At 64.4% G+C, this 455,271-nt stretch carries 410 protein-coding genes, 1 tRNA gene, 1 other RNA gene and 23 pseudogenes (2 of these 435 only partly in view); 183 read left to right on the plus strand and 252 right to left on the minus strand.

The window, feature by feature from the left end; genetic code table 11:
* A protein-coding gene (locus tag HAP41_RS39455) for an acetyl-CoA carboxylase family protein (RefSeq protein ID WP_166081187.1) crosses the window boundary here: on the minus strand, positions 1-328 show its 5' portion. 2,975 nt of this gene lie to the left of the window's left edge; 328 of the gene's 3,303 nt are visible here — the first part of the coding sequence; the start codon lies at positions 326-328; the stop codon falls past the left edge of the window.
* Between the two features lie 194 nt (positions 329-522).
* Positions 523-2,204, minus strand: a pseudogene (locus HAP41_RS39460) (methyl-accepting chemotaxis protein).
* A 296-nt stretch (positions 2,205-2,500) separates the two neighbouring features.
* On the opposite strand from HAP41_RS39460, the gene HAP41_RS39465 reads away from it, so the two are divergent.
* Both HAP41_RS39465 and HAP41_RS39470 read left to right on the plus strand, forming a co-directional pair.
* Complete coding sequence (locus tag HAP41_RS39465) at positions 2,501-3,001, plus strand: hypothetical protein (RefSeq protein WP_166081140.1); 501 nt, start codon at positions 2,501-2,503, stop codon at positions 2,999-3,001.
* 11 nt (positions 3,002-3,012) lie between these two features.
* Positions 3,013-3,486 (plus strand): hypothetical protein, encoded by a 474-nt coding sequence (locus tag HAP41_RS39470; protein WP_166081110.1) that lies wholly within the window; start codon positions 3,013-3,015, stop codon positions 3,484-3,486.
* 142 nt (positions 3,487-3,628) lie between these two features.
* Here the strand turns inward: HAP41_RS39470 and HAP41_RS39475 are convergent, their stop codons facing one another.
* The gene (locus tag HAP41_RS39475; RefSeq protein ID WP_166081108.1) at positions 3,629-4,228 is read right to left on the minus strand and encodes a TetR/AcrR family transcriptional regulator; all 600 of its coding nucleotides are present in this window, start codon (positions 4,226-4,228) and stop codon (positions 3,629-3,631) included.
* 172 nt (positions 4,229-4,400) lie between these two features.
* On the opposite strand from HAP41_RS39475, the gene HAP41_RS39480 reads away from it, so the two are divergent.
* Positions 4,401-4,778 carry a tautomerase family protein gene (locus tag HAP41_RS39480; RefSeq protein ID WP_166081097.1) on the plus strand — a complete coding sequence of 126 codons (378 nt, stop codon included), beginning with the start codon at positions 4,401-4,403 and terminating at the stop codon, positions 4,776-4,778.
* Between the two features lie 34 nt (positions 4,779-4,812).
* Here HAP41_RS39480 and HAP41_RS39485 read toward each other — a convergent pair whose 3' ends face one another.
* Positions 4,813-5,742, minus strand: coding sequence for a CobW family GTP-binding protein (locus HAP41_RS39485; RefSeq protein ID WP_166081081.1), 930 nt, complete (start codon positions 5,740-5,742; stop codon positions 4,813-4,815).
* A gap of 4 nt (positions 5,743-5,746) precedes the next feature.
* Positions 5,747-7,237, minus strand: a complete 1,491-nt coding sequence (locus HAP41_RS39490) for an amidohydrolase family protein (RefSeq protein ID WP_248577148.1) — start codon at positions 7,235-7,237, stop codon at positions 5,747-5,749.
* A gap of 185 nt (positions 7,238-7,422) precedes the next feature.
* On the opposite strand from HAP41_RS39490, the gene HAP41_RS39495 reads away from it, so the two are divergent.
* The 4 genes from HAP41_RS39495 (at position 7,423) to hflX (ending at position 11,359) form a co-directional block, all read left to right on the plus strand.
* Entirely contained in the window at positions 7,423-8,517 is a 1,095-nt protein-coding gene (locus HAP41_RS39495) for a tetratricopeptide repeat protein (protein ID WP_166081060.1), read from the plus strand.
* Positions 8,518-9,405: 888 nt separating this feature from the next.
* A complete protein-coding gene (locus tag HAP41_RS39500) occupies positions 9,406-9,804 on the plus strand; it encodes a hypothetical protein (RefSeq protein ID WP_166081046.1) in 399 nt (132 codons plus the stop codon).
* A 162-nt stretch (positions 9,805-9,966) separates the two neighbouring features.
* The gene (locus tag HAP41_RS39505; protein WP_224580617.1) at positions 9,967-10,272 is read left to right on the plus strand and encodes an HflX-like GTP-binding protein; all 306 of its coding nucleotides are present in this window, start codon (positions 9,967-9,969) and stop codon (positions 10,270-10,272) included.
* Entirely contained in the window at positions 10,241-11,359 is a 1,119-nt protein-coding gene (hflX, locus tag HAP41_RS39510) for a GTPase HflX (RefSeq protein ID WP_224580616.1), read from the plus strand. Before HAP41_RS39505 ends, hflX begins: the two co-directional genes overlap by 32 nt.
* Positions 11,360-11,511: 152 nt before the next feature.
* Here hflX and HAP41_RS39515 read toward each other — a convergent pair whose 3' ends face one another.
* The 6 genes from HAP41_RS39515 to mnmA all read right to left on the minus strand — a co-directional run bounded on the left by HAP41_RS39515 (position 11,512) and on the right by mnmA (position 17,089).
* The gene (locus HAP41_RS39515; protein WP_166081019.1) at positions 11,512-12,534 is read right to left on the minus strand and encodes a class I SAM-dependent methyltransferase; all 1,023 of its coding nucleotides are present in this window, start codon (positions 12,532-12,534) and stop codon (positions 11,512-11,514) included.
* Between the two features lie 418 nt (positions 12,535-12,952).
* Positions 12,953-13,899 (minus strand): IS630 family transposase gene (locus HAP41_RS39520; RefSeq protein WP_166081003.1). Its coding sequence is split into 2 segments (ribosomal slippage): positions 12,953-13,560 and positions 13,560-13,899, totalling 948 coding nucleotides; the frame shifts between segments, so codons are not numbered across the junction.
* A gap of 510 nt (positions 13,900-14,409) precedes the next feature.
* Positions 14,410-14,486, minus strand: a tRNA-Met gene (locus tag HAP41_RS39525).
* A 244-nt stretch (positions 14,487-14,730) separates the two neighbouring features.
* Positions 14,731-15,093: a hypothetical protein gene (locus HAP41_RS39530; RefSeq protein WP_166081002.1), complete on the minus strand. Its 363-nt coding sequence runs from the start codon at positions 15,091-15,093 to the stop codon at positions 14,731-14,733.
* 154 nt (positions 15,094-15,247) lie between these two features.
* Complete coding sequence (locus HAP41_RS39535) at positions 15,248-15,886, minus strand: class I SAM-dependent methyltransferase (RefSeq protein ID WP_166080997.1); 639 nt, start codon at positions 15,884-15,886, stop codon at positions 15,248-15,250.
* A gap of 21 nt (positions 15,887-15,907) precedes the next feature.
* Positions 15,908-17,089 carry a tRNA 2-thiouridine(34) synthase MnmA gene (gene mnmA, locus HAP41_RS39540; RefSeq protein ID WP_166080957.1) on the minus strand — a complete coding sequence of 394 codons (1,182 nt, stop codon included), beginning with the start codon at positions 17,087-17,089 and terminating at the stop codon, positions 15,908-15,910.
* Between the two features lie 355 nt (positions 17,090-17,444).
* Between mnmA and HAP41_RS39545 the strand changes: the two genes are divergently transcribed.
* The 9 genes from HAP41_RS39545 to HAP41_RS39585 all read left to right on the plus strand — a co-directional run bounded on the left by HAP41_RS39545 (position 17,445) and on the right by HAP41_RS39585 (position 27,166).
* Positions 17,445-19,019 carry a flagellar hook-length control protein FliK gene (locus HAP41_RS39545; RefSeq protein WP_166080924.1) on the plus strand — a complete coding sequence of 525 codons (1,575 nt, stop codon included), beginning with the start codon at positions 17,445-17,447 and terminating at the stop codon, positions 19,017-19,019.
* A gap of 13 nt (positions 19,020-19,032) precedes the next feature.
* Positions 19,033-19,740, plus strand: a complete 708-nt coding sequence (locus HAP41_RS39550; protein WP_166080908.1) for a flagellar hook assembly protein FlgD — start codon at positions 19,033-19,035, stop codon at positions 19,738-19,740.
* A 372-nt stretch (positions 19,741-20,112) separates the two neighbouring features.
* Complete coding sequence (gene sciP / locus HAP41_RS39555) at positions 20,113-20,388, plus strand: CtrA inhibitor SciP (protein WP_002714638.1); 276 nt, start codon at positions 20,113-20,115, stop codon at positions 20,386-20,388.
* 188 nt (positions 20,389-20,576) lie between these two features.
* Positions 20,577-22,187, plus strand: coding sequence for a flagellar basal-body MS-ring/collar protein FliF (fliF, locus tag HAP41_RS39560; protein ID WP_166080900.1), 1,611 nt, complete (start codon positions 20,577-20,579; stop codon positions 22,185-22,187).
* Between the two features lie 17 nt (positions 22,188-22,204).
* Entirely contained in the window at positions 22,205-23,296 is a 1,092-nt protein-coding gene (fliG, locus tag HAP41_RS39565) for a flagellar motor switch protein FliG (protein ID WP_028153248.1), read from the plus strand.
* Positions 23,296-23,919 (plus strand): FliH/SctL family protein, encoded by a 624-nt coding sequence (locus tag HAP41_RS39570; RefSeq protein ID WP_063981200.1) that lies wholly within the window; start codon positions 23,296-23,298, stop codon positions 23,917-23,919. Before fliG ends, HAP41_RS39570 begins: the two co-directional genes overlap by 1 nt.
* 3 nt (positions 23,920-23,922) lie before the next feature.
* Positions 23,923-24,273 (plus strand): flagellar motor switch protein FliN, encoded by a 351-nt coding sequence (gene fliN / locus HAP41_RS39575; RefSeq protein ID WP_028160971.1) that lies wholly within the window; start codon positions 23,923-23,925, stop codon positions 24,271-24,273.
* Positions 24,274-24,324: 51 nt separating this feature from the next.
* Entirely contained in the window at positions 24,325-25,710 is a 1,386-nt protein-coding gene (gene flbD / locus HAP41_RS39580) for a sigma-54-dependent transcriptional regulator FlbD (protein ID WP_166080893.1), read from the plus strand.
* A 307-nt stretch (positions 25,711-26,017) separates the two neighbouring features.
* The gene (locus HAP41_RS39585) at positions 26,018-27,166 is read left to right on the plus strand and encodes a M20 family metallopeptidase (protein WP_166080863.1); all 1,149 of its coding nucleotides are present in this window, start codon (positions 26,018-26,020) and stop codon (positions 27,164-27,166) included.
* Positions 27,167-27,296: 130 nt separating this feature from the next.
* Here the strand turns inward: HAP41_RS39585 and HAP41_RS39590 are convergent, their stop codons facing one another.
* The 13 genes and pseudogenes from HAP41_RS39590 to HAP41_RS39650 form a co-directional block, all read right to left on the minus strand.
* Complete coding sequence (locus tag HAP41_RS39590) at positions 27,297-27,452, minus strand: hypothetical protein (protein WP_028160973.1); 156 nt, start codon at positions 27,450-27,452, stop codon at positions 27,297-27,299.
* Between the two features lie 97 nt (positions 27,453-27,549).
* The gene (locus HAP41_RS39595) at positions 27,550-28,131 is read right to left on the minus strand and encodes a flavin reductase family protein (RefSeq protein WP_063981198.1); all 582 of its coding nucleotides are present in this window, start codon (positions 28,129-28,131) and stop codon (positions 27,550-27,552) included.
* A gap of 32 nt (positions 28,132-28,163) precedes the next feature.
* Positions 28,164-28,799 (minus strand): annotated as a pseudogene (locus HAP41_RS39600) (ABC transporter ATP-binding protein); the annotation flags it as partial.
* A gap of 208 nt (positions 28,800-29,007) precedes the next feature.
* A complete protein-coding gene (locus HAP41_RS39605) occupies positions 29,008-29,814 on the minus strand; it encodes an ABC transporter permease subunit (RefSeq protein WP_166080826.1) in 807 nt (268 codons plus the stop codon).
* Positions 29,811-30,977 carry an FMNH2-dependent alkanesulfonate monooxygenase gene (gene ssuD / locus HAP41_RS39610; RefSeq protein ID WP_166080805.1) on the minus strand — a complete coding sequence of 389 codons (1,167 nt, stop codon included), beginning with the start codon at positions 30,975-30,977 and terminating at the stop codon, positions 29,811-29,813. The genes HAP41_RS39605 and ssuD overlap by 4 nt, the downstream gene beginning before the upstream one ends.
* An 8-nt stretch (positions 30,978-30,985) precedes the next feature.
* Positions 30,986-31,947: pseudogene (locus HAP41_RS39615) on the minus strand (sulfonate ABC transporter substrate-binding protein).
* A 38-nt stretch (positions 31,948-31,985) separates the two neighbouring features.
* Positions 31,986-32,936, minus strand: coding sequence for a sulfonate ABC transporter substrate-binding protein (locus HAP41_RS39620; RefSeq protein ID WP_166080757.1), 951 nt, complete (start codon positions 32,934-32,936; stop codon positions 31,986-31,988).
* A gap of 376 nt (positions 32,937-33,312) precedes the next feature.
* The gene (locus tag HAP41_RS39625) at positions 33,313-33,756 is read right to left on the minus strand and encodes a hypothetical protein (RefSeq protein ID WP_248577149.1); all 444 of its coding nucleotides are present in this window, start codon (positions 33,754-33,756) and stop codon (positions 33,313-33,315) included.
* Between the two features lie 96 nt (positions 33,757-33,852).
* On the minus strand, positions 33,853-35,019 hold the full coding sequence (locus tag HAP41_RS39630) for a cytochrome P450 (protein ID WP_166080741.1): 1,167 nt from the start codon (positions 35,017-35,019) through the stop codon (positions 33,853-33,855).
* 220 nt (positions 35,020-35,239) lie between these two features.
* The gene (locus HAP41_RS39635) at positions 35,240-36,484 is read right to left on the minus strand and encodes a hypothetical protein (protein ID WP_166080716.1); all 1,245 of its coding nucleotides are present in this window, start codon (positions 36,482-36,484) and stop codon (positions 35,240-35,242) included.
* A gap of 86 nt (positions 36,485-36,570) precedes the next feature.
* On the minus strand, positions 36,571-37,845 hold the full coding sequence (locus tag HAP41_RS39640; protein ID WP_166064748.1) for an IS256 family transposase: 1,275 nt from the start codon (positions 37,843-37,845) through the stop codon (positions 36,571-36,573).
* Positions 37,846-38,258: 413 nt separating this feature from the next.
* On the minus strand, positions 38,259-39,140 hold the full coding sequence (locus HAP41_RS39645; RefSeq protein WP_166080629.1) for a L,D-transpeptidase: 882 nt from the start codon (positions 39,138-39,140) through the stop codon (positions 38,259-38,261).
* Between the two features lie 346 nt (positions 39,141-39,486).
* Positions 39,487-40,227 (minus strand): dienelactone hydrolase family protein, encoded by a 741-nt coding sequence (locus tag HAP41_RS39650; protein WP_166080625.1) that lies wholly within the window; start codon positions 40,225-40,227, stop codon positions 39,487-39,489.
* On the opposite strand from HAP41_RS39650, the gene HAP41_RS39655 reads away from it, so the two are divergent.
* Positions 40,226-40,447, plus strand: coding sequence for a hypothetical protein (locus HAP41_RS39655; RefSeq protein ID WP_166080608.1), 222 nt, complete (start codon positions 40,226-40,228; stop codon positions 40,445-40,447). The genes HAP41_RS39650 and HAP41_RS39655 overlap by 2 nt on opposite strands.
* Before the next feature lie 112 nt (positions 40,448-40,559).
* Here the strand turns inward: HAP41_RS39655 and HAP41_RS39660 are convergent, their stop codons facing one another.
* From HAP41_RS39660 to HAP41_RS39695, 7 genes and pseudogenes are all read right to left on the minus strand, one after another.
* Positions 40,560-41,348, minus strand: a complete 789-nt coding sequence (locus HAP41_RS39660; RefSeq protein ID WP_166080600.1) for a helix-turn-helix transcriptional regulator — start codon at positions 41,346-41,348, stop codon at positions 40,560-40,562.
* A gap of 270 nt (positions 41,349-41,618) precedes the next feature.
* Positions 41,619-42,821: pseudogene (locus HAP41_RS39670) on the minus strand (LLM class flavin-dependent oxidoreductase).
* A 105-nt stretch (positions 42,822-42,926) separates the two neighbouring features.
* The gene (locus tag HAP41_RS39675) at positions 42,927-44,174 is read right to left on the minus strand and encodes an acyltransferase family protein (protein WP_166080595.1); all 1,248 of its coding nucleotides are present in this window, start codon (positions 44,172-44,174) and stop codon (positions 42,927-42,929) included.
* 86 nt (positions 44,175-44,260) lie between these two features.
* On the minus strand, positions 44,261-45,400 hold the full coding sequence (locus HAP41_RS39680; protein WP_175618276.1) for a helix-turn-helix domain-containing protein: 1,140 nt from the start codon (positions 45,398-45,400) through the stop codon (positions 44,261-44,263).
* Between the two features lie 165 nt (positions 45,401-45,565).
* The gene (locus HAP41_RS39685; RefSeq protein ID WP_224580612.1) at positions 45,566-45,790 is read right to left on the minus strand and encodes a transporter permease; all 225 of its coding nucleotides are present in this window, start codon (positions 45,788-45,790) and stop codon (positions 45,566-45,568) included.
* Positions 45,787-46,035: a hypothetical protein gene (locus HAP41_RS39690; protein ID WP_166080580.1), complete on the minus strand. Its 249-nt coding sequence runs from the start codon at positions 46,033-46,035 to the stop codon at positions 45,787-45,789. Before HAP41_RS39690 ends, HAP41_RS39685 begins: the two co-directional genes overlap by 4 nt.
* A 121-nt stretch (positions 46,036-46,156) precedes the next feature.
* The gene (locus tag HAP41_RS39695; protein WP_063981184.1) at positions 46,157-47,020 is read right to left on the minus strand and encodes a transglutaminase family protein; all 864 of its coding nucleotides are present in this window, start codon (positions 47,018-47,020) and stop codon (positions 46,157-46,159) included.
* Between the two features lie 328 nt (positions 47,021-47,348).
* Between HAP41_RS39695 and napE the strand changes: the two genes are divergently transcribed.
* The 6 genes from napE (at position 47,349) to HAP41_RS39725 (ending at position 52,733) form a co-directional block, all read left to right on the plus strand.
* Positions 47,349-47,534 carry a periplasmic nitrate reductase, NapE protein gene (gene napE / locus HAP41_RS39700; protein ID WP_027532529.1) on the plus strand — a complete coding sequence of 62 codons (186 nt, stop codon included), beginning with the start codon at positions 47,349-47,351 and terminating at the stop codon, positions 47,532-47,534.
* A gap of 26 nt (positions 47,535-47,560) precedes the next feature.
* Entirely contained in the window at positions 47,561-47,875 is a 315-nt protein-coding gene (locus HAP41_RS39705) for a chaperone NapD (RefSeq protein ID WP_135216359.1), read from the plus strand.
* A 17-nt stretch (positions 47,876-47,892) separates the two neighbouring features.
* Complete coding sequence (napA, locus tag HAP41_RS39710) at positions 47,893-50,406, plus strand: nitrate reductase catalytic subunit NapA (RefSeq protein WP_166080562.1); 2,514 nt, start codon at positions 47,893-47,895, stop codon at positions 50,404-50,406.
* A complete protein-coding gene (locus tag HAP41_RS39715; protein WP_166080559.1) occupies positions 50,403-50,879 on the plus strand; it encodes a nitrate reductase cytochrome c-type subunit in 477 nt (158 codons plus the stop codon). Before napA ends, HAP41_RS39715 begins: the two co-directional genes overlap by 4 nt.
* Positions 50,876-51,529 (plus strand): NapC/NirT family cytochrome c, encoded by a 654-nt coding sequence (locus tag HAP41_RS39720; RefSeq protein ID WP_166080538.1) that lies wholly within the window; start codon positions 50,876-50,878, stop codon positions 51,527-51,529. Before HAP41_RS39715 ends, HAP41_RS39720 begins: the two co-directional genes overlap by 4 nt.
* Before the next feature lie 88 nt (positions 51,530-51,617).
* Positions 51,618-52,733, plus strand: a complete 1,116-nt coding sequence (locus HAP41_RS39725; RefSeq protein ID WP_135216357.1) for an ATP-dependent DNA helicase — start codon at positions 51,618-51,620, stop codon at positions 52,731-52,733.
* A gap of 239 nt (positions 52,734-52,972) precedes the next feature.
* On the opposite strand, the gene HAP41_RS39730 is transcribed toward HAP41_RS39725, so the two are convergent.
* Complete coding sequence (locus tag HAP41_RS39730) at positions 52,973-54,658, minus strand: caspase family protein (RefSeq protein WP_166080514.1); 1,686 nt, start codon at positions 54,656-54,658, stop codon at positions 52,973-52,975.
* 244 nt (positions 54,659-54,902) lie between these two features.
* Here HAP41_RS39730 and msrA point away from each other — a divergent pair, with 244 nt between their 5' ends.
* The 4 genes from msrA (at position 54,903) to HAP41_RS39750 (ending at position 56,851) form a co-directional block, all read left to right on the plus strand.
* Positions 54,903-55,607 (plus strand): peptide-methionine (S)-S-oxide reductase MsrA, encoded by a 705-nt coding sequence (msrA, locus tag HAP41_RS39735; protein WP_166080499.1) that lies wholly within the window; start codon positions 54,903-54,905, stop codon positions 55,605-55,607.
* Positions 55,608-55,652: 45 nt separating this feature from the next.
* Positions 55,653-56,072, plus strand: a complete 420-nt coding sequence (msrB, locus tag HAP41_RS39740; RefSeq protein WP_085398941.1) for a peptide-methionine (R)-S-oxide reductase MsrB — start codon at positions 55,653-55,655, stop codon at positions 56,070-56,072.
* A 106-nt stretch (positions 56,073-56,178) separates the two neighbouring features.
* On the plus strand, positions 56,179-56,343 hold the full coding sequence (locus HAP41_RS39745; RefSeq protein WP_014492503.1) for a DUF3309 family protein: 165 nt from the start codon (positions 56,179-56,181) through the stop codon (positions 56,341-56,343).
* Positions 56,344-56,557: 214 nt separating this feature from the next.
* Positions 56,558-56,851 carry a hypothetical protein gene (locus HAP41_RS39750; RefSeq protein WP_063981175.1) on the plus strand — a complete coding sequence of 98 codons (294 nt, stop codon included), beginning with the start codon at positions 56,558-56,560 and terminating at the stop codon, positions 56,849-56,851.
* Positions 56,852-56,977: 126 nt separating this feature from the next.
* Here HAP41_RS39750 and HAP41_RS39755 read toward each other — a convergent pair whose 3' ends face one another.
* Both HAP41_RS39755 and HAP41_RS39760 read right to left on the minus strand, forming a co-directional pair.
* Positions 56,978-57,520 carry a DUF4112 domain-containing protein gene (locus HAP41_RS39755; protein ID WP_166080462.1) on the minus strand — a complete coding sequence of 181 codons (543 nt, stop codon included), beginning with the start codon at positions 57,518-57,520 and terminating at the stop codon, positions 56,978-56,980.
* Positions 57,521-57,587: 67 nt separating this feature from the next.
* The gene (locus HAP41_RS39760; protein WP_063981174.1) at positions 57,588-58,007 is read right to left on the minus strand and encodes a DUF5413 family protein; all 420 of its coding nucleotides are present in this window, start codon (positions 58,005-58,007) and stop codon (positions 57,588-57,590) included.
* A gap of 149 nt (positions 58,008-58,156) precedes the next feature.
* Between HAP41_RS39760 and HAP41_RS39765 the strand changes: the two genes are divergently transcribed.
* From HAP41_RS39765 to HAP41_RS39775, 3 genes are all read left to right on the plus strand, one after another.
* On the plus strand, positions 58,157-58,402 hold the full coding sequence (locus HAP41_RS39765; protein WP_166080452.1) for a hypothetical protein: 246 nt from the start codon (positions 58,157-58,159) through the stop codon (positions 58,400-58,402).
* 37 nt (positions 58,403-58,439) lie between these two features.
* On the plus strand, positions 58,440-58,670 hold the full coding sequence (locus HAP41_RS39770) for a hypothetical protein (RefSeq protein ID WP_071909802.1): 231 nt from the start codon (positions 58,440-58,442) through the stop codon (positions 58,668-58,670).
* Positions 58,671-58,920: 250 nt separating this feature from the next.
* A complete protein-coding gene (locus HAP41_RS39775) occupies positions 58,921-59,187 on the plus strand; it encodes a hypothetical protein (RefSeq protein ID WP_028151045.1) in 267 nt (88 codons plus the stop codon).
* A gap of 185 nt (positions 59,188-59,372) precedes the next feature.
* Here the strand turns inward: HAP41_RS39775 and HAP41_RS39780 are convergent, their stop codons facing one another.
* Together HAP41_RS39780 and HAP41_RS39785 are read right to left on the minus strand one after the other, a co-directional pair.
* Positions 59,373-60,998: a hypothetical protein gene (locus tag HAP41_RS39780; RefSeq protein ID WP_166080430.1), complete on the minus strand. Its 1,626-nt coding sequence runs from the start codon at positions 60,996-60,998 to the stop codon at positions 59,373-59,375.
* A 36-nt stretch (positions 60,999-61,034) separates the two neighbouring features.
* A complete protein-coding gene (locus HAP41_RS39785) occupies positions 61,035-62,327 on the minus strand; it encodes an adenylosuccinate synthase (RefSeq protein ID WP_085398944.1) in 1,293 nt (430 codons plus the stop codon).
* Positions 62,328-62,693: 366 nt separating this feature from the next.
* On the opposite strand from HAP41_RS39785, the gene HAP41_RS39790 reads away from it, so the two are divergent.
* Positions 62,694-63,626, plus strand: coding sequence for a DMT family transporter (locus HAP41_RS39790; protein WP_166080425.1), 933 nt, complete (start codon positions 62,694-62,696; stop codon positions 63,624-63,626).
* Positions 63,627-63,726: 100 nt separating this feature from the next.
* Here HAP41_RS39790 and HAP41_RS39795 read toward each other — a convergent pair whose 3' ends face one another.
* Positions 63,727-64,131 carry a DUF1330 domain-containing protein gene (locus HAP41_RS39795; protein ID WP_175618274.1) on the minus strand — a complete coding sequence of 135 codons (405 nt, stop codon included), beginning with the start codon at positions 64,129-64,131 and terminating at the stop codon, positions 63,727-63,729.
* A gap of 105 nt (positions 64,132-64,236) precedes the next feature.
* Here HAP41_RS39795 and HAP41_RS39800 point away from each other — a divergent pair, with 105 nt between their 5' ends.
* Together HAP41_RS39800 and HAP41_RS39805 are read left to right on the plus strand one after the other, a co-directional pair.
* Positions 64,237-65,172 carry a DMT family transporter gene (locus HAP41_RS39800; protein ID WP_166080398.1) on the plus strand — a complete coding sequence of 312 codons (936 nt, stop codon included), beginning with the start codon at positions 64,237-64,239 and terminating at the stop codon, positions 65,170-65,172.
* 90 nt (positions 65,173-65,262) lie between these two features.
* A complete protein-coding gene (locus tag HAP41_RS39805) occupies positions 65,263-66,240 on the plus strand; it encodes a Bug family tripartite tricarboxylate transporter substrate binding protein (RefSeq protein ID WP_166080377.1) in 978 nt (325 codons plus the stop codon).
* A gap of 224 nt (positions 66,241-66,464) precedes the next feature.
* On the opposite strand, the pseudogene HAP41_RS39810 reads toward HAP41_RS39805, so the two are convergent.
* The 3 genes and pseudogenes from HAP41_RS39810 to HAP41_RS39820 all read right to left on the minus strand — a co-directional run.
* Positions 66,465-68,000 (minus strand): annotated as a pseudogene (locus HAP41_RS39810) (methyl-accepting chemotaxis protein); the annotation flags it as partial.
* A gap of 46 nt (positions 68,001-68,046) precedes the next feature.
* Positions 68,047-69,321, minus strand: coding sequence for an IS256 family transposase (locus tag HAP41_RS39815; protein WP_166080342.1), 1,275 nt, complete (start codon positions 69,319-69,321; stop codon positions 68,047-68,049).
* A gap of 98 nt (positions 69,322-69,419) precedes the next feature.
* On the minus strand, positions 69,420-69,587 hold the full coding sequence (locus tag HAP41_RS39820; RefSeq protein WP_166049266.1) for a hypothetical protein: 168 nt from the start codon (positions 69,585-69,587) through the stop codon (positions 69,420-69,422).
* A 261-nt stretch (positions 69,588-69,848) separates the two neighbouring features.
* Between HAP41_RS39820 and HAP41_RS39825 the strand changes: the two genes are divergently transcribed.
* The 4 genes from HAP41_RS39825 to HAP41_RS39840 all read left to right on the plus strand — a co-directional run bounded on the left by HAP41_RS39825 (position 69,849) and on the right by HAP41_RS39840 (position 74,338).
* Complete coding sequence (locus HAP41_RS39825) at positions 69,849-70,892, plus strand: C-terminal binding protein (RefSeq protein ID WP_166080339.1); 1,044 nt, start codon at positions 69,849-69,851, stop codon at positions 70,890-70,892.
* 87 nt (positions 70,893-70,979) lie between these two features.
* On the plus strand, positions 70,980-72,323 hold the full coding sequence (locus HAP41_RS39830) for an ABC transporter substrate-binding protein (protein WP_135216984.1): 1,344 nt from the start codon (positions 70,980-70,982) through the stop codon (positions 72,321-72,323).
* A gap of 169 nt (positions 72,324-72,492) precedes the next feature.
* Positions 72,493-73,449 (plus strand): carbohydrate ABC transporter permease, encoded by a 957-nt coding sequence (locus HAP41_RS39835; protein WP_071909793.1) that lies wholly within the window; start codon positions 72,493-72,495, stop codon positions 73,447-73,449.
* Positions 73,442-74,338, plus strand: a complete 897-nt coding sequence (locus HAP41_RS39840; RefSeq protein WP_166080325.1) for a carbohydrate ABC transporter permease — start codon at positions 73,442-73,444, stop codon at positions 74,336-74,338. Before HAP41_RS39835 ends, HAP41_RS39840 begins: the two co-directional genes overlap by 8 nt.
* A gap of 6 nt (positions 74,339-74,344) precedes the next feature.
* Here the strand turns inward: HAP41_RS39840 and HAP41_RS39845 are convergent, their stop codons facing one another.
* Positions 74,345-75,238, minus strand: coding sequence for a LysR family transcriptional regulator (locus HAP41_RS39845; protein WP_085398962.1), 894 nt, complete (start codon positions 75,236-75,238; stop codon positions 74,345-74,347).
* A gap of 141 nt (positions 75,239-75,379) precedes the next feature.
* Here HAP41_RS39845 and HAP41_RS39850 point away from each other — a divergent pair, with 141 nt between their 5' ends.
* The 4 genes and pseudogenes from HAP41_RS39850 to HAP41_RS39865 all read left to right on the plus strand — a co-directional run bounded on the left by HAP41_RS39850 (position 75,380) and on the right by HAP41_RS39865 (position 79,334).
* Positions 75,380-76,351 (plus strand): MBL fold metallo-hydrolase, encoded by a 972-nt coding sequence (locus tag HAP41_RS39850; protein WP_166080318.1) that lies wholly within the window; start codon positions 75,380-75,382, stop codon positions 76,349-76,351.
* A 72-nt stretch (positions 76,352-76,423) separates the two neighbouring features.
* Positions 76,424-77,420, plus strand: a pseudogene (locus HAP41_RS39855) (alpha/beta fold hydrolase).
* A 19-nt stretch (positions 77,421-77,439) separates the two neighbouring features.
* Positions 77,440-77,898 (plus strand): DUF6130 family protein, encoded by a 459-nt coding sequence (locus HAP41_RS39860; RefSeq protein ID WP_166080302.1) that lies wholly within the window; start codon positions 77,440-77,442, stop codon positions 77,896-77,898.
* 80 nt (positions 77,899-77,978) lie between these two features.
* A complete protein-coding gene (locus HAP41_RS39865) occupies positions 77,979-79,334 on the plus strand; it encodes an esterase-like activity of phytase family protein (protein ID WP_166080297.1) in 1,356 nt (451 codons plus the stop codon).
* A gap of 255 nt (positions 79,335-79,589) precedes the next feature.
* Here HAP41_RS39865 and HAP41_RS39870 read toward each other — a convergent pair whose 3' ends face one another.
* The 6 genes from HAP41_RS39870 to HAP41_RS39895 all read right to left on the minus strand — a co-directional run bounded on the left by HAP41_RS39870 (position 79,590) and on the right by HAP41_RS39895 (position 85,073).
* Complete coding sequence (locus HAP41_RS39870) at positions 79,590-80,417, minus strand: TonB family protein (protein ID WP_166080285.1); 828 nt, start codon at positions 80,415-80,417, stop codon at positions 79,590-79,592.
* Positions 80,417-80,863 (minus strand): TonB system transport protein ExbD, encoded by a 447-nt coding sequence (gene exbD / locus HAP41_RS39875; RefSeq protein WP_063981157.1) that lies wholly within the window; start codon positions 80,861-80,863, stop codon positions 80,417-80,419. Before exbD ends, HAP41_RS39870 begins: the two co-directional genes overlap by 1 nt.
* A gap of 3 nt (positions 80,864-80,866) precedes the next feature.
* Positions 80,867-81,643, minus strand: coding sequence for a tonB-system energizer ExbB (gene exbB / locus HAP41_RS39880; protein WP_166080249.1), 777 nt, complete (start codon positions 81,641-81,643; stop codon positions 80,867-80,869).
* A 27-nt stretch (positions 81,644-81,670) separates the two neighbouring features.
* Entirely contained in the window at positions 81,671-82,174 is a 504-nt protein-coding gene (hutX, locus tag HAP41_RS39885; protein ID WP_166080224.1) for a heme utilization cystosolic carrier protein HutX, read from the minus strand.
* A 30-nt stretch (positions 82,175-82,204) separates the two neighbouring features.
* Positions 82,205-82,540, minus strand: a complete 336-nt coding sequence (gene hmuQ, locus HAP41_RS39890; protein ID WP_166080204.1) for a heme-degrading protein HmuQ — start codon at positions 82,538-82,540, stop codon at positions 82,205-82,207.
* 136 nt (positions 82,541-82,676) lie between these two features.
* Positions 82,677-85,073 carry a TonB-dependent hemoglobin/transferrin/lactoferrin family receptor gene (locus HAP41_RS39895; RefSeq protein ID WP_166080199.1) on the minus strand — a complete coding sequence of 799 codons (2,397 nt, stop codon included), beginning with the start codon at positions 85,071-85,073 and terminating at the stop codon, positions 82,677-82,679.
* 460 nt (positions 85,074-85,533) lie between these two features.
* Between HAP41_RS39895 and HAP41_RS39905 the strand changes: the two genes are divergently transcribed.
* Genes HAP41_RS39905 through HAP41_RS39915 form a run of 3 tightly spaced genes read left to right on the plus strand, consistent with a single transcriptional unit; the run spans position 85,534 to position 88,207 of the window.
* Positions 85,534-86,304, plus strand: a complete 771-nt coding sequence (locus HAP41_RS39905) for a heme/hemin ABC transporter substrate-binding protein (protein ID WP_224580611.1) — start codon at positions 85,534-85,536, stop codon at positions 86,302-86,304.
* Positions 86,301-87,395, plus strand: coding sequence for a FecCD family ABC transporter permease (locus HAP41_RS39910; RefSeq protein ID WP_166080196.1), 1,095 nt, complete (start codon positions 86,301-86,303; stop codon positions 87,393-87,395). The genes HAP41_RS39905 and HAP41_RS39910 overlap by 4 nt, the downstream gene beginning before the upstream one ends.
* The gene (locus HAP41_RS39915; protein ID WP_166080188.1) at positions 87,392-88,207 is read left to right on the plus strand and encodes a heme ABC transporter ATP-binding protein; all 816 of its coding nucleotides are present in this window, start codon (positions 87,392-87,394) and stop codon (positions 88,205-88,207) included. The genes HAP41_RS39910 and HAP41_RS39915 overlap by 4 nt, the downstream gene beginning before the upstream one ends.
* 74 nt (positions 88,208-88,281) lie before the next feature.
* On the opposite strand, the gene HAP41_RS39920 is transcribed toward HAP41_RS39915, so the two are convergent.
* Together HAP41_RS39920 and HAP41_RS39925 are read right to left on the minus strand one after the other, a co-directional pair.
* Complete coding sequence (locus HAP41_RS39920; RefSeq protein ID WP_166080181.1) at positions 88,282-89,958, minus strand: mucoidy inhibitor MuiA family protein; 1,677 nt, start codon at positions 89,956-89,958, stop codon at positions 88,282-88,284.
* Positions 89,959-90,143: 185 nt separating this feature from the next.
* A complete protein-coding gene (locus HAP41_RS39925) occupies positions 90,144-90,764 on the minus strand; it encodes a response regulator transcription factor (protein WP_071917156.1) in 621 nt (206 codons plus the stop codon).
* Positions 90,765-90,966: 202 nt separating this feature from the next.
* On the opposite strand from HAP41_RS39925, the gene HAP41_RS39930 reads away from it, so the two are divergent.
* Positions 90,967-92,004, plus strand: coding sequence for an AraC family transcriptional regulator (locus HAP41_RS39930; RefSeq protein ID WP_166080159.1), 1,038 nt, complete (start codon positions 90,967-90,969; stop codon positions 92,002-92,004).
* A 2-nt stretch (positions 92,005-92,006) separates the two neighbouring features.
* On the opposite strand, the gene HAP41_RS39935 is transcribed toward HAP41_RS39930, so the two are convergent.
* Positions 92,007-93,218, minus strand: coding sequence for an NnrS family protein (locus HAP41_RS39935; RefSeq protein ID WP_166080154.1), 1,212 nt, complete (start codon positions 93,216-93,218; stop codon positions 92,007-92,009).
* Positions 93,219-93,359: 141 nt separating this feature from the next.
* Between HAP41_RS39935 and HAP41_RS39940 the strand changes: the two genes are divergently transcribed.
* Positions 93,360-94,070, plus strand: coding sequence for a Crp/Fnr family transcriptional regulator (locus HAP41_RS39940; RefSeq protein WP_038954878.1), 711 nt, complete (start codon positions 93,360-93,362; stop codon positions 94,068-94,070).
* Positions 94,071-94,156: 86 nt separating this feature from the next.
* Here the strand turns inward: HAP41_RS39940 and HAP41_RS39945 are convergent, their stop codons facing one another.
* Positions 94,157-94,354: a DUF1858 domain-containing protein gene (locus HAP41_RS39945; RefSeq protein WP_014492467.1), complete on the minus strand. Its 198-nt coding sequence runs from the start codon at positions 94,352-94,354 to the stop codon at positions 94,157-94,159.
* Between the two features lie 339 nt (positions 94,355-94,693).
* Positions 94,694-96,046, minus strand: coding sequence for an oxygen-independent coproporphyrinogen III oxidase (hemN, locus tag HAP41_RS39950; RefSeq protein WP_166080134.1), 1,353 nt, complete (start codon positions 96,044-96,046; stop codon positions 94,694-94,696).
* Positions 96,047-96,205: 159 nt separating this feature from the next.
* Here hemN and HAP41_RS39955 point away from each other — a divergent pair, with 159 nt between their 5' ends.
* The 3 genes from HAP41_RS39955 (at position 96,206) to HAP41_RS39965 (ending at position 98,670) form a co-directional block, all read left to right on the plus strand.
* Positions 96,206-96,439, plus strand: coding sequence for a hypothetical protein (locus HAP41_RS39955; RefSeq protein WP_224580610.1), 234 nt, complete (start codon positions 96,206-96,208; stop codon positions 96,437-96,439).
* A gap of 202 nt (positions 96,440-96,641) precedes the next feature.
* Positions 96,642-97,739 carry a copper-containing nitrite reductase gene (nirK, locus tag HAP41_RS39960; protein ID WP_063986094.1) on the plus strand — a complete coding sequence of 366 codons (1,098 nt, stop codon included), beginning with the start codon at positions 96,642-96,644 and terminating at the stop codon, positions 97,737-97,739.
* 52 nt (positions 97,740-97,791) lie between these two features.
* Positions 97,792-98,670, plus strand: a complete 879-nt coding sequence (locus HAP41_RS39965) for a formylglycine-generating enzyme family protein (RefSeq protein ID WP_166080120.1) — start codon at positions 97,792-97,794, stop codon at positions 98,668-98,670.
* 163 nt (positions 98,671-98,833) lie between these two features.
* Here HAP41_RS39965 and HAP41_RS39970 read toward each other — a convergent pair whose 3' ends face one another.
* Genes HAP41_RS39970 through HAP41_RS39980 form a run of 3 tightly spaced genes read right to left on the minus strand, consistent with a single transcriptional unit; the run spans position 98,834 to position 100,866 of the window.
* The gene (locus tag HAP41_RS39970) at positions 98,834-99,469 is read right to left on the minus strand and encodes a GNAT family N-acetyltransferase (RefSeq protein WP_166080115.1); all 636 of its coding nucleotides are present in this window, start codon (positions 99,467-99,469) and stop codon (positions 98,834-98,836) included.
* A gap of 22 nt (positions 99,470-99,491) precedes the next feature.
* Positions 99,492-100,142 (minus strand): 3-oxoacid CoA-transferase subunit B, encoded by a 651-nt coding sequence (locus HAP41_RS39975; protein ID WP_011089829.1) that lies wholly within the window; start codon positions 100,140-100,142, stop codon positions 99,492-99,494.
* 16 nt (positions 100,143-100,158) lie between these two features.
* The gene (locus tag HAP41_RS39980) at positions 100,159-100,866 is read right to left on the minus strand and encodes a CoA transferase subunit A (RefSeq protein ID WP_028151658.1); all 708 of its coding nucleotides are present in this window, start codon (positions 100,864-100,866) and stop codon (positions 100,159-100,161) included.
* 271 nt (positions 100,867-101,137) lie between these two features.
* Here HAP41_RS39980 and HAP41_RS39985 point away from each other — a divergent pair, with 271 nt between their 5' ends.
* From HAP41_RS39985 to HAP41_RS40010, 6 genes are all read left to right on the plus strand, one after another.
* Complete coding sequence (locus HAP41_RS39985; protein ID WP_166105499.1) at positions 101,138-103,027, plus strand: AsmA family protein; 1,890 nt, start codon at positions 101,138-101,140, stop codon at positions 103,025-103,027.
* Between the two features lie 355 nt (positions 103,028-103,382).
* A complete protein-coding gene (locus HAP41_RS39990) occupies positions 103,383-105,038 on the plus strand; it encodes a WG repeat-containing protein (RefSeq protein WP_166080089.1) in 1,656 nt (551 codons plus the stop codon).
* 193 nt (positions 105,039-105,231) lie between these two features.
* A complete protein-coding gene (locus HAP41_RS39995) occupies positions 105,232-106,617 on the plus strand; it encodes an ABC transporter substrate-binding protein (protein WP_028151660.1) in 1,386 nt (461 codons plus the stop codon).
* 97 nt (positions 106,618-106,714) lie between these two features.
* Complete coding sequence (locus tag HAP41_RS40000; protein WP_063981138.1) at positions 106,715-107,587, plus strand: carbohydrate ABC transporter permease; 873 nt, start codon at positions 106,715-106,717, stop codon at positions 107,585-107,587.
* Positions 107,584-108,450, plus strand: a complete 867-nt coding sequence (locus tag HAP41_RS40005; protein WP_028151662.1) for a carbohydrate ABC transporter permease — start codon at positions 107,584-107,586, stop codon at positions 108,448-108,450. The genes HAP41_RS40000 and HAP41_RS40005 overlap by 4 nt, the downstream gene beginning before the upstream one ends.
* A 211-nt stretch (positions 108,451-108,661) precedes the next feature.
* Complete coding sequence (locus tag HAP41_RS40010) at positions 108,662-109,654, plus strand: hypothetical protein (protein WP_166080044.1); 993 nt, start codon at positions 108,662-108,664, stop codon at positions 109,652-109,654.
* On the opposite strand, the gene HAP41_RS40015 is transcribed toward HAP41_RS40010, so the two are convergent.
* The 6 genes from HAP41_RS40015 to HAP41_RS40040 all read right to left on the minus strand — a co-directional run bounded on the left by HAP41_RS40015 (position 109,655) and on the right by HAP41_RS40040 (position 117,506).
* Complete coding sequence (locus HAP41_RS40015; protein WP_166080042.1) at positions 109,655-110,152, minus strand: DUF6622 family protein; 498 nt, start codon at positions 110,150-110,152, stop codon at positions 109,655-109,657.
* Between the two features lie 13 nt (positions 110,153-110,165).
* Positions 110,166-110,978 (minus strand): ABC transporter permease, encoded by an 813-nt coding sequence (locus tag HAP41_RS40020; protein WP_166080030.1) that lies wholly within the window; start codon positions 110,976-110,978, stop codon positions 110,166-110,168.
* Between the two features lie 4 nt (positions 110,979-110,982).
* Entirely contained in the window at positions 110,983-111,897 is a 915-nt protein-coding gene (locus HAP41_RS40025; RefSeq protein ID WP_166080027.1) for an ABC transporter permease, read from the minus strand.
* On the minus strand, positions 111,894-113,051 hold the full coding sequence (locus tag HAP41_RS40030; protein WP_166080026.1) for an ABC transporter ATP-binding protein: 1,158 nt from the start codon (positions 113,049-113,051) through the stop codon (positions 111,894-111,896). Before HAP41_RS40030 ends, HAP41_RS40025 begins: the two co-directional genes overlap by 4 nt.
* A gap of 179 nt (positions 113,052-113,230) precedes the next feature.
* A complete protein-coding gene (locus HAP41_RS40035; RefSeq protein WP_166080025.1) occupies positions 113,231-114,691 on the minus strand; it encodes a glycerol-3-phosphate dehydrogenase in 1,461 nt (486 codons plus the stop codon).
* Between the two features lie 136 nt (positions 114,692-114,827).
* Positions 114,828-117,506, minus strand: coding sequence for a sensor domain-containing protein (locus tag HAP41_RS40040; protein ID WP_166080024.1), 2,679 nt, complete (start codon positions 117,504-117,506; stop codon positions 114,828-114,830).
* Between the two features lie 202 nt (positions 117,507-117,708).
* Here HAP41_RS40040 and HAP41_RS40045 point away from each other — a divergent pair, with 202 nt between their 5' ends.
* On the plus strand, positions 117,709-118,812 hold the full coding sequence (locus HAP41_RS40045; RefSeq protein WP_166080023.1) for an NAD(P)/FAD-dependent oxidoreductase: 1,104 nt from the start codon (positions 117,709-117,711) through the stop codon (positions 118,810-118,812).
* A gap of 120 nt (positions 118,813-118,932) precedes the next feature.
* On the opposite strand, the gene HAP41_RS40050 is transcribed toward HAP41_RS40045, so the two are convergent.
* Together HAP41_RS40050 and HAP41_RS40055 are read right to left on the minus strand one after the other, a co-directional pair.
* Positions 118,933-120,267 carry an IS5 family transposase gene (locus tag HAP41_RS40050; RefSeq protein WP_085398139.1) on the minus strand — a complete coding sequence of 445 codons (1,335 nt, stop codon included), beginning with the start codon at positions 120,265-120,267 and terminating at the stop codon, positions 118,933-118,935.
* Between the two features lie 230 nt (positions 120,268-120,497).
* Positions 120,498-120,680, minus strand: a complete 183-nt coding sequence (locus HAP41_RS40055; RefSeq protein ID WP_008131172.1) for a YdcH family protein — start codon at positions 120,678-120,680, stop codon at positions 120,498-120,500.
* Positions 120,681-121,009: 329 nt separating this feature from the next.
* On the opposite strand from HAP41_RS40055, the gene HAP41_RS40060 reads away from it, so the two are divergent.
* The 3 genes from HAP41_RS40060 (at position 121,010) to HAP41_RS40070 (ending at position 121,834) form a co-directional block, all read left to right on the plus strand.
* The gene (locus HAP41_RS40060) at positions 121,010-121,216 is read left to right on the plus strand and encodes a YdcH family protein (protein ID WP_063986093.1); all 207 of its coding nucleotides are present in this window, start codon (positions 121,010-121,012) and stop codon (positions 121,214-121,216) included.
* A gap of 126 nt (positions 121,217-121,342) precedes the next feature.
* Positions 121,343-121,561, plus strand: a complete 219-nt coding sequence (locus tag HAP41_RS40065) for a hypothetical protein (RefSeq protein WP_014492449.1) — start codon at positions 121,343-121,345, stop codon at positions 121,559-121,561.
* A gap of 21 nt (positions 121,562-121,582) precedes the next feature.
* Positions 121,583-121,834: a hypothetical protein gene (locus tag HAP41_RS40070; RefSeq protein ID WP_063981128.1), complete on the plus strand. Its 252-nt coding sequence runs from the start codon at positions 121,583-121,585 to the stop codon at positions 121,832-121,834.
* A 62-nt stretch (positions 121,835-121,896) separates the two neighbouring features.
* Here the strand turns inward: HAP41_RS40070 and HAP41_RS40075 are convergent, their stop codons facing one another.
* Positions 121,897-122,448 (minus strand): GGDEF domain-containing protein, encoded by a 552-nt coding sequence (locus HAP41_RS40075; protein WP_414643352.1) that lies wholly within the window; start codon positions 122,446-122,448, stop codon positions 121,897-121,899.
* Positions 122,449-122,498: 50 nt separating this feature from the next.
* On the opposite strand from HAP41_RS40075, the gene HAP41_RS50815 reads away from it, so the two are divergent.
* From HAP41_RS50815 to HAP41_RS40085, 3 genes and pseudogenes are all read left to right on the plus strand, one after another.
* Entirely contained in the window at positions 122,499-122,654 is a 156-nt protein-coding gene (locus tag HAP41_RS50815) for a hypothetical protein (protein WP_414643353.1), read from the plus strand.
* A gap of 92 nt (positions 122,655-122,746) precedes the next feature.
* Positions 122,747-123,235, plus strand: a complete 489-nt coding sequence (gene purE, locus HAP41_RS40080) for a 5-(carboxyamino)imidazole ribonucleotide mutase (protein ID WP_071909766.1) — start codon at positions 122,747-122,749, stop codon at positions 123,233-123,235.
* Positions 123,232-124,337, plus strand: a pseudogene (locus tag HAP41_RS40085) (5-(carboxyamino)imidazole ribonucleotide synthase). Before purE ends, HAP41_RS40085 begins: the two are co-directional and overlap by 4 nt.
* Positions 124,338-124,373: 36 nt before the next feature.
* Here HAP41_RS40085 and aqpZ read toward each other — a convergent pair.
* Positions 124,374-125,096 (minus strand): aquaporin Z, encoded by a 723-nt coding sequence (aqpZ, locus tag HAP41_RS40090; protein WP_063981124.1) that lies wholly within the window; start codon positions 125,094-125,096, stop codon positions 124,374-124,376.
* 263 nt (positions 125,097-125,359) lie between these two features.
* Between aqpZ and rpsU the strand changes: the two genes are divergently transcribed.
* Together rpsU and HAP41_RS40100 are read left to right on the plus strand one after the other, a co-directional pair.
* Positions 125,360-125,656, plus strand: a complete 297-nt coding sequence (gene rpsU, locus HAP41_RS40095; RefSeq protein ID WP_014492442.1) for a 30S ribosomal protein S21 — start codon at positions 125,360-125,362, stop codon at positions 125,654-125,656.
* A gap of 144 nt (positions 125,657-125,800) precedes the next feature.
* The gene (locus HAP41_RS40100) at positions 125,801-126,454 is read left to right on the plus strand and encodes a tetratricopeptide repeat protein (RefSeq protein WP_166080021.1); all 654 of its coding nucleotides are present in this window, start codon (positions 125,801-125,803) and stop codon (positions 126,452-126,454) included.
* A gap of 86 nt (positions 126,455-126,540) precedes the next feature.
* Here the strand turns inward: HAP41_RS40100 and HAP41_RS40105 are convergent, their stop codons facing one another.
* The 10 genes from HAP41_RS40105 to HAP41_RS40150 all read right to left on the minus strand — a co-directional run bounded on the left by HAP41_RS40105 (position 126,541) and on the right by HAP41_RS40150 (position 138,506).
* Positions 126,541-127,500: a hypothetical protein gene (locus HAP41_RS40105; protein WP_063981121.1), complete on the minus strand. Its 960-nt coding sequence runs from the start codon at positions 127,498-127,500 to the stop codon at positions 126,541-126,543.
* A 93-nt stretch (positions 127,501-127,593) separates the two neighbouring features.
* Positions 127,594-127,878, minus strand: coding sequence for a cupin domain-containing protein (locus HAP41_RS40110; protein WP_038954861.1), 285 nt, complete (start codon positions 127,876-127,878; stop codon positions 127,594-127,596).
* Positions 127,879-127,891: 13 nt separating this feature from the next.
* A complete protein-coding gene (locus HAP41_RS40115; RefSeq protein ID WP_166080020.1) occupies positions 127,892-128,989 on the minus strand; it encodes a calcium:cation antiporter in 1,098 nt (365 codons plus the stop codon).
* Positions 128,990-129,049: 60 nt separating this feature from the next.
* On the minus strand, positions 129,050-129,850 hold the full coding sequence (locus tag HAP41_RS40120) for an alpha/beta hydrolase (protein WP_166080019.1): 801 nt from the start codon (positions 129,848-129,850) through the stop codon (positions 129,050-129,052).
* 212 nt (positions 129,851-130,062) lie between these two features.
* Complete coding sequence (locus HAP41_RS40125; protein WP_135216417.1) at positions 130,063-131,460, minus strand: NAD(P)(+) transhydrogenase (Re/Si-specific) subunit beta; 1,398 nt, start codon at positions 131,458-131,460, stop codon at positions 130,063-130,065.
* 39 nt (positions 131,461-131,499) lie between these two features.
* A complete protein-coding gene (locus tag HAP41_RS40130) occupies positions 131,500-131,817 on the minus strand; it encodes a proton-translocating transhydrogenase family protein (RefSeq protein ID WP_166080018.1) in 318 nt (105 codons plus the stop codon).
* Positions 131,818-131,828: 11 nt separating this feature from the next.
* Positions 131,829-132,956 (minus strand): Re/Si-specific NAD(P)(+) transhydrogenase subunit alpha, encoded by a 1,128-nt coding sequence (locus tag HAP41_RS40135; protein WP_135216418.1) that lies wholly within the window; start codon positions 132,954-132,956, stop codon positions 131,829-131,831.
* Between the two features lie 138 nt (positions 132,957-133,094).
* Positions 133,095-133,247 carry an aa3-type cytochrome c oxidase subunit IV gene (locus HAP41_RS40140; protein WP_008136857.1) on the minus strand — a complete coding sequence of 51 codons (153 nt, stop codon included), beginning with the start codon at positions 133,245-133,247 and terminating at the stop codon, positions 133,095-133,097.
* Positions 133,248-133,387: 140 nt separating this feature from the next.
* Positions 133,388-136,375, minus strand: coding sequence for a patatin-like phospholipase domain-containing protein (locus HAP41_RS40145; RefSeq protein WP_166080017.1), 2,988 nt, complete (start codon positions 136,373-136,375; stop codon positions 133,388-133,390).
* Between the two features lie 223 nt (positions 136,376-136,598).
* On the minus strand, positions 136,599-138,506 hold the full coding sequence (locus HAP41_RS40150; protein WP_166080016.1) for a M3 family oligoendopeptidase: 1,908 nt from the start codon (positions 138,504-138,506) through the stop codon (positions 136,599-136,601).
* Positions 138,507-138,633: 127 nt separating this feature from the next.
* Between HAP41_RS40150 and HAP41_RS40155 the strand changes: the two genes are divergently transcribed.
* From HAP41_RS40155 to HAP41_RS40165, 3 genes are all read left to right on the plus strand, one after another.
* A complete protein-coding gene (locus HAP41_RS40155) occupies positions 138,634-140,130 on the plus strand; it encodes a sigma-54-dependent transcriptional regulator (protein ID WP_166080015.1) in 1,497 nt (498 codons plus the stop codon).
* A 366-nt stretch (positions 140,131-140,496) separates the two neighbouring features.
* On the plus strand, positions 140,497-142,725 hold the full coding sequence (locus HAP41_RS40160; protein ID WP_166080014.1) for a L,D-transpeptidase scaffold domain-containing protein: 2,229 nt from the start codon (positions 140,497-140,499) through the stop codon (positions 142,723-142,725).
* Between the two features lie 284 nt (positions 142,726-143,009).
* Complete coding sequence (locus HAP41_RS40165; protein ID WP_224580609.1) at positions 143,010-144,617, plus strand: peptidoglycan L,D-endopeptidase MepK; 1,608 nt, start codon at positions 143,010-143,012, stop codon at positions 144,615-144,617.
* A gap of 942 nt (positions 144,618-145,559) precedes the next feature.
* Here HAP41_RS40165 and HAP41_RS40170 read toward each other — a convergent pair.
* From HAP41_RS40170 to HAP41_RS40180, 3 genes and pseudogenes are all read right to left on the minus strand, one after another.
* The gene (locus HAP41_RS40170; RefSeq protein WP_166080011.1) at positions 145,560-145,985 is read right to left on the minus strand and encodes a DUF1801 domain-containing protein; all 426 of its coding nucleotides are present in this window, start codon (positions 145,983-145,985) and stop codon (positions 145,560-145,562) included.
* Between the two features lie 152 nt (positions 145,986-146,137).
* On the minus strand, positions 146,138-146,410 hold the full coding sequence (locus HAP41_RS40175) for a DUF2312 domain-containing protein (protein WP_014492426.1): 273 nt from the start codon (positions 146,408-146,410) through the stop codon (positions 146,138-146,140).
* 198 nt (positions 146,411-146,608) lie between these two features.
* Positions 146,609-146,910: pseudogene (locus HAP41_RS40180) on the minus strand (DUF1244 domain-containing protein).
* A 180-nt stretch (positions 146,911-147,090) separates the two neighbouring features.
* Between HAP41_RS40180 and HAP41_RS40185 the strand changes: the two are divergent.
* The 3 genes from HAP41_RS40185 (at position 147,091) to HAP41_RS40195 (ending at position 150,586) form a co-directional block, all read left to right on the plus strand.
* Complete coding sequence (locus HAP41_RS40185) at positions 147,091-147,690, plus strand: DUF1036 domain-containing protein (protein WP_014492424.1); 600 nt, start codon at positions 147,091-147,093, stop codon at positions 147,688-147,690.
* On the plus strand, positions 147,687-149,123 hold the full coding sequence (gene pyk / locus HAP41_RS40190) for a pyruvate kinase (protein ID WP_166080010.1): 1,437 nt from the start codon (positions 147,687-147,689) through the stop codon (positions 149,121-149,123). The genes HAP41_RS40185 and pyk overlap by 4 nt, the downstream gene beginning before the upstream one ends.
* A 122-nt stretch (positions 149,124-149,245) precedes the next feature.
* Positions 149,246-150,586 carry an IS1380 family transposase gene (locus HAP41_RS40195; protein ID WP_248577150.1) on the plus strand — a complete coding sequence of 447 codons (1,341 nt, stop codon included), beginning with the start codon at positions 149,246-149,248 and terminating at the stop codon, positions 150,584-150,586.
* Between the two features lie 321 nt (positions 150,587-150,907).
* Here HAP41_RS40195 and HAP41_RS40200 read toward each other — a convergent pair whose 3' ends face one another.
* Positions 150,908-151,588 (minus strand): TetR/AcrR family transcriptional regulator, encoded by a 681-nt coding sequence (locus HAP41_RS40200; protein ID WP_166080009.1) that lies wholly within the window; start codon positions 151,586-151,588, stop codon positions 150,908-150,910.
* A 445-nt stretch (positions 151,589-152,033) separates the two neighbouring features.
* Positions 152,034-152,198: a Flp family type IVb pilin gene (locus HAP41_RS40205; RefSeq protein WP_014492421.1), complete on the minus strand. Its 165-nt coding sequence runs from the start codon at positions 152,196-152,198 to the stop codon at positions 152,034-152,036.
* A 399-nt stretch (positions 152,199-152,597) separates the two neighbouring features.
* On the opposite strand from HAP41_RS40205, the gene HAP41_RS40210 reads away from it, so the two are divergent.
* Both HAP41_RS40210 and HAP41_RS40215 read left to right on the plus strand, forming a co-directional pair.
* A complete protein-coding gene (locus tag HAP41_RS40210) occupies positions 152,598-154,085 on the plus strand; it encodes a hypothetical protein (RefSeq protein ID WP_166080008.1) in 1,488 nt (495 codons plus the stop codon).
* Between the two features lie 237 nt (positions 154,086-154,322).
* Positions 154,323-154,601 (plus strand): hypothetical protein, encoded by a 279-nt coding sequence (locus HAP41_RS40215; RefSeq protein ID WP_166080007.1) that lies wholly within the window; start codon positions 154,323-154,325, stop codon positions 154,599-154,601.
* Positions 154,602-154,836: 235 nt separating this feature from the next.
* On the opposite strand, the gene HAP41_RS40220 is transcribed toward HAP41_RS40215, so the two are convergent.
* A complete protein-coding gene (locus HAP41_RS40220) occupies positions 154,837-155,094 on the minus strand; it encodes a VOC family protein (protein ID WP_224580608.1) in 258 nt (85 codons plus the stop codon).
* 489 nt (positions 155,095-155,583) lie between these two features.
* On the opposite strand from HAP41_RS40220, the gene HAP41_RS40225 reads away from it, so the two are divergent.
* A complete protein-coding gene (locus tag HAP41_RS40225; protein ID WP_223153860.1) occupies positions 155,584-157,365 on the plus strand; it encodes an adenylate/guanylate cyclase domain-containing protein in 1,782 nt (593 codons plus the stop codon).
* Positions 157,366-157,554: 189 nt separating this feature from the next.
* On the opposite strand, the gene HAP41_RS40230 is transcribed toward HAP41_RS40225, so the two are convergent.
* A complete protein-coding gene (locus HAP41_RS40230; protein WP_166080006.1) occupies positions 157,555-159,345 on the minus strand; it encodes an adenylate/guanylate cyclase domain-containing protein in 1,791 nt (596 codons plus the stop codon).
* A 229-nt stretch (positions 159,346-159,574) separates the two neighbouring features.
* Entirely contained in the window at positions 159,575-160,492 is a 918-nt protein-coding gene (locus HAP41_RS40235) for an alpha/beta fold hydrolase (RefSeq protein ID WP_166080005.1), read from the minus strand.
* Between the two features lie 232 nt (positions 160,493-160,724).
* Here HAP41_RS40235 and HAP41_RS40240 point away from each other — a divergent pair, with 232 nt between their 5' ends.
* From HAP41_RS40240 to HAP41_RS40250, 3 genes are all read left to right on the plus strand, one after another.
* Complete coding sequence (locus HAP41_RS40240) at positions 160,725-161,339, plus strand: TetR/AcrR family transcriptional regulator (RefSeq protein ID WP_175617999.1); 615 nt, start codon at positions 160,725-160,727, stop codon at positions 161,337-161,339.
* Positions 161,340-161,425: 86 nt separating this feature from the next.
* Positions 161,426-162,286 (plus strand): DMT family transporter, encoded by an 861-nt coding sequence (locus HAP41_RS40245; RefSeq protein ID WP_071909745.1) that lies wholly within the window; start codon positions 161,426-161,428, stop codon positions 162,284-162,286.
* A gap of 146 nt (positions 162,287-162,432) precedes the next feature.
* The gene (locus tag HAP41_RS40250) at positions 162,433-163,296 is read left to right on the plus strand and encodes an alpha/beta fold hydrolase (protein ID WP_206706253.1); all 864 of its coding nucleotides are present in this window, start codon (positions 162,433-162,435) and stop codon (positions 163,294-163,296) included.
* Between the two features lie 280 nt (positions 163,297-163,576).
* Here HAP41_RS40250 and ftsH read toward each other — a convergent pair whose 3' ends face one another.
* From ftsH to tolQ, 10 genes are all read right to left on the minus strand, one after another.
* Complete coding sequence (gene ftsH, locus HAP41_RS40255) at positions 163,577-165,499, minus strand: ATP-dependent zinc metalloprotease FtsH (protein WP_063981098.1); 1,923 nt, start codon at positions 165,497-165,499, stop codon at positions 163,577-163,579.
* Positions 165,500-165,664: 165 nt separating this feature from the next.
* Positions 165,665-166,843 (minus strand): tRNA lysidine(34) synthetase TilS, encoded by a 1,179-nt coding sequence (gene tilS / locus HAP41_RS40260; protein WP_166080004.1) that lies wholly within the window; start codon positions 166,841-166,843, stop codon positions 165,665-165,667.
* A 72-nt stretch (positions 166,844-166,915) separates the two neighbouring features.
* On the minus strand, positions 166,916-167,947 hold the full coding sequence (gene ybgF / locus HAP41_RS40265; RefSeq protein WP_166080003.1) for a tol-pal system protein YbgF: 1,032 nt from the start codon (positions 167,945-167,947) through the stop codon (positions 166,916-166,918).
* A gap of 184 nt (positions 167,948-168,131) precedes the next feature.
* Complete coding sequence (gene pal / locus HAP41_RS40270; protein WP_028152222.1) at positions 168,132-168,620, minus strand: peptidoglycan-associated lipoprotein Pal; 489 nt, start codon at positions 168,618-168,620, stop codon at positions 168,132-168,134.
* Positions 168,621-168,913: 293 nt separating this feature from the next.
* A complete protein-coding gene (locus HAP41_RS40275; RefSeq protein WP_166080002.1) occupies positions 168,914-169,639 on the minus strand; it encodes an N-acyl amino acid synthase FeeM domain-containing protein in 726 nt (241 codons plus the stop codon).
* Between the two features lie 199 nt (positions 169,640-169,838).
* Positions 169,839-172,172 carry a putative bifunctional diguanylate cyclase/phosphodiesterase gene (locus HAP41_RS40280; protein ID WP_166080001.1) on the minus strand — a complete coding sequence of 778 codons (2,334 nt, stop codon included), beginning with the start codon at positions 172,170-172,172 and terminating at the stop codon, positions 169,839-169,841.
* A 291-nt stretch (positions 172,173-172,463) separates the two neighbouring features.
* A complete protein-coding gene (gene tolB, locus HAP41_RS40285; protein WP_049807612.1) occupies positions 172,464-173,807 on the minus strand; it encodes a Tol-Pal system beta propeller repeat protein TolB in 1,344 nt (447 codons plus the stop codon).
* A gap of 41 nt (positions 173,808-173,848) precedes the next feature.
* On the minus strand, positions 173,849-174,805 hold the full coding sequence (locus HAP41_RS40290; RefSeq protein ID WP_166080000.1) for a protein TolA: 957 nt from the start codon (positions 174,803-174,805) through the stop codon (positions 173,849-173,851).
* A gap of 4 nt (positions 174,806-174,809) precedes the next feature.
* Positions 174,810-175,259: a protein TolR gene (gene tolR, locus HAP41_RS40295; protein ID WP_028152217.1), complete on the minus strand. Its 450-nt coding sequence runs from the start codon at positions 175,257-175,259 to the stop codon at positions 174,810-174,812.
* A gap of 43 nt (positions 175,260-175,302) precedes the next feature.
* Positions 175,303-176,019 (minus strand): protein TolQ, encoded by a 717-nt coding sequence (tolQ, locus tag HAP41_RS40300; RefSeq protein WP_014492404.1) that lies wholly within the window; start codon positions 176,017-176,019, stop codon positions 175,303-175,305.
* 650 nt (positions 176,020-176,669) lie between these two features.
* On the opposite strand from tolQ, the gene ggt reads away from it, so the two are divergent.
* Positions 176,670-178,406: a gamma-glutamyltransferase gene (ggt, locus tag HAP41_RS40305; RefSeq protein WP_166079999.1), complete on the plus strand. Its 1,737-nt coding sequence runs from the start codon at positions 176,670-176,672 to the stop codon at positions 178,404-178,406.
* A 129-nt stretch (positions 178,407-178,535) separates the two neighbouring features.
* Here ggt and HAP41_RS40310 read toward each other — a convergent pair whose 3' ends face one another.
* The 11 genes and pseudogenes from HAP41_RS40310 to HAP41_RS40360 form a co-directional block, all read right to left on the minus strand.
* Positions 178,536-179,246, minus strand: a complete 711-nt coding sequence (locus HAP41_RS40310) for an SDR family NAD(P)-dependent oxidoreductase (RefSeq protein ID WP_063981093.1) — start codon at positions 179,244-179,246, stop codon at positions 178,536-178,538.
* 25 nt (positions 179,247-179,271) lie between these two features.
* The gene (locus HAP41_RS40315) at positions 179,272-180,039 is read right to left on the minus strand and encodes a serine acetyltransferase domain-containing protein (RefSeq protein ID WP_166079998.1); all 768 of its coding nucleotides are present in this window, start codon (positions 180,037-180,039) and stop codon (positions 179,272-179,274) included.
* A 63-nt stretch (positions 180,040-180,102) separates the two neighbouring features.
* Complete coding sequence (locus tag HAP41_RS40320) at positions 180,103-180,240, minus strand: hypothetical protein (RefSeq protein ID WP_166079997.1); 138 nt, start codon at positions 180,238-180,240, stop codon at positions 180,103-180,105.
* A complete protein-coding gene (locus HAP41_RS40325; RefSeq protein ID WP_166079996.1) occupies positions 180,237-180,494 on the minus strand; it encodes a hypothetical protein in 258 nt (85 codons plus the stop codon). Before HAP41_RS40325 ends, HAP41_RS40320 begins: the two co-directional genes overlap by 4 nt.
* Before the next feature lie 67 nt (positions 180,495-180,561).
* Entirely contained in the window at positions 180,562-180,729 is a 168-nt protein-coding gene (locus HAP41_RS40330) for a hypothetical protein (protein WP_166079995.1), read from the minus strand.
* A gap of 198 nt (positions 180,730-180,927) precedes the next feature.
* The gene (locus HAP41_RS40335; RefSeq protein WP_028152211.1) at positions 180,928-181,413 is read right to left on the minus strand and encodes a DUF2852 domain-containing protein; all 486 of its coding nucleotides are present in this window, start codon (positions 181,411-181,413) and stop codon (positions 180,928-180,930) included.
* 120 nt (positions 181,414-181,533) lie between these two features.
* Complete coding sequence (locus HAP41_RS40340) at positions 181,534-182,274, minus strand: TetR/AcrR family transcriptional regulator (RefSeq protein WP_071909737.1); 741 nt, start codon at positions 182,272-182,274, stop codon at positions 181,534-181,536.
* 172 nt (positions 182,275-182,446) lie between these two features.
* Positions 182,447-182,809 (minus strand): YciI family protein, encoded by a 363-nt coding sequence (locus HAP41_RS40345; protein ID WP_063981089.1) that lies wholly within the window; start codon positions 182,807-182,809, stop codon positions 182,447-182,449.
* 65 nt (positions 182,810-182,874) lie between these two features.
* Positions 182,875-183,279, minus strand: a complete 405-nt coding sequence (locus HAP41_RS40350; RefSeq protein ID WP_028152208.1) for a YciI family protein — start codon at positions 183,277-183,279, stop codon at positions 182,875-182,877.
* Positions 183,280-183,396: 117 nt separating this feature from the next.
* Positions 183,397-184,232: pseudogene (locus tag HAP41_RS40355) on the minus strand (IS5 family transposase).
* A 152-nt stretch (positions 184,233-184,384) separates the two neighbouring features.
* Positions 184,385-184,750: a nuclear transport factor 2 family protein gene (locus tag HAP41_RS40360; protein WP_166079994.1), complete on the minus strand. Its 366-nt coding sequence runs from the start codon at positions 184,748-184,750 to the stop codon at positions 184,385-184,387.
* Positions 184,751-185,069: 319 nt separating this feature from the next.
* Between HAP41_RS40360 and HAP41_RS40365 the strand changes: the two genes are divergently transcribed.
* Entirely contained in the window at positions 185,070-186,737 is a 1,668-nt protein-coding gene (locus tag HAP41_RS40365) for a methyl-accepting chemotaxis protein (protein ID WP_166079993.1), read from the plus strand.
* 93 nt (positions 186,738-186,830) lie between these two features.
* Here HAP41_RS40365 and HAP41_RS40370 read toward each other — a convergent pair whose 3' ends face one another.
* Positions 186,831-187,208, minus strand: coding sequence for a cupin domain-containing protein (locus HAP41_RS40370; protein ID WP_166079992.1), 378 nt, complete (start codon positions 187,206-187,208; stop codon positions 186,831-186,833).
* A gap of 89 nt (positions 187,209-187,297) precedes the next feature.
* Here HAP41_RS40370 and HAP41_RS40375 point away from each other — a divergent pair, with 89 nt between their 5' ends.
* The 4 genes from HAP41_RS40375 to HAP41_RS40390 all read left to right on the plus strand — a co-directional run bounded on the left by HAP41_RS40375 (position 187,298) and on the right by HAP41_RS40390 (position 190,072).
* Positions 187,298-188,086, plus strand: a complete 789-nt coding sequence (locus HAP41_RS40375; RefSeq protein ID WP_166079991.1) for an SDR family NAD(P)-dependent oxidoreductase — start codon at positions 187,298-187,300, stop codon at positions 188,084-188,086.
* 130 nt (positions 188,087-188,216) lie between these two features.
* Positions 188,217-188,645 (plus strand): hypothetical protein, encoded by a 429-nt coding sequence (locus HAP41_RS40380; protein ID WP_371498094.1) that lies wholly within the window; start codon positions 188,217-188,219, stop codon positions 188,643-188,645.
* A 286-nt stretch (positions 188,646-188,931) separates the two neighbouring features.
* Positions 188,932-189,276: a hypothetical protein gene (locus tag HAP41_RS40385; protein WP_063986089.1), complete on the plus strand. Its 345-nt coding sequence runs from the start codon at positions 188,932-188,934 to the stop codon at positions 189,274-189,276.
* A gap of 433 nt (positions 189,277-189,709) precedes the next feature.
* Positions 189,710-190,072 carry a hypothetical protein gene (locus tag HAP41_RS40390; protein ID WP_063981083.1) on the plus strand — a complete coding sequence of 121 codons (363 nt, stop codon included), beginning with the start codon at positions 189,710-189,712 and terminating at the stop codon, positions 190,070-190,072.
* A gap of 106 nt (positions 190,073-190,178) precedes the next feature.
* On the opposite strand, the gene HAP41_RS40395 is transcribed toward HAP41_RS40390, so the two are convergent.
* From HAP41_RS40395 to HAP41_RS40410, 4 genes and pseudogenes are all read right to left on the minus strand, one after another.
* The gene (locus HAP41_RS40395) at positions 190,179-190,592 is read right to left on the minus strand and encodes a VOC family protein (protein WP_166079990.1); all 414 of its coding nucleotides are present in this window, start codon (positions 190,590-190,592) and stop codon (positions 190,179-190,181) included.
* A gap of 73 nt (positions 190,593-190,665) precedes the next feature.
* Positions 190,666-191,202 (minus strand): SRPBCC family protein, encoded by a 537-nt coding sequence (locus tag HAP41_RS40400; RefSeq protein ID WP_166079989.1) that lies wholly within the window; start codon positions 191,200-191,202, stop codon positions 190,666-190,668.
* A 78-nt stretch (positions 191,203-191,280) separates the two neighbouring features.
* Entirely contained in the window at positions 191,281-192,582 is a 1,302-nt protein-coding gene (locus HAP41_RS40405; RefSeq protein ID WP_166079988.1) for an RNA polymerase sigma factor, read from the minus strand.
* A pseudogene (locus HAP41_RS40410) lies at positions 192,579-192,945 on the minus strand (YciI family protein). Before HAP41_RS40410 ends, HAP41_RS40405 begins: the two are co-directional and overlap by 4 nt.
* 141 nt (positions 192,946-193,086) lie before the next feature.
* On the opposite strand from HAP41_RS40410, the gene HAP41_RS40415 reads away from it, so the two are divergent.
* Positions 193,087-194,052 carry a 2-hydroxyacid dehydrogenase gene (locus HAP41_RS40415; RefSeq protein WP_166079987.1) on the plus strand — a complete coding sequence of 322 codons (966 nt, stop codon included), beginning with the start codon at positions 193,087-193,089 and terminating at the stop codon, positions 194,050-194,052.
* Positions 194,053-194,237: 185 nt separating this feature from the next.
* Here the strand turns inward: HAP41_RS40415 and HAP41_RS40420 are convergent, their stop codons facing one another.
* On the minus strand, positions 194,238-194,882 hold the full coding sequence (locus HAP41_RS40420; RefSeq protein WP_166079986.1) for a TetR/AcrR family transcriptional regulator: 645 nt from the start codon (positions 194,880-194,882) through the stop codon (positions 194,238-194,240).
* 106 nt (positions 194,883-194,988) lie between these two features.
* Here HAP41_RS40420 and HAP41_RS40425 point away from each other — a divergent pair, with 106 nt between their 5' ends.
* The gene (locus HAP41_RS40425; RefSeq protein WP_166079985.1) at positions 194,989-195,633 is read left to right on the plus strand and encodes a glutathione binding-like protein; all 645 of its coding nucleotides are present in this window, start codon (positions 194,989-194,991) and stop codon (positions 195,631-195,633) included.
* Between the two features lie 72 nt (positions 195,634-195,705).
* Here the strand turns inward: HAP41_RS40425 and HAP41_RS40430 are convergent, their stop codons facing one another.
* The 3 genes from HAP41_RS40430 to HAP41_RS40440 all read right to left on the minus strand — a co-directional run bounded on the left by HAP41_RS40430 (position 195,706) and on the right by HAP41_RS40440 (position 198,659).
* On the minus strand, positions 195,706-196,473 hold the full coding sequence (locus HAP41_RS40430) for a substrate-binding periplasmic protein (protein ID WP_166079984.1): 768 nt from the start codon (positions 196,471-196,473) through the stop codon (positions 195,706-195,708).
* A 36-nt stretch (positions 196,474-196,509) separates the two neighbouring features.
* A complete protein-coding gene (locus HAP41_RS40435; RefSeq protein ID WP_135214749.1) occupies positions 196,510-196,851 on the minus strand; it encodes a c-type cytochrome in 342 nt (113 codons plus the stop codon).
* 89 nt (positions 196,852-196,940) lie between these two features.
* Complete coding sequence (locus tag HAP41_RS40440) at positions 196,941-198,659, minus strand: pyrroloquinoline quinone-dependent dehydrogenase (RefSeq protein ID WP_166079983.1); 1,719 nt, start codon at positions 198,657-198,659, stop codon at positions 196,941-196,943.
* A gap of 229 nt (positions 198,660-198,888) precedes the next feature.
* Here HAP41_RS40440 and HAP41_RS40445 point away from each other — a divergent pair, with 229 nt between their 5' ends.
* The 3 genes from HAP41_RS40445 (at position 198,889) to HAP41_RS40455 (ending at position 201,869) form a co-directional block, all read left to right on the plus strand.
* Complete coding sequence (locus HAP41_RS40445) at positions 198,889-199,158, plus strand: hypothetical protein (protein WP_166079982.1); 270 nt, start codon at positions 198,889-198,891, stop codon at positions 199,156-199,158.
* Positions 199,159-199,263: 105 nt separating this feature from the next.
* Positions 199,264-200,676, plus strand: coding sequence for a DUF4403 family protein (locus HAP41_RS40450; protein ID WP_166079981.1), 1,413 nt, complete (start codon positions 199,264-199,266; stop codon positions 200,674-200,676).
* A 23-nt stretch (positions 200,677-200,699) separates the two neighbouring features.
* Positions 200,700-201,869, plus strand: a complete 1,170-nt coding sequence (locus HAP41_RS40455) for an alpha/beta fold hydrolase (protein ID WP_175617997.1) — start codon at positions 200,700-200,702, stop codon at positions 201,867-201,869.
* Positions 201,870-201,893: 24 nt separating this feature from the next.
* Here the strand turns inward: HAP41_RS40455 and HAP41_RS40460 are convergent, their stop codons facing one another.
* The 6 genes from HAP41_RS40460 to HAP41_RS40485 all read right to left on the minus strand — a co-directional run bounded on the left by HAP41_RS40460 (position 201,894) and on the right by HAP41_RS40485 (position 207,944).
* Positions 201,894-203,555: a hydantoinase B/oxoprolinase family protein gene (locus HAP41_RS40460; protein WP_166079979.1), complete on the minus strand. Its 1,662-nt coding sequence runs from the start codon at positions 203,553-203,555 to the stop codon at positions 201,894-201,896.
* 2 nt (positions 203,556-203,557) lie between these two features.
* Positions 203,558-205,642, minus strand: coding sequence for a hydantoinase/oxoprolinase family protein (locus HAP41_RS40465; RefSeq protein WP_166079978.1), 2,085 nt, complete (start codon positions 205,640-205,642; stop codon positions 203,558-203,560).
* 133 nt (positions 205,643-205,775) lie between these two features.
* A complete protein-coding gene (locus HAP41_RS40470; RefSeq protein WP_028151461.1) occupies positions 205,776-206,597 on the minus strand; it encodes an NAD-dependent protein deacetylase in 822 nt (273 codons plus the stop codon).
* 185 nt (positions 206,598-206,782) lie between these two features.
* Positions 206,783-207,154 carry a signal transduction histidine kinase gene (locus HAP41_RS40475; RefSeq protein ID WP_166079977.1) on the minus strand — a complete coding sequence of 124 codons (372 nt, stop codon included), beginning with the start codon at positions 207,152-207,154 and terminating at the stop codon, positions 206,783-206,785.
* Between the two features lie 75 nt (positions 207,155-207,229).
* A complete protein-coding gene (locus HAP41_RS40480; RefSeq protein ID WP_063981068.1) occupies positions 207,230-207,634 on the minus strand; it encodes a hypothetical protein in 405 nt (134 codons plus the stop codon).
* 10 nt (positions 207,635-207,644) lie between these two features.
* Complete coding sequence (locus tag HAP41_RS40485; protein ID WP_224580607.1) at positions 207,645-207,944, minus strand: hypothetical protein; 300 nt, start codon at positions 207,942-207,944, stop codon at positions 207,645-207,647.
* A 255-nt stretch (positions 207,945-208,199) separates the two neighbouring features.
* Here HAP41_RS40485 and HAP41_RS40490 point away from each other — a divergent pair, with 255 nt between their 5' ends.
* Positions 208,200-208,562 carry a DUF1488 family protein gene (locus tag HAP41_RS40490; protein WP_224580606.1) on the plus strand — a complete coding sequence of 121 codons (363 nt, stop codon included), beginning with the start codon at positions 208,200-208,202 and terminating at the stop codon, positions 208,560-208,562.
* Positions 208,563-208,614: 52 nt separating this feature from the next.
* Here the strand turns inward: HAP41_RS40490 and HAP41_RS40495 are convergent, their stop codons facing one another.
* Together HAP41_RS40495 and HAP41_RS40500 are read right to left on the minus strand one after the other, a co-directional pair.
* Positions 208,615-209,451, minus strand: a complete 837-nt coding sequence (locus tag HAP41_RS40495; RefSeq protein ID WP_135214743.1) for an SDR family oxidoreductase — start codon at positions 209,449-209,451, stop codon at positions 208,615-208,617.
* A gap of 74 nt (positions 209,452-209,525) precedes the next feature.
* Positions 209,526-210,845 carry a solute carrier family 23 protein gene (locus tag HAP41_RS40500; RefSeq protein ID WP_135214742.1) on the minus strand — a complete coding sequence of 440 codons (1,320 nt, stop codon included), beginning with the start codon at positions 210,843-210,845 and terminating at the stop codon, positions 209,526-209,528.
* A 162-nt stretch (positions 210,846-211,007) separates the two neighbouring features.
* Here HAP41_RS40500 and HAP41_RS40505 point away from each other — a divergent pair, with 162 nt between their 5' ends.
* On the plus strand, positions 211,008-212,342 hold the full coding sequence (locus HAP41_RS40505) for a dicarboxylate/amino acid:cation symporter (RefSeq protein ID WP_071909716.1): 1,335 nt from the start codon (positions 211,008-211,010) through the stop codon (positions 212,340-212,342).
* 25 nt (positions 212,343-212,367) lie between these two features.
* Here HAP41_RS40505 and HAP41_RS40510 read toward each other — a convergent pair whose 3' ends face one another.
* Positions 212,368-213,963 carry an ABC-F family ATP-binding cassette domain-containing protein gene (locus tag HAP41_RS40510; RefSeq protein ID WP_166079976.1) on the minus strand — a complete coding sequence of 532 codons (1,596 nt, stop codon included), beginning with the start codon at positions 213,961-213,963 and terminating at the stop codon, positions 212,368-212,370.
* 23 nt (positions 213,964-213,986) lie between these two features.
* Here HAP41_RS40510 and HAP41_RS40515 point away from each other — a divergent pair, with 23 nt between their 5' ends.
* Positions 213,987-214,154: a hypothetical protein gene (locus HAP41_RS40515; RefSeq protein WP_155257924.1), complete on the plus strand. Its 168-nt coding sequence runs from the start codon at positions 213,987-213,989 to the stop codon at positions 214,152-214,154.
* Positions 214,155-214,193: 39 nt separating this feature from the next.
* Entirely contained in the window at positions 214,194-215,039 is an 846-nt protein-coding gene (locus HAP41_RS40520; RefSeq protein WP_175617996.1) for a tetratricopeptide repeat protein, read from the plus strand.
* Here HAP41_RS40520 and HAP41_RS40525 read toward each other — a convergent pair.
* The 10 genes from HAP41_RS40525 to HAP41_RS40570 form a co-directional block, all read right to left on the minus strand.
* A complete protein-coding gene (locus tag HAP41_RS40525; RefSeq protein WP_063981063.1) occupies positions 215,029-215,748 on the minus strand; it encodes a hypothetical protein in 720 nt (239 codons plus the stop codon). The genes HAP41_RS40520 and HAP41_RS40525 overlap by 11 nt on opposite strands.
* A gap of 135 nt (positions 215,749-215,883) precedes the next feature.
* Entirely contained in the window at positions 215,884-216,231 is a 348-nt protein-coding gene (locus HAP41_RS40530; RefSeq protein WP_166079975.1) for a RidA family protein, read from the minus strand.
* A gap of 12 nt (positions 216,232-216,243) precedes the next feature.
* On the minus strand, positions 216,244-217,365 hold the full coding sequence (locus tag HAP41_RS40535) for an NAD(P)/FAD-dependent oxidoreductase (protein WP_135214738.1): 1,122 nt from the start codon (positions 217,363-217,365) through the stop codon (positions 216,244-216,246).
* A complete protein-coding gene (locus tag HAP41_RS40540; RefSeq protein WP_166079974.1) occupies positions 217,362-218,780 on the minus strand; it encodes an FAD/NAD(P)-dependent oxidoreductase in 1,419 nt (472 codons plus the stop codon). Before HAP41_RS40540 ends, HAP41_RS40535 begins: the two co-directional genes overlap by 4 nt.
* Positions 218,777-219,073, minus strand: a complete 297-nt coding sequence (locus HAP41_RS40545; protein ID WP_063981059.1) for a (2Fe-2S)-binding protein — start codon at positions 219,071-219,073, stop codon at positions 218,777-218,779. The genes HAP41_RS40540 and HAP41_RS40545 overlap by 4 nt, the downstream gene beginning before the upstream one ends.
* A gap of 29 nt (positions 219,074-219,102) precedes the next feature.
* Positions 219,103-220,239: an NAD(P)/FAD-dependent oxidoreductase gene (locus HAP41_RS40550; RefSeq protein WP_166079973.1), complete on the minus strand. Its 1,137-nt coding sequence runs from the start codon at positions 220,237-220,239 to the stop codon at positions 219,103-219,105.
* Positions 220,240-220,248: 9 nt separating this feature from the next.
* Entirely contained in the window at positions 220,249-221,055 is an 807-nt protein-coding gene (locus tag HAP41_RS40555) for an ABC transporter permease (protein WP_071909709.1), read from the minus strand.
* On the minus strand, positions 221,052-221,927 hold the full coding sequence (locus HAP41_RS40560; RefSeq protein ID WP_166079972.1) for an ABC transporter permease: 876 nt from the start codon (positions 221,925-221,927) through the stop codon (positions 221,052-221,054). Before HAP41_RS40560 ends, HAP41_RS40555 begins: the two co-directional genes overlap by 4 nt.
* Complete coding sequence (locus tag HAP41_RS40565; protein WP_166079971.1) at positions 221,924-222,964, minus strand: ABC transporter ATP-binding protein; 1,041 nt, start codon at positions 222,962-222,964, stop codon at positions 221,924-221,926. The genes HAP41_RS40560 and HAP41_RS40565 overlap by 4 nt, the downstream gene beginning before the upstream one ends.
* A 23-nt stretch (positions 222,965-222,987) precedes the next feature.
* The gene (locus tag HAP41_RS40570; protein ID WP_166079970.1) at positions 222,988-224,025 is read right to left on the minus strand and encodes an ABC transporter substrate-binding protein; all 1,038 of its coding nucleotides are present in this window, start codon (positions 224,023-224,025) and stop codon (positions 222,988-222,990) included.
* Between the two features lie 273 nt (positions 224,026-224,298).
* On the opposite strand from HAP41_RS40570, the gene HAP41_RS40575 reads away from it, so the two are divergent.
* Positions 224,299-225,216 carry a LysR substrate-binding domain-containing protein gene (locus tag HAP41_RS40575; protein ID WP_166079969.1) on the plus strand — a complete coding sequence of 306 codons (918 nt, stop codon included), beginning with the start codon at positions 224,299-224,301 and terminating at the stop codon, positions 225,214-225,216.
* On the opposite strand, the gene HAP41_RS40580 is transcribed toward HAP41_RS40575, so the two are convergent.
* The 9 genes and pseudogenes from HAP41_RS40580 to HAP41_RS40620 form a co-directional block, all read right to left on the minus strand.
* Complete coding sequence (locus HAP41_RS40580; RefSeq protein ID WP_166079968.1) at positions 225,206-226,579, minus strand: amidohydrolase family protein; 1,374 nt, start codon at positions 226,577-226,579, stop codon at positions 225,206-225,208. The two genes, HAP41_RS40575 and HAP41_RS40580, sit on opposite strands and share 11 nt — an antisense overlap.
* Entirely contained in the window at positions 226,576-228,159 is a 1,584-nt protein-coding gene (locus HAP41_RS40585; RefSeq protein WP_166079967.1) for an ABC transporter substrate-binding protein, read from the minus strand. Before HAP41_RS40585 ends, HAP41_RS40580 begins: the two co-directional genes overlap by 4 nt.
* A 22-nt stretch (positions 228,160-228,181) precedes the next feature.
* Positions 228,182-228,838 (minus strand): aspartate/glutamate racemase family protein, encoded by a 657-nt coding sequence (locus HAP41_RS40590; protein WP_166079966.1) that lies wholly within the window; start codon positions 228,836-228,838, stop codon positions 228,182-228,184.
* 8 nt (positions 228,839-228,846) lie between these two features.
* Complete coding sequence (locus tag HAP41_RS40595) at positions 228,847-229,731, minus strand: polysaccharide deacetylase family protein (protein WP_166079965.1); 885 nt, start codon at positions 229,729-229,731, stop codon at positions 228,847-228,849.
* Positions 229,718-230,532 (minus strand): annotated as a pseudogene (locus tag HAP41_RS40600) (ABC transporter substrate-binding protein). Before HAP41_RS40600 ends, HAP41_RS40595 begins: the two are co-directional and overlap by 14 nt.
* A gap of 15 nt (positions 230,533-230,547) precedes the next feature.
* Positions 230,548-231,312 (minus strand): amino acid ABC transporter ATP-binding protein, encoded by a 765-nt coding sequence (locus HAP41_RS40605; protein WP_166079964.1) that lies wholly within the window; start codon positions 231,310-231,312, stop codon positions 230,548-230,550.
* Complete coding sequence (locus HAP41_RS40610) at positions 231,309-232,166, minus strand: amino acid ABC transporter permease (RefSeq protein ID WP_166079963.1); 858 nt, start codon at positions 232,164-232,166, stop codon at positions 231,309-231,311. Before HAP41_RS40610 ends, HAP41_RS40605 begins: the two co-directional genes overlap by 4 nt.
* Positions 232,163-232,987 carry an ABC transporter substrate-binding protein gene (locus tag HAP41_RS40615; RefSeq protein WP_166079962.1) on the minus strand — a complete coding sequence of 275 codons (825 nt, stop codon included), beginning with the start codon at positions 232,985-232,987 and terminating at the stop codon, positions 232,163-232,165. Before HAP41_RS40615 ends, HAP41_RS40610 begins: the two co-directional genes overlap by 4 nt.
* Positions 232,988-233,040: 53 nt before the next feature.
* A complete protein-coding gene (locus HAP41_RS40620; RefSeq protein WP_248577253.1) occupies positions 233,041-233,964 on the minus strand; it encodes an N-carbamoyl-D-amino-acid hydrolase in 924 nt (307 codons plus the stop codon).
* A 184-nt stretch (positions 233,965-234,148) separates the two neighbouring features.
* Here HAP41_RS40620 and HAP41_RS40625 point away from each other — a divergent pair, with 184 nt between their 5' ends.
* Entirely contained in the window at positions 234,149-235,075 is a 927-nt protein-coding gene (locus HAP41_RS40625; RefSeq protein ID WP_166079960.1) for a LysR family transcriptional regulator, read from the plus strand.
* A 29-nt stretch (positions 235,076-235,104) separates the two neighbouring features.
* Positions 235,105-235,818: a type 1 glutamine amidotransferase gene (locus tag HAP41_RS40630; protein WP_166079959.1), complete on the plus strand. Its 714-nt coding sequence runs from the start codon at positions 235,105-235,107 to the stop codon at positions 235,816-235,818.
* A gap of 211 nt (positions 235,819-236,029) precedes the next feature.
* Here the strand turns inward: HAP41_RS40630 and HAP41_RS40635 are convergent, their stop codons facing one another.
* The 8 genes and pseudogenes from HAP41_RS40635 to HAP41_RS40670 form a co-directional block, all read right to left on the minus strand.
* Positions 236,030-236,497 (minus strand): nuclear transport factor 2 family protein, encoded by a 468-nt coding sequence (locus HAP41_RS40635; protein ID WP_166079958.1) that lies wholly within the window; start codon positions 236,495-236,497, stop codon positions 236,030-236,032.
* A 94-nt stretch (positions 236,498-236,591) separates the two neighbouring features.
* Positions 236,592-237,041 (minus strand): tol-pal system-associated acyl-CoA thioesterase, encoded by a 450-nt coding sequence (gene ybgC / locus HAP41_RS40640; RefSeq protein WP_084794960.1) that lies wholly within the window; start codon positions 237,039-237,041, stop codon positions 236,592-236,594.
* 69 nt (positions 237,042-237,110) lie between these two features.
* Positions 237,111-238,024 (minus strand): annotated as a pseudogene (locus HAP41_RS40645) (metallophosphoesterase).
* A 131-nt stretch (positions 238,025-238,155) separates the two neighbouring features.
* Positions 238,156-239,208: a Holliday junction branch migration DNA helicase RuvB gene (gene ruvB / locus HAP41_RS40650; protein WP_166079957.1), complete on the minus strand. Its 1,053-nt coding sequence runs from the start codon at positions 239,206-239,208 to the stop codon at positions 238,156-238,158.
* The gene (locus HAP41_RS40655; RefSeq protein WP_166079956.1) at positions 239,205-239,735 is read right to left on the minus strand and encodes a hypothetical protein; all 531 of its coding nucleotides are present in this window, start codon (positions 239,733-239,735) and stop codon (positions 239,205-239,207) included. Before HAP41_RS40655 ends, ruvB begins: the two co-directional genes overlap by 4 nt.
* The gene (gene ruvA, locus HAP41_RS40660) at positions 239,732-240,349 is read right to left on the minus strand and encodes a Holliday junction branch migration protein RuvA (protein ID WP_063981036.1); all 618 of its coding nucleotides are present in this window, start codon (positions 240,347-240,349) and stop codon (positions 239,732-239,734) included. The genes HAP41_RS40655 and ruvA overlap by 4 nt, the downstream gene beginning before the upstream one ends.
* Complete coding sequence (ruvC, locus tag HAP41_RS40665; protein ID WP_039156321.1) at positions 240,346-240,873, minus strand: crossover junction endodeoxyribonuclease RuvC; 528 nt, start codon at positions 240,871-240,873, stop codon at positions 240,346-240,348. Before ruvC ends, ruvA begins: the two co-directional genes overlap by 4 nt.
* A gap of 235 nt (positions 240,874-241,108) precedes the next feature.
* Positions 241,109-241,855: a YebC/PmpR family DNA-binding transcriptional regulator gene (locus tag HAP41_RS40670; protein ID WP_166079955.1), complete on the minus strand. Its 747-nt coding sequence runs from the start codon at positions 241,853-241,855 to the stop codon at positions 241,109-241,111.
* A gap of 203 nt (positions 241,856-242,058) precedes the next feature.
* On the opposite strand from HAP41_RS40670, the gene HAP41_RS40675 reads away from it, so the two are divergent.
* The 5 genes from HAP41_RS40675 (at position 242,059) to HAP41_RS40695 (ending at position 250,273) form a co-directional block, all read left to right on the plus strand.
* Entirely contained in the window at positions 242,059-243,807 is a 1,749-nt protein-coding gene (locus tag HAP41_RS40675) for a methyl-accepting chemotaxis protein (protein WP_166079954.1), read from the plus strand.
* A 108-nt stretch (positions 243,808-243,915) separates the two neighbouring features.
* On the plus strand, positions 243,916-245,340 hold the full coding sequence (locus HAP41_RS40680) for a methyl-accepting chemotaxis protein (RefSeq protein WP_166079949.1): 1,425 nt from the start codon (positions 243,916-243,918) through the stop codon (positions 245,338-245,340).
* 954 nt (positions 245,341-246,294) lie between these two features.
* Complete coding sequence (locus HAP41_RS40685; RefSeq protein WP_175617995.1) at positions 246,295-246,759, plus strand: (2Fe-2S)-binding protein; 465 nt, start codon at positions 246,295-246,297, stop codon at positions 246,757-246,759.
* 8 nt (positions 246,760-246,767) lie between these two features.
* On the plus strand, positions 246,768-248,933 hold the full coding sequence (locus tag HAP41_RS40690; RefSeq protein WP_166079939.1) for a xanthine dehydrogenase family protein molybdopterin-binding subunit: 2,166 nt from the start codon (positions 246,768-246,770) through the stop codon (positions 248,931-248,933).
* Complete coding sequence (locus HAP41_RS40695; RefSeq protein ID WP_166079920.1) at positions 248,930-250,273, plus strand: c-type cytochrome; 1,344 nt, start codon at positions 248,930-248,932, stop codon at positions 250,271-250,273. Before HAP41_RS40690 ends, HAP41_RS40695 begins: the two co-directional genes overlap by 4 nt.
* Before the next feature lie 7 nt (positions 250,274-250,280).
* Here HAP41_RS40695 and HAP41_RS40700 read toward each other — a convergent pair whose 3' ends face one another.
* The 8 genes from HAP41_RS40700 to HAP41_RS40735 form a co-directional block, all read right to left on the minus strand.
* Entirely contained in the window at positions 250,281-251,627 is a 1,347-nt protein-coding gene (locus HAP41_RS40700; RefSeq protein WP_166053956.1) for an IS5 family transposase, read from the minus strand.
* A 407-nt stretch (positions 251,628-252,034) separates the two neighbouring features.
* On the minus strand, positions 252,035-253,261 hold the full coding sequence (locus HAP41_RS40705) for an IS91 family transposase (RefSeq protein WP_166053869.1): 1,227 nt from the start codon (positions 253,259-253,261) through the stop codon (positions 252,035-252,037).
* 20 nt (positions 253,262-253,281) lie between these two features.
* Positions 253,282-254,100 carry a tyrosine-type recombinase/integrase gene (locus HAP41_RS40710; RefSeq protein WP_321576658.1) on the minus strand — a complete coding sequence of 273 codons (819 nt, stop codon included), beginning with the start codon at positions 254,098-254,100 and terminating at the stop codon, positions 253,282-253,284.
* Between the two features lie 76 nt (positions 254,101-254,176).
* The gene (locus HAP41_RS40715) at positions 254,177-254,779 is read right to left on the minus strand and encodes a plasmid pRiA4b ORF-3 family protein (protein ID WP_166055583.1); all 603 of its coding nucleotides are present in this window, start codon (positions 254,777-254,779) and stop codon (positions 254,177-254,179) included.
* Complete coding sequence (gene tnpC / locus HAP41_RS40720; protein WP_166055670.1) at positions 254,776-256,341, minus strand: IS66 family transposase; 1,566 nt, start codon at positions 256,339-256,341, stop codon at positions 254,776-254,778. Before tnpC ends, HAP41_RS40715 begins: the two co-directional genes overlap by 4 nt.
* Before the next feature lie 51 nt (positions 256,342-256,392).
* Positions 256,393-256,746, minus strand: a complete 354-nt coding sequence (gene tnpB / locus HAP41_RS40725) for an IS66 family insertion sequence element accessory protein TnpB (RefSeq protein WP_166065968.1) — start codon at positions 256,744-256,746, stop codon at positions 256,393-256,395.
* Positions 256,740-257,162 carry an IS66-like element accessory protein TnpA gene (gene tnpA / locus HAP41_RS40730; protein WP_166079858.1) on the minus strand — a complete coding sequence of 141 codons (423 nt, stop codon included), beginning with the start codon at positions 257,160-257,162 and terminating at the stop codon, positions 256,740-256,742. The genes tnpB and tnpA overlap by 7 nt, the downstream gene beginning before the upstream one ends.
* A 605-nt stretch (positions 257,163-257,767) precedes the next feature.
* A complete protein-coding gene (locus HAP41_RS40735; RefSeq protein ID WP_071916648.1) occupies positions 257,768-258,865 on the minus strand; it encodes a cyclase family protein in 1,098 nt (365 codons plus the stop codon).
* A gap of 120 nt (positions 258,866-258,985) precedes the next feature.
* On the opposite strand from HAP41_RS40735, the gene HAP41_RS40740 reads away from it, so the two are divergent.
* Positions 258,986-260,053, plus strand: coding sequence for a CobW family GTP-binding protein (locus HAP41_RS40740; RefSeq protein ID WP_166079839.1), 1,068 nt, complete (start codon positions 258,986-258,988; stop codon positions 260,051-260,053).
* Between the two features lie 212 nt (positions 260,054-260,265).
* On the opposite strand, the gene HAP41_RS40745 is transcribed toward HAP41_RS40740, so the two are convergent.
* The 5 genes from HAP41_RS40745 to HAP41_RS40765 all read right to left on the minus strand — a co-directional run bounded on the left by HAP41_RS40745 (position 260,266) and on the right by HAP41_RS40765 (position 262,776).
* Entirely contained in the window at positions 260,266-261,090 is an 825-nt protein-coding gene (locus tag HAP41_RS40745) for a TIGR00282 family metallophosphoesterase (RefSeq protein WP_028150900.1), read from the minus strand.
* Positions 261,068-261,664 (minus strand): 5-formyltetrahydrofolate cyclo-ligase, encoded by a 597-nt coding sequence (locus HAP41_RS40750; protein WP_166079786.1) that lies wholly within the window; start codon positions 261,662-261,664, stop codon positions 261,068-261,070. Before HAP41_RS40750 ends, HAP41_RS40745 begins: the two co-directional genes overlap by 23 nt.
* A gap of 191 nt (positions 261,665-261,855) precedes the next feature.
* Positions 261,856-262,016: non-coding RNA, 6S RNA (ssrS, locus tag HAP41_RS40755), on the minus strand.
* Positions 262,017-262,075: 59 nt separating this feature from the next.
* Positions 262,076-262,459, minus strand: coding sequence for a cell division protein ZapA (locus HAP41_RS40760; protein WP_028150902.1), 384 nt, complete (start codon positions 262,457-262,459; stop codon positions 262,076-262,078).
* The gene (locus HAP41_RS40765; protein ID WP_020608063.1) at positions 262,456-262,776 is read right to left on the minus strand and encodes a DUF4164 domain-containing protein; all 321 of its coding nucleotides are present in this window, start codon (positions 262,774-262,776) and stop codon (positions 262,456-262,458) included. Before HAP41_RS40765 ends, HAP41_RS40760 begins: the two co-directional genes overlap by 4 nt.
* A gap of 285 nt (positions 262,777-263,061) precedes the next feature.
* On the opposite strand from HAP41_RS40765, the gene tkt reads away from it, so the two are divergent.
* The 8 genes from tkt (at position 263,062) to HAP41_RS40805 (ending at position 272,576) form a co-directional block, all read left to right on the plus strand.
* Positions 263,062-265,047, plus strand: coding sequence for a transketolase (gene tkt / locus HAP41_RS40770; RefSeq protein WP_166079724.1), 1,986 nt, complete (start codon positions 263,062-263,064; stop codon positions 265,045-265,047).
* Between the two features lie 159 nt (positions 265,048-265,206).
* Entirely contained in the window at positions 265,207-266,214 is a 1,008-nt protein-coding gene (gene gap / locus HAP41_RS40775) for a type I glyceraldehyde-3-phosphate dehydrogenase (protein WP_085401784.1), read from the plus strand.
* A gap of 138 nt (positions 266,215-266,352) precedes the next feature.
* Entirely contained in the window at positions 266,353-267,549 is a 1,197-nt protein-coding gene (locus HAP41_RS40780; RefSeq protein ID WP_063981025.1) for a phosphoglycerate kinase, read from the plus strand.
* A gap of 52 nt (positions 267,550-267,601) precedes the next feature.
* Positions 267,602-268,669: a class II fructose-bisphosphate aldolase gene (gene fba, locus HAP41_RS40785; RefSeq protein WP_071916654.1), complete on the plus strand. Its 1,068-nt coding sequence runs from the start codon at positions 267,602-267,604 to the stop codon at positions 268,667-268,669.
* A gap of 242 nt (positions 268,670-268,911) precedes the next feature.
* The gene (locus HAP41_RS40790) at positions 268,912-269,937 is read left to right on the plus strand and encodes a class I fructose-bisphosphate aldolase (RefSeq protein ID WP_166079682.1); all 1,026 of its coding nucleotides are present in this window, start codon (positions 268,912-268,914) and stop codon (positions 269,935-269,937) included.
* Between the two features lie 3 nt (positions 269,938-269,940).
* Positions 269,941-270,615: a thiamine phosphate synthase gene (locus tag HAP41_RS40795; protein ID WP_166079650.1), complete on the plus strand. Its 675-nt coding sequence runs from the start codon at positions 269,941-269,943 to the stop codon at positions 270,613-270,615.
* Positions 270,616-270,623: 8 nt separating this feature from the next.
* Positions 270,624-271,706 carry a tetratricopeptide repeat protein gene (locus tag HAP41_RS40800; RefSeq protein WP_166079606.1) on the plus strand — a complete coding sequence of 361 codons (1,083 nt, stop codon included), beginning with the start codon at positions 270,624-270,626 and terminating at the stop codon, positions 271,704-271,706.
* Between the two features lie 84 nt (positions 271,707-271,790).
* Positions 271,791-272,576, plus strand: coding sequence for an inositol monophosphatase family protein (locus HAP41_RS40805; RefSeq protein WP_028150910.1), 786 nt, complete (start codon positions 271,791-271,793; stop codon positions 272,574-272,576).
* A 160-nt stretch (positions 272,577-272,736) separates the two neighbouring features.
* Here HAP41_RS40805 and HAP41_RS40810 read toward each other — a convergent pair whose 3' ends face one another.
* From HAP41_RS40810 to HAP41_RS40830, 5 genes are all read right to left on the minus strand, one after another.
* Positions 272,737-275,892 (minus strand): multidrug efflux RND transporter permease subunit, encoded by a 3,156-nt coding sequence (locus HAP41_RS40810; protein WP_166079581.1) that lies wholly within the window; start codon positions 275,890-275,892, stop codon positions 272,737-272,739.
* Positions 275,893-275,898: 6 nt separating this feature from the next.
* Complete coding sequence (locus HAP41_RS40815; RefSeq protein WP_094184113.1) at positions 275,899-277,092, minus strand: efflux RND transporter periplasmic adaptor subunit; 1,194 nt, start codon at positions 277,090-277,092, stop codon at positions 275,899-275,901.
* 328 nt (positions 277,093-277,420) lie between these two features.
* Positions 277,421-277,984, minus strand: a complete 564-nt coding sequence (locus HAP41_RS40820; protein WP_063981018.1) for a hemerythrin domain-containing protein — start codon at positions 277,982-277,984, stop codon at positions 277,421-277,423.
* A 302-nt stretch (positions 277,985-278,286) separates the two neighbouring features.
* Positions 278,287-279,312 (minus strand): SAM-dependent methyltransferase, encoded by a 1,026-nt coding sequence (locus HAP41_RS40825; protein ID WP_166079553.1) that lies wholly within the window; start codon positions 279,310-279,312, stop codon positions 278,287-278,289.
* Positions 279,309-279,491, minus strand: coding sequence for a hypothetical protein (locus HAP41_RS40830; protein WP_166079498.1), 183 nt, complete (start codon positions 279,489-279,491; stop codon positions 279,309-279,311). Before HAP41_RS40830 ends, HAP41_RS40825 begins: the two co-directional genes overlap by 4 nt.
* Before the next feature lie 203 nt (positions 279,492-279,694).
* Between HAP41_RS40830 and HAP41_RS40835 the strand changes: the two are divergent.
* The 3 genes and pseudogenes from HAP41_RS40835 to HAP41_RS40845 all read left to right on the plus strand — a co-directional run bounded on the left by HAP41_RS40835 (position 279,695) and on the right by HAP41_RS40845 (position 282,350).
* A pseudogene (locus HAP41_RS40835) lies at positions 279,695-280,716 on the plus strand (flagellar motor protein MotA).
* A 159-nt stretch (positions 280,717-280,875) separates the two neighbouring features.
* Positions 280,876-281,904: a peptidoglycan -binding protein gene (locus HAP41_RS40840; protein ID WP_166079474.1), complete on the plus strand. Its 1,029-nt coding sequence runs from the start codon at positions 280,876-280,878 to the stop codon at positions 281,902-281,904.
* The gene (locus HAP41_RS40845; RefSeq protein ID WP_166079458.1) at positions 281,904-282,350 is read left to right on the plus strand and encodes a GNAT family N-acetyltransferase; all 447 of its coding nucleotides are present in this window, start codon (positions 281,904-281,906) and stop codon (positions 282,348-282,350) included. The genes HAP41_RS40840 and HAP41_RS40845 overlap by 1 nt, the downstream gene beginning before the upstream one ends.
* A gap of 54 nt (positions 282,351-282,404) precedes the next feature.
* Here the strand turns inward: HAP41_RS40845 and HAP41_RS40850 are convergent, their stop codons facing one another.
* Positions 282,405-284,249 carry an ABC transporter ATP-binding protein/permease gene (locus HAP41_RS40850; protein ID WP_166079439.1) on the minus strand — a complete coding sequence of 615 codons (1,845 nt, stop codon included), beginning with the start codon at positions 284,247-284,249 and terminating at the stop codon, positions 282,405-282,407.
* Between the two features lie 200 nt (positions 284,250-284,449).
* Between HAP41_RS40850 and rpmE the strand changes: the two genes are divergently transcribed.
* Entirely contained in the window at positions 284,450-284,677 is a 228-nt protein-coding gene (rpmE, locus tag HAP41_RS40855; RefSeq protein WP_007599895.1) for a 50S ribosomal protein L31, read from the plus strand.
* 188 nt (positions 284,678-284,865) lie between these two features.
* On the opposite strand, the gene rcdA is transcribed toward rpmE, so the two are convergent.
* Positions 284,866-285,375 (minus strand): protease adaptor protein RcdA, encoded by a 510-nt coding sequence (rcdA, locus tag HAP41_RS40860; protein WP_028148425.1) that lies wholly within the window; start codon positions 285,373-285,375, stop codon positions 284,866-284,868.
* A gap of 624 nt (positions 285,376-285,999) precedes the next feature.
* Positions 286,000-286,191: a DUF1192 domain-containing protein gene (locus HAP41_RS40865; protein ID WP_166079435.1), complete on the minus strand. Its 192-nt coding sequence runs from the start codon at positions 286,189-286,191 to the stop codon at positions 286,000-286,002.
* 275 nt (positions 286,192-286,466) lie between these two features.
* Between HAP41_RS40865 and metG the strand changes: the two genes are divergently transcribed.
* From metG to HAP41_RS40880, 3 genes are all read left to right on the plus strand, one after another.
* Positions 286,467-288,146: a methionine--tRNA ligase gene (metG, locus tag HAP41_RS40870; protein ID WP_166079426.1), complete on the plus strand. Its 1,680-nt coding sequence runs from the start codon at positions 286,467-286,469 to the stop codon at positions 288,144-288,146.
* Positions 288,147-288,213: 67 nt separating this feature from the next.
* Positions 288,214-289,212, plus strand: a complete 999-nt coding sequence (locus HAP41_RS40875; protein ID WP_166079405.1) for an NAD(P)H-quinone oxidoreductase — start codon at positions 288,214-288,216, stop codon at positions 289,210-289,212.
* A 154-nt stretch (positions 289,213-289,366) separates the two neighbouring features.
* The gene (locus HAP41_RS40880) at positions 289,367-292,243 is read left to right on the plus strand and encodes an EAL domain-containing protein (RefSeq protein WP_166079403.1); all 2,877 of its coding nucleotides are present in this window, start codon (positions 289,367-289,369) and stop codon (positions 292,241-292,243) included.
* A 12-nt stretch (positions 292,244-292,255) separates the two neighbouring features.
* On the opposite strand, the gene HAP41_RS40885 is transcribed toward HAP41_RS40880, so the two are convergent.
* From HAP41_RS40885 to HAP41_RS40920, 8 genes and pseudogenes are all read right to left on the minus strand, one after another.
* Positions 292,256-293,202 (minus strand): IS630 family transposase gene (locus HAP41_RS40885; RefSeq protein WP_166063836.1). Its coding sequence is split into 2 segments (ribosomal slippage): positions 292,256-292,863 and positions 292,863-293,202, totalling 948 coding nucleotides; the frame shifts between segments, so codons are not numbered across the junction.
* A gap of 418 nt (positions 293,203-293,620) precedes the next feature.
* Positions 293,621-293,908, minus strand: a pseudogene (locus tag HAP41_RS50975) (transposase); the annotation flags it as partial.
* Positions 293,909-294,007: 99 nt separating this feature from the next.
* Positions 294,008-294,769, minus strand: coding sequence for an IS21-like element helper ATPase IstB (gene istB, locus HAP41_RS40895; protein ID WP_166063422.1), 762 nt, complete (start codon positions 294,767-294,769; stop codon positions 294,008-294,010).
* Positions 294,770-294,785: 16 nt separating this feature from the next.
* Complete coding sequence (istA, locus tag HAP41_RS40900) at positions 294,786-296,327, minus strand: IS21 family transposase (RefSeq protein ID WP_166063394.1); 1,542 nt, start codon at positions 296,325-296,327, stop codon at positions 294,786-294,788.
* Between the two features lie 141 nt (positions 296,328-296,468).
* Positions 296,469-297,446 (minus strand): annotated as a pseudogene (locus tag HAP41_RS40905) (IS91 family transposase); the annotation flags it as partial.
* Between the two features lie 20 nt (positions 297,447-297,466).
* On the minus strand, positions 297,467-298,327 hold the full coding sequence (locus tag HAP41_RS40910) for a tyrosine-type recombinase/integrase (protein WP_029085027.1): 861 nt from the start codon (positions 298,325-298,327) through the stop codon (positions 297,467-297,469).
* A gap of 691 nt (positions 298,328-299,018) precedes the next feature.
* A complete protein-coding gene (locus HAP41_RS40915; protein WP_063981010.1) occupies positions 299,019-299,267 on the minus strand; it encodes a hypothetical protein in 249 nt (82 codons plus the stop codon).
* Positions 299,268-299,278: 11 nt separating this feature from the next.
* Positions 299,279-299,536, minus strand: coding sequence for a DUF7662 domain-containing protein (locus HAP41_RS40920; protein ID WP_166079354.1), 258 nt, complete (start codon positions 299,534-299,536; stop codon positions 299,279-299,281).
* Positions 299,537-299,673: 137 nt separating this feature from the next.
* On the opposite strand from HAP41_RS40920, the gene HAP41_RS40925 reads away from it, so the two are divergent.
* Positions 299,674-301,170, plus strand: a complete 1,497-nt coding sequence (locus HAP41_RS40925) for a sensor domain-containing diguanylate cyclase (RefSeq protein ID WP_166079333.1) — start codon at positions 299,674-299,676, stop codon at positions 301,168-301,170.
* Positions 301,171-301,276: 106 nt separating this feature from the next.
* Here HAP41_RS40925 and galU read toward each other — a convergent pair whose 3' ends face one another.
* A complete protein-coding gene (gene galU, locus HAP41_RS40930) occupies positions 301,277-302,152 on the minus strand; it encodes a UTP--glucose-1-phosphate uridylyltransferase GalU (RefSeq protein ID WP_014498169.1) in 876 nt (291 codons plus the stop codon).
* Positions 302,153-302,352: 200 nt separating this feature from the next.
* Here galU and HAP41_RS40935 point away from each other — a divergent pair, with 200 nt between their 5' ends.
* Positions 302,353-303,738: a lytic murein transglycosylase gene (locus tag HAP41_RS40935; RefSeq protein ID WP_175617994.1), complete on the plus strand. Its 1,386-nt coding sequence runs from the start codon at positions 302,353-302,355 to the stop codon at positions 303,736-303,738.
* Positions 303,739-303,762: 24 nt separating this feature from the next.
* On the opposite strand, the gene HAP41_RS40940 is transcribed toward HAP41_RS40935, so the two are convergent.
* Positions 303,763-305,550 carry a peroxidase family protein gene (locus HAP41_RS40940; protein ID WP_166079310.1) on the minus strand — a complete coding sequence of 596 codons (1,788 nt, stop codon included), beginning with the start codon at positions 305,548-305,550 and terminating at the stop codon, positions 303,763-303,765.
* Between the two features lie 294 nt (positions 305,551-305,844).
* On the opposite strand from HAP41_RS40940, the pseudogene HAP41_RS40945 reads away from it, so the two are divergent.
* Positions 305,845-307,531 (plus strand): annotated as a pseudogene (locus HAP41_RS40945) (SGNH/GDSL hydrolase family protein).
* Between the two features lie 189 nt (positions 307,532-307,720).
* On the opposite strand, the gene HAP41_RS40950 reads toward HAP41_RS40945, so the two are convergent.
* Entirely contained in the window at positions 307,721-308,095 is a 375-nt protein-coding gene (locus tag HAP41_RS40950; protein WP_063981006.1) for a CsbD family protein, read from the minus strand.
* A gap of 136 nt (positions 308,096-308,231) precedes the next feature.
* The gene (locus HAP41_RS40955; RefSeq protein WP_166079302.1) at positions 308,232-308,969 is read right to left on the minus strand and encodes an SDR family NAD(P)-dependent oxidoreductase; all 738 of its coding nucleotides are present in this window, start codon (positions 308,967-308,969) and stop codon (positions 308,232-308,234) included.
* 98 nt (positions 308,970-309,067) lie between these two features.
* Here HAP41_RS40955 and HAP41_RS40960 point away from each other — a divergent pair, with 98 nt between their 5' ends.
* Both HAP41_RS40960 and HAP41_RS40965 read left to right on the plus strand, forming a co-directional pair.
* Positions 309,068-309,847, plus strand: coding sequence for an SDR family NAD(P)-dependent oxidoreductase (locus HAP41_RS40960; RefSeq protein WP_166079300.1), 780 nt, complete (start codon positions 309,068-309,070; stop codon positions 309,845-309,847).
* A 113-nt stretch (positions 309,848-309,960) separates the two neighbouring features.
* Positions 309,961-310,848, plus strand: coding sequence for a TauD/TfdA dioxygenase family protein (locus HAP41_RS40965; protein WP_166079276.1), 888 nt, complete (start codon positions 309,961-309,963; stop codon positions 310,846-310,848).
* A 237-nt stretch (positions 310,849-311,085) separates the two neighbouring features.
* Here the strand turns inward: HAP41_RS40965 and HAP41_RS40970 are convergent, their stop codons facing one another.
* The gene (locus tag HAP41_RS40970) at positions 311,086-311,730 is read right to left on the minus strand and encodes a YqgE/AlgH family protein (protein ID WP_166079269.1); all 645 of its coding nucleotides are present in this window, start codon (positions 311,728-311,730) and stop codon (positions 311,086-311,088) included.
* A 142-nt stretch (positions 311,731-311,872) separates the two neighbouring features.
* Between HAP41_RS40970 and HAP41_RS40975 the strand changes: the two genes are divergently transcribed.
* From HAP41_RS40975 to HAP41_RS40985, 3 genes are all read left to right on the plus strand, one after another.
* Positions 311,873-312,712: a protein-disulfide reductase DsbD domain-containing protein gene (locus HAP41_RS40975; protein WP_166079244.1), complete on the plus strand. Its 840-nt coding sequence runs from the start codon at positions 311,873-311,875 to the stop codon at positions 312,710-312,712.
* Positions 312,713-313,021: 309 nt separating this feature from the next.
* On the plus strand, positions 313,022-314,389 hold the full coding sequence (locus tag HAP41_RS40980; protein WP_414643287.1) for a flippase: 1,368 nt from the start codon (positions 313,022-313,024) through the stop codon (positions 314,387-314,389).
* Positions 314,390-314,579: 190 nt separating this feature from the next.
* Entirely contained in the window at positions 314,580-315,404 is an 825-nt protein-coding gene (locus HAP41_RS40985) for a sulfite exporter TauE/SafE family protein (RefSeq protein ID WP_038942097.1), read from the plus strand.
* Between the two features lie 30 nt (positions 315,405-315,434).
* On the opposite strand, the gene HAP41_RS40990 is transcribed toward HAP41_RS40985, so the two are convergent.
* The 15 genes from HAP41_RS40990 to cysG all read right to left on the minus strand — a co-directional run bounded on the left by HAP41_RS40990 (position 315,435) and on the right by cysG (position 330,405).
* A protein-coding gene (locus tag HAP41_RS40990) for an IS630 family transposase (RefSeq protein WP_166078628.1) occupies positions 315,435-316,381 on the minus strand; the annotation gives its coding sequence in 2 pieces (ribosomal slippage) (positions 315,435-316,042 and positions 316,042-316,381; 948 coding nt in all).
* Between the two features lie 418 nt (positions 316,382-316,799).
* Positions 316,800-318,026: an IS91 family transposase gene (locus HAP41_RS40995; protein ID WP_166053869.1), complete on the minus strand. Its 1,227-nt coding sequence runs from the start codon at positions 318,024-318,026 to the stop codon at positions 316,800-316,802.
* 20 nt (positions 318,027-318,046) lie between these two features.
* Positions 318,047-318,907 (minus strand): tyrosine-type recombinase/integrase, encoded by an 861-nt coding sequence (locus HAP41_RS41000; RefSeq protein WP_166079017.1) that lies wholly within the window; start codon positions 318,905-318,907, stop codon positions 318,047-318,049.
* 267 nt (positions 318,908-319,174) lie between these two features.
* Positions 319,175-319,963, minus strand: a complete 789-nt coding sequence (locus HAP41_RS41005) for a 3-hydroxybutyrate dehydrogenase (RefSeq protein ID WP_028157423.1) — start codon at positions 319,961-319,963, stop codon at positions 319,175-319,177.
* A 1-nt stretch (position 319,964) separates the two neighbouring features.
* Positions 319,965-321,140 (minus strand): DUF3734 domain-containing protein, encoded by a 1,176-nt coding sequence (locus HAP41_RS41010; RefSeq protein WP_063980999.1) that lies wholly within the window; start codon positions 321,138-321,140, stop codon positions 319,965-319,967.
* Between the two features lie 78 nt (positions 321,141-321,218).
* Positions 321,219-321,722 (minus strand): CAP domain-containing protein, encoded by a 504-nt coding sequence (locus HAP41_RS41015; RefSeq protein WP_063980998.1) that lies wholly within the window; start codon positions 321,720-321,722, stop codon positions 321,219-321,221.
* 96 nt (positions 321,723-321,818) lie between these two features.
* Entirely contained in the window at positions 321,819-322,853 is a 1,035-nt protein-coding gene (locus tag HAP41_RS41020; protein ID WP_063980997.1) for a sulfate/molybdate ABC transporter ATP-binding protein, read from the minus strand.
* Positions 322,843-323,754: a sulfate ABC transporter permease subunit CysW gene (cysW, locus tag HAP41_RS41025; protein WP_166079169.1), complete on the minus strand. Its 912-nt coding sequence runs from the start codon at positions 323,752-323,754 to the stop codon at positions 322,843-322,845. The genes HAP41_RS41020 and cysW overlap by 11 nt, the downstream gene beginning before the upstream one ends.
* A 9-nt stretch (positions 323,755-323,763) precedes the next feature.
* Positions 323,764-324,549, minus strand: coding sequence for a sulfate ABC transporter permease subunit CysT (gene cysT / locus HAP41_RS41030; RefSeq protein ID WP_248577254.1), 786 nt, complete (start codon positions 324,547-324,549; stop codon positions 323,764-323,766).
* A gap of 84 nt (positions 324,550-324,633) precedes the next feature.
* On the minus strand, positions 324,634-325,635 hold the full coding sequence (locus HAP41_RS41035; RefSeq protein WP_028148402.1) for a sulfate ABC transporter substrate-binding protein: 1,002 nt from the start codon (positions 325,633-325,635) through the stop codon (positions 324,634-324,636).
* A 124-nt stretch (positions 325,636-325,759) separates the two neighbouring features.
* Positions 325,760-326,491: a phosphoadenylyl-sulfate reductase gene (locus HAP41_RS41040; RefSeq protein ID WP_166079112.1), complete on the minus strand. Its 732-nt coding sequence runs from the start codon at positions 326,489-326,491 to the stop codon at positions 325,760-325,762.
* Positions 326,488-327,003 carry a DUF934 domain-containing protein gene (locus HAP41_RS41045; RefSeq protein ID WP_166079092.1) on the minus strand — a complete coding sequence of 172 codons (516 nt, stop codon included), beginning with the start codon at positions 327,001-327,003 and terminating at the stop codon, positions 326,488-326,490. Before HAP41_RS41045 ends, HAP41_RS41040 begins: the two co-directional genes overlap by 4 nt.
* Entirely contained in the window at positions 326,990-328,645 is a 1,656-nt protein-coding gene (locus HAP41_RS41050; protein WP_166079090.1) for a nitrite/sulfite reductase, read from the minus strand. Before HAP41_RS41050 ends, HAP41_RS41045 begins: the two co-directional genes overlap by 14 nt.
* A gap of 30 nt (positions 328,646-328,675) precedes the next feature.
* Positions 328,676-328,984: a DUF2849 domain-containing protein gene (locus tag HAP41_RS41055; protein WP_071916679.1), complete on the minus strand. Its 309-nt coding sequence runs from the start codon at positions 328,982-328,984 to the stop codon at positions 328,676-328,678.
* Positions 328,981-330,405: a siroheme synthase CysG gene (gene cysG, locus HAP41_RS41060; RefSeq protein ID WP_166079083.1), complete on the minus strand. Its 1,425-nt coding sequence runs from the start codon at positions 330,403-330,405 to the stop codon at positions 328,981-328,983. Before cysG ends, HAP41_RS41055 begins: the two co-directional genes overlap by 4 nt.
* A gap of 236 nt (positions 330,406-330,641) precedes the next feature.
* Between cysG and cysD the strand changes: the two genes are divergently transcribed.
* From cysD to HAP41_RS41085, 5 genes and pseudogenes are all read left to right on the plus strand, one after another.
* Complete coding sequence (gene cysD, locus HAP41_RS41065) at positions 330,642-331,436, plus strand: sulfate adenylyltransferase subunit CysD (RefSeq protein ID WP_166079078.1); 795 nt, start codon at positions 330,642-330,644, stop codon at positions 331,434-331,436.
* A 20-nt stretch (positions 331,437-331,456) separates the two neighbouring features.
* Entirely contained in the window at positions 331,457-333,373 is a 1,917-nt protein-coding gene (gene cysC / locus HAP41_RS41070; RefSeq protein ID WP_166079069.1) for an adenylyl-sulfate kinase, read from the plus strand.
* A gap of 391 nt (positions 333,374-333,764) precedes the next feature.
* Positions 333,765-335,929 (plus strand): annotated as a pseudogene (locus tag HAP41_RS41075) (malate synthase G).
* 279 nt (positions 335,930-336,208) lie between these two features.
* On the plus strand, positions 336,209-337,069 hold the full coding sequence (locus HAP41_RS41080) for a tyrosine-type recombinase/integrase (protein ID WP_166079017.1): 861 nt from the start codon (positions 336,209-336,211) through the stop codon (positions 337,067-337,069).
* Between the two features lie 20 nt (positions 337,070-337,089).
* Positions 337,090-338,316, plus strand: coding sequence for an IS91 family transposase (locus tag HAP41_RS41085; protein WP_166053869.1), 1,227 nt, complete (start codon positions 337,090-337,092; stop codon positions 338,314-338,316).
* Positions 338,317-338,558: 242 nt separating this feature from the next.
* On the opposite strand, the pseudogene HAP41_RS41090 reads toward HAP41_RS41085, so the two are convergent.
* The 4 genes and pseudogenes from HAP41_RS41090 to istA (HAP41_RS41105) all read right to left on the minus strand — a co-directional run.
* Positions 338,559-338,678, minus strand: a pseudogene (locus tag HAP41_RS41090) (ATP-binding protein); the annotation flags it as partial.
* A 12-nt stretch (positions 338,679-338,690) separates the two neighbouring features.
* Positions 338,691-339,637 (minus strand): IS630 family transposase gene (locus tag HAP41_RS41095; RefSeq protein ID WP_166063836.1). Its coding sequence is split into 2 segments (ribosomal slippage): positions 338,691-339,298 and positions 339,298-339,637, totalling 948 coding nucleotides; the frame shifts between segments, so codons are not numbered across the junction.
* 92 nt (positions 339,638-339,729) lie between these two features.
* Positions 339,730-340,374: pseudogene (istB, locus tag HAP41_RS41100) on the minus strand (IS21-like element helper ATPase IstB); the annotation flags it as partial.
* Positions 340,375-340,390: 16 nt separating this feature from the next.
* Positions 340,391-341,932, minus strand: coding sequence for an IS21 family transposase (gene istA, locus HAP41_RS41105; RefSeq protein ID WP_166065845.1), 1,542 nt, complete (start codon positions 341,930-341,932; stop codon positions 340,391-340,393).
* 444 nt (positions 341,933-342,376) lie between these two features.
* Here istA (HAP41_RS41105) and HAP41_RS41110 point away from each other — a divergent pair, with 444 nt between their 5' ends.
* Positions 342,377-343,723 carry an IS5 family transposase gene (locus HAP41_RS41110; protein ID WP_166053956.1) on the plus strand — a complete coding sequence of 449 codons (1,347 nt, stop codon included), beginning with the start codon at positions 342,377-342,379 and terminating at the stop codon, positions 343,721-343,723.
* 116 nt (positions 343,724-343,839) lie between these two features.
* Here HAP41_RS41110 and HAP41_RS41115 read toward each other — a convergent pair whose 3' ends face one another.
* Positions 343,840-343,995: a Thivi_2564 family membrane protein gene (locus tag HAP41_RS41115; RefSeq protein ID WP_166078964.1), complete on the minus strand. Its 156-nt coding sequence runs from the start codon at positions 343,993-343,995 to the stop codon at positions 343,840-343,842.
* Positions 343,996-344,268: 273 nt separating this feature from the next.
* Here HAP41_RS41115 and HAP41_RS41120 point away from each other — a divergent pair, with 273 nt between their 5' ends.
* A complete protein-coding gene (locus HAP41_RS41120) occupies positions 344,269-346,362 on the plus strand; it encodes a methyl-accepting chemotaxis protein (protein ID WP_166078931.1) in 2,094 nt (697 codons plus the stop codon).
* A gap of 223 nt (positions 346,363-346,585) precedes the next feature.
* On the opposite strand, the gene HAP41_RS41125 is transcribed toward HAP41_RS41120, so the two are convergent.
* The gene (locus HAP41_RS41125) at positions 346,586-347,239 is read right to left on the minus strand and encodes a DUF2865 domain-containing protein (RefSeq protein WP_166078905.1); all 654 of its coding nucleotides are present in this window, start codon (positions 347,237-347,239) and stop codon (positions 346,586-346,588) included.
* 17 nt (positions 347,240-347,256) lie between these two features.
* Positions 347,257-348,033 (minus strand): L,D-transpeptidase, encoded by a 777-nt coding sequence (locus HAP41_RS41130; RefSeq protein WP_166078893.1) that lies wholly within the window; start codon positions 348,031-348,033, stop codon positions 347,257-347,259.
* 205 nt (positions 348,034-348,238) lie between these two features.
* Here HAP41_RS41130 and HAP41_RS41135 point away from each other — a divergent pair, with 205 nt between their 5' ends.
* From HAP41_RS41135 to HAP41_RS41155, 5 genes are all read left to right on the plus strand, one after another.
* Positions 348,239-349,351 (plus strand): AI-2E family transporter, encoded by a 1,113-nt coding sequence (locus tag HAP41_RS41135; RefSeq protein WP_166078874.1) that lies wholly within the window; start codon positions 348,239-348,241, stop codon positions 349,349-349,351.
* Between the two features lie 76 nt (positions 349,352-349,427).
* Positions 349,428-349,799 (plus strand): ElaB/YgaM/YqjD family protein, encoded by a 372-nt coding sequence (locus HAP41_RS41140; RefSeq protein WP_071917752.1) that lies wholly within the window; start codon positions 349,428-349,430, stop codon positions 349,797-349,799.
* Between the two features lie 79 nt (positions 349,800-349,878).
* Complete coding sequence (locus HAP41_RS41145; protein WP_166078872.1) at positions 349,879-350,334, plus strand: hypothetical protein; 456 nt, start codon at positions 349,879-349,881, stop codon at positions 350,332-350,334.
* Between the two features lie 187 nt (positions 350,335-350,521).
* The gene (locus HAP41_RS41150; RefSeq protein WP_166078868.1) at positions 350,522-351,664 is read left to right on the plus strand and encodes an OpgC domain-containing protein; all 1,143 of its coding nucleotides are present in this window, start codon (positions 350,522-350,524) and stop codon (positions 351,662-351,664) included.
* Positions 351,665-351,846: 182 nt separating this feature from the next.
* Positions 351,847-352,455 carry a TetR/AcrR family transcriptional regulator gene (locus HAP41_RS41155; protein ID WP_166105490.1) on the plus strand — a complete coding sequence of 203 codons (609 nt, stop codon included), beginning with the start codon at positions 351,847-351,849 and terminating at the stop codon, positions 352,453-352,455.
* Positions 352,456-352,528: 73 nt separating this feature from the next.
* Here the strand turns inward: HAP41_RS41155 and HAP41_RS41160 are convergent, their stop codons facing one another.
* The 5 genes from HAP41_RS41160 to HAP41_RS41180 form a co-directional block, all read right to left on the minus strand.
* Complete coding sequence (locus HAP41_RS41160) at positions 352,529-354,187, minus strand: CHASE domain-containing protein (protein WP_166078839.1); 1,659 nt, start codon at positions 354,185-354,187, stop codon at positions 352,529-352,531.
* Positions 354,188-354,415: 228 nt separating this feature from the next.
* Positions 354,416-355,039 carry an urease accessory protein UreG gene (ureG, locus tag HAP41_RS41165; RefSeq protein WP_063980981.1) on the minus strand — a complete coding sequence of 208 codons (624 nt, stop codon included), beginning with the start codon at positions 355,037-355,039 and terminating at the stop codon, positions 354,416-354,418.
* 39 nt (positions 355,040-355,078) lie between these two features.
* On the minus strand, positions 355,079-355,807 hold the full coding sequence (locus tag HAP41_RS41170) for an urease accessory protein UreF (protein WP_071916689.1): 729 nt from the start codon (positions 355,805-355,807) through the stop codon (positions 355,079-355,081).
* Positions 355,788-356,408 (minus strand): urease accessory protein UreE, encoded by a 621-nt coding sequence (locus HAP41_RS41175; RefSeq protein ID WP_166078816.1) that lies wholly within the window; start codon positions 356,406-356,408, stop codon positions 355,788-355,790. The genes HAP41_RS41170 and HAP41_RS41175 overlap by 20 nt, the downstream gene beginning before the upstream one ends.
* 12 nt (positions 356,409-356,420) lie before the next feature.
* Positions 356,421-356,720 carry a putative quinol monooxygenase gene (locus HAP41_RS41180; protein WP_166078800.1) on the minus strand — a complete coding sequence of 100 codons (300 nt, stop codon included), beginning with the start codon at positions 356,718-356,720 and terminating at the stop codon, positions 356,421-356,423.
* Positions 356,721-356,830: 110 nt separating this feature from the next.
* Between HAP41_RS41180 and HAP41_RS41185 the strand changes: the two are divergent.
* Positions 356,831-357,666: pseudogene (locus tag HAP41_RS41185) on the plus strand (IS5 family transposase).
* Positions 357,667-357,811: 145 nt separating this feature from the next.
* Here HAP41_RS41185 and ureC read toward each other — a convergent pair.
* From ureC to urtA, 11 genes are all read right to left on the minus strand, one after another.
* Positions 357,812-359,527, minus strand: coding sequence for an urease subunit alpha (gene ureC, locus HAP41_RS41190; RefSeq protein ID WP_166078778.1), 1,716 nt, complete (start codon positions 359,525-359,527; stop codon positions 357,812-357,814).
* A 34-nt stretch (positions 359,528-359,561) separates the two neighbouring features.
* Positions 359,562-360,101: an HD domain-containing protein gene (locus HAP41_RS41195; RefSeq protein WP_166105488.1), complete on the minus strand. Its 540-nt coding sequence runs from the start codon at positions 360,099-360,101 to the stop codon at positions 359,562-359,564.
* A gap of 148 nt (positions 360,102-360,249) precedes the next feature.
* Complete coding sequence (locus tag HAP41_RS41200; protein ID WP_166078753.1) at positions 360,250-360,705, minus strand: endonuclease domain-containing protein; 456 nt, start codon at positions 360,703-360,705, stop codon at positions 360,250-360,252.
* A gap of 93 nt (positions 360,706-360,798) precedes the next feature.
* Positions 360,799-361,104, minus strand: coding sequence for an urease subunit beta (locus tag HAP41_RS41205; protein WP_166078741.1), 306 nt, complete (start codon positions 361,102-361,104; stop codon positions 360,799-360,801).
* Between the two features lie 10 nt (positions 361,105-361,114).
* Positions 361,115-361,417, minus strand: a complete 303-nt coding sequence (locus HAP41_RS41210) for an urease subunit gamma (protein ID WP_007605424.1) — start codon at positions 361,415-361,417, stop codon at positions 361,115-361,117.
* A gap of 39 nt (positions 361,418-361,456) precedes the next feature.
* A complete protein-coding gene (locus tag HAP41_RS41215) occupies positions 361,457-362,287 on the minus strand; it encodes an urease accessory protein UreD (protein ID WP_166078736.1) in 831 nt (276 codons plus the stop codon).
* A 36-nt stretch (positions 362,288-362,323) separates the two neighbouring features.
* A complete protein-coding gene (gene urtE, locus HAP41_RS41220; RefSeq protein ID WP_014498215.1) occupies positions 362,324-363,019 on the minus strand; it encodes an urea ABC transporter ATP-binding subunit UrtE in 696 nt (231 codons plus the stop codon).
* A gap of 3 nt (positions 363,020-363,022) precedes the next feature.
* Positions 363,023-363,784 carry an urea ABC transporter ATP-binding protein UrtD gene (gene urtD / locus HAP41_RS41225; RefSeq protein WP_166078710.1) on the minus strand — a complete coding sequence of 254 codons (762 nt, stop codon included), beginning with the start codon at positions 363,782-363,784 and terminating at the stop codon, positions 363,023-363,025.
* A 5-nt stretch (positions 363,785-363,789) separates the two neighbouring features.
* Positions 363,790-364,956 carry an urea ABC transporter permease subunit UrtC gene (urtC, locus tag HAP41_RS41230; RefSeq protein ID WP_085401879.1) on the minus strand — a complete coding sequence of 389 codons (1,167 nt, stop codon included), beginning with the start codon at positions 364,954-364,956 and terminating at the stop codon, positions 363,790-363,792.
* Positions 364,953-366,560 carry an urea ABC transporter permease subunit UrtB gene (urtB, locus tag HAP41_RS41235; RefSeq protein WP_166078683.1) on the minus strand — a complete coding sequence of 536 codons (1,608 nt, stop codon included), beginning with the start codon at positions 366,558-366,560 and terminating at the stop codon, positions 364,953-364,955. Before urtB ends, urtC begins: the two co-directional genes overlap by 4 nt.
* A gap of 82 nt (positions 366,561-366,642) precedes the next feature.
* Positions 366,643-367,965: an urea ABC transporter substrate-binding protein gene (gene urtA / locus HAP41_RS41240; RefSeq protein ID WP_063980975.1), complete on the minus strand. Its 1,323-nt coding sequence runs from the start codon at positions 367,963-367,965 to the stop codon at positions 366,643-366,645.
* 507 nt (positions 367,966-368,472) lie between these two features.
* Between urtA and HAP41_RS41245 the strand changes: the two genes are divergently transcribed.
* The 3 genes from HAP41_RS41245 to HAP41_RS41255 all read left to right on the plus strand — a co-directional run bounded on the left by HAP41_RS41245 (position 368,473) and on the right by HAP41_RS41255 (position 370,835).
* Positions 368,473-370,044: a DEAD/DEAH box helicase gene (locus HAP41_RS41245; RefSeq protein ID WP_166078671.1), complete on the plus strand. Its 1,572-nt coding sequence runs from the start codon at positions 368,473-368,475 to the stop codon at positions 370,042-370,044.
* Positions 370,045-370,067: 23 nt separating this feature from the next.
* A complete protein-coding gene (gene infA, locus HAP41_RS41250; protein ID WP_008131890.1) occupies positions 370,068-370,355 on the plus strand; it encodes a translation initiation factor IF-1 in 288 nt (95 codons plus the stop codon).
* A 267-nt stretch (positions 370,356-370,622) separates the two neighbouring features.
* Positions 370,623-370,835, plus strand: a complete 213-nt coding sequence (locus tag HAP41_RS41255; RefSeq protein WP_028148374.1) for a cold-shock protein — start codon at positions 370,623-370,625, stop codon at positions 370,833-370,835.
* Positions 370,836-371,054: 219 nt separating this feature from the next.
* Here the strand turns inward: HAP41_RS41255 and HAP41_RS41260 are convergent.
* From HAP41_RS41260 to HAP41_RS41275, 4 genes are all read right to left on the minus strand, one after another.
* A protein-coding gene (locus HAP41_RS41260) for an IS630 family transposase (protein ID WP_166078628.1) occupies positions 371,055-372,001 on the minus strand; the annotation gives its coding sequence in 2 pieces (ribosomal slippage) (positions 371,055-371,662 and positions 371,662-372,001; 948 coding nt in all).
* Positions 372,002-372,419: 418 nt separating this feature from the next.
* On the minus strand, positions 372,420-373,646 hold the full coding sequence (locus tag HAP41_RS41265) for an IS91 family transposase (protein WP_166053869.1): 1,227 nt from the start codon (positions 373,644-373,646) through the stop codon (positions 372,420-372,422).
* Positions 373,647-373,666: 20 nt separating this feature from the next.
* Complete coding sequence (locus HAP41_RS41270; protein WP_029085027.1) at positions 373,667-374,527, minus strand: tyrosine-type recombinase/integrase; 861 nt, start codon at positions 374,525-374,527, stop codon at positions 373,667-373,669.
* A gap of 139 nt (positions 374,528-374,666) precedes the next feature.
* On the minus strand, positions 374,667-375,164 hold the full coding sequence (locus tag HAP41_RS41275) for a pilus assembly protein N-terminal domain-containing protein (RefSeq protein ID WP_063980973.1): 498 nt from the start codon (positions 375,162-375,164) through the stop codon (positions 374,667-374,669).
* Positions 375,165-375,404: 240 nt separating this feature from the next.
* Between HAP41_RS41275 and HAP41_RS41280 the strand changes: the two genes are divergently transcribed.
* Positions 375,405-376,247, plus strand: a complete 843-nt coding sequence (locus HAP41_RS41280; RefSeq protein WP_166060442.1) for an IS5 family transposase — start codon at positions 375,405-375,407, stop codon at positions 376,245-376,247.
* A gap of 9 nt (positions 376,248-376,256) precedes the next feature.
* Here the strand turns inward: HAP41_RS41280 and HAP41_RS41285 are convergent.
* Positions 376,257-377,083 (minus strand): annotated as a pseudogene (locus tag HAP41_RS41285) (sterol desaturase family protein).
* 269 nt (positions 377,084-377,352) lie between these two features.
* Here HAP41_RS41285 and HAP41_RS41290 point away from each other — a divergent pair.
* The 10 genes from HAP41_RS41290 to HAP41_RS41335 all read left to right on the plus strand — a co-directional run bounded on the left by HAP41_RS41290 (position 377,353) and on the right by HAP41_RS41335 (position 386,271).
* Positions 377,353-377,517: a Flp family type IVb pilin gene (locus HAP41_RS41290; protein ID WP_014498224.1), complete on the plus strand. Its 165-nt coding sequence runs from the start codon at positions 377,353-377,355 to the stop codon at positions 377,515-377,517.
* Between the two features lie 70 nt (positions 377,518-377,587).
* Entirely contained in the window at positions 377,588-377,734 is a 147-nt protein-coding gene (locus tag HAP41_RS41295) for a hypothetical protein (protein WP_166078596.1), read from the plus strand.
* A 123-nt stretch (positions 377,735-377,857) separates the two neighbouring features.
* The gene (locus tag HAP41_RS41300) at positions 377,858-378,382 is read left to right on the plus strand and encodes an A24 family peptidase (protein ID WP_014498226.1); all 525 of its coding nucleotides are present in this window, start codon (positions 377,858-377,860) and stop codon (positions 378,380-378,382) included.
* Between the two features lie 127 nt (positions 378,383-378,509).
* Positions 378,510-379,304 (plus strand): Flp pilus assembly protein CpaB, encoded by a 795-nt coding sequence (gene cpaB / locus HAP41_RS41305; RefSeq protein ID WP_063980971.1) that lies wholly within the window; start codon positions 378,510-378,512, stop codon positions 379,302-379,304.
* Positions 379,305-379,315: 11 nt separating this feature from the next.
* Positions 379,316-380,791, plus strand: coding sequence for a type II and III secretion system protein family protein (locus tag HAP41_RS41310; RefSeq protein ID WP_166078583.1), 1,476 nt, complete (start codon positions 379,316-379,318; stop codon positions 380,789-380,791).
* 20 nt (positions 380,792-380,811) lie between these two features.
* The gene (locus tag HAP41_RS41315) at positions 380,812-381,546 is read left to right on the plus strand and encodes a CpaD family pilus assembly protein (protein ID WP_071916701.1); all 735 of its coding nucleotides are present in this window, start codon (positions 380,812-380,814) and stop codon (positions 381,544-381,546) included.
* Positions 381,543-382,808 carry a CpaE/TadZ family protein gene (locus HAP41_RS41320; protein ID WP_085401885.1) on the plus strand — a complete coding sequence of 422 codons (1,266 nt, stop codon included), beginning with the start codon at positions 381,543-381,545 and terminating at the stop codon, positions 382,806-382,808. Before HAP41_RS41315 ends, HAP41_RS41320 begins: the two co-directional genes overlap by 4 nt.
* A gap of 21 nt (positions 382,809-382,829) precedes the next feature.
* On the plus strand, positions 382,830-384,293 hold the full coding sequence (locus HAP41_RS41325; RefSeq protein ID WP_071916702.1) for a TadA family conjugal transfer-associated ATPase: 1,464 nt from the start codon (positions 382,830-382,832) through the stop codon (positions 384,291-384,293).
* Between the two features lie 16 nt (positions 384,294-384,309).
* The gene (locus tag HAP41_RS41330) at positions 384,310-385,287 is read left to right on the plus strand and encodes a type II secretion system F family protein (RefSeq protein ID WP_063980967.1); all 978 of its coding nucleotides are present in this window, start codon (positions 384,310-384,312) and stop codon (positions 385,285-385,287) included.
* Between the two features lie 9 nt (positions 385,288-385,296).
* On the plus strand, positions 385,297-386,271 hold the full coding sequence (locus HAP41_RS41335; protein WP_063980966.1) for a type II secretion system F family protein: 975 nt from the start codon (positions 385,297-385,299) through the stop codon (positions 386,269-386,271).
* A 62-nt stretch (positions 386,272-386,333) separates the two neighbouring features.
* On the opposite strand, the gene HAP41_RS41340 is transcribed toward HAP41_RS41335, so the two are convergent.
* From HAP41_RS41340 to HAP41_RS41350, 3 genes are all read right to left on the minus strand, one after another.
* The gene (locus HAP41_RS41340) at positions 386,334-387,146 is read right to left on the minus strand and encodes a tetratricopeptide repeat protein (RefSeq protein WP_063980965.1); all 813 of its coding nucleotides are present in this window, start codon (positions 387,144-387,146) and stop codon (positions 386,334-386,336) included.
* 94 nt (positions 387,147-387,240) lie between these two features.
* A complete protein-coding gene (locus HAP41_RS41345; RefSeq protein ID WP_166078570.1) occupies positions 387,241-388,743 on the minus strand; it encodes a metallophosphoesterase family protein in 1,503 nt (500 codons plus the stop codon).
* Positions 388,744-388,999: 256 nt separating this feature from the next.
* Complete coding sequence (locus HAP41_RS41350; RefSeq protein WP_018454690.1) at positions 389,000-389,203, minus strand: hypothetical protein; 204 nt, start codon at positions 389,201-389,203, stop codon at positions 389,000-389,002.
* Positions 389,204-389,423: 220 nt separating this feature from the next.
* Between HAP41_RS41350 and HAP41_RS41355 the strand changes: the two genes are divergently transcribed.
* Both HAP41_RS41355 and HAP41_RS41360 read left to right on the plus strand, forming a co-directional pair.
* The gene (locus HAP41_RS41355) at positions 389,424-390,797 is read left to right on the plus strand and encodes a leucyl aminopeptidase family protein (RefSeq protein WP_166078562.1); all 1,374 of its coding nucleotides are present in this window, start codon (positions 389,424-389,426) and stop codon (positions 390,795-390,797) included.
* Complete coding sequence (locus HAP41_RS41360) at positions 390,790-391,644, plus strand: C40 family peptidase (RefSeq protein WP_166078549.1); 855 nt, start codon at positions 390,790-390,792, stop codon at positions 391,642-391,644. The genes HAP41_RS41355 and HAP41_RS41360 overlap by 8 nt, the downstream gene beginning before the upstream one ends.
* Before the next feature lie 6 nt (positions 391,645-391,650).
* Here HAP41_RS41360 and HAP41_RS41365 read toward each other — a convergent pair whose 3' ends face one another.
* From HAP41_RS41365 to HAP41_RS41390, 6 genes are all read right to left on the minus strand, one after another.
* Positions 391,651-393,288: an ABC transporter ATP-binding protein gene (locus tag HAP41_RS41365; protein WP_166078537.1), complete on the minus strand. Its 1,638-nt coding sequence runs from the start codon at positions 393,286-393,288 to the stop codon at positions 391,651-391,653.
* Between the two features lie 7 nt (positions 393,289-393,295).
* Positions 393,296-394,474 (minus strand): ABC transporter permease, encoded by a 1,179-nt coding sequence (locus HAP41_RS41370; protein WP_085401891.1) that lies wholly within the window; start codon positions 394,472-394,474, stop codon positions 393,296-393,298.
* A complete protein-coding gene (locus HAP41_RS41375; protein ID WP_166078506.1) occupies positions 394,474-395,583 on the minus strand; it encodes a microcin C ABC transporter permease YejB in 1,110 nt (369 codons plus the stop codon). Before HAP41_RS41375 ends, HAP41_RS41370 begins: the two co-directional genes overlap by 1 nt.
* A gap of 2 nt (positions 395,584-395,585) precedes the next feature.
* Positions 395,586-397,472: an extracellular solute-binding protein gene (locus HAP41_RS41380; RefSeq protein ID WP_166078500.1), complete on the minus strand. Its 1,887-nt coding sequence runs from the start codon at positions 397,470-397,472 to the stop codon at positions 395,586-395,588.
* Between the two features lie 14 nt (positions 397,473-397,486).
* On the minus strand, positions 397,487-399,388 hold the full coding sequence (locus tag HAP41_RS41385; RefSeq protein ID WP_166078493.1) for an extracellular solute-binding protein: 1,902 nt from the start codon (positions 399,386-399,388) through the stop codon (positions 397,487-397,489).
* A gap of 212 nt (positions 399,389-399,600) precedes the next feature.
* Positions 399,601-400,155 (minus strand): c-type cytochrome, encoded by a 555-nt coding sequence (locus HAP41_RS41390; RefSeq protein ID WP_071916710.1) that lies wholly within the window; start codon positions 400,153-400,155, stop codon positions 399,601-399,603.
* A 219-nt stretch (positions 400,156-400,374) separates the two neighbouring features.
* Between HAP41_RS41390 and HAP41_RS41395 the strand changes: the two genes are divergently transcribed.
* Together HAP41_RS41395 and HAP41_RS41400 are read left to right on the plus strand one after the other, a co-directional pair.
* Positions 400,375-401,115 carry a 3-deoxy-manno-octulosonate cytidylyltransferase gene (locus tag HAP41_RS41395; RefSeq protein WP_014498245.1) on the plus strand — a complete coding sequence of 247 codons (741 nt, stop codon included), beginning with the start codon at positions 400,375-400,377 and terminating at the stop codon, positions 401,113-401,115.
* 21 nt (positions 401,116-401,136) lie between these two features.
* Positions 401,137-401,997 carry a prephenate dehydratase gene (locus tag HAP41_RS41400; RefSeq protein WP_071916711.1) on the plus strand — a complete coding sequence of 287 codons (861 nt, stop codon included), beginning with the start codon at positions 401,137-401,139 and terminating at the stop codon, positions 401,995-401,997.
* Between the two features lie 122 nt (positions 401,998-402,119).
* On the opposite strand, the gene HAP41_RS41405 is transcribed toward HAP41_RS41400, so the two are convergent.
* Complete coding sequence (locus HAP41_RS41405) at positions 402,120-403,133, minus strand: LLM class flavin-dependent oxidoreductase (protein WP_166078477.1); 1,014 nt, start codon at positions 403,131-403,133, stop codon at positions 402,120-402,122.
* Positions 403,134-403,532: 399 nt separating this feature from the next.
* On the opposite strand from HAP41_RS41405, the gene metF reads away from it, so the two are divergent.
* The 4 genes from metF to HAP41_RS41420 all read left to right on the plus strand — a co-directional run bounded on the left by metF (position 403,533) and on the right by HAP41_RS41420 (position 409,800).
* On the plus strand, positions 403,533-404,474 hold the full coding sequence (gene metF / locus HAP41_RS41410; RefSeq protein ID WP_166078438.1) for a methylenetetrahydrofolate reductase [NAD(P)H]: 942 nt from the start codon (positions 403,533-403,535) through the stop codon (positions 404,472-404,474).
* A 7-nt stretch (positions 404,475-404,481) separates the two neighbouring features.
* Entirely contained in the window at positions 404,482-408,330 is a 3,849-nt protein-coding gene (metH, locus tag HAP41_RS41415; protein WP_166078429.1) for a methionine synthase, read from the plus strand.
* Between the two features lie 604 nt (positions 408,331-408,934).
* Positions 408,935-409,066 carry a hypothetical protein gene (locus tag HAP41_RS50175; RefSeq protein WP_256478428.1) on the plus strand — a complete coding sequence of 44 codons (132 nt, stop codon included), beginning with the start codon at positions 408,935-408,937 and terminating at the stop codon, positions 409,064-409,066.
* 56 nt (positions 409,067-409,122) lie between these two features.
* On the plus strand, positions 409,123-409,800 hold the full coding sequence (locus HAP41_RS41420) for a hypothetical protein (protein ID WP_224580989.1): 678 nt from the start codon (positions 409,123-409,125) through the stop codon (positions 409,798-409,800).
* Between the two features lie 12 nt (positions 409,801-409,812).
* Here the strand turns inward: HAP41_RS41420 and HAP41_RS41425 are convergent, their stop codons facing one another.
* Entirely contained in the window at positions 409,813-410,442 is a 630-nt protein-coding gene (locus HAP41_RS41425; RefSeq protein WP_166078380.1) for a glutathione S-transferase family protein, read from the minus strand.
* Positions 410,443-410,634: 192 nt separating this feature from the next.
* On the opposite strand from HAP41_RS41425, the gene HAP41_RS41430 reads away from it, so the two are divergent.
* Complete coding sequence (locus HAP41_RS41430; protein WP_166078364.1) at positions 410,635-411,789, plus strand: BBP7 family outer membrane beta-barrel protein; 1,155 nt, start codon at positions 410,635-410,637, stop codon at positions 411,787-411,789.
* 17 nt (positions 411,790-411,806) lie between these two features.
* Here HAP41_RS41430 and HAP41_RS41435 read toward each other — a convergent pair whose 3' ends face one another.
* The 9 genes from HAP41_RS41435 to HAP41_RS41475 form a co-directional block, all read right to left on the minus strand.
* Positions 411,807-412,400 (minus strand): GNAT family N-acetyltransferase, encoded by a 594-nt coding sequence (locus HAP41_RS41435; protein WP_166078355.1) that lies wholly within the window; start codon positions 412,398-412,400, stop codon positions 411,807-411,809.
* A 194-nt stretch (positions 412,401-412,594) separates the two neighbouring features.
* Positions 412,595-415,042 carry a penicillin acylase family protein gene (locus HAP41_RS41440; protein WP_166078338.1) on the minus strand — a complete coding sequence of 816 codons (2,448 nt, stop codon included), beginning with the start codon at positions 415,040-415,042 and terminating at the stop codon, positions 412,595-412,597.
* Between the two features lie 122 nt (positions 415,043-415,164).
* Entirely contained in the window at positions 415,165-416,670 is a 1,506-nt protein-coding gene (glpK, locus tag HAP41_RS41445) for a glycerol kinase GlpK (RefSeq protein ID WP_166078334.1), read from the minus strand.
* Positions 416,671-416,935: 265 nt separating this feature from the next.
* On the minus strand, positions 416,936-417,709 hold the full coding sequence (locus HAP41_RS41450) for an SDR family NAD(P)-dependent oxidoreductase (protein ID WP_166078321.1): 774 nt from the start codon (positions 417,707-417,709) through the stop codon (positions 416,936-416,938).
* Positions 417,710-417,872: 163 nt separating this feature from the next.
* Positions 417,873-419,015: a pimeloyl-CoA dehydrogenase small subunit gene (pimD, locus tag HAP41_RS41455; protein WP_166078311.1), complete on the minus strand. Its 1,143-nt coding sequence runs from the start codon at positions 419,013-419,015 to the stop codon at positions 417,873-417,875.
* A 132-nt stretch (positions 419,016-419,147) separates the two neighbouring features.
* On the minus strand, positions 419,148-420,338 hold the full coding sequence (gene pimC, locus HAP41_RS41460; RefSeq protein WP_166078301.1) for a pimeloyl-CoA dehydrogenase large subunit: 1,191 nt from the start codon (positions 420,336-420,338) through the stop codon (positions 419,148-419,150).
* A 52-nt stretch (positions 420,339-420,390) separates the two neighbouring features.
* A complete protein-coding gene (locus HAP41_RS41465) occupies positions 420,391-421,578 on the minus strand; it encodes an acetyl-CoA C-acyltransferase (RefSeq protein WP_166078297.1) in 1,188 nt (395 codons plus the stop codon).
* The gene (gene pimA / locus HAP41_RS41470) at positions 421,575-423,251 is read right to left on the minus strand and encodes a dicarboxylate--CoA ligase PimA (protein WP_166078291.1); all 1,677 of its coding nucleotides are present in this window, start codon (positions 423,249-423,251) and stop codon (positions 421,575-421,577) included. Before pimA ends, HAP41_RS41465 begins: the two co-directional genes overlap by 4 nt.
* Before the next feature lie 159 nt (positions 423,252-423,410).
* Positions 423,411-425,507 (minus strand): 3-hydroxyacyl-CoA dehydrogenase NAD-binding domain-containing protein, encoded by a 2,097-nt coding sequence (locus HAP41_RS41475; RefSeq protein ID WP_166078286.1) that lies wholly within the window; start codon positions 425,505-425,507, stop codon positions 423,411-423,413.
* 130 nt (positions 425,508-425,637) lie between these two features.
* Between HAP41_RS41475 and HAP41_RS41480 the strand changes: the two genes are divergently transcribed.
* From HAP41_RS41480 to HAP41_RS41520, 9 genes are all read left to right on the plus strand, one after another.
* A complete protein-coding gene (locus tag HAP41_RS41480) occupies positions 425,638-426,504 on the plus strand; it encodes an IclR family transcriptional regulator (protein WP_028151937.1) in 867 nt (288 codons plus the stop codon).
* Positions 426,505-426,570: 66 nt separating this feature from the next.
* Positions 426,571-427,368 (plus strand): ABC transporter ATP-binding protein, encoded by a 798-nt coding sequence (locus HAP41_RS41485; protein WP_166078285.1) that lies wholly within the window; start codon positions 426,571-426,573, stop codon positions 427,366-427,368.
* On the plus strand, positions 427,365-428,078 hold the full coding sequence (locus HAP41_RS41490) for an ABC transporter ATP-binding protein (protein WP_014498266.1): 714 nt from the start codon (positions 427,365-427,367) through the stop codon (positions 428,076-428,078). Before HAP41_RS41485 ends, HAP41_RS41490 begins: the two co-directional genes overlap by 4 nt.
* A 12-nt stretch (positions 428,079-428,090) precedes the next feature.
* The gene (locus HAP41_RS41495) at positions 428,091-428,966 is read left to right on the plus strand and encodes a branched-chain amino acid ABC transporter permease (RefSeq protein ID WP_248577151.1); all 876 of its coding nucleotides are present in this window, start codon (positions 428,091-428,093) and stop codon (positions 428,964-428,966) included.
* Positions 428,967-428,968: 2 nt separating this feature from the next.
* Positions 428,969-429,988, plus strand: coding sequence for a branched-chain amino acid ABC transporter permease (locus HAP41_RS41500; protein ID WP_028151939.1), 1,020 nt, complete (start codon positions 428,969-428,971; stop codon positions 429,986-429,988).
* Between the two features lie 40 nt (positions 429,989-430,028).
* A complete protein-coding gene (locus tag HAP41_RS41505) occupies positions 430,029-431,258 on the plus strand; it encodes an ABC transporter substrate-binding protein (RefSeq protein WP_166078284.1) in 1,230 nt (409 codons plus the stop codon).
* Positions 431,259-431,400: 142 nt separating this feature from the next.
* Positions 431,401-432,627, plus strand: a complete 1,227-nt coding sequence (locus HAP41_RS41510; protein WP_166078283.1) for an ABC transporter substrate-binding protein — start codon at positions 431,401-431,403, stop codon at positions 432,625-432,627.
* Between the two features lie 241 nt (positions 432,628-432,868).
* Positions 432,869-434,098 (plus strand): ABC transporter substrate-binding protein, encoded by a 1,230-nt coding sequence (locus HAP41_RS41515; RefSeq protein ID WP_063980937.1) that lies wholly within the window; start codon positions 432,869-432,871, stop codon positions 434,096-434,098.
* 183 nt (positions 434,099-434,281) lie between these two features.
* Complete coding sequence (locus HAP41_RS41520; RefSeq protein WP_166078282.1) at positions 434,282-435,565, plus strand: glycerate kinase type-2 family protein; 1,284 nt, start codon at positions 434,282-434,284, stop codon at positions 435,563-435,565.
* 130 nt (positions 435,566-435,695) lie between these two features.
* On the opposite strand, the gene HAP41_RS41525 is transcribed toward HAP41_RS41520, so the two are convergent.
* Entirely contained in the window at positions 435,696-436,196 is a 501-nt protein-coding gene (locus tag HAP41_RS41525; RefSeq protein ID WP_166078281.1) for a MarR family winged helix-turn-helix transcriptional regulator, read from the minus strand.
* Between the two features lie 177 nt (positions 436,197-436,373).
* Here HAP41_RS41525 and HAP41_RS41530 point away from each other — a divergent pair, with 177 nt between their 5' ends.
* Genes HAP41_RS41530 through HAP41_RS41540 form a run of 3 tightly spaced genes read left to right on the plus strand, consistent with a single transcriptional unit; the run spans position 436,374 to position 439,917 of the window.
* Positions 436,374-437,414, plus strand: a complete 1,041-nt coding sequence (locus HAP41_RS41530; protein WP_166078280.1) for a branched-chain amino acid ABC transporter permease — start codon at positions 436,374-436,376, stop codon at positions 437,412-437,414.
* A gap of 5 nt (positions 437,415-437,419) precedes the next feature.
* A complete protein-coding gene (locus HAP41_RS41535) occupies positions 437,420-439,189 on the plus strand; it encodes a branched-chain amino acid ABC transporter ATP-binding protein/permease (protein ID WP_166078279.1) in 1,770 nt (589 codons plus the stop codon).
* The gene (locus tag HAP41_RS41540; RefSeq protein ID WP_166078278.1) at positions 439,186-439,917 is read left to right on the plus strand and encodes an ABC transporter ATP-binding protein; all 732 of its coding nucleotides are present in this window, start codon (positions 439,186-439,188) and stop codon (positions 439,915-439,917) included. The genes HAP41_RS41535 and HAP41_RS41540 overlap by 4 nt, the downstream gene beginning before the upstream one ends.
* A 239-nt stretch (positions 439,918-440,156) precedes the next feature.
* Here the strand turns inward: HAP41_RS41540 and HAP41_RS41545 are convergent, their stop codons facing one another.
* Positions 440,157-440,744: a pyridoxamine 5'-phosphate oxidase family protein gene (locus tag HAP41_RS41545; protein WP_414643394.1), complete on the minus strand. Its 588-nt coding sequence runs from the start codon at positions 440,742-440,744 to the stop codon at positions 440,157-440,159.
* On the opposite strand from HAP41_RS41545, the pseudogene HAP41_RS41550 reads away from it, so the two are divergent.
* Positions 440,708-441,457 (plus strand): annotated as a pseudogene (locus tag HAP41_RS41550) (LysR substrate-binding domain-containing protein); the annotation flags it as partial. The gene HAP41_RS41545 and the pseudogene HAP41_RS41550 sit on opposite strands and share 37 nt — an antisense overlap.
* A gap of 116 nt (positions 441,458-441,573) precedes the next feature.
* Here HAP41_RS41550 and HAP41_RS41555 read toward each other — a convergent pair.
* Complete coding sequence (locus HAP41_RS41555) at positions 441,574-441,993, minus strand: PaaI family thioesterase (RefSeq protein ID WP_166078277.1); 420 nt, start codon at positions 441,991-441,993, stop codon at positions 441,574-441,576.
* 316 nt (positions 441,994-442,309) lie between these two features.
* Positions 442,310-443,479, minus strand: a complete 1,170-nt coding sequence (gene pobA, locus HAP41_RS41560) for a 4-hydroxybenzoate 3-monooxygenase (RefSeq protein WP_166078276.1) — start codon at positions 443,477-443,479, stop codon at positions 442,310-442,312.
* 260 nt (positions 443,480-443,739) lie between these two features.
* Here pobA and HAP41_RS41565 point away from each other — a divergent pair, with 260 nt between their 5' ends.
* From HAP41_RS41565 to HAP41_RS41605, 9 genes are all read left to right on the plus strand, one after another.
* Complete coding sequence (locus HAP41_RS41565; protein WP_166078275.1) at positions 443,740-444,708, plus strand: TRAP transporter substrate-binding protein; 969 nt, start codon at positions 443,740-443,742, stop codon at positions 444,706-444,708.
* A 234-nt stretch (positions 444,709-444,942) separates the two neighbouring features.
* The gene (locus tag HAP41_RS41570; protein WP_014498282.1) at positions 444,943-445,452 is read left to right on the plus strand and encodes a TRAP transporter small permease; all 510 of its coding nucleotides are present in this window, start codon (positions 444,943-444,945) and stop codon (positions 445,450-445,452) included.
* A gap of 2 nt (positions 445,453-445,454) precedes the next feature.
* Positions 445,455-446,774: a TRAP transporter large permease gene (locus HAP41_RS41575; RefSeq protein ID WP_071916741.1), complete on the plus strand. Its 1,320-nt coding sequence runs from the start codon at positions 445,455-445,457 to the stop codon at positions 446,772-446,774.
* A gap of 209 nt (positions 446,775-446,983) precedes the next feature.
* Positions 446,984-447,388 (plus strand): DUF3237 domain-containing protein, encoded by a 405-nt coding sequence (locus HAP41_RS41580; RefSeq protein ID WP_166078274.1) that lies wholly within the window; start codon positions 446,984-446,986, stop codon positions 447,386-447,388.
* Positions 447,389-447,641: 253 nt separating this feature from the next.
* Positions 447,642-448,451, plus strand: a complete 810-nt coding sequence (locus HAP41_RS41585; protein ID WP_166078273.1) for a crotonase/enoyl-CoA hydratase family protein — start codon at positions 447,642-447,644, stop codon at positions 448,449-448,451.
* Positions 448,448-450,331, plus strand: coding sequence for a feruloyl-CoA synthase (locus HAP41_RS41590; protein ID WP_166078272.1), 1,884 nt, complete (start codon positions 448,448-448,450; stop codon positions 450,329-450,331). Before HAP41_RS41585 ends, HAP41_RS41590 begins: the two co-directional genes overlap by 4 nt.
* Before the next feature lie 25 nt (positions 450,332-450,356).
* Positions 450,357-451,118, plus strand: a complete 762-nt coding sequence (locus HAP41_RS41595; RefSeq protein ID WP_038933541.1) for a 3-hydroxyacyl-CoA dehydrogenase — start codon at positions 450,357-450,359, stop codon at positions 451,116-451,118.
* Positions 451,119-451,143: 25 nt separating this feature from the next.
* Complete coding sequence (locus tag HAP41_RS41600) at positions 451,144-451,563, plus strand: acyl-CoA thioesterase (protein ID WP_085403547.1); 420 nt, start codon at positions 451,144-451,146, stop codon at positions 451,561-451,563.
* A gap of 90 nt (positions 451,564-451,653) precedes the next feature.
* On the plus strand, positions 451,654-452,805 hold the full coding sequence (locus HAP41_RS41605) for an ABC transporter substrate-binding protein (RefSeq protein ID WP_166078271.1): 1,152 nt from the start codon (positions 451,654-451,656) through the stop codon (positions 452,803-452,805).
* Between the two features lie 314 nt (positions 452,806-453,119).
* On the opposite strand, the gene HAP41_RS41610 is transcribed toward HAP41_RS41605, so the two are convergent.
* Both HAP41_RS41610 and HAP41_RS50435 read right to left on the minus strand, forming a co-directional pair.
* Positions 453,120-453,848 (minus strand): glutathione S-transferase family protein, encoded by a 729-nt coding sequence (locus HAP41_RS41610; RefSeq protein ID WP_166078270.1) that lies wholly within the window; start codon positions 453,846-453,848, stop codon positions 453,120-453,122.
* A gap of 68 nt (positions 453,849-453,916) precedes the next feature.
* Positions 453,917-454,176: pseudogene (locus tag HAP41_RS50435) on the minus strand (hypothetical protein).
* Between the two features lie 113 nt (positions 454,177-454,289).
* Between HAP41_RS50435 and HAP41_RS41615 the strand changes: the two are divergent.
* On the plus strand, positions 454,290-454,988 hold the full coding sequence (locus HAP41_RS41615) for a helix-turn-helix transcriptional regulator (RefSeq protein WP_166078269.1): 699 nt from the start codon (positions 454,290-454,292) through the stop codon (positions 454,986-454,988).
* A 5-nt stretch (positions 454,989-454,993) separates the two neighbouring features.
* Positions 454,994-455,271 carry the 5' portion of a YkgJ family cysteine cluster protein gene (locus tag HAP41_RS41620; RefSeq protein ID WP_028148856.1) on the plus strand. The gene runs 46 nt beyond the window's last position, so the window shows 278 of its 324 coding nt (coding positions 1-278); the start codon lies at positions 454,994-454,996; its stop codon lies off the right edge, out of view.

A 455,271-nucleotide genomic window follows, 5' to 3' on the forward strand; every position in this document is an offset into this window, starting at 1 on the left:
GCGCGGCCGGCTTCGGCCCGACGAAGGCGATGCCCGCATCCGCGCACGCCTTGGCGAACGCGGCATTCTCGCTGAGGAAGCCATAACCGGGATGCACCGCGTCGCAGCCGGCGCTCTTCGCCGCCTTCACCGCCGCTTCGATATCGAGATAGGCCCGTGCGCCGCGGCCGGGGATTTCGACCGCCCCGTCGGCAACACGCGCGTGCAGCGACAGCGCGTCATCGGCCGGATGGATCGCGACCGTCGCGATGCCGGCATCGGCCGCCGCGCGCGCGATGCGGATGGCGATCTCGCCACGGTTGGCGATCAGGAGTTTCTTGAACGACATGCGGCGTCTCCATGCCCGCGGGCCGAGGCGCGGGTCGGCAGGTTCGATGATCCTGCTTCTTCACTTTAACCGCAGCCGTCAAGGGCGGGAAAGCCGGTCGCGGTGACCGGTCCCGCGGGCCGGAATATCAATTGCCCGCGCGCGCCGTGACGAGGCGGATAATCCGCGTCACGGCAGATAGTATGAACGCGATGTCAGGCCGCCCGCACGCCCGCAACGAAGGTGCTGACCTCGTTCTCCAGCGATTGCAGCTTCTGCGATAGCCGGCCGCTCGATTGCAGCACGAGGCCCGCGGCCTGGCCCGTTTCTACCGTAGCGTCGGTGACGCCGGAGATGTTCTGCGAGACTGGTCGGTGCCGGAAGCCGCCTCCTGCACGCTGTGGGCGATCGCCTGCGTCGCGGCGCCCTGCTCCTCGACCGCGGCCGCGATCGACGAGGAGATCTCGTTGACCTCCATGATGGTCTTGCGGATGCTCTCGATGTTGCCGACGACCTGGTTGGTCTCGGCCTGGATCGCGGTGATCTGCGCGCCGATCTCGTCGGTCGCCTTCGCGGTCTGGCTCGCCAGCGATTTCACCTCGCTCGCGACCACGGCAAATCCCCTGCCGGCCTCACCGGCGCGCGCCGCCTCGATGGTGGCGTTGAGCGCGAGCAGGTTGGTCTGCGAGGCGATCTGGTTGATGAGGTCGATGACCTCGCCGATCTTGTGCGCGGCGGCGGCCAGCCCCTGCACGGTGTCGTTGGTGCGCTGACCGTCCGCGGCCGCTTTGTCGGCCACGTTTGCAGCCTGCGCGACGCGCTGGCTGATCTCGGTGATCGAGGACGACAGCTGGCCGGCGGCGGACGCCACCGTCTGCACATTGCTCGACGCCTGCTGGCAGGCGGTCGCGACGAAGCTTGCGCGGTCTGTCGCCTTGTTCGCGGTCTCCGACATGCCTTGCGCGGCCTGCTGCACCGCGCGCGCCTCGGTGAAGACGTCGCGGACGACGGCCTGAACGCTCGCCTCGAACCTGCCGGCGAGATCGGCCATCGTCTTGCGTTTCTCGTCGTCGGCCCTCTGCTTCGTCTCCTGCTGCTCCGCATGCATGCGGCTCACCGCCGACGCATTGTCCTTGAACACGGCAAGCGCCTTGGCGAGCCCGCCGACCTCGTCGCTGCGGCCGGTGTAGGGCACCTCGAACGCGCTGTCGCCGGCGGCGAGCCGCTCGGTCAGCGCGGTGATGTTCGCGAGCGGCCGGGTCACGCTGCGGCCGATTACGAAGGAGCAGGCCAGCACCAGGACCAGGACGGCCAGACAAATGTAGGCGAATGTCGTCGCATTCTGGCGAAAAACGGCATCGACGTCGTCGAGATAAATGCCGGTGCCGATGATCCATCCCCAGGGCGCAAAGCCCTTCACATAGGAGATTTTTCCGACCGGCTGCTCGAAGCCCGGCTTCGGCCAGAGATAGCCGTAGAAGCCGGCGCCCTGCTTGTTGACGACGTCAACGAAGCCCACGAACAGCGCGTTGCCGGCGGGGTCCTTCATGCCGGAGAGATCCTTACCGTCGAGCTCGGGCTTGATCGGGTGCATGACCATCTTGGGGGCCATGTCGTTGATCCAGAAATACTCGACCTTGTCATAACGCAGGCTCTTGATCGTTGCGATCGCGGCGGCCTGCGCCTGCTCGCGCGGCAGCTTCCCCTCGCTCTCGAGCTTCTGATAGTGCGCCAGGATGCCGTAGCCGACATCAACCATGTGCTGCGTCTTGGCCTGGCGGTCAGCAATCATCTGCGCGCGCAGGGTCGAGAGCGCGATCGGCGCCAGAGCGATCATGCCGAGGAGGCTGATGCCGACAATCAGGACCAGCTTGAAACTGATGCGGGAGAAAAACATCGGTGCTCGCAAGAATTGGAAGGGCTGATATGCCAGTTTATCCCGCACCCCTTAGCGAAGCTTTAAGCATTCGGTTCCCCAAATCCCCGCAAAATTGCGTTGGAGGCCGCCGGCGTACTGCGTGCGGCTTTGCAGGCTGACGAGGCTTGGCTGCATCCGGGATCCCGGCTCTTTAGATCTAGAAGACCTCGATATCGCTGCTGCGAGCGTTGACTTGCGGTCGGCTCTGGCGGAACGATCGGCGCAGATCATCAGCGCAAGCTGTGGCGTGAGCTGCACAGAAGGCCAGAGGCTCAATGCATCAATCGACATATGGCAAGTCCCTCGACCTTCCCGCGCTGTGCGCGGCGGAACGGCTCTTCATCTGGGGATTTCGGGCCAAGGCACGCAGCGGAAGCGCCGTTCCGACCGCGGCCGACATCCAGCAAGTGTACGACCACTTTCGCGTCGGCGACGCGGTGCCGTCGCTGGAATCCATCATCGAGATCTTCGCTTGCACGGCGCATACGGCCATCGAGGTTCATTGCCCGACCTGTCCGAAGATGTCGGACAGCGAGCACGAGATCTTGCGGGCGATCGCCGCGGCACAGCAGGAACGCATCGACGTCGCGCGCGAGCAGTTCGAGAGCTGGTTGCCGCCGGTCGGTGCCGATTGGGCTCTCGCGCCCGTGCGGGGGCTAGCAACGATCTTCCGCATGGCTGGCCTCATCCTGCCCGACCGACAAGTTCAGTCTTTCGACCATGACCGGACGATGGCGATGAAGAGCTGGCTGGTCGGAAGTCCCACGCTGCACTGACGGGATCGTTCATGCTCCACGATACGTGTGGTTCTGCGCCAGTCGAGAAAGCCGGCCAGCCGCGGCTCTGTCCGCTCCAGGCCGCGCTTGCGGCGCGTCCCTGCGTCGAGAGCTACGATGAATTTTCCCGCGTCGCGCTGTCGCTGTTCCGATTCATCGGAGCGGCCTATGCGACCGGCGCCTCCGATTGCTGGGAAGCGGCCTATCGCTTCGCCGACGAGGCGCCGGGCATCGTCGACAGTCCGCTGCTGGTGGCGCGCGCTGCTGCGCTCGTCAGGATCCTGCGCAGCGGCCGGCCGTGCGAACTGTGCTTCATGCCGCCCTCGTGCCGGCGCCTCTCGAAGGACGAGGCGGAATTGATGCGACTGCTGGCGGTCGCACGCCGCAACCAGCCGGGCGAACTCGAATCCATCGTTTGCCAGTACGTCGGGAACGAGAACGAGATCGCGACAACGCGGGCCGTCAACGCGCTTGCCTTGTGCTGACGCTTTGATGGGTTCTAGTCGCATCTCAAGCGACCTTGCGCTATCAACATCGCCATGGAGACGCAGTGCTCGATGCCCTCCATGAAACCTCCAGACGGCCCCAGGGATCACCACCGCTGGGGTCGTCGTTTTGCGGCCTGACCTAACCGCCCTTCTTGCCGAGCACGAGATCGATGGTGTGAGCCGCGATCTTACGCAGCTGCGGCTCGTCGCCGAAGGCACGTTCGAGCACGCCAAGGCCGCGCGTCACCGTGATGATGTGCAGCGCTGCGGCCGCGGGATTGCCATTGAACTCGCCGCGCTCTGTGCCCGCCGCCAACGTCTCTTGAACCAGCATGGTGATGCGCGAGATGAGGCCCGCAAAGGCCTGACGCGCGTCTTCATCCAAGCCTTCCCCTTCGGCCGCGCCGAGCTCCATCAATCCGCGCGTGGTCGGACATCCCCGCGGCGGCGAGCCCGAGCGGAAATTGGTGATGGTCAGGTCGAAGAACGCGGTGAGGCGTTTTCGCAATGAGCCGGCGCCGAGCGCCTTTTGCAGGGCGAGGAGATAATCGCCCGCATAGCGCTCATAGGCCTGGAGGAACAGCGCCTCCTTGCTGCCGAAGGCATTGTAGAGGCTGCCGCGCTGAACACCGGCATCGCGCGCGATGTCCGACAGCGACGTGCCGCGCACGCCCTTGCGCCAGAACTGGTCGAACGCGATACGCAGGACGTCGTCGTGGTCGAATTCGCGCGGCCTCAAATCCTGCTCCTCGGTACGGCAAAAATATTTGACACGATGTCAAGAACGTGTTTTCTCGACATCGTGTCAAAAACTAATTGGGATTGATAGCCCGTTCCGTCAATGGGCCCAACGGCCGGTCGCTTGCGAGCGCCCTGGCCGATCGTGCCCGCATGCCAAAAGGGACCCGCCCATGCCTCTCCTTCACATCTCGATGCGCGCCGGCAAACCGGAAGCCTATCGGCAGGCGATCCTCGATGGTTTGTACCTCGCCATGCGCGAGGCGCTGAACGTGCCCGAGGGCGACGAGTTCATGACCATCAGCGAGCATGACGCCTCGAACTTCCGCTGCGGCAATGCCTATGGCGTCAAGCGCAGCGACGACGCCGTGCTGATCCAGATCACCGTGTTCGCATCGCGCACTCCGGAGCAGAAAAAGGCGCTGTACCGCCGGATCGCGGAGCTTCTCGGCGAAAAGCCGGGCATCCGCTCCGAGGACGTGTTCGTCAACGTGCTCGATGCCCCCGCGGAGAACTGGTCCGTCGGAAACGGCATCGCGCAATTCGCGTGAAGTGAGGGGCGTGCTTCTGGCGTGATCGCTTGCTTCACCCACCCGCAACGCACGCCGCCATGATCCCGTCGAGCTCGGCCTTCGAGAGCACGCCGAGCTCGGTGATGAAGACGATCCGCGATCGCGGCACGCCTTCCGCCGGTGCATCGCCCGGCGCGAGCGTCGCGCGGCCGGCGGCGAACTGAAGCACCATCTGGCGCCCGGGTTGCTCGACGGTCTCGAACAGGCCTTTTGCGCGCGCAAGCTTTGGCGCCAGGCGGCCGATCGCCTGCTGCAGGCGCGGCAGCGACAGCGGCTGATCCGAGGTCCAGCTCAGCGTCTCGAAGCGCTCCTCGGACGGCCGTCGTGGTCCAGGGTCGCGCGGCGCGGGCGCGCGATCAACAGCCGCGGGAAACAGCAGCGCGGACGGAATCTCGCCGTGGCTGGCATCCACCACCACGGCGGGGACGCGCTGCGCGCGGATGGCTTCGCGCATGCGGGCGCCTGCGCTCTCGTCCGCCAGATCGAGCTTGCTCAGCGCCACGATATCGGCGACGCGCAATTGCGAACGATGGAGCGCATCATCCAGGGCCGCCGGTAGCGTCGCCGCATCCATCACGCAGAGCACGGTTTCCAGCGGCGCCTCGCGCAAGATCACGGGGTCCATCAGGTTGCGGACGATGTCGGCGGGATCGGCGACGCCGCTGGTCTCGATGACGATATATTCGGGCTTGGGATCGCGTCGCAACAGCGTCGAGAGCGTGCGCAGGAGATCGCCTTCGAGCGAGCAGCAGATGCAGCCATTGGCGAGGCTGACCAAGCCGTCGCTTGCGCCCGCGATCAACTCCGCGTCGATGTTGATCGCGCCGAAATCGTTGACGATTGCCGCGATACGCCGTCCCTCCGCGTTCGCCAGCAGATGGTTGACGACCGTGGTCTTGCCCGCCCCCAGAAAGCCCGTCACCAGGAGAATGGGGACCGGCATGGGATCAGCCCTCGACGACGGGGCGACGCACGGGGCGGCCGGGCCGCGCCGCCACGTCCAGCACGCCATCGCTGATCAGCGGCTGGCCGCTGACGATCAGATGCCGCACGCCGTCCGAGGGGCGGTTCATCGCCGTGAAGGTCGCGCGGTCGCTGAGCTTCTCGTAGTCGAACACGACGATGTCGGCATCGGCGTCCTTGGCAAGGCGGCCCTTGGCCCGCATCGCGGGCGTGCTTTGCGACAGGATCTCTGCGGGGATCAGCGCGCATTTGCGCACGCCTTCGAGCAGCGACACGGCCTTGCGCTCGCGCACCCATTCGCGGATGAATTTTGTGAAGCAGCCGGCCGAGCGCGGATGCGAGGTGGCGTCATCCGGCAGCGGCCAGGCGTCGCCGGTGTAGGTCTTGCCGTCCGACGTCGTCCACGGCATCGCATCGGATGCGATCGCGCCGCCGGGATACAGCACCGACATATCGAGCAGATCGCGATGATGCGCATTGTTGTCGGTATCGAGGATGTGCCAGAGCACCAGCGAGGACGGCTCTTCGGCCTGCGCCTTCAGCAGCTCCTCGCGATCGCGGAAGCGGTGACCGTCGGTCACGCGCTGCACCGAGTCGTAGCCGGTGCCGTTGCGCTCGACGAACTGGGGATCACTGAAGAAGGCCGCGGCCAGCACGGTCGAGCCGGTGCCGTAGGGATAGGCTTCGACCGTGATCGGGAGGCCCTGCGCCTGCGCCTTTTCGACCAGCACGCGGCAGCGCTCGATGTCGGTCTTGCTCGACGAGTTGAAATGGCAGATGTGCATGTGTGCGCCGGTGGCGCCGGCATAGCCGATCAGGCGGATATAGGCTTCCGCCGCACTTTCGGGATCGACGCGCGACATGTAGGCGACGTGGGTGAAGGTCGGCACGTCCTGCCTGGCCGCGAGCTGGCAGACCGCGGTCAGCTCCTGCACGCCGGCGCCCGGCGCGTAGGCGTTCAAGATGCCGATGCCGATGCCGCCCTCGTTCAAGCCGCGCGAAAGACGCTCGAGGATGCCGGCGACCTCCGCATCGCTCGCCACGTTGTCCATCCAGCGGCGATCGCGCATGGCGTTGCCGAACGCCTCCAGCGAGCTCTCCGCATTCGAGCCGGTCATCGCGCCGATGCGTGCAAAGGCCCAGTTGGTGGCGGCGCCGTAGTTCAGCACGCGTCCCTTCCGCGCCTGGCGCTCATACCAGGAGGCGACCGGCAGCACGCCGGCCTCGAGATCGAGCGTCGTCGTCACGCCGTCGAACGCCTGCATGCGGTCGGCCGGGATCGACTGGCCATGCGCGTGCAGATCGATGAAGCCCGGCGCGACCACGAGCCCCGTCGCGTCGATCACCCGCTCGGCGCCGCCGAGGCCCGTGCCGACCGCGGCGATCTTGCCATCCACCACCGCCACATCGCCAATGGCGTCCATTCCGCTCGCGGGATCCACCACCCGGCCGCCAGAGATCACCAAGCCGCTCATGTCGTCACTCCGCATGCTATTGCCAGAACCTCCGAAGGCCCGGCAGCAGCTCCGGAGGCGCGGAGCGCATAGTGCAGATTTTGGGGAGAACGACTACCGCCACTGATGCCGATGCTGCATGCGCTCGCGACCTCGCGGCATGTCTTGCCCGAAGGGCAACGGCCCAACAAGCCTCCGGTAGAACGATGGAAAAGATCGCTATAAGGTTGCCGTCGCGGCCGGTCGCGTTGCCTGCGTCGGGATCATCGGCCAAGTGTGTCGTGCAAGGGGGCGAAATGTCTGCAATGTCAAATCAGGGCCTGCGCATCGGCTGCAGGGCAGCTTTGATCATCTCCATCGTCGTCTCGGCGGCAAGCGCGTTTGCGGCCGCCCCACAAGACCTGAACGATTGTCAGGACAACAGCGATGTCCCGCGCATGATGGCAGCGTGCAGCAACCTCTCCAAGGACGCCAGATTGCCTCCCGATGCAAGATCCATGGCGCTGCTCAAGCATGGCTTCGGAAATTTTGCACTCGGCAACATGGATGCGGCTCAAGCCGACTTCACCGAGGCGGTCAGGCTCAACCCGAAGAACAACTACGCTCATCACGAGCTGGGACTGACCTTGGCCAAAAAGGGCGACACCACACGCGCAATCGCTTCGCTCACCGAGGCCATCAATCTTGATCCCTCAGGTGCCGCAAGCCGGTTCATTCGCGGGCAGATCTATATGTCCGAGGACAGGCTGGACGAGGCGATCCGGGATTTCACCGATGCCATCAGGCTTGGACCCGACAAGAATACCACCTTTGCGAAAGACCAGGAGGTGAGTCGTCCAGAAGCCGATCGCGTCGCGACTGACTACTACACGGCCCGGGGAGATGCGTACTATCGGAGAGGCGATTTCAGGGATGCAGCTTCGGACTACGACCGGGAGGCGCGGTTTTCCGATCCTGATGGCTACGGCGTGATTTGGGGATCGGTGGCGCGGATGCAGGGACGATCTGCCGATGCCGGCATCGCGCTGTCCGCTGCACTCGACAAGGGCCAGCTCAGGGATTGGCCGAGAACCGTCGGCGAATTGCTTGTCGGCCGGATCACTCCCGCCGCAGCCCTGGCTTCGGCCAGGAATTCAGATCAAACCTGCGAGGCGCACTATTACGCTGGGATCGCTCAGCTCAAGGGCAAAGATACAGTTGCGGCCCTGAAAGAATTTGCGGCTGCGCGAGACGGATGCCCGACCTCGTTTCGAGAGTATCGTGCCGCCATTGCCGACCTGAAGCGATTGCAGTCGCAGTGATCGCAGAGGCGGACAGATTCCCAGTCGCAATTCCCATGTTAACGGTCTCGATCAGGACGTCATTGTTATGAGGCGCGTGAACTGGTCTGTGAGATGGGAATCCAGGATACCGGCGGCCACGATGGGCTTGGCCACGGTCGCAGCCTTGTTCCGAGATGGATTTGCCTTCCTACACCAAATGGGGATCGGTGCCGTTCAGCCGGGGAAGGTTCTCGGACAGCAAGCGGAGATAGAGCTCTCGCGCAAAAGAAATGGCGCTCCCTAGGGAAGAGTGAAAAGCCTTGGATTTCAATGGGCTTGCCAGCTGTTCAGCGGTCAAACAGCACATTGAAACACAATGGGTATTTTCGCGATTGGCAAACCTTCGCGCGCTCAGTCGTTCCAGTCCATCATGGGCTAACTTGAGCAAGCTTCAGCAAACAAAGTCCGACGAGATCACACCCTAGATGATCATCTGACCATGGAAATGACTGGTTCGAACAAGACACGCGACTACTATATCGTGGCCGTTTCGTCCGTCTCGTTTCTTTATGTCGTTTTGCCTATCTTGCAGACGCTGTCGTTTACGTCTGCTTCTCAAGCGAGATGGTGTCATGTCGTTCCAACCCAGGCGCGCTGGCCCTTCGATCGCATCGAGACGAGACCGGCGCCCGGAGACCTTCACTCCAGGTAGTGATCGCGGCCACCGGCATTCCTGAAATCAACATGAGTGCGCAGGCCTCGCGGCAGCGACTGCTGCACGTTCAACGTTCAGGCCTCGCCTGAGCGAGACGCCGGGCGAGGGCCAGCCAGCCCGTCCTGCGGCAGCTTCAAGCAATCGTCAGACCCGATGGTGACATCATGACTCTTACTCTCGCCACTCCGGCACGCGATCGAATCATCGAACCGATGATCGCGCTTGCACATTGCACGAAACAGGACCGGATCGTCGTAGCCGGCTCCAGGGGCATCGAACTGATGTTCCAGCTGCAACGCCTCGGCTACGCTCACGCAGCCGCTACGGCAAACTGCGGCCGTCCGGCCGGCCAATACGACGTAGCGTTGGTCGATTGGCGGCAGCGCACGTTCAATGCGCTTGAGCCAGCGCTTGATTGGCTGGCGGACTTCTTGCGTCCCAACGGCGTGCTGGTCGTCTGGGTTGATCCGCAGAAGGCCGCCTCCAACCAGGCCCTTCGCCAGTCGTTGGAAAGGCGCGGCTTTGTCATCGAGGCGGGAACCGTCCATGAATGCGGCTGCGCCGTTTCAGCGCGGCGCAGAGCAATGAATCCGGTTCGCAAAGCGGCGTGACCTGTCTGATCCCACCGCTGCGACACGGGCGCCACGGCCGCCTGCGTCGTCGCAGCAACCTGTCCGGCACAGGCCGGACACAAGAGACGACCGCCGCAGCATGGGCCTCGCGCAAACCGCCAAGTGCCACCGCAGCGGCGGCCATGTACAGGAGGATGCCAAATGGCAAAAACGGAAGCCTGGCGCGCTGCCGGCGAGCGCCGCACCGTGGAAACCAAACCGCCCGTTCCGCGCGCGATCCTGGTCGGCGTCCAGCTTCCGGGCGTCGATGACGTCGCGCACGCCGCAAACATCGAAGAGCTGGGCCGCCTGGTGAATACGCTCGGTTACGAGGTCGTTGGCACGATATCGCAGAAGCGCGACGAGATCGACGGCGCGACGGTGCTCGGCAAGGGGCGGCTCGAGGAACTCGCGGCGATGAGGCGTCGTCGGATCGATGGCGGTACCGCGGAAGTCGAAGGCCCGTGAACGCTTTCAGGACGGCGACGGCAAGAAGCCGAACGCCAGGCAGCCGGAGCCTGATTCGGAGGTGCAGCCGAAGCCGGAGTTTGTGATCTTCGATCATGAAATCTCCCCAGGTCAGGCCCGCAACCTGGAGCGCGCGACCGGCGCGCAGGTGCTCGATCGGACCGGCGTGATCGTCGAGATTTTCCATCGTCACGCCCACAGTCGCGAGGCGAAGGTGCAGGTCGAGATCGCGCGGTTGAAGTACGTGTCGCCGCGCTTGCGGGAAGCGCCGGGCAGCGGACGGCAGCAGGGGCCCGGCTCGGGCGAGTCCGATCTCGAACTTGATCGCCGCAAGATCCGCGATCGCCTCGCGGAACTAAAGGAACAGCTGGATGATATCCAGCGAGACGGCGACCAGCGTCGGTCCGCGCGCCGCGATCAGCTTCGGGTCGCACTCGTCGGCTACACTAACGCGGGGAAGTCGTCGCTCATGCGGGCGCTCACGGGCAGCGAGGTGCTGGTCGCGGACAAGCTGTTCGCGACGCTCGATACGACGGTGCGCGCCCTGCAGCCCGAGATGAACCCGCGCGTGCTGGTCTCGGACACCGTCGGGTTCATCAAGAAGCTGCCGCACGATCTCGTCGCGTCATTCCGTTCCACGCTCGCCGAAGCGCTCGAAGCGTCGCTGCTGTTGTTCGTCGTCGATGCGTCCGATCCGGCGTACGAATCGCAGCTCGAGGTGAGCCGCAGCGTGCTGCGCGAGATCGGCGCGGAAACCGTCCCGTCGCGTCTGCTTTTCAACAAGATTGATCGCGTCAGCGAGGCGGACCGGGCCGCCCTCCACGCAAAGCACGCGGACGCGATCCTGCTTTCCGCAATGTCGCCCGCTGACGTGGCCTCGCTACGCGAGACGATCATCGCGTTCTTCGAAGCTGCAATGGTGGAGGACCAGTTGGTACTGCCCTACGCGAAGCAGGGGCTGCTCAGCGACGTGTATGAGCATACGTGCGTACTCTCCGAGGACTACGATGCCACTGGCCGGATCATGAGGGTACGCGGCCTGCCCGACGCGATCACGCGGCTGCGAAGAACGCTCGCCGTCCCATGAGTTCGGCCGCCGACCCGTCGGGTACAAGGACGATTCAGACGGGAATCAGCGATGCTAGAGCCCGTTCCGATGGAATCGGAACGGGGCTCTGGATTCTTGATTTTGACGCGTTTTCTTGACGCGAACCGGTGTCCACTTCGCTGGAAAACGCTTTAGGTCGGCACCGCGACGCAGGCTGTTGGCGCAACGGCTCGCCGGCTGCGCGCCACGAGCAGGAGATGGGTGGCGCGGTCCATGAACTCCGTGCGCGAGGCATACGCCTTCTCGAGCCGCTCGAGTTCATCCGCAAGCTGACCTTCGCCCGTCGGAGCGCGGGGATTCCACCGCGAATCCGGCATAAATCGACTGTGAAAGAGGTCGAGGCCCCGCACATCCTCGATGTCGAAACAGCCGATGAGATAATTTCGCAATTCAACCGCGGTAAACAAATGAAAGCTGAATGCAATCTGCCTGCCGTCGCTGAGGTCGATTTCGCAGCGGTCCCTGACGTGATCCTGTTTCAATCGGCGGACTTTCTCGATCGAGTCCACAAAGGCCGTTGGCATACTGCCGATCGGACGTACCGTGGTTATGAAATATCCCGATGTGACGCGTGCGATCTCTCTCGAGATTTCCGGCAGGCGTGCGACGGGCAGATGGCTCAGCGCGCTGTACGGGCAAAGAGTCAGATCAACCGAGGCATCCGCTTCCGGCAGCCGGTCCGCAAGGTCGGCGACGTCGAATGTGACACTTACGCCTGGAAGGCTGGAGAGATTTCGCGCAGCCCATTGTGCCCGCTGTATTTGCGCCTGTGCGATGTCGAATCCGCGCGCGGTAATGCTGCTGAATCCGAGCACGTGCGCGCGGATGACCAGTCGGCGCAGCCAGGTACCGGGTCCGCAACCCGCATCCAGGAACCTGACTGAGCTTGCGCCGGAAGCCCGTAGGTCGGTCAGTTTCTTCTCCAATACGGCCCAGACGCAGCGGTCTGCGTACGCGTGCATTCCGTCAAAGGCAAAGAGCCGCGAGGGATCCCCGTCAGCGTAAGAGACATAATCGTCACCAGCCTGGTTGTAGATATCGGCAACGTCATCAGTTGCCTCATTATCAACCGCCTGGACAGAATGCCCAACGCTATGGGGGACGGGCAAATTTGACGCCCATTTCCGCGCAGGGATTGAATCGTGGTCAAACATGTCCGGCCTGCCAGATATGAAATGGGGTTTCCACTTTTGCGGCTCATACGGCTTGAGAGCCGGCCGACGCGCAGAAGGTGTGCCGGGGGCGATATGAAATCGAGACTGATTGCAGTTGTGATTAATAAGCGCTTCATATACGGCAGATTCAACTCAGCCAGTTTGTCGCCGTTCACCGGCGAAAATTCGCCGCTTGCCGATCGAGACCACCCCTCCCGAAACATCGACCTGTCACTGACACAGCAACTCGTTCAGTTGCTGTGCAAATTGGCAAACCAACATCGCGCAAAGTGGCAAACCTGCCGAGCGGCTTGTGCAATCAATCGATTAACGCACGGGGTCGCGCTCCAGAAGCGGAGCGGCATCGTACAAGATCGCAGAGTATCGTGGATTTGGCGCTCCCTAGAGCGTTTTCCGATCACGTTGCGTCGTAACCAGCCGCGACGAGATAATTTTGACATTCCTCGGGTGAGAAGCGTTTGAGAGCGTTGGCGATTGCTTGCCAGAGATCGGGCATGGTGCGGGCTGCGGCGGTCCGCAACAGCGCTTTCAGTTTGGAGAAGGCCATTTCAATCGGGTTGAAGTCTGGACTGTAGGGCGGAAGATAGAGCAGGCTAGCTCCGACCGCCTGGATGGCCTCTCGAACGCCATGGACCTTGTGAGCGGGCAAGTTGTCCATGATAACGGTATCGCCCGGCCGCAGCGATGGGGCGAGCAATTGCTCGACGTAGGCCAGGAAAGCGTCGCCATCCATTGGACCGTCCAGAACAAGCGGCGCGATCAGACCGTCGGAGCGCAATCCAGCGGTGAACGTCGTCGTCTTCCAATGTCCGTGTGGGATAGCTGCACGACATCGCTCGCCGCGTGGCGAGCGCCCGTAACGCCGCGCCATTTTGGTGTTGGCGCTGGTTTCGTCGATGAAGACGAGACGCTCAGGGTCAAGGTCGATTTGCCCTTCGAACCACTCCTCACGTGCGGCATTTATATCGCCGCGCCGTTGCTCGGCGGCGTGCGCTGTCTTTTTTTAAGTGTGATCTTTCTGCGCTGGAAAAAACGCCAGAGCGACGCGATGCCAGTCGATATTCCATGACGTTTCAACAGTTCTCGCAACTCGGCAAGCGTGATATCCGGCCTCGCTGTCACCGCCTCCAGAATCAATTGCGAATGCGCTTCGATGCGCTGCGATTTGCGGTCACCGCCCTGGCGTTTAGGAACGATGTCGCCAACTTTCTTGAGGCGACCGCGCCAGCGGATTGCACTGGCCGCGCTGACACCAAAGCGCTCAGCAGCCTGTCGACAGGACATGCCACCGTCAATCGCGGCTACCACCCTTTGGCGAAGATCAACCGAAAGCGCCCTGGCCATACATGCTGGCCTCCCTCGCCAGCATGCAGCTTGAATCTGACTCGCGCCGTTTTGGGAATCCCCACCCGATTCTTTCCGGTCGGAAAATGCTCTAGGGGAATCGAACCCCTGTTTCAGCCTTGAGAGGGCTGAGCAGCAAGAGTGAGTTCGCAGCCGGCGTTGTGGCTAGGATCAAGAGCCGAGCCCTTGGTCCAGGCGGAGTTCGCCCCCTCCATCAAGGATTAGGTTGTTGACTCGGGCTTTTGTCAGAATTCGCGGCCTAGTTCACGAGTGGCGGCACGCTACCCGAGACAAAAAGCAAGGAGACAGCGGTTGCTGGTGCCAATTGGCAGTCAGCACGATCGCACATCAAGAAGATTGCTTGTTGAAAGATTCAAGCCGCCGAGGCCTTCAAGGATTCGACTACCAATCGCGAGGAACTTGAGACGCTACCGATTTGCTACGGTACAGGTGCGCCAGATGCTGCGATTGCACTAAATCCGCATATCACATTGATTTCAAACGGCTTTATGGTAGCGGGAGAGGGACTCGAACCCCCGACCCCAGGATTATGATTCCCGTGCTCTAACCAGCTGAGCTACCCCGCCACAGGGTCGCGAGGGCCGAATAAGGCCGATCTCGCGAACGCGCGGCATATAAGGAAGGGGGCGGCGGGCTGTCAATCCGCCTTCGCTAAAGCTTTGGCGGGACAAGGCCGTTTGTGCCGAATTTGGCACCAGAATCCGCAATTTTTCGGCACCGGACTCGTGGAGAGTCCCGCTCACCCGGATCGCATCTTCGATGCGCTCCGGCCTCTCCCCGCAAGCGGGGAGAGGCGAAGGAAGAATCAGCCTATTTCGGCCTGACCGTCGGGTCGCCGCCGGGGCTGCCGGGGGGCGGGATGACCGGCATGGCACCGTCCGTAGAGGGGGCCGGAGCGTGCATGTCGGGGTCGATGCCGGAGGGCGGGCAGAGCACGCCGTCGGATTTGGCCAGTTTGTCGCCGAGCGGTTCCCGGGACTGGCCGGTGGTGGTGCCGTCGGGCGTGGTGGCGCGGTTCGGGCGGTCCTGCGGCATGCAATTGGCGGCGTGCTGGGCCGATGGCGGCGCGGTCGCTTGCGGCGGCGTTGCAGGTCGCGGCGGGGCCTGCGCGATCGCGGCGCCTGAGGCGGCGATCAGGAGGCTGGCCAGAATGATGTTTGATGTCGTGCGCATGGGAGGGAAACGTCTCCGGCCATGCGGAGGTTCCGGCCGACGCACGGCGAATTGAAGCGCGGGAAATTGGCTGGCGGTTTCCTCGCGGCCGATCCTTCGAGACGCCTTGCGCGGCAACAGTGCTGGCCGACGGCGCGATCCCGGCAAATCGCTCTCACGATTTGACGTAGCGGATCAGCGAGAAGTGCCCCATCGGCGGCATCGGACGGCGCTCGGCGAGCGTGACGCCGCGGTGCCTGGCGGCCCAGTTGACGAGGCGGTCCCACGGGAATTCCGGGCGCCAGCCGAGGCGGCGGGCGATGGGCGCGAAGGCGAGCTCGAACAGCTTGCGCGGGCCGCGCTCGGCGCCGATGTGGTTGACCAGGATCAGCTCGCCGCCGGGCTTGAGCACGCGTACGAACTCGTCGAGCGTACCTTCGGGATCGGGCACGGCGGTGATGACATATTGCGCGACCACCGCATCGAAAAAGTTTTCGGGGAAGGCGAGATTCTTCGCGTCCATCACCGAGAGCACTTCGACATTGCTAAGCCGCAGCGCGCGCACGCGCGCCTGCGCCTTGCGCAGCATCGGCTCGGAGATGTCGACGCCGCAAATCTTCGTGGTGCGCGAATAATCGGAGAGTGAAAGCCCGGTGCCGACGCCGACGTCGAGGATGCGGCCGCCGATGCGGTCGGCCTCCGCGATGGTCGACTGCCGTCCGGCGTCAAAGACCTTGCCGAACACGAGATCGTAGACCGGCGCCCAGCGGCCATAGGCCTTCTCGACCCCGGCCCGCGAGATGTCTGCTGCCATGCCCCCTGCCCCGGAAATTTTCTAGCCGCGTACCGCTTCCACCAGCGGCCTCGCAGTGCTCGTTGCGACTTTCGCGGCGGCGCTCTGGATGAAGCCGCCACCGAGCACGCGTGCCTGCCCCGAGGGCGCGTCGTAGAACACGCAGGCCTGGCCGGGCGAGACGCCCTCCTCGCCGGCGACGAGCTCGACTTCGTAATGGCCGTTGCCGCCGCGCAGCCAGGCCGGCTGCGGGCTGCGGGTCGAGCGGACGCGCACGAACATCTCGAGGCCGGCGCCGATGGCGCGGTCGATGTCGCCGTCGCCGATCCAGTTGACGTCGCGCAGCACGATGCGGTGCATCTTCAGCGCATCGCGCGGGCCGACGACGACGCGGCGGCCCGGAGCATCCAGCCGCACCACGAACAGCGGTGCGTGAGCGGCAATGCCGAGGCCGCGGCGCTGGCCGACGGTGAAATTGGCGATGCCGTTGTGCCGGCCGAGCACGCGGCCGTCGAGATCGACGATGTCGCCGGGGTCCATCGCGTTCGGACGCAGGCGAGTGATGATGTCGGTATAGCGGCCGGTCGGCACGAAGCAGATGTCCTGGCTGTCGTGCTTGTCGGCGACCGCGAGACCGAAGCGGCGCGCGAGCTCGCGCGTTTCGGGCTTGGTCATGTCGCCGAGCGGGAAGCGCAGGAAGTCGAGCTGCTCCTGCGTGGTCGCGAACAGGAAGTAGCTCTGGTCGCGGTCGCTGTCGGCGGCGCAGACCAGCGCGCGCGAGCCGTCGTTGCGGCGGCGCGAGGCGACGTAGTGGCCGGTGGCGAGCGCCTGGGCGCCGAGCTCGCGCGCGGTCTTCAGGAGGTCGCGGAACTTGACCGAGCGATTGCACTCGATGCACGGCACCGGCGTCTCGCCGAGCGCGTAAGAGTCGGCGAAATTGTCGATGACGGATTCGCGAAAGCGATCCTCGTAGTCGAGCACATAATGGGGAATGCCGAGCTTGGCGGCGACGTCGCGGGCGTCGTGGATGTCCTGGCCGGCGCAGCAGGCGCCCTTGCGATGGGTCGCCGCGCCATGATCGTAAAGCTGCAGCGTGATGCCGACGACGTCATAGCCCTCGGCCTTGAGCAGCGCAGCCGTCGTCGAGGAATCGACGCCGCCCGACATGGCAACGACGACCCTGGTGTCCTCAGGACGGCCTTCGAGATCCAGACTGTTCAGCATGGGCCTTAAAGCGTTGTGACGGCGGCGTTCGCGATCCGCGATGACTTGGACATTTCGGCTTCCGGCGGGACATCGACGCTCCCCGGGAACTTTGGTTCCCCTGGGGGCACGACTGCCCGGTCGAAAGCGGCTGAGAGCAGCTCTTTAATATAGGCGCCATTCCGGTGAAGCAATCACGCGGGCGGCCGCTTAGGGCAATTCTTGCCGGGGAGGCAGAAATGGCGGGGCTTTGGCGCCCCTCGCGGCGGGGGCATGAATCAATCAAATAATTGATTTTGCTTGGTAAAATAATTCGTCAGGGAGCTGGCCCGCTCCTTGCTACCTCTATGCCGAAGATGTTTCCAAGAGGTTTTCCGTGGTCGGTCGGGCGTCAGACGTAGCAGCCAGCGTGCAAGTCCAGAGCGCGCAGCAAAAGCCTGCCCGGTCGCAGAGCTCCAAGGACACGTCCAGCAACGACTCCTTCGGCTCGCTGGTCGACAGCAACACCCAGGCGATCAGCAACAACGCGCCGTCGCAGGACACCGCGCCGCGGCGGACCGAGTCGTCGTCATCCGCCCCGGACAAGGGCCCGCGCGATACCGCCGCGACCGACCAGCCCTCGCAAAGCAATGCGAACGACGACACCGACACATCGGCCCCCACCGCGAACGACGCCACGGCCGATGCGGCCAAGCCGACCAAGGACAAGTCCGAGGCCTCCGACGCCAAATCGTCGGATAAAGCCGACGGCACCAAGGGCGACAAGACCGACGGCACCGTTGCCGCCACCGCCGATGCCGCCGTGCAGCCCGACGCGGCGCAGGTCGCCGTGCCCGATCCGAACGCCATCCTGGTGGCCCCGCCCGTGGTGCCGGTCGATCCGAACGCGGCCGCGAGCCAGGCCAGCGATGCCGCCGCCTCGCCGCTGACGATTGCGGCTGCCGGCATCGCCGCCAGCGCCTCGACCGCAGCGCAGATCGCGGGCGGCAAGACCGATGCCGCCACGGCGAGCGACAAGGGCGCCAAGACCGCGGGTGCCAAGGTCGATGCCGACACCACGACAACGCTGGGCCATGCCGCCACCGGCGCGACCGACGGCACCGCGACCGATGCCAAGACCAATGGCGGCCTGGTCGCCGCCGTCGACCAGGGCACGCCGAAGCCTTCGTTCAAGGCCGTCGCGACCGCGCAACGCGAGAGCGACGTCTCCAATATCGGCCAGGACGCGGGCAAGGCGAACGCCACGCAAACCGCGGCGACCGCCAACGCCGCGCATGCGCAAGCCGCCAAGCCGCAGGCCGATTCCGCTGCGACTGATGCGAAGGCCGATGCGAAAGCCGGCGCCACTGACGCAACCCCCACTGCCGCGAACACGCACGCGCATGCGGGCACGCAGGCCGCCGTGCCCACGACCGACACCAGCGCGCAGGCGGCTTCCGCCATACAGGCGCCGGTGACCAATACGACCTCGGCCGCGACAGCTTCGACCGCAACGCTGACCGCGACGGCGGCCAACACGAATGCCGTGCCGATCAGCGGCGTGCCGGTCGAGATCGCCGCTGCCGCGCGCGCCGGCAAGACGCGGTTCGACATCAGCCTCGATCCGATCGACCTCGGCCGCATCGACGTCCGCATCAACGTCGACCGCAACGGCCAGGTCACCTCGCATCTCACCGTCGAGAAGCCGGAGACGTTGCAGATGCTGCGGCAGGACGCGCCGCAATTGCAGCGCGCGCTCGACGATGCCGGCCTCAAGACCGGCAGCAACGGGCTGTCCTTCAGCCTGCGCGACCAGAATTCATCGGGCCAGAATTCCGGCCAGAACAACGACAATGGCGGCAATGCCCGCCGGCTGATCGTCAGCGAAGACGACACCGTTGCTGCGGCGCCCGTCGGGCGCGGCTACGGCCGCATGCTCGGATCGAGCAGCGGCGTCGACATCAGAGTGTGAGGAGTATTCGAACATGACCACCACGAATGCCGCCACCGCCCCGACGCCCGTCTCCGGGACCACCGACGTCCCGAAGTCGTCCTCGTCGAACTCGCTGAGCTCGAGCACGGGATCGACGCTGGCCGGCAACTTCCAGACCTTCCTGACGCTGCTGACGACGCAGCTGCAGAACCAGAACCCGCTCGATCCGCTCGACACCAACCAGTTTACCCAGCAGCTGGTGCAGTTCGCCGGCGTCGAGCAGCAGCTCAAGACCAACGATTCACTGTCCCAGCTCGTCACCCTGCAGCAGACTACGCAGGCGACCCAGGCACTGGGCTTCGTCGGCAAGACCGCGCTGGTCGACGGCTCGACCGCGACCATGACGAACTCGTCGGCGACATGGCATCTCAACGTGCCGACCGACTCCACCGTCGACATCACCGTTGCCAATTCCACCGGCCAGACGGTGTTCACCGGTAAATATACCGCCGCTGCCGGCACCAACATTCCCTTCACCTGGAGCGGAATGGGCAATGACGGCACGCAATGGCCGGACGGCAAGTACACGATCACGGCGACGGGTAAGGACGTGGCGAACAACAATGTCGGCATCGCCGCGCAGGTGCAGGGCGTGGTGTCGTCCGTCGACCTGACCCAGTCGCCGCCGCTGCTCACCATCGACGGCGCCAGCTACACCCTGAGCCAGGTGAAGAGCATCATCGCCACCAGCAGCAACTAAAGGCGCGCGCCTCGCCGCACACGAGATGTGATCCCCGCGAACTCAGGGGATCCATAACCACAGGACGTCGTTTTCGCGTGAGACCGTAACCCCGAGTCGTCGTCAAATTACTCCCTGGGGTTATGGGTCCCGGGCTCGCGCTACGCGCGCCCCGGGACGACAGTTGGGGCTTCGCTGGCTCCATTCGTTAGTAAAGTATTTACGAAGACCCCGCTCGGACGGCTCGGATCATGGTGTCCAGCCCTCCGGGCCGGCTGTGTTCCAGCCATTTTCAACGAGAATTGTATTGAAGCCTTAGGCTTAGCGGATTTTTAAGCCCGCACGCGTAGGGTTACGGCGTGAGTTCAGTGGTTGAGAGTTTGTGAGTACGCCATGACAGAACCCCATCGCCCGAGGGTAAAATACGTCATCGGGCCGGACGGCAGTCCGCTGACGATCGCAGATCTGCCCGCACCCGGCACCAAACGCTGGGTCATCCGCCGCAAGGCCGAAGTCGTCGCCGCTGTGCGTGGCGGACTTCTCTCCCTCGAGGAGGCCTGCAGCCGTTATACCCTGACGGTCGACGAATTCCTCTCCTGGCAGTTTTCCATCGACCAGCACGGTCTCGCGGGTCTTCGCACCACCCGCATCCAGCAATATCGCCAGTAAGCGATCCGGAAATCTGCAGCTTTTGACGAAAATCGGCCTCGCCCCGCGAGGCCGATTTTTTTCATGTTTCCTTTTGGCGCGACTTTTGTCCCAGCTCTTAACCTTCGTTAACCATATCGAAACCATCACCTAGGCAATAATTGCCCAGTCGACCGCTCGGTTGCGGGTCGAAGCTACGGGGCGGTTGCTTGCAAGGTCTTGCGGACTTTTTGAAGGGTATCGGCGCCGCCCGGTTCGGGGCGATGATCGCGGTCACCGCCGCGCTCATCGGCTTCTTCGCGTTCGTCATCATGCGCGTGACCACGCCGCAGATGACGACGCTGTTCACCGACCTCTCGGTCGAGGATTCTTCCGGCATTATCAAGGATTTGGAGCGACAGGGCATCCAGTTCGAGCTGCGCAATGAAGGCAGCATCATCATGGTGCCCAAGGACAAGGTCACCCGCCTGCGGATGAAGCTCGCCGAGGGCGGCCTGCCCAAGGGCGGCGGCGTCGGCTACGAAGTGTTCGACAAGTCGGATGCGCTCGGCACCACCTCTTTCGTCCAGAACATCAACCATCTCCGCGCGCTCGAAGGCGAGCTCGCCCGCACCATCCGCGCCATCGACCGCATCCAGGCCGCCCGCGTCCACCTCGTGCTGCCCGAGCGCCCGCTGTTCTCGCGCGAGGCGCCGGAGCCGTCGGCCTCGATCGTGGTGCGGGTCCGCGGCTCGCTCGAGGCCCAGCAGATCCGTGCCATCCGCCACCTCGTCGCCTCCGCCGTCAACGGGCTGAAGCCGCAGCGGGTCTCGATCGTCGACGAGGCCGGCTCGTTGCTCGCCGACGGCGCCGCGACCGATCCGGAGCAGGCGGTCGGCGACGAGCGCCGCACCGCCTTCGAGAAGCGGATCCGCAAGCAGGTCGAGGACATCGTCTCCTCCGTGGTCGGCTCCGGCCGCGCTCGCGTCCAGCTCTCCGCCGATTTCGACTTCAACAAGATCACCCAGACCTCGGACAAGTTCGATCCCGAGGGCCGGGTGCTGCGCTCGAGCCAGACCCGGGAAGAGAGCAGCCTCACCGCCGACAACAACGGCCAGGTCACCGTCAACAACGAGCTGCCCGGCAGCCAGCAGAACAGCGGTCCCACGGCGAAGGACCAGAGCAAGAAGACCGAAGAGACCAACAATTACGAGATCTCCCGCACCACCAAGACCGAGGTGACCGAGGCCGGCCGGGTCAACCGCATCTCGGTCGCAGTGCTGGTCGACGGCATCTATTCCAAGAACGACAAGGGCGAGCTCGCCTACACGGACCGCACCAAGGAACAGCTCGACCGCATCGCCACCCTGGTGCGCTCGGCGATCGGCTTCGACCAGAAGCGCGGCGACCAGGTCGAGGTCGTCAACCTGCGCTTTGCCGACGCCCCCTCCACCGCCCCGATCGCCGAGCCCTCCGGTTTCCTTGGCATGCTGCAGTTCACCAAGGACGACGTCATGTACTTCGTCGAGCTCGGCGTGATGATGCTGCTCGGCCTGGTCGTGCTGTTCCTGGTGATCCGCCCGCTGGTCAAGCGCATCCTCGCCTCCGAGGAGGTCGCCGCCGCCATCTCCGGCGCCCTCGCCGGCCCCGCCGCTTCGGAGGAGGCCGCGCCTGCCGGGCAGGCGCTGCTGCCGGGCGGCGCCGCGAGCGCGATCGACGTCGCCACCATTCAGGGCCAGGTCCATGCCCAGTCCGTTCATCGCGTCGGCGAGCTCGCCGAGCGCAACCCCAACGAAACCGTCGCCATCATCCGCCAATGGCTGACCGAACCCGCGAAATAATCGAGAAGTGAACTGACATGGCCGGCAACCTGCAAAACGCCAACTCCAACGACATCACCAGCGTGATCTCGACGCTCGGTGCCCGCCAGGGCAGCCGCGCGGGCGGCAAGACCGAAGCGGTGACGGGTCCCAAGCGCGCCGCGATCCTGATGCTGGCGCTGGGCGAGCAATATGGCGGCAAGATCTGGTCGATGCTCGACGACGACGAGGTGCGCCAGCTCTCTCTGGAAATGTCGACGCTCGGCACCGTCGAGGTCGATACGGTCGAGGACATGCTGCTCGAATTCGTCTCGCGCATGTCGGCTTCCGGCGCGCTGATGGGCAATTTCGACGCCACCGAGCGGTTGCTGCAGCAGTACCTGCCGCCGGAGCGCGTCAACGGCATCATGGACGAGATCCGCGGCCCGGCCGGCCGCAACATGTGGGAAAAGCTCTCCAACGTGCAGGAAGAGGTCCTCGCCAACTACCTCAAGAACGAATATCCGCAGACCATCGCAGTCGTGCTGTCGAAGCTGAAGCCGGAACACGCCGCGCGCGTGCTCGGCATCTTCCCCGAGGAGCTCGCGCTCGACGTCGTCAACCGCATGCTGAAGATGGAAGCGGTGCAGAAGGAGGTGATCGAGAGCGTGGAAAAGACGCTGCGCACCGAATTCATGTCCAACCTGTCACAGACCCGCCGCCGCGACGCCCACGAGGTGATGGCGGAAATCTTCAACAATTTCGACCGCCAGACCGAAACCCGCTTCATCACCTCGCTGGAAGAGGACAACCGCGAATCTGCGGAGCGCATCAAGGCGCTGATGTTCACCTTCGACGACCTCGTGAAGCTGGATTCCGGCTCGGCCCAGACCCTGATGCGCAATGTCGACAAGGACAAGCTCGGCGTCGCGCTCAAGAGCGCCAACGAGGACGTCCGCAACTTCTTCTTCGGCAACATGTCCTCGCGCGCGGCCAAGATGCTCCAGGACGACATGGCGGCGATGGGCCCGGTCCGCTTGCGCGACGTCGACGAGGCCCAGGCGCTGCTGGTCAACCTCGCCAAGGACCTCGCCGCCAAGGGCGAGATCATGCTGACCAAGAACCGCGCCGACGACGAGCTGGTGTACTGATGGGCGCCCCGGCAAAATTCCTGTTCGACACCGACTTCGCGGCGCCCGAGCGGTCGCCGCGCGAGAAGGCTGCGACCGCCGCCGAGATCGCCCAGAAGATCGCGGAAGCCGAGGCACGCGCCTATCAGGACGGCTTTGCCGCCGGCCAGCGCGAAGCCAAGGCCGAGAGCGACCGCCGCGTCGCGCTCGCCATGGAAGAGATCAACATCGGTGTCCGCGGCGTCGCCGCCGGCATCGGCAACATCGAGACCAAGATGGAGACCGAGGCGGTCGACGTGGCGGTGGCGGTGGCGCGCAAGCTGTGCGCCGATCTGGTCGCCGCCGAACCGCTCGGCGAGATCATGGCGCTGGTCAAGGATTGCTTCTCGCACCTGGTCGCGACGCCGCATCTCGTCGTGCGCATCAACGACGCGCTCTACGACAGCGCGCGCGAGAAGATGGAGCGGCTCGCCAAGCAGAGCGGCTTCGAGGGCCGGCTGGTGATCCTGGCCGAGCCCGATATCGCCACCGGCGACTGCCGGATCGAATGGGCCGACGGCGGCGTCGTGCTGGAGCGCGGCGCCATCGTGGCCAAGATCGACGAAATGGTCGGACGCTATATCGCGTCCCGCAGGGGGAGCTAAGCCATGAGCGACACCGACGGACAGGTCCCGCTGCCCGATCTCAACGGCCCGATGCCGCCTGCCGGTACCGACATCGGCTACAACGAGGACGAATATGCGGCGCGCGCCGCCGCCGACCTCGAGGCCGTGTTCGACGTGCCGGTGCAGGTCTCGGCCGTGCTCGGCCGCTCCAAGATGGACGTCAGCGAGCTGTTGAAGCTCGGGCCCGGCACCGTGCTCGAGCTCGACCGCCGCGTCGGCGAGGCCATCGACATCTACGTCAACAACAAGCTGGTCGCCCGCGGCGAAGTCGTCCTGGTCGAGGACAAGCTCGGCGTGACCATGACCGAAATCATCAAGACCGAACGCAGCTAGTAGCGCAAGGAATGACGCGCGGCAGCGCGACCAGACGGACAGGAGACTGACATGCGGCTTCTCATCGTTGGCACATTGAAGGGCCAGCTCACCACCGCCACCAAGATCGCGATGGAGAACGGCGCCACCGTGACCCACGCCGAGGATCACGAGCAGGCGATGCGCGTGCTGCGCGGCGGCAAGGGCGCCGACCTCCTGCTGGTCGACGTCGCCCTCGACATCCGCGACCTCGTGATGCGGCTCGAGGCCGAGCACATCCACGCGCCGATCGTCGCCTGCGGCATCACCAACGACGCCCGCGCCGCGGTCGCCGCGATCCACGCCGGCGCCAAGGAATACATCCCGCTGCCGCCGGATCCGGAACTGATCGCCGCGGTGCTGGCCGCCGTCGCCAACGATTCCCGCGAACTGGTCTATCGCGACGAGGCGATGGCCAAGGTGATCAAGCTCGCCCAGCAGATCGCGGGCTCCGACGCCTCGGTGATGGTCACCGGCGAGTCCGGAACCGGCAAGGAAGTGCTGGCCCGTTACGTCCACACCCGCTCGGCGCGCGCCAAGCGGCCGTTCATCTCGATCAACTGCGCCGCGATCCCCGAGCATCTGCTGGAATCCGAACTGTTCGGCCACGAGAAGGGCGCCTTCACCGGCGCGATCGCGCGCCGCATCGGCAAGTTCGAGGAAGCGACCGGCGGCACGCTGCTGCTCGACGAAATCTCGGAGATGGACGTCCGCCTGCAATCAAAACTGCTGCGCGCCATCCAGGAGCGCGTGATCGACCGCGTCGGCGGCACCAAGCCGGTACCGGTGGACATCCGCATCATCGCGACCTCGAACCGCAACCTGGCGGAAGCCGTGCGCGAGGGCACGTTCCGCGAGGACCTGCTTTTCCGCCTCAACGTCGTGAACCTGAAGATCCCGCCGCTGCGCGAGCGTCCCCTCGACATCCTCGAGCTCGCCCAGCATTTCGTGAAGAAATATGCCGAAGCCAACGGCGTACCGGTGCGCCCGATCTCCGCGGACGCGCGCCGCGTGCTCTCCACCAACCGCTGGCAGGGCAACGTCCGCGAGCTCGAAAACACCATGCACCGCTCGGTGCTGATGGCGCAGGGCGACGAGATCGGCCCCGACGCGATCCTCACACCCGACGGCGACCGCCTCGACCTCGCCAAGACCGCCCCGGCCGTGGCGCATGCGACCATGGCCGCCGAGCAGGTGACGCGGGCGCTTGTGGGCCGCACCGTCGCCGACGTCGAACGCGACCTGATCCTGGAGACGCTGAAGCACTGTCTCGGCAACCGGACCCATGCCGCGAATATCCTGGGCATCTCGATCCGCACGCTGCGCAACAAGCTCAAGGAATATTCCGACGGCGGAATTCCGATCACACCGGCGGGAACGCCGGGCGAATATCCGCGGATGCCGATGGTGGGGGCGTAGGTCTCCACGCTGGTTGTGACTGCAAATGCCCGGGCCAACTCCCGGGCATTTTGTTTTTGTTGGTAAGGCGCGTAGTCGCCACACTCTCAGTGTCGTCCCGGCGAACGCCGGGACCCATAACCCCAGAGAGGAGTTTGGCGAAGACCCGTCGTTCGGTACTCCTACCGACCACATCGATAGATTCCGCGGTATGGGTCCCCGCGTTCGCGGGGACGACACCGGTGAACATGGCCGCACCGCATCCGGCGACTAGGTCGCGGCCGTGCAACGCCCTATAACCCCGCGTGGGAACAACGCGAGGAACCACATGTCGGAAGCTCAAATCACGGACTGGCTGGCGTCGCAGCGGCAGGCGATGATCGATCTGCTGCGCGATGTCGTGAACATCGATTCCGGATCCTATGACAAGGAAGGCGTCGATGCGGTCGGTGCGCGGTTCGAACGGCATTTTGCCGAGCACGGCATTTCGTTCCGGCGCGAGAGCAACGCCACCTTCGGCGATGCGATCCATGCCGAGATCGCCAAACCCGGCAGCAACGAGAAGCCGGTGCTGTTGATGGGCCATCGCGACACCGTGTTCGGCAAGGGCGAGGCCGGACGGCGTCCGTTCACGATTGAGGGCAAGCGCGCCTATGGTCCCGGCGTTGCCGACATGAAGTCCGGCGTCGTGATGAACATCTTTGTGGCGACCGCCTTCCACAAATTCGGCGGCAGCCCGCATCCGATCAAGGTGCTGATCACCTCGGACGAGGAGATCGGCTCGCCCTCCTCGCGCCCGGTGATCGAGCGCGAGGGACGCGCCGCACGCGCCGTGTTCAATTCCGAGCCGGGACGGCCGACCGGCAACATCGTCACCGGCCGCAAGGGCGGCATCTTCATGCACTTTGCCATTACGGGCAAAGCCGCGCATTCCGGTGCCAATTTCGCCGCGGGCGTCAGTGCGATCGGCGAGCTCGCGCACAAGATCGTCCAGATCCACGCGCTGACCGATCTCGACAAGGGCATCACGCTGAATGTCGGTCTCGTCTCGGGCGGGCAGTCGGTGAACACCACGGCGCCCTCAGCCGAGGGACAGATCGACCTGCGTTACGTCGATCCGGCGGATCGTGCGAGGATCATGGCGGCGATCGAGAAGATCATCGCGACGTCCTACGTCCCGGGTACCAGCGCGACGCTGACGGTGAAGGGCGAGTTCGTGCCGGTGGTGCAGAGCACGGAGTCGAAGGCACTGTTCGAAGGCTATCAAGCGGCCGCAAAGCAGGTCGGCCTCACCACGCTCCAGGGCGAGTTTTCAGGCGGCTGCGCCGATTCCGGCTTCACCGCCGCAGTCGGCACACCGACCATCTGCGGCCTCGGGCCGGTCGGCGGGCTCGCGCACACGCCGGAGGAATATCTCGAACTCGACAGCATCGTGCCGCGCGCCCAGGCGCTGGCGCTGGCGATTTTGCGGGGGTGAGCGAAGGTGTCGTAGGGTGGGTAAAGGCGCATTTGCGCCGTGCCCACCATTCGTCTCGTTCGATAGCAGCGGTGGGCACGCTTCGCTTTGCCCACCCTACGAGACTTCGGCTAAACCACCCTACGAAATCTCACGAATAACTCGGCGCGTCCGGCTTGCGGAAGATGTGGATGGGGTCGCCCGGCACGATCGGCTGGCCGCTGAACATCGCATAGGCGTAGAGCGCGAGGTAGCCGATCGCGAGCGCGCCGATGGCGTAGAAGGCCCAGGTGGCGACGCGCTTCATCGTTCCGCTCCATGGCCGTCCCGGACGGGGCGGCTCAGGGCGCTTCTAGAGCGATGACGGGGAAAAGGCCAGCCTGCGGGCCGCCCTAGCGCAGCGATCAAACGCCGCGCAGGCCGCGGGCGGGAACGCTGACCTCGGCGAGCCTCGCCGCGTCTTCGTCCTGGTCGACCGCCACGTACTGGCCGTGCCAATAGGCCAGTGCAGCATTGCGGGTCGAATTCCTGACGCTGCTGACGCGGCCGATGACGATGCCATGCGAGTGGCGCTCGACGATCTCCTCGACCTCGCAATCGACCGCGGACAATGCACCGACCAGCAGCGGAACGCCCGAGACCGCGGTGACCCACTGGCTGCCCGCAAAGCGATCGGCCCCCTTCAGCCCGCCCTTGCCGGCAAAACGCTCGGCGACGTCCAGCTGGTCAGCCGCGAGGATGTTGACGCCGAAGGCGCCGTAGCGGCGGATCAGCGGGAAGGACGAGGCATCGCGGTTGATGCTGACCAGCAGCGTCGGCGGATCGACCGCCAGCGAGGTCACCGAGGTCACCGTCATGCCGGTAATGTCCTTGCCCCGCCCGGCGGTGATGACGCTGACGCCGCCGGTGAGGTGGCGCATGGCGCCGCGGAAATCGGCGGACGAGACGGCAGTTTCAGTCATGAGATCGCGAGGCACTACATTCATGGCATGGTCCCCGAAGCGGGGTTCCCCTGTATTTAGGTACGATCGTCCGCCGACAAAAGATGGCTCAGGATCGAGCCTTCGAGGCTTGCGAGCTCGGCGGAGCCGCGTTCGCGCGGCCGGCCGGTGTTAACCGTAACATCGTGGGCAATCCGGCCCTCGTCGATCACCAGGACCCGGTCGGCCAGCGCGACGGCCTCGGCGACGTCGTGGGTCACCAGGATCGCGGTAAAGCCCTGGTCGCGCCAGACCCGCTCCAGCAGCCGCTGCATCGAGATGCGGGTCAGCGCGTCCAGCGCGCCGAGCGGCTCGTCGAAGGCGAGCACACGCGGATGGGAGACCAGCGCACGGGCGAGCGCAACGCGCTGCTTCTGGCCGCCCGACAGCACCGACGGCCACTGGTCGCGCTTGTCGGTCAACCCGACCTCGGTCAGCGCCTTCTCGGCGCGCGCATGCGCATCACTGGATGAGCGATTACGGCCGAGACCGACCTCGACATTGGAGAGCACCCGCGCCCAGGGCAGCAGCCGTGGCTCCTGGAACATCACGCGGATGTCCTCGGGCTGGACATCCTTTCCGAAGCTGATGCTGCCGGCGTCGATCTTTTCCAGGCCGGCGATCAGCCGCAAGAGCGTGCTCTTGCCGCAACCGCTCTTGCCGACGATGGCGACGAACTGGCCGGCGGGAATGTGCAGGTCGATGCCGCGCAGCACCTCGTTGTCGCCGTAGGATTTGCGCAAGCCGCGGATGCTGAGCGGCAGGCCTGTCGTCTGCGCCGGGCGCTCCTCGCGCACGACGCGTGCCTGCGGCACGAAATTGGCGCGGCTGGCGAGCTCGGTTTCGGGAAGGGCCGTACGAAGAGCTCTCTGCATGTCACTCTCAGCATTTCTGGAAGGCGGGGTGCCAGGAGAGCGTCAGGCGCTCCAGCACACGGGAGGCGCTGTCAGCGAGCTTGCCGAGCAGAGCGTAAATCAGGATCGAGAGCACGACGACGTCGATCAGCATGAACTCGCGCGCCTGCATCGCCATGTAACCGAGGCCCGAGGAGGCCGCGATGGTCTCGGCGACGATCAGGGTGAGCCACATGATGCCGAGCGCAAAGCGGATGCCGACGAAGATCGAGGGCAACGCGCCGGGGAAGATCACGCGGCGGAACAGCTCACTGTCGGTCATGCCGTAGATGCGGCCCATCTCGATCAGCTGCGGATCCACGGTGCGGATGCCGTGCAGCGTGTTGAGGTAGATCGGGAAGAACACGCCGAGCGCCACCAGGAACAGTTTTGCGCTCTCGTCGATGCCGAACCACAGAATGACCAGCGGGATCAGCGCCAGATGCGGCACGTTGCGCACCATCTGCAACGTGGTGTCGGTGAGCTTGGCCGAGAGCTGCGACAGGCCGTTGGCGAGACCGAAGGCGAAACCGATGCCGCCACCGATCAGGAAGCCGATCGAGGCACGCCAGAACGACACCCAGATGTTGCGCAGGAGCTCGCCGGAGAGCAGCAGCTTCCATCCGGCCAGCGCGACGTCGCTCGGAGCGGGCAGCACGCGGGTCGGCACGAAGCCGGTGACGCAGGCGACTTGCCAGATCGCGACAATGGCGAGCGGCACGATCCACTGGATCAGGCCGTCGACTCGCGGCAGGCGAAAGCTGCGCGGGAGTGAAACGCTGTCGATCAGGCTCATGACTCGGACACCCGCTGCTGCGGACGGAAATCGCTGCCGACCGTTTCGCCAAAAGGACCGCCGTTGAAGTGCAGCTTGGTCACGTTGCTCGGCTGCTCCAGCGAGAGCAGCGGGAACACCAGCTCGGCGAAGCGATACGCCTCCTCCAGATGCGGGTAACCCGACATGATGAAGGTATCGATGCCGATGTCCTGATACTCCCTGATGCGCGCCGCTACCGTCTGGGCGTCGCCGACCAGCGCCGTGCCGGCGCCACCGCGCACGAGACCGACACCGGCCCACAGGTTCGGGGCGATCTCGAGCTTGTCGCGCTTGCCGCCATGGAGCTGCGCCATGCGCTGCTGACCGACGGAGTCCATGCGGGCAAAGTTCTTCTGCGCCAGCGCGATGGTGTCGTCGCTGACATGCCTGATCAGCTCGTTCGCGGCGCGCCAGGCCTCGTCATTGGTCTCGCGGACGATCACATGAAGACGAATGCCGAAGGAGAGCTTGCGGCCGCGCGCAGCTGCGACCTCCCTCACCTTCGCGATCTTCTCGGCAACCAGAGCCGGCGGCTCACCCCAGGTGAGATATTTGTCGACCGCGTCGACGGCGACGTCGATGCCGGCATCGGACGAACCGCCGAAATAGAGCGGCGGCCGCGGCGACTGCACCGGCGGAAACAGCAGCTTGCCACCCTCGACATGGATGTGCTTGCCCTCGACATTGACGGTCCTGCCGGCGAGCAGGTCGCTATAGACGCTGAGGAACTCGCGGGTGACCTCGTAGCGCTCGTCATGGCCGAGGAAAATGCCGTCGCCCTTGTTCTCGACGGGATCGCCGCCGGTGACGACGTTGACGAGAAGCCGGCCATTGGTGACGCGGTCGAGCGTCGCCGTCATGCGCGCCGCCACGCTCGGCGATTGCAGGCCGGGGCGGACAGCCACGAGGTAGCGCAGCCGCTCGGTGAACGGCGCAACCGAGGAGGCGACGATCCAGGAATCCTCGCAAGATCGCCCGGTCGGCAACAGCACGCCGTAATAACCGAGCTGGTCGGCGGCCTGCGCGATCTGGCGCAGATAGTTGAAATTGACCTCACGGCCGCCGATGCCGGTGCCGAGATAGCGGCCGTCGCCGTGGGTCGGCAGGAACCAGAGGATGTTGGCGTTGGACTGCTTACTCATGTGCTTGCTCACGATCCTGGTTTCCGGGCCACGTCGGAAATCTTGATGGATTTGGGGATCAGGTTGAGCGCGAAGAACGCATCCGCAACCTGCTGCTGATCGGCGATGACGGCATCGGTGATCGGCTTGATGCCGTAGGCCTGCCGCTTCAGCGCCACCTCGACCACGGGGACCGACAGGCCGATCGCCGGCGCCAGCTGCTCGGCAACCGCGTGGATGTCGCCCTTGGCCCAATCGTCGACCGAGCTCAGCTCGGCCAGCACGGCATCGACGATCTTCGGGTTGGCTTCGAGGAATTTCTTCGAGGCGAAATAGAACTGGTAGTTGGCGACGATGCCGGTGCCGTCGGCGAGCGTGCGCGCACCGGTGGCGGCTTCGGCCGCGGCCTGGAACGGATCCCAGATCACCCAGGCATCGACCGCGCCGCGCTCGAAGGCAGCGCGCGCATCGGCCGGCGCGAGGAACACCGGCTCGATCTCGGAATATCTGACACCCGCCTTCTCCAGCGCCTTGACCAGGAGATAGTGGACGTTGGAGCCCTTGTTGAGCGCGACCTTCTTGCCCTTGAGATCGGCGACCGATTTCAGCGGGCTGTCCTTCGGCACCAGGATCGCTCGCCCTTCGGCGCCGGCGGCTCGTAGGCGACGTACTGGATCGGCGCGCCGGCGGCCTGCGCGAAGATCGGTGGGGCCTCGCCGGTGTTGCCGAAATCGATCGCGCCGACATTGAGCGCTTCGAGCAGCGGCGGGCCGGACGGGAATTCGGTCCACACCACCTTGTAGCCGTCGGCGGCGAGCTTCGGCTCCAGCGTGCCCTTGCTCTTGAGCAGCACCAGCTTGCCGTATTTCTGGTAGCCGATGCGGACCACCTTGTCTTGTTTGTCCTGGCCGTAGGAGGTGCCGACCGCGGCGGCGACGATGCCGATCGACAGCACGATGGCCGCGATCAGACGCTGAATGATACGCCTCATGTTCAAACCCTTGTGCGTGGGAAGAGTGGTCGGCACGATCAGGCTGCCGGGTTACGCCAGACGATGTCGCGAACGACGATCGGCTTCGGGATCAGGCCGAGCTTGTAGAAGCGGTCGGCGACGCCCTGCTGGGTCACGACGATGTCGTCGGTGACGGGGCCGACCACGAAGTTAGCCCGGTCGGCCGCGACGGTCTGGATGTCCAAGGGGACGCCGGTGACTGCGGCGAGCGATTTGGCGACCTCACCGCGGTGCTGTTCGGCCCATTTGCCGGTCGCGGTCGTGACGTCGACGATCTGTTGCAGGATGGAGCCGTGGTTCTTCGCGAACTCGCGGTTGGCGATGTAGAACGAGTTGGTCTTGGTGACTTCGCGCGCATTGATCAGGATGCGGCCGCCCTGCTTGGTCTCACCGATCGCGAAATAGGGATCCCAGATCGCCCAGGCCTCGATGCTGCCATTGGCGAAGGCGGGACCGGCATCGGGCGGCGTCAGATAGACCGGGGTGATGTCGGCATAGGTGAGACCGGCCTTCTCCAGCGTCTGCACCACGACATTGTGGGCGCTGGACCCCTTGGTGAAACCGATACGCTTGCCCTTCAAGTCGGCGATCGAGCGGATCGGCGAATCCTTCGGCACCAGGATGCCCTGGCCGTTGGTGATGGGCTGGCCCGCGGCATAGACGATCGCCGCTCCGGCGGCCTGGGCGAACACCGGCGGGGAATCGCCGACCGAACCGAAGTCGACACTACCGACGTTCATCGCCTCCATCATCGGCGGGCCCGAGGAGAACTCGACCCATTTCACGTCGATTCCTTGCGGATTGAAATGCTTTTCCAAGGAAGCCTGCTGGCGCGTGATAACCAGCACGCCGGTCTTCTGGTAGCCGATACGAATTTCCTTCGCCGCGCCTTGCGCGTTCGCTCGCGAGGTGAACGCCGCCGCGACTGCGGTTCCAGCGGACAATTTCAAGAAGTCACGACGCTGCATTCCAGACTCCCGGCCACACGCGGCCGTCATTCATTCAGGTCTGGGGAATGATGGTGCGGGGAGGGAAAGGTGTCGAGACGCGCGGGAAAATAGCGATGCGAGCACTACGCGTGTGGCGGAGCGCACGATTAATCTTTCAATCGGCGGAGCGAATGAAGATGGAATTTTTCTGCACGCGGATGTGAAGGCCGCGCGCGTTCGATCTCTTGACTGGCGGCCGGAACCAAAAACCGCGAAAACAACCCCATGCACAGTAGCCGGGGCGTGCGAAAACAGTTACTTACGCATTATCCGAAGTTCGTTTGACACGTCGGGCAAAACAGGAGCATGATGGCATCATGGCAGTGTGTGGATCGGGGCCTCCGACAAGGCGCGGTCAGTGCTCGCGCACCCAGGGATTGGACGAGAAATAGCAATTCTCGAGCACCATGCGATCCCTGGCGCGGAAACTGACGCGACATCGACGCCACACCTTTGTCTGATGTTTGCCGTCGTCTGACGTATCGACGTCGGAGATCCACACGATCGGCCGTCGCCAGCGGTAACGTCCGTCCCGATCCCAACCGTCGCAACCGCCGCGGCCGCATGCGATGTGGACACTGGTCATCGTCCCATCTGGCCTGAAGCACCAGGTCCGCGAACCCCACTCCTTGCCGGGCGGCGTCTGGGCGTAAGGCACAAGCGAGGTCTGCGTCCAGCAGCCGGAAATGGAGGACGGTCCGGCGGCGCGCGCCGGTACGACGACCAGCAACGCGATCAGCGCCGACGCGGCAGCCAGAGGCGATTCAAGCCACGGCTTGGGCCAGAACTGGATAGACATGACGCCAATGGACATGACGTCATGTGTGTCGCCGGGGAACGATGCGGTTCAATCGTCCGACGACACGAGTTCGCCGTCACGACGACCGTCGTCTGGTCAGTGCGCCCACCTCACCGGCAGGTTCAGCAGGCCGCGGAACGCCCAGCCGCCGATCCGCACTGGCTCATCGTCGGCAAGTTCGAGACGACTCGCCCTCGCGAACACCGTGGGCAGCGCGACGTCCGCGATCATCGCGCGCGAGGCCCAGGCGCCGGCGCAGAAATGCGGGCCCGCGCCGAAGGCGACGCTCTTGGAGGTGTCGCGCCGCACGTCGAACTGGTCGGCGCGCTCAAAATGCTTCTCGTCGCGATTGGCGGAGCCGAACATCAGGAACACGCACTCGTCAGTCTCGAACGAGACGTCACGGATGCTCCACGATTTTGCGATGCGCCGCGGCGACATGCCGATCGGCGAAATCCAGCGGGCATACTCCTCGAACGCCTCGAGCCAGGTCACCTCGCCCTTGCGCACGAGATCGAGCTGCTCGGGATGGCTCAGCAGCGCCCACACCGTGCCGGCGATCGCCTTGCGCGGCTCGTTCTGGCCGCCAGAGATCGCGAGTTTTACATTTGCGCGCACGCTCTCCATCGGCATGCCCGCAGCGAGGAGTACGCCGAGGATACTTTGATCGGGATGCTTGTGCATCACGGGCAGAATGTCGTCGATCGCAGCATCAATGCCCGACGTCGCCGCATGACAGCGCGCCTCGACCGCGGGATCGCCGCCATAGTTCGCGATCCCCTCGATCATGCCTTGCGACCACGAATCCATCTCCTGGAAGCCGATATTGGTGAGGCCGGTGATCGACTTCAGGCATTCGCCGGAAAACGGCAGCGCGAAGTCGCGCATGAAATCGATCCGCCCCGGCTCGATCGCACCGATGATGCGGTCGGCATGGGCCTGGAACAGCGCGGTCCAGTGCGCCTTCACCGTCCTCGGCGACACCGTCGGAAACATCGCGCGCCGCTCGACCTGATGCGCCTCGCCGTCCTTGCGCATCATGTTGTGGCCCATCAGTCGGTTCATCAAGCCGGCGGGCTGGTGCGAGGAGAACACGTCGATCTGCTTCTCGGAGATCGAGATGTCGTCGCGGCTCGTCAGCAACGTCGAGCCGAGTTGCGGCACGAAGGCGATCGGCGCTTCCTTGCGCATCTTTGCGAGCATCGGATAGGGATCGGCCCAGAACGAAGCAGGGTCGATGTCGATGCGCGGCGCGGTGCTCAAGCGTTGCTCCCTTGTAATTTCCTCGATCCCTCAAGTTACCGTTTTCGGAGGCGTCTGTCTGTCCCCAGCGATTGGGACAAGCCGGCAAAGATTCAGCCAAGCATCGGGAAAGAATCGGGCCGCCGTAAGGACGGTCTGTATGGCCTGCGCCTACAGCTTCTCACGGCCGGGGATCGAGCCGCCATCCGCGAAGCCCACGCAAAGCATCTACCGATCGCGTCTAAGGGCCAGGGACGGACGCGGCCTTATCAAGCGAAAATCCACGATTTCGCAGAATCGTTTGGATCGTCTTGTCGTGCTGATTCAGCTTTGCGGCGGCAAGCACCTCGGCTGCAAACGCCTTTGGCGCGCTGGTCTTGGACGGGTGGTCCAACAAAGACCACCATGCCTTCATAAGAATCGGATCGATCACATCCCCAGTTAGTCGATTGCGCATTTCCCAGAACGCACCGCCCCAAATCTCGCCGGTAGTCCAGGGATCATCTTTCAAAGCCTTTGTCGTCTTGAACTTCAGCCTGTTGTCGAGGCAACGGAGATATGGCTGACCCGGGCGGATGATCTCAGCGGAAATTTCACCTACCCGTGGGTTGTTCAAGAAGCTTGCTGGAAAGTAGTCGGCAAGACCCGACTCGATCCCGGCGAAGTTTCCCGTCCATGGATTGTTGGTTTTGGACGTTAGAGCGTGATGGCTATATTCTCGCAAGGCCACAAAAACATCGCGGGCGATCCTGGAGTCAATTTCGAGCGTGTTGTTTTGGTACTGGGCATAGTGCCCGGGCACCGCACCAATCTTGATCTTCGCCTGAACCAAGTCGGGCGGCGAACCAATCTTGTCGAGGTAAGCAATGTATGCCTCGAGTTTTCCCTGTAGCTCGGTTTGAATGTCGGCCGTCAGATCAGTTGTAGACTCAAAGGCAAATCGTCCCGGCGATGGTAGCGACGGACCTTTGCCCGGCTGCCGACGATCAAGATATTCTCGAAGAGAGATTGCCTGGTCCTTCTCAACGACCAAGCCTGCTCCGAGCAAGAATTCCAAGTTCTTGGCCGCGGCTTCCGTGTCGCCGGTCTTGATCATTTCAAGAATGCGCGTGGACTCCGCCTTGCTCGTCTCAAGCTTTAGCTGGGTCCTCCCGTTGAAAAAGGTGACCAAGAGGTTTCCCAATGCAGCCAGAGCGGCGGCGCAAATCGCGACAAAGAGAGGATTGAACCATTTAGAGCTGACTTGCTCGCCTTCCCGAAGCGAAAGCTCCCGCTCCTTTAGAGCAAGCTCGCGCACCCGCATCTCAAGTTCGTCGCGCCATTTTTCCTTGCCGAGTTCAAGCCGAAGGGCCTCAGTACTCGGCTCGTTCTTGGCTGCCTGTGCAAGGCTTTTGGAATTCGCAAGGGCAAGGACAAGGACAAGCGCCGCGATTGGCAAAGCCGCCACCGCACCGGCTAGTTGCGTGACAAACTCGCGACGTCTCATGTCGGGACTCGCTCCTCTCAGGAGTTGACAAGGGGATGTCCCGATCGCTGTTGAACTACGTCGGGTCGACGTTGCCGGAATGAATATTACGCAGCCCTCGTGACGTGGGCAACGGACTTGATTGTCATGCGATCGTGGTGAGCTTGAAGGGCCGCACGCAGAACCGACAATTGCTTATGCGCCTTCAATCGTCGGAAGCCCTTGTTGGCCTCGATCATACCGGCCGCGACCCATCGCAAGGCCATACCGGCATCCCGCCAGCGTTTAACGTTGCGCGTGACGCGGCGAATGGTGCCCATCATGTTCTCGGCGATATTGGTACAGGCGAGCGATCGGCGAAGCTCCTTCGGCAACTTCAACCGGACGACAGTCAGGATTTCGTCGAGGCCTTCGAGGATACTGGCCGCAACGCCGGGCCATTGCTGGTCGAGTCGACGCGCGAGATTGCGGATCAATTTTTCAGCCTTGTCGGCGTCATCGAGCTCCCAGGCCTGGCGCAGCACCCGGCGGGTGGCCGCATGATGCTCTTTCGGCAGGCGTTCCATGATGTTGCGCGCCTTGTGGATCTGGCAGCGCTGGATCGCAGCGGCCGAACCGAAGGTGCGGCGGATCGCCTTCGACAACGCCTTCGCGCCGTCGGCGATGAACAGTCTTGGCACCGTCGGGTCGAGCCCGCGCGAGACCAGGTTGTCCAGCAGGGCCTGAACCGTTGCTGCATTCTCGGTCGCCCCTTCCACCAGCGCCAGCGGATGCTTGTTGCCTTCGCCGTCAACCCCGATCGCGGCCACCAGCACGAGATCGTCGTCGAGATGCAGCCCGTCGATTTGGACCACCAGAAGGTCGAGCGCGGACAGATCGGCAGCCATGAAGTCGGCCAGCCGCGCCGCCGACAGAGCCACGAACCTCCGCGAGGCCGCCGACTTCGAAATCCCCGATCCGGGCGGTGCCGGCACGTCACCCTCGGGCAGCCGGACGGCGCGGCCGAACCGGCGCGTCGACACATTGATCAGCATCAGGTTCATCGCCCAGCGACCGAGCCAGTCCTCCTGCGCCGCCGTTTCCCAGCTCGGGATCGTGACCTCGCGGCCGTCCATGCCCCGGACCCGCGGGCGATCGACCTCGATCTTGCCGCCGTGGAAACCGATCCGCCCCCGCGTTCGGCCCCAACGGTGCGCCCGCCGCGCCGCATCACGACCGTGGCGCGGCCCGCAGGCCGCTGTCACATCCGCCTCCATCATCGTGCCGAGCGCCTCGATTCCTGCCGCAAGGCAGAACCGATCGAAGCTCGCTCGCACTTCCGCAAATGATTTCTCCACAGCCCCGGTCGCCGGCCAACCAGCCGGTGTGATATCTCTCGTCATGGCGTTGCTCTCCTTTGTGGAATCAGCACCCCGAGCCTACCGGCTCAAGGTGGGCAACGCCGACCTCTTCAGAAATTCAACAGAACCCGGGACATCCCCGTTGACAATGCGCGCGTAGATCTGTCTGCGAAATGCCTCACATTCCGAGGGCCGTAAGCGAGGCATTTGAAACCTAAGTCTTCCAATTCAAATGCCGGCCTTACCCGTCACCCCTCGATAGGGCGGGGATGATACGATGCTATCCCAAGTCATCGAAGCGATAAACCGCTCGCTTTAGTCGATTCGCGATTCCCCGACGGCGGACATCGGCAAGCGCATGAGCGAACGTTCGTTAAGTGCCCGCAACTGACTTAAACGCGGCGACTTGAATTGCCTCCTTGTCCTCAGTTGCAGACCGAGGACCGAGGACTGACTTACCGGGCTTCGGCGATCTTCGGTCCGGATGACAACATCTGCGCGTTAGCCGCCATGGGCCGCTTCGACGGCGATGCCGGGTCCGGCAACCGGAAAGCGGCGTCGGCCGGCGCTCCCTGGGATGGCCTGCGGGCGGCGGTTGCCGGGAGCACGATCACTTTCGCTCCGATTTTCACCCGCTCGTAGAGGTCCGTGACGTCGTCATTGGTTAGCCGGATACAGCCGGATGAAACCTTCTTCCCGATCGTATCGGGGTTGTTGGTGCCGTGAATGCGATATTCGGTCTCGCCGAGATACATCGCCCGGGCGCCGAGCGGATTGCCGGGACCGCCCGCCATGAACCGCGGCAGATAGGGCTGACGCGAGACCATCTCCACAGGCGGATGCCAATCCGGCCATTCTGCTTTGCGGGCCACAGTCTGTTCACCGGACCATGTGAAACCTTCGCGGCCGACACCGATGCCGTAGCGCATCGCCTGCCTGTCGTTCAGAACGAAATAGAGGAATGTGTTTCCGGTATCGATGATCACGGTGCCCGGCGCCTGACGGCTGGCGTAGTCAACCACCTGCCGGACAAGTGCTCCGGGAACGCCAGCGTCGGCTTTGGGGGGGTCGACCAGAGGCGCCGGGGCTGGGATCGGAGCCGGGACCGGAATCGCAGCCGGAGCCGGCGCTGATGCACGAACTGGAGTCGACACGTAAACCGGAGTTGACGACGCCTGGGCCTGTTGTGCGGACGGTTTTCGTATCGGTTGCACGTCCGCCGGGCCAGACAGCAAGCTATACCCCACGACGGCGACGGCCACGGCGCCAATTGCGACTCTCGCGGCCATGGGTATTGCGAGGGCCTCTGCCTTCTTACGTTTGGCCCGCTTACTCATGTCGTTCCCCAGGTCACCATGCCTGGAAGAGGTACCCGGCAAGATTTAAGAAACTTCGAAGCGATGTCACACGGACTGGAACCGTTAGTCGTGGTTAACGCCGAACTCTTGTTCGGCAACATAAAAATTGGGCATACCGCTCGATATTCAGGTCGAGACGAGGACGACGCGCTTCTCATCGCGAGACGAGCCGGGGTCTGAATCGCCGGGCGGAGCGAACGCGCTCCGCTCCTTCATTGACGGCGGCTTCGGGCCACGAGCGGAAGTCGTTCAGGCGGACTTCCCGCATCTATCCGCCGCCATTCGGCCGTCGTCGCATACCTACAGGCTGTGCGACTCCGCGCGGTCAGTTTTCCGCTTTCTTGGCCTCGTTCAACGCACTAATGATTGCCTTGATGGTGCCTTCCGCAGCCGCGGCATTGTATCCGACATGGTAGCCATGGAAAACGTGGATTGGCTCGTGATCTTCGAAGCTGTGGTTCGCCCCCTTCCACAGCACCGTCTTCACGGGAATCGACCGCTTGCTCTCGGCCATCTGGCCGCAGAGGATGGGGCTGGTCGCCTCGTCCTTCTCTGCTAGGAAGAGATGGACCGGGGCGTAGAACTCGACGTTCTTCATCAAATAACAGGACGGCTGCATCGCGAAGCCGCCCGCGAACATGTGCTCGTGCAGGTCGCCGATCGCCCGGTTCATGATGATCAAGGTCGTGGTCGCACCGTTGCTGCGGCCAAGGACGTAGACCCGCTTGGGATCGGCGATCTTCTGTCCGATGAGCCAGTCCAGCGCCGCATACGCATCGTCAGCCCGGCGCCGCGCCCAAGTCAACTGGCTGGGATCCGAGCAGACTCCGTCGGGTCCCAATCCCCGGCTGCCGAAGCTGTCGAGCAGGAGAACACCATAGCCTGCTCCGACCAATCTGCCGCCGTAGTCACGCCCCCATTTCCTCTCGACCCGGCCGAACCCGTCGCAGCCGTGCAGCATGATCACGAAGGGGATTGGTCCCTTGGCGCCCTGCGGCCGTATAATGTCCGCCGACAGTTCGCCCTCGGCCTTTACCTTACCCTTTTCCTCGACGGTGCCATCCATGAAGTTTTTCGACCTGCCGTCGATGTATTCGTTGCCGGGAATCCAAGGCAAGGACTGCGCTGAAGTATGCCAAGGTATCTTGACCATCTCAGCACGCGCAGATGAGAACGACAAAACAGCGACTATTGAGAGTATGATTTGCCTCATTGGAAATTGCACCTTTGCCCCCTTGATTCTGGTCAACACCATATCCGACTTGGGAAAGCGCAAGTATCCTTAAAGAGGATTCGCGCCGCGGATGTCGGCCTTGGGTCAAAAGGCGACGACCCCGGAGGGCCGGCTGCGCGTCGGCTTTGCTCTCGGAAGCAGATATCGCGGATCTAGAGTCCCCTTTAGTTCAGGTGGCCCGGCCCTGCCAGCAGGCCCAGCACGATCGAAAACAATTCGTTCTGCGAGGAGATGCCGAGCCGCTCATAGGCGCGCTTGCGGTAGGTCAGGGTCGAATGCAGGCTGATGCCGAGCGCTTGCGAGATCGCCTCGGAGCTGAAGCCGAGCAGGATGCGGCGGCAGACGTCCTGCTCGCGCGGCGTCAGCGCGGAGAGGGGCGCGCGCGTTGCGAACAATCCGGCGAGGTTCTGGTCGGGCGTCGCGGTGGCCGCCTGCTGGAAATGACGCGCAACGCTGGCGCTGATCGCAGGCGCAATGGCCTGGAGCCGCGCACGCTCGGCGTCGCCAAAGCGGCCCTGGGCCGTAATGCGGTAGAAATTGACATAGAAGCAGGTGTCGCCGACCCAGATCGCCGTCGCATATTTGTCGACGATATCAGAGTCGTTGAAGAAGATTTTCCGGTAGCGCGCGCCATACATGCGCGGCGCGAACGACGGCAGCATGATCGGCGCGCTGCCCTCGCCTTCGAACAGCGCATCACGATTGGGATCGGATTCGTGGAACTGACCGGCATAGGCCGCGCCGAGATCGCTGCCGATCGGGATGTTGCCGGCGTCGAGCAGACAGCTCGCCGCGCCGGTGCGTGTCAGCGCGAACACCATGCAATGGCCGACGCCGGCCTGCCGGCGCAACGTGTCGATGAGGACATTCGGGAAATCAGGTCGGCCGATGGCGAGCACCGCCGGCGCGATGTCGTTCGCCGCTGGAGTTGAGGCCATGCCGTGGGGCCGCATTGGGTTCCTCCGCAAAAAGTTCTTTTGGCGGAAGATATCAGCAGCCGGGTTTGACCGAAAGTCGGAGACGGCGGCTTATGCCGCTTCCGGGTCCCGGCTCTGCGCAGCAGCGTTGCACTCTGCAGCGCGTCCGGGACACGAGAGTCTTGCTGGCCGATGCGGAAAAGGTCTCGTGCCCCGGACGCAGCGCAGCGTGACATAAGCGCGTTTACGCGCGTCTTCGACGCGCTATGGCGCTGCCGAGCCGGGGCCCATGCCGGATGCAGCGCCCTACCCCGCCGCGGCCTTCGCCGGCGCGACGTTGATCGCGAGCTTGCCGTAGCGATCCGTAAACGCCTCGGTGTCGATCTCCTCCAGCTTGATCTCACCACGCATGACGCCCTGCTTCCACGCCGCCTGGGCCGGATCGTTCTGGAACTCCGGCATCACCTCGCGGCCGAACAGCTCCAGCGATTCGCAGATGTGCTCGTGGCTGTTCTTGCCGGCCTGGAAGCAGGATGACCTGGTCGATATGGGAGGACTGGAAGCGCTTCAGCTTCCTGCGGATCGTCTCGGGCGAGCCGATCAGCCGCCGCGCAGCGCCGCCTCCTGTGCTTCCGGATTGTCGCGCTTCCACTTGTTGTACTCGTCCCACATGTTGACGGTGTAGGGCGCGGGACGCTGGCGATTCTGCGAGGCGCCGTAGAAGCGCAGCGCGAACTGGAAGAAGGTGGCGCCGTCGGCGCGCGCACGCGCCTCCTCGTCGGTCTTGGCGCACATGAAGAACGAGACCAGCGCCATGTTTGGGTTGATCTCGTAGTCGGCGAGCTTGTGCAATCGCTTGGTCATTGCATTGTAATAGGCGTGCACCCAGGCATGCGCGGCATCCGCGCTGACGAACTGGAAGCCCAACGCGCCAAAGCCGTGGCGGCCGGCGCGTTCGATGGTCGGCAGTTGCGAGCACACCATCCATAACGGCGGATGCGGCTTCTGCACCGGCTTCGGCACGACATTGCGCAAGGGAATGTCGAAATATTTGCCGTGGTGCTCGCTCCCTGCATCCCTGAACATCGGGAAGATCGCCTGCACCGCCTCCTCAAAGACCTCCTTCTTGGTCTCCATGTCGCGGCCGAACGGCGTGAGCTCGGTGATGGAGGCGCTCTCCCCCATGCCGAATTCGCAGCGGCCGTTGGAGAGCAGGTCGAGGACCGCGACGCGCTCGGCGACGCGCGCCGGATGATTGGTGGTGAGCTGGAGGATGCCGTGGCCGAGCCGGATGTTTTTCGTGCGCTGGCTGGCCGCCGCGAGGAACGATTCCGGCGAGGGTGAGTGCGAGTACTCTTCGAGGAAGTGATGCTCGACGACCCAGGCGTGGTCGTAACCAAGCCTGTCGGCAAGTTCCATCTGCGAGAGCGCGTTCTGGTAGAGCTTCAGCTCGTCGCCGGCCACCCAGGGCCGTGGCAGCTGCAGCTCATAGAAGATGCCGAACTTCATGACGCCTCTCCCGCTTATTCTTGTTGCGCTCATCTTAGTGAGCGGGGAGGCGCTGTCTACGTGGTCGCAATTCCGCCGCGCGGGAGAATGACCCCACACTTCGCGTTATGGCACGGCGGGGCCTGTGACCGCGGCGCCAGGCGCCGCTTCGCGCCGTACGCGTCGGCCATTCAGGACCGCTCCGATGAAGGTGAAGCGCACCATCAGATGATAGCTCGCCAGCATCGGCGGAATCGCGACGACGAGAATGATCGCGAACTTGACCAGCCCGGGCCAGTCGAGCTGCGACGGCGCGACCTGTAGCGCCATCACGATCGGCATGTGGATCAGATAGAGCCAGTAAGACGCATCGGCGAGGTAGCGCCGGGTCGGGCTGAAGCCGGACATGAAGCGAAGTGCGAGGCCGAGGACCGCGAAGGTCGAGATCCATATCGCCGGTGCATACAGGATGGCGGAGACAAGCCTGAGCGTGGCGAAACTAACCGGCAGTTTCGGCGCACCCGGCACGGACATCATCACCCCGACAAGCACGAAACTGATCAGAATGAGGCCGAGCGCCGGCAAGAGATTCCACAGCCAGCGTCGCTCCAAAATCCGCAGTAGATCGGTCTGCCGATGCAGCAACCAACCGAAGCCGAAGGCAGTGCCGAAGCCGACCCACGCCTGGAGGTTCGTGACGAGCGATTGATCCGGCGTCCTCACGCCCATCACATTGATCCATCTTTGATCGAGGCAGAAAGCGATGCCGATCGGGATCGCCAGAACCAGGGGCGCCAGCGGATTTCGCATAATCTGCGCAAAGAGGCGGTCGACAACCGTTCGCAGCGTGCCTGATACATCGAGCCAGACAATTGCGCCGCGCAGCAGGAGCATGGCGACATATAGCTCCAGCAGCACATAGAGAAACCAGAGATGGGTCAGCGGGAAATTCGGCAGCACCGGCGGCCAGCGAGGTGCGCCGGGGATCGGGCCGCCGTTCGGAAAGCCCGCGGCCCTTATGACCACCAGGGCCATCGGCGTAAACACGATCGGCCAGCCGACCACTAGCGGCAGTCCGATCCTCTGCAACCTGTCCGTGACGAAGCCCCAGATTCCCCGGCGATGAAAGCTCATGCGAGCGAAGAAACCCGCCATCAGGAAGAAGGTCGTCATCCGGAAGACGTGGATGACGAAGAACAGCAGGCCCAGGGCCAGGCTTTGATGGGTGTCCTGGATGATCCAGATCCTGGTCGGGGCCGGCACGAACGACAGGGTCGCGTGCAGGACGATGCCGAGCAGCAGGGCAAAGCCCCTGACCGCATCGAGCGCGTGCAGCCGTTCCGATGCAGGGGCGATGGCGGTCGATCGGGACATGGACGGACTCGGCTTGCTGGTGAAAGGCTTGTTTCCGGCAATCTGCCCGATCATGTCAGGGCTCTCTTGCCCAATCCTATAATCGGCTAGCCGATTTCTCGGCGCAGCTGGCCGATTTCGAAATAGCGGTCGGCATCCGGCGCCGTTTGCGGCCGGCTCAGCGCCTCGCGCCGGAATTCGGTTGGCGTCATGCCGGTCTCGGCCTTGAAGGCGCGATTGAAAGGCCCGATCGACTGGAAGCCTGCATCCATGGCGATGGTCAGCACCGGCACCTCCCGTTGCGTCACATCGGACAGCGCCAGCTTGGCATCCTCGATGCGATAGTGATTGAGGAACGCGTTGAAGTTGCGATAACCCAGCCCTTCGTTGATGGCCTGGCGAAGTCGGTGCTCGGGAACATCGAGCCGCGCCGCGAGCGCGCCGATCGCAAGACCTTCCTGCCGGTAGATTCGCTCCACGGTCATCAGATGGTCGAGGCGCCGCAACAGGACGGGGTCGGCCGTGCCCCGCCCTGTGGGTGCACGATCGGTCACCGGTCGCCCGGCCGTGTCGCCGGGTCCGATCGCCGCCGCGGCATCATTGACGGTGACAATCGCCCGCAGGTCCAAAACGCCGAGGCCGGCGAGCAACGCCAACACGAACAGGCTGATCGCGGTCGGAAGACTGCTGGGCTCGCCGGGAACCGCGACGGGGACCGCGGCGACGCCCGCTCCGGCCACGACCCCGATGAACACGACATTGATCGCGAGCACAGCCAGCCGCAGCCGGCGCCGCCGCGCGACCAGATCGACACGCCAGGTCTTGACCGTCTGGACCGCGGCCGCGAGCGCCAGCAGCACGGCCACGGCCGACAGGACTTTGCTGCCACCCCTGGCCAAGTTGGGCCAGGTCGTCCAGCCAAGCGACACCGCAAATCCGACGGCCAAGATGGTCAGCCACAGGACGCCATGCCGTCGCCGGAGCACAAAATCGTCGTCGAACGACGCGCGCGCCCACAACCAGAAGACGACGGGCAGCGAGGACAGGATCGGCAACGTCCACCACAATGACGATTTGGGAAAGACCGGCGCGGTGACGATCGCATAGAACGCTCCGCCGGCGGCCATGGCCGTGCCGAGCAAGGCGAGCTGATTGGTGGCACGACGCTGCAGCACCATGAGAACGATCAACAGGAACACGCCGCTCGCCGCGCCGCGAAGCCCGAGATCGATGGCCGAGAGCCCCATCGCGTTCACAATCCGCGTTTCCCCGTTCGAGATCAGACTCTCGCACCGCCCTTGCGCGGGCACAATCCAAAATTGCGGCGGTGGTCCCGGCCCGCCAATCTCCCCGCGGTGACCGACGAGATCGCGAAGCAAATCACGTTTAACAAATTCAGGACGTTACCCGGTTCAGAGCGGCAACAGCCAGGGCACGAGCAAGGTGCAGACGATCAAGACGACCCGGGAAAACGGTACGCCGATGCGCACAAAGTCACCGAACGTGTAATGTCCGGGGGCGACCACCAACGTGTTAACCGGCGACGACACAGGCGTCATGAAAGCAGTCGAAGCAGCCAGGCCCACCGTCATTGCAAACGGATACGGCGAGGCATGCATTTCCTTCGCGACAGTCACGCGCAGCCGTTATTCGCGGTCCGCGAGTTTGTACTCATCGATCCAGACCGAGAGGTTCGGGTTGCTGACGTTAGCACAATGTTCGGATCGCTGAAACCTGCCAATGCTTCGCTCATGGTGAGGACACCGGTGAAGGGGAGCGCAAGGAGCATGATCAGTGCGACCACATCCAGGCGCGGCCTGTTGATCGCGAACATCAGGATCGCAGCCCCGAGAAGGACCAAGACAATCGTCGGATCAAACATGGATGCCTGCCATGGAAGTCGCCGACTTCAATTCAAATGATGATGACAAGACGGGCGAGGGATCAAGGACACACCGACTGGCCGCCAACCCGCGCTTGCCGTGATCGACCGTGGACTACGATCATGGCGATGCTGGTATTGATATGACTTGCACCGAGACGTTCATCCGGCTGAATGCATCCGCCGGACCATCCCACGTCCCGGAAAGCGGAGAGGCCCTTTCCTGTTCGCGCGTCACGGCGACGGGTATGTGTTCACTGCCGACGATCTTGTTGTTGGTGGGATCATAGCCGCGCCACCCGGCTCCGGGGATATAGATCTCGGTCCAGGCGTGCGTGGCGCCGTGTTGTCCCTCGGCCATCTGGATGTAGCCGGTGACAAAGCGCGCACCAAATCCCCAATAGCGGGCAGCTTCCATCATGAACACCGCATAGTCGCGACAGGTCCCGCTGCCGAGCCGCAGCGTTTCGTTGGGTGATTGAACCCCAAGAGCCTCGCGGGAAACGTATTTGAACGATCGGTAGATGTGAGTATTCAAATTGTTCAGAAGGTCCAGCGTGCCGATCAACTGACCGGGTTTGTAGAGATCGCGCAACCATTCGAGCAGGGCGGTGGCGTCGTAGAGATAGCTCGGGAGACGATACACCGTCAGCTCAAGCTGCTCCTCCGGGGGATATTGGAAGGGAAATGAACTGGCGAATGGCGCAATCCGCCATTCAATGGGGTCGTCGTGGTAAAGGTCGACGTCGACCTCGCTTGCGATCCTGAGCGTGTCGGATAATTCCAAAAAGGTCACGACTGCGATGGCATTGTCGTAATTGTCGCGCAACCAGCGAACTTCGGCGTTCGGCTCGATATCGATCGACCCTCTCACGATGTGGACGTCATGTCCCTCGCGAGGCCGCATCATGGCTCGATGAGTGCCGAAGGTGACCGGCTGATTGTAAAAATATTCGGTCTTATGAATGATTCGGATTCGCCTCATATGTAGCTCCCGCCACGTAGCAGCGATGGATGTTGCGGCGCCCGCTACCACTGGTAGTAGGTCGCGGCATTTCCGAGGCAAGAGAAGATGTATGCGGCCTGACGCCCGAGCCGCAAAGCATCTTCGCTTTTGGGTAACGATCGTTGCCGCTTGCTTCTCTCGCGCGCACGGAGCGCCGCGGCTCGGTCCGTTGGCCGCGCCGCGACATCCGGTCAAGTCGACGGGTTGATCCAGATCAACGCGTTAGCAGCCCTGCTCCATCTAAAGTGCAGCAAGGCAACGGCCCGGATGCCGTCCCGATCCCAGCACCATTTCAGAGAGACCGAATATGTCGGCCCCTGACGACACGACTTCGCGCGTGCGCCGTAAGCGCATGGAGATTTTCGCTTTCCTGTTCCTGACCGCGGTCGTGATGCCCGTCCTCGCGGTCGGAACGGTCGGCTCATACGGGCTCGGCGTCTGGATCTACCAGATGTTCGCCGGCCCTCCCGGCCCGCCACCCTCCCCGCATTGACCTCCGAACAACGAAAGATAGGCATCATGGCCCAATCCACACTCAACCGCCGCGCATTGATCACCGGCCGGGTGCTCACCGCCGACCGCGTCGTCGCGCCGCCAGGTTGCGAGATCGCCAGCATCATCGTGCAGGCCCGCCCCGAGCGCCTGGACGAACTGGAAGCCGAGATCGCCGCGATGCCCGGCTGCGAGATCCACGGCCGCGACGCGCGCGGCAAGCTCGTCGTCGTGACCGAAGCGCCGGATGCCGGCAGCCTCGGCACCCTGCTCAACACCATCCAGTCGCTGCCCAACGTCTATTCCGCGGCGCTGGTCTTCCACGCCATCGAAACCGCCTAACGGCCGGGAGAGCCATCATGACATCGCCAAAGCTCGACCGCCGCCAGATGCTGAAGCTCGAGGCCGCCGCGATCGCGGCCGCCGCTGCGGGCATGCCGGCACCGGCGCTCGCCGCCAATCTCGTCGCCGAGCGCGACAACAGCGAACTGAAATGGGACAAGGCCGCCTGCCGCTTCTGCGGCACCGGCTGCTCCGTGATGGTCGCGACCAAGGACAACCGCGTCGTCGCCACCCACGGCGACATCAAGGCCGAGGTCAATCGCGGCCTCAACTGCGTCAAGGGCTACTTCCTCTCCAAGATCATGTACGGCCACGACCGGCTGACGCAGCCGATGCTGCGCAAGACGGGCGGCAAGTACGACAAGAACGGCGAGTTCACGCCAATCAGCTGGACCGAAGCCTTCGACATCATGGAGGTGAAGTGGAAGGAAACGCTGAAGAAGCGCGGGCCCAACGGTCTCGCCATGTTCGGCTCCGGCCAGTGGACGATCTGGGAAGGTTACGCCGCCTCGAAGCTCTACAAGGCCGGCTTCCGCACCAACAACATCGACCCCAACGCGCGGCACTGCATGGCCTCCGCCGTCGCCGGCATGATGCGCACCTTCGGCATCGACGAGCCGGCCGGCTGCTATGACGACATCGAGGCGACCGACGCCTTCGTGCTGTGGGGCTCCAACATGGCGGAGATGCATCCCATTTTGTGGACGCGCCTCGCCGACCGCCGGCTGTCCGCGCCGCATGTCCGCGTCGCCGTGCTGTCCACCTTCGAGCACCGCTCGTTCGACCTCGCCGACATCGGCATGGTGTTCAAGCCGCAGACCGATCTCTACATCCTCAACGCCATCGCCAACCACATCATCAAGACAGGACGCGTCGACAAGGATTTCGTCGCTGCGCATACGATCTTCCGGCGCGGGCAGACCGACATTGGCTATGGATTGCGGCCCGAGCATCCGCTCCAGAAAAAAGCAACCGGCGCGGCCAAGGCCAACGACTCCACCGACATGAGCTACGACGAATTCGTCAAATTCGTCTCGGACTACACGCTGGAGAAGGCGGCCGAGATGTCCGGCGTGCCGATGAACCGGCTCGAAGCGCTCGCCGAGCTCTACGCCGATCCGAAGACAAAAGTGGTCTCGTTCTGGACCATGGGCTTCAACCAGCACACCCGCGGCGTCTGGTGCAACAACCTCGTCTACAACATCCACCTCCTGACCGGAAAGATCTCCTCGCCCGGCAACAGCCCGTTCTCGCTGACCGGCCAACCCTCGGCCTGCGGCACCGCGCGCGAGGTCGGCACCTTCTCGCACCGCCTGCCGGCGGACATGGTCGTCACCAACAAGGAGCATCGCGACAAGGCCGAGCATCTCTGGCTGCTGCCGGAAGGCACCATTCCCGACAAGAACGGCGCCCACGCCGTGCTGCAAAGCCGGATGCTGAAGGACGGCCTGATTAACGCCTATTGGGTGCAGGTCAACAACAACCTCCAGGCCGGTCCCAACGTCAACGAGGAGACCTATCCGGGCTTCCGCAATCCCGACAATTTCATCGTGGTCTCGGACGCCTATCCGTCGGTGACGGCGCTGGCCGCCGACCTGATCCTGCCGACTGCAATGTGGGTGGAGAAGGAAGGCGCCTACGGCAATGCCGAGCGGCGCACGCAGTTCTGGCACCAACTCGTCAACGCGCCCGGCGAGGCCAAGTCCGATCTCTGGCAGCTCATGGAGTTCTCCAAGCGCTTCAAGATCGAGGAAGTCTGGCCGGAGGAGCTGATCGCCAAGAAGCCGGAGGTTCGCGGCAAGACGCTGTTCGACGTGCTCTACAAAAACGGCCAGGTCGACAAGTTTCCGACCTCGGAGATCGAGGAAGGCTACGCCAACACGGAATCCAAGGCGTTCGGCTTCTACGTGCAGAAGGGGCTCTTTGAAGAGTACGCCTCGTTCGGCCGCGGCCACGGTCACGACCTCGCGCCGTTCGAGGCCTATCACCGCGAGCGCGGCCTGCGCTGGCCCGTCGTCAACGGCCAGGAAACCAAATGGCGTTTCCGCGAGGGCAGCGATCCCTACGTCAAGCAGGGCACCGACGTGCAGTTCTACGGCTATCCCGACGGCAGGGCGCGCATCTTCGCCCTGCCTTACGAGCCGCCGGCGGAATCGCCCGACAACGAATATCCGTTCTGGCTCTCGACCGGCCGCGTGCTGGAGCACTGGCATTCCGGCACCATGACGCGCCGCGTGCCCGAGCTCTACAAGGCGTTCCCCGAGGCGGTGTGCTTCATGCATCCCGACGACGCGTCGGAAGCAAAACTCCGGCGCGGCGACGAGGTGAAGGTGGAATCCCGCCGCGGCTTCATCCGCGCCCGCGTCGAGACGCGCGGCCGCGACCGGCCGCCGCGTGGCCTCGTGTTCGTGCCGTGGTTCGACGAATCCAAGATGATCAACAAGGTGACGCTGGACGCCACCGATCCGATCTCGCTGCAGACCGATTACAAGAAATGCGCCGTGCGCATCGAGCGGGTGAACCTGTCATGATGAAACGATTTGGCATAGCCCTGCTCGCGGTCGCGATCGCGATCGCCGCGGGCGCGAGCTCTCTCACCGCACAGACGGTGACGTCAGGCCTGCGCGGACCGGCCCCGCTCAATGACGAGGGCGCGGCGCCACCGATGCTGCCGAACCGCAACACGTCCGAGAGAGAGGTGCGCAACTACCCGGAGCAGCCGCCGGTGATCCCTCACACCATCGACGGCTACCAGATCGACCTCAACGGCAACAAATGCCTGTCCTGCCATGCGCGGGCACGCATCGCGGAATCGCAGGCGCCGATGGTCTCGATCACGCATTTCATGGACCGCGACGGCCAGTTCCTGGCCTCGATCTCGCCACGGCGCTTCTTCTGCACGGAATGCCACGTGCCGCAGAACACCGCGACGCCGCCGGAGAGCAACGATTTCATCGACATCGACACGCTGCTCTCGCGCGCCAGCCCCGGTGGCCGCCGATGACGACGGCCGCTGACGAGCCCAAGGGAAAGGTGGAAGCCAAGCGTAGCTTTCTCCTGCGCTGCTGGGACTTCGCGCGCGAGCTCTGGCAGGTGCTGATCCGGCCGAGCTCGGTGTTCGGGCTCGGCGTGCTGGTGCTCGCGGGCTTTGCGGCCGGCGTGATCTTCTGGGGCGGCTTCAACACCGCGCTGGAACTGACCAACACCGAAAAATTCTGCACCGGCTGTCACGAGATGCGCGAAAATGTCTTCGCCGAGCTGAAATCGACGATCCACTTCACCAACCGCTCCGGCGTGCGCGCGACCTGCCCGGACTGCCACGTGCCGCACAACTGGACCGACAAGATCGCGCGCAAGATGCAGGCCTCCAAGGAGGTCTGGGGCAAGATCTTCGGCACCATCGACACCCGCGAGAAATTTTTGGACCACCGGCTCGAGCTCGCCGCACATGAATGGGCACGGTTCAAGGCCAACGATTCCCTGGAGTGCCGCAACTGCCACAGCGCCGATTCCATGGACATCACCAAGCAGTCGCCGCGGGCCTCGGTGGCGCACCAGCGCTTCCTGTTCACCAAGGAAAAGACCTGCATCGACTGCCACAAGGGCATCGCCCACCACCTGCCCGACATGCGCGGCGTTCCCGGCTGGCAATAGGGGCGGCTGGGCCGCTTGAACCCTTGGGCCGAATGGTTAGTTTCGAGGATGGCGAATCGCCTCGGTTCTACCCTTCCTCAAGACAGACATGGCCACTTTCACCCCGCATCAGGATGCCGCGCTCAAAGCCGTTGGCGACTGGCTCAAGGCAAAACCCGGCCGCAACGGCACGCCGCCGGTGTTCCGCCTGTTTGGCTTTGCCGGCACCGGCAAGACCACGCTGGCGCGGCACATCGCCGAGGGCGTCGACGGCGAGGTGAAGTTCGCCGCCTTCACCGGCAAGGCCGCGCTGGTCATGCGCAACAAGGGTTGCGACGAGGCCTCCACCATCCACTCGCTGATCTACCGCGCCCGCGAATCCGGCGAGGAGCAGCCGAGCTTCGAGCTGTGGGACGACGCGCCGGCCTCCAAGGCCAAGCTGATCGTGATCGACGAATGCTCGATGGTCGACGCCGAATTGGGCCGTGACCTGATGTCGTTCGATTGCCCGCTGCTGGTGCTGGGCGACCCCGCCCAGCTGCCGCCGATCCAGGGCGGCGGCTTCTTCACCAACACCGAGCCGGACGCGATGCTGACCGAGGTGCATCGCCAGGCCCAGGACGATCCGATCGTGCGGATGTCGATGGACGTGCGCGAGGGCCGCGAGCTCGACATCGGCCGTTACGGCGAGAGCGAGGTGGTGTCGCGGAAAGAGCTCGACCCGGACCGCGTCATGGGCGCCGACCAGGTGCTGGTCGGCCGCAACAACACGCGCCGCGCCTACAACATGCGGGTGCGCCAGCGCCAGAACATCGAGGATGTCTTCCCGGTCGCCGGCGACAAGCTGGTGTGCCTGCGCAACAACCGCAAGAAGGGCCTGTTCAACGGCGGCCTGTGGCGCGTGAAGTCGCGCAACACCTCGCGCTCGAAATCGCGCATCCTCAGCATGCGGCTGTCGCCGGATGAAGACTTCGGTCACAAGGTGACAAAAGTCTCGGTGCGCGCCGATTGCTTCGAGGGCGGCGTCGAGGCGATCGCCTGGGAGCAGCGCAAGCCGTATGACGAGTTCGATTACGGCTATGTGCTGACCGTGCACAAATCGCAGGGCTCGCAATGGGACGACGTCGTGCTGTTCGACGAGAGCTTTGCGTTCCAGGATAGCCGGGCGCGGTGGCTGTACACGGGGATTACGCGGGCGGCGAAGCGGTTGAGTATCGTCGTGTGACGTTGCCGTAGGGTGGGCAAAGGCGCAACGCGCCGTGCCCACCATCTCTCCACACATTCAATAAAAATGGTGGGCACGCTTCCGCCTTCGCTCTTCGAGCTACGGCGGACAAGTCGCTTTGCCCACCCTACGACACTGTTGTAGCCCGGATGGAGCGAAGCGTAATCCGGGGGTCGGGTCCGCGCTCGCGATTCCCGGATTTCGCTGCGCTCCATCCGGGCTACGGTCTCTGCAAGACCTCACTTCCCCGCCACGAAATAAAAATCCTCGCGTCCCGGCGGCGAACCGTATGAAAACGGCTGCTGCTCGTGCTTGGTGGCGGACCAGACGTCATCGCGGACGATGTCGAACAGTTTCCGGATCTCGACCTTCGGCACCTTGATCTCGCGGGCGAGTGCGGTGGCGAAGGGGCTGTCGGCGCCGCCGTCGCCGTCCAGTGCGGTCTCGCCGTGCTTGGCGGCGTAGACCACCATGAAGCCGGCGCCGGGCTCGATGTTGGAAAAGCCTTTGTCCACCAGCTTGAGCGACAGCGTGCGCTGCATGGCCGGCGCAAAGGGATTGTCGCGGCAGGCATCCAGCATCACCAGACGCACTTTTCTCGCGGCGCCCACCGCTGCGATCACCTGCTCCAGCGCGACCGCCTGGGTCTCGGCGTCCCTGTCGGCGGCAAGTTTGGCGTCCACAGGGACGAGATAGTTCACGCCGCCGATCTCGAAACCGTGGCCGGCGTAATAGACCACCGCCCAGTCCGCATTCTCCGCTTCGGCGGCAAACGTCTGCAGCGCCTCGAAGAACTTGTCGCGGGAGAGGTCGCTGACGGAGATCACGGTCTGGAAGCCGACATCGCGCAACACGTTTGCAATCATTTTCGCGTCGCGCGGCGGATTGGGCAAGGCGTGGACGTTCTTGTAGGCGCCGTTGCCGATCACGAGCGCTACGCGCCGCCCGGTGGACCCGGCCGGCGCCTGCGGCGTCAGTGCGGCCAGGCGCTCCTGCGCGATGGCGCGGGCGCGCGCGACGTCGGGCTCGTCGAACTTCGTCAGCGAATAGGCCGCCGCGCGGTAGTCGGCGCGGGCCTGGGCGAGATCTTTCCTGCGCTCGTAGATCTGGCCGCGGCCGGAATGGGCACGCACACTGTTCGGATTGAGCTGGATGACCGTGTTGTAGTCCTTCAGCGCGGCGTCGAGGTCGCCCTTCATCACGTTGACCTCGGCGCGATTGTTGATTGCGAAGGTATTCCTGGGCTGCTTCTGGATCAGGCCGTCGCAATCGGCGAAAGCCTGATCGTACTTGCCCATCATGCCGTAGGTGATGCAGCGGTTGCCGGCGATCTGCGGCGCGGCCGGGTCGATCTTCTCGGCTGCCGCAAAGTCGGCAATCGCGCCGTCGAAATCCTTGTTCAGCGTGCGCATGCGGGCACGATTGGTCCAGCCGAGCAGGAACGTCGGCGTGTATTTGATCGACAGGTTGAAGTCGTCGAGCGCGCTTTGCAGCGCGCCGCGGCGCAGATGGATGGTGCCGCGATTGTTGTAGGCATAGCCGAAATTCGCGCGCTTCTGGATGGCGAAATTGTAGTCGGCCATGGCGAGATCGTCCTCGCCCTTGCGCTCATGGGAGAGCCCGCGCAGGTTGATGGCGCCGACATTGTCCGGATCGAGATCGATGGCGGACGACAGCGCCTCGATGGCGCGGTCATAGTCGCGCTTGTTGATCAGCGCATTGCCACGCACGACGAGCGCGAGCGACTTGTCCTTGCCGCTGAGCTTATCGGCCTTCAACAGATTGTCGCAGGCCGTCGCGCGGGCCTGGGCCTCCGCCTGGCGGTCGCGACAGGTGGCGAGGTCCTCGCCGGCTTGCGGCTCGGCCGCGGCGATCGCGGCATTTGAGATCAGGATGGCGAGGGTCAGGGGAATGACACGCAGCATGTTGTCAGGTCAGCTCCAGCCACCACATGATTGAGTCGAGCGCGATCGCGCGCGCTCATCTAGCCCGGAGTTCCCGGCCTCGCCAAGCCGCGCCGTCTGAGGCTATTTTTCACAGACTCGTGTCCGTTTCCCCGTAACAATCGCCGTCTGCGCCCGTAACTCAGATGTCCGAAAACGCGGCCAAACAGGCTGTTCGCCCGTCCCCGGCCGCCCTACACTGTCAGACCTTCCGAAGAGGATCGCCATGCGCCGCACCGCCCTCGCCTCGCTGCTTGCCGCCACCACCGCATTGACGCTGGCCTTCGCCGTGCCGTCCAGGGCCGCGGAGGATGCCGTCGTGATCCCCGCGCCCACCATGGATGCGGCGTCCGCAACCGGGATCCAGACCGCCGTCATCGCCGGCGGCTGCTTCTGGGGCGTTCAGGGCGTCTTCCAGCACACCGCCGGCGTCGTCAACGCAGTCTCCGGCTATGCCGGCGGCACCAAGGCGACGGCCGACTACCAGACGGTCTCGAGCGGCCGGACCGGCCATGCCGAGTCGGTCGAGATCAAGTTCGACCCGAAGAAGATCTCCTACGGCAAGATCCTCCAGATCTACTTCTCGGTGGCGCACGACCCGACCCAGCTCAACCGCCAGGGCCCCGACTCCGGCACGCAATATCGCTCGGCGATCTTCACCACCTCCGACGAGCAGAAGAAGGTGGCGGACGCCTATATCGCCCAGCTCAACGGCGCCAAGGTATTCAGCAAGCCGATCGTGACCAAGGTCGGCGCGCTGGAAGCGTTCTACCCGGCGGAGGCCTATCACCAGGACTATCTGACGCTGCACCCGAACCAGCCCTACATCGCCTACAACGACATTCCGAAGGTCGAGAACCTGAAAAAGCTGTTCGCGGATAACTACATTGAAAAGCCGACGCTGGTGAGCGCCAGCAAGGCCACCAACTGATCGCAAGATCACCGAAAACAAGTTCACCAAACAAACGGGAGACCCATGCCCGACACCAAGACGAAAACCACCGACGACAAGGTCATCAAGAGCGAAGAGCAGTGGCGGAGCGAATTGTCGCCGATGCAGTACGCGGTGCTGCGCGAGAAGGCGACCGAGCGTCCCTTCTCCGGCGAATATGAGCACGACCACCGCGCCGGCACCTATGTCTGCGCCGGCTGCGGCAATGTGCTGTTCGAGTCCGATGCCAAGTTCGATTCCGGCTGCGGGTGGCCGAGCTTCACCCAGCCCGCGGTCGATAGCCATGTCGACGAGGAGCACGATGCCAGCCACGGCATGGTCCGCACCGAGGTGCTGTGCTCCAAGTGCAGCGGCCATCTCGGCCACGTCTTCCCCGATGGCCCCGGCCCGACCGGCCTGCGCTACTGCATCAACTCGGCCGCGCTGAAGCTCGAGCCCAAATAACATTGCGCGCCGCCCGGTTCCGTCATGGAACCCGGCGGCGCAATGTGCTTTTCTCTTCCGGCGGTGGGCCGATGCGCGCAATCCGGCAGCCGCCAGGGAGGATGCCATGACGCTTGGGACCATCCTGATCATCCTGGTGATCATCTATCTGCTGGGCGGCATGTCCGGCCGGTTCGGTGGTTACGGCTATGGCATGGGCCATTCCGGCATGGGGATCGGCGGCGTCGTGCTGGTGGTTCTGGTCGTGCTGCTGCTGCTTGGCAAACTGTAAACCATCTAACATATTGAAATTATTTGGTTTACGGCGCTCGCGGGGCTGCCATGCGCGGATTCATCATCTCCCATCGCGGGGGTCGCATTTCTGTCAAAACAGCCTATATTAGAGGGCGAAAATGACATGTGCGGCGGGCCCACTCGATGGTGGCCCCTGCCTTTCAAAACCCCACGCGCTTAAAGCCCCAGACAAGATCACGAGGTCTTTGACCATGCGTCCACTGCGTCCGTTCAACTTCAACACTTCTGCCGAGCTCTTCCCCGCCGCGATCCGCAAGAAGAAGCGTGCAGGCTTCACCTATCGCCGGTTCGGCACCGCGGCCGAAGCCGTGCAGTTCGCGATGGAGCAGTTGCCGACGGATTCGCTGAACGGCGCCTATCTTCAGGTCGAGGAAGCGCGCTTCGACCAGAACGGCATCCGCTCGCTCTATGAGAGCGAGGCCTTCCCGCTGCCCCGCCGTCCCCGGCCGGCCCCGGCCCCCGAGACTGACGCCGACGCGGCGTAAGTTTTCGCTAAGCCCGATTTGCGCTGAGAGCGCGATGGCCGAAAGGCCGTCGCGCTTTTTGCGTTTGGAGGCTCTGTCCTCTCTCTCTTCCCGCAAGCGGGGAGAGGCGAAGAAAGAAGCGCCACGCTAAATCCGTGGCTGCTTGTCGAGCCAGCGGCGCAGCAGGCGGACATTGCGCATGTTGGCGCAGAACATGACGTCGAAGGCATCGCCCGCGAACGGCACCATGCCGACCACGCCGTCGACCGCGACATTGCCGAGCATGCGCGCGGTGAGATACCACGGCGCGCCCAGCGCGCGGGCCTCGCGCACCAGCCACAGCGAGATCGCGGTGGTGATGATGTCGCCGACGATCGGGATCAGCCCGATCAGGCCGTCGATGCCATAGCGGATATTCGTGCCGGGCAGGATGAAGGCGACATCGAGCAGCTTTGCGATCGCCTCGATCCGCGCCACCCGCTGCTCCCGCGTCAGATTGCCGAACGGGTTTCCCTGGCCGAACTCGAAGCGAAACTCGCGAAACCCCTGCTCCAGTGTTTCGGGACGGATCTCATGGCCGTCCTGGTCGATGATCGGCCCGCGCGCTTCGGTGCCCGAAAAACTCCCGCGCGCGCGGGACCCGGAACGGGGTCTGAGCGGAGCAAGAATATCGTCGTCGGACATGGTCATGGCCTTTGGAGAACGCACTGGTGTGGCGGAAGTTGCCGCGCCGCGCCCGAACGTCGCGCGTTCAGGTCTAAGCCGCAGCCGGCTGCGGCTCCTCGACATATCTATGCACGAGCCAGGATGAAAGCACCGCCGGCACGAATCCGACGAGGCCGTACAGGATGAATTGCACCGTGCCCGAATCCGGCCCGCGCGAGCTGTAGGTCAGCGACGCCAGCACGAAGGCGAACAGGCCGACCAGGAGCATCCGCAGCACCGGGCCGATCCGGCGGACATGGATCAGGATGTCGTCGACCGCACCGATCATCAGCGACGGCAGGAAGCCGAACAGATAGCTGTATTGCAGCGATTTGAAGAACACCGCGAACAGCTTTCCGACCTCGCCGAGATTGGTCTGGGCCCAATAACCGGACTGATAGGTCGTCGTCAGCAGCAGCAGGAACCCGCCGACGAACGGACCGACCAGCGCAAACACCAGATAGCGTTTCATCAAGTATCCTCATCCTTCGCCGCTGTTATAGCAGCGACGCGGGAACCTTGAATAGCGGGGCGCCGGCCCGTCCTGACGGGAACAAGCGGCAAGGCGACGAGTTCAGACAGGACTGAAATTCATACCTGCAGTCAGATTGGAGTTTGTCGATGTCCCGGAAATCCGTCCTTATGGCGACGCTCGCCCTGACAGCCCTGAGCTGCCTGTCGATCACGCCTGCTCTCGCGCAGGGCCACATGGGTACGCCGCAGGAGCAGAACGCCTGCTCGCGTGACGCCTCGCGGTTCTGCCGGAAGGACCTCGGCAATGACGGCGCTGTGCAGGCGTGCCTGCAGGCCAACCGGGCCAAGCTGTCGAAGTCCTGCAGCAAGGTGTTTCAGAGCCACGGCATGTAAGGCCGGGAACGATCCCCGGCGCACGGAGAGTGAAGCCATGTTGCGCGAGGAACAGCTCTCGATCCTGCGGGACATCAGCCAGTCGGTCGCCTTTGCCGACGACCGGCACGGCAAGATCGGCGAGCTGATCGCCGACGGCTACGTGATGAAGGACGGCGATCTGTTCGAGCTCACTGCGAAAGGCGTCACGGCCGTCGAGGAACACCCCGCAGCATCAGGCGCGAGCGATGCGGAAGAAGCGAACGCGTCGTCCGATCGGTTGATCTGATCCGCATGCTGCGTGACGGACACGCAACAATTGCGAATTCATTCGAGCGGACCATTGCAGCCGTGTGACAATCGCGCATACTCGAATCGGGCGGCGCAGCACTTTTCGATTCGAACACCACGAGAGATCGAGCGACCACATGCGGGACCAAAGTTCCCGGCGTGAAGGCTGTGACATGCGGCAGATCAAGCCGCGTGCGGCGCCCCAAAACCAAGTGGTTCAAACCACGGAACTCGGGGACGCATTCGTCATGACACGCTACACGACCATCGTTTCGCTCTTCGCTTTCGCAACCACCGCCATCGTACTCCAGACATCGCCCGGCCTCGCCTTCTCGTCCGAAGCACAGCAGATGTGCACAGGTGATGCGATGCGGCTGTGCTCCAGTGAGATTCCCGACATCTCGCGCGTCAGGGCCTGCATGGTGCAGAAGAAGGCGCAGGTCAGCCCCGGCTGCCGCGCCGTGATGGACCGCGAGCACGCGGCCGCGCGCAAGCGGGAGGCCGCGGCGCAATAGGCCGGTTCAATCCCGATCGGATCGCTTGAGAGTTCGATTCACCTCTCTCGTCGGGAGAGGTGAAGATCGGTCACGCGCCGGCCCTAGAGCCTTTCCCGTTCCGATGGAATCGGAACGGGGCTCTAGATTCTTGTTTTGACGCGTTTTCTTGACGCGAACCGGTATCCACTTCGCTCGAAAACGCTCTAGTCGCCCCACTGCGCGAACGCGTCGTTGAAGGCGCGCTCGCCGGGTGCGCCCTTCTCGATGGCGATGATGGCGCGGCGCTGGTTGGCGTAGACCAGCGGCACGTCGAACCATGAGCGCTCTTTCAGGAGCTGGACGTTACGGGCGCGGTCGGCGTCGACATTGGAGAGGCCGACCAGGAAGAAGCCGTCGGTGACCTTGACCGCGAGACCCGCGAGCGGCGTGCCGCGCGCCTGCTCGTTCGACTTCATCAGGATGCCCGGCACGTTGGAGATGCTGCCGCCCGGAAAGTCCGGCGGCAGGATGAAGGTCAATTCCGCGGTGTGGCTCGCCGGCAGTGACGAGTCGGTGTTGCGGCGGAACGACATCGTCATCTTGAACTTGCGGTCGGGGATCTCGATGTCGGCGCGCACGGCGACGTCGGCCTTCTGGTTGCCCGAGGCCTTGATCGGTTCGAGCCGCCACACCACCGAGCCGACATATTGCTTGCCCTTCGGGTCGGACGGATCCTCGTCATAGAGCACGACCTTCTGCGCCACCGGCGCGACCGGCTGGTCGCTGGCCGAAGGCTGGCCGACGCGATCCGGAATCTTGGGCTTGCTCTGCGGCTGGGCCGGATCCTTCGGCGCCTCCACCACCTGGGTCGGCGAGGACTTGAACAGGCCGCTCACGGTCTGGATCAGGGGCTTGCCCCAGAGGATGCCGGCGCCGACCAGGATCAGCACGATGCCGACGGCGATCGCGCTCTTGAACGGGAAGGCGGAGCCGGTGCGGGCGCGCTTCTTGGCTTCGCGCTCGGGCGCGACGCGCGGACGCGACGATGGCGGCTGCGGCGTGTAGCGCTCGGCCTCCTCGATCGACTCGTCGTAGGAATAGGGCGCGTCCTGCTCGCCGGCGCGATTTTCCAGGCTCGGCTCCAGCCGGTCGAACTCCGGCGAGGGCGAGGGCACATTGGCGTAGGTGCGACGCGCGGCGCGGTTGGCCTGCGCGGCAGCGCCGCCGAGATCGTTCACGTCGGCGGTGATGTCGCGAAAACCGCGTACGCCCGGTGCCGGCGGCTGAGGCGGTGGCGGCCCGATGTCGGGCGGACGGCGCCCGGGCGGGCGATCACGTCCGGCCGGCGGAGCAGCCGGCGGCTCCGGCATCGGCGGCGCCGCCGGGGGACCTGGTTGGCGCGACGCGTCGAAACGCGGGGCCCGCGGCGCACGCGGGGCGTCGCCCTGGTCATCGACATTGAAGGACGGGCGGTCGGCACGCGGCGGCGGTGGAGCCGGACGGGTGCGCGGAGCGGTCGGCTGAGACGGCGGCGGGTTGCCCTCGGCGGCGCGGGTGCTGGCCCGGCGGAAGGCGTCTCCGCTGCCGCCGCTGCGGGCGCCGCCACCGGGACCGGGGCGCGAGGCCTCCCGGGCGCGCTGGGCGGCCTCCGATTCGACCTTGCGGACGGCCTCTTCCAGCGACAGCCGTTCGCGGGTGATCTCGGATTCGGAGAGCGGCGGCTGCACGCTGCGGAGCTGCGCGATCAGGGCCGTGCGCGCGCGCTCATAGAGCGCGCGACGGCTTTCGCCGGGAGCGTTGGGGTCCAGGGCGGAAATAGCGCGGGCGATCAGCGGATAGTAATCAGCCATTTCAACTCAACTAGCGCACGTCCCGGTAAGATATCGTTAAGCCTCAAACGGATTTTGCACCAGAATAGTATCCTCGCGTTCCGGGCTGGTGGAAAGCAGTGCGACCGGGCACCCCACCAATTCCTCGATCCGGCGGACATATTTGATGGCCTGGGCCGGCAGGTCCGCCCAGGAGCGGGCATTGGCGGTCGGCTCCTTCCAGCCCTCGATGGTCTCGTAGATCGGCTCGACCCGGGCCTGGGCGCCCTCGCCGGCCGGGAAGTGGTCGATCTCCTTGCCGTCCAGCTTGTAGCCGGTGCAGACCTCGATCGTGTCGAAGCCGTCGAGGATGTCGAGCTTGGTCAGCGCCAGGCCGTTGATGCCGCAGGTCCGGACCGCCTGGCGGACCAGCACGGCGTCGAACCAGCCGCAGCGGCGCGGACGGCCGGTGTTGGTGCCGAACTCGCGGCCGCGCTCGCCGATCTTGCGGCCGGTCTCGTTGTCCTGCTCGGTCGGGAACGGGCCCTGGCCGACCCGGGTCGTATAGGCCTTGCACAGGCCGAGCACATAGCCGACCGCACCGGGGCCGAGGCCCGAGCCAGTCGCGGCCTGCGCCGCCACCGTGTTGGACGAGGTGACGTAGGGATAGGTGCCGTGGTCGACGTCGAGCAGCGCGCCTTGCGCGCCCTCGAACAGCATGCGCTTGCCTTCGCGCCGCTTGATGTCGAGCAGCCGCCACACCGTCTCGGCATAAGGCAGCAGCTCCGGCGCGAGCGCGGTCAATTCCTTCAGGATCACCTTGCCGTCGAACTCCGGCAGGTTGAGGCCGCGGCGTAGCGCATTGTGATGCGCCAGCAGCCGGTCGATCTTGTGCGGGAGGGTGTCGAGATCGGCGAGGTCCATCAGTCGGATGGCGCGGCGGCCGACCTTGTCTTCATAGGCAGGTCCAATGCCGCGGCGGGTGGTGCCGATCGCAGTCGCCGCATTGGCGGATTCGCGGTGCGCGTCGAGCTCGCGGTGCAGCGGCAGGATCAGGGTGACGTTCTCGGCGACGCGCAGATTGTCCGGAGAGATCGCGACGCCCTGCGAGCGCAGCTTGGTGACCTCGTCGAGGAAGGCTTGCGGATCGAACACCACGCCGTTGCCGATCACCGACAGCTTCTGGTCGCGCAGCACGCCGGAAGGCAGCAGCGCGAGCTTGTAGGTCTTGCCGTTGATGACCAGCGTGTGGCCGGCGTTATGACCGCCCTGGAAGCGGACGACGATGTCCGCCTGCTCCGACAACCAGTCGACGATCTTGCCCTTCCCTTCGTCGCCCCACTGGGCTCCGACGACGACAACGTTGGCCATTCGCGGGTAATCCTCTGAAGATTTTAGATGCGCCAGCCCAGCTGACGGCCGGAGCCGTTCGCACGCGAGGCAGCCAACCGGATAAAGGAAGCAGCCTCTCTAGGCAAGCAAGAACGGGGCTTTTTCGGGGCTCAAGACGCACTTTAACCCTTTGATATCCCCGTAAAATCCAGAAGCCTTCCATGGCCATTTCGTAAGCTTCGGCCAAAGCGCGAGGCTGATCCGCCGCTGCATGGTCGCGATGCGTCCGCCCCCCGTTGATGCCACTTCGATTTCCGTGTCTTTGGGCATGCCGGGCTATCAGCCGGCCCGCGCTTGCCGGGCCGGTGCCTCGGCGTACTCCACGCGGGGGCCATAACAACCACAATGTCCGCCACCGGCCAGACCACGAGCACCGAATCATCCAGTCACGGCTGGATCGCCAACCAGCCTTATTTGCTCCTCAGCATCACCGCGCTGTGCTGGGCCGGCAACGCCATCGTCGGGCGGCTGGCCGCCGGCCACATCCCGCCGGTGACGCTGTCGTTCCTGCGCTGGACCTTCGCCTTCCTGCTGGTGCTGCCGTTCGCCTGGAAACATCTCGCCCAGGACTGGCCCGCGATCCGCAGCAGGCTCGGCCTGATGATCGTGCTGTCGATCACCGGCATCGGCGCCTTCAACACGCTGCAATATTGGGCGCTGGAACATACCCAGGCGCTCAACACGCTGCTGCTGCAGTCGGCCGCCCCGCTGGTCGTGGCGCTGTGGTCGCTGGCGATCCTCGGCGTCCGCCTCACCGCGGCACAGGCGTTCGGCGTGGCTCTCTCGATGTGCGGCGTGCTGATGATCCTGCTGCATGGCGATTTCACCACGCTGTCGAACATCGCGTTCAACAAGGGTGACCTCATCTTCATCGTCGCGCTGATCATCTTCGCGCTGTATTCGGTGCTGACCCTGAAGCGGCCGCCGATGCACGGCCTGTCGTTCCTCGCCTTCACCTTCGGCGCCGGCGCCGCCTGCCTCATTCCGCTCGAGATCTGGGAATTGTCCGCGCGTCCGGTGATGAAGCTCGACGGGCCGAACCTGCTGACGCTGTTCTATGTCGCGGTGTTCCCATCGACGCTCGCCTACCTCTGCTTCAATCGCGGCGTGCGCCTGATCGGCGCGAACCGCGCCGCGCCGTTCTTTCACGTCGTGCCGGTGTTCGGCTCGATCATGGCGATGGCATTCCTCGGTGAACACCCGCAGGCGTTCCATTTCATCGGCTTTGCGCTGGTGCTGGCCGGCGTGTTCGTGGCGTCAAGGAAGCAGGCGACTTAACTCACCATCGTAGGGTGGGCAAAGCGAAGCGTGCCCACCATGCCAGTTGAAACGGGAAGGATGGTGGGCACGGCGCGCGAAGCGCGCGCCTTTGCCCACCCTACGAATCTCGGTGTGAACTCATCCTGAACTTGCTGTACGCTTCGTTCGTCGCGATGATCACGTGCTCGGCGCAGCCGTTGACGCGATGCGGGTCGGCCTGCGTCTCGTAAGCCTCCGACGTCATCATGTCGATGAAAGCCGCAACCGTTGGGTAATAGACCAGCGCGACGAAATCCCAGTCGTTGCCATCGTGCGGGCCAAGCGCGACCGCCTTCGCTTCGCCGGTCCACAGCAGCGTGCCGCCGCGTGCCCTGATCATGCGCACCGTGATCGCACTGTAACGAAGATATGCGTCCCAGCCCGAACCGTCGCCGTCGCGCGAGCGCTGGTGAAAACGCATCAGGTTCAGCATCACCACCGGCGCATTTGCATCGAGCCGCTCCAGGCCCTCGATGTTCAACATATTAACCGCCAATGACACCTCCTCAAGCCATGCCTGCATTGTAGCCTTGCGGCCGCAAGACTTGTGTCACAACAAGAATCCGGCGCAAGGTCGCATCCAACGCCAATGACGATTGCTTCGCCCGCGCCAAAGGCCTCGAATCCGGCCAGTTGGCTCAACAACCAGCCTTACCTGCTGCTCAGCCTGAGCTCGCTGTTCTGGGCCGGCAACATCGTGCTCGCGCGCCATGTCGGCGCGCACGTGCCGCCGCTGACGGTGACCACCATCCGCTGGTTCGGCGTGTTCCTGATCCTGTTGCCGTTCGCCTGGCCGCATCTGAAGCGCGACTGGCCGAATTTGCGCAAGAGCCTGCCGCTGATGCTGTTCCTGTCGCTGGTCGGCTTTGCCTTCAACAACGCGATCTCGTACTGGGCGATGCAATACACGGAGGCGCTGAACGCGCTGCTGATCCAGTCGGCCGGACCGCTGTTCGTGGCGCTGTGGTCGCTGGTGCTGTTCGGCGTGCGGCTGACGGGTGCGCAGCTCGCCGGCATCGCGATCTCGCTTCTCGGCGTGCTGATCATCATCCTGCGCGGCGATCTCGCCGCGCTCGCGAGCATCAGCTTCAACAGGGGCGACATCATGTTCGCCTCTTCGCTCGTGGCGTTCGGGCTCTACTCCGCCTTCATCCCGCGACGGCCCAAGATCCACCAGCTTTCCTTTCTCTCCTTCACCACCTTTTGCGGCGCGACGATGCTGCTGCCCGCCGCGATCTGGGAAGCCCTAAGCGGCCGTGTCCTGCAACTCGACGGGGTGACGCTGGCGACGCTGGGTTACATCCTGATCTTTCCCTCGACGCTGGCCTATCTCTTCTTCAACCGGGGCGTGGCGCTGATTGGCCCGAACCGCGCCGCGCCGTTCTTCCATCTGGTCCCGGTGCTCGGCTCGGCGATGGCGATCCTGCTGCTCGGCGAAAAACTCCAGCCGTTTCATTTGATCGGCTATGCGCTCGTGCTCGCCGGCGTCGTGTTCGCCTCACGCCAGGGTTCTGCGGTGAAATAATTCCGCGCAGCGAGCCGCAAACTCCCGTCTTCCGATTTTTGCGAAGAGAAGCTAGGTTCCCCGCCAACGAAAAAGAGGGAACGTCCAGACATGCTGTCATCACTGATCCGCGTTCTGCGCACTGCCGGCGCAGCCGCACTTTGTCTCGCCGCCGCATCCGCCGCGCAGGCCGACAATTATCCGAGCCGCAACATCACGCTGGTGCTGCCGTTCGCGGCCGGCAGCGGCACCGACACCACGACGCGGCTGATCTCGCAGCATTTGTCGCAGGCGCTCGGCGTCGGCATCGTGATCGAGAACAAGGCCGGCGCCAACGGCATGATCGCCGCGACCTTTGTGGCGCGCGCCGCCCCCGACGGCTACACGCTGCTGGTGACGACCAACACCACGCATTCGGCCAATCCCTACCTGCTCAAGAGCCTGACCTACGACCCTGTCAAGGACTTCACCCCGATCGCGCGCACCGGCGACCTGCCCTTCATGCTGGTGATTCACCCGGAGGTGCCGGCCAAGACCGTCGGCGAGCTCGTCGCCTACGGCAAGGCCAATCCGGGCAAGCTGAGCTACGCGTCGGGCTCGTCCTCGGCGATCGTGTCGGGTGCGACCTTTGCGCACAATGCCGGGCTCGATCTCCTGCACGTGCCCTACAAGAGCTCGCCGCCGGCGCTCAACGACGTCATGGGCGGCCGAGTCTCGATGATGTTCGTCGATATCCTGACCGGCCTGCCCCACGTCAACGGCAACGCGCTGCGCGCGCTCGCCGTCACCACCAAGGACCGCTCGCCGCTGGTGCCGAACCTGCCCTCGATGCAGGAGGCCGGCGTGCCCGATTTCGACATCTCGTCGTGGCAGGGCTATTTCGGCCCCGCCGGCATGCCCAAGGAGATCGTGACCAGACTTAACGCCGAGATCAGGAAGATCGTCGAGAAGCCGGAGATCAAGGCCCAGCTCGCCACGCTCGGCATGGACGCCTTCTCCGGCACGCCGGAGCAGCTCGGCACGTTCGTGAACGAGCAGCTGGTGCTGTGGGAGAAGCTGATCACGAACGCGAAGATCGAGAAGCAGTAGGGGGTCTAGGAAGGTGTCATCGCCCGCCTTGTGCGCAATTGCGCACTGGGGCGGGCGATCCAGTATTCCGAGACGTTGGTGATTGACCCGATGGGCCGCGGCGTACTGGATGCCCCGCCTTCGCGGGGCATGACAGCCGAAAAGTTGAAAAAGAAAAAAGGTGGGCACGGCGCTCGCGCGCCTTTGCCCACCCTACCAATTCAGCGAATTCCGTGCGTTCGGCTTTACGCCGCGCGGACCTTGGCGAGGAAGCCGTCGACGGCGCTGCGCAGCGCGCCGGACTGGCTGTCCAGCTCGCGGGCGTTGGTGAGCACGTCGGTGGCAGCAGAGCCGGTCGCTTCCGCGGCCGAGGTGACGCTGCCGATATTGGCGTTGATCTCGTTCGAGCCGGCCGCGACCGACTGGATGTTGCGGGCGATCTCGCGGGTCGCTTCGCCCTGCTGCTCGATCGAGGCGGAAATGCCGGCGGTGATCTCGCTCATCTCGGCGATGGTCTGGGTGATGCCGGAGATCGCGGTGACCGCGTCGCTGGTCGAGGTCTGCATCGCCGCCACTTGCGCGGAGATTTCCTCGGTCGCCTTCGCGGTCTGGTTCGCCAGCGCCTTGACCTCGGAGGCCACCACCGCGAAGCCGCGGCCGGACTCGCCGGCGCGCGCCGCTTCGATGGTGGCGTTGAGCGCGAGCAGGTTGGTCTGCGCCGCAATCGAGTGGATCAGCTTGACGACCTCGCCGATCTTCTCGGCGCCGGTCGAGAGCACCTGCACGGTGGCGTTGGTGCGCTCGGCATCGCTGACGGCCCGGCTCGCGACTTCGGTCGAGCGCGTGACCTGGCGGGAGATTTCCGCAACCGAGCTCGACAATTCTTCGGCGGCTGCGGCAACCGTGCCGACATTGCCGGAGGCTTTTTGCGAGGCGGCGCCGACCGTCGCCGCACGCGACGAGGCGTCGCTGGCCGTCGCGGTCATCGACTGCGCGGTGCTCTGCATGCCGGCGGCGGCCGAGGAGACCGAGCGGACGATGCCGTTGACGCTGCGCTCGAAATCGCTGGCGATGCCCTCCATCGCGCTGCGACGTTCCGCCGCGGCACGCTCCTTGGCATCGGCCTCGGTCTTCTCGAGGCCGCGGATGCGGACCGCGTTGTCCTTGAAGATCTGGACGGTCGAAGCCATCGCGCCGACCTCGTCGCCGCGACCAACCCCGGGAATCTCACCCTCGAGCTTGCCGTCGGCGAGATCCTTCATGCGGGCGCCGAGCAGCTCCAGCGGACGGCTGATGCCGCGGCTGATCAGCCAGGCAACGCCGCCGGCGACGATGACGATGCCGAGCATGGCAAGACCTAGCAGCCAGTAGACCGGGCCCATCTTGGCATCGATGTCGCTGAGATAGGCGCCAGTGCCGAGATACATGTCGAAACCGGGCACCGCGACGGCGTAACCGATCTTGCTGATCGGCGTCTCCTGGCCGGGCTTCACGTAATCATAATAGAGCAGGATCGAGCCGTTGGCCTTGACGCCGTCCATCAGCTCGACGGAGAGCTTGCGGCCGTTGGTCACGACATCCATGCGGTTGCTGCCGATCTGCTTCGGATCGGGCGCGAGCTGGGTGATGCCGTCATAGGACGTGCCGAACAGATAGCCCGAGCCGTTGTCGTAGGTCATCGCGTTGCCGTAGCGGCGAAGGTCGGCCAACGCCGCATCCTTGGTCAACTCGCCGGCATCGACGCGTTTCTTCAGCGCCGCGGCGTAGTTGCGGGGGATGTCCCGATCGCTGTTGAACTACGTCGGGTCGACGTTGCCGGAATGAATATTACGCAGCCCTCGTGACGTGGGCAACGGACTTGATTGTCATGCGATCGTGGTGAGCTTGAAGGGCCGCACGCAGAACCGACAATTGCTTATGCGCCTTCAATCGTCGGAAGCCCTTGTTGGCCTCGATCATACCGGCCGCGACCCATCGCAAGGCCATACCGGCATCCCGCCAGCGTTTAACGTTGCGCGTGACGCGGCGAATGGTGCCCATCATGTTCTCGGCGATATTGGTACAGGCGAGCGATCGGCGAAGCTCCTTCGGCAACTTCAACCGGACGACAGTCAGGATTTCGTCGAGGCCTTCGAGGATACTGGCCGCAACGCCGGGCCATTGCTGGTCGAGTCGACGCGCGAGATTGCGGATCAATTTTTCAGCCTTGTCGGCGTCATCGAGCTCCCAGGCCTGGCGCAGCACCCGGCGGGTGGCCGCATGATGCTCTTTCGGCAGGCGTTCCATGATGTTGCGCGCCTTGTGGATCTGGCAGCGCTGGATCGCAGCGGCCGAACCGAAGGTGCGGCGGATCGCCTTCGACAACGCCTTCGCGCCGTCGGCGATGAACAGTCTTGGCACCGTCGGGTCGAGCCCGCGCGAGACCAGGTTGTCCAGCAGGGCCTGAACCGTTGCTGCATTCTCGGTCGCCCCTTCCACCAGCGCCAGCGGATGCTTGTTGCCTTCGCCGTCAACCCCGATCGCGGCCACCAGCACGAGATCGTCGTCGAGATGCAGCCCGTCGATTTGGACCACCAGAAGGTCGAGCGCGGACAGATCGGCAGCCATGAAGTCGGCCAGCCGCGCCGCCGACAGAGCCACGAACCTCCGCGAGGCCGCCGACTTCGAAATCCCCGATCCGGGCGGTGCCGGCACGTCACCCTCGGGCAGCCGGACGGCGCGGCCGAACCGGCGCGTCGACACATTGATCAGCATCAGGTTCATCGCCCAGCGACCGAGCCAGTCCTCCTGCGCCGCCGTTTCCCAGCTCGGGATCGTGACCTCGCGGCCGTCCATGCCCCGGACCCGCGGGCGACCGACCTCGATCTTGCCGCCGTGGAAACCGATCCGCCCCCGCGTTCGGCCCCAACGGTGCGCCCGCCGCGCCGCATCACGACCGTGGCGCGGCCCGCAGGCCGCTGTCACATCCGCCTCCATCATCGTGCCGAGCGCCTCGATTCCTGCCGCAAGGCAGAACCGATCGAAGCTCGCTCGCACTTCCGCAAATGATTTCTCCACAGCCCCGGTCGCCGGCCAACCAGCCGGTGTGATATCTCTCGTCATGGCGTTGCTCTCCTTTGTGGAATCAGCACCCCGAGCCTACCGGCTCAAGGTGGGCAACGCCGACCTCTTCAGAAATTCAACAGAACCCGGGACATCCCCTAGTTGCGACCCAGGTCGACGATCGACTTGGCCTGGTCGATGCGCGCATTCACCATCTCGCGCTTCATCAGATAGCCGGCGAGAACACCGGAGAGGCAAAGGCCGAACAGGGTGACGCCGACAAGGATACCGAGCTTGGGGGCGATCTTCAGATTGCTCAACTTCACGGGACAGCTCCGGCAATAATGGGATACGGGCGCGCAAGGGAATCGATAAATTTGATTCAACTTTTAGTGTGTGACCTCTTATCAACCTGTTACGGGCAGCTCCGTAGAAGCCCGGACGGAAGGCCGAAACAGTCGAATAAATCGCCGCAGCGGCAACCGACGATTGTACGCGACCGCTCCGATTTCGCGTAAAAGACGCAAAGGCCCGCCCACAAGGTGCGGGTCACAACAAGAACCGACAGACCAAATCGGGAGCAGGAAATGCCGAAATACAGGGTGGTGACGCCGAAGGGCGCGAGCTTCACGGTCGCAGGCAGCGACTATTCCTATGAGCGAGAGGCGCTCGATCCGATCGATGCCGAGATCGTCGAAGCCCCCGCCAACGAGGCCGAGTTCATCGCCGCCGCGAAAAACGCCGATGCCATCTATGCCAAGGGCATCCCGATCTCCAAGACCATCATCGACGCGCTGGAGAGCTGCAAGGTCATCACGCTCGGCTCTGTCGGCGTCGACAGCGTCGACGTGAAGGCCGCGACCGCCCGCGGCATTCCCGTCACCAACATTCCCGACACCTTCATCGAGGAGGTCGCCGACCACGCCATGATGCTGCTGCTCGCCGGCTTCCGCCGCCTGGTCGAGCAGGACAGGATGGTGCGCGACGGGCGCTGGGCCGAAGGCCGGCCAGCGCTGTTGAAGATCCCGCGGCTGATGGGCCAGACGCTCGGCTTCATCTCGTTCGGCCGCGTCGCGCGTGCCGTTGCGAAGCGCGCCGCCCCGTTCGGCCTGCGCATGATGGCCTACGATCCCTTCATCCAGGAAACGCTGATGTACGACCATGGCGTGATCCCGGCGACGCTGAACGAGGTGCTGTCGCAGTCGGATTTCGTCTCGATGCACGCCCCGGCGAGGCCCGAGGTGCATCACATGCTCACCGAGAAGCACTTCCGGCAGATGAAGAAAGGCTCGGTCTTCATCAATACCGGCCGCGGCGCCACCGTGGACGAGGAAAGCCTGATCAAGGCGCTCCAGGAGGGCTGGATTGCGCACGCCGCCCTCGACGTGTTGGAGAAGGAGCCGCCCTCGCACAACAATCCCATCCTCAGCATGGAGAACGTGACGCTGACCGCCCATGTCGCCTCGGCCTCGGCACGGTTCGACGAGGCGCGCAAGCGCCGCGTGGGCTACGAATTGTCACTGGTGCTTCAGGGCATGTGGCCGGTAAGCTGCGTCAATCCGTCGGTGCTGCAGAACACCGCGCTCCGCCGCTGGCAGCCCGTCAGCATGGATCGCGGCCCGAACAGCTAGGCGGCCGGCCGCAAGACGCGCCCGGAATCGGAACGGCCCTTCACCGGCGATCAACGCCGGGAAGGGAGACATCATAGGGAGGAACTGATGAGGAACGACATCACCCGTCGTGATGCCTTGGCTCTGGGCCTGTCCGCTACGGCGCTCGCGGCAACCGGTGTTGCAGCGCACGCTCAATCCGCAATCAAGGCCGCGGACGTCCCCGCACCGAAACTGCCGATCGAGAAAGGCGCGTCCCTGCGCATGCTGCGGCCGGTGCGCTTCGTCCAGGCCGACGAAGACGTGTTCCGTGCCAACGCGGCTAAATTCACCAAGGAGACCGGGGTCGAGGTCAAGGTCGATTTCGTCGGCTGGGAGGACATCAACCAGCAGACCGCGGTGACCTCAAATTCCGGCGCCGGCCCCGACATCATCATCGGCTTCTCCGACGCGCCGCACATCTATGTCGACAAGCTGATCGAGCTGACCGACGTCGCCGACTATCTCGGCAAGAAGTATGGCGGCTGGCAGAACCTTGCGAAGGCCTACGGCAAGAAGGCCAAGAGCGATACCTGGATCGGGCTCCCGTTCGGGGCCACCGCCGGTCCCCTGATCTATCGCAAATCCATCCTCAAATCCGTCGGGTTCGACAAGGCGCCGGACGATCATGCCGGGCTCCTGGACCTCTGCAAGAAGCTGCAGAAGGCCGGCAAGCCCGCTGGCTTTGCGCTGGGCAATGCCGTCGGCGACGGCAACGGCTTTGCGGACTGGATGATGTGGTCGCACAATGCCTCGCTGCTGGATGAGGAAGGCAATGTCACCATCAACAGCAAGGAGACCATCGCGGCGCTGAATTTCGTGAAGGAGCTCTACCCGACCTTCATCGCCGGTACGCCGTCCTGGAACGACGTCAGCAACAATCGCGCCTATTCCTCGCAGGAAATCGGGCTGACGGCGAACGGCGTCTCGCTGTATTTCTCCCTGAAGAACGATCCGGCGACCGCGGCGATCGCCGAGGATTCCGAACATCAGCTGCTGCCGAAGGGCCTTGCACCGATCTCGCCGATGTCGGGACTGACGCTGAACGCCATGGTGTTCAAGCACAGCCAGTATCCGAACGCGGCGAAGGCCTTCCTGCAGTTCATGCTGGAGAAGGACCAGTACGAGCCGTGGCTCAACGCCAACAGCGGTTACTGGTCGCAACCGCTTGCGGCCTACGCCGATGCGGCGGTGTGGAAGGGCGATCCCAAGGTCGCGATCTTCAGAGACACCATGAACAGCACGTATTACGCCGGCTACAAAGGTCCGATTTCGACCGCCACCGGTGCTGTTCGCGCGGACTATGTGACGGTGCAGATGTTCGCCTCGGTCGCGACCGGTGCGGCGACGCCCGAAGCCGCGGCTGCGGAAGCGGAACAGCGCTGCAAGCGGTACTTCCGCAGACAGAGGTAGCGGCCGACGACAACGCGGCCGTCATTGCGAGGAGCGACGCGACGAAGCAATCCAGACTGCAACTGCGGAGACAGACTGGATTGCTTCCGCCTTCGCCAAAGCTGCGGCGGACAAGTCGCATCGCTCGCAATGACGGTGTGGTAACAGCCTAGAACAGGACAACGACCCGATGTCCGTGACCACCCTCTCCTCCCCCGTACTGGCGCACCGGCAGCAATCCTGGCTGGTGCGGTTGTTCGACTACAAGCCGTTCCTGATCGTGATGTGCCTGGCGCCCGCGATCGGGCTCCTCGCGGTGTTTCTGACCTATCCGCTCGGTCTCGGCATCTGGCTCGCCTTCACCGACACCACGATCGGCCGACGTGGCGTCTTCGTGGGCCTTGAGAATTTCCAGTATCTGCTCACCGATCCCCTGTGGTGGGGCGCGGTGTTCTACAGCGTGTTCTATACGGCGGTCGCGACCTTCGGAAAGTTCGCGCTCGGCTTCTGGCTCGCGCTGCTGCTCAACAACCATTTTCCGTTCAAGAGCCTGCTCCGCGCCATCGTGCTGCTGCCCTGGATCGTGCCGACGGTGCTCTCGGCGCTGGCGTTCTGGTGGATCTACGATCCGCAATTCTCGATCATCTCCTATTTGCTGGTCGACGTGCTGCATTGGCGCACCACCAACATCGACTTCCTCGGCGCGCCCTGGCCAGCGCGCTTCTCGCTAATCGCGGCGAATATCTGGCGCGGCATTCCCTTCGTCGCGATCTCGCTGCTCGCAGGCCTGCAGACCATTTCGCCCTCGCTCTACGAGGCCGCGATGCTCGACGGCGCCAGCGCTTGGCAGCGCTTCCGCTACATCACCTTCCCGATGATGATGCCGATCCTCGCGATCGTCATGACCTTCTCGATCATCTTCACCTTCACGGACTTCCAGCTCGTCTACGCCATCACCCGCGGCGGCCCGGTGAACTCGACCCATTTGCTGGCGACGCTGGCGTTCCAGCGCGGCATCGCCGGCGGCGAGCTCGGCGAAGGTGCGGCGATCGCGGTGTCGATGATCCCGTTCCTGGTGTTCGCGACGCTGTTCTCATATTTCGGCCTGGCGCGCCGCAAATGGCAGCAGGGAGAGGCCAATGACTGACACTGTCGCGCAGCCGGCCGCCGTCGCCAACACACCGCCCGACACCATGGCTTGGGATTCCGGGCTGCGGCGGCTGATGATGATCTACCTGCCGCTCGGCTGCTTCGTGCTGATCCTGCTGTTTCCGTTCTACTGGATGGCGATCACGTCGTTCAAGCCGAACGCAGAGCTGATGAACTTCAAGGATCACAACCCGTTCTGGATCACTTCGCCGACGCTGGCGCACGTCAAGCACCTGCTGTTCGACACCGCCTATCCGCGCTGGCTGTGGACAACGATGATCGTTGCGATCGGGTCGAGCACGCTGTCGCTGATCGCGAGCACGCTCGCCGCCTATGCCATCGAGCGGCTGCGCTTCCGCGGCAGTCCATATGTTGGCCTCGGCATCTATCTCGCTTACCTCGTGCCGCCGTCGATCCTGTTCATCCCGCTCGCCACCGTCGTGGTGCAGTTCGGCCTGTTCGACTCACCGATGGCGCTGATCCTGGTCTATCCGACCTTCCTGGTGCCGTTCTGCACCTGGCTCCTGATCGGCTATTTCAAGTCGATCCCCTACGAGCTCGAGGAATGCGCGCTGGTCGACGGCGCCACGCGCCTCCAGATCCTGCGGCGGATCACGCTACCGCTGGCGGTGCCCGGGCTGATCTCGGCCGGCATCTTCTCCTTCACGCTGTCTTGGAACGAGTTCATCTACGCGCTCGCCTTCATCCAGAGCGGCGCGAACAAGACCGTGCCGGTTGCGATCCTGACCGAGCTCGTCACCGGCGACGTCTACCAGTGGGGCGCGCTGATGGCGGGATCACTGCTCGGCTCGCTGCCGGTTGCGATCTTCTATTCGCTGTTCGTCGATTACTACGTGTCCTCGCTGACCGGTGCGGTGAAGGAGTAACACGAGCTAAGCGAGCCGCTCCTTAAGGCGCGGCGTGGCCCAGTCGAGAAAAGATCGGAGCTTGAGTGGCTCGGGCTTGCGCTCCGCGTAGACGATATGCACCGGCCATGGCGCCTGTTCGAATGGTTCCAGCATCAAAACGAGCTTTCCGGCGCGCCGTGCGGCTTCCATCTTGTACGACATGACGCGGGTGATGCCGGCACCCGCGATCGCGGCTTCGACCGCAGCCTCGGAGTCGCTCAAAGTCAATCTCGACCGGATCGGCACCGCTACTTCGCGGCCGTCGATGACGAACTTCCAGTTCCGCTGAGCCGCGAGGCTGTCGATACTGATACAGTCATGAGCAGCCAGATCGGCAGGCACCTTCGGTTGGCCGTGCTTGGCAACATAACCGGGACTCGCACAGAGCACGAACCGGACCGAGCCGACTCGGGTCGCGATCAGGTTGCTGTCCGGGAGGTTGCCGATGCGAACCGAAATGTCGATATTCTCCTCGGCCGTGTTGACAATGCGGTCGGTCAGGACGAGCCGCAGCGCGATGTCTGGAAAGGCATCCATGAATTCGAGCGCGATCGGCAACAGGTGCATGTGTCCGAGCCCCCAGGGCGACGTGACCGCGAGATCTCCTTTCGGAATCCTGTACTCGCCGGAGACCTCGCGCTCCGCGTCGTCTACCTGCCCGATAATGCGCTTGCAGGCTTCGATGTAGGATCGTCCGACATCGGTCAGCTTCATCTGGCGCGAGGATCGCTGAAATAGTTGGGCCTTCAACCGCGCCTCCAGCTCGGCGACCGTGCGGCTGACTGTCGCGACCGGCGTGTTGAGGCGCCGCGAAGCGGCTGAAAAGCTTCCTGTCTCAGTGACCGCGACGATCACCGACATTGCCTCCAACCGGTCCATCGGATACGCTTTCCATATCTTGAGAAGGTGCTTCTCAAGCATACCGTCTGCTCCCCACAGCGACAATCGGCTACGCGGTGGATATGCGCAAAGCCGCCGTGCGTTTTGAATGCCGTCGCCCGGCCGTCAATCGAGGACGCTATGGAGTTAGAGACCAGAGCCCTGCTGTCGCGCCGCAATTTCTGTCTCTGCTGCCTGAGCGGTGCGACGATTGCCGCTACTAACGGTTGGCTTTCGCCGCGGCAGGCCTACCCTGAAGCGCGAGGCCTTGTCAGCCTGATCAAGGACAGTGCGGCGACATCGCCGATCACCACGCACAAACTCCGAGGCAACATAGCCGTGCTCGAAGGCTCCGGCGGAAATGTCGCGGTCCTGACCGGTCCCGACGGCAAGGTTTTAGTCGATGCCGGCATCCGCGTCTCGCGTCCCCAGCTCACCAAGGCGATGGCCGATCTCGGCGCCGATCCCGTCACCCATCTCGTCAACACCCACTGGCATTTCGATCACGCCGATGGCAACGAATGGCTCCATTCCGCTGGCGCCAGGATCATCGCGCAGGAGAACACGCGAAAGTACCTCCTCGAAGTTCAGCGCGTAGAGGACTGGGACTACAATTTCCTTCCGCTGGGACCAGGCGGCATCCCCAGCGACGTATTTTCCAGCACCCATGAGCTCAGACTCAACGGAACCTCGATCGGCCTGAAATATTACGGGCCCGCGCATACCGACAGCGACATCTCCGTCACCTTTGCAGAAGCCAACGTCGTTCATGTCGGCGATACCTTCTGGAACGGCATCTATCCGTTCATCGATTACTCGACTGGCGGCAGCATCAACGGGATGATCGCGGCTTCCGAAGCCAATCTCGCAGCGACCGGACAGGATACGATCGTGATCTCCGGTCACGGCAAGCCGGTTGGCAACAGAGCCGAACTCCAGGCGTTTCGCGACATGCTGGTGACGATCCGCGACAACGTCGCCCGTCTCAAGAGCCAGGGACGAACGCGGGACGAAGCCGTGGCTGCCAAACCGACCGCGGCCTTCGATGCGATATGGGGGCAGTTCGTGATCGACCCCGGCTTCTTCACCCGGCTGGTCTACCAGGGCGTTTGAAGCCGCGGACGACTGACGTCCGCAAAGCCACCGATTCTGGACAGGGAGATCGACATGAAAAGTGCAGAGGTCATGCCGCCACAAACCCGTATCGATCGTCGTTACCTGGTCGTTGGATTGTCCGGATTGGCCGTTGCCACTGCTTCACCGGATGCATCGGCGAAACCGCAGCGCGACAGCCGCGGCACCACCGGTTCTTATCCGGTCGTCTACCATCGAACCAAATCCGTCGACGGGATCAAGATCTTCTACCGCGAAGCGGGGCCCAAGGATGCACCGGTGGTGCTACTGCTCCACGGCTTTCCGACCTCCTCGCACATGTTTCGCAACCTGATCCCGGCTCTGGCGGACCGCTATCACGTGATCGCTCCCGACTACCCCGGCTACGGCCAGAGCGACATGCCACCGCGCACATCGTTCAAATACACCTTCGATCGCTTCGGCGAACTCGTCGACGGCCTGCTCGGCCAGCTCGGTGTCACCCGCTATGCGATGTACGTCATGGATTACGGCGCCCCGGTCGGCTGGCGGCTGGCGGCTGGCGCTCAAGCATCCCGAGCGCGTCAGCGGCCTGATCGTCCAGAACGGCAACGCCTATGACGAAGGGCTGAAGGAGTTCTGGAATCCGATCAAGCAATACTGGGCCGACGGGTCCGATACCAGCCGACAGGCATTGATGAAGCTGGTCACGCTGGAAACGACGAAATTCCAGTACACCGACGGCATGTCGGACGTAAGTCGGATTTCACCCGACAATTGGGTACAAGATCAGGCGCTGCTCGACCGGCCCGGCAACAGCGATATCCAGATGGACCTGTTCTACGATTATCGGACCAATCTGCCGCTGTATCCCGCGGTGCAAGCCTACTTCCGCAAGCACAAGCCGCCGACGCTGATCGTCTGGGGCAAGAACGATTTCATCTTCCCGGCCGACGGCGCCCATCCCTACAAGCGCGACCTGCCGCAAGTGGAGTTTCACCTGATCAACACCGGTCATTTCGCGCTCGAGGACAGGTTCGACGAGATGGTTCCGCTGATCCGCGACTTCCTCGCCCGCAAGATCGCCTGATAACCTGGAAGGAACGAACATGAACGCGGCCCTCCACGTCGTGGCCGCTCTGGCGGTCTCCACAATGTTTGCGGCAGCCGCCGTCGCCCAAAGCGCCCGCGACGTGCGCGGGCCCTCTCCGCTAGTTGCCATCGACAAGCAGGCGCCCGCCCGCCTGATAGTCGATCCACCGCTGGCCGAACAACTGGCGCAGGGCCTCGTCTTCATCCAGTACACCACGGAAAATCTCCGGATCGTGCCGGTGTTCGGCAAGGGCGCGCTCGACGTGTCGCCGCGCATCGGTCACGTCCACATCACGGTCGATGATGCGCCCTGGCATTTTGTCGATGCCAGTGGCGAGACCGTGATCGTGGTCGGACTGCCTCCGGGCCCGCACAAGGTACTGTTCGAGTTGGCCGATCCCATGCACCGCGTGATCGACAGCAAGACCATCAGCTTCGAGATTCCGGCGCGCTCTCCGGCACCGCCGAAACAATAGCTGCTGCGGCGTTTCGCCCGGTTTCACAAAACTGCAACATGCGATCCGCATAAGGCGTCGTCCACTAACAGGAGACGCACATGCGCGCGACTTTTCTCAGCACCGTCGCAACGATCATTCTCACCGCGAGCACTGCGCTTGCACAGAACGAGGGTGAATTCCCGGCGAAGCTCGCCGGCCACGTGGTGATGCCGGCCGCGACCTTCATCGACGCGCCGGCCGACGCGCCTGCCGATCTCAAGAACTCGGGCAAATACACCACCGGCAAGCGCGTCGACGCGCTCGGCACCGTGATGGGCAAGTCCTATGAGCGTGCGACCGGCGTGTCGCTGCCGTTCAAGGGCCAGCCGCTCCAGGGCCATTCTGGCATCAAGCACATGCCCGACGGCAGCTACTGGGTCATCACCGACAACGGCATGGGCGCGCGCGCCAACTCGCCGGATTCGATGCTGTACCTGAACCGCTACAAGATGGATTGGGCCAGCGGCAAGATCGAGCGCCAGGAAACCATCTTCCTGCACGATCCCGACAAGAAGGTGCCGTTCCGCATCGTCCATGAGGACACCCAGAAGCGCTACCTCACCGGCTCCGACTTCGACACCGAGGGTTTCCAGATCATCGGCGACACCTTCTGGATCGGCGACGAGTTCGGCCCCTATATCCTGAAGGCCGACAAATCAGGCAAGATCCTCGGCGTGTTCGAGACGGTTGCCGACGGCAAGCCGGTGCGCTCGCCGGACAACTGGGCCGTGGCGACGCCGGGCGCGCCGGGCGCGACCTACACCAATGTCAACCTGCGCCGCTCCAAGGGCTATGAAGGCTTTGCGTCGTCGAAGGACGGCAAGTTCCTCTACGGCCTGCTCGAGGGCCCGATCTGGGACGCCGACAAGAAGGACTGGGAGAAGGTCGACGGCAAGGAAGCCTCCCGCATCCTCGAATTCGACGTCGCCGCCGAAAAATTCACCGGCCGCTACTGGCAGTATGTGTTCGAGCAGAACGGCAACGCCATCGGCGACTTCAACATGATCGATCAGGCCTCCGGCCTCATCATCGAGCGCGACAACGGCGAAGGCACGGCCGACAAGGCCTGCCCGCAAGGCACCCGCGGCGAGAACTGCTTCCCCGACATCGCCAAGTTCAAGCGCGTCTACAAGATCGAGCTGACCGACGCCAATGTCGGCAAGCCCGTGCGCAAGATCGGCTATATCGACCTGATGAAGATCCAGGACCCCGACAAGAAGGCCCGCAAGCCGCTCAATGACGGCGTCTACACCTTCCCGTTCTTCACCATCGAGAACGTCGATCGCGTCGACGAGACCCACATCATCGTCGGCAACGACAACAACCTGCCGTTCTCGTCCAGCCGCGATCCCAACAAGGCCGACGACGACGAGTTCATGCTGCTCGAAGTCGCGGATTTCCTGAAGGCGAAGTAAGCCGACGCTCTCTCCTCTCCCTTTCCCCGTTCTTACGGGGAGAGGGAAGGAACCGACAGTGGCGCCTCACCCTCCGTCATTGCGAGCGCAGCGAAGCAATCCAGAGTCTCTCCGCAGAGGCAGTCTGGATTGCTTCGCTGCGCTCGTAATGACGAGGATAGAACTCCATTCCCACACTCGCGATGAGTGCGCGGAGACCGCCCCTCACCCCGCCCTCTCCTCGTAAGAACGGGGCGAGGGAGCGAGAGAGCAACCTCACCGCACGATAAAGTCCACCGGAACGGTAAAGCTCATCGAGCTGTTCTTGATCTCCGCCGGGATCGGCGGGAACGGCGAGGCCTGGTGGATCATCGACGTGGCCTTGGCATCGAACGCGGCAACGCCGGACGAAGCGATGCGGCTGGACGTGACCTGGCCGTTACGGCCGATCGTGAAACTCACCCGGACCAGCCCGCGCTGTCCGTTGCCGCCGGACGGATAGGAGTGAAGGCGCATCAGATGCGCACGGACGCGCTGATTGTAGGTCGCAACCAGCGATGCGATCGCGCCCGCGCTCATGGCGGACGCTGCAGGCGCCTCCCGCTCGGCGCGCGGCGGCGCGCTGGTGCGAGGCGCGGGCGTCGCGTTCGACGGCTTCTTTGCCTCCGGACGAACTACTTTCGGCTTTTCGGGCGCCGGCTTTTCCTGCGGCACGATTTTCGCGGGCTCCGGCTTGTCCGGTGTCGGCTCGAGCTTCTGCTCCGGCGGCGCCACCACGTCGGGCTTCTCCTGCGGCGGTGTCGGCGCGATGGTCTCCTCGACCGCCTGCCGCTGCATCGGCTCCGGCGGTGAGGCATCGGCCTCCTTCATCACCGGCCCCGGCACCACGTCATCCGGCGTCGCCTGCGGCGCCGACGTGATCGGCGCCATGTCGATCATGACCGCAGGCAGGGTGACGCCCTGCTCCGGTTGCGACCGCACCCAATTCATCGCGATCACCGCAGCGATGACATGCAACGCCACGATCACCGCGGCCGAAACGCCCCAACGCGCCGTTTCGCGCTCGCCGAGCGGTTCATGCAGGGCAAAAGCGCTCGCCGACATCAGCTGCGTCCGTCGAGGCCGACCAGGGCGACCTTGAGATAGCCGCCATTGCGCAAGGTGTTCATCACCTCCATCAGGTCGCCATAAGAGACAGCCTTGTCGGCGCGCAGATAGATGCGCTCGTCCTTGCGGCCCTTGGTGGCGGCATCGAGCGCCGTGACGAGGCCTTCGCGTGCCATTGTCTCCTCGCCGACGGCGACGGTGAGATCCGGCTTCACCGTCACGAAGGTGGGCTTGTCCGGCCGCGGCGCCGGCTCGGCGGCGGTGGCCGGCAGCTCGACGCCGATGTCGACGGTGGCGAGCGGGGCCGCGACCATGAAGATGATCAGCAGCACCAGCATCACGTCGATGAACGGCGTGACGTTGATCTCATGGGTGACGTCGAGATCGCCGGGGTCGCCGCGCCTCAGCGGCGATCCCCCGCGTGCGCCGAGTTTCGCGGCCATGGCCTACTCCGCCGCCCGCGCCAGGCGGAACTCTCTGTTGTCGCGCTGCCGGCTGACCAGCAGCATGAGCTGCGCCGAGGCGTCTCCAAGCAGCGCGCGGTAATTGGCGATGCCGCGGACGAGATGATTGTAGATCACGACCGCCGGGATCGCGGCGACGAGTCCGAGCGCTGTCGCAAGCAGCGCCTCGGCGATGCCGGGCGCGACCACCGCAAGGCTCGTGGTGTGGCTCTCGGAGATGCCGATGAAGGAATTCATGATGCCCCAGACCGTGCCGAACAGCCCGACGAACGGCGCGGTGGCGCCGATGGTCGCGAGCACGCCGGTGCCGCGCGCGATCTGCCTGGACATCGCGGCCTCGACCCGTTCCAGCCGCAGCGCGACGCGCTCCTGAAGACCGTCATCGACAATGCCGCCGGAGAGCTCCGCCTCCTTGGCGCAGGACTGGATGAGCTGGGCGACCGCATCATGCGCGTCGCCGGTCCGCTCCGCCGCCTCGGCCAGCTTCATCCTGCCCTCGAGCGCGCGCGTCCGCTCTACGGCGAGCTTGCTCTTGCGGCGCAGCTCGATGGTCTTGGCGAGCCACACCGTCCACGTCACCAGCGAGGCGACGGCGAGCCCGACCATCACCACCTTCACGACGATGTCGGCACCGAGGAACATGCCCCAGGGCGACAGATTGCGCGGCAACAGCGCTTCGTCGATCGCGAAGGCCGGGGCCGGCGCAAGCACCAGCCCAATTGTTAGGATCACATGCCGAAGCCCAAAATTGCTCTGCATCCTGATCTCCCGACAGACAGAAGGAAATTACGCCGCGACCCGGTCCGCCAGCTGCCGGAATCGCACGAGCTGGTCCGCCCGCAGCGCCCGGGTCTCGTCGCGGCCGACGAAGACCTTGAACATGATGCCGCCGTCGGCATTGACGAACGCAACGAAGGCCGAGGTCTTGCCCATGAAGGGGCGTTCGACGAAGGCCAAGGCCGCGCAGCGCTCGTGGCGGAGGTGGCCGTGCAATCCCTTCGGCTGCATCAGGTTGAAATAGCCGCGGCCGACCTCGCCCGCCGGAACCGCGCCCGTGAACTCGAAGATCGCGTCATCCGTGTGCACGATGAGCGTGACCTCGCCCCACGCGGCGATGTCCTGCATGGCGGCGGCGAAATGCTCGCCGCCACCAACGCGCACCATCGACGACGGCAGCGCCTCGATCACCGCGCGCGGCGTGACCTTGCGCTCACGCGCAACGTCCTCGATCACCGCACCGGGATTGTCGGCCATATACGCCTTGAGATCGGCGAGATCGGTGCTCAGCATGTCCGGCTCCCTTTCCTGACCCGCCGCGATCTAGGCGGCCACGTTCGTCTTGCGCTCGGTCATGATGACCTCGAACCCTTCGAACTTGGGATGGCCGAGATAGAGGCTTTCGCCGGTCTTGTTGTCGGCGCGCGCGTGGGCGCGGCGGAATTCGTCCGATCGCGTCCAGGCCTCGAACGCCGCCTTGTCGACCCAGACCGTGTGCGAGGAATACAGCGTGTGGTCCTCGAGCGCCGGCCCCTTCAGCAGGTGGAATTCGACGAAGCCGGCCATGCTGCCGAGATAGGATTCACGGGTGCGCCAGACGGTCTCGAAAGCAGCTTCCGAGCCGAGCTTCACCTGGAAACGATTCATTGCGATGAACATCAGATTTTTCTCCTGTCAGTCTTGTTGATCGGCGAATGCCGAGCGGATGTTTCAGAACGTGCCGAAGCCACGCTGGGACATCAGCGTGGCTCTGGCGGTCAATACGGCGTCCCGTTTGCTGTCGTCGGCGTACTCCTTAGATGCCGCCGAAGTGGTACTTCAGGCCTCCCTTGACCACGAGCCCGGGGCCGGCGCTCGCCCATTTCACGTCGTTTTGCGTATCGCCCGTGCTGCCGACCGGAATGGCGTAGGGCCGGTAGTACTGGTTGAGAAGATTTTCGACCGAGAAGTTCAGCGTGAGATCGGGCCGCGGCTGATACTGGGCGTAGAGGTTCACGAGATCGTACGACGTCGCCGGCGTATAGGTCGGCGGGATGTCGGTGTTCGCAATCACCGACGTCCACATCACCGAGAGGATCAGGGTCCGGTCCAGCAACCGCACGCCGGCGGTCGTCGTGACCTTCTGCGGCGGAACGCTGTACAGGCCAAATCCCGTCTGGAGGTTTTTGCCGTTCTGGTAACTGCCGGAGAGGCCGAAGAACCAGGTGTTCGCGTCGTACATCGCCTCGGCCTCGAAACCCTGGATGCGGGCGGACGCGACGTTCTGATATTGCAGGAACGGAAGCACGGTGATGGAGGGCGCCGGCGGCGGGCCGGTGGGGACCACCAGCGGATTTCCATAGGCGACCTGATCGATGAAGTCGGAGATGTCGTTGCGGAACACGTTGATCTTGCCGCGCAGCGTATCGCCCGCCGTGAACAGATCGTTCTTCTTGATGTTGAAGCCGATCTCCTTGTTCTTGCCGACCTCGGGCCGCAGGTTCGGATTCGGGACGAAGCAGAAGGTCGAATCCGCGCCCGGACCCGGCGTGCCCGACGGACAGCGGAAGAACGAGTCGTTGACCGTCGCGCCCGAATGCGGACCGCTGACCAGCGTTTCCGTGATCGACGGCGCGCGGTAACCTTCGGCGTAGCTGACATAGGGCGTCACGACCGCCGTGGGAACGAGCCCGACGGTGATCTTCGGCGATAGGCGATCGCCGCTGGACGATGAGGATCCCGAGGAGAGCTGATAATTGTCGTAGCGGAGCGCGCCGATCACCTCGAGCATCGAGGTATAGTTCGCCTTCCACTGCACGAAACCGCCGGAGACCGTACGCTGACCGCCGGGCGTCGTCACTTCCGAAGTGCCGGTCCTGTCCTGCGTCGACACCTTGTCCTGGAACGCGTCCAGTCCGTAGGTCACCGCGTGACGCCAGCTGCCGGTATCGAAGCGCGTGGTGTTGTACACGTCGACGCCGACCGTATCGAGCAGATATCCGCGGTTGCTGCCGATACAGCCGGACACGGCATTGCCGGGCACGCCGCCACAGAAGACCGACGGCGTCGTGCTGGTATGCGCGGTCTTGACCTGGTCGTTCTCGGTGCGATTCCAGTAGACCTTCGCGTCCCAGTCGAACCACTGGTCATCCGGCTGCGAATATTTCCAGCCGAGCGTCGTGGTGTAGTTCTTGACGTCGGACCTGTAGATCGACGTGCCGCTCAGGTTGTTGGCGCCGTTCGCATTGGTCGAGTTGGGATCGCCGGCACGGCGTGGCGGCTGACCCACGCTGTAGATGTCCTCCTGGAAGATGGTGCCGAGCTTGATCTCGTGCCCGTCGGCCGGGCGCACCGTCAGCTTGGCGATGCCGCTGGTGAGCCGGTTGCCGGTGTTGGCGACCTCGAAGCCGGTGCCGTCTTTGTAGCTCTCCTGCGTCGAATAGGTGCCGCCCGCGAACACATCCACGTTCGGATTGACGTGAACACCGCCGAAGGCCGAACCGAGCGCGCGTCCGTAATTGCTGCCAAGGATGGTCTTGACGTCGACGCCCCAGCGCTCGCCGGCACGCACGACGTCCTCGATGTCCTTGGTGCGGAACGACGCTACGCCGCCGATCGCGCCCGAACCGTAGATGTTCGCGGTCGGACCACGAACGATGTCGATGCCGCTGATCAGCTCGGGATTGAGGAAGAACGAGCCGTTGGCGAAATGGCCCGTGCGCTGATAATTCTGCCGCGCGCCGTCGACAACGACGGCGACCCGGCCGAAATCCTGCAGGCCGCGGATATTGATCGAGGTGGACGGCTCATCGCCGCGGTTCTGAACCCACACGCCCGGCACATTATAGATGAGATCGCCGACGGTGCTGGCCTGACGGCTTTCGATCTGCGCCGAAGTCACGACGCTGACCGGTGCGAGCGCATCGACCGCGCGCTCGTCGGTCTTGGAGGCCGCGGCCGTGATGGTGTCGAGCGCCTGGACGCCGACAATCGCCTGCGCGCGTGCATCCCACACGCTGGTGCTGGCCTGCTGCTGCTGAACAGCTTGCGGCTTGGGCGGGTTGCGCTTGGCCTGCTTGGGCTTCGCCGGCTTGGATGATTGCGCGGTTTGATCCGCGGTCTGCGCAAAGCTGCTCACCGGCGACACCGCCGCAATTGAAACCACCGACGCACCCAAAATCAGCGCGCGCGAATACCTAGCCCCGTCAGCCATACACCCAACCCAATCATGATATGTCTTGTTTGGCTGGCGTGCGCTCGCGCGGCGAGCGACTGGCTGGCTATTCTCTGGTGCAGGCCCCCCGGCCCGCATTGTTCCATTTGGTTACGTGGCAACACCCTGACGGTCAATGTCATCGGGTTGCAGTTTATATCGATTGTAAATTGCCGCCGTTGGAATGCGCCTGATGCCGCTTATACAAACAAGACGCATCTGAAATTTCGAAAGCGCATCACACCTACCATGTCAGCAACGTCCGGAGACAATAGCGGCGATGCGGCAGGGCCGACACAAAGCCCTTCTGCAACAACGAGAAGTTTGACCATACGCGGGAGCCGGATCGACAGCCGCGAGCTGTTTGCGGCGGAGCGCGAGATCATCATCGCGCATGGCGAGGACGCCTAGCCTTCGCCTGACCTCGCAGAACAAGCTGATCCTGACGAAGTAACCTGCAATGACATTTTGTCGCACCCTCGTCGACACCACGAGCCTCTATCCGGCGGCCGCGCTGCACGACAAACCCAATGTCGGCTACATGCGCCAGATTTCGGCCGAGGGTGTGCTGGGCCTCAACCCGACCCTGATCCTGGCGATCCAGGGATCGGGCCCGCGCGAGACCATGGACCTCCTGGAGACGGCGAAGGTGCCGCTGGTGCTGGTGCCCGAGACCTTCTCGGAGGAAGGCCTGATCGAGAAGATCAAGCTGGTCGGCCATGCCATGGGCGTCGATGCTCGCGCCGAATGCCTGAGCACCGCAGTGGCTACGGATCTTGCGCAGCTGCGCGCACTGCGTGCCAAGGTCATGAAGCCGGTCCGCGTGATGTTCGTGATGTCGCTCCTGAACGGACGGGCGATGGTCGCCGGTCACAAGACCGCCGCCGACGAGATCATCCAGCTCGCGGGCGCCACAAACGCGGTCGAGGATTACGACGGCTACAAGAACATCGGCGACGAGGCGATCGTGGCCGCAAAACCCGACGTGGTGCTGTCGATCGAGCGCGGCAAGGATTCACTCCAGGCCGACGCGGTCTACACCCATCCCGGCTTCGCCTTGACGCCGGTCGCGGCCAACAAGAGTTTTATCACGATGGACGGGCTCTATCTGCTCGGCTTCGGCCCGCGCACGGCCGCGGCGGCCCGTGATCTCTCCGTCAAGCTCTATCCGGCATTGGCCGAGGGCGGCGCCTTCACGTCGGCTCTGTCGGCGGTGAATTGCCGGCAATGAGCGTGGCGATCGGGACGGACTCGCGGAGCCCGCGACGTGCGGGCGCAGGACGGCGATTTACGTCGATTGCCATTCCCCTGCTCCTGGCGATCCTCGCGGCCACCGCCATCGTCGCGCTGACCGTGGGCGCGGCCGGCATTCCCCTCTCCCGGCTGCCTGCTGCGCTCGGTCTCGCAGGCAACACCACCGCCGACGCCATGACGGCGCGCGACCAGCTCGTGTTGTGGTCGATCCGCATTCCCCGGATCGCGGCGACCGCGATGGTCGGCGGCTTGCTCGCCGCAGCCGGCGCCATCATGCAAGGACTGTTTCGCAACCCGCTCGCCGATCCCGCGCTGGTCGGCGTCTCCAGCGGCGGCGCGCTGGCGGCCGCAAGCGCGATCGTCTTCACCGATTCGCGCTTCGGCGAGACATTGCGCTTCCTTCAGACCGAGCTGTTGCCGCTCGCGGCCTTCGCGGGATCGCTGGTCACCACCGCGATCCTTTACGGCATCTCCAGCCGCGCGGGGCGGACCTCGATCGCGATCTTCCTGCTCGCCGGCGTCGCCATCACCGCCATCACCAATGCCGGCATCGGGCTGCTGGTGTTCATCGCCGACGACCGCCAGCTTCGCGACATTACTTTCTGGCTGCTGGGCTCGATGAGCGGCGCGACCTGGACCAAGGCCGCGGTGCTCGCGCCGATCCTCATCATCGGGCTCGGCGCCTGCGCGTATATTGCCCGCGGCCTCGACCTGCTGGTGCTCGGCGAGGCCGACGCGTTTCACGGCGGCGTCGACGTCGAGCGCCTCAAGCGGATCTCGATCGTCATGGTCTCCGCCATGACCGGGGTCGCGGTGTCGATCAGCGGCGTCATCGGCTTCGTCGGCATCGTCGTGCCGCATCTGCTCCGTCTCGTTATTGGACCTGCGCATCGCCTGCTGCTGCCGGCCTCGGTGCTGCTCGGCGCGATCCTGATGGTCGGCGCCGACACGCTGGCGCGCACCATCGTGGCGCCCGCGGAGATGCCGATCGGCATCTTGACGGCAGCGGTCGGCGCGCCGGTCTTCCTCGGCATCCTGCTGCGCCAGCGCGGGCTCGCCTCGCTATGAGCGCCGTGATCGAGGCGCGACGCTTAAGCAAGCGCGCCGGCCGCGCCACGCTGCTCGATGGTGTCGGCCTATCGGTTGAAGCAGGCGAGATGGTCGCGATCATCGGCCCGAACGGCGCCGGCAAGTCGACGCTGCTGCGGCTGCTCTCCGGCGATCTCCGCCCGAGCGAGGGCGAGGTGCACCTGAAGCAGCGCGACATAAGCAGTTATACGCCGCGCGAGCTTGCCGCGCGCCGCGCGATGCTGTCCCAGCACATCAACGTCACCTTCCCCTTCACGGTCGAGGAGATCGTGCTGATGGGCGCGGGCGACCGCAGCCTGCGCGATGCCGTGTCGCTCGTCGACGCCGCGCTGGACGAGGTTGGCCTCGCACATTTCCGCGAACGGCAATTGCCGACGCTATCGGGCGGCGAGCAGCAGCGCACCCATTTCGCCCGCGTGCTGGTGCAGCTCGCCTGCGGCGAGGCCGAGCATGGGCCGGGGCTCCTGCTGCTGGACGAGCCGACATCGAGCCTCGACCTGCGCCACCAGATCGACCTCGTCGAAGCCGCGCGCCGCCGCGCCACAGGCGGCACCGCTGTCATCGCGATCCTGCACGACCTCAACCTCGCGATCCGCTTCGCCGACCGGCTCATCGTCCTGAACGGCGGCAGGCTCGCCGCCGACGGCCCGCGCGCGGAAATCGTCACGCGCGAGACCATTCGCGACATCTTCGAAATCGACGCCGTCGTCCATCAGGCCGACGACGGCGTGCCTTACGTGTTGCCGCAATCGATGCGCGCGGCGGCGCGAGCCGAACTGCCGCCGCGGTGAAGATGCACTCCCTCTCCCCGCTTGCGGGGCGAGGTAAGAAGGACGGCGCCCCGCCTCGGTTCAGATCGGGCGCATTACCCCGCCGGCACGATCACCGTGATCTTGTCCTTGGGCCAGCGGATGCGCCAGGCGAACTTGATCTCCTTGATCTCGCCGGGTTTTGCGTCGAACGCCCATTCCAGCACGCCGCGCTTGTCGCGCAGATTGGTGGTCGTGGGCGGCGTGGTCGAGGACAGCATCTCGACGCCAATATCCTCGTTCTCGCTGACCGGAAGCTGATCCTCGATCGCGATGCGGATCGGGAAGTCGTGCCCGTTGCGAACGACGGTGCGGAACGAACGCGTGTCGGTCTTGGAGGACGCGATCACGCCGGCCGTGCCTTCGTTCTGCCTGATGACGGTGCGCTCGATCTTGATCTTGTCGTCGGCGCCGAAGCCGAGCCGGATCGCGTCGTTCCGCGCGGCGGTCGAGAATTTGCTGCGACCGACGAACGTGCCGTCGCGGAAGATCGCGACCTTGCCGGGCAGCAGATTGGTATCCTCGGCAAGCTTGAATGACGCCTCGAGGTAAGCGGTGGGATCCGCGACCGGGGCGGCGCGGATGGCGAGGTCAGGCGTCACCGTCATGGAGGAGATGAGCAGGCTCTTGGCGCCCTCATTGGCACCGAGACTGACGTGGCCGCTGATCTGATACACGGCCTGGAAATCGCCGATCTCGGCGTTGGCCTGCTGCTCGTCCGCGCGCTCACGCAGCTCGGGCTCCGCAGCTTTCGCCATCGCCGGAGATTGCGCCTGCCGCGTCATCGGCTGCGCGGGCATCGCCATGTCCGACGCCGTGCCCAATGCCAGCGGCTTCGGCAGTTGCGGATACCTCACCACCAGCGAATTCAGCTCCGGTGCGCTACCGCCGCGGCTGACGCGAACGGTGGAAACACCGAGGCTGACATTCGACCAGTCTTCGCCGGTCGACTGTGTCACCTCGGCGCGGCGAACCAGCTCGAGCTGCGGCTTGCGGTCCTTGGCACCAGTGTCGAGCCGGGCGTCATACAGCGGCAGCCAGCGCGCATTGCGGACTGCATAAGTCACCCGCAACGTCGCCTTGGTCGCGGCGGCGGCGGCGACATCGATGCGAACCTCGAGCTTGCTCGGCGGCTTGGCCGAACGCTCCGCTTCCAATTGCGCGAGCTGGCGATCGATCTCGCGCTGCTTTCGCGCGGCGTCGCGGATCGCGGTATCGGCGGTCGCGATCTCCTCGGCGACCGCGGTAAAGGCCGCGCGCCATTCGGTGATCGGCCGAGCCTCGCCCTTCTCGCCAAGGCCGGCGGGAGAAGCCTCCGCAAAGTGCTGCGCGAATTTGCGCCGGGCGTTGGCCGCGTCGATATCGCCTTGCAGATCGGCGCGCTGATCCTTCAACGCTTCGATGCGCTTGTCGAGCTCGGGCAGGTTGACGGGGAGCGCCGCGCGCGGCGGCCGCGCGTCGATGGTACCGATGGTGAGTTTTGCGCCCGCCTCGCCCTCGACACGCAGGGAGGACGGATCGAGCGAGAGCGGAAAGTCCTTGGCGACCAGCGTGCTGTCGCCGGAGGCGAGGTCCAGCGCGATGATACGGGTGACGGTGGCGCCGTCGGGATAGACCGTGACGGTGTCGATGGCCGATGTGGCGTCCACATCGGCGGCCCACGATGGCGACGCGGCCGCCATGGTCACCAGAACCAGGCTCGTTGTTGCCAAACATCTTGCGGTGATGCGCATAAAGTCCCTCCTGCCGTATCGCCGCGCCGCCAGCCGGACGCGTACGATCAAATGCCTCGCCAACATGGTTGGACGCGGCAGGGAAGGAACTGGTTCGATTGGGGTTTCCGTGGGGCGCCGCCGCGGCCGCACCAAGGCCGCGGAACGTGTCGTCGACTCGCGGCGAAGCCGTTAAACTCAGGTCCTTAAACCGGGGTGGGCGAACCCTGGCCGAAGATGCGGCGGAGCAGATCGGTCACGTTGCGGGCGCCGGCCTTCTTCAGGATGCCTGCGCGGTAGCCTTCGACCGTCCGCGCACTCAGATGTATGCGCCGGGCGATCTCCTTGTTGGTCAGGCCGGCAGCAAGGTGCTCGAGCACATCGACTTCGCGCCCGGTCAGGGGCTCGCAGCCGGGCAGCCAGCGTTGCCGGTTTGAACCCGGCTGCGCGAACTCGTCGATGGCGGCATCGATCCGGCCGACGACGTCGTGGGTGCGGAACGGCTTCTCGATGAAGTCGGCCGCGCCGCTCTTGATCGCGTCGACCGCCATGGCGATGCTGCCGTTCGCCGAGGTCACCAGAACCGGCGCCATGCAGTTCTCCTCGCGCAGGCGCTTGAGCACGTCGAGGGCGGAACGATCCGGCGGCATCTCCAGCAGCACGCAGGCCGGCATCCGCGCCTTGGCTTCCGACAGCAGCGACGCGCCGTCGGCAAAGCAGATCACGTCATAGGCGCTCTGTTGAAGCGCCATTGAAAGTTGTTCGCGGGAGGCTGCGTCAGTTTCAATGACGAATACCTCACCCTTGGAAAGCATGTTCCCCGGCATCATCCCGATCCAGCAATGTCTTGGTCAAATGGCCCGAGACGGCAGCGGGGCATCGTCGCGCTGCGCCGTCATACGCACGGCATTCACGCCCGTGCTTCGGTTTCCCTTATGTATGTTCCATCCTGTTCCCGGATTTGACGGATCGGGACAGAAACTTTACATTTCGGGACATCTGCGGGAATGGCTGACAGGAACGGGTCGCATGACCGACCTCATGCGCAGCGCAGGCTTGAGCTACTACCCGGATGTCGCCCGGTCGGTCGGACTCGACCCCAAACAGATGATGCGCAAGGTCAGGCTGCCGCTGGCCGTGCTCGATAAGCCCGATACCCCCATTGCCGTGACCAGCCTGCGCCGGCTGCTCGAATTGTCGGCAGAGGCGTCGGGTGCCGAAGATTTCGGCTTGCGGCTCGCCGAGCGCGGCGGGCTGACCAATTTCGGCGCGGTCGGCCTGATCGTGCGTGAACAGGCGACCGTCAGTGAGGCCATCGAAGCGTTCTCGCGCTTCATCCACGTCCATCACGACGGCATGAAGCTGGACGTCACCCGCAACAAGCAGACCGTGACCGTCACGCTGCATCTGCGCGGCCGGCAGCCGACCGCGCCGCGCCAGTCGATCGACATGGCGCTCGGCAGCATCCACCGCATCATCCAGTCGCTGTTCAGCAGCGATTGGCGGCCGCTCGAGGTGCATCTGCATTATCCGCCGCCACACGACCGCAAGCGCTACCGCGACTTCTTCGGTTGCCGCGTCACCTTCAATGCCGATGACGATGCGATCCTGTTGTCGGCGCATGACATGGAGCGGCGGATCCCGAGCGCGCATCCGCTGATCGCGAGCTATCTGCGCAAGCGGATCGAGGCGATCGAGACGCGGCCGGCAAGCTGGGAGGAGAAGGTCGACGAGGTGGTACGCATCCTGCTCGCAAGCGGCGACTGCACGGTCGAGCGCGTGGCCGAGCATCTCGCCTGCACCCGCCGCACCATCCATCGGCACCTCGCCGCATCGGGCACCAGCTTCTCGGCGATCCTCGACGCGCAGCGCGCCGATCTCGTGACCCAGCTGATCGACGACCCCGGCCGGCCGCTGGCCGATATCGCCACCCAGCTCGGCTTCTCCGCGCAGAGCGCGATGGCGCGCTGGTTCCGTGGCCGCTTCGGCTGCACCATCACCGCATGGCGCAAGGGCGTGCGGCCGCTGGCCAAGCCCGCCGGCGTTCCCTCGGCGTCCGCGGCCTAGGCTCAGCGTGCCGGAGTGGGCACGCCCGTGATGGCAAGGGCGCGCCGGGGGCTGCCGGCGAGCAGCGGCCCGAACGCAATCGCAAAGCCGAGGAACGCGACGACCCATCCGCAGGCGGCGATGTGCAGCAGGACATCGCCATGCGCAGGCAACACCACGGCAGCGACCCGCGCCAGCGCCGCGACGATGATCGCAGCGTAAATCCCCTGCGTCGCGGGCGAGGCCGTCAACGCCTGTCCGGTATGCCCGAGGCTCGCGCGCGTCATCACCGCAAGCGTCATGGTTCCGGCCGCGCCAGCCATCCAGGCGTGAATGCCCGCGCTCGGCGGCAGCGCGCCGAAGACCGCCAGGGCATGCAGCAGGAAGCCCAGCGGCACGAAGACGTAACCGACATGCAGGATCAGCAGCAGCCGCTCGCGCGTGGTGCGGTCGCCAGCCCAGCGTGCAAGCCGGACCAGATGCAGCCCGCCGACCAGTGCCATCACCGCGCCGGAGACCGTGTTCAGCGGCGCCACGATCCATGCGATCAGCGCGAGCGCGCTCAATCCGATCACTGCGCCGTCGAAGCGCCCGAACGGCACCGGCAAGCGGCCGGGATTGAACTTGACCAGCCAGTTGCGGGTGAAGCTCGGGATGATGCGGCCGCCGATCAGCGAGATCAGCAGCACGACCACGCCGATGCCGACGCGGATGCTGACATCGGCTGCGCCCTCGAAGTGCGCTTCGAGATGGAAGGCGACGTTACCGGCGAGCAGCACCAGCACGAGCACCACCACCGGCAGATTGCGCCAATTGCCGCCCGCGATGATTTCGCGCGTGGCCGCAGCAACGACCAATGCCAGGAAGGCGGCATCGACAACGAGTGCGAACGCCCAACCGATATCGGCGGACAGGGTCACTGCAAAACGTCCGGCCAGCCACACCACCAGCAGCGCGCCCAGCGACGCCCCCTGGATCGGCAGCCGCCCGGTCCAGTTCGGAATCGCCGTGAACAGGAATCCCGTGATCACCGCCGGCAGGAAGCCATAGAGCATTTCGTGGACGTGCCAGTCGCGCGGCGCGAACGCGGAACTGACCGACAATTCGCTGTAGAACATCGGCAGCCACGCCAGGACAGAAAGCCCCGCCTGGATCGCGGCGAGCAGAAAAAACGGCCGAAAGCTGTTCGCAAACAGCGGCCAGCCCTCAAAGTTACGGGATCGGGCGCCAGCCATGGGGGCAACTCCTGTGAATTCGGACGGTCACCTGGATCGTCATTTGGAAAAATACTGCCGTCCGGCCGGCCCGTTTTGCGCTATCGCAAACTGCCTGACGAATACAGGTGCCATCACACTCCCGAGCGCCAAGGAGGCAGAATGGCCAAGGTCGACACATCGCTGGTTGCGCATTTGCCGCTGTTTTCCGGCGTCAAGCCGGAGGACCTCGAGGAAATCCTGCGCGAGGCCCGCTCGGCGCGGTACCCCAGGAACGCCGCCATTTTCGAACAGGGCGCTGACGCGCAATCCTTCTTCCTGCTGCTGCACGGCCATGTCCGCGCGGCCAAGACCACCCCGACCGGCGAGCAGATCGTGGTGCGCTATGTCGCCCCCGGCGAGACCTTCGGGCTCGCGATGGCGATTGGAGCCGCGCACTATCCGGCGACTGCGATGGCGGTCGACGACAGCGTGGTGCTGATCTGGCCGAATTCGGCCTGGCCGCGGCTGATCGAGCGGTTTCCGGCAATCGCCGCCAACACGCTGCAAACCGTCGGCGCGCGGCTGCAGGAGAGCCACACCCGCATCCTGGAAATGTCGACCCAGCAGGTCGAGCAGCGCGTCGCACATGCGCTGCTGCGGCTCGCAAAACAGTCCGGCAAGAAGCTCGACCACGGCATCGAGATCGACTTCCCGATCAGCCGACAGGACATCGCGCAGATGACGGGCACCACGTTGCACACCGTCAGCCGCATCCTGAGCGGCTGGGAGAGCCAGGGCCTCGTCGAGAGCGGCCGCCAGCGCATCATCCTGCGCGATCCGCACAAGATCGTCGTGCTGGCGGAGCGTACGGCGGACGGCAATTCTGCGTAAGATAGGGGTGAGGGCGCTTCCGCTTACGGCGCAAGCCCGCCCTCACCCGGGAATCCGCACGCGACCCGTGCGAACTCCAACCCGCCTCACGCCGGCACGCATTCGCACAGCGCAGCGAGGAATTTGTCGCGATCGATGCCATGCTCGCGGCAGGCGTCTTCCACGGTATGGAAGGTCGCGATCGGACAGCCGACGCAAGCCATCCTGAAGGCGAGGAACACGCGGATCGTGTGCGGTGCCGCACGCATGATGTCATCGACCAGATCGTCGGATCGGAAGGGCATGGACAACTCCGTTCCGAAGTGACGATAGCGGAGGGGCTCCGAGCTTCTTTGTTGAAGCGCAAGCTGGTGGTTGCTTCTCCCTCTCCCCGCAAGCGGCAGGGCTATCGCATATGAGAAAACGTGGCGGGAAGCTCGCCCGCGGCCATCCTTCGAGACGCCCGCCTCCGGCGGGCCCTCAGGATGAGGACGGAGTACGTGGTTACTATTTCGACAGGCAAAGCTGCCGCTCGGCCTCATCCCGAGGAGACCGCGAAGCGGTCGTCTCGAAGGACGAGGCGCTCGCTCGGACCCCGCCAAGCTCATACGCAAAAGTCCCTGCCGTAGGCGGCGCGAGGTGAGTTACACCGCCCTGCTGTGCAACTGCTTGCCCGGATCCAGATGCGCGTCGAACGCCGCGGCGACGCTGCGGACCAGGAAGCGCGAGTCGCTTGCGACCGCGAGACGGTCGCCATCGAGCCTGACGATGCCGTCCGAGATCAACGGCTTCAGGCGCGCGGCCGATTGCAGCATCGCCTCGGGTTCCGCGCCATGGCGCGCACAGATGTCGCCGAGATCGGCGCCGAACTCGCACATGATGCGCTCGATGATGTCGGCGCGGAGCCGGTCGTCGTCGGTGAGCCCGTAGCCCTTCGCGGTGGCGAGGCGGCCGGCGGCGACGCTCTGCGCGTAGGCGCCGATCTGCACCTGGTTCTGCACATAGCCCTGCGGCAGATGTCCGATCGCGCTCGCGCCGAACCCGAGCAGGACTTCGCCCTTGTCGGTGGTGTAGCCTTGGAAATTGCGCCGCAGCGTCCGGTCCTCGAAGGCCACGGCCATGGCGTCGTCGGGGCGCGCGAAATGGTCGAGCCCGATCTGCACGTAGCCGGCCTCCTTCAGCGCATTGGCGATCGCGCATGCCTGGTCATGACGCGCGAGGCCGTCGGGCAGCACGGCCTCGTTGATCATGCGCTGGTGCTTCTTGAAATCAGGCACATGCGCATAGCCGAACACCGAGAAACGATCGGGCCCGAGTTCGAGGCTGCGCCGAACGGTGTCCAGGCAGGACGCGACGGTCTGGTGCGGCAGCCCGTAGATGAGGTCGAAGTTGATCCCGTTGATGCCGGCGCGATGCAGCCTCTCGACGACGGAAGCCGTCTGCTCATAGCTCTGCACGCGATTGATCGCGCGCTGCACGACTGGATCGAAGCTCTGCACGCCCAGGCTGGCGCGGTTGACGCCGGAGAGCCGCATGGCCTCCACCATCTCCGATGTCAGCGTGCGCGGGTCGATCTCGACCGCGATCTCGGCCGAGGGCAGCACGAAGAACGAATGGCGCATCGCCGCCATCAACTCGGCAAAAGCCTCCGGCGCCATGATGGTCGGCGTGCCGCCGCCGAAATGGATGTGCTCGACTTTGATGCGGCGGCCGATGGTCTCAGACACCTGCGCGATCTCGCTGCGCAGCGTTCGCTGATAGGCGGCGATCAGCCCGTCGCGGCGGACGATCTGGGTATGGCAGCCGCAGTACCAGCACATCTCGCGGCAGAACGGCACGTGCAGATAGAGTGACGCGCTGGCGCCTGCCGGGAGTCCGGCGAGCCATTCGGCATAAGTATCCGGGCCGACCGCCGGCGAGAAATGCGGCGCGGTCGGATAGCTCGTGTACCGCGGCAATCTCTCTTCGCCGTAGCTCGCTGCGAGATCGGTCCTCATATCTTACCCATTCGTAAATCGATGCCGCGCGGTGGCGCGGCAAATCCCGGATGGCATTGGATGACCCGTTTTCGGGCGGACCACCTTGCGCTCGCTCAAAGTCCGAGCGCCGGATCGGAGCCAAGATCACGTTCAATCATGACTCACTGGAGATAGGCCATGGCGTCGCTCGCGCTCGATCTCGTTCTCTGGCTCACCGGCGTTCGCGGTCATATCCCGCGCTTCGACGATTTTCGTCCCGCCCCCGCGGCACCCTCCGTCGGCGCAGGTTATCTCGTGCGGGTGCTGGCGATCCATCTTTGCCGCGCTGTCGCTCGCGGTCTGGGGCACGGTCTGGATTGCGATCCAGCTTCTCTGATCGACAACCATAGATTCACAATCGCGCATAGCTGAACATGCGAACGATTTGCCGCTGGCGCAACTGACGCCACGCGACGTCGTGCGCTTCGCACTGCCGATACGCGCTTCGGTAAACCTCCTAAGGATTTTACCGGAGGCGAATTCGGCAAAAGCTTGTCGCAGCGCAAACACTCTTGCCGTAACAGGCGCAGACTGCATCCGTCATCAAAACCCTTTCAGATGAAGGATGCTTCCGATGTTCACCCGCAGAGCCGCATTGATCAGCGCCGCCGCGACCGCCCTGATGCTCGCGACACCCACGTTCGCCGCCGGCGACCTCAAGCTGCCGCGGCAGAAGGTCGAGCTGGTCGCCCCGCCCTTCGTGCACGCGCACGAGCAAGCGACGACGCAGGGGCCCAAGATCGTCGAGTTCAAGCTCAACATCGAGGAGAAGAAGGTCGTCATCGACGACAAGGGCACCACGTTCCAGGCCATGACCTTCAACGGCTCGATGCCGGGTCCGCTGATGGTCGTGCATGAAGGCGACTATGTCGAGGTGACGCTGGTCAATCCCGCGACCAACACCATGCCGCACAACATCGACTTCCACTCCGCGACCGGCGCCCTCGGCGGCGCTGAGCTCACGCTGGTCAATCCCGGCGAGCAGGTCGTGCTGCGCTGGAAGGCAACGCGGACCGGCGTGTTCGTCTATCACTGCGCCCCGGGCGGCCCGATGATCCCCTGGCATGTCGTCTCCGGCATGAACGGCGCGGTGATGGTGCTGCCGCGCGACGGACTGAACGACGGCAAGGGCCACGCGCTGAAATACGACAAGGTCTACTATGTCGGCGAGCAGGACATGTATGTGCCGCGCGACGAGAAGGGCAACTTCAAGTCCTATGATTCGCCGGGCGAAGCCTTCACCGAGACCGAAGAGGTGATGAAGAAGCTGATCCCCTCCCACGTCGTGTTCAACGGCAAGGTCGGCGCGCTCACCGGCAAGAACGCGCTGACGGCCAAGGTCGGCGAGAACGTGCTGATCGTGCATTCGCAGGCCAATCGCGACAGCCGTCCGCACCTGATCGGCGGCCATGGCGATTATGTCTGGGAGACCGGAAAATTCTCCAACGCGCCTGAGACGGGCCTCGAGACCTGGTTCATCCGCGGCGGCTCGGCGGGAGCTGCGCTCTACAAGTTCCTGCAGCCCGGCATCTACGCCTATGTCACGCATAATCTGATCGAGGCAGCCGACCTCGGCGCCACCGCGCACTTCAAGGTCGAAGGCAAGTGGAACGACGATCTGATGACCCAGGTGAAGGCGCCCGCGGAGATACCGGCTCCCAACACCAACTAGACGTGACAGGGGGCCGGTCATCGCCGGCCCCTTCCTTCTTCGGGGGACGACCATGCTGATCGCATTCAAGCTGAAACTGCTGCTCGCCTGCGCCGCAGGGCTCGCAGGGCCGATCGCTGTGGCGCCGCTGGTCTCGGACATGGCGGTGCATGGTACGGCGACGGAGCCTGCGATCGTCAGGGTCGCGCCGGGCGGTCTCTCCTATCGCGAGGCCGGCGATTTCACCCGCGCGGGGCTGCAGGCCGAAGTGCCGCTGCGCGCAATGCGCTTCAACCGGCCGCTGCACATCATGCGGCACCAGGTCTCGTCATCCGACTATCAGCTTTGCGTGCAGGATGGCGCGTGCCGCGCGCTCGATCGCGGCGTCGCGATTGCGTCCGATCGTCCCGCGGTCCAGGTGAGCTGGCACGATGCGCAGGCCTATGCGGGCTGGCTGTCGCGCAAGACCGGCCACACCTATCGCCTGCCGAGCGACGCGGAATGGGCCTTTGCGGCCGGCTCCCGGTTCAGGGACGACGGTGCGCCTGTGGACGCAGACGATCCTTCAAAGCGCTGGCTCAGACGTTACGAGCGTGAATCCGAGCGCGACCTCTCCGACACAACGGCCTATCCGTTCGGCAAGTTCGGTGCGAACGAGCATGGAATCGAAGATCTCGCCGGCAATGTCTGGGAATGGACCTCGACCTGCTTCGTGCGCTCGCGGATCGACGCAGCCGGCAATGCCGGCCGTGCGACTGTAAATTGCGGCGTGCGCGTCGCCGAGGGTGCGCACCGCACCTACGTCACCGACTTCATCCGCGACGCTCGCGCCGGTGGCTGCGCACAGGGCGTGCCGCCCGCCAATCTCGGCTTCCGCCTGGTGCGCGAGGAGCCGTCATGGGTCGCAAGCGTGTCGGCGCGGTGGGGCAAGGTGTGGGCGGCAAGGTCGTGATCGCGTAGCCCGCGCGCACATGTCACACCCTCGATGTCATCGCCCGACTTGATCGGGCGATCCAGTATTCCGAGACGGCAGTGATAGAACCGAGAAGCCGCAGCGTACTGGATGCCCCGCCGTCGCGGGGCATGACAATGTCAAATGCGAAGACCAAGTGTGCTCAAATCGTTCGCGCAAACATGCGAAATCCGGGCGCGCCGATGATCGCCTCGAACGCGGGATCGCGCTTCTCTTCGACGAAGACAAATCCTGCCTTGGCGTAGGCGCGTTCGGCCGGCTGATTGCCGATCAGGAACGATATCGTCGCGCGGGCAAATCCGGCCGCTCGTCCCTTATCCAGTGCGTGCGCAAGCAACGCCTGCACGAGGCCGCGACCGCCATAGGCGGGATCGGTCGCGACGTGCTCGATCATCCAGTCGCCCTCGCCGCCCTGAACCCAGCAGGCGCGCGTGTAGGTGCCGCGGCGACGGATGGCTTCCAGCTCCGGCGCGGCCAGCCCGGTCGCGGCACCGACCTCCTCGATGGCACGCCAGGCCGCAGGTCCCGTGCCGGCCGCCGGCAGTGCGCACAACGCGGCAGCAGGCTTGCCATCGATCTCGGCGATCAGGAATTGCGAGACATGCCACATCGACACCGCGTGTGCGGTCGTGATGCGCGCGATGAAATCGCGGCACTGTGCCTGGGGCCAGCCGAGCGAGACGTCGAACCAGCCGCGCGGCCGATAGCCGCGCTGCGACGACAGGATGGTTTGTGCGATGAAATCGGCGTCTTCGGGACGCGCAGACCGTATCGTCATGCGCGCCCCCGTTGCGACGACCTTACGTGTTCTTCAGCGCGACGCGGAATTCGGCTTCGGTCTTGGCCTTGACCTCGTCGAGCGAGACGCCGTCGGCGAGCTCGATCAGCGCCATGCCGCCGTCGCCGTGCTTGTCGATGGTGAAGACCGCGAGATCGGTGACGACCATGTCGACCACGCGCTCGCCGGTCAGCGGCAGATTGCACTTCTTCAGCAGCTTCGAGCCGTCCTTGGCCGAGTGCTCCATCACGACGACGACGCGCTTGACGCCGGCGACGAGATCCATCGCGCCGCCCATGCCCTTGACCATCTTGCCGGGGATCATCCAGTTGGCGAGATCGCCGTTCTGGGCCACCTGCATGGCGCCAAGGATCGACAGGTCCATGTGGCCGCCGCGGATCATCCCGAAAGAATCCGCGCTCGAGAAATACGAGGTCGACGGCAGCTCGCTCACGGTCTGCTTGCCGGCATTGATGAGGTCGGCATCCACCTCGTCCTCATAGGGGAACGGGCCCATGCCGAGCATGCCGTTCTCGCTCTGGAGGCTGACATCGACGCCGTCGGGGATGAAGTTCGAGACCAGCGTCGGGATGCCGATGCCGAGATTGACGTAGTAGCCGTCGCGCAGTTCCTTGGCGGCGCGCGCAGCCATCTGTTCACGGGTCCAGGCCATGTAAGTCTCCTGACGCTTAAGCGGCGGTGCGCGGGCGGGTGTTGCGGAATTCGATGCGCTTCTTGGCCGTGCCGACCTCGACGATGCGCTTCACGAAGATGCCGGGCGTGTGGATGTGGTCGGGATTGAGTTCACCGGCCGGAACCAGATGCTCGACCTCGGCGACCGTGATCTTGGCGGCGGTCGCCATCATCGGATTAAAGTTACGCGCGGTCTTGCGGTAGATGAGGTTGCCGGCGGTGTCGCCCTTCCAGGCGTGCACGATGGCGAGGTCGGCGAACAGGCCGCGCTCCATCAGGTACTTCTCGCCATCGAACTCCTTCACTTCCTTGCCTTCGGCGATCAGCGTGCCGACACCGGTCTTGGTGTAGAAGGCCGGGATACCGGCGCCGCCGGCGCGGATGCGCTCGGCCAGCGTGCCCTGCGGATTGAATTCGAGTTCCAGCTCGCCGGCCAGGAATTGCTGGGCGAACAGCTTGTTCTCGCCGACATAGGACGAGATCATCTTCTTGATCTGGCGGGTTTCGAGCAGGCGGCTGAGGCCGATGCCGTCGACGCCGGCATTGTTGGAGACGACCGTCAGGCCCTTGACCCCGGACTCGCGGATCGCGTCCGACAGCTCCTCGGCGATGCCGCAGAGGCCGAAGCCGCCCGACATGATCATCATATTGTCTTTCAGAACGCCTTCGAGAGCCGACTTGGCGTCGGGATAGACCTTGTTCATGCAAATAACCTTCGGGTGAACCTTCGGCTGGCAGGCGTCGCGCCTCATTGGCGGCGATTATTAGGCGAAATCCTCCAAAGCCGTCAATGATACGGGGTTCTCCGTTCCGCCCTCCGGTGATAGAAGCTGCCCACGCCGTGGGCAGAACCGTCCGCGGCCTTGAAAGCGACAAGAAAACCCATCAAGTTGCGGGGGTTGGGCGTGGGCACGCAGGTTTCCGGTCCGCCCTTCTGGCTCCCGCGACCAACCCGATCAGGACATGCCATTGACCATGGCCCAAGGAATGAAGCGCCTCGGGACGCCGATCGCGGCGCTGCTCGGCCTCGCGCTGATCGCCCTGATCGCGACCTCCTGGCTCATCAACCGCGACGCGCTGCGCAAGGCGGTGGAAACGCAGATCCGCGACGTCACCGGGCTCGAGCTCAGCGTGGCAGGCAGCAGCGACATTTCGCTGCTGCCGGCGAGCTACATTTCCTTCCATGACGTCGGCCTGAAGGGCGGCGGCACCAGCGATCCCGCGCTCCATGTCGACGTGCTCACCGCCAATCTCCGGCTGCTGCCGCTGCTGCTGCAGCGGTTCGAGATCGCCGACCTGACCCTGCTGCGGCCGCGCATCCATGTCAGCCTGAAGCAGGATGGCGAAAGCAACTGGACGCCCTTCATCCAGACCATTGCGCGCACCATGAAGCCGGGCGCCGAGAACCAGGTGTCGTTCTCCGAGATCAGGATCCAGGACGGTGTGCTCAATTACGAGGACGCCACCACCCACGCCGCCGAGAAGTTCGAGGACATCGACCTGTCGCTGGCCTGGCCCTCGATCTCGCGATCCTTCGCCGCGACCGGACAATTCGACTGGCGCGGCGAGCGCGTCGACGGCTCGATCAGCTTCGCCGATTTCGTCGCCGCCCTCTCCGGCGACCGCTCCGGGCTGAAGGCGCGGATCGCCAGCGCCCCGCTCAAGCTTGCCTTCGACGGCAGCGTCGCCAACCGCACCAGCCCGATGATGGAAGGCACGCTCACCATCGACAGCCCGTCCTTGCGCAACGCGCTGCGCTGGACCGGTCAGCCGCAGCCCGGCAGCGGCGGCTTCGGCCGCTTTGCGCTGAAGGCGCGCGCCAATGTCGTCGGCGCCTCGATCGCGCTCACCAACGTCAATGTCGAGCTCGACGGCAACACCGCCGAGGGCGTGATGACCTACGCCAATAACGGCCGGCAGACGCTGCAAGCGACGCTTGCCGCCGACGCGCTCGACTTCACACCCTATATCTCGACCTTCCGCCTGCTCGCCAGCGGCGCCCGCGACTGGAACAGGCAGCTGTTCGATCTCAACGGGCTTCCGACCACCGACCTCGACATGCGCCTGTCGGCAGCAAGGCTGACAGTCGGGACGTCGAAGCTCGGCCGCACCGCGATCGGCGCCAATCTGCGCAACGGCACGCTGGCGCTCTCGGTCGGCGAAGCTCAGGTCTATGGCGGCATCGCCAAGGGCTCGTTCGGGATCGCGCGCTCCGACACCGTCGCCGACGTCAAGGCGCAATTCCAGTTCACCGATGTCGATCTCCAGGCCTGCGCCTCCGAATTGTTCGGCCTCAACAAGCTGTCCGGCCGCGGCAACATCAACGTCTCGCTGCTGGCCTCCGGCTCCAGCCCGTTCGGCCTCGTGCAGTCGCTCGACGGCACTGCCACCGTGACCGGGCACGACGGTGCGATCTCGGGCTTCAACGCCGAGCAGCTCCTGAAGCGGCTGGAGCGGCGGCCGCTGTCGGGTGGCGGCAATTTCCGCAACGGCTCGACCCCTTATGACACCCTCACCGTCGCGGTGAAATTCTCCGATGGGATCGCCACCGCCGAGGACATCCGCATCGAGGGGCCGGCTGCGAAGATCACGCTGACGGGCACTGCCTCGGTGCCGACGCGCGAATACGACATGAAGGGCGTGGCGAGCCTCAACACGACGTCCGGCTTTCAGTTGCCCTTCATGGTGCAGGGTCCCTGGGACGATCCGCTGATCTTCCCCGACCCCGAAAGCCTGATCCGCCAGTCGCCTGCGGCGTCCCCCTTCCTGGACCTCCTGAAGCGGCGCATCACCGGCGAGAAGCACCCTGCGCCGACAGATTCGCCGACGGCCGAGAACGCCAAGGAAAACGCGAAGTCGAATTAGCCCGGAGCGGATCGGCTACGCGGGACGTCTCCACCAAAGCATGAGAAGCGTCCGTATTTCGCCACGATGATTTCATACCTGAGGTTGAGGCAGGATGAGACATCGCCCAATGGGAAGTTTTGGAAGATGCCGGGTGGCCGCGATCGTCGCGGCTCTCGCCTTCACGACCATGGTGAACGCGCAGAACGTTTCGCAGCCGAACGCCGGTGATCGGCCCCCCGCTCCACTCCTGCCCGCCGGGAAAGTCATTTTCGACGCCGCTGTGGCTCGTGCGAACCAAGGCACGAATGGCTTCGGCTCACCCCCTTCGTTTCCACTGCCCTCGTGCGGATTCCCTCACGGCCTGTGCGGCGCGGTGAACCGCGACGGTACGCTTGCGGTGCCGCCCGAATATGATTGGGTCGATACCTTCCATGAAGGCCGCGCGCTGGTGCGATCGAACGGCCGCTACGGCTATGTCGACACAAGCGGTCGCGTGATCGCAAAGCCGCAATATCCGATCGCAGATCGCTTCTCTCGCGGATTTGCGCAGATCGACGTCGGCGGACGGTCCGGCCTGATCGACTTGGACGGTAAGACGGCGCTTGAGCCCAAGTTCGGCTACGTCGTTCCCTTCACCGAGAGGGTCTTCTTTGCCACCGAGAGACGGACCACATCGGAAGGCATTGCGGGCACGGAGCAATTCATCCACGGGATTTTTGAACTGTTCGGCGCGATCGCAGACAGCAGGACGATCGCGGCGGCAGGCAAATGGGGTCTCGTGGACCGCTCCGGCGCCTGGCTTGTTCCGCCCTCTCTCGACGCGATCCTGCCGTATGACACCGACAGTTCAGCGCTCATGCTGGCAAGGGTCGAATCCGGATGGGGCGCGATACGTCCCGACGGGAGCTGGGAGCTCGAACCAAAATTCCAGCATCTTGGTTCGTTCGTCGACGGGATGGCCTCCGCAAAGATCAATGACCGCTGGGGTTTCATCGATCGCTCGGGACGCTTCAAGATCGAGCCAAAATTTGAGAGCGTCCATCAATTTTCACGCGACGCCAGATTTACGCCTGCCCGCCTGAAGGGGAGATCGGGCCTGATAAATCGTTCCGGCGAATGGGTCGTCCAGCCCCAGTACGAGAGCATATTTTTGAAGGAGACCACGAAAGGGTCCTGGGACATTCAGAACGAGAAGAAGCACGGCCTTCTCGATGAAGACGCCAAGGTCGTTGTCCCGCCCTCGTTCGACCTTGCATTCGGACGATGCGCCAACGGGCGTATTGTCGGTGAGATCGACAAGAAGCCGCGGATTCTCGACGAGGATGGTAGGCCGATCGAACCGCAGGAAGGTGAGCTATCAAGGCCCGTGACCTGCGACGGACCTTATATCCTCAAGATCGGCGATAAATTTGCCTATGCGTCAGCCGATCTCACGCCGATGACGTCGCAGCGGTTTGATCGTGCCGGCCCCTTCTACAACTCTCTTGCCGTCGCCGGTCTTGGTAACAAGTTCGGATTATTGCGAGCTGATGCCACCTGGGCCGTCGAGCCCATTTTCGACGCGATCTCGCCCGGATTGCCGAACGGTTCGGTTCTGGCGCGAGCGGGTGACAGGAACGGCATCATCGATGCCTCGACTGGTGCGTGGATCACCACGCAGCGTTTTGAACGCATCTGCCACATCCGCCCTGATATGGCCATGGCATTCGAGGATGGCAGACGCGGCATCCTCGATGCCCACGGTTCATGGTTGATCAAGCCACGGGATGGGCGGATCGGCATTCGGCTCCAGGACGGCCTGGTCCCGGCGCAATCGGGTGAGCGCTGGGGCTTTGCCGACGTGGAGGGGACGCTGGCAATCGAGGCAAGATATGACGCGCCCACGTTCTTCGATCGCGGCATCAATTGGGCCAGAACCGGTGAAGCCTGGTGTCCAATCGATCGCAGGGGACAGCCGATCGAAGGCCTTCAATGCCAGCCGTCGGACCCGCTGAAAAGACAGTTCGGCGTATTTGCGTGTCAGCTCTGAGGCCCTGAGCCCCTCATGCGAATTGATCCGGCCGAATTGATGCGGCGATTGGATCGATGCGCGGATTAAGCATCTCCGCTGGCCCGACACCCCACGACCTATGTCTGACAAGATGCCGCTAGATCGGCTGACGGCCATGCGCTAGTGTTTTATACGACCGGTTAAAAACACCGGCCGTTTGAGGGAGAAAAACGTGAGATCCAAGGTTATTGGCGCAGTTTCATTGGCGGTCGCTGCGGTTGGGCTTTTTGCGGCCACTGCACCCGCCTTTGCGCAGCAGAAAACGATCACGGTCTGGTGGGGCAAGGGCTTCTATCGGTCCGAAGACGACGCGCTGATCGAGACGATCAAGAAGTTCGAAGCCAAGACCGGCATCAAGGTCGAATTGTCGCAGTACGCGATCCAGGACATGATTCCGAAGACGGTGGCCGCGCTCGATGCCGGCACCGTGCCCGATGTCGCCTATTCCGATTCCTACGACGTGCAGGCGCAGGGCAAGTGGGCCTATGAGGGCAAGCTCGAGGACCTCACGGACGTCATGGAGCCGATCAAGGGCCGGTTCGTGCAGAACACGCTGGACGCGTCGATCCTCTATAACGACGTCACCAAGAAGAAGGCCTATTACGGCTTCCCGCTGAAGCAGCAGAGCATGCATGTCGAGATCTGGAACGACATGCTGGAGAAGGCCGGCTTCAAGCTGAGCGACATCCCGACCGACTGGGCGGGCTACTGGACGTTCTGGTGCGACAAGGTGCAGCCGGGTATCCGTAAAGCCACCGGCCAGCGCATCTACGGCGTCGGCCAGCCGATGGGCGTTGAATCCACCGACGCCTTCCAGTCGTTCTACACCTTCATGGACGCCTACCACGTCAAGCTGGTCGACGACGACGGCAAGCTCCTGGTCGACGATCCCAAGGTGCGCGAGAATCTGATCAGCGCGCTGAAGGATTACACCGACACCTATATCAAGGGCTGCACGCCGCCCTCTTCCACAACCTGGAAGGACCCCGATAACAACGTCGCCTTCCACAACAAGACCATCGTGATGACCCACAACTTCACGATCTCGATCGCGGCGAAGTGGTTCGAGGACTCGCAGAACCAGGCGCTCACGCAGGAGCAGCGCGACGCCGGCAAGAAGGCCTATGAGCAGGACATCGTCACGGCGTCCTTCCCGAAGGCGCCCGACGGTTCGACCATCCGCTACCGCTCCGACGTCAAGACCGGGCTGGTGTTCACCGCGGCCAAGAACAAGGCCGAGGCCAAGCAGTTCATCAGCTTCCTGCTCCAGGAAGAAAATGTTCGCCCCTATATCGAGGGCGCGCTCGGCCGCTGGTTCCCGGTGACCAAGGAAAGCCAGGCCAGCCCGTTCTGGCAGGCCGACAAGCATCGCAAGGCGGTCTACGCCCAGTTCACCGGCGGCACTGCCGCGTTCGACTTCACCAAGAACTGGAAGTTCACGATCCTCAACAACGAGAACGTCTGGGCCAAGGCGATGAACCGGGTCGTCAGCGAAAAGGTCCCGGTCGACAAGGCCGTCGACGAGCTGATCGTCCGCATCAAGCAGGTTGCAGGCTAAATCTTCTTTCTTCCTCTCCCCGCTGGCGCGGGGAGAGGCGAAACGCTAACACCGGCCGCCTCGTGCGGCCGGAAGTCCTTTCAAAGAGTCCTGAAGAATGGCGATTACGCTCTCTGGCGATCAGTCGATGCCCGCTCCGCCCTTGTCGTCGCGGCTGACCCCGGCGCAGGTCTGGGGCATCGTGCTGCTCGCGCCCTATCTGCTCGTTTTCCTCGCCTTCGTCGTCTATCCCGTCTGCTACGGGCTGTGGCTGGCGCGGGCCCCGTCGAATTATGTCGCGCTGTTTCACGATCCGATCTTCGCGCGCGCCGCGGTCAACACGCTGATCTTCCTGGTCATCGGCATCAACATCAAGATGCTGATCGCGTTGTTCCTGTCCGGCTTCTTCGCGCAGCAGCGCACCTGGATCAAATGGCTCTCGGTGATCTTCATCCTGCCCTGGGCGGTGCCGTCGATCCCGACCATCCTGTCGGTGCGCTTCATGTTCAATCCCGAATGGGGCGTGGTCAACCACCTCATCTTCTCCCTCACCGGCGATGACGGCCCGAACTGGCTGAACGACCCGACCGTGGCGCTGAGCATGGCGATCGGCGTGCACATCTGGAAATCACTGCCGTTCTGGACGCTGATCCTGATCACCGGACGCCTTGCGATCGCGCACGATCTGTTCGAGGCCGCCGAGGTCGATGGTGCGAGCTGGTGGCAGAAATTCCGCTACATCACCTGGCCGTCGATGCAGACGCTCTACATCACCTGCACACTGCTCTCGATGATCTGGACGCTCGGCGATTTCAACAGCGTCTATCTGCTCACCGGCGGTGGCCCGGCTGACCTCACGCACGTGCTGGCGACGCTCGGTATCCGCTATCTCCGGCTCGACCAGCTCTCGCTCGCGATGGCCTCCATCGTCTGCGCGATGCCGTTCGTCCTGCCGCTCGTGTACTTTATGATGAAACGGTTGTCGCGATGAAGCTTCCCGGCGTAAGCGAATTTTCCTGGCGCGACGTCGCGATCGAAGCGCGGCTGCTGCTGATCGGTATTCCCGTCTTCCTGTGGACGATGATTCCGATCTACCACATGTTCCTGTTCGCGATCTCCCCGAAGGAGGACGCGTTCTCGGGCAAGCTGTGGCCGGATCATCCGACGCTCCACAACTTCGAGATAGTGTTCAAACAGCAGCACTACTTCCTGCGCGACTTCTACATCCAGTTCTGGAACTCGACGGTGATCGCGGTCTCTGTCGGCGTGCTGACGCTGTTCATCGCCACTGCCGCGGCGTTCGCGATCTCGCGATTGAAGGTGCCGGGCGGCCGCACCGTGTTGAACCTCGCGCTCTTCACCTATTTCATCCCCGCGGCGTTCCTCGCCGTGCCGATGTACCGCACCATGGGCAATTACGGCCTGCTCAACAATCACTGGTCGCTGATCCTGGCCATGGTGACGATCGCGAGCCCCTACGCGATCTGGGTGCTCAAGCAGGCCTCCGACAAGCTGCCGGTCGAGCTGGACGAAGCCGCGGTGATGGACGGCGCCACGACGCTCCAGATCTTCCGCCTGGTCTACCTGCCGCTGATGATGCCCTCGCTGGTCGCGATCGGCACCTATGCGGTGCTGCTCGCCTGGAACGAATATCTCTATGCGTTCCTGCTGCTGTCCAACGACCGCGAGATCACCCTCCCCGTCGCGCTCGGCAACTTCCTCGCTGCCGACGATTCGCCCTGGGAGCTGTTGATGACCACCGGCTTCATCTACGCGCTGCCGCCGGCCGCGGTCTATTACGCCTTCCGCCGCTACATGGTGGGCGGGCTCACGGCAGGCGCGGTGAAGTCCTGACAATCGAGAGCCTCGTTCCGATGGAATCGGAACGGGGCTCTCGATTCTTGCTTTGACGCGTTTTCTTTACGCGAACCGGTGTCCACTTCGCTCGAAAACGCTCCGGGACGCATCGCGTCGCCGCAAGCAGGGCGTTCGAGCGACGACGTGGACAATTGCGGGTTGTTCACACCTGCTCTAACCTCGCAGCCCTGTCACGGGGCACGTCACCATGCGCGGCAACGACGCGATCCATCTCGGCCTGATGCTGCTGGCGTTCGCGGCGTCCTATCTGGTGCCGTTCGAACTGCTGCTGCTGGCCTATGTCGTGCTCGGCCCGGCGCACTACTTCACCGAGATCTCGTGGCTGCACGATCGCAGCTATTATCTGCCCCACCGCGGGATCGCGGCGGTCCTCGCGATCATCGCCGTGATCGCGGCGCTGATCGACAACGCCTCGTGGTTCGGCCTTGCGATGTGGGGCGCGCTGGTCGTCTGCGCCATGCTGGCAGCCACGACCTCCGCAATCGAGAGCATGCTGCTGTTCATGGTGGCGATCGCCCTGTCCGCGATCATGTATTCGAGCGGATCGTCGCTTGCGGTCATCGGCACCCTGATCCCGACCCTGATCCACGTCTCGCTGTTCACGCTGGTCTTCATGGTGCTCGGCGCGCACCGGTCGGGCAGCCGCGTGCAGGCTGCGCTGGTGGTCGTCTATGTGCTTGCGGTCGCCACGATCCTGTTGCTGCCGCCAACGGCCGAAATCCGGATCTCGAGCTTTGCCCGGGTCGGGCAGGACTATTTCGGCAATGTCGGTCCGGCGCTGGGCCGGCTGTTCGGAGTCCCCGGCCTCGTCCTCGACGCCCGGCTGACGAGCCTGCTCGCTTTTGTCTACACCTACCACTACCTCAACTGGTTCATCAAAGCCGACGTCATCCGCTGGACTGAGGTGCCCAAGGCGCGGCTGGCGGCGATGGCCGCTGCAAGCCCCGCCTCCACCGCGCTGTACTTCTACGACTACGCTTTCGGCTTCACCTTCCTGCTGGCGCTGAGCCTGATTCACATCCTGCTCGAGTTTCCGCTCGACAGCCTCGCGCTGCGGCAGTTCGGTGCCGCGATGCAGGGCGTGGTGCGCGCGCGATACGCGGGGCCCATCGCGGCCTCCGCGACGCGGTCGCGTTCTACAGGCACCAAGGCCGCGAAACGCGCAACCCGGTCACGCTGATCATCTCTCCGCGCTCTTGCGTCGATACGCGACCAGCAGGGCGATCGTCGAGCCGATGAAGTAGCCGGCGGTCGCGCCCGAGATGGCGCGGCCGGCGACGATCGCCAGCGCGCGGTCGCCCGCATCGATCGCCGAGATCACGCCGACCGCATATTGCGCGGCGAAGACAATCAGGTTGCGGACCAGACCAAATGGACTGCCCGGACGGATGATCCGCCCGGTCGCGTGATCGACGTCGAACGGGCGCGGCGTCAGCACGCCAAGCGGCAGCAGCGCGAGCGCGGCCGCGATCCATGCGACCAGCGGCCAAACGCTGTCTTGGTGGCCGAAGCCGAGCCGCGAAATCCCCCAGACGATGAATAAGACCGGCACGATTAGCGCGCGCCAGATCGGCGTCCTGCACGGACGCATCGCCTGAACGCCCTGCCACATCAGAAAGGCGAGCAGCATCCAGACCCAGACCGGCGTATGGATCAGGATCTGGTAGGCGAATGTCATGATTGCTCCTCGCCTACAGCGGCGCCGCGCTCTCGCCCTGCGAGCTCGAGAGTTTCGAGGCAAGCGAGGCGATGACGATGACCACCGCGATCAGGGCGATCACCAGCGTGCAGATCGCGTTGATCTCGGGCTTCACGCCAAGCCGCACCTCCGAGTAGATCCGGATCGGCAGCGTCGCCGAGCCGGGGCCGGTGGTGAAGCTCGCGATCACGAGATCATCGAGCGACAGCGTGAAGGCCAGCATCCAGCCCGCCACGATCGCGGGCGCGATCAGCGGCAGCGTCACGGCGACGAAGGCGCGAGCCGGGTTGCAGCCGAGATCCATCGCCGCCTCCTCCAGCGAACGGTCGAGCGAGCCGAGGCGGGACTGCACGACCACCGCGACGAAGCACATCGTCAGCGTGGTGTGGGCGATCGTCACCGTCCAGAAGCCGCGCTCGGCGTTGAGCGCGACGAACAGCAGCAGCAGCGACAATCCGGTGATCACCTCCGGCATCACCAGCGGCGCGTAGAGCATGCCCGAGAACAGCGTGCGCCCGCGAAAGCGCTCGCCGCGCGACAGCGCAACGGCTGCGAGCGTGCCGAGCAGCGTGGCGATGGTCGCTGAGGAGACCGCGACCCGCAGGCTCATCCAGGCCGCCTCGATCATGGCGCGGTCATTGAAGAACTCGTGGTACCAGCGCAGCGACCAGCCGCCCCACACCGTGACCAGCCGCGAGGCATTGAAGGAGTAGATGACGAGGATGAGGATCGGCAGATAGAGGAACGCCAGACCCAATGCGAGCGAGGCGATGTTGAAGCGGGACAGGCGGGAGACCTTGCGCATCGCTTCAGCGCCCCTGTTCCAGCTGCCGCTTCTGCAGCCGCTCGTACAGCAGCAGCGGCACCAGCAGCACCACCAGCAGCACGATCGCCGCCGCGGAGGCGACAGGCCAATCCTTGTTGGTGAAGAATTCGAGCCACAGGGTCTGGCCGATCATCAGCGAATTGGAGCCGGCCAGAAGGTCCGGGATCACGAACTCGCCCACGATGGGGATGAAGCACAGCAGCACGCCCGCCCCAACGCCGGGCAGCGACAGCGGGAAGGTGACGAGCCAGAACACCTGCCAGGGCGGCGCGCCGAGATCAGAGGCCGCCTCCTCCAGCACCGGCTCCATTTTCGCGAGCGTGGCGTAGAGCGGCAGGATCATGAACGGCAGATAGGAATAAACGATGCCGATATACATCGCGGTGTCGGTCGAGAGCCACACCACCGGCTGGCTGACCAGATGCAGCGCGAGCAGGATCTGGTTCAGCAGGCCGTCGTGCTGGAGGATGTTGATCCAGGCATAGATGCGGATCAGGAACGAGGTCCAGAACGGGACGATCACCAGCACCATCGCCACCGCTTGCCAGCGCTTCGGCAACCGCGCCATGCCGTAGGCGATGGGATAGCCGATCACGAGCAACAGCGCAGTCGCGGTGACGGCGACGGTGAGGCTGCGCACATAGGCGAACACGTAGATGTCGTCTGAGGCGAGCAGCTTGAAATTGTCGATCGACAGCGCAGCGAACGCTGCCTTGAGCGCCTCCCATCCCGCCATCAGGTCGAACACCGGCTCATAGGGCGGCTGCGCGATCGCCGTCTGCGACAGGCTGATCTTGAGCACGAAGCCGAACGGCACCAGGAAGAACAGCACCATCCAGACATAGGGCGCGATCGCGGCAAAGCGCGCCGGCCTTGCGAAGATGCGGCGCCCGCTCATGATTGCAGCACCACGCAGTCGTCGGGCGTGAACCATGCAACGACACGCTGGTTCAGGCTGTAGGCGTCGACGTCGAGGCGCGCGCTGTTGGGGACCGACGCCTGCAAGATTCCGCCGGCATCGAGCTTCACCTTGAAGGTGGTGGTGCCGCCGAGATAGCAGATGTCGGCGACCACGCCGTCCAGGCTGTTGATCGCCGTCTCACGACCGGCCTCGCTCACCGGCCCGCGGCGCGAGAGCTTGACCTTCTCGGGGCGGATCGCGACCGACAATTTCCCCGCGCCGACGCCTTCGCGCGGCTCGGCCACCACCAGCGCACCCGCATCGCGCGTGCCGATGATCAGACGATGGCCGTCGCGCAATTTGGACTCGCCGTCGAACAGATTGATGTCGCCGACGAACTCCGCGATCCATCGCGAGCGCGGCGCCTCGTAAAGCTCGCGGGGGCTCGCGACCTGGGCGAGCTTCCCGGCCCTCATCACGCCGATCCGGCTCGCCATCGTCATGGCTTCCTCCTGGTCGTGGGTGACGATGATGAAGGTCATGCCGAGCCGGCGCTGCAGCTCCATCAGCTCGCCTTGCGTGCTCTCGCGCAGCTTCTTGTCGAGCGCCGCGAGCGGCTCGTCGAGCAGCAGAAGCTGCGGCCGGCGCGCCAATGCACGCGCCAGCGCCACGCGCTGACGCTGACCGCCGGAGAGCTGGTCGGGCTTTCGCTTCTCCAGCCCCTCGAGCTTCACCAGCGCAAACATTTCCGCCACGCGCGTGGCGATGTCGGCGCGCGCCATGCCGGCCCGCTTCAGGCCGAAGGCGATGTTGTCGCGCACGGAGAGATGCGGAAACAGCGCGTAGTTCTGGAACATCATGTTGATCGGGCGTTCATGCGGCAGCGCCAGCGCGATGTCCCGGCCGCCGAGCAGGATGCGCCCCTCGTCCGGCGCCTCGAACCCGGCGAGCATGCGCAGCAGCGTGGTCTTGCCGCAGCCGCTGGGCCCGAGCAGCGCAAAGAACTCGCCGGCCTTGATGTCGAGCGACACGCCGTCCACGGCCCGGAACGTCCCGAACGTCTTGGCGACGCCCTCGATGTGCAGCAACGGCTGCCCCGCTACGGGAAGCGCATCCGCGCCGGCGTCTATCTTGGGCAATTCGTCCGTCATGGTCCCTGCCAACCCCGATTCCGCCGCACGCTAGCGGCCGATCGTTCCCAGCTCAACCGGTTCAGGGGGTAACTTCCACTGCAGTCCCGTAGCCCGGATGGAGCGCAAGCGTAATCCGGGACGGTCCATCGGTGGTGAGACTTTCCCGGATTGCGCTTCGCTCCATCCGGGCTACGCCACTAGCTCACACTCGCCATGAACGCGGCCAGCGCGTCGCGATCCGCCGCGGGCATCGTCAGGCCGAGCTTCGAGCGCCGCCACAGAATATCCTCGGGGAAGCGCGCCCATTCATGGCTCATGAGATAGCGCACCTCGGCGCCGGTCAGTTCGGGACCGAAGGCCGGACCCAACTCTTCGCGCGTCTTCGCCTCGCCGAGCACGGCCGGCAAGCGTGAGCCGTAGGCCGCGACCAGACGCTGGGCCTGCGGCTCGCCGAGAAAGCGCCAGCGGTCGCGGGCGAGGTCGACTTCAGTGTCGAAACGATCCCAGGCAAAGTCTCCGCCGGGCAACGCGGCGGCGGCGGTCCAGGGCGGCGACATCGGATAGAACGGCGTCAGCCTCGTCACCGCGCGCTCGGCGCGCAGGCGCGAGGTGGTGACGTCGCCGCCGAACATCGTGATCAGCGGCGCCTTGCGCCGGCGCGCGTGGAACAGCGTCGTCCCGTCGCGCCGCCGCACGGACGCCAGCGTCAGGTTGACGCCGGAGACCGCGCGCACCACGTCGGTGGGCGCGACGCGCTCGCGGAAATAGCGACTGGCCGCCTCGCAGAGATAGCTGACGTCGGCCCCAGGCATCGCCACGATCGCGGGATCACCGGTGAAATCACGGGTGACCGTGCCGATCAGCGTGAAATCGCGCTCAAGGGGGCTCGCGAAGATCAGCCGCCCATCGCTGTTTTGGAAGACGTAGACGTTATCGGACTCGAACAGCCGCGGCACGATGATCTGGCTCATCTGCATGGCCGCCATGGCAGGCTGCGGCTGGCGCAGCACGGTCTCTGCGACGATCGACGTCCAGCCGCCGGTGGCATTGGCCAGCGCCCGGGCCGTGACCACGCGGCGATGGCCACGATCGACCACCGCGAGGCGCCATGTGTCGGTTCGATCGGCGCGGACACAGCGCGCCCCGGTCCGGATCGCAGCGCCGCGTTCGGCGGCGTCCAGCGCCGTCAGCACCACCAGGCGGGAATCATCGACGACGCAGTCCGAATATTCGAAAGCCGTTCCGAACGGGCGCTTCAGCGCGTTGCCGACCGGATGATGCGTGATGTCGAGGGTGGTCGCGGCAGGCAGGCCGCTCCGACCGGTGAGGCCGTCATAGAGGTATAAGCCGGCGCGCAGCAGCCAGGGTGGACGCTCCTCGGAATGGGCCGGGATCACGAAGCGCATCGGCCGGACCAGATGCGGCGCGATGGCAAGCCACGTCCGGCGCTCGGCCAACGCCCGGCGCACCCGCCGAAAACCGCGGCGTTCCAGCACCGACAGATCGCCATGGATCAGCCGTGGCGTCGCGGATGACGCCGCGCCGCCGAGATCGCCCTGCTCCAGCAGAATGACCCGCAGGCCGCGGCCGGCCGCATCGCGGGCGAGGCTGACACCGTTCAGGCCACCGCCGATGATCGCAAGGTCGTAATCCGCCATGAAGCCGTCGAATGGGAGCTAGCGCCCGCCATCACTAGAGCCATTTCCATTCCGATGAAATCGGAACGAGGCTTTGGATTCTTGTTTTGACGCGTTTTCTTTGCGCGAACCGGTATCCGCTTGGCTCGATAACGCTCTAGCCGGTCTTCAGCGCAAGCTCCATGGTCTCGGCGCGGCCGACGAGGCCGGCATATTTGCCGATCGGCAGCGGCTTGCCGAGCAGGTAGCCCTGCACGCCGTCGCAGCCCTCCTTGGCAAGAAAGACGAGCTGATCGAGGGTCTCGACGCCCTCGGCGATGATCGACATTTCGAGGCCGTGGCCGAGATCGATCACGGCGCGGACGATAGCCGCCGATTGCGGGTTGCGGCCGAGATTCATGATGAAGGCGCGGTCGATCTTGATCTTGTCGAACGGGAACGCCTGGAGATAGCTCAGCGAAGAGTAACCGCTGCCGAAATCATCCATGGAGATGCGCACGCCGAGCGCCTTCAGCCGGCGCAGCAATGCAAGACCCCGATCAAAGTCCTCGATCAGCACGCCCTCGGTGATTTCCAGCTCGAGCCGGCCGGGTGCGAGGCCCGTCTCGATCAGGATTGAATGGACCAACCCGACCACGTCGCCGTGCATGAACTGCGCCGGCGACAAATTGACCGCGACCTGGAGCGGCTTCGGCCAGGACGCCGCCTCGCGGCAGGCCTCGCGCAGGATCCACTCGCCCATCTCGACGATCAGGCCGCTCTCCTCCGCGATCGGGATGAACTCGGCCGGCGAGACCTGGCCGCGCACCGGATGCTGCCAGCGCGCCAGCGCTTCGAAGCCGATAATCTCGCTCTCGGCGACGCTGTGGCGCGCGATGCCCTGCGGCTGGAACGCGAGCGACAATTCGCCGTTCTTGATCGCTTTCGACAGGTCCTGGTGCAGCACGCGGCGGTCGCGGATCTGCTGGTCCATCTCTGGCTGGTAAAGGCCGATCGTGCCGCGCGACTTCTGCTTGGCGCGGAACAGCGCCGCGCCGGCATTGGCCAGCAGCGATGCGCCGTCGGCACCATTATGCGGGAAGATCGACATGCCGGTGGTGACGCCGGCGCGGACCGCCCGGCCGTCGATCTGAAATTCCTGGGCAACGGCCTCGCCGAGCTGCTGCGCCAGCGCAAGGCCCGCCTCCGGCTGCTTGCCGTCGATGATGAGGCCGAACTCGTCGCCGGACAGGCGCGCCACCACGCCGCCGCGCGCGGAATCCTGAAGCCGCTGGGCCACCTCGATCAACAGCTTGTCGCCGAGCGCATGACCGAAGACGTCGTTGACCTCCTTGAGGCCGTCGAGGTCGAGGCAGAGCACGGCGAACTCCTCGCTGGTGCCTTCGCAGGCCTCGATCATCTGGGTCAGCGCCTGGAGGAAGGCGGCGCGGTTCGGCAGATCGGTCAGGCCGTCGTGATAAGCCATGTGCGCCATGCGCGACTCGGTCTGCCGGCGATCGGTGACGTCTTCGTGGGTCTTGATCAGATATTGCGGCTCGCCGGCATCGCTCAGCACCGTGGCGCGGCGGGTCAGGAACAGCCGCAGGCCGTCCTTGGTGGAGATCGGGTGCTCCTCGGTAATCATCCCGCGCTTCTTGATCGCGGCCTCGTCGCGCGCGATGATCAGCTTGGCTTCCTTGGGATTGAAGATGTCGGAGGCGGTCAGGCCCGTGGCCTCCTCGCGCCGGCGGTTGAGGATCGTCTCCGCGCTGCGATTGGCGAGCAGGTAGCGGCCGTCCTTGACCTGCTCCACGATCAGCGCCACCGGAATGTTGTCGACCACAAGCTCCAGGAACTTCTTCGTGCTCTCCAGCTCCTGCGACAGCGAGCGGCGGTCGGTGATATCCTCGAACACGAGCATCAGGAATTCGGGCTTGTTGCTCTCGTCGCGGACCACGATCCGGATCGAGGCAACCATGCGCCGTTCACCGGCGCGGTCGACCTCGAATTCATTGCGGAACTGGCCGTCCGGCGAATTCAGTGCCGCCTTGTCGGCCGCCTCGATGCTGGCCGTCGAGATGGGCGCGAACAGCTCCCGCGCATTCTTGCCGACGGCGTGGTCGCGCGAGAACCCCCAGAACCGTTCATAGGCGCTGTTGGCGAAGATGTAGCGACCGTCCTCGATGTTCTTCGCGGCGACGCAGGCCGGCACGTGGTCCAGCACGGATTCCAGGAATTGCTTGGTGGAGGCGAGCTGCCGTGACAGCTTGCGCTGATCGCTGACGTCCAGATGCGTCGCGACCGAGCCGCCGTTCGGCAACACGAAATATTTCACCAGGATGGCGCGGCCATCAGGCAGTTCGGTGATCAGGCCGTTGGGGCTCGCCGCCATCTCGTAGAACTCATCGTCGGAGACACCGCCGAGGACGTCGCGCTTGCGCCTGAGTTCGAGGATGTCGTAGCCGGTCATCCCGGTCCAAAGATCCGAGCGCGCCAGGCCGTAGATCTCGAGATAGCGGTCGTTGCAGAACATGATGCGTCGTTGCGCATCCGTCATCACCACGCCCTGGTTGAGATTGTTCATGGCGGAGGAGACGAAGGCGTTGCGCCGCAGCTGCAAGCGCTTGGTGCGGCGCAGCGAGGAATGGATCCACAGCGCGATGGCGGCCAGGAACGCACAGACGACGATGCCGCCGATCAGCGCTTCCCAGACCAAATTGGGATCGAGCTTGCCTGGCGGCGCGAAGCTGTCCGAGAGCGCAAAGGCGCGCGCAGGCGCGACCGCGCTGCCCAGGCACACGACGGCCTGCACAGCAATCGGAAGCGTGCTGCCCACGTGCCAGTTCTTCTCAGCCATCAGCCACCCGCGCTTTCAACGTCGGATTGTCTGGCTTCACGGGTTTGGATCGGGTAAACGCCTGTACGCGCAACAGAAAAATGTGACGCCAAATACGGCAATTGCCCTGACATGATAAATGCTTCCTTAATGGAAAACGGCCCGGTGCCGTGGTTCTCAAGCCTGATGCCACCGATGCTTTCAATGGATACACTGCACAACCATGGATAGGGTTGACTGCGTCGTCATCGGAGCCGGCGTGGTCGGGCTCGCGGTGGCTCGAAAGCTTGCCCAGGCCGGGCGCGAGGTGATCGTGCTCGAGGAAGCCGAGGCCATCGGCACCATCACCTCCTCGCGCAACAGCGAGGTGATCCATGCCGGGATCTATTACCGCGCCGGCAGCTGGATGGCGCGCATGTGCGTCAGCGGCAAGCACGAGCTGTACCGCTACTGCGGCGAGCGCGGCATCCCGCACAAGAACTGCGGCAAGCTGATCGTCGCGACCAGCGCCAAGGAGACCGAGAAGCTGCAATCGATCAAGGCGCATGCCGAGGCCAATGGCGTGCTCGACATGCAGCTGCTCACCGGCGAGGCCGCGCGCGCGCTGGAGCCGGCGCTCGCCTGCGATGCCGCGCTGCTCTCGCCATCGACCGGCATCATCGACAGCCACGCCTACATGCTCTCGCTGCGCGGCGAGGCCGAGGCGGCCGGCGCGGCCTTTGCGTTTCACACCCCGCTGATCCGCGCCAAGGCAGCCGGCGATGTGATCGAGATCGAGGCCGGCGGCGAAGCGCCGATGACGCTGCAATGCGGCCTGCTCGTCAACGCCGCCGGGCTCTCGGCGACAACGGTCGCACGCCACATCGACGGCATGCCGATTGACCGGATTCCGCCGGCATATCTCGCCAAGGGAAACTATTTCAGCTGCAACGCCAGGGCACCGTTCTCGCACCTGATCTATCCGGTGCCCGAGCCAGGCGGGCTCGGCGTGCATCTGACACTGGACATGGCCGGGCAGGCACGCTTCGGCCCCGACGTCGAGTGGATCGAGACGATCAATTACGAGGTCGATCCATCACGCGCCGAGCGCTTCTATCCGGCGATCCGGAAATACTGGCCGACACTGCCCGACGGCGCGCTGATGCCGAGCTATTCAGGCATTCGCCCAAAGATCGTGCCGCCGGCGGTGGCCACGCAGGATTTTCTGATGCAAGGCCCGCGCGATCACGGCGTCGAAGGCCTGATCAACCTGTTCGGCATCGAATCGCCGGGACTGACGTCATCGCTCGCGATCGCGGATCACGTCGCTGAGCTCGCAGGCATCTAGGGGATTTTCCATCGGAGCGGAAAGGCTCCAAGCGCCGCGCAAATAACTTTGCACGCTGCGCACCTTCATGCAGGGATGAGCGCAATAGTCGTTCGTGAAGAACTGGCGGCGGCGCCCGGCTCAAGCGGTGTTTCGAGCCGGGACGGTCTCGAAGAAGGCTCGGATGATGACACGCAAGAGCTCTGCGAGCCATCGCAGCAGCAGACCGAAGTTATAGCCGGCGGCGGCGAGAACAGTGTTGATGCGGTCGCCGAGGCGTCCCTTGAGATAATTTCTGTCCATGCGGTGCTCGGCCTTGACGTGGCCGATGACAGGCTCGACAGCCGCACGACGCTTCATCTCGCGACGGATGGAAGCTGTGACGCGGCGGACCTGACCCGAGATCCAGACCCTGAACCGATGCGGGTGGTTGTGACCGCGATATCCTTTGTCGACGTGGATACGGCGAGTCTCCACCCCGGTGAGCTTCTCCATGTCGGCGATTACGGGACCGAGCGTGTGCCCATCGAAGGGATTGCCATGCAGGGCCTTGGCATGGAGCACGAACTGGCCGCCCTTCGGAGACGTCACAGGGGTGGCGATGCTGACCTTGCAGCCGAACTCGTAGGGCGCGCGGGCTTTACCTTTGCCGATGCACTCAACCTCCGGAGCATGTAACGCATAGACCTTCGGACCGCGCTGATGCTGATCCTGGCTGCGCACCTGCTGCGCTAAACCGAGCAACGGGCCGAAGCGAGCTTCCAGCACCGTATCGCCATCAATCTTGCGGCGGATGTCGCGGATGATCCGGCCAAGCCGTGTCCGCAGGAACTTGAGCTGCCGCCGGGCGCGTTTGAACTGGTGGGCGTGGGTATAGCGGCCGGTCATGATGGCGGCGCGCTTGGCCAGGCGCAGATAGCTCTGGCGTAGCGGCACACGGTTGCGCTTGGCGAGCCCGACCAGCTTGGTGATTGCTCGATGCAGCAGCCGCGCGTCGGTCGGATGTGCAACCGCCTTGGGCTGCACTGTGGTATCGACGACCACCCGTTCCAGGTCCTTGGGACCGATGGCGCCGGTCTTGTGCGCCACTGAAAGACTTTCCTGGATCAGGGCGACGAGCTGTTCCTCGCCGAGCCGCTGCCGCCAGCGTGTCATCGACGATCGATCGAACGGCAGACGGTGGCAGAAGCTCAATTCGCCGCAGAAGTATTGGTAATAGGGGTTCTCGATCCAGCGAGCGCACAGCACCTCATCTGACAGGTTGTGCATGTGCTTCAAAATGAACAGGCCGGCGACTAGCCGCGTCGGCAAGCCCGGCTGGCCCGACCCTGCTTGGCACACTGAACTGAAGCGCTCATTCAGGATGTTCCAGTCGATCAGCGCTGCCAACCGCACCAGCGGATGACCCATGTCGATGATCTGATCAAGCGCCGGAAGCAACAGGTCTTTCTGGCGATCATCCCTCGGCTTGCTCATCGCATTCCCCAATGTCGACGACGCCGTCAGGGAATCACGAATCGCCCAAAAGCAAAATCCTAAAACGCAAGAAAGCGAGGTCCAACACCCCGCTTTCCTGCAAAATCGAATACTACATCAAGACAAATTCTGCTTATTTCTCAGATCAATCCGCATTCTTCACGGACGACGCAATAGCTCTCACCCCTGCATGAAAGGGTAAGTTCAACTCTACACTGTTACAGGGGTTACTAGTGGAGCGTGTCGCCGGTGTGCTTCAAACGCTCGATCTGGTCCTTGACCATCAACTTCCGTCGCTTCAACTCAACAATTTGCAGGTCGTCTGTTGAAAGGTGCACGAGAGCTTCGTGCAATTCGTTTTCGAGCGTTTTGTGCTTCCGTTCCAATTCAACCAGATGTGCCTGAATTGTCATTCGAAACCTCCTCGGTAGGGGGAAACCTTGGATTCGATCCGGACAAACAAGTGTACATCACCGATTCGTTCTGTCGATATGTATCCGTCGTCGCAGCGTCATTTTTGAAAATTCATATGTAACGAATCGTGAGTAAGGAACCACGCTGGAAAAATCCATGATATCAATGTGCTTGCGCAACGCCGCAACGAATCGTCGAAATATCTTGCGAGAGTTCGGTGAGCGGCGGCCCGAGATCGCTTGCGATCACGGCGCGCAAGGACGATAATTTCCACAGGGCATCCACAGCCTTGAATCTCACGCCCATCGGGTTTTCGGCCACCGCGAACATGACCAATGAAGACGAGCGTGAGCTCGAAGCCGAGCTCACCCGGTTGCAGCAAGAACACCGAGATCTCGACGCCGCGATCGATGCGATGCATCAATCGCCTGCCCCCGACCTGTTGCGGTTACAACGGTTGAAGAAGCGCAAGCTGTTGTTGCGCGACCGTATCGCGTTCATCGAAGACCAGATCACGCCGGACATCATCGCCTGATCCGCGAGGCCCTTTTCGTGGCAGCTCGCCGCATCCGAATCCGCTTGACTCGAAAAGAACAAAATAGGAACATTTGGGTATCCCACTGCCCCAGGACACGCCCAGGAACCCCCGAGGACAACGCAGATGTCGGCAACCGCCCTTCTCGACAACAGCCATTATGAACAGGCCTGCGACCAGGCGATCGCAATGTGCGACGGCAATCTGCGCAGCACCATCAAGGCGCTGATCATGGCCAACGAATATCTGGAAGCAGAGCTGGAAGAATTACAGGCGGCGATTTCAGCCGGCTGCATTCCCGAGACCGCACGCAGCAAAGTGCGGAGCAACAGCAGCGCCGCCTGAGTTCAACATCGGAGCAACGCCATGTCGGATGTGACCTACTACGTTGCAATGCCCTTCCTGATCGATGCCGACGGATCGCCTGTTGCGGGCGCCGCGGAGGAGTGCCAGAGCTCGGCGGCCGCGTTGCGGCGCGCCGAGATCCTGGCGCACGGTGCCGGCCATATCGGCGCGGTTGCGTTCAGCCGCAGCGGCGATCCCATGACCGGCGAATTCGGCGACGCCACGCTGCTGCGCAAATTCGGCAACGTGCCGGAAGATCTGGCCACGCTGTAAGGGTTGTTGCTTGAGCATGATCTTCGCGCAACGCGGTCCGCATTTGTCGCGAAGATCGTGCCCTAGTTGCTGACCAGCCTGATCAGCGGCTCGTGCCGCCGGTGCGCCTTGCGCACATACATGGCGGCATCAGCCTCCTCCAGCGCGCGACCTGCATCGGACTGCGCACCCAGCAGCGCGACACCTGCGGAGGCGCCCGCGGTCACGCGCTGACCGCGAAAGGCAAACGACAATTCGTCGATCGCCTGCTCGAAGGTCGCAGCCTTCGCCTTGGCGTCGGTCTCGCTGAGATTCCAGAGCAGCAGCGCGAACTCGTCGCCGCCAAGCCGGCCGACCACGTCCGAGGCGCGGACCTGCCGCGTCAGGGTGGCCGCAATCGCCTTGAGCACCTCGTCTCCGGCGGCATGGCCGAAGGAATCATTGATCGGCTTCAGGCGATCGACGTCGAGGACGATCAGCGCGCCGCTGGCGCGGTAGCGCTTCATGTAGGCGATGGCGCGCGCGAGTTCGCGCTCGAAGCCGCGCCGGTTCGGAATCTCGAGCAGGAAATCGGTGTCGGCCGCAGCTTCCAGTTCCGCGACCCGCCGCTCCGCCTCCTTGAGCTTGCTCCGCAAGCTGCGGATAGTCGCCCTGGTGTCGTCGGCGGCCGACGCGCCGCGCCGGCTTGGCCGAGCGCTTCGCCAGCCGCCTGGGGGCGGCTTTGGACTGGCTGGCGCTGGCTTTCCGGCCCTTTTTGGCCTTCGCAGCGCTTGCCCTTTTTGGTTTCTTCATGGGCATCCTGCTCAATGAAGGCTTGCGGGGATTCACCAAGACAGGATAGTGCATTCCCTTCTCCTTGCCACCGCCTTGCGAGCCACCGGCCGGAACCGTTAATCTGGCCTATCTTTCTGTTTTCCGAGCACAATTGACGTCATGACCGCGCCGATCGCCATCATCATGGGAAGCCAGTCGGACTGGGAGACGATGCGGCATGCCGCCGACACGCTCGCAGCGCTCGGCGTTGCCGCCGATACCCGCATCGTTTCGGCACACCGCACCCCCGACCGGCTGTTTGCATTCGCCAAGGGCGCCAAGGCGGCGGGCTACAAGGTCATCATCGCCGGCGCGGGCGGCGCTGCGCATCTGCCCGGCATGGCGGCGGCGCTGACGGAACTGCCCGTGTTCGGCGTTCCCGTCGAATCCAGGACACTCAAGGGCATCGATTCGCTCTACTCGATCGTGCAGATGCCCGCGGGCATCCCGGTCGGCACCCTCGCCATCGGCAAGGCCGGCGCGATCAACGCGGCGCTGCTTGCAGCTTCAGTGCTCGCATTGTCCGACCCGGCCCTGTCCGACCGCCTCGCCGCCTGGCGCAAGGCACAGACCGAGGCGGTTGCGGAGCGCCCGGAGGACAAGGCGTGACTGACGCAAAGCAGGTGAAGCTGAAGCCCGGCGACACCATCGGAATCCTCGGCGGCGGACAATTGGGGCGGATGCTGGCCATGGCTGCGGCGCGGCTCGGCCTGCGCTGCCAGGTATTCTCGCCCGATCCGGACTCGCCCGCCTTCGACGTCGTGCTGAACGCGACCTGCGCCGAATATGCCGACGTCGAAGCGCTCGAGCTGTTCGCCAACGACGTCGACGTCATCACCTACGAATTCGAGAACGTGCCGTCTGCCGCCGCGATGGTGCTGGACGCGCGCCGCCCGGTGCTGCCCAACCGCAAGATCCTCGAGACCACCCAGGACCGGCTCGCCGAGAAGGATTTCGTGACGCGGCTCGGCATCGGCACCGCAGCCTATGCCGACGTCACCTCGGTCTCCTCGCTGCGCGAGGCGATCGCCCGGATCGGCCTTCCGGCCGTGCTGAAGACCCGCCGCTTCGGCTATGACGGCAAGGGCCAGGCCATCATCCGCGAGGGCGACGACATCGCCAAGGTCTGGACCAGCCTCGCCACCAAATCGGCGATCCTGGAAGCCTTCATCCCGTACGAGCGCGAGATCTCCGTGATTGCGGCGCGCTCGGCGACGGGCCAGGTCGAGTGCTTCGACGTCACCGAGAACGAGCACCGCGACCACATTCTGAAGATATCCCGCGCCCCCGCACAGATTCGGATGCGCTCGCGGAAGAAGCGCGCAGCATCGCCGGCAAGATCGCCGGCGCGCTTGATTATGTCGGCGTGCTCGCGGTCGAGATGTTCGTGCTCGCCAACGGCACCGGGCCGAAGGTGCTGGTCAACGAGATCGCCCCGCGCGTGCACAATTCCGGACACTGGACGCTCGACGGCGCCTCGGTCTCGCAGTTCGAGCAGCACATCCGCGCCATTGCCGGCTGGTCGCTCGGCAAGGCCGTGCGCCACGGCGAAATCGTCACCATGACCAATCTGATCGGCGACGAGATCAACGATTACGAGAAGTGGCTGAGCGTGCCGGGCGCGACCGTGCATATCTACGGCAAGGGCGCGCCGCGCCCCGGCCGCAAGATGGGCCACGTCACCGAAGTCAGGCCGACGAGGGGCAAGTAACGGGACCGCGGCACATGCCGCGATCCCGCCTTTCGATCAGGCCGTCTTCACGCCCGCGACGACGCCTGAGGGTTCCTCGCTGAGCCAGCGATAGAGCACCCCGCCCAGCGCGCCGCCAATCAGCGGTGCGACCCAGAACAGCCAGAGCTGCGACAGCGCCCAGCCGCCGACGAACAGCGCGGGCCCCGTGCTGCGCGCCGGGTTCACCGACGTGTTGGTGACGGGGATGCTGACGAGATGGATCATCACCAGCGCGAGACCGATCGCGAGCGGGGCGAAGCCCGCGGGCGCGCGGCCATGGGTGGCGCCCATGATGACGAACAGGAACATCATGGTCATCACCACCTCGGTGACGAAGCAGGCGATCAGGCTGTACTGGCCGGGCGAATGCGCGTCGTAGCCGTTCGATGCGAAACCCTTGCTGACGTCGAATCCGGGAGCACCGCTGGCGATTATGTAAAGCAGCTGGGCGGCGACGATCGCGCCGCAGACCTGCGCGATCACGTAAGGCAGGATCTGTCCTGCCGGGAAACGTCCTCCGGCGGCAAGCCCGACGGTGACGGCCGGGTTGAGGTGGCAGCCCGAGATGTGCCCGATCGCATAGGCCATGGTGACGACGCTTAAGCCGAACGCAAGGGACACGCCGACCAGGCCGATTCCGACCTGCGGAAAGCCGGCGGCGATCACCGCGCTGCCGCAGCCTGCGAATGTGAGCCAGAATGTGCCGATCGCCTCGGCAGCGTATTTCTTCATATCCATGTGACGTCTCCCCTAATTCCAGGATTTCCGGAGCAAAGCTCCGGGAACTGCCCCACCCTTGGCGCCGAATCACCCAAATCGGGGCCGCACGGAGGTATTTTCGCCTTATTTAATGGCTGAACTTGGCCCGAAAACCTGCTTGGCAGGTGGACATCGCGGGTTTTGTCTGATACATCCGCGCCCTCAAGGTTAAGGGCTTGTGCGTTTCGCCATCCCCTTTGACTTACCAGAATTCAAATCCGATCCACTGAAGAGGATGCCGCGTGCAGGTTCTCGTTCGCGATAACAATGTCGATCAAGCCCTCAAGGCGCTGAAGAAGAAGATGCAGCGCGAGGGAATTTTCCGCGAGATGAAGCTCCGCGGTCATTACGAGAAGCCCTCCGAGAAGAAGGCCCGTGAAAAGGCCGAGGCCGTGCGCCGCGCGCGCAAGCTGGCTCGCAAGAAGCTGCAGCGCGAAGGCCTGCTGCCGATGAAGCCGAAGCCGGTGTTCGGCGCCGGTCCCGGCGGTGATCGTGGCGGCCGCAGCGGCCCGGGTGCAGGTCCGCGCGGACCGCGCTGATTCCGCCTGACTTGCAAGACTTCAGTTTTCCAAGACTTCAGTTTTCGATGACACGGGCCCTTGGCCCGCGTTATTGTTTTGTGAGCGGTGCGTTCTCTGGGACGGGGGCACTACCGATGCGGCACCAGCGCGAGCGAACCGTAGATGGCCTCCCCTTTCCCCGAACGCCGCTTGGCGCGGCTGCGCCAGATCTGGCGACAGCCGTTCGCGCTCGGCTTGATGGGGATCGTGCTGTGCGGCTGCTCCTTCGACCTCGGCTCCATGATGCCCGAGAAGGAGAAGCCGCAGGAGGCGCCCAAGGCGGCTGCGACGGCCGCCGACAGCGCGGTCAGCGCCGGCAATGTCAGCGAGGCCCAGGCTCACACCGCAAAAGGCCAGACCCTGGCAAAGGCGGGGGAGACGGCTGGCGCGCTGGACGAGTTCAACCGGGCCGTCGCACTCGATCCCTACAACGCACAGGCACTTTATGGTCGCGCCCTGATCTATCAGGGCAACAACGAGCATAATTTCGCCATCGCCGATTTCAGCGCCGCCAACGGGCTCAATCCGCAAAAGGTCGAGCCGTTGCTCGGCCGCGCCATCAGCTATCTCGCCCTCGGCAAGGTCAAGGAAGCGGCGGCCGATCTCGATGAGGCCTCCGAGGTCGATCCGCACAACGCGCAGGTGTGGACCACGCGCGGACAGGCCTATGAGCGGCTGGGTGACAAGGCCAAGGCGGCCACATCCTACAACAAGGCGGTCGCGCTACGTCCACGCGACGATACCGCCCGCAGCGGTCTCGCCCGCGTCGGCGGCTGACAGCGCGGCTAGAGCTGCTCGTTTTGACGCGTTTTCTTCACGCGAAGCGGTGTCCACGTCGCTCGAAGACGCTCTCAGCCACCGCCTTAATCGGGGGTGGCGCTCTTCGGCAGGACGGAGTGGAACATCGACTTCATGCCCGACAGCATCTCGTCGGCGACATTGGTCTTCTTCGGCCGCGGCATGGTCGCGCCGGCATCGGCACGCAGGTCGAGTGGCGGCGCGATCACCGGCACCGGAATGTCGGCCGGCGGCGTCATCCGGTTCGGATCGTCGTTGCCGATCGAGGCGGTGTAGGGCGGATTGACCGGCGACGCGCCGCCATTGCCATAGGCTTCGGACGAAGGCGTCGACACCGTGATCGGCGGCGGCAGCGGACGGAGCGCGGACGGCTCAGCAGGAATGACGCGCGGGGCTTCCGGGGTGCGGGAGGCTTCCCGAACCGCAGGCTCCGGCGATCTCTCGACCGACTTGGTTTCAGCCGGCCGGGCTTCGGAAGGCTTGCTCTCGGAAGACTTGGTTTCGGAAGATCTGGCCTCGGCGGCCTTGCCCTCAGGCGACTTGCGCAGGCGCTCGATCGCGGCGCGCGCGAGATCGTTGGCGTCGGGCGTCGCAGCCGGGGACGCCGGTGCCGAATTGGCCTCGACCACCGGGGTGGTGGCGGGAGCCGTGACAGCCGGAGCGGACTTGGCGGCCGCCTTCTCACGCGCCGGGTTGCGGCCGCGCGGGCCGGCCTCGGCGGGAGCAACGTCCGCGGCCTTGGTCTCGGCCGGGTGTTCGCCGGATTTGTCGGCCGGCTTCTCGGCCGCCGCCTTGTCGGTCACGCTCTTCTCGGAGACGCCTTTGGCCTTGACGCCGGGCGCCGGGAGGTTGGCCACATCGGAGGGCTTGCCGCTCTTGCCGGCATCGGCAGGCGCTACCACGGCCGCGGGGGCATCGGCCGCCGGCTTGGCGTTGATGTAGTGGTTAACGATGTACGCCCCGATGATCGTCGCGAGCACCGAGGGGAGAATATCCATCGAGATTTTAGCGAGGTATTTCAGCATTTCTCGGCCACTCCCCGCGCGATCAGATGCGGGAACTTTGGGGCATTGTAAGGGATCAACTGCGACGGATCGATGGCAAAGGGTTCGCCCGCCTTACGGCTTCAGCTCGATCTCAAGGAACACGATCTCGGTTGAGGTTTCGTTAAGTACGTCGTGTTGGACGCCGGCCTTGCGAAAGTAAGATTTTCCGGCCGCGAGCTGCGCCTTGGAACGCTCGCCGCCGGGCGCCACGATGGTCATCTCGCCGGCGACGACGGGAACAATGACATAGTCCATGCCGTGGGTGTGATGCCCGGTCGCGCTGCCCGGGGCGAGCCGCCACTCGGTCACCCGGACCTGCTCGTTGTCGATCTGAACCTCGGATTTGGCGGCAAGCATCGGGCATTTCCTTCTACGGCACGAAAACCATGAACACGTAGACGGCAAATACCACCATATGGACCAGCCCGAACAGGACATTGGTCCTGCCGGTGCCGAAGGTCAGCATGCTCAACAAGAATGTCAGGAACAGGAGTGCGGTGCTCGCCGGGTTCAGGCCCAGCACGAGCGGCTGGTCGAGCAGGTAGGTGGCGATCCCGACCGCCGGAATGGTCAGGCCGATGGTTGCGAGCGAGGACCCGAGCGCCAGGTTGATGCTCTTCTGGAGGTCGTTCTTGCGCGCCGCCGCAATCGCCGAGACACCCTCCGGCATCAGGATCAGGAGGGCGACGAGGAGGCCCGCGAACGCCGGCGGGGCGCCGATCTGAACGGCGACCGCGTCCACCACCAGCGAGAACTTCTTGGCGAGGAGGACGACCGCCAGCAGCGAGATCAGCAGCAGCACGATGCTGAGCACCAGCATTCTGCCCGACAAATGCGCCTCGCCGCCCTCGCCGTCCGCCCTCTCGTGGACGAAGTAGTCCTTGTGCAGGACGGTCTGGGTGTAGAGGAACACGCCGTAGAGCACGATCGTTGCGAGATCGACGAAGCCGAGCTGGAGCGTCGAATAGATCGGGCCCGGCGTCGTCAGCGTGTAGTTGGGCATGATCAGGGTGATGGTTGCCATCGCAATCAGCACGCTGAGATAGACGTTGGCGCCCGAGACCTGAAAGCCCTGCTCGCGATAGCGCATGCCGCCGATGAAGACGCAGAGGCCGACGAGGCCGTTGCAGACGATCATCACGACGGCGAACACGGTATCGCGGGCGAGCTCCGGAGCCGGCTTGTCGCCCAGCATGATCGTGGTGATCAGTGCGACCTCGATGATGGTCACCGCCAGCGTCAGCAGCAGCGTGCCGTAGGGCTCGCCGATGCGCTCCGCGATCACCTCGGAATGATGAACGGCCGCGAACACGGTGCCGAACAGGATCACCAGGAGCACGATCGCGAACAGGGCTCCGCCCGCCGTTAGCGTAAAGCTGTAGCCGGTCGCGGTCACGATCAGGAACAGCAGCACCGCCAGAGCGGGGAAGATCCAGGACGACCGCGGCATCGGTCCGTGTGCGCTCATGCGGGCGATTCCTTCAAATGGGAGACCGATTATGCGCGAGAAGATCGCATCCGTCAGCCCTCAGGACCCATTGATGAAGTTTCGTGCGATCTCGATGGCGCCAAAGCTGCCGAGATCGTCGTGCCCGCCGCCGGGAATGCGGACGAACTGCTTCGGCTCGCGGGCCAGCGCAAACAATTTCTCGCCGAATGCGATCGGGATGGTCTGGTCCTGCGCGCCATGCATGATCAGGAGCGGAGCCGTGACGCGTGCGATGCGCTCATCCGAGTGGAAGGGGTCGCGGATCAGGAGGCGAACCGGAGCGAACCAGAAATGCGCGGCGGCGACGTCGGCGATCGACGAATAGGGCGCCTCGAGGATCAGCTTCCCGACCGGATGTTCGGAGGCGACGGCGACCGCAACGCCAGTCCCGAGCGAGAAGCCCCAGGCGACGAGGCGCCGGGCGTCATAGCGCGCCACCGCGAACGCGTACGCGGCCGCGCCATCGCGCAGCAGGCCATCTTCGCCCGGCGCGCCGCTGGAGCCCGAATAGCCGCGATAGGACAGCGCGACGAGACCGGTGCCGTCAGCCGTGATCGCCTTGAAGTGGCCGGCAAGGCCGGCCAGAGAATCGGCGTTGCCGTGGAAGAACAGCACCACGGCACGGCCAGGCTTTGGCGGCACGTGCCAGACGATGACCTTCTCGCCGTCAGACGTCGTCAGGACATGCTCTTCGGCGTCTGGAAGTCCCGCGGCGGCAGGCGCCGTGCGCTCGGCCGTCGGAATCGGAAACAGCATGGCGCGCTGTTTGGCAAACAACAGGACGAGACCGGCGAGGTAGCCGGCCGCGAGGATGGTGGCGGTCCATTTCAGTAATGTCATCGCGGCCCGCCATTCCGGAGTTCAGGATTTGCGGCGGCTCGTGAGCAGTTTGAGGACGTCCGGCCGGATGCTCAAGGGAATCTCGCGGCAGCCGCACGCCGCCGCATGGGCGGCGTGCCATGCGACACGCTGCTCGCGTGTCGCCGTCGGTGGCATGCGATGGGACCGGTGCCACTCCTTGTTCAGGGCCACGGTCCGCTCGCCTACCCGCCCTACATCGCCTTGACGATGTTCTCGGTGACCTTCTTGGCGTCACCGAGCAGCATCATGGTGTTGTCGCGATAGAACAGCGGATTGTCGATACCGGCATAGCCCGAGGCGAGCGAGCGCTTGATGAACATCACGGTGCCGGCCTTCCAGACCTGGAGCACGGGCATGCCGTAGATCGGCGAGGTCTTGTCCTCTTCGGCCGCCGGATTGGTGACGTCGTTGGCGCCGATCACGAAGGCGATGTCGGCCTGCGCGAATTCGGAGTTGATGTCCTCGAGCTCGAACACCTCGTCGTAGGGGACGTTGGCTTCGGCGAGCAGCACGTTCATGTGCCCGGGCATGCGGCCCGCGACCGGATGAATGGCGTACTTCACCTCGACGCCTTCCTTCTTCAGGATGTCGCCCATTTCGCGCAGCGCGTGCTGGGCCTGCGCCACCGCCATGCCGTAGCCGGGCACGATGATGACCTTCTGCGCGTTCTTCATGATGAAGGCGGCGTCGTCGGCCGAGCCGAGCTTGGCGGGCTTCTGCTCGCCGCCGCCAGCGCCGGCCGCCGCGGTCTCGCCGCCGAAGCCGCCGAGGATGACCGAGATGAAGGACCGGTTCATCGCGTGGCACATGATGTAGGACAGGATCGCACCGGACGAGCCGACCAGCGCGCCGGTGATGATCAGCGCGGAATTGCCCAGCGTGAAGCCGATGCCAGCCGCGGCCCAGCCGGAATAGGAGTTCAGCATCGAGATCACGACCGGCATGTCGGCGCCGCCGATCGGGATGATCATGAGCACGCCGAGCGCCAGCGCGATGATGACGATCAGCCAGAAGTCCAGCGCGCTGCCCGACATCACCAGCCCGACGATGAAGACGACGAGCAGAACTGCAAGCACGATATTGATGACGTGGCGGAACGGCAGGATGATCGGCGCGCCGCTCATGCGCGCGGACAGCTTCAGGAACGCGATCACCGAGCCGGTGAAGGTCAGCGCGCCGATGGCGACGCCGAGCGACATCTCGACCAGGCTCTGCGGATGGATGTTGCCGGGGGTGCCGATGTCGAAGGCTTCCGGCGCGTAGAACGCGCCGGCGGCGACCAGCACCGCGGCCATGCCGACCAGCGAGTGGAAGGCGGCGACCAGTTCGGGCATCGAGGTCATCGGCACGCGGCGGGCAATCACCGCACCGATCGCGGCACCGATGGCGATGCCGACGATGACGAGCACCCAGGCGAGGCCGTCTGCCGGCGGATGGTTGGCGAGCGTGGTGGCGACCGCGATCGCCATGCCGATCATGCCGAACAGATTGCCCTGGCGCGACGAAGCCGGGCTCGACAGCCCGCGTAGCGACAGGATGAACAGCACTCCCGCCACGAGATACAAAAATGCAGAGAGGTTGGCGCTCATCTCAGGTCCCCATTGATCCCATCAGCCCGAGGTGGCCGCTTACTTCGACTTCTTCTTGTACATCGCCAGCATGCGCTGGGTGACAAGGAAGCCGCCGAAGATGTTGATGCAGGCGAGGATCAGCGCGACGAAGCCGAAGGCGCGTGCCCAGCCCGAGCCGCTCGAGACATTGGCGACGCCGCCGGCGAGCAGCGCGCCGACCACGATCACCGAGGAGATCGCGTTGGTCACGCTCATCAGCGGCGTGTGCAGCGCCGGCGTCACCGACCACACCACGAAATAACCGACGAAGACGGCGAGGACGAAGATCGACAGCCGGAAGATGAAGGGGTCGACGACCTGTGCTGCATGCTCCATGGCGGCTCTCCTTAAACCTTCGGCTGGAAGTTCGGGTGGATCACGACGCCGTCCTTGGTCAGCGCAGTCGCCTTCACGAGTTCGTCGTCCCAATTCACGGCAAGGGCTTTGCTGCCCTTGTCGATCATGGTCTCGATGAAATTGAACAAATTGCGCGCGTAGAGGCTGGAGGCCGAGGCTGCGACACGACCGGCGACGTTGGTGTAGCCGACGATCTTGATGCCATCGACGTCGGCGACCTCGCCCGGCCTTGCGCCCTCGACATTGCCGCCGCGCTCGACGGCGAGATCGACCAGCACCGACCCCGGCTTCATCGACTTGACCATTTCAGCACTGATGAGCTTCGGCGCCGGCCGGCCCGGAATGAGCGCAGTGGTGATGACGATGTCCTGCTTCTTGATGTGCTCGGCGGTGAGCGCGGCCTGCTTGGCCTGGTATTCCTTGGACATTTCCTTGGCGTAGCCGCCGGCGGTCTGCGCGTTCTTGAACTCCTCGTCCTCGACGGCGAGGAACTTCGCACCGAGCGATTCCACCTGCTCTTTCGTTGCGGGCCGCACGTCGGTCGCGGTGACGATCGCGCCGAGACGGCGCGCGGTCGCGATCGCCTGCAGGCCGGCAACGCCGACGCCCATCACGAACACCTTTGCGGCGGGCACGGTGCCGGCGGCGGTCATCATCATCGGGAAGGCACGGCCGAAGGCCTCGGCCCCCTCGATCACGGCGCGGTAGCCGGCAAGGTTCGCCTGCGACGACAGCACGTCCATCACCTGCGCACGGGTGATGCGCGGCATCAGTTCCATCGCGAAGGCGGAGACGCCGGAATCGGCGATCGTCTTCAGCGCGGCCTCGTTGCCGTAGGGGTCCATGATGGCGATGACGAGCGCACCGCGCTTGTACTGCGCGAGCTCGGAGGCTTCGGGACGCTTCACCTTGATGATGATGTCGGCGTCCTTCAGCGCATCGGCGCTGACGGTGGCGCCCACGGCGGTGAATTCGGAATCCGGCAGCCCCGATTTGAGGCCGGCGCCCGGCTCGACGGCGATCTCGGCGCCCAACGCCTTGAACTTCTTCACCGTATCAGGCGAAGCGGCAACACGCGGCTCCGACGGATCGATTTCCTTGGCAACGGCGATCTTCATAGGCCCTCCGGCGACGCGGGACAGCGCGCGCGCAAACTTAAGCGTTACTCCCGCAGCGTTCGATACCGGTTTTGGGACCGGCTTGGATGCAAATTTTGTAGGCGGCAGCTGCTGCTGGCGTGTGCAGCTGCCGATAGGTCAGGTCAGGAAGATCGCCATCAGGATTACGATGAGCGCGACCGAGGCCGTGCCGTACTTCACCAGCTTGATGAAGCCCTCATAGGTCTGCTCGTGGGCAACGTAGTCGTTGCCGTCGGCGGTGGTGTACGCCACTTCGCTATGGTCAGCCATGTATTGTCCCCAGTCGAAAGTCGAATTCTTGGGCTGGGATACCGCAAACCTTCGGGCAGGGCAACGGCACCGATGGCCGGTTTTCGGGCAAATCAGGTAATTTGGAATTCCGATTGCCGGGAATCCGGCTGTCGCGCTGCTCAGCCCTGATCGATCATCGTGGCGGTGACGCTCGCAGTTTGCCGCCGAGGTACCGGAAGACCGAGCGCCTCGCGGACCGCGTCGATCGCCGGCTCGCCCGCTTCAGTGAATCGGGCCATATGCGGATCGACGCCGGACCCAACCGCGACCGGATTGTCACCGGACAGGAAACCGTGCGCCATGTGGAAGCCCAGCGCGCGGTAGACCTCGAACTGCTCCTCCGAGAAGAACTGGTCACCCGTGGTCTCGTGCGGGAAGCGGTCGTTTCGCCGCGCGTAGTCCCGGATGTAGTCGTTCTCGTCGCCATTGAGCGACGATTTGACGTAAACGAGATAACCCTGCTCGTCGCCTCCGTAGTCGATGGTGCCGATCGCGACGTGGACGTGGTCTCGCGCAATGTCGTCGCGCTCGTCGGCCGCGCCGGGATCACCCGCCTTGTCGGCATTGCGCGCCATCAGCGCACGCGTGCGCTCGCGAATCGGCGTCCATGGCAGGTCGATGCGGACGCCGAGATCGATGCGGGCGTAACGCTGCAACGTCATCAGGGAACCGAAATTCATCGGCGCATCGGCTTCCGCATCGACCGCGATGATCACCTTGCAGCGGCGGCGCAACAGCTCGTAGACGCCGAGATTCTCGATATGACCGCCGTCCGTCAGATAGACGCTGTCGCTGTTCTCGTACAGGCGCCCCGAGATCTCCGACCAGAAATAGATCGGCGTGGAGCGGCGCTGCGGCCGGACACGCTCATCGACGTAACGCGGGTTCTTCAGCCAATAGCCGAGCCGGACGTTGAGGAGCGCAAGCGTGGGCGTCAGCGCCTTGATCGAGCTCGAACCCATGTTCGAGGAGGCCGCGGCTCCGGAAATCGCCATTGCGGTGGCGAGATCGAGACTTTGCTCGTCGTCCTGCACCAGATCGGTGGGCGCATAGCCCGTCGCCTCGCTGCCGACGTTCAGGGCGGAGAACACGAAGAAGTCCGCGTTGCGTCCGCGTCGGTTGGCAAAGTCGGAGCCTTGAATATTCAGCGCCGTATTGATGAGCTGATAGGGCGCGTGCAGCTTCGGCGCAGCCGGCTGCCCTGGAATCCGGGCCGGCGCGGCCGGAGCCGCGTAGAGATCCGTCAGCTTCATGCGATCGAGCGCCTTGAAATCGCGCCCCTGGTCGAGACTGGCTTCGGCGGGCGCGACGCGCCCGTCGGCCGAACGCGTCGGATCGAACAGGAAGGCCTTGCTCAGGCGATCGCGATAGAGCCGATGCAACGAGTTCGCATTCGGCGTCAGGCAGAACGAGATGGCGAACAGCAGGACGCCGGCGAACGTGTAGAGGATCACCATGTGCAGGCTGTAGGAGTAGGCGAGTTCCGAAGCATTGCCCTGGAACAGGCTCGGAAAACGCACCTGAACCACCTGCCCCGCTTTCTGAGCCAGGAACAGGAGCCAGGCGGGCGTGTGCCAGGTCGGCGTCAACTGCTCGGCATCTGCCACGACCTGCGGCGCAGCTTTCGGCGTGATTTCCGCCGACAAGGTCCCCTTGCTGACATCGAACTGAATCCTGCCTGCGAGGCTGCCGGACGGCGCGTTCGATTTGGCATTGACCAGGCACTCTCGCTGGGAGGATGCGCCCATAACGGACGGGCACCTCTCGAACAGATCGTTGGCGATGCCCCAATAGGATAGATAGAGGTATGCGACCCAGATGACGAGCGGAAGCGCAAGGCCCGCGATCCATAGCGCGACCTTGGCCACGACCGCGAGCACAAGCGAACCCCATTGCGAGGATGCGCTGTTGCCCTTCAGCAATTCCACGAATTGCTGCCTGAACGCGGTGACGAAGACGCCGATTGGCGCAGCCACCGCCGCGAGCGACTTGATCCAGGTGATCGCAACCGCAGCAGCCGGTCCACCGATTGCGCTGCTCTCGGCGACATCGAACATCTGCTCCAGCATGAAGGGCTGAAACTCGAAGAAGGCGATTACCGCCAGCAGCACCAGGAAGGTCGCGCCCATGCTCGGCCAGTGCGAACGGAACTCCTGCCGCTTGCCGGGGCTCGCGAGCGACTGCTTGAGCGCCCATCCGAAAAACAGGACGCCCCCGATGATTGCGATCGACAGGCTCAACGCAAAATGCTGGACCTTGAGAAACCGCGCGAAGTCGCACGCGACGCCCAGCAACAGCGCGATCCCGCCGATATAGGCGAACACGACGCTGGGACCGCTGCCGCGGACGGAGCGGGAGGCGAAATAGGCGAGCCCGCTGCAAGCGAACATCACCAGCGCGACGACCAGGCCGAATGTGCTGAAACCGTAACGATCGATGTCGCTAAAATCGTGCAGCTCGCACAACGACCTGTTGTTGAGACTGATGCCGAAGATGTTCGCATCCGTCAGGCAGCTCCGCAGCGGCGTCGACCAGATGGTGATGGCGGCAAGCAGCAGCACGATGGGCAACGTCAGCCCAATATTGGCGACCAGTCCCCGCACGACGATCGCAACTCCGGTCAGGAGATCGCGGGCCCCGGCAGGGATCAGATAGTTGGAATAGTTGCGCAGGTGTCCGACCGACGGCGTATCGCTGATCTCGGCGGACGTGACGGTTCCGCCAGCGGGTCTTTCGCCGAATACAAAGCGCCGTGCGGTCGTCATAGTGGCGCTGAGCGAGGTGCCGATATAGCCGCCGCCCGACACCGTGGAGAGATAGTCGATCCGGCCGATCAGATTGTGGTGGTTCAGTGCCTGGAGCACGCCGAGGCAAACGGCCGACGAGCGAATGCCGCCGCCGGACAACGCAAGCCCGACGACGTCGAGCAACTGGCAGGGTTGCAGGCCGTCGGCATCGAGGCGCCGTTCCGGCTCGCGTCGGGTGTTGATCGCCTCGATCTCATCGCAGACGATCTGATGGTGCTTCTCGCACCAGGGCGTTTCCTGATCGACGGCGGCAGCATTTCTCGCCATCGGAACCGGCGTGGCGGGCCCTTGATGGAGCATGGGTGCCTCCCCAGGGAGAAACCGATCAATCCACAATCAATAGTAGAAAATCATTTCCGAGTATCTGTTGAGTTAGTCTTGCGGGCCGCGCGAACGTTCAATCCCACGTAGCAAATTGCCGGCCTCCGCCGCGAAGGTCACCCGCGCCCACGGATGGAACTCGGGGCCGCAAAGACTTGCGACACCCGCATTCCGTGCGCCCGGAAGGAACTCGCGCTTCGCCTCAGCCCATCGCCTCGAGCTCGTCGATCATCCCGGCGATGACCGAGAGACCGCCGTCCCAGAATTTGGGATCCTTGGCATCGAGCCCGAACGGTCGCAGCAGCTCGGAATAATGCTTGGTGCCGCCGGCGGCGAGCATGTCGAGATAGCGCTCGGCAAAGCCCTCGGCCGCATTCTCGTAGACGGCGTAGAGCGAGTTCACGAGACAATCGCCGAAGGCATAGGCGTAGACGTAGAACGGCGAATGGATGAAGTGCGGGATGTACATCCAGTAGTTCTCGTAGCCCGCCTTGATCTCGATCGCCGGCCCGAGGCTCTCGCCCTGCACCGACAGCCAGATCTCACCGAGCCGCGTCGCGGTGAGCTCGCCGTTCTTGCGCTCGGTGTGGACCGCGCGCTCGAACGAATAGAACGCGATCTGCCGCACCACCGTGTTGATCATGTCCTCGACCTTGCCGGCGAGCAGCGCCTGGCGCTGCCGGGCGCTCTTGGTCTGCGCCAGCAGCCGGCGGAAGGTCAGCATCTCGCCGAACACGCTCGCGGTCTCGGCCAGCGTCAGCGGCGTCGGCGCCATCAGCGCGCCGTTCTTCGCGGCCAGCACCTGGTGCACGCCATGGCCGAGCTCATGCGCGAGCGTCATCACGTCGCGCGGCTTGCCCTGGTAGTTCATCAGCACGTAAGGATGCGCCGACGGCGTAGTCGGATGCGAGAACGCGCCCGGCGCCTTGCCCGGACGCACCGGCGCATCGATCCAGCGATCGGTGAAGAAGCGCTCGGCGATATCGGCCATTTTTGGCGAGAAGCCACGATAGGCCGTCAGCACCATGTTGCGCGCATCGGGCCAGCCGATCACGTCGGTCGCGGCGAACGGCAGCGGCGCGTTGCGGTCCCAATAAGCCAGCCGCTTCTTGCCGAACCACTTCGCCTTCAGCGCATAATAGCGATGCGACAGCTTTGGATAGGCCGCGCGCACCGAGGCGACCAGCGCATCCACCACCTCGCGCTCGACGCGGTTGTTCAGGTGGCGGGAATCCGCGACATCCTGAAAGCCGCGCCAGCGGTCGGAGATGTCCTTGTCCTTGGCGAGCGTGTTGGTGATCAGCGCAAAGGTGCGTTCATTGGCCTTGAAGGTTTTGGCCAGCGCTTCGGCCGCGGCCTTGCGCTTGGCGCCGTCGCGGTCCTGCAAAAAATTGAGCGTCGGCTCGATCGCGAGCTCTTTGGCGCCGACCTTGAAGCGCAGGCCCGAGATGGTCTGATCGAACAGCCGGTTGAAGGCGGAATAGCCCGTTTGCGACTTCTCCAGGAAGAGCTGCTCGAGCTTGTCGTCGAGCTGGTACGGCTTCTCCTTGCGCAGATCCTCGATCCAGGGACGGTAATGCGCGAGCTCGGCGGCCTGCATCGCGCGGTTCAAAATATCGTCATCGACGCGGTTGAGCTCGAGCGCGAAGAACAGGAGATGCGTGGACGCCGCCGTCAGCCGCTCCGAGACATCGCCGTAAAACTTTGAAATCTTGGGATCAACGCTGTCGCCGGCATGGACGAGGCCGGCATAGGAGCCGAGACGGCCGGCGAGATCGTCGATCGCCTCATAGCGTCGCACCGCCTCGGCGAGCCATTTTCCGCCATCTTCGTTTGCTGTCCCTGTGGCGAGCTTGCCCTTGTAGTCGGTCTCGAACGCGACGCAATCGGCGTCCATCCTTTCGAGATCGCGCGCCACTTCCGGCGCATCGATCCCGGAATAGAGGTCGGCGAGGTTCCACTCCGGAAGCCTGCCGGTCTTGCCCGCAGGCTTTGCGGGCAAAGATTTGGAGGACTTTGCCTTGGCGGCGGATTTCCTGGTGCTTGGCTTGCGGAGAGCGGGCTTGCTGGAGGCAGACTTCTTGAGAGCAGATTTGGAGCGCGAATTCATTGTGTGGGAAACCTGTGTTCAACAAGCGCGACGGCGGGCGGGGGCATCAAGGTTTAAGAGTGCGTTAATCGGCTTCGGCCAGAGTGACCCGATTCGAGACAGATAGTAGTAGCGTGCGGGGAACACCATGGCTGCCTGTATTTTGATCGCCGACGACGACGCAGTAGCCCGCCGGCTGGTCGAGAACATGGTGCAGAAATGCGGCTATGAGACGGTCGTCGTGGACTCCGGCGACGCCGCGATCGCCGCCCTCACCGCCCCCGATGCACCGGCGATCGACGCCGTCATCCTCGATCTCGTGATGCCCGGCCTCGACGGCATGGGCGTGCTGGCGAAAATCCGCGAGGCCGGCCTCGGCGTCCCCGTCATCGTGCAGACCGCCCATGGCGGCATCGACAACGTGATCTCGGCGATGCGCGCGGGCGCGGCCGATTTCGTCGTCAAGCCGGTTGGCTTGGAGCGGCTCCAGGTCTCTCTGCGCAACGCACTCAATGCCTCCGCGCTCAAGGGCGAGTTGCAGCGTATCCGTCATAGCCGCGAGGGCCGGCTGACTTTCTCCGACATCATCACCCGCGCCGAGGCGATGGCGGCCGTGATGCGTGCCGCGCAGAAGGCCGCGGGCTCGTCGATCCCCGTGCTGATCGAGGGCGAGTCCGGCGTCGGCAAGGAGATGTTCGCGCGCGCCATCCATGGCAGTGGCGAGCGCAAGGCAAAGCCGTTCGTCGCGGTCAATTGCGGTGCGATCCCCGACAATCTGGTCGAGTCGATCCTGTTCGGCCACGAGAAGGGCGCCTTCACCGGCGCCACCGAACGGCACACCGGCAAGTTCGTCGAGGCTCATGGCGGCACGCTGTTCCTGGACGAGGTCAGCGAGCTGCCGCTCACCGCGCAGGTCAAGCTGCTGCGCGCACTTCAGGAAGGCGCGGTCGAAGCGGTCGGCGGGCGCAAGCCGTTGAAGGTCGACGTCCGGATCATCTCCGCGACCAACCGCAGGCTGCTGGAGCGGGTGAAGCAGGGCCATTTCCGCGAAGATCTGTTCTATCGCCTCCACGTGCTGCCGCTGACGATCCCCTCGCTGCGGGCGCGGCGTGAGGACATCCCGTATCTGCTCCGGCATTTCCTGGCGCGCTTTGCCGCCGAGGAGAATCGCCTCATCACCGGCATCAGCGGCGAGGCCGTGGCGCACCTCGCCCAGCTCGACTGGCCCGGCAACATCCGCCAGCTCGAAAACGCGGTCTACCGCGCGGTGGTGATGAGCGAGGGCGACCAGCTCGACCTTGCCGACTTCCCCCTGCTCACCTCGCAGCCGCATCTTGAGACCGACATCCCGACCGCGCCGCTGATGCTCGAGCCGATCGCGGCGCCCTCGGTGGTGTCGGGTGGTGAAATACCGATCGCGCCGCTGCCGCTGGCGGGGACCCTTTCCATGCTGACCCCCACCGGCGACGTCCGCCCGCTCGACGACATGGAGAACGAGATCATCCGCTTCGCGATCTCGCATTATCGGGGACAGATGTCCGAGGTCGCCCGCCGCCTCAAAATCGGCCGGTCCACGCTCTACCGCAAGCTCGACGAAGCCGGGGTTCCCGGACATGGCGGCAAAAGCGGTGAGGAGACGCCCTGAGCCTCATGCGAACGGAGGTTCGCCTGGCGTTGCGATGACGCCGCAAGCCCTTCGCATTACGGCAAAATCCGGCTGCGACGTGAACCGTGACTTGGAAGTGACAGACACATGGAAAAGCGTCTGCCAAAGCCGCACAATCCGTTGCAAACGGGCTTTCTTGAAGTCAGTTTGTCGTGAGTTGTCCCGGGTAGCGCTGGCCGCCCAAACGGGGCCTGTATATCGTCTGCGTAGGATTCGTTCGTCCGCGTATGAATCGTTGCGTGCAGGCGTGCAACTTTCGAGCGGCCGGCGCAGTTTAGCCCGAAGCTCATTAGGCGATAATGAAGCTGTTCCACGAGGGACAGTTCACCCGAGGGGTGCGACACAATGCGTGACTGTTTGAACCACCGTGCGGGCTTTGACCGCGTCTTGATGACGGTCGCGGCGACCTTCCTCACGGTATCGGCCAGCTCGGCCCTGGCGCAGGATCAGGCGCGCAGCAGCGCCGCCGAACTCGCGATCGAAGCCGCGATCCCGCGCCCCGAGCCCGCCAACGTCCCGCCCCCGACCGCATCCGACATCAAGCTCGACACCACCGCGACGGTTCAGGATTCCGCAAAGGAGCCGACCAAGGAACCGGTGAAGGCCGAAGCCGCACCGGCCCCCGACAAGGTCGAGACCAAGCCTTCCGACGTCGCCACCACGCCTGCAGCTGAGGCGCCGAAGAACGAAACCGCCAAGACCGAGCCCGCCAAGTCCGAGCCCGCCAAGTCCGAGGCCGCCAAGACCGAGCCTGCCAAATCCGAACCAGCAAAGGCCGACACCGCGACGGCAACACCGGCCGCGCCTGCGGCTCCGGCCGCCGAGCCCGTGAAGGCCGCCAGCAACGTTCCCGCCGCCGACCAGCCGGTCGCCGACAAGCTCAAGGACATCATCGGCGCCAAGACCTCGCGCCATTTCGACCGCAAGAACGAGCGCGCCGCGATCGAGAAGTTTTACGGTGCACGCGACTTCGCGCCGGTCTGGACCCAGGCCGGCAGCCTGACCGTTGCGGCCAAGGGCGTGATCGCGCGGCTGAAGGATGCGGCCTCCGATGGTCTCAATCCCGCCGACTACCCGGTGCCGGATTTCGCCGCCGCCACGACGCCCGATGCGCTCGCCGATGCCGAGCTGAAGCTCACCGCCAGCATGTTCGACTATGCGCGCCAGGCCCAGAGCGGCCGCATGCACTGGTCGCAGGTCAGCGGCGACATCCTCTATCCCGAGCATCCGGTCGATCCGAGCGAGGTGCTCGCCAAGGTCACGACCGCAGCCGACGCCTCCGCAGCGCTCGACAGCTACAACCCGCCGCAGAAGCTCTACAAGGAGCTGAAGGCCAAGCTCGCCGAGCTGCGCGGCCAGGGCAGCGGCCCGGTGATCGAGATCGGCGACGGTCCGGCGCTGAAATACACCCCGGCTGGCAAGAAGCAGGCTGAAATCGTCGTCGAAGATCCGCGCGTGCCGCAGCTCCGCGCCAAGCTCGGCCTCGCCGAGAACGCCGGCGACACCCGCTATGACGCCACCGTCGCCGAAGCCGTACGAAAATTCCAGAATAGCGCCGAGATGAAGGTAACAGGCATCCTCGACGACAAGACCGTCAAGGCGATCAACACCCCGAAGCGTGACAAGCAGATCGACACGGTGCTGGTGAACATGGAGCGCTGGCGCTGGCTGCCGCGCGACCTTGGCGTCCCCTCGCTGGGCGATGCCTATGTCATCCTCAACATTCCCGACTACACGCTGAAGGTGATGCAGCGCGGCCAGCAGGTCTGGACCACCCGCGTCGTCACCGGCAAGCCGGGCACGCATGCGACCCCGCTGCTCACCGAGACGATGAAGTACATCACGGTCAATCCGACCTGGAACGTGCCGCCGTCGATCGTCTACAACGAATATCTGCCGGCGCTTCAGCAGGACCCGACCGTGCTCCAGCGCATGGGCCTCAAGCTCGAGCAGAACCGCGACGGCTCCGTGCACATCTCGCAGCCCCCCGGTGAAGCCAACGCGCTCGGCCGCATCCGCTTCAACTTCCCGAACAAGTTCCTGGTCTATCAGCACGACACGCCGGACAAGAACCTGTTCGCCAGGGACGATCGCGCCTTCAGCCATGGCTGCATGCGCGTGCAGAACCCGGATCAGTACGCCTCCGTTCTGCTCAACATCGCCATGCCGAACGAGAAGTACACGCCGGAGCGCGTGCGCAGCATGTACGGCAAGAGCGAGATCGACCTGAAATTCCCGACGCCGATCCCGGTCAACATCACCTACCAGACCGCGTTCGTGGACGATGGCGGCAAGCTGCAAATCCGCAAGGACGTCTATGGCCGTGACGCGACCATGATCAACATCCTGAAGAACAGCCGCGGCAAGGATCTCGAGAACGTCGTCGCACACTCCCAGCCGAGCTATTCGCGCCCGGCGACGACGCTGCCCTCGGGCGTTGCGGTCGCCAACAACGGTGGCAGCAGCTTCGGCTCGTCGGGTCCGAACTTCTTCGAGCGGCTGTTCGGGGCCCCGACCCCGCCGCCGGCTCCGGTCGGCCGCCGGCCGCAGCAGCAGCGGGTGTTTACCCGCTGAGGCCTCCCGACAGGGCTTTGCCGGAAATTCTCTAGTAAGATCAGCGACCTCATCCCCCTGGATGGGGTCGTTTAACGTTAACCATTCTCCACCCGAACTCCGGCAGCGGGCGTTTTTTTGCCACACTGAACCGCTTAGGTTCGTATTCTGACTTGGTTTGGGGTCGGGAAGGTCAACCTCGAATTAACCTTCTCGCTTTAAGAAAGCGTTCATCCTCTTTCGCGCGCTAACGGGGTTGCCGGGAGAGTCCATTTTGAACGCTCGTCGACTGGGTGGGCTCATTCGTGCTGACTGGTCTCGCACGCAAATTCGCAGTGCTGTCGTTGTCCCATGCGGGAGTGAAGGCCGGATCCCGGATCGGCCTCGCTTCCGCACTGCTGCTTGCTGCCGCGGGCTCGGTCCATGACGCCGCCGCGCTGAACGAGACCAAGACGCTCTCGTTCCACCACACCCATTCCGGCGAAGACCTCACCGTCACCTTCAAGCGCGATGGCCGCTTCGACGAGGCCGCGCTGAAGCAGCTCAACCACTTCCTGCGCGACTGGCGGACCCAGGACGAGACGGTCATGGACCGTCGCCTGTTCGACATCCTCTGGGAAGTCTATCGCGACGTCGACGGCAAGCAGCCGATCCAGATCATCTCCTCCTACCGCTCCCCCGCCACCAACGCGATGCTCCGCCGCCGCTCCTCGGGCGTGGCGCGCTTCAGCCAGCACATGCTGGGGCATGCGATGGACTTCCACATTCCGGGCGTGCCGCTGGAGCAGATCCGCTTCGCCGGCCTGCGCCTGCAGCGCGGCGGCGTCGGCTTCTATCCAACCTCCGGCTCGCCCTTCGTCCATCTGGATACCGGCAGCATCCGGCACTGGCCGCGCATGACGCATGACCAGCTCGCCCGCGTGTTCCCGGATGGCCGCACGGTCCACGTCCCGACCGACGGCACGCCGCTGAAGGGCTATGAGCTGGCCAAGGCCGACATCGAGCGCCGCGGCACAGGCGACGATTCAGGCAGCAAGCCGAGTTTCTTTGCCGCCCTGTTCAAGAGCAAGTCGGCTCCGGCCGCCACGAGCAGCGACGAGGATGACGAGGGCGCGCCCGCCCCGGCCGCGAAGCCTGTTGCGCCGACCGTGGTTGCCGCCGCGGCCAAGCCGGCCGATCCGGTGCCGACACCGCGCGCCAAGCCGCAGATCGCCGCTGCGATCCAGCTCGCTTCGGCCGATGCGCAGCTCGTTGCACCGCCCAAGCCGAAGCCCGCGCCCGTGGCTGACAAACCTGCGGCCGGCAAGCCCGAGACCCCGGCCGACATCATCAATGCCCGCGGCTTCTGGGATGCCCCTGCGACCCCGCAGCAGGCGACGCCAGCTCAAGTGGCGGCGTTGAAGGCCCGCCAGGCGCTCGCCGCCGCCACCGAGCCGCAAGCAACCGCGTCCGTCTCCAGCGCGGCCTATCAGGCGCTGGCCTATGCGCCGGCGTCCGCCTCCCCGGTCGACCGCGCCAACGTCGTCGCCGCCTCCGCGCCGGTACCGCGCACAGGCCGCCCCGTTGCCACGACGCGCGGCCTTGCGCCCGCGACCGAGATCAACACGGTGGTCGGCAAGAGCATCGACGGCAGGATCGCAACCGCGACCCGCCTCTCCGCCGCCAGGGGCGAAAGCATCTGGCTCAAGATCGTGATGCTGTCGCCGAGCGCCAGCCGCGCGATGTCGGTGACGTTGATGGGCGAGCTGGATACCGTTGCCCTGCGCGGCTATTTCGTCAAACCGCAGGCCGTGATCGCGATGGGCTTTGCCGACGATCCGATGCAGGGCCTGTCCTGCGATAGCTTTACGGGCAGTGCGACCGCGAAGCTCGAGACGACGTCGTTCGTCATGCGCACCGCGGCGCTGCGCTGAGATCTTTCCCCTCACGCCGTTCGGTAGTCCCGCAAGCCGGGATGAAGCGCAGCGCAATCCTGGGGCACGACAGCGCCACACGCTCAAGTGTCGTCCCGGCCTGGTGCGCATCTGCACTAAGGGAGATTCCCCCACTTCCAACGGGTAATCCACCCGGTATCGCTACGCATTCCAAACGCGCATTGTGGCAATGCGCCCAGAACGGACGCGATGACAAAGTCCGAGGACGCGATCGCGTTTGCCTTGGTGTTCCGCGTTTCCGCAGCGGCGCCGCATCTCAAGGGAAGTCGCCACAGCGAAGTAGGAGCATGCGATGTCAGTTCCATGCAAGTCTGAGCTCAGCCTTCTGAACCACGACGAGCGCGAAGTCATATTGGGTACGCACCATCCCGTGGTCGGAGAGATGGAGCGCGATGGACTTGAGAGCCTTCGCGCCCGACTTCGGGATCTGCGCGACAGGGAGCGTACATTGTCGCGGCATCGACGCCGCGAAACAAAGGGAACAGCCGACCCGCGCGGCAAGAGTTTCTCCGGCACGGCAGAGCATGCAAACCGGCGCCAATCGGTTTTCGCTGCCGCCATCAAGCGCGTCAAGAACGAGCTGAGGCGCATCCGGAAGTTTGAAGCACGACGGGAGCTCGGGGAAGCGGCGCGACGGGCGTTAGCACTCCGTCGGGCGCGTCAGTTTTCTCGCCCGCAGACGACCCCAACTTCGCAAGACGGCATGCGGTCCATCCCAAGCCGTCGGATCAAGAAACTCCCACCGGAAAAAATCGGAAGAGTCTCGCAGGCCAACAAGCGGGCGCAGGCCCGACGAGACGCCAAACGCGGACGCGGCAATTGAGACCGAGACCGACAATCTTGCGGATCGAGGCTGCGTGCCGGACCGGCGCAATAGCGTGCTCGCCACTTCCAAGACTACAGTGTCGAAGCTTGCAGCTTCTATCTCGCTTTCCTGACCCGCCGATCCAGATGATATGTCAACGCTAGCGAGAGGCAGACGGTGAGCTCCTGCTTCGGCAGCGCGCCGGACAGGGGCAACAGCAAAGCCCTGGTCTGCCGATATTCGAACTCATCGGGAAAGCGCTCGCGGAACGTATCGACCAGCGTCGTCTTGCAGTTGAACAAAATGGCGGCGTGCTCGGAGTCCTTGAGGCGGCCGAGCCGAATCGTGGAGCCGCTGCCGCTCTCATCGGTCAAGTAAGCCGGCTCGCCCCATTTCAGGGTCTCGGTGAGCTTGCCAACCTCTTCATGCGCCGCAGCGGTCGCGAAGATCAGCTCACGTACCTGGAGCAACCGCTTGCCGATCGGCGCCGGAAGAGCGCCGAAGGCACGGCTCACCTCGCGCGGCAGCGGCGGCGCAGTCACGACGGTCTCCGTTCACAAACGAAGTGCAACACGCCACGCTTGTAGCCCGGACGGAGCGAAAGCGTAATCCGGGGAATGCTTCCATACTGCGAGAACCCGGATTTCGCTGCGCTCCATCCGGGCTACGGCAGCAGTGCTAGAGGCGCATCGCCTCAGAGCATTCCCAGCGCCTGCATGTAGGTCTCGAGGATGGTCTCGGCCTCGGCGCGCTCGTTCGGGTCCTGCTTGCGCATGCGCACGATGGTGCGCAGCGCCTTGACGTCGTAGCCATTGCCCTTGCTCTCGGCATAGACGTCGCGGATGTCGTCGGAGATCGCCTTCTTCTCTTCCTCCAGCCGCTCGATGCGCTCGATGATGGATTTGAGCTGGTCCTTGGCAAATTTCGTCGCGGGCTCGTCGTCGCGGACGGCGGCGGAGGTGGCCATCTTGGTACTCCCAATGGAACTGGCAAAACGAGGTGACGCCGGCATCCTCACCGCGCGTGCTGGTTGACCCTTAGGGTTCGCCGCTCTCGCGTTCAAGGCAGCATCGCGCTCGTCCACAGCGCGCCCACACCTTCCTGCGGCGAGGCCAAGAAAGCTGTTGTGTGGCGCGACTCACCGCCTGACTGCCGGCGAGGCCGTTCAGTGCCCGGGGTGAACCTTCTTCATCGCCTCGACCTGCTCCGGCGTGGCCGTGCCCTGGTATTTCGACTTCCAGGTCTCGTAGGGCATGCCGTAGACGGCCTCGCGGCTCTCGTCCTTGCTTAAGCTCACGCCTTGCGCGTCGGCGGCGTCCTTGAGCCAGTTGGACAGGCAGTTGCGGCAGAAGCCGGCCAGATTCATCAGATCGATGTTCTGGACGTCGGTCCGCGTCTTCAGATGATCGACCAGGCGCGGAAAGCGGCCGCCTCGAGCTCCGTTCTGGTTTTGTCGTCGATTGCCATGGCTGGATCCCTTCGGCCTGAATTGGTTCTGCCCCCGATGGGGGTCACCCTTACGGGATCAGGTGGGTCCTTGTCACAGATTTTGCCATATCACGGCGCAAACGGCGCCAGAGCCAACCCGAACGCCGGTTCCCCGGCCCTACGCCAAATCGTCAATCATCTGGTATACGTTCCGCGACAATGATCGCCGAATCTCCCCGCGCCCCCCTTCGCCTGCTCGCCCGGTTGGTCCCGGTGCTGGTGGTTGGCCTGCTGTGCCTGTGGGCCAGCCCGGCCTCCGCCGACTTCCGGCTTTGCAACAACACCTCGAGCCGGGTCGGCATTGCGCTCGGCTACAAGGACGCCGAGGGCTGGACCACCGAGGGCTGGTGGAACATCTCGTCCCGCTCCTGCGAGACCCTGCTGCGGGGAACGCTGGTCGCCCGCTATTATTACATCTATGCGATCGACTACGACCGCGGCGGCGAATGGTCGGGCCAGGCCTTCATGTGCTCGCGCGACAAGGAATTCACCATCCGCGGCACCGAGGACTGCCTCGCGCGCGGCTACGACCGGACCGGCTATTTCGAGGTCGATACCGGCGAGCAGCGGGCCTGGACGGTTCAGCTCACCGACGCCAACGAGCAGCCGTCACAGCAGCAGCGCGTGCCCGGCCTGCCGGGCCCTGTCGGCCCGGGTGGCGGCGTTCCGGGTTTGCCCAATAGTCCGCCCGGTGGTACGCCCCCCGCCGCGCCTGGCCTTCCGCCAGCCCCCTCGCCACCGTCTGGAAATAAGCCATGAGGCGTCTTCGCCGTATCAAGATTCTCGCGACCCTGGGACCTGCCTCTTCGGACCTCGCGATGATCCGCCGCCTGTTCGAGGCCGGCGCCGACCTGTTCCGCATCAATATGAGCCACACCCCGCATGACAAGATGCGGGAGCTGGTCGCGACGATCCGCAACGTCGAGAGCAGTTATGGCCGGCCGATCGGCATCCTGGTCGATCTCCAGGGCCCGAAGCTCAGGCTCGGCGCCTTCGCGGAAGGCGCGGTCCAGCTCCAGAACGGCCAGATCTTCACGCTCGATTCCAACAAGGCGCCGGGCGACGCCACGCGCGTCAATCTCCCGCATCCGGAGATCCTGGCAGCACTCAGGCCCGGCCATGCGCTGCAGCTCGACGACGGCAAGGTGCGGCTGATGGCCGAAGAGACCTCGAAAGAGCACGCGGTGACCCGCGTCGTGGTCGGCGGCCGGATGTCCGACCGCAAGGGCGTCAGCCTGCCGGATACGGACCTGCCGGTCTCGGCGATGACGCCGAAGGACCGCGCCGACCTCGAGGCCGCGCTGGTCACCGGCGTCGACTGGATCGCTCTATCTTTCGTGCAGCGCGCCGACGACGTCATCGAGGCCAAGAAGATGATCCGCGGCCGCGCCGCTGTCATGGCCAAGATCGAGAAGCCGCAGGCGATCGACCGCCTCGCCGAGATCATCGAGGCCTCCGACGCGCTGATGGTGGCGCGCGGCGATCTCGGCGTCGAGCTGCCGCTGGAGCGTGTGCCGAGCCTCCAGAAGCAGATGACGCGCATGGCGCGCCGCGCCGGCAAGCCGGTGGTGATCGCAACCCAGATGCTGGAATCGATGATCCAGTCGCCGGTGCCGACCCGCGCCGAGGTCTCGGACGTCGCCACCGCCGTCTATGAAGGCGCCGACGCCATCATGCTGTCGGCGGAATCGGCGGCCGGCAAATTCCCGGTCGAGGCGGTCTCGACCATGAACCGCATCGGCGAAGAGGTCGAGCGCGACCCGATTTATCGTTCCGTGCTCACCGCGCAGCGCCCCGCGCCAGAATCCACCGCCGGCGACGCCATCGCGGACGCCGCCCGCCAGATCGCCGAGACGCTCGATCTGCCGGCCCTGATCTGCTGGACCAGCTCGGGCTCGACCGCGGTGCGCGTCGCGCGCGAGCGGCCGAAGCCGCCGATCGTGGCGATCACGCCCAACATCGCGGCCGGACGCCGGCTCGCGGTGGTCTGGGGCGTGCATTGCGTGGTGGCGGAAGACGCGCGCGACCAGGACGACATGGTGAGCCGCGCCGGCCAGATCGCCTTCCGCGACGGTTTTGTCCGCGCCGGCCAGCGCGTGATCATCGTCGCCGGCGTGCCGCTCGGCATCCCCGGCACCACCAACATGGTGCGCATCGCCTCGGTCGGCCCCGAGGGCGGCGCGGATATCTAGCCCGTCTTATTCGTCAGAGGGCGCCTGAGAGGCTGGCGAGCGTGGTGTAAAGCGCTGATGCGGCGTAGGATTCGGTTGCAAAGCCAACCCCATCACCTTCAGCCGCGAACACCACGCCCGCCATGACCGACGATACGATTCTGCCCTTCTCGTTTCCAGCCGTTCACGCCAAGAAAGTCACAGCTGCCTTCGATGGCGGTCGGCTGACCTCGAACGGGGGCGTGATGCTTCTGGCGATGGCCGAGCGGCGTCTCGGCTTGGCCGACAATTTGGCCCGGGTGTTCCCGGATCGGCGCGATCCGACGCGGGTCGTGCACAGCCTGGTCGATATGTTCCGCGCGCGCATGTTCGCGATCTGCTGCGGCTACGAGGACGCCGACGACCTCGATCATCTGCGGTCCGATCCCGCATTCAAGCTGGCCTGCGGACGGCTGCCGGACACGGGTCGCGATCTGTGTTCCCAACCGACGCTGTCGCGTCTGGAGAATGCTCCGCGCCTGCGCGACGTGATCCGACTGACCTACACGTTGGTCGACGCATGGATGGATAGCTACCCGCGCGAGCCGGCATCCGTCACGCTCGACATCGATGATACCTGCGATGTCGTCCACGGCCATCAGCAGCTCTCGCTGTTCAACGCTCATTATGACGAACGCTGCTTCCTGCCGATCCACGTCTACGACACGGAGAAGAGCCGGCCCGTGGCGGTCGTGCTGCGGCCCGGCAAGACGCCGGGCGGCGTCGAGGTGCGTGCCCATCTGCGCCGCCTGGTACGGCATATCCGGACGCGGTGGCACAACACGCGAATTACGTTCCGTGGCGACGGGCACTATGCCCGGCCGGAGGCAATGGCGTGGTGCGAGACCAACGGCATCGACTACATCTTCGGTCTGTCCGGCACCAAGCCGCTCGCCAGAAAAGTCGACGCGGTCGCCGACGACATCCGCACGCGACGCGCCATCGAGAACCTGCCGGTTCTGCGCGGCTATACCGAGACGCGCCACAAGGCAAAGTCCTGGGATCGCGAACGACGCACCGTCGCCCGTATTGAGGCGACGATGCTCGGCCTCGACATCCGCTTCGTCGTCACCAGCCTCGATGTCGGCTCGGCCGAGTGGATCTACGACAGCCTGTATTGCGCGCGCGGCCAAGCCGAGAATCTGATCAAGCTGCATAAGACGCAGCTCGCCTCCGATCGCACCAGTTGCCGTTCGGCGCTCGCCAATGTCCGCCTCGTTCTCCATACCGCCGCTTATTGGCTGATGCTGACCGTGCGCGACGCCATTCCCAAAGTCCGGGAATTGGCCACTGCCGAGTTCGCGACGCTGCGTCTTCGGCTCTTGAAAATCGCCGCCCGGGTTGTCGAGACCAAGAGCCGCATTCGCCTTGCGTTCGCCGCGGCATGTCCCGAAGCCGACCTGATCCGCAGCTTGCCCGGCGCGCTGCTGCCGCTCGGTCCTTGACCGGTGGGGCGTCCGCCCGCGTTCACCCAACCCATCCCTCAAGCGCGTTGCAAAGTACCGGTCGTCAGGCGGTGAAAAGCCGAAGGCAATCCTGTGCGCCTCGTCAGCGGAGGTGTGCGGATGCACCAGTCGGACCAAAATACCGCGCTCTCACGAATAGGGCGGGCTAGTCCGCGGGAGCCCGGCAAACAAAAAAAGACGAAAACAACCCCATGCACAGTAGCCGGCGTTGCCGGCGAAGGTGCTCGGGTTTTGTGGAAAGGCGCGCCCGGGCAATGACCTGAGCGGAATCAGGTCTCGGCCCCGGCCGCGACCTGCTCTTCAGGCCCCGACCAGCGCTTTCGCGGTCGGCAGCAGCGTCTGCTGCACCACCAGACCGCGGGCGCGGGCGTCCATCACGCCGACGGCGCGCAGGGCCAGCAGCGTCACGGTCTGCACCGCATCGCGCATCCTGGCGGGATCGTCGAGATTGTCGGGCGCGAGCGGCCCGACCAGGGCCTCATGCAGCGCCCCCAACAGCGCGGTGGCCGCCAGCGCGGTATCCTGCGCCGGGAAATGGCCGGCACGCACGGCGGCGTCGATCCGCGCGGCGATCTCGCCGGCGATCTCGCGGCGACTGGCCAGGCGGGACGCGCTGACATCGACGTCGACCGGCTCGGCCAGGATGCCCCAGGCCAGCCTGCGCTGCGACAGCGTATGGACCGCCACGGTGGTGACGGCCGCCGCCAGCGCCGAGGATGGGCCGGGCGCGGCATCAGCCGCCCGGCGGATCGCCGCGAGCTCGTCGCGCGACACCTCGGCTATCAATTCGGAGATCAGCTCGGACTTGGACGGGAAGTAGCGGTAGACCGTTCCGGCCGCGACACTGGCCCGGACAGCAACCGGCGCGATCTGCACCGCAGCCATCCCGCCTTCCGCCGCAGCTTCCCGCGCTGCAGCAAGGATCGCACTGCGCCTGGCCGCAAGGCGCTTCACCACTTGATGCGTTCGCCGATAAACCATGGCGCGCTTCCTGTCCCACACGCCAGCCGCACGCCCCGCGCGGCCGAACGCGTCGTCCCTGCAATAGATGCAAATCGTCCCGCAAGGACTGAACAACTATTCAAAGTGAATGACAAGATGCAAATGCGTAGAACGTCACGCCGGACGGACGGGAGCGCCAAGCCCGGTGACGCCGGCTGGAGGGCTTTGAAGAAGAACGTGCGGGGAAGCTTGCCTGCGGGCCCATCCTTCGAGACACCCGCCTACGGCGTGCCCTCAGGATGAGGTCGCGTTTCGCGGCAAGATATCAGACCCTCATGGTGAGGAGCCCGCCAAAGCGGGCATCTCGATGCTCTGCATCGCCGGGCGAACCATGCAGGGCGAGCAGCCTCCGGCTCACGCCACCGCCCAAAAGAAAAGAGCCCCGTCCGGGACGGGGCTCTCGAAACTCTCAGATCGTCCGGTCTTACTTGAGGCTGGACGAGATCGAGCCGAACTTGGTGTTCAGCGAGCTGCCGAGGTTGTTGACGACGGTGATGATCGCCAGCGCGATGCCGGCAGCGATCAGGCCGTATTCAATGGCGGTGGCGCCGGATTCGTCCTTCACGAAACGCGAAACGAGGTTCTTCATAGACTGCTCCCAAAGAGTACACGTGGCTTACAAATGGTCTGGTCTTCTCGGCTTCCCAGCGCCGCCCGACCATGGAACCGAACCTAGAGGCAAAGAATTGCGCCGCAGTTAATTCGACTGCGGAAACACGAAGCGGATTGCACGTATTCGACGATGGTAAAGGAGAATTGAAAACAATCCGTTAAATCGTAGCTATCCGCGGCAATGCCGCTGCGGCGCGATTTACCCGAAGTTATGACCACGCATGGTCCAATGCCGCCCGCTCGGCCTGAAGCACGACGAGATGAATCGTTCATCGCGCTTCAGGTTATTGTTTGAGCATGATCTTCTCGGAAAACCGCTACACACTTTTCCGGATCATGCTCCGGCCGACAAGAACAAGCAGGACGACGAGGCGGCATGTCACTTTCCTTTGCCAACAGCATTGCGGTGCAGAGCCGCGCGCGAGCACTGCTGCCGCTCTGCGTCGGTGCCGGCACCTATCTGTTCTTCCTCTTCGTCGGCGACACGCTGCTTCAGGACTCCGACTCGTTCTGGCAGATCAAGATCGGGCAATGGATCCTCGATCACGGCGCCCTGCCCTACACCGACTTCTATTCTTTCACGCGCCCGGGGGAATCCTGGATCTCGACGTCGTGGCTGTCGCAGGTGCTGTTCGCTTTCTCCTACGCGCAATGGGGCTGGGCAGGTCCGGTCATCCTCACCGCGATCGGGATGGCGCTCACCGCTGCGGTCTTCGTCTATCTGCTCGACGCGCAGATCGAGGCGCCGCGCGCGGTGCTGTTCGCGATGCTGGCGCTGCTGCTGGCACTGCATCACGTGCTGGCGCGTCCGCATATTCTGGCGCTGCCCGTCATGGTGGCGTGGGTCGGCCTGCTGATGGCGGCTGCCGACCGCAGAAGCGCGCCGTCCTGGTATTGGCTGCCGCTGATGGCGCTCTGGGCGAATTTGCATGGCGGCTTCGTGCTGGGCCTCGCACTGATCGGACCGATCTCGCTCGAAGCGGTCGAGCATGCCGAGAAGGGACAGCGGCTGAAGCTGTTCATGCGCTGGGTGCTGTTCGGCGTCGGCGCGCTGATCGCTGCCTGCTGCACGCCTTACGGCTGGCGGACGCTGATGGGTGCGACCAACATCCTCAGCCTCGGCGAATTGCTGACACTGATCTTTGAATGGATGCCGGCGAACTTTGCGACCTTCACCGGGTTCGAAGGCGCACTGCTCGGCCTGATCGCGCTCGGCTATTATCGCGGCCTCGTGCTGTCGGCGCCGCGGATCTTCCTGATCCTGTTCCTGACCTGGAGCGCGCTGACCCATGTCAGGAATATCGAGGCCTTCGCCTTCCTGGTGCCGCTGGTGCTGGCAAAGCCGCTCGGCGAGATGTTCCCGCGCCCGCCGGCGGACGCCGCCGGCGCAGACCGCTGGCCGGCCCGCTATGTCACCGCGCTCGGCGCGCTCATGATCGTGGCCGCGAGCTGGACCTCGACCTCGCTCTACATGGGACACCATCGCTTCACGTTCACGATGACGCAGACGCCGGTTGCGGCGGTCGACCTGCTCGAAAAACTCAGGGTGCAGCGCATCTTCAACGCCTATCAGTTCGGCGGCTATCTGATCTCGCGCGACGTCCCTGTTTACGTCGACGGCCGCGCCGAGCTCTATGGCGAAAAGTTCGTCATGGACTTCTTCAAGGCGACGGAAGGCAAGAAGCCCGAGTTGCTGCCGCGCCTGCTCGACCAGTACAAGATCGACGCGACGCTATTGGTCGCCGATGCGCCGGGCCCGCAAATCCTCGATCAGCTCAAGGGCTGGAAGCGGATCTATACGGATGACATCGCCGTCATTCATGTGCGGGAGAATGCTGACGGAGCGGCGCTGCCGTCGAAGTGAGGACGTAGCTTCAGGCGTGTCCTCTCAGATGCGACGTTCGCTTGAAGATGTGAAGCGGACTCAGGCACGCACTCCGGCCATTTCGCCGTTTGACCCAAAGCGGTCGTCAAGCGGCAATGTCAATTGCTGTTATTCGATTGATGCGCCCGAAGTCAGGATAGCAGCGATGACAAAGGCTCGCGCGGCTCTCGTGTGAGTTTGAACCATCTGCCTCGTGTCAACGACCAAGAGCCATTCATGTTCGACAATCTGATGACCCTCCTGGTTATTCTGTCCTTCGGCTTTCCCGCCATGCCATGGTTTTTGGGTGCGCGATGGGGGTCGAGAGGCGTTTGGCTCAGTACAGGATTTGCCGTAGTCATCCTGCTATGTTTTTTTCCAATATTGTTTTGGGTTGCATGCGGTGCCTGTGGGCAGGGCGCGATAGCCATCTTTGTGCTGGGGCCGATCTGGATTGCTTCGGCATTGCTTACGGTCACTTCGGCGGCGTTCGCCTACTACAAATTCGCGCGCTGATTTCCGCAAGACCGCGAAGGCGCTGGGGGTAACGATACCGCCCACGCTGGGCATCGCAGACGAAGTGATTGAGCAAAGCATCAGCGAAGTCCGCTTGTGGCCCATCAACGAAGTGGCGACACCTTTCATTGAGGTCCGCTTGGTGGCGTAGAGCGGACTGACTTTACTCACTCTGCGTTCTTCGCATTTCGACCCTTAGCGGACAATCTCCAAGTGGGATTGCTGGGTCGAAAAGCTATCTTTTTCCCAGGTCTTGCGCGAAACGCAGAAGGTAGCCGTCGGGGTCCTGCACCAAAAACTGCCTGTTGCCTCGCTCCTCACCGGCGATCCGATACCAAGCATCGTGACATTCCCTGAAGAGCGGCCATTGTGCCTTTTCCAAAGCATCAAGAAGTGGCGCGACGGAGCCGACAAAGATTTGGAAGTTGATACCGCGCCCCAGTGGTCGTTCTAAAGCACCAGTTTGCCAATGGCCGCTGTGCTGTCTGAGCATGACCTGCGCACCCTGAAACTCCAGGTACACAAATCGACTTTCAGGCCGCTGATAGGCGATACGGAAACCAAGGAGGTCGCACCAACAAGGTCGTGCTCTGCTTGAGGTCGAACACATCCATTTCAGGGACCAAGTGAGCAAAACCGCCAGTCGGTAATCTGTCTTCTGACACAGCCATAGCCTGCAACATCCTCACTCGTGTCGTGCTCGCAAAAGATCGACCCAATTCTGATGATGGGCAATTCTAACATATCTTCCCGTGTTGGGACTGTCTGATAGACAAGCGGCTGTCGAGGCGATGTCTGCTTTTGGCCCGTATGAGACCTGGCGAGGGGTACTAAAGATGTCCGCTCACTGGGGCTGACCGGAAGTCGTCTCGGGAGAACCAAACCGACGCGATTGACCCAACTCGGACATTGGTCCTGGCCGGACACCAGCCCACGATGCTGCTATGATGGACATCTAGCTTCCCGAGCCCGGGGGGGCGTCTTGAGCAGCGAGCCCGTCGAGCGGCGACTGACGGCTATCCTGGCGGCGGATGTCGCCGGTTATAGCCGCTTGATTGGTGCCGACGAGGAAGGCACGCTGGCGCAACTGAAGGCTTTTAGAAAAGCGCTTGTCGACCCCACAATCGCCAAACATCGCGGCCGCATCGTCAAGACCACTGGCGACGGTATGCTGGTCGAATTTGCCAGTGCCGTCGATGCAACGCGATGCGCCATCGAAGTTCAGCGCGGCATGGCTGACGAGAACACGGAGATACCCCAGGCCGAGCGGATCGAGTTCCGCATCGGCATCCATCTGGGAGACGTCATCATCGACGACAACGATATCTTCGGCGATGGCGTCAATATTGCAGCGCGGCTCGAAAGCATCGCTGTGCCGGGAGGCATTTCGATCTCTCGTGCTGTTCACGATCAGGTCCGTGACCGGATCAATGTGTGTTTTGACGACAAGGGCGAGATCGCGCTGAAGAACATCGCGCGACCGGTGCAAGTGTTCGCGGTTTCTGGCGCGAAGGAATCGAAAACGACAGTTTCGCCAGAATCGAAGCCAGCCCTTGCCCTTCCTGATAAGCCCTCCATCGCTGTTCTGTCATTCACCAACATGAGCGGTGATCCGGAACAGGACTACTTTGCTGATGGAATGGCCGAAGACGTCATCACGGCGCTGTCTCATTTCAAGGCGCTGTTCGTCATCGCCCGCAATTCGAGCTTCACTTACAAGGGGCGCGCCGTCGACGTGAAGCAGATTGGACGCGAGCTTGGGGTGCGCTACGTGCTGGAAGGCAGCGTTCGCAAAGTGGCAAACCGAGTGCGCATCACAGGACAGCTCGTCGATAGCGCCACCGGAGCCCATCTTTGGGCAGATCGGTTTGATGGCGGCCTCGGCGACATCTTCGCTCTGCAGGACCAGGTGACCGAGAGCGTTGTCGGGGCGATCGCGCCAGCGGTGGAAAAAGCCGAGATCGAGCGTGCCAAGCGCAAGCCGACCGAGAGTCTCGACGCCTATGCCCTCTACTTGCGCGGTTTGGCCGGATTTTATCAGTTTGCCAACCGGCAAGCTAACGACGAGGCATTGCGCCTGTTCAACAGTGCGATTGAGCTCGACCCAGACTTTGCGTCCGCCTACGGTCGTGCCGCCTCTTGCCACGTCTATGCAAAGGGCGAAGGCTGGATTTCAAACACAGCGAACGAGATTGCCGAAGTGACGAGGCTCGCTCGGCGGGCGGTCGAGTTGGGCAAGGACGACGCGATCGCGCTCGCCGCGAGCGGGTGGGCGTTAGCGTATGTTGTTCGCGATCTCGGGGTAGGCGCCGCCTTAATCGATCGCGCGCTTGTGCTCAATTCCAATTCTGCCGACGCATGGTATTGCGGCGGCTGGGTGAAACTCTGGCTCGGTGAACCGGAACTGGCGATCGAGCGCTTCGCGCATGCCATGCGTCTGAACCCACTTGATCCGTGGGCGATGGCAATGCGAAGCGGGACCGCGCATGCACATTTCTTCCTGGGCCGCTATGACGAGGCAGCATCGTGGGCGGCAATGGCATTGCAGGACAAACCGGACCATCAAGCGGGATTACGCATCGACGCCGCAAGCAACGCAATGGCCGGACGGCCGGAGCAGGCACGTAAGGCAGTGGCTCGGCTGCGGCAACTAAATCCCGCGCTACATGTTTCCACTCTCAAACACGTGCTGGGCCCTTATCGGCGTGCCGAAGACGTCTCGCGATATGAAGAAGGATTGCGGCAAGCCGGGATGCCCGAGTGACCGTCGCAGCCAAGGCTTTCGCCCGTGGCGACGAGGTGGACGAATAGAGATGCCGTTTGCTGCAGTGCATGAGTCTGCTTGTGGCCCGAAGCCGAAACTCGCCCGAACACGTGTCATGTCGGCTGTCGGAGGTAAACCAGACGCCTAAGCAGCTTGGCGTCTACCGCCGCTTCTGACCCGTCTCCGACATCACCCCTCTGGCACCCCGGCCATGCGCATGCCCTCACAGAAGCGCTCGCGTCCAGCGAGGTAAGTCGGATGGTCGCTCGGCACGTTGGCGCGGAAGCGGGAGATAGTGAAAGTCGGGTCGAGCGCAAGCCCTGCTTGGGCCGCGGATCGCGCCTCATCAAGCTGACCGAGGTGCGCTAGCGCGGTGGCAAGATAGATGTGCGCGCGTGGATGATTTCGGTTGATCTCGACCGAGCGACGGAACCGTGCGACCGCCTCCTGATCGGCGCCGAGCTGCAGCTTGGCGAAGCCCGCGAACATCATCCAAACAAAAGCCTCCGTATCACGAGGACTGAGGCGGAGTGCCTCTTGGACATGGGCCTCAGTCTCCTCGCCGCGACCGAGAAGATACTTGGCGCGACCAATGTAGGCGTGCGCATTAGCTAGGTTTCGATCCAGCGCCAATGCCTGCTCGCATTCAGCAATGCCTTGGGCCGCGCGGTTTGTGAACATTTTGATGTTTCCGAGAAGCCAGTGGGCGCGTGCGTGCTGGGGGGCAAGGGACAGAGCCTTGATCAAGGCCGTCTCAGCCGCTGCGAGACGCGCGGCCCGCTCAACGGTCAAAGCCATGCCAACAGCTGCCGCATCAACAACTGCCAATCCGACCAGCGCTTCGACATTTTTGGGATCGAGCGCCAAGGCGCGTTCAAAAAAGCTGCGCGAATGCGCAAGATACTCGGAAGTCCTTCCCTTGTTTAAGCAAGCCATGCCCTGGAAAATAAAATCCATCGCATCGGGATGCAGCGAACGCTCCGCCCGCCGCGCCTCAGCTTCAACAAGTTGAGTATTTAGCGTGTTGGCGAGCCTCGATACGATTTCGTCCTGCATATCGAATAGATCAGCGACTGGCTTATCGAACCGTTCGGCCCACAGGTGTTTGCCAGTCTCGGCGTCGATCAGCTGAACATTCACGCGAAGCCGGTTGCCACCACGCTGCACCGAGCCCTCCAGTACGTAGCGGACGTTTAACTCGCGCCCGATCTGCTTGAGATCAACCGCTTTGCCTTTGAACGTAAATGCGGTGTGTCGGCCAATCACGAATGAGCCATTGATGCGCGACAAGTCTGTGGTCAGGCTCTCGGTCACGCCGTCAACGAAATAGTCTTGCTCGGGATCGCCACCAATATTCGCAAACGGCAGCACCACCATGGACAGACGCGGCGCTGAAAGCGAGCTTGGCGTCGTGCTGCCGACCTTTGTCACCGGGCTAAGTCCCTCTCGGGCCACGGCATAGGCTCGGATCGGACGAGCAATATTCTTGAGGTTCTGCTCGCCCAGATCGGTGAACTCAACCCCGACCTTGCCTCGGACTTGATCGTAGGCAGAAGACGAGATGCAGATGCCGCCGGGTTCTGCGATGCTCTCAAGTCTCGCCGCGACGTTGACGCCATCTCCAAAGATGTCATGGGGCTCGACAATTACGTCGCCGATATTGACGCCCACGCGCAAAGCAATGCGTCTGTCTTCCGCGTCACCAATTGTAAGTTCCTTGATGCGGGTTTGAAACTGAACAGCAGCCCGAACCGCTTGGACCGCACTCGGAAAGTCCGCCAAGAACCCGTCTCCGGTGTTCTTCACCACGCGGCCACCGTGCTCGGCGATACTCGGTTCAACAGCGTCCGCTAGGAGTGCCGTCAGTTTGGCATGCGTCGTTTCTTCGTCATGGTGCATGAGCCGCGAATAGCCAGCCACGTCGGCGGCCAATATCGCCGACAACCTGCGCTCGACCCGGACCGGCCGCTCTTCTGCCATGGCACGCTATCCAACCCACAGCACACTGTATGACGGATCAGACGGCAGTGCCAAGCACGCCTTGACGGGATGCCAGGGGTTGATGTTGGCTCTTGGCCCATCAGCGAAGTGGCGAGACCTTTCATTGAGGTCCGCTTGGTGGGGTAGAGCGCACTGACTTTGCCCGCTCTGCGTTCTTCGCATTTTGATCCGTAGCGGACATTCCCATCGGGACGATGGGAGACCGAAATCACGCCGTTGCTGCCAGATCGTTAGCAACGACCGCCAATATTTCGGCGGCGTGTGAACTCGCAATAAAGTGCCCGCCATCAGCGACTTCGTGCCATACCGCTCCAGGCATCCGCTCACCCAGCGGTTTGTTTACTGCGTAAGGCACAAACGTATCGGCGCCGCCTTGCCACAGATGAACCGGCCTATGGATCGCCGTGACGTCGAATGGCCACTGTTGGTAGAGCATCTGCGCATCGGTCACGAGACCGTCAACGCCTTGCCGGAAGCACTCGCGTCCGGACTCCACGATGGCACTCAGCACATCGTCATCAGCAAGCGCCGCGAGGTCAGCGGGGCAGCTCGCCTTCAGCAATGCCTTCTTGTACTGCTCCGGAAACCGCGTCGCAGCGAGATCAATCAGGTCATACATCAGCTGGAAACCCGGCCGGAAATGCAGTGCAAGGAACCCACCCATGGCGTCGGCCGAGGACAGATCCTTCGCTGCCCAATTCGTACCGAATGCGCCGTAGGATCCGGGAGCGATGCTGGCAACGTGTATCAGCTTCGCGGGATCGAGGTACGCCGCTGCCGCGAGCGCCCAAGGACCACCCTCAGACCAGCCTGTGACCGCAAAGCGATCGGTCTCAAAAGCGTTGGCAATCGCTTCCAGGTCTGCGGCCCAGCCTGCGAAGGTGCGACCGTGTTGAGGATCTGATTTGCCTTGGCCTGGACGGTCCACGCACACAAATCTCAAACCAAGATTGAGCGCGTGAGACGCAAAAACCTTGGCTTCCAGCCGGCTCGATGGTCCGCCATGATTGTGAAGCACGAGCGGACCGTTCGGGTCGCCGACCTGAAGGTAAGCTAGCGATCGACCGCCGATCTGGACTGCACCTTCGCCAAGACACGCAGCGTTGCTTGAATGTCTCAAATACATGCCCTCCGTCGGGCCTCGATGACTCGTCGATCTCGCGGAGCCTTTGTCTCAGCGAACCATCTCTTTCTGGAATTTCTTGATCGTGGGCTGCAACAACGGCCACCATGGTCACATGGCTGTCGGATGTCTGCAACTGGCCCTGAACAGCCATTTCGGCGTTCAAAGCTGACGCCGGCTTTTGCTCCGAAACAGGCACTTGCGATATATAGACCGATCGGTCTATATATCGATCATGAGCCGCCAAACCCCAGTGCAGTCGCCCCGTGGCCGTCCCCGAAGCTTCGACGTGGACGCCGCGGTCGAACGCGCGATGGGGGTGTTCTGGTCGCACGGCTATCACGCCACGGCGCTGCCGGACCTGCTTCGGGCCACGAAACTCTCGCGTGGCAGCCTTTACGCCGCGTTCGGCGACAAGCACTCGCTCTTCCTGCGCGCGCTCGATCGCTACATTGCCGATGCCGTGACACGGATGGATGTCGAGCTCGCTCCCCGCAGGGAGCCGGTCGACGCCCTGCGGGCCTATCTTGCCGGCTATGTCGACCGCACCAGCGGCGCCAATGGCCGGCGCGGCTGCCTGCTGGTGGCCACGGCCATGGAGCTGGCCGGCAAGGATGCCGAGATTGGTCGCCGCGTCGCGGGCTTCTTCAGGGACATGGAGGTCCGGGTGGCCGATGCCCTGTCCCGCGCGAAGGTGGCGCGCAAGCTGGCCGACGGTGTCGATCCCGCGAGTGCCGCCAAAATTCTTGTCTGTTTCGTCGAGGGCCTGCGCGTGGTCGGCAAGACGGCGCCGGCGCGGGCCACATCGCAAGCCACCGCTGACGCTCTGCTCGATCGGTTCGTCAGGTAGCAAGCCAATCAGGTCAACTAACCCCGGACGCCTCCGCACCTGGTGCGTCAATATATGGACCGATCGGTCGTGAAAGGAAGGATGCCATGTCTGCCATCCAGATCGTCTGCGCGGTGGCCGTTCCCCTGCTCTGGGGCTATCAGTTCGTGGCCATCAAGGTCGGCGTTTCGGAGTTTCCGCCGCTGTTCTTCCTCGCGCTGCGCTTCCTCGCGATCGCACTGCTGCTCGTTCCGTTCGTCAAACGGCCGACGCGCGAGCAGTTCGGCCCTGTCGTCGCGATTTCGATCTTCCTTGGTGGCCTGAACTTCGGCCTGTTCTATGTCGGACTCGGGCTCGGCTCGGGAAGCCTGTCGGCCGTCGCGTATCAGCTCGCGACGCCCTTCACCGTCCTGCTGGCCTGGCCGCTGCTCGCCGAGCGGCCGTCTCTCACCACGTCCGCCGGAGTGCTGCTCGCATTCGCCGGCGTTGTCGTGCTGGCAGCGGAGCCTGGCCTGTCGGCCAACGGGCTTCCGCTGCTGCTGGTGGTCGGGGCGGCCTTCGCATTCGCGGTGTCCAACGTCCTGACGAAACGCTACGGCCCTTTCGATCCCCTGATGTTGATGGGATGGTCGTCGCTGTTCACGGTGCCGCAGGTCATGTTGATGTCGCTGCTGCTCGAATACGGACAACTGGCGAGCCTCGTCACGGCGGATGGACGCGGCTGGCTGGCGCTCGCCTACACGATTTTCATCGGCGGAATTGTCGGGTTCGGCCTCTGGTTCTGGCTGATCGCCCGCTGCTCCATGGGCCGCGTCGCGCCCTTCGGCCTGCTGCTTCCGGTGTTCGCCTTGACGTCGAGCGTGCTGTTCCTTGGCGAGCGCATGACCCCGAAGTTGATCGCCGGCGGGCTGCTCGCGATCGCAGGCGTTGCGATGACACAAGTCAGACCGAGCGCGCGCCCCATTTGAGCCCGGACGTTGCGTTGTGGCATCGACATCATCTGCCTGGCAACGGAGATCACGAGGCTTCACGTCTCGGTGGTGGACCGTGTTGCGACGTGACGCCCCCAACTTGCCGTGCGCTAATATCGGACGGTCGAACCGGAGGGCGTATCATGATGTTTCGCAATCTTCTCGCCGCGCTTCTCGTCACGGTCGCGATCAGCGCGGCACATGCGGCGCCGCAATGGCTGAACCTGCCGCCGACGCCGACCCTGCCCAAGGCGACGCAGAGCGGTTTTGCACCCGTCAACGGCATCAAGGTCTGGTACGCAATTTTCGGCCGCGGCGAGCCCGTCCTGTTGCTCCATGGCGGCCTCGCCAACGCCAATTATTGGGGCCGCCAGGTCCGCGCGCTGCAACGGCACTATCAGGTCATCGTCATGGACAGCCGCGGGCATGGGCGCAGCAGCCGCAATCGGGAGCCCTATGGCTACGATCTGATGGCCTCGGACGTGGTCGCCCTGCTCGATCACCTGAAGATCAGGAAAGCTGCGATCGTGGGCTGGAGCGACGGCGCGATCATCGGCCTCGACACTGCGATGAAGCACCCGGAGCGCGTGAGCAAGCTGTTTGCCTTCGCGGCGAACTCGGATCCGTCAGGCGTTGCGGACATCGCGTCGAGCGACGTCTTCAACGCCTACATCGCAAGAGCCGGCGAGGAGTACAAGCGCCTCTCGCCGACCCCGACCGAGTACAAGAGCTTCGTCGCCGAGATCACTAAAATGTGGGAGAGCCAGCCGAAATGGACGGCGTCGGATCTCGCGACGATCAAGGTCCCGACCTGGATCGTGGACGGCGACCACGACGAGGCGATCAAGCGCGAGAACACCGAATTCATGGCGGCGAACATTCCGGGCGCCGGCCTGCTGATCCAGCCGGAGGTCAGTCACTTCTCGTTCCTGCAGGATCCCGAGCAGTTCAGCGACGACGTGCTGCATTTTCTGGAGGGTGAGAAGTCGCGCACATCGCCGAAATGAGAGGATTGTAGGGTGGGCAAAGCGCAGCGTGCCCACCACGTCTATCGCGATTGCCGAGAGACGGTGGGCACGGCGCTAAAGCGCCTTTGCCCACCCTACGAAGCGACGCCAAGTCATTGCGAGCCCAACAGCATCAGCATCGTCATTGCGAGCGTAGCGAAGCAATCCAGACTGCCACTGCGGAAAGATTCTGGATTGCTTCGCTACGCTCGCAATGACGGGGCCAACAAAAAACGCGACGTTTCCGCCGCGCTTTTCAATTCGATCTGCCGCTTCTCGATTACGCCTGCGGCTGGGGCTCCAGGCCGGGATCCGGATCGGGCCGCGGGCGGGACTTGCCGGCCGGGGGCACGGCGGAGGCGCGCGGCGTAGCCGGCTCGAGCACGGACTCGCGGTTCGGCTTCTTGCCCTTGAGCAGGTCGATGATCTCGTCGCCGGAGAGCGTCTCGAACTCGAGCAGGCCCTTGGCGAGAGCTTCGAGGTCGGCACGCTTCTCGGTGAGAATGCGGGTCGCTTCGTTGTAGCCCTCTTCCACGAAACGCCGGATCTCGGTGTCGATCTTCTGGACCGTCGCCTCCGATGCGTTCTGGGTGCGCGACACCGACATGCCCAGGAAAACCTCGTCCTGGTTCTCGCCATAGGACACGGTGCCGAGCGCCTCGGACAGGCCCCAACGCGTCACCATCATGCGGGCGAGGCGCGTAGCCTGCTCGATGTCGGAGGACGCACCCGACGTCACCTTCTCACGGCCGAAGATCAGCTCTTCGGCGACGCGGCCACCCATCATGATGGCGAGGCGCGAGGTCATCTGCTCCAGCGACATCGACAGCTTGTCGCGTTCGGGTAGCTGCATGACCATACCCAGCGCACGGCCGCGCGGAATGATGGTCGCCTTGTGGATCGGATCGGTCGCGACGACGTTGAGGCCGACGATGGCGTGGCCGCCCTCGTGATAGGCCGTCAGCAGCTTCTCTTCCTCGGTCATGACGAGCGACTTGCGCTCGGCACCCATCATCACCTTGTCCTTGGCCTCTTCGAACTCGGCCTGCGTCACCATCCGCTTGTTGCGGCGGGCGGCGGTCAGGGCGGCTTCGTTGACGAGGTTCATCAGGTCGGCGCCGGAGAAGCCCGGGGTGCCGCGCGCGATGGTCTTGAGGTTGATATCTGGCGCCAGCGGCACCTTGCGGACGTGAACCTTGAGGATCTGCTCGCGGCCGACGACGTCGGGATTGGGCACCACGACCTGACGGTCGAAGCGGCCCGGACGCAGCAGCGCGGGATCGAGCACGTCGGGACGGTTGGTCGCGGCGATCAGGATCACGCCCTCGTTGGCCTCGAAGCCGTCCATCTCGACCAGCAGCTGGTTCAGCGTCTGCTCGCGCTCGTCATTGCCGCCGCCGAGACCGGCGCCACGGTGACGACCGACGGCGTCGATTTCGTCGATGAAGATGATGCAGGGCGCATTCTTCTTGGCCTGCTCGAACATGTCGCGGACGCGGGAAGCACCGACGCCGACGAACATTTCGACGAAGTCGGAACCCGAGATGGTGAAGAACGGCACGTTGGCTTCGCCCGCGACCGCACGCGCGATCAGGGTCTTACCGGTGCCGGGAGGGCCGACCAGCAGCACGCCGCGCGGAATCCGGCCGCCGAGGCGCTGGAATTTGCCGGGGTCGCGGAGGAATTCGACGATCTCCTGCAGGTCCTGCTTGGCTTCGTCCACGCCGGCGACGTCCTCGAAGGTGACGCGGCCATGGGCCTCCGTCAGCATCTTGGCCCGCGACTTGCCGAAGCCCATCGCCTTGCCGGCGCCGCCCTGCATCTGACGCGACAGGAAGATCCACACGCCGATCAGCGCGATGAAGGGCAGCCAGGAGACCAGCAGCGAGACGAACCACGGCACGTTGTCGCCGGGCGGCTTCGCGGTGATCTGGACCTTGCTGTCATAGAGGCGCTTCACCAGCGTCGGATCGTTCGGCGCATAGGTCTGGAAGCTTGAGCCATTGGTGAAGGTGCCGTGGATATCCGGCCCCTGGATCACGACATCGCGCACATTGCCGCGGTCAACTTCGCTCAAGAGCTGGGAGAAGGCGATGTCCTGCGAGGAGGCGCGCTGACCCGGATTCTGGAAGAGCGTGAACAACGCCAACAGCAGCAAGACAATGATGACCCAGAGGGCGAAATTGCGCAGATTGGCGTTCATCGATCTTCCTTCATGGTCGCGCGGATCGCGGCCTGATCCTTGGGCGGTAGCAGTTACTTTGTCAGTGCGAGGAAATCCCCAAGGAATCCTCTTGGTTAGACGGATACAATTTAGGTGCCGCCCCGGTCGCTGCCAAGGGAACGAGATGGGACTATTTATCCCATCTTAGAGCGATTCCCGCTGAAATAATGGCGATCTGCCCGGGGTTTTTCCTGCCTGGTTAAGGTGTCCTGACGGCACGCGGCCGAAACGGCCGGTGTCATGATCCGCCCTCATCCGTCCCTTGGACCGCCGGGCGGGCGCCGGTGCGATGTGGATACGCCCCCCGGCAAGGCTGATCAAGGCTCCCGCAAGGGTCTGCTTCAGGAACGGCCGGCCATTTGCGGCTGCGCGGGGGCTTGCAGCCAAACTTGCAGCTATGGCCTGATCGAGCGCCGCCAGGAGAGTCTCGACCTTACCGAGTTCCGCCGGCCCCTCATGACCAAGGGCATTGACGGCCCGCAGCAGGAGCCGCAGCCGGACCTCCTCAGGCAGATTGGCGAATGCCGAGGCCTCGAAGCTGCGAACGCCCGCCTGCGGCGCATCGCCGCGCGCCCGAAGCTGAAGGAAGCGTTCGGCGCCATCGACCAGCACGTCGACCGCCGCATTGGCGCGCGCCAGCCTGCCTGCGAGCCGCGCCAGGCTCCTGCTGTCGCCCCCCTCGGCCGCGAGTTGCGGCAGCAGCGCGCGCAGCCGCGGCCGGGTGAAGGCGGTGTCGCGATTGGTGGGATCATCGGCAAATCCGATCTTCGCCCGCCTCAAGGTCGCGATCAGCTGCGACTTCGGGACATCGAGCAGCGGACGCACCAGCACGACGCCGTCGCGCTCCGTGAGGCGCGCCATCGCCGACAGCCCGGCAAGCCCGCTGCCGCGGACAAGGCGCATCAACAGGGTCTCGGCCTGATCGTCGCGGGTGTGGGCGGTCAGCACATGGCTCGCGCCGGCGTTGCGCGCGGCCTGCGCAAGCAGGCGGTAGCGGGCTTCGCGTGCAGCGGCAGGCAGTCCCGTGTCCGGCTTCGCGCCGCGCCAGCGCAGGGTTCGGTGCGCCAGCCCGAGTTCGGCCGCCAGCCGCTTGACCTCGCGCGCCTCGCGCGCCGCCTCCGGGCGCAGGCCGTGATCGACGGTGACGACGGTCAGTTGCGGACCGCGTGCCAGGCCGCGCTTCCAGCGCGCGGCGAGCCACATCAGCGCGACCGAGTCAGGTCCGCCGGAGACCGCGAGCACCAGCGCCGGCGCGCTTCTGAGCTCGGCGAAGAGCTGCTTCGCCGCGCGTGCCGAGATCGGTGAGTTGTCGTCGTCCGACATGACGCTGCCCAGGCCATCGCCAGACTATTTAGCGCGGCGCGATCCGCATTGTCAGGGCGCAAATGCCATGCGTCAGCACTTCACCCGCTTCTGCTCGCGATCGACGGCGGATTTGACGCCGGCGGAGGCGCGCGGATATTTGCGGCCGACCTCGCCGAAGACGGCGCAGGCGGCCTCTTTCTCCTTCAGCGCGGCCAGCGACTGGCCGAGCCGCAGCAGGGCATCCGGCGCCTTGGCGGACTTGTCGTATTTGGTGGTGACGGCGAGGAAGGCTTCCGCGGAGTCGCGATATTGCTGGCGCTGGAAATAGCTTTCGCCGAGCCAGTATTGCGCGTCGCCGAGCAGCGGATCGCTCGGATGTTTCTGCGCAAAATTCTTCATGGTCTGCTCGGCCAGCGCATAGTCCTTGCGCTGCATGTAGCCGATGCCGAGGTCGAACTCGTCGCGCGGCGTTGCCGAGGGCGGCAGGGTCGTCAGGCCGGTGCCGCCCGATGGCGCTGGATAGCCCGATTGTGCCGGCGGATAGCCGGGCTGGGCTGCCGGCGGCACGCCTTGCTGGTAGCGCGGGCTGGTGTTGGCGAGATCGAGCGGCTCGCCGGCAGCGCGCCCGCCGCCAGGGGCGCCTGCCGCCATCGGCTGCTGCCCGCCACCAAGCGCGCGCGGCGCGCCGGGCGCATTCGGGTTCTGGTTCGGATCGAAGGAATCACCGCGGCGGCGCACGCCGGGCGCACCGGGCGCCGGCTGCTCCTGAACGATCGGCGCGGGAGCAGCGATCTGCGGCTGCTCGTAATTCGGCTGAGCCTGTTGCTGCTGGCGGTAGGCCGGCGCGGACTGCGCAGGCGGTACGGCCGCGACAGAGGGCTGCACCGGCACCTGTCCGGGCGCGGCTTGCGCGCCGCCCTCGAGCGCCCGCAGCCGCTCTTCGAGCTGGCGGTTGCGGTATTGCAGCTCCTCGTTCTGCCCGGTGAGCTGGCGCAGCTGGTTCTCCAGCCGCTCGATCCGCATCTCGGGGTCATCGTCCGACTGCGCCAGTGCAGGCGAGCACAAAGAGAACAGCGCGGCGATCGCCACGGTGCCGGTAAAGACCTTGGATCTGGATGACATCTTGCCCTGACGACGAAAACGAAATCTGCGACGGAACATGCGACGCGCCACACATTGAAAGGCAGTACGCCAAAAATGTGACTGGCACCACGGGGTTTCGGTCACAGATGGCTGAAACAAAACCGGCGCCCGAGAGGGCGCCGGCATAATCGGTTCCTGAAGATGAACGGCGCCTGACTGATCGTCAGGAGCTCGCGTTCAGCACGGTGACGGCGCGACGGTTCTGCGACCAGCAGGAAATATCGTTACAGACAGCGACCGGCCGCTCCTTGCCGTAGGAGATCGTGCGCATGCGGTTCGGATCGATGCCGCGCGAGGCGAGGAACGAACGCACCGACTGGGCGCGGCGGGCGCCGAGTGCGATGTTGTATTCGCGGGTGCCGCGCTCGTCGGCATGCCCCTCGATGGTGAAGCTGTACTGCCGATAGTTCTGGAGCCACTGAGCCTGCTTCTCCAGGGTCACGATCGCCTGCGGCGTCAGATCGGTCTGGTCGCTCTCGAAGAACACGCGGTCGCCCACGTTAACGACGAAATCCTGCTGGCTGCCAGGCGTCGCAGCATTGGCCATCGCATCCGTCGCTGCGTTCTTGTTCGCGCATGCGCCCATCGACAGCGCGATCGCAACCACCGCAGCCAGCTTCAATCCCTGGAGGATACGCATAGGGTATTTCATTCCGGAGCCTCCACGCTCACGTTCGTCCACTGCTGTCCGGTCTACAGGGGGTTGGTTAAGCGAACGTTCCGTCAACCTTGATGGAACCTTGCTTCAGCCGGTCAAATGCCCCCAAACCGCGAAAAGCAACCGTCATGGTTAATGGGTTCTAAATGTGGCGCGAGGGTGAAGCAACCTGCAGCAACCGGCAAAAGTGCAGGCTTTTGCTGGAATTTTGGGCTCGGACGATGATGGGGATGAACGGAGCCCCGGCCGAAAGGCGCGCGGCGGCTCGAGGCGGTGACGGCAGGCAATCAGACGTGAGCGGCTTCCGGCACCAGTGACGACCGCTGCGGGATCTCGCGCTGCCCGCCGCGCCCAAACAGCATCCGCCGCTCGAAGGCGGTGGAGCGCATGATCGGATAACGCTCGAACACCTTCTTCCGGAAGGTCGGGAAATCCGCCGCCATCAGGCCGAACGGCTTGGTGAGGCCCGGAACCAGGCGGGGTTCGGCGATCGTCTCGTGCAGGAACACCCGCCGGTAGAAGGCCTGATGCTCGGGACGCACGATGGCGAGGCCGAGATCGGCATTGAAGTGCTCGCACGCCATGTAGGCGAGCCGGGTCGTCAGATAGGGCAATTCCGGAACCCGCTTCACCTGGTCGGGATCGGCGACAAAGCGGGTCGGGTCGATCATGACCTCGCCGCGATCGAGCCGCGGCAGCAGGATGTCGGGGAAGACGTCGGCCGAGGTGGACTCGCGCCATTCCGAAGTCAGCACGCTGATGCGCACGGAGCTGCAGAGCTGGCCACGGAGATAGACGCCGAAGGTCCACGCGTTCGGCAACTCGTCGTAGCGGTCGGTGACGCGGGCTTCCGCGGATTCCCTGACGGCACCCTCGCGCAGATAGGCGCGGTAGCGGAGGTTGTAGATTTGCTCCTTCTCCGCGTCCGTCGACGCGAGATGATAGTCGACGTCGGTCAGAAGCTCCGCTCCCCGTCCAACAGCCGAAATGACAGATCTGGCTGAGGACTGCATTCGAACTCCTTACCCACCACCAACAACACCACCACGCGAACCTGAGCCATTTGCCGCTGAACAACTTGCGCGCGCGTGACGATTTATTAACACCTCCTTAACGACGATGCAAAGCAATCGACGCGATAGGGTTAACCCCCGTAGCACTACGGTCGGTTCGGCAACTGCCTGAAACGACGTGCAATTTCTGGATGCGGACTCAGGCGAAGGAGCGTGAGCTGACAACCTGGAGCAGGCCCTCGCCGCGCCGTCCATGCGAAGCGTTGAGGAGCTGGCGCATCCGCACGGCGGGCACCGGACGGCTGAACAGATAGCCTTGCGCCTCGGAGACGGTGCCGTCTGCGCTGATCAGCTCGAGCTGCTCATTGGTCTCGATGCCCTCGACCACCACGGCCATGCCGAGGTCGGCCGACAGCCGCGCCACGCCACGCAGCAGCGTCAGCGGCCGGTCGGTGTCGATGCCCTCGAGGAAGGAGCGGTCGATCTTCACCTTCTGCATCGGGAAATTGTGCAGATAGCTGAGGCTGGAATAGCCGGTGCCGAAATCGTCGAGCGAGATGCGCACGCCGAGCGCATGCAGTTGCGACAGCGTGTCGTGGGTGAGCTGGGTGTTACGAAGCAGCGAGGACTCCGTGATCTCGATCTCCAGCCGGTGGGCCGGCAGCCCCGAGACCTCGAGCGCGTAGCGGATTTCGCTGAGCACGTCGCGCTGGTGGAATTGCTGCGGCGAGAAGTTGACGGCGACGCTGACGCCGTCGGGCCACTTCATGCATTCCATGCAGGCGCGGCGCAGGATCCAGCGGCCGAGATCGACGATCAGCCCCATGTCTTCGGCGACCGGGATGATGTCGACCGGCGAGACCGTGCCGCGCACCGGATGATTCCAGCGCAGCAGCGCCTCGCAGGTCGTGATCTTGCCGGACTTCAGATTGACCAGCGGCTGGTAGAACAGCTCGAACTCCTCGTTGGCCAGCGCCTTGCGCAGGTCGAGCTCGAGAATGCGGCGGGCCTCGACGGTGGCCGCCATCTCGTCGCGGAAGAAGCAGAAGGTGCCGCGGCCGTCGGCCTTGGCGCGGTAGAGCGCCATGTCGGCGTTCTTGAGCAGCGTGTCGGCCCTGACGTCGCCGTCCGGCGAGGTCAGCGCGATGCCGACGCTGGCGCCGATCTCGACCAGGTGATTGTCGATGCGATAGCGCTCGCTCAGGCGTTCGACGATGCGGCGGGCGAGGCTCGCGGCATCCTCGGCGGAGCTGATGTTCTGCTGGAACACGACGAACTCGTCGCCGCCGAAGCGGGCGACGAAATCCTCGGGACGCAACATCTCGCGCAGGCGGTTGGCGACCGCGCACAGGAGCTGGTCGCCGCAGGGATGGCCGAGCGTGTCGTTGACCTGCTTGAACTGGTCGAGATCGACGAACAGCAGCGCCGAGAGGCGCTCGGCGTCGTGCGAGATCGCCAGCAACCGTTCGATCTCGTCGCGGAACGAGACCCGGTTGGGCAGCGCCGTGAGCTCGTCATAGCGGGCGAGATGGGTGATCCGGGCTTCCGCGTTGGTACGCTCGGTGATGTCTTCCAGCAGCAGCACCGTGCCACCGCCAGTCATCGGCTGGAACGTCCAGGCGAGCGCGCGGCCGCGCGCGGAATCCGGGTCGGCGGTGACGATCTCGCAGATCCGCGCATGCTCGATCTCGGCCAGGATCTGCTTGCCGCTCTCCGCCGAGATTGAGCCGGCGGCGATACAGGCCGATACGATGTCGGCAGCGGTGGCGCCACGCTTGACCAGATCTTCGGGCAACGCCATCAGCTCGCCGAAGCGATGGTTCATCACCGCAAGGCGGCCGTCGGCGCGAAACATGCACAGGCCATGCGGCATGTTGTTGAGCGCGGTGTCGAACTGGCTTGCCAGCGCGGACTCACGAAAGCTCGAGGTCAGCGCCTTGACGAAGATCGCATGCAGGCTGAGATTGATGTTCTTCAGCCCGACGAAGAAGAACACGAGCAGGACGGCGAGCCCGATGTGGTAGAAGCCGCCATGCAGCAGCAGCGCGAGCGACATCGGTGCGCAGGCGAGCGCGACGTGCCACTGGATCACCCGGGGCTGGCCGTAATTGCGGGCGGCGCCGCCCGCGGTGTAGCCGATGCCGATGGCGACACAGAGCATGTCGGCAATCGGATCGTCATTGTTGTAGATGACGACGAAGGACCACAGGCCGAGCACCGCCGCATAGCTGAGCGCGCCGAGCCAGTAGCGCGGCTCCAGGTGCTTGGCCTCCTCGAACGACAGTGGGTGCGTGCGGTTTTCGTATCCGCGCATCTGGAACGCGCGCGCGGTGCCGATCGCGATCAGCAGAAATGCGAGCGGCCACAGCCAGACATCGCCTGTCTTCAGCGCAGTCATGACCGCGGCCACGGCCGCGGAGGCCGAGCCCAGGAAAATCGCCCAGAAATTCTGCACCATAGAGTTGATGAGAGCGGCGTAGAGTATCGGCTCCAGCTCGTCTCGATCGCTCTGCTTCTGGTCGGCCAGCTGCATCGGCTTGTTACGCGTCCTGTTTGGCGCGTACTTTTACCCAGACCTGATGAAGCCTTTCTGAGGGAACATCGTTAAAGTCGAGTTGTTTTTCGGCAATAGCGAACAAATTTCCGCTGAAATATCAAGCAACTAGGCAGGCGTTGCCGGGCACAAGGTGAAGGAAAGCTTGCGTCCTGCACCAAACCCCGAAAAAATCGGCATGTTTTTTCGAAAACATCGCGCGTCTGAACGCGCAATGTCTTAGCCCCGATGTTTCAACGCGAACCTGTATCCACTTCGCCCGCAGGCGCTCTAGCCGGGTGTCGAGGACAGCAGCGGCGACCATGCCGGGTCGGAGGCGAAGCCCGGCGTCGGCACCTTGAGCTCGTTGCGGCCGGAGATGTCGACGGAGAACAGCGACGGCCCGCCGCTGCCGCCGGGGTCGCGGAAGAACATCAGCACGCGGCCGTTCGGCGAGAAGGTCGGCCCTTCGTTGTGATAGCCCGAGGTGAGCAGACGCTCGCCGGAGCCGTCCGGCTTCATGACGCCGATCGAGAACTGCCCGCCGCCCTGCCTGGTGAAGGCGATGTAATCGCCGCGCGGCGACCACACCGGCGTCGAATAGGTGGCGTTGGTGTCGTCCTTGGAGAAGGAGATGCGCTGCGCCTGTCCGCCGCCCGCGGCCATCACATAGATCTGCGACCTGCCGCCGCGATCGGACTCGAAGCAGATGCGGGTGCCGTCCGGTGAGTAGGATGGAGAGGTGTCGATCGCCGGCGTGTCGGTGAGGCGCGTGGTCGAGCGCGAGCGCAGATCCATCACGAACAGGTTCGAATTGCCGCCCTGCTGCAGGCTCATGATGACGCGCTGACCATCCGGCGAGAAGCGCGGCGCAAAGGTCATGCCGGGGAAATTGCCGACGATCTCGCGCTGGCCGGTCTCGATGTTGAAGAGATAGACCTTCGGATCGCCCTGGCCGAACTCCATGTAGGTGATCTCTTGCGAGTTCGGCGAGAAGCGCGGCGTCAGCACGAGGTCGGAGCCGCGGGTCAGATAGCGCACATTGGCGCCGTCCTGGTCCATCATCGCGAGCCGCTTGACGCGACGCTCCTTTGGCCCGGTCTCGTCCACGAACACCACGCGGCTGTCGAAATAGCCCTTTTCGCCGGTCATCTGCTCATAGATCTGGTCGGAGATGATGTGGGCGATACGGCGCCAATATTCCGGCGAGGTGAAATATTGCTGGCCCGCAAGCTGCTGGCCCGTGATGACGTCCCACAGGCGGAATTCCGCCTTGAGCCTTCCGTCCTGTCCCCGCGTCATACGGCCGGTGACGAGGGCCTGGGCGTTGATGGTCTTCCAGTTCTGGAATTGCGGCGCGACGTCGATGTTGCTGATGCGCTCGATGAAAGCGGCCTGGTCGATCGGTGCGAACAGGCCCGACCGCTTCAGATTGTTGGTGATGACCTGGGTGACGCCGTTGCTGACGTCGCCGTCGGCGGGCGAGCCCGGCACGAAGTTGGAGATCGCGATCGGGATCGGCCGAAACTCCGTTGGATTGAGTTCGAGCCGCTTTTGGCCCTGGGCCAGGGCATGTCCGCCCCCGAGCGTCGCGAGCGCCGATCCTGTCAGCGTCATGAAGCGGCGGCGGTTCATCGATAGGACGTCATTCATCGCAAAATTCTTTTGTTCGGATGTCACAACATGTCTTTCAGGCCGAAGCGCATCGGAATGGTCTTCCAGGTGTCATACTGCTGCTTTGGCAGGAACGAATAGACCTGACACTGCACGATGGCGCGCTTGGCGCTCTCCGCCACCGCCTGAGCAATCGACCGAGACGGGCCGCGAACCGCGACGATAACCGGCTCGGACGCAAGCGAGCCGTCGATTTTCATCGGGATATCGATGTCAGCCTCGTATTGCTCGGCGTCTTGCCCGTTATAGGTGGGCGTGAAGCAGCGCCGGACCGCATTCGTGAACGCGCCTCCCCACGTCGCAACGTTGTTGGCAGCTGTCCCGGTCGTCGATCCCAGCGCAGCCGACGCATTCAGCGCCGCGCCGGAGAGCTCGTGCCGGGTCGCCGCGCGCTTGTCGAGGTCGCGCTGGATCTGCGCGGGATCGAAGCTGCGCTCCTTGGGCTTCGGTTGCTGCTGCGGCTGCACCGCCGCGACCTTCTGCTCGACGGGCTTCGGCGGCGGCTTCTTGGTCTCCAGCTTCTTCTGGAGCTCGGCGATCGGATCTTCCTTGGCCGGATCAGGCTTCTTTTCCTGCGGCTTCGGCTCTTCCTTCGGCTTCGCCTCGGCGACGGGCTTCGGCGGCTCGGGCTTCTTCTCGACCGGCTTCTCGACGGGTTTCGGCGGCGGCTCGGGCGTCGAGTTGGTCTTGATCAGCTCTTTCTTCTCGGTGACCTTGCCGACGGCGTCTTCCTCGGGCTTGGCTTCCGCGATCTTCTCGACCTTGGGCTTCGGCTCTTCCTTCTTGCCGGTCTTCTGCCCCGACATCATCTGCGCAAGCTGATCGGTGGAGATGATGTCGATCGGAAGCGACTCTTCCGCGACAAAGGCCTTGCTGCTAAAGGTGACCAGTCCCCATCCAAGCACGAGGACGTGGAGGGCAATCGACGCAACGAGTGTCTTGTCGACGTTCACCTTCACCGGTTTACCCCTGATCCGCCTCGGTCACGAGCGCCAGCTTCTTGAAGCCCGCGCCGGACAACAGGCCCATGACCTTGGCCACCGTTCCGTAATCCGCCTTCTTGTCCGCGCGAAGATAGATGCGCTCCTCGAGCCCGCCGCGCGCGTCCGTGATCGCCTTCAGCTTCGGGATCAACTCGTTGATCGCGATCTCGGCGTCGTTGATGAAGACCTTGCCCTTGATGTCGACCGACATCTGGATCGGCTTCTGGTCGTTGTTTTCGAGGCTCTTGGCCTGGGTCTGAGGCAGGTCGAGCGGCACGCCGACCGTCAACATCGGCGCCGACACCATGAAGATGATGAGCAGCACCAGCATCACGTCCACCATCGGCGTGACGTTGATCTCGGCCACGACGGGCTTGCGCCGGCCACGGCGCCCGCCGCCTCCGGACGAACTAGCTACGTTCATCGCCATGATCGAGTGCCCAAATTGCCCCTCACACTATACATGCCGTCCGTCAGCCCCGCTCGTCGATCTGACGCGACAGAATGGCGGAAAATTCATCGGCGAAACCTTCGAGCCGCTGGGCCTGCCGGTTCACCTCGGAAGTGAACTTATTGTAGAAAATAGTGGCAGGAATGGCGGCGATAAGGCCGACGGCGGTCGCAAACAGCGCTTCCGCGATGCCCGGCGCGACCACCGCCAGGGAGGTATTTTTCGATGCCGCGATCGACTGGAAGCTCGACATGATGCCCCAGACCGTGCCGAACAGGCCGACAAAGGGGCCGGCGGAGCCGACAGTAGCGAGCACCAGCAGCCGGCGTTCCAGCCGCTCGACCTCGCGCGCGATCGAGACGTTCATCACCTTGTCGATGCGCATCTGAAGGCCCGCGACCGAGCGGGCGTGGCTCTCGAACGAGCGCTTCCACTCGCGCATGGCGGCGACGAAACAGGCCGCCATGGAATGCGTCGGCTTGGCCGAGAGCGTGCGATAAAGCTCCTCGATCGACTCGCCGGACCAGAATGCCTGCTCGAACCGGTCCATCGAGCGGCGGGTGCGCGCGTAAAGAAAGATCTTGTCGATCGCGATGGCCCAGACCCAGACCGAGCAGGCGAGAAGCCCCAGCATCACCGCTTTCACGATCCAGTGAGCCTGCCAGAACAGCGCAATCAGCGACACGTCCGCGGAAGCGGCAACCGGAAGGGCTGACTGAGCCACGTCGGCCGGATTCATAAGCAGTATCCTCTCAAGGCGATCATTTACCTGACCTCTCCGGCCAGCAAATGGCTGCCGGTTCCCCAACAGCCGCGCTAGCACCGGCGCGGCCGGCAAGCCCGCTCAAAGCCTTGTCTTTCTGGGGTGCAGGGGCTCGTCCAAAGCCGGCCGTCTGCATTCCCTGCCAAGATGTCAAAACTATGGGCCTCGAGCACGGCTCCGGGCACGACTGTCCGCAATTACCAGAGCCCGCCGATGGTTAACGTGCGGTTACCACGGCCGAATTTGGCTGCCGGAAAGGTAGGCAGCGCAGGCGGTTGGCCGCTTTGCCGCGGGACATGGCGGCGACGGATCGGAGCCGGGTCCACTGGCGAGGTCGGTTCCCTCCCCCCTTGCGGGGGAGGGCTAGGGAGAGGGGTACCACACGGGGGCTCCCACCGAAATCGAACACACGCAACGAGCACCTTTTCCTGGGCTCCCCCTCTCCCCCGCCCTCCCCCGCAAGGGGGGAGCGCAGTGTGCTCCGTGCGGGCACCCGATTTCTTACGCTGACCGTTCGAACACCGCTGCCATCAGCGGCCGATTTGCCCGACGGATTCCGCCTGATAGGCTGCGCTTGCATAGATCAACAAGGGCCGGGACAGCCGGCCTCGCCAAGGGAGCAAGCCGTGCAAAATGCGGGAACACGCCTGCGGTGGCTGAACGCCGCGATCATATCGATCTGCCTCACAGCCTTTGACCCCGCGCGCGCGGCGTCGGTCGCACCGGTCGCCGCGCAAAACGGCATGGTGGTGTCCGCGCAGCATCTGGCGACCCAGGTGGGTGTCGATGTGCTGAAGCGCGGCGGCAATGCCGTCGATGCCGCTGTGGCCGTCGGTTATGCCTTGGCCGTCGTCTATCCGGCCGCCGGCAATCTCGGTGGTGGCGGCTTCATGACGATCCAGCTCGCCGACGGCCGCAAGACCTTCCTCGATTTCCGCGAGACCGCGCCCAAGGCGGCGACGGCCAATATGTATCTCGACAAGGATGGCAACGTCATCAAGGGCATCTCGACCAAGGGACATCTGGCTGTGGGTGTGCCAGGCTCCGTCTCGGGCATGGAATATGCGCGCGAAAAATACGGCACCATGAAGCGCGCCGACCTGCTCGCTCCCGCGATCCAGTTCGCCGAACAGGGATTTGTGCTCGACCAGGGCGACATCGACCTGCTGCGCACGGCAACCGACGATTTCAAGGACGATCCGGCATCGAGCGCGATCTTCCTCAACAACGGCCAGCCGTTCGGCGTGGGCGATCGACTGCTGCAATCCGAACTGGCGAAAATCCTGCGCGAGATCAGCAGCAAAGGCACCGACGGCTTCTACAAGGGGTGGGTCGGCAGCGCCATCGTGGCATCGAGCCAGGCCGGCAAAGGCCTGCTGACGCAGGACGACCTCGACGGCTACAAGACGCGCGAGCTCGCACCTGTCGAATGCGACTATCGCGGCTATCACGTGATCTCCGCGCCGCCGCCGAGCTCGGGCGGCGTCGTCATCTGCGAGATCCTGAATATCCTGGAGGGCTACCCTCTGAAGGAGCTGGGCTACCATTCCGCGCAGGCCGTGCACGTGCAGATCGAGGCCATGCGGCATGCTTACGTGGACCGCAACAGCTATCTCGGCGATCCGGATTTCGTGAAGAATCCGCTCGACCGCCTGCTCGACAAGAATTACGCCACCAAGATCCGCGCCGTGATCGATCCGAACAAGGCCGCAATCTCCAAGGACATCAAGCCGGGCGTCGCGCCGCACGAGGGCAGCAACACCACGCACTATTCAATCGCGGACAAGGACGGCAACGCGGTATCGGTGACGTACACGCTGAACGATTGGTTCGGGGCCAAGGTGACGGCGGCCAAGACCGGCGTGCTGCTGAACGACGAAATGGACGACTTCACGGCCAAGGTCGGGGTGCCGAACCTGTATGGCCTCGTTCAGGGTGAGGCGAATTCCATCGCTCCGGGCAAGCGACCGCTGTCTTCGATGAGCCCGACCATCGTCACCAAGGATGGCAAGACGGTCATGGTGGTGGGCACGCCCGGCGGCAGCCGCATCATTACGGCCGTGTTGCAGACCATGATCAATGCGATCGACTACGGCATGAACGCGCAGGAGGCCGTCGACATGCCGCGCATCCACCAGCAATGGCTGCCTGATATAACCAATGTCGAGGACTATGCGCTGTCACCAGACACGCGCAAGATCCTGGAAGGCATGGGCCACAAATTCGGACCGCCGCAACCGGCCAACCATCTCGCGGTCATCATCGTCGGCGCGCCGTCGCTGAACGGCGAGCAAGTCGGCAATAATCGTTACTACGGTGCGAACGATCCACGTCGAAACAGTGGGCTGGCGGCAGGGTATTGATCACGTCGCGGTCTGCGTTCGTTCGTCGTTCGTAGCCCGGATGGAGCGAAGCGCAATCCGGGGCTTTCAACGCGGGCGGTCCCGGATTTCGCTTCGCTCCATCCGGGCTACGCTTTTGCGGGTGGGTTGCTACCACTTCTCCTTCGAGGTCCGCACGTCGAGCTCGAACGACCAGGCGCGCTCGGGCTGGCGATAGAGGAAGGCGAAGGCATCGACGATGCCATCGATGTCGATCAGGCTGTCCTCGCGGCCGGCCGCATCCGGGAACCGTGAAAAGATCTTGTCGCCGGCGATCGCGCCGTCGACCACGACATGGCCGACATGGATGCCGTCACTCGCGTATTCCTTGGCCATCGCCTGCGCCAGCGTGCGCAGGCCGGCCTTGGATGAGTTGAAGGCGCCGTAGCCGGAGCGTCCGCGCAGCGAGGCACTGGCGCCGGTGAACAGCAGCGTGCCGGTCTTCTTCGGCACCATGCGCCGCACCGCCTCGCGGCCGAACAGGAAGCCACCGAAGCAGACCACGCGCCAGGCGTTCTCGAAATAGTCGGCGTCCATCTCGATGATCTTGCCGGGCGTGTTGTTGCCGGCGTTGTAGATGGCGAGGTCGAGGTTGTCGCCGGCGGCATCGAACAGCGCGACGATGTCCCCCTCCCTGGTCGCATCGGCAACAAAGGGTACGGCTGCGCCGCCGGCCTTCGTGATGTCGTCGACAACGGCCTGCAAGGCAGACAGCGTCCGGCCCGCGACGATCACCTTGAGTCCATCGGCCGCAAAACGCTTGCAAAGCCGGGCCCCGACCCCGCGGTCCGGACCAACGCCGATCACGATTGCCGTCTTCATTGCAACTCTCCGAAGGTTGATGGGGTCAAGCCGCCGAGGCAGGTTCGGGGCAATTGGTCAATCGCGCGGGATTGCCGATCGCGGTGCAGCCAGCGGGCACGTCACCGGTCACAACAGCGCCGGCACCGATCTTTGCGAAATCGCCGATATTGATGTCACCGAGAATGGTCGCGCCGCCGCCGATATAGACACCGCGGCCGATGCGCGGCGAGCGCGTCGGCAATTCACCGCGACGGCCGATGCTGACGTTCTGGAGGATGGTGACCTCGTCGCCGATCACCACATTCGCACCAATCACGATGCCGGTGGCGTGGTCGAGATAGACGGACGATCCAATGGATGCGGCCGGATGAATGCTGACCTGCAAGAGGTTCGACGCCTCGTTCTGAAACAGCAGCGCCGCGTCGCGATGGTCACGACGCCAGAGCCAGTTCGAGACGCGCCAGGCTTGCAGCGCGACGTAGCCCTTGTAATGCAGCAGCGGCGGCAGCAGGTCGGTGATGGCGGGATCGCGCCATGCGATGGCCTGCAAATCTCGGCTGGCGGTTTCGATCAGCGCTGGCTCGCCTTGAAAGGCGTCGCGGGAATAGGACGTAAAGCGCGTGCGCTCGGTGGCGCCGCTGCCGAGCCGCAGCCCGATCAAATCGGCCAAGGCGGCGGCAAAATCATCGTGAGCGAGAATGGCACTCGCAAGGGCGTTGCCGAACACGGGGTCTGCATCGGCCGCGCGCTGCGCCTCGCTGCGGATCTGTCGCCAGAGGCCGTCGCTCGCCGTGATCGCAGCTTCCGCCATTGTCGCCTCCGGTCCGCCCACTCTTGTGAAGGCGAATATAGGCGGTCCGGGTCGGGGCGCCAGTCACTCCGCCGGGACGCGCTTGCTTTCGCCCTCAAGACCGGGCCGGGCTCGCTTGCGCAGGCTGAGCGCGTAGAGCCAGCCGCCCGCCGCGATGAGCACCGGCAGGACGAAGAGCGCGACATCGCGGAGCAGGATCATGGGGCGATACTCCCCTTGGCAAAAGAGACCGCGCGGCCGAGTGCGAACGAGGCGAACCAATAGAGATAAAGGCTGAGAAAGAACCGCCAGGATTCGCCGAGCTGCCACTGCGGATAGAGCTGGACTTCCGTCGGCCATCCATTGAGGAACGCGATCGCCACCGGCACGATGTTTCCGAACCGGTCGAACAGCGCCGAGGCGCGCTCAAGGAGCGCGATGCGCTGGCTGATCTTTTTGCGTCCGGCGTTGGTCATGGTCGTACCCGTCAGCGCGCGGGAGATGCGGCGTCAGGGCTTGGTCGGGCGTGGTGCGGATCGGGTTCTACCGGTCCTGCACATGTACGTGATCAAAGCCGCAGAACGCACGCCCGCCGGCGCAGAGGCGAAAATGGCAATCGGGATCAGACGCGCAACTGCCATAGACCAAGCCGATGTAGCCCAGCACCGCCAGGGCGGTCACGGCCAGCAGCAGGCGGGTGTAGAGGTCCATGATGCGCGTCGTCCAGCAGCGCGGCGGATTGAGGTGGCACGCGCAAGTCTTGGTGTCGGATCGTCGGCAGTTGGTTCGGGTCCCCTAAGACCAAACCGCCCGCCTGCGTTGCGCAGGCGGGCGGCTCGGGGCCATCAGGACTTTGGGGGCATGCGCCTGAAGGCTTTGAGAGGCAGACCCCGGATCAGCCTTTTTAGATCAGCCTTGCGGCTGGTCGGTCGGCGGCGGGGTCGGGCGCGTCTTGTGCTGCGCCATGAACTGGTCGAACTCTTCCTTGTCCTTGGCGTGACGCAGACGGTCGAGGAAGTTCCTGAACTCGACCTGCTCTTCCTCAAGCCGCTGCAGCGTCTCGGTGCGGTATTCGTCGAAGGCACGGTTGCCGCTCGAGGGCGGGCCGAAGCCGAAGCCGAAACCACGGCGCTCCATGCGGCCGCGCATGCGGTCCATCTTGTACTGCATCCGCTCCATCTTGTTCTGCCAGCGATCCTGGTGGCTCCAGCAACCCATTTTTCTGCTCCCGAGTGTGAAAAAGAGAAGGGCAAGTCCGATCGGCCACCAGATGATGAAGCCGAGGATGGTCACGGCGATCCAGCCGGGATGCCAGGGCGTATCGAGCATGTGGGGGCGCTCATAGCGTTCGTCAGAGGAACCGCGCCATCGATTGACATCAGCGGTGTAGGCCATTTCCATCTCCATCACGGCACCAGCGCCGTTGTGAATGTAAATAACATTTACATAGGTAGACCATCCCGCGATTTTGTCAAGCCGACCGCCTGACAGGGTCGCCGAATTATTTGCGCAATTTTATTTCGGCTTGCCCCAGGGGCCACCGGGCGGCAGGCCAGAACCGGAGGATGCCTCCGGTGGCACCGGCGGCGGCTCGGCGCTTCGTGCCGGCGGACGGCGGTCGGTCGGGAAGCCGAGGCCGCGGAGATAGATCAGCACCTCGGCTTCGAGCAGGTCATCCGGCGACATCGGCAGTTTTCGCCGCGCGGCGTCGCCGCGTGAGAACAGCGAGGCCACGCCATGCGCCATCGACCAGATGTGCAGCGCCATCATCATGGCCGGTGGCCGCGGCGTGCCGGGCGGCGCCAGCGCCGCAAGCCGTTCGGCGGCGGCGCGAATGATGTTGAAGGCGCGTTCACTGGCGGCCTGCAGGGCCGGATTTGAATCGACCGGCACGCCTGATTCGAACATCGCGTTGTAGAAGGCAGGCTCCTCGCGGGCAAAGGCGAGATAGGCCTTGCCGACGCGCTCGAACGCCGAGACCGTATCCGGGCGCCCGTCGTCCCAGGCCGCGGTCAGGCGCTGCTCGAACTGCTCGAAGCCGCGCTGCGCGATCGAGGACAGCAACTCCTCGCGGTCGCGGAAATGCCGGTAAGGCGCCGCCGCGCTGACGCCGGCCATGCGCGCAGCATCGGCAAAGGTGAAGCCCGCCGCGCCCTTCTCGGCGATCAGCCCGAGGGCAGCCTGCAACAGGGCTTCCTTCAGATTGCCGTGGTGATAGCCGCGCTCGGTGCGGCCCTGGTCCTTACGCCAGCTCATGTGAACAGCTTTTACATGAGCCGGGCGTGAAGTCACTAGCGCAGGCCGGATTTGATTAACCGGCCAACTCGTCATTCCGGGGGCGGCTCGACCCGGGGCTGCTCGACGAGCCGAACCCGGAATCTCGAGATTTCCGGGTTCGCGCGTGTGCGCGCCCCCGGAATGACACGGCCTAGCCGCCGGGGATCGGCAGCACCGGCATGATCTCGACGCGTTCGCCGGGGAAGATCGCGAAGTGCGGGTGGTTCTCGAACATCTTGGCTGCGGCCTCATGGGACGCGGCGCGGACCACGGTGAAGGCGCCCATCTCGTTCGCGATGTCGGCGACGCCCTTGCCGTCGACCTTCTTGGTCTTGCCGAGAGGGCCGCCCATGGCCTGGATCGCGCCTTGATGCTTCTCGACCCAGCCTTTCCAGGCCGCCATGCCCTCCTGCTCCTTCGCCTTCCGCGCGGTCTCGGACATCGCGTTCCATGCGGCCCATTGCGGGCTGGTCTTGCTGCCGAGGAAAACGGCGAGATAGGTATCGGTGCTCATTGGTTCTCTCCTTTGTTGATGGATGATGGATTGACGAGCCGCGAGTTGATCCGCGGCCGTCTCGGCTACGTCTTCAGATCGTCGAAACCGGCGGCGGCTGCCTGCACCTCCGGCGGAAAGTCGGCCATCTCCTGCACCTGCCGGATCTCGATGACTTCATTGGCGGAGGCCGGGCACTTCTTCGCCCAAGCGATCGCCTCCTCGCGCGAGGCAACCTCGATCATCCAGTAGCCGCCCAGAACTTCCTTGGCTTCGGCGAAGGGGCCGTCGGTCACGATGGGCTCGCCGGTCGCGAACGAGACGCGCGCGCCCATCGACGGCGGGTGCAGACCGTCGAGCGTGATCAGCACGCCGGCATCCTTCAGCGCCTCGTTGTAGCGCATCATCGCGGCGACGCGTTCGGGATCGAGTTGCACGTCCGGCGGCGCGGTCTCGTAGCCGAGCGGAATCATCAGCATCATGAATCGCATGAGCAGTCCTTGCTTGCTTTGTCGTTTCGGGTTTGCGCCGCGCGGCGCCACCCCCGGAAGGACGGGAGCGGCGGTCCGGGCCGCCCACCCTTACCTCTAAGAGTCTGTCCGGAAAGATTACCTTGGATTGCATAGCTTTCGCAGCATGAGTCGGATGGAGGCCAGCTTGAGAAAGGCGAGCGCCCTGTGATTGAAGCATTCCCAATCTTTGGACAGTCTTCGGCATCGCCCGAGCCAGGCAAAGGTACGCTCGACGATCCAGCGTTTGGGCAAGACGACGAAACGGTGAGCCTGATCGGAGCGTTTGACGATTTCGAGGTTCACGCGCTTCAGAGCGCTACGCAGCCCCTTCTGGAAATGTGGCCCTTGATATCCGCCGTCGGCGTAGAGCTTCAGAAGAAAGGGATAGAGGCCGAACAACGTTGCCATCAGGAGCACGCCGCCGTCGCGATCCTGGATGTCCGCCGCATGCACGATGGCGTGCATCAAGAGGCCTTGCGTGTCGACGAGAATGTGCCGCTTCTTGCCCTTGATCTTCTTGCCCGCGTCGTAGCCATGGAGATCATGAGGCCCCCTTTTTCAGCGCTTTTCACGCTCTGGCTATCGATGATGGCGGCGGTGGGAGAAGCCTCGCGCTCGGCCCTTTCGCGACATTCGACATAGAGGGCGTGATGAATTTTATCGAGCGTGCCGTTCCAGCTCCACAGATCGAAGTAGCCATACAGCGTCGAGCGCGGCGGCAGGTCCTTGGGGATCGCGCGCCACTGGCAACCTGTGCTCAGGATGTACATCAGCCCGTTGGCAATCTCGCGCAGGTCCACCGTACGCTTGTTGCCGCCGCGCTTGGCCGGCGGGATGCGAGGCGCGATCAGCGCCCACTCCTCGTCGGTCAAGTCGCTCGGATAGCGCAGGCGGCTGCGGTCGTAGCGTGCACGGTTCTCGGTAGTCCACATTGGCGGCGCGTCCCCATCGAATCAGGCCGCTCACCTTGAATCACAACCGATTCATTCGACTCAACATGTTTTGGAACAGACACTAAGACGAACGAACCTTTACGGAACCGACAAGGTGATGAAAATTATTCCAGAGGTCATTGCGCCGGCCGCTAGCGCGGCTGTGGCAGGAAACGCCCATCCTTCCGGGCAGCGCCGAAATAGACGTCGATGCGGCGGACCTTGCCACCCGAAAAGGTGAAGAACTCCGTGTTGCGAAAGCTTCTGCCATCTGTCCCCAGACAGAGATAGGTGACGAAGGCCTCGTCGCCCCGGACGATAATCCGCTCGATGTCGTGTCGCGCGATCCAGCCGGTGTCCCGCCAGCAGCGCTCGAAATAGGCCGCCTTGTCGAGGTCGTCGTCGAACGGACTGGTGAAGCGGAAATCGTCGGCCAGTGCGTCGGCGACCCGTTGCCGGTCGTTGCCGAGATAGGCTGCGAAGAGGTCTCGAATCAGGCGCTCGCGGTCGTCAGGCATTGATGGTCTCCGCGGAGAAGATCCTCTTGAAGACGATGCACGAACGCGTGCCCCGACATTGCTTGCCGAATTTCAACAGAGACGATGCGAAATTATCGCTAGGCGGGTCCGTACGACTACGGACCGACTATGTCCACCGCCGTGCATATAGGACGAGAATCTTCGAAAGCAGAACAACATGGCCGGCGCACGCGGAACCACGGAGACCACGCAGTTTGCTGCAAGGGTTTACAGTTGATCAACGCGTGCATGCAACTTTTTCGGGAAGGCCAATTGCAGCCCGGCCGACGCATAGTTGAACCACTCCGGGGATCTTCAAGTGTTCAATTTCAACAGCAAGGCCAGGATCCAGCACGCGCTCGCGGAAGTCGACGCCCTCGATCGCTCGCAGGCCGTCATCGAATTCGATCTCGACGGCACCATCCTCGATGCCAACGAGAACCTTCTGAAAATGAGCGGCTATTCGCTCGCCGAGATCAAGGGCAAGCATCACAGCATCTTCGTCAGCCCGACTGAGCGTGAGAGCGCCCGCTACCGCGACTTCTGGGCCAGCCTGAACCGCGGCGAATTCCAGACCACGCAATACAAGCGCTTCGGCAAGAACGGCAAGGAAGTCTGGGTTCATGCCTCCTACGCCCCGTTGCTGGACAAGAACGGCAAGGTGGTCAGCTTCATCAAGTTCGCCACCGACATCACGGCGTACAAGATCAAGACCATGGAAGACTCCGGCAAGATCGCCGCGATCAACCGCGCGCAGGCCGTGATCGAGTTCAACATGGACGGCACCATCGTCACCGCCAACGAGAACTTCCTGGGCGCGATGGGCTATTCGCTCGACGAGATCAGGGGCAAGCATCACAGCATGTTCGTGACGCCCGAGGACCGCGCGAGTTCGGCCTATGCCGCATTCTGGGCCAGGCTCAACCGCGGGGAGTTCGAGGCGGCCGAGTACAAGCGACTCGGCAAGGGGGCTAAGGAGATCTGGATTCTCGCGACCTACAACCCGATCCTCGACGAGACCGGCAAGCCGTTCAAGGTGGTGAAGTTCGCAACCGACATCACCGCGCAGAAGATGAAGGCCGCCGACAATGACGGCCAGCTCGCCGCGATCCAGAAGTCGCAGGCGGTGATCGAGTTCAACATGGACGGCACGATCCGCACCGCCAACGAGAATTTTCTCAAGGCGGTGGGCTATTCGCTGGCCGAGATCAAGGGCCGGCACCATTCCATGTTCGTCGAGCCGAACGAGAGGAATTCGGCGGCCTACCGCCATTTCTGGGAGACGCTCAACCGCGGCGAATACCAGGCCGCCGAATACAGGCGGATCGCCAAGGGCGGCCGCGATATCTGGATCCAGGCGTCCTACAATCCGATTCTGGATCTCAACGGAAAACCCTACAAGGTGGTCAAATACGCCACCGACATCACCGCGCAGGCGATCGGCCGCAAGAAGGCCGACAATGCGCGCGGGCTGATCGAGGCGGTCGCGGCCGGCAGCGAGCAGATGAGTGCATCGATCCGCGAGATCTCCGAGACCATGGCGAAATCGCGCGAGACCTCAAAGGTCGCGACCACCAGGGTCGAGTCCGCGGACGGTCAGGCTCAGAAGTTGACTGCAGCGGCCCAGGCCATGAGCGGCATCGTCGAGATGATTTCGGGCATCACCAGTCAGATCAACCTGCTTGCGCTCAACGCCACGATCGAATCGGCGCGGGCGGGCGAAGCGGGCCGCGGCTTTGCCGTGGTCGCCTCCGAGGTGAAGAACCTCGCCAGCCAGGCCAAGCAGGCCACCGACACGATCACCTCCGAAATCGATGCGCTGAACACCATCTCCGGCGACGTCGCGAGCTCCCTGACCGCGATCAAGGTGGCGATCGCCAGCGTCAACGAGTTCATCGCCTCCACCGCAGCCGCGGTCGAGGAGCAGAGCATCGTGACGGCGGACATGTCGGCCAACATGCAGCGTGCGTCGGCGGAGCTGGCGTAAGCTCTCGCCTTATCACTATCCCCGTCATCCTTCGAGGCCCGCTGAAGAAGCGGCCCCCCTGGGGTGACGGTGAGAGAGACCGGCGCCCTTACCCTACCGCTCCCAGCGTCGCGTCGCTTCACTCGCCCCTTCCGGCAGCATCTCGAAGACCGGCGAGGCCAACACCGCATGGACATGCAGCATGGTCGCTCCCGAATTGCGGAAACCGTGCTTGCGGCCGGCGGGAACCAGCAGCACCTGTCCGGCCGTCACCGTGATACGCCGGGCTTCGATCCACATCTCCGCCTCGCCCGCCCGCACGGTCAGCACCTCCTCGACCGTGTGGCTGTGCGTCGGCGCGCCGGCGCCGGGATCGACCCATTGCTCGAAGATGCAGAGCGCGGTCGCGCCGTTGCGCGCGGATGTGATCATGCGGGTCTTCACACCTGGCCGCCAGTCCTCGAGCGGGATCGTGCTGGGATCGATGAGCATGGCCTGGAGCCCTTCTTGCCGGGACGAAAGCGAAGTAAAAGGAGCCGGCGCTCGTGCGCGCCCCTTTCGAACACAGGACAGATTAGCAAATGCCGCAGGCCCCACAAAACGTCGCCCTCGTCACCGGAGCCGCGCGAGGCATCGGGCTGGCGACGGCCAAGAAATTCCTGGCCGAAGGGTGGCGCGTCGCGCTGCTCGATATCGAGGGGGAGCTGCAGGCAGCCGCGGCGGCGGCCCTGAAGAATCCCGATAACACGCTGGCAATCACCTGCGACGTGTCCGACGCAGCCGCCGTGGGAGCTGCAATGGCGGCGGTCATGAGCCGCTTCGGTCGGCTCGATGCTCTCGTCAACAACGCCGGCGTCGCCGTGTTCGCGCCAGTGCTGGAGACAAGCGACGCCGATTGGAACAGGATCATGGCGGTCAATCTCACCGGCCCGTTCCTGTGCACCAAGGCGGCCGCGCCGCTGATGCGCGAGCAAGGCGGCGGCGCCATCGTCAACGTCACCTCGATCTCGGCGGTGCGCGCCTCGACCCTGCGTTCGGCCTATGGCACCAGCAAGGCGGGCCTTGCGCACCTGACCAAGCAACTCGCGGTCGAGCTCGCCTCGCTCAACATCCGCGTCAACGCAGTCGCGCCGGGGCCGGTCGACACCGCGATGGCGAAGCAGGTGCACAGCAGGGAGATCCGCGCCGACTATCACGACGCCATTCCGCTCAACCGCTACGGCCTGGAGGAGGAACTCGCCGAAGCGATCTATTTCCTGTGCTCGGAACGATCGAGCTACATCACCGGCCAAATTTTGGCCGTCGATGGCGGCTTCGATGCGGCTGGCATCGGCCTGCCGACGCTGCGCGGCGAACGGCGGAACGGGTGAACGTCGTAGGGTGGGCAAAGGCGCGCAAGCGCCGCGCCCACCTTCCCTCCAGATTTGCGATGCCATTGGTGGGCACGCTACGCTTTGCCCACCCTACGGGATCGAGTTAGTGGAGTGCTCCATGCGACGCATGTTCTTTGTGGGTGCCTGGATGCTCGCATCTGCGCTCTTTACCACTACCCCCGCCATGGCCGAAATCCGCATCATCCAGTCGCCGGGCGGACAGGTCGGGCCGTTCCTCGACCTGTTCGAGCAGGTGCGCGAGAGCGGCGAGCGCGTGGTGATCGACGGTCCGTGCCTGTCCGCCTGCACGCTGGTGCTCAGCATCGTGCCGGGCGAGCGCATCTGCGTCACCAAACGCGCGGTACTCGGCTTCCACGCGGCGCGTTCGGTCGACCGGCGTGGGCGTTTTTATGCCGAGCCCGAAGCCTCCGACGCGGTGCTGCAGGCCTATCCCGGCCCGGTGCGCGACTGGATCAGCCGGCACGGTGGCCTCTCGTCCAGATTGCTTTTGCTGAAGGGCCGCGACCTTGCGGCGATCTATCCGCGCTGCCGCTGAGCAACAGGCGGCCGCCAGCGATGTGACCGGTTGCATCCGCCGCTGTCCGGCGATTAGGCAGTTTTGCAAAATTACGACGATCCGGACACGAAATCCGCTCAACCGCTTGGCAAAGCCTGCCCAATTTACGCGGTTTGCGGCTCTTCCCGACCGTCTATGATGGTCCCGTCCAGATTGAGGCCGCTCGGGTCACGATGGCTGCAGGGCCGTCATAATCTCAGCAATGGTCACAGACTAGGATGGTTTCGCTTTTTCAAGATTACACTTTTCAAACCGGTCGCAGGCCGTGCAGCCCATCGATTTTCACTACCGCCTGTCGGACCAGGGACGCATTGTCCTTGGCCAGTTGAGCTCCCAGGAAACCGTCGAATTCGAATTGCTGTCGCGGCGCCACCGCGAGGGTCTGATGGACCTGCCGTCCGAGCTGCGGCTGCTCGAGCTCTATGTGAAATATATCGGCTCGGGCGCAGAGGCTGCGCTCGCGCCGTCGGAGCTCGCATGGCAGGCGAGCGAGCCACTCCAGCGGCGGAGACCGCCGCGTGCGCGAACGGCGCGGCCGCGCAACTACATCCTCTCGATGATCGTGATCGCGAGCGTCAGCTTCACGCTCATCGCGTTGCTGGTGAGCTAGCAGGCAAGCGCGACGGCGAAATTGCGCCGGTCACGCATTTCGACGGGCCTAGCCTAGTAGAGCCTCTGGATGGTCTGCGCCAATTCCAAGGTCGCGCAGATGAGCATGCCCCAAAGTGCAAAATTGATTTGTAGCGCCGCTGCCATCGGTCGCTCCCCTTCCAAGTTACGCCCACCCCAGTTTGTAGAATTTATGAAGAAATTATTAGCGATTCTGTCGTGGAGTTTACAGCCTAATATTTCGCCAGTTATTGTGCGATGCGATCCGCATGATTTCACGAAGCGGCCTCACTGCTCTCGCAATGTGATGCGAGAGCACGATTCCATATTGGGCCATGGCGGCCACGTCGTTTCCCTTAGGTTCCATTTAACCGGCGCGATGCAAGGCTCCGCATGCGGAGTTTGCGTGTCGCGTACCGCACCAAGGGTCCGGCATGCTGCGTCACGGCTTCGTCTTGCTCACTTTTTGCGCAGCGCTCCTCGGATGCGCGGCGGCGCCGGCGCAGGAGCGCCGACCGATCGCATGGGACGGCCTCGGCCGGGATCCGAACCAGGCCCCTCACCGCTCCTCTGTCACAAAGCGGCGCGCCGCGAACCCGGCGCCTGCGCAGGACAACCCCAATCAGGAGCGGGAAAGAGTGCTCGGCACCTTGCGCCCGTTCTCCGAGGCGTGGTGGGTGGTCCATGACGAAATCGAGGCGGAGAACGACAGGCAGCTTGGCACGAAACTCGTGATCTGCCCTCGCTGCGTTGAATCGCCGCCGCCAAGCGATGACGCGACCGGATCGCTCCGGTGAGCGAGCACGCGGCGAACAGCCGTGTGACATGACGACGGCATGAGTGACCCACTCCCGTAACAACGGGAGTGGGATCGCGGTTTGGCGTGTCAGGCCGACGCGCCCGTCACATGCCCTCGGCCGGGCAGTTCACCATCCAGGGAATGCCGAATTTGTCGACGCACATGCCAAAGCCCTTGGCCCAGAACGTCTTGCTGAAGGGCATGGTGACGGTGCCGCCGTCGGCGAGCGCGTTGAACTTGCGCTCGCCATCCGCGGGGTCCGTGACCGTGAGCGAGACCGAAAAGCCCTGGGCTTTCTGAAAATGCTCGGGTGGCGCGTCGGAGGCCATCAGCACGCTGCCGTCGGGCAGCGACATCCGCGCATGCATGATCATCTTCTCGCGGCCGGGCACAGCGGGCATGTCCGGCGGCGCTTCCGATGAGCGCATCATGGCGTCGATCTTGCCGTCCAAAACCTTGGCGTAGAAGGTGAACGCCGCTTCGCAGGTGTCCTGATAGAACAGATAGGCATTGATCATCGTTTCTCTCCTCTTCGTTTTCTTGGCGATTCCTTGGCAGTTCCTTGGCTGCTCCTTGGGGCAGCAAGCCTCGTTACTTCTCGGTGAGCTTCTTCAGGCTGGCGAGGCCGGCCTCGAAGTCCTTGCCGATCATGTTGTCCATGTTGATGAACACCTGCATCACCTTGGACATGAACGGCGCCGGACCGTACATCGCCCATGTGACCAGTGTGGCATCGCCTTGCGGCACAAAGGTGAACTCGGCGGTATTGTGGCCTTCGAACGGGCGCTCGAAATCGAGCTTGATCCGAAGTTTCGACGGCGTGCTCGCCTCGAGGATCTCCATATGCCCGGCGCCGACATTATTGTTGCCGTCCCAGGCATAGGTCGCGCCCTTGCCTGACGCGGTTCTGCCGAAGATCCGCTTCATGCCGGGGTCGCGATCCTCATAGGGCGACCAGCTCATCCAGAAATGGAAATCGGCAACGTGCGGATAAATCGCATCGGCCGGCGCCTTCACGGCGAGCGAGCGCTCGACGCGGAACGTGTCGGGTTTTGTCAAGGCGAAGACGAGGACCGCGGCTATGCCGACGGCGAGGACGACGGCGATGATGGCAATGGCTTTCAGCATGAGTGGCTCCCTGGATATGGAATTAAGACGAAGGGGAACGGCGGGAGCCGACAATTGGCGGGACGAAATTTTTGGCCGTCACTTTGCCTTTGCGCCCTGCCTGGCGCCGCCATTAGCGCCCTTCGGCTGGCTGTCCCGGATCAGGCGATCAATATGCATGCGGATATGGGCGGCTTCCGCCGAAGTATTGGCGAGTGCGATGGCGTGGTCGAAGGCGATGCGGGCTTCGTCGTTACGGCCGAGCTGCATCAGGAAGGCACCACGCACGCCGTGGAAATGAAAGTAGTTGGTGAGTTTCGGCGCCAGCGGCTCGATCAGTTCGAGCGCCGCTTGAGGCCCGCGCACCTTGGAGACCGCAACCGCGCGGTTGAGTGTCACCACCGGCGAAGGCTGCATCACTTCGAGCGCGCCGTAGAGCAAGTCGATCTGCGTCCAGTCGGTTTCCTCGGGCGTCGACGCACGCGCATGCAGCGCGGCGATCGCGGCCTGGACCTGATAGGGGCCGCTGCGGCGATGGCGCATCGCCTTGTCGATCAGCGCCAGGCCTTCCGCGATCATGTTGCCGTTCCACAGCGTACGATCCTGGTCGTCGAGCAGGATCACCGCGCCGTCCGCGGCAAAGCGCGCGGCGCTGCGCGCATGCTGCAACAGCAGCAGCGCCGCGAGCCCCATGATCTCCGGCTCGCTCTGGAACAGCCGCAGCAGCAACCGCGCCAGCCGGATCGCTTCCTCGCACAGCGGCTTTCGGATCTCCGCCGTGTCGCCGCTGGCCGAATAGCCTTCGTTGAAGATCAGGTAGATCATTGCGGCAACACCGGCGAGCCGCTCGGAGCGTTCGACCGCGCCGGGCGTTTCGAACGGCGCCCCGGCCTCGGCGACCTTCGCCTTGGCACGGGTGATGCGCTGCTCCATCGCCGCTTCCGAGACCAGGAAGGCGCGCGCGATCTGCTTCACGGTGAGGCCGGAGACGATGCGCAGCGCGAGCGCGATCTGCTGGGTCGCCGGCAGCTGCGGATGGCAGCAGATGAACATCAGCCGCAGGATGTCGTCGCGGTAGTGCGAACCGTCGAGCCGCTCGGCGAGCGCGCCCTCGGCGTCGTCGAGATCGGAGATGGCCTGGTCATCCTCCGGCAGCGGCTGCTGCTTGCGGGCGCGGCGGACCTCGTCGATGGCGACGTTGCGGCCGACCATGATCAGCCAGGCCGCGGGATCGCGCGGCGGCCCGTTCTGCGGCCAGGTCTTGAGCGCGCGCAGGCAGGCGTTCTGGAAGGCCTCTTCGGCGGTGTCGAGATCGCGGAAATAGCGCAGCAGCGCGCCGACCGCCTGGGGACGCGCCGAGGTCAGCGCGGTCTCGATCCAGGCGGTGTCGGCCTCGCTCACGTCGAAATTCCTCCGGGCCGGAATACGCCGACGGGACGCACCTCATAGGCGCCTCCGGGATTGGCCGCGCCGAGGTCGCGCGCGACGTCGAGCGCCTCGTCGAGATTCTTGCAATCCACGATGTAGAAGCCGAGCAATTGCTCCTTGGTCTCCGCATAGGGGCCGTCGAGCACCAGCGGCGGGTCTCTTGCGCAGCGTCGCCGCGGCCGTGGTCGGTAGCAGCCGCGCCACCGGACCGAGCCGGCCCTGCTGTGTGAGCTTGTCCTGCACCACGGCGAGCTTCTTCATCACGGCTTCGTCCTGGTCCTTGCTCCAGGAGCCGACGAAGTCCTCGTCGTGATAGCAGAGGATCGCATAAAGCATGGGCAGCACCTTCCTGAACGCTTGTTTTTAAGACGATCCAATATGCCCCGCCCCGACAGGGCTGCGGAAAAAATTTGCGAGAAAAATCCGTCGGATCGTGCCAAGGAGGGTTTTCAAAGCGGAACCGACGAGGCACTTCGAATGAGCATGGGCACACTGGCCGTCCTGATCAACAGCACGCAGCAGAACTGGCTGCCGGAGCGCTGGAAGGCCCGGTTCGACGCGGTCTGCGGCGGCCGCCGCGTGGTGCTGCTGCCCGACGCCGGGCTCGATCCGGCCGAGGTACACTATGCCGCGGTGTGGAAGCCGGTGCCGGGCGATCTCGGCTCTTTCCCCAATCTGCGTGCGATCTTCAATCTGGGCGCCGGCGTTGACGCGCTGATGGCCGACAAGAGCCTACCCGACGTGCCGCTGGTGCGCGTCGCCGTGCCTGATCTCACCAATCGCATGACCGAGTATGTCGTGCTGCACGTGCTGATGCACCACCGCCAGGAGCTGTACTTGCGGGACTCGCAGCGCGCAAAACGCTGGGAGCCGCAATATCAGTGGCCGGCGAGCGCCGTCACCGTCGGCGTGATGGGGCTTGGCACGCTGGGTGCGGATGCCGCCGATGTGCTGCGCCGGCTCGGCTTCCGGGTTGCCGGCTGGAGCCGCAGCCCGCGCACGATCGAGGGCGTCGAATGCTTCCATGGCGCCGCGCAGATCGATGCGTTCCTGCGCAAGACCGACATCCTGGTCTCACTGTTGCCGCTGACGCCTGATACGCACGGCATCCTCAACCGCGACGTCTTCACCAAGCTCAACCGCAGCAGCCCGCTCGGCGCGCCCGTTCTGATCAATGCGGGTCGCGGCGGCCTGCAGAACGAGGCCGACATCCTGGCCTGCCTCGACGACGGCACGCTTGGCGCGGCCTCGCTCGACGTTTTCGTGCAGGAGCCGCAGCCTGCGGACAGCCGGTTCTGGACCCACCCCAAGGTGCTGCTGACCCCGCACAACGCGGCCGACACCGACGCGGATGCAATCTCGGCCTATGTCGCCGAGCAAATCGCAAAGTTCGAGGCCGGCGGCGCGCTGGAGAACGTGGTGGACCGGGCACGGGGATATTAGGCGCTTCGGCAGGCTGAGAGGCACGCACGCGCCCCACCCTCGCTGTCGTCCCCGCGTACGCGGGGACCCATACCGCGTGATTTATCGTTGCGGATGGTCGCAGTACCGAACGACCAGTCTTCGCCAAACTTCTCTCTGTGGCTATGGGTCCCGGGCTCGCGCTGCGCGCGCCCCGGGACGACGGCCTAACTTTTGGCCCCCACCATCACGTCAATCGCACCCTTCACGATCGCCTCGAGCTCTTTGCGCGACACGCGGGCGCGGGAGCGGATGGCGATCGAATGCACGGTTGCGGAGGCGAGCTGCGCCAGCACGGCCGGGTCGGCGCTCCCAGGCAACTCGCCCTTCTCCTTGGCGCCGCGGAAGCAACTGGCAAAGGCCTTGTCGAGCTCGGTCAGTCCATCCAGCACCATGGCACGGATCTCGGGATCGCCGACGGCTTCGGATGCCGCGGTCACCACCGTGAAGCAGCCGCGCGGACCGGTCTCGCCGGAGAGATAGATGTTCAGCGCGGACGCGAAGATGCGCTCGAGCCGCTGGCGCACCGGCATCTCCTGGCGAAAGATCTCCACCATCGAGGCGCGCGCGTCCTCGCGGTAGCGTTGGTAGCTCTTGATGTAGAGTTCGCGCTTGTCCCCGAAGGCGCCGTAGAGGCTCGGCCGGTTCATGCCGGTCGCTTCGCTGAGATCGTCCAGCGACGTCGCCGCAAAACCCTGCCGGCGGAACAGGTCGAGCGCCTTGCCGAGCGCGACATCGGGCTCGTAGGCGCGCGGACGGCCACGCCGCTTCGGCTCATTGGCAGCAGCTGGCGGCTTCGATTTTTGTACCATCTCGCAAATTAATCCTTGACCGCCGCCATATTATACAAGATGGTACAAAAATCAATCTGGCCAGGTTGAGCGACACCCAAAGAGGAATTGCCCAAGGAGGCCCAAGATGGATCTTTATTTCTCGCCGCTCGCCTGTTCGATGGCGACCCGCGTCGCGCTGTATGAAGCCGGCGCCGAAGCGAATTATCTCGAAGTCGATCCGCCGACCAAGACAGTGCTGAACGACGGCACCGACTTCCGCACGGTCAACCCGATCGGCCTCGTGCCGACGCTGCGCACCGACGAGGGCGTGGTGCTGACCGAGAACGCCGCGATCCTGCAATATGTCGCGGATCGGTTTCCGCAATCCGGCCTCGGTGCGGCCCATGGCATCGACCGCACCCGGCTGCATCAATGGCTCTGCTTCATCGGCACCGAGCTGCACAAGGGCCTCTTCATCCCCCTGCTCGACCGCAAGGCGCCGCAGGAAACCAAGGCCTATGCGCTGGAGAAGAACCTGTCGCGGCTCGACTATCTCGATAACTACCTGAAGGGGCGCGACTTCCTGCTCGACCATTTCAGCGTGGCGGATGCCTATCTCGTCACGGTCATCAACTGGACCATGGCGACCCCGCCGATCGAGCTCGCCAAATGGCCGAGCGTGAAGGCGTATCACGACCGCCTGCGCCAGCGGCCGTCGGTCGCGAAGGCGATCGCCGAAGAGTTCGAGCTGTACAAGGCCGAGCAGGCGCGGAAGAAGGCGGCGGCCTAGGGCCAAAGCGAGATATTCATAACGACGTCGTCCTGGCCAAACCGGGACGGCGTCGTTCGTTCGGCAATTCAGCTACCTCGGCGCTTGCAGCACGATCCCATAGCGACCGTAGATCCGATCGATCGTGCCGTCGTTGCGCAGCCGTTCCAGCGCTCCGTCGATCGCCTCGCGCAACGCATCATCCGGGCGGACCATGCCGACGGCGACATTCCAGTTGAGATCGGCCACGCCCTCGTCGCGATCCAGGATCCGGAGTGCCTTGTCAGGATGCGTCAGATTGAAGTAGCCCGCCGCGGTGGGCGTGACCGCAGCCGCATCGATCTCCTTGTTTGATACGGCGTCGAGGCTGTCGGTCTCGAAGCCGAAGATCGATATGGGCACGTGCCGCTGACCGATGATCATGGCGGCGACAGAGCCGACCTGCACCCCCACCTTGGTATGCTCGCCGAGGCTCTTGAACGATGTGAGCGCGCTGGATGACGGCACCGCGAGCGCGACGCCCGTGCGATAGTACGGCTTCGAGATCCTCAAGCGGGTCTCGCCTTGCGCTTCGCGATCGGCGATGACATCCAGGAGAATGTCACAATTGGCGCTGCGCATTTGATACTGCGTGATGATCCAGTCGAGCCGCAGCGAGACACCGAGCTCGCGTGCCAGCACCTGTCCCAACTCGACCTGAAAGCCGGGCGGTTCGCCGCCCTTGCGCGCGAAAGGAAGCGAGTTGGGATGCGCGCATAGTCCGAGCGCGCCACTCGCGCGGATCGCCTCGAGGGTTCGCGCCTGCGCCGGTCCGGACAGCCCGATGGCGGCACCGACGATAATCAGGACAATTGCCTTCATGCCGCGTCTCATCTGGATGGATCAGGTCCCGGCGGGTCAGCCCTCGCGCGGCTTCAAGGCGCGGATATATTTGACGATCTGGTCGATCTGCGCGTCACTGAAGCTCTCGCCGAATGCCGGCATCGCACCTTGCTTGCCGATCTTGATACGGTTGTGCAGAAATTCGTCGTCTCGTTGCGAATTCATCAGTTGCGGTCCCCTGCCAGCAGCCCGGCCGCCGTCGGAGTGGCAAAAGCCGCAGGTGCCTGCGAACAACTGCTCGACGTCCAGTGACCCGTTGTCCGGCGCCGGCGTGGCAGATTGAGCTCGAGCCACCACAACGCACAGCAACGAAGCGCCCAGCACCGCCGGAAGCGACTTCAAATGCAGTTTCAACACGTCCGCTCCATTCCTGAATCACGCCCGGCCGCTGCAATCGACCGAGGAGCGGGTTTGCACCCGCTCCTCGGCAGATCGTTTGAGACAGACTATTTCAAGCTGAAGACGACGAGGGCGCCGTCGTCACGCGGCATGCTCTTGTAGACGCCGCCGAAGTTTGGCGCATATTCGTCCGCCAGCATGCCGCCGAAGCCGGCCGCCACGGCGATATATTGCTTGCCGCCGACGGAGTAGCTGACGATACCGCCCTGGTGGCCGGTGCCGTTGTTGTGCTTCCACAACTCGGCCCCGGTTTCGGCATCGTAGGCGTGAAGGATGCCACGGGAGTCGGGTACGAACACAAGATTACCCCCGGTCGACAAAACGCTCCCAAGCGGCGGCTCGGGAAAGCGAACCTCCCATTTCTTCGCGCCCGTTATCGGGTCGCGCGCGTCGAGATGTCCGTAGATCTCGCCGCTCGGAGGCGGCACCATCTTGAAGTCGGCGCCGATATTGAGCTGGACCTGAGGCGCGGTGACCGGCGTCGTCTTCTGAATATCCAGCGTCATGCACCATTCCTGGCCGATCTTGTAATAAAGACCGGTCTTCGGGTTGTACGAGCCGGCATTCCAGCTGATGCCGCCGCCAATGAAGGGACACAGCGGTACTTCAGTGACTTTCCCGACAGGGAAATCGCGACGGCCGATCAGCGCGCCCGTCTTGGGATCGATATCCTTGACGAAGTTGATGTTCTCAACCAGCCGCCAGACGTTCTTCACGCCAAGATTACGGTCGTAGACGAAGACGAAGCCGCCCTTGTTCGGATGAACCACGTATTTCTGGCCATCGCGCTCAAGCATCACGAACTCGCCGACGGCGCTGTCGAAGTCCCAGGCGTCGTGAGGCAGTTCCTGATGGTAGGATTTCAGCTTTCCGGTATCGATATCGAGAGCGATGACCGAACTCGTATAGAGATTGTCGCCGGGACGCGCACCTTGCGTCTTGTAATCAGCGCCCGACCAATCGTAGAGCGGCGCCGGGTTCGCGGTGCCCCACAGGACGGAGTTGGTCTCGGAGTCGTAGGTGCCCGGCATCCAGCCGCCGCCACCGCCCGTGCGCCAGGAATCGTTGCCCCAGGTCTTCATGGCCTCGTCGGTGCCCGCGACCGTCAGAAACTCCCACTTTTTCTTGCCGGTGGTGGCATCGACAGCGAAGATCGGGCCACGGCCCGGCCATTCACCCCCCTGCGAGCCGATGATGACGCTTCCCTTCGCGTAAAGCGGCGCGCCAGTGAAGCCGACCGTGAGCTTCTGCGAGTCGATCAGCCTGGTTTCCCAGAGAACCTTTCCCGACTTCGCATCGAGCCCGAACAGACGACCATCCATCGTACCGACGAAGACCTTGCCTTCACCAAGGGCTACACCGCGGTTGTAGGGCGAGTGGGTCTGTCGGCTGATGAGCGCCTCATCGAGTTCCGGAAAGAACGACCAGATGACCTCGCCGGTCGCGCCGTTCAGCGCAAAGACCCGGCTGTACGAACCCGAATAATAGAGCACGCCGTCGGCCACGAGCGGCATTGACTGCAGGCCGCGCGTCGATCGTCCGGGAATGTGCGTCCAGGCTACGCCCAGATTGCCGATGTTGCTCGCATTGATCTGCGCGAGCGGGCTGTAGTGATGGGATTTGTATGAACCGTGATAGGTGAGCCAATCGTTCTGACCGGCGTTCTCGATCCGGGCAGTATCCACGGATTGGGCCAACGCCGCCGACGCCGCAAGTGTCGCGCCGACAACAAGAGATAGACCAGAATTACACCAACGCTTCTTCATCCGTTCCTCCCGCTTTTGTGTTTTGTTGAACTCGCGTCTCGCAGACGCTGCGAGGGATGTTTGCAGCTCGCTAAGTGTCGGTTGTTCTCCATCGCATATGAGCTGCCAACAGCTCTCGATCTCTCTCGGCGGACATCGCCAAAAGGAGCTACGTTTCCTGGACTGGTTGCTGTTGCACTCCTGCTCGCTCTCACAGAGTACGCCGGATGAGGGAGGGCGCAAAGATGGAATGCGCGAGCGGCGCGAATTTAACGCGCAGCACGAATTTGAAACGTCAGCTGCACTGACCGTTTCGTCTTGGCCGCAGATCTCGGACTCAAAAGTCGCAGCGCCCACGGAGAAGCTTCATCGCGTGATCATTTGGACGGGGGCGGCGTCAATCTCTTTTGAGCAATTCAAGAACGGCCATCATAACGGAGCGATATACAAAGCCTTGCTCAAAGCGCGACGCCGCGCCATACAAGTGCCGCGATACGCGACCATTGAACACAAGCAATAATTGATCCACTGACCGCCCTCTCCTTCCGCGATTTTGCTCTGAAGACCGAATGGCCCCGCGGCCGGCGGCCTGGGCGCGAAGCAGGGCCAAGCTGGAATAAGAAGAATGCCCGTTTCTTTGCGAATTGTTCGTTCGACGAAACGTGCCGGGCTTGTTGCGCTCGCCCTCACCGCACTCGCGCAAGCCGCGCACGCCGCCGACAAGCCGCCGCTCGCTCCCGATCCGCCGGCGCCGCTCGCCGCGACCTCGCGGGTGTCCGCAACCATCGAGTTCGGTCTTCCCGCGCTCGCCAAGGCGATCGAGCAGGATATCCCCAAGCGGCTTGCCACCATCGACGAGCGCGTCAACTGCGTGCACCGCCGCGTACTGATGTTCCGTGTCAACGCCAATTGCGACGTGTTTGGCTTCGTCAATCGCACCAGCGGCGTCTCACTCTATGGCCGCGGCGACCGCGTCTATGGTGCAGTCTCGATCTACGGCGCGGCCGAAGGCCAGGGCGCCAACCGCTTCACCGCGCGCATCCGCGGCCAGACCGAAGCGCGCGCGACGATCGAGGCCGAGGCACGGCCCGCGCTGCGCAAGGACTGGTCGCTCGACCTGAATTTCAGCGACTCCTTCCACTGGAGCGAAGCACCTTATTTGCACGTGCTCGGCCGCGAGGTCGATCTTGCGCCCTACGTCGAGCCGCGCATCCGTACGCAGCTCGCGCGCGTGCGATCACGTGCGCTGGCCGCGGCAAGGAAACTCAATCTGCGGGACAAGGCGGCCGCTGCCTGGACCCATGCGTTCGAACCGATGAAGCTCGCCGACGAGCCGCCGGTCTGGCTGCAAGTGACGCCGCAAGCTGCCGCATTTGCCGGCGTGCGGGCCAACGACAAGGTGTTGTCCGGCTCGCTCGAACTCTCCGGCAGCGCCGTGACGTCGATTGGGCAGCAGGGTGCGAGCGTCACCCCGACATCGCTGCCGCCGCTTGGCAACGACGTGACCGCGCCGGGAACGTTCGACGTCATCCTTCCGGTCCGGCTCGGCTATGACGCGATCAAGGACAAGATCAGCCAGGCGATCGCCGCCCTGCCGGCGCAAGACAGCGCGTTGCGCGAGGTTCAGGTCTATCCGTCGGCGGGCAAGCTTGTGATCGGTCTGCGTCTTGCGAAGACGTCGGACAGCGACCCCAATGCAGGCCAATGGAGCTATCTCTCCGGCGCACTGAAGGTGGACGATACCAGCAAGAGCGTCGCGCTCGCCGATCTCGATCTCGCCGCGCAGGACGGAGAGGCAAACCCCGGCTTGCAGTCGATCGTCGCGCAATTGAAGCAGGCCGTGAACATTGACTATGGCGTCTCCTACCAGAACCTGCTGATGGCGGCGAACCAGCGGCTGACGCGTCCGCTCAAGGACGGCTTCCGTATGGAAGGCAAGCTCTCCTCGGTGCAGTTCGACAAGGCCTTGCTGCTTGCCGACGGGATCACACTCGCGCTGCGCGCGAGCGGTGAGCTGAAAATCCTGTACGGGATGTGATCGTGCGCTGGAGCGGATCGCAAATGCTTGTCGCCGCCCGCGCTCTGATGGCCGCACTCGTCATGTTCGCCGCCGGCATCGTGACTGCCCACGCGCAATCGGCATTTTACGACGCACCGGCATCGCTTGCGGACGGACCGCCTGGCAGCCTGGTGCGACAGGAGCCGATGGATGGCGCGCCGCTCGGCGCATCGGCCTTTCGCGTGCTCTACCGATCGACCGGATTGAAGGGTGAACCCATTCTCGTCTCCGGCGTCGTCATCGTGCCGCAGGGCCCACCGCCGCCCGACGGCCGCCCAATCGTGGCCTGGGCGCATCCAACGTCAGGCATTGTGCCGCGCTGCGCGCCGTCGCTCGCGATCTTCCTGTTCCAGCAGATCCAGGGACTGCGCTCGATGGTGGCGCGTGGCTACATCGTCGCGGCGACCGACTATCCCGGGCTCGGCACGCCGGGTCCGCATCCCTATCTCGTCGGCGAGAGCGAGGGCCGCGCCGTGCTCGACATCGTGCGCGTCGCGCGCGATCTGCCGGGCGCCGGCGGGGTTAAGGATTTTGCCTTGTGGGGACACTCGCAGGGCGGACAGGCTGTGCTGTTTGCCGGGCAGCTGGCGCCGACCTATGCGCCCGATCTCCATCTGCTCGGCGTTGCCGCTGCGGCGCCCGCGACGGATCTCGCCACGCTGATGAGCGACGACATCAACTCAGTCGGCGGCAAGAACATCACAGCGATGACGCTGTGGTCATGGCATCGCGTCTACGACGCCCCGCTCGACGGTGTCGTCGATCCGCGCGCACTGCCGGTGATCGACCGGCTGGCGCGCGAATGCATCGAAGGTCCCTTCGATATCTTCATCCGGCAACGGACCGAGCGGCCGCTCCAGCAATATTTTCTGACCGTGCCGGATCCGACCAAGCGCGAGCCATGGCGCTCGCTGCTGGAGAAGAACAGCGTCGGCACATTGCCCGCCGGCATGCCAGTGTTCCTCGCTCAAGGGACTGTCGACCAGATCATCCGGCCCGCGGTGACGCGCGCCTATATGGGCCGGCTGTGCAAGGCGGGCAGCCCCGTGAAAATGGTCACGCTTCCCAACATCGGACACGGCCGCGCCGCGCAGGCGAGCACCATGGCCGCGGTGAACTGGATGACCGACCGCTTTGCCGGGAAGCCGGCGCCGAATGACTGCGGCCAGTAAACGGCCGCAGTCGATGCGGTGGCGCTATCTCCGCGCGTATCCGTACAGGGCGGCCGCATTGTCGGCAGACACCAGGCCGCTCTCGATGTCGTCGTTGACCGCCGTGCGCTCGCGTTCGGTGGGCGCGCCGATGCCGGCACCGCCCGGCGTCATCACCACCAGCCGGTCATCCGGCGGTACGGTCTGAAAACCCTTGCCGCGCATCTTCTGTCCAGACTTCAGGCCGACATAGCCGGCCTCACCGTTCCGACCGCCGTCGCGGCCGCGCGGCGGATGATCGATGCGATCGAATGCAGCGAGGATGTCGAAGGGCGCATCGATGCCGCTGCCGACCTCGATGATCTGGCCGAGACCGCCGCGGGTGCGCCCGGCGCCGCCGGAATCCGGGCGAAGCTCCTTGCGCCAGAAGATCAGCGGCGTTTGCGTCTCCGCGATCTCGACCGGCGTGCCGCGCACGCCGCTGGGATAGGCGGTGGCCGACAGCCCGTCCTTTGCAAAGCGCGCGCCGGTGCCGCCATTGCTGGTCACCGCCATCGAGAACCCGTAGTTGCCGCCGGCACCTGAGCGGGTCTGTCCGCGAACGTTGAGATTCCACAGGCACGAGGTGCCTTCCGCGGGTACGCGCTCGGGAATGATCTGGCGCAGGCAGCCGAACACCACGTCCGGCAGCATCTGTCCGACGATGTGACGCGACGCCACGGGCGCCGGCTTCGGCGCATTCAGGATCGCGCCCGCGGGAGCCGACACCGTCAGCGGCGACAGCGAGCCGGCATTGTTCGGGATCTGCGAGGCGACGACGCAGCCGAGGCCGAACACGGTGTAGGCCGTGGTGTAGGACAGGGGCACGTTGATGCCGAACTTCGAGGCGGCCGAGGTGCCGTCGAAATCGACGTGGATGCCCGTCTCGGAGATCGTCAGCGTCGCCGCGAGCGTCACCGGCGCATCGTAGCCGTCGACGACCATGGTGTTGTGCCAGCTGCCCTTCGGCAGTTTTGCGATCTCGGCCAGCACGGCCTCGCGCGAGCGGTCGCAGATATAGTCGCCGAGCTCGTCGAGCGTGTCGATCTCGAACTCGGTCATCATCTCGACCAGCCGCTCGCAGCCGACATCGTTGCAGCCGGCGAGCGAATAGGTGTCGCCCTCGGTGTCGATCGGCAGTCGCGTGTTGGTGCGGATCATCGCCATCAGCGTCTCGTTGACGACGCCCTGGTCGATCAGCTTGAGCATGGGGATGTACAGCCCCTCCATGAACACGTCGGTCGCGTCAGGACCGAACCCGATGCCGCCGATGTCCATGAGGTGGCTGGTGCAGGAGAACAGCGCGACCGGCTTGCCGTCCTTGAAGCAGGGCGTGGTGACGACGAAGTCGTTAAGGTGACCTGTGCCCATCCAGGGATCGTTGGTGATGTAGGCGTCGCCTTCCTTCATCGTCTCGATCGGGAAATGCGCAATGAAGTGCTTGACCGATTCCGCCATCGAGTTGACGTGGCCGGGCGTGCCGGTCACCGCCTGCGCCAACATCCGCCCCCTGAGGTCGAACACGCCGGCCGAGAGATCGCCGCACTCGCGCACGATCGGGCTGAAGGCGGTGCGGAGCAGCACCTGCGCCTGCTCCTCGACCACGGCGATCAGCCGGTGCCACATGATCTGGAGGTCGATCAGGCTCGCGCCATTTGCCTTGCTCATGATCAGGCCGCCTTTCGTTCCATGACGATGCTGCCGGCACCGTCGATATGAGCGTCAAAACTGTTAGAGACGAAGGTGGACGTCTCGTCCTCGGCGATCACGGCGGGACCCGCAATGGTCGCGCCCGGTGCCATGTCCTCGCGGCGATAGAGCGGGATCTCGATCACTTCCCCCGCGCGTCCGTCGAAGAATTTGCGGCTGCCCGAGGCCTTGCCGGCGGGCTTGCGCGCGACGGAAGCGACGACAGAAGGATTGTGCGCATCGGTGGTCGCGAGCACCGACCAGCTCAGAACCTCGATCGCGGCGCCCGGGATCGGCCGCTCGAACATCGCCGAATAGTCCGCCTCGAACTTCTGGCGCAGGCCGGCGAGATCGGCCGATGTCAGCCGCCGGTTTGGCAGCTCGACCGAGATCTCGTGGCCCTGGCCGACATAGCGCATGAAGGCTGCACGGCGTTCGCGCACCGGCGCACCGGCCGCGCCCGGCTCCACCAGCGCGCGCGCTTCAGTCACCATCTCCTGGAGCAGCTCCGAGACCCCCTCGGTGTCGAAATCATCGAGGCGGACATGGCGGCTGCGCACCAGCTCGTAGGCAATGGGAGCAGCCAGGAAGCCGACGGCCGAGCCGACGCCGGCATTCGAGGGCACGATCACCCGCGAGACGCCGATCTTCTCGGCGACGCGCGCCGCATGCAGCGGCGCGGCACCACCGAAGGCGATCAGCGTGTGCTGCCCGACGATCTCGCCGCGCTCGACCGCATGCACGCGCGCCGCGCTCGCCATGTTCTCGCAGACGACCTCGTGCACGGCATAGGCCGCGGTTTCCGCCGACAGGCCCAACGGTTCACCGACGGCGCGCAACAGCGCCGCCTTCGAAAGCTCCGGGCTGAGCTTGATCGTGCCGCCCGCAAAGGCATCAGGATCGATCATACCGAGGGCTACGTCCGCATCCGTCACGGCCGGACGCTGGCCGCCGCGGCCGTAGCAGGCAGGTCCCGGCTCCGACGAGGCGCTCTCGGGGCCGACAGTGACACGCTTCATCGCATCGACATGCGCGATCGAGCCGCCGCCGGCGCCGATCTCGACCATCTCGATCACGGGGATGCGCACCGGCAGGCCGGAGCCCTTCAGGAAGCGCGCCGCGCGATCGACCTCGAACACGCGCGAGGTCTCGGGCTGGTATTTTTCGATCAGGCAGATTTTTGCGGTCGTGCCGCCCATGTCGAAGGACAGCACCTTGCTCTCGCCGAGCCGCGCTGCGATCTGCGCCGCGAAGATCGCGCCGCCGGCGGGACCGGACTCGACGAGGCGCACCGGAAAGCGCCGCGCCGTCTCGATCGAGGTGACGCCGCCGCCGGAGGTGACGAGATAGATCGCGCCGCGGAACTGCTCGACCTGCAAGGCATCCGCCATGCGGGCGAGATAGCCGTCGATCAGGGGTTGCACATAGGCGTTGGCGACCGCGGTGGACGTGCGCTCGTATTCACGGATCTCCGGACACACCGCAGAGGACACGGTCACGGAGATGCCAGGCATCTCCTCACTGAGGATCGCGGCCGTGCGGCGCTCGTGCTCGGGATTGGCGTAGGAGTGCAGGAAGGCGATCGCGACACTCTCGACGTTCAGCGCGCGCAATTTTGGCGCGAGTGCACGTACTGCCGCCTCGTCCAGCGGGAGGCGAACGGCGCCGTGCGCGTCGATCCGCTCCGGCACGGTGAAGCGGAGCGACCGCGGCGCCAGCGGCCTCGGCTTGTCGATGCTGAGATCGTACTGGTCATAACGGCTCTCGGTGCCGATATCGAGCACGTCGCGAAAGCCGTTGGTCGCAATCAGCGCGGTCTTGGCACCGCGGCGCTCGATGATCGCATTGGTCGCGAGCGTCGTGCCATGAATGAAGACGTCGATGTCGCTCATATGCGCGCGCGCGTCAGTGAGGATGAGACGCATGCCATCCAGCACCGCCTGCTCCGGCCGCTGCGGCGTCGTCAGCACCTTGCGCGTCTTGCGATCCTGCCCCACGTCCAGCACGATGTCGGTGAACGTGCCACCGATATCAACGGCAAGCCGCACCTCGGCTCCCTCAAGCATTCCAAATTCTCCGTGCTGATCGACAAACTGTGCGAAAACCGCAGCAATTTTCATACCAGCGACAACGCCCGGGGTGAAGCGTCCGAGCCGTTTTGCGTGGCACCTATGCGGTAGAAGGGTGCGGCCCACGCGCTCAGAGCAGGAATGCAAGCGCCGCCTCGCAGCGCTCCTCGACCTTGAGCGTGAGGAGATCGTCGGCGCGGGTGCGTCCGAGATTGACCGCGGCGATCGGGATCTGCCGGTTCGCGGCAGCCTGCACGAAGCGGAATCCGGAATAGACCATCAGCGAGGAGCCGACGATCAGCATGGCGTCGGCCTGCGCCAGATGATCCTGCGCGGTGGCGACCACATCGCGCGGGACGTTCTCGCCGAAGAACACGACGTCGGGCTTGAGGATGCCGCCGCAGGCTTCGCAGGCGGGCACCTTGAACGAGGAAAAATCCGCATGCTCGAGATCGGCGTCACCATCAGGCGCATCGGCGGCGTCGAGCGTCAGCCATTCCGCATTGGCACGGCCGAGCCTATCCTGGAATTCGTTGCGCGGGGTCTTCGCTCCGCAGCCCATGCAGCGCACCAGATCGAGCCGGCCATGCAGGTCGATCACCTGCCGGTGGCCGGCGGATTGATGCAACCGGTCGACGTTCTGGGTCAGCAGCATCTCGCAGCGCCCGCTCGCCTCGAGACGGGCGAGCGCATGATGCGCATCGTTCGGCCTCGCCTGGCCGAACCGCCGCCAGCCGATCAGGCTGCGCGCCCAATAGCGCTGGCGCGTAGGCTCTTCCGACATGAAGGCCTGAAAATTGACCGGCTGGGTCCGCTTCCAGTTGCCGTGGCTGTCGCGATAATCGGGAATGCCCGAATTGGTGCTGCAGCCGGCGCCGGTCAGCACGAACAGACGTTCGTGCCGGCCGACGAAATCTTCGAGCGAACGGTTTGCCTGCGGAGGGTTTGCCATGGCGCAGATGTAGTTCACGCCGTGTCGTTTTGCCAGATCACTCCCGCGCCAGCAGCTCGAAGCCGGCGATCAGCTTTTGGCCTGCGTCAGCCCGAGCAGGTCGGCCAGAGCCTCCACGCCTCCCATATTCATGACGGGGCACATTGGCAAACCAGTGACCGCTACCGGGCGGCGTTCCAATCGGATCAGGCGCGCCGGTGAAATGCCGGCGGCAACGGCTCGCGCACCAGTTCGCTGAGATTCAAGGTCTCCCCGCTTTCCGCAATGTCCGAGAACAACACCTCGACAAACGGATGCTGACGGTTGAACGCGGTGCCCCGCTGGTATTTGGCGCTCACGATGCGCTCAAGCGCGGCAAAGTTCCGTTTCCCAAGCGCGTTGTATTGCTTCCGGAACAAACTCTGACGTCCGCCACTATGCTCGATCGATTCAGCCCAAACGTCCATCACCTTGCGACTGACGAACGCCTCGATTTCTCCCGTGCCTTCCTGGGCAAGAAGCCGCAGCCCGTCCATGGCATGCGGCTCTTCATCGATACGGAATTTTGTCAGTGCCATCGGGATCCTCCTGTTGCTTGCGTCCGTATGCTTTGCGAACCGCGCCTCTCGCTCCGCCCCCGAACACGTCACGCGTCAGATCTTGGCGGGATCGGCGTCGTGCCTATGCTTGTGAAGAAACCGGGCAATCTGCCCACGGAGCGCCGCCGTATCCAGCAATGTCCCAACCGATCCGGCCGTGTCGAAGATCTCCCGCTGGAGCGTCGTCGGCAATGAATTCCATTGCATGATGACGGCCGCACCGAGACAACGCAAAACGCGCTCTTCCTCCGCCGCGAGGGCTGCGCCGCGCAGTCGCTCCGTCCCCCCGGCATTGACTGCATCCACGTATTGGTCCGCGAGCATCTGCTCGTTGTCCGCGCGCGATGTGTGGCTGTCCTGCAGTTGCTCGAATTTGCGCGTATCAGCTTTGCCGGGCGAATTCCTCGCCAGTTCGCCATACGCGGCCGCTTTTGCACGATACTGCAGAAATTTAAACATGCGGACTCCTTCAACAGCGATCCTTCGCCGCCGAGAAATACGTGAGGATTTCAGCGGCATTTCCGAGAATCGCTGCCCGGCGCATTGCCACCGTGCGCTTGTCTCCCGACGGCATCTTGCGGGCAAGGTCGAGGGCGTTGATCGCCCTGGCGCTCAACTCGCAAGCCAAAGAGGCCGGGATCGATTCTGACGAGCTGCTTGCTTGAGCCGATGGCGAAGGCACGCCAAGACCGGCTACCATTGTATGAGCATCGATGCGGCGATCAACACCACGAAGAAAACCGGCAGCAAGACCGGAGGTACGAGCCACTCGCGAAGGCTGAATCTAGGGGAATCCGACATACTGACCGCCTGTTGGTTCCGGCGGGAGCGCAATGCTCTCAGTCACCGATGACAGCCGAGGGGCGCGCGGTGATAAACTGTATGTAGTGATCCCTTCGCCGAATAGCGAGGCTTATCAAGAAACTATTTGTCGCGATCGGCATTGAATCGGATTGCTGCCCTGTTGCCAAATCTTCATTTGAGAGAGGCGCAACCGGCGCGTCTTCGTCTGGACGGAACGTCCGTGTTCCTGACGTACGCGGGTCGAGCGTCGGCCACCCGGCGAGCCCCGACTCAAACGGCGAAAAGGCTGGCGCGCGGCACCTGCAACCTGATCGGCCTGACCATGATCGACTTTCCAAATCACAGCCGCTCGTATGACCGGACGCGGCATGCCGTGCGGTTCTGGGGACACGACAGCGCCATCGAGGCCTCGTTCTTCATCGACGAAGACGCATTGAAGCGGATTCAACCGGGTACCCATTCCAGCGAATCGGGATTTCTGATCGCGTTCGATTCCAACCGCGACTTGATATGTGCCGCTGCGGCCAAAAAGTATGTCCGCGGCAGCCGGGGCTCCTACGACCTGCTCGCGGGAGATTTTTGAAGCGGTCGGCACGGGGTGATGAGTTCGTGGCTTCGGTCGTGAATCCACGTTTCTAGCTCGCCCAGTTCTCGCGAAACTCGGGGAACAGCGTCAGGCCTCCGCAGGCGTAAATGGTCTGGCCCGTGATGTAGCTGGCGTCATCCGAGGCGAGGAAGGCGAACACGGCGGCGATCTCTTCCGGCGTGCCGACCCGTCCCAGCGGAATGTGGCTGGTGACGACGCCGCGCTTGACGGGATCACCGGTCCAGGCCGCGTTGATCGGCGTGTCGATCGCGCCCGGGCCGACCGCATTGACGCGAATGCCGCGGCCGGCGAATTCCAGCGCCAGCGTGCGCGTCAGATTGGCGATGCCGCCCTTGCTGATCGAATAGGCGAGATAGCCCGGCTTCGGGATGATCTGGTGGACGCTGGAGCAGTTGATGATGCTGCCGCCTCCGCCGCGCGCGACGAAATGGGCAAGCGCCTTCTGCGCGCAGACCACGGCGCCGTTGAGATTGACGTCGATGATGCGGCGGTAGGTGTCGATGTCGAGCGCCTCGCTCGGCGACTCCCGCTGGAAGCCGGCATTGTTGACGAGACAGTCGAGCCGCTTCCAGCGCGAAAGCACTGTCTCGAACATCGCGGCGACCTCCTGCTCATTGCTGACATCGGCCCTGACGACGACATGATCGAGCTTGCCGTGGCCGCGGTCAGCCGATCCTGTCCTTGCGAGCGCGAGCGTCTCCTCGGCCCTCTCGGGGTGATCGACATAGTTGATGGCGACGGTCGCGCCCTCCTGCGCGAGCCGAATGGCGATGGCGCGGCCGATGCCTTGCGAGGCACCGGTCACCAGCGCGTATTGGCCGACGAGGCGGGAGGAAAACGGGGTCGAGCGATCGGTCTGCGGCATGAGCTTTCTCCGGGGATGCTTCATCATGGACGGAACCGGCGTTTTGTTCCATCCCGCTTGCGCATCGCAGGGATTCACCCGGCGCGGCGCGCGAGCGGCGAGGTCAGGATCTGGTAGAGAATGATGGCGCCGAAGGTCGCCGTGCCGATCCCGCCGATCGTAAACGCGCCGAATTTGAACGTGAGGTCGCCGGCGCCCGCGGTCAGCGCCACGGCGACGGTGATCAGGTTCGCAGGATTGGCGAAATCCACCTTGTTCTCGACCCAGATCCGTCCGGCCATCGCGGCGATCAATCCGAACAGCACGATCGAGAGGCCGCCGATGACGGGGCCGGGAATCGACAGGATCAGTGCGCCGAACTTCGGCGAGAAGCCGAGCAGGATCGAGACCGTGGCCGCGAATGCAAACAACAGTGTCGAATAGACCTTCGTCGCCGCCATGACGCCGATGTTCTCGGCATAGGTGGTGACGCCGGTGCCGCCGCCGCAGGCCGCCACGATGGTCGCGAGGCTGTCGGCGAACAGGGCGCGGCCGAGATAGCCATCGAGGCTCCGGCCCGTCATCGCGCCGACGGCCTTGATGTGACCGAGGTTCTCGGCGACGAGGATGACCGCAACCGGCGCGATCAGAAAGATTGCATCGGCCTGGAAGGTCGGCGTGGTAAAGCTTGGCATGCCCAACCACGGCGCGGCCGCGAGCTGCGCGAAGTCGATCGGCTTGCCGAAGCCGAGGCCGTTCGCGAACAGCAGGTACAGGAGATATCCGCCGATCGCACCGAGGATGATCGGCAGGCGGCGCCACAGGCCTGGAGCGGCAACGGCCACCACGCCGATGATCAGAACCGTCGCGAGCCCGATCCAGGTGTCGAACGCGTTGACGCTCACCGCCTTGACCGCCACGGGCGCGAGATTGAGGCCGATCGCGGCGACCACGGCCCCGGTGACGGCCGGCGGCATCAGGCGCTCGACCCAGCCAACGCCGGACCACATCACGATCAGCGCGATCACACCGTAGAGCACGCCGGCGCCAACGATGCCGCCGAGCGCGACGGAGAGATTTGGATTCGGCCCCTGCCCGGCATAGCCGGTGGCGGCGATGACGACGGCGATGAACGCGAAGCTCGAGCCGAGATAGCTCGGCACGCGCCCGGCGACGATGACGAAGAAGATCAGCGTGCCGATGCCGGAGAACAGGACCGCAACATTGGGATCGAACCCCATCAGCAACGGCGCGATGATCGTCGAGCCCGACATTGCGACGCAATGCTGGAGACCGGAGACGACGGTCTGGCCCCATGACAGCCGTTCCTCCGGCATGATCACGCCCGAGGCCTTGAATTTCCAGCGCGGAAAATAGCTCTGCGGCTGCGCGTCCGAGCCCATCGTGGTTGTCATATTCCCCCCGTTGCGGTGCAGCGACTGATCTTCGTGCGATCCGACAAAAATGTGATTGTCGCTTCTGCGGCGACCATCACATGATGCGAGTCATGCAAGATTCAAAGCTTGCAAAATCCAGATCTTGCAGAATCAAAATCAATGCGTTCCGGGGCACACACTATGACACAAGTCGCGATCCAGCCAGCCGTCCATCGCCGGCATCAGCCCTGGTACAAGATCCTCTACATCCAGGTCCTGATCGCGATCGCACTCGGGGTGCTCATCGGCTATTTCTATCCTGATCTCGGCAAGGAGCTGAAGCCGCTCGGCGACGGCTTCATCGCGCTGATCAAGATGATGATCGCGCCTGTGATCTTCTGCACCGTGGTGCACGGCATTTCCTCGATGGGCGACCTCAAGCGCGTCGGCCGGGTCGGGCTGAAGTCGCTGATCTATTTCGAGACGGTCTCGACCGTCGCGCTCGCCATCGGCCTGCTCGTCGGCGAGATTCTCCAGCCCGGGCACGGCTTCAACATCGATCCCGCCACGATCGATCCGAAGTCGGTCGCGACCTACGTCACCAAGGCCAAGGAGGAAGGCATCGTCGCCCATCTGATGGCGATCATTCCCGACAGCTATGTGGGCGCGATCGCGCGCGGCGACCTGCTTCAGGTGCTGCTGATCTCGATCCTGTCGGGCTTCGCCATCGCCTTCCTCGGCAAGGCCGGCGAGCCGATCGCGGAGGCGATCGACAAGGCCGCGAAAATGTTCTTCGGCATCATCCGCATCATCGTGCGCGTGGCGCCGATCGGCGCGTTCGGCGCGATGGCGTTCACCGTCGGCGCCTACGGCCTCGGCTCGCTGCTCAACCTCGCGGCCCTGATCGGCACGTTCTATCTCACCAGCATCCTGTTCGTGTTGATCGTGCTGGGCTCGATCGCGCGGCTCTCCGGCTTCTCGATCCTGCGCTTCATCGCCTACATCAAGGACGAACTCTTGATCGTGCTCGGCACCTCCTCGTCGGAAACGGTGCTGCCGCAGATGATCCAGAAGATGGAGCATCTCGGCGCCTCGCGCTCGGTGGTCGGCCTCGTCATTCCGACCGGCTACAGCTTCAACCTCGACGGCACCAACATCTACATGACGCTGGCGACGCTGTTCCTCGCGCAGGCGACCAACACCCATCTGACGATCTGGCAGGAGCTCGGCATTCTCGGCATCGCCATGATCACCTCGAAGGGCGCCTCGGGCGTGACCGGCGCCGGGTTCATCACGCTTGCCGCGACGCTCTCGATCGTTCCCGACATCCCGATCCAGTCGATCGCGATCCTGGTCGGGATCGACAAGTTCATGAGCGAGTGCCGCGCGCTGACCAACCTGATCGGCAACGGTATCGCCTGCGTCGTCATCAGCATCTCCGAAGGCGAGCTCGATCGCGAGGCTCTGCACGAGACCATGGCTCATCCGCTGGAGATGGGCGAGGCGCTGGAACCGGGCGGCAGCGCGGCCTCGTAGGCCGCGCCACGCAGCCGGTAGAGCCTCAGAGAGTCGCGTTGGCGACCAGCTCGACCCTGCGCGCGATCTCGATCGCCTGCAGGAACGCCTCGTCGTGACTGACCACGAGCAGCGCGCCGTCATAGGCCCTCAAGCCTGCCTCGACGGCTTCGATCGAGTCGATGTCGAGGTGATTGGTCGGCTCGTCCAGGATGAGCAGGGACGGCGGCGTCGACCCGCCTAGAACGCAGGCGAGGCCCGCACGAAACAGCTGTCCGCCACTCAGGCTCCCCACGATCTGCGAGGCGGCATCGGCGCGAAACGCGAACCGGGCCAGAGCAGCATGGCACTCGTTCGCGCTCGCTTTCGGATTGAGACGCCCGAAATTGTCCAGGATGGAGATCGCGGGATCGAGCAGGCTGACCTTCTGGTCGAACACCGCGAAGTCCGGCCTGACCCGCACGGTGCCCGCGAACGGGCGCAACTCGCCTGTGACGAGCTTGAGCAACGTTGTCTTGCCGGAACCATTCGGCCCGACGACCCCGACGCGCTCCGGGCCGACGAGCGTGAGTGAGAGATCGCGCAGGACCGGCTGCTCCGGCTGATAGCCGGCGTTGACGCGATCGAGCCATACCACCTCCCTGCCCGCCGGCAGGCCGGTCGGGGGCAGCTTGACCGACAGCGGCTGGCGAATCTCGACGCGCCGGCGAGCCGTGTCGACGGCCTCGATCGCCTCCGCGCGCCGCCGCTCGGCGATCTGCGCGGTCTTTCCGCCGCTGTCCTCGCTGCGGTCCTTGCGTGCACCGGCGAGAATGCGCGGCATGTCGCCCTTGGCGCGCTTCTTCCTGCCGCCGCTGTCCTTGCGCGCCTTGCGTTCCGCCGCCTCCTGCGCCTTGCCGTCGATCTCGGCGAGATGCTTCTCGGCATGCGCAAGGTCGTGCCTGACGGCGGCGAGCTCGATGGCCTTCTGCTCGCGGTAACTGCTCCAATTGCCGCCGTACCGTCTTGCCCCGAGCGATGTCATCTCGACGATGGCATCCATGGTCTCGAGCAGGTCGCGGTCGTGACTGACGACGATCGCCCCGCCCCGCCAGCCTGCGAGCAGGTCGACCACTGACTTACGTCCATCCCGATCGAGATTGTTGGTGGGCTCATCGAGCAGCAGGAAGTCCGGCTCGGCGAAGACCAGCGCGGCCAGACGGATCCGCGTGATCTGCCCGCCCGACAAACGATCCAGCTCCGTGTCGGTATCAGGATCGAACCCGACACGCGCGAGCGCGGACGCAAGCCGCGCTTCAAGCGTCCAGTCGACGTCGGTGACTTCGTCGGCGAATGCATCGCCCCGCTCGGCACGGCGAAGCAGCTCCAGCGCTGCGCGCGCGCCGAACAGATCGATCACCGCGGCGCCCGCAGGAAGCTGGACGTCCTGGCGGAGCATTCCCACGGTTCCGCTCACGAGAACGCGTCCCGCTTGGGGAATGTGCTCTCCGGTGATCGCAGCAAGCAGCGTTGTCTTGCCGACGCCGTTGCGGCCGACGAGACCAGCCCGTTCGGCACCAAATGTCAGGTTGAGGTCGGAAAGGAGAGGACGGCCGTCAGGCGTGGACAGCGAGAGGTTCGACAGAATGATCGATGCAGGCATGGAATTCCCCGTGAGCAAGGCGGATGGGCGTTGCGGTCGGGGTGAAATCCATGGATGCGAAACTCCTGATTGATGTCTCGCTGATAATCCCGCCGGGCGCCGAGATCAAGGCGCATTCCGTGCGACGCGTCCGCGCCAATCAGCAAAGCATCACGAAGCTGTTGATGGACGCTGCATGGGGCATGCGGTAAGGGGCAAAAAACAACGTGTCTCAACCAAGAGGCCATCTCTTGAGCGGCAAGCCGAATAGCCCCCTCGCCCAACTGCTTCAGCAAGCCTTTCTGGCGCTACGTGCAAAGCAGTTCGACATTGCAAGGCAGCTTGCGACCGAAGCCCTGAAATCAAATCGCACCGACCGGAATGCCGTGCTGATCCTCGCCCATGCCCTGCTCGGCCAGGAGCGTGCGGAGGAGGCGATTGCGCCGCTGGAGAAAGCCGCGAAGCGCAATAGCGATCCCGAAATCGAGACGCTGCTCGGCCATGTGCTGTGTGCCGCGCGGCGCAGAAGCGATGGACTGGCGCAACTGCGGCGAACCACAGCGCGCCGTCCGCCCTATCTGCCCGCGTTCCAGGAGCTGGCGGGCCAGCTTGCGAACGCCGGCGAGGTTGGCGAGGCGGTCGGGATGATCGAGCAAGCCCTCGCGCTCGCCCCGGCCAGCGTCGATCTGCAACTCGACCTTGGCCGCATGCATGTCCGGAATAACAATCGCGCCAAAGCGCGTACCGTGCTGACCGCGGCGCGCGCGATCGGGCCGGGACGCACCGGTATCCTGACCGAACTTGGCTGGGCCGAGCTTCTCGACGGCGCCTATGCGGAGGCCGCCGACACCTACCGTCACGCGCTCGGGCTTCGCCCGGACGACGCTCTCTCCCGCGCCAATCTCGCGATCTGCCTGATGGAGATGGGCGAACGCGATGGCGGCGAGGCGGCGCTGCGGTCCGTGTATGGCGGACGGCCGCAGATGCTCAGCCGCGCCGCCCTCACACTCGCCGCCTCGTCGCACGGCCGCTTCTTCTTCCGCCCGAGCGCCGCGGCGAAATTCCTGGGAGCCAGGCCCGAGCGGGCTACGCCCTGAATTTCCGCCGGTACAGACCCGGCTCGCGCTTCAGCGCGGCGCGCAGGGCGTGGACCTTCTGCGCTTCATCCTCGGTGAAGGCCGAGGTCTGCCGCGTCCAATCCTCACGCTTGACCGGAATGCATTGCGCGATCGGTGTGCCCTTGGGCAGCACGCCGCGAAAGCCCGTATTGTGCCAATGCGCCGGAAAGTGGATCCAGCTGTCGCGATAGCGATCGCAATCGACGAGGCCGCTCAGCGTGATGAACGGCAGGTCGAAGCGATTGACCGGATGGGTGAAGAACAGCGAATAGCCTTCCGGCGCCTCGATGGTCCAGAGATTGTGAAACTTGATGACGAAGCGATCGGCCTCGAACAGCGGCGAGCCGGTGAGCTGGCCCTGATCGTGAAAGCTGATCGGCGAGCGCGGAAAATCGATCTCACCGCCGGGCGGGATGTCGTTGTCCCAGCTGATCTCGCCATCCTCGACCCTGATATCGCAGATTAGCGGGATCAGGAAACCGCATGTCATCGCGTCGATGAACGGCGGGCAGCGCTTAACCGTCTCGTCATCCTGCTGATTGAGGGCACTGAAGGCCGTGGTCGGCATCGCCTTGAGCCAGTCGGGAACGCCGAGATTCGCCGGCACCGGCTGCGGCAGCAGGCCTTCGAGTTCTCCGGGGCAGCGAAATTTGATCGCGAGCTTGTTGTTATTATTCTGCGAGGACATTGGGCATTCCAGCCGAGTCCCCTACTGATAAACGGAAACTGCGGCGCGTCAAAGCGCCGCAGCTAATCCAGACCATTACATCTTCGTCATGTTCGGATCGACGGCTCTCTTCACGGGCCCGTGAGAAGAGCGCAATCAGCCCTTGAGCGCAGTGACCACCACCTCGATCAATGCACCGCCGCCGAGATCGGCAACGCCGACCGTGGCGCGCGCCGGTAGGTTGTCACCGAAGAATTCGGTCCAGACCGCGTCCATCTCCTTCTTCTTGGAAAGATCCGTGACGAAGATCGAGGTGCTGACGACGCGCGACCTGTCGGTGCCGGCTTCCTTCAGATAGCCGGCGATCTTGCCGAGGATGTTGCGGGTCTGGTCGCCCATGGACACGGAAGTGTCGTCGGCGATGGTACCGCCGATGAAGACGAAGCCGTTGGCCTCGACGGCGCGGTGCATGATGGGCGTGCGGATGCTGCGGGTGATGCTCATGATGTCCTCTTCTTAGAGCGTGGAAGGATGGAAACGGCCGATGCCGAGATCGCCGATTCGGGTCTGGGTGCCGCCATTGACGATCAACTCGGCCATCACGGCACCGGCGCCGGGGCCGAGCTGAAAACCGTGCAGCGAGAAGCCGAACTGATGATAGAGGCCCTTGTGGCGGCTGCTTGGTCCGAACACGGGGATATCGTCCTTCATCTTCGCCTCGATGCCGGCCCAGGCGCGGACGATCGTCGCGCTGCGCATCACCGGGAACAGCTCGAACACGGTGCGCGCGCTGATCGCGAGGCTCTTCCAGTCCAGCACGGTCTCGTTGCGATCCTGATAGGGCGTCGCCAGATGGCCGCCGCCAATCAGCACGGTGCCGTTGGAGAATTGCTTGAAGGACAGTTTGCGCCCGCGCAGGATCACGACGGGGTCGATGAAGTGCGGCACGCGCGAGGTGATCATCAGCATCGGCGCCACGGTCTCGACCGGAACGGGCTCGCCGAGTGCGGCCGCAATGTTTCCGGCCCAGGCGCCGGCGGCATTGACGAGCACCGGCGCGGCAAAGGTTTCAGTGCCGACATCGACGTGCCAGAGGCCGCCGCTCTGACGGATGTTGCTGGCCGCCATGCCCTCGCGCACGGTCGCGCCGAGCTGCTCGGCCTTGCGCCGGAACGCCGTCGTTGTCTGCGCCGGATTGGCGGCCCCATCGCGGCGCGACACCACGCCGCCCGGACATGTCTCAGCCACGGCCGGCACCAGCCGCCGCAATTCAGTCGCGTCGATCAGCTCTTCATGGGTGAAGCCAAGCGCGTTCAGCTCGGCGACCCGCGCGCGGCAGACCGCGAGCTCCTCCTCGTTCTCCGCGACGAGAACCTGACCGTAACTCTCAAAGCTGCAATCGTCGTCGAGGAGATCGGTGATCTTCTCCCAGATCCCCATCGAGCGGATCGAGAGCGGGATTTCCGGGATGTGGCGCGCGAGCTGGCGGACGCCGCCGGCATTGACGCCGGAAGCATGGCGGCCGGCGTAGTCTTTCTCGATCAGCACCGGCTTCATGCCGGCGAGGCACAGATGCAGCGCGGTCGAGCATCCGTGGATGCCGCCGCCGACGACGATCGCATCCACGTTTTGGGTCATCCGCGCACCACCGCCTTGACGTCGGCCTCGCTCTTCGGGACGGAGGCGAGCTCGGCGAGCGTGATCGGCTTGACCGGCGCGCGCAGCCGGTAATAGCCGATCTCCTGTGCCGTCTTGCCCCGCGCCTGCGCCATCAACTCGGTGACCGTGAGGCCGCAGAGCCGGCCCTGGCACGGCCCCATGCCGGTGCGGCGATAGGCCTTGAGCTGGTTCGGGCCAGTCGCGCCAATGGCGACGGCATCGAGAATGTCCTTCGCGGTGACTTCCTCGCAGCGGCAGACGATGGTGTCGCCCGAGGGAATGCGGAACTGCGGCGCGGGGCGGAACAGCGTGTCGAGGAAGACGCGGCCGCGCTCGGCCTTGGCGAGATCGGCGCGGAGCGTCGCCATCGGCGCAAGTTTTGTCACAACCGCAGGCGCCAATGCCTCCACCGCCGCGCGCGCCGCGATGCGGCCACGGACCACAGCCGCATTGGCACCACCGATGCCGGCGCCGTCACCAGCGATCGCGATGCCCGCGACCGACGAATTGCCGCTCGCGTCTAACACCGGCGACCAGCACAATTGCAGATCATCCCAGCGATGCTCGATTCCGGCCGACATCGCCAGATTGACGTTGGGCACGACGCCCTGATGCAGCAGCAACAGGTCCGCCGGAATCGTCTCGCGCTTGCCGCCGGCGACATAGCTCACATTCGCGAGCTGGCCATCACCGGATGCCGAGAGCTCGGTCACACCTGAGACGACCTGCACCTTCGCCTTCACCTCGCGCATCATCGACAGGCCCTTGGTGAAATAGGGCGAGGTCAGGAAGGCGAAGGCATGCGGCAACGCGGCGAAGTAGTTGCCTCGCTCGGTGGTGTCGAGGATGCGATCGATGCGGCCGCCGAGGCGCAAAATCTGCGCGGCGAGCAGCCAGAGCAGAGGCCCCTGCCCCGCGATCACCGTGCGTCCGTCCGTCACCAGCGCCGATGATTTCAACATCGTCTGCGCCGCGCCCGCGGTCATCACGCCCGGCAAGGTCCAGCCGGGAATCGGGAACGGCCGCTCCAGCGCGCCGGTCGCAAGGATCACGCGCTGCGCCTTGAGGAAAGCGGATGCACCGCCGATCGAGACGGCGATCTCGAGGTTACGGTCGAGGCTCCAGACGGTGGCGCGGTGGATAATCTCGGCGCGGCTCGCGCGGAGCGACTGAACGAGATCGGCACCGACCCAATAGTCGGCGCCAAGCTGGTTGCGGTCGGTCACGGGCGTGGACGAGATGGCGCGAAACACCTGGCCGCCGGGGCCGATGTTCTCGTCGAGCAGCAGCGTCGACAGGCCGGCTTCGGCGGACGTCGCAGCGGCCGCGAGGCCGGCGGGCCCGGCCCCGATCACCACGACGTCATAAGCTTCGCGCTTGGGAGCCACAGTCATTTTCCGATCTCCCGCTTGCCCTTCTGAATCTCGATCTGCATGCCCTCGGCGACGGGCACCAGGCAGCCCTGGCGGTTACCGACGCCGTCGATGGTGACGAGGCAGTCGAAGCACACCCCCATCATGCAATAGGGCAGACGCGGCGCGCCGCTCACTGCGGTCGAACGGCGCGCATCACAGCCGGAGGCCAGCAGTGCGGCGGAGACGGTGTCCCCCTGACGCGCCGCGATGGCCGTGCCATCCACGAAGATCTGGACCTGCGGTCGCTTGTCCTGTTCGGATCGTCTAAACATGGGATGCCTCTTGGCTCCTTGAGATATCTCTAATAGCCGCTGTTGTTCGCAGCACCGGCGGCGCCGAAACGGCTGGCCGAGAACGCGCCGACCAGCTCCGGCTCGAGCGCGCCAGCTGCGACCATGCGCGCGATCTCGAAAGCGTGGTTGGAGGCGAGCGTCACGCCGGAATGGCAACAGGCCACGAAGGCGCCGGGATGCGTCTCCGACTGGTCGTAGATCGGAAAGCCGTCCTGCGGCATGACGCGGATGCCGGCCCAGCTCCTGACCACGTTGAGCCGCGCCAGATGCGGAAACATCCTTTGCGCGCGATCGGCCATCACGGCGCTGACGGAATGCTTCAGGGTGCGATCGTCGAGCTCGTCCTCCTTGCTGTCGCCGATCATCACGGTGCCCTCGTCGGTCTGGCGGATCGTGGTCAGCGGGTGCGGCAGGAACGGCATGGTGCGCTCGGTCACCACGATCTGGCCGCGGGTCGGGCCCATCGGCGCGTGGAGGCCGACCATCGGTGCCAGCGTCTGGTTGGCATTGCCGGCCGCGAGCACGATCTTGGCGGCGCGCAGTTCGCCCTTCGGCGTGGTCAGGCGGAATTCGCCACCGCTCTTGCTGATCGCCGAGACCGGGCGCTCCGGAAAATAGTCGATGCCGAATGCCTTGAAGCCGGTGTGGAAGGCACGGAAGGTCCGCAGCGAATTGACGTGGCCGTCGAGCGGACAATAGCTGCCGCCGGACACTTCCGGCCCGATCAGCGGCAGCGACTTCTTCACCTCGGAGGCGGAGAGCATCTCCATCTTGTAATCGGCAGCGCCGGTCTGGTTGTGCATGCGCTTGACCAGCTCGGTACGTTGGCCGAATTCGTCGTCGCCGAGGGTGAGATGGAAGCCACCATTCTGCTGAAGCGAGACATCGAGGCCGGTCTGTTGTTTCAACTCGGAGGCAAGCCGGCTCCACGCTTGTGACGCCTGCACGGTCCAGACGGTATAGGCGGGCATGCCGAGGCCCTTGCTCTGGACCCAGACCAGCGCAAAATTCGCACGCGAGGCGCGCTTGGTGATGTCGCCTTCGTCGAGCACGGCCACGCGCTTGCCGAGCCGGCCGAGGCCCCAGGCAATGGCGGAGCCGAGCAGTCCGCCGCCGACCACAGCGACGTCGTAGTCTCCTGACATAAATTTCTCCTATCGTCCCGTATCGCCCTTGCCGGCGAGCACGCGGTCGAGCCCGTAGAAGCGGTCGAGCAGAATGAGGGCGGTCATGGTGATCGCGATCACGCAGGCCGAGACCGACGTCACCAGCGGATCGATGTTGTCCTGGATATAAAGGAACATGCGCACCGGCAATGTCTCCGTGCCGGGCGCCGCGAGGAAGACGGTCATGGTGAGATCGTCGAAGGACTGGATGAAGGCGAGCGCCCAACCGCTGATGACGCCGGGCAGGATCAGCGGCAGCGTCACGCGGCGAAACAAGGTCCAGCCGTTGGCACCGAGCGAGACTGCCGCCATCTCGACCGAGAGGTCCATGCCGGTCGCCGCCGCCAGCGTCAGCCGCAGCGCGAACGGAAACACGATGATGACATGCGCGATGATCAGCGCGGCAAAGCTGCCGCCGAGGCCGGCCGAGGTGAAGAAGCGCAGGAAGGCGATGCCGAGCACGACATGCGGGATCATCAGCGGCGACAGGAACAGCGCCGCGAGCGCATCGCGGCCGCGGAAGCGATAACGCGCGATCGCCAGCGCTGCCGGCACCGCGAACAGCAGCGCCACGAAGGATGAGAGCGCACCGAGCCCCAGGCTGACCCAGAAGGCATGGATGAACTCGGGATAGTTGGCGATCGCCCTGAACCAGCGCAGCGAAAAGCCGTTGGTCGGCAGCGACAGGAAGCCTTCGGGCGTGAAAGCAACGAGGCATACCACCAGGATCGGCGCGACCATGACGATGACGAAGATGGTGTGGAAGATCAGCGCGAGCGGGCCGTTCCGGCTCATCGGAACACCTCCGCGTAGCGGCGCTCGATCAGCGCGTTGCTGCCGACGACGATCAGCACCAGCGCGACCAGCAGCAGCGTTGCGACCGCTGCACCGAGCGGCCAGTTCAGCGTGTTGAGGAATTCGTCGTAGGCCAGCGTCGCCGCGACCTTGAGCCGACGGCCGCCGATGATCGCGGGCGTCGCGAAGGCACTGGCGGAGAGCGAAAACACGATGATCGCGCCCGACAGCACGCCCGGCATGATCTGCGGCATGATGATGCGGCGGATGATGGTCACGGGCCCCGCGCCGAGCGACATCGCGGCGTTCTCGATCTGCGGGTTGAGCCGCTGGAGCGCGGCCCACACCGACAGCACCATGAACGGCATCATCACATGGGCGAGCGCAACCACCATCCCTGTCTCGGTGAACATGAAGGGAATGGGCGAGCGGATCACTCCGAGCGACATCAGGAGCTTGTTGACGAGGCCGTTGTTGCCGCCGAACAGCAGCGCCCAGCCAAGCGTCCGCGCCACCACAGAGATCAAGAGCGGCCCGAGGATGATCAGCAGGAAAAAGCTCTTCCAGCGGCCGCTCATGCGGTTGAGGATGTAGGCTTCGGGGGCGCCGAGCAACGCGGTGAGCAGCGTCGTCAGGATCGCGATGCGAAACGTCCGCCAGAACATCTCGGCGTAATAGGGATCGGTCGCGATCTCGTGCCAGTTCTTCAGGATGAAGACGGGCTCGATGCCCTTGTACTGACCCCAGTCGTGGAACGACAGCATCACCGTCATCGCCAGCGGGACCAACAGCACGCCGACGAACAGCATCAAGGCGGGCGCGGTCAGCGCCCATGGCGCACGCGCGCTGCGCTCCTCGGCGGCCGTGCTCATGCGACACCCCTCGCGCGCACGCTCATGTCCTCGGGCCGCCAGACGAGGCGAACCGCCTCGCCTTCAGCCGGCGGCGCGGTCCCGTCATTCTGGCGGATCACGATCGCCGGCCCGCATTCGCTGTCGCACTGGAACAGCCAGTGATTACCCTGGAAGATGCGCGCGACGATCTTTGCATTGAGCCCCGTATCGCCAAAGCCGATCCGTTCAGGGCGAATGCTGACAGTGACAGGGCCACTGAGCCCGGCCGGCGCCGGCGCGTTCCAGGAGCCAGCCACCAGCCGCACCGGCGTCGCGGTCCGATCAATCGTCGCCGCAAAATCGTTGGTCTTGCCGAGGAACTGCGAGACGAAGGCCGAGGCCGGCTTCTCATAGGTCTCCTGCGGCGAGCCGATCTGCTCGATGCGGCCCTGGCTCATCACCACGATGCGGTCGGACAGCGACATCGCCTCGTTCTGGTCGTGGGTGACCAGGATCGTCGTGGTGCCGATGGTGCGCTGGATCTGGCGCAGCTCGATCTGCATCTCCTCGCGCAGTTTGGCGTCGAGATTCGACAGCGGCTCGTCGAGCAAGAGCACGCTCGGCTTGATCACCAGCGCGCGCGCCAGCGCCACGCGCTGCTGCTGACCGCCGGACATGCGGCGCGGATGGCGGTCCTCAAAACCGGCAAGCCCGACCATCGCGAGCGCGGCGCGGACGCGCTCGGCTCTTTCGGCGCGCGGCACGTTGCGCATCTCGAGGCCGAACGCGACGTTCTCCGCCGCCGTCATATGCGGAAACAGCGCGTAGCTCTGGAACACGATGCCGAGCCCGCGCTTCGCGGGATGGATCGCGGTCAGGTCCTTGCCCTCCAGGCGGATCGCGCCGCGTGTGGGATCGAGGAAACCCGCGATCATCTGCAGGGTCGTGGTCTTGCCGCAGCCGGACGGGCCGAGGAAGGAGATGAACTCCCCCTTCCCCACCGACAGACTGAAGTCATCGACCACGGTCTGCGCGCCGAACTGTTTTGCGACCCGATCGAGCTCGAGATAGGCCATGCGCTGTCTCCGCAACGATCAGATCAACGCTCAACCTCGCGATTCCAGCGCTTGGTCCACTCCTCGCGCTTCTCGTTGATGACCGTCCAGTCCGGGTTATAGAGCTTTGCCGCGCGCTCGCCGATCGGCGCCATCTTGCCGAGCTCCGGCGGGACCACCAGTGATTTCAGCACCGGGCCGTAGCCGTAGTCCTTCAGCATCACAAGCTGGATTTTTGGGTCGAGCAGCATCTTGACGAAGTTGGAGGCGAGCGGCGAGGCATTCGGCTTGGTGATCGGACACGCCGTCGTCAGCAGCGTCGCCGCGCCTTCCTTCGGATAGACGAAGTCCACGGGGAAGCCGGTGTTGGCGAAGCTCTGCACGCGGCCCGTGCCCCACACCGCGATCACGGCCTGGCCGGACTGGAACAGCTCGGTCATCTTGCCCGGCGACGGCTCATAGGCGAGCACGTTCGGATTGATCTGCTCCTTGAAGATCTTGAAGCCGGAATCGACGTTGGTCTCGCCGCCGCCGTTCATCTTCGACAGCATCACCAGCGCTTCGAGGCCGTAGTTGTTGTTGATCGGCGGGATCACGAGCTGCTTGGCGTATTTCGTGTCCTTCAGATCGTTCCACGAAGTGGGTGGCGCCCAGCCTTTCTCGGCGAACACCTTGGTGTTGTACATCAGGCCGGTCGCGACGATGCCGATCGCAACGGCGCGATCGTCCTTGAAGCGCGCGGTGTCATAGAGATCGGCGGCCGGCAAGCCTTCAAGCTTGCCGCAGAAACCGAGCTGGATCGCCTGGTACATCGGGCCGTCGTCGACGATGGCGACGTCGATCTGCTGATTGCCCTTCTGCGCCTGGAGCTTGGCCAGCGTATCGGTGGAATTGCCGGCGACGTACTCGACCTTGACGCCATTCTCCTTCTCGAAGGCCGGGATCACCTCGTCGCGGATGGTCTTCTCGAACGAGCCACCGTAACCGGCGACATAGAGCGTTTTCTGCTGGGCCGAGGCGGCCGACGGGACGGCGATGAGCGCTGCGATGCTGACCGCGGTCAGAAGGCTGAGAGTCTTCATATGGACCGATCTCCAATACCGGAATGAGGTGACGTGCCGAGAAATCTCTGACTGAGGCGCCTTCCGCATTTCCTTCCGCGCCAACCCTCTCCGGACAGGGCTCCGGCCCCTGTTCGCGAGGTTTTGGCGCGATTCGGAGGTTTGAACCCCTCCAATCTGCCGAAAAAGCGGGCTGTCTCCAGTCCTGATGAAAAAGATCGCAAACCCTGGCTTCCATCGTCCAATGAATAATGGCACCCTCTGCATGCCTAAATGTTATGGATGGAATTGGGGATGGCGCGGATCAATTCGCGGCAGGTGGAAGCCTTCCGCGCGACGATGCTGACCGGCAGCGTGACTGAGGCGGCAGCGCTGATGACCGTGACGCAGCCGGCCGTGAGCCGGCTGCTGCGCGACCTCCAAGCGCTGCTGAAAATGGAGCTGTTCGAGCGGCGCGGCACTGGCCTCGTGCCGACCGCCGCGGCGATGGCGCTCTATACCGAAGTGGAGCGCTCCTTCGTCGGGCTCGAACGCATCACGGCGGCCGCCGAGGAAATCCGCGGCCGCCGCACCGGCTCGCTGCGAATCGCTGCGCTGCCGGCGCTGTCGAACGGCTATCTGCCGCGGCTCGCCGGACATTTCCTGAAAGAACGGCCCAACCTCAACCTCGCCTTCTTCGGCGTGATCTCACCGATCGTGGTCGATTGGGTGCTCAACAATCAATGCGACATCGGCTTTGCCGAGGTGCCGATCGCCCATTCCGGCCTGCCGAGCCAGCGGCTGCCCGCGTTGGCGCGCGTCGCGGTGCTGCCGACCGGTCACCGCCTCGCGGAGAAGGAGGTGCTGGAGCCGCGCGATTTCGAGGGCGAGACATTCATCTCGCTGTCGGCGGGATCGTCGAGCCGGCATCTCGTCGACCAGGTGTTCCATCGCCACGACGTCCGCCGCGTGCTCAGGGTCGAGACCACGCTGTCGGAGATCATGTGCGGCATGGTGTCATCAGGGCTTGGCGTCGCGATCTGCGATCCCTTCACCGCGCAGGAATTTTCCACCCGCGGCGTCGCCGTGCGCCGCTTCCTGCCGCGCATCGACTTCGAATTCTCCGCGGTCTTTCCGGCGCAGCGCAGCCCCTCGCCGGTGGCGCTGGATCTGGTCGAGACCATGCGCAAGGCGCTGGTTGAATTCGAGGACGAAGCAACGCTCAGCCGCTGAACGCGGCCTGCGCCTCCGGCAGGTCCCAGATCTTGCCGATCGCGGCAGTGCCGGCTGCCGTGATCGCCGCCTCGTCAGCGCCGAGATAGCATCCCTCATCGACCAGCATGCGGCCGTCCACCATGACCTGATCGATGTTGGCGCGGTTGGCGAGCGCGATCAGCGCGCGGCGCGGATCGAACAGCGGTTGAAGATGCGGATGGGTGAAATCGACGACGGTGAGATCGGCGGTCGCGCCGGGCTCGATCCGGCCGAGATCGGGCCGCTTGATGACGTCGGCAGCCACGGCCGTGTTGGCCTCGATCAGTTCCGGCGAATTGGCGACATCGGCGCGCTGCGACGTGACCTTGGAGATCAGCGAGGCGGCATTGAGCTCGCCCAGCAGATCCATGTTATAGCCGTCGGTGCCAACCACGGTGCGCACGCCGTGCTCGGCAAAACGGCTGAACGCTGCAGTGACGCCGGCGCGCGCGAACACGCGCGGGCAATTCAGCACGGTCATGCCGCGGGCGGCCATCAGCTTGAGATCGTCGTCGGTGCTGAACATGCAATGCGCGGCCATCAGGTCTGGCGCCAGCAGGCCGAGCCAGTCCAGATATTGCGCCGGCGTGCGGCCGCCATAGCGATTGCCGATGGTCTCGACCTCGGCGCGGCTCTGCGCCATGTGCGTCGTGATGGGCACGCCAAGCTCGCGCGCCCGTGCGGCGCAGGCTTTCAGCAGATCGGGGCCACAGGTGTCGGTGGCGTGCGGACTCATGGCAAGACTGATGCGCCCGTCGCCGCGATTGTTCCAGCGCTGATAGAGCGCGTCCCACGTTGCCATGTCGGCGGTGCCGTCGTCGCCGGAATAATGCACCACGCCATCAGGGCCCGCCTTGGCATCTGACGTCGAGAACAAATAGGGCGCGCCGTAGAAGCGGATGCCCATCTCTTCGGCGGCATCGAACATCTCCGGGATCGAATTGCGGAACGGCTCCATCACGGTGGTGGCGCCGCCCTTGAGGAGCTGAAGGATGCCGAGCCGGGCGACCGCGAGGCGCTCTTCCGCCGACAGGATATCGGCGCCGCGCTTGGTCAGCGGCAACAGCACCGTATAGACGATGCTCTGGTTGTTCTTGCGGCCGTTGCCGTCCTCGGTGTGGCTGCGCGCCACAGCCTCGGAGAAGCAGTGATTGTGCAAATTGAGCAGGCCCGGCAAGACGAAGCGGCCGGGCCGGTCGTAGACCTGATCCGCGCTTGGCTTGTCGCGGGTGATCGCGGCGACCTTCTTGCCTTCGACCAGGACCCAATGGTCGCGCAGCACATCCTGCGCGCCGTCTTTCCGTGACAGCACATAGCTGCCGAAAATTGCTGTGGTGCTCATGCGGGGCGCACGTTCCAGAAGACGGCGGTGCCGTCGAGAATGCCGGTGATGGCTTTGCGATAGGCGGTCGGCTGCTTGTACAGGCCGATCGGAATATAGGGGATTTCGTCGAACGCGACCGTCTGGATTTCGCGGCAGATGCGCTGCTGCTCGGCGAGCTCGGAGGCGGCCAGCCACTGGCTGCGCAAGGGCCCCATCCTCTCGCTCGCGTACCAGCCCGCGACCTTGCCCTCGCCGCGGATGTTGGTGTTGCCGGCTGGATTGAGCCAGTCGATGCCCTGCCAATTGCCGACCGCGGCGCTCCAGCCGCCCTGCCCGATCGGGTCCTTCTTGAGCTGCCGCTGCAGGACGACGGCGAAATCGAGCCCGGCATATTCGACGTTCATGCCGGCCTTGCGCAGTGAGTCCACCGCGATCTCGCCGAGCGGCTTTTGCGCCAGCGAATTGGTCGGGACCAGCACCACGATCTTCTCGCCATTGTAGCCCGCGACCTTCAGCTCGGCCTTGACCTTGGCGTAGTCGCGCGGCCCGCGGAAGACGTCGAGGCCGACATCGCTCGCCATCGGCGTACCCGGGGCGAAGTATCCGATCGGCGACATCTGGAAGGCGGGATCGGTGCCGGCGACCGCCGTCATGAAGGCAGACTGATCGATCGCACCCAGCAGCGCGCGGCGAACGGCGGGATTGTCGAACGGCGGCTGCAGATGATTGAGGCGCAGCATGCAGGCGTAGCCTCTGGGGTCAAGGATGCGCGTCTCGATATCGCCGGCCGCCTTGATGATCGGCAGCAGGTCGTGCGGCGTGGTCTCCTGCCAGTCCTGCTCGCCGGTCTGGAGCGCGGCGACGCCGGTGCCGGCATCGGGCGTCGTGGTCCAGACCACGCGATCGTAGTGCACGATCTTCGGACCCGCGGTCCAATCCGGCTTGCCGTCGGTGCGCGGCTGGTAGCGCTCGAATTTGGCATAGGCGTTGCGCGCGCCCTGCACGCGCTCGTCGGCGAGATAGCGGAACGGGCCGCTGCCGATCACTTCGGTCAGCGGCTTGAACGGGTCCTGGCTCGCCAGCCGCTCCGGCATCATGAAGCAGGGATTGATCGCGGCCTTGCCAAGCGCCTGCGGCAGCAGCGGGAACGGGCGCTTGAGGCGGAAGCGGATGGTACGGTCGTCGGCGGCCGAGAGCTCGGCGGTCGCCTCCAGCAGTTCGCCGCCAAAGCCGTCGCGCGCCGCCCAGCGGCGGATGCTGGCGACGCAGTCGCGCGCCAGCACACGTTCGCCATCGTGCCAGAACAGGCCGTCGCGCAAGCTGAGGTCCCATTGCAGCAAGTCAGCGGAGATGGCGTGGCCCGACAGCATCTGTGGCGAGACCTGGAGCGAGGAGCTCATGCCATAGAGCGTATCGTAGACCATGAAGCCGTGGTTTCGCGACACCTGCGCGGTCGAATAGATGGGGTCGACGAAGGCGAGGTCGATGACGGGAATGAAGCGCAAGGTGCTCTGCGCTTCGGCGCGGACGATGCCCGGCAGCGACAACGCCGGTACTGCGGCGGCAGCCTTGAGGAGCGAGCGGCGGGAGATCGGCATGACAAAAGGCTCCTGAAGGATCTTACGTGTTCAACAAGACCGCGCCGATCGCAGCGGCGACCGCCTGCTGCGCCGGCTCGATCACGGGCACACCGATCGCTTCCGCGATCGCCGCGCGGTGCGACGCCATGCCAGCGCAGCCCATCACCACGACATCGGCGCGGCATTGGGTGACCAGCGCGCGGCCGGCATCGACCAAGCGGCCGCGGATATCGGCGCCTGCCGTTTCCGCCGCACTCGCGCCGACCGACCAGCTTCCGGCGTAACGGCTATCGACGCCCATCACCCGCGCCATGCGCTGCTGGCGGCGGATGCTCGACGGCGACAGCGCGATGATGCCGAAGCGTTCGCCCAGCATCAGCGCGCGAAAGATGCCGCATTCGGCGATACCCAGCACCGGACGGCGGCCTGCCGCCTCGCGCACCGCATGCAAGCCTGGATCGCTGAAGCAGGCGAGCACGAACGCATCGGCATCATCGCGCGTGACGCGATTGACCAGCGGCATGACCACGCTATCGGCATCGCGCTGCGAGCTGATGCCTGGCGGTCCCTCGGCGAGGCCAACCACCTCGATGTCAGGCCCGCCGGCGATGCGCAGCGGCGCGACCGCCTCGTCGATCGCCGCCGTCACCGACGCCGAGGAGTTGGGGTTGATGACGAGGATGCGACGACGGGTCATGGTGCTGCTCAGCGATTACTGGCTTCGTGGCGCAGGAAGTTTTCCGCGATCTTCTCGCCGGTCGTGATCCAGACATCAGGGCACGACTTTGCGTAGGTCAGGAACTCGCGCAGCAGGCGCAGCCGCATCGGACGGCCGCTGCACTGGGGATGCAGCACAGTCGTCACCATCGCGCCCCAATCCCTGGTTTCGTCGAGCTCGTCCTTCCAGATCGAGAGCACATGCTCCTTGGGGAAGATCGAGCGCGGGCTGAAGCGGGCAGAGAGGCCGTGCATCCAGTCGTCATAGCTCGCAGTGACCGGCAGCTCGATCGTGCCGGGCTTGCCGTCGGCCAGACGATGGCGATAAGGCCGCACGTCGTCGCGGAACGAGGACGTGTAGACAATGCCGTGACGTACGAGTGCTGCGCGCAGCTCCTCGGTGAACTCGCCATAGGGCGCGCGATAGCCGGTCGGCCTGACGCCGAGCCGGCGCTTCAGCGCCTCGAAGCCGCGCTCCAGCTCCTCCTCGATCCAGGGATCGCCGGGATCGGGCAGCAGATGGTGATAGCCGTGATGGCCGATCTCGTGGCCGGCCTTGAGGATCGACTCGGCCATCGCCGGATGCGCGTCGACCGACCATCCCGTGACGAAGAAGGTCGCCTTCAGATCGAGCTGGTCGAGCAGCTCCAACAGCTTCGGCGTGCCGACGCGCGCCTCATAGCCGCCATAGCTCATGGTGATGAGCCGCTGCGCGTGGACCGCGTCCTTGCTGGTCCACGCACTCTCCGCGTCGACGTCGAAGGAGAGGAACATCGCCGAAGTGTACGGCTTCGGCCAGGGATATTCCGGCGCGGGATCGGCGGTGTTGGCCGGAACGAGCGGGATGCTCTTGAGTGCCTTACTGTCCAGCATTGATGGTCGCCTTCTCTAATCCGTTGTCGTTCAGTTTCCACTTGGCAAGCAGGGTCTTGTAGGTGCCGTCGGCGATCAACCCATCGACCGCTTCGAGAATGGCCTGCTGAAGTGCCTTTTCCTTGACCGGCAGGGCAATGCCGGTGAATTGCTGCGCGATGGGCTCGCCCACGGACGCATAGGCGCCGGGCTCGAGGTCCATGAGTAGGGCAGCGTCTCGTTGCCTTGGGCGGCGGCATCGATGCGGCCCTGCCTGAGCTGGGTGCGGGCGTCGGCCGAGCCGTCGGTGCCGATGAACTGGATCGGATTGCTGCCGCAATTCTTCTCGCTCCACGCCGCGATCTGCGCCGGGAACATGGTGCGGCGGCTGGCGCCGACCTTCTTGCCGCAGAGCGATGCCGCGTCCTTGAACTCCGCCTTGCGCGACTGCTGCACGAAGAACTGCGGGCCGCTCCTGAGATAATCGACGAAGGACGCGATGTCGTGACGGCTCGCGTAGTCCGTGAAGCCGGACAGGATGGCGTCCACGCGCCCGGTCGAGATCGACGGCATGAACTCGGCAAAGCTCGTCTCCTGCCAGTCGATCTTGACGCCGAGCTTACGGCCGATGGCTTCGCCGAGATCGATGTCAAAGCCGGACAGCGCGTTGGTGGCGGGATCGCGGAACTCCATCGGCGGATAGTTCGGCACCAGCGCCACCTTGAGGCTGCCGCGCTTGGCGATCTCCGCCGGCAGCTCGATGGACAAGGCCGAAACGGTCATGGCGCCGAAAAGCGCCGCCGCAACCCAAAGTCTCTTCATCAACACGCCCCCATTTCAGATCACTGCCGAAAGAAATGCCTTGGTGCGCTCCTCGCGCGGCGCACCCAATACGTCCGAGGCGCGCCCCTGCTCGACGATCGCGCCCTGGTCCATGTAGACGACGCGGTCGGCGACCTCGCGCGCGAAGCCGAGCTCGTGCGTCACCACCATCATGGTCATGCCGCTCTTCGCCAGCTCCTTCATGACCGCGAGAACCTCGCCGACGAGTTCCGGATCGAGCGCGCTAGTCGGCTCGTCGAATAGCATCAGCATCGGCTTCATGGCGAGCGCACGCGCAATCGCCACGCGCTGCTGCTGGCCGCCGGAGAGCTGCGCGGGATACCAGTCCGCCTTGGCGGACAATCCGACGCGCCGGAGCAGTTCGAGCGCCTCCGCGCGCACCTCGTCGGACTTGCGCCCCTGCACCTGAAGTGGACCTTCGGTGATATTCTCCAGCGCGGTCTTGTGCGGAAACAGGTTGAAGCGCTGGAACACCATGCCGGTCTTGAGCCGCTGCCGCCCGATCTCCCGCTCGCTGAGACGGTAGAGCTTGCCGCTTTGCTCGCGCACGCCAAGCAGCTCGCCGTCGAGCCAGATGCCGCCGGCATCGATCGCGGCAAGCTGGTTGATGCAACGGAGCAGCGTGGTCTTGCCGGAGCCGGAGGCGCCGATCAAACACATCACCTCGCCGGGCCAGACGTCGAGCGAGACGCTTCTGAGAGCCTGGAACTCGCCAAAGCTCTTGCTGACGGAGCGGATCGCGACGAGGGGTTTTGTCATCGCGCCAGCCGCAATGTGCCGCGGGCAAAACGGCGTTCGAGCAACATCTGGAGCGGCGTCAGGATCGAAACCACGAGCAGGTACCAGAGCCCGGCAACGATCAGCAGCTCGATCACGCGGGAATTGGCGTAGTAGATGTTTTCGGCGTTGTGCAGCAGTTCCGGATACTGGATGACGCTCGCGAGCGAGGTCGCCTTCACCATGCCGATGAACTCGTTGCCGAGCGGCGGGATCACGACGCGCATCGCCTGCGGCAGGATGATCCGGCGCAGGGCGCGCAGCCGCCCCATGCCGATCGCCTGCGCCGCCTCGTATTGCCCGATGTCGACCGACAGCATGCCGGCGCGCATCACCTCGGACGTATAGGCACCCTGATTGATGCCGAGCCCGAGCAGCGCGGCGAGGAACGGCGTCATGACGTCGACCGCGCGCGCAGACCACAGGCCGGGAATGCCGATGGTCGGAAACACCAGCGCGAGGTTGAACCACAACAGCAGTTGCAGGATCAGCGGCGTGCCACGGAACAGCCAAGTGTAGCCCGCCGCGACCGTCTTCAGCACCGGATTGGGCGACAGCCGCATGACCGCGACGACGACGCCGAGGACAATGCCGAGCGCCATCGCCAGCACCGCCATCACCATCGTGTTGACGATGCCTTCGAGAATGACTTTTGCGGTCAGGAAGCGGCTGACATAGGACCATTCGATCTGACCGTTCGCAAACGCGCGCACAATCGCCGCCAGCACCAGCACGATCAGGGCCGCGCTGAACCAGCGAAACCAGTGCGGCTCGCGCGCGATCTGCATCCCCGACAAGTCAGGAAAACCCTCCGCGAGTGCCGGCACCGGCTTCATTGCGGTGCCGCATTCAGCATGGGCTGGGCCACCGCGTTGGCCCCTAGGCCCCATTTGTCGAGGACGGCCTTGTAGGCGCCGTCGGCGATCATCGCCGTGAGCTTCTCCGTGACCACTTCGCGCAAGGCTGCATCATCCTTGCGGAACATGATGCCCTGGTAGCCCTTGGCGAAGGGCTCGCCGACGACGCGATATTTGCCGGGCTCCTGCGTCTGCGCGTAAGGCAGCGTCTCGCTGCCCTGCACGGCGGCGTCGATGCGGCCCTGCTTGAGCTGATTGCGGACGTCGATCGAGTTCTCGCCGGGGACGTACTGAATCGCCGGCTTGCCGGCCGGCTCGCAGTTCTGCTTGCTCCACTTCTCGATCTCGACCGGGAAGCTGGTGCTGCGGGTGGTGCCGACCTTCTTGCCGCAGAGATCCGTCGCGTCCTTGGCCGCATTGTCCGCCATCACGAAGAACTGCGGGCCGGTCGCGAGGTAGTCGACGAAATCGGCGGTCTCGCGCCGCGAGGCGCGGTCGGAGATGCCGGAGATGATAAAGTCCGCGCGCCTGGTCTGGAGCGACGGGATCAACTCGGCGAACGGCGTCTCGCTCCAGACGATCTTGACGCCAAGCCGCTTGGCAAGTTCGTTGGCCAGATCGACGTCGAGCCCGACGAGTTCGTTGGTGGCGGGATCGCGGTACTCCATCGGCGCGTAGGTGGAGTTGACCGTGAGTTTTAGCACGCCAGCCTGCTTGATCTCCGCCGGAAGCTCCGCCGCTTGCGCCGACGTTACGGTAGCCAGTACTGCGAGACCGAGAGAGAGCGAGAGGCGTATCATGTCAGCTCCTTTGCCAACGTTTTGCTTTGAGTCCTTTGCCAGCGCCGTGCCAGTCAGTCCGCGTCGAGAACGGCCGGCTCGATGACGCCGGCGCGTTCGGTGATCACCCTGTATTGCTCCGGCCGCCGGTGGGCGGCGAAATTGAACATCTTGTCCTTGCCCTGGCGGCAGAGATCGAGATCGATGTCGGCGACGATCACCTCGTCGGCCAAAGTCTGGGTCTGCGCGACGATGCGGCCGTTGGGATCGACGATGCAGGAGCCGCCGATCAGCCCGGAGCCGTCCTCCTCGCCCGCCTTCGCCACCGAGATCGCCCAGGTCGCGTTCATGTAGGCGTTGGCCTGCGTCACCAGCGTCGAGTGGAAGGTGCGCAAGGACGCGTCTTCAGTGACGCCGCCATTGGGGTCATAGGCCGCCGAATTGTAGCCGATGCAGACGAGTTCAACGCCTTGCAGGCCGAGCACGCGCCAGGATTCCGGCCACCGGCGATCGTTGCAGATCATCATGCCCATGATCGCATGGGCCCAGGCCGATCCGGCGCGGAAGGCGGGGAAGCCGAGGTCGCCATATTCGAAATAGCGCTTCTCGAGCTGCTGGTAGCGCGCGCCTTCGCGCGGCTCGACCGAGCCCGGCAGATGCACCTTGCGATAGCGGCCGAGGATCTCGCCGTCGCGATCGACCAGGATCGCGCAATTGTAGCGGCGGCCGTCCGGCGTCAGCTCGGCATAGCCGACATAGAAGCCGACGCGCAGCGCGCGCGCACGGTCGAACAGCTTTGCCACGGCCGGGTTCGGCATGCCGCGCTCGAAATAGTGGTCGAGCGCGGCGCCTTCGAGCAGCCAGCGCGGGAAGAAGGTGGTGAAGGCAAGCTCGGGAAACACCACGAGGCTGGCGCCGCGGCCGGCGGCCTCCTCCAGCATGTCGAGCATTCGCGCCAGCGTATGCTCGCGCGTATCGGCTTTTTGCGTCGGCCCCATCTGTGCGGCGGCGGCGCGAAGGACACGAACCAAGATTGCCTCCAATATGTGCGCAGTGCTACCTCAATGGGCGAATGAACCCTTTGATGCGACGTGCAAATCCGCGACCATTACGCGGAAGCGGGGCTGCAAAATCAATTCGTTCTGCTATGATGTTTTGGCCCAGAGTATAATCGGCAGTGATATGAACCTGCGTCAGCTCGAGATTCTGCGTGCCGTCATCCGCCACCGCACCACGGTGGCGGCGGCGGACGAACTGGCGCTGTCGCAGCCCGCGGTCAGCAACGCGCTGAAGACGATGGAGGCGCAGGCGGGCTTTGCGCTGTTCGAGCGCGTCAACAACCGGCTGTTTCCGACCGCGGAGGCGATGGCGCTTTACAAGGAGAGCGAAGCGATCTTCGCGCTGCACGCCAAGCTCGAGAACCGCGTCCGCGATCTGCGCGAGAACCGCTCCGGGCATCTCGCGCTCGTCGCGACGCCGCCGCTGGCCTACAGCATCATCCCGTCGGCGCTATCAAGCTTCCTTCGCCGCCGCCCGGAGACGCGGGTGTTCTTCGACGTGCGGCGCTATGAGGGCATCATCGAGGGGGTGCTCAGCCGCGTCGCCGAGCTCGGTTTCGCGCTGGGGCTGACGCATCATCCCGGCATCGCGCATGAGGTGGTGCACACCGGCGAGATGGTCTGCGTGCTGCCGCCGCGGCATCCGCTTGCCGACAAGCCGGTGATCTCGGCCGCCGATCTGTCCGGCATGCCCTTCATCGGGCTCGAGCGCGGTACGCGCCTCGGTGAGGCCGTGCGCGACAGCTTTGCCCGCGCCGGTGCGCCGTTCCAGCCGACCGTCGAGGTCCGCTACTGCAACACGGCTTGCGTGCTCGCCGCCGCCGGCGTCGGCGCCGCCGTGGTCGATCCGTTCTCGCCCCGGCAGAACGGCGGCAGCGGCCTCGTGGTGCGGCCGTTCACGCCTACGACGCACGCCGTCGCCTATATGCTATGGTCGGAAGCCGAGCCGCTGTCGCGCCTGGCCAAAGCGTTTCTCAACGAGGTCCGGAAAGAGAGCGCACTGCTGGCACGCACAGCGCCACACCAGCAACATGGGGCAGAAAGCGACTGAGCTTCGCAACCTTTTGACCCGGGGGGCACATGGCACGCATCACCATCATCGAGACCGGACAGGTCCCGCAGAAATACCGCGAGCAGCACGGCTCGTTTCCCGACATGTTCGAGCGCATGGTCCGCGCCGAGGACCCGACCGCCACGGTGGACGTCGTCAGCATTCCCAATGGCGATGCGCTGCCCGACCCGAGCAAGCTCGAGGCCGTGCTGATCACCGGTGCTGCCGCCGGCGTCTATGACGGGCTCGACTGGATCGCGCCGCTGGAAGATTTCGTGCGCACGGCTTACGCCAACAGGACGCCGATGGTCGGTGTCTGCTTCGGCCATCAGCTGATCGCGCAGGCGCTCGGCGGCACCGTGCAGAAGTCGGAGAAGGGCTGGGGCATCGGCCGCCACGTCTATCAGGTGCTGCCGGAGAACGGCGTCGTCGACGGCAAAGCGGTTGCGATCGCCGCCTCGCATCAGGACCAGGTGGTCGAGCCGCCCGGCGATGCGCTGACGATCCTCTCGTCCGAATTCACCCCGCATGCCGGCCTGCTCTACGCCAACGGCACCACGCTGACCGTGCAGCCGCATCCGGAATTCGACGTGGAGTTTGCGCAAGTGTGCTGCGAGCTCCGCGACGGCAAGGCGCCGGAGGATGTCGTTGCGACCGCGAGGGAGTCGCTGGCGGAGCCGATGGACAACGCGAAGCTGGGTGGGGCGATTACGAGGTTTCTGGCGCGGCGCGCGGCGCCTTAATTCAAGGTCCTCGCCACGCGCACCTCTTCCCTTCTCCCCTTGTGGGAGAAGGTGGCGCGAAGCGCCGGATGAGGGGTTGCCTCCGCGATTTCTGAAGTCAGAGAGTCGTGCGAGGAGAGAAACCCCTCACCCGTCTCGCCGCTGCGCGGCGAGCCACCCTCTCCCACAGGGGGAGAGGGTGCAGCGTGCTCGCTGCACTATCTCGCAAGTCTCAGAACGGATCCGTCCCCAGCCCCGGCACATCCGCCGGCCGCGGTCCCGGCGCCGGCCAGTGAAACCGGCGGTCCTTCTCGGCAATCGCGATATCGTTGATCGACGCCTCGCGGCGCCGCATCAGCCCGTGCTCGTCGAACTCCCACTGCTCGTTGCCGTAGGAGCGATACCACTGGCCGCCCGCATCGTGCCATTCGTACTGGAAGCGCACCGCGATGTGGTTGCCGTCGAAGGCCCAGAGGTCCTTGATCAGGCGATACTCCTGCTCCTTCTCCCATTTGCGGGTGAGGAACGCGACGATGGCCTCCCGGCCCTGAAAGACCTCGGAGCGGTTGCGCCAGCGGCTGTCCTCGGTATAGGCGAGCGAGACTTTCACCGGATCGCGCGAATTCCACGCGTCCTCGGCCATGCGCGCCTTTTGCGCGGCGGTCTCACGGGTGAAGGGTGGAAGCGGCGGGCGCGACATGGTGGCCTCATCGGTTTGGTCCGGGCCGCAATTTATCGCTGCAATTGCTGGAGTCGATAGGCCATCACCTATCGGCCGATCACTTATCGGGCGATCAGGAAATCAGATCGGCCTTCATCAGGGCGCGGATCGATTTCGGGATCGGCTGAGCGCGGCCGCCGCTGATGAAGGCGACGCGCACCTCGGCTTTCACCAGCACGTCCTCGGCCCGCCGCACCTCCTGCGCCAGCATGATGGAGGCGCCCTTCACCGCAACCGGCCACGTCACGACGTCGAGCACGTCGTCCATCCGCGCGGGCTTCAGAAAGTCCAGATGCATCGAGCGCACCACGAAGGCAAAGCCCGCGCCCTCCGTTTCGACCTGGTCGAACAGCGCCTGCTGCTCGGCCCCCATCAACCGCAGATGATTGGTGCGCCCGCGCTCCATGTAGCGGAGATAATTGGCGTGATAGACGATGCCGGAGAAGTCCGTGTCCTCGTAGTAGACGCGGACCTGCATGTGATGGCGGCCGTCGCGGATCTCGCCGTCGAGATGGGCTGTCACGTCGCGAGCCTCTTCGCTTTTTGCAACCGGCCCGTTTTGCGCAAAAACAGCCGGCCGCGCAAGCGCAGGTTATGCCACGGCCGGCGTCCTTCCCAGCGTCACTTCGACGATTTCCGGCGGCACGCCGACGCGGACCGGCATGATGCTGCAGCCGAGGCCGCCGGAGACGATGACGTCGCATTTCAGCCGGAAATGACCATAGGCGAGCCGTACGCCGTGCTGAGCCGAGACAGCCGGCGACCAGCCGAACAGGCGGATCTGGCCGCCATGGGTATGGCCGGACAGTTGCAGCGCGACGCGCGCCGGTACGCGCGGCGCGATATTTGGCTCATGCGCGAGCAGGATGACCGGCGCATCGTCGGTGACCTTCGCCAGCGTGCCCGCGAGATCGTCGGCGCCAAGCCGGTGCGCGCGGCCATAGCGCTTCGCGGGATAGTAGGCGAGCTGATCGCCGAGGCCCGCGAGCAGAAGGAGCGTCCGTCCTTGGTGAGACGCACGACGTCGTTCTCGTAGACAGGAATGCCGGCCGCCTCCAGCGCGCGATGGGCGGCTGTCGGCCCCTGCCCGGCCTGCTGCACGGCCCCGTCCACCCAATAGTCGTGATTGCCCATGACGGCATGGACGCCGAGCGGTGCCTTGAGGCCCGCGAGCACCTTGGCCCATTCGCTCGACGGAATGATGCGCGTGACCTGGTGAACACCCGCGACATAGTCGCCGAGCAGCACGATGACATCGGCGTTGAGCGCATTGGTGCGATCGACGATGCCCTCGATCCGCTCCAGCGACATCCAGGGATCGCAGGCATGAATGTCGGTGACGATGGCGATCTTGAGCGGAAAATCCGCCGGCCATTGCCGCGGGGTCGGGTGATAACGGGTGACGCGGAGCCCCAGCGGCTCGATGCCGACGCCATAGGCCGCGGTCGAGACGCCGAGCGCGGACAGGCCGCCGATGGAACGGATGAGATGACGACGCGTGATCATGGAAGCCCGATGGTGATGCAGCCCTTTGATGCGGTCCGATTGAAGCAGAATTTGGGTCCGCTTGTGCAGACGGTCTGCATAAAGGTTACCGGGAGTTCATGACGATAGCTGCACCCGGCATATGCGCTAGATCAGTCGTCGCTCTCGTCCGTGCCGAACAGGCCGAACTGTGCCGCGGCATCGCGCGAGGGCTCGGCGATGCCGAGATGGCGGAAGGCGTGCGAGGTGAGCAGGCGGCCGCGCGGGGTGCGCTGGAGATAGCCGCACTGAATGAGATAAGGCTCGATGATGTCCTCGATCGCATCGCGCGGCTCGGACAGCGCGGCAGCCATCGTCTCGACGCCGACCGGGCCGCCACCATAGTTCTGCGCGATGGTGGTGAGATAGCGGCGGTCCATGGCGTCAAGGCCGGCGGCGTCGACCTCGAGCGCGCTCAGCGCATGATCGGCGATCTTGCGCTCGATCGAGGCGGCATCGGCGGCGGAGGCGAAATCGCGCACGCGCCGCAACAGGCGGCCGGCGATGCGCGGCGTACCGCGGGCGCGGCGCGCGATCTCGTTGGCACCGTCGGCGCTCATGCCGACATTGAGCACGCGCGCGCCGCGGGTGACGATGCTTTCCAGCTCTTCGATGGTGTAAAAATTGAGCCGGACCGGGATGCCGAAGCGGTCGCGCAAGGGATTGGTGAGGAGGCCGGCGCGCGTGGTAGCGCCGACGAGCGTGAATTTAGACAGCTCGATCTTCACCGAGCGTGCCGCCGGGCCCTCGCCGATGATCAGGTCGAGTTGAAAGTCCTCCATCGCGGGATAGAGCACTTCTTCCACCGCCGGGCTCAGGCGATGGATCTCGTCGATGAAGAGCACGTCGCGCTCTTCGAGATTGGTGAGGAGCGCGGCGAGATCGCCGGCCTTGGCGATCACGGGCCCCGAGGTGGCGCGAAAGCCGACGCCGAGCTCCTTGGCGACGATCTGCGCCAGCGTGGTCTTGCCGAGACCGGGGGGGCCTACGAACAGCACGTGATCAAGCGCCTCGCCACGCTTGCGTGCCGCCTCGATGAAGATCGAGAGGTTCTTGCGCGCCTGCTGCTGGCCGACGAAGTCGGACAGCGATTGCGGACGTAGCGCGGTGTCGCCGACGTCATCGGAGCGGCGCTCGGGCGTGACGATGCGTGGGGGAGTGGTCATGCGGGCAGGATAACACGATGCAGCGGTTTCGCGAGCCACCAGCACAGGCTGGCCGGAATGACGGCGACGACGGCGAGCATCGCCGAAAGCTTCAGCGCCTCGGGCGCGGAACGGACACTCGGCACGATCACCGCCGAGGTTTCGGAGGGCACGACGAACATGCCAACCATGACGAAGCCGGCCGCGCCCAGCGCCGCGGCGAGCCACGCCATCCAGATCATGTTGAGATCGGCGTAGACCGCCGCCAACGCAAATATCAGGCCGGCGACGACTGCAGGAAGGAACGAGGCGAGAATCGTGACAATGGCCAACAGCACGACCGCGATCGAAACCAGGGCACGCAGTGCTTCCAGTTCGAGGAACACGAGAAACATCTGCAGCACCGCGGCGCCGAGCGCCGTTACCGTCACAGCAACCAACGCGGCGGTCGTCAGCGGCCCGACAATGGAGAAAATCACGACGATACCGGCCACGCGCGAAAGGCGACGAAACAGGGCGGCGACGGGATTGGCGTGGGCCGCGCTCACTTCGACAGCTCCTTCAGGCCTAGCCGGATGAGTTGCGCGGTCTCGGCGCTCTCGCCCGCGCTGCGCGATGCGGATGCAATAGCAGCAGCCGCCTGCGGCTGGCCGTAACCGAGATTGACCAGCGCCGAGATCGCATCTGCCACCGGGCGCGGCGCGCGCTGGTCGTCAACGGCACCGGCGAGATGGACGACGGCCGGATCGACATTGGCGAAGGCCGGCGCCTTGTCCTTCAATTCGGTGACGATGCGCTCGGCGACCTTGGGGCCGACGCCGGGCGTGCGCGCCACCGCGGCCTTGTCGCGCAGCGCGATGGCGTTGGCGAGATCGGAAGGCGCCAGCGTGCCGAGCACGGCGAGCGCGACCTTGGCGCCGACGCCCTGCACGGTCTGGAGCAGGCGAAACCATTCGCGCTCCTGGTCGGTGCGGAAGCCGAACAGTTTGATCTGATCCTCGCGGACGTAAGTCTCGATCGACAGCACGGCGGCCTCGCCGGGCGAGGGTAGATGCTGCAGCGTGCGGGCCGAGCAATGCACCTGATAGCCAACGCCGCCGACGTCGAGGAGCACATAATCCTCGCCGTAGGAATCGATCAGGCCCTTGAGCTTGCCGATCATAAGCCCGCCACCTTCAGCCTGAGCGCCGTGCTTTGGCGGTGATGGGCGTGGGTAATGGCGATGGCGAGCGCGTCGGCGGCGTCCGCTGACGGCGGCTCGGCTTTCGGCAGCAAAATCTTCAGCATCATCGCGATCTGGTGCTTGTCGGCGTGACCGGCGCCGACCACCGTCTTCTTGACCTGGTTCGGCGCGTATTCGGCGACAGTAATGCCGAACATCGCGGGCGCCAGCATGGCGACACCGCGGGCCTGGCCGAGCTTCAGCGTCGCGACGCCGTCCTTGTTCACAAAGGTCTGCTCGACTGCGGCCTCCATCGGCTTGTGACCGGACAGGACGGCGGCAAGTCCCTCATGGATCGCGAGCAGCCGGCTCGCCAGCGGCAAATCGTCCGGCGGTTCCACCGAGCCGCAGGCGACGTAGATCAAACGATTGCCCTCGGCCTCGATCACGCCCCAGCCGGTGCGGCGCAGGCCGGGGTCGATGCCGATGATGCGAACGGGGCCGCGAATCGGGAGCGCAGTCATGGGCCAGTGATAGCGGCTGGCTGCGGTGGGGGAAACAGAAACAGAACGGAAGTAACAGGGGAAGTGGGGTGTCGCGATTGGGTGCCCGCGATGACGATCACAAGACACGCGGTCATACCCCGCGAAAGCGGGGTATCCAGTACGCCGCGGCTTCTCCGTTTCCCTCAGACGTCTCTGGAATACTGGGTCGCCCGGTCAAGCCGGGCGACGACAGCGGAATTTGGGGCTGGCGGCCTCAGCCGCCCATCTTCGCCAACAGCGCGTCCGACACCTCGAAATTGGCGTAGACGTGCTGGACGTCGTCGTGCTCGTTGAGCAGGTCCATCAGCTTCAAGAGCTTCTCGCCGGTCTCGTCGTCGACCGCGACCGTATTCTGCGGCTTCCAGATCAGCGCGGCCTTGCGCGGCTCGCCGAACTTGGCTTCCAGCGCCTTGGCGACGTCGCGATAGCCTTCGGTCGAGGCGTAGATCTCGTGTCCGCCTTCGCCCGAGACCACGTCGTCGGCGCCGGCCTCGATCGCGGCATCCAGCACCGCGTCGTCGGAGGCGACGCTGCGGTCGTATTCGATGATGCCGGTGCGGTCGAACATGAAGGAGACCGAGCCGGTTTCGCCGAGATTGCCGCCCGACTTGGTGAAGAAGGAGCGGATGTCGGAGGCGGCGCGGTTGCGGTTGTCGGTCAGCGCCTCGACGATGACGGCGACGCCGCCGGGGCCGTAACCCTCGTAGCGGATCTCGTCATAGTTCTCGCCCTCATTGCCGAGCGCCTTCTTGACGGCGCGCTCGATATTGTCCTTCGGCATGTTCTCCTGGCGCGCCGCGATGATGGCGGCGCGCAGGCGCGGGTTCATGTTGGGATCGGGCGTGCCCAGCTTGGCCGCGACGGTGATTTCCCGCGCCAGCTTGCCGAACAGCTTCGACTTCTGGGCATCCTGCCGCCCCTTGCGGTGCATGATGTTCTTGAATTGGGAATGTCCGGCCATGCGTGTCTCGTCAGGAATCGTGCGCCAAAGGTGAGCGTGGGAAGCGCGGCCTTATAGGCCGCCAACCCACCGGAATGAAAGAGGCTCTACGACTTTAAGGTAATACCGTAGTGGCCCGTGCCTAGGAGTCAGGCACCGTTAACCCTGATTTCATTCTGGCTTGCGAAAATAGCAACCGCCCGTTCCCCGACAAGAGTGACCTGATGGCGTTCGCATTGTTTCGGAAGCGTCTGCCCGACTTGTCCACGCCCGTGGCACCCCCACAGGCCGCGCCGTCGCCGGCCGATCCCGCGCCCGCCCTGTCGGCCGAGGGCGATTCCGCCAGGGAAATCCTGGAACTGCTGGAACTCGAGCTCGGCGCCATGATCCGCCAGCTCGAGCGCGCCGCCAATTCGGTGGCCGGCGGCGCGGAGGCGACCGCGGCAACGCTCGCGGATATTCGCGGGCGCACCGACGCCCTCACCGGCCGCACCAATGCGGCGCAATCGACCGCCTCCACCTTCGCCCACGCCGCCGACAAGTTCACCCAGTCCGCCCAAGGCATCGGCGCGCAGGTGCGCGAGGCCGGCAAGCTCGCCGACGAAGCCAGCGCTGCGGCGCAGGAAGCCCGCGCCAATGTCGACCGCCTGCGCGAATCCTCCGCCGCCATCGGCAATGTCGTCAATCTGATTGCGCAGATTGCGCGGCAGACGACGCTGCTCGCGCTCAACTCGACCATCGAGGCCGCGCGTGCGGGCGCGGCCGGCAAGGGCTTTGCGGTCGTCGCCACCGAAGTGAAGGCGCTCGCGGTGCAGACCCAGGGCGCGACGGAGGAGATCACCAGGAAGATCGACGCGCTTCAGCGCGACGCCGCCGGCTCGGCCGACGCCGTGCACCGCATCGCGCAGGCGATCGAGGCGATCCGCCCCGTGTTCGACACCGTGAACGGCGCGGTCGCCGAGCAGAATGCCACCACCAGCGAGGTCTCCGGCAACGCGGCAAGCGCGTCGCAGTTCATCATCTCGGTCGGCGAGAGCGCCGCCGAGATCGATGCCGCGACCAAGGCGGCCGAGACCCACGGCGAGAACGTCGCCAGCGCCGGCAGGGCCGTCACCACCTTCGCGCGGAAGCTGAAATCGCGCTGCGCGGTGCTGCTCCGCCAGAGCGAGCACGACGACCGCCGCAAGACCGAGCGGCTGCCCTGCCATCTCAAGTTCGAAACCGCGCGGGGCGTGTTGCAGGTCTACGAGATCGCGATGGACGGCGTGCTGATCGGCGGCGCGGATGCGGCGAAGCTTGCCACGCAGGCCATCGTCGACGGCACCCTCGAAGGGGTCGGCGCCTGCCGCCTGCGCGTGATCGAGCAGTCCAAGACCGGCGCCCGCGCGCAGTTCGTCAGCCCCAACGCCGATCTCAACGAGAAGATCGAAGACAGGCTCTGGTCGATCCACGAGGAGAACACCGAGTTCGTCACTCGCGCCATGGAAGCCGGCACGGCGCTGACCCGGATCTTCGAGCAGGCGGTTGCACGCGGCGAGGTCAGGATCGACGACCTCTTCGACACCGACTATGCGGAAATCGCCGGCACCAATCCGCAGCAATACCGCACCAGATATTTGGACTGGGCCGACCGCGCGCTGCCGCCGTTCCAGGAAGCCTTTCTCGCCAAGGAACCGCGCATGGCGTTCTGCGCCATGGTCGACCGCAACGGCTTCCTGCCGGTGCACAACAAGATCTATTCGCATCCGCAGCGGCCGGGCGACGCCGCCTGGAACACTGCCAACAGCCGCAACCGGCGGATCTTCAACGATCCGGCGGGGCTCGCCGCCGCCCGCAACCTGCGCTCGTACCTGGTCCAGAGCTATGCCCGCGACATGGGCAACGGCAACACCGTGATGATGCGCGAGATCGACGTTCCGATCCGCGTCCAGGGCCGGCACTGGGGCGGATTCCGCACGGCTTACAAGCTGTAGTGCACACTCAGGCAAGACGCCGGCCGCGAATCATCCTTTAAGGCTGGAATTGGAATGGGAATGCCGCGGAGAGCCGGCGAACGGCTCTGACTGGAGGACTCTCAAAACATGTCCGTCGCACAACTGGCAGTCCTGGACACCGGCTCCAACCGGACACTTGCCGAACGTCTGATCGACCAGCTCGCCGACCGCATCGGCGGCCTCGGGGTCGAGCTCGCCGACATCGCCGGCAACGTCCAGGAAGTCGCAAACCGCGTCGCGAACCAGTCCGAACGGTTCCATCACCTCCAGGAGACGGCCGAGACGATGGTCTCGGCCAATCACGATATCGCCAACGCATCGCAGGCGGTGCAATCGACCGCATCGGCGGCGGTCGGCGAGATCGCGCAGTCGCGCGGCGCGGTCGACACCGCGGTCAGCCACATCTCCGAGCTCGTCGCAGCCGTGGAGCGGATCGAGGCGCGCCTGAGCGCGGTCGGCTCGGCGCTGGCGCAGGTGGCAAAAGTGTCCGGCTCGATCGAGGCGATCGCCAAGCAGACCAATTTGCTCGCGCTCAACGCCACCATCGAAGCGGCCCGCGCCGGCAATGCCGGCCGCGGTTTTGCGGTGGTGGCAAGCGAGGTCAAGAATCTCGCGGAGGCTACCCGTGCGGCCACGCATCAGATCTCTGACACCGTGCGCGATCTCGACGGCCAGATCGAAGGCCTGATCGGCGAGAGCAGCGACGCCTCGCAACGCGCCAAGACCGCCGGCGAAGGCGCCCAGCAGATCTCCGGCATCATCTCGCGGGTCCAGCAGGGCTTTGCCTCGGTGGAAGCGGAGATCGACAGCGTCACGCGCGCCGCGACTTCCAATCTCGGCCATTGCGACACGGTCATCAGCGAGCTCAACGAGCTCGCCAAGGGCGTCGACCTGTCCTCGCGCGATCTCAAGAACGCCGATCAGCGCGTGACAAAACTGCTCGACACGTCCGAAGCGCTGATCGCGATGATCGCCGACAGCGGCGTGGAGACATCGGATGCGCCGCTGATCCGCGTCGTCGTCGAGACCGCAAAGCGGATATCGGACGAGTTCGAGGCCGCAATCGAGCGCGGCGAGATCACGCTCGACCAGCTCATGGACGAGAACTACCGGGAAATCCCCGGCACCGATCCCAAGCAGTACAAGACCAGCTACGTCGACTTCACCGACCGCGTGCTGCCCACCATCCAGGACCCGATCCAGAAGTCCGATTCCCGCATCGTGTTCTGCGTCGCCTGGGCCAAGGGCGGCTATCTGCCGACCCACAACCCGAACTACCGCCTGCCGCAGGGCAAGGATCCCGTCTGGAACAACGCCAATTGCCGCAACCGCCGCCTGTTCAGCGACCGCGCGGTGAAGAAGGTCGCGGCCAACACAAAACCGTTCCTGCTCCAGACCTATCGCCGCGACATGGGCGGCGGACAGTTCGTGCTGATGAAGGACCTGTCCTCGCCGATCGTGATCCGCGGCAAGCACTGGGGCGCCTTCCGGATGGGTTTTCGGCAGAGCTGACGCCCGCCGCGACGGCCGCGCCTGGCGTCCCTGAATCAAAAATCTGGAAAACAACCCCATGCACAGTAGGCGGGGCGTTGGGGAATCAATGGCTTGGATGCCTGATGAAGAGACTCACCTAGTGCGCCGACGAAGGTGCGTTCCCTCCCCCCTTGCGGGGGAGGGCTAGGGAGAGGGGTAGCTCAGGAAAAGGTACCGGTTTTTGGCGAGGCATCGGGCCTGCGTGTGAGCGACTCGAAAGAGTCCCCGTGTAGCACCCCTCTCCCTGCCCCTCCCCCGCAAGGGGGGAGGGAACGGAGAGAGCTGTGCCTTGCCGTCCGCCGAGCCTGATCGGACTTCAACTCATCACGCTGCACGCGTTGAATGTAGCCATTGCTCCGTCGGGCAAAATAGGCGCATAATGCCATTATTCCGAAATTTTCACTCTCCCCTTCGCTTCTCCCCTTGTGGGAGAAGGTGGCGCGAAGCGCTGGATGAGGGGTCTCTATCGGCGGGCAAAGCTGCTTCGGAATGAGAGGATCATACGCGGAGACAGACCCCTCACCCGAGTGAGTCTGCGTCTACCGGTGTCGCTGCCCTCTCCCACAAGGGGAGAGGGCACAACAATGAGCCGTTGCAATTGATCCCGTGCCCGCGCTCGCCACGGCCCGACTTTCCCAATCGCACGAATTTCGTCATCGCATGAATTTCCGCATTCGCACGATCATCTGCGGCAATCAACGATGCGTGCGACGAAAATGCGTCACAACATGACGATTATCATATCAATTAGCCCAATTCCGCTGCAGCGATCGCCGCACAAATTCGTGAACGTCATGGCCTGAGGCGTCGGCAGCGCAAATATGCATCGCCGGAAATTCTGGCGCTTCATCGCTTCGCATCAGTATGATTATTGTCGCGCACGAATTCGCCGACTAGATCGCCGCAAGCGATCAAGCGAGCAAGGGGATGCTTATGGCAACAACTCTCACCATCAACGGCGAAACCAAATCGTTCGACGCGCCGCCGGAAATGCCGCTGCTGTGGGTGCTGCGCGACATCCTCGGAATGACGGGCACGAAATTCGGCTGCGGCATCGCGCAATGCGGTGCCTGCACGGTGCATGTGGACGGCAAGGCCGTGCGCTCCTGCGTCCTGCCGGTCAGCGCGGTTGCGAACCGCGCCATCACCACCATCGAACATGTCGGCAATACGCCCGCAGGCGCGAAGGTGCAGAAAGCCTGGCTCGATCTCGAGGTGGTCCAGTGCGGCTATTGCCAGTCCGGCCAGATCATGGCGGCCGCCGCGCTACTGGCAACCACCTCTCATCCGGATGATTCCGACATCGACGCCGCGATGGCCGGCAACATCTGCCGCTGCGGCACCTATGTCCGCATCCGCGAGGCCATCAAGCAGGCCGCCAACGGCCGTCAGTCGTGAGGTCCGCCATGAACGCACACAACAGCCTCTCCCGCCGAACGCTTCTGACCGGCGGTGTGGCGACCGGTTTCCTGCTCGCCTTTCACCTGCCCCTACGGGCCGCCGTCAACGAGCCGGAGCAGCCGAAGGATACGACCGACGGCAAGTTCGCGCCCAACGCCTTCATCCGTATCGACGAGACCGGCCAGACCACGCTGATCATGCCGCAGGTGGAGATGGGTCAGGGCATCTACACCTCGATCTCGATGGTTCTGGCCGAAGAGCTCGACGCCGATTGGGCAAAGGTCGGGGTGTTGCACGCGCCGCCAAACGACAAGTTCTACGCCAATCCCGCCTTCGGACTGCAGGCGACGGGTGGTTCGACGTCGATCCGCGCCTGGTGGAAGCCGCTACGCGAAGCGGGTGCCAGCGCGCGCGCGATGCTGGTGCAGGCCGCCGCCGCGCAATGGCAGGTCGAGCCCGCGAGTTGCACGACGTCCAAGGGCGAAGTCATCCATGCGGCAAGCGGCCGCAAGCTCGGCTATGGTGAGCTCGCGCTGGCGGCACAGAGCCAGACACCGCCGAAGGATGTCCCGGTCAAGGACCCCAAGGACTTCGTCCTCATAGGCCAACCGCTGAAGCGGCTGGATACACCGGACAAGGTCAACGGCAAAGTCGTCTACGGCATCGACGCGATCCTGCCCAACATGAAGATTGCCGCGATCGCCAATTGCCCGGTGTTCGGCGGCAAGGTCGGCAAGGTCGATGACAGCGCAGCGATGAAAGTCGCCGGCGTGCGCAAGGTCGTCGTGCTCGACGACGCCGTCGCCGTGATCGGCGATCACATGTGGGCTGCCAAGGGTCTCGAAGCGCTCAAGATCGAGTGGAACGAAGGACCGAACGCCAAGATCTCGACCAAGGACATCTGGGAGGATTTACGCAAGGCCAGCGAGAAGGATGGCGCGATCGCGAAATCCGTCGGCGACATCGCCAAGGGGCTTGCCAGCGGAGACAAGTTCGAGGCGAGCTTCGAACTGCCGTTCCTCGCGCATGCCTCGATGGAGCCGATCAACGCCACCGTTCACGTCAGGCCGGATGCCTGCGAGATCTGGACCGGCACACAAATCATGACGCGCGTGCAGTCGGAGGCGGCGAAGGCCGCCGGCCTTCCCGTCGAGAAGGTGATCGTCAACCAGCACCTGCTCGGCGGCGGTTTCGGCCGCAAGCTCGAACCCGACATGGTGGTTGCGGCGGTCAAGATCGCCAAGCAGGTCGACTATCCCGTCAAGGTGATATGGACCCGCGAGGAGGACATCCAGCACGACGTCTACCGCCCGGTCTATCGCGACCAGGTCAATGCGACCCTGGTCGACGGCAAGGTGGCGGCCTGGAAGTACAAGATCGCAGGTTCTGCGGTGATTGCCCGCTGGCTGCCGCCAGCGTTCCAGAAGGGCGTCGATATCGACGCGGTCGACGCCGCCGTGGAGACGCCCTACGACTTTCCCAACTTCCACGTCGAATATGTCCGTGCCGAGCCACCGGCTGTGCCGACCGGCTTCTGGCGCGGTGTCGGCCCGAACAACAATGTGTTCGCGTTCGAATGCGCGCTGGACGAACTTGCGCGCAAGGCCGGCAAGGATCCGGTCGAATTCCGAAGGTCGATGCTGACCAAGACTCCGCGTGCGCTCGCGGTGCTCAACCTTGCCGCGGAGAAATCCGGCTGGGGCCAACCGCTGCCGGCCCGCGTTGGCCGTGGCGTCTGCCTGCAGCCATCGTTTGCGAGCTTCCTCGCAACTGTTGTGGAAGCCGAGATCGACGACATCGGCGAGATCACGCTGCGCCGCATCACCTCGGTGGTCGACACCGGCATCGCGGTCAACCCCGATACGATCAAGGCGCAGATCGAGGGCGGGCTGATCTTCGGCCTCACCGCTGCGCTCTATGGCGAGATCACCATCGACAAGGGCCGCGTGCAGCAATCGAACTTCCACGACTACCGCATGATGCGCATCAACGAGACGCCGAAGATCGAGGTCATCGTCGTCAAGAGCGGCGAAGCGCCCGGCGGCATCGGCGAAGCCGGCGTCAACGCCGGACCACCGGCCCTGCGCAACGCGATCTACGCCGCAACCGGCGTGGCGCTGCGGCGCCTGCCGATCGACCGGAAACTTCTGGCTGCGGGGAAGAAGGCATGAGCGGCAAGATGCGTATCCTCACAAGCCTGGTCGTGATCGCCATCGTCGTGGCGGCGCTCGGCGTCTGGATCATCCGTGGGCCCGGTCCGCTCGACTTCGCCGGCGGCACCAAAGTGGCGCTGGCCGATTATCGCGCAGGCAAGCCGACCGGCGTGCCGGCAAAGCTGGAGAAGGCAAGCCTGGTCGAGCGCGGCGAGTATCTCGCGAAGGCCGCCGACTGCATGGTCTGCCACACCAAGCCCGGCGAGAAGGAATATTCCGGTGGGCTCGGCTTCAAGCTGCCGTTCGGCACGCTCTATTCGACCAACATCACGCCGGACAAGGACACCGGCATCGGCAATTACAGCGACCAGGATTTCCTCAACGCGGTCCAGCGCGGCACGCGTCATGACGGCGCGCGGCTCTATCCGGCCATGCCCTACACGTCCTACACCTACATGACGGACGAGGACGTGCTGGCGGTGAAGGCCTATCTGTTCAGCCTGCCGGCAGTGCGCGCGAAAGCGCCCGACAACACGCTGTCGTTCCCGTTCAACCAGCGCTGGGCGATGATCTTCTGGTCGGCCGTGTTCAATCCGGACACGCGCTTCACGCCGGATACCTCGAAGAGCCCGGAGTGGAACAGAGGTGCGTATCTCGCCGAAGCGCTGGCGCATTGCGGCGAGTGCCACACGCCGCGCAATCTCGGCTTTGCGCTCGACAACCGCAAGAAGTTCGGCGGCGCGATCACGGCCGGCTGGCGCGCTTTCAACATCTCCTCCGACAAGGCCACCGGCCTCGGCAATTGGCGCGACGAGGACCTGATCTCGTATCTCTCGCTCGGCCACGCGCCGGGCCACGGCTCGGCCTCGGGTCCGATGGGCGAAGCGGTCGATCGCAGCTTCAGCCAGTTCGCTCCCGAAGACATCCGCGCGGTCGTCGCCTATCTGCGCAGCGTGCCGCCGGTGGCCTCGCCCGACCTGCCTGCCACCACGGCGCCGGCCGCGCCCGCCTCGCACAAGGACGGCGTCACGGCCGACGCACGCGGCAAGATGGTGTTCGCCAGCGCCTGCGCCAGCTGCCACGGCTGGAGCGGCGAGAGCCCGGTCTCGCCGATGGCGACGCTGACCGGCACCTGGGCCGTCAACGACCCCGCCGCCACCAACGTCGCGCAGATCGTGCTGTCAGGCACCAAGCGGCATACGCCGGATGGCGCTCTCTCGATGCCGGCATTCGGCGATGCGTATAGCGACGACGAGATCGCGGCGGTGGCGAACTACGTCACGGCACGGTTCGGCACGAAGGGCTCGAAGCTGACGGCGAAGGATGTTGCGGAGCTGCGGGAGCAGACGGCGGAGTAGTCGTCCGTTAAGAATCCGAATTGAGCGGGATGGGACATGTGAACGTGCGCCATATCCGGATCAGGAACAGGTCCAAGAAATCTCTCAGCCAGGCGAGGATGCGGCGGAAGTTGTGGCCTACGGCGGAGAGGACGACGTTGGCGGCGTCTCCTGCGCGGCCTTTGAGGTAGCAGCGCCCGAGGTGACCTTCGGCCTTCAGGTGTCCGATGATGGGCTCGATGGCGGATCGGCGGCGCAACTCGCGCTTGATGATCCCGAAGACGCCGCGCTTCTGGCCGGAGATGAAGACGCGACGTGGATTTTGAGCGTCGTGGCCGCGATACCCCTTGTCGACATAGGCCCGCTCGATCGGACAGCCGGTGAGTGCCTCGGTGCGGTCGATGACGTCGCGCAGGGTGTGACCGTCATACGGATTATCGGGCAGCGCCCTGACGTGTAGCACGAACAGACCGCCGGGAGCTCGGCGGTTGTTGGTGACGATGGAAGCCTTGACGCCGAACTCGTACGGCGCGGAGGCCTTGCCCTTGCCGATGCACTCCACCTCCGGGGCATGGAAAGAATAAAGCTTCCAGCCGCGTTGGCGCTGCTGCTGCGAGCGGATCTGGCTGGCCCGGCCAAGCGGAAGGGCGAACGCCTCCTCCAGGGCTGGCTGGCCGTCGATCTTGCGGCGGATATCGCGGATGATCCGGCCGAGCCTTGAGCGCAGGATACGCAACTGCCGCTGATGCCGCCTGAATTGTTTGGCATGGGCGTAGCGGCCCGCCATCATCGCGGCGGCCTTGGCGATCCGAGAATAGGACTGCCGCAGCCTGACGCCGTGCCTTCTCGCCAGGCGATTGAGCCCCTTGATGGCCGCATGCAGCAGCTTGGCGTCGGTCGGAAAGGTGATGGCCTTTGGCTGCACCGTGGTATCGACCGTGACCCGCTTGAGGTCCTGGCCGCGTAACGCGCCGGCCTCGTGCGCCACCCGCAGGCTCTCGGCCAGCAGCAGTTCCAGCTTGTCGCCGAGCCGCTTGCGCCAATGGCTCAGGTCCGATCGCTCGTGCGGGAAGGCGTGCTGGAAGAACTCTTCGCCGGTGAAGTACTGGAAATACGGGTCGTGGACCCAGCGCTCGCAAATCCCCTCATCGGACAGCCCGTAAATCTGCTTGAGCAACAGCAGCCCGATCATGAAGCGGGTCTCGATCCCCGGCCGGCCGTTCTCGCTGTAGAGCGGCGCGATCTCGCCGTCGATCCAGTCCCAATCGATCTTGCCGGCCAACAGAACCAGCTCGTGCTTCAGATTGATGATCTGGTCCAGCCGCGCCCGGAACAGGTCGTTCGATCCCGTCGTCTTGTGCTTCTTCGGTCGCATCGTCCCCTCCGATGCAACACAGAATCATGGTCCGCTGCGAAAGGGAATCTGGAGGGTTCTGTGAGGTCGCGCTCACGCGAGGGCGCGGCAGGCGCTTATGACGCGACCTCATTGAAGCCGGATTGAACGAAGGCGCGGGAGGCTATTCGCGGTTTTGCAGCTATGGGGATTGTTCGAGATCGCCATGCCCGATCTGCTGGCTCGGCGCGTGAGGCAGAGACACAGGAGTGCGCATCCTGGAAGAGTTGAGATCAGACGCGCTTCGCCTGAGATCGCGATAGGCCTTTTGCTGCATCGGACGGTTGTTGTCGCGCAGTGTGACAGCACGGATTCGACATCGTCCGCGATGATCGAGACGCTGGGAGCGAAATGACGAATGATGATCGTCGTGCACGACATGACTTGGCTCACGATGTGTCGCATCGGAACGGTGATGTTCGAGGGCTGGGGCGTCTGAAGCTATGTCGAAAGCGCTCAATGATGCGCATGACGCCACCACAATCGGGACAGGCAGGAACCTCGGCCCAGGTTTGAGCCTCCGAATCCACAGGCGACGGCTGGCCATCGTTTGGGGCTGTTCGCTCATGATCGAGAAGTTCGCGGCAAAGGGCGAGCTTGGCAGCGCGATGGCGGTTGGCCATGAAGCCGAAGTGGCGGATGCGGTGGAAGCCGTCAGGCGGCGTATGAAGCAGGAAACGGCGAATGAACTCATCGGGCTTGAGATTCATGATCTTTGTCGCGCTGTTTTGGCGATAGTCCTTCCATGAGAAGGCGACATGATCGTCGTCGAGTGCGACGAGCCGGCTGTTGGCGATCGCGACGCGATGGGTGTAGCGGCCGAGATAGGCCAGGACCTGTGCGGGTCCGCCGAAGGGCCGCTTGGCGTAAACAACCCAGTTGATGCGTCGCATGGCGTCGAGGTGGGCCGCAAAGGCAGCCGGCTCGGCCAGAGCTCCGAGATCGCCGAAGAAACGCAAGGCACCGGAGTTGAAGGCTGCCGACAGACGTTTGAGAAAAAGTGTGCGAAATAGTCTGGACAACGGTTTGACGGCCAGGAAGAAGTTCGGTCGGCAAGCGGTCCAGCGCGCGCCATCGGGCGAGAGGCCGCCACCCGGAACGACGCAATGGACGTGGGGATGATGCATCAGCGTCTGTCCCCAGGTGTGGAGGACGGCGACGCCGCCGATCGCACCGCCGAGCCGGCGTGGATTGGCGGCGAGCGTCGTCATCGCCTCGGCGGCAGCCTTGAACAGGATGGCATAGACGACGGCCTTGTTCTGGAAAGCGATCGCGGCGATCGGTGCGGGAAGTGTAAAGACGACGTGGAAATAGGGAACCGGAAGCAGGTCGGCTTGACGCGCGGCGAGCCACGCGGCTCGGGCTCTCCCCTGACACTTCGGACAGTGCCGATTGCGGCAGGAATTATAGGCAACGCGTGTCGTGCCGCAGTCGTCGCAAGCCTGCATGTGGCCGCCGAGCGCCTCGGTCCGGCACGCAACGATCGCGCTCATCACGCGCCGCTCGACCCGCCCCAGATGACCGGCATGTACACGGCGATAGGCGTCGCCATGCCGGCGCAGAATATCGGCAATCTCGATGGCGGGCCTGTTGGAGCGGATGTCGGAGCGGGTCATGACCCGCATCCCGCTGCGGGTCATCCAGGTGGCGTCACCTCCAGCGACAGGCGATCGAGCGGGCTCTGCGTCGCTCGGATCGTATCGGTGGCGACCTGCGTGTAGCGCGCTGTCGACGACAAATTATTGTGCCCGAGCAAGACCTGGATGATCCGGATATCGGTTCCGTTCTCGAGAAGATGTGTCGCGAAGCTGTGGCGCAGCGTGTGCAGCGTGACGCGCTTGGTCAGGCCCGCAGCCTTCACCGCCGACCGGCAGGCGGCATGCAGCACGGTCTGATCGATCGGATGATCTTCGTCACGACCAGGGAACAGATAAAGCCGCGGCCGGGCGAGCCGCCAGTAGGTGCGCAGGATGCCCAGCAGCTGGGGCGACAGCATCACGTTGCGATCCTTCGCGCCCTTGCCGTGGCGCACCTGGATGACGCCGCGGGCGCTGTCGATGTCTTCGATCCGCAGTCCCGCAACCTCCGAGGCCCTGAGCCCGGCCGCATAGGCGGTGGTGAGCGCGGCGCGGCTCTTCAGGCTCGATACCGCTTCAAGAAACTGAACCACTTCGTCGGCGCTGAGAACGACCGGCAGCTTGCGCGGTTCTCGCGCATAGGGAATGCGCTCTGGGATGAGCGCCTCGCCGAGCGTGACGCCGTAGAAAAACCGTAGCGCACAGACGATCTGGTTCAGCGCCGGCCATGAGATGCCGGTCGAGACCAAATGCACCTGGAAGGCGCGGACGTCTTCCAGCTCTAACCGGTCAGGCGATCGGCCAAAATAGCGGCTGAACTTCGAAACCGCGCTGATGTAGGATCTTTGCGTCGCCGGCGACAGATTGCGGACGGTCATGTCTTCGATCATGCGGCGGCGAAGAGGGCTCAAATGTAAGCGTAGCTCTGCGGCCCTTTTGAATGGCGCTTGACGCCTATTTTGTTCGCGTGGCGCGTCGCCGCGGCTTCCTTGTGTCGGACAACGCGTTGACGGCGGCTTCGAGTGCCTTCCGGTCGACGACGTTGGGATCGAACCGCTCCGGGCCCCAGAGGCGCATGTGTCCGTGCTCGGGATGGGCGGGGTCGCTGATGGCGGCGAGGTATTCGGCATAGCCTGGCGCACCGCCGACGTCTTCCGGAGGACAACGACCGGCGGCCTCGAGCAGGAAGGGAAGCCCCTCCGTCGTGGTGTTCTCGAACCATTTTTCGAGCTTGATCACATGGTCCCAGCTGTCGCCGAAGTCATAGAGATAGTGGATCGTCTTGGCGCCGGTCTCGCGAACGATATCGCACAGCCGCGCTTTGCGGGCATCCATGGGCTGGTGACCGTAATCATTGTCGGGGTCGGGAATCCCCCAATGTGCCTCACCAGCAAAGAACTCGAAGAGGTGACTGTTCGTCCAGCCGAATGCCTCCTGAAGCGTCAGATGCAGCCGATCAAGGCGCAGGGTGACGGGTACGACAAGGCGACGCATCACCTCCGGCTTCACATCCTTGAGGGTCACCTTGATCCGGACCGCGGTCGTGTTCAGGCTCATGCCGCCAGCCTCGGATCGCGTGTATGCATCGTATAGGTCGACGCCCAGGGAAGCAGTTCGTCCAGTCGCGCTGCAGGCCAACCATTGACGAGCTTGGCGAGAACGTCAGCGAGCCAGTGCTCGGCACTGACGCCATTGAGCTTACAGGTCTCAATGAGCGAAGCCAGCAATGCCCAATTCCCGGCGCCTTCGTCGCAACCGGCAAAAAGAGAGTTCTTGGCGTTGAGCTTGATCGGTCGCATCGCACGCTCGACAGCATTCGTGTCCATTTCGATGCGCCCATCATCAAGATAGAGCGTCAGGCCGTCCCAATGACGTAGTGCATAGCGCAAAGCCTTCGCCGTGTCGCTCTTCTGCGCAAGGTGATCGAGCTTGGCCTCAAACCACTGCTTCAAGGCTGCAACCAGAGGCCGGGTATGCGCTTGTCGGCCAGCACGGCGCTCGTCCGCAGATCGGCCGCGGAGGGCCTTCTCGACCGCGTAAAGCTGGGCGATGCGCTCAAGAGCCTCGCGGGCAACCGGAGCTGGCGCAGGCGCAGCCTCCCGCTCGATCTTCACAAACTGGCGCCGCAGATGCGACCAGCAGAAGGCGAGCGTCCCGGACAGGGCGTCCGCACGCGTCTCTCGGGTCATGGTCTTGTAAGCCTGATAGCCGTCGCAGTGGATGATGCCGCGATAGCCCTCCAGCAGCCGCAAGCCATGAACGGCGCCGCGGCCCGGTGCATAGGCATAGACTACCCCAGGCGGATCAGGTCCGGCCCAAGGCCTGTCATCGCGTGACAGCGCCCAGAAGTAGCCGGTTTTTGTTCTGCCGCGCCCCGGATCCAGCACCGGCGCCGGGGTCTCATCGACACAGAGCTTCGAGGAGGCGAGCAGAAGCTGGCGCAGACGATGCCACACGGGCTTCAATTCCTGGGCGGCATAGCCGACCCAGAAGGCGAGCGTGGAACGATCCAGCGCTATTCCGTGCGTCGCCAGCATCTGCGCCTGGCGGTAAAGCGGCAAATGCCAGTGATACTTGGCATCGATCACATGCGCGACCAGCCGCTCGGTGGGCAATCCTCCCCTGATCAATCGCTCGGGAGCCGCGTGCTGCAGGACGACGCCATGACAGGCGCGGCAGGCCAGCTTGGGACGGCGGGTGATGATGACGCGATACTGCGCCGGAACGACGTCGAGCCTCTGGCTCTCATCCTGACCAATCTCGAAGAGGTTGCCCTTACAAGACGGGCAGCAGCTCTCGGCCGGCATCATAGTCTCGATGACGCGCGGCAAATGCTCCGGCAGCTGACCACGGTTGGCTCTGCGCGCGGCAGCTCTCTTCTCGCCTGTTTTGGGATTGGCACGATTCTCGGCGGCTTCGAGAGCCGCAACGGCCTGATCGATATCCTCCAGAACAAGCTGCAGCTGATCAGCGTCCAGCTTTTCCGAGGACCGACCGAACTGCGCATCTTTCGCAAGCTTGAGCAACCGCTCGAGCCGGGCGCAGCGATCCAGCAGAGCCGCGGCAAAGGCACGCAACTCGGCTGGATCGCTCGGTAGCTCATCAGGCAAATCACTCATTGGCCCGAGCTTGCCATGCTTCGCGTCACGATGCAGCGATGATTTGCATTTTTACGCAAGCGCTTTCGGCTGCGGGATCCGAGGCGCGTGCATGCGCGTCCAATCCATGCCGGCCAGCAGTGCTGACAGCTGGGCCCCATTCATCCGCATCACACCGGCCACGATGGGTGGCCATTTGAAGCCGCTGCCATCGAGCCGCTTCCAGTACATCACAAGGCCGCTGCCATCCCAGACGACGATCTTCACCCGATCGGCGCGCTTCGCACGGAACACCACCGCCACGCCCTTCATCGGGTCATGGCCCAGCGTATCCTTCGCCAGCAGCGCCAAGCCCTCTGCACCCTTCCTGAAGTCCACAGGTTGCGTCGCCACGTAGATCATGAGGCTCGCCGGCATCGTCAGCATGAACGTGTCCATCGCAGCGCAATGAACACATCGCTCAACGCAGCAAGGCCAGGCGCCCCGCGCACCTCCACGCGCGCGCCCTGGAACTCAACCGTAACAATGGCTGCTTCCGGCGAACCGGAGGGCTCTGCGGCCGCAGGCAACGCTAATTCCGACACCACCGGCACGAACGACAGCGTGTCCGCCGACGCCGGCAATACCAACTGGCCCAAACGCGCCCGGCGCCGCCAATCATGCACCTGCTGGGGCCGGCAGCCATGGCGACGAGCGACGTCTGTTACAACCGCCCCCGGTTCGAGGCTTTCCGCCGCAATCTGCGCCTTCAAATCATCCGGCCAGCGCTTTCGACCTGCGCCAGCGAACACTTCAATACGCGGTGACAACGGTCGTCTTATGTCGTCAGAATGGTCGTCCATTGTGAGCACCCTTCCAGAAGATGACTCTTCTAACGGTGCTCTCAAGACTCCGCACAAACAATCAGACGGGCCTCGGCGCTACGCTTACGCTCAAATCGGCCATCTCGATACTCCTGTCTGAGGGGGTGGGCTCCAACACCCACATCCTCTCAGCCAGGAGGCGATCTATGCCACCTTGCCCCCTACGCCGCGGCAGCGGCTTCGTTGAATCCACAATCGAATTTGCAGGCTTTGGCGGTCTTTACCTCCCAATCCCTGCAATCTCAAACCGTCTCAAATCCGAAAAACAGACTCTCGCTCAATCGCTTAGAGCCTTGTTCACGGACGACGGAGTAGTGTACGACGAGATTGACGCGTGATCGCGCGCCAATCTCCGCCGTCGTCCCGGACAAGCGAAGCGCAGATCCGGGACCCATACCCACAGGGCGGGATTTGGCGAAGATTCGGTGTGGGAGCTGTGCCCCACACTACTCCCTGGGGGTTATGGGTCCCCGCCCCCGTGCGCAATTGCGCACTAGGCGGGGACGACGGCGAGTGTGTGGCAACGCTTTCAGCCCAACCAAAACTTCGGCGTGGGCTTCCCTCACCCACGCCGATGCGTATCGTCACGTAATCGCGATCGGACATCCGTTGCTTCCCGTCGCGCCCTTGATGGGCGCCGGGGTGAACGAATAGACGAACTGATACTTCTTCTCGGCGATCAGATCGTCGAAGATCAGGTTCTCGTGGTTGTGGATGCCGTGCTTGGTCTGCAGCTCGGCGTGGACCACGAAAGCGAGCGACTTGTCGGGATTGGGCACCACCTCGACCGCCCAGGTGTCGGCGCCGGTCAGCGCAAGATCCTTTTCGACCACCCACTTCGCAGCATCGAGGCCGATGCCCGGCTCGCCGCTGTTGAAGCGATCGTTGTTCTTCATCCAGAGCGAGCCCCAGCCGGTGTGGAACATGATCGCGTCGCCAGGCTTGATGTCGCTCTCGGGGATGTTCTGCTTCGCCAGCGCCGCCTTGATGTCAGCCGAGGTGATCTCCTGCCCCGCATCCATCATGCCGCCCTTGAGCGCGACCATGTCGAGCAGATGCGCGCGGGTGAAGATCGGCTTAAGCTTCTCGACGCCAAGCTTCTTGAGCCCGTATGCGTCGCTAATTTCTGCGGCTGTGAAGCCATTGTAGAATCGCATCTCGCTCTTGTCGCCGTCCTTGCCCATCTGGATGCCGATATGGCCGAGGCCGTCGAACTGCGTACCGGTCTGGCCGATCTCGGTGGCCAGGAATTCGTCGTGATAGACCATCTTATTGTCACCGAACGGGCCGCCGGTCGGGCTGCCCGGAATGCGCAGTGCGAATATACGCGCACCAAACAGCGGCATGGCGGCTTCGTAGACGCGGCCGATCTTGTAGATCTTGCCGTCCTTAATCCATTTCGCCGCGTCGAGGACCTTCGCCGGGGTCATGTGGTTGGATGCGCCGGACTCGTCATCCTTACCCCATTTCGATGGCCACCAGGGCTTGTCGGTGCCCTTGGGCATGGAGGTTGCAGTCTGCGCCTGGGCCTCACTGATCGGTGCAAGCGCGAACTTGCCGTGCATCGAGCCGGCGAGCGCGGCTCCAGCAACGCCGGCGATGCCTGCGGTGCGGAGCAGGGTCCGGCGATCCGTCGTGGAGCCGCCGCCGTCTTGATCTACGTTATTGATCTCGTTAGACATTCCACCCTCCCAGGTTGTGGTCAGAACAATGTCTGACTCTAAAATTGTTTCCGCTAGCCTCCTCCTCCGCTACGCTGTTGTCCAGCGACAAAAATAAGACGGCCGACGCGAGAGCTTCCCATGGGCCTGTTCGAAAGCGATAAATCCGCGCAGCGACTTCCGGTCTCGCTGATCACCGGCTTTCTCGGCAGCGGCAAGACCACGCTGCTGAATCGCCTGCTGCGCCACGACGACATGAAGGACAGCGCCGTCATCATCAACGAGTACGGCGAAGTCAGCCTCGACCATCTCCTGGTCGAACGCGTCGACGGCGAAGTCGCCGTGCTTGCGAGCGGATGCATCTGCTGCACCATCCGCAGCGACCTGGAGCAGACGCTGCGAGACCTTCTGGTGAAGCGGGACCGCGGCGAGATTCCGCCGTTCCGCCGTATCCTGGTCGAGACCACCGGGCTCGCCGACCCCGCGCCGATCGTGCAGCTCCTGCTCAACAATCCGCTCGTCTCGCACTTCCTGCGGCTCGACACGGTCGTGACCACGGTCGATGCGGTCAACGCGCCGCATCAGCTAGACCGGCAGTATGAGGCGGTGAAACAGGTAGCGTTGGCCGACCGGCTGTTGATCACCAAGAGTGACCTGGTCGAGGACATCGCGGCGCTTGAGCTGCGTCTGCGGCGGCTCAATCCCGGCGCCAGAATCGAAAACGTCAGTCACGGCGAGATCGATCCCGCGCAGCTATTCGGCGCCGGCCTGATCGATCCCGAGCTGAAAAGGATAGACGTTGAGCGCTGGCTCAACGAGCGGGCCTTCGCGGAACCAGATGCGCACGCCGGCCGTGCGCATCACGATCATCACGCGCACCATGATCATGGCCATCATGATCACGATGCGTCGATCGCGAGCTTCATGCTGGCGTTCGACGAGCCGCTCGACTGGATGGCCGTGACGCACTGGCTTGCGCATTTACGCAACGCGCGCGGCCAGGATCTGCTGCGGGTGAAGGGGATTCTCAATCTCCGTGACGAACCGGCGCCGATCGTGATCCATGGCGTGCATCACGTCTTCCATCCGCCGGTGGCGCTCAGCGGCTGGCCCGACAGCGATCGCCGCTCGCGCATCGTGTTCATCACACGCGGCATCGCGCGTGCGGACGTGCTTGAGCTCTGGCAGGCGGTCCTCGCGGCAGCGTGAGGCGCGTCGAAATGAGCGACGCTGCCGAACCCTCCCCTGGAGGGGGAGGGTCGCTGTGCATGCAGCGAAGCGGAATGCGCAGCGGGGTGGGGTGACAGTCTCTCCACCTCGAACAGTGCCCGTGGGGAGAGATCACCCCACCCCGCTCGCGCTGCGCGCGATCGACCATCCCCCTCCAGGGGAGGGTGGCAGCGTGAATGCCGCGCTGTCCGTCAGCTCAACCAGAACTTCGGCGTCGCCGGCTCCAGCCGGCCGCCGACGCGCACCGGCGCAATCTTTAGCGCAAGGCCCGTGGCATCATCCGTCTCGACCGCCACGCCGCTGAGCGTCGCCACGCCCGCGGCCGGCTCGAACCGGCCTGACGGAATCCCCGACGTGAAGCGCCGCAGCGGTTCTTCCTTCTGCATGCCGATGATGGAATCGTAATCGCCGGTCATGCCGGCGTCGGTCATGTAGGCCGTGCCGCCCGACAGGATCTGGTGGTCGGCGGTCGGCACATGGGTGTGGGTGCCGACGACGAGGCTGGCGCGGCCGTCGCAGAAGAAGCCGATGCCCTGCTTCTCGCTGGTCGCCTCGCAATGGAAGTCGACGACGATGGCGTCGGCGGCAACGCCGAGCGGACAGGCGCCAAGCTCGCGCTCGAGCGCGGCAAAGGGATCGTCGAACGGGGTCATGAAGACGCGGCCGAGCGCGTTGACGACGAGCGCATGCTTGCCGTTCTTGGTCTCCACCAGCGCGGCGCCGCGGCCGGGCGTGCCGCGCGGGTAGTTCGTCGGCCGCACCAGGCGCTCGGCGCGCTCGATGAACACCAGGGCTTCTCGCTGGTCCCAGGAGTGATTGCCGAGCGTCACCGCATCGGCCCCGGCATCGAGAAACTCCTGATAGATCGCTTCCGTGATGCCGAAGCCGCCGGCGGAATTCTCACCGTTGACGACGACGAAATCGAGCGACCAGTCCTTGACCATGCCGGGCAGATATTCGGCGATGGCGTTGCGGCCGCTACGGCCGACGACATCACCCACGAAGAGAATGCGCAACTTCAGAACTCCGGAAATCGAACACGTCCGATTCCGTTAGCACATAATCCAGCGCGACGTCGTGCGATAGTGCCGGAACCGCCTTGATCTCCTGGGCTGCAAAAGCAAGCCCGATGCCGACGATCTGCTTGGTCTTGCGCAGATGCGCGAAGGTGTGGTCGTAGTGCCCCGCGCCATAGCCGATGCGATGGCCGAGACGGTCGAAGGCCGCGAGCGGCGTCAGCATGATGTCGGGGATGACTTCGGCCGCGGCCGGCGACGGCTCGGGAATGCCGAGCGGGCCGAGCATCAGGCGGTCGTTCGGATGGAAGATGCGGAAGATCAGCGACTGGCCGCGGGCGGTGACGCAGGGCAGCGCGAGCCTTGCGCCCGCCTCGGCGAGTGCCTTCATCAGCGGCAGCGGATCGATCTCGCTGCGGATCGGGGAATAGCCGGAGACTATGCTGCCGGGCAGCAGCGGGAACGGCAGCCCGCGCTTGGCGAGCTTTGCGGCGGCGGCGGTGCGCTTCTTCTCGCTCAGCGCATCGCGCGCCGCGAGGGCTTTGGCACGGAGTTCGGCTTTCGAATTGGACATGCGCTTTGGTCCCCCACGTCATCACCCACCTTGTGCGCCCTTGCGCACCGGGGCGGGTGATCCAGTATTCCAGAGGCGGTGGTGATTCACACAGAGGCCGCGGCGTACTGAATGCCCCGGGCGAGCCGGAGCACGACATCTACCGAACTGGCCGCAGTTGCTTCGACAAGCACAAACCAAGCAAACAAAAGTGCGAAGCCGCGAACGCCGTTGAAGCACTCGATCCCGGAGTTCCCTACGAAAGTAGGTGGGCACCATATGTCCGAGCCCACGGGCCCGGCCAGGGACAGTTCCCTAAAGGATCGATAAGGCCCCGGGGATATATGGCTCCTGACGCACGTCGCAGCCTCGCCCGCGCAATGTAACAACGATACTGACGAACCGCCAGCCCAACGGGCGGTCCGCCCAAAATCAGCCGATCGCGATGCCGTTGCCCACCGTCCGGTTCAGGACCTGGGTCGACTTCTCGATGCGCTCGGCGGCGGCGTTGAGCGCATTCACCACGGCGGTCTGGGTCATCCGGGCGCGCTCGACGGCGGCATTGCGGAAATCCCTGAGCTCAGTCAGCTCCTGCTCCATGGTGCGGACGCGGTTGCCAACGTCGACCAGTTCGTCGCAGACGGTCAGCGCCGCCATCACGGTGAGCCTGGCATCACCGATCTCGCCGAATTTTCCGCGCAGCGACTGAATCCGCGTCTCCAGGCTTTCGGCGAGCTTGAGCAGCCGCACCTCCTGGCCCTCCTCGCAGGCCATGCGGTATTGCCGGCCGTTGATGGTGACGTTGATGTGGCTCATCCGTCCTCTCCGGTATCGAGCACCGAGCGTATCGTGACGATTGCGGAATCCAGCCGATCGGAGATTTCGCGATTGGTGCGCTCGAGCTTGCGCGCCTTCACCAGCGCGCCGTCGAGCTCATCGGCAAGCCGCGAGCGATCCGCGCCCAGTGCCTGGATTCGCGCCGCGAGCTCGTTCTCGTCGCGATCGGCATCGCGCCGCCGCTCCACCGCGCTTTCGAGCGCGTCGAGCGCCGCCATGAGTCTGCGGGTCGCGATCTCGATCTCGACGGCCGAGGACTCCGTCATGGCAGAGCTGTTGGAAACGCGATCGTTCATGCAGTCAGCGGCGGAACCTGTGGCCTTGCCCGTGGGGCTTGCCGTCCGGCAAAAGACTCGGTTCGGCAAACGGTTAGAAGCAGAAATTTACGTGGCAAGCTAGCGGAGCGCAACGCCGCCGCGAAACTATGCACTGCTAAGCAACTTTTACGGCCAAACCGACGTTTGATTGCCTTGGACTCCCGGAACCGAGGTGCTATCCCAGCCCAACCTTCCGTGGCCGCCAGGCTCCCCCCACGCGGCCCGCACCACCGCCAAGCGCCTCATTTCAGACGGATTTCAGACATGACGCAAGTCGACCACAACCGCATGGCCAACGCGATTCGTGGCCTCTCGATGGACGCTGTCGAGAAGGCGAAATCGGGCCATCCCGGCCTGCCGATGGGCGCCGCCGACGTCGCCACGGTGCTGTTCACGCAATTCCTGAAATTCGACGCCGCAGTCACCGACTGGCCCGACCGCGACCGCTTCGTGCTCTCGGCCGGCCACGGCTCGATGCTGCTCTATTCGCTGCTGTATCTGACCGGCAATGCCGGCATGACGCTGGATCAGCTCAAGCAGTTCCGCCAGCTCGGCGGCTTGACCCCGGGCCATCCCGAGAACTTCCACACCAAGGGCATCGAGACCACCACCGGTCCGCTCGGCCAGGGCATCTCGACCGCGGTCGGCATGGCGCTCGCCGAGAAGATGCTGGCCGCCGAATTCGGCAAGAAGATCGTCGACCACCACACCTACGTGCTCGCCTCCGACGGCGACCTGATGGAAGGCGTGTCGCAGGAAGCGATCGCGATGGCCGGGCACTGGAAGCTCGGCAAGCTGATCGTGCTCTACGACGACAACGGCATCTCGATCGACGGGCCGACCTCGATCTCCGATTCCGTCGACCAGGTGAAGCGCTTCAAGTCCGCGGGCTGGGCCGCCGAAAAGATCGACGGCCATGACCAGGCCGCCATCGCCGCTGCGATCACCCGCGCGCAAAAATCCAACAAGCCGACGCTGATCGCCTGCCGCACCACCATCGGCTTCGGCGCGCCGCACAAGGCCGGCACCGCGAAGGCGCATGGCGAGGCGCTCGGCGCCGACGAGCTCAAGGCCGCCAAGGAAAATCTCGGCATCTCGCTCGAGCCGTTCTCGGTGCCGGATGACGTGCTTAAGGCCTGGCGCGCAGCCGGCAGCCGCGGCGCGGCGGCACGACAGGAATGGGAAGGACGGCTCGGCGAGCTCGGCAGCCGCAAGCGCGCCGAGTTCGAGCGCCGTCTGCGTCACGAGCGTCCGGCCTCGCTCGCGAAGGCCGTGCGCGCGTACAAGAAGGAGCTGCTGGAAAAGCCGATGACCGCGGCGACCCGCAAATCCTCGGAAGCGGTGATCGAAGTCATTGCCGGCGCGATGCCGATGGAATTCCTCGCCGGCTCCGCCGATCTCACCGGCTCCAACAACAACAAGGCGAAGTCGGCGACCGCCTTCTCCGCCAAGACACTCAAGGGCCGCTTCATCCATTACGGCATCCGCGAGCACGGCATGGCGGCCGCGATGAACGGCATCTTCCTGCATGGCGGCTTCGCGCCGAACGGCGCGACCTTCCTGGTGTTCACCGACTATGCGCGTCCCGCGATGCGCCTTGCCGCGTTGATGGGCGCCGGCGTCGTCTACGTGATGACGCACGATTCCATCGGCCTCGGCGAAGACGGCCCGACCCACCAGCCGGTCGAGCATCTCGCGGCACTTCGCGCCATCCCGAACATGCGCGTGTTCCGCCCCGCCGACTCCATCGAGGTCGCCGAGTGCTGGGAGCTTGCGCTCAATCGTATCGACGGCCCGACCGTGCTGGCGCTGACACGTCAGAACCTGCCGCAGCTCCGCACCAATGCGCCGAACGACATTCCCTGCGCAGCCGGCGCCTACGAGCTGGTCGCCGCCCAGGGCGAAGCCAAGGCAACGCTGTTCGCTTCCGGCTCCGAGGTCGAGATCGCGGTCGCCGCCCAGAAGCAGCTCGCCGAGCGCGGCATCGCGTCACGGGTGGTCTCGGTGCCCTCGCTCGAGCTTTTGTTAGCGCAACCAGAAGCCAAGCGTGCCGAGATCATCGGCAACGCGCCGGTGAAGGTCGCGATCGAGGCCGCAGTGCGCTGGGGCTGGGATGCCGTGATCGGCCAGGATGGCGATTTTATCGGCATGCATTCGTTCGGCGCGAGCGCGCCGGCGAAGGATCTTTACAAGCATTTCGGCATTACCGCCGAGGCTGCGGTTAACGCTGTGCTGAAGCGCGTTAGCTGAGAGTTGAGCTTGCCAAAAAAAAGGACTACGTAGTCTCTCATATGATCAAGCATCGCCCGGCCGAACCGGGCGTCCGCCCTAAAAAACCCTCGCAGGCGCGTTGTGCGGGATGATCGGGGTTATCGAACACGTCATTGAACGGTCATAAGGAGATGAAACATGGCAGTCCGCGTCGGAATTAACGGTTTTGGCCGCATCGGCCGCAACATCCTGCGGGCTATCGCCGAGTCCGGCCGCAAGGACATCGAGGTCGTCGGCATCAACGACCTCGGCCCGGTCGAGACCAACGCGCATCTCCTTCGCTTCGACAGCGTCCATGGCCGCTTCCCCGGCACCGTGACCGTCGATGGCGACTCCATCAACCTCGGCGGCGGCAAGATCAAGGTGACCGCCGAGCGCGATCCCTCGAAACTGCCCTGGAAGGATCTCGGCGTCGACATCGCGATGGAATGCACCGGCATCTTCACCGCGAAGGACAAGGCGTCCGCGCATCTCACCGCCGGCGCCAAGCGCGTTCTCGTTTCCGCGCCCGCCGACGGCGCCGACGCCACCATCGTCTACGGCGTCAACCACGACACGCTGACCAAGGATCACCTGGTCGTCTCCAACGGCTCCTGCACCACCAACTGCCTCGCGCCGGTCGCCAAGGTGCTGAACGACCTGGTCGGCATCGAGACCGGCTTCATGACCACGATCCACGCCTACACCGGCGACCAGCCGACGCTGGACACGCTACACAAGGATCTCTACCGCGGCCGTGCGGCGGCGATGTCGATGATCCCGACCTCGACCGGCGCGGCGAAGGCAATCGGCCTCGTGCTCCCGGAACTCAAGGGCAAGCTCGACGGCGTCTCGATCCGCGTGCCGTCCCCGAACGTCTCGGTCATCGACCTCAAGATCGTCGCCAAGCGCGCCACCGACGCCAAGGAAATCAACGCGGCGATGAAGCGGGCCTCCGAGCAGCAGCTCAAGGGCATTCTCGGCTATACTAATCAGCCGAACGTCTCGATCGACTTCAACCACGATCCGCACTCCTCGACCTTCCACGAGGACCAGACCAAGGTGCAGAACGGCACGCTGGTGCGCGTGATGTCCTGGTACGACAACGAGTGGGGCTTCTCGAACCGCATGGCGGACACCGCCGTCGCGTTCGCGAAGGTGATCTAACTCCGCTCTCGTGTCCCGGACGCGATGCAGCGTGAAACGCTGCGTCGCAGATCCGGGACCCATGTCCCTCCAGCGTAGGTCCCGGTTCTGCATAGCGGCACTCCGCGCAGCTATGCGCCCGGGACAAGAGAGTGTCCGATGACCAACAAATTCCGCACCCTCGACGACGTCGATGTGAAGGGCAAGCGCGTGCTGCTGCGCGTCGATCTCAACGTGCCCATGGACAACGGGCGCGTCAGCGACGCGACCCGGCTCGAGCGCGTTGCGCCGACCATCACTGAAATCTCGGACAAGGGCGGCAAGGTCATCCTGCTCGCGCATTTCGGCCGGCCGAAGGGACGCGACCCCAAGGAGTCGCTCAAGCCGGTTGCCGAAGCGCTGTCGAAGGTCGTGAACAGGCCCGTCGCCTTCGCCGACGACTGCGTCGGCGAGCCCGCGGCCACGGCCGTGGCTGCGTTGAAGGATGGTGACATCCTGTGCCTGGAAAATACCCGCTTCCACAAGGAAGAGGAAAAGAACGATCCCGCCTTCGTCGCGGAATTGGCAAAACTCGGCGACATCTGGGTCAATGACGCCTTCTCGGCCGCGCACCGCGCCCATGCCACGACCGAAGGCCTCGGCCACAAGCTGCCGGCCTATGCCGGCCGCACCATGCAGGCCGAGCTCGTCGCGCTGGAGAAGGCGCTGGGCTCGCCGACCAAGCCCGTCATCGCGATCATCGGCGGCGCCAAGGTCTCGACCAAGATCGACCTGCTCGAAAACCTCGTGACCAAGGTCGACGCGCTCGTGATCGGCGGCGGCATGGCCAACACCTTCCTGCACGCCCAGGGCGTTGGGATCGGCAAGTCGCTGGCCGAGAAGGATCTCGCCGCGACGGCGATCCGCATCATGGAGAAGGCGGAAGCCGCCAATTGCGCGATCATCCTGCCGGTCGACGCCACCGTCGCCTATCATTTCGCGGCAAACGCGCCCTCGCATGCCTACGGGCTCGATGCGATCCCGGCCGACGGCATGATCCTCGACGTCGGCCCGCAGTCGATCGCGCGCGTCCACGCCGCGATCGACGACGCGGCCACGCTGGTCTGGAACGGACCGCTCGGCGCCTTCGAGATGCAGCCGTTCGACCGCGGAACCGTGTCGGCCGCCAAGCATGCCGCCGAGCGCACCAAGGCCAAGAAGCTGATCTCGATCGCGGGCGGCGGCGACACGGTCGCGGCCCTCAACCAGGCCCATGTGGCCGGTCAATTCACCTATGTCTCGACCGCCGGTGGCGCATTTCTTGAATGGATGGAAGGCAAGCCCCTTCCCGGCGTCGAAGTTCTGCGCACCAAGTAATCAGTCGGCCTTTTAAGTCGGCCTTGCAGGCCCAAACCGGAGAAAAAGACAGATGGCTCGGATCACGTTACGTCAATTGCTCGACCATGCAGCGGAGAACGATTACGGCGTACCGGCCTTCAACATCAACAACATGGAGCAGGCGCTGGCGATCATGGACGCGGCCAACACGGTCGACGCGCCCGTCATCATCCAGGCCTCGCGCGGCGCGCGCTCCTACGCCAACGACATCATGCTCAAGCACATGATGGACGCGGTGACCGAGATCTATCCGCACATTCCGGTCTGCGTGCATCTCGACCACGGCAACGAGGCTGCGACCTGCATGACCGCGATCCAGGCCGGCTTCACCTCCGTCATGATGGACGGCTCGCTCAAGGCCGACGGCAAGAGCCCAGCCGACTGGACCTACAATGTCGGTGTCACCAAGACCGTGACCGACATGGCCCATCTCGGCGGCATCTCGGTCGAGGGTGAGCTCGGCGTGCTCGGCTCGCTCGAAACAGGCATGGGCGACAAGGAAGACGGCCACGGCGCCGAAGGCAAGCTGAGCCACGACCAGCTCCTGACCAATCCGGACGAGGCCGTGAAGTTCGTCCAGGAGACCAAGGTGGACGCGCTCGCGATCGCGATGGGCACCTCGCATGGCGCCTACAAATTCACCCGCAAGCCGGATGGCGACATCCTGGCCATGAAGGTGATCGAGGAGATCCACCGCAAGCTGCCGAACACGCATCTCGTGATGCACGGCTCCTCGTCGGTGCCGCAGGACCTCCAGGACATCATCAACGAGTTCGGCGGCAAGATGAAGCCGACCTGGGGCGTTCCGGTCGCCGAGATCCAGCGCGGCATCAAGAACGGCGTGCGCAAGATCAACATCGACACCGACAACCGCATGGCCATGACCGGCCAGATCCGCAAGGTGTTCAAGGAGCACCCGGAAGAGTTCGACCCGCGCAAGTACCTGAAGCCGGCGATGGAAGCCATGACCAAGTTGTGCAAGCAGCGGCTCCAGGAGTTCAATACCGCAGGCCAGGCCTCCAAGTTCAAGAAGGTCCTGACCCCCGCCGAGATGGCCAAGCGCTACGCCAAGGGCGAGCTCGATCCGAAGGTGGCGTAAGGCCTTCAGCCACATCCTCCCGTCATTCCGGGACACGCGAAGCGTGGGCTATGATGCGCAATTGCGCATCTGAGAATCCATAACCACAGCCTGGGGTTATGGATTCCGGGCCTGCGCCTTTCGGCGTATCCCGGAATGACAGAGGGCCCCCCTTTACCCTGCGACGAACGTTAACTCGGCAATTGCCCGAGAACGGTCTATTTTCACAGGCAAGGGCAGAATCGTTTTGGGAGGACCTCTCGATGAATCTGACTGAGCTCAACAGGATCGCGACCGCCATGGTCGCGCCCGGCAAGGGCATCCTTGCCGCCGACGAATCCTCCGGCACCATCAAGAAGCGCTTTGACGCGATCGGGGTGGAATCGACGGAAGGCAACCGCCGCGACTATCGCGAGATGCTGTTCCGCTCCAGGGAGGCCATGAGCCAGTGCATCTCCGGCGTGATCCTCTATGACGAGACGATCTGGCAGGATGCGAAGGACGGCACGCCACTGGTCAAGCTGATCGAGCAGAGCGGCGCTATCCCCGGCATCAAGGTCGACGAGGGCACGCAAGCCCTGCCGATGTGCCCGGGCGAGCTCGTCACCGTCGGGCTCGACAAGCTCGCAGAACGCCTGAAGAAATATTACGAGCGCGGCGCGCGCTTCGCCAAATGGCGCGCCGTGATCGATATCGGCAGCGGCATTCCGTCGATGACCGCGACCGGCGTCAACGCCCATGCGCTGGCCCGCTACGCGGCGCTGTGCCAGGCCGCGCAGATCGTGCCGATCGTCGAGCCTGAGGTGCTGATGGACGGCGATCACGACATCGACCGCTGCTATGAAGTGACGACCCGCGTGCTCAACAAGACCTTCCAGGAATTGCGCGTGCAGCGCGTCGCGCTCGAAGGCATGGTGCTGAAGCCGAACATGGCGATCTCTGGCAAGAAGTGCGCGAAGCAGGCTCCCGTCGAGGAGGTCGCGGAGAAGACAATTCGGCTGCTGAAGGCCTGCGTGCCCGCGGCCGTGCCCGGTATCGCCTTCCTCTCCGGCGGCCAGTCGGACGAAGAGGCGACCGCGCATCTCAACGCCATGCACAAGCTCGGGCCGCTGCCCTGGGGCCTGACCTTCTCCTACGGCCGCGCGCTGCAGGCCGCGCCGCAGAAGGCCTGGTCCGGCAAGGCCGAGAATGTCGCAGCCGGCCAAAGTGCATTCAGCCATCGCGCCCGGATGAATGGTCTGGCGTCCAAGGGCGAATGGCAAAGCAGCCTGGAAAAGAAAGCAGCCTAGATCTTGTCGAACAAATCGCCTCCGCCGCGCCCGGCGCCGCGTCTCTATCTCGCGACGCCTGCCGTCGATGATCCCGCTGCGTTCGTCGCCGAGCTGCCGGGCCTGCTCGCTGCCGCCGACGTCGCGGCCGTGCTGCTGCGGCTGAAGGAGACCGACCAGCGCACCATGATCACGCTCATCAAGGCGCTGGCCCCGCCGGTCCAGAAGGCGGGCGCCGCGCTGCTCGTTGAAGGTCATGCCGAACTGGTCGCACGTGGCGGCGCCGACGGCGCGCACCTACCCGGCATCGCGGCGCTGAAAGAGGCGCTGCCATCGCTCAAGCCCGATCGCATCGCCGGCGTCGGCGGGCTGACGACGCGGCACCATTCCATGGATGCGGGCGAGATAGGCGCGGACTACGTGCTGTTCGGCGAACCTGATGCAAAGGGCCAACGCCCGTCGTCCCAGGCGATCGCCGAGCGGCTGGACTGGTGGGCCGAGCTGTTCGAGCCGCCCTGCGTCGGCTTTGCCACCTCGCTCGAAGAGGCGCACGACTTCGCCGCCAGCGGCGCCGATTTCGTGCTGGTCGGCGATTTCGTCTGGTCCGATCCGCGCGGTCCCAAGGCCGCGCTGATCGAGGTCGACGCTGAGATCAAGAAGGCCCATGCGGCTGCGCTTGCGGGTCAGGAGCACGGCTAGCGCCCGACATGAAGCTCCCGCGCATCACCATCCTGGCCACGCTGCTGCTGACGGCGCCCGCGGCCGCGCAGCTCCAGATCACGCCGCCGGTGGCCACGCCGAGCGCTGTGCCTGAGAAACAAAAGCCCAAGCCGCCTCCGGCCGCCAAGAAGAAGGAGGCCGCGCCGGCGCCAAAACCTTCGGCCTCGCCCAAGCCGGCCGCCTCGCCCAAGCCGGCGCTGCCCGCAACCGTGATCCCCGCACCGGCAACCGACAATCCCAATGTCGATCTGGTGTTCGGCGCCTATCAGCGCGGCCAGTACAAGACGGCGTTCGATCTTGCCACCGCCCGCGCAGAAGCGGGCGATCCCAAGGCGATGACCATGCTCGGCGAGCTCTATTCCAACGCCATGGGCATCCGCCGCGACTACGCCAAGGCGCTGGAATGGTACAAGCGCGCCTCCGATGCCGGCGACCGCGAGGCGATGTTCGCGCTCGCCATGCTGCGAATTTCCGGCCGCGGCGGCTCGGTCGACAAGAGCGAGGCGGTGAAGCTGATGGCTTCCGCCGCCAAGCTCGGCGAGCCCAAGGCGGCCTATAACCTCGCGCTGCTTTACCTCGACGGCCAGACCCTGCCGCAGGACGTCAAGCGGTCCGCCGAGCTGCTGCGTCAGGCCGCCGACGCCGGCCTGCCCGAGGCGCAATACGCGCTGGCGACCTTCTACAAGGAAGGCACCGGCGTGCCGAAGGACCCGGAACGCGCGGTGCGGCTGCTCCAGGCGGCTTCACTGGCGGACAATGTCGATGCCGAGGTCGAATATGCCATCGCCATGTTCAACGGCACCGGCACGGTGAAGAACCAGCCGGCCGCCGTCGCGTTGCTCCGCAAGGCCTCCCGCCAGGGCAGCGCGATCGCGCAGAACCGCCTGGCCTGGGTGCTGATCAACGGCATGGGCACGTCCGTGGACAAGGTCGACGGCTTTAAATGGCACCTGGTGGCGAAAACCTCCGGCAAGGGCGATCCGGAGCTCGACAAGCAATTGTCCGACCTGCCGGCCGAGGACCGGGGCAAGGCCGAGGCCGCCGCCAGAAAATGGCTCGGGACCAAATGACTTGACGCAAAGGCCCTCGCAGGGCACCCCATCCTTCAAACAGGCGCGATTTCGCGCCATTTCCCCCGATCAAGACCAGAGCACATGCTGTATTCCGCCACTATCAACGTCATGGTCAAAGCCGCGCGCCGCGCCGGCCGCAGCCTCAAGCGCGATCTCGGCGAGATCGAGCATCTCCAGGTCTCGCTGAAGGGGCCGGCCAATTTCGTCTCACTGGCCGACAAGCGCGCCGAGGAGATCCTCTATCAGGACCTCGCCAAGGCCCGCCCCGGCTACGGCTTCATCGGCGAGGAAGGCGGCACCCGCGAAGGCAGCGACAAGAGCCACACCTGGATCGTCGACCCGCTCGACGGCACCACCAACTTCCTGCACGGCATCCCGCAATTCGCGATCTCGATCGGCCTCGTGCGCGAGGGCACGATCATTGCGGGCGTGATCTACAACCCCGCCAATGACGAGCTCTACATCGCCGAGCGCGGCAAGGGCGCCTTCCTCAACGACCAGCGACTGCGCGTGGCCGGCCGCCGCCAGCTCAACGAATGCGTGGTGGCCTGCGGCCTGCCCCATATCGGCCGCGGCGACCACGAGGAATTCCGCCGCGAGATGACCGCGATCCAGGACCGCGTCGCGGGCCTGCGCCGTTTCGGCGCCGCCTCGCTCGACCTGGCCTTCGTCGCCGCCGGCCGCCTCGACGGCTACTGGGAGCGCAATCTGCAATCCTGGGACATCGCCGCCGGCATGATCATGGTGCGCGAGGCCGGTGGCACGGTGAGCGACATCGCAACGCCGGGTGACGCGCTGGTGACCGGGCATGTCGTGTGCGGAAATGAGTTCGTGCACGGGGAGCTGGTGAAGATTTTGCGGAAGTAGGCTTAGGGCGCCCCCTACGCTTCACACTCCGCCGTCATCACCCGCCTTGTGCGCACTTGCGCACTGGAGCGGGTGATCCAGTATTCCAGAGACGTTTGTTGGATACGGAAGGGCCGCGGCGTACTGGATGCCCCGCCTGCGCGGGGCATGACAGCTCGCCTTATGGCTTCACCGGCGCGGGCGGCCCATACGTCTCGCCTTCCTTCGCTGCCTTCGGCTCCCGGTCGCCCGCGAGCACGCGCTGCACCGAGACGAAGAACACCGGCACCATCAGCAGCGCCAGGATCACCACCGCGATCATGCCGCCCATCACGATGCTGCCGAGCGCTTGCTGGCTGGCGCCGCCTGCGCCGTGTGCGATCGCCATCGGCAGCACGCCGCAGATGAAGGCAAGGCCGGTCATCAGGATCGGGCGGAAGCGCAGGCGGCATGCTTCGATGGTCGCTTCCACCAGCGGCTTGCCTTCTTTCCGCAGATCCTTGGCGAACTCGATGATCAGGATCGCGTCCTTTGCCGCGAGGCCGATGATCGTGATCAGGCCGACGGTGAAATAGACGTCGTTGGGCAGGCCGCGCAGCATCGCCGCGGCCACCGCGCCGACGATGCCGAGCGGCACCGTGAGCAGCACCGCGAGCGGAACGGTCCAGCTCTCGTAGAGCGCGGCAAGACACAGGAACACCACGAACACCGACAGCGCCAGCAGGAACGGCGCCTGCGAGCCCGACAGTTTTTCCTGGAGCGACTGTCCGGTCCATTCATAGCCGAAGCCGCGCGGCAATTTGCCGGCAAGCCGCTCCATCTCGGCGATCGCGTCGCCCGAGGTGAAGCCGGGTTTCGCCTCGCCGGAGATGCGCACTGCGGGATAATAATTGAAGCCCGCGATCTGCGTCGGGCCGCGCGCCCATTCGACCGTGGCGAAAGAGGAGAACGGCACGAGCTGGCCACGGCTGTTCTTGACGTTGTAGTTGAGGATGTCCTCGGTCCGCATGCGGTCGCGGGCATCCGCCTGCACCACGACGCGCTGCATGCGGCCGCGGTTCGGGAAGTCGTTGATGTAGTTCGAGCCGAGATTGGTCGAGATCGTGTTGTTGATGTCCTCGAAGGTGACGCCGAAGGCGCCGGCCTTCTCGCGGTCGATCACGAGATTGACCACGCCGGCCTCGGGCAGGCCCTCGATATAGACCTTCTGCAGCACGGAACTGGCATTGGCCTCCGCGATCAGCTGATCGGCGGCGCGCATCAATGCCGGATAGCCTTTCTGGCCGCGGTCCTGAAGGCGGAACGAGAAGCCCGAGGAGTTGCCGAGATTGTCGATCGGCGGCGGCTGGAGCGCGGAGATCTTTGCATCGCGGATCGACGACGACAGATCGCGGTTGATGTCGTTGACGATCGCAGCGGCAGAGTCCTTCGGCCCGCGCTCCGACCAGTCCTTCAGCGTGATGAAGGCCTGCGCGGTGTTCATGCCCTGACCGGAGAAGCTGAAGCCGGTGAGGAAGGTGACATCCTTCACACCCGGCCGCTCGGCGAGATATTTCTCGACCTTCTCGATGACGGCCTCGGTGCGGGGATACGACGAATCCGACGGCGTCTGCACGTCGGTGGTGACGAAGCCCTGGTCGTCGATCGGCAGGAAGCCGCCGGGCAGGCTGACGAAGGCCCAGGAGAGACCAACCAGCAGCGCGACATAGACCAGCATCAGGCGGCCGGTCCGCTTCAGCGAGAAGCCGACGGTGCGGGAATAGCCCTCCTTGCCGCCTTCGAGCATGCGGTTGAACCAGCCGAACACGCCCCGCTTCGCATGGCCGTGGCCGGCCGCGACGGGCTTCAGAATCGTCGCGCACAGCGCCGGCGTCAGCGACAGCGCGAGGAAGGCGGAGAAGCCGATCGCAGCGACCATGGTCACCGAGAACTGGCGGTAGATGATGCCGACCGAGCCGGGGAAGAACGCCATCGGCACGAACACCGCCATCAGCACCAGCGTGATGCCGATGATGGCGCCCGATATCTGCGCCATCGCCTTCCGCGTCGCTTCCTTCGGCGGCAGGCCTTCCTCGGACATGATGCGCTCGACGTTCTCGACCACGACGATGGCGTCGTCGACGAGGATGCCGACCGCGAGCACCATGCCGAACATCGAGAGCATGTTGATGGAATAGCCGGCGAGCAGCAGCGTGGTACACGCGCCCAGCAACGCCACGGGCACCACGATGGTCGGGATGATGGTGTAGCGGATGTTCTGCAGGAACAGGAACATCACCACGAATACCAGCACCACGGCTTCGACCAGCGTCGTCAGCACCTTCTTGATCGAGGCCTCGACCACGGGCGTGATGTTGTAGGGGATCTCGTAGGAGATGTTGGCCGGGAAGAAGCGCGACAGCTCCTTCATCTTCTCCTCGACCGCGCTCGCGGTCGCCAGCGCGTTGCCGGTCGGCGACATCAGCACGGAGAGGCCCGCGGTCGGCTTGCCGTTCAGGCGCGTGTTGAACTGATAGCTGAGGCCGCCGACCTCGATGCGTGCGACGTCGCGCAACCGCACGGTCGAACCGTCGGCATTGGCGCGCAGGATGATGGAACCGAATTCGTCCGGGGACGAGAGCTGGCCCTTGACCAGCACCAGCGAGGAGGTGCGCTGGCTCGAGGTCGACGGCTCGGCGCCGATGCTGCCCGAAGCGACCTGTGCGTTCTGCGCGGCGATCGCCTTGTTGACGTCGTCGGCGGTCAGCCCGTAGCCGACCAGCTTTGCCGGATCGACCCAGACGCGCAAGCTGCGTTCGGTCGAATAGAGCGTGGCGCGGCCGACGCCGGGGATGCGGCGGATCTCGCCGAGCACGTTGCGGATCATGAAGTCGCCGAGGCCGACTTCGTCGAGGCTGCCGTCGGTCGAGTTCAGCGTGATGATCTGCAGCACGGCGCTCGAGGCTTCCTCGATCAGGATGCCCTGCTGGATCACCGCGCGCGGCAGGCGCGCTTCGACGCGCTTGATGCGGTTCTGCACCTCGACGGAGGCGGCGCTGGTATCGGTGCCCGGCTGGAAATTGGCGATGATCTCGACCTGGCCGAGCGAGTCGCTGGTCGATTCGAAATTGAGGATGCCGGAGGCGCCGTTGAGCTCCTCCTCGATCAGCCGCGTGACGCTGTTGTAGAGGTTTTCGGGCGAGGCGCCGGGATAGCTGGTCGAGATCGAGATCGAGGGCGGCGCGATGATCGGATATTGCGCGATCGGCAGCAGCGGGACCGCAATCGCGCCGATCAAGCAGATGAACAGCGCGACCACCCAGGCGAAGATCGGCCTGTCGATGAAGAAACTCGCCATGGCGCGTTACCGCGTCAGCTTCTGGGCGTGCCGATTGTCCGCGGTGGCGTCCGCTTCCGACCAGGATTGCGGCTTCACCTTGTCGCCGGCGGCGAACTTCTGGAAGCCTTCGACCACGACCTTGTCGCCGGCCTTCAGGCCCTCGGTCACGAACCAGAGTCCGTCCTGCACCGACCCCGTGCGCACCGGCTGCACGGCGATGTGGTTGTCGTCCTTGACGACGAACACCTCGCTGCCGCCGCCGCCATTACGCTGGATCGCCTGCTGCGGCACCGCGATCGCGTCGCTGTCGAGACCCTGGTCGATCCGGACGCGGACATACATACCCGGCAGCAGCTCGCGCTTGGGATTACGGAATTCGCCGCGCAAGGTCACCTGGCCGGTATGAGCGTCGACCTTGGCATCCGAGAACAGCAGCTTGCCATCGAGCGAATAAAGGGTGTTGTCGTCGAGCACGAGGCGCACCTTGGCGGCATCGGCCGCGATGCGCTCGAGGTCGCCGCTCTCGAAGGCGCGGCGGAGCTGGTTGAGCTCGGTCACCGACTGGGTGAAGTCGGCATAGATCGGATCGAGCTGCTGGATGCTGGCGAGGTTGGTCTCGTTCTGCACCGCGAGCGCACCCTCGCTGACCAGCGCCGCACCGACGACGCCGTCGATCGGCGCGCGCACGGTGGCATAGTCGAGATTGAGTTTGGCGCGCGCGAGTTCCGCCTTGCGGCCTTCGACCTCGGCATGGGCCTGACGCTCGGCCGCGATCGCCTTCTCGTTCTCGGCTTCCGGGGCAGCGCGATCCTTGGTGAGGGTGGCGATGCGGTGCGCCTGCTGCCTCGCCTGCATCAGCCCGGCCTCGGCCTTGGCGACGGCGGCCTCGGTGGCCATCACCTCGACCTCGAACGGACGCGGATCGATGCGATAGAGCGCATCGCCGGCCTTCACCTCGCTGCCCTGGCGGAACAGGCGCTCGACCACGATGCCGGAGATCCGCGGCCGCACGTCGGAGACGCGCGTCGGCGCGATGCGGCCCGGCAGCTCGCGCACCACGGCGCGCGGCTGCGGCTTGACGATGACGATGCTGACGTCAGGGTCGGCGGGCTGGGCAGCGGACACCGCAGAGACGGATTCGTCGCAGCCCGCGAGCAGCGGCGTAAGGGCCGCGAGCATCATTGCAACGCATGCCGATCGCGCGCGAAGTCCTGACATGAAGTTAAGTGCCCCGATGTTGTTGAAACTGAAATCACGCTCCGCGCGAGCCCGTTCTGGGCGATTCCATGCGGCTGATGCCGTCAAGATAGAAGGTACTTGCTGCGACGCAACGCATTGCGCGGGCGGCTCAATGCCACATGACCTATCATGCTGAGTTCAGGGCGCTTTTCGGGACTCACCGGATTGTGAGTCGGGTTCCATCACCGCGAGCTGCGACAGAAGATCGCAACGGATCGTTACGAGGGTGTGTACCCATAAAGACGATCAAAGCGTTACTGCGCGTGATCCGAAGCCGACGTCACCCGCGAGAGCAACGCTCGCTCGACTAATGTCGGCCGGCTTCAGCCTCCTGCTCTAACTGCAAGATCCGTGCTCGTAGCGTGTCAAAGGTTTCTTCGGCAGCCTCGCTAAACAGCGGGTCCTCATGATTGATTGAAGCAGAAGCGATCTCGGTCCAATCCTGAGGCTCTAAAGCCTTGAGGGCGGCAGGAAAGAAATCACGATCTTCCATCATGATGTGACGCCGCTCGCTCTCTATGAAATCGCGAACGACCTTGTCCACATTTTGCCGCAGGATTTCACGATCCGCGAGGACGTAATCGACCGCTTGAGCGACGCGGCGCAAACGCTCGGTCCCCTTCTGGTGCTCAAGTGTGAGGTTACCGATCTTTGCAGCCGCAGCGGGATCGCGACGTTTTAGCTTGGCGAAGACCAGCTCCTCAAGAGGATGATGGTACATCTCGGGATAGAGTTCGAAATAGCTGATAACCGCGCGAATAACTTCGTAGTCAGGGCGGTCCCCGCGATCGAAAATTTCCAGCTCGCGCTCGAGGACGGCGAGCAGTGTCTCGATATTGCGATGTTCTCGGGACAAGCGCTCAATGATCATTGCAGCCTCCAATGAAGTCATTGAGAAAAAATTACATTAGCGTGAAAACATCTCAGCGCTTTGCGCTAGATCAAACCCGGGCCGGAAAGGGAAAAGACGTTATGTCATTGACCAGGGGTCAGTGGGTCACAATGGCTTTCCTGAGGCATTCAGATGTGTTGGCGCCGCGCAGCCTCATCACATTCACCCGCCTTTTGGACCCAACCCGGACCTCTGGCGAGGTCCGCTATTGCGCCTATCAGGGGCGCCGCGAACCTCATACCCTTCCCTGATCTTCGGCGCGAAATTGACGTGTACGCGCCCTAACCCGCCTTCATCCGGTAGTGGCTGACACCCCATTCGCTGCCATCGGCGTAGCCGAACAGTCCTGATGTCGCGAGGAAGAACCAGCGCCAGCGTCGTATCCACAAAGCGGTCTCCTCGCCATAGACTTTGCGCAGGGACGCTTCGATCGTGTCGCGATGCGCATCGAAATTGGCGAGCCAGTCGTTCGCGGTGCGCTGATAGTGCGTTCCGCTCCAGCACCATTCCTTCTCGATCCTGAAGACGTCGCCGAATTGCCTGACGAGGTGATGGCTCGGCATCAATCCATCCATGAAGACATGCTGCGCGATCCAGTCCTCGCGATTGGCGCGGTCGAACAGATGAGAGCCGGAGCGATGGGTGACGATGTGCGTGAAGAAGCGCCCGTCAGGCGCGAGCCAGGACCGTACGCGCGTCATCAGCTTGCGCCAGTTCATCATCTGCTCGAACATCTCGACCGAGACGATGCGGTCGAACTGCCCATCGGGCGCGAACACGTTCATGTCCGCGGCGACCACGCGCAGGTTCAACAGCCCGCGCAGCCGCGCCTGCTCCTCGACATAGGCGCGCTGGGCCTGCGAGCTCGACACCGCCGTCACCTTCGCGTGCGGGAACCGCCGCGCCATCCACAGCGACAGCGAGCCCCAGCCGCAGCCGAGCTCGAGGATGGTCTGGCCGTCGGCGAGACCGGCGTGCTCGACGGTCTGGCGCAGCGCCTCCTCCTCCGCCTCCTGCAACGTGCTCGCATCGGACTTGTAGAAGCAGGACGAGTATTTGCGGTTGGGGCCGAGCACCTCGGCAAAGAACGCCGCGGGCACCTCGTCATGCCCGGCATTGACGGCATCCGCGTCCCCGGCGATCGGCCGCAGGATCATCCGCCCGGCGAAGGCGGCATCGTCGGCCGCGCCCAGCGCGGACATGCGCGTCGCCGTGCGCGAGCACAGGCGCTGGATCGCAGCGCGGATCACGACGTCCGGCAGCGGCACGCGTTCGGCAGTCCCGAAGATCGCGGAAACGACGCTCATGCGATCACTCCGTTGATCAGGTCTCGTTGTGGCGGCGGCGGAAGGAACGGGCAGGTTCGGGCGTTGCCACCCGCCCGGCGGGCTCTGAGGTCCAGGCAGGATCGACGGCGCCGCAGATGCTGCCGCGCCACCCGGGCGAGCGCCATCCAGACCGCGAGCAAGAGCGCGATGACGGCCATTCCCCAGGATTCGTCACCATGCAAAAAATCCGACCTAAGCCTGCGGAATGCCGAAGTTTTGCAAATTGCGCCTCTATCAAAGCGCGGTTTCGGCTTTGGGTTCCGAGAGCTCTCCACGAAATCGGCGCATCCGGCGCTTTTTTTGGGCTGCCGCTGTGCCATAGTGCGCCCCGCAAGCAAGTTCGTAACGGATGATACCGGCCATGCCGCCAGGCGCCTCGCCCCGCTCCCCCATCGATATCGAATATACCAAGCTATCCTCACCCAGCGTTTTCCTGGTGCGGATGCTGGTCTTTCTGGTGCTGTGCACCCTGGTCGGCGTGGTGCTCTACAAGCAGATCATCCTGGCCTTCTTCGCCAATCCCGGCCTCAATGCCCTGATCGGCGGCGTGCTGTTCATCGGCATCATCCTGGCCTTCCGCCAGGTCATCCGGCTCTACCCCGAAGTCTCCTGGGTCAACAATTTCCGCATCGCCGATCCCGGCCTGGCGCCGTCCCGGCACCCGAAACTGCTGGCGCCGATGGCCATGATCCTCGGCGGCGAGCGCACCGGGCGGATGACGATCACCCAGACCACCATGCGGCCCTGCTCGATTCGATCGCGACCCGCCTGGACGAGGCCCGGGACATCTCCCGCTACATGACCGGCTTGCTGGTCTTCCTCGGCCTGCTCGGCACCTTCTGGGGCCTGATCGAGACGGTCGGCTCGGTCGGCAAGGTGATCGACGGGCTCAAGGTCGGGGGCGATTCCGGCGCCCTGTTCGACACGCTGAAGGAGGGCCTCGCCGCCCCGCTCGGCGGCATGGGCATCTCGTTCTCGAGCTCGCTGTTCGGCCTCGCCGGCTCGCTGATCCTCGGCTTCCTCGATCTGCAATCGAGCCAGGCCCAGAACCGCTTCTACACCGACCTCGAAGACTGGCTCGCCACCACCGTGCGCGAATATGGCCACGGCGAGGTTGCGGTCGCAGCCGCCGGTGGCGGCGGCGTTGCCAGCGGCGAGCTCCAGGCCGCCGTCGAGCGCTTACGCTCCGTGCTCGAGGAAGGCAGCGCCAGCCGCGGCACCACGGCGGCAATGGCGAGCCTTGCCGAAGCCATCCAGGCGCTGGTCTCGCACATGCGGACCGAGCAGCAGATGATCCGCGAATGGGCCGACGGCCAAGGCGAGCAGAACCGCGAGATCCGCCGCCTGCTGGAGCGCATCGCGCGCCAGCCTGAGAAGGGCTGAGGACACGACGAAGGTTTCGTGCCCCGGACGCGATGCAGCACGAAGTGGTGCATCGCTGAGCCGGGGCCCAGAGCCTTCACCGAGACAAATAGGTCCCGGCTCTGCGCAGCAGCGTTGCACGCTGCAGCGCGTCCGGGACACGAGAGAACGGAGACGACAATGGCTCTAGCCCGCGGCCGCCGCAGCGAAGCCGGCTTCAACTACTGGCCCGGATTCGTCGACGCGCTGTCGACGCTGGTGCTGTCGATCGTGTTCCTGCTGTCGGTGTTCCTGGTCGTGCAGTTCTTCCTGTCGCAGGAGGTCACCGGCAAGGACAAGGCGCTGGAGCAGCTCAACGCCAAGATCGCCCAGCTCAACGAACTCTTGTCGCTGGAGAAGCTCGGCAAGCTCACGCTGGACGACCAGGTCTCGCAATTGAAGGCGGGCCTCGCCTCGGCCGAGACCGAGCGCGATCGCATCAAGGGGCTCTATGACGGCCTCGCCGCTGCCGGCAGCGACGCCCAGGGCAAGACCACCGAGCTCGGCAAGGCGCTGGACTCGGAGAAGGCGGTCTCGGCGCGGGCGCTGGCGCAGATCGAGGTGCTGAACCAGCAGATCAGCGCGCTGCGGCGGCAACTGGCGGCGCTGGAGGAGGCGCTCGACGCCAGCGAGAAGCGCGACAAGGAATCGCAGAACCGCATCGCCGATCTCGGGTCTCGCCTGAATGTTGCCTTGGCGCAGCGCGTGCAGGAATTGTCGCGTTATCGCTCGGAGTTCTTCGGCCGCCTGCGCACCATTCTGGGCAATCGCCCTGACATCCGCATCGTCGGCGACCGCTTCGTGTTCCAGTCCGAAGTGTTCTTCGACACCGGCCAGGCGACACTTCTGCCCGAGGGCCGCGCCGAGCTCGACACATTGGCGACCGCGCTGATCGATCTCGACAAGAAGATCCCGAGCGAAATCCCCTGGGTGCTGCGCGTCGACGGCCACACCGACATACGCCCGGTCAGCGGCGCGAATTTCAAGTCCAACTGGGACCTGTCCGCGGCGCGCTCGATCTCGGTGGTGCAATATCTGATCTCGCTCGGCGTGCCGGCCCAGCGCCTGGTCGCCGCCGGCTTCGGCGAATTCCAGCCGCTCGACGCCGCCAACACGGAAGAGGCCTACAAGCGCAACCGCCGCATCGAGCTGAAGCTGACGGAGCGGTAGTGAGCGCCCTCCACCTCCGCCCCTATCGCCCCGAGGACGAAGCCGCCGCGATCGACCTCTGGCATCGCACCTGGCAGCAGGCCTATCCGCAGATCGATTTCGCCGCGCGGCTGGAGTGGTGGCGCGAGCGCTGGCGCAAGGATCTGGTGCCGAAAGCCTCGATCGTGGTCTCGGAAGCGGACGGCGTTCTGACCGGCTTCGTCACCATCGACGGCGAAGGCTATCTCGACCAGCTCGTGGTCGATCCCGCGCACTGGGGCTCGGATGCGGCCAGGCTGCTGGTGGATGAGGCCAAGCGCCTGTCACCGTCAGGCGTCACGCTGCTCGTCAACAAGGACAATGCCCGCGCCATCCGATTCTACGAGCGCAACGGCTTTGCCCATGCCGGCGACGATTTGAACCCGACCTCGGGACGGCCGGTGCTGAAGATGACATGGCGGGCGTGACGAGGTTTGCTGCCGACCCCTGACACCGTCAGTGAGGCGACAGTCAGGAGCCCCTCACGCGCCCTCGAACTGCAGCCTCGCCAGCCTCGCATAGAGCCCGTTCGCAGCAACGAGCTCGGCGTGCGTGCCCTGCTCGACGATCTTGCCTTGGTCCATCACCAGGATGCGGTCGCAGGACAGCACGGTGGCGAGACGATGGGCGATCACCAGCGTGGTGCGGTGACGCATCAGCTCTTCGAGTGCGGTCTGGACCAGCGTCTCGCTTTCGGCATCGAGCGCGGAGGTCGCTTCATCGAGCAGCAAGAGCGGCGCATCGCGCAGGATGGCGCGGGCGATCGCGATGCGCTGGCGCTGGCCGCCGGAGAGCGTGACGCCGCGCTCGCCGAGCGGGGTCTCGAAACCTTCGGGCAGGCGACGGATGAACTCGGCGGCATGCGCGAGCTCGGCGGCACGCTCGACCTCGGCATCGGTCGCATCGGGCCGGCCGAAGCGGATGTTCTCGCGGGCGCTCGCGGCGAACACGTTGGATTCCTGCGGCACCAGTGCGATGCGCAAGCGGAAATCGCGCGGGTCGGCGGATTTGACCGGCACGCCGTCGAGGGAGATCGCGCCGCCCCGCGGGTCGTAGAAGCGCAGCAGGAGATGGAAGATGGTGCTCTTGCCTGCGCCTGAGGGGCCGACGATCGCGACCTTCTCGCCGGGGCGCACGGTGAACGACACGGCATCGAGCACATTGACGTGCGGCCGCGCCGGATAAGCGAAGCTGACCTGGTCGAAGCCGACCTCGCCGCGCGCCGGCACGGGCAGCGCGCGCGGTGACGCCGGCGCGGTGATCTCGGGCTGCACATGCAGGATCTCGAACAGGCGCTCGGCGGCGCCGGAGGCGGCCGAGACCTCGCCCCAGACCTCGCTGAGCTGGCCGAGGCCGGCCGCGGCAAAGGCCGCATAGAGAACGAACTGGCCGAGCCGGCCCGGCGAGATCGTGCCGATCAGGACGTCATGCGAGCCGATCCAGAGGATCGCGACCACGCTCGCGAACACGATGAAGATGATGATCGCGGTGAGCACGGCGCGGGCCTGCGTGGAGGTGCGCGCGGCTTCATAGGCCTGCTCGACCTCGCCGCCAAAACGCTTCTCGGCTAGCCCTTCGCTGGTATAGGCCTGCACAGTGCGGATGGCGCCGACCAGCTCGCCCGCATAGGCGGAGGCTTCGGCGAGCGTGTCCTGCGCATTGCGCGACAGACGCCGCACCCAGCGCCCGAACGCGACCAGCGGCAGCACGATCAGGGGAATGGCGAGCAGCACGAAGCCGGAGAGGCGCGGGCTGGTGATCACCATCATCGCCGCCGCACCGAAGAACATCATGAGATTGCGCAGCGCGATCGAGACGGAGGCACCGACCGCGGACTTGATCTGGGTGGTGTCGGCCGTGAGCCGAGACACCAGCTCACCGCTGCGCGCGGAATCGAAGAAGGCCGGCGAGAGCGAGAGCAGATGCGCGAAGACGTCGCGCCGGAGGTCGGCGACGATGCGCTCGCCGATCGTCATCACGAGGTAGTATCGCGAGGCGCTGGCAAGCGCGAGCACGGCGACGACCGCGATCATCACCGAGAAGTAGCTGTTGATCAGTGCGATGCCTTCCGGCGTCAGGCCGAAATCGATCATCCGCCTCACGGCGATGGGCACCAGCAGCGTGGTCAGCGCCGCGACCGTGAGCGCGACGAAGGCGAGCGCCGCGCGGCCGCGATAGCGGGCCACATAGGGCGTGAGCGCCAGCAGCGGCCGCAGCTTGGCGCGGCTCTTCGCCGGCGCCTCGATCAACTCGGCTTCGATCGACGGGACCTCAGGCGCGGCATGCTTGTCGCGGTACTGGTCGTCAAGCCGTTCCACAGCGCTCATGAGATCGGACCCAAGAAGACAGATTAGCTCCACATAGGCCGCTGCGGGGGGAGTGGCAAATCCGGGATGTCCCTTAGGGGACGGCCCGGTTCTCCTTTGCCCACAATGGCTTGTTTTAAAGGGGCCTGTGGGGTATAGACCCCGCCAAATCCGTCATTCGATAGCCACTCAAGACAGGCGCCGGGCGCCGAGGAATTGCCATGAAAGCCGAAATTCATCCGAATTATCATACGATTAAGGTCGTGATGACCGACGGAACCGAGTACCTGACCCGCTCCACCTGGGGCAAGGAAGGCGACACGCTGAACCTCGACATCGACCCGAAGTCGCACCCGGCCTGGACCGGCGGCAACGCCCAGCTGATGGATCGCGGCGGCCGCGTCTCGCGCTTCCAGAAGAAGTTTTCGGGCTTTCTCAAAAAGGATTGATCCCGCCCGCAAGGCTGGACACGAAAAACGCCCCCGGTCAGACCGGGGGCGTTTTTGTTTGTGGCGAGACCAGTAGGGTGGCGAAGCGTGCCCACCATTCCTTCTACGATCCGGAAAGCAAAATGGTGGGCACGGCGCTTTGCGCCTTTGCCCACCCTACGAGACCTGTGACTACGGCACCTGGGTGCTTACCGCTCGAACGCGGCCTTCAGCGCGTTGAGCTGCGGCACCAGCGGGTTGCCGATCGCCACGTATTCGACCGGCGGGGTGTGGATGGTGGTGTCGAGGCGGCGCACGCGGGTCTGAAGGCTCATCGAGCGGTGGATCAGGTCCTGGAGCTGCGAGGGCAGCTTCTCGACGGTATCGGACGGGCCGGGATCGGCGGCGCTGAGCTTGACCTTGGTCTTCTCGCGATTGGCTTGGCTCAGCGTCATCTCGCCTTCCTTCACCGCGCGGTGCAGCAGCAGCCACGAGGCAAGCTGCATCAGGCGGGTGGTCAGACGCATGCTCTCGGTCGCATAGGTGAGGCTGACGGCGCGATCGAGCGCCTTGGCCTCGGTGCGGCCGGCGCCGTCGAGATAGGCGGCCGTCTCTTCCACCAGGTCCATGCCCTCACGGAACAGGACGCCGAACGCCGCAGAATTGGTGAACCGCTCGCTGAGTTGAACGAGAGCACCTTCGGCTTGCAAACGTTCCATGGTTAACGCCCCTTACGCAACTGTCTGACTGTCCGGCTTTGGCGCCGGCTTATGATGAACAAATCATTGCGCGGGCGGGACGCGGAGTCCAGCGACAAGCGCGGATATGGTTTCCGCGCGTCTTTCCTCGGAATTCAACCGGAACGGGACCCAAAAAGGCAAAAAAAGAGCCGCCGGAGACCGGCGGCTTTGAAAGTTGATAACAGGGAGGCGTCAAACAGAGTGGACAGGAGCCACTCGGTGTCCAAACGAGGACAGCTCCAGTCATAAACCCGAAAGCTTAATTGGGGGTAAACGAGCTAGTTTTTTGAGAGTTCGTTAGCCATGTCGGTCACTGGCCGAGGGGGCGGCGGAACAAACTCTCCACTCGTCATTCCGGGGCGCCACGAAGTCGCGAGCTTTGATGCGCAATTGCGCATCTGAGAATCCATAGCCACAGGCGAATGCGGTGGCCCGGCTCAGTCTGCCCGTTTCAACTGCCCGTGATTATGGATTCCGGGCTCGGCGCTGCCCGCCGCCCCGGAATGACGACGCGAGATAGTTTTGCGCGAAGCATGGGTCCCGGCTCTGCGGAGCAGCGACGCGCTGCACCGCGTCCGGGACACGAGAGGTGAGCGCCGGGCCCTACTTCTTGAAAAAACTATCCGCCGCATCGCGCGAGGCGCGCTTCTTGGTGGCAGCTTCCTCGAGCCTTGCGATCTCGGTGTTGAGCAGCACCACGCGCTCGGTCAGTTCCTCCACTGACAGGAGTGAGAGATCCTGTCCGATTTCATGGCTGACCTTCTTGCGCGGCTTGTCGTCGTCCTCGATGGCCATGTGTCCTCCCGGGCAGTCCTGTCCTGAACGACGCCGATCTGGCGCTTTCCGAGCCGAAATGGTATCGCTTCTGCACAAGGAGAATTTGCAGTGACTTTCGCGAGCGCGCAACACCTGACGCGAATGCCCCGGCCCGACCGCAAGGAGGTTGACCGGACGGGATAAGCGCGCGTCCACGCGCGTGAGGCATGAGCCGACCCCAAGCCCTTCCGATCATGCGGGAGGGCTTTTGATTTTTCGTCGGTCGGCATCACCAAACGCGAAAGACCGCAGTCATGACCAAAATTCTCATCACCAGCGCCCTTCCCTACGTGAACGGCGTCAAGCATCTCGGCAATCTCATAGGCTCGCTCCTCCCTGCCGATGTCCATGCCCGCTTCAGGCGGCAGATCGGCGACGACGTGCTCTTCATCTGCGCCACCGACGAGCACGGCACGCCGGCCGAGCTCGGCGCCGTTCGCGCCGGACAAGATGTCCGCACTTTCTGCGACGCGCAGCACGCAATCCAGGCCGACATCTACCGCCGGTTCGGCCTTTCCTTCGACCATTTCGGGCGAACCAGCTCGCCACAGAACAGCGCTCTGACGCAGCACTTCTATCGCAGGCTCGACGATGCCGGACTGATCGAGGAACGTAAGCTGCCGCAGGTCTGGTCACCCACGGACGGCCGCTTCCTGCCGGACCGCTACGTGCTCGGCACCTGCCCGCATTGTGGCGACCCGTCCGCGCGCGGTGATCAATGTGACCAATGTGGCGCGCTGCTCGATCCGCCCGAACTGATCGACCCGCGATCTGCGCTGTCGGGCGACCGGGCGCTGGAGGTCCGCGAAAGCCGCCATCTGTTCCTGCGCCAGTCGCAGCTTGTGTCCGCGTTGAGTGCCTGGATCGACAGCCGCTCAGGCTGGCCCTCCTTCGTGGTATCGACCGCGAAAGGCTGGCTGACAGCCGATCTGCGCGATCGCTGCATCACGCGCGATCTGGCCTGGGGCATCCCGGTTCCGCGACAGGGATTCGCCGACAAGGTCTTCTATGTCTGGTTCGACGCGCCGATCGGTTACATCGCCGCCACCCAGGAATGGGCCGTCGCCGCGCCGGGCCGCGACTGGCGAAAATGGTGGTGGCAGGCCGATGACGTCCGCTACGTCCAGTTCCTCGGCAAGGACAACATCCCATTCCACACCGTGAGCTTCCCGGCGACGCTGATCGGCTCGAACGAGCCCTGGAAGAGCGTGGACGTGATCAAGGGATTCCACTGGCTCAATTACGAGGGCGGCAAGTTCTCGACCAGCCGCAATCGGGGCATCTTTACCGACCAGGCCCTGGAGGAATTGCCCGCCGATCTCTGGCGCTGGTGGCTGGTCGCCAACGCGCCCGAGAGCGCCGACACCGATTTCAACGTTGCCAGGTTCGTCACCGACGTGAACAAGGATCTCGCCGACATCTTCGGCAACCTCGTCAATCGCATTGTGAGCTTCGCCCATCGGGCCTTCGACGGCCGGATTCCGGAAGGCGGCGCTCCTGACGAGGCCGAGCACCTACTCGCACGGGAACTGGAGCAGCGTATCGCGACGCTGCGACGCCATCACGAGGCGCTCGAGTTTCGTGCCGCGGCCGCCGCAACGCGTGCGATCTGGGATGTGGCGAACGCTTACCTGCAGCATGCCGCGCCGTGGACGGCCATCAAGTCCGATCGGCTTCGCGCGGCGATCGTGACGCGAACCGCCCTCAATCTGGTCCGCACCTGCGCCGTGCTGGCGTGGAGTATCGTACCCAGCCTGTCGGAAAATGTGCTGCACGCCCTCGGTGGCGAAGATGCCGCGCCACGCTGGCGCGGTGGCCCAATCGCGGACCTGCTCGACGGCGGCGCCGGCACAGCGATCGCGCCGATCGGTCCACTGGTCGAAAAAATCTCTCCCGAAAGAGCAAGCCATCTGGCGGCGCGGTTCGGGCCTTAATGTCGTTTCACTTCGGCGGAAAAAGGCGATATGCCATCCGCCGAATTCATTCATCCAAGGACACATCATGGACAAGCTGCCCGCGCAAATGACCGTGGTCGCCATCTCCAAGCCCGGTGGACCGGAGGTGCTGGTGCCGGAACAACGTGACGTTCCGCAGCCCGGTCCCGACGAGATCCTGGTCAAGGTGCAGGCCGCGGGCGTCAACCGGCCCGACGTCGCGCAGCGTTCCGGCGCCTATCCGCCGCCGCCCGGCGCCAGCGACCTGCCGGGGCTCGAGATCGCCGGCGAAGTGGTGGCGGTCGGCAGCAACGCCAAACGGCACAAGATCGGCGACAAGGTGATGTCGCTGGTCGCCGGCGGCGGCTATGCGCAGTACTGCATCGCGCAGGACGCCCAGGCGATGAGCGTGCCGCCGGCACTGTCGATCAAGGAAGCCGGCGCGCTGCCGGAAACCCTGATGACGGTCTGGCACAACGTGTTCGAGCGCGGCGGCCTGAAGGCCGGCGAGACGCTGCTGATCCATGGCGGCTCCTCCGGCATCGGCACCATGGCGATCCAGCTTGCGAAAGCCTTCGGCGCGAAAGTGTTCGTCACCGTGGGATCGCAGGACAAGATCGATGCCTGCCTCAAGCTCGGGGCCGACCGCGCCATCAACTACAAGACCGAGGACTTCGTCGCCGTGGTCAAGGAAGAGACCGACAAAGCCGGCGTCAATCTGATCCTCGACATGGTCGCCGGCGAGTATGTCGACCGCAACTATGATGCCGCGGCGGTCGACGGCCGCATCGTGCAGATCGCAACCCTCAACGGCCCCAAGGTCAGCGTCAACATCGCCAAGGTGATGGTGAAGCGCCTGACCCATACCGGCTCGACCCTGCGCCCCCGTAGTAATGCGGACAAGGCGGCCATGGTGGCCGCAATCGAGGCGAAAGTGATGCCGCTGTTGCGCGAAGGCCGCGTCAAGCCGCTGATGGACAGCAGTTTCCCGCTGGAAAAGGCATCCGATGCGCACCGGCGCATGGAGACCTCGGCACATATTGGCAAAATTGTGTTGGAGGTCTAGGCCAACGGCCCATCAGGCAAGGCGGAAACCCTTTGATTTTCCTCGCTTTCGTGGCATCTATCGCGAGGCGCCGAACCATCTTGTTCCGTTCGGAAAACGCCTTGCACTGACCATCTTGCACTGAAGAGTTTGCGTCGAACGCGGAGAACCGACCTTGCGTCTGATCAGGTGCCTCGCGCCCATAGCGCTGGGCCTCATGATTCTCGTCGCCGCGTCCCCAGCGCGCGCGCTGGATGCCGTCAGCGTCCGCGGCGACGCGCCCGCGATCGACCTCACCGGCGTGCTCGAGCATCAGCGCAGTGACGCCGATCGCATCCAGGTCTCCACTGCGCCCGGCACCGACGGCATCGTCCGCCGCATCGAGGTGCGCGCCCGCGAGGGCGGCCAGAACTGGGTGGTGTTCGCGCTCGCCAACAACACCGACGACCAGCTCGACCGCCTGATCGTCGCCCCGCATTACCGCATCGTCTCGTCGGGCCTGCTGTGGCCCGACCTCGGGCTGTCGCGCATCGCGACCATCACGCCGTCGATCGGCGACCGCCCGGAGCGCCAGGAGAGCGCGACGGCCGACGTGTTCCGCATCACGCTCGATCCCGGCGCCGTCGTCACCTTTGTCGCGGAACTGCGCACCGACAAGCTGCCGCAGCTCTATCTGTGGGAGCCCGAATCCTACAAGGACAAGGTCAATTCCTTCACGCTCTACCAGGGCATCGTGATCGGCATCTCCGGGCTTTTGGCGCTCGTGCTCACCATTCTGTTCGTGGTGAAGGGCAGCATCATGTTCCCGGCCGCCGCGGCGCTGGCCTGGGCGGTGCTGGTCTATATCGGTGTCGATTTCGGCTTCTGGGGCAAGGTGCTCGATATGTCGAACAACGCCGAGCGCATCTGGCGCGCGGCGGGTGAAGCGATATTGGCGGCGACGCTGCTGGTGTTCCTGTTCGCCTATCTCAACCTCAGTCGATGGCACGTGCGCTATTCGCACATTACGGTGCTCTGGCTTGCCTTCCTGGGTTCGCTGGTGGCGCTCGCCTTGTTCGACCCGGCGGTGGCTTCCGGCATCGCCCGCATGTCGCTGGTGCTGATCGCCTTCGCGGGCTTCGCGCTGATCGTCTACCTCTCCACCCACGGCTTCGACCGCGCGGTGCTGCTGATCCCGACCTGGTTCCTGCTGGTGGTCTGGGTGGTCGCGGCCGGCATGACGGTCGCGGGCTCCGTCACCAACGACATCGTCGGCCCGGCTCTGCTCGGCGGCCTCGTGCTGATCGTGATGCTGATCGGCTTTACGGTGATGCAGCACGCCTTTGCCGGCGGCAGCGCCAGCACCGGCGTCGTCTCCGACATCGAGCGGCGCGCGCTGGCGCTGGCCGGCTCCGGCGATCTGATCTGGGACTGGGACGTCTCCGCCGACAAGGTCTTCACCAGCCCCGAGACCGAAGCCCTGCTCGGCCTCAAGCGCGGCACGCTGGAAGGCCCGGCCGCCTCATGGCTTGAGGTGCTGCACCCGCTCGACCAGGACCGGTTCCGCGCCGCGCTCGACAGCGTGCTCGACCAGCGCCGCGGCCGCCTGGTGCAGGACTTCCGGCTGCGCACGCCGGACGGTCATTTCATGTGGTTCGCGCTGAAGGCGCGCCCGGTGGTCGGCTCGGACGGCGAGGTCTCGCGCGTGGTCGGCACGCTCACCGACGTCACCGAGCTGCGCAACGCCGAGGAGCGCCTGCTGCACGATTCCGTGCATGACAACCTCACCGGCCTGCCCAACCGGAAACTGTTCATGGATCGGCTCGGCGCGGTCGCGCATTTCGCCAAGACCATGCCGACGCTGCGGCCGACGCTGATGGTGATCGACCTCGACCGCTTCAAGCAGGTCAACGATTCCGTCGGCATCGCGGTCGGCGACTCGATCCTGCTGACGCTGGCCCGCCGCCTCACCCGCATCCTGAAGCCGCAGGACACGCTGGCGCGGCTTGCCGGCGACCAGTTCGGCCTGATCCTGCTCTCGGAGCAGGACCCGGCCCGCATCACCGCCTTCGCCGAGACCATCCGCAAGACCATCCGCGCCCCGATCGCCTTCAACGACCGCGAGATTTTTCTCACCGCCTCGATCGGGCTCGCGCTCTCCGATCCGCAGACCCAGTTGACGGACGAGATCATCAAGGACGCCGAGCTTGCGATGTATCATTCCAAGCGCATCGGCGGCGACCGCATCGACGTCTACAAGCCGGCGATGCGCGCGCGAAAGACCGACCGCCTGACGCTGGAGAGCGAGTTGCGCCGCGCCATCGAGCGGCAGGAGCTCACGATCCTGTACCAGCCGATCGTACGGCTGGAGGATCGTTCGATCGCCGGCTTCGAGGCGCTGGTGCGCTGGGATCATCCGAAGCTCGGACGCATGGCTCCGTCGGAATTCATCAGCATCGCGGAAGAGACCGGCCTGATCGTCGACCTCGGCATGTTCGTGCTCGACCAGACCGCAAAGCAGCTTTCGGTGTGGCAGCGCGCGATGCGCTCGCGCGAGCCGATCTTCGCCTCCGTCAACGTCTCCTCGCGGCAATTGCTGCGCCACGATCTGATCCACGACATTCGTACCGTGCTGTCGCGCTCCTCGGTGGCGCGCGGCACGCTGAAGCTGGAATTGACGGAATCGCTGGTGATGGAGAACCCGGAGCACGCAGCCCAGATGCTGACGCGCATCCGCGAGCTCGGCACCGGGCTGTCGCTCGACGATTTCGGCACCGGCCATTCGTCGCTGGCCTATCTGCAGCGCTTCCCGTTCGACACCATCAAGATCGACCAGTCCTTCGTGCGCACCACCAACCGCGGCACCCGTCCGGTGATCCTGAAGTCGATCATCGCGCTCGCGCATGATCTCGGCATGGACGTGGTCGCGGAAGGCGCCGAGACAGACTCCGACGCGGTCGAGCTCTACCAGATGGGCTGCGAATACGCGCAGGGCTTCGCCTTCGGCGAGCCCATGGACGCGGACGCGGCGATGCGTCTGCTCACGGAAGTGCGGCTGGAAGCGGCGAGCTAGAGCGTTTTCCGATCACGTTGCGTCGTAACCAGCCGCGACGAGATAATTTTGACATTCCTCGGGTGAGAAGCGTTTGAGAGCGTTGGCGATTGCTTGCCAGAGATCGGGCATGGTGCGGGCTGCGGCGGTCCGCAACAGCGCTTTCAGTTTGGAGAAGGCCATTTCAATCGGGTTGAAGTCTGGACTGTAGGGCGGAAGATAGAGCAGGCTAGCTCCGACCGCCTGGATGGCCTCTCGAACGCCATGGACCTTGTGAGCGGGCAAGTTGTCCATGATAACGGTATCGCCCGGCCGCAGCGATGGGGCGAGCAATTGCTCGACGTAGGCCAGGAAAGCGTCGCCATCCATTGGACCGTCCAGAACAAGCGGCGCGATCAGACCGTCGGAGCGCAATCCAGCGGTGAACGTCGTCGTCTTCCAATGTCCGTGTGGGATAGCTGCACGACATCGCTCGCCGCGTGGCGAGCGCCCGTAACGCCGCGCCATTTTGGTGTTGGCGCTGGTTTCGTCGATGAAGACGAGACGCTCAGGGTCAAGGTCGATTTGCCCTTCGAACCACTCCTCACGTGCGGCATTTATATCGCCGCGCCGTTGCTCGGCGGCGTGCGCTGTCTTTTTTTAAGTGTGATCTTTCTGCGCTGGAAAAAACGCCAGAGCGACGCGATGCCAGTCGATATTCCACGACGTTTCAACAGTTCTCGCAACTCGGCAAGCGTGATATCCGGCCTCGCTGTCACCGCCTCCAGAATCAATTGCGAATGCGCTTCGATGCGCTGCGATTTGCGGTCACCGCCCTGGCGTTTAGGAACGATGTCGCCAACTTTCTTGAGGCGACCGCGCCAGCGGATTGCACTGGCCGCGCTGACACCAAAGCGCTCAGCAGCCTGTCGACAGGACATGCCACCGTCAATCGCGGCTACCACCCTTTGGCGAAGATCAACCGAAAGCGCCCTGGCCATACATGCTGGCCTCCCTCGCCAGCATGCAGCTTGAATCTGACTCGCGCCGTTTTGGGAATCTGGAGGGTTCTGTGAGGTCGCGCTCACGCGAGGGCGCGGCAGGCGCTTATGACGCGACCTCATTGAAGCCGGATTGAACGAAGGCGCGGGAGGCTATTCGCGGTTTTGCAGCTATGGGGATTGTTCGAGATCGCCATGCCCGATCTGCTGGCTCGGCGCGTGAGGCAGAGACACAGGAGTGCGCATCCTGGAAGAGTTGAGATCAGACGCGCTTCGCCTGAGATCGCGATAGGCCTTTTGCTGCATCGGACGGTTGTTGTCGCGCAGTGTGACAGCACGGATTCGACATCGTCCGCGATGATCGAGACGCTGGGAGCGAAATGACGAATGATGATCGTCGTGCACGACATGACTTGGCTCACGATGTGTCGCATCGGAACGGTGATGTTCGAGGGCTGGGGCGTCTGAAGCTATGTCGAAAGCGCTCAATGATGCGCATGACGCCACCACAATCGGGACAGGCAGGAACCTCGGCCCAGGTTTGAGCCTCCGAATCCACAGGCGACGGCTGGCCATCGTTTGGGGCTGTTCGCTCATGATCGAGAAGTTCGCGGCAAAGGGCGAGCTTGGCAGCGCGATGGCGGTTGGCCATGAAGCCGAAGTGGCGGATGCGGTGGAAGCCGTCAGGCGGCGTATGAAGCAGGAATGCATATTTCAGTGATCGTGAGCAGCGATTTCGCGCGATCATGAGCGCCGAATTCAGACGATCGTGAGCAGCCTCGCTCCGGCCGAGGCGGTGATAGGGTCAGCGTTCTGGCTGCTCGTCAAGGGTGATGGTTTTGGCGTTGCGTTTTCGCATGCTTTCGCCAGCAAGCTGGAGGCGGTGAGCGTTGTGGACGAGGCGATCCAGAATCGCGTCGCCTAGCGTGGGATCTCCGATAACTTCGTGCCATGTGTCCACAGGGAGTTGGCTGGTTACGATGGTGGAGGAGCGGCCATGGCGATCGTCAAGGATTTCCAGTAGATCGCGCCGCTCGGCAGCGGTGAGCACCGACAATCCCCAATCATCCAAAATCAGAACCTGGGCGCGGCCAAGGGTTTTGAGCAAGCGGGCATAACGTCCATCGCCCCGCGCGAGCCCCAACGCTTCGAACAATCTTGGGACGCGGTGATAGAGGACCGAGCGATTATCTCGGCAGGCCTTGTGGCCGAGGGCACAGGCTAACCAACTTTTGCCCAATCCGGTCGCCCCGGTTATGAGCAAATTCTCGTGGCGATCGATCCAGTCGCCGCTGGCGAGCTTGGCGAAGACGGCCCGGTCGATACCCCGCGGCGTGCGCAAATCGACGTCCTCCACGCAGGCATTCTGGCGGAGCGAGGCCAGCTTGAGGCGCGTGGTGAGCCGCCTGGTGTCGCGTTCCGCCGCTTCCCGGTCGACCAGCAGGCCGATGCGATCTTCGAACGGCAAGGCTTCGAGATCAGGCGATCGTCGCTGCTCCTCGAAGGCCTTGGCCATGCCGCTCAAGCCGAGCTCGATCAGGCGTTCGTGGGTGGGATGGTTGAGCATACAGGTCTCCTTGGCTTCAGTGAAAATAATCGCGGCCGCGGATGTTGCCGTGGCGCAGGGGTTGGTGTTCGGAGGGCTCGTCGAGAAAGGTACGATCCAGACCGTTCTGGAGGATGGAGCGGATCGAGGCGACGGATCGCGCCTTGATCAGAATGCCGCGCCGGCAGGCCGCTTCGACGCGCTCCGCGCTGTAGCTTTTGACCAGTGACAGAATGCCGAGGCAGGTGCGAAAGCCTTGCTCGGGATGCGGCCGGGCCGCGATCACGGCCTGGAAGAAGGCGGCGGTCGACGGACCGATCCGCTCGCCGGCGACGATCACTCCGGCGGGCGTCCATTGACCGTAGCGCCGATGGGCGCTGGGCATATGGTCGGCGATGGTGGTGTGGCCCCGCCGGTTGGGCGCGCGGGCGTGGCTGGCGATCCTGCGGCCGTTGTGGAAGATCTCGACCGTTCTGTCATCGATGCGTGCGTCGACAAGCTCACGGATGAGCCGATACGGCGCGGAATACCAGTGTCCATCGATCTCGATATGATAGTCGGGGCCGATCCGGCATCGCTTCCAGCGTGCGAAAGCGTAAGCCTGGTCCGGCAGCTTTGTAAGCTTGGGCTTGTCGAGCTCGGCGAACAGTTCGGCGCGACTGGCGCCAAAGTCGCGCATCTGCCTTGCATTGAGTTCGACGACGAGTGTTTTGATGGCTGCGTTCAGCTCCGCCAACGAAAAGAAGCGTTGGTTGCGCAGCCGCGCCAGAATCCATCGCTGGGCGACTTGCACCGCAACTTCGACCTTTGCCTTATCTTTTGGGCGCCGCGGCCGGGCTGCGAGAATGGCCGTGCCGTAATGGCTCGCCATCTCGGCATAGGTTCGGTTGAGGCCGGGATCGTGGCGGTCGGGATTGGTGACGGCGGCCTTGAGATTGTCGCAGACTACGAATGTCGGCACGCCGCCGAGGAAGGCGAAAAGATTGATGTGGACCCGGATCCAGTCGGCGAGCCCCTCGCTTGGACAGGCCTCGGCATAGGTATAGTTGGAGGCGCCCATCGCCGCGACGAACAGCTTCATCGACTGCACTTCCCCGTTTGAGGGATCGATGACGTCGATGGTGTCGCCGGCGAAATCCACGAAAACCTTCTCGCCGCCCAGATGCGTCTGCCGCATCGAAGGCCGGGCTCGCCCCTTCCAGGCCTCGTACGTCGTGCAGAACCAGGTGTAGCCGAAGCCATCGGGATGGGTGGCGCGATACTCGTCCCACAGCAGCCGACGGGTCACGTTGCGTCGGCGCAGCTCCTTGTCGACATAGCCCCAGTCGGGAACGGCCCGCTGGGGGCTCTGCGACGCAGGCCTCGGCGCCGGGAAAAGCAGCAGCTCCAGGTCCTCGTCGCTCATTCCGGCCGGCAACGGCCACTTCAGCCCGGCAGCCCCGGCTCGGCGTAGATAGCTGTGCACGGCGCCGTTGCTGATGCCCAAGGTGCGCGCGATGGCTCGCTCCGGCAAGCCTTGAACATGTTTTAAGCGGAGAACCTCTTTGATCCGGCGCATCGACAATCTCTGGGTGGGCATCGGCCTTCCTCGTTCACTGACGAGGCAGTTCCTAAGCCGGTTGAGTTGTCGGCCGAAGCGGGCTGAGTTGCTGAAAAGCTGCTCACGATCCCGCGAAATCCGTGCTCACGATCGTCTGAAATCTCTGCTCACGATCCCCTGAAATCCGTGCTCACGATCCCGCGAAACATGCAGCAGGAAACGGCGAATGAACTCATCGGGCTTGAGATTCATGATCTTTGTCGCGCTGTTTTGGCGATAGTCCTTCCATGAGAAGGCGACATGATCGTCGTCGAGTGCGACGAGCCGGCTGTTGGCGATCGCGACGCGATGGGTGTAGCGGCCGAGATAGGCCAGGACCTGTGCGGGTCCGCCGAAGGGCCGCTTGGCGTAAGCAACCCAGTTGATGCGTCGCATGGCGTCGAGGTGGGCCGCAAAGGCAGCCGGCTCGGCCAGAGCTCCGAGATCGCCGAAGAAACGCAAGGCACCGGAGTTGAAGGCTGCCGACAGACGTTTGAGAAAAAGTGTGCGAAATAGTCTGGACAACGGTTTGACGGCCAGGAAGAAGTTCGGTCGGCAAGCGGTCCAGCGCGCGCCATCGGGCGAGAGGCCGCCACCCGGAACGACGCAATGGACGTGGGGATGATGCATCAGCGTCTGTCCCCAGGTGTGGAGGACGGCGACGCCGCCGATCGCACCGCCGAGCCGGCGTGGATTGGCGGCGAGCGTCGTCATCGCCTCGGCGGCAGCCTTGAACAGGATGGCATAGACGACGGCCTTGTTCTGGAAAGCGATCGCGGCGATCGGTGCGGGAAGTGTAAAGACGACGTGGAAATAGGGAACCGGAAGCAGGTCGGCTTGACGCGCGGCGAGCCACGCGGCTCGGGCTCTCCCCTGACACTTCGGACAGTGCCGATTGCGGCAGGAATTATAGGCAACGCGTGTCGTGCCGCAGTCGTCGCAAGCCTGCATGTGGCCGCCGAGCGCCTCGGTCCGGCACGCAACGATCGCGCTCATCACGCGCCGCTCGACCCGCCCCAGATGACCGGCATGTACACGGCGATAGGCGTCGCCATGCCGGCGCAGAATATCGGCAATCTCGATGGCGGGCCTGTTGGAGCGGATGTCGGAGCGGGTCATGACCCGCATCCCGCTGCGGGTCATCCAGGTGGCGTCACCTCCAGCGACAGGCGATCGAGCGGGCTCTGCGTCGCTCGGATCGTATCGGTGGCGACCTGCGTGTAGCGCGCTGTCGACGACAAATTATTGTGCCCGAGCAAGACCTGGATGATCCGGATATCGGTTCCGTTCTCGAGAAGATGTGTCGCGAAGCTGTGGCGCAGCGTGTGCAGCGTGACGCGCTTGGTCAGGCCCGCAGCCTTCACCGCCGACCGGCAGGCGGCATGCAGCACGGTCTGATCGATCGGATGATCTTCGTCACGACCAGGGAACAGATAAAGCCGCGGCCGGGCGAGCCGCCAGTAGGTGCGCAGGATGCCCAGCAGCTGGGGCGACAGCATCACGTTGCGATCCTTCGCGCCCTTGCCGTGGCGCACCTGGATGACGCCGCGGGCGCTGTCGATGTCTTCGATCCGCAGTCCCGCAACCTCCGAGGCCCTGAGCCCGGCCGCATAGGCGGTGGTGAGCGCGGCGCGGCTCTTCAGGCTCGATACCGCTTCAAGAAACTGAACCACTTCGTCGGCGCTGAGAACGACCGGCAGCTTGCGCGGTTCTCGCGCATAGGGAATGCGCTCTGGGATGAGCGCCTCGCCGAGCGTGACGCCGTAGAAAAACCGTAGCGCACAGACGATCTGGTTCAGCGCCGGCCATGAGATGCCGGTCGAGACCAAATGCACCTGGAAGGCGCGGACGTCTTCCAGCTCTAACCGGTCAGGCGATCGGCCAAAATAGCGGCTGAACTTCGAAACCGCGCTGATGTAGGATCTTTGCGTCGCCGGCGACAGATTGCGGACGGTCATGTCTTCGATCATGCGGCGGCGAAGAGGGCTCAAATCGGCCATCTCGATACTCCTGTCTGAGGGGGTGGGCTCCAACACCCACATCCTCTCAGCCAGGAGGCGATCTATGCCACCTTGCCCCCTACGCCGCGGCAGCGGCTTCGTTCAATCCCCACCCGATTCTTTCCGGTCGGAAAATGCTCTAGCGCTTATCTTCTTCCGCTCTCCTCCCGGAAAGGGTCGCTCGCAAAGCGAGCGGGGTGCCGCACCGGCGCGCTTATGCCGGGCTTGATCCAGATCAATGGGCCCTGCTCGACCACCATGAAAGATGGCACGCAGCATTCGATCCAGAACGGCTTCGTCATCGAGGTCACTGGGCTCGCAACTGTCGTTCTCAGAATGAGCAGACCACGCGTCTTTCTCAGGAGTCACGGATGGCTCGGCACCTTTTCTACGCGATCGCCCTCATCGGCACCGGAGTGTTCCTCGCCTCATCGGCCGAAGCAGTGACAGCCGCACGATGCGAGGATCGAGGCGCAAATTGCCTCGGCACATGTGCCGACTACACCGGCGGGGCCGGTGACGTTCGAGGGCGCCAGAACACATGCGTGCGCGTCTGCGACCGGCAGACGACCAGATGCCTGATACGAGCCCATGACGAACGCTGGCCCCATAATCGCCAATGAAGGCCGTGGTTCTACACTTGGGCTAACGCCCCCCGTCTCGCGCTTGCGGCGCACCGCGTCCAGCTGACCTACCCTGGCTTGCGTCGTAGCCCCGCGACCAAACAAAACCCCACCACCAGCGAGATCGCGGCAAGACCGCCCCAGACCATTCCCGCCTGTTCGAGATAAACATCCTGCGTTACAGGGTCGTAGCAGCGGCCGAGCTCGTTGAAGCAGTCGCGCCAGCGCCAGTAGCGGGCCTCGAAGGCGAGCGCGAACAGCACGCCTGTTGCAATCAGGGCTGCGCCAAAAATCCCCCTTAGCCAGCGCAGAATCATGCAGCGTCAGCTCACCTGCGCTGCTTCTTCTTGGTGAAGCGCACGCTCTGGCCGTCCGGCATCCGCGTCGCGACGAACCCCGCGGCGAGGCAGGCTTCGCGCTGGGGCATCTGGATGTCGGGGCTGCGGAGGCTGTCCCACCATGAGGCGCGATTCGCCGCCCGCGGCAGGGCCGAGCCGATGATCTCCTCGATCTGCTCGAAACTCAGCACGAATTCCGTTTGCTTCTGCCGCATCAGGTAATCCCGCAGCGCGCCGTAATCGTTCACAATCGTCCTCTCGTCCCAGCTCCGCTGCCCAAAAGCGATGCCCGCGGAAACCAATTCTTAACTCATTGTGGCAGCGCCGTCCCGGCTTAAACACTACGCAAGATTTCGGGCGCATCCACTAGTGTCGGGAGCACTCGATGCAGTCTGGATGGCGCGACGTCACGACCCGCCGGCCGTGGCGGATTTCGGCGAAGCTGCTGATCATATCGTCCGTCGTGACGGTGATCGGCTTTTCCGCCATTTGCGTCAACGTCATGCTGGACATGCGCCGCGGCGAGGAGGCCCTCGCTCGCCAGACGCTGGACAATCTGGCCACCTCCATCGAAGCAGATATCAGCCGCAACATCGAGATCTACGATCTCTCCCTGAAGGCGGTCGCCAGCAACATGCTGCTGCCGGAGATCAACGCGGTCTCGAAGCCGATCCGTCACCTGATCCTGTTCGATCACGCGACCACGGCGAGGCACTTCGGCGCCATCCAGGTGTTCGATGCCGAGGGCAGGCTGACCATCGACGCCTCCACGCTCGATCCCCTGCCGGAGAACCGGAGCGAGGAGGACTACTTCAGGGTTCATCGCGACGATCCCGACGCCGGCCTCTTCATCAGCCGTCCGATGCTTTTCCGCGGCGCCTATTCCATCGTGCTGAGCCGGCGCATCAGCGATACCGACGGCGGCTTCTTGGGGGTCGTCACCGGCTCGATCCGTTTCAGCTATTTCCACGAATTGTTCGAGCGCCTGAACCTCGATCCCGACGATACCATCACCGTGCTGACGCGCGATCGCACCATCATGATGCGGCGGCCGTTCGATCTCGACGTCATCGGCAAGAATCTCGGGACGCAGCAGAGCTGGAAGGCCGACAATCTCAAGGCCGGCGGGTCCTATGCGGGCCAGGGTCCGGTGGACGCGACGCCGCGCCTCTACGTCCGCAGCACCGGCCCGGGTCCGCTGTTCGTGGTGGCAGGCAAGCCGCTCGCCGCCGTGTTCGAGCTCTGGCAGAAGGAAGCCTACCGCATCGGCGCCGTGGTTCTGGCGCTCATCCTGTTCATGCTGGCCTCGACGCTGGTGCTCGCCCGCGAGATCGGCCGACGCGCCGATGCCGAGCGCAAGCTCGAGGAGATGGCGACGACGGATGCGCTCACCGGCCTGAAGAACCGCCGCAAGTTCGACCAGGTCATCGACGTCGAATGGCGCCGCGCGATGCGTCAGAAGACGCCGGTCGCGCTGCGGATGATCGATGCCGATCACTTCAAGGCCTACAACGACACGTTCGGCCATCAGGCCGGCGACCAGGTGCTGGTCGGCATCGCGATCTGCATTTCCGATTCGGTGCGGCGGTCCGGCGACTGCGCCGCGCGCTATGGCGGCGAGGAATTCGCGGTGCTGCTGCCGAACACCTCGGCCGCCGAGGCCTTCAATGTCGCCGAGACGATCCGCGGCAAGGTGCAGGGCTGGTCCGACGACCAGGCGATGTCGACGGTCTCCTGCGGCATTGCGGGCTTGGTTCCTACCACCGGCCTGGACTGGCCGGTCCTGGTCGCCGCCGCCGACAAGGCGCTCTATGCGGCGAAAGCCGGTGGCCGCAACCAGTCCGTGGTCGCGAGCCTTCCGAAGCTATCGCTGGTGGCGTGAGGGGCCCCCTCCGTCATTGCGAGCGAAGCGAAGCAATCCAGACTGTCTCCGCGGAGGCAGCCTGGATTGCTTCGTCGCTTCGCTCCTCGCAATGACGAGTGGAGCGCTACTGCCCCAGATACTTCTTCATCTCCGCAATGAGCCCATCGCGCAGTTCCGGCCGCTTCAGGCCGTAGGCGATGTTGGCGCGGAGGAAGCCGGGCTTGGAGCCGCAATCATGGCGCTCGCCCTCGAACTCGACGCCGTAGAATTTCTGCGACTTGGCGAGGCCGATCATGGCGTCGGTGAGCTGGATCTCGCCGCCGGCGCCGCGCTCCTGGGTCTCCAGGATCTTGAAGATCTCCGGCTGGAGAATGTAGCGGCCGGTGATGGAGAGGTTGGAGGGCGCGGTGCCCTTGGCCGGCTTCTCGACCATGCCGTCGACCTCGAACATCTTGCCGGTGCGCTTGCCGACGCCGCAGATTCCGTATTGATGGGTGAGATGGTCGGGCACCGCCTCGACCGCGATGACGTTGGATTTTTCGCCGAGCGTTGAAGCCGTCTCGATCATCTGCTTCAGGCAGCCGGTCGTGTTGAGCACGAGCTCATCGGGCAGCACCACCGCGAACGGCTCATTGCCGACGATGTCGCGCGCACACCAGACCGCGTGGCCGAGACCGAGCGGCGCCTGCTGGCGGGTGAAGCTGACGGCGCCGGCCTCCGGCTGGTTCTGCGCCAGGATGTCCTGCTCGGCCTTCTTGCCGCGCGCGGCGAGCGTCGCGTCGAGCTCGAACATCTTGTCGAAATGATCTTCGATGACGTTTTTGTTGCGGCCGGTGACGAAGATGAAATGCTCGATGCCGGCTTCCCTCGCCTCGTCATAGACGTACTGGATCAGCGGCTTGTCGACGATGGTCAGCATTTCCTTCGGCATCGCCTTGGTGGCGGGCAGGACGCGGGTGCCGAGGCCGGCGACGGGGAATACGGCTTTGCGAATTTTCATGGGACAGATCGAATACCTGAGGACGTGAAGGGAGCAATGGTATCTTGCTAGCTTGTTTGCAGCCGCTAACAAAGGCGGATGTGGGGCCTCGCGCTCACAGAGTTGAGAAAAAGGCTGACACCAAAATTTCACCTTTGTTAAGCTATTGGCAACCGGTACCGGGCCTCCTGAAGGCGGATTTTCGGCCGGACAGGTAGGGTATGATGCAATCAGTGGCAGCGCTGGCGAAACGTGCTGGATTTGTGACCGGCGCAATGATGCTTGCGGCCGCCGTGCTGCTGCCTGTCAGCGCGCACGCCCAGGCGCAGAACGGCTTGTCGAACCTGTTCGGCGGTATTTTCTCCGGCTCGAATCCGGCGCCCTCGCAAGCCCCGCCCGGCCCCGGCGGCGCCTTGCCATGGACCGGCGAGGACGGCGCCTCCGGCCACCCGTTGATGACGGCCGCCGCGATCCGCGAGGCCGCCTCCAACTTCAACAATTGCGTGGCGGGGATGTGGCCCGATGCCGCACGGCGCAACATCACGCAGGAGAATTTCCAGCGCTTCACGGCCGGGCTGTCGCCCGATCTGCGCATCATGGACCTGATGGATTCGCAGCCGGAGTTCACCAAGTCGATCTGGGACTATCTCGACATCCTCGTGAACGACAACCGCCTCGCCAAGGGCCGCGAGGTCCTCGCCAAATACAAGGCGCAGTTCGACGCCACCGAGAAGGCCACCGGCGTCGACCGCTACATCATCGCCTCGATCTGGGGCATCGAGTCCAATTACTCGACGCAGATGGGCGACCGCAGCGTGCTGCAATCGACCGCGACGCTCGCCTGCATCGGCCGCCGCCAAGCCTATTTCAGGGACGAGTTTCTCTCCGCGCTGGAGATCCTCAACCGCGGCGATCTCAGGCCTGAGCAGATGCGCGGCTCCTGGGCCGGCGCCTTCGGCCCGACCCAGTTCATGCCGACCGCGTTCAAGCGCTTTGCCGTGGATGGCGATGGCGACGGACGGCGCGACGTCGTCGACAATCCCACCGATCTGATCGCCTCGACCGCCAACAATCTGAAGAAGGACGGCTGGCAGGCCGGCCAGACCTGGGGCTACGAGGTCGTGGTGCCGCAGGGCTTCAACTACATGCTGGCCGATCGCGCCAAGGCGATGACGATGGCGCAGTGGGAGAAGCTCGGGCTCAAGCGCCCGGCCAACCAGCCCTTCCCGCATCCGGCCGAGAAAGCCTATCTGCTGGCGCCCGCCGGGGCGCAGGGCCCGGGCTTCCTGATGCTGCAGAATTACCGCGTCATCATGAAGTACAACCCGGCCGAGGCTTATGCGCTGGCGATCGGCCATTTCGCCGACCGCCTGCGCGGCGGCCAGCCCTTCGTGCAGCCCTGGCCGCGGCAGGAGCGCGAGCTGTCCCGTACCGAACGGCTGGAACTCCAGCAGCTGCTGGCCCAGCGCGGCTTCTACAAGGGCACCCCGGACGGCCAGTTCGGCGGCCAGACCCGGGAGGCGCTGCGCAATTTCCAGGCCTCGATCGGGGTACCGGCCGACGGGTTTGCCTCCTCCGACGCGCTGGAACGGCTGCGCGGGCGGTAAGCACCGCCCGCCACAGCCGATCGTTCAGGAATCGACGTAGTTCACGACGTCCGACAATTCGAACCTCGTCCCCTGGTACGACATGTCCTTGACCGTGGGCCGCCAGTTCGGATCCTGGACGAGATAGGACTGGTTGTCCGCGACGACGAGGCCGATCAGGACCTCGGCGACGATGCGACCGCCGACGTCGCCCAGCCGACTGCCACCCAGCACCTGCGATGTCGGCTTTTCGTCCTCATCCTCGAAGTCGGTCTTGACCGCGTCGGCCAGCTCCGCCTCGCGCAGGATATAGTACCAGAGCGGTGCGTTCTCGTGCAGCTGCGCAGCGTTTTCCGTGAACATGTCGCGGCGTGCCTTCGCGGCGTCGTCGTCCAGATTGCCTTGATCGATCCAGAGCTGCTCGTCCGTCAGGGGCTTGAGACCCATGCGCCGTGCCACCGCCTGCCCGCTCGGCAGGCCCAGCGCGATGCCGCGCTGCAGGTTCAGGCTTGGCAACGACTTGCGATCAGGCCTCTTCTCGTTGCGCAGGTCCGGCAACATCGAGAGCGGATCGACCAGCATGGTGTCGATCCGATACGCCGGCTGCGGCCGCACGAACTGGTCGAACGGGAGCTCCGCCGTCGGCTCCGGCAGATCGCTTGCCACGTCCGGCAGGAAGAAGCTCCAGTCGATGCCCCATCCCGGGGGCAACGGACGGAAGCCGTTCAGGCTGCGCACGTCGTCGCAGCTGAAGTCCGGCTTGAAGATCGGCAATCGGTCCAGCTTGTTCTTCGGCGCCCTCTGATGCGGTATCTCCGCGCTCAGCGAATAGCTCGGCCGGACCATGGAGTGGCCGAACCGATAGGCCGCGACCGAAAATTCGACCGGCATGAACGGATATTGCGCGTCCTCCGGCTTGTAGAAGTGGAGCTTCGGCTTGCCGCCGTTGTAGACCGCGTGGAACATCTTGTCGCCGACGATGCGCCGCACGAAGTCGTGCAAGACGACCCATTGATAGTGCCAGCGTACCTTGCGCTGGGCCGTATTGAAGGCTGCGAGGCCCGTGATCCCCGGCCGCTCGTTTCCCGGCTCGGTCGACGGCCGCGCCAGGTCGAGCATGATCTTGTTGTGGAAGCGCTGCCACAGCTGGTGAATCTGCACGACGATGTTGTTCTCGTCGTTGCGCTTGTCGCCGATGATGGCGCGTGGGCAATCCTGATGCTCATCGTCGACTTCACCGCTCTCGTCACGCGGCGCGCGTTGCACGTCGAAGAGCTTCTTCTTGCCCTTCAGATAGGCCGGCGTCTTGTCGAAGCCGAGCTTGATGGTGAGATCGGGATTGTAGAGGTAGGGCTGATCCGCCGGCCCCCGGCCGTAGATGCTGTCGAGATCCAGCCGCGCCGTGCGGAAATCCTGGGTCGCGTTGGGATCATTGTCACGGTCGAGATCGGAGGCGGGATCGAAGGTGATGTCGTGATCGATGAACTGGCCGAAATAGGTGTAGCCTGCCTTGATCTTCGGATTCTCGTCGGCCGGTTCCTCCTCGGTAATCGGCGCGCCGGTATCCCCCCGCTTGATCATGGTGTCGGCGATCGCATTCATGATCGCCTGTTCCTGCGGTAGGGTATCGCCGAAGCGGGCCCTGGCCAGCTCCGGGAACATGCGGCCGAACCGGCCAAAGCCTTCCGGCTGGTAAGCCACGGCGTCCAGGCCACGTTCGGATCGGCCATGGCCTTGCGGTCGCTTCGCTTTGGACTGCTCGGCCTGCGCGTCGAGCAATTTCTCGGCTTGCGCACGCGACTCGGCAACATCTTGCTTGGTGATGTCCTGCATGAGTTCACTCCCGAAATTGGAATTGGTCATCAATATTGAGAGAGCGCTATTTCAGCGTGAAAATACCGTTAGACCGCCATTGAAGTTGTGAGATGGATCGCAATTGGGGGTGGATCACACCGTCGCACCGGATGATCCGGCCCTCCGTTAACGGTTCCGGCCTGTTTCGGACCAATCGGCCTTGACCTCAGGACCCATCGGGCGATTTATGACAATAGAATTTGCCCGTTCGGCGCCTGATTCCGTTATTATATCGAGCCTATCCCGATCCCCATTGCGCGTGCCCGAGATCGCATGTCGAAGCCCAGGCCCCAGTTCAAGTCCTTCTTCAAGGCGCTGACCGAGACCGGCCCGCTGATCGCGCTGGGGACGGCGCTTGCGATTCTGGTCTCCGTCGCGGGACCCGCCTCGGCGCAGTTCTTCAACTTCCCCGGCTTCGGCGGCCCGCCGCAGCCGCAGGCCCCGCCACCGCGGAACGGCGGAGGCGGCGGCTGGTTCGGCGGCGACTTCTTCGCGCCATTCCAGCAGCAGCAGGCGCCGCGCCAGGATTTTTCGCGCGCGCCGGCACCAGCCAAGCGCGACACCACGCCCGACAAGAACGTGCTGGTGATCGGCGACGCCATGGCCGACTGGCTCGCCTACGGCCTCGAAGACGCCTACACCGAGCAGCCCGACATGGGCGTAATCCGCAAGCACAAGACCACGTCCGGCCTGATCAAGTACCAGCCGAAGGGTGAGCCCGCGGACTGGGCGGCGGCAGCGAAGGGCATCCTCGAGACCGAGAAGCCTGATGTGATCGTCGTCATGCTCGGCCTCAACGACCGCATCTCGATCCGCGAGGCCGCGCCCGACAAGGCGACGGACAAGGACAAGAAGAACGACAAGGGCGCGCGCGCCAAGCCGCAAGGAAAGCCAGGCGACAAGCCCGGCGACGCCAAACCTGATTCCGCCGCCAAGCCGGACGACAAGCCCGCCGACACCGACCTGCCGCAGGACGATGCCGACAACGCCGACACGCCGGCGGTCACAGCGCCGGACAAGACCGCGCGCAATCCGAACGGCCTCTACGAATTCCGCGACGAGCGCTGGGTCGAGCTCTACGGCAAGAAGATCGAGGAGCTGGCCAACGTCCTCAAGTCCAAGGGCGTTCCGGTGCTCTGGGTCGGCCTGCCCGCGATCCGCGGCCCCAAGGGCACCGCGGACATGCTGTTCCTGGATTCGCTCTATCGCGAAGGCGCGGCCAAGGCCGGCATCACCTATGTCGATGTCTGGGACGGCTTTGTCGACGAAGCCGGCCGCTTCCTCCAGAAGGGCCCGGACTTCGAGGGCCAGATCCGCCAGCTCCGCAGCTATGACGGCGTCTATTTCACGAAACCCGGCGCACGCAAGCTCGCCCACTATGTCGAGCGCGAGATCACGCGCCTGCTCGCCGGACGCTCCGGCCCGATTGCGCTGCCGAGCGAGCCTGCGACCCCCGACACCAGCGCCGAGCCCGGCAAGCCCGCGCCGCGGCCGCTGGCGGGACCGATCGTGCCGCTGGTTGCGGCCTCGATCTCGGCCGATCAATTGCTGGGCGGACCGGGTTCGCGTCCCGCCGCCGTCGATGCGCTCGCCGCGAAGACGATGGTGAAGGGTGAGCCGCTGGCCGCGCCCGCCGGCCGTGCCGATGATTATGCCTGGCCGCGCCGCGAAGTCGGCCGCGAGCAAGCCAAAGGCGATACGCCGATGGCTGCTACGACGCCGGATGGTGCTGCTGCTGCTCCCGGTACGCCAAGCGCTGCCGCCGCGATCGCGCCGCCCAGACTCGCGCCGAAGAAGCCGCCGGTGCAGCAGCCGCAGCAGCCGGCCCAGGCAACGCCGGCATTCCGCGATTTCTTCGGCTTCGGCTCTCCGCAGCCACCGCCGCGTCAATTCGCACCAGCGCCGCGTAATCCCGCGCCCGCCTGGTAACGTCGGGCGATCGGCGGAGATGTTCCGGTAGTTTTTCTGAATTGAGATTTCGTGTCCCGGACGCGCTGCAGCGTGTAACGCTGCTGCGCAGAGCCGGGACCCAGCACTGCGAATTTCACCAAAGAATGGGCCCCGGCTCTGCAAAGCGGCGTTGCCGGACGATGCTACGCATCGCCTAGGCCGCATTGCGTCCGGGGCACGAAAGAATTCGGGCGGTGGCTCAGCCGTAATAGCGCCAGCGCGGCGGCGGGCGACGGGCGGGACGCGACATCAGGAGCGCGAGTGCGAAGCCGATTCCGCCGGCGATCAGCAGCGCACCGAGCGGATTGTCCTGCACCTTCTTGGCAATCGCCTGCGAACCGTCGCGCAAGGTCTCGGCCGGCTTGTCGTAGGCGTCCTTGGCGTAGCCGGCCGCAGTCTCACCGGCGTCGCGCACGGCATCCTTGGCCTGGCCGTAGAGATTCTGCACGGTGCCGGCGGCTTCCCGCGCCTTGCCTGACGCCTGTGTCTGCGCATCGCCAGCGAGATCACCGACGGCGCCTTCTGCGCGCCCAGCGAATTCCTTGGCCGATCCGACGATCCGATCCTTGTCCATGTTGCTCCTCCTCGGGGGTCAACCCAAGTAACCGATCAGGAGCAGCGCAGTTCCAAGCTTCTGCGAAAGTGTGTAGTCCGGACTACGCTTCCGCCTGCGCTCTTCGGGTTACGGCGGGCCAGTCGCTCCATCCGGGCTACAGGATGAGCCCGCCATCGACCACCAGCGTCTGGCCAATGATGTAGGACGACAGCGGCGAGGCCAGGAACAGCGCCGCGCCCGCCATGTCAGCCGGCGTGCCCAATCGCCGCAGCGGAATGCGCGACAACGCGCCTTCGAGCCGCTTGGGATTGTCGGTGGTCACCTTCGTCATCTTGGTGTCGACGAGTCCGGGCGCGATACCGTTGACGCGGATCCCATCCTCGGCCCAGGCCTCGCCCAGCGTCCGCGTCAATCCGACTGCGCCGGTCTTCGAGGCGTTGTAGGCGGGATTGCCCATGGTGGAATGATAGGCTGCGGTCGAGGACACCATGATCAGCGCGCCCTTGCTATCGCGCAGCATGGAGTGAAACCGCGTCGCGCAGGCCATCAGGCTCATCAGATTGACCTCGACGACCTTGCGGAAGCCGGCCATCTCGAACTCGCCGCGGCGATAGAGCACCGCGCCCTGCGCGAGCACGAGCACATCGAGACGATCGAAGGACGGCTTGAACGCTTCCACCGCGCCGGCGTTGCCGACGTCGAGCTGCGCATAGGAAAGACCCGTGAGATCGGAGCCTTCTTGCGCCGAATATTCCGCGGGATGAGCACGCGTGCCGCAGACTGCAACTTGCGCGCCCTTGGCGCGAAAGGCTTGCGCGATGCCGTTGCCGATACCGCTGGAACCGCCGACCACCAGCACCTGCTTGCCTGAGAAATCGAGCTCGTTCACCATCGCGGCCTCCCCTTTTGTTTTGCTTGTTTGACCTGTCTGCGGATCGATGCCAGCCTTGTCCATCTCATAACAAGAGCCAAGAGACGCGAGGAAACGGCATGTCCGAATTCAAGGAGCTCAGCCGGTCGGTGAAGGGCCTGACCGTTCTCGTCACGGGTGCGGCGAGCGGCATGGGGCGCGCGACCGCGCGCTTGTTCGCCGCTGAAGGCGCGAACGTCGCCGTCACCGACTTTGACGAGCAGGGAGCGCTGTCCGTTGCCAAGGAGATTGCCGCGAACGCCGGATCCGCGAAGGCGTGGAAGCTCGATGTCGCCGATGGCGGCGAGATCAAGCGCGTCGTCGGCGATGTCGCGGCGCATTTCGGCGGGCTCGACATCATCGTCAACAATGCCGGCATCTCCGTGCGCGTCGCGATCGACGACGAGACTTACGAAGACGCCTGGGCCAAGGGCATCGCCGTGATGCTGACGGCGCATCCGCGCATCATCCGCGCCGCGCTGCCGCACCTGCGCAAGTCGAAGAGCCCGCGCATCGTCAACATCGCCTCGACCGAGGCGCTCGGCGCCACCGCATTGCACAGCCCCTATTCGGCGGCGAAGGGCGGCGTGGCGAGCCTCACGCGCTCGCTCGCCGTCGAGCTCGGCCGCGAAGGCATCACCGTCAACTGCATCTGCCCGGGCCCGATCCGCACCGCCATCACCGACCGCATCTCCGAAGAGCACAAGACCATCTACGCCAAGCGCCGCACTGCACTGGGTCGCTACGGCGACCCCGAGGAGGTCGCGCATATGACGCTGAGCCTGTGCCTGCCGGCTGCGTCTTTCCTCACCGGCGCGGTGATCCCTGTCGACGGCGGCTTGATGGCGCGCAACGCGTGAGAGCCATGACGCTTAAGAGATATGCGCGCCGAGCGTTGACAACGCCGGTCGCGGGAGTAGCTTTTTCACCGGCAGAGCGGGACCAACCGCTCGCGGTTCGCGGGAGAAACACCATGACGATCGCCATCCGGCAGCTTCAAAAACATTTTGCCGGCGAGGTTTCCGGCCTCGACCTGCGAAAGCCTCTCACCGAGGCCGAGGCGCGCGAGATCGAGGCAGCCATGGACAAATATGCGGTGCTGGTCTTCCACGACCAGGACATCACCGACGAGCAGCAGATGGCCTTCGCGCTGAATTTCGGCCAGCGCGAGGACGCGCGCGGCGGCACCGTGACCAAGGAAAAGGACTACCGGCTGCAATCGGGCCTCAACGACGTCTCCAATCTCGGCAAGGACGGCAAGCCGGTGGCGAAGGACAGCCGCGCGCATCTGTTCAATCTCGGCAACTGCCTGTGGCATTCCGACAGCTCGTTTCGCCCGATCCCCGCAAAATTCTCGCTGCTGTCGGCGCGGGTGGTGAACCCGAAGGGCGGCAATACCGAGTTCGCCGACATGCGCGCCGCCTATGACGCGCTCGACGACGAGACCAAGGCGGAGATCGAGGATCTCGTCTGCGAGCACTCGCTGATGTATTCGCGCGGATCGCTCGGCTTCACCGAGTACACCGACGACGAAAAGCAGATGTTCAAGCCGGTGCTGCAACGCCTGGTGCGCACCCATCCGGTGCATCGCCGCAAGTCGCTCTATCTCTCATCGCATGCCGGCAAGATCGTCAGCATGAGCGTCCCCGAAGGCCGGCTGCTGCTGCGCGATCTGAACGAGCATGCGACGCAAGGCGAGTTCGTCTACGTCCACAAATGGAAGCTGCATGATCTCGTGATGTGGGACAACCGCCAGACCATGCATCGCGTCCGCCGCTACGACCAGTCCCAGCCCCGCGACATGCGCCGCGCGACGGTGGCGGGGACAGAGCCGACGGTACAGCAGCAGGCGGCGGAGTAGGCGGCATTGGAGTAGCCACAAATTCCGCCGTCGTCCCGGACAAGCGTAGCAAAGCGAAGCGCAGATCCGGGACCCATAACCACAGGCCGTGGTTTGGCGAAGACTAGTGGTGACCAGCCCGCTTCAACAACGACTTCCTGGGGTTATGGGTCCCGGATCTGCGCTCCATTCTGGACAACGCTACGCGCTGCCAGAAGCTCCGCTTGTCCGGGACGACAGCGGAGGTTGGCGCAACAGCTACGCGTGTCCCGCATCGTTCGAGAGCATGCCGGGATCGATGCCGATCTTGCGCAGCGCGCGTCCGTACTTCTCGTCGACATCGTCGCCGAAGATCAAATCCGAATCCGCATCGCAATGCAGCCAGCCATTGCTCTGGATTTCGGTCTCGAGCTGGCCCGGCGCCCAGCCGGCATAACCAAGCGCGAGGATGGCGTGCTTCGGGCCGGAGCCGTTGGCGATCGCCCGCAGGATGTCGACGGTCGCGGTGAGGCAGACGCCATCGTCGATCCGGAGCGTCGCGTTCTCGATGTAGAAATCGCTGGAATGCAGCACGAAGCCGCGGCCGGTATCGACCGGCCCGCCACGCAGCACCTTCATGCTTTCGGCGTTCTCCGGCAGCTTGATGTGCTCGCCCTTCTTGATGATGCCGAGCTGCTGCAACAGCTCGGGGAAGTCGATGCTGCCGGCGGGATGATTGACGATGATGCCCATCGCGCCCTCGGCGGAATGCGCACAGAGATAGATCACCGAGCGCTCGAAGCGCTCATCGCCCATCACGGGCATCGCGATCAGGAGCTGGCCGCCGAGATAGCCGGCCGAGCTGGGAAGCGCGGGGGCCGCGCTGCGGGTGCTTTCGCCCGTCCTTTTGCCTGTGGGAGCCATCGGTGAAGCACTCCGGTTTCGATTCCTATCCTGATGTCGGGCCGGGCTGCTGTCAAATCAAGGCTTGCATAGACTTGATTCAGGTGCATCCATCACAAGCAATTCAATGGTTTGCCCAGGGGCGACCCTGTAAAGACGTGCCATGCTGACAAGAGTTCCCCTGCATGCGGCGTTTGGCGTCGCAACAACCCTGCTTGCGTCGTCGATGACGCTTGCAGCCCGCGCCGACGACGCTTCGCCCTGGCAGCGCGACGGTCATTCCGCAGTGCGATTGCTGGCGGGATCGCGCAGCGGCGCCATCCTGCTCGGCGGTATCGCCTTCCAGCTCCAGCAGGGATGGAAGACCTACTGGCGCATCCCCGGCGATTCCGGCGTTCCGCCGCGGTTCGATTTCTCCAAATCGGACAATGTCGAAGCGGTGACGGTGATGTGGCCGGCGCCGCTGAAATTCGATGACGGCGCGGGCGGGCATTCGATCGGCTATCACGGCCAGATCGTGCTACCTCTGCGCATCGTGCCCAAGGCGCCCGACAAGCCGGTGACGCTGCGCGCCGAGATCAACTACGCCGTGTGCGAGAAGCTCTGCGTTCCCGTCGAGGCCAATGTCGAGCTCGGCTTCAACAACGTCGCCTCGACCGAGGACGCCAATCTGCGTGCCGCGCTCGACACCGTGCCGAAGCCTGCCACGATCGGTGATCCCAATCCGCTGACCATCCGCGACGTCAAACGTGACGGTCCCAAAAATGTCGTGGTCGACGTGGTCGTGCCTGATAGCCGCGGCGTCAATTTGTTCGTGGAAGGGCCGACGCTCGATTGGGCGTTGCCGATTCCGGCGCCGGTCGAGCGCAGCCCGCCCGGTGTGCAGCGATTTTCCTTCGAGCTCGATGGACTGCCGCCGGGCGCCAAGCCCGACGGAGCGGCGCTGAAGTTCACGCTCGTCGCGCCCGAGAAGTCGTACGAGTTCAATACGAATCTGGAGTGAGCCGGAGCTGTCGTCATTCTCCGCTGTCGTCCCGGGGCGCGCAACGCGCGAGCCCGGGACCCATAGCCACGGGGAGTGGTTTGGCGAAGACTCGGAGTTACCAGCCAGCGCAACATTTCTCCCTGGGGTTATGGGTCCCCGCCCCCCGTGCGCAATTGCGCACTAGGCGGGGACGACGCCGGTGGCTGGAGCGGCAGCATGCCTCACCCAACCCAATCTTAACGAATGGTTGCTAATCCCCAAGGGCTAGCGCATCAGGCCTGCCGCAGCATGCGGGACGCCTGATACGGACGCCCTGGGGATCTCGAATTGGCCGTGATGGATGCAGAACCCGCAACGACCGGACCTGCCGGCCTCATCGCGCGGCTGCGCGCGAAGCTGATGGGCGGGTCGAACGAAGCGTCGCTGACGCGGCGGTTGGCCGGCACCATCTTCATCATCCGGGTGATCAGCGCGGGCCTCGCCTATTTCTCGCAAGTTCTGCTCGCGCGCTGGATGGGGACGTCCGACTACGGCATCTATGTCTACGTCTGGACCTGGGTGCTGCTGCTCGGCAGCATGATGGACTTCGGCATCTCGGCCTCCGCGCAAAAGATCATTCCGGAGTATCGCACCAGCGGCGAGCATGCGCTGCTGCGCGGCTTTCTCTCCGGCAGCCGCTGGCTGACCTTTGCCGTGTCCACGCTAGTGTCGCTGGGGCTCGCCGGTATCGTCAAGCTGCTCTCGCCCTGGATCGATCCGGCCGAGGTGCTGCCGCTCTATATCGGCTGCATGACGCTGCCCGCCTTCGTCGTCGCCAACACCCAGGACGGCATCGCGCGCTCGCATGACTGGATGCAGCTCGGCCTGATGCCGCAATTCATCATCCGCCAGGCGCTGATCATCGGCATCACGGCCGCTGCCTTCCTGCTCGGCTATCACCTCGGCGCGGTCGCCGCGATGGTCGCGAGCGCAGGCGCGGTGTGGATCGCGATGACCGGACAGATGGTGGTGCTGAACCGCAAGCTCGCCGATCACATCGAGCCGGGCCCCAAAACCTACGACATCGGCGGCTGGCTCGCCGTCTCGCTGCCGATCCTGCTGGTCGAGAGCTTCTACCTGCTGCTGTCCTATACCGACGTGCTGGTGCTTCAGCAGTTCCGCCCATCGGAGGAGGTCGGTGTCTATTTCGCGGTGGTGAAGACGCTCGCCCTGGTCTCGTTCATCCACTACGCGATGTCGGCGACGACAGCGCATCGCTTCGCCGAGTACAACGCGCTCGGCGACAAGGCGCGCCTGTCGGCCTATGTCGCGCATGCCATCAACTGGACGTTCTGGCCGTCGCTGGCAGCGACCATCGTGCTGCTTGCGCTTGGCAAGCCGCTGCTCTGGCTGTTCGGCCCGCAATTCACGGTCGGCTACGACATCATGTTCGTCGCCGCGATCGGCCTCGTGGTGCGCGCCGCGATTGGACCGGTCGAGCGCCTGCTCAACATGCTCGGCCAGCAGAAGATCTGTGCGCTGGCCTACGCGCTGGCCTTCGTGATGAACCTCGTGCTCTGCATCGCGCTGGTGCCGCGCTTCGGCGGTCACGGCGCCGCGGCCGCGACCTCGATCTCGCTGACATTCGAGACGGTGCTGCTGTTCTGGATCGTGCGCCAGCGGCTCGGCCTGCACGTGCTGGCGTTTGGCAAATAGGCGCTGCCACCCGGGTTGCCGGCCTGGAGAATGGCTGTTTCGCGCCTTGCGCGGCGGCGACTAAAACCCCCTCCCCGCCCGCCGCCTGTAGCAAGATTTTTCTTATTCAACCGAAGCGGTTGCGCTTCAGGGAAATTTTATTCTACGTCATATTGCCCAACCGACGAGATAAACCTAAGATTCCCCAGACATGATTGATCCGCTCTATGTCGCCTCCGGATTTGGCGTCGGCCTGCTTGTCGGGATGACCGGCGTGGGTGGCGGCTCGCTGATGACGCCGCTGCTGATCCTGCTGTTCGGCATCCACCCCTCCACCGCCGTCGGCACCGACCTGCTCTATGCCGCCGCCACCAAGACCGGCGGCAGCGTGGTGCATGGCTGGTCGCGGAGCGTGCACTGGCCAGCGGTACTGCGGCTCGCCTGCGGCAGCATCCCGGCGAGTGCGCTGACGCTGCTCGTGCTGTGGAAGCTCGACCTCAGGAGCGATTCCGAGCGCAGCCTGGTCAATCTGGTGCTGTGCTTTGCACTACTGCTGACCGCGACCTCGCTGATCTTCCGCAAGGCCCTCATGGAGCGCTATCGCGGCCGGCTGGAGCGTGTCGACGATCGCACCACGGCGATCGCGACCGTCGTCACCGGCATCGTGCTCGGCGTTCTGGTGTCGATCTCGTCCGTCGGTGCCGGCGCGGTCGGCGTCACCGTGCTGCTGCTGCTCTATCCGCGCCTGCCGATGGCGACTATCGTCGGCTCGGACATCGCGCATGCGGTGCCGCTGACGCTGGTTGCCGGGGCCGGACATTGGGCGCTCGGCGATGTGGATTGGGCCCTGATGGGCGTGCTGCTGCTGGGCTCGCTGCCCGGCATCATCGTCGGCAGTCTCAGTGCGACGCGCGTCCCCGAGACGGTGCTGCGCCTGACGCTTGCCTGCGTGCTGTTCGTGGTCGCCGGCAAGATCATGTTCGCGGAGCTGAACCTGTCCTCCGCGATCGTGACGGCGCTGGCCTGGACGCATTAGGCCGGCCACCCACCCTAGAGCGTTTTCCGATCACGTTGCGTCGTAACCAGCCGCGACGAGATAATTTTGACATTCCTCGGGTGAGAAGCGTTTGAGAGCGTTGGCGATTGCTTGCCAGAGATCGGGCATGGTGCGGGCTGCGGCGGTCCGCAACAGCGCTTTCAGTTTGGAGAAGGCCATTTCAATCGGGTTGAAGTCTGGACTGTAGGGCGGAAGATAGAGCAGGCTAGCTCCGACCGCCTGGATGGCCTCTCGAACGCCATGGACCTTGTGAGCGGGCAAGTTGTCCATGATAACGGTATCGCCCGGCCGCAGCGATGGGGCGAGCAATTGCTCGACGTAGGCCAGGAAAGCGTCGCCATCCATTGGACCGTCCAGAACAAGCGGCGCGATCAGACCGTCGGAGCGCAATCCAGCGGTGAACGTCGTCGTCTTCCAATGTCCGTGTGGGATAGCTGCACGACATCGCTCGCCGCGTGGCGAGCGCCCGTAACGCCGCGCCATTTTGGTGTTGGCGCTGGTTTCGTCGATGAAGACGAGACGCTCAGGGGCAAGGTCGATTTGCCCTTCGAACCACTCCTCACGTGCGGCATTTATATCGCCGCGCCGTTGCTCGGCGGCGTGCGCTGTCTTTTTTTAAGTGTGATCTTTCTGCGCTGGAAAAAACGCCAGAGCGACGCGATGCCAGTCGATATTCCACGACGTTTCAACAGTTCTCGCAACTCGGCAAGCGTGATATCCGGCCTCGCTGTCACCGCCTCCAGAATCAATTGCGAATGCGCTTCGATGCGCTGCGATTTGCGGTCACCGCCCTGGCGTTTAGGAACGATGTCGCCAACTTTCTTGAGGCGACCGCGCCAGCGGATTGCACTGGCCGCGCTGACACCAAAGCGCTCAGCAGCCTGTCGACAGGACATGCCACCGTCAATCGCGGCTACCACCCTTTGGCGAAGATCAACCGAAAGCGCCCTGGCCATACATGCTGGCCTCCCTCGCCAGCATGCAGCTTGAATCTGACTCGCGCCGTTTTGGGAATCTGGAGGGTTCTGTGAGGTCGCGCTCACGCGAGGGCGCGGCAGGCGCTTATGACGCGACCTCATTGAAGCCGGATTGAACGAAGGCGCGGGAGGCTATTCGCGGTTTTGCAGCTATGGGGATTGTTCGAGATCGCCATGCCCGATCTGCTGGCTCGGCGCGTGAGGCAGAGACACAGGAGTGCGCATCCTGGAAGAGTTGAGATCAGACGCGCTTCGCCTGAGATCGCGATAGGCCTTTTGCTGCATCGGACGGTTGTTGTCGCGCAGTGTGACAGCACGGATTCGACATCGTCCGCGATGATCGAGACGCTGGGAGCGAAATGACGAATGATGATCGTCGTGCACGACATGACTTGGCTCACGATGTGTCGCATCGGAACGGTGATGTTCGAGGGCTGGGGCGTCTGAAGCTATGTCGAAAGCGCTCAATGATGCGCATGACGCCACCACAATCGGGACAGGCAGGAACCTCGGCCCAGGTTTGAGCCTCCGAATCCACAGGCGACGGCTGGCCATCGTTTGGGGCTGTTCGCTCATGATCGAGAAGTTCGCGGCAAAGGGCGAGCTTGGCAGCGCGATGGCGGTTGGCCATGAAGCCGAAGTGGCGGATGCGGTGGAAGCCGTCAGGCGGCGTATGAAGCAGGAAACGGCGAATGAACTCATCGGGCTTGAGATTCATGATCTTTGTCGCGCTGTTTTGGCGATAGTCCTTCCATGAGAAGGCGACATGATCGTCGTCGAGTGCGACGAGCCGGCTGTTGGCGATCGCGACGCGATGGGTGTAGCGGCCGAGATAGGCCAGGACCTGTGCGGGTCCGCCGAAGGGCCGCTTGGCGTAAACAACCCAGTTGATGCGTCGCATGGCGTCGAGGTGGGCCGCAAAGGCAGCCGGCTCGGCCAGAGCTCCGAGATCGCCGAAGAAACGCAAGGCACCGGAGTTGAAGGCTGCCGACAGACGTTTGAGAAAAAGTGTGCGAAATAGTCTGGACAACGGTTTGACGGCCAGGAAGAAGTTCGGTCGGCAAGCGGTCCAGCGCGCGCCATCGGGCGAGAGGCCGCCACCCGGAACGACGCAATGGACGTGGGGATGATGCATCAGCGTCTGTCCCCAGGTGTGGAGGACGGCGACGCCGCCGATCGCACCGCCGAGCCGGCGTGGATTGGCGGCGAGCGTCGTCATCGCCTCGGCGGCAGCCTTGAACAGGATGGCATAGACGACGGCCTTGTTCTGGAAAGCGATCGCGGCGATCGGTGCGGGAAGTGTAAAGACGACGTGGAAATAGGGAACCGGAAGCAGGTCGGCTTGACGCGCGGCGAGCCACGCGGCTCGGGCTCTCCCCTGACACTTCGGACAGTGCCGATTGCGGCAGGAATTATAGGCAACGCGTGTCGTGCCGCAGTCGTCGCAAGCCTGCATGTGGCCGCCGAGCGCCTCGGTCCGGCACGCAACGATCGCGCTCATCACGCGCCGCTCGACCCGCCCCAGATGACCGGCATGTACACGGCGATAGGCGTCGCCATGCCGGCGCAGAATATCGGCAATCTCGATGGCGGGCCTGTTGGAGCGGATGTCGGAGCGGGTCATGACCCGCATCCCGCTGCGGGTCATCCAGGTGGCGTCACCTCCAGCGACAGGCGATCGAGCGGGCTCTGCGTCGCTCGGATCGTATCGGTGGCGACCTGCGTGTAGCGCGCTGTCGACGACAAATTATTGTGCCCGAGCAAGACCTGGATGATCCGGATATCGGTTCCGTTCTCGAGAAGATGTGTCGCGAAGCTGTGGCGCAGCGTGTGCGGCGTGACGCGCTTGGTCAGGCCCGCAGCCTTCACCGCCGACCGGCAGGCGGCATGCAGCACGGTCTGATCGATCGGATGATCTTCGTCACGACCAGGGAACAGATAAAGCCGCGGCCGGGCGAGCCGCCAGTAGGTGCGCAGGATGCCCAGCAGCTGGGGCGACAGCATCACGTTGCGATCCTTCGCGCCCTTGCCGTGGCGCACCTGGATGACGCCGCGGGCGCTGTCGATGTCTTCGATCCGCAGTCCCGCAACCTCCGAGGCCCTGAGCCCGGCCGCATAGGCGGTGGTGAGCGCGGCGCGGCTCTTCAGGCTCGATACCGCTTCAAGAAACTGAACCACTTCGTCGGCGCTGAGAACGACCGGCAGCTTGCGCGGTTCTCGCGCATAGGGAATGCGCTCTGGGATGAGCGCCTCGCCGAGCGTGACGCCGTAGAAAAACCGTAGCGCACAGACGATCTGGTTCAGCGCCGGCCATGAGATGCCGGTCGAGACCAAATGCACCTGGAAGGCGCGGACGTCTTCCAGCTCTAACCGGTCAGGCGATCGGCCAAAATAGCGGCTGAACTTCGAAACCGCGCTGATGTAGGATCTTTGCGTCGCCGGCGACAGATTGCGGACGGTCATGTCTTCGATCATGCGGCGGCGAAGAGGGCTCAAATCGGCCATCTCGATACTCCTGTCTGAGGGGGTGGGCTCCAACACCCACATCCTCTCAGCCAGGAGGCGATCTATGCCACCTTGCCCCCTACGCCGCGGCAGCGGCTTCGTTCAATCCCCACCCGATTCTTTCCGGTCGGAAAATGCTCTAGCTGTCGTCGCCCGGCTTGACCGGGCGATCCAGTATTCCAGAGCCTAACGTTGGCGAACTCGCTCTTGCAACTTCCGCCGCGGCGTACTGGATGCCCCGGTCAAGCCGGGGCATGACACCGGTCGTTACTCCGCCGTCCAGCCGCCGTCGATCGACAGGTTGGTGCCGGTGATCTGCGCGGCATCGTCGCCGCATAGGAACAGCGCGAGCGCTGCGACCTGCTCGGAGGTGACGAACTCCTTGGTCGGCTGCGCGTCGAGCAGCACGTCGTTGATGACCTGCTCGCGCGTGAGGTTGCGCGCCTTCATCGTGTCGGGGATCTGCTTCTCCACCAGCGGCGTCCAGACATAGCCGGGGCTGATGCAGTTGCAGGTGATCTTGTGGGTCGCGACCTCGAGCGCCACGGTCTTGGTCAGGCCGGCGATGCCGTGCTTGGCCGACACATAGGCGGACTTGAAGGGCGAGGCGACCAGCGAGTGCGCCGACGCCGTGTTGATGATACGGCCCCAGCCCTTCTTCTTCATGCCGGGCACCGCCGCGCGGATGGCATGGAAAGCCGAGGACAGGTTGATCGCGATGATCTGGTCCCACTTCTCGACCGGGAATTCCTCGATCGGTGAGACGAACTGGATGCCGGCATTGTTGACGAGGATGTCGACCGAGCCGAACGACTTCTCGCCGAGCGCGATCATCCCGGCGATCTCGGCGGGCTTGGTCATGTCGGCCGGCGAATACACCGCCTTCACGCCGAAGTCGGACTCGATCTTGGCGCGCTCCTTCTCGATGTCCTCCGGCGAGCCGAAGCCGTTGATGACGACATTGGCGCCGGCGGCGGCGAAGGCGCGCGCATAGGCGAGCCCGATGCCGCTGGTCGAACCGGTCACGACGGCGTTCTTGCCTGACAGACTACCCATGTTATTCGCTCCTTTTTGGCGGGGGCGCGGTAACGTCCCCCGTGAGATCGTAGGTCACCATGGTCTCGCCGGACTGCGGCCGCTCGAGCCAGTCCTTATGGCGCATCGACAGATGCACGTCGCGCACGCCGGCTTCCCAATGCTCGACCATGGCGACATGCGAGAAGTCGTAATCCTTCGACGAGGATTCGTAGTTCTTGCTGCGATAGATCAGGTGCACCACGGTGACGGTGCTTTCGCGCGAGACCTTCGCGAGGAATTCCACGGAAGGATCATTCTTCAGATAATCGGGCAATTTTGAAATCAGATCGCGCACGGCCCGGCGCGCATTATGGATCTGCTTGTTCTTGTCGGTGTTCATCCGCGTTCGGCTGGAGAAGCGGATGTCCTTCTCGCGCTCGGTCGCCTCGAGCAGCGAATTCGGCAGATCGCCGCGGGCGCTGAACAGGTCGACCTGGAAGATCAGCATGTCGCGAGCGACCTCGGCATCGAGCACGTAGTCGAGCGGCGTGTTGGAGGCGATGCCGCCGTCCCAGTAGTGCTCGCCTTCGATCACGACGGACGGAAATCCCGGCGGCAACGCGCCGGAGGCCATGATGTGCTCGGGGCCGATGGTCTTGCCGAGCTTCTTGAACTCGTAATTGTCGAAATATTTGAAGTTGCCCGAGGTGACGCCGACGGCGCCGACCGACAGGCGCGTCTTCAGATCGTTGATGCGATCGAAATCGACCAGGCGCTCCAGCGTCTTCTTCAGCGGCGCGGTGTCGTAATAACTCTCGGCCTGCTTGGTGCCGGGCGGCCAGAGCGGCGCGGGCGGAATGCGCGGCGTGAAGAAACCGGGCACGCCGAAGGTCGCGATCAATGCGGCACTGGTCGAATTGAACAGCTCGCGGCTGTGATCGCTCTTGCCGATCGGCTTCCACGGCACCGGCGCCGACACCATCTCCCAGAATTCCTTGAGCCGCTTGACGCGGGTCTGTCCCTCGTTGCCGGCGATGATGGCGGCGTTGACCGCGCCGATCGAGATGCCGGCGACCCATTCCGGCTCGAAGTCGAAATGGCACAGCGACTGGTAGGCGCCGGCCTGATAGGAGCCGAGCGCACCGCCGCCCTGGAGGACCAGGACGCGCTGCGCCTTCGCGGGGACTGTTGCGACTTCCGGGCTATGATCTGTCATCTGGAAACAATAGCAAAAGGCGAGCCACCGTGGCGACAGTCCGCCGCGGCGTCAATGCATCCCGGGATCAAGTCTGGCTTATCGGGGGTCGGTCGAGGCCAGGATCATGGTCCAGAACACCTTGTATTTGGTGCCGGGAGCATAGCCCGCCGCGATGCCCAGTTTTGTGACACCGCTCTTGAGCATGTTGGCCCGGTGCGGAGGCGAGTCGCGCCAGCCGGAAAACGCTTCCGCCAGCGTATGATAGCCCGCCGAAACGTTCTCGACCGCCACCGTCGCCGGATAGCCGCCCGCGCTGAGGCGCTTGGCCAGCGGGGCGCGGACGTCATGGTCCATCTTGTTGGCCGCCGCCATGGCCTGGGACTGGGATTCGGCGAGCCGCATCAGATCGGGGTCGATCACGACGGTGCCGAGGGCGTTGTTCTGGCGGTATTGCGAGATCATGATCGCTGCCGCCTGCGCATCGAGCTTGGTGCCCGGGACCGACATGTCGGCATACATCGACGGCTGCTGGACCGGTGCTTCGTTGCCGGCGCAGCCGGCGAGAAGCAAAGTGATGAGTATTGCGGCCGCAGCGCGCATGTTCAGGGGCCCCCAAATGAGGGGCCGTTGTTGCATACCAACCGTGGCTGAAAGGTGAATATTGAGGAAGATTTGAGCTTTCGGCCGAGGCGCCTACTAGCCCGCAAATATCCGGTAGCGGCGCGGTTCGAGGCCGATCGTGTCGCCGGCGCGCAGTTCCCTGTCGCGGGGGGCGTCGATCTCGATGGTCTCGCCGCCGGATAGTGCCACCTCGGCCCGCTGCACGGGGCCGAAATTCCGGACGTGCTGCACAGCGCCCTCGAAGGCACCGCTTCCGGGCGGGCCGACCAGCATATCATGTCGCCGCACGAACAGTTTTGACGCGCCAGACACCAAGCCGTCTGCTGCAAGATTGAGTGGGCGGTCGCCGAGCCTGATGACGCCGCCTTCGACCTGGACCGGCAGCTCGATGGATTCGCCGATGAAGCCGTGGACGAAGGCGGTCGCCGGGCTTTCATAGACGTCGTCGGGCGAGCCGATCTGCTCGATCCTACCCTTGTCCATCACCACGACGCGGTTGGCGACTTCGAGCGCCTCCTCCTGGTCGTGGGTGACGAAGATCGAGGTGACGTTGATCTCCTGGTGCAGCGAGCGCAGCCATCGGCGCAGCTCCTTGCGCACCTTGGCATCGAGCGCGCCGAAGGGCTCGTCGAGCAGGAGGATGCGCGGCTCGATCGCGAGCGCGCGGGCGAGTGCGATGCGCTGGCGCTGGCCGCCGGAGAGCTGGCTCGGATAGCGGTCGGCGAGCCAGTCGAGCTGCACGAGATCGAGCAGCTCCTTGACGCGCGCACGAATGGTGGACTCGTCCTTACGGCTGGCGCGCGGCTGCACGCGCAGGCCGAAGGCGACGTTCTCGAACACCGTCATGTGGCGGAACAGCGCGTAGTGCTGGAACACGAAGCCGACATTCCGTTCGCGCGCGCCCCGCGCCAGCGCATCCTCGCCATTGAAGGAAACCTCGCCGGAATCGGGCCAGTCGAGGCCGGCGATGATGCGCAGCAGCGTGGTCTTGCCGGAGCCGGACGGACCGAGCAGCGCCAGCAGCTCGCCATTGTCGACCTTGAGATCGACGCCATCGAGGGCTTTGAAGCTACCGAACTGCTTGACGAGATTCCTGACTTCAATGGTCACTTGCGTCGTGTCCTTCGTCGAGGTGACGTTCGAGAACGGTCTTGGCGATCAACGTGATCAGGGCCAGCATCGCCAGCAGCGAGGCGATCGCAAACGCAGCGACGAACTGGTACTCGTTGTAGAGAATCTCGACCAGCAGCGGCATGGTGTTGGTCTCGCCGCGGATGTGTCCTGATACCACCGACACGGCGCCGAATTCGCCCATCGCGCGCGCGTTGCAGAGCAGGACGCCGTAGAGCACGCCCCATTTGATGTTGGGCAGGGTGACGCGGAAGAAGGTCTGCAAGCCGGAGGCGCCGAGCGAGATCGCGGCCTCCTCTTCCTGCGTGCCCTGCTCCTGCATCAGGGGGATCAGCGCGCGCGCCACGAACGGGAAGGTCACGAAGGTGGTGGCAAGCGCGATGCCGGGCACCGCGAACAGGATCTGGATATCGTGATCCCTAAGCCAGCTGCCGAAATAGCCCTGTGCGCCGAACAGCAGCACGAAGACGAGGCCCGAGATCACCGGGCTCACCGAGAACGGCAGGTCGATCAGCGTGATCAGGAAGGTCTTGCCGCGAAACTCGAACTTGGCGATGGCCCATGCCGCGACGAGGCCGAATACGAGATTGAGGCCGACCGAGATCGCCGCCACGATCAATGTCAGCTTGATTGCAGCCAGCGCTTCCGGCTCGGCAAGCGCAGAGAAATAGGCGAGAACGCCTCTCGAAAAGGCCTGCGCGAACACCAGAACCAGCGGCAGCACGACGAAGACGCTGAGGAAGATCACCGCCAGCGCGATGATGGCGATACGTATTGCCGGCGGTTCGGTGCGGAGGCTGTCGCGTGCCGCAGTGGCGTGCGCACGTGCGCGCGCATCGGTCGAAGGCAGCGAGACGGAATCTGCGATCTGCATCGTCATGATCTGCCCTCAGCGCGCCGGAATCCGGCTCTGCGCCCAGCGCTGGAGCCGGTTGACGGCGAAGATGATGACGAAGGAGACGACGAGCATGACCACGGCGATCGCGGTCGCGTCGGCATAGCGGAATTCGGACAGCCGGATCACGATCAGGAGCGGGGCAATCTCGGAGACATTAGGCAGATTGCCGGCGATGAAGATCACCGAGCCGTATTCGCCGACCGCGCGGGCGAAGGCGAGCGCGAGGCCGGTGAGCAGCGCCGGTCCGAGCGAGGGCAGGATCACGCGGATGATGGTCTGCCAGCGGCTGGCGCCGAGGCTGCCGGCGGCCTCCTCGATCTCGGGGTCGAGGTCCTGGAGCACCGGCTGCACGGTGCGCACCACGAAGGGGATGCCGATGAAGATCATGGCGACGAAGATGCCGATCGGCGTGAATGCCACCTTGATGCCGAGCGCGGCGAGCGGCGCACCCAGCCAGCCATTCTCGGCAAACAGCGCGGTCAGCGCGACGCCGGCGACCGCCGTCGGCAGCGCGAACGGCACGTCGACGATGGCGTCGAACAGCCGGCGTCCGGGGAAGCGGTAACGCACCAGCGCCCAGACGATGATGCTGCCCATGACGAGATTGACGCAGGCCGCCGCAAAGGCGAGGCCGAAGGAGACGCGCAAGGCGTTGAGGGTGCGGCGGCTGGACAGGATGTTCCAGAATTGCTCGGGGCTAAGCTCCAGCGATTTCAGGAACAGCCCGGCGAGCGGAATCAGGATGATGATGGAGAGCCAGGAAAGCGTCAGTCCCATCGTGAGACCGAAGCCCGGCAATGTCCGTCGTCGTGCTGCAACTGCGCTCACCAGGCCCCCTGCTACTCCTAAGACGGCGCCCGATCAGTTCTTGTAGATCTGATCAAAGACGCCGCCGTCGGCAAAATGTTCCTTCTGCGCCTTGGTCCAGCCGCCAAAAACGTCGTCGATCGTGAACAGTTCGACCTTGGCGAAGGAGTTTTCGTACTTCTTGGCGATCTCTGCGTCGCGCGGACGGTAGAAATTGCGCGCGGCGATTTCTTGACCTTCCTTGGTATACCAATACTGGAGGTAGGCATCGGCCGCGTTGCGGGTGCCTTTTTTATCGGCAACCTTGTCGACGATCGCGACCGGCGGCTCGGCGAGGATCGATTGCGGCGGCGCCACGATCTCGAACTTCTGCGCACCAAACTCCTTCAGGGCGAGATAGGCCTCGTTCTCCCAGGCCAGCAGCACGTCGCCGACGCCGCGCTCGACGAAGGTCACGGTGGCGCCGCGCGCACCGGTATCGAGCACCGGCACCTGCTGGTAGAGCTTTCCGATGAAGTCCTTGGCCTTGTCGGCCGAGCCGTATTTCTTTTGGGCAAAGCCCCAGGCGGCGAGATAATTCCAGCGCGCCCCGCCGGAGGTCTTCGGGTTCGGCGTGATCACCGAGACACCGGTCTTGAGCAGATCGTCCCAGTCCTTGATGCCCTTCGGATTGCCCTTGCGCACCAGAAACACGATGGTCGAGGTATAGGGCGATGAATTCTGCGGCAGACGCTTCTGCCAGTCGGTCGCGGTGAGGCCCTTGTTCGCGACGGCGTCGATGTCATAGGCAAGCGCAAGCGTCACCACATCGGCCTGCAATCCGTCGATCACGGCACGCGCCTGCGAGCCGCTGCCGCCATGCGACTGCTTGATCTCGACGCTCTTGCCGGTTTCCTTCTGATAGGCATTCGCGAACGCCTTGTTGAACTCGGCATAGAGCTCACGCGTCGGATCGTACGACACGTTCAAGAGATTGATGTCAGCGGCGAGAGCCGAGCTTGCCAACAATCCCGTCAAGAGCAGCCCTGCCGCGAGCGGAACGATACGGCGCATCATGTCCATCTCCATTCACCTCGACGACGTCATCGTCATCGATGGCACGCGGGCATAACTCGGGGCGAAACGCTCTCAAGTCAACGGAACCGGATTTTCTTGTTCGTAGCCGGACAGCTCGACTGTGCTACGAAGTCTTCATCGTGTGGATGCCGCATTCTGTCTTGGCTCGGCCGCGCCAGCGACCGGCGCGTGCATCCTCGCCCTCGGCCGTTCTGCTGGTGCAAGGCATACACCCAACCGACAGGAAACCGGACTCCACCAACGGATGACGCGGCAATTTGGCGCGGACGAAGATGGCTTCGAGTTCCTCGCGCGAGACATTGGCAAAGGGGTTGAACTTCAACCGCGCGCCATCATCCTCGACCACCGGAATGTCGGTGCGCGCATTGCCCTGAAAGCGCTTGCGGCCATTGAGCCAGGCATCAAACGGCTTCAGTGCACGCGCCAGCGGCTCGACCTTGCGGATGCGGCAGCAGGCGTCTGGATCGGAGAACCAGAGGTCGCGGTCGGGGTCTTCGCGCGACAGCGTCTCCTCGGCAGGCTTGATCGAGCGGACGTCCTTCAAGCCCAGTTCCGCGATCAGCGTGTCGCGATAGGCCAGCGTCTCCTCGAACAGCCAGCCGGTGTCGAGGAAGATCACGGGGATCGCCGGATCGACGTCGGCCATGACCTTCAGCAGCGTCGCCGATTCCGTGCCGAAGGACGACACCAGCGCAAGCTTTTCGCGGCCGACCGCCTTCAGGGCCGCAGCGATAACCTCCGCGGGCGAAGCATCGCGCAACGCGCGATCGAGTTCCTCCGCCGAGGGCAGCGCGGACGCGGACACCGAAGCGACCTGAGGCGCGATTGCGCTCACGTGCCGACACCTTCGGAGTGACGCAGCTGCATCCGCCGGTGCAGCGCGGTGATGCGGCCGTCGCCGGTCGGCTGATAGAACACCGAATAGCGCTTCGCCGTCTGCATGAAGGCTTCCGCGTCGGCCTGCTTCTTGACGTCGAAGGAATCGAAGCCGGCACGCAGCATGAACACGAACTGATCGCGCAGCACCTGGCCGGTGGCACGCAAATCGCCGCGATAATTATAGCGCTCGCGCAGCAGGCGCGCCTGGCTGTAGGCGCGGCCATCGCGGAAGCTCGGGAACACCAATGCGACGACGGCGATCTTGCCGAGATAGGGCACGAGCTCGGCGATATCGCGATTGTTCGGCCAGATCACGCCGACCTTGCCGCCGCGCTTGAGCAGCGCGTCCGCATCACTGAGGAAGCGCTCGGCCGGCACCAGGATGTCGCCGCCCTCGGGCAGCGGCGTGTCGACGGCAAGCTTGACGAAGCTGTCGTCGGCGATTTTTCCGCCGTTAACGAGTGGCATAGACGCGCTCCTTGAAGGGTTCGACGCCGAGGCGCTTCACGGTGTCGACGAACGGCTCCTCCGGCCGCTCGCGCAGCGCCAGATAGGCTTCCACGATGTCCTCGACGACGTCAGCGACCTCGTCAAACTTGACGCCGGGGCCGATCAGATTGCCAAGCGCGGCGCTCTCGTCGGCACGGCCGCCGATGGTGATCTGGTAGACCTCCTCGCCGTTCTTCTCGACACCGAGAATGCCGATATGGCCAACATGATGATGGCCGCAGGCATTGATGCAGCCGGAGATGTTGATATGCAGCCGCCCGATCAGATTGGCGAGCTCATGGTTGGCAAAGCGCCGCGTCAGCTCCTGCGCGATCGGGATCGAGCGCGCATTGGCCAACGAGCAATAGTCGAGCCCCGGGCAGGCGATGATGTCGGTGATCAGGTTGACGTTCGGCGTCGCCAGCCCAAGCTTGTCGAGCGCCTTCCACAGCGCCGGCAGGTCGCGCTTGGCAACATGCGGCAGCGCCAAATTCTGCTCATGACCGACGCGGATCTCGCCGAAGGAATATTTGTCGGCGAGATCGGCCAGCGCATCCATCTGCTCGGCGGTGGCATCGCCCGGAGGCGCGCCGATCGGCTTCAGCGAGATCGTGACGATGGAGTAGCCCGGGTTCTTGTGCGCGGCGACCGAGTTCTTGCGCCACGCCTCGAAATCGGGATCGGCCGCGGCCTGGCGCAGCTCGTCCGGCATGTGCGGCAGCTTCTCATAAGCCGGATAGATGAAGCGCGAGCGGATGTCCTCGATCACCTCGTCGTCGATCTGAAGCGAGGAGTTGCGGATATGCTGCCACTCCTCCTCGACCTCGCGGGAGAACTTTTCGATGCCGAGCTCGTGCACCAGGATCTTGATGCGCGCCTTGTAGATATTGTCGCGGCGTCCGTACTGGTTGTAGACGCGCAGGATCGCCTCGATATAGCTCAGGAGATCGCGGCCGTGGACGAAGTGCTTGATGGTCTTGCCGATGAACGGCGTGCGGCCGAGACCGCCGCCGACCAGCACCTCGAAGCCGGTTTCGCCCTTCTCGTTCTTGATCAGCCGCAGGCCGATGTCGTGGACCTTGATCGCAGCGCGGTCGTGATCCGAAGCGGTGATCGCGATCTTGAACTTGCGCGGCAGGAACGAGAATTCCGGATGCAACGTAGTATGCTGGCGGATCAGCTCCGACCAGATGCGGGGATCCTCGATCTCGCCCGGCGCGACGCCGGCCCACTGATCCGAGGTGACGTTGCGCATGTTGTTGCCGGAGGTCTGCATCGCGTGGATGCCGACCTCGGCAAGATCGGCCAGCGCATCCGGCAGGTCCGAAAGCTTGATCCAGTTGAACTGGATGTTCTGGCGCGTGGTGAAATGGCCGTAGCCGCGGTCATATTTGCGCGCGACATGGGCAAGCTGCCGCAACTGGTTCGACGCCAGCGTTCCGTAGGGAATCGCGACGCGGAACATGTAGGCGTGCAGTTGCAGATAGACGCCGTTCTGCAAGCGCAGCATCTTGAATTCGTCCTCGGTCAACTCGCCCGAGAGACGGCGTTGCACCTGGTCGCGGAATTCCGAGACGCGCTCGTTGACCAGCGTGCGATCGATTTCGTCGTAAGCGTACATGATTAAAGTGCCTTACAGCCCGACCTGCGATTAAACCGGCAAGTCGATGGTCACGCCATCGCGGCGGATCTGCTCGCGCAGATTTCCGGGCACGATCTTGCCGTCCTCGCCGATCTGGACCGGAGCGATATAGGGACCAATCGCGCCGACGTCATCGGCCACGGCCTCGGCGAGCAACGCTTTCGCCTCATCGGAGTTTCGCACGATCGCGGCGTCTGCGAGGTCAGCCGACCAGCCCTTGGCAGCGGTGCGGTAGACGACGACGCCATCCCAGGTACGGTTAGCGGTCACGACGGAGGAATCGCTGATTTTAAGTTTCTTTTGCAAGGGAGAGGTCATTCGGCAGCATCCAGGAGGTCAGAGATGATTTGTTTGGGTGTTTCGCGGCGAAGTGAACCGGCATGCCGGACCACGTCGCCGATGATGAGGATGGCGGGACCGCCATGGGTCCGCCGCACGAGCTCGGGCAGGTCGCGCAGCGTGCCGATCGCGCCTTGTGCGTCCGGCCGCGTGACGCGGGCGAACACGCCGACCGGCGTCTCCGGCGAACGGCCGGCCGCGAACAGGCCTTCGCGGATCGCGGGGGCAGCGGTCATGCCCATGTAGACCACGACGGTCATCTTGGTGTCGGTCAGCGTCGACCAGTCCACATTCTCGGCATCGCGCGCCTTGTGCGCGGTGAGGAAGGTGATGCGGGTCGCCTCATGACGATAGGTGAGCGGCACCTCGAAATCGGCGGCGCCGCCGAGCCCAGCGGTGATGCCGGGAATGATCGAATAGGCGACGCCGGCCGCGCGCAGCGCTTCGACCTCTTCGCCGCCGCGGCCGAACACGAAGGGGTCGCCGCCCTTCAGCCGCACCACGCGCTGGCCGGATTGCGCGGCCTCGATCATGCGCTTGTTGATGGCGTCCTGGCCGATGCCCGGCTTGCCGACGCGGCGGCCGACCGGAACGCGCGTGGTGTCGCGGCGGATGCGGTCGAGAATTTCACCCGAGACCAGTTCGTCATGGAAGACGATGTCGGCATCCTGGAGCGCGCGCAGCGCCTTGATGGTGAGAAGGTCGGGATCGCCGGGCCCGGCGCCGACCAGCGCGACGGAGCCTTCCGGCTTGTCGGCACGCGCGAACGCGGACGGATCGGAGATCGCCTTGATCGCGGCGTCGGCCTCGCCCTTGCGGCCCGCGAGCACGGACGCGCCGATCGGACCGTCGATGACGCGCTCCCAGAAGCGGCGGCGCAGCGGAAACTCGGCGATGCGCTCGTTGATGGATTTGCGGAAGCCGCCGATGAACTCGGCAAGCTCGCCGATGCGGGCCGGCAGCAGCGCCTCGATCTTCTCGCGCACGCGCCGCGCCACCACGGGCGAGGTGCCGCCGGTGCCGACCGCGACCACCACGTCGCCGCGATCGACGATCGCCGGAAAGATGAAGCTGGAATGTTCGAGATCGTCCATGACGTTGACGGGCAGGCCGAGCGCCTTGGCGCGCGCCGACATGGCAACGCCGACATCGCCCGCGCCGGCGCAAACGATGGCAATGACGCCCGAGAGATCGGCGGTGAGCGGATCGCCAGTGGCGATTTCAACCCGCGCAGCGTCTTCGGAACTGAGGCTCAGGTCCTGATTGCCGTCGATCGCATGCACGCGGATGCGCGCACCGGCAGCAGCGAGCACGCGCAGTTTGGCGCGCAAAAGCTCACCCGCGCCGATGAGGACCACCGGACCGGCCTTGAGATCGAGGAACACCGGCAAGAACCGCATGCGATACTCGCTTCCCCAACATCCGGGGTTGACTGGAATTATTTTCTATATATGTGTCGTTTCGAGCGCGCAAAGAGAAAATTTTTTCTTCTCTTCTGCACCGCAACTATAGAAAATTCGCCTCCAAACGCAAAGTGGCAGAGATGCATCTTCTCAGGACCGATTCCGGTGCAGATGGACGGGACTTCCGGGCTCCCGTTTCCGAGCAAATTCCCGTCGGGCTGACCGCCCCCAGCATGGACCATTTGGACCAGCTCGAGGCGCAGAGCATCTACATTTTTCGCGAGGCCTTTGGCCGCCTGAAGAAGATCGCCCTGCTGTGGTCGCTCGGCAAGGACTCCAACGTCATGATCTGGCTTGCGCGCAAGGCGTTCTTCGGCCGGCTGCCGTTCCCCGCCCTCCACGTCGATACCGGCAAGAAGTTTCCGGAGATGTACCGCTTCCGCGACCATTACGGGAAGGAGTGGGATCTCGATTTGCGCGTCGAGCCCTGCCCGCCCATCGATGCCGTCGATCCAACGCTGCCGCCGGCCGCCCGTTCCGCCGCGCGCAAGACCGAAGGCCTCAAGATGGCACTCGGCAAATATGGTTTTGACGGCCTGATCGCCGGCATCCGCCGTGACGAGGAAGCAACCCGCGCCAAGGAACGCGTGTTCTCGCCCCGCGGCCTCGAAGGCAATTGGGACGTCCGCGACCAGCCGCCGGAGTTCTGGGATCATTTCAATGCGTCGCCGCCGCAGGGCGCGCATTTGCGCATCCATCCGATCCTGCATTGGACCGAGGCCGACATCTGGGCCTACACCAAGCGCGAGAACATCCCGATCATCCCGCTGTATCTCGCCAAGGACGGCAAGCGCTACCGCTCGCTGGGCGATCAGGACATCACCAATCCGGTCGCGTCGACCGCATCGAACATCGACGAGATCCTGGCCGAGCTCGAGCAGACCAAGGTGCCGGAGCGCGCCGGCCGTGCGCTCGACCACGAGACCGAGGACGCCTTCGAGCGTCTGCGCGTCGCCGGCTATCTCTGATTCAAGGACGCAACGCGGCTATGAACATGATCGTCACCCCCGCTTCGCCCGCCACTCCGAACGGCACCACGCGTCCTCAGGTCCGCATCGTGATCGTCGGCCATGTCGACCACGGCAAGTCGACGCTGGTCGGCCGCCTCCTGCACGAGACCGGCAGCCTGCCCGACGGCAAGCTCGAGATGCTGAAAGCCGTCAGCGCGCGGCGCGGCATGCCGTTCGAATGGTCGTTCCTGCTCGACGCGCTCCAGACCGAGCGCGACCAGGGCATCACCATCGACACCACGCAGATCCGCTTCCGCACCAATTCGCGCGACATCGTGCTGATCGACGCGCCCGGCCATGCCGAATTCCTGCGCAACATGATCACCGGTGCGTCGCAGGCAGACGGCGCGGTGCTGATCATCGACGCGCTCGAAGGCGTGCGTGACCAGACCCGTCGGCACGGCTATCTCCTGCACCTGCTCGGCGTGAAGCAGGTCGCGATCGTCGTCAACAAGATGGACCGCGTCGACTTCTCCGCCGATCGCTTCCAAGAGATCAGCGACGAGATTTCCGCGCATCTGCAGGGCCTCGGCGTGACGCCGACGGCGGTGATCCCGATCTCGGCCCGCGACGGCGACGGCGTCGCGGAGCGCACCGACCGCATCGGCTGGTACAAGGGTCCGACCGTGGTCGAGGCGCTGGACCAGCTCGAGCCGGCGCGTCCGCTGGAAGCCCTCGCCCTGCGCCTGCCGGTGCAGGCGATCTACAAGTTCGACGACCGCCGCATCGTCGCGGGCCGCATCGAATCCGGCAGCCTCATTGCCGGCGACGAGATCGTGATCATGCCGGCCGGCAAGATCGCCAGGATCAAGACGGTCGAAAGCTGGCCGGTAACGCCGGTCGCAGGACGGCAGGGCGCGGGCCGCTCGGTCGGCATCACGCTCGACCGCGAATTGTTCATCGAGCGCGGCGACATCGTCGCGCATGTCGGCTCCGCACCGCGCGAGACCCGCCGTCTGCGCGCGCGCATCTTCTGGCTGCACGACAAGCCGCTCGCCAAGGGCGACCAGCTGCTGGTCCGCTGCGGCCCGAAGGAAAGCCGCGCCACCGTCGTCGCCATCGAGAAGGCGGTCGATCCCGGCGAGCTGTCGAGCGTCGAGAACAAGGCGATCGGCCGCAACCACGTCGGCGAGATCGACATTTCTCTTTCGAGCCCGATTGCCGCCGATCCCTACACCGAGAATCCGCGCACCGGCCGTCTCGTGATCGAAGTCTCGGGGCGCATCGCCGGCGGTGGTCTCGTGCTGTCGGTCGATGCCGGCCAGCGCGCGGTGCCGGTCGACATCGTGCCGGTGGAATCGGCGCTGCGGCCCGACGAACGCTCCGCGCGCTACCGCCACAACGGCGCCGTGGTCTGGCTCACCGGCCTGCCGGCGTCCGGCAAGTCGACGCTGGCGAAGGCGCTGGAGCGGCGGCTGTTCACCAATGGCGGCTCGCCGATCCTGCTCGACGGCGACACGCTGCGCGCCGGGCTCAACAACGATCTCGGATTCTCCGCCGCCGACCGCAGCGAGAACATCCGCCGCCTCGCCGAGGTCGCGACCCATCTCGCCCGCAACGGCCACATCGCGATCGTCGCCGCCGTCTCGCCGGCCCGCGAGGACCGCGCGACCGCGCGCCGCATCGCCGACACCGCGTTCCGCGAGATCCATGTCGCGACGCCGGCAGAGGTCTGCGAGGATCGCGATCCCAAGGGCCATTACAAGAAGGCCCGCGCCGGCGCGCTGGTGTCGTTCACCGGCATCGGCAACGACTACGAGCGACCCGAGGCTGCCGAGCTCGTGATCGACACGTCGGCCCGCACGGTTGCGGACGCCGCGGACGAGATCGAACGGATGCTGAAGACCACCGGCGTGCTGTTCGACGAGCTCGTGGACCTCGCCGCGAATATTTGAGCGCGCTCTGCGCTGGTTCACTCGCTGTAACAACGCATGCAGTGCGTTCCCTCCCCCCTTGCGGGGAGGGTTAGGGAGAAGGGTCCACACGGGGACTCTCTCCATCAGCGCGAGCACTCCGCTCCGTCGAATTCCGACACACCTTTTCCTGGGCTACCCCTCTCCCCTGCCCTCCCCGCAAGGGGGGAGGGAGCGCAGTTGTGCGCGTGGCGCTAAGCCGGGCTGAAGCGTTTGTAAAACGAGCCAGGACATTTTGACAACCTTTGGAGGCCTTCTCACGGCCCCGATTTTGGGGCTAATAGGCCCTGAAAGCCGCCCCTTATGGGCGCATTTTGCTGCTGTCGGGTCAAAAGCAGCCAAAAAACAGCCATTTCCAACAAGAAAGCCCATCATGAAACGCGTCGACGCCCACGGATTGAAGATCGCTCCCGTCCTGTTTGACTTCATCGCCAAGGAAGCGGCCCCGAAAACGGGGATCGCGCCGGATGCGTTCTGGGCCGGGGTCGCCGCCATCATCAAGGATCTGGGGCCGAAGAACCGCGCGCGCTGGCGGTGCGCGACACGCTGCAGGCCAAGATCGACGACTGGCACCGCGCCAACAAGGGCAAGGCGTTCGACCTCGGCGCCTATACCGCCTTCCTGACGGAGATCGGCTATCTCGTCCCCGAGCCGGCGACGCAGAAGGTCGAGACCGCCAATGTGGACGAAGAGATCGGCAAGATCTGCGGCCCGCAGCTCGTCGTGCCGCTCACCAACGCGCGCTATGCGCTGAACGCGGCGAACGCGCGCTGGGGCTCGCTCTATGACGCCTTCTACGGCACCGACGCGATTCCGCACGATCCTTCCGAGAGCGGCAAGGGTTACAACAAGGCGCGCGGCGACAAGGTGATCGCCAAGGCGAAAGCGTTCCTCGATGCCGCCGTACCGCTCGCGACCGGCAGCCACACCGACGTCACCGCCTATAGTGTGGTCGCAGGCCAGCTCGCCGTGAAGCTGAAGAGCGGCAACGCCACCGCGCTGAAGAACGCCGATCAGTTCGCGGGCTTCCAGGGCGATGCGGCAGCGCCGTCCGCGGTGCTGCTCGCCAACAACGGCCTGCACGTCGAGGTCAAGATCGACCGCAGCAGCGTGATCGGCAAGGACGATCCCGCCGGCGTCGCCGACATGATCATGGAATCCGCCGTGTCGACCATCCTCGACATGGAAGACTCGGTCGCCGCGGTCGACGCCGAGGACAAGGTGCTGGTCTACCGCAACACGCTCGGCCTGATGAACGGCACGCTCTCAGCCGATTTCGAGAAGGGCGGCAAGACGCTGACCCGTTCGCTCAACAGTGACCGCAGCTACAAGACGCCGGACGGCAAGGGCGAAGTGAAGCTGCATGGCCGCAGCCTGCTGCTGATGCGCAATTGCGGTCACCACATGTTCACCGACGCGGTGCTGGACGACAAGGGCGAGGAAGTTCCGGAAGGCCTGCTCGACGCCGCCGTCTCCGGCCTGCTCGCGATCCACGACCTCAAGGACAACTCGAAGGTCAAGAACAGCCGCACAGGATCTGCCTATATCGTCAAGCCGAAGATGCACGGCCCGGACGAGGTGTCGCTGACCTGCGAGATTTTTGACCGCGTCGAGAAGATGCTGGGCCTGCCCGAGAACACGCTCAAGGTCGGCATCATGGACGAGGAGCGGCGCACCACCGTCAACCTCAAGGCCTGCATCCAGCGCGCCTCCAAGCGCATCATGTTCATCAACACCGGCTTCCTCGACCGTACCGGCGACGAGATCCACACCTCGATGGAAGCGGGTCCGATGATCCGCAAGAACGAGATGAAGGCGCAGGCCTGGATCAAGGCCTATGAGGACTGGAACGTCGACATGGGCCTGATCGACGGCCTGCCCGGCCACGCCCAGATCGGCAAGGGCATGTGGGCCGCGCCCGACAAGATGGCGGACATGCTGCAACAGAAGCTCGCGCATCCGCAGGCCGGCGCCACCACCGCCTGGGTGCCCTCGCCGACCGCAGCGACGCTGCACGCCCTGCACTATCACCAGGTCAACGTCACCGCGCGCCAGCAGGAACTCACCAAGGGCGGTCCGCGCGCGAAGCTCTCCGACATCCTCACCATCCCGGTGTCGAAGTCGAACTGGGCGCCCGACGACGTCAAGCAGGAGATCGACAACAACTGCCAGGGCATTCTCGGTTACGTCGTGCGCTGGATCGACCAGGGCGTCGGCTGCTCCAAGGTGCCTGACATCCACGATGTCGGCCTGATGGAAGACCGCGCCACCTTGCGCATCTCCAGCCAGCATCTCGCCAACTGGCTGCACCAGGGCGTGATCACCGAGGCGCAGGTGATGGAATCGCTCAAGCGCATGGCCGTCGTGGTCGACAAGCAGAACGCGGGCGACGCGATCTACAAGCCGATGGCGCCCGCCTTCGACGGTGTCGCGTTCAAGGCGGCCTGCGACCTGATCTTCAAGGGGCGCGAGCAGCCGAACGGCTACACCGAGTACATCCTCACCGCGCGCCGCCGCGAGGCCAAGGCTGCGGGCTAAAGCCCGGTCATTCAAACACCAAAGCCCCGGCCCGCGCCGGGGCTTTTTATTTCGTCGTCCGTGAACAAGGCTCTAAGCGATTGAGCGAGAGTCTGTTTTTCGGATTTGAGACGGTTTGAGATTGCAGGGATTGGGAGGTAAAGACCGCCAAAGCCTGCAAATTCGATTGTGGATTGAACGAAGCCGCTGCCGCGGCGTAGGGGGCAAGGTGGCATAGATCGCCTCCTGGCTGAGAGGATGTGGGTGTTGGAGCCCACCCCCTCAGACAGGAGTATCGAGATGGCCGATTTGAGCCCTCTTCGCCGCCGCATGATCGAAGACATGACCGTCCGCAATCTGTCGCCGGCGACGCAAAGATCCTACATCAGCGCGGTTTCGAAGTTCAGCCGCTATTTTGGCCGATCGCCTGACCGGTTAGAGCTGGAAGACGTCCGCGCCTTCCAGGTGCATTTGGTCTCGACCGGCATCTCATGGCCGGCGCTGAACCAGATCGTCTGTGCGCTACGGTTTTTCTACGGCGTCACGCTCGGCGAGGCGCTCATCCCAGAGCGCATTCCCTATGCGCGAGAACCGCGCAAGCTGCCGGTCGTTCTCAGCGCCGACGAAGTGGTTCAGTTTCTTGAAGCGGTATCGAGCCTGAAGAGCCGCGCCGCGCTCACCACCGCCTATGCGGCCGGGCTCAGGGCCTCGGAGGTTGCGGGACTGCGGATCGAAGACATCGACAGCGCCCGCGGCGTCATCCAGGTGCGCCACGGCAAGGGCGCGAAGGATCGCAACGTGATGCTGTCGCCCCAGCTGCTGGGCATCCTGCGCACCTACTGGCGGCTCGCCCGGCCGCGGCTTTATCTGTTCCCTGGTCGTGACGAAGATCATCCGATCGATCAGACCGTGCTGCATGCCGCCTGCCGGTCGGCGGTGAAGGCTGCGGGCCTGACCAAGCGCGTCACGCCGCACACGCTGCGCCACAGCTTCGCGACACATCTTCTCGAGAACGGAACCGATATCCGGATCATCCAGGTCTTGCTCGGGCACAATAATTTGTCGTCGACAGCGCGCTACACGCAGGTCGCCACCGATACGATCCGAGCGACGCAGAGCCCGCTCGATCGCCTGTCGCTGGAGGTGACGCCACCTGGATGACCCGCAGCGGGATGCGGGTCATGACCCGCTCCGACATCCGCTCCAACAGGCCCGCCATCGAGATTGCCGATATTCTGCGCCGGCATGGCGACGCCTATCGCCGTGTACATGCCGGTCATCTGGGGCGGGTCGAGCGGCGCGTGATGAGCGCGATCGTTGCGTGCCGGACCGAGGCGCTCGGCGGCCACATGCAGGCTTGCGACGACTGCGGCACGACACGCGTTGCCTATAATTCCTGCCGCAATCGGCACTGTCCGAAGTGTCAGGGGAGAGCCCGAGCCGCGTGGCTCGCCGCGCGTCAAGCCGACCTGCTTCCGGTTCCCTATTTCCACGTCGTCTTTACACTTCCCGCACCGATCGCCGCGATCGCTTTCCAGAACAAGGCCGTCGTCTATGCCATCCTGTTCAAGGCTGCCGCCGAGGCGATGACGACGCTCGCCGCCAATCCACGCCGGCTCGGCGGTGCGATCGGCGGCGTCGCCGTCCTCCACACCTGGGGACAGACGCTGATGCATCATCCCCACGTCCATTGCGTCGTTCCGGGTGGCGGCCTCTCGCCCGATGGCGCGCGCTGGACCGCTTGCCGACCGAACTTCTTCCTGGCCGTCAAACCGTTGTCCAGACTATTTCGCACACTTTTTCTCAAACGTCTGTCGGCAGCCTTCAACTCCGGTGCCTTGCGTTTCTTCGGCGATCTCGGAGCTCTGGCCGAGCCGGCTGCCTTTGCGGCCCACCTCGACGCCATGCGACGCATCAACTGGGTTGTTTACGCCAAGCGGCCCTTCGGCGGACCCGCACAGGTCCTGGCCTATCTCGGCCGCTACACCCATCGCGTCGCGATCGCCAACAGCCGGCTCGTCGCACTCGACGACGATCATGTCGCCTTCTCATGGAAGGACTATCGCCAAAACAGCGCGACAAAGATCATGAATCTCAAGCCCGATGAGTTCATTCGCCGTTTCCTGCTTCATACGCCGCCTGACGGCTTCCACCGCATCCGCCACTTCGGCTTCATGGCCAACCGCCATCGCGCTGCCAAGCTCGCCCTTTGCCGCGAACTTCTCGATCATGAGCGAACAGCCCCAAACGATGGCCAGCCGTCGCCTGTGGATTCGGAGGCTCAAACCTGGGCCGAGGTTCCTGCCTGTCCCGATTGTGGTGGCGTCATGCGCATCATTGAGCGCTTTCGACATAGCTTCAGACGCCCCAGCCCTCGAACATCACCGTTCCGATGCGACACATCGTGAGCCAAGTCATGTCGTGCACGACGATCATCATTCGTCATTTCGCTCCCAGCGTCTCGATCATCGCGGACGATGTCGAATCCGTGCTGTCACACTGCGCGACAACAACCGTCCGATGCAGCAAAAGGCCTATCGCGATCTCAGGCTGCATATTTCAGTGATCGTGAGCAGCGATTTCGCGCGATCATGAGCGCCGAATTCAGACGATCGTGAGCAGCCTCGCTCCGGCCGAGGCGGTGATAGGGTCAGCGTTCTGGCTGCTCGTCAAGGGTGATGGTTTTGGCGTTGCGTTTTCGCATGCTTTCGCCAGCAAGCTGGAGGCGGTGAGCGTTGTGGACGAGGCGATCCAGAATCGCGTCGCCTAGAGCGTTTTCCGATCACGTTGCGTCGTAACCAGCCGCGACGAGATAATTTTGACATTCCTCGGGTGAGAAGCGTTTGAGAGCGTTGGCGATTGCTTGCCAGAGATCGGGCATGGTGCGGGCTGCGGCGGTCCGCAACAGCGCTTTCAGTTTGGAGAAGGCCATTTCAATCGGGTTGAAGTCTGGACTGTAGGGCGGAAGATAGAGCAGGCTAGCTCCGACCGCCTGGATGGCCTCTCGAACGCCATGGACCTTGTGAGCGGGCAAGTTGTCCATGATAACGGTATCGCCCGGCCGCAGCGATGGGGCGAGCAATTGCTCGACGTAGGCCAGGAAAGCGTCGCCATCCATTGGACCGTCCAGAACAAGCGGCGCGATCAGACCGTCGGAGCGCAATCCAGCGGTGAACGTCGTCGTCTTCCAATGTCCGTGTGGGATAGCTGCACGACATCGCTCGCCGCGTGGCGAGCGCCCGTAACGCCGCGCCATTTTGGTGTTGGCGCTGGTTTCGTCGATGAAGACGAGACGCTCAGGGTCAAGGTCGATTTGCCCTTCGAACCACTCCTCACGTGCGGCATTTATATCGCCGCGCCGTTGCTCGGCGGCGTGCGCTGTCTTTTTTTAAGTGTGATCTTTCTGCGCTGGAAAAAACGCCAGAGCGACGCGATGCCAGTCGATATTCCACGACGTTTCAACAGTTCTCGCAACTCGGCAAGCGTGATATCCGGCCTCGCTGTCACCGCCTCCAGAATCAATTGCGAATGCGCTTCGATGCGCTGCGATTTGCGGTCACCGCCCTGGCGTTTAGGAACGATGTCGCCAACTTTCTTGAGGCGACCGCGCCAGCGGATTGCACTGGCCGCGCTGACACCAAAGCGCTCAGCAGCCTGTCGACAGGACATGCCACCGTCAATCGCGGCTACCACCCTTTGGCGAAGATCAACCGAAAGCGCCCTGGCCATACATGCTGGCCTCCCTCGCCAGCATGCAGCTTGAATCTGACTCGCGCCGTTTTGGGAATCCCCACCCGATTCTTTCCGGTCGGAAAATGCTCTAGCGTGGGATCTCCGATAACTTCGTGCCATGTGTCCACAGGGAGTTGGCTGGTTACGATGGTGGAGGAGCGGCCATGGCGATCGTCAAGGATTTCCAGTAGATCGCGCCGCTCGGCAGCGGTGAGCACCGACAATCCCCAATCATCCAAAATCAGAACCTGGGCGCGGCCAAGGGTTTTGAGCAAGCGGGCATAACGTCCATCGCCCCGCGCGAGCCCCAACGCTTCGAACAATCTTGGGACGCGGTGATAGAGGACCGAGCGATTATCTCGGCAGGCCTTGTGGCCGAGGGCACAGGCTAACCAACTTTTGCCCAATCCGGTCGCCCCGGTTATGAGCAAATTCTCGTGGCGATCGATCCAGTCGCCGCTGGCGAGCTTGGCGAAGACGGCCCGGTCGATACCCCGCGGCGTGCGCAAATCGACGTCCTCCACGCAGGCATTCTGGCGGAGCGAGGCCAGCTTGAGGCGCGTGGTGAGCCGCCTGGTGTCGCGTTCCGCCGCTTCCCGGTCGACCAGCAGGCCGATGCGATCTTCGAACGGCAAGGCTTCGAGATCAGGCGATCGTCGCTGCTCCTCGAAGGCCTTGGCCATGCCGCTCAAGCCGAGCTCGATCAGGCGTTCGTGGGTGGGATGGTTGAGCATACAGGTCTCCTTGGCTTCAGTGAAAATAATCGCGGCCGCGGATGTTGCCGTGGCGCAGGGGTTGGTGTTCGGAGGGCTCGTCGAGAAAGGTACGATCCAGACCGTTCTGGAGGATGGAGCGGATCGAGGCGACGGATCGCGCCTTGATCAGAATGCCGCGCCGGCAGGCCGCTTCGACGCGCTCCGCGCTGTAGCTTTTGACCAGTGACAGAATGCCGAGGCAGGTGCGAAAGCCTTGCTCGGGATGCGGCCGGGCCGCGATCACGGCCTGGAAGAAGGCGGCGGTCGACGGACCGATCCGCTCGCCGGCGACGATCACTCCGGCGGGCGTCCATTGACCGTAGCGCCGATGGGCGCTGGGCATATGGTCGGCGATGGTGGTGTGGCCCCGCCGGTTGGGCGCGCGGGCGTGGCTGGCGATCCTGCGGCCGTTGTGGAAGATCTCGACCGTTCTGTCATCGATGCGTGCGTCGACAAGCTCACGGATGAGCCGATACGGCGCGGAATACCAGTGTCCATCGATCTCGATATGATAGTCGGGGCCGATCCGGCATCGCTTCCAGCGTGCGAAAGCGTAAGCTTGGTCCGGCAGCTTTGTAAGCTTGGGCTTGTCGAGCTCGGCGAACAGTTCGGCGCGACTGGCGCCAAAGTCGCGCATCTGCCTTGCATTGAGTTCGACGACGAGTGTTTTGATGGCTGCGTTCAGCTCCGCCAACGAAAAGAAGCGTTGGTTGCGCAGCCGCGCCAGAATCCATCGCTGGGCGACTTGCACCGCAACTTCGACCTTTGCCTTATCTTTTGGGCGCCGCGGCCGGGCTGCGAGAATGGCCGTGCCGTAATGGCTCGCCATCTCGGCATAGGTTCGGTTGAGGCCGGGATCGTGGCGGTCGGGATTGGTGACGGCGGCCTTGAGATTGTCGCAGACTACGAATGTCGGCACGCCGCCGAGGAAGGCGAAAAGATTGATGTGGACCCGGATCCAGTCGGCGAGCCCCTCGCTTGGACAGGCCTCGGCATAGGTATAGTTGGAGGCGCCCATCGCCGCGACGAACAGCTTCATCGACTGCACTTCCCCGTTTGAGGGATCGATGACGTCGATGGTGTCGCCGGCGAAATCCACGAAAACCTTCTCGCCGCCCAGATGCGTCTGCCGCATCGAAGGCCGGGCTCGCCCCTTCCAGGCCTCGTACGTCGTGCAGAACCAGGTGTAGCCGAAGCCATCGGGATGGGTGGCGCGATACTCGTCCCACAGCAGCCGACGGGTCACGTTGCGTCGGCGCAGCTCCTTGTCGACATAGCCCCAGTCGGGAACGGCCCGCTGGGGGCTCTGCGACGCAGGCCTCGGCGCCGGGAAAAGCAGCAGCTCCAGGTCCTCGTCGCTCATTCCGGCCGGCAACGGCCAGTTCAGCCCGGCAGCCCCGGCTCGGCGTAGATAGCTGTGCACGGCGCCGTTGCTGATGCCCAAGGTGCGCGCGATGGCTCGCTCCGGCAAGCCTTGAACATGTTTTAAGCGGAGAACCTCTTTGATCCGGCGCATCGACAATCTCTGGGTGGGCATCGGCCTTCCTCGTTCACTGACGAGGCAGTTCCTAAGCCGGTTGAGTTGTCGGCCGAAGCGGGCTGAGTTGCTGAAAAGCTGCTCACGATCCCGCGAAATCCGTGCTCACGATCGTCTGAAATCTCTGCTCACGATCCCCTGAAATCCGTGCTCACGATCCCGCGAAACATGCACTCAGGCGAAGCGCGTCTGATCTCAACTCTTCCAGGATGCGCACTCCTGTGTCTCTGCCTCACGCGCCGAGCCAGCAGATCGGGCATGGCGATCTCGAACAATCCCCATAGCTGCAAAACCGCGAATAGCCTCCCGCGCCTTCGTTCAATCCGGCTTCAATGAGGTCGCGTCATAAGCGCCTGCCGCGCCCTCGCGTGAGCGCGACCTCACAGAACCCTCCAGATTCCCTTTCGCAGCGGACCATGATTCTGTGTTGCATCGGAGGGGACGATGCGACCGAAGAAGCACAAGACGACGGGATCGAACGACCTGTTCCGGGCGCGGCTGGACCAGATCATCAATCTGAAGCACGAGCTGGTTCTGTTGGCCGGCAAGATCGATTGGGACTGGATCGACGGCGAGATCGCGCCGCTCTACAGCGAGAACGGCCGGCCGGGGATCGAGACCCGCTTCATGATCGGGCTGCTGTTGCTCAAGCAGATTTACGGGCTGTCCGATGAGGGGATTTGCGAGCGCTGGGTCCACGACCCGTATTTCCAGTACTTCACCGGCGAAGAGTTCTTCCAGCACGCCTTCCCGCACGAGCGATCGGACCTGAGCCATTGGCGCAAGCGGCTCGGCGACAAGCTGGAACTGCTGCTGGCCGAGAGCCTGCGGGTGGCGCACGAGGCCGGCGCGTTACGCGGCCAGGACCTCAAGCGGGTCACGGTCGATACCACGGTGCAGCCAAAGGCCATCACCTTTCCGACCGACGCCAAGCTGCTGCATGCGGCCATCAAGGGGCTCAACCGCCTGGCGAGAAGGCACGGCGTCAGGCTGCGGCAGTCCTATTCTCGGATCGCCAAGGCCGCCGCGATGATGGCGGGCCGCTACGCCCATGCCAAACAATTCAGGCGGCATCAGCGGCAGTTGCGTATCCTGCGCTCAAGGCTCGGCCGGATCATCCGCGATATCCGCCGCAAGATCGACGGCCAGCCAGCCCTGGAGGAGGCGTTCGCCCTTCCGCTTGGCCGGGCCAGCCAGATCCGCTCGCAGCAGCAGCGCCAACGCGGCTGGAAGCTTTATTCTTTCCATGCCCCGGAGGTGGAGTGCATCGGCAAGGGCAAGGCCTCCGCGCCGTACGAGTTCGGCGTCAAGGCTTCCATCGTCACCAACAACCGCCGAGCTCCCGGCGGTCTGTTCGTGCTACACGTCAGGGCGCTGCCCGATAATCCGTATGACGGTCACACCCTGCGCGACGTCATCGACCGCACCGAGGCACTCACCGGCTGTCCGATCGAGCGGGCCTATGTCGACAAGGGGTATCGCGGCCACGACGCTCAAAATCCACGTCGCGTCTTCATCTCCGGCCAGAAGCGCGGCGTCTTCGGGATCATCAAGCGCGAGTTGCGCCGCCGATCCGCCATCGAGCCCATCATCGGACACCTGAAGGCCGAAGGTCACCTCGGGCGCTGCTACCTCAAAGGCCGCGCAGGAGACGCCGCCAACGTCGTCCTCTCCGCCGTAGGCCACAACTTCCGCCGCATCCTCGCCTGGCTGAGAGATTTCTTGGACCTGTTCCTGATCCGGATATGGCGCACGTTCACATGTCCCATCCCGCTCAATTCGGATTCTTAACGGACGACTATTTCGGGCCGTAGCCCGGATGGAGCGAAGCGCAATCCGGGACCGGCGTTGCTTGGGGCAGGCCCCCCGGATTTCGCTGCGCTCCATCCGGGCTACACGCCCCACCGCTAAAACACCGTCAGATATTTCAGCAGCGACACCACGCCGATGATGATGACGACCACGCGCGCGATCTGCTTGGCGCGACCGTCCATGGGCAGCATGTTGATGAGATAGAGCACGAGAATGACGACGAGAAAGGTGACGAGTATGCCGACCAGCATCGCAAGGACCCCCCTTCAGGCAAATTGCTACGGTGTTCTAACGCCTATCTCCCGCGCAGGTTCCATCACGGCAACCCACTGCAACTTCTAGTAAATACGTACTTCTACGATCAGCCGGCCTGCCTAAAACTTTACCCTTTTCGTTTCAGATGCAGAAACCGTTTGGGTGATGCGCCGCAAACGGCATGCGATTGCCGATCTGCCTGCCCCTCCGTTTTCGATGTTGCCGGGGCGTCTCGACGAACTTTGCAATGGGAATTTAGGGGGGCTTCGATGCTGAATCGTCTGACCGTGTCCGCGCTGCTGAAGGCGGTGATCGCCATCACCTCGGTCTGTGTGGTGATTGCGCTCTCGCTCACCGCCTACGCCTCCTGGGACCGTCTCAAGACCGCCAACCGCATCTCGCAGATCGCCGACGCCTCCGCCGATCTGTTCAAGGCGATGCACAATCTGCGCACCGACCGCTCGACCACGTCGCGGCTGCTGAACGCGACCGAGCCGATGGACTCCGAGATCGAGAGATATCTGCGCGCGCTGCGCGATGCGCAGATGCCGGCGATGGCCCGCGCGCTCGAGCTGCTGCCGAACATCGACTTCCCGCAATCGGGCACGCTGGTGCCTGAGCTCGCGCGGCTCTACAAATTGCTGGGCGAAGAGCAGAAGCAATTCTGGGAGGATGTTGCCAAACCGAAGGACCAGCGCCGCGCCGGTCTGACCAAGGAATACATGGAGACGACGCAGGGGCTGCTCGACGTGCTCGACAAGCTCTCGGGCGTCCTCGCCGCCACCGTCAACCACCAGGATGCCGTGATCGACCAGCTGCTGTCGATCAAGCAGAGCGCCTGGCTGCTCCGCAACACCGCGGGCGAGGCCTCGCTGATCGTCTCGACCGGACTTGCGGCCGGCAAGATCACGCCGGAGGGCCGCTACAACTATACCCAATTTGTCGGCGGTACGGCCGCGATGTGGAAAGCGCTGGAATTGTCGACCTCGGGCATGCAATTGCCGCCCGCGCTCGCCTCGGCCATGACCACGGCCAAGACCGCTTATTTCGAGCCGCAATATCTCACCTTGCGCGACCGTCTCGCGGACACCCTGGTCAAGGGTGAGAAGGCCGAGATGACGGCCAACCAGTGGAGCCCGCTCACGGTCGGCCGTATGGCCAGTGCGGTCGCGGTGGCCGAAGCCGCGCTCGACGCCGCCCGGACCTACACGCAGGAGCAGCGCAGTACCGCGCAGCGCGCGCTGATCGTGCAGCTTGCACTCCTGGCGCTCGCCATCGGCCTCGCCGTCGGCGCGGTCATGCTGGTCAGCCGCCGCGTCATCCATCCCCTCAACACCATCCGCGACGCCATGCTCAAGGTCGCCGGCGGCGACCTTGCCGTCGACAGCGGCTATCTCGACCGCCAGGACGAGATCGGCGCGCTTGCCGGCGCGCTGGAAACCTTCAAGCAGCAGGCGACCGAGAAGCTCAAGATCGAAGAGCATGAGCGCGAGCGCAATGTCGGCGCGGCCGCGCGCCAGCGCGCCGTCGAGACTTATGTCGGCGAGTTCGAGGGCGCGGTGCGCAAGACGCTCGGCGAACTGAGCGAAGCGTCCGGCGAGATGCGCAAGACCTCGGGCGACCTGTCCGCGGTGTCGCGCCAGACCAACGACCGCGTCCAGGTCGCCGGCAAGGCCTCCAACGACGCCTCCATGAGCGTCGACAGCGTCGCCGCCGCCGCCGAGGAACTCTCTGCCTCGATCAACGACATCAGCCAGCAGGCGGCGCACGCCGCGGGCATTGCCAGCCGCGCCGTCAACCAGGCCCGCGAGACCGACGGCACGGTGCAAGGGCTGGCGCAGTCCGCAGGACGCATCGGCGAGGTGGTCGGCCTGATCAACACCATCGCGGCGCAGACCAATCTGCTCGCGCTCAACGCGACGATCGAGGCCGCACGTGCGGGCGAAGCCGGGCGCGGTTTCGCGGTCGTCGCCTCCGAGGTGAAATCGCTGGCGAGCCAAACCGCCAAAGCCACCGAGGAAATCTCCGGGCAGATCGCCGACATCCAGAGGGTGGCGAGCGACGCCATCAACGCGATCCAGACCATCGGCGGCATCATCGGCGAAGTGAACGAGGTCGCCACCGCGATCGCCGCCGCCGTGCAGGAGCAGGGCGCGGCGACCCAGGAGATCACCCGCAGCACGCAATTTGCGGCGCAGGGCACCAGGAACGTCTCCGACAACATCACCGGCGTGAGGGCCGACGCCGATGCTGCCGCCGGTGCGGCGGACAACGTCAAGCAAGCCTCGGAAACGCTGGAAACCCAGAGCCGTCAGCTCGGCCAGCAGGTCAGCGACTTCCTGGGGAAGATCCGCGCGGCGTAGGACTTGCGGATTGGATAGAAAGCTGCCGCTACACCTTCAGTGTCGTCCCGGCGAACGCCGGGACCCATAACCACAGGGAGAAGTTGTCGCGCGAGCTGCTAACCACGTGCCTTCGTCAAACCGCTTCCTGTAGTTATGGATCCCGGATCTGCGCTCCGCTTGTCCGGGACGACAGTGGAGATCGAGGCGCTAGCGCCGCAACCCACTTGAGGCCGCACCGCCCCTACTCCTTTGCGACCACCGGGACCTGGCGGAACCTGGCGCGCACCGATTCCGGCAGCGGCGAAAAATTCATCGCGACGCCGCGGCGGTCGTTGGCGTTGCGGTTGGCGACCACCAGGCCATCGCTGCCCGCAACGATGTCACCCTTGCGCAAGGTCGGATCGTCCTCCACCTTGACCTGGGCGAGTCCGACCGGATCCTTGCCGTTGCACGTGCAGCCCGCGACGATCTCGTTGCGGAAGCGGAACGCGTTGGGCAGGTCGGAGTAGGATTTTCCCTTGTCCGTCGTGGCGTCGTCGATATTGCTGCCATAGACCAGCGAGGTTTCGGACGTCGGGCAGAAGCTCTTGCAGGATTGCGCCTTGCTTTCGGCGTCGTTTCCTTGCGCCGGGAAGTAGCGGCCATCGCAACCGCGCACGCAATAGGCGATGCTGCCGCCATAAGAGGCCCGCTGGCGCGGCGTGTCGTAGCGCGGCATGTCATCGGTCGGGAACGGCATGCGGATCTCCGGCGCGGAGCGCGCGCGGAAGCCGCCGAACAGCGCCGAGAAGAAGTCTTCCGCATGCGCCGACGGCGTCAACGCGAGGCCGAGCGAGGCGACGGCGAAGCACGCCGCCGCGCCACCGGCCAGTTTGCCGATCGAACGTCTCTTCATATGACCTCGCTCAACTCTCAGTTCACTGCCGACGTCGTGATGTTCAGCGCCTGCCGTCCCGAAGGCAGCGTCGTCACCGGCGGACGCTTGCGTATGGGGTCGCCGCCCCTGTCGTATCCCTTGGCCATCAGCGGGGCGTTCTTCGGCAGCACCACCACCTTGGCGCCGACATTGACGCGGCTGAACAGGTCCGTGACGTCCTCGTTGGTCATGCGAATGCAACCGGAGGACACGAACTTGCCGATCGTGGTGGGATCGTTGGTGCCGTGGATGCGGTATTCGCTCGAGCCGAGATACATCGCGCGTGCACCGAGCGGATTGCCGGGACCGCCGGCGACGAAGCGCGGCAGATAAGGCTGACGCGCGATCATCTCGGCCGGCGGATGCCAATCCGGCCACTCGGCTTTGCGGCTGACGCTCTGCACGCCGGCCCAGGTGAAACCTTGTCGGCCGACGCCGTAACGGATCGCGCGGCCATTGCCGAGCACGTAATAGAGGTAAGTGTTGCCGGTATCGATGACGATGGTCCCGGCCGGCTCGTTCCTGTCGAAGCTGACGATCTGCTTGCGCAGCCGGTCGGGCAGCGCGGCATCCTCGTCGGCGGCCTGCGGCGCCGCGTTGACATAACCCCGCGAATAGCTCGGGTCCTGCGGATATCCCTGCGGCTGCATCGGTGCATAACCGAGCGTCTGGGCCTGTGCCGCGAAGGGCACGGTCAGCAATGCTGTCGCGAAGGCAATGGCGGTGGTGGCGCGCAGCGAGAAGCGGCGACGGACTGGAGAGAACCTTGTCATGTGCTGCCCCGTTGGATGTGCATCAGGGTGATGCGGCTTCCCAACAACGCAGCTGGACCGACTCAAGTTCCCCCGCTCGCTGCGGCGGCGACGTCACAGTCAAGCGAGCAAAACTTCACGAAACCGCGATGGAACCGGAACGTCCGCCCGGACGTTCTACTGCCAACAATGGGCGCGCGGAGGCTTCCGTGCGGGAGGAGATATTGTGCGCGTCCTTCCCACTGAACGTCTGATTTCCGGCAATAACGAGGGCGCCCCGCTTCCCGACAGTCATGTCGAGCTGCCGCCGGTGATCCGCCGCACCGAGTTTGTCGCCTTTGCGCTCGCCGGTCTGTTCCTAATTGCCGTGGTCGCCGTGCTCTACGTCGCCAGGGCATTCTTCCTCCCGGTCGTGATGGCGGTCGTCGCTGGCACCATGTTGTCGCCGGCCGCCAGCTTTCTCGAGCGGCGGCATGTGCCGCGCGCCCTCGGCGCCGTGCTGATCGTGATCGCGGTGACGACGGTGGTCGCCTTCGTCGTCGCGCTGATTGCTGTGCCTGCGATGGAGTGGAGCTCGCGCCTGCCGGAATTGGGCGCGCAGTTGAAGGAGAAGATGCACGTCTTCGACCGGCCGCTGGCGCTGTGGAAGGAATTGCAGACGATGGTGGGCGGCTCCGAGGGGCTGCCAAGCCTTCCGCTGCCGAAAGCCGAATGGGTGCAACCGACGCTGGAATTCCTGTCGCCGACCTTCGCCGAATTCCTGCTGTTCTTCGCCACGCTGATCCTGTTCATCGCGAGTTGGCGCGACCTGCGGCGGGCGCTGATCATGAATTTCGGCGATCGCGATGCGCGGCTGCGCACGCTGCGGATCCTCAACGAGATCGAGGTCCATCTCGGCAACTATCTTTTGACGGTGACGCTGATCAATGTCGGCGTGGGCATCGCAACCGGCATCATCTGCGCCGTCACCGGCATGCCCAATCCGGCCGGGCTCGGCGCGCTTGCGGCGGCGCTCAACTTCATCCCGATCATCGGACCGATCGCGATGTTCGTCATCCTGGTCGTGGTGGGGCTCGTCGCCTTCCCGACCATCGGCGGCGGACTGATGGCGGGGCTCGCCTTCGGCGGCATCACCTTCCTGGAAGGGCACTTCGTCACGCCGACCATCATCGGGCGCAGGCTTTCCCTGAACGCGCTTGCCGTCTTCATCGCGCTGGCCTTCTGGACCTGGCTGTGGGGACCGATGGGCGCATTCCTGTCGTCGCCGCTCCTGATCGTCGGGCTGATCCTCAAGGAGCACCTGCTGCCGGAGAATTCGCCGCAGCTGCCGCAGGCATGACCGGTTTCCCCGAACGGAACTTACCCGGGCACGAAACGTTTTCCGGCTATCTCAGCCGCCAACAGCTTTGGAGCTCCTGATGTCAACCAATGGCGAAACCGGGATGAGAGACTGGACCGACAAAGCCACCAGAGAACGCCTCGAGAAGGATGTAGCAGCCGTGAAAAGCGATATCGCCGCCCTCACCGATCAGATCACCGAAGCGCTCAACACCTTTGCCAACTCCACCAGCAAGCAGGCCCGCCGCGGCTATCGCCAGGCCCGCGAGAGCGTGGATTCCGCGGTCGACGACATGTCGGATCGCGGCAGCGCCATGATGGAAGCTGCGCAAGACGCCTACGGCTCGATCGAGGAAACGCTGGAAGACGCCATCACGCAGCGGCCGCTCGCGACCGTCGGACTCGCGCTCGGCATCGGCTTCCTGATCGGCGTCGCCTGGCGCCGCTAGCGCGGGCGCAGGACCTTGACGTTACGGCGGCGCTGTCGCGCCGTCGCTGCCGGCTTGCGGGGATCTGAGGAGCAAGGCCATGTTACAGCGCATCATCGACGGCATCAGCGCATCGACGGGCGCGACCGTCCGCCTGACATCGCTCGCCGCGGGCGCGGCACTCGCGCTCTTCATCACCACGGGCTTTCTCTGCGCGGCCGCCTTCATCTCGGTCCTTCAGACCTACGGACCGGTGCAGGCCTGCCTCGCCGGCGCCAGCATCTTCTTCCTGCTGACGCTTGCCGCGGCGGGGAGCTATTGGGGCTACAAGCGGGAGATGCGGAAGCGCGCCCGGATCGCCGCCGAGCGCGCCGCCAAGTCGGCCGCTTCGAGCATGCTCGCCGACCCCATGCTGCTCGCGACGGGCCTCCAGATCGTTCGCGCCATCGGAATCAAGCGGCTGCTGCCGATCCTGGCGATCGGCGGCGTCGCCCTCGGAATCATGGCGAGCCGTGCGGGCGCATCCGACGAAGCCTCGGCTGAACCGGCCGAATAACGGTCGAAGCGCTAAGATAATTTCGTCGTCGGCAGAACGGGCGAGCTTGCGGGAATTCCATCCGGCGATCATGCGCAATTTTGCGCCAGATTGGACAATTCCGGCCCCCCTCACGCAAACGCTACTCGGATAGGCGGGCGGTTGCCGCTAAAAGCAGCGGCCCTGATTCCAAAAGTCATTTTTCGCGATGAAACCGTCCGTCAAGGCGAACCTCGCCGCATTCCATCACGATGCCAGATTGTATTTGACGCTCGGCATTGCCAACTGGTCGGTGTTCGTCGACCACATCCCGAACAACGTCGTTAATCTCCTGACGCTGCGAAATTTCGGCTTCAGCGGCGCCGCTGACCTGTTCGTGTTCGTGGTGGGTTATGGCGTCGCCATCATTCACGGCAGGATGGCGCTGGAGCGCGGCTACGTCGTCGCGGCGACGCGCATCTTCCGCCGCGTCTGGCGGCTCTACGCTGCCTATGTCGTGCTCTTCGTGATCTATATCGACACCATCGCCTATGTCGCCTCGCAATCGATGGCGCCGGAGATCATCCACGAATACAACATCTCGGGCATTCTCGATCATCCGCTGCGCATCCTGGTCCGCGGCCTCGTGCTCCAGGAAGAGCCGCTGAACCTCGACCTCCTGCAACTGATGATCCCGCTGATGGCGTTCTTTCCGTTTGCGCTATGGGGTTTGTTGCGGCGGCCGAACCTGACGCTGGCGGCATCGGTCGCGCTATACGTTGCGGCGCGCTGGTTCGACTGGAATTTCCGGGTCTATCCGGACCAGGACTGGACCTTCAATCCGCTGTGCTGGCAGATGCTGATGGTCCTGGGCGGCTGGTTCGCCGTAACAGGCGCCTCCGGACGCGCGTTGCACGGCATGTCCTGGCTGCGGATCCTCGCGGGTGCCTATCTCATCTTCGCGATGGCCGTCACCTTGATGCGGCATTCGCCCGCGCTGGCCGTCTATTTGCCGGACTTCGTCGTCAACAGCATCGCGCCGACAGACAAGGAAAACCTCGCGCCCTATCGCGTGATCCATTTCCTCGCGCTCGCCTTCCTCGCGACCCATCTCATTCCGGCCGACCACCCCGGCCTGAAGTTGCGGCCGCTTCAGGCGGTGATCACATGCGGCGAGGAATGGCTCGCGGTGTTCTGCGTTGCCGTGTTCCTGTCCTTCGCCGGCCATCTCATCCTGATCACCGGACCGAACCTCGTGGTGATGCAGATCGCGGTAAGCCTCGTTGGCTTCGCGGCGATGACGGCTGTGGCCTATTACATCTCGTGGTCGAGGCGGCAGGACCTTCCGGCCGCCCTGCGGCAGCGGGCCTAGAGCTCCGTTCCGATCTAATCGGAACGGGGCTCCAGATTCCTGTCTTGACGTGTTTTCTTCACGCGGACCGGTATCCACTTCGCTCGAAAACGCTCTAGCCAAATAATCGTGCGATTCTGCTAGGCCGAGACCTGTGGCTGCGCTATGCGGGGAGCCTCTGCGTGAGGGGACCGGGCGTGGCGATGGCAAAGGGCGGGGGTGATGAGGCTGACAGCGCGCCCCGGCGCGGCCGGCCGCGATCGATCGAGACCACCAACGCCATTCTCGAAAGCGCCTACGCGCTGATGGCCGCCACCGGCCTTGCCGCCACCTCCATCGACGCCGTCGCACGCCACTCCAGCGTCTCCAAGATGACGATCTACAAATGGTGGCCGTCGCGGGAAGCGCTGCTGATCGACGCCTTCCTTCATCATGCCGCGCAGATGCTGCCGCTGCCGCCTGCGAGCTCCGGCAGCCCCGCGGCGCGCGCACGCCGCCATGCCGCGGCCTATGCCGAGGCGCTCCAGGGCGAGTTCGGCAAGGTGCAGCTCGCCGTCGTCTCCGAATGCATTTCCAAGACCGGCTCGGCGGAGCTGTTCTATGCCCGCTACCTGCAATTCCGCCGCGACGCACTGGTCGAGATGATCGCCGCTGGCCAGACGGATGGCAGCATCCTGGCGGAGGGAGCGCCCCAGGATCTCTACGACGCCATCTATGGCAGCCTGTTCTACCGCTACGTCTTCGGCATTGCACCGATCACGCCGGCCTACGCGCGCAATCTGGTCGACCTGGTGCTGCGGCCGAAGGGTTAGAGCATGATCCGGAAAAGTGCGAAGCGGTCTTCCGAAAAGACCATGCTCAAGGCAACAATCTGAAGCGCGATCTCTATCGCACCGGCCTGACCGGCGCCGAGATCTTGTCCGTGCGGTCGCGCTCGGACATGTCGACCACCGTCTCCATCGGCGCCGTCAATTCATAGACGTAGGAGGCGTCGGTGAAGTAGCGCTTGGCGGTGCCGCCGAGCGCTTCGGGCGCGACACGGTCGAGCAGGATCAGACCGAAATCGGAATCCGGGCGGCGCGTCGCCTCGCTGGTGTTGAACTCCTCCCAGCGGAAGTGGAAGACCTCATCGGTCCCCTCGCCCGTCACCGTCCAATTCGTGGTGATGTGCGGATGCTTTCCGACCAGCGACAGACCTTCGTCGGAGTGCGAGGCGAGCTCGAAGAACAGGAGCGACAGGCTCTGCGCGGCGCGCGCGCTGACCGCGATGTCGGGGCCGGTGACGGCGATGCGGTCGGCATGCGGGATGGCGCGCGCCTCGAACAGGCCCTTCAGCTTGACGCCCTGCCACTGGCTCTCGCTGAGCAGCGAGACCACGTTGGACATGGCGTGGATGCGGCCGATCAGCAGTTCACGCGCAACGTCGATGTCCGAACCGTGACGCAGCGTGCGCGTCACGATCGACTGGATCACCGCCAGGATGTTCTTGACCCGGTGGTTGAGCTCGTCGATGACGGCGGTCAGCCGGCGCTCGAAGCCGATCCGCACCTGGATTTCCCGGCTGAGCCGCAGATTGTTGTAGGCGACATAGCCGAACAGGCCGCACACCATCGCGGTGATCGCAAAACCGATCGCCGCCACGATGATCGCCGTCTGCTCAGCGCGCCGCGCCGAATTGGTCTTGGCGTAGTAGCCGAGATGCCAGTCGCGCCCGCCAAAGCTCACCGTGCGCGTCGCCGACGGCGCCGGCCCGTCCGCGGCCGTCATGCGTGACGAGACCACGCCCTGGTCGTTGGCAACGAGCTCGCCACCTTCCCTGCGCGGATCCTTAAGCGCGACCGAGAACAACGACATGTCGTCATTGGTCAGCATCAGGGAGGCGAGCTCGTAGGAAAACGTGACGAAGCCGGCCGGCTCGGTCGCGCCCTCGGGAATGACGGGCGCGGCCACGATGATGCCGATGGGCCCGCCGCCACGCAGCAACTGAACCGGGTCCGAGGCGACCGACCTCTTCTCGACACGCGCACGCGTCAGCATGGCGCTGCGCACCTGATCCTGCTCGTAGCTGCGGCCGGGCAGCGCCTTGGTCTCGTTGCTGCGCGGTTCGAGGTCCATCAGCACGTCGATCGGCTGGGTGACCTTCGCAAGATCGATCGGCTTGTCGTCATACGTGCGAATCTGCGGATTGGGGAAGCCGGCGTTCGCGATCGCGTCCTCCGCCGGCAGAAGCTCGTTCGGCTTCAGCCGGGCGACCCACCCGGCGACCACGAAATCGGTCTTGAAGGCGTAGATGGCCGAGCGCAGCGGCTCCAGCATGTTCGGCTTGATGACCGACGGCGCACGGAACAAGCCTGAGGCGACACGCGCGAGCAGCTCGCGCTCGGTCAGCCGGTCCTGGACCAGGCTCGCGTGGACGTCGATCGCGCGCGCCAGCGCGATCCGGTCCAGTGCCAGCTCCTGGTCGTGGACGCGATAGGCCGCGAGCCCGGAGAGCAGGGCTCCGAGCAGGGCGATGAAACCGATGATAAAACCCAGCCGGACCACTTCGACTACTCAGGCGAAAACAGCAGGTCGGCAAAATGAAGGAGGAGGCATCAGTACGCAACTTCGGTCGCCTGAAAAGCTTAATTCGCCCGGCCGATGGTCTGGCCATGAAGGCTTTGCTCCGGGCACCGGAGGTAGTTAATCGCCGTGTCCGAAATTTGTTCCGCGGATGCGGCTTTTGCCCCAGACGTTAACGGCGGAAAACGCCTGCGCCACGTCGTCGCGCCGTCAGCCCGCCCGTTTCAGGCCGCCTTTGGCCTCGATGAAGCCGACGATTTGGTCGAGCCCCTCGCTCTTTTTCAGGTTGGTCATGACGAAGGGGCGCGCGCCGCGCATGCGCCTGGCGTCCGTCTCCATCTTCTCCAGGGAGGCGCCGACATGGGGCGCGAGGTCGATCTTGTTGATGACCAGGAGGTCGGAGCGGGTGATGCCGGGGCCGCCCTTGGACGGGATCTTGTCGCCGGCCGCCACGTCGATGACGTAGATGGTGAGGTCGGCGAGCTCCGGGGAAAAAGTGGCAGCCAGATTGTCACCGCCGGACTCGATCAGCACGAGGTCGAGCCCGGGGAATTTTGCGCGCATGTCGGCGACCGCGGCCAGGTTCATCGAAGCGTCCTCGCGGATCGCGGTGTGCGGGCAGCCGCCGGTCTCGACGCCGGCGATGCGGTCCGGCGTCAGCGAGCCCGAGCGCACGAGGAATTCCGCATCCCATTTGGTGTAGATGTCGTTGGTGATCGCCGCGATGTCATAGCGCTCGCGCATGGTCTTGCAGAGCAGGTCCATCAGCGCGGTCTTGCCCGATCCGACCGGGCCGCCTATTCCGACGCGCAAGGGGCCGTGAGATTTCGACATGTCACTCGCTCTCTCTTGATGGATTAAAGGCCGCATCGCTCACGAGCGAAACAGCCGCGTATATTGCGTCTCGTGCCGCAGGCTGGCGAGATCGGCGCGGAAGGTCGCGCTGCCGAGGTCGTCCAATGTCGCATTCAACGCACGATTGGCGGTCGCGGCAACGGCGGCTTCCAGCTTCACCAGCACCCGCTGGCTGTCGGTCTGGCCGAGCGGAATGAGGCGGCTCGCCGCCGAAATCCAGTTCGAGACCAGCGCATGCAGGAAGGCGTGCAGCGTCGGCGCCAGCGGCACGCCGTGCACCGCGGCGACCACGCCGACGGCGACAGGATAGATCAGTGCCGTGCGACATGCCGCAACCATGGCATCCAGCCCGTCGGCATCCCACGCGGCGCGGGAGATGTCGATGAAGGCGCGGCCCTGCGAGGTCGTCTCGAGCTGCCGCTCGCGCGACGGAACGAAGGCGGCGGCGAGCTCCGCGATATCGTTCAAGGTGGTGTCCTCGCCCAATTCAGTGGCGCGATAGGCGTGGACCAGGAACGTCGCATCGCAAAAGCCGGAGCCGTCGCCCAGCATGGCGTCGAGCCAGTCGGCCAAGGTCGCGGTGTCGGTGATGTCGCCCGCCTCGACCGCCCATTCGATGCCGCTGGAATAGGAGAAGCCGCCGACCGGAAAGGCCGGCGACAGCCACGTCATCAGCCGGTACAGCGCCGCCGCCTCGCGCTCGGCGAGGTCACCGGCACTCACCGGCTCATTTGTGGTCATGAGCATGCTTGTGGCCGTGGTGATGGTCGGGGTGGTCGCAATGCTCGTCGTGGTGATGGTCGTGGCCATGGTCATGCGCGGCATGATCATGGTGGTCATGGTGATCGTGACCATGATCATGGTGATGATGGTCGTGATCGTGATGCCCGTGATCGTCGTGACCATGCGCGTGGCCGCCGTCGGCGTAAGCGCCGCCTTCGGGATCGAACGGCGCCTCGATCTCGATCACGCGCGCACCGAGGCCCTTCACCATGGCCTCGATGACATGGTCGCGGCGGATGCGCAGGCTCTTGGCCATGATCTGCGTCGGCAAATGGCGATTGCCGAGATGCCAGCCGACGCGAATGAGGTGGTGCGGATCGCGACCGCGGATCTCCAGCAGCGGCTCGGGCGCCGCGACCACTTCGACCAGCCGGCCGTCCTCCAGCACCAACGCATCACCGCCGCGCAGCGCGACGGCATTCTCCAGGTCGAGCAGGAATTCGAGGCCCCGCGTCCCCGTCATCGCCATGCGGCGGCGGTGTCGGTCGTCGAAATCGAGCACCACCGTATCCGCCGGCGCCTCCGTGAAGCCGTGCTGTCCCTTAACCTGCGTCGCCCGGATCATGCTTTTACCCCGTTACCGTGTCTCGACCTTCTCGGGCGTGATCACTTCAATCTTCGGCGGCGCCATAAAACACTTCACCGCGACGCGGCCAAACGTCTTCATGTGCTCCATGGCGCGATGCGGCACCAGCGCCTCGGCATTCTCCCACTGCTCGACGAACACCATCTTGGCGGGATCGGTGACGCTCTCGTGCAAATCATAGGCGATGTTGCCGGGCTCCTTCCGCGTCTCCTTGATGCAGGCGGTGGCGGCCGCAATGAATTCGGCGCGCGTCTCGGGCTTGATGGTCAAGGTGGCAACAACGTAAATCACGAGAAATCCTCCCGGCTTTTCTTCTAAGTGTCTGTTCCAAAACATGTTGAGTCGAATGAATCGGTTGTGATTCAAGGTGAGCGGCCTGATTCGATGGGGACGCGCCGCCAATGTGGACTACCGAGAACCGTGCACGCTACGACCGCAGCCGCCTGCGCTATCCGAGCGACTTGACCGACGAGGAGTGGGCGCTGATCGCGCCTCGCATCCCGCCGGCCAAGCGCGGCGGCAACAAGCGTACGGTGGACCTGCGCGAGATTGCCAACGGGCTGATGTACATCCTGAGCACAGGTTGCCAGTGGCGCGCGATCCCCAAGGACCTGCCGCCGCGCTCGACGCTGTATGGCTACTTCGATCTGTGGAGCTGGAACGGCACGCTCGATAAAATTCATCACGCCCTCTATGTCGAATGTCGCGAAAGGGCCGAGCGCGAGGCTTCTCCCACCGCCGCCATCATCGATAGCCAGAGCGTGAAAAGCGCTGAAAAAGGGGGCCTCATGATCTCCATGGCTACGACGCGGGCAAGAAGATCAAGGGCAAGAAGCGGCACATTCTCGTCGACACGCAAGGCCTCTTGATGCACGCCATCGTGCATGCGGCGGACATCCAGGATCGCGACGGCGGCGTGCTCCTGATGGCAACGTTGTTCGGCCTCTATCCCTTTCTTCTGAAGCTCTACGCCGACGGCGGATATCAAGGGCCACATTTCCAGAAGGGGCTGCGTAGCGCTCTGAAGCGCGTGAACCTCGAAATCGTCAAACGCTCCGATCAGGCTCACCGTTTCGTCGTCTTGCCCAAACGCTGGATCGTCGAGCGTACCTTTGCCTGGCTCGGGCGATGCCGAAGACTGTCCAAAGATTGGGAATGCTTCAATCACAGGGCGCTCGCCTTTCTCAAGCTGGCCTCCATCCGACTCATGCTGCGAAAGCTATGCAATCCAAGGTAATCTTTCCGGACAGACTCTAAGGTAAGATACCGGGCGGGACCTTAGACCAGGCGGGGTCGAACGCAAAACCGGAAAAGCCGCCCCAGGACATGCAACAAGACATGCAATCGGGAAATGCGCCGGGGACATGCGTCCAGACGCTATTTCAGTACATGAAATATCGCTGCGCCATCGGCAGCACCTCGGCGGGCGCGCAGGTCAGCAGTTCGCCGTCGGCGCGCACCTCGTAGGTCTCGGGATCGACCTCGATATTGGGCGTGGCGTCGTTGTGGATCATGCTCTTCTTCGAGATCTTTCCGCGGGTGTTCTGCACCGCATAGAGCTTCTTGTCGATGCCGAGCTTTCGCGCGAGGCCGCCGGTGACCGCCGCCTTCGAGGTGAACACCACGGACGACGCGGTGCGCGCCTTGCCGAAGGCACCGAACATCGGCTGATAGTGCACCGGCTGGGGCGTCGGGATCGAGGCGTTGGGATCGCCCATGGGGGCCGCGACGATCGAGCCGCCCTTGATGATACAGTCCGGCTTGACCCCGAAGAAGGCCGGCGACCACAGCACGAGATCGGCGAGCTTGCCCTTCTCGACCGATCCGATCAGTTTCGACACGCCGTGCGCGATCGCAGGATTGATCGTGTACTTGGCGATGTAGCGCTTGACGCGGAAATTGTCGTTGTCCTTGCCTTTGTCCTGGTCGAGCGACCCGCGCTGCTTCTTCATCTTGTCCGCGGTCTGCCACGTCCGGATGATGACTTCACCCAGGCGGCCCATGGCCTGGGAGTCCGAGGAGATCATCGAGAGCGCGCCGAGATCGTGCAGGATATCCTCGGCCGCGATGGTCTCCTTGCGGATGCGGCTCTCGGCGAAGGCGAGGTCCTCGGCGATCGAGGGATCGAGGTGATGGCACACCATCAGCATGTCCAGATGCTCGTCGAGGGTGTTGCGGGTGAAGGGCCGCGTCGGATTGGTCGAGGACGGCAGCACGTTCTTCAGCCCCGCGACCTTGATGATATCAGGCGCATGCCCGCCGCCGGCGCCCTCGGTGTGGAAGGCGTGGATGGTGCGGCCCTTGAAGGCCTTGACGGTATCCTCGACGAAGCCGGATTCGTTCAGCGTGTCGGTGTGGATCATCACCTGAATGTCGTAGTCATCAGCCACCGACAGGCAGGTATCGATCGCAGCCGGCGTCGTGCCCCAGTCCTCGTGCAGCTTCAGCGCGCAGGCGCCGGCCTTGATCATCTCGACCAGCGCGGCGGGGCGCGACGCGTTGCCCTTGCCGGAGATGCCGAGATTGACCGGGAAGGCGTCGAACGACTGGATCATCCGCCCCATGTGCCACGGCCCCGGCGTGCAGGTGGTGGCGAACGTGCCGTGCGAGGGACCGGTGCCGCCGCCGAGCATCGAGGTGACGCCGGACATCAGCGCGTGCTCGATCTGCTGCGGACAGATGAAATGGATGTGGCTGTCGAAGCCGCCGGCGGTCAGGATTTTTCCTTCACCCGCGATCACGTCGGTGCCGGGGCCGATGATGATGGTGACGCCGGGCTGGATGTCGGGATTGCCGGCCTTGCCGATCGCCGAAATCATGCCGTCCTTGATCGCGACGTCGGCCTTCACGATGCCCCAGTGATCGACGATCAGCGCATTGGTGATGACAGTGTCGGCCGCACCCTGCTTGTTGGTGACCTGCGACTGGCCCATGCCGTCGCGGATCACCTTGCCACCACCGAACTTCACCTCCTCGCCGTAAGTGGTGAAATCCTTCTCGACCTCGATGATGAGATCGGTATCGGCGAGCCTGACCTTGTCGCCGGTGGTCGGGCCAAACATGTCGGCATAGACGGAACGCTTTATTTTGACGGACATCACAAGCCCCGTTTGCGTTTGAATTTTTGGTTGTTCACAGCGAAGCCCTCGCTGCTCTTACGGCATCGTCGAATTTTGTATCGAGCCACGAATTGCCGCCACGACATCCGGCGACGACCTGCTCAGCCCAGCCCGTGTAGTCGGCGAGATCGTCGCGCTCTTCCACGGACGGGTCGGAATGAATGCGCGCGCCGATATTGCTGATCTTGTCGGCGATCTTGATCAGTTTGGCGCCGGCCGATTTCCTCGGTGCATCGACGATCTGCCGGCGTCGCCGCTCTGGTTTGGGCAGGCTCATGTCGTCAGTGCATTCAACGACGAGGGAGGCGACGCGATCAGAGAATTTCTGTGCGAGCTCCTCGCGAGTGGTGTCGGTGTCCTCGATCACGTCGTGCAGCCACCCGGCCGCGACCAGCTCGGCATCCGCGCCATCGGTCGCCGTCGCCAGCAGGTTCGCGACCTCCGCGAGATGATTGATGTAAGGCTCGTTCCCCCGCCCCTTGCGCGCCATGCCGTTGTGCCGGCGCGCGGCCAGCTCAGCGGCTTCGGAGATGAGGCGAACGGCGGGGAGCATGACGATCACGATGCTCCTCGTTGACAACATCCGCGATCGACGCAGCGCCGCAAAATAGCTTCGGTCAGAGCTCGTGACTCACCCCTCTCCCCAACCCTCCCCCGCAAGGGGGGAGGGAGCCTGACCAATGTGCTCACCTGACGATGCATCACGGCTTCTCTGCTGTGTCAGGATCAGAAGTAAGGGACGCACTGGCGGTAGGGTTCCCTCCCCCCTTGCGGGGGAGGGTTAGGGAGAGGGGTGCCGCTTGCTCCGCAGCCTCGACAATGGAAAGAACAACCCCCTCGAGATTTTTCATCACGTCGTCATTGGTGAAACGCAGCACGCGATATCCGCGCGATGCGAACCATTGGTCGCGGCGTTCATCGTGCCGGACACGTTCTTCGAAGTCGTGACTCTCGCCATCGAGTTCAACGATCAGCTTGCAGGAATGGGCGACGAAATCTGCGATGTAGTGGCCCATGGGCGTCTGACGGCGAAAGGCAAGGCTCGCAAGACGGTCGGCCTTCAGGTAACGCCACAGCAACGCCTCCGCACGAGTCATCTCGCGCCTCAATCGTTTGGCGCGCGTTCTTTGTAACGGAGAGACCTCGTCGTGCGGCATACCCCTCTCCCCAACCCTCCCCCGCAAGGGGGGAGGGAGCCTGACCAATGTGCTCACCTCACTATGGATCACGCCACGCGCCTCAACTTACGCTCACAGCTTGCCCTGTATCTCGCCGCGAAAACCGTAGATGGTCTTCTTCCCCGCCACGGCGACGAGCTGGACGTCGCGGGTCTGGCCGGGTTCGAAGCGGACGGCGGTGCCGGCGGCGATGTCGAGGCGCATGCCGCGGGCTTTCTTGCGATCGAATTTCAGCGCCGGGTTGGTCTCGAAGAAGTGGTAGTGCGAGCCGACCTGGATCGGGCGGTCGCCGGTGTTGGCGACCGTCAGCGTCACGGTCTTGCGGCCGGAATTGAGCTCGATCTCGCCGTCCTGGATGAAGAGTTCGCCGGGGATCATGCTCTTGCTCCTACCTGATCGGCTCGTGCACGGTGACGAGCTTGGTGCCGTCCGGAAAGGTCGCCTCGACCTGGATGTCGTGGATCATTTCGGGAATGCCCGGCATCACCTGGTCGCGGGTGAGGACCTGCGCGCCGGATTGCATCAGCTCGGCGACGGTGCGGCCGTCGCGCGCGCCTTCGAGGATGAAGTCGGAGATGATCGCGATCGCCTCGGGATGGTTGAGCTTGACGCCGCGATCCAGCCGGCGGCGGGCGACGATCGCCGCCATCGAGATCAGGAGCTTGTCCTTTTCGCGGGGAGACAGGTTCATGCAGCATCTCTTCCGTTCAATGCATCAATTCAGCAGCCATCAACTCAGCCACAGCCGCGGCAGCGCCGCGCCGGTCCGCGCCAGCACCGCCATCATGTCGGCGCGCAAGCGCGCGGCATCTTGGGCACAGAACCGCGCCATTGCAAAGCCATTCCAGGCGGAGATTCCGACCTCGCCGGCGAACGACTCCGAGGCCTCGCGGATACGCTCGATCAGCGGCTCGTCGCCGGGAACGATCAGCGCCGTGCCGATCGCGGCACCGCCCTTGGCCACTGCCGATCGCCCAAGTTTTGCACCGATATTGCCGTCGAGCCTGACAGTTTCGGCGAACACCAGCTTGCCCCCACGACGCAGCCGCCAGCGATCAATGAACTCGCCCTGCTCCATCCGCTCGCCCATGGCGGTGCGGCCGAACACGACGATCTCGCACAGCAGAAGCGAGGCGGCCTCGTCGAGCTCAATGTCGAAGCGACGATGGACCCGGGCACGATCGAACAGGATCGTCTCCTGGGGCAACCAGCCGAGATGCGCGCCTGCGGCGACCTTCAAGGCGATATTGAGCTGCGCCGCCGCCCCTGGCGCGCGATAGACCTTCTCGGCCGCCGCCGTGGTCAATGTCAGGCGTGCCCCCTGGCCTGCCGCGATCTCGATGTCAAAACTATCTCCGCCGGCAACGCCACCAGCCGTGTTGACGAACACGCCGGAGAGCCCCTCGCCCTCCGGCGAGGGAAAGCGCACGCGCAGGGAGCCGGACTCATGCAAGACGCCCCGCCGCGTCACGCCATCGCGGGCATGGACGTCGAAGCGCACCGCGCCGCGGGCGCGGTTCGCCTCGTATACCAAAGATGTCGTCAAAGCGTCGCTGCGCATCCGTCTCCCCAGCCGGCCGCGGCAGAAATTTTCGGATTACAGCGCCATCTGGCGGCTGATTTCGGCCGGATCGAGATTGGATCGGTCGCAGGAGAATTTCACCGCGCCGCGATCCATCACGGCGAAACTGTCGCCGAGTTCGCAGGCAAAGTCGAGATATTGTTCGACCAGCACGATGGCGATGTTGCCGAGATTGCGCAGGTAGGAGATGGCACGGCCGATGTCCTTGATGATCGACGGCTGGATGCCCTCGGTCGGCTCGTCGAGCAGGAGCAGCTTTGGCCGCATCACCAGCGCACGCCCGATCGCGAGCTGCTGCTGCTGGCCGCCGGAGAGGTCGCCGCCGCGCCGGCCGAGCATCGATTGCAGCACCGGGAACAGCGAGAACACGTCGTCCGGGATGTGCCTGTCCTCGCGCTTGAGCGGACCGAAGCCGGTCTTGAGGTTCTCCTCGACCGTCAGAAGAGGAAATATCTCGCGGCCCTGCGGCACGAAGCCGATGCCCTTGCGCGCCCGCTCATAGGGCTTCAGGCCCGTGATGTCGCTGCCGTCGAGCACGATCGCGCCGGAGGAGATCGGATACTGGCCGACCATAGCGCGCAACAGCGAGGTCTTGCCGACGCCGTTGCGCCCGAGCACGCAGGTGACCTTGCCGGGCTCTGCGGCGATGGAGACGCCGCGCAACGCCTGCGCCGCGCCGTAGAACAGGTTGATGTCCTTGACCTCAAGCATCGCTCAGCGCCCCAGATAGACTTCGATGACCCGCTCGTTGGACGAGACCTGGTCGATGGTTCCTTCCGCAAGCACGGTGCCTTCATGCAGGCAGGTGACCTTGACGCCGAGCTCGCGCACGAACGTCATGTCGTGCTCGACGACCATCACGGTGTGAGTCTTGTTGATCTCTTTCAGCAGCTCGGCGGTAAGATGCGTCTCGACGTCGGTCATGCCCGCGACGGGCTCGTCGACGAGCAGCAGCTTCGGATCCTGCGCCAGCAGCATGCCGATCTCGAGCCACTGCTTCTGGCCGTGGCTGAGGCTGCCAGCGAACCGGTTGCGGGCATCGGTGAGGCGGATCGTCTCCAGCACCTTGTCGATGCGCCCGGACTCCGCCCTGCTGCCGCGCCAGAACAGCGTGCCCTTGACGCTGTGGTCGACATTGAGCGCGAGCAGGAGGTTGTCCTGCACGGTCTGGCTCTCGAACACGGTCGGCTTCTGGAATTTCCGGCCGATGCCGAGCTCGGCGATGCGGGTCTCGTCCAGACGCGTCAAATCGGTGACGCCGTCGAACAGCACCGTGCCCTCGTCGGGCTTGGTCTTGCCAGTGATGATGTCCATCATCGTGGTCTTGCCGGCGCCGTTCGGGCCAATGATGGCGCGCATCTCGCCGGGCGCGAGCGTCAGCGACAGATTGTTGATGGCGTGGAAGCCGTCGAACGAGACGTGCACGCCGTCGAGATAGAGCATCGCGGAGGTCGCGCGGGTGTCCATGACGTTCATTGCGCCTACTCCGCCATCTTGGGTTCGGTGACGCCATCTTCGGCCGCGGCGCTCGCGCTGGCTGCGGTGCGTTTTTCTTTTGACGACTCCCACCAGGCATTGAAGGTGCCGACGATGCCCTTCGGCAGCAGCAGCGTCACCAGGATGAACAGCGCGCCCAGCATGAACAGCCAGTAGGGCGCGAGCATGCCCGAGGTGAAGAACGTTTTTGCGTAGTTGACGACGACGGCGCCGAGTGCCGCGCCGATCAGCGTACCGCGGCCGCCGACCGCAACCCAGATCACCGCCTCGATCGAATTGCCGGGCGCGAATTCGCTCGGGTTGATGATGCCGACCTGGGGCACGTAGAGCGCACCGGCAACGCCAGCCATGCAGGCCGACAACGTGAACACGAACAGCTTGTAGGATTCGACGCGGTAACCGAGGAACCGGCTGCGCGATTCAGCGTCGCGGATTGCGATCAGAACCTTACCGAGCTTGGAGGACACGACGGAGCGGCAGATCAGGAAGCTCAGGATCAGCGCCAGGCAGCTCAGCGCAAACAGCGCGGCGCGGGTGCCCTCGGCCTGCACGTTGAAGCCCAGGATGTCCTTGAAGTCGGTCAGGCCGTTGTTGCCGCCGAAGCCGAAATCATTGCGGAAGAAGGCCAGCAGCAGCGCATAGGTCATCGCCTGCGTGATGATCGACAGGTACACGCCGGTGACGCGGGAGCGGAAGGCCAGCCAGCCGAAGCAGAACGCAAGCAGGCCGGGCACGACCAGCACCATCAGCGCCGCGAACCAGAACATGTCGAAGCCGTACCAGTACCAGGGCAGCTTCGAATAGTTCAGGAACACCATGAAGTCGGGCAGGATCGGGTTGCCGTAGACGCCGCGGGTGCCGATCTGCCGCATCAGGTACATGCCCATCGCGTAGCCGCCGAGCGCGAAGAAGGCGCCGTGGCCGAGCGAGAGGATGCCGCAATAGCCCCAGATCAGGTCGATCGAGAGCGCGAGGATCGCGTAGCAGACATATTTGCCCCAGAGCGCGACCAGATAGGTCGGTACCTGCAGGAACGAGCCCGCGGGCAGCAGCAGGTTGGAGAGCGGGATGAGGATGCCGCAGGCCGCGACGATGGCGAGAAAGATCGTCGCGCCGCGGTCCAGCGACCTGGTCAGCATGTGGGGGGTCATGCTTCCACCGCACGGCCCTTGAGCGCGAACAGGCCGCGCGGCCGCTTTTGAATGAACAGGATGATGAGAACGAGGATGGCGATCTTGCCGAGCACGGCGCCTGCGACCGGCTCCAGGAACTTGTTGGCGATGCCGAGCGTGAAGGCGCCGACCAGCGTGCCCCAGAGATTGCCGACGCCGCCGAACACAACGACCATGAAGCTGTCGATGATGTAGCTCTGGCCGAGATTGGGGCTGACATTGTCGATCTGCGACAGCGCCACGCCGGCGATACCGGCAATGCCGGAGCCGAGGCCGAAGGTCAGCGCGTCGACGCGCGAGGTGGCGATGCCCATCGAGGCCGCCATGCGGCGGTTCTGCGTCACCGCGCGCATCTCGAGACCAAGCGCCGTGTAGCGCAGCATCGCGAGCAAAATCGCGAATACCGCCAGCGTGAAGACGAGAATCCAGAGCCGGTTATAAGTGATGGTGATCTGGCCGAGCTCGAACGCGCCGCTCATCCAGGAGGGATTGCCGACCTCGCGATTGGTCGGGCCAAACATGGTGCGCACCGCCTGCTGCAGCACCAGCGACAGGCCCCAGGTCGCGAGCAGCGTTTCCAGCGGACGGCCATAGAGGAAACGGATGATGCTGCGCTCGATCAGCACGCCGATGCCGCCGGCGACCAGGAAGGCGAGCGGCACGGCGATCAAGAGCGAATAATCGAAGAGCGCGGGATAGCGGGTGCGGATCACCTCCTGCACCACGAAGGTGGTGTAGGCGCCGATCATCACCATCTCGCCATGGGCCATGTTGATGACGCCCATCACGCCGAAGGTGATGGCGAGCCCGATCGCGGCGAGCAGCAGCACCGAGCCGAGCGAGAGGCCGTACCAGGCATTCTGCACCGTGGACCAGACCGCGAGCGAAGACTGGATCGAGCCGATCGCGCTCGCGGCCGCCTTGGTCACCGAGGCCGGCTGGTCGCCCATGCCGGTGAGCAGCGCCATCGCCTCCTGGTCGCCGCGCGCCTTGAGGGTCGCGACCGCCTCGAGCTTCTCGACCTCGGTGGCATCGGACTTGAACAGCAGGATCGCGGCGCGGGCATCGCCGAGTGCGGCCTTGACCGATTTGCTGGTTTCCTTGGCGAGCGCGGCATCGACCGGCTCGAGCGCGGTCTCCTCGTGCGACTTGAAGACGGATTGCGCCGCCTGGAGGCGCGTTCCGACATCCGGCGACTGGAGCGTCAGGCTGCCGATCGCAGCGTCGACGCTGCGGCGCAGGCGGTTGTTGAGGCGCACCGCGCTGGCGCTGTCGGGAACGCTGGCGACGGGCTCGCCGGTCGCAGCATCGATCGACTTGCCGTCGGCACCGGTGACGTAAACCTTCTTGCTATCAGGGTCGGCCATGAGGCGACCGTCCTGGAGCGCGCTGATGATGGGGAAAGCCAGCTTGTTGCCGCTGCTCGCGACGACGCCGATCGCCTCATCGGTGTCGGAGAAATCGTCATTGGCGAATTTGGCGACCGCATCCTCGAACGGACCGGCAAAGGCCGGCAGTGCGAACGCGATCAGGAACAACGAGAGGACAAAGGTACAGAGACGAGAGGACAAATTGGTTGGCACTTTGAATCACCCCGGCAGAAGTGGGGAGAAGGCGGCGGAATAGCCGCCTCCTCCCGTCGTGCAATGAACCGACAGATCGGGATCAGGAGCCCGAGCCGAGGCACTTGTTGGTCTTGGTGTTGAAGTTGCCGCACTTCTTGCCGACCCAGTCGCCGACCAGGTCCTTGGAGCCATCGAGCTCCTTCGACCAGGCGTCGCCTGCGACAAGACCCGGAGTCTTCCACACCACGTCGAACTGGCCGTTGGCTTTGATTTCGCCAATGAACACCGGCTTGGTGATGTGATGGTTCGGAAGCATCTTGGAGGTGCCGCCGGTCAGGTTCTTGGCTTCGATGCCGGGCAGCGCGTCGATCACCTTGTCCGGATCGGTCGACTTCACCTTCTCGACCGCCTTGACCCACATGTCGAAACCGATGACGTGCGCTTCCATCGGATCGTTGGTCACGCGCTTCGGGTTCTTGGTGTAGGTCTGCCAGGCCTTGATGAACTTCTCGTTCTCGGGCGACTTGATCGACTGGAAGTAGTTCCAGGCGGCAAGATGACCGAGCAGCGGCTTGGTGTCGATGCCGGCGAGCTCTTCCTCACCCACCGAGAACGCGACCACCGGGATGTCCTTGGCCTTGATGCCCTGGTTGCCGAGCTCCTTGTAGAAGGGAACGTTGGCGTCGCCGTTGATGGTCGAAACCACCGCGGTCTTCTTGCCGGCCGAGCCGAACTTCTTGATGTCGGCCACGATCGTCTGCCAGTCGGAATGACCGAACGGCGTGTAGTTGATCATGATGTCTTCCTGGGCGACACCCTTCGACTTCAGGTAGGCCTCCAGGATCTTGTTGGTGGTGCGCGGATAGACGTAGTCGGTGCCCGCGAGCACCCAGCGCTTCACCTTCTCGTCCTTCATCAGATAGTCGACGGCGGGGATCGCCTGCTGGTTCGGCGCAGCACCCGTGTAGAACACGTTGCGCTCGCTCTCCTCGCCCTCGTACTGCACGGGGTAGAACAGGATGCTGTTCAGCTCCTTGAAGACCGGGAGCACGGACTTGCGCGACACCGAGGTCCAGCAGCCGAACACGACCGCGACCTTGTCCTTGGTGATCAGCTCGCGCGCCTTTTCGGCGAACAGCGGCCAGTTCGAGGCAGGATCGACCACGACGGCTTCGAGCTTCTTGCCGTTGACGCCGCCCTTCTTGTTCTGCTCGTCGATGAGGAAGAGGATGGTGTCCTTCAGCGTGGTTTCGCTGATGGCCATGGTGCCGGAGAGAGAATGAAGGACGCCGACCTTGATGGTGTCGTCCGCGGCCTTGGCGCCAGTCAATGAAGCCAGACCCATCATCAGTCCGGCGGTCGCGGCGAGAACGCCACGGCGGCTAAATGACGCCGCTATATCGTGAGTGGATTTGTTAAGCATGGATGTATCATCTCCCTGACGCAGACGTGAAAAAGACGCTGCGAAACGGCCCCACGGCCGCCTGCGATTAATGGAATCGCAAGAACCATGCCATGGGCTGAGCACATGCCAACCTATTGGTCAGATTATATAATTTCGCTGCAATCCAACTTTCGCCGCAGTCCAATTGCCCAAATCTTGGGCGAGTAAAATGTATGCCAATGCGGCAGACAGGTTATTTTTTAAGCAAAACAGCAAACCTGTCTAAATTTCCGGCATAACTATTTCCGCACTGCAATCGCGGTTTGAGGCCGCGTTGCCTTGAAACCGCCCCCTGAATGTTCCATATGGAGGTTCGAGACCTCTTGCGAATCAAGGGGGCGTAGCGAGCCGCGTGTTCTGAAGCCCTTTCCGGGCCTCTGGCTTGCCCCATCCCATCAAGCCATCCGACACCCCAAACACGCAGGTGTCCATTCGACACCCTTATTGCGCGTGCCCCGCTGATTGCGCCGGGCGCCCGCTTTCGACATGGAAAGAACCCATCTTTTGACTTCCTTTCAGGACTTCGGCCTTGCCGAACCCATCGCGCGTGCTCTCGCCGAAGAGAATTACGTCACTCCCACCCCCATCCAGGCCCAGACGATTCCCACGGCGCTGACCGGCCGCGACGTCGTCGGCATCGCCCAGACCGGCACCGGCAAGACCGCGTCCTTCGCGCTGCCGATCCTGCACCGCCTGCTCGAGAACCGGATCAAGCCGCAGCCGAAGACCTGCCGCGTGCTGGTGCTCTCGCCCACCCGCGAGCTGTCCGGCCAGATCCTCGATAGCTTCAACGCCTACGGCCGCCACATCCGGCTGTCCTCGACACTCGCCATCGGCGGCGTGCCGATGGGCCGCCAGGTTCGCGCGCTGATGCCTGGCCTCGAGGTCTTGGTGGCGACCCCCGGCCGGCTGCTCGACCTCGTGCAGAGCAACGGACTGAAGCTTGGAAGCGTCGAATTCCTCGTGCTCGACGAGGCCGACCGCATGCTCGACATGGGCTTCATCAACGACATCCGCAAAATCGTCGCCAAGCTGCCGATCAAGCGGCAGACGCTGTTTTTCTCGGCCACCATGCCGAAGGACATCGCCGAGCTCGCCGACGCGATGCTGCGGGACCCCGCCCGCGTTGCGGTCACCCCGGTGTCCTCGACCGCCGAGCGGATCAACCAGCGCATCATCCAGGTCGATTTCTCCGCCAAGCCCGCCTTCCTGACCAAGCTCCTGAAGGACGAGCCGGTCAATCGCGCGCTGGTCTTCACCCGCACCAAGCATGGTGCCGACAAGGTCGTGAAGACGCTTGAGAAGGCTGGCATCGCCGCCAGCGCCATCCATGGCAACAAGTCGCAGAACCATCGCGAGCGGACGCTCGCCCAGTTTCGTTCCGGCGAGATCCGCACCCTGGTCGCCACCGACATCGCCGCCCGCGGTATCGATGTCGACGGCATCAGCCACGTCATCAATTTCGACCTGCCCAACGTGCCCGAGACCTATGTGCACCGCATCGGCCGCACCGCGCGCGCCGGCGCCGACGGCACCGCGATCTCGCTGGTCGCCGGCGGCGAGGAACTCAGCTATCTCCGCGACATCGAGCGGCTGATCAAGGTAACGCTATCGCGTGAGGATCACCGCACCGATGCCGGGCGCCGCGATGCGGGCCCGCCCCCGCCGCAGCAACGACAGGGCCGGCCGGGCCGCCCGGGCCAGCGCCCGCAAGGCGCAAGGCATGGTGAGGGACGTCACACTGACGGACGACGCAGCGACGAAAGGCATGCCGACGGACGCCACCATAGCGCCGGCAAGCATGGCGACGGAAGGCCCGGCGAAGGTCGGCACGGTGACGGAAGGCATGTTGACGGACGTCCCGGTGGTAGCCAGAAGGTCTCGAAGGGGTCTCGCCGCCAACGGTCCGGTGGTAAGACGCATTCTTCCCCAACCGAGCGCCCGGAACAGCGTTCCGCGCATAGCGCCGGCAAGCCCGATGGGATACAAGGCGTGGCCTTTTTACGCCGCGAGAGTCGGCCGATGGGCCAACCGACCCGCAAACCCTATTCGCACTAGCCGTCCACGACCTGGAGAAATTCATGGCTAAGGAAGAGCTGATCCAGTTCGAAGGACTGGTCACCGAAATCCTCCCCGACGCGCGCTACCGCGTGCAGCTCGACGCCGGGCACGAGATCGTCGCCTACACCGCCGGCAAGATGAAGAAGAACCGCATCAAGACGCTGGCGGGTGACCGCGTGACCGTGGAAATGTCGCCCTACGACCTCGAGAAGGGCCGGCTGATTTTCCGCCACAAGGACGAACGTCCGAGCGGCGTGGGCGGGCCTCCCCGTCCCGGACAGCGCGGTGGCCAGTTCCGCCGCCGTTAATCCGCTTCCAGCACATCGGTCGCGGAACTAAAATTCTGACCTGTATGCTGATCCGCCGTGTCGATCGCGGCGGATCAAAAAATCGTGCACGTCAGGATTGTTTTGGTGCCTTAATTCCAATAAAATCACTCATCGATTTTCGGCCGGACGACATTGGCATCCACCGGTACAGCCGGTTCAGACACGCTGACGACCCTTCCAGAAACTCGATCTAACCCGCCTGCGAAAGTAGGCTTCGACACTGCACATCTGAGAAGGAACTACCCCGTGAGCATGGGAACCGTGAAGTGGTTTAACGCGACCAAGGGCTTTGGCTTCATCCAGCCCGACGATGGCGGCCAGGACGTCTTCGTACACATCAGCGCCGTCGAGCGCGCCGGTCTCGGCACGCTGCGTGAAGGTCAGAAGGTCTCTTACGAGATCGTGGCCGACCGTCGTTCCGGCAAGTCGGCAGCGGACAACCTCCGCGCCGCCGGTTGAGCCCACGGGCCTTTGGCCCGGACGGCTCTAGCGAGCAAGCAACAGGAAAAGGCCGTGCGCAACGCACGGCCTTTTTTCATGTCCGAAAGAGCGGATGGACTCAGCAGGTCGTACCGGCCGCATCCGCGCTGTCGTAGACGCAACTGGACGACGCGTCGGTCTTGCCAGTTCGTCTTGCCAGTTCGTCTTGCGAGTTCGTCCTGCTAGAGCGTTTTCCGATCACGTTGCGTCGTAACCAGCCGCGACGAGATAATTTTGACATTCCTCGGGTGAGAAGCGTTTGAGAGCGTTGGCGATTGCTTGCCAGAGATCGGGCATGGTGCGGGCTGCGGCGGTCCGCAACAGCGCTTTCAGTTTGGAGAAGGCCATTTCAATCGGGTTGAAGTCTGGACTGTAGGGCGGAAGATAGAGCAGGCTAGCTCCGACCGCCTGGATGGCCTCTCGAACGCCATGGACCTTGTGAGCGGGCAAGTTGTCCATGATAACGGTATCGCCCGGCCGCAGCGATGGGGCGAGCAATTGCTCGACGTAGGCCAGGAAAGCGTCGCCATCCATTGGACCGTCCAGAACAAGCGGCGCGATCAGACCGTCGGAGCGCAATCCAGCGGTGAACGTCGTCGTCTTCCAATGTCCGTGTGGGATAGCTGCACGACATCGCTCGCCGCGTGGCGAGCGCCCGTAACGCCGCGCCATTTTGGTGTTGGCGCTGGTTTCGTCGATGAAGACGAGACGCTCAGGGGCAAGGTCGATTTGCCCTTCGAACCACTCCTCACGTGCGGCATTTATATCGCCGCGCCGTTGCTCGGCGGCGTGCGCTGTCTTTTTTTAAGTGTGATCTTTCTGCGCTGGAAAAAACGCCAGAGCGACGCGATGCCAGTCGATATTCCACGACGTTTCAACAGTTCTCGCAACTCGGCAAGCGTGATATCCGGCCTCGCTGTCACCGCCTCCAGAATCAATTGCGAATGCGCTTCGATGCGCTGCGATTTGCGGTCACCGCCCTGGCGTTTAGGAACGATGTCGCCAACTTTCTTGAGGCGACCGCGCCAGCGGATCGCACTGGCCGCGCTGACACCAAAGCGCTCAGCAGCCTGTCGACAGGACATGCCACCGTCAATCGCGGCTACCACCCTTTGGCGAAGATCAACCGAAAGCGCCCTGGCCATACATGCTGGCCTCCCTCGCCAGCATGCAGCTTGAATCTGACTCGCGCCGTTTTGGGAATCTGGAGGGTTCTGTGAGGTCGCGCTCACGCGAGGGCGCGGCAGGCGCTTATGACGCGACCTCATTGAAGCCGGATTGAACGAAGGCGCGGGAGGCTATTCGCGGTTTTGCAGCTATGGGGATTGTTCGAGATCGCCATGCCCGATCTGCTGGCTCGGCGCGTGAGGCAGAGACACAGGAGTGCGCATCCTGGAAGAGTTGAGATCAGACGCGCTTCGCCTGAGATCGCGATAGGCCTTTTGCTGCATCGGACGGTTGTTGTCGCGCAGTGTGACAGCACGGATTCGACATCGTCCGCGATGATCGAGACGCTGGGAGCGAAATGACGAATGATGATCGTCGTGCACGACATGACTTGGCTCACGATGTGTCGCATCGGAACGGTGATGTTCGAGGGCTGGGGCGTCTGAAGCTATGTCGAAAGCGCTCAATGATGCGCATGACGCCACCACAATCGGGACAGGCAGGAACCTCGGCCCAGGTTTGAGCCTCCGAATCCACAGGCGACGGCTGGCCATCGTTTGGGGCTGTTCGCTCATGATCGAGAAGTTCGCGGCAAAGGGCGAGCTTGGCAGCGCGATGGCGGTTGGCCATGAAGCCGAAGTGGCGGATGCGGTGGAAGCCGTCAGGCGGCGTATGAAGCAGGAAACGGCGAATGAACTCATCGGGCTTGAGATTCATGATCTTTGTCGCGCTGTTTTGGCGATAGTCCTTCCATGAGAAGGCGACATGATCGTCGTCGAGTGCGACGAGCCGGCTGTTGGCGATCGCGACGCGATGGGTGTAGCGGCCGAGATAGGCCAGGACCTGTGCGGGTCCGCCGAAGGGCCGCTTGGCGTAAACAACCCAGTTGATGCGTCGCATGGCGTCGAGGTGGGCCGCAAAGGCAGCCGGCTCGGCCAGAGCTCCGAGATCGCCGAAGAAACGCAAGGCACCGGAGTTGAAGGCTGCCGACAGACGTTTGAGAAAAAGTGTGCGAAATAGTCTGGACAACGGTTTGACGGCCAGGAAGAAGTTCGGTCGGCAAGCGGTCCAGCGCGCGCCATCGGGCGAGAGGCCGCCACCCGGAACGACGCAATGGACGTGGGGATGATGCATCAGCGTCTGTCCCCAGGTGTGGAGGACGGCGACGCCGCCGATCGCACCGCCGAGCCGGCGTGGATTGGCGGCGAGCGTCGTCATCGCCTCGGCGGCAGCCTTGAACAGGATGGCATAGACGACGGCCTTGTTCTGGAAAGCGATCGCGGCGATCGGTGCGGGAAGTGTAAAGACGACGTGGAAATAGGGAACCGGAAGCAGGTCGGCTTGACGCGCGGCGAGCCACGCGGCTCGGGCTCTCCCCTGACACTTCGGACAGTGCCGATTGCGGCAGGAATTATAGGCAACGCGTGTCGTGCCGCAGTCGTCGCAAGCCTGCATGTGGCCGCCGAGCGCCTCGGTCCGGCACGCAACGATCGCGCTCATCACGCGCCGCTCGACCCGCCCCAGATGACCGGCATGTACACGGCGATAGGCGTCGCCATGCCGGCGCAGAATATCGGCAATCTCGATGGCGGGCCTGTTGGAGCGGATGTCGGAGCGGGTCATGACCCGCATCCCGCTGCGGGTCATCCAGGTGGCGTCACCTCCAGCGACAGGCGATCGAGCGGGCTCTGCGTCGCTCGGATCGTATCGGTGGCGACCTGCGTGTAGCGCGCTGTCGACGACAAATTATTGTGCCCGAGCAAGACCTGGATGATCCGGATATCGGTTCCGTTCTCGAGAAGATGTGTCGCGAAGCTGTGGCGCAGCGTGTGCAGCGTGACGCGCTTGGTCAGGCCCGCAGCCTTCACCGCCGACCGGCAGGCGGCATGCAGCACGGTCTGATCGATCGGATGATCTTCGTCACGACCAGGGAACAGATAAAGCCGCGGCCGGGCGAGCCGCCAGTAGGTGCGCAGGATGCCCAGCAGCTGGGGCGACAGCATCACGTTGCGATCCTTCGCGCCCTTGCCGTGGCGCACCTGGATGACGCCGCGGGCGCTGTCGATGTCTTCGATCCGCAGTCCCGCAACCTCCGAGGCCCTGAGCCCGGCCGCATAGGCGGTGGTGAGCGCGGCGCGGCTCTTCAGGCTCGATACCGCTTCAAGAAACTGAACCACTTCGTCGGCGCTGAGAACGACCGGCAGCTTGCGCGGTTCTCGCGCATAGGGAATGCGCTCTGGGATGAGCGCCTCGCCGAGCGTGACGCCGTAGAAAAACCGTAGCGCACAGACGATCTGGTTCAGCGCCGGCCATGAGATGCCGGTCGAGACCAAATGCACCTGGAAGGCGCGGACGTCTTCCAGCTCTAACCGGTCAGGCGATCGGCCAAAATAGCGGCTGAACTTCGAAACCGCGCTGATGTAGGATCTTTGCGTCGCCGGCGACAGATTGCGGACGGTCATGTCTTCGATCATGCGGCGGCGAAGAGGGCTCAAATCGGCCATCTCGATACTCCTGTCTGAGGGGGTGGGCTCCAACACCCACATCCTCTCAGCCAGGAGGCGATCTATGCCACCTTGCCCCCTACGCCGCGGCAGCGGCTTCGTTCAATCCCCACCCGATTCTTTCCGGTCGGAAAATGCTCTAGTTCGTTTTGGCGGCCGCGCCGGCATTGCCGCTGGCGTTGTTGCTCAACGAACCGGCCTGGCTCATCGTGTTGTTGAAGTAGTTGTCGCTGTCGCCGAGCGTCACGCGGCGCTGGCACAGCGGCATGCAGCTGTAGGACTCGCGCTCGACCCCGCGATAGACCGTGACGAGCCGGTCGCTCGGACCTTCGACCTGGATCTGACGGTCGACCAGGATCTCACCGCCCCGGTCGAGTGCGATGAAATTGGTGGCACCGTAGCCCTTCCCGGTCACGACGATCATGCCGCCGGGCTGGAGCGTGACGTCGGCGATCAGGGGATTGCCGACCACGATGGTCGCCACCTTGCCGGGCAGCCGGACCAGCTTGGCCTGGTCGACATTGACGGCGATGGTGTCGGCGGTCGCCTCGGCAAGGCTGGCGGCCGGCGATGCCAGCACCGCAGCCGCAACCAGAAGACAAACGCGCGCATGACGGCGCAGCAACTCTTTACGCATACTCTTACCCCCGGGACGTCACAAACCGGCAGAAGCGATTCGATACACAGCGGAGCCGGTGCCCGACCCGGCTAACCTGCCCTTAATTCGTGAACGTTCCGCAAACTCGCCGACTATTGTTTGAACGGACTGGCGCTTTGCTGCCTCAGAAGATCCCTTAGTGTCCGACCGAAAAATAAGTTGAGTGATATCAGCGAGTTCTGATTCCATCGGTGTTGCGAAGCATCAAAGGGATCGAGAATGTGGACTGATATCACCCGGGCACAGTTTGCCCGAGAGGAGCTGCGTTTGCCAAGCGACTTGACGGATGCGGAATGGGGCGTGCTGGAGAGGTTGCTTCCTGTGCGGGCCAAGCGCGGGCGGCGCCCGAAATGGAGCTATCGCGACATCGTCGAGGCAGTACTCTATCTGCTGCGCGGCGGATTGCCGTGGCGCATGCTGCCGCCCACTCTGTTTCCACCAATGACCACGGTGCAGTACTATTTCTACCAATGGCGCGACAGCGGATTGTGGCAATCGATCAACCACGCACTCCTGATGCTGGCGCGCGAGGCGATCGGCCGGGAGGCCTCGCCGACGGCCGGCGTGATCGACAGCCAATCGGTCAAGACCACGGAAAGTGGCGGCCCTCGCGGCTACGACGCGGGAAAGAAGATCAAGGGTCGAAAGCGCCACATCGTCACCGACACCCAAGGGCTCCTGGTCGGAGCGATCGTTCACGCTGCCGACGTCCAGGATCGTGACGGCACGCCAGATGTCCTGTGCAGCATTCGCTACCGCTTCCCCTGGCTGCGCCATATCTTCGCCGATGGCGGCTATGCCGGCGAAAAGCTCAAGGCGGTGCTGGAAAAGATCGGCCGGTGGACTGTCGAGATCATCAAGCGCTCCGATGCCGCACAGGGCTTCGAGGTGCTTCCGCGCCGCTGGGTGGTCGAACGAACCTTCGCCTGGCTCGGCCGCAACCGCAGATTGGCCAAGGACTTCGAGCGAACCATCGAAAGCGCAACTGCCTGGCTCTTCCTCGCCTCTGTCCAACTCATGACAAGGCGCATCGCAGCGATAAAAACAGCAATGCAATTTTGAGTCAGGCTCTTACTGGCGGAACGGATAGGCGAGCTGGCCCCCGATCTCCTTCGGCATGGTCGCTTCGTCCTTGCCGTAGTCCTGCGGCAGTTTCCCCTCCGGCATGCGGAAGGTGCCGAACAGCACGTCCCAGATCGGAAACGTCCCGGCAAAATTGGTGTCACCGCCCTCTTCGAGTGTGGTGTGGTGCCAGCGGTGGAACACCGGCGTCGCCAGCACATATTTGAACGGCCCGAAGGTCCAGTTCAGGTTGGCGTGCACGAAGGCCGAATGGAAGGTGGTGAACGGACCGAGCCAGATCATGACGTTCGGGGAGATGCCGGCCATCAGCAGCACGACGTCGACGCCGATCGTCCCGAGCATGAGATTGACGGGATGAAAGCGGGCCGCGGAAATCCACCCGATCTCCTCCGACGAATGATGGATGGCGTGGTACTTCCAGAATCCGCCGTCGTGGAACAGCCGGTGCAGCCAGTACAGCATGAAGTCAGACAGCACCAGGAACAGTATGCCCTGTACCCACAGCGGCAACTGCGCCAGCGGGCCATGGCCGTTGTCGTAGAAGGCGATCAGGTCGTCGGCATCGTGGATGTTGAAGACGGCACCGGCACCGACGATCAATAGCCGATCCGCATGGTGCGGGCGAACACCGGAACGAAGAACCAGTAGCAGATGTCGGTGAGGATCTCGCGCTTGCGCCACCACGGCGCGCCGGGATTGCAGGCCCAGAAATGCTCGAGCACGGTGAAGACCGCCGCGAGCACGAAGGTGACGGGGACCATCTTCTGGATGGTCTCGCCGAGCATCAAGGCAACTTGCATGGGCAGGCTCGACATCGTCGCCTCTCTTCCAAACTTCTGATCCCGCTTAGGCCTACTCCCCGAAATTTAAGGGAGGGTGAAGTCCACCGCGCGCTTGGGGCGCATTTGGAACAGGAAGAATTTCGATTGCGTCCTTTAGGCCAAATTCACTCTGGGCAAAAGCATCGGGCTGGAAGCGGGTTTGCCCGATCGAATTAACTCTACCGAAAGAGCTCGGATCTCATGTTTATCGCGTCAAGCACAGCGCCGAACGAGGCGATCACACCCCAGACGGAGTTTAGTTCATGAAGAACCTGATTGCGCGTTTCGCGAAGGATGAATCCGGCGCCACCGCCATCGAATACGGCCTGATTGCCGCCGGCATCGCACTGGCCATCATCACCGTCGTCAACAACCTTGGCAGCTCGCTGAACACCAAGTTCGGCTCGATCAGCTCCTCGCTGAAGTAAGCAACCGATCAACGACGGCAAAAGCCCCGGACCTCCGGGGCCTTTGTTTTTCTGAATGCGGCGAGTTCCAGTGGCGTTACGCGAGTACAGAACGAAAGCCGCGGTTGCGGCGAGCGAGGCGGAGGCGGCCGAGACCTCTTCGCCGGCGTACTGGGTTTGCCTTGCGCTGCTGCTCGCGACGGCCGTCCTCGCCGCGCGCATTGCCAGCATCTGGTGAGTGCGCCTCCGGCAGGCTCCTGCTCGCAGCGCCGCTGCCGCTGTTGTCGGTTTGTTTAGCACTACCGGCTAGCATGCGGCGACACCCCGATCCCGCGATGAACCCAAGCTCAAGACGCCGCCCATGATCCTCGACCTTGCGCGCCTTCTGCTCTTCCCGGCCCTGATGGCCTTCGCCGCCGCGAGCGATCTCTTCACGATGACCATCTCGAACCGCGTGTCGCTGGCGCTGATCGCGGGCTTCTTCGTGCTCGCGTTCGCCGGTGGCATGGCACCTTACGAGATGCTGAGCCATGTCGGCGCCGGCGCACTGCTCCTCGTCGTGGCCTTCGGCTGCTTTGCGATGGGCTGGATGGGCGGCGGCGACGCCAAGGTCGCGGCTTCGGTCGCGCTCTGGTTCGGCTTCGCGCAATTGATGGATTTCCTGCTCTACGCCTCGCTGTTCGGCGGAGCGCTGACGCTGCTCCTGCTCCAGTTCCGGCAATGGCCATTGCCTTACGGGCTGGCGGGTCAGGCCTGGCTGGCACGGCTGCACGACAAGGAGAGCGGCATTCCTTACGGCATCGCGCTCACGCTCGGCGCGCTGATGGTCTATCCGGAGACCGAATGGGTGAAGGCGATCGACCTCGCTCACCTCGCACTGCGCTGAGCACGCCGGGTAAACCCAGCGTTAAGCCGATTTAGATACGCCTCATTAACCATGCTTTGACGAATAGCTGGTCAACTGCCGATTACGGCGGCGGCTGCGTCGCGGCGTTTTGTGGAAAGTGAAGCGTATGAATAGGGCACGCATTGTCGTCCTGACGGTCGCCATCTGCGCCGGCGGTGTCGCCGCGTACCTGGCGAGCGGCTCGGACTCTGCGCCGCCACCGGCGGCTCCGGTCGCACAGCTTCCGACCGTCGACGTCCTGGTCGCCAAGAACGACATCGGCCTCGGCCAGACCGTGAAGCCGGAAGACGTGCAATGGCAGACCTGGCCGGCTGCGACCGCGAGCTCCACCTTCATCCGCCGCAACGAGCGCCCCGAGGGCGCAACCCAGGTCATCGGCTCGATCGCCCGCGCGCCCTTCATCCAGGGTGAGCCGATCCGCGACCAGAAGCTGGTCAGGGCCGAAGGCTCCGGCTTCATGGCGGCGATCCTGCCGACCGGCATGCGCGCGATCTCGACCGAGATCTCGCCGGAGACCGGCGCGGGCGGCTTCATCCTGCCCAACGACCGCGTCGACGTGCTTCTGACGCGCCGCCTCAAGAACGCCGACCAGGGCGCCGGCGCCCAGGACATCGTCACGTCCGAGATCATCCTGGCCAACGTCCGCGTGCTGGCCATCGACCAGGCGCCGAAGGAAAAGGACGGCCAGAACGCCGTGGTAGGCAAGACCGTCACGCTCGAGCTCAATCCCGCGCAGACGGCGACGCTCTCCGCGGCCCGGCAGAGCGGCACGCTGTCGCTGGCGCTGCGCAGCATCGCCGACGTCAAGATGAGCGAGATCACGCTCGATGATTCCGCGAAGCGCGATGGCGTTTCGATCATTCGCTACGGCATCCCAAGCGCGACGGCGAAGGCACGATGAGGACTGTCGATATGAAATGCAGGGCAGATTTGGCGACGATGCGAGCCCCAATGGTCCGCGCCCTGTCGTTTTCGGCCGCCTTCGCGCTGACGCTCAACCCGGTGCTCACCCCGGCGATCGCCGCCGACTACCGACCCGTGGCGCAGGTCGCGGCCGACGGTCAGATGAACGCACGCTTCCTCTCGCTCGGCGTCGGCAAGTCAATCGTGATCGACCTGCCGCGCGACATCAAGGACGTGCTCGTCGCCGATCCCAAGATCGCCAATGCGGTGGTCCGCTCGTCGCAGCGCGCCTACATCATCGGCGCCTCGGTCGGCCAGACCAACATCGTGTTCTTCGATTCCGCCGGCCAGCAGATCGCGGCCTATGACATCGCGGTCAAGCGCGACCTCAACGGCCTGCGCGCCGCGCTCAAGCAGGTCCTGCCCAATTCCGACATCCAGATCGACGGCCTCGGCGACGGTGTCGTCCTGACCGGCTCGGCGGCGAACCCGCTGGAAGCGCAGCAGGCCAATGATCTCGCCGCGCGCCTCGCCGGCGGCGCCGAAAAGGTGGTGAACTCGATCGTGGTCCGCGGCCGCGACCAGGTCATGCTGAAGGTGACCGTCGCCGAAGTCGCGCGCACCATCATCAAGCAGCTTGGCATCGATCTCACCGCGAACCTGAACTACGGCACCTCGGTGGTGAGCTTCACCAACTCCAACCCCTTCACGGCTCTTGGCAAGAACCTGGTGGACGGCAACGCCCTGACCACGAAGTTCGGCGCGACGCCGTCGGTGCAGGCCACCCTGCGCGCGATGGAGAGCGCCGGCGTGATCCGGACGCTGGCCGAGCCGAACCTGACCGCGATCTCCGGTGAGTCCGCGACCTTCATCGCCGGCGGCGAATTCCCGGTACCGGCGGGCTATGCGTGCGATCCCACCACGCATGTCTGTACCACTCAGATCAGCTTCAAGAAGTTCGGTATCTCGCTCAACTTCACCCCCATCGTGCTGAGCGAGGGCAAGATCAGCCTGCGCGTGATGACCGAGGTCTCGGAACTGTCGAACGAAAATTCGATCACGCTGTCGCAGGCCGTGACCTCGAACTCGGTGAACTCGCTGACGGTGCCCTCGATCAAGACCCGCCGCGCCGAAACCTCGCTCGAAATTCCCTCCGGCGGCGCGATGGCCATGGCCGGCCTGATCCAGCAGCAGACCAAGCAGGCGGTCAGCGGGTTGCCGGGACTGATGCAGCTCCCGATCCTCGGTACGCTGTTCCGCAGCCGTGACTTCGTCAACAACGCGACCGAGCTGGTGGTGATCGTGACACCTTATGTCGTTCGCGCCGCGTCGCCAAAGGACCTGTCGCGGCCGGATGACGGCTTCGCCGCGCCTGCAGACCCGCAGGCCGAGCTGCTCGGCAATATCAACCGCATCTACGGCGTGCCCGGCCGGACCGAACCGGCCAAGAACTACCGCGGCACCTACGGCTTCATTACCGACTGAGGCGGAACGGGGATTTCACGATGATCACAGCACCACCCCAGATTCGCAAACGCGCCATCCGTTTCGGTGGCGCGCTCGTCGGCATGGCGCTCGCCCTCGGCGGCTGCCAGCACAACGAAGCGGTCACGGCCTCCATCCCCGACGATTACAAGCAACGCCATCCGATCGCGATCGAGGAGCAGAACCGCTCGATCGTCGTCTTCGTCGGCCACGCCCGCGGCGGATTGACCGCCGCCCAGCGCGCCGACGTGATGGGCGTCGCCTCGGCCTGGCTGCACGAAGGCACCGGCGCCATCCGCATCGACGTGCCGTCCGGCACGCCCAATGCGCGTCCGGTCGCGGACACGATGCGCGAGATCCAGGCGATGCTGGCGGGCGCGGGCGTTCCGCCGCGCGGCGTCAACATTCGCCCCTACCAGCCGGAAGACAGGCGCTTCCTGCCGCCGATCCGGCTCACCTATTCCAAGATCGCCGCGGTCGCGGGTCCCTGTGGCCTGTGGCCGGACGACATCGGCCCCTCGATGAAGAACAAGAGCTGGTTCGAGAACAAGGACTATTACAATTACGGCTGCGCCTATCAGCGCAACATGGCGGCGATGATCGACAATCCGTCGGACCTCGAGCAGCCGCGGCCTGAAACGCCGTCCTATACGGCGCGTCGCATCACGGCCTTCGAGAAGTATCGCAAGGGAACGACGACGGCGACCACCTATCCTGAGGCCGAGAAGGCCAAACTCAGCGACACCGGCAAATGATCAGCTACGCTCGCCAGACTCAACAAGAGCAGCCCGAGGCGCCGACGCCGGTCGAGGAGCATATTGCTCCCTCACCGCGCGTGTCGGTCCAGGCTTTCTGCGAGACCGTCGAGACCGCTGCCGCGGTGCAGTCGGCCGGCGAAGACCGTCGTCTCGGCAAGGCCCATCTGAAGATCCAGATGGGCGGCATGGCGGCCGCGATCGAAGCCTACCGCTCGGCGCCGACGCCGAACGTGATCGTGCTCGAGAGCGACGGCCGCAACGATCTTCTGACCGGCCTCGACCATCTCGCCACGGTCTGCGACGCCGGCACCCGCGTGGTCGTGATCGGCCGCATCAACGACGTCACGCTCTACCGCGAGCTGGTGCGTCGCGGCGTCAGCGACTACGTGCTCGCGCCGGTCGGCGCGATCGACGTCGTGCGCTCGATCTGCAACCTGTTCTCGGCGCCCGAAGCCAAGGCGGTCGGCCGCATCATTGCCGTGGTCGGCGCCAAGGGCGGCGTCGGCGCGTCCACCATCTCCCACAACGTCGCCTGGGCGATCGCGCGCGACCTCGCAATGGACTCGGTCGTCGCCGATCTCGACCTCGCCTTCGGCACCGCCGGGCTCGACTACAACCAGGACCCGCCGCAAGGTATTGCGGATGCCGTGTTCTCGCCGGATCGCGTCGACACCGCCTTCATCGACCGCCTGCTGTCGAAATGCACCGACCATCTCAGCCTGCTGGCGGCGCCGGCGACGCTCGACCGGGTCTATGATTTCGGCACCGACGCCTTCGATGCCGTGTTCGACACGCTGCGCTCCACCATGCCGTGCATCGTGCTCGACGTTCCGCATCAATGGTCGGGCTGGACCAAGCGCGCCCTGATCGGGGCGGACGACATCCTGATTGTGGCAGCGCCTGATCTCGCCAATCTGCGCAACACCAAGAACCTGTTCGATCTGCTGAAGGCCTCGCGGCCCAACGATCGGCCTCCGCTCTACTGCCTGAACCAGGTCGGCGTCCCGAAACGGCCCGAAATTGCCGCCGCCGAGTTCGCCAAGGCGATCGAGAGCCAGCCGGTCGTCTCGATCCCGTTCGAACCGCAGATCTTCGGCTCGGCCGCCAACAACGGCCAGATGATCGCGGAGATCTCCGCCAACCACAAGTCGATCGAAATGTTCCTTCAAATCGCCCAGCGCCTGACCGGCCGCAGCGAGACGAAGAAGCAAAAGTCTTCCTTGCTTTCACCCCTGATTGACAAGTTGCGGGGAAAATAAGCCGCCGCATGGAGTTGTTAAGTGTTCGGTAAGCGTAGCGGAACAGACACCGATACTCGGGCTCCCAAGCCCGGCGCCGTGTCGCCAGAGCCTGCCCAGGCTCCGGCGCCCGCGGTGTCGCGCGCGCCGCCCCCGCCGGCCGTCGCCTCGCCGCCGCTTGCCCCCGCCCGGCCGGCGCCGGCCATGGAATCCCGCCGCTCGGACAATTACTACGAGGTCAAGGCGACGATCTTCGGTGCGCTGATCGAGGCCATCGACCTCGCCCAGCTCGCGAAGCTCGACTCCGAGTCCGCGCGCGAGGAAATCCGCGACATCGTCAACGAGATCATCGCGATCAAGAACATCGTGATGTCGATCGCCGAGCAGGAAGAGCTGCTCGACGATATCTGCAACGACGTTCTCGGCTACGGCCCGCTGGAGCCTCTGCTGTCGCGCGACGACATCGCCGACATCATGGTCAACGGCGCCGACACCGTCTACATCGAAGTCGCCGGCAAGATCCAGCGCACCGGCATCCGCTTCCGCGACAACCAGCAGCTCCTCAACATCTGCCAGCGCATCGTCAGCCAGGTCGGCCGGCGCGTCGACGAATCCTCGCCGATCTGCGACGCGCGCCTCGCCGACGGCTCCCGCGTCAACGCCATCGTGCCGCCGCTGTCGATCGACGGGCCCACGCTCACCATTCGAAAATTCAGGAAGGACAAGCTGACGCTGGATCAGCTGGTCAGGTTCGGCGCGATCTCGCCGGAGGGCGCGGAAATCCTCCAGATCATCGGCCGCGTCCGCTGCAACGTGCTGATCTCCGGCGGCACCGGCTCCGGCAAGACCACGCTGCTCAACTGCCTGACCAACTACATCGAGCACGACGAGCGCATCATCACCTGCGAAGACGCGGCCGAGCTCCAGCTCCAGCAGCCGCACGTGGTACGACTGGAAACCCGTCCGCCCAACATCGAGGGCGAAGGCCAGGTCACCATGCGCGAATTGGTGCGCAACTGCCTGCGTATGCGCCCCGAACGCATCATCGTCGGCGAAGTCCGCGGACCCGAGGCGTTCGACCTGCTCCAGGCCATGAACACCGGCCATGACGGCTCGATGGGCACGCTCCACGCCAACAATCCGCGCGAAGCACTGTCGCGCTGCGAATCCATGATCACGATGGGCGGCTTCTCACTGCCCTCGCGCACCATCCGCGAGATGATCTGCGCTTCGATCGACGTCATCGTCCAGGCCGCGCGCCTGCGCGACGGCTCGCGCCGCATCACGCACATCACCGAGGTGATGGGCATGGAAGGCGACACCATCATCACCCAGGACATCTTCCTCTACGACATGGTCGGCGAGGACGCCAACGGCAAGATCATCGGCCGGCACCGCTCGACCGGCATCGGCCGCCCGAAATTCTGGGAGCGTGCGCGGTATTACGGCGACGAGAAGCGCCTTGCCGCTGCGCTCGATGCGGCGGAAGTCGCGCCGAAGACATGAGCAGATCGGCGCAGCCATGAATATGCAGGTCCTTGCCCTCGCCTTCCTCGCCACTGCCGCCGTCGGCGGCATCGCCTGGGTGTTCCTTTATCCGCTCCTGTCCGGAGAACGGAAGGCGGAAAACCGCCGTGCCTCGATCGCGCGCGCCGATGCGCCCGCGGCCAAGCAGACCGAAAAGAGCCAGCGGTCGCGCCGCGAGCAGGTCGAGACGTCGCTCAAGGATCTCGAGGCGCGGCGCCAGCAGGAGAAGAGCGTTCCGCTCGGTGTTCGCCTGTCGCAGGCAGGGCTCGACTGGACGCCACAGAAATTCTGGATCGTGTCTGCCGTCGTGGCGGGAGTGCTGTTCGCGGCCGCCATGTTCGTCGGCGGCGGCCTGCTTGGCGCCGCCGGCCTTGCCTTTGCCGGCGGCTTCGGCCTGCCGCGCTGGGCGCTGGGCTTCCTGAAGAAGCGACGCGAAAACAAATTCCTGGCGGCGCTGCCCGATGCGGTCGACGTGATCGTTCGCGGCATCAAGGCGGGCCTGCCGCTGTTCGAGTCGATCAAGGTCGTCGCCGCCGACTCGCCTGAGCCGCTGCGCAGCGAGTTCCTGGCCATCATCGAGACCCAGGCGATCGGCATGCCGCTCGGCGAGGCCTGCTCGCGTCTGTACGAGCGCATGCCGCTGCCGGAAGCCAACTTCTTCGGCATCGTCATCTCGATCCAGCAAAAATCCGGCGGCAACCTCTCCGAAGCGCTCGGCAACCTCTCCAAGGTGCTGCGCGACCGCAAGAAGATGAAGGAAAAGATCCAGGCGATGTCGATGGAGGCCAAGGCCTCGGCCGGCATCATCGGTTCGCTGCCGCCGATCGTGATGTTCCTCGTCTATCTCACGACTCCGCACTACATCTCGCTGCTTTGGACCCATCCGACCGGCCAGCTCATGCTGGTCGGCTGCGTCGTCTGGATGTCGATCGGCATCATGGTGATGAAGAAGATGATCAATTTCGATTTCTGATGGTGCCGTATGGTCGAATTCCTCGTTTCGAAACTGCATGACGTCCGCTTCATGACCATGCTGCTGGCGGCCATCGCCGCCAGCGCCACCGTCTATACGCTGGTGATGCCGCTTTTCGCCGGCGAAGGCCTCGCCAAGCGCATGAAGGCGGTGGCGAGCGAGCGCGAGCGCATCCGCCAGCGCGAGCGCGAGCGCCTCAACAAGAGCGAGAAGGTCTCGCTGCGCCAAACGCCGAAGCAGGTCGTCTCCCGGGTCGTCGAGGACTTCAACCTCACCAAATGGCTCGCGCAGGAAGCCGCGCGCGACAAGCTCATCATGGCGGGCTATCGCGGCCAGGCGCCCTACATCACCTTCCTCTTCGCCCGCATGGTGGCTCCGCTCGTGCTGTTCGTCGGCTCGATCATCTACGTGTTCCTGATCGCGCATATGCAGCAGTCGATGCCGATCAAGATCGGCATCTGCATCGGCGCGGCCTATCTCGGCCTTCAGGCGCCCATGCTGTTCCTCAAGAATGCGATTTCCAAGCGCCAGCTATCGATCAAGCGCGCCTTCCCCGATGCGCTCGACCTGCTCCTGATCTGCATCGAATCCGGCATGTCGGTCGAAATGGCGTTCCGGAAGGTCGCCACCGAAATCGTGGGCCAGTCGATCGCGCTGTCCGAGGAGTTCACGCTGACCACGGCCGAGCTGTCCTATTTGCAGGATCGCAAGGTCGCCTATGAGAACCTGGCGCGGCGCACCGGGCTCGAGGGCGTCAAGTCGGTGTGTCTCGCGCTTCAGCAGGCGGAGCGCTACGGCACCCCGCTCGGGCATTCCTTGCGCGTCATGGCGCAGGAAAACCGCGACATGCGCATGAACGAGGCCGAGAAGAAGGCCGCCGCGCTGCCGCCGAAGTTGACGGTGCCGATGATCCTGTTCTTCCTGCCGGTGCTGTTCGTCGTCATTCTCGGACCGACCGGCATCAAGATCAGCGAGCTGCACTGACGTCAAGACGCGGACCGCGCGCGGTCCGCCGGCAGCTTCAGGATTGCAAGATCAGGCTCTGATCAGTCGGGCTGGCTGAGCGAGGCGACCGGCGTCCGCTTCGGTGCGCCGCGCGGAGCGTCGCTGCGGCTCAGCATTTCCTTGAGGTAAGCGACATTGGCCGCGGCCTGGTCCGGCGGCAGGTCGGCCTTCACGATCGTCTCGGCTTCGGCGAAGCGGCCCTGGAGACCGATGACGAGGCCAAGATTCTGCCGCACCCGGGTACTGGCGCGCGGCGAGGCGTAGGCCTGCCGCAACGCCTCTTCGGCCTTCGGCAGGTCCTTCGACAACATGTAGGACAGGCCGAGATTGGAGAGCACGCCGGGATCGCCTGGTGCGATCCTCAGCGCGCTCGCATAATAGGAACGCGCCTCGTCGTGGCGGCCCATCTGATCGAGCGCGGTGCCCTGCACCGAGAGCAGGCGCCAGTCCGGATTGTCGGGCGAGTGCGCCTTCGACAGCACATCGAAGGCTTGCTGAAAATTGCCGTTGTCGGCGAGCGCGCGGCCATACTGCGCGAGCAGCGCCTTGTTGCCGGGATTGGCGATGGTCGCCTGCTCGAGCACGGCGGCGGCCTGGGCGCGCTGGCCGTTGGCGCGCAAGGCCTGGCCGTAGCCGAGCGCCGCGTCGGCGTCCTTGGGATTGGCACGGTAGCGCTCGCCATAGACGTCGACGGCGCGCGCGGGATCGGCGGGGGCGGCTTCCGTCCGCGGCCCGACAGAGCCTGTGACGTCGGAGAGTTTCGACATGGCCGTGCATCCGCCGAGGCCCATGGCCACTGCCGCCACCAGCGAAGTGGACGCGAGAAGCCGGGCAAGACTGAACCGTTGACGCATGACGCTTTTGACTCACGAGCCGATTGATCGAGCCGAACGCGCCAGCAATAGACTGTTAACCCTAACGGCGGGTTAACGTCAGCCTGGCTGCCCCTCACGGCGGTGTCTGCGGCGGCGGCTCGCCACCGAGTGCCAGATCGAGACCGAGCACCCTCACCGGCTCGTTCAGGTCGTGCAGCAGCAATTGCAGCCGCCGCCGCGCCTGAGAAACATCGACGCCCGCGCTCGGCATCCCGGGCCATTCGCGCCGGAAGTCGTCGCGGTTGACCAGCCGCTTCGCAAGCAGCTCGTCGAGCTGAACATCGTCAATGCCGAGCACGTCGGCGCAGTGCTCGATCAAGCGGCGCAGCAACAACTTCACCGCGGCCAGCGCCTCGGCGTCATCTCTGCGCTCCGATCTCGCGAACTTGCCCCCGATATCGGCCCAGACCCATGAGGTGACGAGATAGGCGTGGAGCGCGCTCGGCCAGTCCACGTCGCCGTCGGCATAGAAAGCGGGGCGCATCAGGAGCCGGCGGGCCTGTGCGGCAACTTGATCACGCTTCAGCATCGCACATGAGGCGATCTCGATGGCCGACTGGACGGCGGGATCGCGGGAAAAATCCCGTCCTGCCGGCAACCTGATGACGCCGTCCGGCAGGTTCGAGTCGAGCAGCCCGAAGGTGCCGTCGTTGCGCGGCCGCGAATAGCGCGTGATCGCGAACTGGTGCTCCGTGCGGCCGGCCTGGGACGATGCGCCAAAATGAATGATGTTGAAGCCGGCATCGTCACCGGCCTGCCCGGTCGAGGACGGACAGGAGAGCACGTAGATCGTACGCCAGAAGGCTTCGCCGCTCGCGCTCCGCGTGGCGCGCGGATCCGGGATCGAATAGCGGGTGAGCCCCTCGACATGCCGGTGTCCGTGCAGGACCAGATTGACGTTGAGCGACGTCGCCGCTTCGAGGAACGTTGCGGGCGCCGCGAGATACATCAGCGGTTCGTCGGGCACGCCGAGAAACCGCTTTCCTTCGCCGGTCGCCTGCGGCAGCGGATGATGATGCAACGCCAGCACGCGCACCAGGTTTTCCGCCGGCTCGGCATAGTCGGCGCGCCCCACCGATCCCATGCTGCCCGCGAGCTCGACGCTCAGCCGGGCGGAATCCGCGACAAGCGCGCTGTAGCCGCTCTCGTCGATATTGCCGCTCGCGAGCGTTGAGAGGCTCGCGCGATTGGAGTCCAGCAGTACCAGATCGAGGCCAGCCTGGCGATAATAGACGCTCTTCGAGCTCCGCGGCAGATGCAAATAATCATAGACGTCGTGGCGGCCCGCGCGCTGGCTCGGGCGCTTGACGTCGTGATTGCCCGCGACCGCCTGGATGTCGGTGAACAGTCCGGTCTGCCGGAAGGACGCGATGACGGCGAGCGCTTCGTCCAGCGCGCGCGGCGTCGGGTCGTCCACGAGATCACCCGTGATCAGCAGAATGCGATCGGGAACGTCCGCGAAGTCCGCCATCGCCTGGCGGATTGCGGCACCGAGCGCCTCGGTCGTCGCCAGCAGCCGGCCTGACCCGTCCAGATGCAGGTCGGAAATCTGCGCAATAACGAACGCTCTATCCATTTTGCGCCGCTCATTTGCGAATGCTGCGCCGCCCAAACGATGAGAAGAATGCTTTCGACGAACAGGTTTGGCCGGATATCAAGCCGGCCCGCCGCGTTGTTGCGCTAGATGCCAGCAGAACCGCTCGGCACAATCTAAAATATCCATCAATAATGCCACAACCGCGGCGCTAGTAAAGCCCCGCGGCCGCGCGCTCGTGAACGGCAGTTCTCAGCATGGGTACGAGATCCACCCGGCGATGGTTTCGCTCACCCGATCAATATTCGATGGCAAGCCGCTTGCGGATTTCGTCGATGCGCTTGTCGAGCGCATCGAACCGCGCGTGGACGGAGCGGTCGTGGAGATAGAAGACGTAACCGCCGGCAAGGAATGCGAAGATCCAGTGATGATGCTCGACATAACCAAAAATCGCCTCGACGGCCTGGCCGATGAATGTGACCACGCTCCACACAAATTCCATTGCAGTTTCCTCCCCGCAGGCCTCGTCTTCGGCCGCCGGTCATCTCCTGCACAGTTTTCCCAGTCGATCCGGCGGCCGTTGCCGGAACCTAGCATGGGCCCCTTGCGGCGAGTAGCGGGTCGCTGAACGGTGACAGCAAAGCCGATTGCAGCCGCGGCGAAACTCTGCGAAGTCTCGTCCGTTCGCATGACCTGCTTGATCTGACGATCCGGACCCGCCAATGCCTTCTGTCTTCGAGACGTCGCCCACCGCCATCCCGATCACCTTCGTCACCAAGTCGAGCTGGGATCAGGTCGCCGAGAAATTGCCGCCGGTGCAGCGCCAGTTCGCCACCGCGAGCGCCTTTGCCGCCAAGCCGGGCGGCTATCTCGCGCTGCCCGCCCCGGACGGCGCGATCGCGCAGGTGCTGTTCGGACTCGAGGACGAGGGCGCGAGATCACGCGACCTGTTCCGGCCGGGCGCCCTGCCCGGCCTGCTGCCGCCGGGCATCTATCGCTTTGCCAATGTGCCGCACGATGCGCGGCTGGCGTCGCTCGCCTTTGCGCTCGGCAGCTACCGCTTCGCCCGCTACCGCAAGGCTGACCGCCCCGCCGTCCGCCTGGTACCGCCCGATGGCGTCGACGCAGCCGAGATCAATCGCGTGGCGGATGCCGCGATGCTGGCGCGCGACCTCATCAACACGCCGGCCAACGACATGGGGCCGGAGGAGCTGGCCGCTGCCGCGCAAGCGCTCGCCACGGAATTCGGTGCGAGCTTTGCCTGCACCATCGGCGAGGATCTGAAGACGAATTTTCCACTGATCCACGCCGTCGGCATGGCCTCGGACCGCGCGCCGCGGCTGATCGACATCGTCTGGGGCGATCCCGATCATCCCAAGGTGACGCTGGTCGGCAAGGGCGTCTGCTTCGACACCGGCGGGCTCGACCTCAAGCCGTCGAGCGGCATGCTGATCATGAAGAAGGACATGGGCGGCGCCGCCAACGTGCTGGCGCTCGCGCGCATGGTGATGGATGCGAAGCTCAAGGTCCGCCTGCGCGTGCTGATTCCAGCGGTCGAAAATGCCGTCTCCAGCAATGCCTTCCGGCCGCTCGACATCTTCACCTCGCGCAAGGGCATCACGGTCGAGATCGGCAACACCGACGCGGAGGGCCGGCTCGTGCTCGCCGACGCGCTTGCACTGGCCGACGAGGAAAAGCCGGACCTTCTGATCGATCTGGGCACGCTGACCGGCGCGGCGCGCGTCGCGCTGGGGCCGGATTTACCGCCCTTTTACACCAATGATGAGACGCTGGCCGCCGACGTCGCGCGTTGCGCGGCGAAGGAGAACGATCCCTTGTGGCGCATGCCGCTGTGGCCGCCTTACGATGCGTGGCTGGACTCCAAGACCGCTACCATCACCAACGCACCGTCCGGCGGCTTTGCCGGCTCGATCACCTGCGCGCTGTTCCTGCAACGGTTCGTCGAGCAGGCGAAGAGCTGGCTTCACGTGGATATTTACGGCTGGACCCCGTCGGCGAAGCCGGCGCGACCCGAAGGCGGCGAATGCCAGGCCGCGCGCGCCATCTACGCATTGCTGAGCGAGCGCTATGCATGATCCAGGACACGACCCAAGGCTGACACCGGCGCGCGGCGACCTCGCCGCGAAATATCTCGAAGGCAAGGTGCAAGCCGACCGCTTCGTCACGGGCGAGGAATTCGAGGTGTTCGAGGCGATCGCACCCGTGCGCGAGCAGCCGTCGTCGAACGCGATGCTGATGACGGAGGCGCTGCGCGGCGAACGCGTCACGGTCTACGATCGCAACGGCGAAGGCTGGGCCTGGGGCCAGCTTGGCGGCGATGGTTATGTCGGCTGGCTGCCTGATGCAGCGCTGATGAAGCCGGCCACCGCGCCGACCCACAAGGTGAGCGCGCTCCGGACATTCGCCTTTCCCGGTCCCTCGATCAAGCTGCCGCCGGCCGGCACGCTCGCGCTGGGCTCGAAGATCGCGGTGGTGCGCGAGGACGGCAGCTTCGCCGTGACGCGCGACGGACAATATCTGCCGAAGGCCCATCTCGCCCGGCTCGATCATCGCGAGCCGGACTTCGTCGCGGTCGCCGAGCGCTTCGTCGGCACGCCCTATCTCTGGGGCGGCAAGAGCAGCCTCGGTATCGATTGCTCCGGCCTCGTGCAGGTCTCGCTGACAGCAGCAGGCATCGGCTGCCCGCGCGACAGCGACATGCAGCAGGCAGGGCTCGGCCGCGCGCTGGAGACGCATGAGCGGACCAAGCTGCAACGCGGCGATCTCATTTTCTGGAAGGGCCATGTCGCCATCGTGCGCGATGGCAGCACCATGGTTCACGCCAACGCGCATCACATGGCAACTGTGATCGAGGCGACCGAACCGGCGATCGCGCGGATCAAGGCGGCTGGCAGCGAAATCATCGCGATCAAGCGGCTCTGACCCGAGCTACGTCGCCACCGATCCGTTCCCCGCAGTCTCCAATCGGAACGCCGCCGCGAACAGCGCGCGTGTGTAATCCGTCATCGGGCTCTTGAACAGTTCGGCGGCCTGTCCTTCCTCGACCACCTTGCCGCCGCGCATCACGATGAGATGACTGGCGAGCGAGGCGACGACGCGCAAATCGTGCGAGATGAACATGTAGGTGAGATCGCGCCTGCGCTGGAGCTCCCGCAAGAGGTCGACCATCTGCGCTTGAATCAGCATGTCGAGTGCGCTGGTCGGCTCGTCCAGCACCACGAAATCCGGCTCCAGCACCACCGCCCGCGCGATGCTGATGCGCTGGCGCTGGCCACCGGAGAATTCATGCGGATAGCGATAGCGGGTGTCCGCCTTCAGCCCGACGTCCTCGAGCGCCTTGACGACGCGCGCCTCACGCTCCTCGCGCGACAGCTTTGGCTGGTGCACGGTGAGCCCCTCGGCGATGATGTCGGCGACCGACATGCGCGGACTGAGCGAGCCGAACGGATCCTGGAACACGATCTGCATATCGCGCCGGAACGGGCGCATCTCCTTGAAACGCAGGCCCTGGATATCCTTGCCGAGGAACACGATGCGTCCGTTCGAGGAAATCAGCCGCATCAGGGCGAGCCCGAGCGTGGTCTTGCCCGAGCCGGATTCGCCGACGACGCCGAGCGTCTCGCCCTTGCGCACGGCAATGCTGACGCCGTCGACCGCCTTGATATGGCCGACCGTCTTGCGCATCAGGCCGCGCTTGATCGGAAACCAGACCTTCAAATCATCGGCGGACATCACCACCGGTGCATTCGGCTGCGGCGGCGCCGGATCGGGCTTCGGCTCCGCCGCGAGCAGGTCGCGCGTATAGGGATGGTTCGGGGTCCTGAAGACCTGCTCGACCGGCCCCTGCTCGACGATCTCACCGCCCTTCATGACACAGACATGGTCGGCGATGCGGCGCACGATGCCGAGATCGTGGGTGATGAAGAGCAGGCTCATGCCGAGCCGGGAGCGGATCTCGGCGAGCAGCGCCAGGATCTGCGCCTGCACGGTGACGTCGAGCGCCGTGGTCGGCTCGTCCGCGATCAGGAGGTCCGGTTCGTTGGCGAGCGCCATCGCGATCATGACGCGCTGGCGCTGACCACCGGAGAGCTGGTGCGGATAGCTGTTGAGCCGCGTTTCAGGCTCGGGAATGCCGACCTGCGTCAGCAATTCCAGCGTCCGCTTGCGCGCCTCGGCATTGCTGGTCGGATTGTGGAGCTGGATGATCTCGCCGATCTGCGCCTCGATCGTGTGCAGCGGATTGAGCGAGGTCATCGGCTCCTGGAAGATGATGGAGATATCGCTGCCGCGAATCTCCCGCATCTGCTGCTCCGACTGGTCGATCAGTTCCCGCCCCTTGAAGCGGATGCTGCCCGAGGGATGCGAGGCATTCGGATAGGGCAGGAGCTTCAGGATCGAGAGCGCGCTGACCGACTTGCCGGAACCGGACTCGCCGACCAGCGCGACACACTCGCCGCGCTTGATCTGGAACGAGACCTTGTCGACCGCAAGTGTCGTCGCGCCGCCCTGGTGGAAGGCCACCGAGAGGTCACGGACGGCAAGCAGGGGCTGGTTGATCGCGTCCATCACGCCCTCACTTGAACGTCTTGCGCGGATCGAAGGCGTCGCGCACGGCTTCGCCGATGAAGATCAAGAGCGACAGCATGATCGCGACCGAGAAGAAGCCGGAGAAACCCAGCCAGGGCGCCTGCACGTTGGACTTGCCCTGCGACAGCAGTTCGCCGAGCGACGGCGAGCCGGGCGGCAGTCCGAAGCCGAGGAAATCGAGGGCCGTGAGCGTCATGACCGACGAGGAGACGATGAACGGAAGGAACGTCATCGTCGCGACCATCGCGTTCGGCAGCAAATGCTTGAACATGATCACGGCGTTCGACACGCCGAGGGCGCGCGCGGCCTGGATGTACTCGAAATTGCGCCCGCGCAGGAATTCCGCGCGCACGAGTCCGACCAGCGACACCCAGGAAAACAAGAGCAGGATGCCGAGCAAGACGAAGAAGCCGGGCACGAGCACCGACGAGAGGATCAGCAGGAGGTAGAGCGAAGGGATCGCAGTCCATATCTCGATGAAACGCTGGAACAAGAGATCGACCCAGCCGCCGAAATAGCCCTGCACCGCGCCGGCGGCGATGCCGACGACGGAGGAGACAATGGTCAGGCACAGGCCGAACAGCACCGAGATGCGGAACCCGTAGATCAGGCGCGCAACCACGTCGCGGCCCTGATCGTCGGTGCCGAGCCAGTTGTATTCGAGGTCGCGGCAGCTCTTGAGGCCCTTCTTCTCGACGACAGGCTTGCACTGCGCCTCCGTCAACATCCAGGTCGGCGGCGACGGCGCCGGCGTCGGCAGGTCGAGATTGTGGGTGTCGTAGGAATAGCGGATCAGCGGCCAGACGATGCTGCCGCCCTTGTCCTTGATCAGCTTCTGCAAATAGGGATCGCGGTAGTCGGCCGCCGTCTCGAAGTCGCCGCCGAAGGTCGTCTCGGAATAGGTGACGAAGGCCGGCCAGTAGAGATGGCCGTCGTACTTGATCAGGAACGGCCGGTCATTGGCGATCAGCTCGGCAAACAGCGACACCACGAACAGGATCATGAAGATCCAGAACGACCAGTAACCGCGCCGGTTCGCCCTAAAATTCTGCCAGCGCCGCCGGTTGAGCGGCGATGGCACGAACGGCTTGCGCGTGATCGGCACGGCATCGCCGAGCGGCGACTTTGCGGTGGTTTCGATCGGGGTCGGGGCGGCCAGTGTCATCAGACCTCCCGCGCCTCGAAATCGATCCGCGGATCGATCCACATATAGGTGAGGTCAGAGATGAGGTTGATCACGAGGCCGACGAGCGAAAAGATGAAGAGCGTGCCGAACACCACGGGATAGTCGCGGTTGAGAACGCTCTCGAAACTGAGCAGTCCGAGCCCATCCAGTGAGAAGATGGTCTCGATCAGAAGCGAGCCCGAGAAGAAAGCGTGAATGAAGGTGCTGGGAAAGCCCGCGATCACGATGAGCATCGCGTTGCGGAAGACGTGGCCATAGAGCACCCGATTCTCGCTGCAGCCCTTTGCGCGCGCGGTCATCACGTATTGCTTGCGGATCTCATCCAGAAACGAGTTCTTGCTCAGGAACGTCATGGTGGTGAACGCGCCGAGCCCCATGGCGATCAGCGGCAGCGTCAAATGCCAGAAGTAATCGATGATCTTCCAGTACCAGGGAAATTGCGACCAGCCGTCTGATGTCAGTCCGCGCAATGGGAACCAGTTGAAGAACGAGCCCCCGGCGAACAGGATGATCAGGAGGATCGCGAACAGGAAGCCGGGAATCGCGTAGCCGAGCACGAGCACGCTCGACGTCCAGGTATCGAAGCGCGTTCCGTCCTTGACCGCCTTGCGGATGCCGAGCGGAATCGAGATCAGGTAGGTTAGCAGCGTCAGCCAGATGCCAAGCGAGATCGAGACCGGCAGCTTTTCCTTGATCAGCTGGAGCACGCTGACATCGCGAAAATAGCTGTTGCCGAAATCGAAGCGGGCGAAATTCCACACCATCAGCGCGAAGCGTTCGGGGGCCGGCTTGTCGAAGCCGAATTGCTTCTCCAGCTTCTTGATGAAGTCAGGGTCGAGGCCCTGCGCGCCGCGATATTTCGAATTGATGGCATCGCCACCAGCGCCCAGCTGACCGGGCGCGCGCTGAGCGAAATCACCGCCGCCCGAGATGCGCGAGCTGCCGCCGGTGTCGGCGCCCGAGAGCTGCGCGATGACGCGCTCGACTGGACCGCCCGGCGCGAATTGCACGACGACGAAGGAGACGAAGAGGATCCCGAGCAGGGTCGGGATCATCAGGAGGATGCGGCGGGCGATATAGGCGCTCATGATTATTTCGCCTGCTCGAGCTTGGCCGCCTTGGCATTATCGTGCCACCAGATTTCGGGAGCGCCGACGCCGTTGGCGTAACGTGGCAGCTTCTGCGGATGAGCGAATTGGTCCCAATAAGCGAGCCGGTGCGTCTTGTTATACCATTGCGGCACCCAGTAACGGCCGGCGCGGAACAGGCGGTCGAAGGCGCGGCAGGCGACGGTCAAATCCTCGCGGTTGTCGGCCGCCATGATCTTCTCGATCATGGCATCGATCGCCGGGCTGGCGACGCCCGCAAGATTGTACGAGCCCTTGGTTGCCGCGACCTGCGAGGAGAAGAACGATCGCATCGCGTCGCCCGGCGTCGCCGACATGCTGAAACGCTGGATCGTCATGTCAAAGTCGAAATCTTCCTGGCGCGCCTTGTGTTGCACGGCATCGACGAGGCGCACGCTCGCTTCGATACCGAGCGTGCCCAGGTTCTTGATGTAGGGCGCGTGGTGCGGCTGGAACGAAGGCTCGTCCAGCAGGAACTCGATCCTGAAGACCTCACCATTCGGCAGCACCCGCTTGCCATCCTTGATCGGCATGCCAGCCTCGGTCAGAAGTTGCTGAGCCTTGCGCAACAAGCTGCGATCTTGGCCAGAGCCGTCCGAGATCGGAGGCGCGAACGGTGCGGCGAACACTTCGTCGGGCACCTGGCCGCGAAACGGCTCCAGCAGCTTGAGCTCTTCCGGCGACGGAGGCCCGTTGCTTGCCATGAGGTCCGAGTTCTGGAACGGCGACACCGTGCGGGCATAGGCGCCGTACATGATGGTCTTGTTGGTCCATTCGAAGTCGAAGGCATTGATCAAGGCCTCGCGCACGCGCGGGTCTTTGAACTTGTCGCGTCGCGTGTTGATGAACCAGCCCTGCGCACCGGACGGCGTGTCGTCGGGGACCACCTCCATCTTGACGCGCCCGTCCTTCACCGCCGGAAAGTCGTAGCGCGTCGCCCAGATGCGTGAGGTGAATTCCTCCCGATAGAGATAGTTCTTGCCGGTGAACCCCTCGAACGCGACATCGCGATCCCGATAGAATTCATAGCGCACGACGTCGAAATTGTAGCTGCCGCGGCAAACCGGCAGGTCGGCGGCCCACCAGTCCTTGACGCGCTCATACTCGATATAGCGGTTGACCTCGAACTTGCCGACCTTGTACGGGCCAGAGCCGAGCGGGATATCGAGTGACGTTTCGTCGAAGGCGCGCGACGCATAATACGTTTTCGAGAAGATCGGCAGGCTCGCGACATAAAGCGGCACGTCGCGGGCGCGCCCCTTGGCGAAGGTCACAACGAGCGTCGCTTCGTCGATCGCTTCCGCACTGACCATGTCGCGCATCTGCACGATGATCAGCGGATGTCCCTTGGTCTTCAGCGATGTCAGCGAAAACGCCGCGTCGTGGGCGGTGAGCTTGCTGCCGTCGTGGAATTTCGCCTCGGGCCGCATGATGAAGCGATAGACCAGCCTATCAGGCGATATCCGCACGGATTTGGCGGCAAGGCCGTACATTCCATCAGGCTCGTCATTTGCACGCGCCATCAGCGGCACAAACGTCATGTCCATGCCTTGCGCGCCGTCACCCTTCAGGATGAAGGCGTTGAGCGAGTTGAAGGTCTGGTAGGACTGGTTGTAGGCCCGCACCGAGGGAATGAGCGAGAACGTGCCGCCCTTCGGCGCATCGAGATTGACATAGTCGAAATGGTGGAAGTCGGCGGAATATTTGAGATCGCCGAACGCTGAGATGCCGTGCGCCTCGGTCCCCGCTTCCGATGCGCGTGCGCCGGGCAACATCAGCGCGCCGAGGGACGCACCGAGAGTGCCGCCGACACCCAAGACCAGCACATGGCGGCGTGACATCTGCGTCATGCGGGGGATGTCCTTCACGACTTCTTTGCGATCCGTGCCGCCTTGTCTGCGTCGTACCACCAGATGAACGGGAAGCCGGACTGACCGTATTTGGGCAATTCCGCCGGTCGGCCGAAGCGATCCCAGCGCGCGGTGCGGATCTTCGAATAGGTCCATTGCGGAACGACGTAGTTATTCCACAGCAGCACGCGGTCGAGCGCTTTGGTTGCCGCGACGAGATCGTCGCGACCCGTGGCGTAGATCAGCCGCTCGATCAGCTTGTCGACCGCCGGATTCTTGATGCCGCCAATATTGCGCGAACCCGCGATGTCGGCCGTCTTGGACGACCAGAACTCGCGCTGCTCGTTGCCCGGCGACTGCGACTCGCCCCATGAGTTGGTGACGACGTCGAAATCCCAGTCCCGCGTCCTGTTCTCGTATTGAGTCGGGTCGACCGTGCGCACGCTGACCGCGATGCCGAGCCGTTCCAGAGACGGCTTGTAGAACAGCGTGACCCGCTCGAAGCTCGGATCCTGGTTCAGCAGCTCCAGGGTGAACTGCGCACCGGTCTTGACGTCGACCAGCTTGCGGTCGCGCACCTCGTAACCGGCCTCCTTGAACAGGCGCAGCGCCTCGCGAAGATTGTCGCGCACGGCTTCCGGACTGCCGCCGACCGGATTGGTGTAGGCCGTCGTGAAGACTTCAGGCGGAACATCGGCGCGAACGGTCTCGAGGATCTCGAGCTCCTTGCCTTGCGGCAACCCGGTCGCCATGAGCTCGTCGATACCGTCGAAATAGCTGCTGACGCGCTTGTACTGACCGTAGAAGATCTGCTTGTTCATCTCCTCGAAGTCGAACGCATAGTTGAGCGCGCGACGGACGCGAGGATCTTTGAATTTGGCGCGGCGCAGGTTCGGCACGAAAGCCTGCATCACACCCGAGCTGCGATTGGCGAACTCCTCGAGGATCACCCGCTTTTCGGTCACGGCCGGGAAGTCGTAGGCTGTCGCCCAGTTCTTCGCACTGTTCTCGGTGCGCCAGTCCACCTGATCGGCCTTGAAAGCCTCGATCGCCACGGTGGCATCGCGGAAATACTCGTAGCGCATCTCGTCGAAATTGTTGCGGCCCACATTGGTGGCGAAATCGCGCCCCCAATAATCCTTGACGCGCTCCAGCGCGATCGACCGTCCCGCCACGAATTCCTTGACCTTGTAGGGGCCGGAACCGAGCGGTATTTCGAGCGTGGTCGCGGAGACATCGCGCTTGCGGCCCTGCGCGTCGGTCCCCTCCCACCAATGCTTCGGCAAAACCGTGAGCTGCCCGACGATCTGCGGCAGCTCGCGGTTGCCCGGTGCGTCGAACACGAACTTCACCTCGCGCTCACCGACCTTCTCGGCCTTCACCACATGGCTGTAATAGGCCGAGTACATCGGGTGATGCTTCTTGAAGGCATCCAGCGAGAAGATCACGTCGTCCGCAGTGACCGGCTTGCCGTCATGCCATTTGGCCTGCGGCCGCAAACGATAGGTGACGAAGGAAAAGTCGGCCGGGTGGCTGACGGCCTCGGCCAGCGCGCCGTATTCGGTCGAGACTTCGTCGAGCGAGGGCGTCGTGAGGGATTCGTAGATGAACGCGACGGCACCGGCGACCTGACCCTTCACTCCCGCCACTACGATATTGAAATTATCGAAGGTGCCGACGGCGATCTGGCGCGCGACACCGCCTTTGGGCGCTTCCGGATTGACGTAATCGAAGCGCTTGAAGTCGGCGGGATATTTGACCTGTCCGAACAGCGACAGCGCGTGGCGCCAGGGCGCCTCACTGGCGGATTGCGCCGCGGCCGTGCCGATGACGGGAAGCCCCCCCAAGGAACCGAGGGCGGGGAGCGCTACGGCGGCAGTGCCGGTGAGCAGGAGATCGCGTCGGGTAATGGCCAAATCAACATTCCTGGTCTTGAAGGAGGTTACCCCTTTAAGTGCTCAATATAGGCGAGGTTTCGACGGAATATGTTGCTTTTTCCTCATGTTGGAAGCCCCGGCGGCCTGTCGGATGCGGCCAAACGCCCCGATAAACTCACCGCGAGGCCCGGATAAGCAAACGGCCAGGCTTTTCAGCCTGGCCGCACATTCAAGATCGGTTTTTGACGGCCTTACTTCGACGCCGTCGGGATCGGCTGAGGATGCTCTGACAGCGAATTCAGATAGGCGATGACGTCGGCGCGCTCGGAGTCCTTCGGAATGCCGGCGAAGCCCATCGCGGTGCCCGGGATGAAGCCCTTTGGGTTGGCAATGAACTTGTTGAGGTCGTCGAACGACCAGGTGCCGCCCTTGGCCTTCATGGCGGCCGAGAAGTTGAAGCCGTTGCGGCCCTCGCCCCTGGCTTCGCCGACGACGCCATAGAGGTTCGGACCGACGCGATTCGGGCCGCCCTTCTCGAAGGTGTGGCAGGCGCCGCACTTCTTGGCAGCCGAAGCGCCCTTTTCGACGGAGGCGGTCTGGAGCAGCTTTTCGATCGGCTCGGAGGGCGCAGCAGCGGCGCCACCTTCCTTGCCGTGGCCAGCATCTTCCTTCACGGCGATCTCGAAACCAGGCTTCGCCAGCGGCTTCGGTGTGAACAGCGCCTGGGCGGCAAAGCTCGTCACAAGCAGAATGAGACAGGTGCCAAGCACGGCACCGAGGATCTTGTTCAGTTCGAAAGAGTCCATTTCCGGCCAGGCCCCACACCACAGTAAGGAAATAGCGGCCGAGCGGCCGCCAGGACGAGCCTCGGGAGAATCAAACGTTCCTTATTGTTTCCCCGAGTTTTGCCATTGAGATATCGGTTTGCCCGGGGTCTGGCAACCCGTATAAGCGACCCGGCTTTCAGCCCGTCCCCACCCCATTTCTCGACGCGGAAAACCTCTCGTTTCCAGGCCCTTGACCCGATGATCGATCCCCGCATCCTGGTGCTGATCCCGGCCCGCATGGCCGCCACCCGCCTGCCCGGCAAGCCGCTCGCCGACATCGCGGGCCTGCCGATGATCGTGCATGTGATGCGGCGGGCAGAGGCCGCCGGCATCGGCCGGGTCGCGGTCGCAACCGATACGGACGAGATCGCCTCCGTGGTCACCGCCCATGGCGGCGAAGCCGTGATGACCCGCCCGGAGCACCCCTCTGGCTCGGACCGCATCCACGAGGCGATGCAGAAGCTCGATCCCTCAGGCAAGGCCGAGATCGTGGTCAATCTCCAGGGCGATTTCCCGACCATCACGATCGACAACATCCGCGAGGTGCTGCCGCCGCTGCAAGATCCGGCCGTGGACATCGCGACGCTGGCCTCGCAGATCCATACCGAGGAGGAGGACCTCGCGCCGAGCGTCGTAAAGGCGATCGGAACCTCGCTGGGCGGGAAACGCATGCGCGCACTTTATTTCACTCGCGCGACCGCGCCGACCGGCGACGGACCGCGCTACCACCATATCGGCCTCTACGCCTATCGCCGCGCCGCGTTGGAGCGCTACGTCTCGCTGCCGCCATCCCCGCTGGAATTGCAGGAGAAGCTCGAGCAGCTCCGGGCGCTGGAAGCCGGGATGCGGATCGACTTCACCATCGTCGACACCGTGCCCCGCGGGGTCGACACGCCGGCGGACCTGGAGACCGCCCGCAGCATCCTTTCCAAATCCTGAGCCGCTGTTACAAGGCCGATCATGAGCAAGCTGAAAATCGCATTCCAGGGCGAGCCTGGGGCCAACTCCCACATCGCCATCGTCGAGGCCTATCCCGACGCCGAGCCGATGCCCTGCGCCACCTTCGAGGACGCGCTGTCGGCGATCTCGTCGGGCGAGGCCGACCTCGGCATGATCCCGATCGAGAATTCGGTCGCGGGGCGCGTCGCCGACATCCATCATCTGCTGCCGGCCTCCGGCCTCTTCATCATCGGCGAATGGTTTCTGCCGGTCCGCCATCAGCTGATGGCGGTGAAGGGGACGAAGCTCGAGGACATCAAGAGCGTCGAGAGCCACGTGCATGCGCTCGGCCAGTGCCGGCGCATCATCCGTAAGCTCGGCATCAAGCCGATCGTGCACGCCGACACCGCCGGCAGCGCCCGCGACATCTCCGAACGCAACGACAAGGCCGTCGCCGCGATCGCCTCGCGGCTTGCGGCAAAGATCTACGGCCTCGACATCCTGGCCGAGGACATCGAGGACGAGGCGCACAACACCACGCGCTTCGTGGTGCTGGCGCGCGAGCCGAAATGGGCGACGCAAGGCTCCGGCCCGCTGGTCACGACTTTTGTATTTCGCGTGCGCAACTTGCCCGCCGCGCTCTACAAGGCGCTCGGCGGCTTCGCCACCAACGGCGTCAACATGACCAAGCTCGAAAGCTACATGGTCGACGGCAATTTCTTCGCGACACAGTTTTATGCCGATGTCGACGGCCATCCTGACGACAAGGGGCTCGCCTTCGCGATCGAGGAGCTGAAATTCTTCTCGCGCGAATTCCGCATCGTCGGCGTGTATCCGGGGCACCCCTTCCGCGCGACGTTCAGCGAAACGCAGCAGGATTGATTGCGTGTCCCGGACGCGCGAAGCGCGAGCCGGGATCGAGGGGCCACGATACCCGGAGCGCGATGGGCCCCGGCTCTGCAGCGCACCGCTTCGCGCTGCGCCGCGTCCGGGGCACGAGAGCTTTACGCGGCCGCTTTCAGTCCGAACGCCTCGGCCAGCAGCGAATACGACTTCTTACGCGCGTCGTGGTCGTACACGGCCGTAATCACCATCAACTCGTCCGGCTTGCTCGCATCGATCAACGGCTGCAGTTTCTTCTGCACCGTCGCCGGATTGCCGACGAAGAGGCGCGAACGGTTGCGCGAGATCGAAATGCGCTCGGCGTCCGCATAGGGATAGGCCAGCGCCTCCTCGACACTCGGCAGCGGCAGATATTGCCCGCGGTCGCGGCGCAGGCGGTTGAGATCGAACGAGGTGGCGAGCCTTTCGGCCTCCTCATCCGTGTCGGCCGCGATGACGGCGACGGCGAGGATCGCGCGCGGACTCGCACTCCAGGCCGAGGGCTGGAAACGGTTGCGGTAATGCACCATCGCATCGATCGCGTCATGGGATGCGAAATGATGGGCGAAGGCGAAACCCATGCCGACTTGCGCGGCGAGCTCCGAGGAATAATCGCTGGAGCCGAGCAGCCAGATCGGCGGCAGCTTGGTGTCGTCGGGCATCGCGACCACGTTGTGGTAGGGATGCCCTGCGGGAAATTCGCGGGTCTCCCACAGAATCAGTTCGTGCAGCCGCTCCAGGAAGTCGTCGCCCTCGCGGCGGTCGAGACGGCTGCGCAGGGCGTACGCGGTGGCGCCGTCGGTGCCGGGGGCGCGGCCGAGACCGAGATCGATGCGGCCGGGAAACAGCGCCTCCAGCATCTTGAAGCGCTCGGCCACCACAAGCGGGGCGTGGTTGGGCAGCATCACCCCGCCGGAGCCGACGCGGATGTGCTTCGTCACCGCCGCGATCTGCCCGATCATCACGTCGGGCGCCGGGCTCGCCACCGAGGCGAGGTTGCGATGCTCGGCGAGCCAGTAGCGGACATAGCCAAGCCCATCGACATGGCGCGCCAGATCGATGCTGTTGCGCAGCGCCGCGGCGGGTTTTGTACCTGTGGTGACGACGGAGAGGTCGAGGACTGAGAGCGGGATCATGGCGCGCTAACGTAGTGAAGGCCGGCGCGGCGGCAATGGGCAGACTGCGCAGGTCTGGCGTGTGCAGGCAGCGAGCCCGCACCGCAAGGCCGGTTGAGGCGATGGGACAAGATTTGTCGCAGCAACACCATCTTCACACTGCCCACACCCCTTATTTGCTCCTGCCCGCCGCCAAAATCGTTCCAATTTGTTGGTTTATATAACATTTTTTCATATCTACGCACTTCCCACTCACACCCTTATCCGTTCAATATTTCCACCTTTACCGATGAAAGTGGGCCACTTCCCATCCCCGATGGGCTGTCGAGTGCGACCGCTTTGGCTTATCTTGCCCACATCCAATCGAGACCTGACTGCCGGCCGCCGAAAGCCGGACGAGCCCCTGGAGTGAGTGGTGCGATGACTGATCTGACGACGCCTGCCCGAGCCGAAGGGCAAGACGGCCACCTCCAAAACGGGCACCTCTCCTCGAAGCGGCCTGCGATCTCCTTCGAGTTCTTTCCGCCCAAGACGGAGGAGATGGAGCGCAATCTCTGGGAGACCATCAACCGGCTCGCCCCGCTCGACCCGAAATTCGTGTCCGTGACCTATGGGGCCGGCGGCTCGACCCGCGAGCGCACCCATTCGACCATCACCCGCATCCTCAGGGAGACCGCGCTGCTGCCGGCCGCGCATTTGACCTGCGTCGGCGCCTCGCGCGGGGAGATCGACGAGATCGTCGACCGCTATCACGAGGTCGGCGTCCGCCACATCGTCGGCCTGCGCGGCGATCCCGCCGGCGGCATCGGCACGCCCTATTCCAGCCATCCCGACGGCTACCAGAGCTCAGCCGACCTCGTTGCGGGCATCAAGAAGCGGCACGGCGACATCGAAGTGTCCGTGTCCGCCTATCCCGAGAAGCACCCTGAAGCGCGCGATTTCGACGCCGACATCGACACGCTGAAGGCCAAGGTCGATGCGGGTGCGACGCGCGCGATCACGCAGGTATTCTTCGATAACGACCTCTATTTCCGCTACCTCGACCGCGTCCGTGCCCGAGGCATCGACATCCCGATCGTGCCCGGCATCATGCCGATGCACAATTTCAAGCAGGCCCGCAATTTCGTCACCCGCGCCGGCACCTCCGTGCCGGATTGGCTGGCGGAGAAATTCGACGGCCTCGACGACGACGCCGAGACCCGCAAGCTGGTGGCCGCGACGGTTGCCGCCGGCCAGGTGCAGAAGCTGGCCAAGCGCGGCGTCGACACCTTTCATTTCTACACCATGAACCGCGCCGATCTCGTGTTCGCGATCAGCCATTTGCTCGGCATCCGCGCCAAGAGCGCGCAGAAGGCGGCGTAAGAAGACAATGACCGTATCCATCTCTCCCAAGCGAACTGCCCTGCTCAATGCCGCGCGCGAGCGCATCCTCGTGCTCGACGGCGCCATGGGCACGATGATCCAGAACCTGCAGTTCGACGAGGCCGCCTTCCGCGGCGAGCGCTTCAAGGATTTCCACCGCGACCTCCGCGGCAACAACGATCTGTTGATCCTGACCCAGCCGCAGGCGATCGAGGACATCCACGCCGCATACTTGCGCGCCGGCGCCGACATCGTCGCGACCAACACCTTCTCGACGACCTCGATCGCGCAGGCTGATTACGACCTCACCGACATCGTCTACGAGATGGCGCGCGAAGGCGCCCGCCTCGCCGGCAACGCCGCACGGCGCGTCGAGGCCGAGGACGGCAAACCGCGCTTCGTCGCCGGTGCCATCGGCCCGACCAACCGCACCGCCTCGATCTCGCCCGACGTTTCCAATCCAGGCTACCGGGCCGTCACGTTCGACGATTTGCGCAAATCCTGTGGCGAGCAGATCAACGGCATGCTCGACGGCGGTGTTGATCTGCTGCTGGTCGAGACCATCTTCGACACGCTGAACGCCAAGGCGGCGCTCTATGCGATCGCCGAAATCACCGAAGAGCGCGGCATCGACGTGCCCGTGATGGTGTCGGGCACCATCACCGACAAATCCGGCCGCCTGCTGTCGGGCCAGATGCCGGAAGCGTTCTGGAATTCGGTGCGACACGCAAAACCCGTCACCATCGGCTTCAACTGCGCGCTCGGCGCGGAAGATCTGCGCGCGCACATCGCCGATATCGGCCGCGTCGCCGACACGCTGGTGTGTGCCTATCCGAACGCCGGCCTGCCCAACGAATTCGGCCAGTACGACGAGACCCCGGAGTACATGGCGCGCCTGGTCGGCGAGTTCGCGCGCGATGGCCTCGTCAACATCGTCGGCGGCTGCTGCGGCACCACGCCGGACCATATCGCGGCGATTGCCGCGGCCGTCACCCCGCACAAGCCGCGCGTCGTGCCGGAGATCGAGCCTCGCTTAAGGCTCTCCGGCCTCGAGCCGTTCATCCTGACCGACGCCATCCCGTTCGTGAACGTCGGCGAGCGCACCAACGTCACCGGCTCCGCCCGCTTCCGCAAGCTGATCACCGCCGGCGACTACACTGCCGCGCTGCAGGTCGCGCGCGACCAGGTCGAGAACGGCGCGCAGATCATCGACGTCAACATGGACGAAGGGCTTCTGGACTCGGAAGCCGCGATGGTGACCTTCCTCAACCTCGTCGCCGCCGAGCCCGACATCGCCCGCGTCCCCGTGATGGTCGATTCCTCGAAATTCTCGGTGATCGAGGCCGGCCTGAAATGCGTGCAGGGCAAGCCGGTCGTCAATTCGATCTCGATGAAGGAAGGCGAGGAGAAGTTCATTCACGAGGCCAAGATCGCCCGGCGCCATGGCGCAGCCGTGGTGGTGATGGCGTTCGACGAGGTCGGCCAGGCCGATACGTTCGCGCGCAAGACCGAGATCTGCAAGCGCGCCTATGACATCCTGGTGGACCGCGTCGGCTTCCCGCCTGAGGACATCATCTTCGATCCGAACATCTTCGCGATCGCGACCGGCATCGAAGAGCACAACAATTACGGCGTCGACTTCATCGAGGCGACGCGCTGGATCCGCCAGAACCTGCCGCACGCGCATATTTCCGGCGGCGTCTCCAATCTGTCGTTCTCGTTCCGCGGCAACGAGCCGGTGCGCGAAGCCATGCACTCGGTGTTCCTGTATCACGCCATCAAGGCGGGCATGGACATGGGCATCGTCAATGCCGGGCAGATGATCGTCTATGACGACATCGATGCCGAGCTGCGCCAGGTGTGCGAGGACGTCATCCTCAACCGCGACCCCGGCGCGTCCGAGCGCCTACTGGCACTTGCGGAGAAATTCCGCGGCAACAAGACCCAGACCAAGGAAGCCGATCTCGCCTGGCGCGAATGGCCGGTGGCGAAGCGGCTGTCGCATTCGCTGGTGCATGGGATCACCGAATTCATCGAAGTGGACACCGAGGAGGCCCGCAAGGCATCCAAGCGTCCGCTCGACGTGATCGAAGGACCGCTGATGGCCGGCATGAACGTGGTCGGCGACCTCTTCGGCGACGGCAAGATGTTCCTGCCGCAGGTGGTGAAGTCCGCGCGCGTGATGAAGCAGGCGGTGGCGTGGCTGATGCCGTTCATGGAGGAGGAAAAGGCACGTAACCTTGCCAATGGCATCGGCACAGAAGGCTCCTCTTCCGCCGGCAAGATCGTGCTCGCGACCGTCAAGGGCGACGTCCACGACATCGGCAAGAACATCGTCGGCATCGTGCTCCAGTGCAACAACTTCGAGGTCATCGACCTCGGCGTGATGGTGCCGGCCGCAAAGATCGTCGAGGCCGTGAAGGCGGAGAAGGCCGACATCGTCGGGCTATCAGGCCTGATCACGCCCTCGCTCGACGAGATGGCGTTCTTCGCCGGCGAATTGCAGCGCGAAGGCTTGAAGCTGCCGCTCTTGATCGGCGGCGCCACCACGAGCCGCGTGCACACGGCGGTCAAGATCGACCCGAGCTATCGCGCCGGTCCCGTCGTGCACGTGAATGACGCCAGCCGCGCCGTCGGCGTTGCCTCCTCCTTGCTCTCGCCGGAGAAGCGCGAGGCTTATGCTGCCGAGGTGCGCGCCGAATACGCCAAAATCTCGGACGCGCATCTGCGCGCGCAGGCCGACAAGAAGCGCCTGAAGCTCGCGGCCGCGCGCGCCAACCGCGTGCCGGTCGACTTCGCCGCGAACAAGCCGGTGAAGCCGACCTTCTTGGGCACCCGCAGCTTTGACGAATACGATCTCGCCGAGCTCGTGCCCTATATCGACTGGACGCCGTTCTTCCAGACCTGGGAGCTCGCCGGCCGCTTCCCCGCTATCCTCGATGATTCCAAGGTCGGCGAGGTCGCGCGCTCGCTCTATGACGATGCGCGGAAAATGCTCGACCTGATCGTCAAAGAAAAGTGGTTCAGGGCGCGCGCCACCGTCGGCTTCTGGCCGGCGAATGCGCAGGGCGACGACATCGTGCTCTATGCCGACGAAAGCCGGACCAAGCAGATCGCGACGCTGCACACGCTGCGCCAGCAGCTCGAGAAGCGCGAGGGCCGGTTCAACGCCGCGCTCGCCGACTTCGTCGCGCCCGCCGGCGTCCCCGACTATGTCGGCGGCTTCGTGGTCACGGCCGGCATCGGCGAGGATGTGGTCGCCGACCGCTTCAAGATGGCCAATGACGACTACTCCTCGATCCTGTGCAAGGCCTTGGCCGATCGTCTCGCCGAAGCCTTCGCCGAACGCATGCATGCCCGCGCGCGCCGCGAGTTCTGGGCCTACGCGCCGGACGAAGCACTCTCCTGCGACGATCTGATCCTCGAGAAGTACCAGGGCATCCGTCCAGCGCCGGGCTATCCCGCGCAGCCCGATCACACCGAGAAGGCGACGCTGTTCGAGCTGCTCGATGCGGAGGCGACTGCCGGCGTGAAGCTGACCGAGAACTTTGCGATGTGGCCGGGCTCTTCCGTGTCCGGGCTCTATTTCGCGAACCCCGAGAGCTATTATTTCGGCGTCGGCAAGATCGAGCGTGACCAGGTCGAGGACTATGCCGCGCGCAAGGGCATGACGGTGGCCGAGACCGAGCGCTGGCTCGCGCCGGTCTTGAACTACATCCCGTCGCAGCAGACCGACAAGGCCTTCGTGGCAACGCCCGCGAACGACGAGACGTCGAAGGACCTCGCCTCGCATCCGCCCGGCTGCACCTGCGCGGTGCATCTCGTCTGGCAGAAGAAGCGCGCGGGGGCGGGGTAGGCCCGCCTTCGCTTCCCAAGACTAAAAAAGTGAAAAACAACCCCATGCACAGTAGAGGTGGGGTTGAAAGGGTTGAGGAATTTCGGTCTTACCGAAACGACTTGCTCCGTCGGGCAAAACACCGGTAATATTCCATCATCGCCTGCCGTGCCGATGGTTGCCACACGTGCGGTCCCCATCCTCCCCTGGAGGGCGAGGATCGGTTCGCATGCAGCGAAGCGGAATGCGGACCGAGGTGGCGTGACGGTCTCTCCGCGTTGAACACTACCCGTGTTGAGAGGTCTCCCCACCCCGCTCGCGCTTCGCGCGAACGACCCTCCCCCTCCAGGGGAGGGTAGAGACCTCGCTCCTTCGGCGGCGCCGGCGGCTGCACGATCTCCCTGGACGGCGCCTGCGCCTCGCAACAACCGGCAGTGCGCGACGCAAAGAGCGGCCTGCTCCTTTCTGACACACCACCAGGACGAGTCGCGGTCCGGAATTCGGCTCACGGCAATTTCGCGCAGGAACCGGGCGGTGTGAACTCGTTCACTTGTCCGCTCAACCTTGATTCGATACTCTATCGGTCTACTACCTTCAAACCGATGGTTTGCTTGGGATCGAGCATATGAACCAGTTCATTGCACTGTTCGTCGCCGCGATCGCCCTTGTCGTGCTGCCCACGATTGCCGCGGCTGACTGTCCGAAAGGCTACGTGCCATGCGGCGAACGAAACCAGTTGTGCTGCCCGCGAAAGTAGCAAGTCGCAAATGGCTTTGGCTTGGTAGCCTCGTCTTTGTCGCGATCGGTCTGGTGATGGTTGCAGCCTGGGTCGGATTCCCGCGAAAGAAACAGACGATCACGGCCATCCTCCTCGAGGTGGTGCCGCCGAGCACGTTCGGCGGCCCCGGCACCATCAACACGATCGAATATCTGAGCAATGGCCGGCTGGAGCTGCATCCGACCTGCGATATCGACCCCGCGCTGCTGGCCGACAAGATCCGGAAATCACCGACGGTGGACCGGGACCTGAAGCAGTCGCTCGAGAAGAATCTCGACGTGTCCGCGCAGGTCAGGGACAAGCTGTCGGCGGTCGCCGGAATGCAGCAAGTTGATTCAATTCACCTCAAGCTCGAGAACGCCAACATTCTCCTGATTTCCGACGAGTCGCTGATATCGACCCGCAATGCATTGCTGAAGGCCGAATGCGAGGACGCGATCGCCCTGAACCTTTCGAGCGGCGGAGTCGTCTGCCAGACGCGGTCCGTGCTGGAAGCCGACGTCGTCTACGAGATCAAATATCACAACACGATTTCGATGGAGGAGCGGGCCAAGCTGACATCCGAGATCGCGGCGAAGCTCGAGCTGGACGCCCACCAGGGATCGGACGACAAGGTGTCCGGCTCTCAATTGTTCTTCGGCATAAGACTGTCGCCGAATCCGATCGTCCTGAAGTCCGCGGCGGGTGAGATCAAGCCCTGCAACAGGCGATAGGACGCCGCGCTTTCACCCCTTCGGCGGGGCCAGCGGCTGCACGATCTCCTTGAACGGCGCCAGCGCCTCGCAGCGTTCGGCGTGTGCCGACAGCGCCGGATAGCGCGATGGCTCGGACAGAAGCGGATGCGCTTCACGGGTGAAGCGCACGACGCAGGCAACCGCAATGTCGGCGTGGCCGATCCGGCCGGCCAGCCAATACGGCGTCGTCACCCCGGCGCGTTCGGCTTCGAGCACCTTCAGCACGTCGGCGATCTGCGCCTGGCAGCGCTCGACCCACAACGCAAGCTGCTCCTTCCGCAGCACGCGCTCATAGAGCAGGCTCACCGCCTTGTCGCCGAGACCGGAGGCGAGTGCGCAGATGCGCAAATGCTTTCGTCGCTCGGCGCCGCCGCGCGGCAGCATCGCCTTCTCCGGCCCGACGAGCTCATCGAGATAATCGAGGATGATCGTGCTCTCGATCAGCGCCTCGCCATCGTCGAGCACCAGCGTCGGCACGCGCCGCAGCGGATTGTACGGCGCGATCTTGTCGGCGTCGCCGAAGGTGGACCATGGCCGGTGCTCAAAGGCGAGGCCGTAGAGCCGCAGCGCGATCGCGACACGGCGGACGAAGGGAGAATCGTATTGGCCAATCAGGAACATGGTTCTCGCTCACTAGTCAGGGCCGGGGCTCGAAGCCGGCCATTCATCTTCAGAAGGCTATTATCGAACGACACAGCGAGCGAGCGGTGCCCAACGGCAACAGCTACACATTTTCGTCTCGGCACCACCTCAACTCCAGCTTGCCGAACAAATTGTCGCATGGTTCATTCCGCGGACCCAGAGGGAAGCCAAATGCATCGGCGGGCATTGAGAGCGGCAGCGGTCGGCCTAGCTCTTACGGCGATCGTGCCCGACGTCACGTCAGCAGCCGATCTGCCGATGAAGGCGCCGCCCAAACCTGCCGACTTCAATCCGTTCTGGGCCGAGGCCGACTACCTTGCCTGGAGCGTGACGGGCGACAAGCTGCCGGCGCTGGTGACCACGAGCCCGGTCGGCACGCCGCTGGGAGCTGTCGGCGTGCTCGGCCAGCCCACGACGACCGTGCTGTTCGGCAATTCCAGTGTGAACAACGACTGGCGTTCGGGCGGGCGCATCACCGCCGGCTACTGGTTCGATCCGCAGCGCAGCCGCGGCATCGAAGCCTCGTTCTTCGGGCTGGAGAATCTCTCGACCGGATTTGCGACCGACACCAATGCCAATCCGATCCTGGCACGGCCCTTCACCAATGCGCTGACGGGATTTCCCGACGCGCTGATCGCGGGATTTCCGGGGCTGGCCACCGGCGGTGCCAGCGCGAGCGAAACCTCGCGCCTGCTCGGCGCCGGCGCGCTCTATCGCTGGGATCTCGGCGCGTGGAGCGGACAGCGCGTCAGCGCGCTGGTTGGCTATCGCTATCTGCGGTCGACCGACACGCTGACGATCTCCAATACTGCGACCATTCTTGCCTTCGGCACCTTCAGCCCCACCGACAATTTCAAGGCGTCGAGCAATTTCCACGGCCTCGATCTCGGCCTCACCGGCGACTGGCGCAATGGCCCGTGGTCGCTGGAGTGGCGCGGCAAGGTGGCGCTCGGCGCCAATCTCAACAGCGCCGACATTTCGGGCTCGACCGCCTCGACCGTGGCCGGCGTCACCACGACGGCCCCGGGCGGCTTCCTCGCGCTGTCGAGCAATATAGGCCATTACGACCAGACCCGCTTCGCCGTGGTGCCGGAGCTGTCGTTGAAGGCGGGATATCAGGTTGCGCCCGGCTGGCGGCTGATCGCCGGCTACGACGTGATGTACTGGACCGGCGTACAGCGCGCCGGCGGGCTGATCGACACCACCGTCAATCCGAACCTCACGCCACCGCCGGCCGGCGGCGGGCCGAACCGGCCCGGGCCGGTGCTCAACACGACGAACCTGCTTGCGCAGGGGTTCAGCTTTGGCGTGCGGTATAATTATTGAGGGCGCGTAGCCCGGCACTACTCAATGATCGGCACATGCCTCGCCGCCGTCGGCGATGCCGTTCCATCGAGGCGCGGATCATCGGCCACCTCGATCTGGCGACGGAACGCACGAAATCCCGAGCGCTGATAGAACGCAACGGCGGACGGATGATCAAAGGTGCAGGTGTGCACCCAGACGCGGCGTAGCTCGCGCGACCAGGCAGTCTCCAGCGCGCGGTTCATCAGGAAGCGCGCGGCGCCCGTGCCGATCAATCCGGCGGTGACGCCGAAATAGACCAGCTCGCACTGGCTGGCCTCGCGGAAATCCCGCTCCAGCAGGCCTTCGTCGCGGCCGTCCACGACCAGGGCATGGACCTCGATGCCCGGCGCGTGGATGATCGCGGCGAGCTCCGCATCATTCAGGCGCGCACGCGAGAACCACAGCCACTCCTCGCCGACACGGCGATGGAGGTCGCGATACCAATGAAGCGCGGGCGCGTCGACCTTGCGCAAGGACCACGCGCCTGGAGGATCGTCGCGGCGCGCGGGAGGTGCGGTCATCTCCAGATGGGTGACGACCGCGGCGATCTTGCCGGCGGGGATGTCGGAATAGCCGTCGGGGATGATCATGGGGCCTCTCGGAAAGACATGGCGAACAGCTCGCTTGCGGCCCATCTTTCGAGACGCCCGCTTACGGCGGGCCCACAGGATGAGGCCGCGTTTCGCGGCGGGATATCAGACCCTCATGGTGAGGAGCCCACCTAAGCGGGCGTCTCGAACCATGCAGGCCGCGCTCTTCCGGCACTCTCCAGCCAACAAGTCGCTCATCGCGGCGTCAAGATGATCGCTTCCGCGGTCGCGGCTTCGACGGCCGGGCGGCTGTAGAGCAGCGGGACGTATTGGCCCGTGGCCCAGAGCGGGGCGAGGTCGCGGTAATGGGCGCTGAAGGGATCGCCGGATTGGCCGGGCGTGTTGATGGTGCGGCTCGCATCCCAATTGCCGACGTCGAGCACCATGCGGAACGATGCGCCGGCGAACAGCTGGTAGTCGGCGCGGCGGTAGTTGGCCGCGCGCGGCACGTTGGCGGCACCGCCATAGGCGAGCGGGCCGACCGAGAGCTGCGCGGCGGTGGCCTTGTCGGCGAGCGGCATCAAGGCATGGTCGAACTTCGCGACATGCAGCCGGCCCCAGCGCCAGGTCGAGGCATCCGGCCCGAGCTTGCCCGTGACGTCGGCCACCGCGGCGCCGACGCTGTCGCGCAGGATCTGGTCGCGCGCGGCAGCGGGGTCGGCGCCGAATGACGCATCAGGAGATTCCAGATAGGCGACGAGCGCCGAAATGCTCGACGCCTCCGGCGCGATCAGATCGGCGGCCTTGGGCGCCGTGGTCTTCAGCAGCACCGGCCCAAGATGATTGGCGATCCAGACCTCGAACACGGCAGCCGCCGCGCTGTCGGCGGCATCGCGCGCGTCCCATGGCTTGAGCAGCTCGAGACCCTTCTTCACATTGGGATCGTCGGAGGTGAGCGGCTGCAACAGCTTGACGAGGCGCCGCCCCAGCATCGCGGTGTCGTCGTTCTGCAAATCCATGGCGTCGGCGAGCGTCACCTTGCTGTTGGCCGAGAGCACCTCGGTGATGCGCTGCCAGCGCGCGCTGTCGGACCATTCGAAGCCGACCTTGCGTTCGGCGATCGGGTAATCGGCCGGCAGGTTCATCTGGTTGGCGGTGGCGAGAAAGCCCTGCTTGGGCTGATAGGCTTTCGGCAATTCGTCGAGCGAGAGAAAGCCCTGCCACTCGTAGCGGCCGTCGCCGGGCACCGGCATCAGGCCGTCGAAGTTGGCGCGCCGCGGCGTCTTGCCGGCGGCGACCCAGCCGATATTGCCGCGGGTGTCGGCATAGACCTGGTTCTCCGACGGCGCGCCCCAGCGGCGCATGGCGGTGAGGAAGCCGTTCCAGTCCTTCGCGGTCATGTAGTCGGACGAGCCGAAATAGGCCGAGGTACCGGGCTCGAACCAGATCGAGCGGACCGCGAAGGCGCGTTTGTTCGCGTCGTCGACGAAGATGACGGGGCCGTGGCGGGTGACTTTCAGCTCGACGTCGCGATCGGCCTCGCCTTTCACCTGCTCTTTCTCGTGCAGGATGCGCATGTCTTCCCAGCCATTGCCGTAGCGGTACTGGTTGGGGTTTTGCGGATTGAGCTCGTAGACGTAAAGGTCTTCCTGGTCGACGTTGAAGATGGTGAGGCCGAAGGCGATGGTGCCGTTGTGGCCGATCGAGATGCCGGGCAGCGCCGGCTCGCCGGCGCCGATCACCGAGAGGCCGGGCGCATTGAGGCCGACGATGTAGCGCAGCGAGGGCACGCTGTGCTCGCGATGCGGATCGTTGGCGAGGATCGGGCGGCCCGTCGCGGTGCGCGAGGCCGCGATCACCCAATTGTTGGAGCCGATGGTGTCGCGCTGCTGGTCGGCCTCGGTGAGGTATTTGTCGGGATCGTGGGCGAGTGCGGCCTGCTTGTCCTTCGGTGCCGCGAAGGCCACCGGGCGCGTCGCGAGATCGTAAGCCGCGAGCACGGCCTTCGGCACGCTGCAGGGGTCGAGACCATCGGGGACTTTCGTGGTCCATGCCGGTTCGAGCTTGACGCGGAAACGATCGGCATCGAGGCCTGCGGCGCAGGCGACCAGCGAGCGCTTGACCTCGGAGGCGACATTGCGCGTCAGACCGTGGCTGCGAATGCGGACGACGTCATCCGCCGTCCACGGATCAGGCATCGTGCCGGCAATCCTGAACTCGATCGGCAGAGGACGTTTTCCCGCGCGCACATCGGCGACATAGGCATTGACGCCCGCGACGAACGCGTCCGCATAGGTCTTCGCCTTGGGACCGTAGGCCGCCCACTCCGCGTTCATGTCGCCGCGATAAAGGAACAGCCGCAGCGCCTTGTCCTGCTCGGCATAGGCCGGGCCGAAATCCTTTGCGAGCAGGCCGAGGCCGCGCTTGCGCCAGAGATCAATCTGCCAGAGCCGGTCGCGCGCGGCGTTGAAGCCTTGCAGGAAGAACAGGTCGTGCTCGTTGCCGGCATAGATATGCGGGATGCCCCAGACGTCGACCAGGATCTGGGCGGGAGCGTCGAGGCCGGCGACATCGGTCTTGAGCTGCCGCGCGCTTCCGAGCGGATTCGGCTTGTCGCGCGCGATGGCTGTCGAGGTCAGCAGCGCGGCGCAGATCGCTGCGCCGCAGAGTTTTTGGATGACCCGGTTGAGATCCGTGTTCATTGTCTTCTCCCGTTGTTGTTATTTTAGTCCGTAGCCCGGATGGAGCGAAGCGTAATCCGGGAATCTTACTCGTGGAGAAAACCCCGGATTGCGCTTCGCTCCATCCGGGCTACGACATCCGCCTATCCCTCTCCCTCGTCGCTCGCGAGCACGCCCTTCACCGCGCGCGCCCAGCCGGCGAGCTTCCGCTCGCGCGTCGCCTGGCTCATGTTCGGCTTGAAGCGGTGCTCGAGCCGCCAATTGTCGGCGAACTTCGTCGGCTCGGGATAGACGCCCGCCTGAAGGCCGGCGAGATAGGCGGCGCCCAACGCCGTGGTCTCCTGGATCACGGGGCGATCGACCGGTGCGTCCAAGAGATCGGCGAGGCGCTGCATGGTCCAGTCGGAGGCGGTCATGCCGCCGTCGACGCGCAGCACGACGCTCGCGACTTCCGAGCTCGGCCAGTCCGCGCGCATCGCGGCCCAGAGGTCGAAGGTCTGGTAACACACGCTCTCCAGCGCGGCGTGCGCGAGCTCAGCCGGGCCGGTGTTGCGGGTGAGGCCGAACAGCGCGCCGCGCACGCGCGGATTCCAGTAGGGCGCCCCCATGCCGACGAAGGCGGGGACCAGATAGACGCTCTGCATGGAATCGGACTGATCAGCGAGCGGGCCGGTCTCGGCGGCGTGCTTGATGATGCCGAGGCCGTCGCGCAGCCACTGCACCGCCGAGCCTGCGACGAAGATCGAGCCTTCGAGCGCGTAGGTGCGCTTTCCCTCGAGCTGATAGGCGACGGTGGTGAGCAGCTTGTTCTTCGACACCACCGGCGTAGTCCCGGTGTTGAGCAGGGCAAAACAGCCGGTGCCGTAGGTCGACTTCATCATGCCCGGGCGGAAGCAGGCCTGGCCGATCGTCGCGGCCTGCTGGTCGCCGGCAATGCCTGAGATCGCGATCGCGCCGCCGAACAGGTCCGGCGTGCTCTCGCCGAAGCGGGCGGAAGAATCCTTCACCTCGGGCAGCATTGAGCGCGGCACGCCGATGATCTCCAAGAGCTCGTCGTCCCACTGGCCGGTGTGGATGTTGAACAGCAGCGTGCGCGAGGCGTTGGTGGCATCAGTGGCGTGCACCTTGCCGCCGGTGAGGCGCCAGAGCAGATAGCAATCGACCGTGCCGAACATCAGCTCGCCGCGCGCGGCACGCGCCCGTGCGCCGGGGACGTGGTCGAGGATCCACGCGACCTTAGTGCCGGAGAAATAGGGATCGATGATCAGGCCGGTCTTTTGCGAGATCACGGGCTCGCGGCCTTCTGCTTTCAATTTTGCGCAGATGTCGGCGGTGCGGCGGTCCTGCCAGACGATGGCGCGGTGCACGGCCTGGCCGGTGGCGCGGTCCCACACCACGGTGGTCTCGCGCTGGTTGGTGATGCCGATCGCGGCGATGTCCTTAGGCCCGATGCCGGCCTGCTCGATCGCGTCGCGGCAGACCATCACGGTCGAGGTCCAGATGTCCTCCGGCTCGTGCTCGACCCAGCCCGAGGCCGGAAAATGCTGCGGAAACTCCTGCTGCGCGCGGGCGGCGATCGAGATGTCACTGCGAAAAACGATGGCGCGCGACGAGGTGGTGCCCTGGTCGATGGCGAGGACGAAAGACATGGGAGCTTACCCTGGCGTTTCCCTGAGAGGGGGTCATTGTGTCGCGTCAAAGGGAGCGGATTAGGGCGGGAAGGTCAAGGTTGGATCAACGCGCGCGGCTCCCCTTCCTTCTCCCCTAGCGGGAGAAGGTGGCGCGAAGCGCCGGATGAGGGGTATGCTTCAGCGAATTCAGCGGTAAGAGGGTTGCACATGGAGAGAAACCCCTCACCCGTCTCGCCGCTATGCGGCGAGCCACCCTCTCCCACAAGGGGAGAGGGAAGAATCCCTACACCGCTGCCGTCGTCACGCCGCCGTCGATGACGATGGTCTGGCCGGTCATGAAGCTGGACGCGTCGGAGGCGAGGTAGGCGACGGCGCCGGCGATCTCGTCGGGTTCGCCGATGCGGCGAAGGGGTGTGGTGGCGGTGCGGCGCTTGAGGTTGGCTTCGTCTTCCCACAGCGCGCGGGCGAAATCGGTCTTGACCAGGCCGGGCGCGATGCAGTTGACGCGGACGCCTTTCGGGCCCCATTCGCCGGCGAGCGAGCGGCACAGCGCGAAATCGGCGGCCTTGGAGATGCCGTAGGCGCCGATCACGGTCGAGCCGCGCAGGCCCCCGATCGAGGAGATGATGACGACGGAGCCGTTGCCGCGCTCGGCCATTTGCGGGATCGCCAGCGCGGAGAGCCAGATGTTGCTCTTGACGTTGCTGCCCATGATCTTGTCGAAGGCCTCGTCGGTGATGTCGAGCAGCGGGCCGTAATACGGGTTCACCGCGGCGTTGCAGACGAGGATGTCGATCTTGCCGTAGTGCTTGATCGTGCCCGAGATCAGCGCCTCGACCTCGGCCTTGCGCGCGATGTTGCAGGGAATGACGGTGGCATCGCCGCCGGCCGCGATGATGCCGTCGGCGACTTCCTTGCAGGCTTCCGCTTTCCGCGATGACACCACGACCTTGGCGCCGAGCTTTGCCAGCAGTTCCGCCGAGGAGCGGCCGATGCCGCGGCTGGAGCCGGTGACGATTGCGACCTTGCCGGTGAGATCGAACGGGGTGTTTTTCATTGTTGTTGGGCTCCGCTACGTCCGCTTGTTCGGTGTCATCGCCCGGCTTGACCGGGCGACCCAGTACTCCGCGGCTGAAGTTGCGTGAACGAACTGCCGCCGCGGAGTACTGGATGCCCCGGTCAAGCCGGGGCATGACAGTCTTCGCGTGGCCTCGATCAACTCAGATCAACCCGCTCCCATCCGCGACGCGGCGCTGGTGGTAGTCGGTGTCACCAAAGCTGTTCTCGATCATGGTGAGGCGCTTGAAGTAGTGGCCGATTTTCGCCTCCATGGTCATGCCGATGCCGCCGTGTAGCTGGATCGCCTGCTGTCCGACGAACTTCAGCGACTTGCCGATCTGCACCTTGGCCGCGGCGATCGCATTGGAACGCTCCTTGGCGTCCTCGAAATCGCCGGCCATGGTCGCGAACATCGACATCGATCGCGCCTGCTCGGCGGCGACGAACATGTCGGAGGCGCGGTGCTGCAACGACTGGAACGAGCCGATCGCAACGCCAAACTGCTTGCGCGTCTTGATGTACTCGACCGTGGTCTTGAGCGACTCGTCCATCAAGCCGACGGCCTCGGCGCAGAGCGCGATGCGAGCTTCGTCGACGACGCGCTCGATCAGCGCGAGCGAGTCGTCGGGATTGCCGAGCGCCGCATCGGCACCGACTTCGACGCCGGTGAAAGTGATGTCGGCGGCGTGCAGGCCGTCCTGGGTCGGGTACGACTTCTTGGTCACGCCCTTGGCATTGGCCGGCACGAGGAACACGCCGATGCCGGTCTTGTCGCGGCGGTCGCCCTTGGTGCGGGCGGTGACGATCAGGGTCTCGGCGTTCTCGCCGTTGAGCACGACGAACTTTTCGCCGTCGATCACCCAGCCGTCACCCTTCTTCTTCGCGGTCGTCGAGACGTCGAACAGATCGTAGCGCGAGTTCTTCTCGAGCTGGGCGAACGCCAGCGTCTTGCCGCCGTCGATGATCCCGGGCACGTGCGCGGCCTTCTGCGCATCGGAGCCGGCGTGGCGCAGGAAGCCGCCGCCGATCACGACCGTTGCCAGATACGGCTCGAGCACCAGCGCCTTGCCGAGCGCTTCCATCACGATCATGGTCTCGACACCGCCGCCGCCGAAACCGCCATCAGCCTCCGCGAACGGCAGACCGAGCAGACCCTGTTCGGCGAGCTTGCCCCAGACGGCCTGGCTCCAGCCGCCCTTCTCCTTCATGTACTTCTTGCGGCTCTCGAAATCATAGGAATCGGTCAGCAGGCCGTCGATGCTGTCCTTGAGAAGCCGTTGCTCCTCGTTCAGATCAAAATCCATTTCTTTGGTTCCTCGTACCCGAAATTATCTGGCTTCGTCATCCCGGGGCGCGCATCGCGCGAGCCCGGGATCCATACTCCCGATCGCGGCTATGGATTCCGGGCTCGCGCTGCGCGCGCCCCGGAATGACGCCTAGAGCCCCAGCACCGCCTTGGCGATGATGTTGCGCTGGATCTCGTTGGAGCCGCCGTAGATCGAGACCTTGCGGTTGTTGAAGTAGCTCGGCGCGATCTGGGCGGTCCACTCCATGGCTTCGTTCGAGCCGTCGTCGCCGTGCACGTCGTAGGGTGCTGCGAACGGACCGATCACTTCCATCAAGAGCTCGGTGGTGGTCTGCTGGATCTCGGAGCCCTTGATCTTCAGCACCGAGGACGCCGGATTGGGCTTGCCCTTGCCGTGCTTGCCCTCGTCGGCGACGACGCGCAGCTGCGTCAGCTCGAGCGCCTTCAGCTCGATCTCGCAGGCAGCCAGCTTCTCGCGGAACGCGGCGTCCTGGATGATCGGCTTGCCGCCGGATTCGACCTTGGAGGCCAAGTCGCGGATGCGGCGCAGCCGCTCCTTGGAGACGCCGACCCGGGCGATGCCGGTGCGCTCATTGCCGAGCAGGAATTTGGCGTAATCCCAGCCCTTGTTCTCTTCGCCGATCAGGTTCTCGTAGGGCACCTCGACGTCGTCGAAGAACACCTCGTTGACCTCGACGCCGCCGTCAATGGTCTGGATCGGACGCACGGTGACGCCCTTCGACTTCATGCTGAAGACGATGAAGGAGATGCCCATCTGCTTCTTGGCGGAGGGGTCGGTGCGGCAGAGGCAGAAGATCATGTCGGCGTGCTGGGCGAGCGTGGTCCAGGTCTTCTGGCCGTTGATGATCCACTTGTCACCCTTGCGCTCGGCCTTCGTCTTCAGCGAGGCAAGGTCAGATCCCGAACCGGGCTCCGAAAAACCCTGGCACCACCAGTCGTCGACATTGGCGATGCGCGGCAGATACTGCTTCTTCTGCTCTTCGTTGCCGAAGGTGTAGATCACAGGACCGACCATGCTGACGCCGAAGGCGAGCGGCTGCGGCGCCGGATAGGACTGCAGCTCCTCGTTGAAGATGTAGTGCTGCACGGAGGTCCACCCCGTCCCGCCATACTGCTTCGGCCAGTGGCTGACGCCCCAGCCCTTCTTGTTGAGGATGCGCCACCACGTCACCATCTCGTCCTTCGAGAGGTGACGACCCTCGACCAGCTTGCGCCGCGTATCCGGCGGCACGTTGTCGCGGAAGAATGAACGCACTTCCTCGCGAAACGCCTGCTCTTCCCTAGTGAATGCGAGATCCATCGGATCCTCCTGTGAGCTTCTTTGTTTCGTCGCCGTCAGGACGACGGTGAAATTACTGCAACACCTCGAACAGCCCGGCCGCACCCATGCCGCCGCCGACGCACATGGTGACGACCGCATACTTGGCCTTGCGGCGCCGGCCTTCGATCAGGGCGTGGCCGGTCAGGCGCGCGCCCGACATGCCGTAGGGATGGCCGACCGAGATCGCGCCGCCGTCGACGTTGATCTTCTCGGGGTCGATGCCGAGCTTGTCGCGGCAATAGAGCACCTGCACCGCGAAGGCTTCGTTCAGCTCCCAGAGGCCGATGTCGTCGACGGTGAGGCCGTGGCGCTTGAGCAGGCGCGGCACGGCGAAGACCGGGCCGATGCCCATCTCGTCCGGCTCGCAGCCGGCGGAGACGAAGCCGCGGAAGATGCCGAGCGGCTTGAGACCACGCTTTGAGGCTTCCTTGTCGCTCATGATGACGGAGGCGCTGGCGCCGTCGGAGAGCTGGCTGGCATTGCCGGCGGTGATCGAAAAGCCTTCGCCGCGCACCGGCTTGAGGCCGGCAAGGCCTTCGGCCGTGGTCTCGGGGCGCGGGCCTTCGTCCTGCGACAAGGTCACCTCCTTGAACGAGACGGCGCCGGTCGCCTTGTCGGTGACCGCCATCTGCGTCGTGATCGGCGCCAGCTCGTCCTTGAACTTGCCGCCCTGCTGGGCAGCGGCGGTGCGGCGCTGACTCTCCAGCGAATACTCATCCTGCTTCTCGCACGAGATGCCGTAGCGCTTGGCGACGACTTCGGCGGTGTCGATCATGGGCATGTAGACCTCGCCCTTGATCTTGAGCAGCGCCGGGTCCTGGGCATGGAAGCCGTTCATCTTGTCGTTCTGCACGAGGCTGATCGACTCGCCGCCGCCGCCGACCGCGATCTCGACGCCGTCGAAGATCACCGAGCGCGCGGCGAGCGCGATCGCCTGGAGGCCCGAGGCGCATTGCCGGTCGATGGTGGTGCCGGCGACGGTCACGGGGAGACCTGCGCGGAGCAGCGCCTTGCGCGCGATGTTGCCGCCGGTCGCGCCCTGCTGCAGCGCCGCGCCCATCACGACGTCCTCGACCTCCTTCGGATCGACCTTGGCGCGGGCGACGGCCTCGCCGATGGCGTGGCCGAGCAGCGTTGCGCCCTCGGTGGCGTTGAGCATGCCGCGATAGGCCTTGCCGATCGGGGTGCGGGCGGTGGAAACGATGACGGCGTCGGTCAAGAGCGACCTCCTGGTTGCGTGGATTGTGCTGGTTTCTGCTGCTGGCGCAATTCGTGGCGCGACAGCTTTCCGACTGGCGTGCGCGGCAGATCGTCGACGAACTCGACCGCTGCCGGCAGCTCGTGCTTGCCGACCTTGCCGGCGAGCTGCGCGCGCAGCTCGTCGAGCGAGAACGGCTTGGCGCCCGGCTTGAGCTTGATGAAAGCCTTGGCGGCCTCGCCGCGATACTGGTCGGGAATGCCGAGCACGATCACCTCGTGCACGCCTGGAATGGTGTAGATCGCCTGCTCGATCATCTGCGGATAGACGTTGAAGCCGCCGGAGATGATCATGTCCTTCTTGCGGTCGACCAGGAAGAAATAGCCGTCGGTGTCGACATAGCCGATGTCGCCGGTGAGGAAGCGGCCGTCCGAAAAGGACTCCGCGGACTCCTTCGGCTTGTTCCAGTAGCCCTTGGTGACGTTCGGGCCCTTGATGCGGATCTCGCCGACTTCGCCCGGCGGCAGGACTTTTGTCGGGTTCTCCAGCGAGACCACGTCCATCTCGATGCCGGGCAACATCAGGCCGATCGACCCCGGCTTGTCCGGTCCCGTCGGCGGGTGGCCGGTGCCGGGCGAGCAGGTCTCGGTCATGCCCCAGCCGCTGCGCAGCTTCTTGCCGACCTTGCGCTCGAAGAAGTTCGCGATCTCCACCGGCAGCGGCGCGCCGCCGGAGCCGATGACGGCGAGCGAGGAGAAGTCGCGCTTGTCGAGATCAGGCAGCGCCGCGATCGCGATCCACATCGTCGGCACGCCCGGGAAGTACGTCGCGCGCTTGATTTCGATATCGCGCATCACCGCCTCGACATCGAAGCGCTGGTAGAGCGAGATCAGATTACCGCGGCTGAGCGAGGACAGCAGCACGACGGTGAGCGCATAGATGTGGAACAGCGGCAGCACGCAGATCACGCGCTCGATCACGTCGCCGCGCGCCGCGCGCGACGGCTTGCCCCAGACATCATAGATCGACACCGCCGAGGTGAGATTGCCATGGGTGAGCATCGCGCCCTTGGGCAGGCCGGTGGTGCCGCCGGTATATTGCAGCAGCGCGACGTCGTCCGCCGTCACGGACGGCCACTCAGCCGGCGCGGTCGCGCCCTCGACGAAGCTCTTGAAGGTGACGATGCGGGGATCGTCGGGGATCGGCGCCTGTGGCGTGCCGACCTTGCCCCAATCGTCGTCCTCGCAGACGACGAGGCGATCGATCAGGCCCTTCTCCAGGAACTTCAGCGCGGTCGGCAGCAGCGCCGCGAGGTTGGAGGTCACGAGCAGGCGCGAGCCGGAATCCGAGACCTTGTGCGTCAGCGCGATCTCGCCGTCGAGCGGGGAGAGATGCGCGACGCGGGCACCGGCCTTCAGCGCGCCGAAGAAATTGACCGGATGGTCCGGCGTGTTGCCGAGGAACAGCGCGACGGAGCTGTTCTTGCCGCAGCCGGCACGCAGGAACGCCGCTGCCGCGCGCTCGGCCATGGCGGCGAGCTCGGTATAGCTGATCGGGCGATCGCGGAATTCCAGCGCGGTCCGCGGGCCGTAATCAGCGGCGGCGTTCGACAAGAGGTCAGGCAGCGAGCCCTGGACGATGGTGTCGTCCCAACGCACGCCCTCGGGATAAAACTGTTCGCCGGGATGGGTCATTATTCTTGATTGGTTGAGCGAGCAACTAACAGAGACCGTCATTCCGGGGCGCGACAAAGTCGCGAGCCCGGAATCCATAACCACCAGCTGGGGTTATGGATTCCGGGCCTGCGCCTTGCGGCGCATCCCGGAATGACGAGGGTTGAGATGAAGCGGCCATCACGCCGCCTTCGACGCCGCGGCCAGCGACGCGAACGTCTTGCCTTCGGCCGCGAGCTTCTTCAGCAGCGGCGCGGGCTCGAGGCTCGGGTCGTTGGTCTCCTTGGCGTAGAAGGACAGACGATCGGCGATGTGCTTGAGGCCGACGGTGTCGGCCCAGAACATCGGGCCGCCGCGGTAGATCGGCCAGCCGTAGCCGTAGAGCCAAACCACGTCGATGTCGGAAGGACGCGCCGCGATGCCCTCTTCGAGGATCTTCGCGCCCTCGTTGATCATCGGGTACATCATGCGCTCGAGGATCTCCTCGTCGCTGACGACGCGCTTCTTGCGGCCGAGACGGAGCAGCGTCTCGTCGATCAGCTTTTCGACCTCCGGATCGGGCAGCGCCGAGCGACTTCCTGCTTCATACTTGTAGTAGCCCTTGCCGGTCTTCTGGCCGAAGCGGCCGGCTTCGCAGAGCGCGTCCGCGATCTCCGACTTGATGCCGCGGTCCTTGCGCGAGCGCCAGCCGATGTCGAGGCCGGCGAGGTCGCCCATCGCGAACGGCCCCATGGGCATGCCGAATTTGGTAACCACGGCGTCGACCTGCTGCGGCAAGGCACCTTCGAACAGCAGCTTCTCGGACTGCTTGCCACGTTGCGCCAGCATGCGGTTGCCGACGAAGCCGTCGCAGACGCCGACGACGGCCGGAACCTTCGCGATCTTGCGCGCGATGGTCACAGCGGTGACCAGCGCATCCGGCGCGGTCTTGTCGGCGCGCACGATCTCGCACAGCTTCATGACGTTGGCGGGCGAGAAGAAGTGCATGCCGAGCACGTCCTGCGGCCGCTTGGTCGACTTCGCGATCTCGTCGATGTTGAGGTAGGAGGTGTTGGAGGCGAGCACGGCGCCGGGCTTGACGTATTGGTCGAGCTTGCCGAACACTTCCTTCTTTACGGCCATGGTCTCGAACACGGCCTCGATCACCAGGTCAGCATCACCGACGTTCTCGATGCCGACGACGCCGTTGATCAGCGCCATGCGCTTGGCGGGCGCGTCGGCCGGGATGCCGCCGCGCGCGGCGGTCGCTTCCCAGTTCTTCTGCATGATGCCCATGCCGCGCTTGAGCTGCTCCTCGCCGGTCTCGATCAGGGTGACGGGCACGCCGGCATTGGCAAAGGACATCGCAATGCCGCCGCCCATGGTGCCGGCACCGAGGATGGCGACGCGGTTCACCGGCCGCGACTTGGTGCCTTCAGGGACGCCGGCGATCTTGCTGGCCTCGCGCTCGGCGAAGAAGGCATAACGCTGCGCCTTGGACTGGTCGCTGGAGACGAGCTTGAGGAAGCCCTCGCGCTCCTTCTTCAGCCCCTCGTCGAACGGCAGGTCGATGGCGTAGCCGACGGCGTCGGCGGCGGCGAACGGCGCTTCCAGGCCGCGCGCCTTCTTGGTCATGGCGGCGACCGCATTGGTGAAGATCGAGCGGTCGGCCTTGGCCGCCGCGAGCTTGGAATCGTCGTCGCGCAGGCGCCGCAGCGGGCGCTTCTCGGCGAGCAGCTTGCGCACGAAGGATTCGCCGCCGGAGGCCGGACCTTCGACGATCTCCTCGATCAGGCCATTCTTGAGCGCTTCGGCAGCACCGATCGGATCACCGCCGACGATCATCTTGACTGCGAGTTCCGGCCCGACCGCGCGCGGCAGGCGCTGGGTGCCGCCGGCGCCCGGCAGCAGGCCGAGCTTCACCTCGGGCAGGCCGAGCTTGGCTTCCTTCACGGCCACGCGGAAATGACAGGCCAGCGCGACCTCGAGGCCGCCGCCGAGCGCGGTGCCATGGATCGCGGCAACGACCGGCTTGGGCGAGTTCTCGATCTCGGCGAGGACGTCGTTGAGGGCGGGCGGCTTCGGCGGCTTGCCGAACTCGGTGATGTCGGCACCGGCGATAAAGGTGCGGCCGGCGCAGGTCAGGACGATGCCCTTGATCGCGGGATCGGCGATCGCGGCCTTGATGCATTCGAGAATACCGCCGCGCACTGCGGCACTCAGCGCATTGACCGGAGGACTGTTGACCGTGACGATCCCGACTTCGTCATGACGCTCAAGCTTGACCACTTCGCTCACGGCTTCCCTCCTTGGTGGGGATTTACTTTTGTTCGATTTCGCGGTGCGGAATTTAATTCCGCATCTTGACGGCAGGGTTATTTTGAAGCACGGACGTTGTCAACGACTCCGCGCAAGAAGCAGATCAGGGATGAAGCGTACAGGCAAGAAGACTGCGACCGATCGGAATTTCGTCGTCGCGCTTTCCCGCGGACTAGATGTTTTGCGCGCATTCCAACCCAGCGACGGACTTCTCGGCAACCAGGAGATCGCCGCGCGGACGAACCTGCCCAAGCCGACCGTTTCGCGCCTGACCTACACGTTGACGAAGCTCGGTTATCTGACACCGGTTCCCCGTTTCGAGAAGTACCAGCTCGCGCCCGCCGCGATGGCGCTCGGTTATGCGGCGTTATCCAATCTCGGCGTTCGGCATTTGTCCGAGCCATTTCGCGAGGAATTGATGCGCGCGACCGGCGGCGCCGTCGCGATCGGCGGCCGCGACCGTCACAGCATGATCTATTTCGGGCAAAGTCGCGGCAGCGAGACGGTCGGCGTTCAACTGGACGTCGGCTCCCGCGTGCCGATTGCAACCAGCGCGATGGGCCGCGCCTATTTCTGGGCGCTCGACGAAGAAGGCCGCGCCGAGGTGTCCCGCATCCTGCGCGAACATTACGGCAGCCGCTGGCCGAAGATGCGCGACGGACTGGAACGTTCCGGCGAGACCGTCGCGAAATACGGTTTCGCGATGTCCGTCGGCGACTGGCACGACGACATCGGCGCCGCCGGCGTCGCGCTCAAGCTCAACGACGGAACCGGACCTTACGCATTCAATTGCGGCGCACCCGCATTCCGCTTCACGGAAGAGCGTTTGATCAACGACATTGGACCGCGTCTGCTGGCGATGGTAAGGAACATTGAAGCGGCACTCGGGGGACTGATGCCGCAATCCAAAAAAGAAGTCAGCAAAAAGCTGAAATCAGGAGGAAAAGTTGCGCGTGTGGCCGAGGGGTTCAGATAGCCTTTGTCATCACCGGGAGCGGTTCGCATCGCCCCTTCGCCCACTGACGTGTGTGGGCGAGACGAGATGACGCAGGCACAGCTCGCGCGGGGGACATCGCCCCTGCTCGCGGTTCGCGACGTCAGCGTCGTGTTCGGCGGCATCATCGCGCTCAACGGCGTGTCCTTTGACATGCACAAGGGCCAGATCCTCGGATTGATCGGCCCCAACGGCGCCGGCAAGACCACGCTCTTCAATTGCCTCTCGCGGCTCTATCAGCCGTCGTCGGGCGACATCCTGATGGAAGGCGTGAGCATCCTGTCGCGGCCTCCGCACCGGATCGCCGAGATCGGCATCGGCCGCACCTTCCAGAACGTGGCGCTGTTTCCGAACCTCTCGGTGATGGACAACGTCCGCGTCGGCGCCCATTCGAAGACCTCCAGCGACATCATCAGCGACTCCCTGAGACTCGCCTGGGTCCGGCGCAGCGAGACCGAGGTCAACAAGAAGGTGCAGGAGATCCTCGCCTATCTCAAGCTCGAGGACGTCGCCCACACCATCGTGTCCGGCCTGCCCTTCGGCACGCAGAAACGCGTCGAGCTGGCGCGCGCGCTCGCGGCCGCCCCGAAGATCCTGCTGCTCGACGAGCCGGCCGGCGGCCTCAACCACGAGGAAGTCTATCTGCTCGGCGACCTCATCCGCCGCATCCGCGACGACCGCCACATGACCGTGCTGCTGGTCGAGCACCACATGGGCCTCGTGATGTCGATCGCCGACCACGTCGTCGCGCTGAATTTCGGCAAGAAGCTCGCGGAAGGCACGCCGGCCCAGGTGCAGGCGGACCCCGACGTCATCAAGGCCTATCTCGGGAGCAAGGACCAATGACGACGCTGCTCAACGTCAAGGACCTGCGCGCCTATTACGGCCAGGTCCAGGCGCTCCATGGCCTGTCCTTCTCGCTCAACGAAGGATCGTTGACGACGCTGCTCGGCGCCAATGGCGCCGGCAAGACCACCACCCTGCGCGCGATCTGCAACATGGTGCGTTCCACCGGCGCGATCGAGTTCGAAGGCAAGCCGCTCAGCAACCGCTCCACCGAGAGCATCGTGCGGTTCGGCATCGCCCACGTGCCGCAGGGCCGCGGCACCTTCACGACCATGACGGTCGAGGAGAACCTCCAGCTCGGGGCCATCACCCGCAAGGACAGCGCCGGCATCGTTTCCGACATCGAGCGCATGTACGCGCATTTCCCGGTGCTCAAGCAGCGCCACACCCAGCAGGCCGGCACGCTCTCGGGCGGCGAGCAGCAGATGCTCGCGGTCGCCCGCGCGCTGATGCTGCGGCCGCGCCTGATGCTGCTCGACGAGCCGTCCTTCGGACTGGCACCGCTGGTCGTGCGCGACCTGTTCGGCATCCTCGGCAAGATCAATCGCGAGGACAAGGTGTCGATCCTGGTGGTCGAGCAGAACGCCCAGCTCGCGCTCGAGCTCGCCGACCAGGCCTATGTGATCGAGACCGGACGCATCGTGATGTCGGGCAATGCCAAGGACATCGCGAACAACGAAGAAATCCGCAAATCCTATCTGGGTTACTGAGGAGCCGGCACGATGGAGCTGTTCACCAACCAAGTGCTGGCCGGCATCGCCACGGGCGCGATCTACGCCTGCATGGCGCTCGCCGTGGTCATGATCTACCAGGCGATCGACCATCTCAACTTCGCGCAGGGCGAGATGGCGATGTTCTCGACCTTCATCTCCTGGCAGCTGATGCAGTGGGGCGCCTACTGGGCCGCCTTCATCCTCACGCTGGCGCTCTCCTTCGTCGCCGGCATCGCGATCGAGCGCATTCTGTTCAAGCCGCTGGCGAAAGCGCCGGTGCTGACCAACGTCGCCGGCTTCATCGCGCTGTTTGCGATCATCAACTCCTCGGCCGGCCTGATCTGGGACTTCACCATCAAGCAGTACCCGACCCCGTTCGGCTCCGCGCCGTTCCTGGGCAGCCAGCTGATCTCGACCCACCAGGCCGGCATGATCGGCGTCACGGTGCTGCTGCTGCTCGGCCTCTACTTCTTCTTCCAGTACACGCGCATCGGCCTGGCCATGCGCGCGGCCGCCTCGGTGCCTGAATCGGCCCGCCTCGTCGGCATCAACACGTCCTGGATGATCGCGCTCGGCTGGGGCATGGCGACCGCGATCGGCGCGATCGCCGGCATGCTGATCGCCCCTGTCGTGTTCCTCGAGCCCAACATGATGGGCGGCGTGCTGATCTACGGCTTTGCCGCCGCGGTGCTCGGCGGTCTCACCAGCCCGTTCGGCGCCGTGGTCGGCGGCTTCCTGGTCGGCATCTTCGAGAATCTCGCCGGCACCTACATCCCCGGCGTCGGCAATGAGCTGAAGCTCCCGATCGCGCTCGCGCTGATCATCTCCGTCCTGGTTGTCAAACCCGCTGGCCTGTTCGGCCGGCACATCGTCAAGCGAGTTTGATCATGAGCGCTGCAGAAGAAGTCGTTGCAGAAGGCCACGAGGCGGTCGAGGCCGTTCCGAAGCGGGCCATGACGCTGGGCACCGGCACCTCGCTGGTGGTGCTCGCGGCACTGCTGATCGCACCCGTTTTCGTCAAGAACTTCATCATCTTCCAGATGACGATGCTCCTGATCTACGGGCTCGCGGTGCTGGCGCTGAACATCCTGACCGGCGGAAGCGGCCAGTTCTCGCTCGGCCAGAGCGCGTTCTACGCGGTCGGCGCCTATACGACAGCGGTGCTGATGGAGCACTTCAACGTCAATTACGCGCTGACGCTGCCGATCGCCGGCGTCGTCTGTTTCGGCTTCGGCTTCCTGTTCGGGCAGCCGGCGCTGCGGCTCTCCGGCGTCTACCTCGCGCTCGCGACCTTCGCGCTCGCCACCGCCATGCCGCAGCTCCTCAAGCTGAACTTCCTAGAGCACTGGACCGGCGGCGTGCAGGGCCTCGTCGTCACCAAGCCGGATGCGCCGTTCGGCCTGCCGATGTCGCAGGACATGTGGCTGTACTACTTCACGCTCGTGGTCGTGATTGCGATCTACATCTTCTCGGTGAACCTGCTGCGTTCCCGCTCGGGCCGCGCCTTCATGGCGATCCGCGACAACGAGATCGCGGCCTCCGCGATGGGCGTCGACGTCGCGCTGTACAAGACGCTGGCCTTCGGCGTCTCCGCCGCCATCACCGGCATCGCCGGCTCGCTCGGCGCCATCGCGGTGCAGTTCGTCGCGCCCGACAGCTACACCATCACCCTCGCGATCTCGCTGTTCCTCGGCATGGTCGTCGGCGGCGTCGGCTGGCTGCCCGGCTCGATCGTCGGCGCCGCCTTCATCATCTTCGTGCCGAACATCGCGGAGGGCATCTCCAAGGGCCTCTCCGGCGCGGTGTTCGGCGTGCTCCTGTTCCTCGTCATCTACCTCGTGCCGCATGGCGCAAGGCAAGTCGCGATCCTGGGCCAGCAACTCGCCGGCCGGCTCAGGAAGAACTGAAACATCCATCCAGACTGTTGTTTTAACCAAGGAGACCCAATTGCTTTTCGGAAGAATACTGCGAACCACCGCACTCGTAACGGCGGTCGCGACCCTCACCTCCGGCGCAGCACTTGCCCAGAAGAAATACGACACCGGCGCGTCCGACACCGAGATCAAGATCGGCAACATCATGCCGTACAGCGGTCCGGCGTCGGCCTATGGCATCATCGGCAAGACCGAAGAAGCCTATTTCAAGATGATCAACGACAAGGGCGGCATCAACGGCCGCAAGATCAACTTCGTCACCTATGACGACGCCTATTCGCCGCCGAAGGCCGTCGAGCAGGTCCGCAAGCTGGTCGAGAGCGACGAAGTGCTGGCCGTGTACAATCCGCTCGGCACGCCCTCGAACACCGCGATCCAGAAGTACCTGAAAGCCAAGAAGATCCCGCAGCTGTTCGTCGCCACCGGCGCCACCAAGTGGAACGACGCGAAGAACTTCCCCTGGACCATCGGCTGGCAGCCCTCCTACCAGAGCGAAGCGCAGATCTACGCGAAATGGCTGATGAAGGAAAAGCCGAACGCCAAGGTCGCGATCCTCTACCAGAACGACGATTTCGGCAAAGACTACCTCAAGGGCACCAAGGACGGTCTCGGCGCCAAGGGCGCGTCCATGATCATCATGGAAGAGAGCTACGAGATCTCCGAGCCGTCGATCGACGGCCACATCGTCAAGATCAAGGCCGCCAATCCCGACGTGCTGCTGATCTACGCGACGCCGAAGTTCGCGGCCCAGACCATCAAGAAGACCGCCGAGCTCAGCTGGAAGCCGCTCCAGATCCTCACCAACGTGTCAATCTCGGTCGGCAGCGTGATGAAGCCGGCCGGCTTCGAGGCCTCGCAGGACGTGCTGTCGGCGGCCTATGCCAAGGATTCCACCGACCCGCAGTGGAACAACGATCCCGGCATGAAGAAGTGGAACGAGTTCGTCGACAAGTACATGCCTGGCGCCGACAAGACCGACACCGGCATGGTCTATGGCTATGGCGCGGCGTCGACCCTGGTCAAGACGCTGGAGATGTGCGGTGACGACCTCACCCGCGCCAACCTGATGAAGCAGGCCGCTTCCTTGAAGGATTTTGCACCGGACACGCTGCTGCCCGGCGTCAAGATCAACACCAGCGCCACCGACTTCGCCCCGATTTCGCAGCTCCAGATGCAGCGCTTCAAGGGCGAGAAGTGGGAACTGTTCGGCGAGATCATCAGCGGCGACGTCGCCTCCGAGTGACGCTGACGCAATAGTCCAAATCTGGTCAGTTCAAGTCTAGTCAAATCTGACAAAGCCCCCGCGGGCGACCGCGGGGGCTTTTTGTTGACGTCAGGCGTCAATCTTGTTCAATGCGGCGCCGATCCATTCCGGGTGGAGAAAGATGACTGTCGTTCGATTTCAGGTTGCGGCCGTTTCGGCCGCGCTCGCGTTGTGCACTGCAATGAGCAGCCCGGCACTGGCGCAAAAGAAATACGACAGCGGCGCTTCCGATACCGAGATCAAGATCGGCAACATCATGCCCTATAGCGGGCCGGCCTCCGCCTATGCCGCGATCGGCAAAGCCGAGGAAGCTTATTTCAACAAGATCAATGCTGAGGGCGGCATCAACGGCCGCAAGATCAAGTTCATCTCCTACGACGACGGCTATTCGCCGCCGAAGACGGTGGAGCAGGCGCGCAAGCTGGTCGAGAGCGACGGTGTGCTGCTGATCTTCGGCTCGCTCGGCACCTCCACCAACGGCGCCATCCGCAAATACATGAACGAGAAGAAGGTGCCGCAGCTGTTCGTGGCGAGCGGCGCCTCCAAGTGGAACGATCCCAAGCAATATCCGTGGACCATGGGCTGGCAGCCGAGCTACGCCAGCGAGGCGCGGATCTACGCCAAATACATCATGAAGGAGAAGCCGGACGCGAAGATCGGCGTGCTCTACCAGAACGACGATTTCGGCAAGGACTATCTGAAAGGGCTGAAGGACGGCTTAGGGGCCAAGGCGTCGATGATCGTGCTCGAAGACGGCTACGACACGTCGGAGCCTGCGATCGACGAGCACGTCGTGAAGCTGAAGGCCTCGGGCGCCGACGTCTTCCTCAGCATCACCACGCCGAAATTCGCGGCGCAGGCGATCAAGAAGGCGGCCGAGATCAACTGGCACCCGGTCCACATCATCTCCAACGTCTCGGCCTCGGTCGGCGGCGTGCTCGAGCCCGCGGGCCTGGAGATCTCGCAAGGCATCCTGTCAGCGAGCTACACCAAGGACGGCTCCGACCCGCAATGGAATGCCGATGACGGCATGAAGAAGTTCTATAGCTTCCTCGCGCAGTACGACCCCAAGGCCAACAAGCTCGATGCCGGCGTGGTGTTCGGCTATGCCGCGGCCCAGACCATGGTGAAGGTGCTGCAGATGTGCGGCGACGAGCTCACCCATGAGAACGTCATGAAGCAGGCCGCTTCCTTGAAGGATTTCGAGCCCGACACGCTGCTGCCCGGCATCAAGATCAACACCTCCGCCGATAATTTCGCCCCCATCGAGCAGCTCCAGATGATGCGGTTCAAGGGCAGGAAATGGGAGCTGTTCGGCGACATCATCTCGAGCGAGCTCGGCCACTGAAGCCAGCGCAACTCAAAATCGCCTCCGACTGGTCAATCAACTCAAGACAGCGGCGCCGTCTCGCAGTCGCACACCAGCGCGCGCCGGTCCTTGACTACTAAAGGAGCAGCCCCTGCGACACAGCCGCGGGGGCTTTCTGTTGAAGGCTCCCGGTAAATCGTATTGAATTGCCTCCGCGCCGCCAAAAATCATCAAGCCAAGAAAAGGGACGCACACACACCAAGAAAATAGGGAGATAGGAATGCCCGCTGTCACCGGCAAACTTGCGGCCGCGTCACTGGCGCTTGCGCTCATTGCGGCCTCGGCCTCCACTGCATCGGCCCAGAAGAAATACGATACCGGCGCGACCGACACCGAAATCAAGATCGGCAACATCATGCCCTACAGCGGACCGGCCTCCGCCTACGGCATCATCGGGCGGACCGAAGCCGCCTATTTCAAGAAGATCAACGACGAGGGCGGCATCAACGGCCGCAAGATCAATTACATCTCCTATGACGACGCCTACTCGCCGCCGAAGACGGTGGAGCAGGCCCGCAAGTTGGTCGAGAGCGACGAGGTGCTGTTCATCTTCAACTCGCTCGGCACGCCGCCGAACTCGGCGATCCACAAATACATGAACTCGAAGAAGGTACCGCAGCTGTTCGTCGCGACCGGCGCCACCAAGTGGAACGATCCGCAGAACTTCCCCTGGACGATGGGCTGGCAGCCCAATTACCAGAGCGAGACGCAGATCTATGCGAAGTGGCTCCTGAAGAACAAGCCGGACGCCAAGATCGCGGTGCTTTACCAGAACGACGATTACGGCAAGGACTATCTCAAGGGCCTCAAGGACGGCCTCGGCTCGAAAGCCGCCTCGATGATCGTCATCGAAGAGAGCTACGAGACCTCCGAGCCGACCATCGACAACCACATCGTCAAGCTGAAGTCGACCGGCGCCGACGTCTTCATGAACATCACGACGCCGAAATTCGCCGCGCAAGCGATCAAGAAGAATGCCGAGATCGGCTGGAAGCCGCTGCACTTCCTCAACAATGTCTCTGCTTCCGTCGGCAGCGTGATGAAGCCGGCCGGCTTCGAGAATGGCCAGGACATCATCTCGGCCGACTATCTCAAGGACGTGTCGGATCCCGCGTGGAACAACGATCCCGGCATGAAGGAGTTTCTGGCGTTCATGACCAAATACTTCCCCGAGGGCGACAAGCTCGATAAGGGCACGATCGTCGGCTATGCCGTGGCGCAGACACTGGTCCAGGTCTTGAAGCAGTGCGGTGACAATCTCACGCGCGAGAACATCATGAAGCAGGCGGCGAACGTGAAGGACTTCCGCACCGAGGCGCTGCTGCCGGGCGTGAAGGTCAACACCTCGCCGACCGATTTCGCGCCGATCAGCCAGCTTCAACTCGAGAAGTTCAAGGGCGAGAAGTGGGAGCTGTTCGGAGACGTGATCAGCGCCGACGTCGGCGGCTAACCCCAAACGACAGAGAGCCCCCTGCGCGGCCATCGCAGGGGGCTTTTGCTTGCGCGCGGATTATGATCACGCGATTGCACAATCGAATGATGGTAAAGCCTGCTTACGCTTTGGCGCCTGATGCGGTAGGCAGGGAGCTGGCGATTTTGTCGCCATCATTTCAGTTCGCTGAAGGCCTTCGCCATGACCGACCGACGTCCCCTGCTCCGCGCGCTCTACGACGCCGCCGTTGCCGCCGCCCATCCCAGCACGATTCTGGCGCCGTATCTGCGGCCCGCGCCGAAAGGGCGCGTGATCTGCCTCGCCGCCGGCAAGGGCGCGGGTGCGATGGCCGCGGCCGCCGAGCGGCACTATCTCGACACGCTCAAGCTCGCGCCGGAGCGCCTCGTCGGCATCGCCACCACGCGCCACGGCTACGGCGTGCCGACCCGCCGCATCCGCGTGGTCGAGGCCGGTCATCCCGTTCCCGATGAAGCCGGCCTGAAGGGCGCCGCCGATACGCTCGCGCTCGCTGGCGAGGCCGGGCCCGACGATCTGCTGCTGGTGCTGCTCACCGGCGGCGGCTCGGCGAACTGGATCGCGCCGGTGGACGGCATCAGCTTCGCCCAGAAGCAGGCGGTCAACAAGGCGCTGCTCCGCTCGGGCGCGCCGATCGGCGAGATGAACACGGTCCGGAAACATTTGTCGCGGATCAAGGGCGGCCGGCTGGCGCGCGCCGGCAAGAATGCCGCGGAGATCGTGACGCTCGCGATTTCCGACGTGCCGCACGACGATCCGTCCGCCATCGCCTCCGGCCCCACTGTGCCCGATCCGACCACGCTGGCGGATGCGCGCGCGATCGTCGCGAAGTACAAGCTCGCCATCGACGACGCCGTCCGCCGCGCGCTCGACGATCCCGCCAACGAAAGTGCCAAGCCTGATGATGCCGCCTTCGCGCGCGCGCATTTCGAGCTGATCGCGCGGCCCAAGCAATCGCTCGACGCCGCGGTGAAGCTCGCCAGGGAAGCCGGCTACGAGACCATCGATCTCGGCGCCGATCTCGAAGGCGAGGCCCGCGAGGTCGCAGCCGATCACGCCAGGCTCGCGCTTGAAGCACGCGCGCAAGGCAAGCGCCTCGCGATCCTCTCCGGCGGCGAGCTCACCGTTACCGTGCGCGGCAATGGGCGCGGCGGCCCCAACCAGGAATACGCGCTGGCGCTCGCCGGCCTGTTGAAGGACACGCCTGACATTTCCGCTCTCGCCGGCGACACCGACGGCGCCGATGGCGGCGCCGGCCACCCCACCGATCCCGCCGGCGCGCTGATTGATGCTGCGACGTTCGCGAAGATGAAGGCCCTGGCGCTTCAGCCGCAGGCGTACCTGGACAACAACGACGCGACGACGTTCTTCGAGGCGACCGGCGATCTGCTGATGCCGGGACCGACGCTGACGAACGTGAACGATATCAGGGTGATTTTGGTGGATTGAGACGCCTGCCCAGGTCTCGCTGTCATTCCCCGCGAAGGCGGGGAATCCAGTACGCCGCGGCCTATCGGTTCGATCGCAAACTCTCGGAGTACTGGATCGCCCGGTCAAGCCGGACGATGACAGCCGGGCCTCAAAACTCGTTCGCGATCTTCGAGAGCATCCCGATCAGGGCTTCGCGGTTGGACTGCCCGAGCAGCTCGTTCAGCCGGGACTCGTGCTTGGTGGCGACCAGCTTTTTCGCCCGGGTCAGCACGGCCTTGCCCTTGTCGGTCAATACCAGGATGTGCGAGCGGCGGTCGTTGGTGGAGCGGATCCGCGCGCAAAGGTCGCGGCTCTCCAGATTGTCGAGCATCGCCACGAAGTTCGGGCGCAGGATGCCGAGCGTCGAGGCGATCTCGGTCTGGTTACGGCCCGGATTCTTCTCGACCAGCAGCAGCACGGAGAACTGCGCTGGCGTGAGCTGGAGCGAGGCCATGCAGCGCAAAAAGTTCTCGAACACCTTGAGCTGCGCCCGCTTCAGCACGTAGCCGAGCTGCTCGGAGAGCTCGCCAAGCTGGAGGGCTTCAGGCTGGGCCTCGGCCGCGTCGCCGGGCTTTTCAGAAGACTTTTCAGCGGTTTTGGAAACGGTCATCGCCTCGTGCTCGTGATCCCGCTAAATTCGGGGCGGGTCGTCCGCCCCACCCTTGAAGTTATATTTGATAATTGTTATGGACCATATCAAATATCGTCAGCGTTTCAATGGCTGTGAGCGGACCGTCCACCGCAATTGCGGAGCCCGGTCCCGATCTTTGAGGGGGAGCGTCCGGTCTTGAATACCACCATCATGCTGTTCCTGGTACAGGACGGCATCACCAATGGCGCGATCTATGCGCTGCTCGGCCTGGCGCTGGTGCTGGTGTTCGCCGTCACGCGCGTCATCCTCATTCCCCAGGGCGAATTCGTCACCTATGGCGCGCTGACCTATGCCTCGCTGGCCGCGGGCCAGATGCCGGGCACGGCAAAGCTCGCGCTGGCGCTGGGCATCGGCGCCTTCGTGTTCGACCTGTTCGTGGCGCGCAAGGCGCTGCACGGTCGCCTGATCGCGCGCAGCCTCGTCACCAACGTCGTGCTGCCGACCATCGTGCTGGCGCTGACCGTCTACTTCGCCGCCCAGAAGCCGCCGGTGGCGGTGTGCATCGCGCTGTCGCTGGTGATCGTGGCGATGATCGGCCTCTACCTCTACCGCATCGCGTTCCAGCCGCTGGCGCACACCTCAGTGCTGGTGCTGCTGATCGCATCGGTGGGCGTCCACCTCGCGCTGCAGGGACTGGGCCTGCTGTTCTTCGGCGCCGAAGGCCAGCGCGGACCCGCCGTGCTATCAGGCTCCTTCACCGCCGGCGCGCTGCGCTTCACCGGCCAGAGCATCACCGTCTACGGCATCACCATCGCCTTCATCGTCGGGCTCTGGCTGTTCTTCGGGCTGACGCTCTACGGCAAGGCGCTGCGCGCGACCGCCGTGAACCGGCTCGGCGCCCGCCTTGCCGGCATCCGCACCACGCTGTCCGGCCAGATCGCCTTCCTGCTGGCCTCCGTCATCGGCGCGCTGTCGGGCATCATGATCGTGCCGATCACGACGCTCTACTACGACTCCGGCTTCCTGATCGGCCTCAAGGGCTTCGTTGCCGCGATCATCGGCGGCCTCGTCAGCTATCCGCTCACCGCCGTCGCGGCGCTGGTCGTCGGCATCGTCGAGGCGTTCTCGTCCTTCTACGCCTCCAACTACAAGGAAGTGATCGTCTTCATGCTGCTGATCCCCGTGCTGCTGCTGCGCTCGCTCGCCGCGCCCGCGGTCGAGGAAGAGAAGGACTGACGCGCATGCAGAGCCGGCTTCCCATCCTCATCTTCGCGCTTCTCATGGCGGCGATCCCGCATCTCCCGGGCATGCCGCCGTTCTGGATCGTGCTGCTCGACAATATCGGCCTTGCCGCCCTCGTCGCGATGGGCCTCGTGCTGCTCACGGGCGTCGGCGGCCTGACCTCGTTTGGCCAGGCGGCTTTCGTCGGCTTCGGCGCCTACACCACCGCGGTGCTGTCGACGGCCTATGGCCTATCTCCGTGGCTGACCTTGCCACTATCGCTGCTGGTCAGCGGATCGTTGGCGGTGCTGCTCGGGCTGGTGACCGTCCGTCTCTCCGGGCACTATCTGCCACTCGGCACGCTCGCCTGGGGATTGGGCCTGTTCTATCTCTTCAGCAAGCTGGAATTCCTGGGAAGAAACGACGGCATCTCAGCGATCCCGCCGCTGTCGATCGGCTCGTTCAAGATGCTCTCGCCCGGCTCGATCTATTACGCGATCTGGGTTGCCGTCATCCTCTCGGCTCTGCTCACGATGAACCTGCTGGATTCCCGCACCGGCCGCGCCATCCGCGCGCTGCGGCGCGGACACGTCGCAGCCGAAGCGTTCGGCGTGCACACGCCGCGCGCAAAGCTCCTGGTGTTCATCCACGCCGCGGTGCTCGCCGGCCTCTCCGGCTGGCTCTACGCGCATCTTCAGCGCGCGGTGAACCCGACGCCGTTCGGTGCGCAGGCCGGCATCGAATATCTCTTCATCGCGGTGGTCGGCGGCGCCGGCTATGTCTGGGGCGGCGTGCTGGGCGCGGCGATCGTCGTGGTCCTGAAGGAGGTGCTGCAAAGCTATTTGCCGCTGATCCTGCCCGGCTCCGGACAGGTCGAGACCATCGTGTTCGGCATCATGCTGGTGGCGCTGCTCCAGCTTGCGCCCGGCGGCGTCTGGCCCTGGCTGATGTCGTTCCTGCCCGAGCCTACCCGCGGCAAAAAGCCGGACACCTCGCTGAAACTGGAGCAGCGCACCCGCGCGGCCGGCCAGTCCGGCGTCCTGCTCCAGGTCGAGAAGGCGCGAAAGCAGTTCGGCGGCGTGATCGCGGTCAACAACGTCTCCTTCGACGTGCAGGCGAAAGAGATCGTCGCGCTGATCGGACCGAACGGCGCGGGCAAGAGCACGACGTTCAACCTGATCACCGGCGTGCTGTCGGCGACATCAGGCTCGATCTCGGTGCTCGGCAAGAAGGTCGACAGGGCGCCACCGCAGGAGATCGTCAAGCTCGGCATCTCCCGCACCTTCCAGCATGTGAAGCTCGTCCCTGATATGACCGTGCTGGAGAATGTCGCGATCGGCGCGCATCTGCGCGGCCATTCCGGCCCGATCTCCTCGATGCTGCGGCTCGACCGCGCCGATGAAGCGAGGCTGCTCGCGGAGGCCGCCCGCCAGATCGAGCGCGTGGGCCTCGCCGAGCAGATGCACCAGCTCGCAGGCTCGCTCTCGCTCGGCCAGCAGCGCATCGTCGAGATCGCGCGGGCGCTGTGCGTCGATCCGATGCTGCTGCTGCTCGACGAGCCGGCTGCCGGCCTGCGCCACATGGAGAAGCAGCGCCTTGCCGCGCTGCTGCGCGAATTGCGCGACGGCGGCATGAGCGTGCTCCTGGTCGAGCACGACATGGGCTTCGTGATGAACCTCGCCGACCGCATCGTGGTGCTCGATTTCGGCACCAAGATCGCGGAAGGAACGCCCGCCACGATCAAGACCAATCCCGAAGTGATCAAGGCCTATCTCGGAGTGGCGGCATGAGCGCGCTGTTGTCCGTCGCCGACGCACATGTCGCCTATGGCAAGGTCGAGGCCGTGCGCTCGGTCTCGCTTGAGGTCGGCGCCAACCAGATCGTCACCATCGTCGGGGCCAATGGCGCCGGCAAGACCACGCTGCTCTCCGCCATCATGGGCATTCTGCCGCTGAAAGGCCGTGTCGCCTTCGCAGGGCAGGATCTATCACGGCTCGACATCGAGGACCGCGTCGCGATGGGGCTCGGCCTCGTCCCCGAGCACCGCGAATTGTTCGTAACCATGAATGTCGAGGACAATCTCGAGCTGGGGGCCTTCCGCATCGAGCGCAGCAAGGCGAAGACCTCGATGGAGCGCGTCTACACGCTGTTTCCGCGGCTGAAGGAGCGGCGCAAGCAGCTCGCCGGCACCCTCTCCGGCGGCGAGCAGCAGATGCTCGCGATGGGCCGCGCGCTGATGGGCGAGCCCAAGCTCTTGATGCTGGACGAGCCGAGCCTCGGCCTCGCCCCGATCATCGTCGCCGACATCTTCCGCATCGTCACTGAGCTGCGCGCCAGCGGCGTTTCCGTGCTGCTGGTCGAACAGAACGCGCAGGCCGCGCTGAAGATCGCGGACCAGGCCTATGTGATGGAGCTCGGCGAGTTTGTGCTCAGCGGCAAGGCGAGCGATGTCGCGGCGAACGAGCGCGTCGCGGCCAGCTATCTCGGTTTCCAGCACGAAGGCACGAGTGTAATCTGATTTCTTTGCTGGCTCCGCTTCTCTTCTCCCCTTGCGGGAGAAGGCGGCTTAGGCGGTCTTCGGCCGCCGTTCTTAAGAACGCCGATGCTTCGCATCGGCTATGGCGCTGGATGAGAGGTTCTCTCCGCCAATTGCGACGTGGGACCATCGCAGGCGGAGAGAAACCCCTCATCCGTCTCGCGGCTACACCGCGAGCCACCCTCTCCCGCAGGGGGAGAGGATGTACCTTGCGAGCCGCGCTAGCTTTCGCTTGAAGGCAGACTCGCTTTTCCCTTCAACGCCGCGACCTCCGCTTCCAGCTCCGCGATCCGCTGGTCCCTCGCCGCCAGCGCTGCCGCGACATCCGGCGCATCGAACTTCTGCGGAATGTGCTGCGGGCAGTTGGTGTCCCACGCTGCGATCTTGAACAGGATCACCTGCTCTGGGCGCGCGCGGTACCCCTTGGGCATCAGCGACGTCGTCAGCGCCTCATCGTCCTCGACGACGCGCGCCTCGCCCCAGATCTTGACGCGGCGGCGATGGGCGTAGTCCATCACGAAGATATAGGCCTTGGGATTCTCGGACAGGTTTCCCTGCGTGATGTATTGCCGGTTGCCGGCGTAGTCCGTGAAAGCCAGCGTCTGCTTGTCCAGCACCTTCAAAAACCCCTTCGGGCCGCCGCGGTGTTGGATGTAGGGCTGGCCATCGGCCGAGGCGGTCGCGAAATAAAAGCTGTTGGCGTCAGCCAGGAACGCCGCGAGGTTCTCATTGACCTCGGTGCGCCAGCCGCGCTGCTCTGCATGGGCATAGCCTTCGCGCGCTGCAGCGCACCACCCGGCAGGTGAGATTGACCGATGTCGGCACGCGCTATCTGGAGCGCGCGCGGCGCATCCTCGCCGATGTCGAGGAGGCCGACGGCTCCGCGCGCGAGGAGCGCAACCGGCCGAGCGGCCGTCTGGTGGTGTCGGCGCCCCTCGGCTTCGGGCGGCTGCATGTCTCGCCGGTCATGACCGATTATCTCAAGCGCTATCCGGAGGTCACGGCCGAGCTCAGGCTCTCGGACAACCTCGTCAATCTCGTCGAGGACGCGGTCGATGCCGCGGTGCGGATCGGCCATCTCGCCGATTCTTCGCTGGTCGCACGCCAGGTCGGCGAGATGCGGCGGATCACGGTGGCGACGCCGGGCTACCTGAAGCGCCACGGCGAGCCGAAGACGCCACAGGAATTGCTCGCGCACCAGACCATCGCGTTCGGCCCCTACGCCAATTGGCACTTCGTGCAGGACGGCCGCGATATCGAGTGGACGCCGACGCCACGTTTTACCAGCAACAGCGCCGACGCCGCCCTGCAATATGCAGAAGCCGGCGGGGGCATCACGCGGGTGCTGGCCTATCAGGCCGCGGAGGGGTTGAAGCGCGGGCGGCTGAAAATCGTGCTGGCGAAATACGAGCAGCCGGCGCTGCCGATCCATATCGTCTATCCGACCTCGCGTTTGCTGTCGGCCAAGGTGCGCGCCTTCATCGATTTGGTGGTGGAGACGGCGGAGTGGAAGTTTGGGTGAGGTCTCCCTCTCCGTCATGGCCGGGCTTGTCCCGGCCATCCACGTTCTTTGACGCGGAAAGTCAGAACGTGGATGCCCGGGACAAGCCCGGGCATGACGACGGAAAGGCCGGGGGCTCATCCCTTCTTCGGCACCACGCGGAACGTCCCGCTCGCGCGTGCGATCACGACGTCGTCCGCCTTCACCAGACATTGCGCGAAACAGATCGTCTTGCCGGTCCGGATCACGTCGCTCTCGATCGCGAGCCACTGACCGATCTCGGCGGAGCCGACGAAATCGACCGTGAGCGAGATCGTGACGAACGAGGTGGTCCAGTTCGTCATCTGCGCGCAGCTATAGCCCATGGCGTTGTCCGCGAGTGCGGCGATGAGGCCGCCATGGATCAGGCCGCGGCCGTTGGTGTGCGGCTTGGCAAGATGCAGGCCGATGATCACGGCCTTGTCGGTTTTCTTCGCGTAGAGCGGATCCCACGGCTCGGTGAGCGGACTCTTGCGGGAAAGCGGCTCGAAGCCGTCGGGGATGTCGGTGTCGGTCATAGCGTGTCTCGCGTTGCTGGCTGGCGCCATTGAACGCGATGGACGTGACGGACGCATCACCTACAAAGTTTTAAACGGAATTTGCGCGGGCGTTTGAAATGGGCACTCCCGTCATTGCGAGGAGCGAAGCGACGAAGCGATCCAGACTTTCTCCGCGGAAACAGTCTGGATTGCTTCGCTTCGCTCGCAATGACGATGTGGAGAGAGAACGCGATGCCGTAGGGTGGGCAAAGGCGCATCGCGCCGTGCCCACCGTCTCGTAGCAAACGCAAAAGCTGGTGGGCACGCTGCGCTTTGCCCACCCTACGGCACCCTCCTAAAACGGCAGCCCCACATAGTTCTCCGACAGCGACGTCATCGCGGCCTGCGACTGCGTGACGTAGTCGAGCTCGGCGAGCTGGATGCGCCCGCCGATGGTGCCGGTGTCGGGGAATTTGTGCAGCATCGAGGTCATCCACCAGGAGAAGCGCACCGCTTTCCAGACCCGCGCCAGCGCCGTGGTGGAATAGGCGTCGATGCCGGCGTTGGATTTCTCGTCGTAGAATTCGCGGAGTGCATTCGACAGATAATGCGCATCGCTGGCAGCCAAGTTCAGGCCCTTCGCGCCGGTCGGCGGCACGATGTGGGCGGCGTCACCGCACAGGAACATCGTGCCGAACCGCATCGGCTCGGCGACGAAGCTGCGCAGCGGCGCAATGCTCTTCTCGATCGACGGGCCCGTGACCAGACTGTCGGCCGCCTCCTGGTCCAGTCGGCGCTTCAATTCGTCCCAGAAGCGGTCGTCCGGCCATTGGTCGACATGGTCGTCGAGCGCGCACTGCACGTAGTAACGGCTGCGCTTGGTCGAGCGCATGGTGCACAACGCAAAGCCGCGGGCATGGTTGGAATAGATCAGCTCGTGGCTGACAGGGGGCGTCTCCGAGAGGATGCCGAGCCAGCCGAACGGGTAGATCCGCTCGAACTCCTCGATCGCCGTGGCCGGGACGCTGGCGCGGCTGACGCCGTGAAAGCCATCGCAGCCGGCGATGAAGTCGCAATCGATCGTGTGGGTGACCCCGTCCTTGACATAGGTGACGCGCGGCCGACCGCCGTCGAAATCATGCGGCTGCACGTCCTTGGCCTCGTAGACCGAGGTGAGACCCGCGGCCTTGCGCGCATTCATCAGGTCGAGCGTGACCTCGGTCTGGCCATAGATCATGACCGTCTTGCCGGTCGCGGCCTTCATGTCGATGCGGTGACGGCGGCCGGAAAAGGCGAGCTCGATGCCTTCATGCACCAGGCCTTCGGCATGCGCCCGCGCGCTGGCGCCGATCTGGTCGAGCAGCGCGACGGTTCCCTCCTCCAGGAGGCCGGCGCGGATGCGGCCCAGCACGTAGTCCGGGCTCTGCCGCTCCAGAATCACATTGTCGATGCCGTATTGGTGCAGCAGTTGCCCAAGCAACAATCCGGCCGGCCCGGCCCCGATGATTGCGACTTTTGTCCGCAATACTTGCTCCTCCCGATCCTGTAGGTTTTCGCCGCGGCTCGCTTGTCGCAGTCGTCCGCGCAAGATAATTATATCATATAATCGTTGGGCAAAAGGGGAGTGCGGCCGAGCAGCGACAAATCCATGCAACATGGCTGACGTAGATGACGCGGCGGCACGCCGCGCCAGTTCCGGCTTGAACGCGCCGGCAAATTAGATAACATGTTAATTAATGAGACCGGGCCATCGAAGCCCGCCGTCGAAACAGGGAGAGACGACCGATGAGGAAAGCCTGTCTGGCGTTGCTGCTGGCAGCAAGCGTGAGCCCCGCGTTCGCGCAGGACAAGACCTTCGACCTGAAGGTTTCGCACTGGGTGCCGGCCTCGCATCCGCTGCAGAAGTCCCTGGAAGACTGGGTGGCCGCGGTGAATAAGGATTCCGGCGGCACCATCACGGGCAAGGTGTTTCCCGCCCAGCAACTCGGCAAGGCTTTCGACCATTACGACATGGCGCGCGACGGCATCGCCGACGTCACCTACGTCAATCCCGGCTATCAGCCCGGCCGCTTCCCGATCGTCGGCGCCGGCGAATTGCCGTTCCTGATCTCGGACGCCAAGGGCGGCTCGATGGGCCTGGACGCCTGGTACCGCAAATATGCCGAGAAGGAGATGAAGGACGTCAAATACTGCCTCGCCTTCGTCCACTCGCCTTCGTCGTTCCATTCCAAGACGAAGAAGATCGTGATGCCGGAGGACGTGAAGGGCCTGAAGATCCGTCCCGCGCACGCCACCATGGCGAATTTCGTCACCTCGCTCGGCGGCACCAATGTGCAGTCCTCCGCGCCCGAAGTGCGCGACATCATCGAGCGCGGCGTCGCCGACGGCGTCACCTTCCCCTGGGGCTCGCTGGTGCTATTCGGCATCGACAAGGTGACCAAGTACGACATGGAGGCGCCGCTCTACACTACGACCTTCGTGTTCGTGATCAACAAGGACAAGTACTACGCGATGTCCGACAAGCAGAAGGCCGCGATCGACAAGAACTGCTCGACCGAGATGGCTGGCGTGGTCGGCGAGCACTGGGGCAAGTTCGAGGACGCCGGCGTCGACAAGGTGAAGGCGGAAGCCGGCCACGAGGTCTACAAGCTGACGCCGGAGCAGACCGCCGCCTGGAAGAAGGCCGCCGATCCCGACGCGGCGCTTAGCGAGCTCAAGGCGTCGCTGAAGAAGTACAACGCGCTGGCGGAGTAGCGCCAAGCTGCGGCCGCGGCCAGCTCTCTTGTTCCCCCTCTCCCCGTTCTTACGGGGAGAGGGTTGGGGTGAGGGGCTGCTTCCGCAGAGACGGTGACAGCTCGATTCGCGGAGAGTCCCCCTCACCCGAATTCGAGCGACGCTCGAATTCGACCTCTCCCCGCAAGCGGGGCGAGGTGAAGTGCGCGGCGAGACCGAGATCAAACAATGACAGCACACGACGTGACACCTCCCATGAAGCGCTCCTGGATGGACCGCATCATCGACACGATCGAATGGATCGCGGCCGGCTTCGTCGGCATCGTCGCGCTCGACATCTTCCTGTCGGTGTTGCTGCGCAACACGCTGAACTACTCGATCCCCGACTCGTTCGATATCGGCCGCATGCTGCTCGGCATCCTCATTTTCTGGGGCATCGCGGCGACGTCCTATCGCGGCACCCACATCACGGTCGACCTCGTCTGGGGTAATGTCGGGCCACGCTATCAGCGCTGGATCGACGTGTTCGCGACCCTGGTGCTGCTGTTCGTCGTCACCGTGCAGACCTGGACGCTGTTCGACAAGGTGCGCGGCACCTACAACGACAACGTCCAGACCTTCGACATGCACATGCCGACCTGGCCGTTCTTCGCGGTCGCGTGGATCGGTGATGCCGCCGCCGTGCTGCTGATCGCGATCCGCACCTACCGCCTGATCTTCCATCCCGAAGATATGCACGATCCCAAATTGAAGGCGACGGAGTAATCATGAGCACCGATGCCGTCGCCTTAATCGGCTTCGTTTCCCTGTTCGTCCTGATGCTTCTGCGCGTGCCCGTCGGCATGGCCATGGGCCTCGTCGGCGTGACCGGCTTCGCCTATCTCGTCAACGGCACTGCGGCGCTGAAACTGGTCGGCCAGACCTCGATGCGTACGGTCACCGACTACACGTTCGGCGTCATCCCGATGTTCCTGCTGATGGGCTCCTTCGTCAGCAATTCCGGCATGAGCCGCGAGCTGTTCCGCGCCGCCAACGGTTTCGTCGGGCATCTGCGCGGCGGGCTCGGCATCGCCACCGTCGGCGCCTGCGGCGGCTTTGCCGCGATCTGCGGCTCCTCCGTCGCGACCGCCGCGACCTTCTCCGCCGTCGCCTACCCCGAGATGCGCCGCTTCGGCTATCCGCAGTCGTTCGCCACCGGCGTGATCGCCGCCGGCGGCACGCTCGGCGCGATGCTGCCGCCGTCCACCGTGCTCGCGGTCTACGGCATCATCACCGAGCAGGACATCGGAAAGCTCTTCATCGCCGGCATCATTCCGGGCCTCCTGGCGATGACCATGTACATGATCACGATCTTCCTGATCGGTCATTTCCGCCCGGACTTCCTGCCCAAGGGCAAGGTGCTGCCGTGGCGCGAGCGATTTGCGGGCCTGAAGGACATCTGGGCGCCGGTCTTGCTGTTCGTCTTCGTCATCGGCGGCCTCTACGGCCTGCCGTTCCTGCCGCGCTTCACGCCGACGGAGGCCGGCGGCGTCGGTGCCGCGGGCGCCTTCATCATCGGCGTGGTCACCGGACGGCTCGATCGCGAGAAGATCTTGGCCTCGCTGCTCCAGGCGACGCGCACCGCGGCCGCCGTGTTCACCGTGCTGATCGGCGCGCTGATCTTCGGCTATTTTCTCACGGTGACGCAGACGCCGCAGAAGGTCACCGAATTCCTCACCGGTCTCGGCCTCGGCCCCTACGGCGTGCTGGCGCTGATCATGGTGATGTATCTCGTGCTCGGCTGCCTGATGGACGCCATGGCGATGATCATCCTCACCGTGCCGATCATTTTTCCCGTCATCACGCATCTCGGGTTTGACCCGATCTGGTTCGGCGTCATCATCGTGATGACCGTCGAGCTCGGCCTGATCCATCCGCCGGTCGGGATGAACGTCTTTGTCATCAAGAGCGTGGTGAAGGACGTTTCCTTCTCCACGATCTTCAAGGGCGTGATCCCGTTCGTGGCGACGGACCTGGTGCGGCTGGTGATCCTGATCGCGTTCCCGCTGCTGGCGACCTGGCTGCCGACACGCATGATGGCGCACTAGTGAACGCCTACTGCGCGACGCGCTGTTGTCCCCTCTCCCCTTGTGGGAGAGGGTGGCTCGCCGCGGAGCGGCGAGACGGGTCAGGGTATCTCTCCGCCCGCACACTTGCGTTTGCGGAGACAACCCCTCATCCGGCGCTTCGCGCCACCTTCTCCCACAAGGGGAGAAGGAAGATCACTGCGCTTAGCGCAATAGATTGGAGAGAAGCGATGACCACACCGGCGCTCGAGACCGGCATCGGCGTTCGCCGCATCATTCCGATTATCGGCGGCGAGGTGACGGGCGCGATCACCGGCAAGGTGCTGCCGTTCGGCGCCGACTTCCAGACCATCCGTCCCAACGAGCTGATCGATCTCGAAGCCAAATACGCCTTCGAAACGGATGACGGCGCCATCGTCTATGTCGAGAACAAGGGCATGCGCTTCGGCCCGGTCGAGCTGCTGCAAAAGCTCAAGCGCGGTGAGCCGGTCGATCCGAAGCTGATCTATTTCCGCACGGTCCCGAAATTCGAGACGGGGCACGAAAAATATCGCTGGCTGATGAAGCACATCTTTGTCGGCTCAGCCGCTCGCCATGCGGATCGCGTGGTGATCGACGTGCATCAGGTGCTGTGAGAAAGCTGCCACCTCGTCATTGCGAGCGCAGCGAAGCAATCCAGGATCTTTCTGCGGAGAGACTCTGGATTGCTTCGCTGCGCTCGCAATGACGGAGGGTGCTGCAACAGCAGCGTGTCACAAGGCCGTAGAGACCCCTGACCGCCGGATGAGATCCAGGCAATTCAATCCCCGCCCGGGGTGATATCCTCCCCGCCCTCCTTGACTCCCCCAGAATTCGTTATACAACATAACTATTCTGACAAGGACGCAAATGACACAGGGAAACGCCGAGACCGCTGACGCGGGCGCCTCCGGGCTTTTGAGGATCGAGCGGGCGGACCGGGTTCTGACCGTGGGCCTGAACCGGCCGGCCAAGCGCAATGCGCTCAATGACGGCATTATCCTCGAAATCGGCGAGTGCTTTGCCTCCCTGCCCGAGGATATCGGCGCGGTCGTCATCCACGGCATCGGCGATCATTTCTCCTCCGGCCTCGACCTCTCCGAGCTTCAGGACCACGACGCGACCGGCGGCCTCCTGCATTCCCAGATGTGGCACCGGGTGTTCGACCGCATCCAGTACAGCCGCGTGCCCGTGATCGCTGCGCTCCGGGGCGCGGTGATCGGCGGCGGGCTGGAGCTGGCCTGCGCCGCCCATATCCGCGTCGCCGAGCCCTCGACCTATTTCGCCCTGCCGGAAGGGCAGCGCGGCATCTTCGTCGGCGGCGGCGGCTCGGTGCGGCTGCCGCGGCTGATCGGCGTTGCCAGGATGATGGACATGATGCTGACCGGCCGCGTCTATAGCGCGACCGAAGGCGCCTCCTACGGCTTTACGCAATATGTGACGGAGGCCGGCAACGGGCTCGGCAAGGCGCAGGAGCTTGCGACCAAGGTCGCCTCCAACGCGCCGCTGACGAACTTCGCCGTGCTCCAGGCGCTGCCGATGATCGCGGAGGCCAATCCGCAGGCCGGCCTGTTGATGGAATCGCTGATGGCAACAGTTGCGCAGAGCGACAAAGAGGCAAAACGCAGGATCCGCGAATTCCTCGAACACAAGACCGCAAAGGTGAAGCCGAAGTCATGAGCGGACAGCCGTCCTCTTCCAGCATGGAGCGCGGCGCGAGCACTTCCCCGCTGCGGCCCATTTCGTTCGGCGATCCCGTCGTCAACATCGAGCGGCGCGACGACGGCACGATTTACCTGCGGCCAAAGCAGCCGCTCGGCGACTATCCGGTCCGCCTCACCGACCGCCTGCATCATTGGGCGACGACGACGCCGGACCGCGTTTTCATGGCCGAGCGCGAAGGCGGCCGCGGCTGGCGCAAGATCACTTACGCAGAGCTGCTCGCCGCCAGCCGGCGCATTGCCTCCGGCCTGATTGCGCGCGGCCTGTCGGCGGAGCGGCCGGTCGTCATCCTCTCAGGCAATTCGATCGACCACGCGCTGCTCGCGTTCGGCGCGTTCTATGCCGGAATTCCGTTCTGCCCGGTGTCGCCGGCCTATTCGCTGGTGTCGAAGGATTACGGCAAGCTCTCTTACCTGATGAAGCTGCTGACGCCCGGCCTCGTCTTCGCCGAGGATGCCGGCAAGTTCGCGGACGCGCTCGCCGCCAATGTCTCGCTCGGCACCGAGATCGCCGCGTCCTGGGGCAGCGTGCCGGGCCGCGACGTCACCCTGCTCGCCGACCTCATGGCGACGCCGCTCCACGGCGATCTCGACGCGATACACGACAGGATCGGCCCCGACACGATCGCAAAGTTTTTGCTGACGTCGGGCTCGACCGGCAATCCCAAGGCCGTCATCAACACCCAGCGCATGATCTGCGCCAACCAGGTAATGCTGCGCGAGACGCTCGCCTTCCTCAAGGACGAGCCCCCGGTCATCATCGACTGGCTGCCCTGGAATCACACCTTTGGCGGCAACCACAATATCGGGCTGACGCTCTACAATGGCGGCTCGATGTATCTCGACGCCGGCAAGCCGGTGCCGGGCGGCATCGAGGAGACCGTGCGCAATCTCCAGGAGATTTCGCCGACGGTCTATTTCAACGTCCCCAAGGGCTATGAATCGCTGCTGCCGTATTTGCGCGACGACCAGGGCCTGCGCGCAAAGTTCTTCGACCGGCTGCACGCGATGTTCTTCTCGGGCGCCGCACTCTCGCCGTTCGTCTGGAACAGCCTCGACGAGCTCGCGGTGAAGGAGAAGGGCTACCGCGTGCCGATGCTGACGGGCCTTGGCGCCACCGAGACCGCGCCGTTCTTCATGTCGGTCAATCCGCGCACCAGCCGCTCCGGCCATGTCGGGCTGCCCGTGTCCGGCAATGACGCCAAGCTGGTGCCGAACAACGGCAAGATGGAAGTGCGCGCCAAGGGGCCGAACGTGATGCCCGGCTATTGGCGCCAGCCCGACATCACCGCGAAATCCTTCGACGAGGAAGGATTTTACAAGATGGGCGACGCGCTCAAGCCCGTCGATCCCGACGATCTCAATGCCGGCTTCGATTTCGACGGCCGTGTCAGCGAAGACTTCAAGCTCGGCAGCGGAACCTGGGTCAGCGTCGGCCCGCTGCGTGCGCGCTTCGTCGCGGCCTGCGCGCCGCTGGTGCGCGACGTCGTCATCGCCGGCATCAACCGCGACGAAATCTCCGCGCTGGTGCTGCTCGATCTCGACGGCTGCCGGTTGATCAACCCGACGCTGCCGGCCGACGATCTCACCGTCACCGCCCGCGACCGGCTGGTGCGCGAAGCCTTCCGCGAGCGCCTGACGCGCTTTCTGTCTTCGGCCACCGGTTCCTCGACGCGGATCACGCGCGCGATCCTGCTGGATACGCCGCTTTCGATCGACAAGGGTGACGTCACCGACAAGGGCTCGATCAACCAGCGCGCGGTGCTGGAACATCGCGACGCGCTGATCGAGGAGCTCTACGCTGCCAATCCATCGGACCGTGTGATATCGGTCGGCTAAGAAACCATCGCTACAGGAGAACGCCATGTTGTTGAAGGATCAGGCAGTCATCGTTACCGGCGGTGCATCGGGACTGGGCGCTGCGACCGCGCGAAAGCTGGCGGCGCAGGGCGCCAAGGTCGCGGTGTTCGACCTCAATGCCAAGCTTGCGGAGACCGTCGCCGCCGAGCTCAAGGGCGTCGCCGTGACCTGCGACGTCTCCGATGCCGCCTCGGCCGAGGCCGCGATCACGCAGGCGACCAAGGCGCATGGACCCGCGCGCGTGCTGGTGAACTGCGCCGGCATCGGCGTCGCCAAGCGCGTGGTCGGCCGCGACGGGCCGATGGCGCTCGCCGATTTCGACAAGGTGATCAAGGTCAACCTCATCGGCACCTTCAACATGCTGCGCCTCGCCGCAACCGAGATGTCCAAGCTCGAGCCGCAGGCGACCGGCGAGCGCGGCGTCATCATCAATACGGCGTCCGTTGCCGCCTATGACGGCCAGATCGGCCAGTCGGCCTATTCGGCCTCCAAGGGCGGCATCGTCGGCATGACGCTGCCGATCGCGCGCGAGCTCGCGCAGTTCGGCGTCCGCGTGCTGACCATCGCGCCCGGCCTGTTCCTGACGCCGCTGCTGGCCAACCTGCCGCAGGAAGCCCAGGACTCGCTCGCCGCCGCGATCCCGTTCCCGCGCCGGCTCGGCCACGCCGACGAGTTCGCCGCGCTCGCGCTGCACATGGTCGAGAACTCGTACCTGAACGGCGAAGTGGTGCGCCTCGACGGCTCGCTGCGCATGGCGCCAAAGTAGGGCGCAACGAAAGCAGGGCCATCGCATGTTCGTGAACCGGCGCGACGTCCAGATCCAGTGGGGCGACTGCGACCCCGCCAACATCGTCTATTACCCGCGCTATTTCGCGATGTTCGACGATTCGACATCGACCCTGTTCGAGGTCGCCGGATTCTCAAAGCAGGATTTGGTCCGCAAATACGGCCTGGTGGGCATCCCCATGGTCGACACGCGGTCCAAGTTCTACATCCCCTCGACCTATGGCGACTGGATTACCATCGAAACGAAGATCGAGAGCATCAAGCGCTCGAGCTTCGAGGTGAAGCACAACGTCTACAAGGGCGAGGCGCTGGCGATCGAGGGTTTCGAGACCCGCGTCCTGGTCCGCCGCGATCCCGTTAACCCCGACAAGCTGAAATCGGCACCGTTTCCGGCGGAAATGGTAGCCAAATTCACGGGAAGTTAGGTCTGGAGCTAAATCGCCGCATCACCAAAAGAGGGGGCTGAATTACCCCCCGATTTCTGCTTTCAAAGAAACACGTCAAGGGAGGAATAGATGAAACGCTTTTACCTGACCGCCGCCATCGCCGCGGCGACGCTTACCCTGCCGGCTCTGCCTGCGCTGGCCCAGACCAGCGAAATCACCATCGGCATCACCACCACCACGACCGGTCCGGGCGCAGCTCTCGGCATTCCCGAGCGCAACGCGCTGGAATTCGTGCCGAAGGAGATCGGCGGCGTGCCGCTGAAGGTGATCGTGCTCGACGACGGCGGCGATCCCACCACGGCGACCACCAACGCCCGCCGCTTCGTGACCGAATCCAAGGCCGACATCATCATGGGCTCGGCGCTGACGCCGCCGACCATCGCGGTCTCCAACGTCGCCAACGAGGCCGGCATTCCGCATTTCGGCCTGGCGCCGTTCCCGATCACGCCTGAGCGCATGAAGTGGTCGGTGGCGATGCCGCAGCCGATCCCGATCGTGGGCAAGGTGCTGTACGACCACATGAAGTCGAAGGGCGTGAAGACCGTCGGCTATATCGGCTATTCCGACTCCTATGGCGACCTCTGGTTCAACGACCTGAAGGCCCAGGCCGTGCCGATGGGCATCACCATCGCCGATGAGGAGCGCTTCGCCCGCCCTGATACGTCAGTGACCGGACAGGTGCTGAAGCTCGTCGCCGCCAACCCCGACGCGATCCTGGTCGGCGCCTCCGGTACCGCGGCCGCGCTGCCGCAGACCGAGCTGCGCGAGCGCGGCTATCAGGGCCTGATCTACCAGACCCATGGCGCAGCCAGCATGGACTTCATCCGCATCGCCGGCAAAGCGGCGGAAGGCGTGCTGATGGCCTCCGGTCCCGTCATGGACCCCGAGGACCAGCCGGACGAAGCCGCCACCAAGAAGCCGGGCCTCGCGCTCAACACCGCCTATGAGGCCAAGTACGGTCCGAACAGCCGCAGCCAGTTCGCCGGTCATTCCTATGATGCGTTCGAGATCCTCAAGCGCATCATTCCGACGGCGCTGAAAACCGCAAAGCCCGGCACGCCGGAATTCCGCGAAGCGATCCGTCAGGCGCTGCTGTCGGAGAAGGAGCTGGCAGCGAGCCAGGGCGTCTACAACTTCACCGAAAAGGACCGCTACGGCCTCGACGAGCGCTCGCGCATCCTGCTCACGGTGAAGAACGGCAAGTACACGCTCGTGAGGTAAGGCGCGACGAAAGTTTCGAGACAACGAGAGCCGGCCTGATGGGCCGGCTCTTTTGTTTTGGGTTTGAGATTAGCGAGCGCGAAGTCGAATCGAGTCGGCCTACAGCAGCGCTCTCTCCGTTCCCTCCCCCCTTGCGGGGGAGGGGCAGGGAGAGGGGAGCCGCACGGGGATTCTTTCCGTCGCGCCCCCGCCCTCGATGCAAGAACAACAACCGGCACCTTGTCCTGGGCTACCCCTCTCCCTAGCCCTCCCCCGCAAGGGGGGAGGGAACGCACCTCCGTCGGGGCGCTAGTCGGGTCTCATCCCATCAAGCCTCAGGCCGCCTGCCGCAGCGGGGTCCAGGCGAACTCCGGATAATAATCGTCCATCATGCGGTCGACATAGGCGGTGAGGTTCGCAAATCCCTCGGCGCGCTGACGCAGGCCGGATTCGAAGAAGGGCGTCAGGATTCCGGCGAGCGCGCCGAAGGCGGTGGCATCGACGCCGCAGGGCTTGTTGCCCATCAGGTAGGCCTTGTCGCCGAGCTGGACCGAGAGCGCGAACAACGAACGTACCGCGAGATCGACATCGTCATCGGGCGCGTGGCGGCCGAGGCCGGAGAGCAGATAGTTCTCGGCGACACGAAATTGCGCATCCTCGCGCAACTTTTCGCGATTGTGCTCCGGCGCGCCGTCGAAGAAATGCGAGGGCCCCTTGGCGAAGTTGACCGGATCGACCCAGCGCGCCCCGACCAGCGCCCAGTAGACGTGATGCTCGATCGTGCGCTCGAACGCCCAGGCCTGCGCGCGCTCGGCCAGCGACAGCCCGGCGTCGAAATCGAAGCCATAGCGGCGCTCGATATGGGCGCGAATGAAGGTGGAATCGGCCACCGCCTCGCCGCCATCGTCGATGAACGGCAGCTGCCCCTTGGGCGAGGCCGGCGGCATCGCCCGCTCCTTCCGGTAGGGCAGTCCCGCCATCTTGAGCTGGACCTCGGTCTTGGTGACGAAGGGGCTGATTTCCGGCAGGCCGAAGCCGGCGCCAAAGCCATAAAGCGTGATCATGCGAACTCTCTCCTGGACCTGCGAAATTTGGGCTTGCGAAATTTGGACTTGCGAAACTTTGAGGGAACCTAGTGACCGGCTGCTGCCACCATGGTGGCAGCAGCCGTGATATCTTCTGCGAAACGGGCCCCCCGCCAGGCGCGGGCCATGACATGGCGGGCCAGCGCGTCCGCAGCCTGGGTCAGCAAGCGTGCCATCACGCTTGCGAGAGCAAATCGGAGGTCGACGGCCATGAGATCGAGCGAAACGAGGCGGCCGAGCGCCCAGGCGGACCAGACCTGTGCCCCAACATCGGAATCGCCGGGCCAAAATGGGTTGGAATGATCATGGACAAATCCTCTTCAGTCGATGTGTTGTCCCGGTATAGACACCCCCTGCTGCCAACATCCTGTCAGCAGCAGCGCGCCATTTTCTGATCCGTCCCCCGATAAGAGAATTGCCATGAGACGCGCCGACCGGCTGTTTCAGATCATCCAGGTGCTGAGGCGCACGCGTAAGCCGCTGACCGCGGACGCGATCGCGGCCGAGCTCGAGACCTCGAAGCGCACCATCTATCGCGACATCGCAACCTTGATCGGCCAGCGGGTGCCGATCCGCGGCGAAGCCGGCATGGGCTACATCCTCGAGAAGGGTTTCGACCTGGCGCCCTTGATGCTGACACCCGACGAGATCGAGGCGGCGGTGCTGGGCGCGCAATGGGTCGCAGGCCATGCCGATTCCGCACTGGCACGCGCGGCCGAAGATTTGATGGCCAAGATCGCCGACACCGTGCCTGAGCGCTTGCGTCCCTTCGTGCTGGAGCCGGCAAGCCGCGCGCGGCCGAGCTGGAACAGGGAGCCGGACCGCCTCGACATGGCGCGCACGCGCACCCAGATCCACGAAGGCAGGAAGATCATGCTGCGCTATCGCGACGAGCAGGGCCGCCCCAGCGAGCGCATGATCTGGCCGATCTCGGTCGGCTATCTCGAAGCCGTGCGCCTGCTTGCGGCCTGGTGCGAGCTGCGCGGCGACTTCCGCAGCTTCCGCACCGACCGCGTCGTGGATGCGAACTATCTCGACGATAAATATCCGGAGCGGCGCGACGTGCTGCGCGCAAGATGGCGGCAGAGCCTGGTCTGGGGCCCGCCAAAGGACACGTGAGCGCGATGGAAGAGACCTCCCCCGTCGACCTGTCGAGCTGGTGCCAGAGCTGCGGCGCCTGCTGTGGCTATTCGGAGAACTGGCCGCGCTTCTCGATCGAGAGCGACGAGGAGCTTGCCGCAATCCCCGAGACGCTCGTCAACGCGCGCCAATCCGGCATGCGCTGCGAGGGCGATCGCTGTTCGGCGTTGCGGGGGGAGATCGGAAAGCAGACGGCCTGCGGCATTTACGAGGTGCGGCCGGAGGTGTGCCGCACCTGCATGCCGGGAGACGCCGAATGCGC

Origin of the sequence: Bradyrhizobium barranii subsp. apii (assembly GCF_011516635.5) — a bacterium.
GTDB classification, from domain to species: Bacteria; Pseudomonadota; Alphaproteobacteria; order Rhizobiales; family Xanthobacteraceae; genus Bradyrhizobium; species Bradyrhizobium barranii.

What these genes read in the sequence shown, in the direction of transcription:
- HAP41_RS39730 (WP_166080514.1), bottom strand. Translation starts at nt 54,658, where the DNA reads ATGCTGCGTGTCATTCCCCTGACCCTCGCCATCCTGATCTCAAATGCC.
- HAP41_RS39850 (WP_166080318.1), top strand. Translation starts at nt 75,380, where the DNA reads ATGGAGTTAGAGACCAGAGCCCTGCTGTCGCGCCGCAATTTCTGTCTC.
- HAP41_RS39515 (WP_166081019.1), bottom strand. Translation starts at nt 12,534, where the DNA reads ATGTTTGACCACGATTCAATCCCTGCGCGGAAATGGGCGTCAAATTTG.
- HAP41_RS40460 (WP_166079979.1), bottom strand. Translation starts at nt 203,555, where the DNA reads ATGAGCAAGGCAAATGGCGCGAGCCTGATCGACCTCCAGATCATGTGG.
- HAP41_RS40925 (WP_166079333.1), top strand. Translation starts at nt 299,674, where the DNA reads ATGCAGTCTGGATGGCGCGACGTCACGACCCGCCGGCCGTGGCGGATT.
- HAP41_RS39770 (WP_071909802.1), top strand. Translation starts at nt 58,440, where the DNA reads ATGTTGCGCGAGGAACAGCTCTCGATCCTGCGGGACATCAGCCAGTCG.
- HAP41_RS39835 (WP_071909793.1), top strand. Translation starts at nt 72,493, where the DNA reads ATGTCCGTGACCACCCTCTCCTCCCCCGTACTGGCGCACCGGCAGCAA.
- HAP41_RS40805 (WP_028150910.1), top strand. Translation starts at nt 271,791, where the DNA reads ATGCTGTATTCCGCCACTATCAACGTCATGGTCAAAGCCGCGCGCCGC.
- HAP41_RS39840 (WP_166080325.1), top strand. Translation starts at nt 73,442, where the DNA reads ATGACTGACACTGTCGCGCAGCCGGCCGCCGTCGCCAACACACCGCCC.
- HAP41_RS41350 (WP_018454690.1), bottom strand. Translation starts at nt 389,203, where the DNA reads ATGGAATTTGTGTGGAGCGTGGTCACATTCATCGGCCAGGCCGTCGAG.
- HAP41_RS40040 (WP_166080024.1), bottom strand. Translation starts at nt 117,506, where the DNA reads ATGGCTGAGAAGAACTGGCACGTGGGCAGCACGCTTCCGATTGCTGTG.
- HAP41_RS39590 (WP_028160973.1), bottom strand. Translation starts at nt 27,452, where the DNA reads ATGAAGCGCGTCGCCACCTGGGCCTTCTACGCCATCGGCGCGCTCGCG.
- HAP41_RS40570 (WP_166079970.1), bottom strand. Translation starts at nt 224,025, where the DNA reads ATGAAGACTCTCAGCCTTCTGACCGCGGTCAGCATCGCAGCGCTCATC.
- HAP41_RS40420 (WP_166079986.1), bottom strand. Translation starts at nt 194,882, where the DNA reads ATGGTACAAAAATCGAAGCCGCCAGCTGCTGCCAATGAGCCGAAGCGG.
- HAP41_RS40605 (WP_166079964.1), bottom strand. Translation starts at nt 231,312, where the DNA reads ATGACAAAACCCCTCGTCGCGATCCGCTCCGTCAGCAAGAGCTTTGGC.
- napA (WP_166080562.1), top strand. Translation starts at nt 47,893, where the DNA reads ATGACATCGCCAAAGCTCGACCGCCGCCAGATGCTGAAGCTCGAGGCC.
- HAP41_RS41335 (WP_063980966.1), top strand. Translation starts at nt 385,297, where the DNA reads ATGGTCGAATTCCTCGTTTCGAAACTGCATGACGTCCGCTTCATGACC.
- hutX (WP_166080224.1), bottom strand. Translation starts at nt 82,174, where the DNA reads ATGCTGAGCACCGATCTCGCCGATCTCAAGGCGTATATGGCCGACAAT.
- HAP41_RS41400 (WP_071916711.1), top strand. Translation starts at nt 401,137, where the DNA reads ATGAGCAAGCTGAAAATCGCATTCCAGGGCGAGCCTGGGGCCAACTCC.
- urtA (WP_063980975.1), bottom strand. Translation starts at nt 367,965, where the DNA reads ATGCTTAACAAATCCACTCACGATATAGCGGCGTCATTTAGCCGCCGT.
- HAP41_RS41345 (WP_166078570.1), bottom strand. Translation starts at nt 388,743, where the DNA reads ATGGATAGAGCGTTCGTTATTGCGCAGATTTCCGACCTGCATCTGGAC.
- HAP41_RS39705 (WP_135216359.1), top strand. Translation starts at nt 47,561, where the DNA reads ATGGCCCAATCCACACTCAACCGCCGCGCATTGATCACCGGCCGGGTG.
- HAP41_RS40220 (WP_224580608.1), bottom strand. Translation starts at nt 155,094, where the DNA reads ATGCTCAGACAGCACAGCGGCCATTGGCAAACTGGTGCTTTAGAACGA.
- HAP41_RS41005 (WP_028157423.1), bottom strand. Translation starts at nt 319,963, where the DNA reads ATGGGTAGTCTGTCAGGCAAGAACGCCGTCGTGACCGGTTCGACCAGC.
- HAP41_RS41340 (WP_063980965.1), bottom strand. Translation starts at nt 387,146, where the DNA reads ATGCGTCAACGGTTCAGTCTTGCCCGGCTTCTCGCGTCCACTTCGCTG.
- HAP41_RS39500 (WP_166081046.1), top strand. Translation starts at nt 9,406, where the DNA reads ATGATCGCGCTTGCACATTGCACGAAACAGGACCGGATCGTCGTAGCC.
- HAP41_RS41575 (WP_071916741.1), top strand. Translation starts at nt 445,455, where the DNA reads ATGAGCACCGATGCCGTCGCCTTAATCGGCTTCGTTTCCCTGTTCGTC.
- HAP41_RS40955 (WP_166079302.1), bottom strand. Translation starts at nt 308,969, where the DNA reads ATGGTGAACGAGCTCGATTTCTCAGGCAAGCAGGTGCTGGTGGTCGGC.
- HAP41_RS40200 (WP_166080009.1), bottom strand. Translation starts at nt 151,588, where the DNA reads ATGGTTTATCGGCGAACGCATCAAGTGGTGAAGCGCCTTGCGGCCAGG.
- HAP41_RS40960 (WP_166079300.1), top strand. Translation starts at nt 309,068, where the DNA reads ATGTCCGAATTCAAGGAGCTCAGCCGGTCGGTGAAGGGCCTGACCGTT.
- HAP41_RS40790 (WP_166079682.1), top strand. Translation starts at nt 268,912, where the DNA reads ATGAATCTGACTGAGCTCAACAGGATCGCGACCGCCATGGTCGCGCCC.
- tilS (WP_166080004.1), bottom strand. Translation starts at nt 166,843, where the DNA reads ATGTCGGACGACGACAACTCACCGATCTCGGCACGCGCGGCGAAGCAG.
- HAP41_RS41595 (WP_038933541.1), top strand. Translation starts at nt 450,357, where the DNA reads ATGTTGTTGAAGGATCAGGCAGTCATCGTTACCGGCGGTGCATCGGGA.
- metH (WP_166078429.1), top strand. Translation starts at nt 404,482, where the DNA reads ATGACCGTATCCATCTCTCCCAAGCGAACTGCCCTGCTCAATGCCGCG.
- HAP41_RS40515 (WP_155257924.1), top strand. Translation starts at nt 213,987, where the DNA reads ATGGGCGTTGCGGTCGGGGTGAAATCCATGGATGCGAAACTCCTGATT.
- HAP41_RS39485 (WP_166081081.1), bottom strand. Translation starts at nt 5,742, where the DNA reads ATGCCGGTCCCCATTCTCCTGGTGACGGGCTTTCTGGGGGCGGGCAAG.
- HAP41_RS41375 (WP_166078506.1), bottom strand. Translation starts at nt 395,583, where the DNA reads ATGAGCGCCTATATCGCCCGCCGCATCCTCCTGATGATCCCGACCCTG.
- HAP41_RS39715 (WP_166080559.1), top strand. Translation starts at nt 50,403, where the DNA reads ATGATGAAACGATTTGGCATAGCCCTGCTCGCGGTCGCGATCGCGATC.
- cysW (WP_166079169.1), bottom strand. Translation starts at nt 323,754, where the DNA reads ATGACGATGCAGATCGCAGATTCCGTCTCGCTGCCTTCGACCGATGCG.
- HAP41_RS40595 (WP_166079965.1), bottom strand. Translation starts at nt 229,731, where the DNA reads ATGCTGGACAGTAAGGCACTCAAGAGCATCCCGCTCGTTCCGGCCAAC.
- HAP41_RS39965 (WP_166080120.1), top strand. Translation starts at nt 97,792, where the DNA reads ATGCTGATCGCATTCAAGCTGAAACTGCTGCTCGCCTGCGCCGCAGGG.
- aqpZ (WP_063981124.1), bottom strand. Translation starts at nt 125,096, where the DNA reads ATGGATATGAAGAAATACGCTGCCGAGGCGATCGGCACATTCTGGCTC.
- HAP41_RS39720 (WP_166080538.1), top strand. Translation starts at nt 50,876, where the DNA reads ATGACGACGGCCGCTGACGAGCCCAAGGGAAAGGTGGAAGCCAAGCGT.
- HAP41_RS40500 (WP_135214742.1), bottom strand. Translation starts at nt 210,845, where the DNA reads ATGACAACCACGATGGGCTCGGACGCGCAGCCGCAGAGCTATTTTCCG.
- urtC (WP_085401879.1), bottom strand. Translation starts at nt 364,956, where the DNA reads ATGACCCCCCACATGCTGACCAGGTCGCTGGACCGCGGCGCGACGATC.
- HAP41_RS39550 (WP_166080908.1), top strand. Translation starts at nt 19,033, where the DNA reads ATGACCACCACGAATGCCGCCACCGCCCCGACGCCCGTCTCCGGGACC.
- HAP41_RS41120 (WP_166078931.1), top strand. Translation starts at nt 344,269, where the DNA reads ATGCTGAATCGTCTGACCGTGTCCGCGCTGCTGAAGGCGGTGATCGCC.
- HAP41_RS41510 (WP_166078283.1), top strand. Translation starts at nt 431,401, where the DNA reads ATGACTGTCGTTCGATTTCAGGTTGCGGCCGTTTCGGCCGCGCTCGCG.
- urtE (WP_014498215.1), bottom strand. Translation starts at nt 363,019, where the DNA reads ATGCTTGAGGTCAAGGACATCAACCTGTTCTACGGCGCGGCGCAGGCG.
- fliG (WP_028153248.1), top strand. Translation starts at nt 22,205, where the DNA reads ATGGCCGGCAACCTGCAAAACGCCAACTCCAACGACATCACCAGCGTG.
- HAP41_RS39765 (WP_166080452.1), top strand. Translation starts at nt 58,157, where the DNA reads ATGTCCCGGAAATCCGTCCTTATGGCGACGCTCGCCCTGACAGCCCTG.
- HAP41_RS40235 (WP_166080005.1), bottom strand. Translation starts at nt 160,492, where the DNA reads ATGTATTTGAGACATTCAAGCAACGCTGCGTGTCTTGGCGAAGGTGCA.
- HAP41_RS41320 (WP_085401885.1), top strand. Translation starts at nt 381,543, where the DNA reads ATGATCAGCTACGCTCGCCAGACTCAACAAGAGCAGCCCGAGGCGCCG.
- HAP41_RS39650 (WP_166080625.1), bottom strand. Translation starts at nt 40,227, where the DNA reads ATGGATGGCACCGTCGAGGAAAAGGGTAAGGTAAAGGCCGAGGGCGAA.
- HAP41_RS39680 (WP_175618276.1), bottom strand. Translation starts at nt 45,400, where the DNA reads ATGGGGCTCTCGGCCATCGATCTCGGGCTTCGCGGCGCGGCGAGCGGC.
- HAP41_RS40000 (WP_063981138.1), top strand. Translation starts at nt 106,715, where the DNA reads ATGGCGATTACGCTCTCTGGCGATCAGTCGATGCCCGCTCCGCCCTTG.
- HAP41_RS40995 (WP_166053869.1), bottom strand. Translation starts at nt 318,026, where the DNA reads ATGACCCGCTCCGACATCCGCTCCAACAGGCCCGCCATCGAGATTGCC.
- HAP41_RS40330 (WP_166079995.1), bottom strand. Translation starts at nt 180,729, where the DNA reads ATGGACCTCTACACCCGCCTGCTGCTGGCCGTGACCGCCCTGGCGGTG.
- istA (WP_166065845.1), bottom strand. Translation starts at nt 341,932, where the DNA reads ATGCCCACCCAGAGATTGTCGATGCGCCGGATCAAAGAGGTTCTCCGC.
- HAP41_RS40975 (WP_166079244.1), top strand. Translation starts at nt 311,873, where the DNA reads ATGCTGACAAGAGTTCCCCTGCATGCGGCGTTTGGCGTCGCAACAACC.
- HAP41_RS40325 (WP_166079996.1), bottom strand. Translation starts at nt 180,494, where the DNA reads ATGACCAACGCCGGACGCAAAAAGATCAGCCAGCGCATCGCGCTCCTT.
- ssuD (WP_166080805.1), bottom strand. Translation starts at nt 30,977, where the DNA reads ATGAGTAAGCAGTCCAACGCCAACATCCTCTGGTTCCTGCCGACCCAC.
- HAP41_RS40910 (WP_029085027.1), bottom strand. Translation starts at nt 298,327, where the DNA reads ATGGCCGATTTGAGCCCTCTTCGCCGCCGCATGATCGAAGACATGACC.
- HAP41_RS40630 (WP_166079959.1), top strand. Translation starts at nt 235,105, where the DNA reads ATGGCACGCATCACCATCATCGAGACCGGACAGGTCCCGCAGAAATAC.
- HAP41_RS41565 (WP_166078275.1), top strand. Translation starts at nt 443,740, where the DNA reads ATGAGGAAAGCCTGTCTGGCGTTGCTGCTGGCAGCAAGCGTGAGCCCC.
- HAP41_RS39780 (WP_166080430.1), bottom strand. Translation starts at nt 60,998, where the DNA reads ATGGCTGATTACTATCCGCTGATCGCCCGCGCTATTTCCGCCCTGGAC.
- HAP41_RS40750 (WP_166079786.1), bottom strand. Translation starts at nt 261,664, where the DNA reads ATGTCCAATTCGAAAGCCGAACTCCGTGCCAAAGCCCTCGCGGCGCGC.
- HAP41_RS39480 (WP_166081097.1), top strand. Translation starts at nt 4,401, where the DNA reads ATGCCTCTCCTTCACATCTCGATGCGCGCCGGCAAACCGGAAGCCTAT.
- HAP41_RS39530 (WP_166081002.1), bottom strand. Translation starts at nt 15,093, where the DNA reads ATGCGCACGACATCAAACATCATTCTGGCCAGCCTCCTGATCGCCGCC.
- HAP41_RS40760 (WP_028150902.1), bottom strand. Translation starts at nt 262,459, where the DNA reads ATGAGCCACATCAACGTCACCATCAACGGCCGGCAATACCGCATGGCC.
- tolQ (WP_014492404.1), bottom strand. Translation starts at nt 176,019, where the DNA reads ATGAATCCGGCCGACGTGGCTCAGTCAGCCCTTCCGGTTGCCGCTTCC.
- HAP41_RS41500 (WP_028151939.1), top strand. Translation starts at nt 428,969, where the DNA reads ATGAGCGCTGCAGAAGAAGTCGTTGCAGAAGGCCACGAGGCGGTCGAG.
- istA (WP_166063394.1), bottom strand. Translation starts at nt 296,327, where the DNA reads ATGCCCACCCAGAGATTGTCGATGCGCCGGATCAAAGAGGTTCTCCGC.
- cysG (WP_166079083.1), bottom strand. Translation starts at nt 330,405, where the DNA reads ATGCGGTTCTTGCCGGTGTTCCTCGATCTCAAGGCCGGTCCGGTGGTC.
- HAP41_RS40150 (WP_166080016.1), bottom strand. Translation starts at nt 138,506, where the DNA reads ATGAATTCGCGCTCCAAATCTGCTCTCAAGAAGTCTGCCTCCAGCAAG.
- HAP41_RS41110 (WP_166053956.1), top strand. Translation starts at nt 342,377, where the DNA reads ATGCGACCGAAGAAGCACAAGACGACGGGATCGAACGACCTGTTCCGG.
- HAP41_RS41425 (WP_166078380.1), bottom strand. Translation starts at nt 410,442, where the DNA reads ATGTTCCTGATTGGCCAATACGATTCTCCCTTCGTCCGCCGTGTCGCG.
- HAP41_RS40045 (WP_166080023.1), top strand. Translation starts at nt 117,709, where the DNA reads ATGGATAGGGTTGACTGCGTCGTCATCGGAGCCGGCGTGGTCGGGCTC.
- HAP41_RS39690 (WP_166080580.1), bottom strand. Translation starts at nt 46,035, where the DNA reads ATGTTTGATCCGACGATTGTCTTGGTCCTTCTCGGGGCTGCGATCCTG.
- HAP41_RS41390 (WP_071916710.1), bottom strand. Translation starts at nt 400,155, where the DNA reads ATGGACTCTTTCGAACTGAACAAGATCCTCGGTGCCGTGCTTGGCACC.
- tolB (WP_049807612.1), bottom strand. Translation starts at nt 173,807, where the DNA reads ATGAACCGCCGCCGCTTCATGACGCTGACAGGATCGGCGCTCGCGACG.
- HAP41_RS39635 (WP_166080716.1), bottom strand. Translation starts at nt 36,484, where the DNA reads ATGAGACGTCGCGAGTTTGTCACGCAACTAGCCGGTGCGGTGGCGGCT.
- HAP41_RS40455 (WP_175617997.1), top strand. Translation starts at nt 200,700, where the DNA reads ATGCTTGTCGCCGCCCGCGCTCTGATGGCCGCACTCGTCATGTTCGCC.
- HAP41_RS41430 (WP_166078364.1), top strand. Translation starts at nt 410,635, where the DNA reads ATGCATCGGCGGGCATTGAGAGCGGCAGCGGTCGGCCTAGCTCTTACG.
- HAP41_RS39925 (WP_071917156.1), bottom strand. Translation starts at nt 90,764, where the DNA reads ATGCCGGGGAACATGCTTTCCAAGGGTGAGGTATTCGTCATTGAAACT.
- HAP41_RS39935 (WP_166080154.1), bottom strand. Translation starts at nt 93,218, where the DNA reads ATGGCTGGCGCCCGATCCCGTAACTTTGAGGGCTGGCCGCTGTTTGCG.
- HAP41_RS40390 (WP_063981083.1), top strand. Translation starts at nt 189,710, where the DNA reads ATGCTGCGTCACGGCTTCGTCTTGCTCACTTTTTGCGCAGCGCTCCTC.
- HAP41_RS40445 (WP_166079982.1), top strand. Translation starts at nt 198,889, where the DNA reads ATGCGCGAGCGGCGCGAATTTAACGCGCAGCACGAATTTGAAACGTCA.
- ftsH (WP_063981098.1), bottom strand. Translation starts at nt 165,499, where the DNA reads ATGAACGCCAATCTGCGCAATTTCGCCCTCTGGGTCATCATTGTCTTG.
- HAP41_RS40230 (WP_166080006.1), bottom strand. Translation starts at nt 159,345, where the DNA reads ATGGCAGAAGAGCGGCCGGTCCGGGTCGAGCGCAGGTTGTCGGCGATA.
- HAP41_RS41175 (WP_166078816.1), bottom strand. Translation starts at nt 356,408, where the DNA reads ATGATCCGGGCGACGCAGGTTAAGGGACAGCACGGCTTCACGGAGGCG.
- HAP41_RS39785 (WP_085398944.1), bottom strand. Translation starts at nt 62,327, where the DNA reads ATGGCCAACGTTGTCGTCGTCGGAGCCCAGTGGGGCGACGAAGGGAAG.
- HAP41_RS41055 (WP_071916679.1), bottom strand. Translation starts at nt 328,984, where the DNA reads ATGACCTCTCCCTTGCAAAAGAAACTTAAAATCAGCGATTCCTCCGTC.
- HAP41_RS41395 (WP_014498245.1), top strand. Translation starts at nt 400,375, where the DNA reads ATGATCGATCCCCGCATCCTGGTGCTGATCCCGGCCCGCATGGCCGCC.
- HAP41_RS40550 (WP_166079973.1), bottom strand. Translation starts at nt 220,239, where the DNA reads ATGTCAGGAGACTACGACGTCGCTGTGGTCGGCGGCGGACTGCTCGGC.
- hemN (WP_166080134.1), bottom strand. Translation starts at nt 96,046, where the DNA reads ATGAGGACCGATCTCGCAGCGAGCTACGGCGAAGAGAGATTGCCGCGG.
- cysT (WP_248577254.1), bottom strand. Translation starts at nt 324,549, where the DNA reads ATGGGACTGACGCTTTCCTGGCTCTCCATCATCATCCTGATTCCGCTC.
- HAP41_RS40555 (WP_071909709.1), bottom strand. Translation starts at nt 221,055, where the DNA reads ATGAGCCGGAACGGCCCGCTCGCGCTGATCTTCCACACCATCTTCGTC.
- HAP41_RS40185 (WP_014492424.1), top strand. Translation starts at nt 147,091, where the DNA reads ATGATCGCCGAATCTCCCCGCGCCCCCCTTCGCCTGCTCGCCCGGTTG.
- HAP41_RS41355 (WP_166078562.1), top strand. Translation starts at nt 389,424, where the DNA reads ATGCCTTCTGTCTTCGAGACGTCGCCCACCGCCATCCCGATCACCTTC.
- msrB (WP_085398941.1), top strand. Translation starts at nt 55,653, where the DNA reads ATGCCCGACACCAAGACGAAAACCACCGACGACAAGGTCATCAAGAGC.
- HAP41_RS40250 (WP_206706253.1), top strand. Translation starts at nt 162,433, where the DNA reads ATGATGTTTCGCAATCTTCTCGCCGCGCTTCTCGTCACGGTCGCGATC.
- HAP41_RS40110 (WP_038954861.1), bottom strand. Translation starts at nt 127,878, where the DNA reads ATGCTTGCCGCCAAATCCGAGGTTCAGATCGACAACGAGCAGGTCCGG.
- ruvC (WP_039156321.1), bottom strand. Translation starts at nt 240,873, where the DNA reads ATGACTGCGCTCCCGATTCGCGGCCCCGTTCGCATCATCGGCATCGAC.
- HAP41_RS40100 (WP_166080021.1), top strand. Translation starts at nt 125,801, where the DNA reads ATGGCCTCCCCTTTCCCCGAACGCCGCTTGGCGCGGCTGCGCCAGATC.
- HAP41_RS41570 (WP_014498282.1), top strand. Translation starts at nt 444,943, where the DNA reads ATGAAGCGCTCCTGGATGGACCGCATCATCGACACGATCGAATGGATC.
- HAP41_RS40140 (WP_008136857.1), bottom strand. Translation starts at nt 133,247, where the DNA reads ATGGCTGACCATAGCGAAGTGGCGTACACCACCGCCGACGGCAACGAC.
- HAP41_RS41435 (WP_166078355.1), bottom strand. Translation starts at nt 412,400, where the DNA reads ATGATCATCCCCGACGGCTATTCCGACATCCCCGCCGGCAAGATCGCC.
- HAP41_RS39870 (WP_166080285.1), bottom strand. Translation starts at nt 80,417, where the DNA reads ATGTCGGCGAGCGCTTTTGCCCTGCATGAACCGCTCGGCGAGCGCGAA.
- HAP41_RS40525 (WP_063981063.1), bottom strand. Translation starts at nt 215,748, where the DNA reads ATGTCCTCGCAGAATAATAACAACAAGCTCGCGATCAAATTTCGCTGC.
- HAP41_RS40160 (WP_166080014.1), top strand. Translation starts at nt 140,497, where the DNA reads ATGCGTGACTGTTTGAACCACCGTGCGGGCTTTGACCGCGTCTTGATG.
- HAP41_RS41290 (WP_014498224.1), top strand. Translation starts at nt 377,353, where the DNA reads ATGAAGAACCTGATTGCGCGTTTCGCGAAGGATGAATCCGGCGCCACC.
- HAP41_RS41000 (WP_166079017.1), bottom strand. Translation starts at nt 318,907, where the DNA reads ATGGCCGATTTGAGCCCTCTTCGCCGCCGCATGATCGAAGACATGACC.
- ureG (WP_063980981.1), bottom strand. Translation starts at nt 355,039, where the DNA reads ATGTCGAAATCTCACGGCCCCTTGCGCGTCGGAATAGGCGGCCCGGTC.
- HAP41_RS40415 (WP_166079987.1), top strand. Translation starts at nt 193,087, where the DNA reads ATGAGCATGGGCACACTGGCCGTCCTGATCAACAGCACGCAGCAGAAC.
- HAP41_RS39775 (WP_028151045.1), top strand. Translation starts at nt 58,921, where the DNA reads ATGACACGCTACACGACCATCGTTTCGCTCTTCGCTTTCGCAACCACC.
- HAP41_RS40625 (WP_166079960.1), top strand. Translation starts at nt 234,149, where the DNA reads ATGAACCTGCGTCAGCTCGAGATTCTGCGTGCCGTCATCCGCCACCGC.
- mnmA (WP_166080957.1), bottom strand. Translation starts at nt 17,089, where the DNA reads ATGCTGAACAGTCTGGATCTCGAAGGCCGTCCTGAGGACACCAGGGTC.
- HAP41_RS39830 (WP_135216984.1), top strand. Translation starts at nt 70,980, where the DNA reads ATGAGGAACGACATCACCCGTCGTGATGCCTTGGCTCTGGGCCTGTCC.
- HAP41_RS40135 (WP_135216418.1), bottom strand. Translation starts at nt 132,956, where the DNA reads ATGAAGATCGCCGTTGCCAAGGAAATCGATCCGTCGGAGCCGCGTGTT.
- HAP41_RS41050 (WP_166079090.1), bottom strand. Translation starts at nt 328,645, where the DNA reads ATGTACGCTTACGACGAAATCGATCGCACGCTGGTCAACGAGCGCGTC.
- HAP41_RS41555 (WP_166078277.1), bottom strand. Translation starts at nt 441,993, where the DNA reads ATGACCGACACCGACATCCCCGACGGCTTCGAGCCGCTTTCCCGCAAG.
- tnpA (WP_166079858.1), bottom strand. Translation starts at nt 257,162, where the DNA reads ATGGACGACCATTCTGACGACATAAGACGACCGTTGTCACCGCGTATT.
- HAP41_RS41365 (WP_166078537.1), bottom strand. Translation starts at nt 393,288, where the DNA reads ATGGACGCGATCAACCAGCCCCTGCTTGCCGTCCGTGACCTCTCGGTG.
- HAP41_RS39930 (WP_166080159.1), top strand. Translation starts at nt 90,967, where the DNA reads ATGACCGACCTCATGCGCAGCGCAGGCTTGAGCTACTACCCGGATGTC.
- HAP41_RS39675 (WP_166080595.1), bottom strand. Translation starts at nt 44,174, where the DNA reads ATGTCCCGATCGACCGCCATCGCCCCTGCATCGGAACGGCTGCACGCG.
- HAP41_RS39495 (WP_166081060.1), top strand. Translation starts at nt 7,423, where the DNA reads ATGGAAAAGATCGCTATAAGGTTGCCGTCGCGGCCGGTCGCGTTGCCT.
- HAP41_RS39760 (WP_063981174.1), bottom strand. Translation starts at nt 58,007, where the DNA reads ATGAAACGCTATCTGGTGTTTGCGCTGGTCGGTCCGTTCGTCGGCGGG.
- HAP41_RS40940 (WP_166079310.1), bottom strand. Translation starts at nt 305,550, where the DNA reads ATGCAGGACATCACCAAGCAAGATGTTGCCGAGTCGCGTGCGCAAGCC.
- rpmE (WP_007599895.1), top strand. Translation starts at nt 284,450, where the DNA reads ATGAAAGCCGAAATTCATCCGAATTATCATACGATTAAGGTCGTGATG.
- HAP41_RS40585 (WP_166079967.1), bottom strand. Translation starts at nt 228,159, where the DNA reads ATGCCGATCTCCCGCCGCTCGCTCCTCAAGGCTGCCGCCGCAGTACCG.
- cysC (WP_166079069.1), top strand. Translation starts at nt 331,457, where the DNA reads ATGAACATGATCGTCACCCCCGCTTCGCCCGCCACTCCGAACGGCACC.
- HAP41_RS39915 (WP_166080188.1), top strand. Translation starts at nt 87,392, where the DNA reads ATGAGCGCCGTGATCGAGGCGCGACGCTTAAGCAAGCGCGCCGGCCGC.
- HAP41_RS41520 (WP_166078282.1), top strand. Translation starts at nt 434,282, where the DNA reads ATGACCGACCGACGTCCCCTGCTCCGCGCGCTCTACGACGCCGCCGTT.
- HAP41_RS41535 (WP_166078279.1), top strand. Translation starts at nt 437,420, where the DNA reads ATGCAGAGCCGGCTTCCCATCCTCATCTTCGCGCTTCTCATGGCGGCG.
- HAP41_RS40590 (WP_166079966.1), bottom strand. Translation starts at nt 228,838, where the DNA reads ATGACCCGTCGTCGCATCCTCGTCATCAACCCCAACTCCTCGGCGTCG.
- HAP41_RS41145 (WP_166078872.1), top strand. Translation starts at nt 349,879, where the DNA reads ATGTTACAGCGCATCATCGACGGCATCAGCGCATCGACGGGCGCGACC.
- HAP41_RS41490 (WP_014498266.1), top strand. Translation starts at nt 427,365, where the DNA reads ATGACGACGCTGCTCAACGTCAAGGACCTGCGCGCCTATTACGGCCAG.
- HAP41_RS40565 (WP_166079971.1), bottom strand. Translation starts at nt 222,964, where the DNA reads ATGGCCTATCTCGAGCTCGATCGGGTCGCAAAACAGTTCGGCGCGCAG.
- HAP41_RS40950 (WP_063981006.1), bottom strand. Translation starts at nt 308,095, where the DNA reads ATGGACAAGGATCGGATCGTCGGATCGGCCAAGGAATTCGCTGGGCGC.
- HAP41_RS39975 (WP_011089829.1), bottom strand. Translation starts at nt 100,142, where the DNA reads ATGGCCTGGACCCGTGAACAGATGGCTGCGCGCGCCGCCAAGGAACTG.
- rcdA (WP_028148425.1), bottom strand. Translation starts at nt 285,375, where the DNA reads ATGGAACGTTTGCAAGCCGAAGGTGCTCTCGTTCAACTCAGCGAGCGG.
- ruvA (WP_063981036.1), bottom strand. Translation starts at nt 240,349, where the DNA reads ATGATCGGCAAGCTCAAGGGCCTGATCGATTCCTACGGCGAGGATTAT.
- metG (WP_166079426.1), top strand. Translation starts at nt 286,467, where the DNA reads ATGACCAAAATTCTCATCACCAGCGCCCTTCCCTACGTGAACGGCGTC.
- HAP41_RS40050 (WP_085398139.1), bottom strand. Translation starts at nt 120,267, where the DNA reads ATGAGCAAGCCGAGGGATGATCGCCAGAAAGACCTGTTGCTTCCGGCG.
- pimC (WP_166078301.1), bottom strand. Translation starts at nt 420,338, where the DNA reads ATGGATCTCGCATTCACTAGGGAAGAGCAGGCGTTTCGCGAGGAAGTG.
- HAP41_RS41275 (WP_063980973.1), bottom strand. Translation starts at nt 375,164, where the DNA reads ATGCGTAAAGAGTTGCTGCGCCGTCATGCGCGCGTTTGTCTTCTGGTT.
- HAP41_RS39745 (WP_014492503.1), top strand. Translation starts at nt 56,179, where the DNA reads ATGACGCTTGGGACCATCCTGATCATCCTGGTGATCATCTATCTGCTG.
- HAP41_RS41450 (WP_166078321.1), bottom strand. Translation starts at nt 417,709, where the DNA reads ATGAAAAACACCCCGTTCGATCTCACCGGCAAGGTCGCAATCGTCACC.
- HAP41_RS40735 (WP_071916648.1), bottom strand. Translation starts at nt 258,865, where the DNA reads ATGTCTAACGAGATCAATAACGTAGATCAAGACGGCGGCGGCTCCACG.
- HAP41_RS40065 (WP_014492449.1), top strand. Translation starts at nt 121,343, where the DNA reads ATGTCGGCAACCGCCCTTCTCGACAACAGCCATTATGAACAGGCCTGC.
- HAP41_RS40310 (WP_063981093.1), bottom strand. Translation starts at nt 179,246, where the DNA reads ATGAAGACGGCAATCGTGATCGGCGTTGGTCCGGACCGCGGGGTCGGG.
- ruvB (WP_166079957.1), bottom strand. Translation starts at nt 239,208, where the DNA reads ATGACCACTCCCCCACGCATCGTCACGCCCGAGCGCCGCTCCGATGAC.
- HAP41_RS39695 (WP_063981184.1), bottom strand. Translation starts at nt 47,020, where the DNA reads ATGAGGCGAATCCGAATCATTCATAAGACCGAATATTTTTACAATCAG.
- HAP41_RS39895 (WP_166080199.1), bottom strand. Translation starts at nt 85,073, where the DNA reads ATGGCTGACGGGGCTAGGTATTCGCGCGCGCTGATTTTGGGTGCGTCG.
- HAP41_RS41200 (WP_166078753.1), bottom strand. Translation starts at nt 360,705, where the DNA reads ATGCCGCACGACGAGGTCTCTCCGTTACAAAGAACGCGCGCCAAACGA.
- HAP41_RS40020 (WP_166080030.1), bottom strand. Translation starts at nt 110,978, where the DNA reads ATGCGCAAGGTCTCCCGCCTGTCCCGCTTCAACATCGCCTCGCTCGCA.
- HAP41_RS40965 (WP_166079276.1), top strand. Translation starts at nt 309,961, where the DNA reads ATGACGATCGCCATCCGGCAGCTTCAAAAACATTTTGCCGGCGAGGTT.
- HAP41_RS39790 (WP_166080425.1), top strand. Translation starts at nt 62,694, where the DNA reads ATGTCCGCCACCGGCCAGACCACGAGCACCGAATCATCCAGTCACGGC.
- HAP41_RS40070 (WP_063981128.1), top strand. Translation starts at nt 121,583, where the DNA reads ATGTCGGATGTGACCTACTACGTTGCAATGCCCTTCCTGATCGATGCC.
- HAP41_RS40240 (WP_175617999.1), top strand. Translation starts at nt 160,725, where the DNA reads ATGAGCCGCCAAACCCCAGTGCAGTCGCCCCGTGGCCGTCCCCGAAGC.
- HAP41_RS40510 (WP_166079976.1), bottom strand. Translation starts at nt 213,963, where the DNA reads ATGCCTGCATCGATCATTCTGTCGAACCTCTCGCTGTCCACGCCTGAC.
- HAP41_RS41540 (WP_166078278.1), top strand. Translation starts at nt 439,186, where the DNA reads ATGAGCGCGCTGTTGTCCGTCGCCGACGCACATGTCGCCTATGGCAAG.
- HAP41_RS40055 (WP_008131172.1), bottom strand. Translation starts at nt 120,680, where the DNA reads ATGACAATTCAGGCACATCTGGTTGAATTGGAACGGAAGCACAAAACG.
- tnpB (WP_166065968.1), bottom strand. Translation starts at nt 256,746, where the DNA reads ATGCTGACGATGCCGGCGAGCCTCATGATCTACGTGGCGACGCAACCT.
- HAP41_RS39490 (WP_248577148.1), bottom strand. Translation starts at nt 7,237, where the DNA reads ATGAGCGGCTTGGTGATCTCTGGCGGCCGGGTGGTGGATCCCGCGAGC.
- HAP41_RS39640 (WP_166064748.1), bottom strand. Translation starts at nt 37,845, where the DNA reads ATGACGAGAGATATCACACCGGCTGGTTGGCCGGCGACCGGGGCTGTG.
- HAP41_RS39505 (WP_224580617.1), top strand. Translation starts at nt 9,967, where the DNA reads ATGGCAAAAACGGAAGCCTGGCGCGCTGCCGGCGAGCGCCGCACCGTG.
- HAP41_RS40495 (WP_135214743.1), bottom strand. Translation starts at nt 209,451, where the DNA reads ATGCCGCAGACCGATCGCTCGACCCCGTTTTCCTCCCGCCTCGTCGGC.
- HAP41_RS39655 (WP_166080608.1), top strand. Translation starts at nt 40,226, where the DNA reads ATGAAGTTTTTCGACCTGCCGTCGATGTATTCGTTGCCGGGAATCCAA.
- HAP41_RS41085 (WP_166053869.1), top strand. Translation starts at nt 337,090, where the DNA reads ATGACCCGCTCCGACATCCGCTCCAACAGGCCCGCCATCGAGATTGCC.
- HAP41_RS40120 (WP_166080019.1), bottom strand. Translation starts at nt 129,850, where the DNA reads ATGACATTACTGAAATGGACCGCCACCATCCTCGCGGCCGGCTACCTC.
- HAP41_RS40695 (WP_166079920.1), top strand. Translation starts at nt 248,930, where the DNA reads ATGAGCGGCAAGATGCGTATCCTCACAAGCCTGGTCGTGATCGCCATC.
- HAP41_RS41130 (WP_166078893.1), bottom strand. Translation starts at nt 348,033, where the DNA reads ATGACAAGGTTCTCTCCAGTCCGTCGCCGCTTCTCGCTGCGCGCCACC.
- HAP41_RS40580 (WP_166079968.1), bottom strand. Translation starts at nt 226,579, where the DNA reads ATGAGCACCACAGCAATTTTCGGCAGCTATGTGCTGTCACGGAAAGAC.
- HAP41_RS40175 (WP_014492426.1), bottom strand. Translation starts at nt 146,410, where the DNA reads ATGGCCACCTCCGCCGCCGTCCGCGACGACGAGCCCGCGACGAAATTT.
- HAP41_RS41315 (WP_071916701.1), top strand. Translation starts at nt 380,812, where the DNA reads ATGATCACAGCACCACCCCAGATTCGCAAACGCGCCATCCGTTTCGGT.
- HAP41_RS41045 (WP_166079092.1), bottom strand. Translation starts at nt 327,003, where the DNA reads ATGCCACTCGTTAACGGCGGAAAAATCGCCGACGACAGCTTCGTCAAG.
- HAP41_RS40610 (WP_166079963.1), bottom strand. Translation starts at nt 232,166, where the DNA reads ATGAAGCCGGTGCCGGCACTCGCGGAGGGTTTTCCTGACTTGTCGGGG.
- HAP41_RS40010 (WP_166080044.1), top strand. Translation starts at nt 108,662, where the DNA reads ATGCGCGGCAACGACGCGATCCATCTCGGCCTGATGCTGCTGGCGTTC.
- HAP41_RS40440 (WP_166079983.1), bottom strand. Translation starts at nt 198,659, where the DNA reads ATGAAGAAGCGTTGGTGTAATTCTGGTCTATCTCTTGTTGTCGGCGCG.
- HAP41_RS40710 (WP_321576658.1), bottom strand. Translation starts at nt 254,100, where the DNA reads ATGACCGTCCGCAATCTGTCGCCGGCGACGCAAAGATCCTACATCAGC.
- HAP41_RS40560 (WP_166079972.1), bottom strand. Translation starts at nt 221,927, where the DNA reads ATGAGCACGGCCGCCGAGGAGCGCAGCGCGCGTGCGCCATGGGCGCTG.
- HAP41_RS41380 (WP_166078500.1), bottom strand. Translation starts at nt 397,472, where the DNA reads ATGACGCAGATGTCACGCCGCCATGTGCTGGTCTTGGGTGTCGGCGGC.
- HAP41_RS39535 (WP_166080997.1), bottom strand. Translation starts at nt 15,886, where the DNA reads ATGGCAGCAGACATCTCGCGGGCCGGGGTCGAGAAGGCCTATGGCCGC.
- HAP41_RS39645 (WP_166080629.1), bottom strand. Translation starts at nt 39,140, where the DNA reads ATGAGTAAGCGGGCCAAACGTAAGAAGGCAGAGGCCCTCGCAATACCC.
- HAP41_RS40025 (WP_166080027.1), bottom strand. Translation starts at nt 111,897, where the DNA reads ATGAGCGGGCGCCGCATCTTCGCAAGGCCGGCGCGCTTTGCCGCGATC.
- HAP41_RS41195 (WP_166105488.1), bottom strand. Translation starts at nt 360,101, where the DNA reads ATGCTCCCCGCCGTTCGCCTCATCTCCGAAGCCGCTGAGCTGGCCGCG.
- HAP41_RS40475 (WP_166079977.1), bottom strand. Translation starts at nt 207,154, where the DNA reads ATGGCACTGACAAAATTCCGTATCGATGAAGAGCCGCATGCCATGGAC.
- exbD (WP_063981157.1), bottom strand. Translation starts at nt 80,863, where the DNA reads ATGGCCGCGAAACTCGGCGCACGCGGGGGATCGCCGCTGAGGCGCGGC.
- HAP41_RS40685 (WP_175617995.1), top strand. Translation starts at nt 246,295, where the DNA reads ATGGCAACAACTCTCACCATCAACGGCGAAACCAAATCGTTCGACGCG.
- HAP41_RS40370 (WP_166079992.1), bottom strand. Translation starts at nt 187,208, where the DNA reads ATGCTCATCGATCCCAGCACGATCCCGCTCGAGGACTGGCGGCCAGGT.
- HAP41_RS50175 (WP_256478428.1), top strand. Translation starts at nt 408,935, where the DNA reads ATGAACCAGTTCATTGCACTGTTCGTCGCCGCGATCGCCCTTGTCGTG.
- HAP41_RS41615 (WP_166078269.1), top strand. Translation starts at nt 454,290, where the DNA reads ATGAGACGCGCCGACCGGCTGTTTCAGATCATCCAGGTGCTGAGGCGC.
- HAP41_RS41360 (WP_166078549.1), top strand. Translation starts at nt 390,790, where the DNA reads ATGCATGATCCAGGACACGACCCAAGGCTGACACCGGCGCGCGGCGAC.
- HAP41_RS40105 (WP_063981121.1), bottom strand. Translation starts at nt 127,500, where the DNA reads ATGCTGAAATACCTCGCTAAAATCTCGATGGATATTCTCCCCTCGGTG.
- HAP41_RS41300 (WP_014498226.1), top strand. Translation starts at nt 377,858, where the DNA reads ATGATCCTCGACCTTGCGCGCCTTCTGCTCTTCCCGGCCCTGATGGCC.
- nirK (WP_063986094.1), top strand. Translation starts at nt 96,642, where the DNA reads ATGTTCACCCGCAGAGCCGCATTGATCAGCGCCGCCGCGACCGCCCTG.
- flbD (WP_166080893.1), top strand. Translation starts at nt 24,325, where the DNA reads ATGCGGCTTCTCATCGTTGGCACATTGAAGGGCCAGCTCACCACCGCC.
- HAP41_RS40210 (WP_166080008.1), top strand. Translation starts at nt 152,598, where the DNA reads ATGTCACTTTCCTTTGCCAACAGCATTGCGGTGCAGAGCCGCGCGCGA.
- HAP41_RS39980 (WP_028151658.1), bottom strand. Translation starts at nt 100,866, where the DNA reads ATGAACAAGGTCTATCCCGACGCCAAGTCGGCTCTCGAAGGCGTTCTG.
- tkt (WP_166079724.1), top strand. Translation starts at nt 263,062, where the DNA reads ATGACGCAAGTCGACCACAACCGCATGGCCAACGCGATTCGTGGCCTC.
- HAP41_RS41480 (WP_028151937.1), top strand. Translation starts at nt 425,638, where the DNA reads ATGAAGCGTACAGGCAAGAAGACTGCGACCGATCGGAATTTCGTCGTC.
- HAP41_RS40320 (WP_166079997.1), bottom strand. Translation starts at nt 180,240, where the DNA reads ATGATCCTGCTCCGCGATGTCGCGCTCTTCGTCCTGCCGGTGCTCATC.
- HAP41_RS40670 (WP_166079955.1), bottom strand. Translation starts at nt 241,855, where the DNA reads ATGGCCGGACATTCCCAATTCAAGAACATCATGCACCGCAAGGGGCGG.
- galU (WP_014498169.1), bottom strand. Translation starts at nt 302,152, where the DNA reads ATGAAAATTCGCAAAGCCGTATTCCCCGTCGCCGGCCTCGGCACCCGC.
- HAP41_RS40395 (WP_166079990.1), bottom strand. Translation starts at nt 190,592, where the DNA reads ATGATCAATGCCTATCTGTTCTATCAGGACACCTGCGAAGCGGCGTTC.
- HAP41_RS40970 (WP_166079269.1), bottom strand. Translation starts at nt 311,730, where the DNA reads ATGGCTCCCACAGGCAAAAGGACGGGCGAAAGCACCCGCAGCGCGGCC.
- HAP41_RS40780 (WP_063981025.1), top strand. Translation starts at nt 266,353, where the DNA reads ATGACCAACAAATTCCGCACCCTCGACGACGTCGATGTGAAGGGCAAG.
- HAP41_RS41330 (WP_063980967.1), top strand. Translation starts at nt 384,310, where the DNA reads ATGAATATGCAGGTCCTTGCCCTCGCCTTCCTCGCCACTGCCGCCGTC.
- HAP41_RS40340 (WP_071909737.1), bottom strand. Translation starts at nt 182,274, where the DNA reads ATGAGCTGGCGTAAGGACCAGGGCCGCACCGAGCGCGGCTATCACCAC.
- HAP41_RS39585 (WP_166080863.1), top strand. Translation starts at nt 26,018, where the DNA reads ATGTCGGAAGCTCAAATCACGGACTGGCTGGCGTCGCAGCGGCAGGCG.
- HAP41_RS40005 (WP_028151662.1), top strand. Translation starts at nt 107,584, where the DNA reads ATGAAGCTTCCCGGCGTAAGCGAATTTTCCTGGCGCGACGTCGCGATC.
- HAP41_RS41210 (WP_007605424.1), bottom strand. Translation starts at nt 361,417, where the DNA reads ATGAACCTGTCTCCCCGCGAAAAGGACAAGCTCCTGATCTCGATGGCG.
- HAP41_RS40345 (WP_063981089.1), bottom strand. Translation starts at nt 182,809, where the DNA reads ATGAGCACCGATACCTATCTCGCCGTTTTCCTCGGCAGCAAGACCAGC.
- HAP41_RS40130 (WP_166080018.1), bottom strand. Translation starts at nt 131,817, where the DNA reads ATGGAGCATGCAGCACAGGTCGTCGACCCCTTCATCTTCCGGCTGTCG.
- HAP41_RS40620 (WP_248577253.1), bottom strand. Translation starts at nt 233,964, where the DNA reads ATGGGGCCGACGCAAAAAGCCGATACGCGCGAGCATACGCTGGCGCGA.
- HAP41_RS39800 (WP_166080398.1), top strand. Translation starts at nt 64,237, where the DNA reads ATGACGATTGCTTCGCCCGCGCCAAAGGCCTCGAATCCGGCCAGTTGG.
- HAP41_RS40800 (WP_166079606.1), top strand. Translation starts at nt 270,624, where the DNA reads ATGAAGCTCCCGCGCATCACCATCCTGGCCACGCTGCTGCTGACGGCG.
- HAP41_RS41370 (WP_085401891.1), bottom strand. Translation starts at nt 394,474, where the DNA reads ATGACACTGGCCGCCCCGACCCCGATCGAAACCACCGCAAAGTCGCCG.
- HAP41_RS40315 (WP_166079998.1), bottom strand. Translation starts at nt 180,039, where the DNA reads ATGGCGGAAGCTGCGATCACGGCGAGCGACGGCCTCTGGCGACAGATC.
- HAP41_RS41600 (WP_085403547.1), top strand. Translation starts at nt 451,144, where the DNA reads ATGTTCGTGAACCGGCGCGACGTCCAGATCCAGTGGGGCGACTGCGAC.
- HAP41_RS41525 (WP_166078281.1), bottom strand. Translation starts at nt 436,196, where the DNA reads ATGACCGTTTCCAAAACCGCTGAAAAGTCTTCTGAAAAGCCCGGCGAC.
- HAP41_RS39940 (WP_038954878.1), top strand. Translation starts at nt 93,360, where the DNA reads ATGGCCAAGGTCGACACATCGCTGGTTGCGCATTTGCCGCTGTTTTCC.
- HAP41_RS41405 (WP_166078477.1), bottom strand. Translation starts at nt 403,133, where the DNA reads ATGATCCCGCTCTCAGTCCTCGACCTCTCCGTCGTCACCACAGGTACA.
- HAP41_RS41010 (WP_063980999.1), bottom strand. Translation starts at nt 321,140, where the DNA reads ATGACAGATCATAGCCCGGAAGTCGCAACAGTCCCCGCGAAGGCGCAG.
- HAP41_RS39595 (WP_063981198.1), bottom strand. Translation starts at nt 28,131, where the DNA reads ATGAATGTAGTGCCTCGCGATCTCATGACTGAAACTGCCGTCTCGTCC.
- fba (WP_071916654.1), top strand. Translation starts at nt 267,602, where the DNA reads ATGGCTCGGATCACGTTACGTCAATTGCTCGACCATGCAGCGGAGAAC.
- glpK (WP_166078334.1), bottom strand. Translation starts at nt 416,670, where the DNA reads ATGTCTTTCGTCCTCGCCATCGACCAGGGCACCACCTCGTCGCGCGCC.
- HAP41_RS39865 (WP_166080297.1), top strand. Translation starts at nt 77,979, where the DNA reads ATGCGCGCGACTTTTCTCAGCACCGTCGCAACGATCATTCTCACCGCG.
- HAP41_RS40430 (WP_166079984.1), bottom strand. Translation starts at nt 196,473, where the DNA reads ATGAAGGCAATTGTCCTGATTATCGTCGGTGCCGCCATCGGGCTGTCC.
- HAP41_RS40810 (WP_166079581.1), bottom strand. Translation starts at nt 275,892, where the DNA reads ATGGCGAGTTTCTTCATCGACAGGCCGATCTTCGCCTGGGTGGTCGCG.
- HAP41_RS39660 (WP_166080600.1), bottom strand. Translation starts at nt 41,348, where the DNA reads ATGCGGCCCCACGGCATGGCCTCAACTCCAGCGGCGAACGACATCGCG.
- HAP41_RS39620 (WP_166080757.1), bottom strand. Translation starts at nt 32,936, where the DNA reads ATGCAGCGTCGTGACTTCTTGAAATTGTCCGCTGGAACCGCAGTCGCG.
- HAP41_RS39465 (WP_166081140.1), top strand. Translation starts at nt 2,501, where the DNA reads ATGCATCAATCGACATATGGCAAGTCCCTCGACCTTCCCGCGCTGTGC.
- HAP41_RS39605 (WP_166080826.1), bottom strand. Translation starts at nt 29,814, where the DNA reads ATGAGCCTGATCGACAGCGTTTCACTCCCGCGCAGCTTTCGCCTGCCG.
- HAP41_RS41125 (WP_166078905.1), bottom strand. Translation starts at nt 347,239, where the DNA reads ATGAAGAGACGTTCGATCGGCAAACTGGCCGGTGGCGCGGCGGCGTGC.
- HAP41_RS41155 (WP_166105490.1), top strand. Translation starts at nt 351,847, where the DNA reads ATGGCAAAGGGCGGGGGTGATGAGGCTGACAGCGCGCCCCGGCGCGGC.
- HAP41_RS40575 (WP_166079969.1), top strand. Translation starts at nt 224,299, where the DNA reads ATGGCGCGGATCAATTCGCGGCAGGTGGAAGCCTTCCGCGCGACGATG.
- HAP41_RS40825 (WP_166079553.1), bottom strand. Translation starts at nt 279,312, where the DNA reads ATGAGCGTCGTTTCCGCGATCTTCGGGACTGCCGAACGCGTGCCGCTG.
- HAP41_RS41280 (WP_166060442.1), top strand. Translation starts at nt 375,405, where the DNA reads ATGTGGACTGATATCACCCGGGCACAGTTTGCCCGAGAGGAGCTGCGT.
- pyk (WP_166080010.1), top strand. Translation starts at nt 147,687, where the DNA reads ATGAGGCGTCTTCGCCGTATCAAGATTCTCGCGACCCTGGGACCTGCC.
- HAP41_RS40530 (WP_166079975.1), bottom strand. Translation starts at nt 216,231, where the DNA reads ATGAGCATCACCCGCAGCATCCGCACGCCCATCATGCACCGCGCCGTC.
- HAP41_RS40850 (WP_166079439.1), bottom strand. Translation starts at nt 284,249, where the DNA reads ATGAGCGCTGTGGAACGGCTTGACGACCAGTACCGCGACAAGCATGCC.
- HAP41_RS40700 (WP_166053956.1), bottom strand. Translation starts at nt 251,627, where the DNA reads ATGCGACCGAAGAAGCACAAGACGACGGGATCGAACGACCTGTTCCGG.
- HAP41_RS39970 (WP_166080115.1), bottom strand. Translation starts at nt 99,469, where the DNA reads ATGACGATACGGTCTGCGCGTCCCGAAGACGCCGATTTCATCGCACAA.
- HAP41_RS40195 (WP_248577150.1), top strand. Translation starts at nt 149,246, where the DNA reads ATGACCGACGATACGATTCTGCCCTTCTCGTTTCCAGCCGTTCACGCC.
- hmuQ (WP_166080204.1), bottom strand. Translation starts at nt 82,540, where the DNA reads ATGTTCATCGCAATGAATCGTTTCCAGGTGAAGCTCGGCTCGGAAGCT.
- HAP41_RS40425 (WP_166079985.1), top strand. Translation starts at nt 194,989, where the DNA reads ATGGATCTTTATTTCTCGCCGCTCGCCTGTTCGATGGCGACCCGCGTC.
- napE (WP_027532529.1), top strand. Translation starts at nt 47,349, where the DNA reads ATGTCGGCCCCTGACGACACGACTTCGCGCGTGCGCCGTAAGCGCATG.
- HAP41_RS40505 (WP_071909716.1), top strand. Translation starts at nt 211,008, where the DNA reads ATGACACAAGTCGCGATCCAGCCAGCCGTCCATCGCCGGCATCAGCCC.
- HAP41_RS40360 (WP_166079994.1), bottom strand. Translation starts at nt 184,750, where the DNA reads ATGCCTGACGACCGCGAGCGCCTGATTCGAGACCTCTTCGCAGCCTAT.
- HAP41_RS40215 (WP_166080007.1), top strand. Translation starts at nt 154,323, where the DNA reads ATGTTCGACAATCTGATGACCCTCCTGGTTATTCTGTCCTTCGGCTTT.
- HAP41_RS41215 (WP_166078736.1), bottom strand. Translation starts at nt 362,287, where the DNA reads ATGCGCAGCGACGCTTTGACGACATCTTTGGTATACGAGGCGAACCGC.
- HAP41_RS39815 (WP_166080342.1), bottom strand. Translation starts at nt 69,321, where the DNA reads ATGACGAGAGATATCACACCGGCTGGTTGGCCGGCGACCGGGGCTGTG.
- HAP41_RS40715 (WP_166055583.1), bottom strand. Translation starts at nt 254,779, where the DNA reads ATGAGCCTGAACACGACCGCGGTCCGGATCAAGGTGACCCTCAAGGAT.
- HAP41_RS41205 (WP_166078741.1), bottom strand. Translation starts at nt 361,104, where the DNA reads ATGATCCCCGGCGAACTCTTCATCCAGGACGGCGAGATCGAGCTCAAT.
- HAP41_RS40060 (WP_063986093.1), top strand. Translation starts at nt 121,010, where the DNA reads ATGACCAATGAAGACGAGCGTGAGCTCGAAGCCGAGCTCACCCGGTTG.
- fliN (WP_028160971.1), top strand. Translation starts at nt 23,923, where the DNA reads ATGAGCGACACCGACGGACAGGTCCCGCTGCCCGATCTCAACGGCCCG.
- HAP41_RS39755 (WP_166080462.1), bottom strand. Translation starts at nt 57,520, where the DNA reads ATGACCATGTCCGACGACGATATTCTTGCTCCGCTCAGACCCCGTTCC.
- HAP41_RS40680 (WP_166079949.1), top strand. Translation starts at nt 243,916, where the DNA reads ATGTCCGTCGCACAACTGGCAGTCCTGGACACCGGCTCCAACCGGACA.
- HAP41_RS41580 (WP_166078274.1), top strand. Translation starts at nt 446,984, where the DNA reads ATGACCACACCGGCGCTCGAGACCGGCATCGGCGTTCGCCGCATCATT.
- HAP41_RS41420 (WP_224580989.1), top strand. Translation starts at nt 409,123, where the DNA reads ATGGTTGCAGCCTGGGTCGGATTCCCGCGAAAGAAACAGACGATCACG.
- HAP41_RS39805 (WP_166080377.1), top strand. Translation starts at nt 65,263, where the DNA reads ATGCTGTCATCACTGATCCGCGTTCTGCGCACTGCCGGCGCAGCCGCA.
- pimD (WP_166078311.1), bottom strand. Translation starts at nt 419,015, where the DNA reads ATGGATTTTGATCTGAACGAGGAGCAACGGCTTCTCAAGGACAGCATC.
- HAP41_RS39910 (WP_166080196.1), top strand. Translation starts at nt 86,301, where the DNA reads ATGAGCGTGGCGATCGGGACGGACTCGCGGAGCCCGCGACGTGCGGGC.
- HAP41_RS40540 (WP_166079974.1), bottom strand. Translation starts at nt 218,780, where the DNA reads ATGACTGTGGCTCCCAAGCGCGAAGCTTATGACGTCGTGGTGATCGGG.
- HAP41_RS39905 (WP_224580611.1), top strand. Translation starts at nt 85,534, where the DNA reads ATGACATTTTGTCGCACCCTCGTCGACACCACGAGCCTCTATCCGGCG.
- HAP41_RS40820 (WP_063981018.1), bottom strand. Translation starts at nt 277,984, where the DNA reads ATGATCATTGAGCGCTTGTCCCGAGAACATCGCAATATCGAGACACTG.
- HAP41_RS39725 (WP_135216357.1), top strand. Translation starts at nt 51,618, where the DNA reads ATGGCCACTTTCACCCCGCATCAGGATGCCGCGCTCAAAGCCGTTGGC.
- hflX (WP_224580616.1), top strand. Translation starts at nt 10,241, where the DNA reads ATGGCGGTACCGCGGAAGTCGAAGGCCCGTGAACGCTTTCAGGACGGC.
- exbB (WP_166080249.1), bottom strand. Translation starts at nt 81,643, where the DNA reads ATGCAGAGCAATTTTGGGCTTCGGCATGTGATCCTAACAATTGGGCTG.
- HAP41_RS40400 (WP_166079989.1), bottom strand. Translation starts at nt 191,202, where the DNA reads ATGCTGAAAGCCATTGCCATCATCGCCGTCGTCCTCGCCGTCGGCATA.
- HAP41_RS40275 (WP_166080002.1), bottom strand. Translation starts at nt 169,639, where the DNA reads ATGCAGTCCTCAGCCAGATCTGTCATTTCGGCTGTTGGACGGGGAGCG.
- HAP41_RS39945 (WP_014492467.1), bottom strand. Translation starts at nt 94,354, where the DNA reads ATGCCCTTCCGATCCGACGATCTGGTCGATGACATCATGCGTGCGGCA.
- gap (WP_085401784.1), top strand. Translation starts at nt 265,207, where the DNA reads ATGGCAGTCCGCGTCGGAATTAACGGTTTTGGCCGCATCGGCCGCAAC.
- HAP41_RS41015 (WP_063980998.1), bottom strand. Translation starts at nt 321,722, where the DNA reads ATGCGCGCTGCGGCCGCAATACTCATCACTTTGCTTCTCGCCGGCTGC.
- HAP41_RS41590 (WP_166078272.1), top strand. Translation starts at nt 448,448, where the DNA reads ATGAGCGGACAGCCGTCCTCTTCCAGCATGGAGCGCGGCGCGAGCACT.
- HAP41_RS41115 (WP_166078964.1), bottom strand. Translation starts at nt 343,995, where the DNA reads ATGCTGGTCGGCATACTCGTCACCTTTCTCGTCGTCATTCTCGTGCTC.
- istB (WP_166063422.1), bottom strand. Translation starts at nt 294,769, where the DNA reads ATGCTCAACCATCCCACCCACGAACGCCTGATCGAGCTCGGCTTGAGC.
- HAP41_RS40125 (WP_135216417.1), bottom strand. Translation starts at nt 131,460, where the DNA reads ATGAGCGCCAACCTCTCTGCATTTTTGTATCTCGTGGCGGGAGTGCTG.
- HAP41_RS40615 (WP_166079962.1), bottom strand. Translation starts at nt 232,987, where the DNA reads ATGATACGCCTCTCGCTCTCTCTCGGTCTCGCAGTACTGGCTACCGTA.
- HAP41_RS40545 (WP_063981059.1), bottom strand. Translation starts at nt 219,073, where the DNA reads ATGTTTAGACGATCCGAACAGGACAAGCGACCGCAGGTCCAGATCTTC.
- HAP41_RS41610 (WP_166078270.1), bottom strand. Translation starts at nt 453,848, where the DNA reads ATGATCACGCTTTATGGCTTTGGCGCCGGCTTCGGCCTGCCGGAAATC.
- HAP41_RS40635 (WP_166079958.1), bottom strand. Translation starts at nt 236,497, where the DNA reads ATGTCGCGCCCGCCGCTTCCACCCTTCACCCGTGAGACCGCCGCGCAA.
- HAP41_RS39955 (WP_224580610.1), top strand. Translation starts at nt 96,206, where the DNA reads ATGGCGTCGCTCGCGCTCGATCTCGTTCTCTGGCTCACCGGCGTTCGC.
- HAP41_RS39795 (WP_175618274.1), bottom strand. Translation starts at nt 64,131, where the DNA reads ATGTTGAACATCGAGGGCCTGGAGCGGCTCGATGCAAATGCGCCGGTG.
- HAP41_RS41515 (WP_063980937.1), top strand. Translation starts at nt 432,869, where the DNA reads ATGCCCGCTGTCACCGGCAAACTTGCGGCCGCGTCACTGGCGCTTGCG.
- HAP41_RS40815 (WP_094184113.1), bottom strand. Translation starts at nt 277,092, where the DNA reads ATGTCAGGACTTCGCGCGCGATCGGCATGCGTTGCAATGATGCTCGCG.
- HAP41_RS39470 (WP_166081110.1), top strand. Translation starts at nt 3,013, where the DNA reads ATGCTCCACGATACGTGTGGTTCTGCGCCAGTCGAGAAAGCCGGCCAG.
- HAP41_RS41150 (WP_166078868.1), top strand. Translation starts at nt 350,522, where the DNA reads ATGAAACCGTCCGTCAAGGCGAACCTCGCCGCATTCCATCACGATGCC.
- HAP41_RS40865 (WP_166079435.1), bottom strand. Translation starts at nt 286,191, where the DNA reads ATGGCCATCGAGGACGACGACAAGCCGCGCAAGAAGGTCAGCCATGAA.
- HAP41_RS40035 (WP_166080025.1), bottom strand. Translation starts at nt 114,691, where the DNA reads ATGGCGGATTACGACCTTGCGATCATCGGCGGTGGCCTGAACGGTGTC.
- HAP41_RS40690 (WP_166079939.1), top strand. Translation starts at nt 246,768, where the DNA reads ATGAACGCACACAACAGCCTCTCCCGCCGAACGCTTCTGACCGGCGGT.
- HAP41_RS41310 (WP_166078583.1), top strand. Translation starts at nt 379,316, where the DNA reads ATGAAATGCAGGGCAGATTTGGCGACGATGCGAGCCCCAATGGTCCGC.
- HAP41_RS40875 (WP_166079405.1), top strand. Translation starts at nt 288,214, where the DNA reads ATGGACAAGCTGCCCGCGCAAATGACCGTGGTCGCCATCTCCAAGCCC.
- HAP41_RS40480 (WP_063981068.1), bottom strand. Translation starts at nt 207,634, where the DNA reads ATGTTTAAATTTCTGCAGTATCGTGCAAAAGCGGCCGCGTATGGCGAA.
- HAP41_RS40205 (WP_014492421.1), bottom strand. Translation starts at nt 152,198, where the DNA reads ATGAAGAACCTCGTTTCGCGTTTCGTGAAGGACGAATCCGGCGCCACC.
- HAP41_RS39750 (WP_063981175.1), top strand. Translation starts at nt 56,558, where the DNA reads ATGCGTCCACTGCGTCCGTTCAACTTCAACACTTCTGCCGAGCTCTTC.
- ureC (WP_166078778.1), bottom strand. Translation starts at nt 359,527, where the DNA reads ATGTCCGTCAAAATAAAGCGTTCCGTCTATGCCGACATGTTTGGCCCG.
- HAP41_RS40985 (WP_038942097.1), top strand. Translation starts at nt 314,580, where the DNA reads ATGATTGATCCGCTCTATGTCGCCTCCGGATTTGGCGTCGGCCTGCTT.
- HAP41_RS40115 (WP_166080020.1), bottom strand. Translation starts at nt 128,989, where the DNA reads ATGAGCGCACACGGACCGATGCCGCGGTCGTCCTGGATCTTCCCCGCT.
- HAP41_RS41270 (WP_029085027.1), bottom strand. Translation starts at nt 374,527, where the DNA reads ATGGCCGATTTGAGCCCTCTTCGCCGCCGCATGATCGAAGACATGACC.
- HAP41_RS40830 (WP_166079498.1), bottom strand. Translation starts at nt 279,491, where the DNA reads ATGGCCGTCATCGCGCTCTTGCTCGCGGTCTGGATGGCGCTCGCCCGG.
- HAP41_RS40380 (WP_371498094.1), top strand. Translation starts at nt 188,217, where the DNA reads ATGTTCTTTGTGGGTGCCTGGATGCTCGCATCTGCGCTCTTTACCACT.
- pimA (WP_166078291.1), bottom strand. Translation starts at nt 423,251, where the DNA reads ATGACCCATCCCGGCGAACAGTTTTATCCCGAGGGCGTGCGTTGGGAC.
- urtD (WP_166078710.1), bottom strand. Translation starts at nt 363,784, where the DNA reads ATGAACGTCATGGACACCCGCGCGACCTCCGCGATGCTCTATCTCGAC.
- pal (WP_028152222.1), bottom strand. Translation starts at nt 168,620, where the DNA reads ATGAAATACCCTATGCGTATCCTCCAGGGATTGAAGCTGGCTGCGGTG.
- HAP41_RS40450 (WP_166079981.1), top strand. Translation starts at nt 199,264, where the DNA reads ATGCCCGTTTCTTTGCGAATTGTTCGTTCGACGAAACGTGCCGGGCTT.
- infA (WP_008131890.1), top strand. Translation starts at nt 370,068, where the DNA reads ATGGCTAAGGAAGAGCTGATCCAGTTCGAAGGACTGGTCACCGAAATC.
- HAP41_RS40915 (WP_063981010.1), bottom strand. Translation starts at nt 299,267, where the DNA reads ATGATTCTGCGCTGGCTAAGGGGGATTTTTGGCGCAGCCCTGATTGCA.
- HAP41_RS40935 (WP_175617994.1), top strand. Translation starts at nt 302,353, where the DNA reads ATGATGCAATCAGTGGCAGCGCTGGCGAAACGTGCTGGATTTGTGACC.
- HAP41_RS39570 (WP_063981200.1), top strand. Translation starts at nt 23,296, where the DNA reads ATGGGCGCCCCGGCAAAATTCCTGTTCGACACCGACTTCGCGGCGCCC.
- HAP41_RS40535 (WP_135214738.1), bottom strand. Translation starts at nt 217,365, where the DNA reads ATGACCCAAAACGTGGATGCGATCGTCGTCGGCGGCGGCATCCACGGA.
- cysD (WP_166079078.1), top strand. Translation starts at nt 330,642, where the DNA reads ATGGACCATTTGGACCAGCTCGAGGCGCAGAGCATCTACATTTTTCGC.
- HAP41_RS40350 (WP_028152208.1), bottom strand. Translation starts at nt 183,279, where the DNA reads ATGCGATTCATGATGCTGATGATTCCGCTCGGCTACGAGACCGCGCCG.
- HAP41_RS40375 (WP_166079991.1), top strand. Translation starts at nt 187,298, where the DNA reads ATGCCGCAGGCCCCACAAAACGTCGCCCTCGTCACCGGAGCCGCGCGA.
- msrA (WP_166080499.1), top strand. Translation starts at nt 54,903, where the DNA reads ATGCGCCGCACCGCCCTCGCCTCGCTGCTTGCCGCCACCACCGCATTG.
- purE (WP_071909766.1), top strand. Translation starts at nt 122,747, where the DNA reads ATGACCGCGCCGATCGCCATCATCATGGGAAGCCAGTCGGACTGGGAG.
- HAP41_RS40245 (WP_071909745.1), top strand. Translation starts at nt 161,426, where the DNA reads ATGTCTGCCATCCAGATCGTCTGCGCGGTGGCCGTTCCCCTGCTCTGG.
- HAP41_RS40465 (WP_166079978.1), bottom strand. Translation starts at nt 205,642, where the DNA reads ATGCTTGAGGGAGCCGAGGTGCGGCTTGCCGTTGATATCGGTGGCACG.
- HAP41_RS41440 (WP_166078338.1), bottom strand. Translation starts at nt 415,042, where the DNA reads ATGAACACGGATCTCAACCGGGTCATCCAAAAACTCTGCGGCGCAGCG.
- HAP41_RS41035 (WP_028148402.1), bottom strand. Translation starts at nt 325,635, where the DNA reads ATGATGCGCCGTATCGTTCCGCTCGCGGCAGGGCTGCTCTTGACGGGA.
- HAP41_RS40280 (WP_166080001.1), bottom strand. Translation starts at nt 172,172, where the DNA reads ATGCAGCTGGCCGACCAGAAGCAGAGCGATCGAGACGAGCTGGAGCCG.
- HAP41_RS40470 (WP_028151461.1), bottom strand. Translation starts at nt 206,597, where the DNA reads ATGGCAAACCCTCCGCAGGCAAACCGTTCGCTCGAAGATTTCGTCGGC.
- HAP41_RS40675 (WP_166079954.1), top strand. Translation starts at nt 242,059, where the DNA reads ATGGCGTTCGCATTGTTTCGGAAGCGTCTGCCCGACTTGTCCACGCCC.
- HAP41_RS40145 (WP_166080017.1), bottom strand. Translation starts at nt 136,375, where the DNA reads ATGCTCCATCAAGGGCCCGCCACGCCGGTTCCGATGGCGAGAAATGCT.
- HAP41_RS40335 (WP_028152211.1), bottom strand. Translation starts at nt 181,413, where the DNA reads ATGGCCTACACCGCTGATGTCAATCGATGGCGCGGTTCCTCTGACGAA.
- HAP41_RS39860 (WP_166080302.1), top strand. Translation starts at nt 77,440, where the DNA reads ATGAACGCGGCCCTCCACGTCGTGGCCGCTCTGGCGGTCTCCACAATG.
- HAP41_RS41585 (WP_166078273.1), top strand. Translation starts at nt 447,642, where the DNA reads ATGACACAGGGAAACGCCGAGACCGCTGACGCGGGCGCCTCCGGGCTT.
- HAP41_RS40015 (WP_166080042.1), bottom strand. Translation starts at nt 110,152, where the DNA reads ATGACATTCGCCTACCAGATCCTGATCCATACGCCGGTCTGGGTCTGG.
- HAP41_RS39845 (WP_085398962.1), bottom strand. Translation starts at nt 75,238, where the DNA reads ATGGACCGGTTGGAGGCAATGTCGGTGATCGTCGCGGTCACTGAGACA.
- HAP41_RS40705 (WP_166053869.1), bottom strand. Translation starts at nt 253,261, where the DNA reads ATGACCCGCTCCGACATCCGCTCCAACAGGCCCGCCATCGAGATTGCC.
- ybgF (WP_166080003.1), bottom strand. Translation starts at nt 167,947, where the DNA reads ATGTCATCCAGATCCAAGGTCTTTACCGGCACCGTGGCGATCGCCGCG.
- cpaB (WP_063980971.1), top strand. Translation starts at nt 378,510, where the DNA reads ATGAATAGGGCACGCATTGTCGTCCTGACGGTCGCCATCTGCGCCGGC.
- HAP41_RS41245 (WP_166078671.1), top strand. Translation starts at nt 368,473, where the DNA reads ATGGAAAGAACCCATCTTTTGACTTCCTTTCAGGACTTCGGCCTTGCC.
- sciP (WP_002714638.1), top strand. Translation starts at nt 20,113, where the DNA reads ATGACAGAACCCCATCGCCCGAGGGTAAAATACGTCATCGGGCCGGAC.
- HAP41_RS41495 (WP_248577151.1), top strand. Translation starts at nt 428,091, where the DNA reads ATGGAGCTGTTCACCAACCAAGTGCTGGCCGGCATCGCCACGGGCGCG.
- HAP41_RS40840 (WP_166079474.1), top strand. Translation starts at nt 280,876, where the DNA reads ATGGCTCTAGCCCGCGGCCGCCGCAGCGAAGCCGGCTTCAACTACTGG.
- HAP41_RS40740 (WP_166079839.1), top strand. Translation starts at nt 258,986, where the DNA reads ATGGGCCTGTTCGAAAGCGATAAATCCGCGCAGCGACTTCCGGTCTCG.
- HAP41_RS39625 (WP_248577149.1), bottom strand. Translation starts at nt 33,756, where the DNA reads ATGTCTATCCAGTTCTGGCCCAAGCCGTGGCTTGAATCGCCTCTGGCT.
- HAP41_RS41080 (WP_166079017.1), top strand. Translation starts at nt 336,209, where the DNA reads ATGGCCGATTTGAGCCCTCTTCGCCGCCGCATGATCGAAGACATGACC.
- HAP41_RS39985 (WP_166105499.1), top strand. Translation starts at nt 101,138, where the DNA reads ATGGCCCAAGGAATGAAGCGCCTCGGGACGCCGATCGCGGCGCTGCTC.
- HAP41_RS40765 (WP_020608063.1), bottom strand. Translation starts at nt 262,776, where the DNA reads ATGAACGATCGCGTTTCCAACAGCTCTGCCATGACGGAGTCCTCGGCC.
- HAP41_RS39920 (WP_166080181.1), bottom strand. Translation starts at nt 89,958, where the DNA reads ATGCGCATCACCGCAAGATGTTTGGCAACAACGAGCCTGGTTCTGGTG.
- HAP41_RS40030 (WP_166080026.1), bottom strand. Translation starts at nt 113,051, where the DNA reads ATGACGGACGAATTGCCCAAGATAGACGCCGGCGCGGATGCGCTTCCC.
- HAP41_RS39825 (WP_166080339.1), top strand. Translation starts at nt 69,849, where the DNA reads ATGCCGAAATACAGGGTGGTGACGCCGAAGGGCGCGAGCTTCACGGTC.
- HAP41_RS41485 (WP_166078285.1), top strand. Translation starts at nt 426,571, where the DNA reads ATGACGCAGGCACAGCTCGCGCGGGGGACATCGCCCCTGCTCGCGGTT.
- tnpC (WP_166055670.1), bottom strand. Translation starts at nt 256,341, where the DNA reads ATGAGTGATTTGCCTGATGAGCTACCGAGCGATCCAGCCGAGTTGCGT.
- HAP41_RS40155 (WP_166080015.1), top strand. Translation starts at nt 138,634, where the DNA reads ATGGCTGCCTGTATTTTGATCGCCGACGACGACGCAGTAGCCCGCCGG.
- metF (WP_166078438.1), top strand. Translation starts at nt 403,533, where the DNA reads ATGACTGATCTGACGACGCCTGCCCGAGCCGAAGGGCAAGACGGCCAC.
- HAP41_RS41605 (WP_166078271.1), top strand. Translation starts at nt 451,654, where the DNA reads ATGAAACGCTTTTACCTGACCGCCGCCATCGCCGCGGCGACGCTTACC.
- tolR (WP_028152217.1), bottom strand. Translation starts at nt 175,259, where the DNA reads ATGGCGATGAACGTAGCTAGTTCGTCCGGAGGCGGCGGGCGCCGTGGC.
- HAP41_RS41170 (WP_071916689.1), bottom strand. Translation starts at nt 355,807, where the DNA reads ATGCTCATGACCACAAATGAGCCGGTGAGTGCCGGTGACCTCGCCGAG.
- HAP41_RS41265 (WP_166053869.1), bottom strand. Translation starts at nt 373,646, where the DNA reads ATGACCCGCTCCGACATCCGCTCCAACAGGCCCGCCATCGAGATTGCC.